A 450,840-nucleotide genomic window follows, 5' to 3' on the forward strand; every position below is an offset into this window, starting at 1 on the left:
GGATGGCTTTGCAGCGCCTGCTGCAAGACCTGGTCGAAGCTCCAGGCCGTGGCGCCCTGGGCCTGGGCGAAAGTGCTGATCGATGCCATGGCCATGGCCGCCAGTACGGCCGCGCCACGTGGCAGTAAAAACCATGCTGGGAAACCGCGTAATCTCATCCCGTATTTTTCCGGCACCAGGCCTGACGCATTTCAAGGTGTGGCGGGAACGCGCGCCGTGCTGCGCTGCGCGCTCCCGCTCCCGTGCCAGGCGTGGCGCCTGGCGTGGTTGCCCCTGCTTCAGACGACGAAGTTGGCCGCCGTCAGCTGCGTGATGTTCACGCCACCGAGCAGCACCAGCGCCGTGTCGATGGCGTTGGCGTTGCTCAGGTCACTCGAGTGATACACGGTCACGGCGCCGCTGTTCTGCGCATCGGCGATGACGATGTAGCCCTGTCCCGACAAGACGCTGTTGTCGGCCGCGATGGCGCTGGCCGCCGCGCCGATCGACACGGACGTGCCGTCGAAGATGAACAGGTTGTCGTTGCCAAAGTCCGTGCCCACGTTGACGCCCACGGCCACCGACGCCGTCAGGTGGGCGATGGCGGACATGTCGATCACGTCGCCGCCGGCCGCCGGCAGGCCCGTGCTGAAGTCGGCGACCGTCAGCGGATTGTGCAGGGCGTTCTGGCTCAGCACGAACAGCTGGCTGGCGTCGGTCAGGTCGGCTTGCGCCTGGGCGGCGGCCGCCGCCGCGGCATCGGCATTCGCCGCCACCGTCAGCGAACTTGCGTCCGTCAGGTCCGCCTGCGCCTGCGCTTGCAGGGCGGCGGCCGCTGCCGCATCGGCTGCCAGGTGCAGGGCGCTGGCGTCCGTCAGGTCGGCCGTCTGCGACGCGGCCAGGGCCGCTGCCGCTGCCGCATCGGCGGCCTGCGTGAGCGCCACGGCATCGGTCTGGTCAGCCAGCGCTTGCGCGGCGGTGGCGTGGGCCGCGTCCGTCGCTGCCACGGATGCCAGGGCGCTGGCGTCGGTTTGGGCGGCGATGGCGTTCGCTTGCGCCAGCGCGATGTCGGCCGCCTGCGCATCGGCATTGGCCTGGGCCGCCGCCGCGTCGTCCGCATAGGCGGCGTTCGCATTGGCATGCGCCTGCGCCGCTGCGGCTGCCGCGCTGGCGGCGACCGCATCGTCGGCTTGCGCCGCTTGCAGGGCCAGCAGGGAGGCGGCGGCCTGTGCCTGCGCCAGCGGCGCGGCCGCATCGGCCGCATGGGCGGCCAGCGCGGCCGCCGCCGCGTTGTTGGCGTTGACGGTGGCCGCCGCTGCCGCCGCATCGTCGGCTTGCGCCGCCTGGGTGAGGGTCAGCGAGGCCGCGGCCTGGGCTGCCGCTGCCGCGGCCGCGTCGTCGTCGTTCTGCGCCGCCGTGGCCGCTGCCAGTGCGCTGGCGGCCGTTGCCGCCGTGCTGACTGCGAGGGCGTCGGCGGCGATGGCGGCCGTGTGCGCGGCGGTGGCGGCGGCCGCATTGGCCGCGGCCTGGTTGGCGGCCGTGTCATCGGCTTGCGCCGCCTGGGCGGCGAGCAGCGCCGCCGCCGCTGCCGCGGCGCTGGCGCTGGCCGTGGCGTCGGCCGCTGCCGCTGCCGTGGCCGCCGCTTGCGCCAGTGCGGCGGCGGCGGCGGCATCGGCTGCCGCCTGGTCGTCGGCGACGGCGGCGTTGTGCGCGGCCTGGGCATTGGCGGCGTTGGCCGCCGCCAATGCGGCTGCCGCGTCATCGGCTTGCGCCGCTTGCGTCGCCGCCAGGGTAATGGTTGCCGCAACGGCTGCTGCCGCTGCCGCCACATCGGCGTCATGCGCGTTTTGCGCCGCCAGCTGGGCTGCCGCTGCCGCGGCGGCGGTGGCGGCCACGTTGGCGTCGGCGGCCAGGGCGGCGTCGAGCGCCGCTTGCGCGCTGGCGGCTGCCGTGGCGGCAGCTGCCGCGGTGGCGTCGTCCGCCTGGGCATTGAGGGTGGCGGCCATGGAAGTGGCCGCTTGCGCCGCCGCCGCTGCCGCGGCGGCATCGGCATTTTGCGCCGCGACGGCCGCCGCATGCGCGGCGACCGCATTGGCGGCGGCGGTGGCTGCCGCCGCATCGTCGGCCTGGGCCGCCGCCAGCGCCGCATGGGCTGCCGCCGCATTGGCATTGGCCTGGGCCGCATTGTCGGCCGCTCCCTGGGCGGCGATAAGGAGGTTCAGTTTCAGGGTCCTGTCATTGTCGGCATCCGTGGCGTTGACATCGGCCGTGACGGCGGCGGTCAGATTGGCGATGGCCGCGTTGAGCGCGGCATGGGCGTTGAGCGCTGCCGTATCGGCCAGTTGTGCCGCCAGGGTGGCGGCCGCCGAGAGGGCGGCCGTGTGCGCGGCATTGGCGGCGGCATCGTCGGCGGCCAGCGCCGCGCTGGCTGCCGCCAGTGCGTTGTTGGCCACCGTGGCGAGGGTTGCCAGGGCGCCGTCGGCCAACAGCGCCGCGTCGGAAGCAAGCTGTGCCACTGCCGCGGCAGCGGCCGTGCTTGCCGCCGTGGCGTCGTCGTTCTGGGCCGCCGTCGTCGCGGCAAGCGAGGCAGTGGCCGCCACGATTGCCGCGTTGAGTGTGGTCGTGGCGTTATTCAGGGCCGTTTGCGCGTTGGCCGCTGCCGTGGCAGCCGTGGCGGCCAGGCTGTCGTCGTTCAGGGCCTGGTTCAGCGCGGCCAGCGCGCTTGCCGCCGCCGCCGCGGTCGTGCCGACGGCGAGATCGGCCGCTTGCGCGGCCTGCGTGGCTGCCAGCGAGACGGACGCCGTGAGCGCGGCTGCCGCCGCGGCGATATCGTCCGCTTGCGCGTGCTGCGTGGCGGCGGCCGAGATGGCTGCCACGGCGGCGGCCGCTGCGGCAACCGCGTCGGCGGCGGTGGCGGCCGTGGCGGCGGCCGTTGCATTGGTGGCGTTCAGCACAGCTGCGGCGGCGGCCGCATCGTCGGCCAGGGCCGCATTCAGGGAAGCGAGCGCGTTGGCGGCGATGGTGGCGGCGCTGGCGGCGGCGTTGTCGGCCAGTTGCGCCGCTTGCGCGGCCGCTTGCGAGGCGTTGGCGACGGTGGCGGCCGTGGCGGCGGCCAGATCGTCGGCGACGGCGGCGGCGGTGGCCGCGTTCGCCGTCACGGCGGCAGCTGCCGTGGCGGCCGCATTCGCGTCGGCCTGCAAGGCCGCATTCAGGGCGGCCAGGGCATTGGCCGCCGTCGCGGCCGTCGTGGCGGCGGCCGTATCGGCCGCTTGCGCGGCCTGGGCCGCTGCCAGCGAGGTGGCGGCCACGCCGGCGGCGGTGGCCGCTGCGGCATCGTCCAGCTGCGCCGCCGTCGCTGCCGCTTGCGAGGTCAGGGCCAGGGTAGCGGCGGCGGTGGCGGCGTTGTCGGCGGCCAGTGCCGTGTTCAGCGCCGTCAGGGATGCGGCGGCCGTGGCTGCTGTCGAAGCGGCCGCCGCGTCGTCCGCCTGCGCTGCCACTGCGGCGGCATGCGACAGGTTCGCCGTGGTGGCGGCCGTCGTCGATGCCAGTGCCGCCACCAGGTCGAGCGGATGCGCGGCCGAATAGGCGGCCAGGGCGGCGGCATTGGCGGCGTCGTTGTTGGCGATGGTGGTCAGGGCGGCGGCATCCGTCAAGGCGGCCTTGGTGGCCGCCACGGTGGCGGCCGTGACGTCGAGCGTGTGTTGCGTACCCAGCAGGACGGCGTCGGTGAGGCCGGCCAGGGTGGCGGCGGCGGTGGCGGCGGTGGCATTCGCGGTCGCCACCAGGCCCAGTGCGACGGCATCCGTCAGGTTGGCCGTCGTTTGCGCCGCAGTGGCGGCGGCCGCATCGACGGTCGCCACCAGGCCCAGGGCGACGGCGTCCGTCAGCGCGGCCGTGGCGGCGGCCGTGTTGGCGGCGGCGGTGGCGGCTGTCGAGACGGTCCCCAGTGCCACGGCATCGGTCAGGTTGGCAACGGCGGCAGCGGCGCTGGCGGCCGTATTGGCGGCCGTCGAGACGAGGCCCAGTGCCACGGCGTCGGTGAGATTGGCCGTTGTTTGCAGGGCGGCAGCGGCAGCCGCATCGGCCGTGGCGACGAGGCCCAGCGCCGTGGCGTCCGTCAGCGCGGCGGTGGCGGCAGCCGTATTGGCGGCCGTGGTGGCGGCGGTCGAGAGCGTGCCCAGGGCCACCGCATCGGTCAGGTTGGCAACATTCGTCGCCGTATTGGCGGCGGCGGCAGCGGCCGTGGCGAGCAGGCCCAGTGCGGCGGCATCCGTCAGGTTGGCCGTCGCCTGCAGGGTGGCGGCCACGGTGGCGTCGGCCGTGGAGATCAGGCCCAGCGCCGAGGCATCCGTCAGCGCCGCCAGGCTGGTGGCCGAGGCGGCGACCAGCGCATCGGCGTTCGAGACGAGGCTCAGTGCGGTGGCATCGGACTGGCCCGCTGTCGTCACGGCTGCGGCGGCAGCGGCATCGGCGGCGGCCGACACCAGGCCCAGTGCCACGGCATCGGTCAGGTTGGCCGTGTTTTGCGCCGCCGTGGCTGCCGCCTGCGCCAGCGTGTTGGCAGAGGTCAGCGCGTTGACGGTGGTCTGGGCGGCCAACTGGGCTGCCGCATCGGCGGTGGACACCAGACCCAGCGCGCCGGCATCCGTCAGTGCGGCCGTGGCGGCGGCGGCGGTGGCGGCGGCTTGCGCGGCTGCGGCGGCGCTCACTGCCGAAATATCGATCCCGCCAAGGGCGGCGGCCGCTTCCGCTGCCGAGACGGCGCCTGCGGCCGTGGCGGCGAGCGCTGCTGCGTCGGTCAGGTTGGCTGTCACTTGCAAGGCCGCTGCCAACCCCGCGTCGGTAGTGGCGGTCGTGGCTAGGGCGATGGCATCCGTCAGGCTGGCAGTGATATCGGCGCCATCGGCATCGCCCTGCAAGGCATTGACGGTGGCCGTCAGGTCAAGCACGCTGGTCTGGCCGGCCGTGACGTTGGCGGCCACGGCGGCGAGGTTGGCGAGATTGAAGGCGTTGAGCGCAACATTGACGTCCAGCAGACTGGCCTGCGCATTGGCGGCAGCCGCGTCGGCATCGGCCTGGTCGGCCGCTTGCTGCAAGGCGACGACGTCGGTCTGGTCGGCCACTGTCTGCGCATTGGCGGCATCGCTGGCGGCGGCCGCGTCGGCGGCGGCCAGGGCGGCCGCATCCGTCTGGTTGGCCGTCGTTTGCGCGGCCAGCGCGGCGGCGGCATCGGCATCGGAAATGATTTGCAGGGCGGCCGCGTCCGTCAATGCCGCTTGTGCGGCGGCGCTGACGGAGGTGCTGGCGGCCGCATCGGCCGTGATTTGCAGGGCTGCCGCGTCGCTCTGGTTGGCGGTAATTACGGCATTCGCCGCCACGGTGACTGCAGCGGCAGCGGCGACGTCGAGTGCGGCCGCATCGGCACTGGCGGCCAGTGCGGCGGCGGCTGCCGTGGCAGCGTCGGCATCGGAAATCAGGGCAAGCGCAGCCGCGTCCGTCAAGTTGGCTTGCAGTTGTGCCGCATCAGCCGCCGCGGTGGCGGCATCGGCGATCAGGCCCAGGGTGGGCGCGTCCGTCATGTTCGCTTGCGTCTGCGCATTGGCGGCGTTCGTCGCGGCGGCATCGGCGGCGGCCTGCAGGGCGACGGCGTCCGTCGCGTTGGCGATGGCCGCGTCCTGGGCGGCGATGGCGGCGGCGGCGTCCGCCGCCATCGTCAGCGCCACGGCATCGGTCAGGCTGGCCTGCGCATCGGCGGCAATGGCCGCATTCGCGGCGGCGGTGGCGGCGGTGCCCAGTGCCGTGGCGTCGCTGGCATTGGCCGCTGTCGCCGCATCGGCGGCGGCCGTGGCGGCCGCGTTCGCGGCGGCGGCCAGGGCGGCGGCGTCGGTGACATCGGCCAGTTCGGTCGCAGCGGCAGACGCGGCGGCATCCGCATCGGAAATGAGGGCCAGGGCGGCGGCATCCGTCAAGCCGGCCTGGATGTTGGCCGCGACGGCGGCATTGGCGGCGGCAGTGGCCGCCAGATCCAGGGCGGCGGCGTCCGTGGCATTGGCCAGGGCCGTGGCGGCGGCGGCAGCGGCCGCATCATTGGCCGAGACGACGCCAAGCGCTGCCGCATCGCTCAGCGCTGCCTGCGTGTTGGCCGCAGTGGCGACCACGTCGGCCGCATCGGCGATGGCTTGCAGGGCAGGGGCGTTGGTCTGGTCCGCTTGTGTTTGTGCCGCATCGGCAGCGGCGTGCGCGGCGGCGGCGTTGGCGGCGGCCGTGGCGGCAGCCGCATCGTCATTTTGCGCCGATGTGGCGGCCGTTTGCGACTGGGCCGCGGCGGCGGCCGCAACGGCGGCGGCGCTGTCGTCACTGGTTGCGGCGGCAGCGGCGGCTTGCGCGCCGGGAACGACGGCAGCCGCGCCGGCCGCCAGCGTGTCGTCGCTGGTGGCGTTATTGGCGGCGAGCAGGGCTGCCGCCGCGGTAGCGGCGGCCTGCGCCGCCAGTTGGTCGGCCAGGATGGCCGCATTTGCCGCAGCCAGCGACGCTGCTGCCGTGGCTGCCGCAGCGGCGGCGGCGGCGTCATCGGCCAGGGCATTGTTGGCGGCGGCGACAGCGGCGGCGGCGGCCAGCACGGCTGCGTCCGTCACGACGGTGGTGGTGGATTGATTCCCCGTGCCACCCTGTCCGCCGGTCGAGCCGCCCGTACCGCCCGTACCACCGGTTCCGCCCGTGCCTGTACCACCGGTCCCTCCCGTCCCGGTACCGCCGGTCCCTGTTCCTCCTGTCCCACCGGTTCCCGTGCCGCCCGTGCCTCCCGTGCCCGTGCCGCCCGTGCCTCCTGTGCCTCCTGTGCCCGTTCCTCCTGTCCCCGTGCCACCCGTGCCGGAACCGCCAGCCGCGGCGCCACCTCCGCCGCCACCGCCGGCCGCGGCGGCCACCAGGCCCAGGCCGCCGAGCGCGCCCAGCACGCCAAGTCCGCCCAGGCCACCGGCCGCGCCCGCGCCGGCCGCGCCGCCGGCGCCAGCCGATGCCCCGGCTACATCCACGACACTGCCGCTGGGGATGCCGGCCGCACCCGCGCCTGTGCCCGCCGCGCCTGCGGCGCCACCATTGTTATCGCTTTGCGGCGTGCCGAGGTCGGCGCCAGCGTTGCCGGCCTGGCCTGCGGCCGCGCCGCTGCCACCGGCGGCCAGGGCGGCCGCAGCCACGGCGCCCGCCGTGCCCAGGGCGGCGGCATTGCCGTTCTCGGCGGCCCCCGTGACTTCCACGACATTTTCCGGCGGCATGGTCGCGCTGGCATCGGCCCCTTTGATCAGTTCATCTTCGTCATATTGCTTGCGGTCGCCGTTTTTTGGGTCGACTGCTTTTTTTGCGGGCGTCGCGAGTTTGGCGCCAGCGCCTTCTGCATTGACGGGAACTTGTGCTGGATTTTGGGTGGTGGCCATTTGAAAGTCTCCGGAAAAGGTTATGTGTTCGTTCAATTTTCTAAAATAATAAAAAATCAATAATATGATTCGCTTTCCTGCTTGCTCCGGCGAGGCTTGGGCCGTGGTTGAACTCTGGTGTTTCGGATGTTGATAGTGGCAAGTAAAACATAAATGGGAAAAAACGCTGGGGCAAAAGAGCGCTATTTCGGCAATATTAAAAATATAATTTTCATATTTGTTTTGCGTGTCGCCGCTTTCCCGTGTTTTGTTGCGCCGGCAAGCCGCATGTCAGGCGATACGCTCTGGCAGAAGCCGGCCTTGAGACGATAAATATACTAGCGCTCACTCTGATGGTAGTTTCAATTTTGAAACTTCCAATTTCATTTTGATCACTTTCCACGACATTATTTTCTCTGGCCTCAAGCGGGTGAATAGTCACGAATTGTCACGAAACAGGCGTTTTTTACCGAGTCTATTGCCGTGCTTGCGTATTTCTGCGCCTTTTATCCAAAAAAACCGCCTTGCTATCGAATTGCTAGTTGTTGTTTTTTTGAATGCCGATTATCAAATCTGATTGGTAATAAAATACGATAGAAATAATTATTTGCAATTTTTATATCGCATTAATCCTATCGAAATAATAGTCTCGATTCGATGGCAGGGGTTTTTCATAATAACTATCAATAAAGAAGTTATTATTCCAGGGGCTTGAGCGGAGTCGGAATGGAAAACGCCCCGTCGGGCGGGGCGTTTTCATGGAGCGGTGATATGGCGCTGTCAGCCTTCTTCGCGCCAGCGGCGCAGGCGGATGGCGGCGTAAATCAGCGCCGCGCCTGCCGCCGCACCCAGCCAGACGGCCGGCAAGGCCAGGCTGGACCAGGAATTGCTGAATACGTCGATGCGTGTCACGTGCGATCCTCCTTCCGCCAGCGCATGCATGTGCGGCAGCAGGTCCGGTTCGAACAGATACCAGCTGCCGGGGAGGGTGCCGAGCAGCGCGCGTCCGATGACGTTCATCTGTATCCAGCCGACGTCGCTTTCCGTCTGCGTCAGCTTGCCGGCCCAGACGGTCAGGACCAGCAGCAGCAGCGGCACGCCGACGGCCCACAGGAAGACTTTGGACTTGGCCCAGCTCGATACCATCAGCAGCCAGCCCACCGTCGGCAAGGCCCACAGGCAATATACGGGCAGCAAGCCGAACACGCGCAGCGGTCCCAGATACAGGCCGGGGGAGGCCAGCAGTTCGGCAAACACGTGGATGCCGTTGACCGCCAGCACGCCGCTGAGGATCAGGACGAGGGCCAGCGAAGTCAGGCTGGCGGCGGCGGCCACGATCAGCGGCGCGACCAGCAGGGCGATGGCCGCTTTTGACAGCACCGTCTGCGCATCCGAGATGGGCAGCGATTTCCAGAACAGCACGCTGCGGTCGCGGCGGTCGTCATGCAAGGCGCTCAGGCAATAGAAAAACACGAGGAAGCCCAGCGCCAGGAACAGCGGCGCGGCCGCGTACGTATAGTTGTTGGCGACGGCGTCGATGATTTCCGTGCGGCGCGGGCCGAAGCTGCTGGTATTGAAGACTTTGCTCCAGGACACTTCCTCGCCATTGACGATCAGCGCCGTGCGCATCTTGGTCTTGGCGATGGTGGCTATCGTCATCAGGGCGCCCAGCACGGTCATGACGATGCCGATCAGGGCGGGCGTCCACACCAGCATGCCCTTGTGTTCCCACAATTCACGCCGGATCAGCCATTGCATCTTGTTGGCAGGGGAAATACTCATTGGTACGATCCTTTCATGGTCGCGACAAACAGGTCTGCGAGGCTGGGCGTGCGCACCTCGCCCAGGGCGGCCAGCTGGGTGCGGGCGACGCCATCGAACAGCATCACCGACTTGCCGAACACGCTGCGTTCGCTGATCGGCTGCAGGGCGCGCGCCGGATTGACGTGCTGCGGGCCCACCATCACTTCGATGTAGCGCTCGCCCACTTCTTCCATGCTCGAGGCCAGCACGATCTTGCCGTCGCGAATGAACATCAGGTCGCTGAGGATGTGTTCCACCTCCTCGATCTGGTGCGTGGTGATGACGATGGTCTTGTTTTCATCGAAATAATCTTCCAGCAAGTTCTGGTAGAACTGCTTGCGGTACAGAATGTCCAGGCCCAGGGTGGGCTCGTCGAGCACGAGCAGCTTGGCGTCGATGGCCATGACCAGCGCCAGGTGCAGCTGCACCACCATGCCCTTCGACATGGCCTTGACCTTCATCTTCGGCGACAGCTTGGTGTGGGCCAGGTAGCGCTCGGCCTTGCTGCGGTCGAAACGGGGATGCACGCCCGCAACGAAATCGATGGCGTCGGCCACGCGCAGCCAGCCCGGCAGGATGGCCACGTCGGCGATGAAGCACACGTCGTCCATCAGCGCATCGCGCTGCACGCGGGGATCGCGCCCCAGCACCGACAAGTCGCCGTCGAAGCCCGTCAGGCCCAGGATGGCTTTCAGCGTGGTGGTCTTGCCGGAACCGTTAGGCCCGATCAAGCCGACGATGCGCCCCGGCGCGATATCGAAGCTGATGCCATCGATGGCCACCTGCCTGCCATACTGCTTGCGCAAGCCGCGCGCGCTGATGACGCTGTCCTTGTTCAATGCATTCATGCGTTCTCTCCGTGTGCGCCGCTGTCGCGGCTCGCTTGCAGTAGTTGCTCGAGGTTCAGGCCCAGTTGCGTGATGCGTTCCAGCATCGCCGGCCATTCTTCGCGCATGAAGCGCTCGCGTTCACTGGCCAGCAATTTGTCGCGGGCGCCTTCCAAGACGTACATGCCGAGTCCTCTGCGTTTTTCCACCAGGGCATCGTCGACCAGTTCCTGGTAGGCGCGCGACACCGTGATGGGATTCAATTGATAATCGGCCGCCACCTGGCGCACCGAAGGCAGGGCGTCGCCGGACTGCAGCACGCCATCGAGCATCATGCCCACCACCCTGGCCTTGAGCTGGCGGTAGATGGGGCTATTGTCATTCCATTCCGCGCTCATGGGATGGGCTCCGACAAGGGCGGGGCGGTGCGGCGCGTGAAAAATGCTGTAGGCATCAAAGCTCCGTGGTTTATTGAGTTGGTGTTGTAGTTAACTATAACACTAAGTCTCAAAAAATCAACACCTATTTTCAGGCCAGCCGCGCCCGCAAGTCCAGCGCATTGAACAGGGCGGCCCCGGCCGCCGTGTTGTCGAAGATGCACCAGCTGCCCGCGTGCGCCGGTGTGCGCAATTCTCCGGCCAGCATCGCCAGGTAATCGGCAGGATAGTCCGAGTAGTATATTTTCGGACTGCCGTGCAGGCGCACGTAGGCGGTTTCCGTCGTCGGCACGTGCGGGCCGGGCTGGCCGGCAGGGGGATCGGCGCGCACGCGGGTGATGCCATGTATCGTTAACAGGTCGGTCGCGCCCGTTTCGAACCAGCTGGAGTGGCGCGCCTCGCACGCGAGCATGCCGTCGAAGCGCTGGCGCAGCGCATGGAAAAATGCGGCGGCCACGTCCGCTTCGAAACGCAGGCTGGGGGGAAGTTGCACCAGCACGCAACCCAGTTTGTTCCCCAGTTGCAAGACTTCTCCCGCAAAACGCTCCAGTTCGGCCTCACCCTCGCGCAAGCGCCGTTCGTGCGTGATGCTGCGCGGCAATTTCACGCTGAAGCGGAAATGGGCGGGCACGCTGGCGGCCCAGCGCGCGTAGGTTGACGGCTGGTGCGGGCGGTAGAAGGAGCTGTTGATTTCCACGCAGTCGAGCACCTGGGCATAGCGCTGCAGGTGGCTGCCATCGAGGGGGAAGTGGCTGGCGGCGGCGCTGGAAATGCTCCAGCCGGCCGTGCCGATGTAAACAGTATGCATGGCGCCATTACAGCAAGGCCAGGCGGGCCCGGCTATCGGACAAACGCCCGTGCCGCCGTCGGCGCGGGCCTAGTCGATGATGTTGCCGTTCAGGTCGTGGCGCGTGATGTTGCCGCGCGTATCGATGGCGATCCAGCCGCCGCGCGGCGGCGTCACGTCGCATTCCCAGTCGGGCAGGACATAGCGCAAGGTATGGCCGACCTGGTGCAGTGCAGGGCGGTGCGTATGGCCGTGGATCATGATGGTGCTCGCATGGTCGGCAAATACTTGCGCGACAGCATCAGGCGTGACATCCATGATCTCCATGGATTTTTCGCCATTGTGCTCGCGGCTGCTTTTGCGCAAACCGTCGATGATGGCCTTGCGCTGCGCCAGCGGCATGGACAGGAACTGTTGTTGCCAGGCGGGCTGGCGCACCATGGCGCGAAATTCCATGTATTGCACGTCTTTCGTGCATTCGGCGTCGCCATGCAGCAAGACGATGCGCTGGCCGGCAATCGTGGCCACATGCGGTTCGCTGAGCAGGGTGGCGCCGGCGGCGGCGGCAAAGCCGGAGCCGACCAGAAAGTCGCGGTTGCCGGCGATCCAGTAGACGTGCACGCCAGCATCGCTGACGGCGCGGATGGCGGCCGTCATGCGCGCATTGAACGGGTCTTCCAGGTCATCGTCGCCGGCCCAGTATTCGAACAGGTCGCCTAATAGATACAGCGCTTGCGCATATTGCGCATGGTGTTCCAGGAAAGAAAGAAACGCCGCGCTCGTGCGCGGGTGCGAGCTCTGCAGATGCAGGTCGGAAATAAAGAGTGCGGCAGGCATTGTCATCGTTCAACGCTCCCAAAAAGTGATGTGCATGGAAAAGCGCAAACGCTGCAATGCCTGTTGTTCATGATGCTGTAGCCTGATTACGCGGCTTCTACCTTCTCGATGATCACGTCCGTCACTGGCACGTCGGCGAACATGCCGGCGCGCGAGGTTTTCACGGCGCGGATGGCGTCGACGACTTCCTTGCCTTCGGTGACTTTACCGAACACGGCGTAGCCCCAGCCGTCCTGGCCTGGATAGTCGAGGAAGCTGTTGTTCTTGATGTTGATGAAGAACTGGGCCGATGCCGAATGCGGGTCCGACGTGCGGGCCATGGCCAGCGTGTACGTGTCGTTTTTCAGGCCGTTCTTGGCTTCGTTTTCCACGGTGGCGTCGGCTGGCTTTTGTTTCATGCCTGGCTCGAAACCGCCGCCCTGGATCATGAAGCCGTCGATGACGCGGTGGAAAATCGTGTTGTCGTAGTGACCGGCTTTCATGTAGGCCAGGAAGTTGGCAACCGTTTTCGGCGCTTTCTCGGCGTCCAGTTCAGCGGTGATCTTGCCCAGATTGGTGGTGATGATGACGGAGGTCATGATGATCCTTAATAAATTGGATGAATAATTGATTCAGCGGCGCCAGGCAGGCCGGCGCCGCAAAAACGCTATTTTACAGTTTTGCGGGCGCGGACTTGAGTAAAGTCGCCGATTCGATCACCACGGGGGTGACCGGCACGTTCTGGTGCGGACCCTTGTCGGCCACGGGCACGGCCTTGATCTTGTCGACCACGTCCATGCCACTGACGACTTTGCCGAATACCGTGTAGCCGAAACCGTCGCGGCCCGGATAGTCGAGCGCGCCATTGTCGTTGACGTTGATAAAAAATTGCGCGGTGGCCGAATGCGGGTCGCCCGTGCGCGCCATGGCGATGCTGTAGGTGACGTTTTGCAAGCCGTTTTGCGCTTCGTTCCTGATCGGCGCCTTGGTGGCTTTCTGCTTCATGTTCTTGTCGAAGCCGCCGCCCTGTATCATGAAGCCGTCGATGACGCGGTGAAACACGGTGCCCTTGTAATAACCGCTTTTGACATATTGCAAGAAATTGGCCACGCTTTTCGGGGCTTTTTCCTGGTCCAGTTCCAGCACGATCTCGCCCATGCTGGTTTTCAGGGCCACGTGGGGCGTGGGGTCGAGGGCGGTTGCCGGAGCGGCGGCCACGACCGCGCTACCCAGGGTCAGGCCGGCAAACAGGGTGCAGAAGCGGGCCAGGAAAGACAGGCGTTTCGATTTGGTTTCTTGCATGAAGGCGTCCTTGATCGTTGTTTTTCTCTAAACTTGCTTTAATTGTTAAGAAGTGAAAATTCGGTTGAACATCGTAAAAACCTGATTCATATCGGGCCAGTATGGTTTTTATCAATGTTATACTTGACCGCTAACGCCCTAATTCTAACAAACAAGAACAACAATACAGCGGGTCGTCCCGTCTCGGCGCACACGGCAGTTCTGTGGCGCGGCACCCCCGGTGTCCGCGCCTGTCTGTCGTTTTGCCAGGCTGGCGGCCGCTCCACTTGCAAAGTACGATGAGCAATCTAAAGATTTACAACACCCTGGCTCGCGAGAAGCAGGTATTCGTCCCGATGGAAGCTGGCAAGGTACGCATGTACGTCTGCGGCATGACCATCTACGATTATTGCCATATCGGCCATGCACGCATGATGATGGCCTTCGACGTCATCTACCGCTGGCTGAAAGCGTCCGGTTTCGACGTTACCTATGTGCGCAACATTACGGACATCGACGACAAGATCATCCGCCGCGCCGTGGAAAACGGCGAGACGATTTCCCAGCTGACGACGCGTTTCACCCGCTACATGGATGAGGACACGGCCGCGCTGGGCATCTTGACGCCCGACCACACGCCGCGCGCCACCGAATACGTGCCGCAGATGCTGCGCCTGATCGAGCAGCTGGAAGCGAAAGACCTCGCTTACCAGGGTGCGGACGGCGACGTGAACTATGCCGTGCGTAATTTCCCCCATTACGGCAAGCTGTCGGGCAAGTCGCTCGACGATCTGCGCGCGGGCGAACGTGTCGACGTGAATACGGGCAAGCGCGATCCGCTCGACTTCGTGCTGTGGAAGTCGTCGAAAGAGTCCGAGCCGGAAGAAGTCAAATGGGATTCGAAGTGGGGCAAGGGCCGCCCGGGCTGGCATATCGAGTGCTCGGCCATGTCCTGCGCCTTGCTCGGCGAACAGTTCGACATCCATGGCGGTGGCGCGGACTTGCAATTCCCGCACCACGAAAACGAGATCGCCCAGTCCGAAGGCGCGTTCGGCCATACCAGCGTCAATTACTGGATCCATAACGGCTTCGTGCGCCTGGACAATGAAAAAATGTCCAAGTCGCTCGGCAATTTCTTCACCATCCGCGAAGTGCTGCAAAAGTTCGATGCCGAAGTGATCCGCTTCTTCATCCTGCGCGCGCACTACCGCAGCCCCCTCAATTACTCGGACGTGCACCTGGACGACGCGCGCCTGGCGCTGACCCGTTTGTACACGGCGCTGGCCGGCGTGGCGGTGGAAGAGGGCGCCATCGACTGGAACGAAGCACATGCCGTGCGCGTGCGCGACGCCATGGATGACGATTTCAATACGCCGCTGGCCGTGGCCGCCCTGTTCGACCTGGCAACGGAAGTGAACAAGAGCAAGTCGCCAGCGCTGGCGCGTCAATTGAAGGGCCTGGCGGGCGTATTCGGCTTGCTCGAACGCACGCCGCAGCAATTCCTGCAAGCGACCGTCGGCGCCGCCGGCGACCAGGACGAGGCGGCCGGTATCGAAGCGGCCATCGCGGCGCGCAGCGCGGCGAAAAAGGCGCGCGACTTTGCCCAGTCCGACAAGATCCGTGCCGACTTGCTGGCCGCGGGCATCATTCTTGAAGATAAGCCTGACGGCTCGACCAACTGGCGCCGCGCATGATGGCTACGTCCAGGGAAAACGGGGAAGCGCCGGTGGAGGCGCAGGTGATCCAGGTGCCGCACTACTGGGAAGAGGCGAAGATCGAGCTGATGAAGCGCGACCGCATCATGAAAAAACTCATCCCGCAATTTGGCGACCTGCACCTGGTCGGCCATAGCGACCCGTTTACCACCCTGGCACGTTCGCTGGTAGGGCAGCAGATCACGCCCAAGGCGGCCGACGCCGCCTGGAAAAAGCTGCTGCTGGCGTGCCCGAAATGCACGCCGTCGCAAGTATTGAAGGCCGGCGCCGAGCAGCTTTCCGCCTGCGGCTTGTCCAAACGCAAGACCGAATACATCCTCGACCTGGCCGACCATTTCAAGGCCAAGCGCGTGCACGCGAGCCAGTGGGACCAGATGGATGACGAAGCCGTCATCGCCGAACTTGTGCAAATCCGCGGCATCGGCCGCTGGACAGCCGAGATGTTTCTGATATTTAATCTGCTCCGGCCGAATGTCTTGCCGCTCGACGACCCCGGTTTGATCCAGGGCATCAGTGTCAATTACTTCTCCGGCGAACCTGTTTCCCGCAGCGATGCGCGCGAAGTTTCCGCCAATTGGGAACCGTGGCGCACCGTGGCGACGTGGTATCTGTGGCGCAGTCTCGACCCTGCAGCCGCTCCTGCCGCACCCGATGCAGCCCCCGGCGCAGCAGCCGGTACGGTAAAATAAACATAGATGACGCCGCGCGCCCTGGCGCCGTGGCCGGTAAAACCTGGAGGTACAATGACTAAAACGACTTTCCTCAATTTTGAACAGCCGATCGCGGAACTCGATTCCAAGATCGAAGAGTTGCGCTTCGTGCAAGACGATTCGGCCGTCGACATCTCGGAAGAGATCGACCGCCTGGCCAAGAAGAGCCAGCAGCTGACCAAGGATATCTACGCCAAGCTGACCCCTTGGCAAGTGGCGCAGATCGCGCGCCACCCGCAACGCCCCTACACCATGGATTATGTGAATGAAATCTTTACCGATTTCCACGAATTGCATGGTGACCGCAGCTACGCGGACGATCTGTCCGTCGTCGGCGGCCTGGCCCGCTTCAACGGCCAGCCGTGCATGGTCATCGGTCACCAGAAGGGTCGCGACACGAAAGAGCGCGCCATGCGCAATTTCGGCATGCCGAAACCGGAAGGCTACCGCAAGGCCATGCGCCTGATGAAAGTGGCGGAAAAGTTCAACTTGCCCATCTTCACCTTCGTCGACACGCCAGGCGCCTTCCCCGGTATCGACGCGGAAGAGCGCGGCCAGTCGGAAGCCATCGGCCACAACCTGTACGTGATGGCCGAGCTGAAAGTGCCGCTGATCGCTACCATCATCGGTGAAGGCGGTTCCGGCGGCGCGCTGGCCATTGCCGTGGGCGACGCCGTGCTGATGCTGCAATACTCGACCTATGCCGTGATTTCGCCGGAAGGCTGCGCCTCGATCCTGTGGAAGAGCGCCGAGCGCGCCGCCGACGCGGCCGAAGCGCTGGGCCTCACCGCCCACCGCCTGAAAGCCATGGGCCTGATCGACAAGATCATCAACGAACCGCTGGGCGGCGCCCACCGCGATCCGAAGCAGATGGCCACCTTGCTCAAGCGCGCACTGGCCGACACCCTGCGCCAGTTCCACGGCATGAAAACCAAGGACCTGCTGGCCGCGCGCCACGAAAAACTGCTGAGCTACGGCAAGTTCAAGGAAACGACGCCGAGCGAGTAAGCCATCGCTGGTCGGCGTAGGTCGGCTTAGCGCAGCGTAAGCCGACATGACGTAAGCCGACAAGACAGTAGAACACACCAGGGACAGTCCGCTATACGACACCATCCGTTTAGCAGCCTGTCCCTCTTTGCATTCCCGGAGTCCTGATTGAAAAAGCAACAAACCGCCACCGTCGCCGATATCTTTGCCCACGCGCTGGACGCCTGCGGACCGCAAGCCGGCGAGACGGTCGGCATTGCCCTGAGCGGCGGCCTCGATTCCTCGGCCCTGCTGCACCTGGCGCATGCCTGGGCGCAGGAGCACGGCGTATTTCTTTACGCGTTTCACGTGCACCACGGCCTGAGTCCGAATGCGGATGCGTGGCTGGCCCACTGTGAACAATTGTGCGCCAGCATGGGCATCGCCTTCGAAGCGCGCAAGGTCACCCTGGAAAAGAATGCCAAGACGGGCACGGAAGAGGCGGCCCGCAAGCGCCGCTACGGGGCCCTGGGCGAATTGTGCGCCGTGCACGGCGTGCGCCTGCTGCTCACGGCCCACCACCAGGATGATCAGGCGGAAACGGTGCTGCTGCAGTTGCTGCGCGGCTCGGGCACGGCGGGCCTGTCGGGCATGGATGGCGCCAACAGCGCGCCCGAGCTGCTGGGCAACCCGGACCTGGTGATGGCGCGCCCCCTGCTGCCCGTGTCGCGCAAACAGCTGGAAAGCTACGTGGAAAAACATGCGATCGCGCACATCCACGACGAATCGAACGACGATCCCCGCTTTGCCCGCAATGCCCTGCGGCACCAGGTGATGCCCGTGCTGGCGCAGGCGTTTCCCGGTTTCCAGGAGCGTTTCGCCCGCAGCGCCCAGCACGCGCAATCGGCGCAGCGCCTGCTGACGGAACTGGCGACGCAGGATTTGGCGGCGTGCCTCGATGGCGACTGCATCGAACTGGCGAAATTGCGCACGCTGAGCGCGGACCGCTGCTACAACCTGCTGCGCCACTGGTTCGGCACGCGCGGCTTGCGCATGCCGTCGACGGCGTGGCTGGCGGAAATGCTGGCGCAATTGCTGGAAGCGCGGCCCGATGCGCAATTGCTGGTGACACACCCGGAATGCCACGTGCGACGCCACCGCGACCGGCTGTACCTGACGCCGAAGCTCGATGATCTGGCCGGCATGCGCGAGCGTGACGACGCGGGCATTCCCGGCCTGGAAAAGGCCAGCCAGCAATTTACATGGCAAGGCGAAGCCAGCCTGGCGTTCCCCGCGTATGGCGGCGTGCTGCATTTCGATGCGGTGGAAGAGGGCGGCCAGGGTATCGATATTGCCTGGTTGCAAGCACAAACCTTGAGCATCGACTTCCGCCAGGGCGGCGAGCGCCTGAAACTGGCCTTGAACCGTCCCACGAAGAGCTTGAAATACCATTACCAGGCGTTTGACGTGCCCGCCTGGGAGCGCGAACGCCTGCCCCTTGTCTGTGCGGCGCAACAATTGCTGTTCGCGGCCGGTATCGGTCTCGATTGCCATTGCCTGAGTCTGCTGGACCGTCCCCGCGTCGCCCTGCGCTGGGTCTCCTGCTGAGCGCAGGGCCAGCCGCCACGGCCACTCCCGGGGTAGCCGCCAAGCGGCTGCCCAAGCCAGCTGGACTGCATGGATTGGTTATTTCCATATGCGCAATCGGTATGAGCTAATGCGCTTTTTAGCTTGTTATTTTGCATTGCGGCATGTAGAGTAAAGCCCTCCTTTTTTATTCTTCTTGAGCGGAAACTTCACTCTTATGGCTTTAATCGTCCACAAATATGGCGGTACGTCGATGGGCTCGACTGACCGTATCAAGAATGTCGCCAAGCGCGTTGCCAAGTGGCACGACGCTGGGCATCAAATCGTGGTGGTGCCATCCGCCATGTCGGGCGAAACGAACCGCCTGATTGGACTGGCCAAGGAAATCATGGATCAACCCGATCCCCGTGAACTTGACATGATCGCCTCGACAGGCGAACAAGTGTCCGTCGGCCTATTGTCGATGGCACTGCTGGCGATCGGCAAACAAGCCGTATCCTATGCTGGCTGGCAAGTCGCGATCAAGACCGATTCCGCCTTTACCAAGGCACGCATCCAGTCGATCGATGACGAAAAAGTCAAACGCGACCTCGATGCGGGCAAGATCGTCATCATTACCGGTTTCCAGGGCGTCGACGAACACGACAACATCGCGACCCTGGGCCGCGGCGGTTCGGACACCTCGGCCGTGGCGATCGCCGCCGCCATGAAGGCGTCCGAATGCCTGATCTTCACGGACGTCGACGGTGTCTACACGACCGACCCGCGCGTGGTCTCCGAGGCGCGCCGCCTGAAGACCATCACCTTTGAAGAAATGCTGGAACTGGCTTCGCTGGGCTCCAAAGTGCTGCAAACGCGTTCGGTGGAATTTGCCGGCAACTACCGCGTGCCCACGCGCGTGCTGTCGTCGCTGACCGACCCGATGTTGCCGCTGGAAATAGAAGCCAATTCAGGCACCCTGATTTCGTTTGAGGAAGATACAAACATGGAACAAGCAGTCATCTCCGGCATCGCCTTCAACCGCGATGAAGCCAAAATCACCGTGCTCGGCGTGCCCGACCGTCCAGGCGTGGCCTACCACATCCTGGGACCGGTGGCCGACGCGAACATCGAAGTCGACATGATCATACAGAATCAGTCGGTCGACGGTAAAACGGACTTCACCTTCACCGTCTCGCGCGGCGAATACACGCGCGCGCTGGCCGTGCTGGAATCGAACCGCGAAGCACTGGGCGCGGCCAGCATCACGGGCGACGCAAAAGTGTCGAAACTGTCCGTCGTCGGCGTGGGCATGCGCAGCCACGTCGGCGTCGCGTCGCAGATGTTCCGTACCCTGTCGGAAGAGGGCATCAACATCATGATGATCTCCACTTCCGAGATCAAGATTTCCGTGCTGATCGATGAAAAGTACATGGAACTGGCCGTGCGCGCGCTGCACAAGGCGTTCGAGCTGGAAAAAGCTTAAATATCCAAAAATATTGCCCCACGCCCTTGACCAAAGGGGGGGCAATCGATATTATGACGTTCGTCGCTGCAGCGCAGTTAGCTACAGAGACATAGTTGAGTAATCAGCTAGGAGACGTGGCCGAGTGGCCGAAGGCACATCCCTGCTAAGGATGCATACGGCTTATACCTGTATCGTGGGTTCGAATCCCACCGTCTCCGCCAGTATTTTTAAAAACCCGCTTCGGCGGGTTTTTTCATTTCCGCTCCTCATAGGAGAAACCACGTAAATCCATCCACCAGCGTCCGCTGCCTGCCGCGTCAATCCTGCATCTGCTGGGGGGGAGGCTGGGGGGTAGCAATGGCTGTGTGCGCTGCCTTCAAGCGTACGTCACCGATCCTGTTATGTCCCGCCTGTTGCCGCAACTGACCTTGCGCGGGATCAAGTGTCGTTGCCAGCACGCGCTTGATCGCGCGCTAAAATTAGTACGGGATCTCGCAATGCGGGAGTGGGGTAATGACAATCAGGATGAACAAGCTGTCGGCGCTGGTCGTCGGTCGCGCCAGGGAGCCAGGGTATTACGGGGATGGCGGCGGACTGGTGCTGCAAGTATCCGGCGCTGGCGCCAGGAGCTGGCTGTTTCGTTATAGCGTAGCTGGCAGGCGTCACGAAATGGGGCTGGGTTCTTGTCTGGCAGTCGATCTGGTCGAGGCGCGCAAAAAGGCGCGGCAATGCCGTTTGCTGCTGAGCGAAGGGCGCGATCCGCTGGCAATGCGCCGCCAGGAAAAACAGGCCGGGATGCTGGCGCGTGCGCGTCAAATGACCTTTGAGCAGTGCGCGGCATCCTATATCGCTGCGCACCGGCATGGCTGGAGAAATGTCAAACATGTGGCGCAGTGGGAAAACACCCTGGCCGCTTATGTGTTCCCATTGGTGGGGGCGCTGCCTGTCGCGGCGATCGACACCGATCTGGTCGTCAAGGTGCTCGATGCAATCTGGTTGTCAAAGACGGAGACGGCAACGCGCATACGCGGCAGAATCGAATGCATACTCGACTGGGCAACGGTCAGCGGCTTTCGTCAGGGAGAAAATCCGGCGCGCTGGAAAGGCCATCTGGAAAATCTGCTGGCCAATCCGAACAAGGTTTCTCCAGTGAAAAACCGACCGGCCCTGCCGTGGCAAGAGATCGGCAGATTCATGGCCGCCTTATCGGGTCAGGAAGGGATTGCTGCCAGGGCGCTGGCGTTTGCCATCCTGACGGCTGCGCGCTCAGGAGAGGTCAGGGGTGCGCGGTGGCCGGAGATAGACCTGGAGGCGGCCCTGTGGACCATTCCAGCGCAGCGCATGAAGGCAGGCAAGGAGCATCGCGTGCCGCTCTCTGGTGGGGCGCTTGCGCTGCTGCGCGCAGTGCCGCGTCAGGGGGACATCATCTTTTCAGGCCGCAAGCGTGGCACGCAGTTGTCGGACATGAGTTTGACGGCAGTCTTGCGCCGCATGCAGCTTGAGGATATCACCGTGCACGGTTTCCGTTCTTCCTTCCGTGACTGGTGCGCCGAGGCGGCAGCCAACGCCTTTTCACGTGAGGTATGCGAGCATGCGCTGGCGCACCGCTTGCCGGACAGGGTGGAAGCGGCCTACCGGCGCGGCGACTTGTTCGACAAGCGTATCGTGCTGATGCAGGCATGGTCTGACTTTTGCACCAATCCCGCACCGCCTGTCGTGTGATGGCATATCCCATGGAGTATCCTTGCGCAGGCTGAGGACTGGCATGCGTGTTCAGGCGCCTTGCAGCCACTGTCCACATCCCGTGCTGGCACGCGTTCCTGAACCAGGCCGGCAAGCGGCCCTGGAGTCTTACGGAGGCCAGGACGGTAGCTTCCTTGGCGCTTGCTTAGATCCTGCTACCCCATTTTCCGCTGCTTGCCGACACTCCAGGCAGGCCGCTGAAGCGCGCCTCGTTGAGCGTTGGCGCGCCAAGGTACTGTGGCGGGAGGAAGGAGTCACTTGGGACGTGTTTCTCTTCAAGGGTGAGGCAGGATCGGTACCAGCACGGCGGCACTGGCGCAGACCGGATCGCCGTCCTGGCGTCACCAGTTGATTGTTGCTGCGGGTATCGTCGCTGAAGGCCAGAAATGCGACGAAATTCTGGCCGCGCTTCGCTGGTGGTGGCGTTTGAGCCAGGCACGCAGTTGTTCTGCACAGGATTCTTCATGGTATTTAATGTAAGCGTCTGCCCAGTGACGTCTTGGCTAGTTGCAGGATTTGATCGATGATGGCGTCACAGCGATTGACGTTTTTATACAGCCTGGGCCAGAAGCCGACCTTGACGGCTTGAAATGCTTTCGTTTCAAATCGATAAAAAAATGCCGCATAATAAATGAAACGGTGTGCTACCCCACGTAGCAGGCCTCACATGGGGGAGACATGGCACAAGTGCTGAGAATACTGGTGGTTGATGATGTTGAAACAATGCGCAAGGTCACGGCTGGCCAACTGGCCTCGCTTGGCTACGGATCGGTGGATCTCGCAGCCGATGGCTCTGAAGCTTGGCGCATGATTGAGCGCAAGCGTTATGATTTGGTGATCTCCGACTGGAATATGCCGGCGTTGACCGGCATCGCCCTACTGCAGATGATTCGTTCCAGTCCGCGCCATGTGCACATGCCGTTCATTATGATCACCGCCGAGGCCGAGCGCAGCCGCATCGAAACGGCCATCAGCAGCGGTGTCAGCGACCTGCTAGTCAAACCCTACACGGCGGGCCGGCTGGCCACCAGCATCAAGCGGGCGATGGCGCATCAGGTTGCAGCACCGGCGCCGGATAAGGAAACGAACATCGACGCGCCGCAGGCCGCCACACCCGTGGACGATGTGATCGTCAAGCCACCGGCGGCGGTCCATTTACAATCAAGGGAACCGTTGCCTCCGACATTGCTCCTGGTCGACGACACCGCTGACAACTTGTACGTGCTGGCCAATGTGTTCAAGGGCCGCTACCGCATCAAGGCAGCGCACAACGGCGAGAAAGCACTGGCCTTGTGCTGTGGCGACACGCCGCCAGACCTAGTGCTGCTGGACGTGATGATGCCCGGCATGGACGGTTTTGAAGTGGCGCGCCGCATGCGCGAGCATCCCAGCGCAGAAAATGTACCCATCATCTTCGTCACCGCCCTTACCGACGACGCCGCGCGCCTGCAAGGCATGGAGTTGGGCGCGGTGGACTTCATTACCAAGCCAATCGACCCGGCCCAGCTGAAGCTGCGGGTCGACAACTTCATGCGCTACGTCGAGCTGCGCCGCCACCTGCAAGCCGATTACGACAACATGCTCGCCATCGCCCGCCTGCGCGATGACGTCGAGGCCATGACGCGGCACGACCTCAAGGGACCGCTGGCCGGCGCCATCGGCATAGTGCAGTCGCTGATCGACGCCGCCGACATGGACCGCCGACAGCTTGAGAATTTGCGGCTGGCCGAGCAGGCCATGCTGCAGGTGACCGACATGGTCAACCTGTCCACCGAGCTGTACAAGATCGAGACGGGAAAATACGTGCTCCATGCAGCGCCGCTGCCCATCAGCGACATGTTGCGGCGGGTGGTTGAGACGGCACGCGCCACTTACGCGGGTAAGCAGCTGGTGTTGGCGGTCGACACCGATTTCGATGTCGGCATCGACGCTCCGCTAGCGCTGGGCGATGCCATGCTGACCTATTCGCTGCTGAATAATCTGATCAAGAACGCCTGCGAGGCAGCGCCAGAGCGCACCCGTGTCATTGCCACGCTGTACGCCGGAAGCCCGTTGCGCATCGAGATAGTCAACAAGGGTGTGATCCCGGAACCGATACGCGAACGCTTCTTTGACAAGTTCGTCACCGACGGTAAGTCCGGCGGCACCGGCCTGGGCACGTATTCGGCACGCCTGCTGGCGCGCGCGCAATACGGCGAGGTGGCCTTCGCCGTCGATGACGAGCTCCAGACCACCACCCTGATTGTCAGCCTGCCGTCGGTGCCGCCCCCGGCCTAAGGCGAATCGCGCGGCGGCCTTGCTTGTCAGGCTGGCTGCACCACGGCATCAAGCGCTTCCAGCGCAGCGTCGAAGTCGAAGCGTTCAATTGCCTGGCTGACTTTGCGCAGCTGTCGCGCCAGCGGGTGGCCGGCGGCTTGCGATTCCAATGTCTCCAGCACATCCAGCGCGGCGGTGTCGCTGTCGGCCAGCAGCTTGCGCAGCTGGGCAAGTGTGGCGGTCGCGTCCGGCGGCAGGGCGGGAGCCGCTGCGATGGCCCCGGCCCGGGTGTTCTCTGCCGCTGCAGTATAGTTGCCCAGTGCCGCCAGGCCGAGCAGCACCGGCGCCAGTTCGTTTTCGACCGCCGTCAGCAGCACAGCCAGTTCGGCTTCGGCTACACCAGCTTTGCATGCCAGTTCCAGTGCGGTAGCTGTCGCCGCCACGCCTTTGGCACCGACGTTGCCGGCGGTGCCGCGCAAGGTGTGGGCTACCCGCGCCGCCGCTGTGGGGTCATCGCTTTGCCGCGCAGCCTCAAATTCCCCCCGCAGTCTAGCGTGGCCGTCGCGGAAGCGCACCAGCATGCGCAGGTAAAGGTCCTGCCGGCCCATGCTGGTCGCCAGGCCGGCGCGCTGGTCGATACCGGGGAGTTCGGCAGGTAGGGCCGCAACCACTTTGCCTGCGGAATCTGGCTGCCCCGCTGGGGGCGCTGCTAATGCCGACTGCGCCGGGCGGATCCACTTGCTCATGGTGGCGAACATGGCGGTGACGTTCAGCGGCTTGGAGATGTGGTCATTCATGCCGGCAGTCAACGCCATTTCGCGGTCGCCGGCCATGGCGTTGGCGGTCATGGCGATGATCGGCAGCTGAGCGTAGCGGGGTTGGGCGCGCAGGCGGCGGGTGGCTTCGTAGCCATCCATCACTGGCATCTGGCAGTCCATCAGCACGCCGTCGAAGGCGACGGTCCCGGCTTGAGCCAGTAGGTCCAGCGCCTGTTGCCCATCGCCTACGATGGTGAGCACGATGCCAGCGCTTTCAAGCAGCTCGCGCGCTAGCTCCTGGTTCATATCGTTGTCCTCGGCCAGCAGCAGGCGGGCGCCGGCCATGCGGGCCTGGTCGGCCGCGCTGCGGTCCTGTCGCTCTGCCTGGCGCGTTTCGGCCACCACGCCCTTGCCCAGTACCTCGCCGATTGCTTCGAGCAGCGTCGACGGGGTGACTGGCTTGGTCAGCACGGCTGGCAGCGCCACCTGCTGGAGCGCCGCCGCTTCCTGAGCGTCGTCCCGGCCGAAGGCAGTCACCATGATGACAGAAGGGATGTGAGTCACGGCGCCGCTCTGCATGCGCTGCAGCGTTTCGACGCCGTCCATGCCCGGCATGCGCCAGTCCAGTAGCACCAAGTCGTAGGGCAGGCTTTTGCGCTCAGCCTCGACCATGGTGCGCAGCGCGCTGTGGCCGCTGTCGGCGAGGTCCACCTCCAAGCCGAAACTGCGAGCCATTGTCGACAAGATTTCGCGCGCGCTGGCGTTGTCGTCGACCACCAGCACGCGCAGGCCGAGCAGCTCGTCGGCGTGGAACATGCGGCGCGGCTGCACCTCGGTCTGGCGTCCGAAACGGGCGCTGAAGTGGAAGGTCGAGCCCTCGCCCGGCATGCTCTCGACCCAGATCCGGCCATCCATCAGCTCCACCAGCTTCTTGGAGATGGCCAGACCTAGCCCGGTGCCTCCGTATTTGCGCGTGGTCGAGCTGTCTGCCTGGCTGAACGAGTGGAACATGCGTTCGCACTGCTCGGCCGTCATGCCGATACCGCTGTCGCGCACCCAGAAGTGAAGCTCGACTTGATCCCCGGCGTCGGCAGCCATCTCGATCCCGACCACGATCTCACCGCGTTCGGTGAACTTGGCGGCGTTGTTGCCGAGGTTGACCAATACCTGACCCAGCCTCAGCGAATCGCCTACCAATGCGGTCGGCAGGTCGGCCGAAGTGGCGAACAGTAGTTCCAGGCCTTTTTCCTCGGCCTTCAGGCCGATCATGCTGGCGAAATTCTCCAGCACGTCCTCCAGCCGGAACGGGGCCTGCTCTATGTTCATCTTGCCCGCTTCGATCTTGGAGAAGTCAAGAATGTCGTTGATGATGCCCAGCAGGTTCTCGGCCGAGCGGTGCACCTTCTCGATGTAGTTGCGCTGTTTTTTGTCGAGATCGGTGCGTAGCGCCAGATGGCTCATGCCGATAATTGCGTTCATCGGCGTACGGATCTCGTGGCTCATGTTGGCCAGGAAATCGCTCTTGGCGCGCGTAGCGTCCTCGGCGATCTCCTTGGCGCGCAGAACCTCGGCCTCCGCCAGCTTGCGGTCGCTGATGTCGCGCACCGAGGCGCACACGCAAACGCCGCGCTCGGCGATAGCCGGCAGCCGCGACAGGCCGATCTCGACCGAGAAGCGGCTGCCATCCTTGCGCATACCGTGCAGGTCGGCGCCTGTCATGCCCATCTGGCGTGCCGTGCCTTGCTCGATGAAACCATTGCGCGAGCCGACGTGGCGCCCGTGCGCCTCCGGCGGCACCAGCGTTTCGATCGGCAAGCCGGCCAACTCGCCGGCCTCGTAGCCGAACAGCTGGTCGAGCTGCGGGTTGGTCATCATGATCAGGCCGTGCACATCGATTACCAGCATGCCGTCCGGCGCAGCCTCGATGATGCCGCGATACCAGGCCTCGGTGGCTTTCAGCACCACCTGCTGCGCTTCGAGTTCGATCGCCATGGCCTGCACCGCGTGGCTGCGTGCCTTGATTTCCAGCGACATCGCCAGTTTGGGCAGCAGCTCGTCCATCAGCACCCGGCCCGATTCGCTGGGAGCGTCGAAGCCGGCCAGCTCCAGCACGCCCATCAGGCGCTCGCCGTGCAGCAGTGGCAGCACCTGCAGGTGGCGTGGGCGCGACCGCCCCAGTTGCGAGTGAATCTGCACGTAGTCGTCCGGCAGGGCGTCGAGCCGGAGCGGCTGGCGGTCCTGCGCGCACTGACCCAGCAGGCCACTGCCCAACGCCAGTTGCGGCGCCGGCGGATGGTCCGGATCGGCGGCGTAGCTGGCGGCAAGGCGCAATGCGGCGGCGTTTTCGTCAAGCAAGTAGAGCGCGCCCTGGCCAGCCTGCACCAGCGGCGCGAGTAGCGTCAACAGGCGCTGCGCGGCCTGGTCAAGGCTGGCCGCTTGCTGCAGTTCGGCCTGGATCGAGGCTTCCTGCGACTTGATCCAGCGCTGCATGTCGAGCTGGCGCGATTCGACCTGCAACTTGGCGATGGCGCGGGCCAGGTCGCCCGTTTCGTTCTGGTAGTCAGTATGCGGAATCACGCTGTCGAGCTGGCCGGCGGCCAGCGCATCGACCGCCTCGCGCAGGCGGTTGACCGGGCGCCGGATCGAGATGCTGATCCACCAGGCGCATAGCAGCGCCACCGCCAGGCCACCGATCAGCAGGGCGTAGGTGAGGGTGCTGCTGGTGAGGGCGAATTGGCGAATCTGGTAGATGGTGCTGCGGGCGTTGGAATCCTTGACGGCGGCGATCTCGGCCATCTGCCGGTCGGCGGTGCGCATCGCGTGCTGGAAGCGCTCGCTGTTGAGCAGGGCGTTGGCTTCGGCGTTGCGGTGCAGCCGCGCCAGTTCGATTGCCTCGTCGGCGATGCGCTCGGCGCGCGCCAGCATGCTTTCAAAGACGTTATGGCGTTGCTGGTTGTCGATGCGCAGCAGGGTGGCGCGGGCCTCGTCGACGGCAAAGTGTAGCTGCTCGCGCGTCTTGTCTAGCTGTTCGAGCGCCTTGTCGACGGCAACAGGGTCCGGGGAGTTGGCCACCTTGTGCAGCATTAGCTCGAAGCGGTTGAGCTGGATGCGGGCCTCCTTGACCTGTACGATGCCGATCATGCCCTCGCTGAGCAGGCGCTGCATGTCGCTACTCAACTGGTCTTGGGTGCGTAGGCTTTGCAACCCCAGCGCCAGGGCCAGCAGCAGCACTGCGCAAAAGCCGGCCGCAAGCTTCTGGCGCAGGCGCAGCCGTTCAAGATAAGCCAGGGGCGAACGCATGCCGGCGCTCACTGTGCAGGCAGGGTGTGTGCGATGGCGGCAGCCTGCTTGGCCATGTCCTGGTCGCTGTCGGCGTAGCGCGCGGCGATCTGCTGGAAGGCGGGCAGGTTGGCCAGGAAGGCGTCGCAGACGTCGGGATCGAAGTGCGAGCCGCGCCCCTCGGCGATGATTTGCACTGCCTTTTCATGCGGCATGCCTTCCTTGTAGACGCGACGACTGATCAGGGCGTCGTAGACGTCGGCCACCGCCATCAGCCGCGCCGAAATCGGGATGGCGTCGCCGGCCAGGCCTTCGGGGTAGCCGCTGCCGTCCCATTTTTCCTGGTGTGAGTAGGCGATCTCCTTGGCCAGGCGCAGGAAGTCGACGTCCATGCCCAGTTGTTGTTCGGCGTGGGCGATGGCGTCGCGCCCGAGCGTGGTGTGGGTCTTCATGATCTCGAATTCCTCGGGTTCGAAGCGGCCAGGCTTGAGCAAGATGCGGTCGGGGATGCCGATCTTGCCGATGTCGTGCAACGGCGCCGACTTGAACAAGAGCTTGATGGTGTCGGGGTCGAGGAAAGCGCGGAAGCGCGGATGCTCGCTCAGATGTTCGGCCAGCACCTTGACGTAGTGCTGGGTGCGGCGGATGTGGTTGCCGGTCTCGTTGTCACGCGTCTCGGCCAGCGAGGCCATGGCGTGGATCGTGACATCCTGGATCGCGCCCAGCTCGCGCGTGCGGCGCTGGACTTCCTGTTCCAGGTACTCGTTCTTGTCGCGCAGGAAGTCGGCCGCGTCTTTGACCTTGAGTTGGGTGCGTACGCGCGCCAGCACCACGGGCGGGCTGATCGGTTTGGTGATGTAATCGGCCGCGCCCAGCTCCAGACCGTGCGTCTCGTCCTCGCTGGAGGCCATAGCGGTCAAGAAGATGATGGGTATGTCGCGCGTGGCCGGGTCGCCCTGCAGTGCCTGCGCCACTTCGTGGCCGGTCATCCCAGGCATCATGATGTCAAGCAGGATGAGGTCGGGCGGCGGTGCATCGCGCGCGATGCGCAGTGCTTTCTCGCCGTTATTCGCTGCTTTGACCGTATAACTATCCTTGAGCAAGTTGGCCATCAACAGAAGATTATCCGGCGTGTCGTCCACGACAAGGATTACAGGCCTGATGGGACGGGTATAAGATGAGTTCATGCCTAAATGCTCCAATCAGGTCCGCACTAATTTGTTGCCTAGACTATATCTGTGTCCTGTGTGCAAGTAAACCGCATATTAGTTTTGCTATGCGAATCGCTCCCGTCCTACACTACATTCTCCGATCTCTAGGTATATATGGATTGCTCATCACTCAACATTTCGAAAATGACAGTGTGGGGAGGGTGCGCTTAGGGAGACCTCTGCCGCCAAGCTGAACTTCTGCTTTGAGGCCAGGCTGTGTGGAAACGCAGAAAAATTCTGGTTCTTCAAAAATCGGCCTCTCAAAACGCGCGCTACCCCGTTTTCTCGGTGGCGGGAATGGTAACCCTACCCACAAATATTTTGAGATTTGAAGTTTTCACCCAGCCTGGGGCGGAACCAGCCGCTCCCTGCCTCTGCTGGTGGCGTTACGGAAGTTGTCAGTTCAGGGACGACGTCGTTCGCAGCCATTTCGTTATCCCTTTGGATTAGTCGCAGCTATTCAGCGAAAAATCGTCGCAGCTTTTAGCAAAATCAAGTTGGCCTAGCCCTGTGCCGCAATACCTTTCGTCGCGTTTATTTCAGAAAGTCACAACACCGCTGGGAAGCGGCGTGATCTCAAAGGGCTGCTGGCAGCTTGCAGTTCCAAGGCAAGAAGTCATCAACCCGGTTGACGGGATGATCGGTGATATGCGTCAGCACGTGACGCAACCAGGCTTCGGGTGCGACACCGTTCAGCTTGGCCGTGCCGATCAACGAGTAGATCGCGGCGGCCCGTTCGCCGCCGCTGTCGGCGCCGGCGAACAGATAGTTGCGCCGACCAATGGCGACACCACGCAAGGCGCGTTCGGCCGCCGAGTTGTCAATCTCGATGGCGCCGTCGTCGCAGTAGCGCAGCAGCGCCGGCCAGAGCTTGAGCGCGTACAGGATCGCCGCCGCCGTGTCGGACTTGCGCGACAGCGTATCGAGCGTGGAGCGCAGCCAGTGCTCCAAGTCCTCGAGCAGCGGGCGCGAGCGGGCTTGCCGAACTTGTCGTCGTTCGTCGGGCGGCTTGCCCCGGATCTTGGCCTCGATCAAATAGAGCTCGGCGATCCGGCGCAGCGCCTCGGTGGTCAGCGGCGTCGCGCGCGCCGCGTGCAGGTCGTGGAATTTACGCCGCGCGTGCGCCCAGCAAGCCGCTTCCTGGATCGTGCCGTCTTCGAACAAAGCGTTGAAGCCAGCGTAGGCATCGGCTTGCAGCACGCCCTCGAACTTGGCCAAGTGGGTTTGCGGATGGATGCCCTTGCGGTCGGGCGTGTAGCCAAACCAAACCGCCGCTGGCGTGGTGTCGCCGGCGGGCCGGTCATCGCGCACGTAAGTCCACAGACGGGCCGTCTTGGTTTTGCCATTGCCGGGCGCCAGCACCGGGATCGGCGTGTCGTCGGCATGCAGCTTCGACGCCGTCAGCACGTGGCGGCGAATGGCATCGACCAACGGACGCAGCAATGCGCTAGCGGCGCCGACCCAGTCCGCCAGCAGCGCACGATCGAGGTCGACGCCTTCGCGGGCGTAAATGACGGCCTGGCGGTACAGCGGCAGATGATCGGCGAACTTCGCAACCAGCACATGCGCCAGCAGGCCGGGGCCGGCGATGCCGCGCTCAATCGGCCGGCTTGGCGCCGGCGCCTGGACGATGGCGTCGCAGCAGGAGCACGCCAGTTTCGGACGAACATGGCGGATCACGCGGAAGCTGGCCGGCACGAACTCCAGTTGCTCGGCCACGTCCTCGCCCAGCGGCCGCAGGCCGCCGCCACAAGCCGGGCAAGCATCGGCCGGCGGCGCATACACCTTTTCGTCTCGCGGCAAATGATCGGGCAACGGCCGGCGCACAGACTTCTTTCGCGGCGCCTGGTCGGCCGCCGGCATCTCGCGCGCCGCCTCGGCCTCGTCGGCTTGCAGGTCTTCCAGTTGCAGCTCCAGCTGCTCGATTTGATGATCCAGCTTTTCCGATTTGCGGCCGAATTGCATGCGCCGCAATTTGGCGATCTGCAGCTTGAGGTGCTCGATCTCGACGGCGCGCGTGTTCAGCTGTTCGCGCAGCCCTTCAACCACCTCGTTTTGAGCGAGCAGCAGCACCTTCAAGGCGGCGATGTCGTTGGGCAGGTCGGCTGGGCTGAGCATGTGCCAAGTTTACGCGAGCCTTGTGTCGTTTACAAGGCCGACGTTGGTCTCCAGGTCCGTTCCGGCCGCCGCCAGTCGATGCCTTCAAGCAGCATCGACAGTTGCGCCTGCGTCAACGCCACCGAACCGTTGGTAGCCTGCGGCCAGATGAAGCGACCACGCTCAAGCCGCTTGGCCAGCAGGCACAGGCCATCGCCGCTCCACCACAGGAGTTTGATGAGGTCGCCGCGCCGGCCCCGGAACACGAATACGTGGCCGCTGAACGGATCTTCCTCCAGCGCCGTCTGCACTTTGGCAGCCAGGCCGTTGAAGCCGGAGCGCATGTCGGTGGTGCCGGCGGCAAGCCATACCTTGGTGCCGGCGGGCAGGCCGATCATCGTAGAACCCGATCGAGCACCTGCGCCAGCGCGGCCGCGTTGGGCTGGCCTTCGATTCGCACGCGCACTTCGCCCAGCTCCAGCATGATCGTGCCGTCGGCGTCGGCGTCGGCGTCGGCGTCGGCGGTGGAGTTGCCCGGAGCAGGCGCCGTTGGCGCCAGCACCACTGGCAATAGGCCATCGTCGCGAATCAACGCAGGCACGCCGAGGCGTCCTTGTTGATAGAGGCGGCGCCAGCTAAACACCTGGTTGGCGTTGACGCCGTGTTCGCGTGCAATGCGAGCCACCGAGACGCCCGGTTCCAGCGACAACGCCACCAATGCGCGCTTGAACTCTAAAGAATGCTGCCGATAATGGCCGCGCGCATTCGTCGAAGTGATTGGTTGAAAATTTGTGTCCATAATCAGAATTTGTGGGCACAAATGCTGTGCCAAAATTCGATCATGAATGACGGTGGTCAGGGAGTCCAGACGGCGCTGGGAAGACGCTTACTATTTAATCGCCCTCATGTCGTGCGGAACATGCACGGTTAAACCACAAATCTGCCACGGTTGAATCACAAATCTGACACGGTTGAACCACAAATCTGACACGGTTGAAGCAGATATGGCACAAATAAGGCCTTATAAGGCCTTATAAGGCCTTATTTTCTTTCAGCCGTGCCAAAAAAGGGGTTTGGTCGACGTTGCGTCCGACGATTTTAGTGGTTCAGTCGCTGCGCGAAGCGGGGCAGGATAGGTGAAGTTAGCTAACCGGCGGGCCGGTTAGCTAACTTCACACCTGCTTATTCGCACTTCGTGCTCAACGTGTGAAGGATGCCTGAAGGGAGGCAATCCCGACAGCGGTTCGGTGCTGGGGTCGAGCCTGTAAGAATTTCTGTGTGAAACGGGGCCATGAAATAATACCGATAGGGATGTTCCATGACCGACACGATGACTACCAAGAAACCCCGCAAGAAGAAAGAGCCGTATCCATTCCCAGGTGAGCTGATCGACCAGCTGCTGGCCCAAGTTCAGGACAAGAACGCTGAGTCTATTCCCGGTGACTCTGGCTTGGCCGGCCAGCTCAAGAAGATGCTGGCCGAGCGAATGCTGGCGGCCGAATTGACACATCACTTGGCCAACGAGGATGCGACGAGCAAGAGTCATAGAAACGGCACCATGCCCAAGAAGGTTCTGACGCCGGACGGAGAGCTGCAACTCGACATTCCACGTGACCGCCTGAGGGGCTCAGTATCGAGGTTGATTTCTCATTGCCGTCTGAACGGGTCATCCGGTCCGTTGACAGAATCATCGAATGGCGTGGCAAACCCCAGGTCATTCGCTGCGATAAGGGCCCGGAGTACATCAGCGCTGTGACGTTGGCCTGGGCCGCCAAACGCGGTATTCGCATCGACTTCATTCAGACTGGCCAGCCGCAACAGAATGCTTATGTCGAGCGCTATAACCGAATGGTGCGCTACGACGGGTTGGCTCATCATCTGTTTGAAACGCTCGATGAGATCCAGGATTTTGCAACCCGCTGGCTGTGGACTCACAATCACGACCGGCCCAACATGGCACTTGGCGGCATCACACCAAAACAGAGGCTTGCCTTGGCCAATTAACCTCTACTTTTAGCGCGCTCTAAAAATGGGGGGATTACCGTCTACTTGCGCCTATTTACAGATTTTTGTAGTGCCTGGCCCTTGTTTATCGTCGCTGGGTGCAGAGCTGTCGTCGCTAGACGCTTTATTCCTGCAGGCAAATGGTATTCTATTCAGAACGACCAGCCCTGCAACTGAATCCAAATTCGGTAACGTGCTGCTATTGTCCAGACCTCTTACTTTCGCGACGCATGCAATCACCAGCAGAGAAAAACTCAGATAGCACCGGCAAGCCGCTAGATTACCTAGATGTGCTGCGGGAAGGAATGATAGCGTTGAATGCTGCGGGACCTGACGGCTTCGAAGGGCTGGTCGCGGAAGTTTTGACACATGCCTGCGGCCGGTCATTTAGGCTCGCTGCGAGCGGTTCGCAGGGCGGGCGGGATGGTGACGACGGGACCGTGTATTTCGAGGCAAAACGATACGTCGGCGACTTGAAAAGGCCCGCTGTTTCCGACAAGCTGTTGGAACTTGGTGTGCGGGGCGTTGAGCATATTGACCTCTTCGTGCTGGCAGTTACGTGTCCAGTGAGCGCACAGCACGCTGAATTCTACGCGAAGGCCTGTGATGACATTGGCATCGAGCTGCTGTTGTTGGATTGGGAAGAATCTAGTTTACGCCAGCCAGCATTGGCAGTGCTCCTCTCCTTAGCCACTGAAGTCGCTCGACGTTTTTTTGCAGAAAATCTTCCTGACAAAGCAGAGAGGATAGCGGGGGCGCTTTCTGAAATGGAATCCAGGGTCGACAGCCGATTGCCGGCTGAGATGTTGTCGAGGCTAACCAGCCCGCTCGCATCTTTCAGCTATGCACGTGCGAGCAGTGAGAAATGGTTCAAGAAAATTTTCGCCAGCGTTCGGGTTGCTCGAGGAATCCTCCATCAACCGGTTGCGCCTTTCGACAGCAACGCCGGCAACTACCGAGCGCGCCCTGCGTTGGCGAATGAGCTTGCGGTAGCGCTTACCTCGCCACCAGACGAAGGATTCTGGATGCTGCAAGGCTGCGAAGGGGCAGGGAAGACTTGGCTACTAGCTTCGACTTGGAATGAACTGGCGCACTCACCGATTCTAGTCTTCATTCTTCCCGATGAGTGTAGAGACCCTGCGCGTCTGTATGACTTGGAAGGATTCGTCGCAAATAAGCTTGCGATGCAGTCGGAGCAGACCATACATGGCGATGCTCTAAAGCGCTGGCGCCGACGACTGAAAACATGGGAGACATCGCCGCAGGCTGAACGCGCCCGGTTGGTCGTTTACCTGGACGGTATTAATCAATCTCCGGATGTAAATTGGCGACAGTGGATTGAGTCGCTCTCGGCCTACGTTCAGTCGATTGGTGGAAGGCTCATTGTCTCAGCTCGGCCGGAGGTTGCGCAGCGCGTAGCTGATACGGTGGCCTCACCGTGTCGACAGCTAAACGTCCCGGAGTGGACTGAGCAAGAGCTGTCTGAAATTTTGAAGTCGCTTGAAATTGAGCGAAACCAAATGCCGCCACAGGTGTTTGTTGCGCTCAGAAATCCACGTCTGTTGGGCATTGCGCTCGAGGTGTTAGACAAACGCGAAATAAATGGACTAGAAGAATTGCATCCTGAGCGACTGCTGTTCGAATACATGAACAAAGCATGTCGAGACAGCGCCGTGCAGCTCGAGCCGAGAAAATTCGCGCAGACTTTGCAGGGACTTGCGGCCGAATTTATGCGCCGCGTCAACGCAAAACAAACCAATGACCTGGATGTGTATTCCACCGATTTCGTTGCGGGTCTAAGTGCAGCTGCTGACAGCCAATTTTTCCAGCCGGTCCCGTGGGAGAGTAATCACTACGCCATCCATCGGAACGGACTGTCACTCGCGCTAGGGCTTTGGATTGTTTCCGAGCTGGACAAGGAGGTACGCAATGGTCGTGACCCAGCTGAACACCTTGAACGTTTGATTGAGCCGATTGAGGCGCTCGATTTTACTGCCGATGCAATGCTCGCGGCCGTGATGGTCGCGTTTTTGGATGCCGGCAAAGACTCTAAGGTTGGTGCTGTTCTGTTCTGCAGATATTGCAATTTGCAGAACAGACCGTCGAATGAAGAAGTCGCTCTTCTTGGCTTGGCGCGTCGCCGAACTGGCCTGGTCCTCGATGCAGCTCAATTCGCGATTGAGAAAGGGCATTCCCCGGATAATGGTCTCATAGGTGCCACCCTCAGTGCGATTCGTGATGACAGCCAAGCTTGGGCCACGATGCATGAGCGCATAGCGACGTGGCTTACCTTACGTTCCGATGCTGTCGATAATATTGGGGGTATTGACCAGGCGGAGAAAAAGGTCCAAGTTCAGAATCGCCAGAAGGAATATGAGGAACGACTGCGAAACCTGTCGCAAGCGGAGAGGACGATTCTGGACGAAGTGAACGGCGTGTGCATCAGCCGTGACGTTAAACCCTACCATTCGCTGGCGTTCTTGTTAATGCGTGGCCAATCACTAGCCCCGTTCGCTCAACAGATGGTGGTCTGGTCCTTGGGGACCTCTCTGTTATCGAGTTTTTACAGCTTGCATGACGAATTCCTGCAACTGGTCCAGTACAACACTGAAGACTGGGAAAAAACTCGCGGCGCTATTTTGCGTGAGAGCTCAAGGCTGCGCGAACCAGAAGTGTCCGAGAAAGGAAAGTGGGCATTGTGGCGTCTGTTGACATCGACCGGAGCATTACTCGACAGCGCGGAGGCAAAAGCGCTCTAGGAAGAACTGACGCAATCCGACGGCCCGAGGGAGTCATGGTCGTTGAGAGAAAAAATGTGTGCGGTCGACCCGTGCGACCCTACGACTATTATTCCCGCAAATTTGGCGGAAACCGCGGCCAAGTTTGCAGACACCAAACCCGATGATTTATACATGCTCATGGGACAAACGGCGGAACAGCATTTCTTCGAAAATGCTGCAACAGGCATCTGCCGATTCATGCCTGAATTGGCGTCCAAAAAATATAGGGAACTGATATCTGACGTGTTGAGGCGAGATAAACTGCCGCTGCGCCAAGGCATTCAACCACTGTTAGGTGCCAGTGCGTTGATAGAGCCTTCGCTCGTCCCGGCGCTGACCAACATCGCAATCGAGTGTAGTGGGAATGAAGCCGCGCGCGGACTCAACAAGCAGGACGCACCTTTCGTGCAGCACTACGCGACCGAGGCAGTATTGCCACATCTCGATGGCAATGAGCAATTCGCGCTCTTTCAAAAGTGCGCCAACACTGGCATCGCTCGCCGCTCGGTGGAAATGTTGAAAGCTGCTGAAGATGGCGTTATCGAAAGAGAGTGGAGGCGCATAGAGAGTGGAGGCGACACGACAAAGTTGTGCAACGCCTTGCTCTTCGTTGCTTACTCGAACACTTCGCTACCTAGCGCCTTTAGGGAGTCGTTGCCGCAGTTGGTGTGCCATTCGGATTGGCTAATTCGTGCTCACGCACTTGCAGCGGTCGCTCGAACAGAGGACTCTGGCCTCGTTCAAATAGTCGTTGATTCGGATTGGAGTGCGTCCGCTCTGCACAGCCGCCGTGAGGCATTAGAGGAGCACGCCGGCTCACGCGTATTAGCCGCGGCATGTCGCATGCGTATGATTGAGCCAAATGCTGCGCTCCAAAGAATGGCTTTGTCTTCGTACGGTCTCATAGCTCGTTGCGGCGCCGAAGGCGTCGCTGCTGTGGCCGCTGCAGTGGCAGGCGCATTACAACGTGTTCTCAATCTGAACTACGCCCCCAACTTGGTGGCCATCGAAGAGAGGGAAGTTAGAGACTCCGACTTGCTGCCCCCAGTGCTTTCGTCCCGTATTCCAGATGAACGTTTACGAAATTCATTTGAACCGATGACAGACGAAGAGAGTGAGAAGGCTTGGGATGCTTGGCAGGATGCCGCATGGACCAGTTATTTTGCTTTTGACTCCAAGCTTTCTGACGCTGACGCCAGATTGGCATTGGACCATCTCAGTCAGGACTGTGTGGAGGCTATCGTCCTCGCGGACCCCGTTGCTGCTGAGACGTGGCTTGAATGGATAAGGGCTGCGGGGCCTACTCAGCAGCGTTTGATTGCTCACTTTTGGCAGCAACTGGTAATGGGTTTTACCCATGTCCGGAAAGATGCGAAGCCGTTGCTGGCATTGGCGCACCATAAGCCCCTGACGAAGGTCGTCCGTAGCTACCACGGCATTTCAGTCTTTACCTGGTTACTCTGGCGCAGCGCAGATTTGCTCGACGTATCTCAAATCTGTTTCGATAGACTGAACCTCGCGCAGAGCGACACTGAAATCGCATATGAGGTTTACGCGGCGGAGAGTGCCGAGCAAGGGAGAGCACTTGACGATTATATTGCTCAGCAATTAGCGATTGGAGAGCCAGTCAATCTTTGCCGCGCTCTCACGGTTGCAGGCTTCCGCGACGAATGCCCGCAGTCCCTTAGGTTGTTGGGGCAGTACGCAGGCGCGACTGGCATGGTTGGAGAGGCAAGAGAGGCCGCCTGGCAGGCTTATCAGCGAAATAGATGGACACGCCACTGGTTCGAATTAATGTTGCGTGCGCCGTTTAAAGAAGACTTCTGGAGGCATTCGCGCCTGTTCTTGAAGATAGCCGATGCTCGTTATCAGATGTGGCCATTGAGCTCTGTTGCCGCGAATTCTTTCGGACGATTCTTCGTGACGCTGCATGCGGAATTGAATGACCGTCTCGAGAAATGGAGTCGCTTGCGTCGAGACAAACTGTATGGACAAAAACGTCCTTGGTGGCTGCACTAGCTTTGTTCTTGAACAAAAATGGCCTGCCTTACCCGCGATGGCGCACTAGACTGCACAGTCGCCCAAGATGGCGCTGAATGCATTGCATCGATACCCAGTTAGCCGGCATTACTTCGTTATTTGTAGTCGAACTGGCTGACGCTGGCTTATATTTTCCTAAGTTTGGTAGACTCCAATTTAGGACGCCAGGCAGTATATCGTCGACTAAATCGAAATGTGCTACATCCCGTTTGCCGTCACGGTTCTGATGACTGGCTCTCGCTAGCAGAGCGTTAACGAAGCAATTTTGAACGGTTCGCGGTTGTCTGGCAGACTCCTGGCGATTCACTTTGCCATTGACTAACAACCTTTCCACCCCAGTCGTTCTAGGGGGGTAGGCAGGGGGGTAGCGCCGAAGTATGCGCCGTTTTTCATAGGGATGTTCTACGGACACCGTCTCCGCCAGAATCAAATAAAAAAGCCTCCCTGCGGGAGGCTTTTTTATTTGTCTGGACGGAACGGTGGGATGCGAAGACGGAGCGCCCTAAGGGGCGCGAGGCTATCCGAATCGCCATTCTGCCGCGCTCCGCGTGGCCCCGCTGGCCACGCAGCGGCCAGCGCCGTCCCCTCATCTCATGCAGTAGCGGCCAGCACATACGCCGGTCCCTGGTCGGGCGCGTGTCGTTCATTTATATGGACGCAATATGAATACCTATTATCGCGCTGCGATCGCCGCCTTGTGCGCCAGCCTGTCGCCCGCCATGGCGGCATCCACCCCGGCCGCCTCACCGTTCCTCGACGTGCTCGTCCATCAGTACGCCAGTTGCGTCAAGCCTGCCTATCATCAGGCCGACCTGCTGCTGCAGGACGGGACGGGGCGCTACCGGATCGACGTCAAGGGCGAGGCCTACACGGTCGAACTGCAGGAGCGCATGGGCTTTTCGCTGCAGGCGGGCATAGGCGGTCCCGTGGCGGCCGTCGTCAAGCTGGACCGGCCGCCCATGGGGCAGTTCGGGGAGCAGGCCCGCTGGCGCGAACGCTGGCTGCGCGACGTGGCCGAGCGCAGCGGCGTGGCGCTCGATGAGCGTGTGCTTGCGGACGGCGCGCGCGTGCTGACCGTGAACAAGGGCGAGATCAAGGGTAACTATGTGGGGCAGTCCCTGCTGATCGATCCTGCACGGCAGTTGTTCATTGATATGGCGTGGCCGAACACGCTGGACATCTATCGTGGCCCCGACGGCCTGCGGCATGTGCGGCAGGTGCAGGACGACGTCTGGCGGCGCCTGCTGTCTTGCCCGCCGGCTGCCTGATGCTGGCGGCCACCGCATACCCCTACAGCGCACGCGCGCATACACAAATAACAATGATTCTCATTTATAATGCGGATCCATGGGGTAGCATGGGCTGGCGCCATGGCGGTGAAGGAGGGCATGATGGGCAGTGTGTATGGCAACGAGGACGCGATCGCGCACGAGCATCGCGTGCTGATCGGGGAATATGGCCGCGCGCAGGCGCGCTGCAGTGCGCAACTGGCTGCGCAGGCGGCCCGCATCGCGCAGCTGGAGTCGGAACTGATGCGCGCGCGGGCGCAGGTCGTGATCCGCGATACCAGGCTGGCGCTGGCGCGCGACGAACTGGCCGAGCTGGCGGCCAGCGTGCCCGGCTTGCCGACGCGCGCCCGGCTGGCGCGCAAGGTCGAGTGGCTCGGCGAGCGCGTGCAGGACCTGATGCGCGAATTGCTGCGCCTGCAGTGGCTGCCCGCGCCCGCCTTGCAGGCCGATGTGCGCGAAAAAGCCGTGCTGTATGTGGGCAGCTGTCTGGAGCAGAATGCGGGCCAGCAGGCCGCCGGCGCCAACGTGGCGCAGCTGGCCATCGAACAGGCCGGCGGGCGCTTCCTGCACCACGCGGGCGGCGACGATGGCGCCGACGACGCGGCGGCGCTGGAAGCGGGCCTGGTGGCGGCCGACCTGGTGATTTGCCAGACGGGCTGCGTCAGCCACGACGCCTACTGGCGCGTGCACGACCACTGCAAGCGCACGGGCAAGCGGTGCGTGCTGGTGGACCAGCCGCAAGCCATGCATTTCGTGCGCAAGGAGGCGCTGCTCACCTGAACTCTTTTTATCGCTGGCGCTGCAGCGGCCAGAGGCGCCGCACGGTCTGCCGTTGCAGCTCTTCGCCATCCAGGTTCAGCGCGGGCTTGACCAGGTCGCTGCGGCTGACGACGCCGATCAGGCGCAAGGTTTTGGCGTCGCTGACGACGGGCAGGCGTTCGAGTTCGTGCACGGCCAGGCGGGTCGCCAGGGCGCGGCACGTTTCATCGGCCAGGGCGACGACCGGCATGTTCACGCCGAACAGCTCGCCGGCCGTCAGGTCGCCGTTGCCGGGCAGGTGCCGCAGCAGGGTGGAACGGTCCAGCATGCCAACGAGCGCGCCGTCGCGCGTGACCGGAAAGGCGCGATGGCGCTGGGTTTCGCCGAAATGGCTGGCCAGCACGTCGGCAAGGCGCGCGCCGGCGTCGATGCCGAGCGGCGCTGGCGTCATCACTTCGGCCACGCTATGGCGTTCCATGGGATCGATGCCGTACTCGCGGTAGATATGGTAGCCGCGGCGGGCGATTTTTTCCGTCAGGATGGAGCGGTGCATGGTGGTCACGGTGAAGGCATAGGCGACTGCCGACGCGGCCATCACAGGCAGCAGCGCATTGACGTCGTGCGTGAGTTCAAACGCGAAGGCCACGGCCATGATGGGCGCGCGCATCATGCCGCCCAGGGTGGCTGCCATGAAGACGAGCGGCCAGATGGCAGGCTCGCTGCCGGGCAGGTAGGGGCCCAGCAGGGCACCCAGGCCGGCGCCCAGCATCAGCAGCGGCGCCAGCACGCCGCCCGAGGTGCCCGAACCGAGCGCCAGCAGCCAGATCACGGCCTTGACGGCCAGCAGCGCGAGCAGTGCACCGGCCGCGATATGGTTGTGCAGCAGGTCGGCGATCACGTCGTAGCCCACGCCCAGCGCGCGCGGCTGGAAATAGCCGCCGATGCCCACCGCCAGGCCGCCGATGGCCGGCCACCACATCCAGTGGCACGGCAACCGGTGAAACAGGTCTTCCACGCGGTACAGCGACGTCGACAACAGCCAGGCCAGCGCGCCGCACAGCAAGCCGGCGATCAGGCAGGACAGCAATGCCGATGGCGGCAGCGCCGCGCTCTGCAGCGGGAACAGCGGGCCGCTGTCGATCAGCGCCGGGCGCAGGAAGCCGGCGATGACGCAGGCAATCGCCACCGGCGCCAGGCTGCGCGGCCGCAATTCAAACAGCAGCAGTTCCACGGCCAGCAGCAGCGCCGCCACGGGCGTGCCGAACACCGCCGTCATGCCCGCCACGGCGCCTGCCACGAGCAGCGTCTTGCGCTCGGCCGCGCTCAGGTGAAAGTGCTGCGCCAGCAGCGAGCCGACGGCGCCGCCCGTCATGATGATCGGCCCTTCGGCGCCGAACGGTCCGCCGCTGCCGATGGCGATGGCCGACGCCAGCGGCTTGAGCACGGCCACCTTGGGCGACATCAGGCTTTTCTTGAACAGGATCGCCTCGATGGCTTCGGGAATGCCGTGCCCGCGTATCTGCTCCGTGCCATAGCGGGCGATCAGTCCGATGACGAGGCCACCGAGCACGGGCACGACGATGACCCAGATGCCCAGCGCGTGGCCGGCCGGCGACGTGAAGCCGGTCGAGAATTTTTGGAAGAAAAACAGGTTGCTGAAGAAGTGGATCGCGCGCAGCAGCACCCAGGCCGTCACGGTGCTCAGTGCGCCGACCACGACGGCGAGACCGGAGATGAGGATCAGCCGCGCCTGGCCATCGAAGTCGCGCCGCGTATCGTATTTATGCATGGCCGTCACCCGCCAGTTTCGGGATGGTGAACACGCCTTCGAGGGACAGCAATTCCGTGCGGTGCAATTGCGCCAGCTTGGCCAGCATGGCTTCGCCGTCGGCCAGCAGGTGGATTTCGACACGGCGCCGGTCGGCGCTGCTGTGGCGGCGCTCTACCAGACCCGATGCCTCGCAGCGCGTGACCAGCGCCACGACGCCGTGCGGTTTGGCCTGCAGCCGTTCGGCCAGTTCGCCCACCGTGGCCCAGTCGCGGCCCGGGTACCCCTTGATATGCAACAGCAGCAGGTATTGCAGCGGCGTGATGCCGTGCGCCTGGATCACGTCATCGGAGAAGCGCTCGAAGCGCCGCATCTGATAGCGAAATTCCGACAGGGTCGTGAAGTCATGCTTGCCGAGTGTGGCGGGAGGTGCAGGGGGCATCGCGGCGGCCTAGTGAGGGAAAGGCGCCAAATATATCACAACGTGATGTAAATAGCCGGAAAGCCTTTCCCTGTCGATGTTCCGCTCAGGCGGGCGTGGTGCTGCCGATGCCCGCGCCGTAGCCGGCCCGCACCGTTTCGCGCAGCAGCGTAGCTTGCGACAGGTGCTGGATCATGTGGCCGGCGCCGGGCAGCAAGGTCAGTTCGCTGTTGTCCAGCTCCTCGTGCAGGCGCGCGGAATGGTCGCTGGCGCTGACGATCGCATCCTCGCGTCCGGCCACGATGGACACGGGCATGCGCAGCTCCGGGTAGTGTTTGCGCAGCGCCGCCGCGCTCGGGATCATCATGGCCGTTTCTTCCGCCTCGGCGCGCAACTGGCCGGGACGCAGCATCATCCACGGCGACAGGCGCTTGAAGCTGTCCGGCACTGGCGCGGGTGCGAACGCGCGTTTGACCGACAGGGGCCACATCAGGCGCCCCAGCAGGGGCGAGATGGTATGGCTGAGCACATCGCCGATGACGGGAATGGCCGGCGTTGCCGTCAGCACATCGAAGCGCACGCTGGGATAGTAGTAGCCGGAAGCGAGCACCAGGGCCTGCACCAGTTGCGGCTGCTGCAGGGCCATCGAGATCGCCACCAGCGTGCCCCAGGAGTGTGCCAGCACGACGGCGTGGCGCACGCCCAGCTGCTCGAGCGCGGCCGCCAGCAGCGCGGCCTGGGCGGCCGGCGTCCACAGCGTGCCGCGCGGCCGGCCGCTGTAGCCAAAGCCGGGCCGGTCGAAGGCGATCACGCGGTGCGTGCGCGCCAGTTGGTCGAACAGGCCCGCATGGCGAAAATCCTCGGCGATGACGCCGTTTCCGTGCAACAGCACGATGACGGGGCCTTCGCCCTGGCTCAGGTAGTGCAGGCGCGTGCCGTGCACGTCGAGAAAATGGCCGGCGGGCGGATGCGCGCGCTCGGCCTGCCGGCTGCGGCTGCGGACAAACAGCCACGCCGCCCCCAGTGCCAGCGCGCCCAGGGTCCAGCCTCTATGTGCCTGTGCCCGTGCCGGCGTGCCTTTCGCAACAACGGCGTTCATGTCTTTTTTCATGCTGTGCCCCTGCTAGTGAGTCAGGCATCCATGATGCCCATGGCCGGCCGCCGGCGCGATAGGCGTTCTGCGGTGCCTGGCGTAGGAAAAACGCCCGCCCGACTTCGCCGCGTGGCGCTGCCCGGCGGAGCATGAGGCACAATGGGCGCCCTGACTGTCGATGAAAGTGCCCATGCTGTCCCTGCAAATCGGCCCCCTGGCCCTGCCCACGGGCCTCGTCCTGCTGTTCCTTTCCCTGTGCGTCGCCTATGGCGTGGCGGCCTGGCTGCGGCGCTACCGCCAGCTGCCGGACGCCGGCCCCCTCGTTTCCGACATGCTGATCGCCGGCCTGCTGGCGGCGCGGCTGGCCTTCGTGCTGCGCTGGCACGAACAGTACCTGGCGGCGCCGTGGTCCATCATCAATATCCGCGATGGCGGCTTTCTTGCGCCGGCCGGCATCGCGGCCGCCCTGGCCATCGCCGCGTGGCGCTGCCGGCGTCCCGCCATGACGGCCATGCGCCGCCCTTTGGCCATCAGCGTGGCCTCCGGTACGCTGGCCTGGGGCGTGTTGAGCGCCGGGATCTCGCTCGCTTTCGACAAGCCGACGGCCTTGCCGGCCGTGGCGCTGCATGGCATCGATGGCGCACCAACGACATTGGGCGCGCTGGCCGGCGGCAAGCCGCTGGTGGTCAACCTGTGGGCCAGCTGGTGCCCGCCGTGCCGGCGCGAGATGCCCGTGCTGGCCGCCGCGCAGCGGACGCGCGCCGATATCGTCTTCGTGTATGCGAACCAGCGCGAGGATGCGGCGGCCGCCGGCGCTTTCCTGGACAGGAGCGGCGTGACCCTGCGCAATGTGGTGCTCGACAGCGGGGCGGCGCTGGGCAAGGCGGCCGGTTCCTCGGCCCTGCCTACTACCCTGTTTTATGACGCGCAAGGACGCCTGGTCGACACGCACCTGGGCGAACTGTCCGATGCCTCGCTGGCCAGCAAGCTGCAAAAGATCGCGCCAGCGCCTTGACGCGGCCGCAGCCGTTTCTGATAGTATACCCCCCTATAGTATTTATCGAGGTGGGATCATGGGACACACGGCGCACAACAAGAGCAAGCTGCTCAATCGCGTGAAGCGCATCCGAGGGCAGGTGGAAGGTCTGGAGCGGGGCCTGGAAGAAGGGCGCGACTGCGGCGAAGTGCTGCAGCTGATCGCCGCCGTGCGCGGCGCCGTCAACGGCCTGATGGCCGAAGTCATCGAGGAACACTTGCGTGAGCACGTGGCCAGTCCCGCTATCTCCGGCGAGGAGCGGGCCAGGGGCGCCGACGACATCGCGGGCATCCTGCGCACCTACCTCAAATAAGGAGAACGGCATGCAAGCGCCATTCATCAAGGAAGACCTCTCCGCCTGGCAGCACGACCACGTTTTTGACAGCAGCAATGGCAAGGCCGAACGCCGCGCGCGCATCGTCATGTGGATCACCCTGGCCACCATGGCGCTGGAAATCGCCGCCGGCTGGTGGTACAACTCCATGGCCCTGCTGGCCGATGGCTGGCATATGAGTTCGCACGCGCTGGCCATCGGCTTGGCCGCGTTTGCGTATGCGGCCGCGCGCCGCTATGCGCGCGACTCCCGCTTTGCCTTCGGCACGTGGAAGATCGAAGTACTGGCCGGCTACACGAGCGCCATCCTGCTGCTGGGCGTGGCCGTGCTGATGGTCGTGGCCTCCGTCGAGCGCCTGTTCTCGCCGCAAGCCATTCACTACCCGCAGGCCATGGCGGTGGCGACCTTTGGCCTGCTGGTCAACCTCGTGTGCGCGCTGATCCTCGGCGGGCATCACGACCACGGCCATCATCATGGTCACGGCCACGGGCATGACCACCATGGCCACCATGACCACCATGGCCATGGGGAAGACTTGAACATGAAGGCTGCGTACCTCCACGTGCTGGCCGATGCCGCCACATCCGTGCTGGCCATCGTCGCGCTGGCCGGCGCGTGGGCTTACGGCTGGCAGTGGCTCGATCCCGTGATGGGCATCGCGGGTGCCGTGCTGGTGGCGCTGTGGGCGAAAAAGCTGATGCAGGAAACGGGCAAGGTCTTGTTGGACCGCGAGATGGACCACCCCGTGGTGGATGAAATCCGCGAGGCGGTGGAAGTGGAAAGCGCAGGCGATACGCCGCGCATCGTCGACCTGCACGTGTGGCGAGTCGGCAAGCAGCTGTACTCGTGCGCCTTGTCCGTCGTCAGCCGCGATGCCGCATTGACGGCCGCCGAGCTGCGCGCGCGCATCGGCATCCACGAGGAAATCGTCCACAGCACCATCGAGATTATTCACCGGCCTTGACAATGATGGTGAAACAAGGCCGCTGATGCGGGGCGTAGGCGGTATAATGTCGGCTTTTACAGCACACGCTGTTCACCAGACAGAGAAAAAAATGAGCACATTACCACCATGCCCGCAATGCAAATCCGAATTCACGTACGAAGACGGCAGCCAGTTGATCTGCCCTGAATGCGCGCATGAATGGTCGGCCACGGCCGCCGAAGCGGTGGAAGAGGGCGCCAAGGTGTACCGCGATTCGGCCGGCAACATCCTGCAGGATGGCGACACGGTCAGCGTCATCAAGGACTTGAAATTGAAGGGCGGCGGCGGTGTCGTCAAGATGGGCACCAAGGTCAAGAACATCCGCCTGGTCGACAGCGACCACGATATCGACTGCAAGATCGACGGTTTCGGTTCCATGAGCCTGAAGACGGAATTCGTCAAGAAGGTCTAACGCTTTTACCCGTAACACGGCGCGCCGGCTTCATTCCAGCGCGCCGTTTTTTTATCCGGACGCCATGCAAATCGATACCATCCGCCAGCGCCTGCGCGCCTTGGGCGCCAAGCCCCTGCACGAACAGCGCGTGCTGCGCGACTGGATACAGGCGCAGCCGCACGACCAGGGCCGGCGCCGCGCCGAGGATTTTCTGCCGCTGCCCGTGCGCTTGGCCTTGCCCGCGCTCGACCTGGAATTGCAGGGCATGCTGAAGTTGATTAGCACCCATCCGGGCGCCGACGGTTCCGCGCGCCTGCTGGTGGGGCTGCGCGATGGCCAGACGGTGGAAAGCGTGCTGCTGCCGCGCGACGGCCTGTGCGTATCGAGCCAGGTCGGCTGCGCCGTGGGCTGCCAGTTCTGCATGACGGGTCGCGACGGCTTGATCCGGCAAGTGACCAGCGGAGAAATCGTCGCGCAAGTGGTGCTGGCGCGCACCCTGCGTCCGGTGAAAAAAGTCGTCTTCATGGGCATGGGCGAACCGGCGCATAACCTGAACAACGTGATGGAAGCCATCGAATTGCTGGGCACCGAGGGCAATATCGGCCACAAGAACCTCGTATTTTCCACCGTGGGCGACCCGCGCGCCTTCGAGCGCCTGCCGCAAGGCAGGGTCAAGCCGGCGCTGGCGCTCTCCTTGCATACGACCAGGCCGGCGTTGCGCGAACAGCTGCTGCCGCGCGCCCCAAAGCTGTCGCCGCGCGAACTGGTGGACTTTGGCGAGTCGTATGCGCGCCTGACCGGCTACCCGGTGCAATACCAGTGGACCCTGATGGAAGGCGTCAACGACGGTGACGATGAGATGGATGGCATCGTCGCACTCCTGAAGGGCAAATATGCGGTGCTCAACATGATCCCGTATAACACCATCGAAGACTTGCCGTTCAAGCGCCCCAGCTGGGACAAGGCGCGCGCCATTGCCGCCGCCCTGCACGAGCGCGGCGTGCTGACCAAATTGCGCGATTCGGCGGGACAGGACGTGGAAGGCGGCTGCGGACAGTTGCGGGCGCGCGAGGCCAAGGGCAAGGTCATTCCCATCCGAGCCAGCGTGACGGCGTAGGTCGGATTAGCGGAGCGTAATCCGACATTCGCACATACGCCAACAATGGTGCCGGCTCACATCCCACCGAGCAAATCGTTTTCATTCAATATCGCAAACGCGATCTCGGGATGGGCGGCCAGGCAGCGCCGCACGGCGGCCGGGATGGCGGCGCGCGTCTTGCGGCACAGGCCGGGGCGCTCCAGCAGGCGGATCTGGAAGCCGCGCACGGTGCGTACCTCGCCGCTGCCCGGCGCGATCTGCAGTTCGACGCCCAGGTTTTTCTGCAACAGCAGTTGCAGCTTCCTCAGCTGAGAATACGTGGCGATGCCCTCGATGTGCGCCAGCAGGCGTTTTTCTTCCGTCAGATTCAGGCGCAGGATGGAAACGTCCGCCTGCGGATCGTCGAGCAGCCGCCCGCGCTCGCAGTCGCACAACTGCGGCGGGCACTCCTTGCGGACTTCAAAGTCGACGAGACGCATGTACGGCTTCCAATGGCAACCCCCGATGAATCAAGTATCGTCCGCCGCATGGCGCGTGTCAATCAGCGCGGGCTGACGATCAGGCGCCAAAGAATCGGCCCCTGTTCGCTGCTGTGCTGGTGGTGGTTTTGCGGCGGCATGACGTGGCCTTCCGTCGACACGATTTCATGCGCGCAGCCGTCGCAGCGGTAGATGCCCGAATACGGCGCGGTTTCGCCGGGCGAGGTCAGTTCATCGAAACGCGGGTGCATGGAGCGGGCCACGTAGCTGGGGTTTTTGTAGTCGGCCATGGCATCGTCTGGAAGTGGGCAATGCAGCCATTCTGGCACACAATCGCGCACGGCCTTGACCGCGTGTCTTGGCGCGCGCGCCGCCCTGTGTTGTAATGTTGATCATCCAGACTGCACACGCCAGGCCATGAGAACCCGCATCAAGATTTGCTGCATCGCTTCCATCGACGAAGCGCAACTGGCCATTGCCGCCGGCGCCGATGCGCTGGGCCTGGTGGCGGCCATGCCGTCCGGCCCCGGCCCGATTCCCGACGCGCGCATCGCGCAGATCGCCGCCTGGACGCCGCCGCCCGTGGCCACCTTCCTGCTGACGTCCGAGACGACGGCGCAAGCCATCGCCGAACACGTGCGCGCCACGCAGCCGTCCACCGTGCAGATCGTTGGCCATATCGACCCGGGCGAAGTCGAGAAACTGGCGCGTTTGCTGCCGCACGTGCGGCGCGTGCAGGTGATCCACGTGGAGGGGCCGGAGGCGCTCGACCTGATTCCCGCCTATGCTCCCCACGTCCATGCCTTCCTGCTCGACTCGGGCCGCCCCGGCGCGGCGGTGCCGGAACTGGGCGGCACGGGCCGCACGCACGACTGGTCCGTCAGCGCCCGCTTCGTGCGCGCCAGCCCCCGTCCCGTCTTCCTTGCCGGCGGCCTCGATGCGAACAATGTGATGGACGCGCTGCGCCAGGTGCGCCCTTACGGTATCGACCTGTGCTCGCGCGTGCGCACGGATGGCCAGCTTGACGTCATGAAGCTGGCCTTGCTGATGGCGGCCGTGCGCGACGTGGATGCGGCGCTGTATGCGGAAGGTTAAGCGGCCGGCAGTCTGGCCATCTCGCGCACGAACGCTTCCGTAAACGCGGCCACCATGCCGCTGGCCGCGCGCGGCGAGATCAATCCCACGACGGAATGCGATTCCTCGTCGGGCAGGGCGATGAAACGCACGCCCGGCGGCGCCACCAGGCGCATGCTGTCCGGGACGATGGCGATGCCCATATTGGCTTCGATCAGGTTCAGCTGCGACGTCTTGCGCGACAGGGCGCGCGCCGCCTTCGGAAAAAATCCCTGCGCCAGGCACATGCCCGCCACCAGATAGCTGAGGCCTCCCCGGTCCTTGTGCGGGATCGAGACGAAGGCTTCATCGTGCAGGGCGGCTATCGTCGTGCGTTCCAGCGCGGCCAGCGGCGACGCCGACGATACGGCCACCACCAGCTTTTCCGCAAACAGTTCGCGCACGACGATGTTGGCGTGCTTGCGCAGGGTGGGCAGGCGCACGAGGCCCAGGTCGGCGCGGCCTTCCTCGATGTCGGCCGCCTGGTTTTCCGACGATCCCTTCGATACATCGAGCGAAACGCCGGGGAACTGCGCCAGCAGGCGGTTCAGCACGGCGCCGATGGCGGGCGTGAGGGTGACGGAGCTCGAATGCAGCAGGCGGATGATGCCTTGCTCGCCTTGTCCCACGTGACGCGCCTGGCGCACGGTTTCCTCGATGTCGTCGAGGATGCGCTTGGCCCGTTCATAGAACACCTGGCCCGCGGGCGTGAGCTCGATATGGCGCGCGTCGCGCGTGAGCAGCAGCGCCTGCACTTCGCCCTCGAGCTCCTTGATCTGCCGGCTCAGGGCCGACTGCGCGATGTACAATTTTTCCGCCGCGCGCGAGTAGCTGCCCGCATCGACGACTTCGACAAAGTAGCGGAACTGTCTGATGGAAATCAATCGTATGCCTTTTCGAGATCGGAGACTGCCTGATTTGATATTGGCCCGGTCCCGCCGTTCGCGCTACAGTGCCTGGTCTGCTGTCACTGCAAAGGAAAGGCCATGCTGGAATTGATCGGGGTGCTGGGACTGCTCGTCAGTATTATCGCAAAACTGATTTTCGTCCAGATCGGTGGGGCTGATGATGGTAAGGAGGATTGAGAGGGAATCAACCCAACAGCGTAAAGCTGGGGTCAGACCCGTCGGGTCTGACCCCGGATTGTCGCTAACATAGCCACGAAATTTTGCGGTGTCTCCACAGCTTGCAAGTGACAATTCAATGCTACATCATCCCACTCCGCCAACTGTCTGCCCGCACACTTGAGCGCCGCCTCGCGCGCCGTCCACGCTTGCGCCAGCGCCAATGGGCGCTGTGCGTCGGGGCAGGCTGCCAGTGCTTCGGCCACCTGCGGCCCCAGGTAATCGCGCGCCAGAGTGAACCAGTCGGCAATGTCCTGCACGCGCATCGCGTCGACGCCAACGGCGCCGTGCAGGTTGATGGCGGCCAGCGAGAGTCCTTCGTCATGGCTGAACGACAGGCCCGCAACGCCGCCGGGAAACAGCAAACGGGGCGGGGCGCCCGGCGTCGACGCCACCGAGATCGCCTCGGTGTCCAGCTTCAGCCATGTCGCCATCGCCTCGCGCACGGCGGCGCGGATGCGCAGGCGGGCTTCGGCGCGCGGCAGCACGGCGGCGATGCCGATCACCAGCACGCCGTCTCCTGACAAGAGCACCGTAAAAGCCATCAGCTGCGATCAGCTGCGCAAAGGCGCGGCCGGGCAGCCCGCCCAGTTGCTGCCGGCGGGGATGTGCTCGCCCTTCATCACCAGGGTCAGGGGACCCAGGCGCGCATTGTCGCCCACCTTGGCGCTGTACAGCACGGAGCTGCGCGGGCCCATGTAGACGCGCTGGCCGATGTCCACGTGGTCGATCTTCATCACGCGGTCTTCGAACAGATGCGTTTGCGGGCAGGTGAGGGCGTTCAATTCGCTGTAGTCGCCGATGTGCACGCAGTCGAATTCCGTGATGTCCGTCGTGTCCATGTAGACGCCGCGGCCGATCTTGCAGCCCAGCAGGCGGAAAGCCAGCGGCAGCCACGGCGTGCCGCGCAAATAGCGCATGAAGTTGGGCACGGCGATGCCTTCGTACAGATTGGTCACGCCTTCCGAAATCCACACGAACGGCGTCCACATGGGCGCCGCGTGCTTGCGGTAGCGTCCCAGCAGCAGCCACTTGAACAGCACGACCACTAAAAAATTGCCGATGCCGTAGGCCAGGCCGGCGATGGCCAGGTCGCCCACCACTTCGCCCCAGCGTCCGGCGCCCGCGATCGGCATCACGTCCAGCACCAGGGTATAGCCGACGGCGATCACCACGGCGTGCGGCGCGACGATGCGGAACGCTTCGATCAGGCTGCGGCCCAGGCGGCGCAGCAGCGACGGCTTGAAGGTCAGGTGCTCGGCAAAGCCGCTGACCTGTTCGCGCGCGGGCAAATGCATGGGCGGGGAACCGAGCCAGGTGTCGCCGCTGTGCATCTGTTCATTGCGCGGCGCATGCGTGTGCACGCCGATCAGCACGTGTTCGGGCAGCACGGTGCCGTCCGGGATATAGCTGCCGTTGCCGACGAAGCTGCGGTGCGAGACGACGGTGGGGCGCATGGTCATCCAGCCGCCGTCGATCTGCTCGTCGCCCAGCATGACGGCGTCGGCGATGAAGGTGTCGTCGCCCAGGGTCAGCATGTCGGGCACGACGCCCAGGGCCGTGGAAATCTCGGCGCCCTTGCCCACCTTGGCGCCCAGCAGGCGGTACCAGTAGGGCGCGTACACGGTGGCGTAGATGCCGTGCAGGACGTTCAAGCTCGATTCCTGGATATGGCTGACCAGCCATTTGGCGCAATAGATATTGCTGTGCACGGGCGAGCTGCCCGGCTTCAATCGGGGCAGCGCGCCCCAGCGGATGGCGGCCGACAGCAGGGCTGTCAGCACGATCAGCACGGCGCTGGCGGGGAAGGCCAGCAGGAAGTAGCGGGCCAGCTGGGTCGTCACGTCGCGTCCCTGCAGCCACGGCATCATTTCGCGTTCGTCGAACCAGTCGATCAGCACGAAGCTGGGGAAGACGGGCATGAAGAACAGCACGGCGATCAAGACCATGCCGAAGCAGAAGAACAGGGTTTCCCCGGTCAGGCGCAGGCGCGAGACGGCGGGCCGCGGCGGGTGGCTGGCTGGGTCGAAGGCGCCTGCGTCGCGCGCGGGAGAGCCCGTGTACACGCGCCCGGCCGGCACCGCCGCGCCATCGGCCAGCGCCGATTGTCCTTCCAGGTGACCGAAGGCGCCCACCGTGGTATTGCCTTCCATGATGGCGTAAGAGCTGATGCAGGCATCGTCGCCGATGCTGATCCGGCCCAGCAGCAAACGGCCCCGTTCGACCCGGGCGTTTTCAAAGTTGACGGCATTGCCCACGCTGACGTTGTCGCCGATGGACAGCAGGTCGGGCGCGCGCAGGGTCATCGAACCGATGACGACTTCCTTGCCCACTTTCGCGCCCAGCGCGCGCAACCACCAGCTATTCAGGGACGAGCCGCTGAGCAGGTAGGCGGGCGCCGATTCGACCAGACGGTCGGCCAGCCACCAGCGGTAGTAGGTGACGCCCCACAGCGGATAGCTGCCCGGCTTCAAACGTCCGGCGATCAGCCACTTGCCGGCAATCGCGATGGCAAATTCGGCCAGGGTCGCCAGCAGGAAGACGCCGATCGAGGCGGCGATGGCGCGCGGCACGGTATCGCCCGTGTCGCCCGTGAAGAAGTGGTAGGTGAAGAACGGCGCCATCCACTGCGCCATGCGCAGGGTGACGAGGCCAGGCACGGCCGCCGCCTGCGCCGCGCCGCAGATCCAGCGTTTCAGGGTGGACGGCGGCGTCCAGTCAGCTTCCGGCGTGGCCAGCGCGGGCGCCTCGTTCAGCACGGCGGCGATCTTGCCGATCTGCCGGTTCTGGTAAATGTCGCGCACCGTCATGTGGGCGTAGGCCGGATCGGCGCGCAGGGCCGACGCCAGGCGGGCGGCCAGGAAGGAATGGCCACCGAGGTCGCTGAAAAAATCCAGCTGGCGCACAATCGCCTGGCCCGGGAACAGCTTGGCCAGCGCCGCGAACAGGGCCGCTTCGGCCGGCGTTTCCGGCACGTCCGATTCACCCGCTTCCCCAGGCGGCGGCGCTGACAGGGGCATGGCCTTCAGCGCCTTCCTGTCGATTTTTCCGGAAGTGAGGCGCGGCATCAGCGGTAGCAATTCAAAACGGCCCGGCACCATATACGGCGGCAAGTGCAGGTTCAATGCCGCGCGCAGGGTTTTCGCGGCCAGGGCGTCGGCCGGCGCATCGTCGCTGCCGACGATGTAGGCCACCAGCTGGTCGATGCCGTCATCCTTGCGCAGCAGGACGGCCACCGTGCCCACGCCCGGTTGCTGCGCCAGCACGGCTTCGATCTCGCCCAGTTCCACGCGGAAGCCGCGTATCTTGACCTGGTCGTCGGCGCGGCCCAGGCACAGCACCTGGCCATCAGGATCGATGCGGGCCAGGTCGCCCGTGCGGTACAGGCGCGCGTCGTCGGGGCCCGTGCTCCAGGGATTGGGCAGGAATTTTTCCACCGTCAGGTCGGGCCGGCCCAGGTAGCCCTCGGCCAGGCCGGGGCCGATGATGCACAGCTCGCCCGTCTCGCCGCGCGCCAGCAAAGTCAAGGGACGGTTTTCTCCCGGCTCGGCCACTTGCAGCACCAGCAAGCCGTAGTTGGGCAGCGGCGTGCCGATGGTCACCGGTTCGCCGGGCCGCAGGCGCGCCAGGCTGCACGAGACGGTCGCTTCCGTGGGGCCATAGGTGTTGAACATGGCGCGGCCCGGACGCGACCAACGCTCGACGAGCGACTCCGGGCACATCTCGCCGCCAAGGTTGATCAGGCGCAGGCTCGGTACTTCCTCGGCGAACAGGGCCAGCAAGGTCGGCACGGCGTGCAGAACGGTGACCTGCTGGTCGGCCAGCGCGCGCGGCAGCGCTTCCGGGTCGCCCGAAATCTCCTTGGGCCCCAGCCACAGGGTGGCGCCCACCAGGTAGGCGATCCAGATTTCCTCGAACGACATGTCGAAGGCGACGGAAAAGCCCTGGTAGACGGTGTCGGACTGCGTTACTTCCAGCACGGCGTTTTCGCTGCGCAGGAAGTGGCAGATGCTGCGCTGATTGATCAATATGCCCTTCGGCTTGCCCGTGGAGCCGGACGTGTAGATCACGTAGGCCGGGTGTTCGGGCAGCACGGTGGCGCGCGCTGGCAGCACTTCGCCCGACGCGGCGGGGGCCAGCAGGCTTTCCGCCGTCCACACGGGGCGGCCGAGTCCTGCTTCTTCCAGGCGCGGCGCGAACTGCGCGCAGCTGACGACACCAAAGCCATTCGCGTCATCGAGGCACACCTGCAGGCGCTCGACGGGCGTATCTTCATCGACGGGCAGCCAGGCGGCGCCCGCCTTGGCGATGGCCGCCTGCATCAGCAGCAGAGGGGCGCCGCGCGGCAGCCACAGGCCCACGATGTCGCCGGGCTTGACGCCGGCCGCCACCAGGCGTGACGCGGCCAATCCCGCCTGCGCATCGAGCTGCGCATACGTGATGCGGCGCGCGCCGTCGATCAGGGCGATTTGCTGCGGACAGCGGCGCGCCGTCGCTTCCAGCAGGTCGGCCAGTACTTCCTCGCGCAGCAGATCCGGTCGCGGCGGGCCGTACAGGATGTCGGCGTGGGTGGAAGGGATGCCTGGACTGACTGCGGTGAAATCGTTCATGGATGACGCTTATCTGTAATGCTGTAGGAGGAATCTAAAGGGCTGCGCGTGGTGTGCGGCACAGTTGATACATTACAGCACGCAAGACATTTCAGCGTTGCAGAACGGGGAATTTTGGGGCGCTTTCCAAAATTATGTGCTTGCAGGATCAATTGCCATGGTTACGGAATGTAAAACGGGGAAACATGGCGCCGATTTGCGCCAGAACAGGCGCCGATGGATAGCCGTGCATGGGGCGGCCGGACAGCGCCGCATCCGCGCAGCCTTCGGCGCGGAATTGCTGCAGGACGTAGTTGTCGACGCCCTTGGCGGCCAGGGTGGCGGCCAGGGCCAGCAGCTGCTCGTCCGGCAGCAGGTCCGGGTGGGCGGTGGTGCGGCACTCGTAGGCGACGCCGCTGGCGAGGATGGCGTCCAGGCAGGCGCGCGCCGGGTCGCCGCTGCCGGCCACGCGGGTCACATGACGATAGTCGGCAAACGGCGCCTTGATGTCGAAACCGACCCAGTCGACCAGCGGCAGCACTTCCTGCAGGCGCTGCGGATAGATGCAGGCCGTGTGCAGGCCGACGCCGAAACCCAGCTCCCTCACGTCCCGCATGGCGCGCGCCAGCGCCGGGTCCATGCACGCTTCGCCGCCGCTGAAGACGACGGCGTCGACCAGGCCCGTTCGGCGGCGCAGCCAGGTCAGGACGTCCTGCCAGGGCATGGCGCCTTCCGGCGTGCGCGCCTGCAAATGCGGATTGTGGCAATAGCCGCAACGCCAGGGGCAGCCCTGCACGAACACCACGGCCGCCAGCTTGCCCGGGTAGTCGGTGGCGGAAAAGGGCGTCAGGCCGCCCACTTTCAGTTCAGCCGCCATGGCAGGCGGGCTGGCCCACGCGGGCGCTCGCTTCCGTAAAATACTGGCGCTCGTGGAATTCGCCCTGCTTGCCGATGTTGAACGAGGCGACGGGGCGGTGGTAGCCCATCACGCGCGTCCAGATTTCGCAGCGCTGGCGTTCCGTGTCGAGCAGGGTGATGGCGGGAGTGAAGTCGGGACGTGCGTTCATGGCGTTTCCTTGAGTGGGTGAGCGAGATCGGACTGCTTGCGGGCGATCAGTTCCGCGTCGCAGGTGGGACAGAATTCATGTTTGCCGGCCAGGTAGCCGTGGCGCGGGCAGATGGAAAACGTGGGCGTGACGGTGATGTAGGGCAGCGAGAAACGGCTCAGCGCGCGCTTCACCAGTTCGCGGCAGGCGTTGGCGTCCGACAGCGCTTCCGTCATGTACAGGTGCAGCACCGTGCCGCCCGTGTACTTGCGCTGCAGCGTATCCTGCAATTCCAGTGCCTCGAACGGATCGTCCGTATGGCCGACGGGCAGTTGCGACGAGTTCGTGTAATACGGATTGTCGACGGTGCCGGCCTGCAGGATGGCGGGATAGCGCTTGCGGTCTTCGCGGGCGAAGCGGTAGGTCGTGCCTTCGGCCGGCGTCGCTTCCAGGTTGTACATATGGCCCGTCTCTTCCTGGAATTGCAGCATGCGCGCACGCACGTGGTCGAGCAGGCGCACGGCCAGCGCATGGCCTTCCTGTGTCGTGATGTCGTCAGCGTCGCCGCTGAAATTGCGGATCATCTCGTTGATGCCGTTCACGCCCAGGGTGGAAAAGTGATTGCGCAAGGTGCCCAGATAGCGTTTCGTGTACGGGAACAGACCTTGCTGCATCAGTTCCTCGATGGTGCGGCGCTTGATTTCCAGGCTGGTCTTGCCCAGCTCCAGCAGGCGGTCCAGGTCGGCCATCAAGGCTGGCTCGTCGCCGCGCCACAAGTGGCCCAGGCGCGCGCAGTTGATGGTGACTACGCCCAGGGAACCCGTCTGCTCGGCGGAACCGAACAGGCCATTGCCCCGTTTGAGCAGTTCGCGCAAGTCCAGCTGCAATCGGCAGCACATGGAACGTATCATGTTCGGCTTGAGTTCCGAATTGATGAAATTCTGGAAGTAGGGCAGGCCGTAGCGGGCCGTCATTTCGAACAGGCGCTCCGCGTTCTCGCTGTGCCAGTCGAAATCCTCGGTGATGTTGTAGGTGGGGATGGGGAAGGTAAATACGCGTCCCTTGGCGTCGCCCGCCATCATGATCTCGATGTAGGCGCGGTTGATCATGTCCATTTCCGCCTGCAGATCGCCATAGCTGAAGTCCATTTCCTGGCCGGCGATGACGGGAATCTGTTCGCGCAGGTCGTCCGGGCAGACCCAGTCGAAAGTCAGGTTGGTGAACGGCGTCTGTGTGCCCCAGCGCGATGGGACGTTGAGGTTGAAGATCAGTTCCTGCATGTACTGGCGCACGTCTTCGTAGCGCAGGCTGTCCTTGCGGATGTAGGGCGCCATGTAGGTGTCGAAGGAGCTGAACGCCTGCGCGCCGGCCCACTCGTTTTGCAGGGTGCCGAGGAAATTGACGATCTGGCCGATGGCGCTCGACATGTGCTTGGGCGGGCCCGATTCGATCTTGCCCGGCACGCCATTCAAGCCTTCGTGCAGCAAGGTGCGCAGCGACCAGCCGGCGCAATAGCCGGCCAGCATGTCGAGGTCGTGGATATGCAGCGCCGCTTCGCGGTGCGCCGCGCCCACTTCGGGCGGATACACCTGGTCCAGCCAGTAGTTGGCGATGACCTTGCCCGATACATTGAGTATCAGGCCGCCCAGCGAGTAACCCTGGTTGGCGTTGGCGTTGACACGCCAGTCGCGCCGGTCCAGGTATTCATTGATGGACGCAGCGACGTCGACCTGGCCGCGTGTTGGGGAAACTGCATTTGTCGTCATGAAACCTCCAATAAACACAACATGCGGTGTTTTTATGGAGATTAATTACTAAATATAGTGGCGTCAAAGGGCGCGTGCAGTTGCGTGAGGAATCCTTGATGCAGGTGAAAAAAGCGGCCGCTGTTTACTTTTTCGCGCCGCCCTGGCGCAGGAGGAAGCCGCTCAGGCCAAGGTAAGCGGCGCCGCAGACGGCGATGCTGATGACGGAGGCGGGCAGCACGTGCGCCCAGATTTCCCGCGCCGAGAAGGTGCTCCAGCTGGCCACGCGCGCGTCGAACGTGACGTAGTTGGCCAGCAGCCAGTAGACGGCCAGCAGGCCCGTGCAGATGGCGGCCTGGCGCAGCACGGGCATGGCGCGGCGCGCGAAGACGGCCTGCAGGAACAGCAGCAGCACGCCCGGATACGCGCCCAGCACTTCGGGCGACAGCACGGAGAGCGTTTCTTCGACATGGCCGTCGGCGGGGGCGGCCCACTGCACCTGCAGCACGGTGAGGAACAGGGTGAGCAAAAAAATCAGCAGCGGTTTGCGGGGCATGGCGGGCAATCGGTGAGGGAGAAAAGTGGGGCATTTTACAGCCAGGTCAAGCAAGTTGAACGCGCGCCAGCCATGCATGCATTCCTTCACCTGCGTCAAGGACTGGGCGGCGGGGGCGGGGCTATAGTCTGCACCCTGAGCCGATACAGGACTGTGAACATCATGATGCTTGAATCAACCACCGCCACCCGCGTGGCCGGACCGCTGGAACTGGTCTGCCCCGCCGGCAGCCTGCCTGCCCTGAAAGCGGCCATCGACAACGGTGCCGACACCGTCTACCTGGGTTTTCGCGACGCCACCAATGCGCGCAATTTCGCCGGCCTCAATTTCGACGAGAAGGCCATCGCCGAGGGCGTGCGCTACGCCCATCAATATGGACGCAAGGTGCTGCTGGCGCTGAATACCTATCCGCAGCCGCACAACTGGGCCGTGTGGCGCAGCGCCATCGACCGCGCCGCGCAGGCCGGCATCGACGCCATGATCGTCGCCGATCCGGGCCTGATGGCCTACGCGGCCCAGCACCACCCGCAGCTGCGGCTGCACCTGTCCGTGCAGGGTTCGGCCACCAACTATGAAGCCATCAATTTTTACCATGAACACTTCGGCATCGCCCGCGCCGTGCTGCCGCGCGTGCTGTCGATGGCGCAGGTCGAGCAATTGATCAGCAAGACGGAAGTCGAGATCGAAGTCTTCGGCTTCGGCAGCCTGTGCGTGATGGTCGAAGGGCGCTGCGCGCTGTCGTCGTACGCGACGGGCGAGGCGCCGAACACGCACGGCGTGTGCTCGCCGGCGAAATCCGTGCGCTGGCTGGAAACGCCGAACGGCCTCGAATCGCGCCTGAACGGCGTGCTGATCGACCGCTACGCACCGGGCGAAAACGCCAGCTATCCCACCCTGTGCAAGGGGCGTTTCGAAGTCAACGACGAAGAGTATTACGCGATCGAGGAGCCGGCCAGCCTGAACACGCTGGCGCTGCTGCCGCAGCTGATCGCCATGGGCGTGCGCGCCGTGAAGATCGAAGGACGCCAGCGCAGCCCCGCCTACGTGGCGCAGGTCACGCGCGTGTGGCGCGAAGCGATCGACGCCTGCCGTGAAGGCAATGCGCGCTACGCCGTCAAGCCGGCCTGGATGGCGTCCATGGACAAGCTGGCCGAGGGCCAGCAGCACACTTTGGGTGCCTACCATAGATCTTGGAAATAGCAAAACCTACTGCGCGTCCCGGGGCGTGGCCTGCGATGCTCGCTGTGCTCTAGCACAGCTGCGCTTCTCGGCCTCGCCGCGAACCGCTCGCTACGGTTTTGCAACTTAAAAAATAATGGAACAGACATGTTAAAACTCTCTTTGGGCCCCTTGCTGTACTACTGGCCGCGCGCCACCGTCTTCGAGTTTTACCAGCGGATCGCGGCGACCGCCGTCGATATCGTCTACCTGGGCGAAACCGTCTGCTCGCGCCGGCATGAGCTGCGCCTGGCCGACTGGCTCGATATCGCCGACATGCTGGCCGCCGCCGGCAAGGAAGTGGTGCTGTCGACGCAGGCGCTGATCGAGGCGGGCGCGGAACTGGCGACCCTGCGCCGCATCACGGGCAATGGCCGCTACGGCGTCGAGGCCAATGACATGGGCGCCGTGCACTGCATGGAAAAGGGCGCGTCCTTCGTTGCCGGTCCCCATCTGAACCTGTTCAATGGCCCCAGCCTGCAACTGCTGGCACGCCTGGGTGCGCGGCGCTGGGTGATGCCGCTGGAAATGGGGCAGACGGCGCTGGCCGAGATGCAGCGCCAGAAACCGGAAGGGCTGGAGACGGAAGTCTTCGCCTATGGCCGCATGCCGCTGGCGTTTTCCGCGCGCTGCTTCACGGCGCGCAACCGCAACCTGCCGAAGGATGATTGCGGCTACAGCTGCCTGGAAGAGCCGGACGGCCTGCTGCTGCGCACGCGCGACGAAGTGCCGTTCCTCGTGCTCAACGGCACGCAGACGCAGTCGGCCCTCGTCTACAACCTGGTGCGCGAACTCGACGCCATGCGCGACATGGGCGTGTCGGTGGCGCGCATCAGCCCGCAATCCATGCATACGGAACAAGTCATCGCCATCTTCGACCGCGCCCGCCGCGGCCAGGTCAGCGGCATCGGCGCGCAGGCGCAGCTGGCGGCCTGCCAGCCGGCCGGCGCCTGCGACGGCTACTGGCACGGCCAGCCCGGCATGGAACAGCACGCCGCCCATTGAACGCATCGAAAGGAAATACATGCAAGATCAACTGGAAAGATTGCCCGTCCCGGCCAAGCCCCCCATGAGCAAGCCGGCCATGTCGTACCGGCTGCCCGAACCGCTGGCCGAACTGCTGTCCAAGCTGCCGCCGTATCCCGCCTCCTGGCTGTTCGTGCAGGGCTTGAACCGCCTGCTGGCGCCGCAATTGCCCGACGACGTGCGCTGCAGCCTGGAAGGGCGCAGCCTGCGCTTGCGTCTGCTGGACGCGGGCATCGCCTTCGATTTCGAGTGGCAGGGCACGGTGTTCGTGGCCGAGCGCTATGTGGACGTGCCGGACCTGTGCATCGCCGCCAGCGTGCATGACTTGATGCTGCTGGCGCGGCGCCAGGAAGATCCGGACACGCTATTCTTCAGCCGCCGTTTGAGCCTGGAAGGCGATACGGAACTGGGCTTGCTGTTCAAGAATACGCTCGACGCCATCGAGCTGCCGCCGTTCGACCTGCAGGCGCTGGGACCGCGCCGCGTGCTGGCGCATCTGCGCGACCGGGGCGCGCGGGGAGGGTAGGCGCAAAGCTGGCGGCGTTCAGTGGCGTTCAAAGGCGGCAGTGGCCGCAGGCGCCGCTGCACGAGGCCAGCTGTACTTCATCCGTCGCTTCGCCCATGAAGCCGGCGTCGTTGACGGCGGCCAGCAGGCGTTCCTGCGTGGCCAGCTTTTCGTCGAATTGCACGGTGGCGCCGTGGCGCGCCAGCGAGACGCAGACGGTGGCCACGCCCGTGACGGCTTCGAGCGCGCCCGTCAGCCTGTCGGCGCAGCCTTCGTGATCCATTCCGATGATATTCAAGCGTGCTGTCTGCATGGGTTCCTCTTGTTTTTCAGATAAAAAAACAGCGTAGGCGAGGGGCGCGCATGCCGTCCAGAGCAGCACGCAAGATTTATTTTCTATTTGCGGTTTTATTGATCTGGATTAATTCCGACCCCTGCTGGCCAGCCTGATAGTGCTGTTGTTTTGTACACAGTTACCGTATTCCAGTCGACAAGCGCGCTCTGCTGCGCGATACTGTCATTCTGATAAGAACGCTGGAAAGCGCTGGAAAGGAGGGCCCATGCAGCGCCGCCCCCTGCTCAAGCTTGCCGCCCTGTGGCCGTTCGGCGTGGCGGCCGCCGGCACCTCGTCGCCGCTGCCGCTCGTGTATCCGCGCCACCAGGCGTTCGATGATCCGCAGCAAGGTTACGTGACGGCCTTGCTGCGACAGGCGCTGGCCCGTTCGGGCCAGGCCTATGTCTTGCGCCGCTCCGAATTGCGCATGGTGCAGACGCGCGCCATGCAGGAAATCGCCATGGGGTCGGGCAGCGTCGATGTCGTCTGGACGATGACGAGCCGCGCGCGCGAAACGCAGTTGCTGCCGGTACGCATCCCCATCGACCGCGGCCTGATCGGCTGGCGAGTGGCCCTGATCCACGCGCGCCAGCCGCAGTTGCTGCGCGATGTGCGCAGCATCGCCGCGCTGGCGCGGCTGTCGGCCGGCCAGATGCGCGACTGGCCCGACTCCGTCATCCTGCAGGCGAACGGCTTGCGCCTCGATACCTCGAGCACTTATGAAGGCCTGTTCCAGCAACTGGCGGCGGGGCGCATCGACTACTTTCCCCGTTCCGTGATCGAGGCACAAAGCGAGCTGGCCAGCCACGCGCAATTGCCGCTGGCGCTGGACACCCACCTGGTCATCCGCTACCCGGCCGCACTGTACTTTTTTGTCGGCAAGCACCGGCCGGAACTGGCGCGTCACATTGAAACGGGACTGGAATCCATGCTGGCCGACGGCAGCTTCGCGCGGCTGTTCCAGCGCCATTTCGGCCGCCTCGCCGATGGCTTGCAACTGTCCCGGCGCCATGTGCTGGAACTGGCCAATCCGGACTTGCCGGAAGAGACGCCGTTGGCGCGCAAGGCACTTTGGTATCGTCCAAAAAATTACTAATAGTTTTATTGATCAGTGTCAAACAGCTGCTTCAATCGTGCGCACGATGTTTGACGAAACGCAAAGCGAGTTCAACAGAACACCTGTTGACACTTATTAAATTTTCACCGAACATAATTCCACGTTGCAACACTTTGCAAACCTTTCCCAGCACAAGCGTTTACCGCAGGTGTCGTGCGGGATCCGTACGCCCGTTCAACAGCCAGCCGCCGCCAGCCGCCGAACGCGCTGTTCCCTTGTAACCATCCGTTATCTTTTCGAAGGTTTGCCCATGCTCGAGTCGATCACGTCGGTATTGCACCAGGTGCCGGAACTGGCCCTGTTCCTGGCGCTGGCGTTGGGCTATGCGGTAGGGCAGATACGCTTCGGCCCCATCCAGCTGGGCGGCGTGTGCGGCACCCTGATCGCCGCGCTGCTGATCGGCCAGCTGGGCATCACCCTGGACGCCAGCGTCAAGAACGTCTTTTTCATGCTGTTCATCTTTGCCCTCGGCTATGCGGGCGGTCCCCAGTTCTTTGCCAACCTCAATGCCAAGGGTTTGCGCCTGGGTTTGCTGTGCCTGATCGAAGTGGTGGTGGTGCTGGCGCTGGTGCTGCTGGCCACGCGTTTCCTGGGCCTGGACCAGGGCACGGCGGCCGGCATGATGGCGGGCGCGGCGACGGAATCGGCCGTCGTCGGTACGGCCACGGACGCCATCTCGAAACTGGCGCTGCCGGCCGCCCGCATCGCCGAGCTGCAGGCCAACGTCGTCACCGCGTATTCCATCACGTACATTTTCGGCCTGATCGCCATCGTCATCGTCACCAGCCAGATTTTCCCGCTCCTGTTGCGCGTCAACCTGCGCGAGGAAGCCGATAAATTGTGGACGCAGATGGGTGGCGCGCAGACCGGTGGCGACGGTGCGCAGGCCGCGCCGGACATGGTGGGCCGCGCCTATCGCATCAGCCGTGGCGCGGGACGCCGTCTCGACGCCTTGCAGCATATTTTCGCGGGCCGCGCCAGCATCACGCGCGTGCGCCGGCATGGCAAGGTATTGCCCTTGGAACCCGCGCTGCGCCTGCGCAACAACGACGAGGTGCTGGTGATCGGCCACCGTCCCGCGCTGGTGGCGGCCGAAGCCATCCTGGGCGAGGAATTTGCCGACACGACGGGCTTGAACATGGCGGTTTCCGCCGTCGAAGTGGTGCTGCAGCAAGCCGCACTGGTCGGCCAGCCGCTGCGCCAGCTGGCCTTGCCCTCCGGCGTGCACGTGGCGTCCGTCCTTCGTGGCGAGCACAGCATGCCGCCGCTGCCCGATCTGGCATTGCAGCGCGACGACGTGCTGCGCCTGTACGGCACGACGCAAGGGCGCGAGCTGAACACGGCGCTGGCCGCCATCGGCAAGCGCGTGCCCACCGGGGACCGCAGCAATATCGTCTACGCCAGCATCGGCATCGTGCTCGGCGTGGTCATCGGCGGCTTCAGTGCCAAGCTGGGCGGCATCCCGTTTTCGCTGGGCACGGGCGGCGGCGCCTTGCTGACGGGCCTCGTGTTCGGCTGGTACCAGGCGAGAAAGCCGGGCATGCCGGGCATCCACCCCAGCGCGCTCGACATGATGAAGGATATCGGCCTGGCCACCTTCATCGCCTGCGTGGGCCTGGCGTCGGGGCCGCAGGCGATCGACCTGATCCGCCAGTACGGCCTGTCGCTGCCGCTGATGGGCGTACTGATCGCCGTCATCCCCGCCTCGCTGTCGCTGCTGGTGGGCCACTTTTTCCTCAAGCTGGAAGCGCCCGTGCTGCTGGGTGCCATTGCCGGCCAGCAATGTAGCACGCCGGCCCTGTCCGCCGTGCAGAACGCGGCCGGCAATTCCACGCCCTTGCTGGGCTACACGATTACGTATGCCATCTCGAACGTGGTGCTGCCCCTCCTGGGGCCGCTCATCGTCGCCCTGGCCGGCTCGGTCCACGCGTGAAGCACGCAGTAAAGAATTCCTTCAACATGAAAGGCGGTCCGCATGGAATGGTTGCATGAGTTATTCAAGAAGTCGCCCGAAATTGCCTTGTTTCTCTCCCTGGCAGTGGGCTACTACATCGGCAAGATCAAGTTCGGCTCGTTTCAGCTGGGCGGGGTGGCCGGTTCACTGCTGGTGGCGGTACTCGTCAGCCAGGTAGGCGTTGCCATCGATCCCGGCGTCAAGTCGGTGCTGTTCGCCCTGTTCATTTACGCCGTCGGCTATGAAAGCGGACCGCAGTTCTTCAATTCGCTGGGGCGCCAGTCCGTGCGTGAAATCATCCTGGCCGTCGTGCTGGCCGTGACGGCGCTGCTGACGGTGGTCATCCTGGCCAAGATGTTCGACCTGGACAAAGGCCTGGCGGCCGGCGTGGCGGCGGGCGGCTTGACGCAGTCGGCCATCATCGGCACGGCCGGCGACGCGATCACCAAGCTGGGCCTGGCGGCCGACGAGGTGGCGCGCTTGCAGGGCAACGTGGCCGTCGGTTATGCCGTCACCTATGTGTTCGGCTCCTTTGGCGCCATCATCGTCTGCGTCAACATCTTGCCCAAGCTCATGGGGCGCACCATCCGCGAAGATGCGATCAAGGCGGAAACGGCGCTGCAGGCGGGCGTGCAAGTGCTGGGACCGGGCCAGACGCCGGCCGCGCCCGACCTGATCGGCCGCATCTACGACGTGGGCCCCGGTGCCGGGCGCTCCGTGCAGGAGATCGAAAGTGCCCATCCGAACACGGCCATTACCATCGAGCGCGTGAAACGCAATGGCCAGATCATCGACGTCAGCCCGGACCTGGTGCTGGCGGCCGACGACATCGTGCTGCTCGTGGGCCGGCGCGAAGCCATGCTCAGCGTCTCTTCCCAGCTGGGCAAGGAATTGCATGCCGTCGAAGGCATGGAACTGGTGATGCAGCGCCGCGACATGGTGCTGACGAACAAGGCTTACCACAACAAGACGGTGGGCGAAATCCGCAGCGCCACGGCGCCGGGCGTGCGTCATGGCATCTTTGTCGTGCAGCTGAGCCGCATGGGGAAAATCTTGCCCATGCAATCGGAAACCGTCGTGCAGACGGGCGACGTGGTGACCATCTATGGCGCCGAGCAGGACGTCAAGCGCGTGGCGGCCGAAGTGGGCTACATGATCGTGCCGAGCGCCAAGACGGACTTCGTCTACATGGGCGCCGGCCTCGTCGTCGGCCTGCTCGTGGGCTTGCTGGTGGCGCGTATCGGCTCGATTCCGCTGACCTTGGGCAGTGGCGGCGGCGTGCTGCTGTCGGGCCTGGTATTCGGCTGGTTCCGCGCCAAGCGCCAGACGTTCGGCTACATGCCCAGCGGCGCCGTGCAAATCTTGAAAGACTTGGGCCTGGCCGGCTTCGTGGCCGTCGTCGGCCTCACGTCCGGCCTGCAAGCCGTGCAAACCGTGCGCGAACATGGCCTGACCCTGTTCGGCGTCGGCGTGGTGGTCACCATCCTGCCGATGATTTTGACCATGCTGATCGGCCGCTACATCTTGCGTTATGACAACGTGGCCGTGTTCGCGGGCGCCTTGTCCGGCTCGCGCAGCGCCAATCCCGCGTTCGGTGAAGTGCTGAACGCGGCGCAAAACTCGATTCCCACCGTACCGTTTGCCATCACGTATGCCTTGGCCAACGTTTTCCTGACTTTGCTGGGGCCGCTGATCGTGGCCTTCGTCTGAGTCTGCAAGTATTTGCAGGAACCCTTGCAAGAACCGTGCACATTGTCTGTCTATAAGGAGTAGCAAAAATGGATTTCAGTAACCCAAGCAAACTCGCCCTGTTGAGCCCCTTTGAATTGAAGGATGCGCTGATCCAGACGGCCAAGCAAAGCAACCGTTTGATGCTCAATGCGGGCCGCGGCAACCCGAATTTCCTGGCCACCACACCGCGCCACGGTTTCTTCCAGTTCGGCCAGTTCGCCATGACGGAAGCGGAACGTTCCTATGTGTACATGGAAGACGTGGGCGGTTTCCCCACGCGCGACGGCATCGAGGCCCGCTTTGAAATCTTCGTGCGCAAGCACGAAGGCAACCCGGGCGTGCATTTCATCGAGGCGGCCGTGTCCTACGTGCGCGACCAGCTGGGCTTGAGCGCGGGCGATTTTATCTATGAAATGTGCGAAGCCATCCTCGGCTGCAACTATCCCGTGCCGGACCGCATGCTGCGCCTGTCCGAGAAAATCGTCGGCCAGTATATCCACCGCGAAATGGTGGGCGACCATCCCTTCGTCGGCAACTTCGACATGTACGCCGTCGAAGGCGGCACGGCCGCCATGACGTATCTGTTTGCCAGCCTGAAATCGAACCACATCATCCAGGAAGGCGACACGATCGCCCTGGGCATGCCGATCTTTACGCCGTACATCGAAATTCCCCAGCTGAACGATTACAAGCTGAACACCGTGCACATCGATGCGCCGCAATCGAACAACTGGCAATTCACGAAGAAGGAGCTGGACAAGCTGCTCGATCCCAAAGTAAAAGCCTTCTTCCTCGTCAACCCCAGCAATCCGCCCTCCGTCAAGATCGATGACGAGACCCTGGAATACATCGCCAAGATCATCAAGAAGCGCCCGGACCTGATCATTCTGACCGATGACGTGTACGGCACGTTTGCCGACAATTTCGTCTCGCTGTTCGCCATCTGCCCGTTCAACACCATCCTCGTGTATTCGTTCTCGAAATACTTCGGCGCGACGGGCTGGCGCATGGGCGTGGTGGCCACGCATGAAAACAATGTGCTCGACGATAAAATTTCCAAGTTGCCGGAAACCATCAAGAAGCAGCTCGATGCCCGTTATCACTCGATCACGACGGAGCCGCGCGAGCTGAAATTCATCGACCGTCTGGTGGCCGACAGCCGCACGGTGGCCCTGAACCACACGGCCGGCCTGTCTACGCCCGTGCAGGCGCAGATGACCTTGTTCTCTCTGTTCTCGCTGATGGATGAAGAGCAAAAGTACAAGCAGTCGATGAAGCGCATCGTGCTGCGCCGCAAGGAAGCGCTGTACCGCGAGCTGGGCTTGCCGATGGTGCACGACGCCAATTCCGTACGCTACTACCACTTGCTGGACATGGAGTCCCTGGCCGCGCAAATGCATGGCGTGGAGTTTTCGCAGTGGCTGCTGAAAAAACTGAAACCGAACGAAGCGCTGTTCCGCCTGGCCGAGGAAACGGGCGTCATCCTGCTGCCGGGCCGCGGCTTCGGCACGACGCACCCGTCAGGCCGCGTGTCGCTGGCCAACCTGAACGAATACGACTACGCCAACATCGGCCGCGCCATCCGCAGCATGGCGTCCGAGTTCTTTGCCGTGTTTGAAAAGGAAAAAGAGAAGGGTAGCAAGAAGGCGAAGAAATAATTAGTTTGGTAAAGGCTTGACCGTAACGGGCGTCCCGCAAGAGGCGCCCGTTTTCACGTGCCGGCCGCAGTGACCAACAGTGCAGGCTGGAATGGACATCCGTGGATATAATTGCTATTGTGAAAGTATAAACATGGCAACCCCGTGCTTTCCCCTCATTCATTGACTGGACGCTACATGGGCAGATTGCAAGGACACCTATCATTATTGCTGGCCAGCGCGCTGGGCGCGGCCATGCCCGCGCTGGCGGAACCGCTGACCTTTAACGAAGCGCTGCAGCAGGCGGCCAAGGCTTCGGGCGCCGTGCAGGGCGCCGCGCTCGACGTGCGCGCAAAAACATTGAAGGCGGAAGCCTTGTCGAATATCGACGGCCCGTCCGTGGACTTGACGGCGTTTCGCGGCCGTTTGTCGACGGATTTGAATATCGATACGAGCGGCTTGTCCGGCGTGGTGGGCGGCATCGAATCCGTGCTGCCGCCTATCCCCGGCTTGCCCACGCCCCACATCCCCAATTCCCTGAACCGCGAAGTGGTGACGGATTTGACGTCGTTCGGCTTGCTGGGCATGTGGCCCATTTACACGGGCGGGCGCCTGGACGCCGTCAAGGGCCTCGCATCGAGCCTGACCCTGGCCGCGCAGGCCGAGCGCACGGAAGCGGAAGAGCAGCTGGCCACCCTCGTGGCGCAGCGCTACTTCCAGTTGCTGCTGGCGAAACGGGTGGTGGCCGTGCGGGCCGAGGTGACGGCCGGCGTGACGCAGCACCAGCGCGACGCGGCCAGGCTGGAAAAGGGCGGCCTGATTTCGCGCGCGGAACGCCTGCGCGCCGACGTGGCCCTGGACAGCGCCCGCAGCGACGAGGCGCAGGCGCGCAGCGACGAGGAAATCGCCCAGGTGGCGCTCGACCGCCTGCTTGCCGTCAATACGCAGGTGCTGCCCAGCACGCCGCTGTTCGTCAACAGCTTGCCGGTCGGCACCTTGCAATCGTTCATCAGCACGGGCATGCGCGAAAATGCGAACTGGAAAAAGATCGACAGCAAGCGCGTGCAGGCCGAGCAAGCCCTGAAGCTGCATGGCAAGGAATACGCGCCCACCGTGTTTGCCATCGGTAACTACAACTTAAATCGCGGCAATGAAAAACTCGTGCGCTCGAACTGGGCCGTCGGCCTGGTCGTGGCCGTGCCGCTCGTGCACCGCATCAATACGGGCAAGATGATCGCCGCCGCCAAGCTGGACCAGGAACGGGTGGAAGTGGTGGCGCGCCAGGCCGAGCGCGACATTCCCACCCTGATCGAAAAGAACTGGCGCGCGCTGGAAAACGCCCGCATCCAGTATCTGTCAACGGCCTCGTCGGTGGAGCTGGCGCGCGAGAATATCCGCTTGCAAACAGTGGCCTTCCAGCAAGGGCAAGTGACGTCGCTGGAAGTGGTCGATGCGCGCCTGAACCTGGCCAAGGTCGAGACCCAGCGCGCGCAGACGGCCTATAACTATGTGATGGGCCTGGCGCAATTGCTGGAAGCGACGGGCGAGACGCAACGCCTGGGCAGCCTGGCCGCCGCGGCCGATATCCAATTACCTGTGGACAAATAATAATGAGTACCTCCAAAAAACCATTGGCCATAGTCGCCGCCGTCATCGTGCTTGCCTTCGTCGGCTGGGGCTTGTACCAGGCCTTCCAGCCGCAGCGCCTGCCTTTGCAGGGGCAGATGGATGCGCAGGAAGTCAATGTCTCGTCGAAAGTGCCGGGCCGGGTGGGCGAGCTGTACGTCAAGCTGGGCCAGACCGTGCCGAAAGGCCAGATATTGTTCCAGCTGACGAGCCCGGAAGTGGATGCGAAGATCGCCCAGGCCACGGCCGCCACCCAGGCGGCCGAGGCCGTGGCGCAAAAGGCGCAGGCCGGTGCGCGTCCGGAAGAAGTCGCGGCAGCGAAAGCCAACTGGGAGCGGGCCCAGACGGGGGCGACCATCGCCAAGACGACGTACACCCGCGTCAACAATATGTACGAGCAAGGCGTGATCGCCCAGCAGAAACGCGACGAGGCGCAAGCGCAATGGCGCGCCGCCGACCAGCTGGCGCAGGCTGCCCGCGCGCAATACGACATGGCGCAAAAGGGCGCCCGTCCCGAAGACAAGACGGCCGCCGCCGCCCAGGCGCGCCAGGTGGGCGCCGTGCTGACGGAAGCGCAGATCGCCCTGGCCGAAACGAAGATCGCCGCGCCTGTGGCGGGCCAGGTCAGCAAGATCCAGATACAGCCCGGTGAACTGGCGCCGCAAGGTTTCCCCGTGATTACCCTGGTGAACCTCGACGACGCCTGGGCCGTGCTGCAAGTGCGCGAAGATGAAATGGCCGCGTTTGCCATGGGCAGCACGCATACGGCCAATGTGCCGGCGCTGAAACAGCAGCTGAGCTTCAAGGTCAGCTCCGTGGCCGTGCTGCCGGACTTTGCCACGTGGCGCGCGGCACGTCCGGGCGGCACGGACTTGCGCACGTTTGAAATCCGCCTGCGTCCCGCCATCAAGGTCGAGGGCCTGCGCCCGGGCATGTCGGTCGTGTTTCCAGCGCTCTGATACTCGATGAACGAAGCGGATAAAGAGCCGGTTTCAGCGCTGGCACGCGAGTGGCGGCGCTTGCGCGGCGACTTCTGGGACTTTGGCATGCTCAGCTGGATTCCGGTCGTGCTGTGCGGCATGCTGTGGCTGGTGTTTTCCGCCGGCATCGCGCGCGACTTGCCCATCGTCGTCATCGACAACGATAACTCCACCTTGTCGCGCCAGCTCACGCGCTGGCTCGACGCTTCGCCCGGTGTCCAGGTGGCGGCGAAAGTGGCGTCCAGCGACGAAGCGCTGCACCGGCTGCGCGAACGCACGGCGTTCGGCTATCTGCTGATCCCCGACGATTTCGAACAGAAACTGCTGGGTGGCCGCCAAGCCACCGTGCAATGGCTGTACAACGCGCAATTTTCCTCGCACGCGGGCGCCTTGCTGCGCGACGTGCGCACGGTCAGCACGACCTTGTCGGCCGGCATCGAGATGACGGCGCGCGCAAAAAAAGGCGTGTCGGGCGTGCAGGCTGCCGCCCAGTTCGAACCGATACGCACGACCTTGAACAGTTTATACAACGAGAACATCAGCTATGAAGCGTTCCTGACCCTGGCACTGATGCCGGCCATGCTGCAGATTTTCATCGTCGTCGCCGTCGTCACGAGCATAGGCCGCGAGTTGCGCGACGGCACGGTGCCGCAATGGCTGGCTACGGCCCGTGGCAGCTGGCTGCGCGCCATCGGCGCCAAGCTGCTGTTTCCCCTCATCGCCTACTGCGCGCTGGCGCTGCTGTACTTGCTGTTCTTCAGCCTGGCGCGGAACTGGGCCGTGGCGGGCAGCTTGCCGGCGTTACTACTGAGCATGCTGCTGCTGGTGCTGGCCTACTGCGGCCTGGCCACCTTGCTGATCGGCGCCACCTTGTCCCTGCGTCTGGCCCTGTCGGGCGCGGCCTTCATCACGGCGCCGGCCTTCGCGTTTGCAGGCCAGGCTTTTCCCTTGATGGCCATGCCGGCGCCGGCCCGCGCCTGGGCGCAAGCCTTGCCGCTCACGCATTATCTGCAGCTGCAAACGAAGTACTGGCTGGCCGGCGCGCCGTGGCGCTATGGCGTGCAGGAAATGCTGATACTGGCCGGTATCGCCATCGGCTGCGGCGCCGTGGGCGTGTTCCTGCTGGCGCGCCGCGCGAATGCGCCTGCCGCCTGGGGGCGCGCATGATGTGGCCGGCCTTTCTCGCCACCTGGCGCGCCATGCTGACGGACAAGGGCGCGTTGACCTTGCTGTTCATCGGCGGCATCATCTATTCCTTCTTTTACCCCTTGCCGTACTCGACGGAAATCGTCCAGCGCGTGCCCGTGGCCGTCGTCGACCAGGACCGCAGCGCCATGTCGCGCCAGCTGACGCGCTTTGCCATGGCCCACCCGTCGCTGCAAGTGATCGCCGTCACGCCGGACCTGCCAGTCGCACAAGATTTATTGTGGCGCGACGAGGTCATGGGCGTGCTGATCATTCCCGACGGCTTGCAGACGGACGTGTTGGCCGGCCGCGCCGCCCACGCGCAAGTGGCCGGCAATGGCTTGTACCTGATGCTCAACAAGGTGGCGTTGAATGGCCTGGCCGAAGTGGTGGGCACGGTGTCGGCCGGTATCGAATTGAAACGTCTGGGGGCGGGCACGCCATCGGGCATCCAGGCCAACGAGCAGCGCTCGCCCATCGCTTTCGACGCCGTGCCCCTGTTTAACGTCAAGGAAGGTTATGGCGCGTATGTCGTGCCTGGCGTGGCCACCTTGATCGTGCAGCAGACTTTGCTGATCGGCATGACCATGCTGTTCGGCACCTGGTACCAGCGTAAAAACTTCCCGCTGGCGGGCCAGCGCACGGCGGGCGGCTATCTTGGCATGCTGCTGGCGTTTGCCTGCGTGGCTTTCCTCAACTGCTGCTATTTCTTCGGCTTCGTCTTCTGGTTCCAGGGCTACCCGCGTGGCGGCAACTTCGGCGGCATGCTCTTGCTGCTGGTGCTGTTTTCCTTGGCGGAAGCGGCCTTCGGCATGTTGCTGGGCATGCTGTTCCGCACGCGCGAACGGGGCACGCAACTGATGATCGCCACCTCGATGCCCGTGCTGTTCCTGGCTGGCCTGACCTGGCCCGTGTCGTCCATGCCCGTCGTGCTGCAATGGCTGCGCTGGCTGCTGCCATCGACGGCCGGCATCCAGGGCTTTGTCGCTCTCAACCAGATGGGCGCCTCGCTGTATGAAATCCGCCATGAAGTGGCGGGCTTGCTGGCCCTGCTGCTGGCTTGCGTGGCGCTGGGCTGGTGGCGCTGGCGCGCCGAGGCGCCAGCGTCCGTCATCCAGCAAGGATGAGCATGAAACCAGGGAAAGAGCTGGAGCCCCAACTGCCCGTATCGTTAGCGACGGGAGCCATCACGCTTTCCGCAATGCCGCCAGCAGCAGCTGGCAAAAACCGTCGCGCACGGGGTCGGGCAGGTTGTCATTGGCCCGCAGCAGGCTGTCGACGCGGGGCAGCGGTGCCAGCCGTTCCAGTGCCGCGTGCCGGTGCACGCCCTGGCCCAAGTTGCGTGCATTGACCACCGCCATGCCCAGGCCGGCGGCAACGGCGGTCAGCATGCCCGCCACCGATGGACATTCCAGGCCCGCGCTCCAGGCCATGCCGGCCTGGCCCAGCTTTTCCTCGGCCAGCCGGCGGTAAAAGCAGTGCGGCCCGTAGGTGATCAGCTTGACGGTCTCTCCCGGCAAAGCCTGCTCTGCCGTGGCAGCGCACCAATGCAGCGATTCTGTCCATAACAGCGTGTCGCCCGGTGCCGCCTTGCCGGCAAAATCCTGGTGCAAAATCACATCGAGCACGCCGTCGGCAAAGCGTTCGCGCAATACCTGGCTTTGCTCCACCACCAGCTGCACGTCCACCTTGGGGTGGTGATGCGAGAACTGCGACAGCACCGCGCACACGTCGGCCAATGAAATCTGCTCCGTCACGCCGATGCGCAGCCGGCCTTGCATCGCCGATGGCGAAAAATGGGCGACGGCGTCATCGTGGGCGTCGAGTATGTTGAACCCATGCCGCAGCAGCACGGCTCCCTGGTCGGTCGTGCCAAACAGCCCGCCGCTGCGCGCCAGCAGCTGGCAATCGAGCTGCTGCTCCAGCCGCTTGATTTTCCAGCTGACGGCCGACTGGCTCAGATGGAGCAGACTGGCGGCCTGGCTCATGCTGCCGGTTTGTACCACTGCCCTGAACACACGCAGGGCGTCGATGGATAGGCGTACATTCATGGGTTATGACAAGAATTGGATTGAAGATTAAAAGAATGTCACTGGCGTCATGTTGAGTCTAGCCTTAGCCTGCAGGTTCTGCAAACAAAAGGACATCTGATGACGAGTCAAGAACCGCTGTTGAATGGCCACGCCCTGATCCACGGCCAGCGTATCGCCACCGGCATCCATGGCGCAGGTACGCCGCTGGTGCTGGTGCATGGCACGCCGGCGCACAGCATTATCTGGCGCGAACTGGTGCCGCTGTTCGTCGATGCCGGCTTCCACGTGCACCTGTATGACTTGCTGGGCTTTGGGCGATCCGAGCGACCCGTCGAGGCCGATACCTCGGTAGCGGCGCAGGTGACCTTGCTGGCGGCCTTGCTCGAGCACTGGCAACTGCCGGCCACCCACTTGTTCGGCCACGATATCGGCGGCGCCATTGCGCTGCGGCTGGCGTTCGACCACGCGGCGCGCCTGCGCAGCTTGAGCATCGCCGACGCGCCCAGCTACGATTCCTGGCCATCGCCTACCTGGAAGCATCTGCGCGATGATTTCGCCCGGTATGCTTTGACGCCGGCCAGCGAGCATCGCGCCACGATGGCGCGCCAGCTGGGCATGGCCGTTTTTCACAAGGATAGGATGCAGGGCGAGCTTTTGCGGTGTTACCTGGAGCCGCTGTGCGGCGTGGTGGGGCAGCCCTCGTTCTACCAGCACCAGGTGGCGCACTATAACGCCCGCCATACGATGGACTTTGCCGAAAAACTGCCGCAGTTGACCTTGCCGGTACAGGTATTATGGGGCCGGCAGGACGAGTGGCAGCCGGTGGCTTATGGCCATCGCCTGCAGCGCGATATTCCAGGCGCCACCTTGCACCTGTTTGACGAGGCCGGGCACTTCCTGATGGAAGATGCGCCAGCGGCCGTCGCGGCACAAGTGATCGCGTTTATTCATCAACTGGAGAGGAGGGGACCATGATATTGATCGGAATGCTCGATTCGCCTTACGTCAGGCGCGTTGCCATTGGCATGAAAGTGCTGGGTCTGGACCATGAACACCGGCCCTTGTCGGTGTTTTCCGATTTCGACCAGGTACAAGCCATCAATCCTGCCGTCAAAGTGCCAACCCTGGTCACCGGCGACGGCCAGGTGCTGATGGACTCGACCCTGATCCTCGCATATCTGGAAGAACTGGCCGCGCATGCTCCCCGGATCAGGCCGGAGCCTGATCCGGAGCCTGCACGCCTGCGCGCGCTGTGCCAGACCAGCTATGCTTTGGCTGCTTGCGACAAAGCCGTGCAAATCGTCTATGAGCGGCGCTTGCGCCCGCAGGAAAAGCAGCATCAGCCCTGGCTGGACCGCGTCCAGCTGCAGTTGCATGGGGCCTGGCGGCAGCTGGAAGCGTCACTGCGCGAAGAGGCGCCGGACTGCCTGAGTATTGCCGGCATCACCATTGCGGTGGCCTGGAGTTTCGCTCGGCAGATGGTGCCCGACGTGATGGCGGCCGGCGACTATCCGGCCGTGGCCGCGCTGACGGCGCTGGCCGAGCGGCAGCCGGTGTTTCTGGCTACGCCGATGGCCGGCTGATCCGCTTTCATCCGAACCGGTACTTGCAGGCGGCTTGTGCAATAATTTCATTTCCTTAACGGAAGAATATTGCCATGCCGTCTTTTAATCTGTTCCAGCGCCTGTCCCAGGCCCCCACCAAGCCCAAGGCGGCGCCCGTCGCGCGGCAGTTCGACGTGGCGGATCTGTATCAGGGCCCCATCGCGCTGGGAGCGGAAGGCGAGACGCAGGCGCGGCCCTTCGATGAAAAGCTGCGCCAGGCGTATTTCTGGATCGTCAATCACGCCATCATCAGCCCCCATTACGATATCGAGTACAACGACGGCCCGTCGCAGACGTATTCCGTGGGCGACAGCCGCCGCACCCTGAATCTGCCGTCGGCGCAAAGCTATTCGAGCTTCATCCTGCTGCCGCTGCTGACGTTCGCCACGCGCCGCAAATGCCTGTTCGTCGGCGGGCCGGGACGGGGCAAGACGGCCAGCGCCTTGCTGATGGGCGTGCTGGCCGGCTCCACCGTCAAGGAAGTCAAACGCGCCATGCAGCATGGTCACCCGCAGATGACGGTGGCCGATTTGCTCGGCAATCCGCTGCCGGCCGATTTGGTCAACGCGCAAAGCATGGACGATATCCGCATCGCCTGGCGCGCCTGGCTGGGCATGCGCGTAAAAATCGTCGATGAATACAACCGCATCCCCACGCGCACGCAAAGCGCGCTGCTCACCGTCATGGGCGACAATTACGCGGAAGTGCTGAACCACATTTACGAATGCCCGGAAGCGGCCTGGTATCTGACGGCCAACGACGACCAGGGAGGCGGCACCTACCAGGTGATCGAGGCGCTGCGCGACCGGGTCGACGTGACGGTGCAGGCGCTGGCCTTCAACCCGCGCTTCCTGAACGAACTGCTGCTGCGCGTGGAAGAAAACGTGCGCCCCGAAGAGCTGGTGCCGCCCGATATCATCTTCACGGAAAGCGAGGTGGACCAGATCGGCGAGGCGATCCGCCAGGTGGGCATCCCCGACGCCGTGCGGCGCCGCCTGGAGTTCTTTGCCAGCCAGTTCGAGCTGTTCGAGACGGCGGGCGGCCAGTTCGAATACATGACCAAGGATACGGCCCGCCTGGCCGGCGCTGACCGGGGGCAGGCGCAGGCGGCCGACAATGGGCGCGACCGTTTGAAAGACCTGGGCTGCCAGACCTTGAACGGCATCTCCGTGCGCACCCTGATGGCGCTCATGATCTACGCCAAGGCCATGGCTTACTTCCGCGGCAATGGCGAGGTGGCGCTGGAAGACTTGCGCCAGGTGCTGCCGTTCGTCCTGCATAACAAACTGCAGCCGGACCCGGACGCACCATTCTTCGCGCTGCCGGAAAACGCCGCCTACCGCAGCGACAGGCTGGGCTGGCTGCGCCGTTTGTTCGATCTGTCCAACGATGAATTCAACCGCCTGGACCTGGACCGCGACGATCCCGTGGGCGTACTGTCGGCCGAATTCGACCTGGGCCTCGACGGCGTCAGCGAACGCGAAACGCTGGCGCGTCTGAACCGCATCGAAAAGCTGATCGCCGAACGCACGAAGGGGAGAAAACTGTACGGCCCCCTGTACGACGACCTGTTGAAGCTCAAGTACCTGCACCAGCGCTATACCAACTACCGCAGCTGGCTGCGTTCGCAATGAGCGTCCTGCATTGCCAAGGCTTCCTGGAAGCGCTGGCCCTGCTCAATGGCGAAGCGGGCGACCTGTGCGCCAGCTACGAATTGCAGCGCCTGCCCGATGCGCCCGATCTCGCCACGGCGCTGGGCTTGCGCGTGGAAGACCATGCCTTGCACGTCATCGCCCCCGCGCGCGACTTGCCGGCCGACCTGTGGCACATCAAGGTGGCGCCGTGCGGGAGAACGCAGCTGGAGCAGGTATGCCAGCGCTGGTTTTTCTCGTCGCGGCACATGCAGGCGGCGCCATTGGGGCGTTTCCGCGCGCAGCTGGTGGCCGCCTTCCTCGAGTCGCTCGATGACGCGTTCGGTGGATTTTCCCCGCACGCCGTGACGATGACGCCGCCAATGTGGTACGCGATCCACTGGGACGAGATCGCGTTCGAGCGCGATGGCGAACGCTATCTGTTGCACTTTTCGCACAGCGACTGACGGGCCGCGATGATTTCTCCTGCTTTTGCCTCGGTACTTGCCAGCGGCCGCGCCCAGTTCAACGGCCGTGCGGCGGAAGCGCGCCGGCGCTTTCCCGCGCTCGACATGGCCGCCTTCGGCGCCTTCCTGCACGACGGCGTCGATCCGCTGGTGCTGGCCGTGGCCGCCGCCGCGCCCGAGCGCGTGGGCGGCGTCACCCTGGCCGCCTACGACATGGCCCTGGAACTGGTGGGTCACGGCCTGGCCGGTCCTGCCGCGAAAAATCCGTTCTTGAATACCGTGTGGCGCGAACTGGCGCCGCTGTTTGCGCCGCTGCTGGCGACGGCGCCCGTGGATGTATTGGGCATGCTCAGCAACGCCGCCATCCACATCGCCTCCGTGGCGGGCGCGCGGCCCGCGCAGTGGCAAGCCGGGATGGCTGCCGTGGCGCCGCAAGTGGGCAGCGTCGCGCAGCTGCGCGCCGTGGGCCAGGTGCTGGCCTGGCGCGCCGGCGTCGCGCATTTCCGCCAGGGCGCGCTGGCTGCCGCCGACACCTTGCCACCGGCGCTGGCGCTGGCCGCGTTTGACGAGCCGGGTGCGCAATGGCCGCAGGTGCATGCACAGCTGCTGGACTATCCGTGGCGCGGCAATGCCGAGGGCAGGGAGTTCGGCAGCTTCAGCGGCCTCGGTGGCGATTTCGGCACGCCGCCGCAAGTGCGCGCAACAAACGACGGTTTTATCGTGCGCAGCGCCGAGCGCCATTACCTGCTGGTGGCCGACGCCTATGGCGCCGTGCTGCACAGCGCCACGGCGCAGGAGTATGAGCAGGCCACTACCGGCATGCCATCGTCCGTGCGCCTCGACGGGGCCACCGTGCACGTCGGCGCGCGCAGCATCGCGCTCGACCTGCCGGCCGGCGACATCGCCATCGCCGCGAATGCGCATACCTTGGCCATTACGTCGCCGTGGACGCACGCGATCCGCCTGCTGCCGCTCGCATGAAGACGACCGCCGACACCGCGCTGATCGACGCCTGGCGCGCCGCCTGGCCCGAAGCCCTGGCCGTGTGGAGCAAATTCACGCGCTTGCGCGATCCGAGCCTGTGCGCCAGTCGCGTCGAGGCCAGCAAGCAAGGCTTGTCCGGCAGTTTCGCCATGATACGGCTGCTGGACCAGAGCGTCGTGGTGGACTTGCCGCTGGTGACGGAGCTGGGCCTGGACGACTATGCGCTGGAAGTGCTCGCCCATGAAATCGGCCACCACATCCTCGCGCCGGGCAGCGCCAGTGACCAGTTCCGCCTGCTGGCGCGCATGCGCCGCGCCTTGCCGACCCTGGAACAGCACGCGCCCATGGTGGCCAATCTGTACACGGACCTGTTCATCAACGACCGCCTGCAGCGCCAGGCGAACCTGCGCATGGCCGATATCTACCGCAAGCTGGAGCAGGGACGCTCTGTGGAAGCCAAGGCCAACGGCGGCGTATGGACCCTGTACATGCGCATCTATGAAAACCTGTGGCAGCTGGAAAAGGGAGAGCTCGGTGGCGGCCACGCTGACGAGCGGCTGGACACGGACGCCTGGCTCGGCGCGCGCCTGATACGCGTCTACGCGAACGACTGGATGCTGGCGGCGGGCCGCTTCGCCACCTTGCTGCTGCCTTACCTGGTGGAAGACACGGACGCTCTGAGCCCCAGCCGCTATCTGCTCGATACGCGCGACGCGGCGCGCGGCTGCCAGACGTATGGCGCGCAGCAGATCGAGGATGACGAGGAGGACGGCGCCATCCATCCCGTGCACGACAAACGCATCTCGGGCCTCGACGGGGACGAAGCGCCTGCAGAGCCGGCGGCCAGGCAGGGCGGCGGCCAGCTGCGCGAACCGTTCGAACTGGGCGACATTCTAAAGGCGTCGGGCGTGGACCTGAGCGACCATGAAATCGCCATCCGCTATTACCGCGAACGGGCCTTGCCGCACCTGGTGGCCTTCCCCAGCCGCCCCGCGCCCGAGTCGCAGGAGCCGCAGATGGAAGGGCTGGAACCGTGGGAAATCGGCGACCCGCTGGAAGACATCGACTGGCTGCAATCGGTGATGCAGTCGCCGCGCCCCGTGCCGGGCGTGACCACCGTGCGCCGCGTGTATGGCCGCGAACCGGCGCGCGCCATCGATGCCGTGCCCGTCGACCTCGACATGTACGTGGACAGTTCCGGCTCCATGCCGAACCCGCAGGCGCACACCTCGTTTTTGACCCTGGCTGGCGCCGTCATCGCGCTATCGGCCTTGCGCGCCGGCGCGAAAGTACAGGTGACCCTGTGGAGCGGCAAGAACGAAGTGATGCAAACGCCGGGTTTCGTGCGCGATGAAGACATGATCCTGGGCGTGCTGACGGAATTTTTCGGCGGCGGCACCTGCTTCCCCATCCACCGCCTGCGCCAGACCTATGCGGCAAAGCGCGAGCGGCCCGCGCACATTTTGATGATTTCCGACGACGGCATCACTACCATGTTCGACAAGGATGAGCTGGGCAACAGCGGCTGGGATATCTCGGCGAAAGCGCTGGCCCAGGGCGGCGCGGGCGGCACCATGGCCCTGAACCTGGAGCGCGACTGGGAGGGCGCGGCCAGCCACAAATGGCTGCAGAAAACCTATGACGACTTGAAGCGCGCGCGCCGCGAGCAGGGCTGGGACATCCACGCCGTCGAGCGCTACGAGGACTTGCTGGACTTTGCGCGGGCGTTCAGCCGCAGGCATTATGTTTAAATTACCCCAAAGTCTAAACCTGGGGTCGGACCCTCAGGGTCCGACCCCGGCACTTGTATTTTGGGGTTGGAATTTCAAAGTAAAACGATGAATACTCCTGGCCCACTGCTCGAAATCCTGACCCACCGCCTGGCCGACACGCCCGTCGAATTCCTCGCCGAGCCCCGCATCGCCGGGGTCGCCAATGCGCAGGCCGTGGCCGTGGCCGCGCTGGTCAACGACATTTTGCTGCTGCATGGCGCGCGCGCGCCGGCCGCGTCGCTGCAGGGTTTTGTCGGCGCGCAGGTGAAGGCGGACCGCAACCGGCTGGCGCTGGCCATGATCGTGTGCTGGCTGCTTGCCGACGACTGGTTCACCGCGCAGCAGTTGCCGCAGCCAGCCTTGCTGCAGGTGCTGGGCGAGGCGGCGCGCGAACTGGCCGCTGCCACGCCGGCCCACCAGTTTACGCAAGACCCCGAGCGGCGCGAGGAACTGGCGCGCATCGTGCTGGCGCGCCTCGGCTTTCGACCGCGTGACGAAAGCGTGGCGCAGGCCACGGACCGATTGTCCGCCATCAGCGGCACGGAGCGCCGCCGCCTGCTCGACGCGAGCCGGCTGGCCGAGCAGCGCGCGCGCGAAATCCGCGAAGCGCTGGCGAAAAAGGCGGCCGAGGAATCGGCCGACAAGTGGTCGCGCGAATGACGCTCGCTGGCAAACCTGACGTCAACCTGCCTGGCGGCGCCTGGGCATCGGATCGCGACTACTGTCCCACCCTGACGCCGGCGGGCGCGCGCATGCTGGCGCACTTGCGCAGCCATCCTTGCGCCCCCGTCTACCGCAACCGCAGCGGCAACAAGCTGCTGGCCGGGGAAGTGGAAGCGTTGCGCGCCTACGAGCAGGAAGTCATGGACGCGGTAGCCGCTTGGAATGCCGATGCGCCGCCGTCCTGGCTGGCGGATTTTCTCAAGACGGCCTACGCCACGGTGCCGCATTACCGCGCCTGCGGCTCGCCGCCCGCGCGCCTTGCGGACGTGGCACCCGTCAGCCGCGCCGAGCTGGCCCACGACATCGCCGCCTTCGTGCCCGACGATGCGGACCTGGCGCGCATGATCAATTTCCAGACGACAGGCACCACGGGCCACCCGCTGCTGATCGCTTCGCACCCGCTGGTGGCGGGGCGCTACCTGGCTTTCCACAAGCGCGCGCTGCGCCGCTTCGGCGTGACCCTGCGCCATGGCGCGGGACAGGTGGGCGTGATGCTGCTGGGGCACCAGCGCCGCTGCTTCACCTATGTTTCCGTCACGCCCACGATGAACGAATCGGGCCTGGCGAAGATCAACCTGCACGTGGACGACTGGCGCGACCCGGAAGACCGCGCGCGCTACCTCGATGCCATGGCGCCCGAGCTGATCGCGGGCGACCCCATTTCGTTTGCCGAGTTGCTGACCTTGCCCATGACGCACAAGCCGGCCGCATTGATGTCCGTGTCGATGATGCTCTTGCCCGGCATGCGCGCGCGCCTGGAACAGCGTTTCGGCTGCCCCGTGCTCGATATCTATTCGCTCAATGAAGTGGGACCCGTCGCCGTCTACGATGAACAGGCGGGCGGCCACGTGCTGCTGCAGCACCGGCTGTACGTGGAAATCCTCGATGCTGCGGGCCAGCCCGTGCCCGAGGGCGCGCGCGGCGAAATCACGGTGACGGGCGGCTTCAATTTCTGCCTGCCGCTCGTGCGTTACCGCACCGGCGATTACGCTTCGCTGGCGCATGGCCCGCACGGTCCCGTGCTGGTGGGGCTGGCGGGACGCAGCCCTTTGCGCTATCGCACGGTCAACGGCGAATGGATCAACAATATCGACATCACGCACGCCTTGAAACCGCTGGCCATCGCCCTGTTCGGCGTGCACCAGCACGGCGACGGCGCCATCGCGCTGCGCCTGGCGCCGGGCGCCATGCCGCAGGCTGACCGGGCGCGCGCCTTGCTCGCGCCATTTTTCGGCGACATCGCGGTCGAGACTTTGCTGGCGGAAGACAAGATCATTCAATACACCTCGGATTTGCAGGAAGCGGCAGCATGAACCTTTACAAGCGCGGCCTCGTGGTCGGCAAATTCTGCCCGCTGCACCAGGGCCATGAACTGTTGATTGAGCGTGCAGGTGTCGCCAGCGAAGAACTGCTGGTGGTCAGCTACACCAAGCCCGAATTTCCCGGCTGCGCGCCGGCGCGCAGGGACGGTTGGCTGCGCGCGCAGTTCCCGCAAGCGCGCATCGTCGTGCTGGACGATGCGCGCCTGGCCGCCCTCTGTGCGGCGCGCGGCGTGCCTGCGCGGACCTTGCCGCACAACGACGACGATGGCGACGCGCATCGCCACTTCATGGGCTGGCTGTGCTGGACGGTGCTGGAACTGCCCGTCGATGCCGTGTTTACCAGCGAAGACTATGGCCCCGGTTTTGCACAGGTACTGGAACGGCATTATGCCAGCGGGCCGGTGGCCCACGTGAGCGTGGATCAGGCGAGAGCGGCGGTGCCCGTGTCGGGCACGCGGGTAAGGCAAGATCCGCATGCGCACAGCGCCTTCTTGTCACCTGTCGTTTACGCCAGCTTTGTCACGCGCGTGTGCGTGCTCGGCGGCGAATCGAGCGGCAAGACGACCTTGACGGCCGCGCTGGCGGCGCATTTCGAGACGGCCTGGGTGGCCGAGTATGGCCGCGAATTGTGGGAACGCCAGGATGGCGTGTTGGCGTATGATGATTTGCTCAAGATCGGCCGCGAGCAGCTGCGCCGCGAAGCGCATGCGCTGTTGGCCGCGCGGCGCTGGCTGTTTTGCGACACCTCGCCCATGACCACGTATTTCTACTGCGTCGAGATGTTCGGCAAGGCCGAGCAGGAACTGGCTCAGCTGGCCGAACACCGCTACGACCTGGTGCTGCTGTGCGCCCCCGACTTCCCGTTCATCCAGGACGGCACGCGCCGCGACGAGGATTTCCGCGCGCGCCAGCATGCGTGGTACCAGGCCGAACTGGCGCGGCGCGGCATTGCCTATGTCAATGTAGCAGGCACGGTCGCAGACAGGGTCGCGCAAGTCGCCCAGTTGCTCGCGCGTAGGTCGGATTAGCGCGCGAGCGCGTAATCCGACATGGCACGCCAACAATGATGTCGGATTACGCTTCGCTAATCCGACCTACGCGGTAAAAGCCGTGTTCACGGCTTTCAGAATCTCGTCCGAAAACGCGTCATCGTCGATGGCGCGCGCCAGCGCCACGGCGCCCACCATGGCCGACAGCATGACGATGGCGTCCTGGCGCGCGTTGCTCTTTTTCTGCCACGGGAAATGCGTGGCCAGCTTGCCGATGATGGCTTTCAGGTGAAAAGTAAACGCTGGGCGCACGGCCGGCTGCTTGCGCGCGTCGCCCGCCAGGGCGGCCAGCAGACAGCCATCGCCCGGCGCATCGCGGTGGGCCGCGCTCACGTAATCGCGCACGTACTGGCGCATCGTTTCCGGGCTGATGGTCGCCGCATCGAGCGCCACGCGCGAGTGTTCCGAGCCGTGCAGGGTGCTTTCGGCCATCAGCGCTTCCTTCGAGGCGAAGTGGTTGTAGAAGGGGCCGTGCGTGAGTCCCGTCGCCTGCATGATCTGTCCCACGCTGACGCCGTCGTAGCCTTTTTCACGGAACAGCCGCGCCGCCTGCGTCAGGATGCGCTGGTGCTTTTCGGCGGTTTCTTCGGCGGGATAACGCATGGCAGGCTCCTGGTCGCGATGTAAAAATAATAGTTGACATCATACATGATGTTCGTCATGCTTCAACGCATTAAACATGATGATCGTCATATTTAATGCGTTAAAGCATGATGGCTATCATGTTTGATGGCCTCAACCCACCCCATACTGAAGAAGGAATGACCATGAATGCAGTCACTACCCAGGGCACGGCCCTCATCACCGGCGCCTCGTCCGGCCTGGGCGCCGTGTACGCCGACCGCCTGGCCGCGCGCGGCTTCGATTTGATCCTCGTGGCGCGCCGGGTCGAGCGCCTGGGCACCCTGGCCGCCGCGCTGGCGGCAAAATATGGCGTGGCCGTGCGCGCCATGGCCGCCGATCTGGCCGCACCGGCCGACCTGCGGCGCGTAGCCGAAGAACTGGCCGGCAACCCGGCCATCACCATGCTGGTCAATAACGCGGGTGTCTCGACCCTGGGCGCCGTGGTGGACGCGCCGCGCGAGGGCATCGCCGCGATGGACCAGGTCAACGTGGCGGCGCTGGCGCAACTGACGTACGCCGTGCTGCCGCAGTTCAAGCAGCGCAACAGCGGCACCATCATCAACATCGGCTCCGTGCTGTCCTTCCACATCCTGCCCGTCAGCACGATCTACAGCGCCACCAAGGGCTATGTGATGAATTTCACGCGGGGCTTGCAGCAGGAACTGGCCGGCACGGGCATCACGGTGCAGCTGGTGCTGCCCGCGTCGACGGCGACGGAAATCTGGGAATTGAGCGGCGTGCCGCTGGCGCAGCTGGACCAGGCCACCATCATGCGCGCGGAAGACTGCGTCGATGCGGCGCTGGCGGGCCTGGACCAGGGCGAGCTGGTAACCCTGCCTTCGGTGGAAGACCAGGAGCTGTGGGAGCGTTTTGACGCGGCCCGCCTGGCCCTGTTCGCGGGCGCGATGCGCGGCACGCCGGCATCGCGCTATGGCGTCAAAGGCTGACAGGAGGGCGGCCAGCGCCGCGCGCCGAAGTTACAGCGGTCGCACGGGGATGCAGATATCGCAAGAGAATTCTCCGGTGGCCGGGTCTATCGCTGTGGCGGCGGAAAAGCGTTCGAAGCAAGGGCGCTCATCCCACTGCAGGCCGCTGGCCGGCAGCCATTCACGCGTCATGCGCGTCCACGTCTCGGCGATGGCGCTGGACGGCCCCTTGAACTGCGCCACGGCATAGCGCCCGCCGGGCAGGGTGGTGATGCTGGCCCGGCCGCCTGACTGGAAGCCATCTGGCACCGCGACGCAGGCATCGTAGCGGCATTTGTCCGGCGGCGTGATGCCGGGATCATCATGGCCGATACCGTAGCAGATCGCGTCGTCCAGGCCGTGCGACTGCATCCATGGTGCGACGGTGTCGCGCCAGAAGGTGCTGATTGCGGGGCCGTAGGGGCCGATATGGCGCTGGCATGCCACGGTGGCAGGCGGCAGGTCGAGGATGGTAACTTTCATAAGACTCTCTCTATGATGTGAATGGGAGTCGTCATGGTGCTGGAAGTTCAGCAGGCTTTCCTGATCGGTATTGCGCATGGCCTGATCCGGATTGCTATCTTGCCGGCGCAGGCGCATGGCCGCAAGCATGGCAGCGTTTTTTGCGGCAACGTCGGCACGCCAGGCCGTTGGCGTGCAGCCGAATTTCAACTTGAAGGCGCGCGCAAACGCTTCGCCTGACCCGAAGCCCGTTGCCAGCGCGACGTCGAGTATCGTTTTGCCGGGGCGGCAGGCCAGGCGCAAGGCGGCCGTTTCCAGCCGCCGGCGGCGCGCATAGTCGCCCAGCGTTTCACCCATCCAGGCGGCGAACACGCGGTGAAAGTGGAAACGGGAAAAATGCGCGACGTCGGCCAGCTGCGCCAGGTCCAGCGGAGTGTCGAGGTGGCGGTCGATATGATCGAGCACGGCATTCATACGCCGTGCATATTCGGCGCGAAACAGGCCGGACGCCGGCTCTTCAGGGAGAGTGGGAGGGGAAGACATGCCGCCAATTATGGCATGAAGACCCCTGTGGACGGTTTGAAATAGGGCCTCAGGCCGCGTTCAACGCCTGTTCCAGGTCTTCGCGCAAGTCGTCGATATGCTCGATGCCGACGGACAGGCGCAGCATGTCTTCGGACACGCCCGCCTTGGCCAGTTCCTCGGGATTGAGCTGGCGGTGCGTGGTGGAAGCGGGGTGGGTGGCCAGCGACTTGGCGTCGCCGATATTGACCAGGCGCGTGAACAGCTGCAGGGCGTCGAGCACGCGGGCGCCTGCCGCGCGCGGATCCTCGCCATCCGCCAGTTTCAGGCCGAAGGACAGGATGCCCGAGGCGCGGCCGTCCATGTATTTTTTCACCAGCGCGTGGTCCGGGTGGTCTTCCAGGCCCGCGTAATTGACCCACGCGACTTTCGGATGCTGCTTCAGGTGCTTGGCCAGGGCCAGCGTGTTGTCGCAGATGCGGTCCATGCGCAGGGCCAGGGTCTCGATGCCCTGGATCAGCTGGAAGGCGGAGAGGGGCGAAATGGCCGCACCCATGTTGCGTAGCGGGACGACGCGCGCGCGGCCGATGAAGGCGGCGGGGCCGAACGCGTCCGTGTAGACGACGCCGTGATACGACACGTCCGGTTCGTTCAGGCGCTTGAAGCGCTCCTTGTGCTCGGCCCACGGGAACTTGCCGCTGTCGACGATGGCGCCGCCCACGGTGGTGCCGTGGCCGCCCAGGTATTTGGTCAGCGAGTGGACGACGATGTCGGCGCCATGCTCGATGGGACGGAACAGATAGGGACTCGGCACCGTGTTATCGACGATCAGCGGGATGCCGTGCGCGTGCGCGATCTCGGCCAGTTTTGCCACATCGGTGACATTGCCCAGCGGGTTGCCGATCGATTCGCAGAAGATGGCCTTGGTGCGCGCATCGATCAGTGCGGCGAAGGTCTCGGGCTGGCGCGCGTCGGCGAAGCGCACTTCGATGCCGATCTGCGGCAGGGTGTGGGCAAACAGGTTGTAGGTGCCGCCATACAGCTGGCTGGCGGAGATGAAATTGTCGCCCGCTTCGGCAATCGTCTGGATCGCATAGGTAATCGCCGCCATGCCCGACGCCACGGCCAGCGCGGCCACGCCGCCTTCCAGCGCGGCGACCCGCTTTTCCAGCACGTCCTGCGTGGGGTTCATGATGCGCGTGTAGATATTGCCTGCCACCTTGAGGTCAAACAGGTCGGCGCCATGCTGGGCATTGTCGAAGGCGTAGGCCACCGTCTGGTAGATGGGGACGGCGGCCGCCTTGGTGGTCGGGTCAGGGGTGTAGCCGGCGTGCACGGCCAGGGTTTCGATTCTCATGTGGTCTCCGGTTCGAATGGTCTGCGATGGTCAAATCCGCAGCCATTGTGCCATGCGTACCTTAGCTCGTTGCTACGCTTGATAGAATATTAAGTCATAAGCTAGTGCGGTCTTGATATAAGTCATGCAGCTCCGCCGGTCCGATGAAGCGTTCATGCGTGCCATGCTGCGCGCAGGCAAACGCGCCGCCGATGGCGCCGCGGCGCATGGCGGTGTCCAGGCCTGCATCGCCAAGCCAGGCGTGCAAAAAGGCGGCCACGAACGAATCGCCCGCGCCATTCGTGTCCACCACGGGCAGCGTCAAGCCTGCCGTCGGATAGTGGCGCACGGATGCGCCGTCCCGTTCCAGCAGGTAGGCGCCGTGCGCGCCTGCCATGGCGATCACGGCTTGCGCGCGGCCTTGCGAAATAATCGCGCGCATGACGTCGTCCCGGCGCTCGCCCAGCGCTGCCGTACTGAGGAAGACCAGGTCGGCGCGCAGTGCGAATTTCCTGTGGTGCGGGTTGACGCCATCCCAGTCGTGCAAGTCGGTCGACACCGTCGTGCCGCATACCTGCGCATCGTCAAACAGTTCGGCCACCCAGCCCATGATGGAAAAATGCGCGTGGCGCGCCGGTCCCAGGTAGGGCAGATAGAAGGCGGCCGGCATGCGCACGTCTTCCGGATGGCGGCCATCGTACAGCGACAGCCGGCGTCCTTGCGGGTCGACCAGGTTGACGCTGCGCCGTGTTCCCGAAGGTTCGACGATGTGCGAGAAATCGAGCTTGGCGTCTTTATAGCGCTGCAGGATGGCCGCGCCTTGCGCATCGTCGCCGATGAAGTCGATGAACTTGCAGCGCAAGCCCAGCGCGTGGCAACCGAGCGCCACGCCATTGCCCGTGTGCGCCACGTAGTCGCGGATGGGCGGCACGTGTAGCGAATCGGCGACGGGCAGTTGCAGGTCGGGGACGCGCACGATGGTGTCGATGCCGGCGCCGCCGACCACTAGGATGTCATAGCTGCTCATGGTGCTGCCTTTTCTAACAGGACGGTGCCGGCCGCGTTCACGGCGACGGCGTCATCTTTGACGATATAGGTTTGGTTCGTGTAGGCGTCGCGCAGTTGTGTGCCATCGGCGAACACGCCATGTACTTTGAGTGCGAGCGCGCCTTGCGCTTCGGGCACGGCGATGATGGCGTCGCCATCCATCACGCGGGCGAACGCATACGGCTTTTCATCGATCAAACGATGCTCGCCGCGCGCCAGGGCAGGGTGGCGCAGCCGGAACTGGCCCAGCTTGCGCGCATGGGCCAGGGTGGCCGCATCGAGCGTAGCCCAGTTCATGCTTGACCGGGTCGCCTGCTGTTCGTCGCCGATGGGCGCCGCGCCGGGCTGGCGCGCGCTTTCATCGCCGTAGAACAGCTGCACGCCGCCCGGCGCCAGCAGCAGGGCGGACAAGCCATGTTTCAGCCGGTCGCGCGGGAACAAACTGGTGTCGTGCGAGGAGATATACGACAGGATGTCGTAGCGGGGGGCCGAGCCCTTGTTCAGCAAGCCCGCGTACTGGCGGTACACGCCGTCGATGCTTTTCCAGTCGCCGCCCGCGCGATGCTGGAAATCGAAATTGATCATCGAGTCGAAGCCCGCGTCATGCCAGCTGCTGCGCTCGGGGCCATGGCCCCACGCTTCGCCCGTCATCCAGAATGGCGCGTCGTCGATTTTCTGCTGCGGGTGGCGCGTCTTCCAGTCTTGCAGTGCATCGGTGGCCGCCGCGCGCAGGGCCAGCCAGCTGGCCGGCTCCACGTGCTTGACGGTGTCGGCCCTGAAACCGTCGACGCCGAATTCGCGCACCCAGTCGGCCAGCCAGCTGACAAGGTAAGTGCGGACAGTCGCATCGGGCAGTGCCACGGCGCGCGTGTCGCTTTTACGTTGCAGGATGGGCGGCAAGCCCACGGCCTTGCCGCTCTCCGTGCGGAAGTCGGGCAGGTAGGCCAGCTGCATCGTGAAATCGTCCTTGCCGCCGTCTGAATAGCCGGGCAAGCCCGCGCGCACCCAGTCCGGGCCCCACCATTGCGCGAATGCGAAGTTGTTGTAGTCGATGAAGCTGTGATAGTCGCGCAGCACGGCCTTTTCATGTCCCGGCCACAGCACGGGCACCTTGAATTCGGACAGGGTGCGCAGGTCCGCGTAGCCGGGGTGGTTCAGCACCACGTCGAACAGCACGCGGATGCCTTGCGCGTGGGCCGTATTGATCATTTCGCGCAATTCCTCGCGCGTGCCCATGTTGGCGTCCATGGTGGTGTAGTCGAGCGCCCAGTAGCCGTGGTAGGCGTAGTGCTGGAATTGCTGCTTGCCGCCCACCACCCAGCCGTGTATCTGCTCATACGGCGCCGTGATCCACAGGGCGTTGACGCCCAGTTCCCTGAAATAGCCGGCTTTGAGCTGCTGCGTGATGCCGGCGATGTCGCCGCCGTGGAAGCTGCCGACGTCGCCGCCTTGCGGATCGGCGGCGCGGCCATAACTGTGGTCGTTGCCGGGGTTGCCGTTGGCGAAGCGGTCCGTCACGGCGAAGTAGACAACCGGATTCTCGGCAAAACTCCCTGCCTGCGCCGAAGCGCACAACAGCAGGGCGGCCAGCGTAGTCAGGGAGCGCCGCATGGTCAGCCCTTCACGCCGCCAGCCGTCAGGCCGGAGATCATCCATTTTTGCGCCAGCAGGAACACGGCCGTGATGGGCAGGCCGGACAGGATGGCCGCCGCGGCGAAGTCGCCCCACAGGTATTTTTGCTCGTACAGGAACAGCTTGGAGCCGACGGCCAGGGTCAGGTTGTTCTGTTCATGCAGCAGCACGGACGCGATCGGGTATTCGATGATGGCGCCGATGAACGACAACAAAAACACCACCATCAGGATGGGCACCGTCATCGGCAGCAGCACGTAGACGAAGGCCTGCCACTGCGTGGCGCCGTCGACCTTGGCCGCTTCCTCGATCTCGATGGGGATGGTTTGGTAGTAGCCCTTGATGGTCCAGATGTGCAGGGCGATGCCGCCCGTATAGGCCAGCACCAGGCTGCCGTGGTGGTCGATGCCCAGCCATGGCACGTAGCTGCCCAGCACGTCGAAGATGGCGTAGATGGCCACCAGGGCCAGCACGGCGGGGAACATTTGCAGCAGCATCAGCGCGGACAGCGTCTGCGACTTGAAGCGGAACTGCATGCGCGCGAACGCATACGCGCAGGTAGTCGACAGCAGCACGGTCACGGTGGCGCTCATGCTGGCCACCTTGATGGAATTCCACAGCCACAGCAGCACGGGGAAGTCCGGTTCGACGAGGGCGCCGTTGGGCGCCTGGTAAGACATGCCCAGCGCCAAGCGCCAGTGCTCGAAGCTGATCTCGGGCGGTATCAGGCTGCCCGAGGCGAAATTGCCGGGCCGCAGGGAGATCGACAAGATCATCAGGAAGGGAAACATCACCAGCGCGATCAGCGCGATCACGGCGACGTGGGCCGCCAGGATGCGCCAGCGGTTGGAACGGTCGACAACGATAGCCATGGCTGTCCTTTATGCTTTGTTCATGCGCGTCAGGCGCATGTTGACCAGCGAAATCGCGGCCACGAGGAAGAAGATCAGGGTCGAGATGGCGGCGGCCAGGCCAAAGTTCTGGCCGGAATCCTCGAACGCGATGCGGTAGGTGTAGGACACGAGCAAGTCCGTCGTGCCGGCCGGCAAGGTGGTGTCGAGGAAATCGGGACGCCCGCCCGTCAGCAAACTGATCAGCACAAAATTGTTGAAGTTGAAGCCGAGGCTGGCCACCATCAGCGGCGTGAGCGGCTTGATGATCAGGGGCAGGGTGATCTTGAAGAAATTCGTCAGCGGTCCCGCGCCGGCCAGGGCCGAGGCTTCGTACAGGTCCGACGGGATCGCCTTGATCAGGCCCATGCACACGACCATCATGTAGGGGTAGCCGAGCCAGGTGTTGACGATCAAGATCATGGCCTTGGCCAAGGTGGTGTCCGAGAACCAGGCGGGCTTGATGCCGAACAGGGCGTCGAGCACGAGGTTGATTTCGCCAAAGTTATTGTTGAACAAGCCCTTGAAGACGAGGATGGAAATGAAACCGGGCACGGCGTACGGCAGGAACAGCAGGGTGCGGTACAGGCCGCGGAAGCGCAGCGCATCCCAGTTCAGGAGCACGGCCAGCACCATGCCCAGGCCCGTCGTGGTGGCCACGCTGATCAGCGCGAAAACGATGGTCCACACGAAAATGCGCAGGAAGGGGCCGCGGAACGCTTCGTCCGAGAAGATCTTGACGAAGTTGGCGAAGCCCACGTTGACCTTGAAGCCCGGTTCCAGTTTCGTGCCGTCCGGCATTTCATAAAAGCCCGTCTTGAAGTTCGGTTTCACGAGTTCGCCCGTGGCGACTTTCTTCAAGGTCTTGTCGGGCAGTTGCTTGTAGACGTGCGCGACGGGGCCGAATTCGCGCAAGCCCACCATGCGCAGCTCGATCTTGTTCGGCAGCACGAGGGTGAGCAGTTTCAAGTCTTTTTGCAGGGCGATGATGTCCTTGATGGGCAGCGGCGCGGCCAGCACGGGCGCCTGCACGGGATCGAGCGGCGCCACTTCCACGTTCAGGGGCACGGCGCGCTTGAGGGCCAGCGGCTGCGTCAAGAGCACTTCGCCCGTGTCCGGGCTTTCCAGGCGCAAGCGGTATTCTTTATTATCGGCATGCACGGTCATGGCATAGCCGGCGCTTTCCACGCGCTGCGTTTCATCCAGCAAATATTGCGTGGCCCGTTCATAGGTGAGCAGGTTGCGCGAACTGAAATTGGTAAAGCCGATCGACACCGTGTACACCATCGGCAGCAGCACGAAGACGATGACCGCCGTGATGCCGGGAAACAGATAGCGGTAAGCATAGGCGCGCGGCGACGTGAAGACAAACGTCGTCAAGGTCAGCAAGCCGAGGAAAACGGCGGCCAGCATGGTCTGGCCGGAAATGTACAACATGAAGAGCAGATACAGACCCAGCGCCATGCTGATGGTCAATACCGTAGGGCCGATAAACTTGCGCACGATGGATACCTGTGAAGATGGATACTGGATGAAGGCGTTGTGGTGTAGGTCGGATTAGGCCCGAAGGGCCGTAATCCGACAACATTGTTGGCTGCACATGGCGGATTACGCGCAAGCGCTAAGCCGACCTACGCGAAGTCACGTGATGCAGCGCGATACCGATTAATTCGCCGTCGTAATCCGCTTCGCCGCCGCATCGAGGCCATCCTTGGTCGTCTGGCGGCCTTGCGTGATGTTTTCCAGCGCCGATTGCATCGACGACCAGAAGCGGCCCATTTCCGGGTTGTTCGGCATTGGGCGGCCCGCTTGCGCGCTTTCCATCGTCGCCTGGATGTTCGGATTGGCTTTCAGTTCCGCAAACAGCACTTTATTGGCTGGCGTACCCAGCGGGACGTCGGCGTTGATGGTTTTCAGGCCATTGATCTGCAGCATCTGGTTTTCCAGGAATTCCGTCGCCAGGTCCTTGTTCGGGCTGGCCTTGGAAATCATCGCGCCCAGCACGCCCACGAATGGGGTGGCCGTCTTGCCCGCCACGGTAGGGATCGTTGCCACGCCGAAGTTGATCTTCGACTTGCGCGCATTGTCCCATGACCATGGGCCGTTGATCATCATGGCGATCTTGCCCTGGTTGAAGCCCGCTTCCATCTCGGCGTAGCCGGCGCCCTTCGGCATGGCGCCGCTGTTGATCAGGGTCATCAGCGCATTCACGCCCGCTTGCGAGCCGGCATTGTTCACGCCCGTCTTGGCTGCATCGTAGCGGCCGTCGGACTTGACTTCAAACGGGAAGCCGCCGCCCGCACCCAGCAATGGCCACGTGAAATAGGTGTTCGTGTAATCCCACAGGATGGCTTTCTTGCCTTGGGCGGACAATTTCTTGTCCAGCGCGGCGATTTCCTCGAAGGTTTTTGGCGGCGTCGGCACCAGGTCCTTGTTGTAGACGAGGGCGACGGCTTCGATGGAGATCGGGTAGCCCCAGGTCTTGCCGCTCACCGTGAAGGCGTTCCAGGCCAGCGGCAGGATGGCGGCGCGCGCTTCCTTGCTTGGCGTCAATGGTTGCAGCAAGCCGGCGTCGATCCAGGTGCCGATGCGGTCATGCGGCCAGATCCAGATGTCCGGGCCCTTGCCGGCGGCGGCCGCTTGCTGGAATTTGTTCGGCGCATCTTCCGGATGCTCGACGACGACCTTGATGCCCGTCTTCTTGGTGAATTCTTCGCCGACCTTGGCCAGGCCCTTGTAGCCTTTGTCGCCATTGATCCAGATCAGCAGGGTGCCTGCTTCGGCCGCGTTCCCCATGCTGACGGCGGCCAGGTTGCCGATGCCGGCCAGGGCGGCGGCGATCAGGGTGGTTTTGATGAAGCTGCGTTTCGGGTGCGTGAAGGACATGTCAATCTCCAGTATCTTTTTTTATGCTAAGTTTATGTTGAGTATCAAGGCTGAAACGATACAACCAGGCCAGGCGGCGCCTGTAGCGCCTGGCCCCTTAAAGCCGGGTGTCAGGTACGGGTCTGGCCGTGCTCGTCGAACACGTGGACGCGGGCCGGCGCCACCTGCAGCGCCACGGATTGGCCAATGGCCCAGTCCGTCTCCGCATCGGCGCGCACCACCAGCGGCTCGTCGCCGCCTGCTACGTACACGTACAGATAGCTGATGTCGCCCAGTTTTTCCACGGCCTGCACGGTGGCCGTGATGGCGGCAGTGGCGCCGGGCGCGCATGCCTGCACGTGCTCGGGACGCGCGCCGACGGTGACGGGGGTGCCGCTGGCCAATGGCTGCGTCAACACGGCCTGCAGCATGCCGCCCGCGTTGGTGGCGATAGTGGCCACGCCGTCGACGTAGCTGTGGATCTTGCCCTTGAGGAAATTCATGCGGGGCGAACCGAGGAAACCGGCCACGAACAGGTTGGCGGGGTGGTGGTACAGCTCGAGTGGCGCGCCCACCTGCTCGATGCGGCCCGCGTTGAGCACGACGATGCGGTCGGCCAGGGTCATCGCTTCGACCTGGTCATGCGTGACGTAAATCATGGTCGAGCGCAATTCGCGGTGCAAGTTCGCCAGTTCGATGCGCATCTGCACGCGCAGCGATGCGTCGAGGTTCGACAGCGGTTCGTCGAACAGGAAGACGTCGGGCTTGCGCACGATGGCGCGGCCGATGGCCACGCGCTGGCGCTGGCCGCCCGACAAGTCCTTCGGTTTGCGTTCCAGCAATGGTTCGATGCGCAGGATTTGCGCGGCGCGCTGCACGGCGTCGGCGATTTGCACCTTGCTCATGCCGGCCAGTTTCAGGCCGAAGGCCATGTTCTGCGCCACGCTCATGTGCGGGTACAGGGCGTAGCTCTGGAACACCATGGCGATGCCCCGTTTGGCGGGCGGCACGTCGTTCATGCGGGTCTTGCCGATGAACAAGTCGCCGCCGCTGATTTCTTCCAGGCCGCATATGCTGCGCAACAAGGTGGATTTGCCGCAACCCGACGGGCCCACGAAGACCATGAATTCGCCGTCCGCGATCTCCAGGTCGATGCCGTGCAGGGTTTGCACGTCGCCATATGCCTTCTTCAGCCCTGCTAATTTCAGTCCTGCCATGTCGTCCTCACTCTCACTGAATGTGCCTGGCCAAATCTGCTGCGCGTCGAGATTTGCGGCTGGCGATGCTCACTGTGCGTTCGCACAGCTGCGCTTCTCAGCCACAACTCTCATCCGCTCGCTACGATTTTGCCAAGCACCGATACTCTGTTGTTCGGCCCCGCTGATGCGCGGGGCTCGTTATTGTAATTGGCGGCATGGCCGCCAAAGCCTGCGATTTACGCCAGGGTGCCGAACCAGCCGCCATGCGGGGGCAGGATGATCTGCTGGCCATCTTTATTACCTGGCAAGCCGTGACCGGCCAGGTCGGCCGCCGGCGCCGCGTCTGGCCAGGAAAATGTGACGGCTTCCGTGCCCAGGTTGAAGGCGGCCAGGACCGACGGTTGGCCGGGCAAGTCGCGGCGCAGGGCCAGCACGGGTTCCGGCGCATCGAAGAAACTGATGTCGCCACGCAGCAATTGCGGCAGGGTGCGGCGCCAGGCGAGGATATTCTGCGCAAACTGCAGCGGCGAGCCGCTATCGCGCGCTTCGACGTCAGCGGCGCGCGCCAGGTGTTCGGGCGGCACGGGCAACCAGGGTTTTGCCGTGCTGAAGCCGCCGTGCGGCGCACCGGCCACCCATGGCATCGGCGTGCGGCAGCCGTCGCGGCCCTTGAACTGGGGCCAGAACGGAATGCCGTACGGGTCTTGCAGCGCTTCGAAAGGAATGTCCGCTTCCGTCAGGGCCAGCTCGTCGCCCTGGTACAGGCACGGCGTGCCTTTCAAGGCGGCCTGCACGGCCAGCACGACCTTGGCCAGCGACGGCGATGGATTCTCGCCGCCCCAGCGCGTCATGACGCGCACGCTGTCGTGGTTGCCCACGGACCAGGAAGCCCAGCCGTCGGCCACTTGCGCTTCGAACTCTTCCACCTGCTTGCGGATGTGGGCGGCCGAAAACTCCGCCGTCAGCAAGTTGAAGCTGTAGGCCATGTGCAGCTTGTCGGCGCCCGTGTAGGCCGCCATGGTGGCCAGCGCATTGTCGTCGCCCACTTCGCCGATGGAAACGGCCTGGTATTCGTCGAGCACGGCGCGCACGCGCTGCAGGTAGGCGATGTTTTCCGGCTGCGTCTTGTCGTACACGTGCGCCTGCATGCCGTAGGGATTGATGGCCGATACACTGCTCGCATCGCGCTGCGCGGCTGGCGGATTGTCGCGCAGCAACTGGTCGTGATACGGGAAGTTGCAGGAATCGAAGCGGAAGCCGTCGACGCCGCGCTCGAGCCAGAAACGCAGGTTGTCCAGCTGGGCCTGCTGCACGGCCGGATTGTGGAAATTCAGGTCGGGCTGGCTGACGAGGAAATCGTGCAGGTAATACTGGCCGCGGCGCGGCTCCCATTGCCAGGCCGAACCGCCGAACACGGACAGCCAGTTGTTCGGCGCCGTGCCGTCCGGCTTCTGGTCGGCCCACACATACCAGTCGGCCTTGGGATTGTCGCGGCTGGAGCGGCTTTCCACGAACCACGGATGGATGTCGGACGAGTGCGACAGCACCTGGTCGATCATCACTTTCAAGCCCAGTTCATGGGCGCGGGCCACGAGGCGGTCGAAATCGGCCAGGGTGCCAAACATCGGGTCGACGTCGCAGAAATCAGCCACGTCATAGCCGAAGTCCTTCATCGGCGACGTGAAGAAGGGCGAGATCCACACGATGTCGGCGCCCAGGGCGGCGATGTAATCGAGCTTGGAGGTAATGCCGGGCAAGTCGCCGATGCCGTCGCCATTGCTGTCGAGGAAGCTGCGTGGATACACCTGGTAGATGACGGCGCTGCGCCACCAGTCGGCGGGCAGATGGGCGAGATTGTTCTGGATGGTCGGCATGAATGATTTCTTAAAAGTTGCCTGTAGCGTTGGCTATCAGGGCGGCGCTGCTGGTTGGTAGGCGAACGTCTTATTTTAAAATTCAAAGCGCTTTGGGTATGAAATGAGTATAGTTCAAAGCGCTTTGAAAAGTAAAGCGATACACGCGCCAGACATACGATTTTTTTATGAGGGTGATTCAGGACAACGAGATGGCGCCGCTGGCCAGGCGGCCGGCGGCGCAGGGAGGCGGAAAACGCCTAGTTCGGCACGGCTCCCGCCGACTCGCCCGGCAACAGTTCGCATGGCCACAGTTCCTGCAAATCGGTGACGGGCGTGCCATCCATCTGCGCCAGCAGCATGTTGATCATTTTCGCGCCGGCGCCGCGCGGGTCGGGCTGGACGATGGTGGTGACGTTGTGGCCGGCCAGGGAATCTTCCATCACGCCCCAGACGATCAGCGACATCTCGCGGCCGATGCTGATGCCCGCGTCGAGCAGCGCGCGCACGGCGCCCACGCCCGACATGTGATTGTCGACGATGACGGCCGTGGGGCGGGGCGAGCGGGCCAGCAGGCGCTGCATGGCCTGGTAACCGGCGCGGCGGTCGTGCGCGTTGTCGACCAGATTGTCCGGATCGACGGCCAGGCCGCCCGCCTGCATGGCGTGCTGGAAACTCTCGACGCGCTGGCGCACGAAGTTCAGGTCAGGCGTGGCGCTGATCAGGCCGATGCGCTGGTGGCCCAGCTGCGCCAGGCGCTCGACGGCCAGGCGCATGCCCGCTTCGTTGTCGTAGTCGAACCACGCATGCGGCTGGTTCAGCTGCGTGCGGCCATGCGCGACGAAGGGCATGCCCTGCTGCGCCAGGTAGGCGATGCGCTCGTCGAACGGTTTCGTGCGCCCGACGATCAGCCCGTCGATGCGGCGGCCCTTGACCATGCGTTCATAGGTGTGGAACTCGTTGGTGGCCGAGGCGGGCGCGATCATCATGTCCATCTGCTGCGCTTCCAGCGCTTCCGACATGCCGCCCACGATGTCGATGAACATGGGGTCGGCCAGGTCGTTCGGCATCAGCGGGTAGATGATGCCGACGATATTCGTGCGCCCCACGGCCAGGCTGCGCGCCATGGGATTGGGGCGGTAGCCGGCCGCCTGCGCAGCGGCCAGCACCCGCTCGCGCGTGCGTTCGCTCACTTCCGGATAGCCATTCAAGGCGCGGCTGACGGTGGTTTCGGATATTCCTAGCGTTTTGGCGAGATTTTTGAGGTTCATGGATGCTGCAGTCGGGGTGGATCGGGAGCGGTGCCGTGCAATGCAGGGTAGTTTATCTGATAAATGCCGGAATGATCAGGGGTATGGCAAGCGGCGGCGGCGCCCAAAAAAATACGCGGGCAAACCCAGGGGCGCCCGCGCTAAAAGAGGATACTGCTGAATCACTACATTGAAGCTGCCGGCCATCGCGTGCAGCGGCGAAATGGTGGGTCCGGTTACTACCTGCCCCTGAATGAGCGGGCGGTGCTGCTGCCAGTGGCTGGCGCCTTGCGGCGTCAGCCAGTGTTGGATGCCTCTGATTAATAAAGAGCTCTTACCACCACGACTCGACCTGGAAGCCGATCGAGCTGCCATTGGTCTTGCCACCAAACACGCCCGTCGACGACAGCGCCGATTCCGCGGCGGCGGCCGACTGGGCTGCCTTGTTCCATTTGGCGTAGGTGTAGAAGGCGCGCAGCACGGGGCGCGACCAGAAGCTGTTGCCGGCCGACAGTTGCGGCGCGAAGGTCAGCTTGGTGAGATTGCGGCTCTCGCCGCCTTCCGGCTTGACGATGTCGTGGCCCAGTTCCACGGCCAGGCTGTAGTTGTCCGTGAAGTGGTAGACGGGACGCGCGCCGATCGACGTCCATTTGCTGCTCACGCCTGCCGTTTCCTTGTCTTCATAGACAAAGGTGCCCATGCCCGACCACGCGCCTTTGGGCTGGATCATGATCTGTTCCGTCAGGCGCACGACCTTGTCATCCTTGCCGGCGCCCAGGCTGAAGCCGCCCGTATTGGCGGCGCTGCCTTTGCCGTACTGCAATGCCACCTTGTTGAAGCCGCCCAGCAGATTGCCTTGCGTATGCATGACGGTCAGCAAGTGGCCGCTGGCGATGGGGGCGGCGCCCTGCGCATTGCGTTTCTGGTTGAATTGCAAGCCCAGCGTCAGTTCGCCATCGGGGTTGACCTTGATGCCGGAGAAGCGCAGGTCGTGGGACAGGCCCATGCGCTTGCTGTCGCCGTCATCGGCCGTGCGCACGATGGCGTAGGCCAGCTTGGCGGCGCCCAGGTCGATGTTTTCCAGGCCGGCGCCAGGGCCGCTGTTATTCCAGAAGTAGTAATCGGTGATGTGCACGTCCTGGCGGTCGTAGTAGCGCTTGCCGACCCAGGCGCGCGCTTCGGCGAAGGCGCCCGAACCGATCTTGTCGGCGACCACGTTCATTTCGCGCCACGACGGGTCCGATTGTTCCCAGTCCTGGTTCTGGTTGACGGAGAACGCCACCAGGGTGTTGATGCGGAAGGTGGTGCCATTGGCGGCTTTGAAGGCTTCGCCGCCGAATTTCAACTCGCCGTAGGTTTCGCACTCATTGCCCAGACGATACTTGGACGAGGCGCCGGCCAGGCCGAAACACGCTTCCTTGCCGCCTTCGCTGCTGGTGCCAAAGCCCGAGCGGATGTAGCCGCCGAAATCGATAGGCAGGGCGGCCTGGGCGGCCGAAGCGCTCAAGGCCAACGCCACGGCGGCAGGCAAAGTTTTCAAGAAATGTTTGTTCATTGCGTCTCCAGTGTTTTTATAGGTGTGGGATCGGTGCGCATAACTTCGCGCAACCAAAGCGCTTTAGTTATGTTTCAAAGCGCTTTGAGTATAGTTCAAAGCGCTTTGATAAGTAAACTCGTTTTGCTTCTGGAAATTTATGACATGTTGCGGAGAAACATCAGGGAGGGCGGCGGCGCGTGGGCGCCGCCGTGTACGGCAGGAGGAACGGCGATGGTCGTGACTTATTGCTGCGCCTTGCAGGCGGGCAGGGCGGCCGTGTCCGTTGCTGCACCAGCTGGATGACGCAAAAAGGCCAGGATCAGCAGGGCCGAAGCCGTCGTAATGCTGGCCAGCACATACAGCAAGTGGCGGAAGGCGGCGCCATACGCTTGCGCCAGTTCGGCGGCGCCGGCCTGCGGCAATAGTTCACCGGCATGGCGCAGCTCGCCCAGCGCCAGGAAGGGCGCGGCCAGCGCCGCCTGCTCCGGGGCGAGGCCGGATACTTTGCCCAGGGCCGCCATCGCCAGCGTGCCCAGCAGTGCGCTGACGATGGCCAGCGCCAGGCCTTCGCCCGCCACGCGCGTCGTATTGAAGATGCCGGCCGCCATGCCGGCCCGTTCGACGGGCACGACGCTGATGGCCAGACCATCCATCAAGCCCCACGGCAGGCTGATGCCGCAGCCGATCAGCAGCAGCGGCCCGATCAAGGTGGCGGGCGATTGTCCCGGCGCACAGGTGGATAGCCACAGCAGGCCGCCGGCCGCCAGCAGCAAGCCGCTGGCGCAAATGTGCGCGGCGGCAAGGCGCTGCGCCGCCATGCCGGCCAGGACCGGCAGCACCAGCATGGGCGCGGACAGGGCGATCATCATGCGTCCCGCCTCGAGTGCGCTGTAGCCTTCGATGCCGATGAAGCGGGCCGGCAGCAATACCAGCAGCACGACAAAGGAAAACGCGGGCGCGGCGGCCAGCAGTTGCACGCCGGCAAAGGCGGGCAGGCGGAACAGGGTCAAGTCCAGCATGGGCCGCGCGGCGCGGCGCTCCACGCGGATGAAAATGGCCAGCAGCAAGGCCGCGCCACCGAGCAGTCCCAGGCTGGCGGCGCTGCTCCAGCCACTGTCGGGTGCCTGTAGCAAGCCATAGGTAAACAAGGACAGGGCGCCGGTAAACGTCAGGGCGCCGGGCCAGTCGACGCCTTGCGCCTGCGGGTCGCGCGATTCGCGCATGGCGAGCGCGGCGGCCAGCAGGGCGGCCAGGCCGGCCACGGCCGTGCCGATAAAAATGGCGCGCCAGCCCGTGTGCGTGATCAGGGTGCCTGCCAGGAAGGGACCGAAGGCCAGGCCCGTGCCGAAGGCCGTGCCGATCAGGCTGAAGGCGCGCGCGCGGGCGGGCCCGTCGAATTCCTGCGCCAGGGCCGCCAGTCCGCTTGACAGGGCCATGGCGCAACCGAGGCCCTGGACGGCGCGCAGCACGTCGAGCCACACAATGCCGGGCGCGGCCGCCAGTGCCAGCGCGGCGGCGGAAAACACGCCCAAGCCCAGCAGGAAGACGCGCTTGCGGCCATAGCGGTCGGCCAGCGCGCCGGCCACCATCAGGCAGCCGCCAAAACTGAGCATGAAGGCGTTCGTGATCCACGCCAGCGCCAGCGGCGTGCCGTGCAAGTCGGCGGCGATGGCGGGAAGGGCGATGGCCGGCCCCGTAAAACTGAGCGGCATGCAGAGCGCGGCCAGGCAGACGGCGGCGAGCACGAAGGCGCGCCGGGCGGCAGCTGGTTCCGGGGCTTGCGCGGGGAGAGTGGTATCCATGGGAATGATTCCAGAAAGAGGGAATCCGATGATAATATGGACGCAATCAATGAAAAAGTGGCTGAAAATCCACTCATAACGGACAAATATTCCCCAATGGCTATGACATGGATAATCTGAACGGCATTGCCGCCTTCGTGCGCGCGGCGGAAACTTCCAGCTATGTGGCGGCCGGCCGGTTGCTCGGCGTGTCGGCCTCGGCCGTGGGCAAGAGCGTGGCGCGGCTGGAAGAAAAGCTGGGTGTGCGCCTGCTCAACCGCAGCACGCGGCGCATCAGCCTGAGCAACGAGGGTGCGCTGTTCTACGAACGCTGCCAGCGCATCCTGGCCGACCTGGGCGATGCCGAGGCGGAACTGTCGCACCTGGCCGAGGCGCCGCGCGGCAAGCTGCGCGTCAGCCTGCCCGTGATCGGCTACCGCATCATCCTGCCTTTGCTGGCCGAGTTTACGCGGCTGTATCCGGAGATCGAGCTCGACCTCGATTTCAACGACCGCCTCGTCGACGTGGTGGCCGAAGGCGTCGACGTGGCCGTGCGCAGCGGTACCTTGACGGATTCGCGGCTGATGGCGCGCGAACTGGGGCCGTTTGCCTTTGCCATCGTCGGCTCGCCCGCGTATTTCGCCCGCCACGGCGTGCCGGCCACGCCGCGCGCGCTGGAAGGGCATGCCTGCGTGCGCTATAAATTCCCCACCACGGGCAAGTTGCAGGAATGGGAGTTGCAGCGCGCCGAGGGCGACAGCGGCGGCGAGTTGCGCTTGCCGACCGCCTTGACCTGCAACAATATCGAAGCCTTGATCGGCGCCGCCACGCAAGGCGTGGGTCTCGCTTATTTACCTGACTTTATCGTGCGCGACACCATCGCGCGCGGTGACTTGCAAGCCGTGCTGGCCGGCTACTTACTGCACTCAAGCAAGTTCTGGGTGCTGTGGCCGTCAAGCCGCCATCTGTCGCCAAAAATTCGCGTCTTTGTTGACCATTTGTGTACCCACCTGCATTTCTCTTCGCTCCCTCCCAAGCCTGCCTCACTCCCTTGATGTCCCTTGCCCCCGCGCCGGAGGCGGCTTGGGGAATACTCCTACCCCAAGGCGATTATTCCTAACGCCACCGAATTTATATTTGCTGCGATGCATCAAGCCATGCCGCACGGCATCAACTTATGGCCTTGCTGAATACCCGTCATTCGTTATGGAAATTGCCATAAGGAATTTATTTATGTTAATTTCATATCTGTTTCTGCAGCATTGCATTTGCCGGACGGTTGCAGGGACATGTGCAGGATTAGGCGCCATCAGCGTGTAGTAACCAACAATTAAGGGATGATCATCCCGTTCCGTTCAGGGAGTGTGCATGAAGACAGTCACGACGATACCGCCGGATCCGGCACCAGCCGCGACAGCGAAACCGGCCCGCAAAACGGGGCTGCTGCTCGGTGGCGGTGCACCAAATTCCACCTTGATCGCCGGCGCCCTGGCCGCGTTTCTCGATGAGGGTATCGAGTTCGACGTCATTTCCGCGTCGGGCGCGGGTGTATTGATGGGCTTGCTTTACACGACGCCGCACGAAGCCACGCCGCGCCAGGCCTTGCAAAGCTGGGCCGACACGGGCGTGGCCGACAGCATCTACAAGATGATCCCGATCAACTACAAGGTGTTCCAGAAGCCGGGCATGCACGCGAGCACTTTCCGCGACGCCTTCCAGCCGCCGGCCAACAATCCTTTTTTTCAGGCGTTCCAGCAAACGTTTGCGGGCGTGCCCACGGCCTGGTCGGACTGGGGCAAGCTGATGGTGTCGTCACTGTCGCCGTCGGATCTGTCGGCGAAAAGCCTGGGCCTGTGCGCGCATTTGCCCTTCCTGGAAAAAGCCGTGGATTTTTCGGGCGTGGCGCGCATGCGTCCCGATTTCTACATCAATGCCTACAACCTCAGCGAGCACCGCATGCAAATCTGGGGCAAGCACGAGATCGAACCGATCCATGTGCGCGCGGCCCTGTCGTTCCCCTTCCTGTATGCGCCCACGACCATCGGGGGCGACGACTACATCGAAGGCGCGGCCCTCGATACGCTCAATTTCGATCCGTTTATCGAAGGCAAGGGCGAGCATCATGACGCCGACACCCTGGTCATCCTCGACATCCTCGGCGATGAACGCCTGCTGCGCAAGCCGCGCAACCTGTACGACGCCTGGGTGCGCTCCATCATCACGCCGCTGGTGAAGATTTCCAAGAGCGAGCTGCGCCTGTTTGAACTCGAGCACAACACGGATGCGCGCACGGGCCAGCCCAAACGACGCCTGCTCAAGCTCGACCTGATGGGAGGCATCCCGGAGCAGCACTGGCCCGACACCCTGGACTGGTCCAGCTCGAACATGCAACTGCTGTTCGACGTGGGCCACAAGGCGGGCCTGGCGTTTTGCCGCCAGCATGGTGACTTGCTGCGCCGCACTCCCGACGCTTCCCCGCTGGCGGCCTGATCGCCGGCAAGCGATCCCGGCCACCCGATCGGCAGCTCTTATCCCGTCTGGCCTTGCCAGGCCACCTTTTTACTGTGACACACCATGAATATCACCAAGCAATTAATTCTGACCCTGACCATCGCCTTGCTGGCCCTGCTATTGCTGGGCGCGGGCGGCGCCATCCAGCTGCAGCGCGCCCAGGAGCGTTTCGATACCGTGCAAAATCGCATCATCCCCAGTATCCAGGGCTTGAATGCGGCCAAGGGTTTCCTTGCCGATTCGCGTCTGGCCGGCTACCGCCTGTCCGTGTTCTCCAACCTGGCCGACAAGACGGCGCTGGACAAGGCCGTGGCCGACGCCAACACGAATTTCGACAAGGTCATCGCCACCTACCGCGCCGAGCGCCTGTATGACGCGACGGACAGCAAGATGCTCGACGCCGACCAGGCCGCCATGGAAGCCTACCGCCGCGCGCTCGTGCCATTCTTTGCCGCCGCCTACGCGGGCGACATGGATGGCGTGCGCGCCACCTTGCTGGCCGGCACGCCGCTGGCCATCACGGCCGCCGCCGCCAAAAAGAGCATGGATGACCATATCGCCTACAACAACAAGCTGGTCGACGATGTAAAAGCGGAAAGCCTGGCCGCCTATGACACGGCGTTCAACACCATGCTGGCCGTACTGGGCGTGGCCGTGCTGCTGACGGGTGCGCTGGCCTGGCATATCTACCGCACCATCAGTGGCGGCCTGGGTAATATCGAACATACGCTGGAGCGTGTCAGCGCTTCGCTGGACCTGTCCGCCGCCATGCCCGTCGAGCGCATGGATGAAGTGGGCCGCACGGCCACGGCCTTCAATAAATTCCTGGAGCGCATCGTCGGCGTGATCGCCACCGTGCGCGCCTCGGCCGATACGGTCAGCGTGGCGGCCGCGCAGATTTCCGCCGGCAACGCGGACTTGTCCGTACGCACGGAACAGCAGGCGTCATCGCTGGAAGAAACGGCGTCCAGCCTGGAAGAACTGACCTCGGCCGTGCGCCAGAATACGGACAATGCGCGCCAGGCGAATACCCTTGCCGTGTCCGCCTCGGACGTGGCCCGCAAGGGCGGCGCCGTGGTGGCGCAAGTGGTCGGCACGATGGGCTCGATCAATGAGTCGGCGAAGAAGATCGCCGACATTATCGGCGTGATCGACGGCATTGCCTTCCAAACCAACATTCTGGCGCTGAACGCGGCCGTGGAAGCGGCCCGCGCAGGCGAGCAGGGCCGTGGTTTCGCCGTGGTCGCCACCGAAGTGCGCAACCTGGCGCAGCGTTCGGCGGCGGCCGCCAAGGAAATCAAGGGCTTGATCGAGGATTCCGTGGATAAAGTCAACACGGGCAGCGCGCTCGTCGACCAGGCGGGCGCGACGATGGAAGAAATCGTCGCCAGCATCCGCCGCGTAACGGACATCATGGGCGACATCGCCAACGCCAGCCACGAGCAAAGCGCCGGCATCGAGCAGGTGAACCAGGCCATTTCGCAAATGGACCAGGTCACCCAGCAAAACGCGGCCCTGGTGGAAGAGGCGGCCGCCGCGGCATCCTCGCTGCAAGACCGTGCCGTCGAGCTGGTCGACGTGGTGGCCGTGTTCCGCCTGCGTGGCGACGCCCAAGGGAAGGCGTTGAAAGTGGCGGGCGGCTTGCCGGCCCCGGCAACAGCTGCCGCCAGCCGGCGCCTGGCCTTGCCGGGCCGCAGTGCTCGAGGTTAAATCTTTTGACCGCCCCGGTTCATTTAATGGGCGGTATTCGGAAAAAAGCGTAGGTATCCAGCGATGTCAGGTCCGCCTCCAGCAATTTTATCTTTTGGATGGAGTCGGCCTTCGTTGACTGCTACTTCTTCAAAGTCAAACGGACTGATTCCTTCCAGACAGGCCACATTGATCCCGAATTGATCGGGTTTTGACCGGCGTTGGTGATGTGTGTATATCCCGCATTTTGAGCAAAAATAGTGCTTCGCTTGCATGGTGTGAAACTGATAAAGGGTGAGCAATTCCTCTCCAGAAGTGATCTCTATATCCTGAAGCGCCGCAGAAACCGCTATCGCACCGCGCATGCGGCAATAGGAGCAGTTGCAGCGCCGTGCTGTCTTGAGCCCGTCGCTAAGTCGAACTTGAAATCTTACAGATCCACAATGGCATGAACCTCGTAACTTTCCATCAGTGCTTTTCATTTTTTTCCTTACAATGACGGCTTGTGTCCGAACACGGCCTTCAATCAAAGACAATCCGCTGCCCCAGCTCGAATTGATTCTCATGGCAATAAAACAGGATAAGCGGCGTGTCCTTCGAATAGATCATCGCGTCGTCACGTGACGGTACAAAAATATCCGACCAGTTCTCGACCAGGAACACACTGCTGCAGACGAAGCATGCGTCTTCTCCAAACACCACCACGACCTGCTGAATTCCTGGCACGCGCTCCCGTAACCAGCTGGTTGCGATGGCCACGTCGTCTCCGAAGGCGAATCGCTCGATGGAATCAACGGTGTTACTGTTCAAGCCGAGATGCGTCTTCGAGTCATGCAGACCCACCAAATCATAGGCACGGCGAGCATCCGCGGCATCAAGCCAGACGATATCGGCCGAGTGATGTTTTAGCTCCTCAACCCGCCAATGTGTTTTGTTTATCATCTTTCAACATCCAAGGTGCCCTGGGCAGCGTTTCTAGGGTAGCATCGTGCCCAGGTGTGAATACATGCCTTGTCATTTGTTTGTATAGTCAGAATGCAATTATATTGATATTAATAGGGAGATACCCGCTGATGCAAATCGAAGAAAGCATCCACATTGCCGTCCCGCCCACGGTCATCGATCAAATCTGGAGCGAGGTCGACCGATGGCATCAGTGGGATCCGGATACCAAGCAAGCCCGGCTCAATGGGCCATTTGCGGTGGGAACACATGGCCGTATCGTTCCCAGCAAGGGGATGGGCATTCCGATGCTCGTCACGGAGCGCTCGGCGGGCCGCTCGTTCACCGTCGAAGGCTACATTCCTTTGTTCCGCATCCATTTCGAGCACACGGTGCTTGCCGCAGATGGCGGATCGGAAGTCGTTCACCGCGTGTGGTTCACCGGAGCGCTTGCCTTTTTGTTCGGGCCAGGCGTCGCCAGGCAAGTCCGGGACGGGCTTCCCAGGACGATGCGCTCGCTCAAGGCCTATGCCGAGAAGCGCAACGAGACTCTCCATGACGGTGAGGCGGCGGGGCTGGCGCGGCAGCAGCCTGATAGATAGTTTCCCGTCGTCAATTCCTTGCAAACTGCCGCGTCAAATTAACGTGCCCTTCCTGTCATGATGGAATACAATTCCTGCGTGGCAGCCAGCTTGCCTGGCAAGGCCGGGCACGGCGTCACGCTTTGACCTCGGAAAGATGTTTGCTTATGACTCTGCAGTTCCACCTGCCGAATGTACCTTGTGCGCCTTGCGCGCCATGCAGTCGGTCCCAGCCACTCGGTTCCCTGTTTGCCCTGACCCTGTTTTGCCTGATGCCAGCGGCGTCCGCGATAGCGGCTGCGCCCGCCAGCAGCGGCGTGATGCTGGAAGAGCTGACGAGCACGGAGTTGCGCAGCCGTATCGACCACGGCGCCACGACCGTGCTCGTGCCGATAGGCGGCGTCGAGCAGAGCGGGCCGTATATCGCGCTGGGCAAGCACAATGTGCGCGCCGGGCTGCTGGCGCGGCAGATTGCGCAAAAGCTGGGCAATACCATCGTCGCGCCCGTCGTTTCCTACGTGCCGGAAGGCGCGATTGTTCCGCCGGCCGGCCACATGCGCTTTGCCGGCACCATCTCGATTCCGCCCGCCGCCTTCGAAGCCGTGCTGGAAGGGGCTGCCGCCAGCCTGCGCCAGCATGGTTTCCGCGACATTATCTTCCTCGGCGACCATGGCGGCTATCAAAAAAACGAACAGAACGTGGCCAACAAGCTGAACCGCTCATGGGGCAAAGCCGCCACCGGCAAGGACGCGCGCGCTTATGCCTTGCTCGACTACTATGACATCACGCAGACGGCGTATATTGCCGAGCTGCAAAAGCGCGGCCACAGCAGCGCCGAGATCGGGCTGCACGCGGGCTTGGCGGACGCGGCCCTGATGCTGGCGACGGACCCGTCGCTGGTGCGCAGCGAGGCCATGGCCCATGGCCCCAAGCCTGGCGTCGCGGACGGCGTGCGCGGCGACGCCACGCGGGCCACGGCTGAACTGGGCCAGATCGGTATCAAGCTGCAGGTGGACACCTCGGTGGCCGCTATCAGGCAGCTGCTGCAACGTAATAAATAAATCTTCCGCTGGAAGTGCTGAACTTCCGGCTTTTGCAACGAAACGACGCGAAATCACATGAAAAAAATGCAACGACGCTCCATCGTCACCTTGTCCGCCCTGGCTGCCGCACTGGCCGGCCTGGGCGTGGCCAGCCAGGTCATCGGCGCCAGCACGCCGGCCCCAGTTGCCGCCGCGCCGGCCGCCGCCTATTCGCCGCTGCCGGGCATGCCGCCGCTGGTGGACCCGAAGAACGTGTACGGCAGCATCGCCAGCAGCAATATGAGCGCCGTCGTCAAGGATCACCTGCGCCGCGTGTACGTGCCCAATCTGCGCTCGAACGACGTGTACGTGATCGACCAGGACAGCCTGAAAGTGGTCGACAAGTTCAAGGTCGGCAGCGGCCCGCAGCACGTCGTGCCGTCGTGGGATTTGCGCACCCTGTGGGTGGCGAACAATGCCGAGCGCACGGACAAGGGCAGCCTGACGCCGATCGACCCTTTGAGCGGCAAGCCGGGCAAGGAAGTGCCTGTCGATGACCCCTACAATATGTATTACACGCCGGACGGCAAGTCGGCCATCGTCGTGGCCGAAGCGCGCCACCGCCTCGATTTCCGCGATCCGAAGACCATGGCCGTGCAGTATTCGATCGACACGCCCCAGTGCGGCGGCATCAACCATGCGGACTTTTCGAATGACGGCCGCTATGCCATGTTCACCTGCGAATTCGACGGCACCATCGCCAAGATCGACCTCGTGGGCCGCAAGGTCGACGGCTACCTGAAATTGCAGATGCCGGCCAAGCGCTTTGCCGAGTCCGGTCCCGTGGGCGGCCCGGCGAATGAAATCTGCAGCGTCAAGAAAGGCATGCCGCAAGACATACGCATCTCGCCGGACGGCAAGAAATTCTTTATCGCCGACATGGACGCCGACGGCGTGCACATCGTCGATGGCGCTACCTTGAAGGAAATCGGCTTCATCCAGACGGGCGTGGGCGCGCACGGCCTGTATCCTAGCCGTGATGGCAAGAAATTGTACGTGGCCAACCGCGGCACGCACCGCATCCACGGCAAGCCGAAAGGCAAGGGCAGCGTGAGCGTGATCGATTTCGCGACGGAAAAAGTCGTGTCGAACTGGCCGATTCCCGGCGGCGGCAGCCCCGACATGGGCAATGTGTCCGCCGACGGCAAATACCTGTGGCTGTCCGGCCGTTTCGACGACGTGGTCTACCGCATCGATACGAACAGCGGCGACGTAGCCAAGGTGAAAGTCGGCCAGGAACCGCACGGCCTGACCGTGTGGCCGCAGCCGGGGCGCTATTCGCTCGGTCATACGGGCAACCTGCGCTAGGCAGGGGGCATGGCGTTCCTGGGGGAGCCGCGCCGTATCTGTTGCTGCAATTGCTTAAAATGCAATATTGGCGCATACTGCGTTTTCTATTCCACTACCTCCAGGGAACGCCATCATGATTCTTGATCACATCGGTTTGACTGTCAGCGATGCACCGGCCAGCAAGGCTTTCTTTGCGGCCGCCCTGGCGCCCCTGGGCGTCTCGGTGGTAATGGAAGAGCAGGGCTGGGTAGGCATGGGCAAGGATGGCAAGCCCGATTTCTGGTTCGGCGCGGGCGGCACGCCGCAGGCCGGCATGCATCTGGCCTTCGCGGCGGCCAACCGCGCCCAGGTGGATGCGTTTTACCAGGCCGCGCTGGAAGCGGGCGGCAAGGATAACGGCGCCCCCGGCATCCGCGCCCTGTATCATCCGAATTACTATGGCGCTTTCGTGCTGGGACCGGACGGTCACAATGTCGAAGCCGTTTGCCACCATCCCGAGCCGTGAGGCCGGACAATACCTGAAGAGAGCAGCATGAAGCACAGCGCCACCCTGTTTGCCGACGATGCCGGCCGCTATGCCTACGTCAAAGCGGGTTTTTCCTGGCCGGCCCTGTTCCTGGGCTCGTTCTGGGCCGTCGCCAAGCGCCGCTGGTGGCTGTTGCTGCTCATGCTGGCCATGGATGCGTGCCTGTGGTTTGGCAGCCATCTGGCGACCGAACTGCGCATCGGCCCGATGATGCTGTTGATGGCCGCCGCGGAGATCAGCTATTTGCTGGCGCGTGGCTGGTATGGCAACCGCTGGCTGGAGGCTTCGCTGCGCAGCCATGGCTACAAGCCCGTCGTGCCGGGCGCGGGCGTCGCTGCTTGAGCGTGCCTGGCACAGATTTTCCTCCTTGTTACTGACGTTTGCCAAGGGCCAGCCGTCCAGCCCACACTTTCTGCGCAGCCTTGCGCACCTTTGATCTAGATCATCCCTCACCTGCAGTGCTCACGTAGCCTTGGGACTCGCGTTGCAAAGCATCTTCCCCACCAACCGGATATGTTTTTTCGCGTTTCGTGGCCTAGCCCGGCCGTCTGTCTGAACGTTCGACAGCCGGTGGTGCCGCCATCCGTTTATGTCCACCCAACCGCTATTTAATGAGGAACTCCATGTATCCATATTCCCGTAGTGTTACCCCCGCCGCCAAGAACCACCTGGAAGCGCAACTGGCTTTCTTCAATGGCCTGTCGAAGTCGCTGTTCCAGTCGGTGCAGCACTTCAGTGACCTGAACATGCAGCTGGCGCAAGGCTTGCTGGAAGAAACCACGGTCACCAGCCAGAACCTGTTGACGGTCGAGCGCGCTGAAGATGTGTTCCAGGTGGCTGCCGCCTCGGGCCAGCCAGCCGCCGAGCAACTGCGCAAATATCAGCAACAGGTATCGCGCCTGGCGGCCGATACGCAAGTCGAACTGGCCAATGTGGCAGAGCGTCATGTGAATGAAACGAGCCGCACCGCCAAGGCCCTGGCCGAAGAAGTGGCCCGCACGGCTTCGGAAGAAACGGAGAAAAACGTGCGCAAGCAGCAGGAAGCCATGCAGCGCATCGCCGAACCGTTCCAGGCCTATCATCAGAACGGCGCCAACCGCGACCAGCAACGCGGTGCGCAAAGCCGTGACGGTCAAAGCCTGCAAAGCGCCGGCCACCAGGGCAGCCAGCAGTCGGCAGGCAGCGAAGGCTCGGCCAGCGGCAGCACATCGCAAGCGGGCTCCGCACAAAGCAAGAGCAGCAGCGCCAGCCGCAAGGAGTAAGCGCGAGTTGCTTGCCGCTGAGTCGCATCGCGCGGGCCGAGCCTTTGGGCCTTGATATGTGGCCAACTATGCGTCGGGCCGGCAAGCATCGTGCGTAGTGATCCGGGCACAGCGCCCGCCCTTCACGGGGCGGGCGTTTTGTCGTAGGCGTGCGGCTCGGGCGCCGGCGTGGCCGCGCCAGGCGGGCGGGAGGGCGAGGTCATGCTTGCCGACAAGGCCGTATCGGACAAGGGCAAGTCGCTCCCGCTGTTGGCGTCGATGAAGATGCTGACGGCGTCCAGGGTGGGCGCCAGCCTGCGCAAGGGGCCGGCCAGCGAGGCGACCAGGGTGGCGTGGCCCACGTGGTCGAAATAGGTTTCCGTCACGGGCCGGTGCAGCGCCCGCAAGGCTGTGGCCAGGCCGCCCGTGTTGCGTTGCGGATTGACCAGCTTGTCCTTGCCTGGCAACGGGGCGATCAGCAGGGCGGGCGGGGCGTCGGCCGTCACGTGGTGGATGGGCTGCGAAGCGGCGGGCGTGTCCGGGTAAAAGAAGACGGGGCGGGTGGTGGTGTTTTCGATGGGCAGGAAATCATAGGGGCCGGCCAGGCCTATCCAGCCCCGCAAGTCCTGCGGACGCATGCCGTGGCGCGCCAGCAGGCTGGCATCGAGCGCCAGCATGGCCGCATTGTAGGCGCCGGCGCTATGGCCCATGACGAACAGGCGCGTGGGGTCGCCGCCATGGCGGCGCGATTCCATCGCGGCCCAGGCCACGGCGCGGGCCGCATCCTGCAAGATCTCGGGGTAGTGCACGTCCGGATACAGCCGGTAGTCGGCGATCACGGCCAGGTAGCCGCGCGCCGCCAGCGCGTGGCCGACGAAGGCATAGTCGGCGCGTTCGCCCGTCGTCCAGTTGCCGCCATAAAAGAACACCACGACGGGCACGGGTCCCGTGCGGATCCTGGGGGCGTACACATCGAGCTTTTGTCGTGGCAGGGGGCCGTAGGCCAGGCCCCGCGTCACTTGCGAGGCGCTGCCGGACGACAAGGCATTGATGGCGGTCAAGGGCGAGCAGGCGGCCAGGCCGGCAGCGAGCGGGATGGCCGCCAGCAAGCCGAGCAGGGCAGTGCGCAGGATCGTCATGCAAGCTCCCGATGGTGGTGGTTGATGCTTGCAGTGTAGGCCAGGCTGGGCCGGGCGCACATGGGGAAGTTGCTTTCCAGCATAGATAAATGTTGCATGCGTCAATCAATCCTGTAACAGCCATTTGCGCGCCGTGGCGATGACGGCGTCCGACAGGGTGCGCGTGAGCGGCGTCTGGATATCCCAGGCATGCCAGGTCAGGGGCACGTCGAGCGCCTGACCTGCCGCCACGTCGACGAGCCTGCCGGCGGCCAGTGCCGTTTCCGCCTGCAGCAGGGGCACCATGCCATAAGCATAGCCCGCTTCGATGAAGCGCACGAAGTCGCGCGCCGAACCGAGCACATGGTGCGGATAGCGGCCCGTGTAGCCGAGCCGGTGCTGCAGGTAGCGCTCGTGCAGCGCATCCTTGCTGCCAAAGGTGATGGCGGGCGCCTGGCTGACGGCTTCCACCGTAAAGCCATGGGGAAACCATTGTTGCGCGAACGGGGGCGAGGCCACGCACAGGTAGCGCATGCCGCCCAGCGGCGTGGCCGTGGTGCCGGCCACGAGGTCGTTGGCGCTGGTGACGCAGGCAAACACGCGTCCTTCGCGCAGCTGGCTCAAGGTATGGTCCTGGTCGTCGAGGCGGATATCGAGCAGGCAGGACGGCGGCGACAGCAGCGGTCCCAGCGCTTCCGGTATCCACGTGGCGGCGCTGTCGGCGTTGACGGCGATGGCCAGCGCCGGCAATTGCGTGGTGGGGCCGGGCTGGGCATCGAGCGCCGCTTCGAGCAGCTTGACTTGCCGGTAGTGGGCGATCAGGCGCTGGCCCGCTTCCGTGGGCAGGGGCGGGTGGCTGCGGATGATCAGCAAGGTGCCTTCCAGGTTTTCCAGGGTGCGGATGCGCTGCGACACGGCCGGCTGGCTGATCGCCAGCGCTTGCGCCGCCTTTTCAAAACTGCCCAGGCCGATCACGGCGTCGAGGGCGGCCAATCCACGGTAATCGACGACGCGCATAAGTTTCTCTTATATATGGTTAGAATCATTCATTATACTTATATTTACTTTTTCTTTACACTGTTGAAATAGGGTAACAACTCCACTCTGCCGCGCGGTCCTCCTGGTTCCGCACCACCCTCCACCTACCTCTGATGACTTTGCCTTTGCCGGCAGAGCGTGGGCGACCGTGCGCGTGATGGAAAGCAATGGAAAGGAATCGATATGGACAGCGCAATTTTCTTGAAAGGCATGGGGCTCGGGGCGAGCCTGATCGTGGCCATCGGCACGCAAAACGCCTTCCTGCTCAAGCAGGGGCTGAAGCGCCATTACGTGCTCACCTGCATCCTGGTTTGCCTGGTGTGCGACGCCATCCTGATCACGGCCGGCGTGGCCGGCATGGGCACGTTCATTGCCGACAACCCGAATTTCCTGCTGTGGGCCAAGGCCGGCGGCGCCACCTTCCTGATCGCCTACGGCTTGCGCGCGGCCAAGTCCGCCTGGCGCCCCACGGCCTTGACGGTGTCGGCCGCCAAGGCGCCCGAAGGCTACTGGGCCGTGATCGGCGCGGCACTGGCGTTCAGCCTGCTGAACCCGCACGCCTTCCTCGATACGGTCATCCTGCTCGGTTCGATCGGCGGCCAGCATGAAGGCGTGGGACGCTTCTACTTCGCCGGCGGCGCCATCATGGCTTCGGCCCTGTGGTTCTTCCTGCTGGGCTTTGGCGCCCGCTACCTGGCGCCCGTGTTTGCCAAGCCCATGGCCTGGCGCGTGCTCGACGGCATCATCGCCCTCGTCATGTGGGCCATCGCCGCCTCGCTGTTCCTGTAAGCGTGACAAGCGCCGCAGCCTGCCTGCGGCGCGCGGCAATTCCCCGTAAAATAGCCTTCAACTTGACGCTACGTTTTCCAGGAATGCCATGACCCAGACCACGCCAGACTCCCTGCACATCGTGTGCCCCCATTGCGACGCCGTCAACCGCTTGCCGGCGGCGCGGCTCGCGGAACAGCCCACTTGCGGCAAGTGCCAGAAGGATTTATTCACGGGCGAGCCCGTGGACCTGGCCAGCGCCCGTTTCCTCAAGCATATCGAACGCAGCGACATTCCCGTGCTGGTGGACTTCTGGGCGCCCTGGTGCGGCCCATGCCGCAGCATGGCGCCATTTTATGTCCAGGCCGCCAAGACCCTGGAGCCGGCGTTTCGCGTCGTCAAGGTAAACACGGAAGCGTCGCCGGACATGGGCAGCCGCTTCAATATCCGCAGCATTCCCACCCTGGCCCTGTTCCGCAGGGGCGTGGAAGTGGCGCGCCAGCCCGGCGCCATCGATGCCAATGCCATCGTCACCTGGGCGAGGGATAAAGCCCGTCTTTGAGCTGGCAGGAAAACCGTGGCGGTTTTCTATTTGACATTTAATATGGCGCCATATTATATTGCGCCTTATGATAAAACTTGAACAGAAATACACGGCCTTGCTCGGTGACGTGCAGCGCCGCGCGCTCGGCGCGGACACGCGGGCATCGATCGGGCGCTTGCGCCTGTGCTTTGAAGTGCTGGGCCTGGCGTCCGCCATCGATGGCGATTGCGCCGCGCGCCTGGGCCGGCATGGCTTGTCTGAAGGTAAGTTTGTCTTGCTGTCCCTGTTGCGCGACATGCCCGACGGACTTTCTCCACACGCACTGGCCGAGCGGGCAGGCGTGACGCGCGGCACCATCACGGGCTTGCTCGACGGCCTGGAGCGCGACGGTTTCCTCGCGCGCCATCCTGACCAGTTCGACCGGCGCAAGCTGTTCGTGCGCCTGAGCGCCAAGGGAAAAGCCGCCGCTGCGACCCTGGTCGATGAGCACGCACAGTGGATCGCCAGCCTGTTTGCCGACTTCACGCCGGCAGAAATGCAGCTATTGAGTACGCTGCTGGAAAAAGCCTGGCGCAAGACGGACCGGGGTGCGCCATGAGCCGCGGCGTCGCCGACATCGCGCCCGCGCGCCTGGCCCTGCTGAACGGGGGCAGCGTGGCCAGCGCCACCCTGACGGAAGGGCTGGCCATCGATTTCGCCCAGCTGCTGGCCGCGGCCGTGCCCGGTATTGGTGCCGCCCGCCTGGACCGGATGCGCGCGCTGGCGGCAGACGGCATCACCAGGCGCATGGCGCTGGCGGCGCAATTGCTGCTCGATGCACAAGTTGACCTGGCTGTGCTGCAAGCCCACCCATCCGACACGGTACGGGGATGGACCTGCTTTGCCATCGCCGCCCAGGCTGGCTTGACCTTGCCGCAGCAGCTGGCCGCCATGCGGCCGCTGGCCGACGATGGCCACTTCGGCGTGCGCGAATGGGCCTGGCTGGCGCTGCGTCCCCATCTGGCGGCGCATCTTGACGAGGCAATCGCCTTGCTGGCGCCGTGGACGGCGGACCCGTCGGAAAGAGTGCGCCGCTTTGCCTGCGAAGCGCTGCGCCCGCGCGGCGTGTGGTGCGCGCATATCGCCCGCTTAAAGGGGCAGCCGCAGCTGGCCTTGCCCGTGCTGCAAGCCTTGCGCGCCGATCCGGCCGTCTACGTGCAGGATTCCGTGGCCAACTGGCTCAACGATGCGGCCAGGAGCGAGCCGGACTGGGTGCGCAGCCTGTGTGCGCAATGGCTGCAGGAAAGCCCTGCTGCTGCCACGCAGCGCATCTGCAAGCGCGCCCTGCGTTCGATTTCTTGATTTTTTGGAGGAAAACCATGCATTATCTGTTGGAACTGTACAGTCCGAAACCGGCCTGGCTGGCCCTCGACGCCGCCGCGCGCCAGGCGTATTTCGACAGGGTCGGCGCCGGCATGGCGGCCCTGTCCGGCATGGGCGCCGAAGCGCTGGCCATGGGCGCCATCGATGGCGGCAAACTGCACGCGGCCGCCCGGCAATTCTATGCCGTCTGGCGCTTCCCGGACGAGGCGGCACTGGACGCCTTGCTGGCCGGCATCGCCGCCACGGGCTGGCACGATTATTTCGACACCATCAATGCGGCTGGCCCGGCCGTGGATTTCCCTGGCCACCTGGCGCAATTGGCCACCGTTTAAGCGTACGGCGTTTTCCTTGCCGCTGCGGTAAAGTTGGCATTTTCATCCGATTACGACGTTGATGCCACTCAAACTGCTCTCCACCCTGTTGTTTGCCCTGGCGCCCATGCTGGCGTCGGCCGCTCCCGCCACCCCGCTAGCCCTCGTCGTCGCCGCCCGCAAGCAGGTGGGCGTGACCGTGCGGTACGACCCGCGCTACGAACGGCTCGCCTATCCGGGCGGCGACGTGCCGATGGAGCGGGGCGTGTGCACGGACGTGATCGTGCGCGCCTACCGCCAGCTGGGGCAGGATTTGCAGGTGCTCGTGCATGAAGACATGCGCAAGGCGTGGCAGGTGTACCAGCAGCAGGGGCGCTGGCAAATGAAGGGACCGGACCGCAATATCGACCACCGCCGCGTGCCGAACCTGGGCACGTATTTTGCCCGGCACGGCACCAGCTTGCCGCCAAGCAAGGAGGCGAACGCCTACCGCGCGGGCGACATCGTCACCTGGCGCCTGCCGGGCAACCTCACGCACATCGGCATCGTCAGCGACAAGCAGTCGTGGGGCGGCGTGCCGCTCATCATCCACAACATCGGCGAAGGCGCGCGCGAGGAAAATATTCTGTTCAGCTATACGATTACGGGGCACTACCGCTGGCAGCCCCGCTGACGGACACGGGCGCTATTTCCTGCAGGATCGCCAGCACCTTGGCCAGCGCCGTGTCGATATCGAGCTTGTCGATGGCGCCATAGCCGAGGAACAGGCCATCGTGGCGGGCGGGGCCGTGGTAAAAGCCGGACAGCGCATACAGGCTGATGTCGGCCAGGCGCGCACGGCGCTGCAATTCGACGACGTCGAGCGGCGCCCGGGCCAGGGCCGCCACGTGGAAGCCGGCGCTGGCCGGCACCAGGCGGAACCATGGCGCCAGCGGGCCGTTGAACCAGTGCAGCAAGCGCTCGCGCCGGCCCGCATAGATATCGTGGCAGCGGCGGATGTGGCGCAGCAAATGGCCGTCGGCGATGAACTTGGCCAGCGCATGCTGGCCCAGGCTGGCCGTATGGTAGTCGCTCAGGTATTTCACCGTCTGCACGGCGGCTACGATGGCTTGCGGCAACACCACATAGCCGAGCCGCAGTTCCGGCAGCATGATCTTGGAAAAGCTGCCCACGTGGGCGACGACGCCGTAGCGGTCCATGCTTTGCAGGGAATCTTCCGGCCGGCCTTCGTAGCGGAAAGCGCTGTCGTAATCGTCCTCGATGACGATGGCGCCTAGCTGTTGCGCCCGTTCCAACAAGGCATGGCGGCGCGCCATGCTCATCGGCATGCCCAGTGGAAATTGATGCGCGGGCGTGACGTAGATCAGCCGTGTGCCATCCGGGATTTGCCCGACGATGAGGCCATCCTCGTCCACTTCGATGCCCACCACGTGCGCGCCCTGGCTGGCGAACACGGCGCGCGCCACCGGGTAGCCGGGTTCCTCCACGACTACCGTGTCGCCCGGTTCCAGCAGGGTCTGCGCCAGCAGGTGCAAGGCTTGCTGCGCGCCGCTGGTGACGAGCACCTGTTCCTCGGTGCAATGGATGCCGCGGCTGAAGGCGGCATGGCCGGCGATCGCCGCGCGCAGCGAGGGCAAGCCTTCCACGGGGCCATAACGGCCGCGCGCCTGGCCACCCTGGCGCAGCGCGTGCAGCATGCAGGCGCGCCATTCATCTTGCGGGAAGTGCGCGGGCGTGGCGCGTCCGCCGATGAAGGCGTAGCGCGCCGGCGTTTCCTGGCTGGCGCGGCGCAAGGGCGTGGACGTCGCTTCCCAGCGGGCGATGCGCTGCGCGCTGGCCAGCGGCGTGCTGGCGTGGCGGCGCTGCGGCGAGGCGTGCGGCGTCTGCACGAAGCTGCCCACGCCCACTTTGCCGACCAGCAGCTTTTCATAACCGAGCTTGTCATATACGTCGGACACCGTCTTGCGCGACAGGCCCAGCTGGCTGGCCAGCAGGCGCGAGGGCGGCAATTGCTGGCCGTCCGCCAGCCGGCCCGAGCGGATGGCTTCGCTGAGCTGGCGGTACAACTGGCCGCCCAGGTCGCGCGTGCCGTCGATCAGGATGTGTAATTCCATGGTGTGTCTGCTGGTGGTCTGCTGTTTTTCGGGAAGATTGGCCTGCCGCGCGCTCTTCTTGCGCTTCTACAATGGTGCATCTCTACTTTATCAAGGAATGCCATCATGACACAGCAACGACTCGATTTTGTGCAAGCCTCGCCCGACGCCATCAAGGCCATGTATGCGCTGGAAGCGGCCATTGCCAAGCTGGGCGTGGAACACTCGCTGCTTGAACTGATCCGCCTGCGCGCCTCGCAAATCAATGGCTGCGCCTTTTGCGTGGACATGCACACGAGCGACGCGCGCAAGGCCGGCGAAACGGAGCGTCGCCTGTATGCCGTCTCCGTCTGGCGCGAAACGCCGTTCTTCACGCCACGCGAGCGGGCCGTGCTGGCCTGGACGGAAGCGCTGACCCTGCTGCCGCAGAATCACGCGTCCGATGAAGACTATGCGGCGCTGGCGGAGCAATTGACGCCGGCGGAGATGGTCAACGTGACCCTGGCCATCGGTTCCATCAATACCTGGAACCGCCTGGCCGTGGGCTTTCGCAAGATGCCTGAATAAATCCTGTGTTCGTTCGCGAACAGACGGCTGGCTGACCCCTGCGTAGGCTGAACGGACGATTGATCAGCCAGGGAGCAGCCATGCAAGTAGCTATCGGGGAAGGCGCCGACAAGACGCCGGCACAGCAGGAAGAAGCGCACGAAGAAGCGCGCCGCGAATTCATCGCCGAACTGTGGCGGCGCTTCGAAGCCTTGCAGGAGTGGGCCGTCAGCCACTGGCCCGACCAGCAGCACCCCCTCAGTTCCGCCGACTTCGTCGAGGCGCGCAAGGAGATATTGAGCTTGCGGTCGCCGGCCGGTTCCCTGAATCAGCCGGCTACGCGCGATGCGGCAGAGCCAGCCCCGGAGCAGGGCGGGGCGCAGTACTTGGATGTGACGCCAGCGCCGTGGCCGTAGGTCGGATTAGCGCTTGCGCATAATCCGACGTCACCCGCCAACAATGTTGTCGGATTACGGCCCTCCGGGCCTAATCCGACCTACGCGTTGCTCTTTGAGCTTGCGGTCGCCGGCCGGTTCCCTGAATCAGCCGTCCCGGCAAGATGAAGCGGAACCGGAGCAGGGCGGGGCGCAGTACTTGGATGTGACGCCAGCGCCGTGGCCGTAGGTCGGATTAGCGCTTGCGCGTAATCCGACGTCACCCGCCAACAATGTTGTCGGATTACGGCCCTCCGGGCCTAATCCGACCTACGCGTTGCTCTTCCCTTGAGCAAACACCCAGCAAACCAAACTCACCAGCAACCCCGCCATCACGCCATACGCCAGGTTCAAGGCGCTGTCGAACAGCAGCGGCGCCACCAGGCCCGAGACGAGGGCGAACAGCAGCATCTGGATGAACGATTGCATCGACGACGCCAGGCCGCTGTTGTTGGGGAAGTGGTTCAAGGCCATCAGGGTCATCGGCGGCATGGCGATCGACAGGGCGAACGAGTAGAAGAACAGCGGCAGCACGGCCCATGGCACTTCGGCGGCAAAAACATAGTTGTACCCGATGTTGGCGGCGGCGGCCACCAGCATGAGGATGAAGCCGGCCCAGATCATCTGGTGCTGGCTGTAGCGGTGGGCGATTTTCGCCGACAGGGCCGAACCGAACACCATGCCGCTGATCAGGGGAATGAACAGCCACGCGAATGCCGTTTCCGGCAGGTGCAGGATGTTGATGATGAAGTAGGCGGCCGAACCGATGTACAGGGCGAAGCCGCCAAAGGCGGCGCCGATGGCCGTCGACAGCAGCAGAAACTGGCGGTGGCACAGCACCTTCCAGTAATTGACGGCGATGTCGCCCAGGTGGAAGGCGTGGCGCTGCTCCTTCGGCAGGCTTTCCGGCAAGGCGCGCCAGACGACGACGAACATCAGCACGCCGAAGGCCGTGAGGAACCAGAAGATCCAGCGCCAGCCCAGGCTTACCTGCAGCCAGCCGCCCAGCACGGGCGCAATCGCCGGCGCCAGCGCGAACACCATCATGATGTGCGAGAGGATTTTCTGCGCGGCGGCGCCCGAATAACGGTCTTGCACGATGGCGCGGCCGATCACGGAACCGGCGCCCGCCGACAGTCCCTGCAGCACGCGCCAGGCCAGCAGCCAGCCCAGCGACGGCGCCAGCGCGGCGCCCACGGAGGCGATCACGTACAGCGCCAGCGAAACGAGGATGACGGGACGGCGACCGAACGAGTCGGACAGGGTGCCGTAGAACAGCATCATGAAGGCGAACGTGAACAGGAAAAAGCTCAGGGTTTGCTGCACCAGCAGGGGGCTGGCATTGAAATCGTGCACGATGGCGGGGAACGACGGCAGATAGGTGTCAATTGCAAGCGGTCCGACCATCGCCAGGCCCGCCAAGATCCAGGTTAATAATTTAGTCATGTTGAACAGTGTTTTTGTTAGTCCGTCATTTTACGCTAGTGGCAACGATCGGGCTTGATCGCATGCCGCCGCGAGATCGATATGCGTTTTTCGCATATGGAATCTTGGAATTCTTCTTTTGAATCGCGGTGCCTGGCCGCTAAGCTGGGGCGACCCGGCCTGTTTGCCGTTTTTTGGAAGATACGCCATGCACAGCATTTATCCCGCGGCGCCCGCCGACGACACGGCCCACTGGAACCTGGGGCCCGTGATCCAGGCCTTGCGCAGCTCGCGCGAAGACAAGCACAAGATCCGCCATAACGGCAGGGTACGCGAACTGCCGTCGCGCGAAGCGCTCACCACCATCGTCAACGGCCTGTCGGCGGCCCTGTTCCCCACGCATTACGGGCGGCCCAACCTGACCGATGAAAGCATCGATTACTTTGTCGGCGACACCCTCAACACGACCCTGAACCGCCTCAGCGAACAGGTGCGGCGCGGCCTGCTGTTCTCGGCTCCGGCTCACGCCGTTCCGGCCGGTGATGAAGAGGGCGGCACGAATGACGATGCGGCCCTGGCGCAGCAGGCGCGCGACATCACGCGCGCGTTTGCCGCCAGCCTGCCCGATATCCGCGCCTTGCTCGTGTCGGACGTGCAGGCCGCCTATGCGGGCGACCCGGCCGCCACGTCGGTGGCCGAGATCATGCTGTGCTATCCGGGCACCATCGCCATCCTGTACCACCGCCTGGCGCATCAGTTGCACGCGCTGGGTGCGCCGTTCCTCGCGCGCCTGATCGCCGACATCGCGCATACCCTGACGGGCATCGACATCCACCCGGGCGCGCACATCGGCGCCTCCTTCTTCATCGACCATGGCACGGGCGTCGTGATCGGCGAGACGGCCATCATCGGCCAGCGGGTGCGCCTGTACCAGGCCGTGACATTGGGCGCCAAGCGCTTCCCGGCCGACGCAAGCGGCGCGCTGATCAAGGGCACGCCGCGCCATCCCATCGTCGAGGACGACGTGGTCATTTACGCGGGCGCGACTGTGCTCGGGCGCATCACCATCGGCGCGGGATCGACCATCGGGGGGAATGTGTGGCTGACGCAGAGCGTGCCGGCGAACAGCAATGTTTCGCAGGCGCAGATGCGCAATGATTGAAGAGTGAAATAAAGTAGGTGCTTTAGCCAAACCCCAGAGCTAGGGCCGGGGTCGTACCCTGAGGGTACGACCCCGGTACTTGCGGTCGGGTTTACTTCACCGTCAGGACTTCATACCGCGCCACGGGCACGCCATCCTTCAGCAGCAGCAATTCCTGGTCCGCGTAGCGGTAGCCGTTGACTTCGCCCAGGGTGGCCAGCAGCAGGCGCTCGAGGTCCATGTCCTGCGGCTGGCACATCATCATGGTGCCGGCCATCTGCCCAAAGCTCAAGGTGCTGACGCCATCGCTGGTGTAGCCGCCCATCATCTGGTTGCAGCCGCTGTGGCCGCTGGCGCGGCCTTCGGCCAGCAGCAGGGTCACTTCGCGCTGCTCGGGCGCCTTGCGCACCACTTGCTTGCCCTTCAATTCCTTCAGCTTCCACTGCGTGCCCGTCAGCTTCGGCGCCGGCTTGGCGGGCGAGGTGGCACCCGGCGCGGCGGCGGCAGCGTCGCTGCGCACGGGTGTTTGCGCGCAGCCGGCCGTGATGGCGACGATGGCGGCGAGAGGAATCAGTCTGGCGAGTGTGAACATGGCAATCCTTCTTTAATTGAATGGCACCAGCGTAGCAGATCGGTGCCGCGTCAGCGTGCACGCTTGACAAGCTCACTGCTGTTTTTCCTGCTCCAGCCGGGACTCGAGCACGGTGCGCGCCGCCGCCACGTAGGCGCGGCAAGCCTGCGGGTCGATGAACGCCTCGCTGCCGGCCGTGGCACTCGCCTCCAGCCTTTCCCACAGCTGCGACGCTTCCGGGTGGGCCGAGATCAGCACGTCGCACGGCAGGTTTTCCAGGGTCTCGAAGCTGTGGCGCAAGTCCGCCACCGCGTTCGGATACTCGCTGCTGGCGCTGAACTTGAAGCCGGGACGCGAAACGGCGTTGAGGCTGTCCGCGTAGACCATGTTCAGGCAGCGGGGGCCGTCGCACGATTGCCACGTCCAGCTCAGGCCTCCGGGCGTGTGGCCCGGCGTGGCATGTGCAGTCACGTTGACGGGGCCGACGTTGAACTGGCCGCCGTCGCGCGCCAGGCGCATGTCCTTCACGGGCGGGTACTTGGGCAGCGCATGGTATTGCGGATCGTCCGGGCCCACTTCGCCCGACGCCAGGTCCAGCGCGGCCGACGGGCTGGCGGCCACCAGCGCATCGCTGCGCCGCTGCAGTTCGGCCAGGCCGCCCGCATGGTCGATATGGCCGTGCGAATTGAGGATCAGTTTCACGTCCTCGATGCGAAAGCCCAGGGCGGCGATATTGGCGATGATCTTGGGCGCCGATTCCGGCAAGCCGCCGTCAATCAGCACGTGGCCCTGCGGCGACGTCACCAGCACGGAGCTGAGGCCTTTCACGCCCACATAATAGGTATTGCCGAAGATGCGGAACGGCGCCTGGTCCGCGTTCCAGGTGGCACAGATGTCGCAGCCTGGCGTCTGCGCCTGGGCGGCGGGGCCGGCCAGCAGCAGCGCCAGTGCCAGCGCCGGCGCGCGCGTAAGAGTGGGGTGCATTGTGATCCTTATCCGTGTTGCCAGGGTGGCGTATGCTGACACGGAACGGGGCCGGACGCAAACGTCACAAGGATGCGGGCGGCGCGTCGCCAGTGTCCTTGTACACCAGTTCGATCAGGGTATCGTCCGCATAGCGGGTATCGCCCACGGGGGCCTGGAAGGATGTGCCGCCGTTTTTTACCTGCAGCGCGACGCGGCGCTCGCCATCGAGCAGGGTGGCGCTGGCGATGGCCGGATCGCTGTGCGTGCCCATCTTGAGCGCGCCGGCGGAACACCAGTCGGTGGTGCGCAGCTTGGTGGCGATCAAGGTGCGTATCAAAAATGGGATCTCTTTCTTGGCAATGGCGACCGTCACCTGGCATTGCAGGCGCAAGTCGCCCAGGCGGCGCATGCCGGGTGGCACATCGTCGCTGCGGACGCTGGCCTGCCAGCGGAACTGGCCCTGCTTTTTGTTGGTGATCAGGTCCGCATCTTCGCTGTCGGCTTGCGCGCTGCGGGGCAGCACAAAGCTGCCATCGGCCGACAGGGGCAAGTTGATCGTGGTGTCGCTGCCGGCGATGCGCAAGGCCACGTCCTGCATGATGTCCGCCGGAGCATCGGGGCCGGGAATCAGCTGGAAGCGCACTTCGCGCGCCTTGGGCGCCAGTGCATGGTAGTCGTCAAAGGCATCGAGGCCCGCCGCCATCACGCGGTACGATTTCAATTCCGGATTGCGGATGCTGTTGACGTGGATGGACTGGCCGGTGTCGGCCGGCGCATCGGCGTGCGCCGTGATGTGGCAGAGGGCCAGGATGGCGAGAACGGGAAGGAAGGAAAAGTGCACGTAGCCGCCTGTTTGTTTTTACCATGGCAAGCTAACATGAATGACAAGGCTTGTCACTGGGGCGGCGGGCCAGCCTCAGATCGCGTGCGCGGCGTGCAGTTCGCCGAGGATGGTCTCCTTCAATGCGGCCTGCGCTGCCGGCGTGCGCAGGCGCGGCCGGGATGCTGCCACCTCGTAATGGGCGCGCGGCGGTCCGGCGCGCGTATCGAGCATGACGATGCGGTCGCTCAGGTACAGCGCTTCGTCGATATCGTGCGTTACCAGCAGCACGCTCAAGCCATGGCGCGCGGCGACGGCGGCCAGCAAGTCCTGCAGCTTCATGCGCGTAAAAGCGTCGACGGCGGAAAACGGTTCGTCCAGCAGCAGGATGCGGGGCTGGCCGAACAGGCCGCGGGCAATCGCCGCGCGCTGCGCCTGGCCGCCCGACAGCTGCTTGGGCAAGCTGTCCGCATGGCCTTGCAAGCCCACTTCCTCGAGCAATTGCCCGACGCGGGGATCGTTTTCGCCACCGGCACCGAGGCCGAAGGCGATGTTTTGCGCCACCGTCAGCCAGGGAAACAAACGCGGTTCCTGGAAGATCAGGCCAATGTCGGCGTGCACGCCGGCCAGCGGCTTGCCGCCCATGCGCAATGTGCCGCGAAAGTCCGTATCGAGTCCCGCCACGATGGACAGCAGGCTGCTCTTGCCGCAGCCGCTGGCGCCGATCAGGCTGACGATCTCGCCCTGGCGCAGCTGCAATTGCAGATTGTGCAGCACGCGCCGCGCGCCATAGGATTTGTCATGGATGGCAATGTCAAGCAAGGCAGTCATGCGTGGGGGCTTTCGTCAGGTGATGGCATAGCTGTCGCGCCAGGCGAGCAAGCGGGTTTCCAGGCGCTGCATCAGGCTGTCGCTGGCCTTGCCCAGTACGGCCAGCAGCACGATGGCGGCCAGCACGATGTCGGCGCGGCTCGTTTCGCGCCCGTCGCTGAGCAGATAGCCGAGGCCCTGACTGGCGGCGATCAGCTCGGCCGCCACCATGAACATCCAGGCCAGGCTCAAACCGTTGCGCAGACCCGTGAAGATGGCCGGCAGCGAGGCCGGCAGCAGCACGCGCCGCGCCAGCGCGGGCCGGCTCAAACGGTACATGCGCGCCGCGTCGATCAGCTTGCGGTCCACGTCGCGGATGCCCGACGCCACGCCCATGTAGACGGGGAAGAAGGCGCCGATGCCGATCAGGACCAGTTTCGGCGCTTCATCGATGCCCAGCCACAGCAGCAGCAAGGGCACCCAGGCCAGCGAGGGAATGGCGCGCAGGGCCTGGAAAGTGGGGTCGAGCAGCGCCTCCACCGCGCGGTTCAAGCCCACGGCCGCGCCGAGCACGATGGCCAGCAGCGCGCCGCCCGTAAAGCCGATGGCCACGCGCGCGGTACTGGCCAATACGTGGCCGGCCAGGCCCTGGCGCACCAGGTCGGCGATGGTGGCGGCGATGTCGCTGGGCGCCGGCAGCAGGTTGGCGGGGATGGCGCCCGCGCGCACGCCCACTTCCGCCGCCAGCAGCGCCAGGGCGGGCAGCAGCAGGCCAAGCGCCGCGCGCGGCAAGGGAGGAAGCTTGCGCCGGACGCCGGTCTCGTTGGCCTGCGCCGGCGCGGTGAGCGTGTCTCTGGCCATGACCGCTTACGCCTTGCTGATGAAGGGCGCGGCGACGCGCGTGTCGACCAGGTCCGCGATGGCGCGGTTCAAGTCGGCGCCTGGCTTGACCAGCGCTTCATCGACGAGGATGGGCGCGGCCACCAGCAGGGCCTTCACATGTTCGTTCGACGGTTGCGGATTGCTGAAGTCACTGCGCAGCTTCACCTGCAGCAGCGCCACCGGCAGGCTGACCTTGGCTTCTTCCGACAGGATCTTCGCCGCCTCGGCCGAGTTGGCGCGTATCCAGGCGCGCGCCCGTTCATAGGCCTGTATCACCTTGCCCACTTCGGCGGGGCGGCTGGCGAGGAATTCCTCGCGCACGTTCAGGAAGCCGTAGGTATTGAAGGCCACGTTGCGGTAGATCAGGCGCGACCCCGCTTCCAGTTCGCTGGCGGCCATGTGCGGATCGAGGCCGGCCCAGGCATCGACCTTGCCCTGCTCCAGCGCCGCGCGGCCGTCGGCATGCTGCAGGCTCACGTGTTCGATATCGCCGCGTTTCAGGCCCGCCGTCTTCAATGCGCGCAGCAGGAACAGATATGGGTCGGTGCCCTTGGTGGCGGCCACCTTCTTGCCCTTCAAGTCGGCGATGCTGCGGATGGGGCTATCCTTGCGCACGACCAGCGCCGTCCATTCGGGACGCGAAAAAATATACGGCGCGCGGATGGGGTTGCCGTTGGCGCGCGCCAGCAGGGCGGCCAGGCCGGCGCTCGAACCGATGTCGATGCTGTTGGCGTTCAGGTATTCGAGCGCGCGGTTGCTGCCCGCGCTGAGCACCCACTTGATGCTGGTGCCGTCCGGCTTGAACGCTTCTTCCAGCCAGCCGAAGCGGCGCAGCACCAGGCTGGCGGGTGAATAATAGGCGTAGTCGAGGCGCAGCTCCTTCAAGGGCGCCTGCGCGGCGGCGCGGGTAAGGCCGGGCAAGGCGGCGAGGGCGGCGCCGCTGGCGGCCAGTTGCAAGAGGGTTCTGCGTTTCATGGTGTCCTTGAATGGGGAATCTGATATATATGTCAGGCCGCTGCCAGGGCATCGTCTGCGGGCGCGATGCTGACCTGGCGTCCAGCGTGATCGGCGGGCAGGCGCGGGCCCTGGCCGAAGACTTTGTGGCGCAAGCTGCCTTCTTCATATTGCGTGCGATAGCGGCCGCGCCGCTGCAGTTCCGGCACGATGTGGGCCACCACATCGGCCATGCTGTCGTGGGCGACGGCGAAGGCGAGGTTGAAGCCGTCGATGCCCGTTTCATCGAGCCAGCTTTCCAGCTGGTCGGCCACCTGGCGCGCATCGCCGACGAGTACGGGGCCGCGTCCGCCCAGCCCGATGTATTCGGCCGCCTCGCGCACCGTCCACGTGCGATCCGGGTCAGCCTGGCTGAACGAGGCCAGCGCCGAGCGACCGGCCGGCGAATCGATGTAGTCGATGGTGGCGTCGAGCGGGTAGCGGCTGAAGTCGACGCCCGTCCAGCCGGACAGCAGCACCAGGGCCGCCTCGATATTCACGTGGCGCAGGTAGTCGGCGTGTTTTGCGCGCGCTTCTGCTTCCGTGGCGCCCGTGATGACGAGCGCCTGCGCGTAGATCAGCAGCGCGTCGCCATCGCGCCCGCTTTGCCGCACGGCCGCGCGCAAGTCGTCGGCGTAGCGCTTGACCACCGTCTTGCTGGGGCCACTGACAAAGGTCGCTTCCGCGTGGCGCGCCGCGAAACGCGTGCCGCGCGGCGAGGTGCCCGCCTGGTACAGCAGGGGCGTGCGCTGGGGCGACGGCTCGCACAAATGGATGCCGGGCACCTGGTAGTGGCGCCCGGCATGGTTGATCGGATGTACCTTGGCGGGATCGGCGTAGATGCCGCGCGCCTTGTCGTTGACGACGGCGTCGTCGTCCCAGCTTTTTTCCCACAGCTTGTAGACGACGTCCAGGTATTCGTCGGCCAGGTCGTAGCGCTCGTCGTGGCCCAGCTGCTGGCTCAAGCCCAGATTGCGCGCCGCGCTATCGAGGTAGCCGGTGACGATATTCCAGCCGATGCGCCCACCCGTCAGATGGTCGAGCGTGGAGATGCGCCGCGCGAACGTGTACGGATGTTCGTAGGTGAGGGCGCAGGTGACGCCGAAACCCAGGTGCGTGGTCGCCTGCGCCATGATGGGCACGAGGGCCAGCGGGTCGTTCAGCGGCACCTGCACGCCGTGTTCCAGGGCCGCATCGAGGCTGCCCCGGTACACGTCATACACGCCCAGCACGTCGGCCAGGAACACCGCGTCAAACAGGCCCGCTTCCAGCAGCTGCGCCAGTTCCGTCCAGTGCTGCGGGTCGGTATAGCGGTGGCTGCGGTCGCGCGCATGCGTCCACAGCCCCGGCGACTGGTGGCCGACGCTGTTCATCTGGAAGGCGTTGAAGCGTATCGTCTTCGCCATGGCTTATTTGGCCGCCGTCTGCAACGCTTGCTGGTAATCGGGTTTCGAATAGCCGGCAAAGTGCTTGTTCGTGATGTCGAGGAATTCGCGCGAGCGGTAGGCGGCCGCCAGGTCTTTTGCGAACTGCTTGTCCTTGTCCGCCGTGCGGATGGCCACCAGGTTGATGTAGTTGGGCGAGATTTTCTCGGCCACCAGCGCCTCCGTCAGCTTCAGCCCCGACGCCAGCGCGTAATTGCCGTTGATGAAGGAGTAATCGGTGTCGCCCAGCGAGCGTGGCAGCTGCGCCGCTTCCAGCGGCAGCAGCTTGATTTTCTTCGTGTTGACAGCGATATCCTTTTCCGACGCGCGCACGGGGTCGAAGCTGGCGCGCAGCTTGATCCATCCCAGCTGGTCGAGCAGCACCAGTGCGCGCGCCTGGTTGGTCGGATCGTTCGGCAAGCCCACCGTCGTGCCTTCCTTCACGTCGTCCAGGGTCTTGTGCTTCTTGCTGTAGATGGCGATCGGCGCCGTCGGGATCGTGATCAGGTCCGTCAGGGCCAGCTTGTGTTCCAGCGCGAATTTCTTCAGGTAGACGATGTGCTGGAAGACGTTGGCATCGAGCGAACCTTCGGCCAGCGCGAAGTTCGGCTGGATGTAGTCATTGAACTCCACCAGCTTGACCTTGTAGCCCTGCTTTTCCAGGATAGGCTTGATGCCCAGCTTGATCTGGTCCGCGTACGGCCCGGCGCTGGTGCCGATGGTGATGTCTTTCGGATCCTTGGCGTGGGCGAAGCTGGCCGCCAGGGCCAAGCTCAAGGCGGTGACGAGGATGCTGCGGCGGGCGATGGTCATGATGGCTCCTTGGTGGGTAAATTATGAATACGCCGTCGGCTCGGGCACCGTGCCTGTCAAGGCAAAGCGTCCCAGGTCGCGCAGCTTGTAGTCGATGGGGTCGTGCAGGGTGTGCACGCGCACGTTGCGCCAGTAGCGGTCGAAGCCGTATCGGGCCGAGGTGGAGCGGGCGCCCGTCAGTTCGAACATCTGGCTGCTGATCTCCAGTCCCCCCCTGTGCGCCAGGCACTTGGCTTCGGCCACGGTCACGGCCAGCAAGCCCCGTTCGCGCGCCGTCACCAGCGCGCCCTTGCGGAACACCTTTTCCAGTTCCTGCGCCGCAGCGTCGGCCAGCACTTGCGCGGGACGCAGCAAGAGCCACAGCTGGCCATAGCGGTGCTGCACCAAGGGGTCGTCCGTCGCCTTGTCCACGCCCGAGGAAAACCAGGCTTTCGCCTGTTCGTCCGTGTAGCGGCGCGCCGCCTCGAACGCGCCTTCGGCGATGCCCAGATACAGGTTGCTCATGATCAGCTGCGCGATCTGCGAGCGCACGGTCGCTTGCGGCGTGGCGGCCTGCGCGGGCGCCTGCAGCACCAGCTCGCGCGGCAGTGCCACGGCCTGGAAATGCACATTGCCGCTGTCCGTCTGGCGCTGGCCGAAGGCGTCCCAGTCCGCCTGCACGGTCACGCCGTCCTGGCGCGTGGGCAGGGCGGCGATCAGCGCCGTCTGCGTGGGCGCGTGCCAGGCGGAGACGGTAAGCCAGTCGGAACCCACGGAACCGGAAGAAAAGCTCTTGATGCCGTCGAGGATATAGCCGTCGCCGCTGTCGGTGGCCGTGACCCGTTTGTCGAGCGGGTTCAAGGCATTGCCCCAGAACAGGCGCTCGTCGACGGTCAAGGTGAGCAGGCGGCGTTGCTGCTGCGCGCTGCCATACAGCTGCAGGCCGGCCAGTTGTAAATGGTGGAAGCCGAAGACGTGCGCCAGCGCGCTGTCGGCGCGCGCCAGGATGCGGATCACTTGATACACGAGGGGCCACGACGCGCCCTGGCCGCCGAATTCCACGGGAATCGACAGGGTCAGTAAGCCCGACTCGCGCAGCCATTCGCGTTCCTGCGCCGCATGGCCGCCGGCCTGGTCGCGGGCATTGGCCGTTTCGGCCAGGCGCGCGGCCAGCGCGGTGGCGATGCTGATGGCGTCCTGCAGGGGTTCCGGCACAGGCGGCTGGGGACGGGCGGCATGGAGAAAAACGCTAGACATGAATGAGATTCCAGAAAGACGATGACGCCGATATTGCACCGCCAGGCTCACGCCGTACACGAAGAAAACCGCGCATGGATATGCGAAAAAAGCCATGCGGGGATGAGCGCCTTCGCTTGCGGGGCGTCAGGCCCGGATAGTCAAAAAACGCATATCGAAGCGCGAAAGCATTCGTTTTACCGGGCGGCTGATGGCGATAGGCTGCAAGCATCCGGACAACGCCACTTTCGACAACCTACAGGGACGGGCATCACATGAGCATCTTGTTATTGGGCGGTAGCCCGCAACTCCCATCGAGTTCCAGCCGCCTGCTGCTGCATATCGGCGAACAGCTGGCGCTGCAGGGCCACAGCTATGCTCAGCTGCATGTGCGCGACTTGCCGGCGCGCGCCTTGCTGCTGGCCGACTACGACGATGCGGCAATCGCCCGCGCCGTGCGCGCCGTGGCCGATGCGGACGCCATCGTGATCGCCACGCCCATCTACAAGGCGTCGTATACAGGGTTGCTGAAAGCCTTCCTCGACCTGCTGCCGCAAGATGGCCTGGCCGGCAAGCTGGTGCTGCCGCTGGCCACGGGCGGCGGCCATGCCCACACCCTGGCGCTCGACTATGCGCTGCGTCCCGTGCTCCATGCGCTGGGCGCCAAGCAAGTCTTCACCAGCATCTACGCGAATGCGCAGCAACTGGCGTGGCACGAAGAAGGGGGCCTGAGCCTGGATGCGCCGATCGCCGACCGCGTGCAGGCCGGCATCGAGGAACTCTCCACCGGCCTGTTCGTGCTGCAGGGGCAGCGTCCATCCGCGCCTGCCGAGATTGCGCACCCCGTGCGTTCGCTGCAAGACCAGCCTTACGCCCCCCACTATCAAGCCGCCTGATTATTCACCGACCAAGGAACCGCCATGACACACCGCCACGCACAACGCCTTTCGCGCCGTACCACTTTGGGCCTGCTGTTTGCCGCCGCCGCCGGCGTGATGGCGGCCGGCATGCCGGCCGCGGCGCAGGCGCAGGCCAAAGGGGAGGTCCAGGTGCAGGTGCGTATCGGCTACCAGAAATACGGCACCTTGACCCTGCTGAAAGGGCGCGGCACCCTGGAAAAACGCCTGGCCGAACAGGGCGTGGGCGTGAAATGGACGGAGTTTCCGGCCGGCCCCGTGCTGCTGGAAGGCTTGAACGTGGGCAGCATCGATTTCGGCACCGTGGGCGAGGCGCCGCCGATCTTTGCCCAGGCGGCCGGCGCCAACCTGGTCTACGTCGGCAATGAGCCGGCGTCGCCGGCCAGCGAAGCCATCGTCGTGCCCAAGGGTTCCGGCCTGCGCACCCTGGCCGACTTGAAGGGCAAGAAGATCGCCCTGAACAAGGGCTCGAACGTGCACTACCTGTTATTGAAGGCGCTGGAAAAGGCCGGTGTCGCGTACGCCGACATCCAGCCCGTGTTCCTGCCGCCCGCCGATGCGCGCGCCGCTTTTGAACGGGGCAGCGTGGATGCGTGGGCCATCTGGGACCCGTTCCTGGCGGCCGCCGAAAAGCAGCTGGGCGCGCGCGTGCTGGCCGATGGCAAGGGCCTGGTGGCGAACTACCAGTTTTATCTGGCGTCGCGCACGTATGCGGAAAAAAATCCCGAGATCCTGCGCATCGTGCTCGATGAAGTGGCCAAGGTCGATGACTGGGGCCGCAACAACCCGGACGAAGTGGCGACGATCCTGTCGGCACAGACGGGGCTGGGCAAGGATGTCGTGGCGCTGGCCGCCTCGCGCTATGCGTATGGCGTCAAACCCGTGTCCGTCGACGTCATCGCGTCGCAGCAAAGGGTGGCCGATGCGTTTTCCGGCCTGAAGCTGATCCCCAAACCGATCGTCGTCAAGGACGCGCTGCTGCCGGCGCGCCAGCTGGCCACCAGCGCAAAATAAACAAGCAAAGGAAAGCGCACCATGTCATTGAATGTCTTCTGGTTTATTCCCACCCACGGCGACAGCCGTTACCTGGGCACGTCGCAGGGCGCGCGTCCCGTCGATGCCGATTACCTGCGCCAGGTGGCCGTGGCCGCCGACACGCTCGGCTACGACGGCGTGCTGCTGCCCACGGGCCGCTCCTGCGAAGACGCCTGGGTGGTGGCGTCGTCGCTCATCAGCGTGACGCAGAAACTCAAATTCCTCGTCGCCGTGCGGCCCGGCCTGTCCACGCCCGGCCTGGCCGTGCGCATGGCGTCCACGTTCGACCGCCTGTCGAACGGGCGCCTGTTGATCAACGTCGTCACGGGCGGCGACCAGGGCGAGCTGGAAGCGGACGGCCTGTTTGCCGACCACGCCAAGCGCTATGAAATCTCCGATGAATTCATCAAGGTGTGGCGCGCCACGCTGGCGGGCGAGGGCGGCGCGGCCGGCTACGATTTCGAGGGCAAGCATATCCAGGTGAAGGGCGCGAAAACCCTGTATCCACCCGTGCAGAAGCCGTATCCACCGCTGTATTTCGGCGGGTCTTCGGAACCGGCGCATGAACTGGCGGCCGAGCAGATGGACGTGTACCTGACGTGGGGCGAGCCGCCCGCCGCCGTGGCCGAGAAAATCGCCGACATCCGCGCGCGCGCGGCAAAAAAAGGCCGCACAGTCCGGTTTGGCATCCGATTGCACGTGATCGTGCGCGAAACGAACGAGGCGGCCTGGCGTGCGGCCGATGAACTGATCAGCCACCTCGATGACGACATCATCGCCAAGGCGCAGGCGGCCTTCGGCAAGATGGATTCCGTGGGCCAGCAGCGCATGGCGGCCCTGCATGGCGGGCGGCGCGACAAGCTCGAAGTATCGCCGAATCTGTGGGCCGGCGTGGGCCTGGTGCGCGGCGGCGCGGGCACGGCCCTCGTCGGCGACGGGCCGACCGTGGTGGCGCGCATGCAGGAATACGCGGACCTGGGCATCGACACCTTCATTTTCTCGGGCTACCCGCATCTGGAAGAATCGTACCGCTTTGCCGAACTGGTGTTCCCGCTGCTGGGCAAGGGCAAGGCCGTGGGTGAGCAGTCCTTGAGCGGTCCCTTCGGCGAAGTCATGGCCAGCAATATCGTGCCTGCCGCACCACAGAAAAAGGTGGCCTGAGATGGCGACGGCCACCGTCAAGCGTCCGCCCGGGATGTCATGGCGCAATGCATTCGCGCCATGGGCCTTGCCAGTGGCGCTGCTGCTGGCCTGGCAGCTGGCGGCGCAGTGGGGCTGGCTGTCGAGCCGCATCCTGCCCGAGCCGTGGGCCGTGGCGAAAGCCTTCTGGCACCTGGCCGTGTCGGGCGAATTGTGGCTGCACCTGAAAACGAGCTTGTGGCGCGCGACGGTGGGTTTTGCCGTTGGCGCGGGGCTGGGCTTGCTGCTGGGACTATTGACGGGCAGCTTCCGCCACGCGGAAACCCTGCTCGACACGACCCTGCAAATGGTGCGCAACATCCCGGCATTGGCCCTGATTCCGCTGGTGATCCTGTGGTTCGGCATCGACGAGACGGCCAAGCTGTTCCTGCTGGCCGTCGGCGTCTTCTTTCCCGTCTACCTGAATACTTTCCACGGCATCCGTTCGGCCGACCAGGGCTTGATCGAAATGGCGAAAAGCTACGGTCTCTCGGGCTGGCCTTTGTACCGCGACGTGATCCTGCCGGCCGCCATGCCCTCGATTCTGGTCGGCGTACGCTTCTCGCTGGGCCTCGTGTGGGTGCTGCTGATCGTCGCCGAAACCATCTCGGCGCAGGCCGGCATCGGCTACATGACGATGAATGCCCGCGAATTTCTGCAAACGGACGTGGTGCTGGTGGGGATTTTGCTGTACGCCTTGCTGGGCAAACTGGCCGATCTGTTCTCGCGCCGGCTGGAGCGCCACTGCCTGCGCTGGAATCCCGCCTACCGATAGTGACGAAATGAGGAAAGAAAATACCATGCTGCTCGCCCCCATCCAGATCGAAACGGATTTTTTGTCGCACTTCGTGCAGTACGACCCGGCCGGTGCGCCGCCGCAGGCCAGGGCAGCACCGTCCGCCCCCTTGCAACGGCGTGGCGTGCCGTTGGAACTGACGCAATTGAGCAAGGCCTATGGCGAACGTCCTGTTTTGAAAAACGTTGACCTGCAGCTGGAAGCGGGCGAGTTCGTCGCCATCGTCGGGCGCAGCGGCTGCGGCAAGAGCACCTTGCTGCGCTCGATCGCGGGACTGGAAAGCGTCGATGACGGCAAGGTTGCCATCGGCAGCGGCGTAGGCGCGCCCGATATCCGCATCATGTTCCAGGAATCGCGTCTGCTGCCGTGGAAGACGGTGCTCGACAACGTGGCCCTGGGTCTGCCCCGTTCCGTTGGCGCGGCGGCCGCCTCGCTGTGGACGGTGGGTCTGGCCGAACGGGCAAACGACTGGCCGTCGGCCCTGTCGGGCGGGCAGAAGCAGCGCGTGGCGCTGGCGCGCGCGCTCGTGCACGAGCCGCAACTGCTGCTGCTTGACGAACCATTGGGCGCGCTCGACGCCCTGACGCGCATCGAGATGCAGCAGCTGATCGAGTCGCTATGGCTGGCGCGCGGTTTCACGGCCGTGCTGGTGACGCATGACGTGGCCGAAGCCGTGGCCCTGGCCGACAGGGTGCTGCTGATCGAGGACGGCCAGATCACCATGGACGTGCAGGTGGAATTGCCGCGCCCGCGCCAGCGCGGCCATGCGGCCTTCGCCGCGCTGGAGCAGACTATCTTGTCGCGCGTGCTGCAGCCGTCTCGGCCAGGACAATAAAGCCGTCGCTATCGACGCTTGCCACGATGGCTTCATAATTGTCGATGGCAGGATGGCGCGTGGCCAGCGGGTGCGCATGCGTGGCGGTGACGACGATGACCTTCGCGCCAGCCGCTTCGCCCGCCTCGATGCCCACCGACGCGTCTTCGAACACGAGGCAGTCGGAGGGCGCCACGCCCAGTTTTTCCGCCGCCAGCAAGTAGCAATCGGGTTTTGGTTTGCCGGCCTTGACGTCTTCCGCCGTCACCATGATGGCGGGTATCGGCATGCCGGCCGCCTTCAGGCGCGCCGTGGCCAGTGTCCTCGGCGCCGAGGTGACGATGGCCCATTGCGCGGGCGGCAGCGATTCCAAAAAGCGCAGCGCGCCCGCGATTTCAATAATCCCTTCCACGTCGACGATTTCCGCATCCGTGATGCCCTGCGACTCGCGCTGCGCGTCGACGCCGGGCAAGCGCAGTTTGGCGATGGTGTCGACCGAGCGCGCGCCGTGGATGGTGGGCAAAAAGGCCGCCACGTCGAGGCCCTGGCGCCGCGCCCACGTGCCCCAGATGCGTTCGGCGGCGGCGATGGAATTGATGACGGTACCGTCCATGTCAAACAAAAAAGCCCGGTAGCGGCCGGCGGCCGATGGTGTCGGGGGTGTAGACGGCGAGGGCAGTGCGGACATGGCTTCCTTCCAGATGATGGGCTGGAAGCCATTGTAACGGCAGTCGATTTTTATTTCACAGGTAGACCGATTCAAACCTGGCCACGGGTGCGCCATCCTTGAGCAGGATCAGCTTCTCGCCTTCGATCTGGTAGCCCGTCACGCTGTTCAAATTGGCCAGCACGGCGCTTTCCAGCTGCATCAAAGGGGGCGGGCAGGCCATGCGCGTGCCGGCCAGTTGCGTGAAGCGCAGGGCCGAGCCGGCCAGCGTATAGCCGCCCATGACGCGGTTGCAGCCCGTGAAACCGGTGCCCTTGCCATCGTCGGTGAGGGTGATGCGCACTTCGCGCTCCTGCTGCGGCGCCATCGCCACCGGCGCGCCATCGAGCTGCGTCAGCTTCCAGTAGGTATTCGTCAGGCTGGCCTGCGGCGCCAGGCTGGCGTTCGGCCTGGCGCTGTCGCTGGTGGCGGCGCAACCGCCGGCCATGGCGATGGCGGCGGCGAGGGGAAGGTATTTCAGGCGATGCGGCATGGGATGCTCCTGTGAGGGGGAATGCCTGCAGACTAGCAGGTTTTTCGCGCCGCTCAGCGCACGGCAGCGGTCATTGTTTCCATTTTGCCAGTCCTGGCATTAAACTCATGCTTTCTATTGTTTTAACCTTGATAGGGGGGCGGGCCGATGCTGCAAGCGCAAGCGCTGGATAATCGACTCGTCGCCACCACTGCCGACGACGTGCTGGTCGACCGCATCGTGCCCGGCGCGCCGCTGGTGATCGCCTTCGGCTTCGTCTCGTGGACCACGCGTCCCGCCTTCGATTTTTACGGACGCCTGAGAAAGCTGGAGCAGGTCAGCGGCCAGCACCTGAACAAAATCCTCGTGCGCGATTCGGGCAATGCCTGGTACCACCGCCGCATCGCAGGCCTGGGCAGCCATGTCGACGAGACGGCGCAAGCCTTGCGCGAACTCGTGCGCCGCATCGCGCCCGGTCAAGTCACGACCCTAGGCCAGTCCATGGGCGCGTACGCGGCCGTCATGTATGGCTTGCTGCTCGACGCGCAGCAGATCGTCGCCTTCGGACCGCTGTCCTTCCTCGACGTGCAGCAGGCGCGCTTGTACCATGAGCTGCGCTGGCTGCCCGTGATGGAGTCGCTGGCGCAAGACCCGCCGGCCTCGGGCTACTACGACCTGGCGGCCCTGTGCCGCGCCAGGGCGACGGACGCCACGCAGCTGCACCTGGTGTTCGGTACGCGGCCGGATACGGCCAACCTTGGCGCCAGCGCCAGCGAATCGGTGAACCTCGACGCCATGCATGCGCAGCGCCTGGCCGCCTTCGGCCGCTGCACCCTGCATCCGTATCCCCATTCGGGCCACGCCGTGGTGCAGCACCTGATCGACACGAAGCGCATCAACGGCTTGCTGGCCAAGTGCATACTCGGTCTTGCGCTGGAAGAGGAAGCCATGCCGGACATCAGCCGCGAGTGGCAGGACTGGGTGGCGGAAAACCTGCGTTTGGGCTGCGCCGGCGAACAGCTGGTGGCCGTGCTGCGGCAGCACGGTTTTTCGCTGGCCAGCAGCATGGCCGCCGTGGATGCCGCGCGCGCCAAGGCCACATGACGCCGCAGTTCGAACTCGACACCCTGAAAATGCGCATCGCCGCGCCCGAACTGGCGGCGCTCGATTTGCGCGTGCGCGTGCAGCGCGCGCTGCGCCAGCTGATACTCGATGGCGTGCTGGCGCCCGGCCTGCGCCTGCCGGCCACGCGCGCGCTGGCGCAATCGCTGGGCGTGTCGCGCGACACGGTGGAAATGGCGTACGCGCAGCTGCGCCTGGACGGTTATATCCAGCGCCAGGCGGGATCGGGCAGTTTTGTCTCGCCCACGATAGGGGCGAGCTTGCTGGGCAAGCCGGCGGTGGCGCCGCTGTCCATGCCGGCGCAGCCGGTGGCGCTCAGCGCGCGCGGCGCACAGATTCTCGCCAGCGGCGGCGTGGCCGACCAGCAGACCGTAAAAGCGTTCGCCACGGGCTTGCCGGAAACGCGGGCCTTCCCGCTCGACGTGTGGGAGCGCTTGCGGCGCCAGGCGGCCGGCGAACACCATGTGCTGCTGCACGGCGACCCGCAAGGCGCCGGGCCGCTGCGGCAAGCCATCGCCGACTATGTGAACCTGGAGCGGGGCGCGCGGGCCACGGCGCAGCAGGTGCTTGTGCTGAGCAGCACGCGCCAGGCCCTGTACCTGTGCGCGCAGGTGCTGGCCGATGCGCATGGCCCCATCCTGATGGAAGACCCCGGCTATTTCGGCGCGCGCAAGGCGTTCGAGATGGCGCAGCTGCGCGTCGTGCCCGTGCCCGTCGATGCACATGGCTTGTCCATCGCACACCTGCGCGCGGACCGCAGCGGCGCCAACACGGTGTACGTCACGCCGTCGCACCAGTACCCGACGGGCGCCACCCTGGCGCTCGAGCGCCGCCTGGCCCTGACCGCCTGGGCGGCCGAGCGCCAGGGGTGGATCATCGAGGACGATTACGACAGTCAGTTTCACTACGCGGGCTTGCCGACGGCGTGCGTGCAGGGGCTCGACACGCAGCAGCGCACGATTTACCTGGGCACCTTCGCCAAGTCGCTGTATCCGGGCCTGCGCATCGGCTACATGGTGCTGCCGCCCGCGCTGGTGCAAGCGATGACCCATGCGCGCAGCATTCTCGACGGTCACACGCCGCAGCTCGATCAATTGACACTGGCCCGTTTCATCGCCGATGGCCATTTTGCGGCCCACGTGCGCGCCATGCGCAAGGTCTACGCCGTGCGCCGCGATGCGATGGCGCAGGCCGTGCAGCGGCACCTGCCGCACGTGGTCACGGCGCAGTTGCCGCCGGGCGGCTTGCAGATGCCCTGTCTGCTGCACGAGGACAGGGTGGAGCTGGACACGATACGGCTGGCGGCGCAGGCGGGCATCGTGCTGCCGGGCCTGAGCCGGCTGTACGCGACGCCGCCGGTGCGCGGCGGCTGGCTGCTGGGCTTTGCGGCCTTGACCCCGCACGAGATCGACAACGGCATCGTCCGCCTGGCCCGCGCGCTGGGTTGATGCAAAGTGGTCTGCTGTATGTACTTGAATTGGCCTGCTTGAGCAGTCCATGTGGCCATTAATATGCTCGCTTTCAATGGCAGAGGCATAGAGATGACAACCACCACAACAACCGCCATGGCCGACCGGGCGCGCTGGCGCGACCTGGCGTCCCCCGCCATGGCCGCCTTCATTTCCGTCCTCGTCAACTATGGCGGCACCTTCGTGCTGGTGTTCCAGGCGGCCCAGCTGGCCCAGCTGAGCGCCGCGCAGACGGCGTCCTGGGTCTGGTCGCTGAGCATCGGCGTGGGCGTGACGGGCATCTGGCTCAGCTACCGCTACCGCGCGCCCATCATCACGGCCTGGTCCACGCCCGGCGTGGCTTTTCTTGCCACCGTGATGCCGCACACGCCGTATGCCGAGGTGATCGGCGCCTATATGATTTCCGCCATTGCCTTCATTGTGCTGGGCATGTCCGGCGCCTTCGAGCGCCTCGTGCGGCTGATTCCTGGTGGCATCGCGGCCGGCTTGCTGGCCGGTATCCTGCTGCAGTTTGGCGTGAACGCGTTTGGCGGCGCCAGCGCCGATCCGCTGCTGGTGGTGGTCTTGCTGCTGTCGTACGCGGTGCTGCGCCGTTTCACGGCACGCTTTGCCGTGGTGGGCATCATGCTGATCGGCCTGGCCCTGCTGCTGGCGCAGGGGCGCATCGATGCGCAAGGCATCGAACTGGCCCTGGCCGCGCCCGTGTTCGAGATGCCGCGTTTTTTCCGTGGCGTCCCTGCTGGGCGTGGCGCTGCCGCTGTTCCTGATCACCCTGACGGGGCAATACATGCCCGGCATGCTGGTGCTGCGCAATGACGGCTATAACGTCAGCGCCAATCCGATTTTGACGGTGACGGGACTCGGCTCGCTGCTCATGGCGCCGTTCGGCGCGCACGCCTTCAACGTGGCCGCCATCACGGCCGCCATCTGCACGGGCAAGGACGCCCATGCGGACCCGTCGAAGCGCTACGTGGCCGGGCTGGCGTGCGGCGTGCTGTACATCCTCGTGGGCATCTTTGGCGTCACCCTGGCCAGCCTGTTCATGGTCTTGCCGCGCAGCTTCATCACGGCGCTGGCGGGCCTGGCCCTGCTGGGCGCCATCGGCAACAGCCTGGCGCAGGCGATGGCGGACGTGCGCATGCGCGAAACGGCCCTGATTACCTTCCTGGCGACGGCCGCGAACGTGACCCTGCTGGGCGTGGGTGGCGCCCTGTGGGGGCTGGCGGCGGGACTGGCGGCGCACGGGCTGATGCATGGCTGGCGCAAGGCGGCATAGCCTGGATATTTGCCCATTTTGCCAGCCGCCGCATACAATTGCTGCGCCCGTGCCCGTTGGCACCGTCTTTTCCGATGTGAGCGATGGCCGACCTGACTTCCCTGGCGCAGTATCTTCCGGCGATCACGCCCGCCTTCCTCGTCTGCGCCGCCTTGCTGTTGGCAACTCCACGTACCGTGCCGCTGCTGCGCGTGCTCGTGCACGTCGTGTTTTTCGTGCTGGCGCTCGGAGCTCGTGTCGGGCCTGCTGTTCGGTCTGTGCCACGCCTTCCTTGCCACCACCGTCACGCAGGTGGGTGCGCCCATCGTCGTGTTCACCGTGATCGAAGGCCTGGTGGCGGGGCTGGTATATTGCCGGGCCGGCTTGCTGGCCGCCGGCTGGGTGTGAATCCTGTTGTTTCAATTTAATGAAGAGTGAGAAAACGATGCCTGTCAGTTCCTACCTGAATACCCGCCCCGTCGTGGGCGAGCGCGTCTACCTGCATGACACGGCGCAAGTGATTGGCGACGTGCAGATCGGCGACGACTGCTCGATCTGGTGCAACAGCGTGCTGCGCGGCGACGTCAACCGCATCGTCATCGGCGAGGGCAGCAATATCCAGGACTTTTCCATGGGTCACGTGTCGCACAGGAATGCGGCCAAGCCCGACGGTTCACCGTTGACCATCGGCAAATACGTGACCATCGGCCACTCCGTCATCTTGCACGGCTGCACGATAGGCGACGAATGCCTGATCGGCATGGGCAGCATCGTCATGGATGACGTGGTGGTGGAAAAGCACGTGATGCTGGGCGCGGGCAGCCTGGTGTCGCCAGGCAAGGTGCTGGAAAGCGGCCATTTGTACGTGGGCCGGCCCGCCGCCAAGGTGCGCGCGCTCACGGAAGCGGAGATCGCCTACCTGCGCTATTCGGCCGAGCACTACGTGCGCGTGAAGAACAATTACCTGGCAGGCCAGGACGACGCCTGATCGTCGGCGTCGCCGAGCCGGCGCAGTTCCGGCCGCGGCGCCAGGTCTTGCGGCAGGCGCAGGGCTGACACGAGGCCCAGGCGCCGCAACAGCAGCAGCATCCACCAGCCCGGATCCCATTCGCCCGGCAACAGGCCCAGCCTGGCCGAGCCCGGATACGCGTGATGGTTGTTGTGCCAGCATTCGCCCATGGTCAGCAGCGACGTCAGGCGGATATTCCGGCCTTGTACGGCGGCCCCATCGACGTGAAAATGCGTTTGCCCATGGTTGTGGGCGAAGTAGCCGATCAGCCAATGGCCGAGCACGCCGGCGCTGACCCGCGCGCAGACGCCCCAGCAAACCAGGCCCCAGCCGCCCCAGGTGAAGAACAGCATGGCCCACGGCAGTTGCTGCAGCATCCAGCTTCTTTCCAGGAAACGATAGAAGCCGTCGTGCGCGATGCGCGGCTCGATGGCGATGTGCGGCCGCTGGTGGAGATCAAGGCGGCAGAACAATTGCCACCAGGCATCGCGCCAGAAGCCGGCGCCGTGGCGCAAATAGGGGTGGCAATCGGGCAGGCGCTGCGCATAATCGCGCAATTCGTGCTGGCGCAGCAGGCCCAGAGGGCCGCTGAGGCCCACCAGCACGCCCAGGTACACCAGCAGGTATTCCAGCCATCGCGGGCATTCAAAGCTGTCGTGGATCAGCTTGCGGTGGCTGCCCAGCGAGTGGCCGAACAGCAGGACGATGGCCGTGCCGGCCACGAACAGCAGCACGCCGGTCCAGCTGAAGAAGCACAGGGCGCCAGTCGCGGCGCCGGCCAGCATGGCCGTCAGCCATAGCGATGGCAAAGGCGCAAAGCGCACCGTGCCGTGCAGCACGCTATCGGCGTAGGTGGCGCGGGCGCGGTGGCCATCCAGGCTGGCCGCCGTCATCAGCCCTTGGGGGCCGACGATGGTTGCGTGTACTTGTCGAAGTTGGTGATGTAGTCGTTGAAGTTGTCGGTCAGCATGCGCTTGTACTGTTCCGTGAAGAAGGCCACGGCGCCTTCCTTCTCGGCCTGCATCTTGGCCACGTCGTTGCTCTTGCTGGCGACGAGGAAGGCGTTGAAGCGGGCGGCCGCGTACAGCAGCGAGGTGGCCACTTCATTGCCGCCGCTGTGCATGCATTGCTCATTGGCCAGGGCGATGACCTGGTCGGCGCGTTCCCAGAATTCCGGGCCCGGTGCTGGTTTTGTCGTTGGTGTGCTCATAAAAATCCCTCATGAAAGTGCGCGCCAGTCTACACAGGGGGCCGCGGGCTGTCCAGCCGCGCGGCCGTCAGTCAGGGCGCTTGCAGGATTTGTTCGACCAGCACGGCCAGCGGCTGGCGGATGTCGAGCACGATGCCGGCCTCGTCCGCCTGCAAGGGCTGCAGGGTGGCCAGCTGGCTGTCGAGCAGGCTGGCCGGCATGAAATGGCCGGGGCGATGCAAGCGGCTTTCCAGCACGGCGCGCGGACCGTCCAGGTGGGCGAAACGCAGGGCCGGGTCGCCCTCGCGCAGCACGTCGCGGTAGGCGCGTTTCAGGGCCGAGCAGGAGACGACGAGGCCGCTGCCCTGGGCGCGGGCCGCAGCGATGCGTTCGCGCAGGGCGGCCAGCCAGCCGGCCCGGTCGGCATCGTCGAGGGGGATGCCGGCCGCCATCTTGGCCACGTTTTCCGGCGGATGCACGTCGTCGCCTTCCACGTAGGGCACGTGCAAGGCGTCGGCCAGCAGGCTGCCGACGGCGCTCTTGCCGCAGCCGGACACGCCCATCACGACCCAGCGCGCGGCGGGTACGTCCACCTCAAGGCGCCGAAACGATGACGGTGACGCGGCGGTTTTCCGCCTGGCCCGCCTTGGTGGCGTTCGAGGCCACGGGTTTGCTCATGCCCAGGCCATTGACGACGATGTTGCCGCGCGCAATGCCAGCCACGCCCATCGCATCGGCCACCGCGTTGGCGCGCGCCAGCGACAGCTTGTTGTTCAGTACTTCAGCGCCTTCATTGTCCGTATGGCCTTCCACGCGCATGTGGATAATGCCCACTTTCAGCAGGGCGGCGCTGATTTTCAGGATGGCGCTGCGGCTGGGCGCCGTCAGGCTGGAGGCGCCGAAGTCGAACAGCAGCTTGTCCGTGAAGCTCAGTTCCCAGCCGTCCTCCGTCTGGCGGAAGCCCTGGTCTTTCAGGGTGGCGATCTGTTCCGCATTGAACGGCGATTTCACTTCAGGCGTGCTTTGGCAGGCGGCCAGCAGGCCCACGAAGAACAGGCCGAGGAAGCCGAGACGTAATTGCTTGTAGATAAACTGCATGGTGTTGCTCCTTGGTTCAGGGGTGAGTATGGGGTTGCGGCAGGCGCGCCACCTGGCGCGTGCCGCGCTGCGCCTGCTTGGCGCGGTACATGGCTTCGTCCGCCGCGCCGACCAGCGAGATGGCGTCGATGGCGTGATCGGGGAAGACGGCCACGCCAATGGTCAGCGAGCTGACGATGCTGTTGCCGGTGGGCAGTTCAATGGCTTGCGCCATGGCGGCGATGATATTGTCGGCGATGTGCATGGCGTCGCTGCTGTTGCGCAGCGGCTTGAGCACGATGGCAAATTCGTCGCCGCCCAGGCGCGCCACCAGGTCGCCTTCGCGCAATTGCTGCTTGATGCGCGCGGCGATGGTCACCAGCACCCGGTCGCCCGAGGCATGGCCGAAGGTGTCGTTGATGTACTTGAAGCGGTCGCTGTCGAGGAAGAGCACGGCCACCTTGCCATTGCCGATCCGCGCTTCGAGGATGGCGCGTTCCAGTTCCGCTTCCATGAAGGCGCGGTTCGACAGGCCCGTCAGGCTGTCGTGGTTGGCGCGGTGCGACAGCGAGGCGTGTTCCTTTTGCAGATGGCTTTGCCACGCTTCCAGTTCGTCGAGCAGGGCATTGAAGTCGTCATTGATCTGGTTCAGCTCGGCAATATTGGCGGGCGGCACGCGCAGTTCGAACGAGCGGTCGCGCCGCACCCGGTGCGCCGTTTCGGCCAGGTGGCGCAGCGGCGACGTGATTTCGGTCTCCATGCGGCGCGACAGGCGCACGGCGACGACCAGGCTCAGCACCAGGCAAGCGAGCAGGCAGGTCAGGCCGCTGAGCAGGAAGGGCAGCAGGCTGCGGCTGTGCGGCACCAGGGTGATGTTGCCGATGGCCTGATCATTGCGCGTGATGGGAAAGGTCAGCGAATCGGGCAGCATCCAGCCCGTCAGCGCGCGTTCGATGTAGTAGCGCGTGCCGTGTTCGCCACGTTCCCAGCGGGCCAGCACCTTGCCGGCCTGGTCGCTCACCTGCGCCTGGTCGATATCTTCGTTGACGCCGATCAGGGCCAGCGCTTCCTTGGCCGCCATGGCGTCGCCAAAGACGACGGCTCCTTCCACCGTGTAGCTCATCGAGCGGGCCACCAGGCGCAGGTTCTGGTCCGAATACACGCGCAGGGCCAGCAGCGCCACGGCCGTCAGGGTCAGGCCGGCCGCCAGCACGGCGATCAGCGACACGCTCAGGTGGGCGCGCCGCAGCACGCTGTCGAGCGTGGGGCGGGGCGGGCGGGCGCGTTTGTTGCTCATGCGGGCGCTCATGGCGGCGGTCCCTTGCGACGTGCAATTTGCAAGGCGTTCGGATGCACGCGCAGGCCGCTGCGGGCGATGGCGTCGAGGTTGACGTCAAAACCGATCTGCGCCTCGTTCAGGCGCAGGCAGAACATGGTGCCCACGGCGCAGGAGCTGCCCGGTTCGGCGACCGACAGGATAGGTTTGCCGATGATCTGCGCCAGCAGATGCTCGCGTTCGCCCTCGGGCAGGCTGCCCATGTAGACGACGTCGCATTCGCCGGCCGCGCTTGCCACGGCCGGGATCTTCACGCGGATGCGCTGGCCCAGGCTCGAGGCGGGCATGTCGACGATGGCCGCGCCGTAGTGGGGAGTACCGAGCATGCAGACGCGCACTTCCTGGCGCGCCACGGGCCAGCGCACATAGCTGACGATGCCGAACAGGACCTGGGCCACTTCGGCCGACCGCCTGTCTGCCGCCGCGCCCGTTTGCGCCCACGCCGCGCACGGCGCCAGCGCACCGCTGGCGAGCAGCGAGGCGAGCAGCACGACGGCGAGCAGGACGGGCGGCGCGCAGCGCTGCCGGTGGCGAGGGGAGGAGGGCACGGCGTCGTTGTCTTTATGCAGGTCGGGGCGCTATTCAGTTACTCGGCAAGACAGACTCTACGGAAGTCCATGCCGAAAGTAAATCACGGCGCTAGGCCGTAAAACCTTGCATTATAAACACGAATGCGAAAAATTGCATTCTTTACCATGAAGATTACCCGGTCGACATTGTTTTTACACTACAGATTGTTGCTACTCTTCCAGTGTTGCTTCCAGCAAGTCAATTTCGCGCAGCAGACGCAGGTGGATGGTGTCGTCCAGCTCGCCCGAGATGCGGCGGCGGAACAGTTCATCGCGCTCCGCATTGAGCGCTTCCAGGCGCAGCGAGCGCTCGGCCCTGGCCAGTTCCTGCAGCCGCATCGCCTCGTCGTTGCTGCTTTCGCCATACGCGAGGCGGCGCCGGTAGGCTTCGATCAGGCGGTTGGCCGCCTCCGTGACGACTTGTTGCTTGTCATTCTTGTCGATGCCTTCGCACACCTTTTCCAGCCGCGCGATGGCCGCTTCGGCGGCGGCGGCGCGGGCGTTGCGTTCTTCCGTCGAGCGGCGCGCGGGCGGCGCGAACACGAGGCCCTTGGTCAGCAGGGGCAGGGTGACGCTGGCCAGCAGCAGCGACAATAAAATCACGCCCATGGCCAGGAAGATGACGAGATCGCGCGCGGGAAAGCGCGTGCCGTCGGGCAGGAACAGGGGCAGGGTCAAAATGCCGGCCAGGGTCAGCGCTCCGCGCACGCCCGCAAACGAGGCCACCAGCAGCAGGCGCAGGCTGGGGCGGGCCAGCAGCGCCGCGTCCTTCGGTTCGCCCGCCACTTTCTTGTGGTGCTTGAACAGGGTCAGTTTCATGGAAATGAAGACCCAGAGAAAGCGCATGAAGGTCAGCCCCACCGTGATGGCAATGACGAACAGCGGCAATTTCCAGGCGCTGCCGGCGCCGACCTCCATCGATGCTGCCGGCAAGCCGGCAACCGTGGCGGGCAGTTGCGCGCCCAGCATGACGAAGATCACGCCATTCAAGACCAGTTGCACGGTATCCCACACGGCCTTGCGCTGGGTGCGCGTGGCGGCCAGCGGGCGGCCGATCAGGTCGGCGTAATGCATGGACACGCCCGCCGTGGCGGCGGCCAGGATGCCGGAGCCGTGGATTTGCTCGGCGCCCAGGTAGGCGGCAAACGGGATCAGGATGCTGATGAGGATTTGCAGGCCCGGCTCTTCGCCGACCTTGCTTACCAGCCATTTATTCGCCAGGCCCACACCCCACGAGATGGCCAGGCCGATGACGATGCCGCCGCCTGCTTCTTGCAGGAAACTGAGCGAAGCGGCGCCGATGGAAAAGCCGCCCGTCATCATGGCGCCCACGGCAAACGTGAAGCAGACGAGACCCGACGCGTCGTTGAGCAGGGATTCGCCTTCGAGAATGTGCATCAGGCGCGGCGGGATCGGATTGCCGGCGGCAATCGCCGACACGGCCACGGGGTCCGTCGGCGAGAGGATGGCGCCCAGCGCGAAGGCGACGGCCAGCGGCACGCTGGGAATGAGCCAGTCGATGAAAAAGCCCATGCCCAACACGGTAAACAGCACGAGGCCGATGGCCAGCATCAGGATAGAGCGCGCATCGGAAAAGAAGGCGCCCTTGGGAATGCGCCAGCCGTCGAGAAACAGCAGCGGCGGGATGAAGAGCAGGAAGAAAATGTCGGGATCGAGCGGCACTTGCACGCCAAATACGGCCAATCCCGTACCGCCGGCGATCTGGATCAGCGGCAACGGCAGCTTGACCCAGCGCGAGCGGGCGAGAAAGCCGCACAGGACGACGGTCAATACGAGGATGAGGATGATGGTAACGGTATGCATGAAGGAGCGGCGGCGTGCTGAAACGCTGATTATAAGGCGCAGCCCGCCTGCAGGCGGCACCTGCGTGTCATTGCGTACATACAACAAGTCACAATCGCGGTAAGATTCTCCCATTCATTGCCACAATCTGCCCTGCTGCCGCCGTCCGTGCGCGGCAGGCGCGTGCCTGGCCTTTTACCGGACTCCTGTTTTGCTCAAGAAAATCTTCACCGGCCTGCTGCTGTCGCTGGCATTGCTCATCGTCGCGGCCCTGGCCGCGTATCTGTACTACTGGCGCCCTGCGCTGGCGCCCATCGATCCGCCTGCCGCCACGGCATTTTCCCCGCAAGTGGTGGAGCGGGGCCGCATCCTGGCCGGCATGGGCAATTGCGCCGCCTGCCATACGGCCAAGGACGGCGCCGAGTACGCGGGCGGCCACGGCCTGGCCACGCCGTTCGGCACGATCCATGCGACGAACATCACGCCGGACAGGCAGACGGGCATCGGCCGCTGGTCGCTGGCCGCCTTCCGGCGGGCCATGCGCGAAGGCGTGGGCCGCGATGGCGCCCATCTGTATCCCGTCTTTCCGTACACCCATTTCAACCTCGTTTCGGACGCGGACCTGACGGCCCTGTACGCGTATTTCATGACGCGCCCGCCCGTGTACGCCGTGGCGCCCGCCAACAGCCTGCCTTTCCCCCTGAACTTGCGGCCCTTGCAGGCGGGCTGGAAGCTGCTGTTCTTCAAGCCGACCGGCTTTCAGCCGGATCCCGCGCAAGGGCTGGACTGGAACCGGGGCCGCTACCTGGCCGAAGGCCTGGCCCATTGCGCCGCCTGCCACACGCCGCGCAATGCGCTGGGCGCCGAACTGGCCGGCTCGTCCTATCTGGGCGCGGCCATCGACCACTGGTATGCGCCGGCCTTGACCAGCGCCAACACGGCACCCCTGCCGTGGACGCAGGACGAGCTGTACGCCTTTTTGCGCACGGGTGCGACGGCCCTGCACGGCGTGGCGGCAGGGCCCATGTCGGCCGTCGTGCACGAAGGCATGGGCGCTTCGCCCGATAGCGATATCCGCGCGCTGTCCGTGTATTTTGCGGGCGTGGCCGGGGCGGAGCAACGCCAGGTCGATACCGATACCGTGGTGAAAGCCGGCATCAAGCGTTCGCAGCGCGTCAGCCTCGTCGACAACGACCGTGGCGCCAGCCTGTACGTGGCCGCCTGCGCGTCGTGCCATTCGAACAGCGATGGCAAGCCTGCGGCGCTGCGTCCGGAACTGAGCCTGAACAGCGCCGTCAGCGCGCCCGATCCCGCCAACCTGATCCAGGTGATACTGCACGGCATCAGCAAGGACGAGGCCATGCCCGGCGTGCTGATGCCCGGCTTTGCCGCCTCGCTGACGGACAACGACGTGGCCCAGCTGGCTGCCTATCTGCGCCGCAGCCGCAGCCACCAGCCGGCCTGGACGAATCTGGAAGCGGCCGTGGCACGCGCACGCGCCGGCAAGTAATTACTGAAAGTTTTTTTATGTACAACATTACCGTGAATGGCCAGCCCTTCGGCACCGAAACCGACGCCGAGACGCCCCTGCTGTGGGTGCTGCGCGACGAAGTTAAATTAAAAGGCACGAAATTTGGCTGCGGCATCGGCATGTGCGGCGCCTGCACCGTGCACGTGGATGGCCGCGCCATGCGCTCGTGCATCACGCCGATTGCCGCCGTGGCCGGCTGCGCCATCACCACCATCGAAGGCTTGTCGCCGGACGGCACGCACCCGCTGCAGCGGGCGTGGATCGCCACGCAGGCGCCCCAGTGCGGCTATTGCCAGTCGGGCCAGATCATGCAGGCGGCCACCTTGTTGAAAGACTATCCGCAGCCGACGGACGCGAATATCGACGCCGTCATGAGCGGCAACCTGTGCCGCTGCATGGCGTATGCGCGCATCCGCAAGGCGATCAAACTGGCCGCCGGCATGCAGGAGGCGCCCGGTGTTTAAGTTGCCGAAAGAAAATTCAGCCAATCGTCCCAGCGCGCTGGGACGGCGCGGCTTCCTGATCGCCGCCGCCGGCACGGGGTTTACCCTGGCCTTTTTGCGCTCCGACAGCTCCCTGGCCGCAGGCAAGGCGGCGCCCGTGCCGCCCGCCCAGTCTGCCGCGCCCGCGTTCGACCCCAGCATCTGGTTCCAGATCGGCCGCGACGGCATCGTCACCGTCAACATCGCCAAGGCGGAAATGGGCCAGCACATCGGCACGGCCCTGGCGCGCATCGTGGCCGAAGAGCTGGAAGCGGACTGGAACAAGGTGCGCCTGCATTACGTCGACACGGACCCGAAATGGGGCTTGATGGTGACGGGTGGCAGCTGGTCCGTGTGGCAGAATTTCGACCCGCTCAGCCGTGCCGGCGCGGCCGGGCGCCTCGCGCTGGTGGAAGAGGGCGCGCGCCTGCTGCGCCTGCCCGTGTCCGCCTGCCACGCCCGGCTCGGCGTCGTGCATGGCCGGGGGCGGTCGATCAGCTATGGCGACATCGTGCGCCGCGGCAAGCTGGCGCGCCAGTACACCCCCGGGCAATTGAAAGCCATCGTGCTGAAAACGCCGCAGCAGCGCAGCCTGGTCGGCCAGCACGTGCAGGCGCTCGATATTCCCGCGAAAACCGATGGCACGGCCGTGTACGGCATCGATGCGGAAGTGGAGGGCATGCTGTATGCGCGTCCGAAGATCCCGCCCACGCGCTACGGCGCGAAAGTGCAGTCCATCGACGACGCGGCGGCCAGGAAGGTGCGGGGCTATCTGCGTTCGTTCGCCCTGCAAGACCCCAGCGGCACGGTGCCCGGCTGGGTCATGGTGGTGGCCGAAACGTATGCGGCCGCCATGCGCGCGGCCGAGCTGGTGCAAGTGAAATGGCGGGCCGGCGCGGCGGCCCACGTGGCGGAGCAGGATATCCTCAACTACGCGGCCAAGCAGCTGGTCGACGCGAGCCTGGGCGCGCGCGTCGTCGATGATGATGGCGTGGAACAAGCGTTCAACGATGCCAGCCTGCAACTGGAACGCCATTACACGACCAGCACCGTGCTGCATTTCCAGCTGGAACCCGTCAATGCCTTGGCGCAGGAAATCGACGGCGTCTGGCACATTCATGCGGGCAATCAATGGCAATCGTTGATCCTGCCCGTGCTGGCGCAGGCGTTGAAAGTGCCGGAAAGCAAGGTGATGCTGCACACCTATCTGCTCGGCGGTGGCTTCGGCCGGCGCCTGAATGGCGATTATTGCGTGCCGGCCGCGCTGGCCGCGCAAGCCGTGGGGCGCCCCGTCAAGATGATATGCACGCGGGCCGACGACGCCCGTTTCGATTCGCCCCGTTCGCCGTCCGTGCAGCACGTGCGCATGGCGTTCGACGACGCGGGCAAGGTGTCGGCGATGGTGCACGAAGCGAGCGCCGGCTGGCCCACGCAAGTCATGATCCCCGCCTTCCTGGCCAAGGATAAGCAGGGCCATCCGTATGACCCGTTTGCCATCGCCGGCGCCGACCACTGGTACACGGTGGGCGCGCAGCGCGTGCGGGCCGTGTCGAACGACCTGGCCAACAGCAGTTTCCGCCCCGGCTGGCTGCGCTCCGTGGGGCCAGGCTGGACGAATTGGGCTGTGGAAAGTTTCATGGACGAGGCGGCGCAGGCGGCCAAGGTCGATCCGCTGGCGTTTCGCCTGTCGCTGTTGCAGGCGGCGGGGCGCAACGCGGGCAGCGCGCCGAACGCCGTCGGCGGCGCCGCGCGCCTGGCCCACGTGCTGCGGCGCGTGGCGGAAAAAGCAGGTTGGGGCACGCCCATGCCGCCCGACACGGGCCTGGGCATCGCCGCCACGTTCGGCCAGGAACGCGACATGCCCACCTGGACGGCGTGTGTTGCCAGAGTGAAGGTGGACCGCAGCACTTGCATGGTGAAAGTCGAAAAGCTGTTCATGGTGATCGACGCGGGCAGCATCGTCGACCCGGACGGCGCGCTGGCGCAGGCGGAAGGGGGCGCCCTGTGGGGCGTGAGCATGGCCTTGCATGAAGGCACGGCCTTCCTGAACGGCGAAGTGAAGGATACCAACCTGAATACCTACACGCCCCTGCGCATGGCCGACGTGCCCGAGCTCGACATCGAATTCGTTGCCAGCACGCACACGGCGACGGGCATGGGCGAGCCGCCCACGACGGCCGTGGCGCCGGCGATCGGCAACGCCATCTTTGCCGCCGTGGCTTCTCGCGTACGGCATTTGCCGATCCGCCCGGAAGCCGTGCTGAAGGGACTGGACCGGCACGGCGCCGTCTGATGCGGGCGCGTGGCAAATTTCACGTGCGCCGCGCGTGAACGGGCGCAGGCTGCTACACTGATGATTGCCGATCAGCGCACTAGCAGCGTGATTTCAGCTTGATGTCAGCGTCATTCCAGCTCGATAGCGGAGGCAGCCATGCAAGAACAATTTGTCAGCATCACGGCCGATGAACTTCAAATGGACGGCGTACTTGAAATGCCCGAGCGGCCCGTGGGCATTGTCCTGTTTGCCCACGGCGCGGGCGCCGATAGCGACTATCTGGGCGCCTCCAGCCACGCCACTTCCCAGGATTTTTTGCGAGCGGGCATCGCCACCCTGCGCTTCGACCAGGGCGGTGTCGAGCCTGGCGGCGGCAGCAATGGCCACGCCTATTTCGTGCGCAGCGATATCGTGCTGCTCGCGCGCCAGCTGGAAAAAGCCCTGGGCTGGCTGCAAGTGGACCCGTCCACGCGGCGCTTGCCCTGCGGCCTGTATGGCTATGGCACCAGCGCGGCCGTCGTGATGCAGCTGGCGGCCTGGCGCAGCGCGGAAATCGCCGCGCTGGCCGTGTGCGATGGCCAGGTGGAAATGGCGGGCAAGGCGGCGCTGGAAAACGTGCGCGTGCCATCCTTGCTGATCGTGGGCGGGCGCGACCCCGACGTGGCCGGCCTGAACCGCATGGCCTTTGCCACCTTGCGCTGCGACAAGCAACTGGAACAGATCGCCGCCCCCGGCGGCCCCGACACGCGCCACCAGGCGGCCCTGCTGGCCACGGACTGGTACACGCGCCATTTCAACGGACATACCAGCACGGCGCAGTAGCGGGACAGAGCAGCACTTATGGCTGCTCAATGCGACGGCACGGCACCGATTTGCTGTAATAAGCCAAGCATGTCGGGCTGGCCGCGCTCCTCGACGAACTTCCCGTCGGACAGACGGTAGAGGTTCATGGCCTGCACCGCAATCTGCTTCCCGGTAGGCGGCACACCGAAGAACGTTCCCTGATGTGTGCCGCGCATAATGAACCGGGCGGCGACTTTATCACTTTCGGCCACCATTTCTTCCAAGGTCCACTGGATGTCGGGGAATCCTTCACGCATCATGGCGATGATGGCGAGATATCCAGCCGGCCCTCGCATGGGCTCCGGACTTCCCGGTACGTGAAAGATTGCGTCTGTCGAGATGAGTTCGTCAGCCAGTGCCTGGCTGGCGGTGTTGATGAACTCAACAAACTTCTGCATGGTGAGCTTGTTTGCTTCCGATGTCATGGTAATACTCCTTTATCGACGATATGAGTGGTTTAGGTGCGTATGCACTTGTGCTGCCTGGCTTGACGCTGCCGCTGGTGGTGAAATGATCGATCTGCAATGGACGGCCGACCGGCGATCGGATTGGTGAACACGACGTCCTCGCCCGACAGGTGGGCGCGGGGCCGCGCCGGCCGGGGCGGCGTACGAGGGCAAAGCAAGGCCGTCTGCGGAGGAGCGATTGAAGCTGTGCATGCTTATGCCCGGAAAAGAGAATGCCGCTACTTTGGACTATAAATGCCAGAAGATAAATGTCGGTTAAAATTGGTCACTTGAAATGTGGCGTTTGTAATGGGTGGATGCGATGGACCGACTACTGAGCATGACCGTGTTTGCCAAGGCGGTCGAGCTGGGCTCCTTTTCTGCTGCCGCCGACGTGTTCCGCATGTCGCCGCAGCTGGTGGGCAAGCATGTGCTGACTTTGGAGCAGCACTTGGGCATCCGCTTGCTCAACCGCACCACGCGGCGCCAGCATTTAACGGAAATCGGGGCAAGCTATTACGAAAAGGTGAAAGTGATTTTGGCCGAGGTGGCCGCTGCGGAGGGATTGGCCGCCGAGAGCCATGCCCGTCCCAGCGGCCGCCTGCGCGTCAACGCCCCGCTCACCTTCGGAATCCACGCCTTGATGCCGCGCCTGACCGAATACATGGCGACCTACCCGGATGTGCAGGTCGAGGTGTCGCTCACGAACCGGTATGTCGATGCAATCGAGGAGGGGGCGGACGTCGTGTTCCGGGTGGGCGAGCTGGCCGACAGCAGCCGCATTGCCCGCCGCCTGGCGCCGTACCGGCTGATTCTCTGCGCTTCGCCCGCCTACCTGGCGTCACACCCGCCCATCATCTCGCCAATGGACCTGGCCAGCCACGAATGCCTGGGCTTTGCCTACACGGAGTTGCGCAGCCACTGGAGCTTCGACGGTCCGGACGGCCCGGTGACGGTGCCGGTGACGGGCCGCCTGATGATCGACAGCGGCGAGGCCCTCCTGATGGCCGCCCGCGCCAGCATGGGTGTGATGCTGCAGCCGGCGGAATTGCTGGAACCCGACATCGCAGCAGGCAGGCTGGTGCGCGTGTTGCCGAAATACCGGACCCCTGACAGGCCTCTGCACTTGCTGTATGCGCCAGACCGCCAGATGACACCGAAGCTGCGCAGCTTCATCGAATTTTCTGTCGCCGTGTTCGGCAGCGGCAAGGACTGAGTTTTTCCACGCGCCTCGCCCGTATCGAAAATTTCCATGGTCCTGGCACTGTGACATGTTTCACTGGCGCCTATATGGCGCGCAGATTCCTCGCATGGAAGCGCACATGCTCCTCCATGAAGCTGGCGATGAAGTAATAGCCGTGGTCATAGCCGGCATGGCGGCGTAGCCGCAATGGCTGGCCGGCGTCGCGGCATGCCGCTTCGAAGATGTCGGGGTGCAGTTGCTCGGGCAGGAATTTGTCGGCCAGGCCCTGGTCGATCAGGATGCCTTCCGGGAATAGCGGCGGCCGGCCCTGCAGGCCGTGCATCAGCGCGCTGGCGTCGTACTGCTGCCAGCTGGCCGTATCGCTGCCCAGGTAGCCCGTAAACGCCTTCTTGCCCCACGGACATTGGCTCGGTGCGGCAATGGGGGCAAAGGCGGAGACGGAGCGGAACAGTTCCGGATTGCGCAAGGCCAGCACCAGTGCGCCATGGCCGCCCATCGAGTGACCGAAAATGCCCGTGCGTTGCGCATCGATCGCCAGTTCCTGTTCCAGCAGGGCGCGCAGTTCCAGGATGTAGCTGTACATCCGATAATGGCTGCGCCATGGCGCTTCGGTGGCGTCCACGTAAAAGCCGGCGCCCGCGCCGAAATCCCAGGAGTCGCTTTCGCCCGCGATGTTCGCGCCACGGGGGCTGGTGTCGGGCGCGATCAGGATCAAGCCTTCCTCGGCCGCCACGCGCTGCGCGCCGCCCTTGATCATGAATGTTTCTTCCGTGCAGGTCAGGCCCGCCAGGTAAAACAGGGCGGGGCGCCTGGTGGTGACCGTGGCGCCTGGCGCCGTGTCGGGAATGAAGGCCGAGAAACGCATGGGCAAGCCGATGGCTTGCGCGTCGTGGCGATAAAAACGTTGTACGCCGCCAAAACAGGCGTGTTCACTCAACAGTTCCAGCATGAATTCTCCTCGTTAATGCCACAGTATAGCCAGAGCGGCGCAGGGCCGGCACGGGATCAGCCCAGCATGGCCGCTAATGCAGGCAGGATGTCTTGTGCCGGAGCATCGGTCTTGAATGCCAGCAAATGGTCGGCGCGCGTCTTGCCCATGTTGATGGCGGCCACGGGCTTGCCAGTTTCGGCCGCCATGCGGCACAGGCGAAAGCTCGAATACACCATGACGGACGAGCCCACCACCAGCAGGGCGCTGGCCGTGTGCATCTTGCTTTCGGCCTCGGCCACGCAGGCGGCAGGCACGCCATCGCCGAAAAACACCACGTCGGGCTGCAGGGTGCCGCCGCAGCGGGGACACACGGGCACGTGGAAAGTGGCCAGCTGCGATGGCTCCAGCAAGGCGTCGCCGTCGGGCGCCGGCGTGGCCGTGGCGCCCAGCAACTGCGGATTGTCGCGTTCGAGCTGATCCTGGATCAGACGGCGCGTGTGGCGGGTCCGGCAATCGAGGCAGACGACGCCATGTATGCTGCCGTGCAACTCCGTGACGGCGGCACTGCCTGCCTGCTGATGCAAGCCATCCACGTTTTGCGTGACCAGGCCGCCTATTCTCTGGCGTCGGGCCAGTTGGGCGATGGCCAGGTGGCCAGGATTGGGCATGGCGCGCGCCAGGGTCGGCCAGCCCACCATGCTGCGCGCCCAGTAGCGGCGGCGCACGGCTTCCTGGCGGCGAAAATCGGGGCCTTGCACGGGGGCGTTGCCGTGCCGCACGCCTTCCTCGTCGCGGTAGGCGGGTATGCCGGACGCCGTGCTGATGCCGGCGCCCGTCAGCAGCAGCACGTCCGGATGGCGCTGCAGGAACTGCGCCAGCTGCTCGAGGGGACGATTGTCGCTGGCGCACTGCTGGCTGGCTGAAGAAAAGTTTTGCATGATGCGCCATGCTAACCGAAAAGCACGGCGCCCTGCACGGGAAGGCGATTACTCCAGTTTCATGCCGAAACGCTGCAGCCGCGGCTGCCAATGCTCCTGGATATCGGCCGAGACGAGGATGCGTTCGGCCTTGCCGATCAGCAATTCGCGTGGCACGAAGCCGAAATAGCGCGAGTCGGCGCTGTTGTCGCGGTTGTCTCCCAGCATGAGGAAATGGTCGGCCGGCACCGTCACGGGGGCAAAGCTGCGCGCCGCGCCCGCGATTTGCGGCAAGACCTGGATGCGGTGCTGTTCCGTCTGGTTGCGTTCGCTGATGCGCTGCGCCGTCAGCTGGCCAACGTGGGCGATGGTTTCAGGCGCCGTGTCGAGTGCCGTGTATTGGGCGGGCAGGCCATTGATGACCAGCTGTTCATTGCGCATTTCCACCGTGTCGCCGGGCAGGGCGATGATGCGCTTGATCAATCGCGTGCCGTCTTTCGGCGAGGAAAAGGTGACGATGTCGCCCCGTTGCGGTTCGCCCAGGCGCTGCAGCACGATATCGGTGAGCGGCACTTTCAGGTTGAAGGCGAGGCGGTTGACGAAAACCACGTCGCCTTCGAGCAGGTTGGGGCGCATGGACGCCGACGGGATGGGATTCCAGTCCGCCACGGCCGTGCGGAACACGCCGAACAGCAGGAGAAACATCAAAAAACCTTTGTTGGTGCGCATCCATGTTTTCATCGTGTTCTGCTTTCTGCCAGTGACGGCGTTCGTGGGGTAGGGCGCCTTGCTAATGGCGTACTATCAACGATGCATGGCGAGGCTGAAGCCAGTCTTAAATGAGCCGATGCGGCGCCACATGCGGCCCCATTGCGCGGACGATCGCATGCTTGGTGTTGCGCGCCAGCATCACCTGTCTTATGGATGCCGGCACGGCGCATGCGTGTCGTCATTCCCGTTTGACAGTTGCTTGCCAGATATTTCGTCCCATAGTTCGCCCAGTGCCACCAGCAAGCCGCCGGCCACGAACGGTATGGCCACCAGCCATGGCATGCTGTCGAGCCACGGGTCCAGCAGGATGGCCGAGGCCACGGCGATGAGAAGGGCGCCGCACCAGAAGCGGCGCGGATGCCGGAGGGTCAGCAGGTAGTGTAGGTCGATCATAGATCCTCCTTGGTGAGTATGCGAAACAGCCTGGCGGCCAGGATGCTGCTGACGGCAACGACCACGCAGCCGTCCAGGAAAAACAGCACCTTGCCCACCAGGTGCATGCCTTGCACGACGTAGGCGGGCAAATCCTGCACTTCCGCCCACTGTGTCATGCGTGCCAGCACGATGGCGGCACCGAAGATGGCGATGGCCAATGCCAAAATCAGCAGCACGTGTTCGAACAGGCGTTGATGCAGTTTCATGTTGGACTTGGCAAGATATTAAAAATTCCCGAAGTCTGACGTTATCAGTCCAATATGGTGCGGCTTTGCGCTGCGACAAAGTCGCCCCTGATAGGATAAAAGTCGCGTTGCTGACGGAAAAATGCGGTATCTCAGGCCATGGCTTGCGTGTTGCGCCGCTCAAAATACAGCAGATCCGACCAGGCATTCTGGAAAAACATGGCTTGTTCCGACTTGCCATATTGATGAAAGCCGTTGCGTTGCATGACGGCGACCGAGCCCAGGTTTTGCGGCCGCGCCGTCGCTTCCAGGCGCCACAGTTCCAGCGCGCCGAACGCTTCTTCCAGCAGCAGGGCCACCACGCGCGTGGCGTAGCCGCGTCCGCCGAACCGTTCGCCGATGCGGTAGCCAAGCGCTGCCTTGTTGAAATAGGGGCGGGTGACACCCGTCAGGTTGACCCTGCCGATGATTTGCCCGTCCAGCTTGGCCAGGTACTGGTAGGCGCGGTCTTGCTCGCGTTCGCGCTGCGCCTGCTCGATGGCGGCGGCGATGGCTTCCTGCTGGTAGTAGGACGGCGCGCGCGCCGTGACCCAGTTTTCAAAATACGCGCGGTTTTCCAGTTCGAAGGCCAGCAAGGCGGGGAGGTCTGCGCTGGAAGGGGGAAGCAGCTGGAGGCGGTCGAGGTCTGGCATGGGAGCGTGTCGGAAAGCGATGCGCCATTATAATCAGCTCGCGCATTTCTTCGCACACCCGCTTGCATTCATGAAGGAGCAGCATGCTGTCCCATATCTGCCTCGGCACCAATGACTTTCCCCGCGCCTACGCTTTCTATGCGGCGCTGCTGGGAGAACTCGATCTGATCGAAAAATTTCATGATACGGCCAAGCCTTGGGCGGGCTGGATGGCACAGCAGGCGCAGCGGCCCCTGTTCGTGCTGACGGCGCCGCATGACGGCTTGCCCGCTACACCCGGCAATGGACAGATGACGGCCTTGCTGGCCGCCAGCCGCGCGCAGGTGGACCGCTGCTGGCAGGCCGTGCTGGCGCTGGGCGCCGCGTGCGAAGGGCCGCCCGGCTTGCGCCCCCATTATCACGCCCATTATTATGGCGCCTACTTCCGCGACCTGGACGGCAACAAGCTGTGCGTCTGCTGCCACGCCGAGGAATAGTTCAGCGCTGGCCCCAGACCTCGTCTTCCGTCCAGCCCAGCTCCGCAAAATCCTGCGCCCGCTCGCCTGCCTCGCCGGCGCAATAGAATTCGTCGAGCTGGGGCGGCGCGATGCGCGTGCCGGCCAGCATGGCGTGCACTTGCCCACGGTGGTGGATCTGGTGCTGGAACAGGTGCGCGAGCATGCGCTGGCGCGTGTCGACTTGCGGCGTGTCGCGCAATATCGTCACGGGCCGCGCCAGGTCAAGGTCGCACAGGCTGCGGCAGTGGGCGATCAGGCGCAGGTCCGACGCGCGCTGCGCCGCGTGCAGGGCCGCGCAATCGGTGAACGGCTCGTCCTGTTCAAAGAAGACGTAGCAGTCGGGGTGGGGCGCTTCGCCGCGCAGCTCGCGCTCGAGCGCATCGAGATAAAACCAGTCGCAGGTGAGGATATGGTTCAGGGTGGACTGGATGGTGGGGAAAAAACTGACGCGCGTGGCCTGGAACTCGGCCTCGCTCAGCTGCCCGCAAGCTTTCAGCAGGCGGTGGTTGGCCCAGGCGTTGTTGTATGCCTGGCTGGTAATGTGGTGCGCAAGTGGATTGTTCATGATGGATCGTTTCTCGGGCGGGGCAGAGTGCATGTCGTGCCACTGTAGCATGTTGCGGCAGGTGGACAAGGCGGTCACGCCCGCCACACCGGCGCTGCCATCATCAAGTAAAATCGCGGGGCGGATTTCGCGATAGTGATGCACATAGGGCTGGAAGAACAAAATGGGTTGGATAGGGAAATTACTGAACGGCGGCGACGAAAAGAACAAGCCTGCGCCAGTCACGGCGGCGCCCGAGATGACGCGGCAGCCAGCCACCATTACCGAAATCGATGCCATCTACTACCGCTGGCTGGCCGCCGCCGGCGCGGCGCAGGCCACGGCGGAAGCGGAACAGCAGATTCTGGACGAGTTGACGCGCCTGGCCAGTGAACCGGTGGTCGGCGCTGCGCTCGTGCCGCGCATCCCGGCCATCATTCCGCAACTGATGCGCACCTTGCAAAATGAAAACATGAGCGCGGCCGAGCTGTCGCGCCAGCTGGCCCAGGACGTGCCGCTGGTGGCCGAGGTCTACCGCGAAGCAAACCGGCCCCGCTACCATTCGCGCTACAACGCCAGCCCGTCGATCAATAATATGGAAGGCGCCATTATGCTGCTCGGGCAAAACGGTATGCGCATGCTGCTGGCCCGCGTCGCCTTCCGTCCCATCGTCAGCATGCAAAGCGGCGGGCTGACCGTGCGCACGGCGCCGCTGATCTGGCGCCAGTCCGAGAAATGCGCGCTGGCGGCGAACCTGGTCGCGCCGGCCATGCAGGCCAATGCCTTCGACGCGTATCTGGCGGGATTGATGGCCAATGTCGGGCTGGTGGTGGCGTTCCGTCTCATCGACCAGATGCACGCGCCCGACGCCTTCCCGCAATCGGACGCCTTCATTGCCCAGGTGTTTGCGCAAGCGCGCATCCTGTCCGTGCGGATCGCCGAATTATGGGAGTTCCCCGAGTCCGTGACGCGCGCGATCGGGCATGCGGGGCAGGCCGATGCCGATCCGCAGGCGCAAGCGCTGGCGCAGGGCGAGCGCTTGAGCAAGCTGCGCATGCTGGTCGATACGGGCCGCTTTCCCGCCGACGATCCCTTCGTCATGGCTGGACTGGGCAAGGGCGAGCTGCTGGTGTTCGACAAGCTGGCCGACGAGGACGACGAGGACGACGAGGCGTGATGCCATCCGCGTGCAGCCGATATCGCTCAGCGCGCGAAATACAGTGCGTGCAGGTGCTCGAGGTCGACCTCATCGGCTTTTTGCGACAGCGCCACCTTGCCGCTTTGCATCAGGTAGACGTGATCGGCCACGCCCACGGCGCGCGCCGTGTTCTGCTCGACGAGGATGATGGTGCGCCGGCCGTCGTTCAGGCGCGCGAGAATATCGAACAGCTCGTTGACCACCAGCGGGGCCAGGCCCAGCGACGGCTCGTCGATGATCAGCAGCGACGGGTCCGACATCAAGCCCCGCGCCATGGCCAGCATCTGCGCCTCGCCGCCCGACAATGACCCTGCCAGCTGCTTGCGCCGTTCGTGCAGGCGCGGGAACATGGCGTAGGCTTCGGCCAGGCGCGCCGGCATGTGGCTGCGGTGCTCCTTCGGAAACGCGCCCATGATCAGGTTTTCCTCCACGCTCATGTCGCGAAACGTCATGCGGCCTTCCGGTATCATCGTCACCCTCGCATCGCTCATCTTCCACGTCGGCGTGCCGTTGATGGGATGGCCATCGAGCGCGATGCTGCCCGCGCCGACGGGCAGCAAGCCCATGATGGCGCGCAGCAGGGTCGTCTTGCCGGCGCCGTTCGGGCCGATGATGGTGGTCAGCTTGCCCTTCTGGATGGACAGCGACACATCCCACAGCACATTGATGGCGCCATAGCCGGCGCGCAGGTTTTCTATGTTAAGCATGGGCTGCCCCCGTATAACTTTCGATCACGGCCGGATCGCGGAACACGGCATCGGGCGTGCCGTCGGCGATCAGCTGGCCAAAATTGAGCACGGCCACGCGCTGGCACAGATTGCTGATGGTCTCGATGTCGTGCTCGATCATGACGATGCCCACGCCAAAGGCGGCGTGCAAGTCCTTCAGCATGCCCATGAAACGGCGCTTGCCATTCGTCTCCAGCCCGGCCAGCACTTCGTCCAGCAGCAGCAGTTTCGGGTTGGTGGCCAGGGCCTTGGCCACTTCCAGCGCCTTCAATTCCGTCAACGCCAGTTCGCTGGCCGCGTCGCGTCCGGCCTTGTCCGCCAGGCTCGTGAAATCGAGGATTTCATCGATCTTGCGCTGGTCCACCTTGCCCGTGCCGAAGCGCTGGGCGACGATCAGATTTTCACGCACCGTCAATTCATGCATCGGTTGCGGGATCTGGAAGGTGCGGCCCAGTCCCAGGCGCGCGCGCTGGTACATGGGCGTGGTCATGATGTCGCGTCCCTCGAAGCGGATGCCGCCGCTGGTGGGGCGCACGAGGCCCGAGATCGCATTGAACAGGGTGGTCTTGCCGGCGCCATTCGCGCCCACGAGGCCGATCACGTCATGGCTGCCCACGTTCAAGGTGACGGAATCGACGGCCGTCAGGCCGCCGAAGCGCACGGACACATTATCGAGTTCAAGCATGTGCTTTCTCCTTCGTTTTGAACGTCTTGCGTAGCAGCGGCAGCAAGCCGTTCGGACTGAAGACGATCATCGCCACGAGCAGCACGCCCAGCACCAGCTGGTGGCCGGTCGGGATCAGCGACTTGAAGATCAGCTGGTCGACCAGGTAGACCACCACGGCGCCCAGCACGGGGCCGAGTATCGTGCGGTAGCCGCCGAAGATGGCCGCCACGATCGGCAGGGTCACCCACAGGCTGTTGAAGGCGTAGTCCGGTTCCAGAAAATTGATGTAATGGGCGTTGAAGGCGCCAAACAGGCCCGCCATGAAGGCCGACACGAGCAGCATGGCGCCTTTGAGCAAGGTGCTGTTGACACCGACGACGCGCGTGGCGTCTTCGCTGTCGTGCATGGCGCGCAGGGCGATGCCGTAATGGCTGGCGCGGATGCGGCTGTAGGCAAACGCGCAGCACACCACCAGGGTCAGCACGACCAGGTAGGCGCCCGTCTTGCTGGCCAGATCGAAACCGAAGACGGTGGGCAAGGCGGGAATATTGTTGATGCCGCCGGCGCCGCCCGTGACGGAACTCCATTCCGTGGCCAGGATGCGGAAGATGTGGGCATAGGCGAGGATGGCCAGCGCAAAATACGGCCCGCGCAGGCGCAGCACGGGCAGCATGATGACGGCGGCGATGGCCGCGCCCGCGCCGCCCAGCAGCATGGCGGCAAACACGGGCAAGCCCAGTTTCACGGTGGCCAGCGCGGAGACATACGCACCCACGCCGAAGAAGGCCGCATGGCCGAAGCTGACCATGCCGCCCAGGTTCCCCAGCAGGGCCCAGGACATGGCCACGCCGCCGATGATCAGGGCCGCCACCACCATGCTCATCACGTACTGGTTGCCGCCCAGGGCCAGCGGCACGGCGACGTAGGCGGCCAGCAGCAGGCCCGCCGTGGAGATCAGTGTCGAGCGCTTCATCCGCGCCTCCGTTGTGCGCCGAACAAGCCGTTCGGCATGATGAACAGCACCAGCAGGAACAGCACCATGCCGGACAATTCCTGCAGCGCGGAGCTGGCCAGGGTAACGGTCAAGGCTTCGGCCACGCCCAGCAGCACGGCGGCCAGCAGCACGCCGGGGATCGACCCGATGCCGGCCAATACCGTGATGATGAAGGCTTTGACCGTCAGCGCGCCGCCGTAGGCAGGCTGGATCACGCCATAGCTGAACAGGGCGACGCCGGCGAAGGCGGCCAGGATGCCGGCGACCAGAAAGGACACCAGTTCCGTGCGGCCCGGGTCGATGCCCATCAGCTTGGCCGCGTCGCGGTTGCTGGAGACGGCGCGCACGGCGCGGCCGTACCAGCTGGTCGACAGCCAGCGCCACAGGGCCGCCATCAGCACCAGGCTGACGGCAAAGAAAATCACTTCGCTGCGCATGCTGAAAAACGGGCCGATTTCAAAACCTTCCTGCAGCCAGCTCGACGACGTCGAACGGATGTCCGCCTTCCATACGAGCAGGATGAAATTGGTGAGGATCACGCCGATGCCGTAGGTGAGGATCAGCGAATTGATTTCGCGGTCTTTCTTGATGCGGCTGACGATCAGGTACACGCCCACGGACGTGAGGCTGACGATCACCAGCGCGATGGGAATGGCGAACATGGGGCCGAGTCCAAGCCCGGATTCCACGCTGTAGGCGATGTAGGCGGCCAGCAGCACCAGTTCGCCGTGCGCCAGGTTGATCACTTTCATGGTGCCGAAGACCAGCGCCAGTCCCAGTGCGATCAGGGCGTAGGAGCCGCCCTGCAGCAAACCCGAATACAGGGCTTGCAAGATTAATTCTGTCATGTCGTCATCCCGTCAGGCAGTCCTGGCGCAGCAGCTACACTGCGCAGGACTGCCGTTCATCGGTGCGCGCCCGGCAGGCGCGCGCGTGTGCAGCGGGAGGCTGCCGTTTACCAGGGCAGGGCAGGATAGGCCAGCTTGCCCGTCGCGTGTTCCTTCGGCCAGACGATGACCACTTTCTTGTCCTGGTGCTGCGCCATGCGGTGCACGAAATTCTGGTTGTCGCCGTTGGCGGCGAACTGCACGCGGCCGATCAGGGTTTCGCGGTCCGTCTTGCGCATTTCCTCGGCCACGCCGCCTTTCTTGAGCGTGCCCTTGTCGGCCGCGCGCGCGATCGCTTCGAACAGCAGCATCGACTGCACGTAGCCGAACTGGCCCAGGTAGTCGGGCTCCTTCTTGTACAGCTGCTTGTAGGCGTCGCTGAAGGCCTTGCCGTCGGCCGTCTTGAATTCCGTGGGGAAGGGCAGCAGGGCCGTGCCGAACACGTTCGGCATCAGGTCGGGAAAATCGGCCGCCATCTTCGGCGTGGCCAGCGACCACACGCCCACCATGGCCTTGATCTTCGGCTTCAGGACGCGGGCGGCGCGGATGATGCCCACGTAATCGTTTTCGTAGCCGACCATGGCCACCACTTCCGATTTATCCTGCAGCTTGATCTTGTTGATGATGGGCTTGAAGTCCGTAATGGCCGGGTCGAACGAATGCGTCGTCACTTTCACGCCCTTGGCGGCCAGGGCCTTTTCCACGTCTTTCGCCAGGCCCGTGGTGGCGTCCTTGGTCGAATACACGATGGAGACGGATTTGGCGCCCACGTCCTGCAGCAATCCCAGCATGGCTTTTTCGTAGCCGGCCGTGTTATTGATGCGGAAAAAATTCTTGCGTCCGCTGGCCACCAGGCTGTCGTCCACGCCGCCCGAGGTGATGTAGACGAGGCCCAGTTTGTTCGCCGTGTCCGAGGCGGGCGAGATATTGTTCGAGCCATAGCCGCCCGTGATGGCCACCACGCCCTGGCTGGCCAGCTTCTCCACGGCGGCGATGGCCTTGGCGGGCGCCGATTCGTCGTCGACGGTGACGATCTTGATCGTGTGCTTGCCGTTGCTCTTGTTGAATACCTCGGCCGCGACCATGATCCCTTCCTGCATGCCGGCGCCGACGCGCGCCAGGTTGCCCGTCAGCGGGATTTCCGCGCCGACCAGGAATTCGTCGGCGCTGGCGTGCGCCATCCAGGCGCTGGCGACCAGCGCTGCCATGGCGATGCGTGTGTAGGTGCGTTTCATCGTGTCTCCTCCGGTGATGTGGCTTGGTTTTATTGTCGGGTCTGCTACTGCAAGGTTAATTCACAGGGTATTTTGCGCCATCTGCCGCAGCTGCCCCTTTAAAATCTTGCCCGTGGCGGCGGCCGGCAGCGCTTCCATGACGATGATGGCGGACGGGCATTTGTACGGCGACAGGGTCTGCGCCAGGTAATCCTGCAGTGTCTGTACCGTCACGGGATGCTGCGGGTCCAGCTCCACGTAGGCGATGACGTCCTCGTTGCCATCGGCCACAGTGCGTCCCACCACGGCCGACTGCACCACGGACGGGTGGGCGTTGAGCGCCGTTTCCACTTCCAGCGGATACACATTGAAGCCGGAGCGGATGATCAGTTCCTTGGTGCGGCCCACGATGAACAGCGCGCCGTCGGCATCCTGGCGCGCCATGTCGCCCGTATTGAGCCAGCCGTCGTCACGCATGGTGGCCGCCGTCATGGCCGGCTCGCGGTAATAGCCGGCCATGATGTTCGGCCCGCGTATCCACAGTTCGCCCGGCTCGCCCGGCGACACATCCATGCCGGCCACGTCCACCACGCGCACTTCCACGCCGGGGATAGGCGTGCCGACGGAATCGTCGAGACGCGGCGCTTCCAGGCGCGTCTGGCTGATGGTGGGCGCGCTTTCCGTCATGCCGTAGCCATTGTGCAGCGCGGTGCCCAGCAGCTTTTCCACCTCGTGCTTGAGCGATGGCGCCAGCGGCGAGCCGCCCGCATACGCGAAGCGCAGCCGCGTCGGCAGGGGAGTCTCGGCGCCGCCCAGGGTTTGCAGCAGCTTGGCGTACATGGCGGGCACGCCCTGCACGATGGTCAAGCCGTCGTCCTTCAGTGCCGAGAGCAGGCCGTCGACGGAAAAGCGCGGCACCAGATATAAGGCGGCGCCCGCATACAGGGTGCCAAGGGCCACCGAGGCCAGGCCGTACACGTGCGAAATCGGCAGCACGCCGTAGGCGCGGTCGGTGCTGGTCAGGCCACGCAGGGTGCTGGAGACGGCGGCGATGAACAGCAGGTTGCGGTGCGTGAGCATCACGCCTTTCGACTGCCCCGTCGTACCCGTCGTGTAGATCAGCGCGGCCACCTGTTCGTTGCCGGAGACCGTGTCTTCCGCGATGGCTGCCGCATTCAAGTCGCCCGCCAGCAGCTCGCCCATGCCATCGACCATGGCGCTGGCCGCGCCCAGACGTGCGGCATGCGCGGCCGCTTCCGGCGAGGCGCCGGCCAGGAACAGCACGCGTCGCGCGGAACTGTGCGCAGCGATGGTGTCGATTTCGCGTGCCGACAGGCGCGCATTGACGTTGACGATCCACGCATCGATGCTGGCGGCCGCGAAAATCAGCGCCACCTGCAGCGCACAGTTCTCGCCCACCACCATCAGGCGGTCGCCGGCGCGCACATCGAGCTGGCGCAGCAGCTGCGCGGCGTTTTCCACACTGTGCCGCAGCTGCGCGTAGGTCCAGCTGCGGCCGCCTTCATGCAGCGCCGGCGCATCGGGCGCGCGCGCGGCCCAGTGGGCGGGGATGGCCGACAGGCGCGCCGGCAAGCCGGCCAGCAGGGCAGGGATGTCCATCGCGGCCTCCTTCACTTTTGCGCTGCCTTGATCATGTTGCGGGCGATGACGATCTGCTGGATCTGCGTCGTGCCTTCGTAAATGCGGAACAGGCGCACGTCGCGGTAGAAGCGTTCTGCCGCATATTCGCTGATGTAGCCGGCGCCGCCGTGGATCTGCACGGAGCGGTCGGCCACGCGGCCGCACATTTCGGAGGCGAACAGCTTGCAGCACGACGCTTCCGTCGAGATGTCTTCCTTGTTGTCGCGCCGGCGCGCCGCGTCGAGCACCATGCTGCGCGCCGCGTAGATCTCGGCCTTGCTGTCGGCCAGCATGGCCTGGATCAGCTGGAATTCCGCGATGGGCTGGCCGAACTGCTGGCGCTCCATGGCGTAGGCCAGGGCGTCGGCCAGCATGCGTTCGGCCGCGCCCACGCAGACGGCGGCAATGTGCAGGCGGCCCTTGTCGAGCACTTTCATGGCTGTTTTAAAACCCACGCCTTCCTTGCCGCCGATGATGTTCGCGGCCGGGACACGGCAGTTTTCAAAGATCACGTCGCAGGTATGCGCGCCTTGCTGGCCCATCTTCTTGTCGATCTTGCCCAAGGAAAGGCCCGGCGTATCCTTTTCCACGATGAAGGCGGAAATGGCCGAGGCACCGCGCTTGACGGGGTCCGTGCGGGCCATGACGGTAAAGATGCTCGCTTCCGGCGCGTTGGTGATATAGCGCTTGCTGCCGTTGAGGATATAGAAGTCGCCGTCGCGCACGGCCGTCGTGCGCAGCGAGGCCGCATCCGACCCTGACCCCGCTTCCGTCAGCGCGAACGAGCCGATGATCTCGCCGGCCGCCAGCTTGGGCAAATAGTACTGCTTTTGCGCTTCCGTGCCGTCGATGACGATGCCTTGCGAGCCGATGCCGTTGTTCGTGCCGATCAGCGAGCGGAAGGCGGGCGAGGTGCGGGCGATTTCAAAGGCGACGCGCACTTCCTCTTCCATGCTCAGTTCCAGGCCGCCGTAGGCTTCGGGAATGGACAGGCCGAACAGGCCCAGTTCGCGCATCTGCGCCACGATGGCGGGCGGTATCGTATCCGTTTCGGCCACCAGCGCCTCGTTCGGCACCAGCACTTCGCGCACGAAACGGGCGATGCTGTCGAGCAGGATGTTCAGGGTTTCTTCGTCGCGTATCATCGGTTTCCTCGGCGCTTGGATTTGAGCTGTCGTTGAGAGGGGGCGCGCAGTCTAACCGCGGCCCAGGTTTTTTTCCACTGTCTTGACGAGGGCCACCAGGCGCGGTCCCAGGTCCGATTCCAGCTTTTCGCGCGACAGCAAGAAGGCGGGGCCGCCGCAATTGAAGGCCATCACCTGTTCGCCGTCGGCGCCCAGCATGGGCACGCCCACGGCGTGCACGTCGTTCTGCCATTCGCCGGCCGAGATGCAAAAGCCCCGGTCCTGGTAATCCTTGAAGCCTTGCTCGATGCCGGCCTTGATGCGCGGCCAGCGTTCCGTCTCGTGCACCCTGGCGTGGTCCATCAGGTAGTCGCGTTCGGCCTGCGGCAGAATGCACAGCAGGGCCTTGCCCATGGCCGTCGTCATCAGCGGAATGCGCGAACCGACGTCGAGGCGCAAGGTGACGTTGGCGCTGCTGCGGCACGTTTCCACGTAGACCATGCTGAGGCGGTCGCGCGTGCCCAGCGAGACGGACGCTTGCGCGTGTTCCGCCAGTTCCTCCATCAGCGGGCGCGCCATCTTGCGCACGTCGAGGTTCGACAGCATGCGGTAGCCGAGGGCCAGTACGCCGGCGCCCAGCTGGTATTTGCCCAGGCTGTCCGAGTAGTTCAGGTAGCCGAGTTTGGTGAGCGTGTAGGTGAGGCGCGAGATCGTCGGCTTCGGGATGCCCGTGCGCTTGGCCATGTCCGCGTTCGACAGATAGACTTCGCCGGGACGGAAGCAACGGAGCACTTCCAGCCCGCGCGCCAGCGCGTTGACGAACTGGCGGTCCTTGCCTTCCTCGTCATCGCCGAAGACGATCAGTTCCGAATCTGCCGCGGTCTGAATATTTGTCATATTTGCATTCATTTTCAGGCTCCCTGGAAATCAGTTTGCCTAGCCAAATTGTGCGTGTCAACCGTTTTGTGAAACATTCGTTCGCACAGCGAAATGCTGCGGTGCATGAAAAATACCTGGAAAATTGACCTGCGCAGCGGTTTTCGGCCTTGCTGCTTGAACATCGCTATATACGTCTGTATATTGCGCTGTTGCGTGATGGCCGCCGCAGGCGCGGCTGTTTTTTTGCATATCGCTATATAAAGCGATATATAACGGAAGAGAGCAATATGACGATGGTGAAACAGATAATGGCGGGCGCCGTGCTGTTGGCGCTGGCGCAGCAGGCCGCCGGCAGGGAAGACGCCGGCGCGGATGCGGCGGCGCCGTTCGTGCTGGGCACGGTGACGGTGGTCGGCCAGCGCGAGCAGGCTGGCGCAATGGAACCGCAAGTGGGAACGCAAGTGAGCCGCGCCCAGATGCGCCGCTTTAACCGCGACAACGTGGGCGACGCCTTGAACCTGCTGTCCGGCGTGTCGCTGTCGACGAATGCGCGCAATGAAAAAACCATCGCCATCCGCGGCTTCGATGCGCGCCAGGTGCCGCTGTACGTCGACGGTATTCCCGTCTACGTGCCGTATGACGGCTATGTCGATTTCAACCGCTTCACCACCAGCGACCTGGCGGCCATCCAGGTGGCGAAAGGATACAGCTCCGTGGCCTACGGCGCCAATACCCTGGGCGGCGCCATCAACCTGGTGTCGCGCAAGCCAAGCGCTTTGACGGAAGGCGATGTCTCCGTGGGATTCGGCTCTGGCAGCGAACGCCAGGTGTCGGCCAACGTGGGCACGAACCAGGGGCTGTGGTATCTGCAGGCGGGCGTGTCCTGGATCGACAGCGATGGCTTTCCCCTGTCGTCCGATTTCCGCCCCACGGCCACGGAAGACGGCGGCATGCGCAACAACTCTTATCGCAAGGACCACAAGCTGTCGTTCAAGATGGGCTACACGCCGGGTGGCGCGCAGGCGGGTGACGAATACGCTCTCAGCTACTACAAGCAGCATGGCGAAAAGGGCCAGCCGCCATCGACGAATCCCGTCGGCGTGCGCTACTGGCAATGGCCGTACTGGAACAAGGAAAGCGTGTATTTCGTTTCGCAGACGCGCCTGGGCGAGGCCGAGCGGTTGAAACTGCGCCTGTACCACGACAGCTACGACAATGAAATCGTCTCGTACACGAACGGCAGCTACGGCAGCATCAAGACGAGTGGCCAGGGCAGCGTCAGCGGCGGGCGCAGCATCTATAACGACCGCACGAACGGCGGCGCGGTGGAATTCGAATCGTTCCGCCTGGCCGCGCACAGCCTGCGTTTTGTGGCCAGCTACAAGGCCGACGAGCACCAGGAACGCGATGGCAAGGGCGTGCGCATCACCTGGTACAAGGATGGCCTGTGGACCCTGGGTGCGGAAGACAGCATCGCCCTGAGCGGAGCGACGCAGCTGTCGCTGGGCGTCTCGCGCAATGCACTGCGCCCGGACACGGTTGACAGCGCCGGCAATGCCTATACCTTGCCAGGCGATCAATCGGCCACCGACCTGCAGGCGGGCCTGTTCCACAAGACGGCGCCAGGGTCGCGCGTGTACGCCACCGTGGCCCGCAAGTCGCGCCTGCCCACGCTGAAGGACCGCTACTCGCAGCGCCTGGGCACGTATATTGAAAACCCGGACCTGCGCGCCGAGGAAGCGCTCAATTATGAAGTGGGATATCAAGGAAACGCGCAGGACACCAGCCTGGAAGCGGCGCTGTTCTACAGCGACGTGAAGGACAAGATCCAGAGCGTGGCCAACGTCTCCGGCGTGCGTTCGCAGATGCGCAACGCGGGCAGAGCGCACATCAGCGGCGTGGAACTGGGCTTGCGCGGCAGCGCCGGCGCCTGGCTGGACTGGGGCGGCAACTACACCTATACGCATATGCAGAACGTCAGCGACCGCGCCATCCGCCTGACGGACGTGCCGCGCCACAAGCTGACGGCGCACGCTGTGCTGCACGCGGCGCGCCAGGTCGACGTGGTGGCCATCGCGGAAGCGAACAGCGGGCGCTGGGTCTCGAACACCGTGGAACTGGGCGGCTTTGCGACCGTGAACCTGAAGGCCGTGTACCGGCCCTTGCCGGCCCTGGCCCTGGAAGCGGGCGTGAGCAACCTGGCTGACCGCAATTACGCGCTGGCCGACGGTTTCCCCGGCGCGGGCCGCACGTGGCTGGCCAATGCGCAGTACCAGTTCTGATTTTTTGATCGTTCCATGAAAGGACACAGCATGTTGAAGAAAATATTCGCCGGTTTGGCTTCGGCCGCGTTGCTGGAGGCGGCGCCCGCGTGGGCCGACCCGGCACCGGCGCGCGAGCATATGAGCCACGCGCTGGCCGTGACGGGCAAGGTGGCAACGCCATTGACCCTGAAGGTGGCGGACCTGCGCCAGCTGCCGCCGGCCAATGGCGGCGAGCTCGCCGTCACGCGCCACAATGGGGACAAGGCCGAGAGCATCACCAGTTATCGCGGCGTGCGCCTGCGCGACATCCTCGACAAGGCGGCGCTCGATGCACCGGGCCATAACGACGTCAAGAAGCTCGCCATCATCGCCACGGCCACCGATGGTTATGCCGTGGTGTTTTCCTGGGGCGAGCTGTATAACGCGCCGGCCGGCGAGGGCGTGATCGTCTACTACGAAAAAAACGGCAAGGCGCTCGACGAGAACGATGGCGAGATCGGCCTGATCTCGGCGAAGGACATCCGCACGGGGCCGCGCCATGTGAAGTGGCTGAACGGCATCGAGGTGCGCAAGCTGGTGGAATAGAGGCATGCTGGGGTCTGACCCGCCGGGTCAGACCCCAGAATTTTTCTAGTGGGCTATTTACGTAAACATGACACTTTTCATTGCTTTGCCCGCCACGTCGAACAATCCCCGCGCCGTTGGGGCCAGGCCCAGCATGTGCATAGCCGCATGGATCATGCCGTCAAGCTGCACGCAATCGGCCGCCACGCCGCCGTCGCGCAGCCGCCGTGCATACGCCACGCCTTCGTCATGCAGCGGGTCGTACTCGCATACGAGCACGGTCGCCGGCGGCAAGTCCTTGAGCGTAGTTGCCCGCAGCGGCGCCGCATAAGGCTGCATGCCGTTGGCCGGTTCGTTCAGGTAGGCCGACCAGCAAAAGCGCATCGCCTCGCGCGTCAGCGAAAAGCCTTCCGCATGGCGTTGGTAGGACGCGGTGTCGAAGGCGAAATCGAGCGCTGGATACAGCAGCAGTTGGTGCGCCAGCGCGGGCCCGGCCTGGTCGCGCGCCATCAGGGCCGCCGCCGCGGCCAGGTTGCCGCCCGCGCTGTCGCCGCCCACGGCCAGCCGCCGCGGATCGATGCCCAGCGCCGCCGCATGCTCGGCGACCCAGCACAGTGCCCGGTAAAAATCGGCTAGCGGCACGGGAAACTTGTGCTCGGGCGCCAGCCGGTAGTCGACGGAAAAGATTACGCAGCCGGAGGCGTTGGCCAGCGCGCGGCACGGGTTGTCGTACAGGTCCAGCGAGCACAGACACCATCCACCGCCATGCGCAAAGACGATGGCCGGCAGCTTCGTGGCCGTGTCCGCGCCGGCCGGCACATAGGCGCGCACGGCCAGCGCATGTTCGCCGGGCAGCACGTAATCCTTGATGGCCGCGACGTCTTCCAGTGGCCCATGCAGCTGGCGCAAGCCCGTTTCCGTGGCCGCGCGCAGGTCTGCCAGCGAGGCGGGCGGCGGCGCATCCCTTGTTTCTACCAGCCAGGCGGCGATCAGCGGATCGAGGCTCACGCGTTGTTTCCTGACTTTTCTCCGGCCAGGAAGGGCAGCAGGTGGGCGATGAACGCTTCCGGCTGTTCTTCCATGATGAAGTGGCCGCATTCGGCAACGATGGCGCCTTGCAGATTGTCCGCCTTGCCCTGCATGGTCAGCAGGGGCGCGTCGTTGGTCGCGTGGTCGGCGCCGATGGCCAGCACGGGCATGGCCAGGCTACGCTTGGCCCGCTCCAGGTTTTGCCGGATGGTTTCGGGGATGGCGCGGTAGTAGGCGAAACCGGCGCGCAGGGCGCCCGGCGTGGCGTACGCGTCCGCATACACGTCGACGGCCACCTTGTCGCGGCGGTACGACCAGCGGTCGAAGATGAAGCGGATGTACTCGCGCTCCTTGCCGGCCGTGAGCATTTCCGGCAAGTCCAGCACCTGGTTGAACATGAAGTGCCACAGGAAGATGTTGTCGGACGGCGCGACAAAAATCGGCGGCGCGGGCGCCAGGCCGGGAATGACGGCTTCCGTCAGCGCCAGTTTCGTCACGGCCTGCGGGAAATCGCTGGCCAGCGCATAGCCGACCCACATGCCGATGTCGTGGCCGACGACGTCGTACTGCGCATGGCCCAGGGCCAGCATGGCGCGGTGCAAGGTGGTCGCCACGGCGCCCGTGTCGTAGCCGCCGGCCGGACGGTCCGAATGACCGCTGCCGGGCGGGTCGATGGCGATGGCCTGGTAGCCGCTGGCGGCCAGCGCCGCCATCACGTGCCGCCACGCATACCAGGTTTGCGGCCAGCCGGGGATCAGCAGCACGGGTTTGCCGTTGCCGGTACCCGCGATGACGCAATGGAGGCGCTGGCCATCGATGCGGACGTAATCATGTGTAAATTCGTTCATGGTGTTTCCTGATTAGTTGTGCCGGATGCCCAGCAATTGATGAATCTGTTGCGCGCTGACGGGGGCGCCGGCGAAGTCGTCGAAGATCTTGTCGGTGACGGGAATGATGTGGGCATTGATGAAGTCCACGCCTTCGCGCGCACCCGTTTCCTGGTCCTTCAGGCAGCATTCCCATTCCAGCGTCGCCCAGCCCGCGTAGTCGTTTTGCGCCATCTTGGAGAAGATCGCCTTGAAGTCGACCTGGCCATCGCCGAGCGAACGGAAACGCCCGGCGCGGTTTTCCCACGACTGGTAGCCGCCGTAGATGCCTTGCCGACCCGTCGGATTGAACTCCGCATCCTTCACATGGAACATGCGGATATGGTCCTTGTAGATATCGATGAATTCCAGGTAGTTCAGCTGCTGCAGCACGAAGTGGCTGGGGTCGAACAGCATCTTGCAGCGCGGGTGGCGTCCCACGCGCTCGTAGAACATCTCGAAGCTGATGCCGTCATGCAGGTCTTCGCTGGGGTGGATTTCGTAGCACAGGTTGATGCCCTGTTCTTCGCACACGTCGAGGATGGGCAGCCAGCGGCGCGCCAGTTCATCGAAGGCCGTTTCGATCAGGCCGGGCGGGCGCTGCGGGAAAGGGAACAGATAGGGCCAGGCGAACGAGCCGGAAAAGGTGCCCATGTCGGTCAGGCCCAGGCGTTTCGAGGCCATGGCCGCCAGCTTGACCTGCTCGATGGCCCACGCCGTGCGCGCTTCCGGCTGGCCGTGCAGGTGTGCCGGCGCGAAGCTGTCGCACAGCGCGTCGTAGGCCGGGTGCACGGCCACCAGCTGGCCGAGGATGTGCGTCGTCAGTTCGCTGATGACGAGGCCATGGCCCGCCAGCATGGCGACCAGGTCGTCGCAGTATTGCTGGCTGCGCGCGGCTTGCGCCACGTCGAACAGGCGCGCATCCCAGGCGGGAATCTGCAGGGCCTTGAAGCCCATGCCGGCCGCCCACCCGGCGATGGCGGGCAAGGTGTTGAAGGGTGCCGTGTCGGCGGCGAATTGGGCCAGGTGCAGGCTCGGTCCTTGAATGGTTCTCATATCGGCTCCTATTGTTTGTCGATCGACAAAGAATAGGCGAAATCTTTTGCGCGGTCAAGGCGGCCATGCAAAATAATTGGCGAACGTACGGTCGGCGCCAGGCGTTATACTGGCCGCCAGTTCGCAAGCAGAGGATCAAAATGGCAGGAAGACCGAGGGAATTCGACCGCGCGCTGGCGCTGGCAAAAGCGCGCGATGCGTTCTGGACGCGCGGCTACGAGGGCGTGTCGATGGCCGACCTGGTGGCGGCGCTGGGCATCGCCTCGGCGCGCATCTACGCGGCCTTCGGCTCGAAGGAGCAGCTGTTCCGCGAAGCCGTGGAATTGTATGAAGAGGGCGAGGGCGCGTTTGCCGTGCACGCGCTGGCCGCCAGCCTGAACGTGCGCGACGCCGTGGCGCGCATGCTGGAAGAGGCCGTGCTGCTGTACACGCGCAGCGGCCAGCCGCAAGGCTGCATGGTGGTGACGGCCGCCACCAACACGAGCGCGGAAAACGCGGGCATCGCCGACTGGCTGGCGCAGCACCGCCGCGCGCGCACGCAAGCCCTCATCGAGCGCCTGCGCGCGGCGCAGTTGGCGGGAGAGTTAAAAGGGGAGGCGGACGTGCAGGCGCTGGGCGACTACTACGCGGCCTTGCTGCATGGCTTGTCGGTGCAGGCGCGCGACGGCATTCCGGCCGAACGGCTGCTGGCGCTGATCCGGCCGGCCATGGCGCCGCTGGCGCTGGCTATGGTGTAGATAGCCGCAGGGCTTCAGCTCTTCACGTCGATCAGACTGCCCAGGGCCTGGTCGGCTGCCTTGACGACGTTCGCCGACAGGTTGAAACCGGCCTTGTAGACGAGGTTATCGGTCAGTTCGGATGCGAGGCCCACGCCGTTTGGCCGGCTTTCGGCTGCCTTGGCCGCATTTGCATTGGCGCCGCTGACGCTTTCGCTGGCGGCCAGCTTGCGCCCTTCGACGGAGAGGGTGACGCCCGTGCCGGCCGGGCTGCTTTCCTGGAACTGGGCTTGCTGGGGCTGGAAGCCCGGCGTAGTCGCATTGGCGATATTGTTGGCGGCCACATCCAGCGCGCGCTGGTTGGCGGTCAGCCCCGAGGTACCGGTGGTGAGGGCGGATAGGGACATGGCGACTCCTTCAGTAGGCGTCCAGTTTACTCCTGTCAGCGGGAAAAGTGGTTGGTGCAAGGCAACATTTTTTTCGTAAGTGGTTGCCGTAAAAAATATGTGCGTCACGTAATTTTTTTATATTGTTCTGTGGCATTTCACTGTCTAGACTGGCAGGGAAGTCATCCACGGAGTCCGCCATTTTTCACTTGTTTCGCCGCATTTTCCTGGGTTTGCTGCTCAGTCTGCCTTGCCTGCCCCTGAAAGCCCAGCTTGCTCACTCGCCGTTGCCGCTCGATGCGCGCCTGAACGAGCAAGTCATCATGGTGCCGGCCGGCGACGGCTTGCGCGACACGCTGGAAACGACGGTGTTCCGTCCCGCCGGCCCCGGTCCGTTTCCCCTGTTGCTGATGAATCACGGCAAGCAGGCCGGCCCCGCCCGGCTGCAGCAGCGCGAGCGCTTTATCTATATGGCCACCGAATTCGTGCGCCGCGGCTATGCGGTGATGCTGCCCATGCGCGCCGGCTTTGCCCGCTCCACGGGCGCCTACCGCGATTTCGGCTGCGACATGCTGGGCAACGCCCAGGGCCAGGCGCGCGACATGCTCGCCGCGCTCGCGTATGCGCGCCGCCAGAGCTGGATCGACCCGCAGCGCATCGTCGTCGCGGGGCAGTCGTATGGCGGCATGGCGGCGCTGGCGCTGGCCACCCGGGTGGTGCCCGGCGTGCGCGGCGTGCTCAATTTTTCCGGCGGGCTGCGCGTCGACATGCCCGGCTGCGACTGGCAAGGGGCGCTGGCCAAGAGTTTTGCCACCATGGGCGCCTACAACCACATTCCCAGCCTGTGGCTGTATGGCGCCAACGATTCCTATTTCGGTCCGGCCCTGGCGCAGCGTTTGTTTCGCTCGTTCACGGGCTCCGGCGGGCAGGCGGAACTGGTCGCCTATGGCCCGTTCAAGCGCGACGCCCACCTGACCCTGGGCAGCCGCGACGGGGTCGCCGTGTGGCTGCCGGCCACCGAACGCTTCCTGCAGAAGATCGGCATGCCGGTACGCCAGGTCTACCGCGTGGCCGATGCGCCATCGCCGCCCGCCACACATTTCGCGCCGCAGGACGATATCGCCGCCGTGCCCTACCTGGAAGAACAGGGCCGTGCCGCCTACCGCGACTTCCTGGAAAAAACCGCGCCGCGCGCCTTTGCCCTGTCGGCCAGCGGCGCCTGGGGCTGGGCCGAGGAGGGCGAAAGCCCGGACGTGCGCGCGCTCGCTTCGTGCCAGCGGCGCAGCAGCCTGCCGTGCCAGCTGTATTCGGTCGACGAAAGCGTCGTCTGGCCCGTCGCCGGCGCCAGCGCGAGCGCCGCCGGCGGCGCGCAATAGGCCCCCGCGCACGATAGTTGTCGCCGAAACGGGGGGCGGGCGAATATACTAGGGGAAAAGGGAGGCGTTGCGCTTCCCGTCCGCCCTTATCATCAGCGAGAATTCACCCCTATGGCGTCATCCCCAGAAAACCTCAGCATGGCCGTGTTTTGCGACTTCGAGAACGTCGCGCTCGGCGTGCGAGATGCAAACTACGAAAAATTCGATATCAAGCCCATCCTGGAACGCTTGCTGCTCAAGGGCAGCATCGTTGTCAAGAAGGCATATTGTGATTGGGACCGTTATAAAAGTTTCAAGGGCACCATGCATGAGGCGAACTTCGAGCTGATCGAAATTCCCCACGTGCGCCAGTCGGGCAAGAATTCGGCCGACATCCGCCTCGTGGTCGATGCGCTGGACCTGTGCTACACCAAGGCCCACGTCAACACCTTCGTCATCATCAGCGGCGATTCCGACTTTTCGCCACTCGTGTCGAAACTGCGCGAAAACGCCAAGCAGGTGATCGGCGTGGGCGTCAAGCAATCGACCTCCGACCTGCTGGTGGCCAATTGCGACGAATTCATTTTCTACGATGACCTGGTGCGCGAGAGCCGCCGCACGGCCGCCAAGCGCGACGCGCGCGAAACCCCGGCGGCCAAGCGTTCGCCCGACGAAGAAGTGCGCCGCAAGGAAAAATACGAGTCGCGCAAGACGGAAGCGATCGAAATGGCCGTTGCCACCTTCGATGCGCTGGTGTCCGAACGTGGCGACAGCGGCAAGATCTGGGCCTCGATGCTGAAAGAAGCGATCAAGCGCCGCAAGCCGGACTTCAGCGAGTCGTACTATGGTTTCCGCACCTTCGGCAACCTGCTGGAAGAAGCGCAGACGCGCGGCTTGCTGGAATTTGGCCGCGATGAAAAATCGGGCGCCTATGTTTACCGCAGCAGCGGCCTGGTGCCTGTTGCCGCGCCCGTGAACGGGGAAGTGGCCAGCGACGCCATCGTCACCGGCGAGTCCGGTGTGGCGGCGGAAGAGGGCAATCACCGCGAGGGCGGCAGCCGCCGCGATTCGCGCCGCAACGGCCGTGGCGGCCGCAAGCAGAACGAGCAGCGTCGCAACGAAGCGCCACAGGCTTTCGTGCCGGTGGCCGACGCCGAAGCAGTCGTCGAGCAGTATGCGCCGGCGCCGCAGCCGGACGAGCGGCACGAGGTGGCCGAAGCCGCCGCCGAGGTGGTGGAAGTGGTGGCGGAAGAAGGCAGCGCCAAGCGCGGTTCGCGCCGCAACGGCCGTGGCGGCCGCAAAAATGGCGATGGCGGCCGCGAAGCGCGCGCCGAAGCTGTTGCCGTCGAGGTGGCGCCGGTGGTGGAAACCATGCCTGAACCCGTACCTGAGCCGGTAGTGGAAGCGGTCGTGGAAGCGAAGCCGAAGGCCAAGCCGCGCACGCCGGCCCGCAAGGCGGCAGCGGCGAAGAAGCCGGCCAAGAAGGCGGCTGAAGCCGCGGTCGAAACCATCGAGCCTGCTCCGGTCGAAGTGGTCGTGGCCGAAGACAAGCCTGCCAAGGCGCCGCGCAAGACCCCTGCGCGCCGTCCGGCCCGCAAGAAGGCGGAAGCGGCTTGATTGAACCCCCAAAGCAAGCACTGGGGTCGGACCCTCAGGGTCCGACCCCGGCATTTTGCTGCGTCCCTGTACGCCCGGCTTAAGCCATGTACCACGGCGAACGCTTCAACAGCATTTCCCACGTGGTGGGCGCCGCGCTGGCGGCCATCGGCGGCGTCATCCTGATCGTCGTGGCGGCCCGCACGGGCGACGCCTGGAAAATCGTCAGCTGCAGCGTGTATGCGGCCATGCTTCTCACCCTGTACCTGACGTCCACGCTGTACCACAGCGTGCGTGGCAAGGCCAAGGCCGTGCTGCAGCGGCTAGACCACTGCGCCATCTACCTGCTCATCGCGGGCACTTACACGCCTTTCATGCTGGTGACCCTGCGCGGGCCGTGGGGCTGGTCGCTGTTCGGCGTCGTCTGGGGCCTGGCCATCATCGGCATCGTGCAGGAATATGTGTACGCGAGAGGCGCGCGCATCCTGTCGCTGGTGATTTACGTGGCCATGGGCTGGCTGATCGTCATCGGCATCAAGCCGCTGCTGGCGGCGCTCGAGTGGAACGGTTTCCTGTGGCTGGTGGCGGGCGGGCTGTGCTACACGGGCGGCATCGCCTTCTATGCCACCGACCACAAGCTGCGCCATGGCCACGGCATCTGGCATCTGTTCGTGCTGGCCGGCAGTAGCTGCCATTTTGTCGCCATTTTGTTCTACGTTGCCTGACGTAGCCGCTCGCCCTCACTGTTGCCGTCATTCCATTATAATGGCGCGATCTGTGAAACAAGGGCAAGAATGGATATCAACTCGGACGACCTGAAAATCTTCGTCACCGTCATCGACAGCGGCACCCTGAGCGCGGCCGCCGTGCACCTGGGGCAAACCACGTCGGGCGTCAGCCGGGCCCTGTCGCGGCTGGAAGACAAGCTGGCCACCTCGCTGCTGACGCGCACCACGCGGCGCATGGAGCTGACGGAAGAAGGGCAGCTGTTCCTGGACAAGGCGCGCGCCATCCTCGCGTCGATGGAAGACGTGGAGGAATCGATCCGCATCCGCCGCCAGAAACCGGCCGGGCGTTTGTGCGTCGATGCCGCCTCGCCCTTCATGCTCCATTGCGTGGTGCCGCACGTGGCCGAGTTTCGCGCCATGTATCCGGACATCCGCCTGGAACTGACCAGCAACGACCAGATCGCCGACCTGCTCGAGCACCGCACCGATATCGCCATCCGCATCGGCGCCCTCGTCGATTCGACCCTGCATGCGCGCGCCTTGACTGCCAGCCCGCTGCACGTGCTGGCCACGCCCGCCTACCTGGCGCGCCACGGCGAGCCGGCCACGCCGGAAGCGCTGTCCGGCCACGCGCTGCTGGGCTTTGCCCAGTACGACCTGGGCAACAACTGGCCGCTGCGCCACGACGCGGGCAACAGCGTGCAGATCGTGCCCGCGCTGGCCGCGTCCAGCGGCGAAACCCTGCGCCAGCTGGCCCTGCACGACCAGGGCATCGTCTGCCTGTCCGATTTCATGACGAAGGACGACATCGCGGCCGGCCGCCTGGTGAAAGTGCTGCAACCGTTCTATACGGGCTACCGCCAGCAGATACACGCCGTCTACTACCGCAACACGCAGCTGGCGCAGCGCATCAGCTGCTTCCTCGAATTCCTGCAGCAGAAGCTGTAGGTGCGGGCATGAAGGAGCATGGCATGCCGTGCGCCGCGTGAGAATGCGCGTATTTTCCATCAACTCAGGCATGTTAGCCTGTGGCAATTAAAAACATTGCAAGGGTGATATGAAAAAACCGCTTTCCCTGATCATCTTGCTGTGCGCGTCCAGCGCCGGTGCCGCCGACCTCATCTATGCGGGCAAGGCGGACTGCCGCATTGCCGGGCACGCACGGGTGGCCGGGCATATGGCGTACTGGAATGGCGCCTGCAAGGATGGCTATGCCAGCGGGCCCGGTGGTTTGCAGTGGAGCAAGGACGGCAAGGCAACGGAACGTTATGAGGGTCCGCTGAGCAAAGGTGTGCCGGAGGGCGCGGGCATTGCGCAGTGGGCCGACGGCAGCCTGCATGAAGGAAACTACCGGGATGGCATGCTGCACGGTCCCGGCGTGGTGATCTTTAAAAACGGGGATAAGCTGGAAGCCAACTTCGAAGAGGACAAGCCCGTCGGCAACGTCAAGGCCGTCTATGCTGGCGGCGATCATTATGAGGGTGGCTGGCGCCATGGTCCGGAAGGCAGTGGCACCATGACATTCGCGCTTGGCGGCGCTTATAGGGGGCCCTGGCGCGAGGGCAAGCCGGTCGGTGACGGCGAGATACTGTATCCCAACGGGCAGGTGCTGAAGGCCCGCTTCAATGGCAGCTTCCAGTTGACGGCACAGGCGGAAAAACCAGAGGCGCCCACGCTGTACAGCCTCAAGGCGCAGGACGCGCCGATCGGTTCGAACATCCGTCCGGTCATGGGCTCGGGGTATGTGGTGCCGCCGGAAAAGTCCTATGCCGAGATGACGCCGGAGCAGCAATCGTTTGTCAAACGGTACTACAAGGTATTACAGGATGGCGACGTGCCACCCTATCCGGAGAAAGGCATGCTGGAGATCTCGCGTGCCATGGGCCGTCTGATTTCGTACCAGGCGGCCACGGGCAAATTGCGCGCCAATGTCAGCGTGGATGAACATGGCGTGGCGCAGAATGTGACCCTGCTGAAAAGCCCGGACAGCGAGTCGGGCAAGCTGGCGGCGTCCATGCTGATGCTGGTCAAATATACGCCGGGCCGTTGTGCGGGCCAGCCGTGCGCGATGATGGTGCCGTTCAGCTTCTTGCTGAGTTTCTCGAAATAGCGCGGCGGCGCGTCACTGTGCCGCGCAGAACTCGCCGCGTAGCAGCGCTTCCACTTCATGCGCCGGCAGCGGCCGGCTGAAGTAATAGCCTTGCGCCTCGTCGCAGCCATGGCGGCGCAGGTAATCGAGCTGCTCGGCCGTTTCCACGCCTTCGGCCACCACGCGCAGTTTCAGGTTGTGCGCCAGGGCGATGATCGAGACAACGATGGCCGCGTCGTCCGCGTCGCGCGCCACGTCGCCGACGAAACTGCGGTCGATCTTCAGCACGTCGATGGGGAAGGTGCGCAGGTAGGCGAAGCTGGAATAGCCGGTGCCGAAGTCGTCGATCGACAGCTGCACCCCCAGCGCCTTCATGTCGTGCAGCTGGCTGACGGCCAGCGCCACGTCGTGCATGAACAGGCTTTCCGTCAGTTCCAGTTCCAGGCAGGCGGGCGGCAAGCCCGATTCCAGCAGCACTTCGCCGATCGTGGCGACCAGGTTCGGCTCGTTGAACTGGCGCGCCGACAGGTTGACGGCCAGGCGCAAGGTATCGAGTCCCGCCGCATGCCAGCGTTTCACCTGCGCGCATGCTTCGCGCATGACCCAGGCGCCGATCGGCACGATCAGGCCCGTATCTTCCGCCAGCGCGATAAAGCGCTGCGGCGCCACCATGCCCAGGTCCGGGTGCTGCCAGCGCAGCAGCGCCTCCACGCCGACGATGCGCCCGCTGGCCAGGTCCACCTGCGGCTGGTAATGCAGCACGAACTGCTCCCTTTCGAGCGCATTGCGCAGCGCCGTCTCGATGCGCAGGCGCTCCAGCGTGGCCTGGTTCATGGCCGTCGTGTAGAACTTGATGTTGTTGCGGCCCTGTTTCTTGGCGCAGTACATGGCGATGTCGGCCTGCTCGATCAGGTTTTGCGTCTCGCCATTCAGGGTCACGTCGCCGGGCGCGTCGTAGCGCGACATGTCGTAGACGGCCACGCCGATGCTGCAGGTGACGAAGAATTCCTTGCCATCCAACAGCACGGGCTGGGCCACCGCATCCATCACGCGCTGCACGATGGCGCTGCTGAGCACTTCGTCCGCCTGTTCGCACAGGATGGCGACGAATTCATCGCCCGACAGGCGCGCCACCGTATCGCTTTCGCGCAGGCTGGCCTGCAAGCGCGTGGCGATGGTTTTCAGCAGCAGGTCGCCCGCCTTGTGGCCGAGGCTGTCGTTGACGAACTTGAAGCGGTCGAGGTCGATCAACAGCACCCACAATGCGCGGTTCTTGCGGCGCGACAGTGCCATCGCCTGCGCCAGGCGGTCGCGCAGCAGGGCGCGGTTGGGCAGGCCCGTCAGCACGTCATGATGGGCGATGTGCTGGATTTGCTGCTCGGCCAGCTTGCGTTCCGTGATTTCCGAACCCGTGCCGCGGTAGCCGCGAAATTCGCCCAGCTCGTTGAACAGCGGTTCGCCATTGATGCTGAACCAGCGCAACTGGCCGTCGCGGTCGTGCATCGCATATTCGAGGTTGGAAAAGGGCAGGTGCGCTTCCAGGTTCGCGATATGCTGCTTGCCCCAGCGCGAATTGCGCATTTCCGGGTTGTTTTCCCAGCGCGTCATGCCGATGAAGCGTTCCAGCGGCATGTTCGACTTGTCCGTGAAGCCGCTGGTGATGTGGGTGAAGCAGAAGTTGGCGTCCTGTTCCCAGTACCAGTCCGAGGACAGGGCCAGCAGGCGGCGGAAGCGCTTTTCGCTTTCCTGCAGGGCGCGCTCCGTGCGCTGGCGCGCCCGCACGTCGGCGCTGAGCAGTTCGTTGCTGCGTTTCAGGTCGGCCGTGCGCTGCTCCACCAGCAACTGTACGCGGCGCGAGCGCTGCGTCAGCGACTGCACGAAGGCGGCCGTCAGCAAGCTGAACAGCAAGCCCGTGATCACGGTAAACAAGGAACCCAGGTGGTCGGCCAGGAAGGGGCGCGGATGGGCCAGCACGCGCACGTGCCAGGGCCGCCCGGCGGAAGTAAAGGCCCGGTCATAATGGCTGTGGTAGGCAAAGTGCAGCCAGCGCGGCAAGGACTCCCAGGCGCCGCCTGCTTCGCTGGCGGGCGCCTGGCCATGCCGGAAGATCAATTGGCGCGGGTCGGCGCCGGCGTCCGCGTAGACGCTCAGTTCGAGCTGCGGGTCGCCCAGCAAGTCGGCGCCGGCGAGGATTTTCTGCACCAGTTCGCCTGCGCGGACGATGACGGCCGTATCGCCGATCAGCGCGGCGCGCCGCTGCAGCACCGTCTGCAGGGGCGCGCCGCGGCGGTACACGGGGCGCACGATGACGAAGCCTTGCTGCGGTCCCTGCGCCAGTGCCAGCAGGCCGGTGGCGGTGGCCTGGCCGCTGATGATGGCCTGTTCCAGCGCGCGTGCCAGCACGCCGTTCGGGCTGACGTTCAGGCCGAAGGCGGGGCCATTGCCCTGCAAGGGCTCGAGGTAGTCCACCACCAGGTAGCTGGCGCGCGTCGTGGCCGGCACGATGACGCCATCGTGCATTTCCATCATCGCGTATTCCGGCACGATGCGTCGCAGTTCGGCCTCGAATGTGGCGCGCTGCGCATGCGGCACGATGCGGTGGAAATTGAAGGCCTGGATGAAGGGGTGGCGCTGCAGCAGCGGCGTGGTGAAGTCGTGGAATTGTTCGCGTGAGACGGGCACGACGGCGGCAAACAGCTGGTTCGTCGTGGTCAGCACCTCGACCGCATCGTCGAGTCCCTGCTCGATGGCGGCCACCCTGGCGCTGGCGCGCTGCTGCAGGCTCAGGCTCATCTTGTCGTATTCGAGCTGGCTGATGGCGGCGAACAGCACGGCCGTCACGCTGACGCCGCAGGCAAAGGTCAGCGCGGCCGCGGCGGAAATCGACAATGGCAGGCGGCCACGCAGCATGGTTTTTCCTATCTCACTTCATGGACACTCGAATTCGGCGGCGCCTGCCGGCCCCACGCAGGCCGTAGTTTGTCATAAACCACATCCATCATGCGAATTTTGCACCAAATTACTGCTAATAAGCAACAAAATCTATGGCCAGGGAGGGCGACTTTCAGTCGTTGCCCGCGCCGGACTGGCGGCGCAGCCGCCGCAACTGCCAGGCCGGCAGCCAGCGGTTCAGGAAAGCCAGGCCGCAGAGTCGGCGCCAGCGCACGAGGCGCACCGTGCGCACGGCGCGGCCGCCGGCGCCTTGCCCGGCCTTGGCGGCGAAGATGATGCGGTTATTGCCGGCGATACCGTCGAACTGGCAGACGGCGCCGCGGAAGGTGAGCATCAGGCGCGCCAGCATGGCGGGGTAGTGCGCGTCGTAGCTGAACAGATTGGCCACCAGCACGCCGCCGGGCAGCAGGGCGCGCAGGCAGTCCGCATAGAAGCGCGCGCTGCCGAGGGCGGGCGGCAAGCCCGTTTCGTCGTAGCCATCGAGCAGCAGCACGTCGGCGCAGCCCGGATGCTGGCGGATATAGCTGACGGCGTCCGTCTCGATGATGCGCAGGCGCGCGTCGTCGGGCGGCAGCATGAATTGCCCGCGCAGGGCGATCACGTCGGCGCGCAATTCCAGCACCGTGATGCGCGTGTCGGGCAGGTGGCGGTGGCAGAATTTCAGCAGCGAACCGCCGCCCAGGCCCACCATCAGGATGTGCCGCGGGCGCGGCACGAACAGGGTAAAGCACATCATGGCGCGCGCGTAGCGCAGCAGCAGGTGATCGGGGCGCGACAGCAGCATTTCGCTCTGGATCATGCCGGGCTGGAATTCCAGGCGGCGCCGGTCGCCACAGGTATGCACCTGCGGGGCAAGTGGGGAGGTGCTTCTGTTTTCCGGCATGGGACGACTTCGCTGAGTGGACTGGGGAGATGCTTTGTTGCATTCAGAGAAATCTGATAAGCTGCCGTGAGCATACCCGATTAATCCGCGCCGAGCATGCGTATATGTAGATCGGCACGCGGCGGCACGGCCGCGCAGTCGGGCACCATGGAGACAAGCATGTTTTTGGATCACCCCATCATTACGGCGACGAACAGTTTCACGGAGCCTGACCGCATCGAGCGGCTGACGCGCGTGTATGGCTACGCGGCGGCGCTGGCCGACCAGGCCGCCAATCTCGGCTTCATTGAAAAAGTGGCGCAGATCCACGACCACAAGGGCACCCTCATCGTGTTCTGGCACGAGGCGCCCAGCGAAGTGGAAAAGCAGTATTTCGTGCAGGCGTGGGCCAGCAAGATCGGCGACGGCAGCACCAATGTCGAACACGAAATCTGACCTGGCGCGCCGCGCCCGCGCAGCGATAGCGTAGCCCATGGATATCAAGACCCTGGTACTGGCCCTGGCGCTTGGCAACCTGAGCCTGTGCGCGGCCCTGTTCTTCTTCGAGTACGAGCGCAAGAAGTCGCTCAGCATGTCCACCTGGGCGGTGGCCAAGCAATGCCAGGCCGTGGCCTGGGGACTGCTGTATTTCCGCGGCGTGCTGCCCGATTTCCTCTCCATCCTGCTCGGCAACAGCCTGCTGTTTGCTGGCATGGCGCTCGATGCGGGCGCGCTGTGGCAGGCGGCCGGACGCAGCGGCTGGCGCCGCTATATCTTGCCGGCGCTGGGCCTGTCGGTGGGCCTGTTTGCCGCCTGCTACCTGTTCGACGTGGCGCCGCTGCTGCGCAGCGCCGGCGGATCGCTGATCGTGGCCGGTTTCTTCCTGGCCGGCGTGGCCGCGCTGTGCCTGAAATGGCGCGAGGCGAGCATGCTGCGCCGCTTCCTTGTCGTCAGCATGGGCATCCTGTCGCTGCTGATCGCCGCGCGCGGCGTGCTGGCCGCCGCCGTTCCCGGTTTCGATGCCGAGCTGATGCAGCTGGCCGGCTTCGGTGCCCTGTACCTGATGATGCTGACGAACGCCTTCGGCTATCTGCTGCTGTCGCGCGAAAAACTGGGCGGCGAACTGGCGCGCCTGGAAGTACTCGACGCGGCCACGGGCGTGCCGAACCGGCGCGGCTTTTACCAGGCGCTGGCGCCGTGGATGGCGCTGGCGCGCCGGCCCGGCTTGCCGACGGCGCTGGTGGTGCTCAATATCGACCATTTTAAAAGAGTCAACGACAGCTATGGCCATCCGGTGGGCGATGCGGTGCTGAAAACCATCGTCGACACGTGCCGCCAGCAGTTGCGCGATAGCGACCTGATGGGGCGCCTGGGCGGCGCCGAATTCGCCATCCAGCTGCCGCGCACGACCCTGGCCGATGCGCTGATGGTGGCCGAACGCATCCGCGCGGCCGTCGAAGCGCTGCCCGTCAAGACGGAGCGCGCCGTGCTGCAGCTGACGGCCAGCCTGGGCGTGACCACCATCCGCGCCGAAGACAGCACCGTCAGCCTGTTCAAACGGGCCGATGAAGCGCTGCAGGCAGCCAAGCAGGCGGGCCGCAACAGGGTGGTGGAAGCACAGGGCGCCAGCACCCTGGACGTGTAAAACAGCTTACTTTTTGGGCGAGCCCAGCCAGCTCGGTTCCTTGCCGCATTCCTTGGGCAGGAACAGGGCGTCGAGGCCGGGATCGCAGCGCCGGTCTGGCGCCTTCATCGGTTCGACGGTGAGCCATTCGCTCTTCGGCAGTATCTTTTCTTCGCGCGGCGCCACGGGCGGCGCGGGCGGCAGGCTGTCTTGCCAGCGCGACTCCGCGGCGGGCGCGGGCGGGGTGGCCCAATTCGCGTCTACCTGTGCTTCCTGGGCTGGCGGCGTGTCCGCGTGTGCGGCGGCGCACAGCATGCTGCCCGCGAAGATGAAGGTGCGCATGGCGGCGCTGCTGAGTGAAATCATGTTGTTTCCTTGGTCGTTGTCGCGAAGGCGTTCCCGGCAGTATGAGGGCGGCAGCAAGCAAAAAGACAAGAAAATTGCAACGGCATGTTACCAAACGTGCCATGCTTGCTGGCGGCAGGCATTCCGGACGGCAGCAAGCCGAACGTGTGTATTCCCTAACTTTCATTTAAGCTGGGCAAGTTATGCTGGGGAGCGCACGCCAGGCTTCCCTGTGCCGCCGCACCGCAGTTCCCCTTTTTTACTCTTGCCAGGCCCATAATGAAAATGCTTAAATCCCTGCCTGTATGGCCGCTTGCCGCCCCGCTTGCCGGCTGGCTGTTCCTGTTCGGTTCCACCTTCAACGTCGGCGGCGCCTACCAGATCCTGCTCGTCGCCGGCCTGATCGGCAGCGTGCTGGCCGCCGTGTACCACGCGGAAGTGGTGGCGCACCGCATCGGCGAACCGTATGGCACCCTGGTGCTGGCGCTGGCCGTGACCCTGATCGAGGTGGCGCTGATCGTCTCGCTGATGCTGGCCGGCGGACCGGAAACGACGGGCCTGGCGCGCGACACCGTGTTCGCCGCCATCATGATCATCTTGAACGGCATCGTCGGCATCTGTTTGCTGCTGGGCGCCGGGCGCCATCGCGAGCAGACCTTCGGCTTGCTGGGCGTGAGCGCTTCGCTGGCCACCCTGGCGGCCATCGCCATCCTGACCCTGGTGCTGCCGAACTACACGTCGAGCGCCGCCGGCCCGTACTACAACTCGAGCCAGTTGATCTTCATCGCCGTCATTTCCCTCGTCCTGTACGGCACCTTCGTGCTGGTGCAGACGGTGCGCCACCGCGATTACTTCCTGCCCAAGGAGGCCGTCGGCGACGAAGAGGTGCATGCGGCGCCGCCCACGCCAACCGTCGCCTGGGTCAGCGCCGGCGCGTTGCTGGTGTGCCTGGGCGCCGTGGTGCTGCTGGCCAAGTCGCTGGCGCCCGCGCTGGAGACGGCGATTGCCGCCATGGGCGCGCCGAAAACCCTGGTCGGCATCGTCATCGCCGCCATCGTGCTGCTGCCAGAAGGCCTGGCCGCCGTGCGCGCCGCGCGCGCGAACCGTTTGCAAACGAGCTTGAACCTGGCGCTCGGTTCCGCCCTGGCCAGCATCGGCCTGACGATCCCGGCCGTGGTCGTGGTGTCCCTGGCCACGGGCCTGACGATCACCCTGGGTCTCGATATCAAGTCGACGGTGCTGTTGCTGCTGTCGCTGATGGTGGCCACCCTGTCGCTGGGCACGGGCCGCACCACGGTCATGCAGGGCACCGTGCACCTGGTGATTTTCGCCGTGTATTTGTTTACCACCATCGTCCCGTAAACCGCCGCACGGCTGCCGTTTTGTCACAATCCTGTCACGCCGCTGTCATACGATGGCGGTAGTGTGGTAGGATTTTTAAATCGTTTAAATGATTTATATAGTTTAGCCAACTTTTTCAGTTGGCATGGTGATGACAAGACAAGAGGCCAGTATGTATGCAGCGGTGGACCTGGGGTCCAACAGTTTTCGTTTACACGTCGGCAAGCATGATGGCGACACGATCCGCGTGGTCAAGAGCGTGCGCGATCCGATACGCCTGGCCGCCGGCCTGGACGCCAATGGCGACCTGACCGAGGCGGCCATGCAGGGCGCGCTGGCCTGCCTGCAGCGTTTTCGCGCCATCCTCGCCGGTTTCGAACTCGAGGCCGTGCGCGTGGTGGCCACGTCGGCCATGCGCGTGGCGCGCAACGGCGCCGTCTTCCTGCCGCTGGCCGAACAAGCCATCGGCTACCCGATCGAGATCATCTCCGGCGAGGAAGAGGGGCGCTTGATCTACATGGGCGTGGCCAATGCGCTGGCCATACCCGGCGAGCGCCGACTGGTGATGGATATCGGCGGCGGCTCGACGGAGCTGATACTGGGGCGCGGCAACGATATCGAGAAGGTGGAGTCGTTCAGCCTGGGCACCGTCAAGCAAAGCCTGTCGTTCTTCATCGGCGGGCGCATCGACGCGCCGTCGTTCGAGGCGGCCATCCTGTCGGCGCGCAGCCATTTCGAGGATGCGGCCCCGCCTTACCATCCGCAGCACTGGAAGACGGCCTACGGCTCTTCCGGCACCATCCGCACGATTGCCGACATCATCGCCCGCAACAAGCTGGGCGACGGCCTGCTCACGAGCGCCAGCCTCGATGCGCTGGCGCGCCGCTTCATCGAACTTGGTCACACGAGCCGCATCGACATGCCCGGTTTGCGCCCGGACCGCGCCAGCACCATCGTCGGCGGCCTGGCCATCCTGATCGGCCTGTTCCGCGAACTGGCCATTCCCGCCATGACGCCGATCGAGGCGGGCTTGCGCATGGGCGTGATGTGGGATCTGTACCTGCGTTCGACCAAGCGCGACCGCCGGGAACAGTCGGTGCAGGGCTGTATGGAGAAATTCCATATCGACCAGCAGCGCGCCGGCCGGGTGGCCGAGCAGGCGCTGGCCATGTACGCGCAGCTCAAGCCCACGTCCGACGCCCTGGTCAAATGCCTGCGCTGGAGCAGCCTGCTGCACGAAGTGGGTCTGGCCGTGTCGCAGACGGGCTACCACAAGCATGCCTCCTACATCGTGGAAAACGCGGACTTGCCCGGTTTTACGACGCGCGAACAGAAGACCATGAGCCGGCTGATCCTGGCGCAGAAGGGCAACTTGCGCAAGATCGGCGAAGTGCTGTCCGACCCCGATTTCGCCAAGGCCGTGCTGGCGCTGCGCCTGTCGATCCTGCTCATGCATGCGCGCATCGAAGCCGATTTCAGCGAACTGCGCCTGCGCATGAAGAACCGCATCGAACTCGATATCAAGCGCGGCTGGGTGGCGCACCATCCCACCGTGTCGTTCTGGATCGAGAAGGAGCAGGAATTCTGGGATGAGGTCGGGGTCGATTTCACCATCCGCGCCAGTGCCTAGGAGGTCATGCCAAGCGCATGACTTGATGTGCAGCAAGCAAGATTTCAAAAAACAGTATATATTGTTTATATTATTTATTAGATTGGAAAATCCATGACCAAGACCGTCCCGGCGAAAAAAGCCGACAGCGCACCCGTATCGATGTTCCCCACCAGCGCCTCGATCAACGCGGCCAAGGCCGCGCCAGCCGCCAAACCGGCAGCCAAGCCTGCCGTGAAACCGGCTGCCAAGCCGGTGGCAAAAGCCGCCGTCAAGCCGGCCGCCGTCAAGCCTGTCGCCGCCAAGCCTGCGGCGGCGAAACCGGTTGCAGCGAAGCCAGTAGCAGCCAAGCCCGCCGCTGCCAAGGCGCCAGCCGCCAAGCCGGCGGCCAAGGCAGTCGTGGCCAAGCCGGTCGCCAAGGCGGCAGTGAAAGCCGTTGCCAAGCCAGCGGCCAAGGTTGCCGCGAAGCCCGCCACCAAGCCGGCGGCGAAAGCCGCCGTCAAACCGGTAGTCAAGGCCGCCGCCAAGCCTGCGCCAGCGAAAAAAGCGCCGGCCGTCAAGGTCGCCGCCGTCAAGGAAAAAGCCCGCAAGCCGAAACTCGTGCGCGACAGCTTCACCATGCCGGAAGCGGAATACGAAGTGCTGGGCCAAGTGAAAAAAGCCTGCCTGAAAGCCGGCTTCGAGATCAAGAAAAGCGAATTGCTGCGCATCGGCGTGGCGCTGATCAGCCAGATCGACCTGGCTACCCTGCAAAACGTGCTGGCCGGCTTGCCGCAGCTGAAAACGGGCCGTCCGAAGAAGGATTGATGGCGCGGGCAGGGGCCGCCCCCTGCCTGGCCGTTCTGGTTTACCATGGGGCCTGTGATAGTTCCCCCATGGTTGCCATGTCAGAAGATACAGAGATCGAACGCGCCGGCTTCGTCGTGCGCGCCATCGTCCGCCACCAGGCGGGCGTCGCTACCCCCGCCATCGACCACGTCGCCGAGGAAATCCCCGTCGCGCTGGTCTTCAATGGCATTTCCCACGTCGTCATGATGGCCACCCCGCGCGACCTGGAAGCGTTCGCGTATGGCTTCGCGCTGACGGAAGGCGTGGTCGCTTCCGCCGATGCCATCTTCGATTGCGAAGTGTTCCTGCGTCCAGATTCGGCCGAAGTGGCGTTGAGCATCGCCCAGGAGGATTTCGTGCGCCTGAAGGACCGGCGCCGCCAGTTGACGGGCCGCACGGGCTGCGGCGTGTGCGGCATCGACAGCATCGACATGCTCGACTTGCAGCCGGCGCCGTTGCCGCCATCCCTGATCCGCGTCGACCTGCCCGCCGCGCTGGCGCGTGCCTCCGCCGGCTTGCGCGAACACCAGGCGCTGATGCGGGAAACGGGCGGCGTCCACGCGGCCGCGTGGTGCACGCCCGACGGCGACATCGTGCGCGTGTTCGAGGATGTCGGCCGCCACAATGGTCTCGACAAGCTGATTGGCCATCTGGCGCTGCACGATATCGACATGCGGCGCGGCTTCGTCTTCCTGTCCAGCCGCGGCAGCTACGAGCTGGCGCGCAAGGCGGCGCGCATGCAGATTCCGCTGTTGGCGACGATTTCCGCCCCCAGTTCGCTGGCCATTGCCATCGCCACGCAGGCGGGCATGAAGCTGGCGGGTTTCTGCCGCCAGGACGCCTACGTCGATTACACGCCCGGCATCACGCTTTAACTTCACTGCGTTGCAGCAGCACGGGCACGGACTTCGACGTGGGCGTGCCGGCGCCGTCGGCCGTGCTGGCCAGCGGCACCAGCGCGTTCGTCTCCGGGTAGTAGGCGCCCAGGCAGCCGCGCGGGATGTCGTAGGCGACGAGCCGGAAACCATCGGCGCGGCGCGCCACGCCATCGTCCCAGGCGCCGATCAGGTCCACCAGCTCGCCATCGGCAAAGCCCAGCATGGCGATATCTTCCGCATTGGCGAAGACGACCTTGCGCGTGCCGTACACGCCCCGATAGCGGTCGTCCATGCCGTAGATGGTGGTGTTGTACTGGTCGTGCGAACGCGTGCTCATCAAGACCATCAGGCGCTCGCCGTGGCGCGCTCTAGCGCGGTGCAGCGGCGTATCGAGGTCCAGCGGAGCGACGAGGAAGCTGGCCTTGCCGCTGGCTGTCTTCCACACGCGCTCGCGCGAGGCCACCGTCAAATGAAAGCCGCCCGGCTGCGCCACCCTGGCGTTGTAGTCGTAAAAATCGTCAAAGACTTTTTCGATGTCGTCGCGGATGCGCGCATAGTCGGCCGCATACGCGCGCCAGTCGACCAGGCTGCTGCCCACGGTCGCTTCCGCCATGCCGGCCACGATGGCCACTTCCGAGCGCAGCTGCGGCGCAGCGGGCGCATTGCGGCCGTACGAAATATGCACCATGCTCATCGAATCTTCCACCGTCACGCCCTGCGCCACGCCGCCTTGCAGGTCGATTTCCGTGCGCCCCAGGGTGGGCAGCAGCAGGGCTTCCTTGCCGATGACGAGATGGCTGCGATTGAGCTTGGTGGCCACCTGCACCGTCAGCGCGCACTGGCGCAGGGCGGCAAAAGTCAGCGGCGTATCGGGCGTGGCTGCCGCGAAATTGCCGCCCAGCGCGATGAACACTTTGACGTCGCCGCGCCGCATGGCTGCGATGGTGGCCACCACGTCGTGGCCGTGCGCGCGCGGCGGCGCAAATCCATACACCTGGCCCAGGCGGTCAAGGAAGGCCGTTGTCGGCTTTTCCTCGATGCCCACCGTGCGGTCGCCCTGCACGTTCGAGTGGCCGCGCACGGGGCACAGGCCGGCGCCCGGCTTGCCGATCTGCCCGCGCAGCATCATCAGATTCGACAGCATGCGGATGGCCGCCACGCTGTGCTTGTGCTGCGTCAGGCCCATGCCCCAGGTGGCGATGACGCGCTGGCCCTTGACGAAGATATCCGTCAACGCCTCGATCTGCGCGCGCGCCACGCCCGATTCCGCCACGAGCAGTTGCCAATTCTCTGCGCGCAGGTCGTCGCGGAAGGCGTCGAAGCCGCTGCAGTGTTCAACGATGAAAGCGTGGTCGATGACGGCGGGCCTGCCTGCCGCCTGCGCCGCATCGTCATGCTCGACGACCCTCTTGGCGACGGCCTTGATCAGGGCGAAGTCGCCGCCCAGAGTGGGCTGGACGAACAGGCCGGCCAGGCGCGTGCTGCCCAGGGTCGCCATTTCCAGCGCGCTTTGCGGGTCCATGAAGCGCTGCAAGCCCCGTTCGCGCAGGGGATTGATGGAGACGATGCTGCCGCCGCGGCGCGCGCAGTCGCGCAGTTCGCCCAGCATGCGCGGGTGGTTGGTGGCGGGATTCTGGCCGAAGATGAGGATGGTGTCGGCCAGTTCGAAGTCGGCCAGGGTCACCGTGCCCTTGCCGATGCCCACGGTGGCCGGCAAGCCGCGGCTGGTCGCCTCGTGGCACATGTTGGAGCAGTCGGGGAAGTTATTGGTGCCGTACAGGCGCGCCATCAGCTGGTACAAAAACGCGGCCTCGTTGCTGGCGCGCCCCGACGTGTAGAACGCGGCCTGGTTCGGATCGGGCAGGGCGCGCAGGTGGCGGCCCACGAGGGCATAGGCGTCGTCCCAGGAAATCGGCACGTAGCGGTCGCTGGCGGCGTCGTACACCATCGGTTCCGTCAAACGACCGTGCTGTTCGAGCGCGTAGTCTGAATGCTCCAGCAGCTGCGTGACGGTATGGCTGGCGAACAGCTGCGGTCCGGCGCGGCGGCTGGTCGCTTCGGCGGCGACGGCCTTGGCGCCGTTTTCGCAAAAGGCAAACGTGGAAGCGTGGTTGCGGTCGGGCCAGGCGCAGCCGGGGCAATCGAAGCCGTCCGGCTGGTTCTGCGCCAGCAGCGCCTTCAGGTTCTCGGGCGCGACCCGCTCCTGGCGCAGGCTGATGGCCACGTGTTTCAAGGCGTCCCAGCCGGCGGCCGGCTTGGTGTAGGGGCTGATGTGGACGGCGTCGGTGTCTTTCATGGGCTCTTTCGGCTGGGCGAGTGTGGTAATTATGCACGATCCCCGAATGACATTGACTTGCGTCATGGAAATGACATTCGGCTGTCATTTTCCTGACATATTAGGCAAGTACGCTGGAGTCGTCTTGATCACAGGGATGAAACCATGCAAAACATAATCGCATCAAATGAAGCCAAGGCCCGGCCGGTCCAACTGGTGCTGAGCCAGGCCACGACAGCGGCGGAATTGCGCGAAGTGCAGCGTTTGCGCTACAAGGTGTTTATCGAGACCATGGGCCTGACGTCGCTGGCCAACGCCGATGGCCTCGACAGCGATGAATTCGACGCGCACTGCGATCACCTGATCGTGCGCGACGCCGATACCCTGAAAGTGGTGGGAACCTACCGCGTGCTGAGCGCGGCCAAGGCCGCCAAGATCGGCCGGCTGTACTCGGAAAACGAGTTCGACCTGAGCCGCCTGAAGAACCTGCGCGGACGCATGGTCGAAGCGGGCCGCGCCTGCATCCACCCGAAATACCGGGGCGGCAGCGTGATCATGCTGCTGTGGTCTGGCCTGGCCGAGTACATGCGCCGCGAGCGCTGCGACTACCTGGTCGGCTGCGCCAGCATCAGCCTGGCCGATGGCGGCCATAACGCCGTCGCCGTGTACCAGGCGCTGGCCGAAAAGCACATGGCTCCGAGCGAGTATCGCGTCACGCCGCACCTGCCTTTCCCCATCCACCAGGTGGAAGCGGCGCACAAGCCGCAAGTGCCGCCGCTGATCAAGGGCTATCTGCGTTCGGGCGCCTGGATTTGCGGCGAACCGGCCTGGGATCCTGATTTTGAAAGCGCCGACATGTTCATGATGATGCCGCTGGCGAATCTGGACGAACGCTATGCGCGCCATTATGGCGTGGTGCCTGGCTAAGCTTATTGCCGGGCAGTGAAGCCTGCAGCTGGCCGGCCAGCGCCTGCACGGCGCTGCGCAGGCCGGTGTCCGGGCTGCCCGGCGGCAGCAGTTCAAGCAGGAAGCGCAGCGGCGCCGTGATCGCTTCGGGTTCGCCGATGCTGCCGTGGCGCCGCACGGCGTCGTGGTACAGGGCCAGGAAGGCGGCGCGCGCGGGCGCGTCGAAGGGCTGGCCGTCCGGCACCTGCCACAGGGCCGCCAGCAGGGCGGCGCGCACGGGAGCGCCGGCGTCGATGGCGCGGTGTTCGTCCGCGTGGCGCTGGCGCGCATAGGCGATGGCGTCGTGCAGCAGGTCGCCCAGCTGCGGATCGAGGGCGCGCCACGCGCCGTTGTCGCCATGGGCTTTCAGCAGCAGGGCGCCCGCCAGCACCTGGAAAATCAGGTCGCAGTCGGCCGCGCCGCTGCGCCGCCGCGCTTCTTCCAGCGCGGCCAGGCAGGCGTCCGTCATGGCGCGCAGGGCCGGCGCGCCCGAGTTTCCTTCGCGGCAGGCCAGGCGCGCCTGCAAGGCCCAGTAGCGTCCCAGCAGGGCCAGGCGCTGGGCCGTGGGCGCCAGCGCCACCAGCAGGTCGACATGCTGTTTTCCATCCTGCAGCAGCTGCCGTCCCTGCGTCATATCGGGCACGGCCGGCACCTCGATGCCGGCGCCCGCATCGATGCCGCACAGGGCCGCGCCCTGGCTGATTTCCAGTTCCGCCCAGTGCGCGAGCGCGCGCAAGCCCACCTTGCCGTCGGCCGCGCTGTGTGCAGCCCGGTAGTGTTCGATGGCGCGCAGGGTGTTCTCCAGTCCCCCCAGGCCGGCGCGCGTGGCGGCCATGTTTTCGCGGATGTCGGCGCAGCCGAAGAAGCGCGCGCGCACGGCTTCCTCGATGCCGCCCAGTTTTTCCTCGATGGCCGCGCGGCGCGCAGGATCGGCGCCCGCCAGGCGCGCGTGCAGGGTTTCCAGGTCGGCCAGCAAATGGCCGTGGTAATGGTAGTCGGGCGCTTGCCAGGGCCGGCTCTGGGTGTTCGGAAAGCGGTAGCGGTCGTCGCCATAGGCCTGGTAGGCGCCCCAGGTGTTCGAGGCGGGGAACCTCAGGTACGCGGCCTCGCGCGCCAGGCGCACGGCGTCGCCGAAGTATTCGCCGCTCAGCATGGCGTGATAAAAGCTGTGCGCAAAGATGCTGGCCGCCTGGTCGTCGATGCGCCAGCCGGCCGCGATCACGGCCTGCGAACCCATTTCTATGAAGGCCGTGGCCAGGCTGGCGGCCAGTTTCGACCATGGCGCGATGGCGTCCGGGCGCATGTCGCCCAGGTGGCAGCAATTGATGAAGACGAATTGCGGCACGCGCTTCAATTTACCCACCTGCGCGGCCGTCAGCCGCGTCTTCGGTCCCAGCACCAGGCCCGTATGGGCGATGCCGGGGCCGGCCACTTCGCCATGGCCGGCCAGGTGGATGGCGAAATAGCGCTCGTCGAACAGGTGCACGAGCACGCGCTGGGCCTGCGGGCGCAGCAGCTCGCGCACCTGGTAGCCGTACGCGCCGAACATGCGCGCCACGTCCTGCGCCTCGGCCTGTGCGGCGGGCAGCTCGGGCAGGCCGGAATCGGTGTCGCCGATCACCAGCACGCTGTTGCTGGGCGGGCTGACGGCGGACGGCTGCTCGCGCAGGCTGGCCTGCTGGCGCACCATGCCGATGCGCGTCGACAGCGGGCTTTCTTCGCTGCCCGCCTCGTCGCGCATCAGTTCCCACGGATAGATGGCGGCGCTCTGGTCGACGGCCAGGATCAGGCCGCGCATCTCGGGAATGGCCGCCTTGAGTCCATTGGGCAGCATCAGTTCGTACAGGGCGCGCGACAGGCCCGGCTGGTCGGTGGTGTTGTCGGTGGCGTCCATGATCAGGCCATCGACGGCTTGCCGCTGGTTCGGCTCCTCGTCGACGCTGTTGTGGGCGCGGTCCGTCAGCACGGTGAAGCGCAGGGCGCCGGAGAGGTCGGCGGCGACGATCTGCACGCGGCGCCAGCCATTGTCGCCGCTCAGGCTGGGCAGGATGCGCCGGTAGCCGCCGGGACTGTGGCGGATGCGCCGCTCGAACGTGAAGCTGCCCTGGTAGCGCGCTTCGGCCATGATCTGTTCGATGGCCACGGCGGCCGCGATGGCGCGCGCCTCGGCCTGTTCGTAGATGGCGATGTGGCCGATGCGGCACGCCATGCCCGCGTCTTCCAGGCGCCGGTTGGCGCTGCGCGCGCCGTCGATCAGGGCCCGCGCGCACAGGGCGATGCTCAAGCCGCCATAGCCGGAACCGGACAGCAGGCTGGCCACGCGCAAGCCATGTTCGCCCATCGGCGGCGCGGCCACGTGGCCGGCGGCGCGCACCTGCAGGCAGACGCACGCGTATTCGAGCAGGCCGCCGGCAAAGGCGCGCGTCAGTTCGCCCGGCGTCAGCTCGCCAAGCGCGCCCAGGCCGATGACGATGGCGCCGCCGGGCCGGCGCGCCGCATCGGGCTGCAGCACCACGAGGGCGGAGTCGGGGCGCTGCGGAAAGCGCCCGAGCGCGTGGATTTCCTGCAGCTTGCCCGCCAGCAGGCGGTCGAGAAAACTCATGCTGCCGCGCAGCGATTCGGACGCGTAGCAGCCGCTCATGACGGGCGCGTCGGCCGAAGCCATGCTGCCGTGGATGACGGATAGGCTCAGCTGCGCCGCGCTGCTCTCCGGCGCGCTGGCGGGACCGGCGGCGCCGAGGGCCGCGTCGAGGAGTTCCTGCGGCTGCGGGTAGAGCGGCGTCGCCTCGGGCGCGTACGGATGGAAGCGGGGCGGGGCGCCGCCGGGCGCATGCGGCGGGTGCCGGGGCAGGGCGGCGCCCTGGCCGTTGTCGAGCAGCTGCGCGATGGCCGGGAAGTAGTCCTTTTGCAGCAGCAGGTCGCCATGCGCCACCGGCAGGTAGCAGGCGACCACGCCGTCCGGCACCGCGCCTTGCCAGGCCGTGCGGCCATCGCCATCGGGCGACCAGGCCGTCTCGATGCCGCCGTCGCGCAGGCGCAGCGCCACGGGCGTGTCGGCGCAGCCGGCCAGGTAGCTGCAAAGGCGGGGATCGAGCGGGGCGGCATCGAGCAGGGCGACGGTGGCGCGCGACGCGGCCAGCGCCTGGGCCTCGGGCGCCTGCCAGCCGCCGGGCAGGCCCGCTTGCGCGTCGCCGGCGGCCAGCTGTGCCCACGTGGCGGCGTCAAAATAATCGACGCCGCCCGGTTGCGGCCACGGCAGCATGTCCAGCACGCCGGGAAAGGCGCGCACGAAGCCGAGAAACTGGCGCCGCGTGTGTTTCCAGCTGATCCAGCAGGCCAGCATCTGCACCAGCCGGTCGCGTCCCAGCAGTACCTGCACCATCGCCTGCGTACCGCGGTTGGCCGTGCCCACCTGCAGCAAGCGGCTGCCGGGCAGGGCGCCGAAGCGCTGCCAGCGGTCTTTCAGGGCCAGGCGCGCCACCAGCCCGCCCATGCCGTGGGCGACGATGCGCAGCGGCTGGCCGCGCTGTTCCGCGTCGCGCATGGCGTCGTCGAGCACGGGCAGGAAGGCGCGGCACGAGTCCTGCAGCGACAAACGCCAGTCATAGGTAAAGGGCCGCACTTCCTGGCTTTGCGCGAGAAAGCGGGCAAACGGCTCGTAGCACGATTCGATCCAGCCGGCGCTGACGATGTGCGGCTGGCCCACGGCCAGGCGTTCGATGCGCCCTTCGACGAGGTTGACGGGGTCGAACCAGATGCGGTTGCTGCCCACTTGCAGGTGGCTGCCCATGATGTCGGGCAGCAGCAGCACGATGGGCGCGTGCGCGCGCCGTTTCGGCACTTCGCCGCCGCGCGCCAGGGGGCCGTGTTCGATGCCGGGCAGGGGCTGGTAGGCCGTCTCGTCGCCCGTGAGCGCCTGCATGGCGGCCTGGCTCGATGGCGCGCGCTCGAAGTAATTGAGGTGGTGCGAGTGCGGCCCGCGCAGCAGCAGTTGCCGCACCGGCGTGCTGCGCGTGGCGCCGCCGGCCATCGAGGCGCAATTGACCACGAGGTCGTTTTGTCCGCCGTACAGCTGGCCGTCCAGGCAGTCGCCCAGCCAGCCCAGCAGGCCATCGCCGCTGCAGGCGCCGGCCAGCACGTGCAGCGGGCTGGCCACGCGCACATCGGGCGCATTGAGCAGGGCCACCAGCGGCGAGTCGGGCATCATCGCTTCCAGTCCGGGCAGGATGCGCGCGTCGCAGCGCTGCCGCACCAAGGCCAGCAGGAAGGCCATGGCGCCGTCGGGAATGCCGCCGTGCAGCAGCAGGTTGAACATCACGCTGGCCCAGCGGTCGAGCCGGCCCGACATCAGGGTGGTGCCGCGCGCCGGGCAGGCCACGCGCACGAAACGGGCGATGCGGATGGCGCGCGTCTTCAGTTCCACGCTCAATGCGCGCAGGCGCGCCGCATCTTCGTCGTAGCCGCCGCGTCCGCCCAGCCGCCCCTGTGCCGTGAAGTGTTCGATATCGTGGCTGTTGAACGCTTCGCCGCCCACCGTGTTTTCGCTCAGCCGTTCCAGGTTGTCGCCAGCCAGGTCGACGGCGCCGCGGCTGTCGATGCGCTGCGCGCGCGCCAGCAGTTCGCCCACCAGGCCGCCGCGCGAATGGCTCAGAAGGTGCAGCACGGCGCCGTGCGGCAGCTGGCGCACGAGGGCCAGCGCATTTTCGATGGGGCTGTCGCTGAGGCTGCGGTGCTCGTAGCCGTAGATGCGGTTGCCGTACTGCGCCGCCAGCTGCGGCGCCAGGCCGTTGCGCCACAGGCCGCCAAAGCTGCGCCGGGTCGACGAGGCCGTGCCGTGCAACAGCAGCAGCACGGGTTCCGGCCCGGCGGGCAGGCTGGCGACGGCCGTCATGCCGCCCGCCTCGATGCCGCAGCGGTACAGGCCCAGGCGCTGTTCCAGCTGGCGGTCCTGGAAGGCGCCCGCCGCCGCCAGCGCCGTCATGGCGGCGGCGCCGCAGCGGTACACGCGCACGGCCCGCAGCATCCAGGCGCCCAGGCCGTCGCGGCTGGCGCCGGGCGGCTGGCGCGCCGCCTGCGGACGCAAGGCCAGCCCCACTTCGATGCTGGCGGGCGCGCCGTCGCGCGCCACCGTGGCCGGCCCCAGGTAGCGCGGCAGGTCGAGGCTGCCGGCCAGCAGCGAACTGCCGTCGCACAGCAGCAGCTGCACCACGTCGTCCGCGCCGATATCGAGCACGGTGCGGCAGCTGCCGATGCCGCGCGCGCCGGACAGCACGTGGGTTTCGGCATGCCAGCCGGGCGCGGCGGGGCAGTCGCCGGCGCTGGCGAGGGGATCGCGCGTGAACGTCAGGCGCAGCACGGGCGGCGCAAGGGGATCGCTGGACATGCGGTTGGGATCGCTGTTTAAAAGCTGACCTTGATGCCTGCGCGGACTATGCGTGTTGTGTCAGATCAAGTATGCGTGGAAATGCTGGGGGAGAAGCTGGGAGGGGGCTTGCTGGAGCGGGAAGGCAGAGAAACGGTCAGCATGGTTTGGGCTGGGTCTCTTCGCTATCGTGCCCGGATGCGGTGCGATGGGCGAACTACGCGAATTGTATGGCAAAAGTTCATGGCGCCGGGGACCTGGGTGCCTGGCATGGCATTACAACAGCGGGTGGTTCAATGGACTGGCGTGGCGGACAGTTCCTTCAGTTCGCGGATGGTGATGTCCGATTTTTCATGCATGCGCAATAAAATCGTCGCACCAACCGACAGTTTGCCGTGACGAATCTTGCTGATGATGGGGGGCTGAACTTCCAGGACACGGCACAGTTCCGCGTCATTTTTCAAGTTCAGCTTCTCGATCAAGGTATCGAGCAGCTTGTTGGGAACAAAACTCGATGGTTCGAGCGCACGGGCCCGGTTCATCGCCTCAATCATTTCCAGCTTCTTTTGCCGAACGTTCATTTACTCCTCCTTCAGGTTATGCAAGGGACGGGACCACTGTATGCGGTCCCGGCTAAAGTTTCGTCATCGCAGTACGGCTGTCTGGGTGACGTGACAACATGCGCGTTACAACATTGATAACCAGGCAAGTGTTTTCAATAATACTACGATAACAAAACTTGTGACAGATGGTCAGTTAAATTAACTGATTGTTTGATCAATTTGGTTGACGATTGTTGTATTTTGTAAGCCGCTTTTCGTCAAAATCATGGTCCGGTCCGCCATTTCGGCGGCGGCCAGCGAATGCGTGACCATGATCGCGCAACTGCCGTTGGCCTTGATCTCGGCGCGCAGCAATTGCAGGATGCTGTGCGCCGTATCGGGGTCGAGGTTGCCGGTCGGCTCGTCGGCCAGCACCAGCGCCGGCTTGTGCACGAGCGCGCGGGCGATGGCCACGCGCTGCATTTCGCCGCCCGACAACTGCTGCGGAAAGTCGCCGCCGCGTCCGCCCAGGCCGACGGCCTCGAGCATGCTGGCGGCACGCTCCTGGGGCAGTCCGTTGAGCAGCAGCGGCAGGGCCACATTTTGCTGCAGGGTCAGGTGCGGCAAGACGTGGAAGGCCTGGAAAATAAAGCCCATGCGGGCGCGACGCAGCCGGGTCGCGGCGGCGTCATCGAGGCTGGACATGGCAATGCCGTCCACCAGGATAGGGTGCGCTTCGGCACCCGCATCGGGCGTATCGAGGCCGGCGATCAGGTTCAGCAAGGTCGACTTGCCCACGCCCGAGTCGCCCATGATGGCGATGAATTCCCCTGCCTTGAAACGGCAGGAAATGTTGGCCAGCACGGGACGGGCATTGGCATAGGACTTCGACAGATGGCGCAATTCGAGCATGGTGTTAACGGCTATCGTAAAGGGAGGCACGCGGGGGAGAGGGGGGCCTGGGAACTGCAATGGCGCGCGGATTGTTTGGCCGGCAATGTGTAGTATACGACAGGCTTATGCTTTTTGCTTGGCAATACCAATTTTTCTGTGCGCAGGCCGTTTGACCTTAAGTTACCTGCCGCACGGCTGGCTTGCGCGGATTCCGCTATGATGGGAAAAAGTCATCGGCAAAGGCGCCCGCAGACCGCTGCGGCAGGGCGGCGCGCCCGGTGGCCGCCCGTGCAAGCCCTTCGTGAACCTTGATAGACGACGCCAGCCCATGACCATGCCACTTGCGCAACAGCAGTCCGATTTGTATCCCGCCAGCAACGCCGAAGCGGCCAGCGCCACTCCTGCCACGATAGCCGAGATCAGCGCGGGCTTGCTGGCGCGCGATGCCTGGACTTCGCCCAAATACCTGTACGACGCGCTGGGCTCGAAACTGTTCGAAGCCATCTGCGCCTTGCCCGAGTACTATCCGACGCGCACCGAGGCGGCCATCTTCGCCCGCCATGGCGCCGAGATCGCCCATGCCGTGGGGCCGGGCAGCACCCTGATCGACCTGGGCGCGGGCAATTGCGCCAAGGCCGCCAGCCTGTTCCCTTTGCTGCACCCGGCGCAATATGTGGCCGTGGATATTTCCTATGAGTTTCTCAGCGAATCCTTGAGCCGGCTGCAGCAGCGCTTCCCGCACATCGAGATGACGGGCCTGGGCCTGGATTTCTCCAGCCGCCTGGACTTGCCGGGCAGCGTGCGCGAGGCGCGGCGATTGTTCTTTTATCCCGGCTCGTCCATCGGCAACTTTGCCCCCGAGCAAGCGACCGCCTTCTTGCGCCGCCTGCGCGCGAATGCGGACGGCGATGGCGGCCTGCTGATCGGCGTCGACCTGATCAAGGATGACGCCATCCTCGACGCGGCCTATGACGATGCGCTGGGCGTCACGGCCGCCTTCAACCTGAACATGTTGCGCCACGTGAACGGGCTGATCGGCGCCGACTTCGACGTGCGCGCGTGGCAGCACCATGGCTTTTTCAATGCCGACGAGCGCCGCGTCGAGATGCACCTGGAAGCGCGCAGCGAGCAGCTTGTCCATTGGCAAGGCGGCCAGCGGCGCTTCGCGAAAGGCGAGCGCATCCATACGGAAGACAGCTACAAATACACGCGCGCCACCTTCGTCGGCTTGCTGGAACAGGCCGGGTTTTCCACCGTGCAAGTCTGGACGGACCCGCAGCAGTGGTTTGCCGTTATCTACGCCCGTGTAATTAGAGACTAAAGGCGACGATGCTGATCGATCACTACAACAAGGTGCGCCAGCACTCGCTGCTGCTGGCCGAACCGCTGTCCGACGAGGATTGCGGCGCGCAGTCGATGCCGGACGCCAGTCCCGTGAAATGGCATCTCGCGCATACGACCTGGTTTTTTGAAACGTTTATCCTGGAAAGCATGGAAGTGGCGTTCGCGCCCTTCCACCCGGCCTTCCGCGTGCTGTTCAACTCGTATTACAACGGCGTGGGCGAGAAGCACCCGCGTGCCCAGCGGGGCTTGCTGACGCGCCCCGGCATGGCGCAGGTGCGCGCCTACCGGGCCAACGTCGATGCACGCATCGCGCGCCTGCTGGCGGGCGAACTGGCGCGCGACGAGCGCGAACGGCTGACCATGCTGCTGGCGCTGGGCCTCGAGCACGAGCAGCAGCACCAGGAGTTGCTGTTGACGGACGTCAAGCACCTGCTGGCGCAGAGCGCCCTGTTTCCCGCTTACCTGGACAACGCCGCGCCACCAGCGCCGCAAGCTGCGCAGCCCACGGCCTGGCTCGCCTTTGACGGCGGCCTGGCGCAGATCGGCCATGCGGGCGACGGCTTTTGTTTCGACAATGAATTGCCGCGCCACCCGCAGTACGTGGCGCCGTTCGAACTGGCCAGCGCGCTGGTGACGAATGGCGAATATCTCGCCTTTATCGAGGCGGGCGGCTACCGCACGGCGCATTGGTGGCTGGCCGAAGGCTGGGACTGGGTGCGCGGCCAAAGCTTGCAGTGCCCGCTGTACTGGCAGCGCGACGAGGCCGGCCGCTGGCAGGAGTTCACTTTATATGGCTTGCGCCCGCTTGATGCGGCTGCGCCGGCCACGCATCTGTCGCTGTTCGAGGCGGACGCCTATGCGCACTGGGCTGGCGCGCGCCTGCCGACGGAAGCGGAGTGGGAGCTGGCGGCGCAAGGCACCGCCGTGGAAGTGGGCCAGCTGCATCCGGCCGCTGGCGCGCCGGGAACGGGATTGCGGCAAATGTTCGGCCACTGCTGGCAATGGACCAGCAGCAGCTACGCGCCGTATCCGGGCTACCGCACGGCGCCCGGGGCGCTCGGTGAATACAACGGCAAGTTCATGCTGAACCAGTATGTGCTGCGCGGCTCGTCCTGCGCCACGCCGGCCGGCCATGCGCGCGCCAGCTACCGCAATTTCTTCCCGGCCGGCGCGCGCTGGCAATTTTCCGGCGTTCGCCTGGCGCGCCAGGTGGAATAGCCCGTTTAGTTCAAGCGCGGGAGGGACGGGGCAGGGCGGGCCGGCGCCTTGGCGCTGGCGCTCTGTTCCAGCTTGAACTGGCTGACGAGGGTTTCCAGCTCGCCCGCCTGCTCATGCATGGCCGCCGCCGCCGCGGCCGCTTCCTCGACGAGGGCCGCATTCTGCTGCGTCGTCTGGTCCATCTGCATGATGGCGGCATTGATTTGCTCGATGCCTTCGCTCTGCTCGTGGTTGGCGACGCTGATTTCACCGACGATGGCGCTGACCCGCCCCACGCTGGCCACCACTTCATCCATCGTGGCGCCCGCCTGGCTGACCAGTTGCGCGCCTTGGCCGACCCTGTCGACGGAGTCGGCGATCAATTCCTTGATTTCCTTGGCCGCCGCCGCCGACCTTTGCGCCAGGTTGCGTACTTCGGATGCGACCACGGCAAAGCCGCGTCCCTGCTCGCCGGCGCGGGCCGCCTCGACGGCCGCGTTCAGGGCGAGGATATTCGTCTGGAAGGCGATGCCGTCGATGACGGCGATGATGTCGACGATCTTGCGCGACGACGCGTTGATGGCGTCCATGGTGCCGACCACTTCCGCCATGGCCGAGCCGCCGCGCTGGGCGATTTCCGACGCCGAGCGGGCCAGGTTATCGGCCTGGCGCGCATTGTCGCTGTTGCTGCGCACGGTACCGGTCAGTTCGATCATCGACGAGGCCGTTTCTTCCAGCGCGCTGGCCTGTGCTTCCGTGCGGGCCGACAGGTCGGCATTGCCGCTGGCGATCTGGCTCGACGCCACGGCTATCGTGCCCGTGCCGCCGCGCACTTGTCCCACCAGGGTGGCCAGGTTGGTATTCATGTCGCGCAGCGCCTGCAGCAGCTGGCCCGCTTCATCCTTGCCGTCGGCCACGATCTTGCTGCTCAGGTCGCCGCCGGCCACGGCTTGCGCCACGCGCAGGGCATACGCGATCGGCGTCGTGATCGAGCGCGTGACCCGCCACGCAAAGAGCACGCCCAGCAGCAGGGCGGCCGTGCCCAGGCTGGCCATCAGCATATTGGCTGCGGAAATATTCTGCTGGATTTGCTGGCCGCCATGCACGACGACGTCGCGCTGGATATCGTTCAGGCGGTTCACCGTCTTTTGCAACTGGTTCAGGGCGGGCAGGGTATCGTCGCGCACGTGCTTGGCCGCTTCCGCACGCTGTCCCGCCACCAGCAGCTTGTCGGCCTGGCTGAACGAGACGACATAGGCCTTGCGCTGCTGCTTCAAGATGGACAGCAGTTCCTTGCCTTCAGGCAGTACGATCAGGCGCTCGAGGATGGCCAGCGCATCGGTGATGGTGGCCTTGTTGGCGTCGATTTCGCCGTGGATGGCGCTGGCGCGGGCCGGATCTTCATGGATGAACAGTTCCAGCACCAGTGCCGCGTTCGACCGCGTCGTGCTGCGGATGGTGGCGATGGCGTCGGCCTTGGCCCAGTCTTTCTCGATGATGGCTTCGCTGAGCGCGCCGATCTTGTCCAGCCGGAACAGGCCCGTGCCTACCAGCACTGCCATCAGCAGCAGCACCACGCCAAAACCCGCACCCAGGCGCGTGCCTATCTTCATGTCCGTCAATTTCATACTGATTCCCTCGGTAGCTAATGATCTGTCTCCGGTGGTCTTGTTATGAAACGATTATACGGTCGGTGATACCTGATTTGCACTACTAATTGCCCAATAGAAATGAAAAAGCGGCACGGCGATCAAGCCGTACCGCTTTTTCTCCCTATGAAGGATGCTTGATCCGTGCTCAGGCGGCGCTGGCGGTCACGTCGGCCGCTGTTGTTTTTTCGGCGTCCGTCTGCTTGATGCGGCGGTTCACGGCCGACAGGACGGCCTTGAACGAGGCGGTGACGATATTGCTGTCGATGGCGGCGCCGAACAGGGTAGGGCCGTTATCGAGGCGCAATTCCACATAGCAAGCCGCTTGCGCATTGGCGCCGGAACCGATCGAGTGTTCATGGTAATCCATCAGCTTGATGTCGAGACCGAGCGCATTGACGAAGGCATCGATGGGACCGTTGCCGCCGCCTTGCAGGGCCAGCGGCGTCTGGCGGTGCGACAGGCTGATGTCGATCTGCACGGATTCGTCGCTGCTCGTGTCTTCCACCATGCGGTGCGAAGCGTAGGCGTACGGCGCCGTCTGCTCCAGGTATTCCTTCTGGAAGATGTCATGGATATCCTGCGCGGCGATCTCGCGGCCCGTCGCGTCGGCCACGGCTTGCACGGCGCGCGAGAATTCGATCTGCAGGCGGCGCGGCAAGACCAGGCCGTACTCCTGTTCCAGCAAGTACGCCATGCCACCCTTGCCGGACTGGCTGTTGACGCGGATCACGGCGTCGTAGCTGCGGCCCAGGTCGGCCGGGTCGATCGGCAAGTACGGCACTTCCCAGATGCTGTCCGGCTGTTGCTTGGCGAAACCTTTCTTGATTGCATCCTGGTGCGAGCCGGAGAAGGCCGTAAATACCAGGTCGCCCGCATACGGGTGGCGCGGGTGGACGGGCAACTGGTTGCATTCCTCCACGCACTTGCGCACGCTGTCGATGTCGGAGAAATCCAGGCCCGGGTGCACGCCCTGCGTGTACAAATTCATCGCCAAGGTCACCAGGTCGACGTTGCCGGTGCGCTCGCCATTGCCGAACAAGCAGCCTTCCACGCGGTCGGCGCCCGCCATCACGGCCAGTTCGGCCGAGGCGACGGCCGTGCCGCGGTCGTTATGCGGGTGCACGCTGATGATGATGGAATCGCGGCGCGCCAGCTTGCGCGACATCCATTCGATCTGGTCCGCATACACGTTCGGCGTGCTGCATTCCACGGTCGACGGCAAGTTGATGATCATCTTGTTGGCGGGTGTCGGCTTCCAGATGGCGCTGACGGCGTCGCAGATATGCTTGGAGAAATCGAGTTCCGTCGTCGAGAACGATTCCGGCGTGTATTCGAAGCCCCATTCCGTTTGCGGATGCTGGGCCACCAGCTGTTTGACGAGGGTGGTGCCGGTGGTGGCGATATTCGTGATTTCCTCGCGCGACATGCCGAACACGACCTTGCGGAACACGGGCGCCACGGAGTTGTACAGGTGGACGATGGCGCGCTTGGCGCCGACAACGGATTCCACGGTGCGGCGGATCAGCTCTTCACGCGACTGTGTCAGCACGATGATGGTGACGTCGTCCGGGATGCGGCCTTCATCGACGAGCTTGCGCACGAAATCGAAATCCGTCTGCGATGCCGATGGGAAGCCCACTTCGATTTCCTTCAGGCCGATGGCGATCAGCATCTCGAAGAAACGCAGCTTCTTTTCCGCGCTCATCGGCTCGATCAGAGACTGGTTGCCGTCGCGCAAGTCGGTGCTCATCCAGATAGGCGGTTTGCTGATGATCTGGTTCGGCCATTGACGGTCGGTCAATTTAACTGGAGGAAAGGCGCGGTATTTGGAAGCTGGGTTTTGCAACATCATGATCGGGTACTCCTGAAGATAGGGGGAAATCAATGGTTGTGGCGCAAGCTTGCCGGGCGGCCACGAGACACTAGGCCAGGCAAGCGATCGGTAGCGGTAGCAGAGCGGCTGCGATGCCAGCGGGGGCGGTCGCAGTGGGAATTACGTGTACGAATGGGGATGGTGCAAACATCATCAAACCTTCCAGGGTTTTTGAAACATGCCGGCGTGTGGCCAGGCGAAGCAAAGCGGCAAACTTATGCGCGTGCTAGGTGTAGTCGCGATAGCGACAGCAGGGAAGGGGATGGATGTTTGAAGGAGGACATACACTCAATGTAAGGGAAGTCGGGCCTGGCTGTCAAGCGTTTCCGTTCTACAGGTAATGCACGTGTGTCGCTCCGTCCGGCGCATCTTGCGTATCCTGCGCCATGCGCGTCAGGATGCGCTGCAGGGTGGCCGCTTCGTGGGGCAGGCGCGCGGCGAAGGCCGGCCAGCCGCGCAGCTCGATCCGTTGCGGCATGTCCACCAGGCCCGTGATGGCGTCCCAGAATGCATCCCAGTTCATGCCGTAGAAGGATGGGAAAGCCAGCGCGGCCGCCAAGGCCGCATGCAGCTGGCGCGGCGAGCTGATCTCGCTCAAGTCGATTGTTACAAGGGCTTGTCGATTCATGCTGTTTGATGTTCTGACTTAGTGGGAGCAAGTAAATAAACCAGGCGCCAGTCTAGCAGCAGGGGCGGCGCGCACGCTTCTCCTGGACCTTGTCACCATCAACATTTAAGACCGCCTTCAGTGCCGGTGGTCCCGCTTGCGCTACAATCGGCTCTCCTTTATTGCCACTGCCGCGCGCGGTTCCCACTCTCCACCATGTTCCCTAAACGCCTGACCCTGCTTGCCCTGGCCGCCTTTGTGCTGGCCGGCTGCGATACCACCGCCCCGAAACCCGTCCAGGTGCTGACGCCTCCCGAACCGATGGCCGTGACGCCGCGCAAGATCAAGATCGGCCTGGCGCTGGGCGGCGGCGCGGCGCGCGGTTTCGCCCATATCGGCGTGATCAAGGCGCTCGAATCGCAGGGCATCCAGGCTGACATCGTCACCGGCACGAGCGCCGGCAGCGTGGTGGGCGCCATGTATGCGGCGGGCAATTCCGGCTTCGCCCTGCAAAAGATGGCCTTCGACATGGACGAGGCGGCCATTTCCGACTGGGCCTTGCCCCTGTTCGGCAAGTCGTCCGGCGTGCTGAAAGGCGAGGCGCTGCAAAGCTATGTCAACAAGGCCGTCGGCGGCGTCCCGCTGGAAAAACTCAAGATTCCATTTGGTGTGGTGGCGACCGACCTCAAGAATGGCCAGCCGATCCTGTTTCAGCGCGGCAATACCGGCATGGCCGTGCGCGCCTCGTCGGCCGTGCCCGGCGTATTCCAGCCCGTGACGATCGCCGGTCACACTTATGTAGATGGCGGCCTCGTCGCTCCCGTGCCCGTGCGCTTTGCCCGAGACATGGGCGCCGATTTCATCATCGCCGTGAATATTTCGTCGCAAACGGATACCCAGAAGGCCATCAGCTCGATGGAGGTGCTGATGCAGACGTTCGCCATCATGGGCCAGCGCATCAACCAGTTTGAACTCAAGGATGCCGACGTGGTGATCCAGCCCAGCCTGGGCACCATGAAGGGCAACGATTTCAACAGCCGCAACCAGGCCATCCTGGCGGGCGAGCAGGCGACCTTTGCCGTGATGGCGCAGCTCAAGCAAAAGCTGAAAGCGAAGCGCGAGCAGTAAGCGATAGCGCCACCGCGCATTTCGTATACAATTTTGTTTCAACATAACAAGGATGCACCATGCAATCGAAACCGATTTTGACACTGGACGACGTAAAGAAAATCGCTGCCGCCGCCGAAGCGGAAGCGGTCAAGAATAACTGGGCGGTCACGATCGCCATCGTCGACGACGGCGGCCATCTGCTGTGGCTGCAGCGCATGGATGGCGTGGCGCCGATCTCGTCGCACATCGCTCCATCGAAAGCGAAGACGGCCGCACTGGGCCGCCGCGAATCGCGCATCTATGAAGAGATGATCAATGGCGGCCGCGTGTCCTTCCTGAGCGCACCGGAAATCGACGGCTTGCTCGAAGGCGGCGTGCCTATCGTGTACGAAGGCCACTACGTGGGCGCCGTCGGCGTCTCGGGCGTGAAATCGGCGGAAGATGCGCAAATCGCCAAAGCGGGCATCGCCGCTCTGACGGCCTAAGTAGTAACCGATATTGCTTTGCAAGCCGCTCCGCGCAAGCCGGGCGGCTTTTTTCATGGGGCGGGGGATTTATGCTGCTGTGCAAAAAAATGCCGGGGCTTCTGTATTTTCTTCCTTGTGGAAAAGCTTCCTTTTGGTTATAATTCAAAGGTTTAGCCAATCACACATATACCGTAGCGACTACCCATCCCCTCATTCAAAATGACCGTTGAAACACCCTGAGTGCATCTGGCTCGGGTATCTAGGCGGTCGGTCTGACGTGGCGCAGCTACGGTAACTTTATCAGGAGTTGCCCTTGCCGCCATTTTTTTCTGGCCCTGCCGTTCCAGCCATATTAGCGCTTGCTGATGGAACGATCTTTAAAGGTTTTTCGATCGGTGCCGCCGGTCATACTACGGGCGAGGTTGTTTTCAACACCTCGATGACCGGGTATCAGGAAATCCTTACCGACCCAAGTTATTGCCGCCAGATGGTCACCCTGACCTATCCCCATATCGGCAATACGGGCGTCAACCCGGAAGACGTCGAATCTTCCAAGGTACACGCCGCCGGCCTCATCATCCGCGATCTGCCATTGCTGGCATCCAGTTTCCGTTCCACGCTCTCCCTGTCCGATTACCTGAAAGCTGAAAATATCGTCGCCATCGCCGGCATCGATACACGCAAGCTCACGCGCATCCTGCGTGAAAAAGGTGCGCAGGGCGGCGCCATCCTCGTCGGCACGCAAGGCAACGAGCCATCCGCCGCGCAAGCGCTGGAACTGGCCCGCTCCTTCCCCGGCCTGTCCGGCATGGACCTGGCCAAGGTGGTATCGAGCAAGGATGCCTACGAATACCGCGAAACGGAATGGACCCTGGGGGCAGGCTATGGCCAGCTGGCCGACGCCGACGCGAAATACCACGTGGTCGCCTTCGACTACGGCGTCAAGCGCAACATCCTGCGCATGCTGACGGCGCGCGGCTGCAAGGTCACCGTGCTGCCCGCGCAAGCGACGGCCGCCGACGCCCTGGCGTTGAACCCGGACGGCATCTTCCTGTCGAACGGTCCCGGTGACCCGGAGCCGTGCGATTACGCGATCGCGGCCACCAAGGAACTGATCGAGAAGGGCATCCCGACCTTCGGCATCTGCCTCGGCCACCAGATCATGGCCATCGCTTCCGGCGCGAAAACCTTGAAGATGAAGTTCGGCCACCACGGCGCCAACCACCCGGTGCAAGACCTGGAAACGAAACAGGTCCTGATCACCTCGCAAAACCACGGTTTCGCAGTCGACGCGGCAACCTTGCCCGCGAACTGCCGCGTGACCCATGAATCGCTGTTCGACGGTTCCCTGCAGGGCTTCGCCCGCACGGACAAGCCGGCCTTCTGCTTCCAGGGCCACCCTGAAGCGTCGCCGGGCCCGATGGATGTTGCTTACCTGTTTGACCGCTTCATCAACCTGATGGCTGCGGAGGAGAAAAAGAAAAATGCCTAAACGTTTAGATATTAAAAGTATTCTGATTATTGGCGCTGGCCCGATCGTGATCGGCCAGGCCTGCGAATTCGATTATTCCGGCGCGCAAGCGTGCAAGGCCCTGCGCGAAGAGGGCTACAAAGTCATCCTGGTCAACAGCAATCCTGCGACCATCATGACGGACCCGGAAATGGCCGACGTCACCTACATCGAACCGATCACCTGGTCGGTCGTCGAGCGCATCATCGCCAAGGAGCGTCCTGACGCGATCCTGCCGACGATGGGCGGCCAGACGGCGCTGAATTGCGCGCTGGATCTGTTCAACAATGGCGTGCTGGCGAAATACAACGTCGAGCTGATCGGCGCGTCGCCGGAAGCCATCGACAAGGCCGAAGACCGTTCCAAGTTCAAGGACGCGATGACCAAGATCGGCCTCGGTTCGGCCCGTTCCGGCGTGGCGCACTCGATGGAAGAATCGTGGGCCGTGCAACGCACCCTGGGCTTCCCGACCATCATCCGTCCATCGTTCACCATGGGCGGTTCCGGCGGCGGCATCGCCTACAACGAAGAAGAATTCGAAACCATCTGCAAGCGCGGCCTGGAAGCATCGCCGACGAAAGAGCTGCTGATCGAAGAATCGTTGCTGGGCTGGAAAGAGTACGAGATGGAAGTGGTGCGCGACAAGGCGGACAACTGCATCATCATCTGCTCGATCGAAAACCTCGACCCGATGGGCGTGCACACGGGCGACTCGATTACCGTCGCACCTGCGCAGACCCTGACGGACAAGGAATACCAGATCATGCGCAATGCCTCGCTGGCAGTGCTGCGCGAGATCGGCGTCGACACCGGTGGTTCGAACGTGCAATTCTCGATCAACCCTGTCGATGGCCGCATGATCGTCATTGAGATGAACCCGCGCGTGTCGCGTTCGTCGGCCCTGGCATCGAAAGCGACGGGTTTCCCGATCGCCAAGATCGCCGCCAAGCTGGCCGTCGGTTTCACCCTGGACGAGCTGCGCAATGAAATCACGGGCGGCGCCACGCCGGCATCATTCGAACCGTCGATCGATTACGTCGTCACCAAGATTCCCCGTTTCACGTTCGAGAAATTCCCGACCGCCGACCACCACCTGACGACGCAGATGAAATCCGTCGGCGAAGTGATGGCCATCGGCCGTACCTTCCAGGAATCGTTCCAGAAAGCCTTGCGCGGCCTGGAAGTGGGCGTGGACGGCATGAACGAAAAGACCAAGGACCGCGAAAAGATCGAAGAAGAGCTGGGCGAGCCTGGTCCTGAGCGTATCTGGTACGTGGGCGATGCGTTTGCCCAGGGTTTTACTTTGGAAGAAGTGCACCAGCTGACCAAGATCGACCCATGGTTCTTGATTCAGATCAAGGAAATCGTCGACCTGGAACTGTGGCTGGACACGCAGAAGCTGGAAAACCTGGACAAGAACACCCTGTACAAGTTGAAGCAGAAGGGCTTCTCGGACCGCCGCCTGGGCTTCCTGTTGCAGACGACCGACACGGCCGTGCGCCAGCAGCGCCATGCGCTGAACATCCGTCCCGTCTACAAGCGCGTCGACACTTGCGCGGCGGAATTCTCGACCGACACGGCGTACATGTATTCCACGTACGACGAAGAGTGCGAATCGAATCCAACCGACAAGAAAAAGATCATGGTGCTGGGCGGTGGCCCGAACCGTATCGGCCAGGGTATCGAGTTTGACTATTGCTGCGTCCACGCGGCCCTCGCCATGCGTGAAGACGGCTACGAAACCATCATGGTCAATTGCAACCCAGAAACGGTTTCAACCGACTACGATACTTCGGACCGTCTGTACTTCGAGTCCTTGACCTTGGAAGACGTGCTGGAAATCGTCGCCATCGAAAAACCGGTGGGCGTGATCGTGCAGTACGGCGGCCAGACGCCACTGAAACTGGCGCTGGACCTGGAGGCGAATGGCGTACCGATCATCGGCACCTCGCCCGACATGATCGACGCGGCCGAAGACCGCGAGCGTTTCCAGCAGATGCTGCACAAGCTGGAACTGCGCCAGCCGCCTAACCGCACCGCGCGCACGGAAGCCGACGCTTTGGCGCTGGCGCAGGAAATCGGCTACCCGCTGGTCGTGCGTCCATCGTACGTGCTGGGCGGCCGCGCCATGGAAATCGTCCACGAGCAACGCGACCTTGAGCGCTACATGCGCGAAGCCGTCAAGGTCTCGCACGATTCGCCGGTGCTGCTGGACCGTTTCCTGAACGACGCCATCGAGTGCGACGTCGATTGCATCTCCGACGGCGAAACGACCTTCATCGGCGGCGTGATGGAACACATCGAACAGGCGGGCGTCCATTCGGGCGACTCGGCTTGCTCCTTGCCGCCATACTCGCTGGCACCGGAAACCATTGAAGAACTGAAACGCCAGACGGCGCTGATGGCCAAGGGTTTGAACGTGGTCGGCCTGATGAACGTGCAATTTGCTATCCAGAAACAGGAGATCGACGGCGAAATGAAAGATGTCGTCTTCGTGCTGGAAGTCAATCCACGCGCGTCGCGCACCGTGCCTTTCGTCTCGAAAGCCACCGGTCTGCAACTGGCGAAGATCGCCGCCCGCTGCATGGTCGGCCAGTCGCTGGCCTCGCAAGGCATCACGCAGGAAGTCGTGCCGCCATACTTCAGCGTCAAGGAAGCCGTGTTCCCGTTCGTCAAGTTCCCGGGCGTGGACACCATCCTGGGCCCTGAAATGAAATCGACGGGCGAAGTCATGGGCGTGGGCCTGACGTTCGGCGAAGCGTTTGTGAAATCGCAACTGGGCGCCGGCGTGAACCTGCCAAAATCGGGCAAGGTCTTCATCAGCGTGAAAGCGTCGGACAAGCCGCGCGCCGTGCAAGTGGCGCGCGACCTGGTCGAGTCCGGTTTCACCGTGGTCGCCACCAAGGGCACCGCCGCAGTGATCGCTGCTGCCGGCATCGCCGTCACGCCAGTGAACAAGGTGATCGAAGGCCGTCCGCACGTGGTCGACATGATCAAGAACCATGAGATCGTGCTGGTGATCAACACCGTAGAAGAAAAACGCAGCGCCATCGTCGATTCGCGGGCCATCCGTACCTCGGCCCTGGCGTCGCGCGTGACGACCTACACCACCATCGCCGGCGCGGAAGCGGCCGTCGAAGGCATCCGTCATCTCGATGAGCTGCGTGTGTACGATTTGCAGGGCCTGCACAAGACCCTGCAGCAAGCGTAACAGCCCGCGTGTCATTTGCAGTGGCCGCCGTTAGGCGGTACACTGCATGCTTATCAACCACAGAGTTCCGTGCAGAGCAGCGCGCGGCCTCTGTGGTTTTCACTTGGTAAGGCCGTTAAACGTGGCAACACGCTGCAACGGCGCCGATAACTAGCAGATAGTAGAGATAACATGACCTCAGTCCCATTGACCAAATACGGCGCAGAACTCTTGAAAGAAGAGCTGCATCATTTGAAGACCAAGGAACGCCGCATCGTCATCGATGCGATCGCCGAAGCGCGTTCGCACGGAGACCTGTCGGAAAACGCCGAGTACGATGCCGCCAAGGAGCGCCAGGCTTTCGTGGAAGGCCGCATCGCCGAACTCGAAGGCAAGCTGGGTGCGGCACAGATCATCGACCCGACCACGCTCGACGCGGAAGGCCGCGTGGTGTTTGCCTCGACCGTGAACCTGGAAGACCTGGAGTCGGGCCAGAAAGTCACGTACCAGATCGTCGGCCTCGATGAAGCGGACCTGAAAATGAACAAGGTGTCCGTGACGTCGCCGATCGCCCGCGCGCTGATCGGCAAGTATGCCGGCGACGTGGTGGAAGTGCAGGCGCCGTCCGGTCCGCGCGAATACGAAATCCTGGAAGTGCTGTACATCTGATGCTCGCCCGCGTGCGCCTCCTCGTTGCCACCCTGTGGGCTGGCAGCCTGTGGACTATCGGCTTCATCGTGGCGCCCACCTTGTTCGGCACCTTGAGCGACAGAGTGCTGGCAGGCAATATCGCCGGCAGCATGTTCCGCGCCGAAGCGTGGCTGTCCATCGCCTGCGCCTTGATACTGCTGGCCTTGCTGCAATGGGCGCCCGGCGCGCTGGAACTGAAGCGCCGCCGCCTCTTGGGGGCGCTGGTGCTGTCGATGCTGGTGTGCGCGTTGATCAGCCATTTCGGCATCTCGCCGCTGATGGCCGAACTCAAGGCGCAAGCCCAGGGGGCATCCGGCATCATGGACGAGGCCATGCGCAGCCGCTTCGGCATGCTGCATGGCGTGTCGACCGTGATCTTTGCCGTGCAGAGCTTGCTGGCGGGCGTGCTGATCTGGAAGCAGCAGTAATTGTTGCCGTGTGTGTCGGATTACGCGTGGCCTGCGGCCCCGCTAATCCGACCTACGGACGTTGGCGGTAACAGCATCGTAGGTCGGATTAGCGCGCAGCGCGTAATCCGACAAGCGCAATTGCAATAAAAAAGCGGAGCAGGGAAGATCCCTTGCTCCGCTTCTTGTTTCAACAGCCTTGCGGCTGCTGAACGACAGGCTTACTTGCTGCCCAGTGCGCTTTTCTTGGCGCTTTTCTGACGTGGCTTGGCACGCTTGATGGAACCGCCTTCGGTAACGCGCTCATTGCCCTTGATCATGACTTTCGTCACGCTGGGGCGCTTGGTGCCGCTGGCGCTGGCCTTGACGATGGTCACTTCGCGCATGCCTTTGCCGGCGCTGACCTTCTCCTTAACCACTTCTTTTTTCGGACGGTAGATTACCAGCAGTTTGCCAATATGTTGTACCGGGGCGGCGCCGAGATTGCCGCAAATCGTATCGTACATTCCGACGCGGGCTTCGCGGTCGTCGCCGAACACGCGGACTTTAATCAGGCCGTGCGAATCCAGGCCAAGGTCGATCTCTTTGAGGACAGCAGGTGTCAAGCCCGCTTCGCCAATGATGACGATAGGCTTCAGCGCGTGTGCTTCGGCGCGCAGTGCGCTGCGCTCTACGGGTGTAAGTTTTAGCATAATAATATTTAGTAATTCCCTTAAAAGCAGTATTCTACGCGAATGGCAAAGAAGAAATTAAACAAAAACTGGTTGCACGACCACATAAATGATCCTTATGTGAAGTTGGCGCAAAAAGAGGGCTACCGCGCCCGGGCAGCATACAAGCTCAAAGAAATCGATGAAGACGAGAAACTGATCAAACCTGGCCAGGTGATTGTCGACCTTGGTTGCACTCCCGGCAGCTGGGCCCAGTACACGCGGCGCAAGCTGGCCGGCAAGGACGGCGGCGGGGTCAATGGTACCCTGATTGGCCTGGACATGCTGGAAATGGAGCCGATCGCCGATTTCCACTTCATCCAGGGCGACTTCCGCGAGGCGCGCGTGCTGCGCCAGCTGGAAGTGGTGTTGCAAGGCCGCAAGGTCGACCTGGTCCTGTCGGACATGGCGCCCAACCTGTCGGGCATCGCCACGGCGGACGCCGCGCGCATGGAGCATCTGATCGACCTGGCCATCGAATTTTCGCAATTGCATTTGAAACCATCGGGCGTCTTGCTGGTGAAATGCTTTAAGGACATGGGTTTCAGCCAGATCGTGGAGAAATTCCGCGCTGAATTCAAGGTCGTGGTGCAGAAAAAGCCCAAGGCCAGCCGCGATAAATCATCGGAAATCTTCCTGATGGGCCGTGGAATCAAGAATCCGCTGAAAAATGCCGTAGAAGAAGATGATCCCGCCCTTGATATTTAAGCGGGAATCCGCACATGGGAACGAGAAGTGCAGTAGCGTCTGATGGCATAAAAGCCTAAATTGTTTATACTGCATTTTTTTTGCGTGAACGCGGTTTTTTCGCGCGCACGGATCGGCGGGCTTTGGCACGGCCCGCTTATTGCGAGTAAAATCGTGTTTCTAGCTATAGGTAAAGAGATGCGCACTGCATCCAAGGAGTCTTCGTGAATAACATGTTTTCCAAATCTGCCATCTGGGTAGTCGTATTGCTGCTGTTGTTCATGCTGTTCAAGCAATTCGACAGTCATGGCGCCACAGGCGGCAGCAAGGCCATCGCTTATTCCGATTTGCTGGATGAAGTCAAAGCCAAGCGCGTCAAGGATGTCGTGATCGAAGGTTCGTCGATCACCGCCAAGCTGATGGACGACACCAAGGTGCGTACCACCGCCACCAGCCTCGACAAGGGCCTGATCGGCGACTTGCGCGACAATGGCGTGCATTTCGATGTGCGTCCGCCTGAGGAAGCGTCTTTCCTGCAAACTATTTTTGTTTCCTGGTTCCCCATGCTGCTGTTGATCGGCGTCTGGGTCTTCTTCATGCGTCAGATGCAAGGCGGCGGCAAGGGCGGGGCATTCTCGTTCGGCAAGTCGAAGGCGCGCATGATGGATGAAGCCAGCAACACCGTTACCTTCGCCGATGTCGCCGGTTGCGACGAAGCGAAAGAAGAAGTCAACGAAGTGGTCGACTTCCTCAAGGATCCGAGCAAATTCCAGAAACTGGGCGGCCGCATTCCCCGCGGCGTGCTGATGGTCGGTCCTCCGGGCACGGGTAAAACCCTGCTGGCGCGCGCCATCGCCGGCGAAGCCAAGGTGCCGTTCTTCTCGATTTCCGGTTCCGACTTCGTGGAAATGTTCGTCGGCGTGGGCGCGTCCCGCGTGCGCGACATGTTCGAAAACGCGAAAAAGCATTCGCCATGCATCATCTTCATCGATGAGATCGACGCTGTCGGCCGTCACCGCGGTGCCGGCATGGGCGGCGGCAATGACGAGCGCGAACAGACCCTGAACCAGTTGCTGGTCGAGATGGACGGTTTTGAAGCGAACTCCGGCGTCATCGTCGTGGCCGCCACCAACCGCGCCGACGTGCTCGACAAAGCCTTGCTGCGTCCGGGCCGTTTCGACCGCCAGGTTTCCGTCGGCTTGCCCGATATCCGCGGCCGCGAACAGATCTTGAACGTGCACATGCGCAAGGTACCTATCGGTACCGACGTGAAAGCCGATATCCTGGCCCGCGGCACTCCCGGTTTCTCCGGCGCCGACCTGGCCAACCTGGTCAACGAGGCAGCCCTGTTTGCCGCCCGCCGCAGCAAGCGCCTGGTGGAAATGGCTGACTTCGAAGATGCGAAAGACAAGATCTACATGGGTCCCGAGCGTAAATCGATGATCATCCGCGAGGAAGAGCGTCGCAATACGGCTTACCATGAGTCCGGTCACGCCGTCGTCGCCAAGCTGCTGCCGAAAGCCGATCCCGTGCATAAAGTGACGATCATGCCGCGCGGCTGGGCCCTGGGCCTGACCTGGCAGCTGCCGGAACACGACAACTTGTCCGCCTACAAGGACAAGATGCTGGAAGAAATTTCCATCCTGTTCGGCGGCCGTATCGCCGAAGAGATCTTCGTGGGACAAATGTCCACGGGCGCATCGAACGACTTCTCGCGCGCCACCAAGCTGGCCCGTTCCATGGTGACCCGCTTCGGCATGTCCGACAGCATGGGCGTGATGGTCTACGAAGACAGCGAAAACGAAGGTTTCTTCGGTGGCGCCACCAAGACGATCTCGGAAGCGACCCAGCAAAAGGTCGACGCCGAAATCCGCAGCATCCTCGACACGCAATATGCACTGTCGCGCAAGCTGCTGGAAAGCAACCGCGACAAGGTCGAAATGATGACCAAGGCCCTGCTGGAATGGGAAACCATCGACGCCGAGCAGATCAATGACATCATGGCCGGCCTGGAGCCACGTCCGCCAAAAGTCATTCCGCCACGCCGCAATGCGGGTGACAGTGGCACCGGCGGCATCTCGCCGAACGTGACGGCGCCAGCCTGAGAAGGGCCGCCCTGACGGGCGGCACGCAAGGGTATGACAAGAACGAGGGTAAGGAGCGATCCTTGCCCTTTTTCGTTGGCGCACCAGATTTCCCTGACGACTACAAAGATTCACATGCGACACTATTTGCAATTCGGCCGTTTCGGCTTCAACCTGTCCGGCGCGCAGGCGCTGGTGATGGGCATTCTGAACATCACGCCCGACTCGTTTTCCGATGCTGGCCAGTATCAGCACCTGGAATTTGCCCTGTCGCGCGCCGAGCAGATGATGCTCGACGGTGCCGACATCATCGATATCGGCGGCGAATCGAGCCGCCCCGGCGCGCCGCCGCTGCCGCTGCAGGACGAGCTTGCGCGCGTCATGCCGGTGCTGTACGCCTTGCGCGACTGCGGCAAGCCCCTGTCCGTCGACACGTACAAGCCTGAAGTGATGCGCGAAGCCATCCTGGCGGGCGCCGACATGATCAACGACATCAACGGTTTCCGCGCGCCGGGCGCCATCGACGCCGTGCGCGACAGCGATTGCGCGCTGTGCATCATGCACATGCAAAGCGTGCCGCAAACCATGCAGGACCAGCCGCAATACGACGACGTGGTGCGCGAAGTCATCGACTTCCTGCGCGAACGCATAGCGACGCTGACGGCGGCCGGCATCGCCCGCGAACGCCTGTGCGTCGATCCCGGCTTTGGTTTCGGCAAGACGTTGGAACAGAACTACGCTTTATTGCGCGCCACGCGCCAGCTGCGCAGCGAACTGGACCTGCCTGTGCTGGCGGGCCTGTCGCGCAAGTCGATGATCGGCGCCGTGACGGGGCGTCCCGTCGAGCAGCGCCTGGCCGGCAGTGTTGCCGGTGCGCTTGCTGCGGTAGCGCAAGGGGCAGAAATTATCCGTGTGCATGATGTAGCAGAAACCGTCGATGCCCTGAAGATCTGGCGCATGGCGCATTGAAGCTGTAAGATTCATTATAAACAACAAAAAGAGAAATTTATGACGCGTAAATATTTTGGCACCGATGGCATCCGCGGCCTCGTGGGCACCGCTCCGATCACCCCCGACTTCGTCATGCGCCTCGGTTATGCGGCCGGCAAGGTGCTGGCCAAGTCGCAGGGCGGCAAGGCGCGCCCGACGGTGCTGATCGGCAAGGACACGCGCATTTCCGGCTACATGCTGGAAGCGGCGCTGGAAGCGGGCCTGTCGGCCGCCGGCGTGGACGTGATGCTGGCAGGTCCCATGCCGACGCCGGCAATCGCTTACCTGACGCGGGCGTTGCGCCTGTCGGCCGGCGTGGTCATTTCCGCCTCGCACAATCCCTACCATGACAATGGCATCAAGTTCTTTTCCGGCCAGGGCACCAAGCTGCCCGACAGCGTGGAACTGGAAATCGAAGCGGCGCTCGACGAGCCCATGGCTTGCGTGGCATCGGAAAAGCTGGGCCGCGCCAAGCGTCTCGACGATGCCCAGGGCCGCTACATCGAATTTTGCAAGAGCACCTTCCCGAACGAGCTGGACTTGCGCGGCCTGAAGATCGTCGTCGATTGCGCGCATGGCGCCGCCTACCATATCGCGCCGCACGTCTTCCATGAGCTGGGCGCGGAAGTCATCGCCATCGGTAACAAGCCTGATGGCTTCAATATCAATGCGGGCTTTGGCGCCACGGCGACCAAGGCCATGGCCGAAGCCGTCGTCGAGCACGGCGCGGACCTCGGTATCGCCCTCGATGGCGACGCCGACCGCCTGATCATGTGCGACGCCACGGGCCGCTTGTACAACGGCGACGAGCTGTTGTACGTCATGGTCAAGGACCGCCTGGCGACGGGGCCCGTGGCCGGCGCCGTCGGCACCCTGATGACGAATATGGCGCTGGAAGTGCTGTTCAAGCAGCAGGGCATCGGTTTCGCGCGCGCCAAGGTGGGCGACCGCTACGTGCTGGAAGTTATGAAGGAAAAGGGCTGGATATTGGGCGGCGAAGGTTCCGGCCACCTGCTGTGCCTGGACCGGCACACGACGGGCGACGGTATCGTATCCGCGCTGCAAGTATTGTCCGCACTCAAGCGCAGCGGCCAGAGCCTGCAGCAGTGTCTGGCCGAACTGGTGCTGTTCCCGCAAACCCTGATCAATCTGCGCGTGGCGCCCGGTTTCGACTGGCAGAAAAATGCCGCCATGGTGGCCGAGAAAGAGCTGGTCGAGGCGGAACTGGGCGACACGGGCCGCGTGCTGATCCGCGCTTCGGGCACCGAACCGCTGATCCGCGTGATGGTGGAAGCCAAGGACAAGGAAAAGGCCGAGAGCATGGCGCGCCGCATCGCCGATAAAGTCGGCGCTTGAGGGTATGCAAGGGGCAGGGACGATAGTTATTTCCATCTAATTCGCCTGGGGCAATTGACGAAATTGGGTGGAGGCGTTATTATCTTGTCTTCGGAGTGTGGCGCAGCCCGGTAGCGCACCTGGTTTGGGACCAGGGGGTCCAAGGTTCGAATCCTTGTACTCCGACCAAAGTCATAAGCGGGCTGTCAGAGATGACAGCCCGTTTTCTATTGTGCGGCGCCTTGGCATTGTCGGCGCGCATGGACTAAAATGCTGCACCTTTCCGCCCATCGTTCAACGGATAGGACAACGGTCTTCTAAACCGTGAATGGGGGTTCGATTCCCTCTGGGCGGACCAGTCCTTGCTGGTCATCTGCGCGACAGCCTGTCGCATTCCATCACCTTCCATCGTTCGCCTGCAGGCCGCCTCACGGCTGCGCAAACAGTACCACGCCCAGCAAATACAACAGCGGCGCCGCGCACAGCAGCGCAGACAATAGCGATACGATTTTCTTGCTGGCCAGCCGGGCCAGCCGGGCCAGGCGCAGCCGTTCCCCTACGGGCAGGTGCTGGCGGATCACGCTGCGCGCGCGTGGCTGAAACGGTTGTTCGTGCATGATGATTCCCTCTTCGGTCAGCAGTGGATGCCGTCGAGCATAGCGAGGGAAGTCTAAAGATGGTGTAAAAAGCGGGTCTTGCGCCGCAAGCGCGGTGTAAAGATGCGGTTGGCATGGAAAGCGGCAGCGGGCGCTGGTGCGCCGCTGCCGCCGATGATGCTTACTTTCCCTGGCGGCGGCGTGCCAGGAAGCCCAGCAGGCCCAGGCCGGCGAGCAGCATGGCATAGGTTTCAGGTTCCGGCACGGCGGAAGTGAAGGCCCTGTAATTGCTCAGATCCTTGGGCAGGCCTGCCACCGTGAAGGTGGTGCCGGCAGCCACAGGGGCGGCCCAGTGGAACACGAGTTCTCCCTGCCCGAAGTGGATGGCCAAGTAGTCATAGGCGGCCGCGCTCGTATAAGAGTTGACGCCGCCGCTCAAGCCTCCCGTGGTGCCGGCGCTGCAGCCCGAGGTGGGGTTGTCGCAAATCGAGACGGCGGCGCCCAGGGTGGTGCCGAACACGCCATTGATGTAACCCTGGATGTCCGAGGGGCTCTGTGGCACCAGATTGTCGTCATAATATTTCACCTGCAGTGCCGGCGACGGCGAATAGGTGACGGTGCTGCCGGCGATGACGAAACCGCTGGCCGGCCCCACGTCCACCCACGTGGCAGCCTGTGCTGCGCCAGCCAGTACCGTTACGGCAGCCAGCATGGATGCCTTGATGGCAATGCTCTTTACGCTTTTCATGAAAATCCCCTTGTGCTTGAGACAGTCGCTTCATCGTGTTGGGACGCGTCCCTACATGCCGGGGAAGTCATCCCATTGCCCGTTTTTATCTATTTCCTGTGCGTAGAGAGTACGCAAATGCAAGCTTACTCTTGATATAAATTAATACAATTTAAATAATACTATTGGTTCAGTTGACAACATCGCATACGGCTATGTATGGCTGTGCTAGTAATGGTCAACATGACGTGGGGAAATGGCGTGACAAGGCGCGCCAGCTTGTGCTGGCGGCGTCCCGGTTGTGGCGAGGGGAGGGCTTCAGTCGCTGTTGTTGCTGACGCCAAACAGGCGATCCTTGGCGTTGAGCAGCTTTTGTACCTTGGCGCCCATTTTCATCAGTTGCGCCATCGATTCGGGCGACAGGCGCTGCAAGTCGTCGAACCAGGTGTTGGCCAGGTCGACCAGTTCATACATTTCGCGCATGCGTTCCTGCGCATACTGGTCGACTGGCTCCGTGGCCGGCGCCAGCAGCGATTCGCGCAGCACCGTCAGGGTGGGCGCCACTTCGCGGCGGCGGCGCTCGGCGGCCACGACGCGGAAGATTTGCCACACGTCGCCCAGCGAGGAGAAATACTCGCGCCGGTCGCCAGGTATACGCGACTGGCGTATCAAGCCCCAGCCCTGCAATTCCTTCAAGCCGATGCTCACGTTCGAGCGCGAAAAACTCAGGTGTTCGGCGATTTCATCCGCGTGCAAAGGGTGCTCCGCGACAAATAACAAGGCGTACACTTGTCCCACCGTACGGTTAAAGCCCCAGCGGCTGCCCATCTCGCCGAAATGGCTGACGAAGGTCAGGATCAGCGGCGTCATTTGGATATGTTGAGTTTTCATAATTATCTGAATTTTTTCACGCCATACTGGTGGGGTCAATTGATATATGTCATGTTTCGCAGTATTATACAAAATATCGAATTTACAGAAAATTCTGAAAACTCAAGAAGTATAGAAGATGCCGACCACGCCCTTGTCTCTGCCCCGCTTTATTCTTCCCCGTGCCGCCAGCCTGGCGCAAGGCGGTGCCGCCTTGCTGTGGCTGCCGCAAGCGGCTTTGCTGGCCTGGGCCGTGCAAGCCATGCTCGATGGCGCCGGCTGGCGCGCCGCGCTGGCGCCGGCCGCCGGCGTGCTGCTGCTGGGCGTGCTGCGCGCCGTCTGCGAAGCGTGGGGCGCGCGGCGCATGTATGCGGCGGCGCGCGCGCACCTGTCCACCTTGCGCGCGCAAGTGGCGCAAGCGCTGGCGCGCCGTTCGCCGCTGGACCGCCAGCGCGCCCAGTCGGGCCAGGCGGCCAGCGTCATCGCCGAACAGGCCGAAGCCATCGTGCCGTATCTGGTGCGCTACAAGCCCGCGCGCTGGAAGGTGATGCTCGTGCCGTTCGTGATCCTCGCCGTGGTGACGCCGCTGTCGTGGATCGCCGCGCTGATCCTGCTGATCGCCGCGCCCCTGATTCCTGTCTTCATGGCCCTGGTGGGCATGGGCGCGCAAGCGGCCAGCCGCGCGCAGATGGTGGAAATGGGCAGCATGAACGCCTTTCTGCTGGACCGCCTGCGCGGCCTGGCCACCTTGCGCGCGCTGGGCGCCGTCGACGCCACGGCCGAACGGCTGGACGCCTCCTCGCAATCCGTGCGCCGGCGCACGATGGTGGTGCTGCGCATCGCTTTTTTGTCGTCCGCCGTACTGGAATTGTTTTCCGCGCTCGGTGTCGCCATGGTGGCCGCCTTCATCGGTTTCTCCTTGCTGGGCAGCATCAATTTCGGCACCTGGGGCCGGGAACTGACCTTGGGGCAGGGCATGTTCATCCTGCTGCTGGCGCCCGCCTTCTTCGAGCCGCTGCGCGAACTGGCCGCCGTCTGGCACGACAAGGCGGCCGGCGAAGCGGGTCTGGCCAGCTTGCACGACCTGGCGGCCGATGGCGTGCCCCTGCCTGGCGCTGGCGTGGAAGTGGCGGCCGTCTCGACCGCCGCCATGGCCGTGGCGGCGCCCGCCGTGGACCTCCAGCAATTGCGCTTTGCCCATCCGGGCGAAGCGCCCGTGTTCGACGGCTTCGACCTGGCCGTGCGCGCGGGCGAACACGTGGCCCTGCTGGGTGCCAGCGGCGCGGGCAAGACCACCTTGCTGTCCCTGCTGGCCGGCCTGCTGCCCGCCAGCGGCGGCGAGATCCGCATCGGCGGCGTGCGCCTGACCAACAGCACCGTCAATACCTTGCGCCAGCGCATGGCGTGGATGGGCCAGCGCCCCCACGTGTTTGCCGCGTCCGTCAGCCAGAACGTGACCCTGGGCCGCGTGGGCGCCAGTGCCGCGCACGTGACGCAGGCGCTGCACCTGGCCGACCTGGCTGCCGTGGCGCAGGCGCAGCCGGCCGTCATGCTCAGCGATGGCGGTCAGGGCTTGTCCGGCGGCGAAGCCGTGCGCCTGGCCCTGGCCCGCGTGGCCATGCATCCGCATGCGGATTTGCTGCTCGTCGATGAACCGACGGCCCACCTGGATAGCGAAACGGCGGCGCGTGTGACGGACGCCCTGCTGGCACTGGCGCAAGGCAAGACGATGATCGTCGCCACGCACGACCCCGTGCTGGCTGGCCGCCTGCAGCGCACGGTGCAGGTCGATGCGCATGCCCAAGTGCAGGAGTTGCGCGCATGAAAACTTCACTCATATCGAACCCCGTCTTGCGGCAATTGCTGCTGGCCCAGCCCTGCAAGCTGATCGGCGGCGCCTTGCTGGCGGCGCTGACGGCGGTGGCCGGCATGGCATTGCTGGGCTTGTCCGGCTGGTTTATCACGGCCACCTCGATTGCCGGCCTGCACGCCTCCACCGCCATTGTCTTTGACGTGTTCGGCCCGTCGGCCGGCATCCGCCTGCTGGCCATCGGCCGCACGGGCTCGCGCTATGCGGAGCGGCTCGTCACGCACGACGCCACGTTTGCCGCGCTGGCCAGCATCCGCGTGCGGCTGTTCCGCGGCTGGTCGCGCCCGCAAGCGGCGAGCCGCCTGCTGCGCCAGCCGGCCAAGCTGCTGTTCCGCCTGACGGCCGATATCGACGCGCTCGAATCGCTGTACTTGCGCCTGCTCGTGCCCGCCTTCACGGCCCTGTGCGCGGCCTTGCTGGCCGGTGTGGCGCTGGGCGCGATGCAGTGGCAGCTGGGCCTGGGTCTGGCCGTGTGGCTGCTGGCCGCCGGCGGCGGCATCGGCTGGATCGTCGCGCTACGCGCCCGCCGTCCCTCCATCGTGCGTTCGCGCGCCATCGAAAAATTGCGTTCCGGCGCCATCGACCTGGTGGCCGGCCAGACGGATCTCGTGATGGCAGGCCGCATCGACGCCCAATGCGCGGCGCTGGGGCAGATCGACCGTTCGCTGGCGCAAGCCGATTTTGCCCTGCTGCGCCTGGAAACGGCGGCCGGCGCCGCGTATGGCGTGGCCGGCAGCGCGACCCTGGCTGGCGTGCTGCTGGCCGTGGCCGCGCTGGTGGAACAGCAGACGATGAGTTTGCCGCTGGCGGCCCTGGCTTTGCTGATCGCCCTGACGGCCGTGGAACCGTTTGCGGGACTGCGCCGCGGCACCCTGGAAGCGGGACGCATGCTGCTGGCCATGCGCCGGCTGGCGCCGCGCCTGGAGGTTGAAGAGATCGCCGCGCCGCCGGCTGACTGCGTACCGGGCTTGCGCCTGGACCACGTCAGCGCCGCCCATGCGGGCAGCCATGCCGCCATCTTGCATGATATTTCCCTGCACATCGCGCATGGCGAGCGCGTGGCCTTGATCGGCCCCAGCGGCGCGGGCAAGTCGACCTTGCTGGCCATCACCGCGCGCGAACTGGCGCCCCTGTCGGGCAAGGTGGCCGCGCCGCGCGCCTGCCTGTTCATGCAGAAGACGGAATTGTTCCAGGACAGCTTGCGCGACAACCTGCGCCTGGCCGACCCGTCCGCCAGCGATGCGCAGCTGTGGGCGGCGCTGCAATCGGCCGGTCTGGATGACGAGGTGCGCGCGTTTGCGGGCGGCCTTGACACCATGCTGGGCGAGGGCGGCCTGGGCCTATCGGGCGGCCAGGCGCGGCGATTGGCGCTGGCGCGGCTGTTCCTGCATGAATCGACCTTGTGGCTGCTGGACGAAGCGACGGAAGCGCTCAATGCCCAGACGGCGATCGACGTCCTGCGGCGCCTGCGCGCGCGCAGCGAAGGACGTACCTTGCTGATTGCAACCCACTTGCGGCGCGAAGCGGCGCTGGCTGACAGGCTGGTCAGCCTGCGCGATGGCCGTATCGTGGGCGACGCGCGCCGTGGCACACCGGCCTTCGACACGGCCATGGCGGGATTGCGCGGAGATTAAGACAGAACGGAGACACAGGCGCTGCCGTCCGCCGGCATGAGGGGCGGTAGCAATCGAATTACATCAGATAGATACCAAGTCTACAATTACATTAGGGAAACACCAAGGAAATCATATGGACTTCGATATTGTCGCTTTATCCAGACTGCAGTTCGCGCTGACAGCTCTGTACCACTTTATATTCGTTCCGCTGACGATAGGCCTGTCAGTGCTGCTCGCCATCATGGAGACGGTCTACGTGATGACGAACCGTCCCATCTGGCGCGACATGACCAAGTTCTGGGGTGTCTTGTTCGGCATCAACTTCGCCATGGGCGTGGCGACGGGTGTCGTCATGGAATTCCAGTTCGGCATGAACTGGAGCTATTACAGCCATTACGTGGGCGACATTTTCGGCGCGCCGCTGGCCATCGAAGGCTTGATGGCCTTCTTCCTGGAAGCGACCTTCGTCGGCCTGTTCTTCTTCGGCTGGGACAAGCTGTCAAAGCGGGGCCATCTGGTCACGACCTGGCTGGTGGCCATCGGCTCGAACTTCTCGGCGTTGTGGATCCTGATCGCCAACGGCTGGATGCAAAATCCCGTCGGCGCGGCCTTCAATCCGCAGACCATGCGCATGGAAGTGACGGATTTCGGCGCCGTGCTGACGAACCCGGTGGCGCAGGCGAAATTCGTGCACACGGTGTCGGCCGGTTACACGGCGGCGGCCATCTTCGTGCTCGGTATTTCCGCCTGGTATCTGCTGAAGGGCCGCCACGTACAGCTGGCCAAGCGTTCGATGACGGTGGCCGCCTCGTTCGGTCTGGCCGCCACCTTGTCGGTGGTGGTGCTCGGTGATGAAAGCGGCTACCTGTCGTCGGAACATCAAAAGATGAAACTGGCCGCGATTGAGGCCATGTGGACGACGGAGCCGGCCCCGGCCGCCTTCACGGCCATCGGTTTTCCCGACGCCAAAGCGCGCGAGACGCATTACGCCGTGCACATCCCGATGGTGATGGGCTTGATCGGCACGCGTTCGCTGACGACGGAAATCCCCGGCATTGAGCAGCTGGTCGACCGTGGCGAGCTGCTGATCCAGGACGGCATCAAGGCGTATGACGCGCTGCAAACCATCCGCAGCGTGGCGCCGGGCAGCCCCGTGCCGCAGGACGCGAAGGATATGTTCGAATCGAAAGGCCAGTCCATGGGCTATGCCTTGCTGCTCAAGCGCTATGTCGACGATCCGCGCCAGGCCACGCCCGAGCAGATCCGCAAGGCCGCGCTCGATACCGTGCCGCCCGTGGGGCCGTTGTTCTGGTCTTTCCGCGTGATGGTGGGCCTGGGCATGTTCTTTATCCTGTTGACCGGCACCTTCTTCGTGCTGTCGACGCGCCGCACGCTGGACAAGCACCGCTGGCTGCTGAAGCTGGCCGTGTTCGCCATCCCGCTGCCGTGGGTGGCCATCGAGGCGGGCTGGATCGTGGCCGAAGTGGGCCGCCAGCCGTGGGTCATCGAAGGCGTGCTGCCGACGGCCGTGGCCGTCTCTAACCTGGGCGCTTCGACCCTGTTGATCACCATTGCCGGCTTTGCCGCCATCTACACCGTGCTGTTGATTATTGAAATGAAGCTCATGCTCAAGGCCATCCGCAAGGGGCCGCAAGAGACGGCGCCGGCCCCCGTGCCAGCGGCCGCAGCCATTCATACTCAACGCGCCTGAGGAGGACCAGACCATGATTTTGCATGAAATGATTTCGTATGAAACCCTGCGCCTGATCTGGTGGCTGCTGATCGGCATCCTGCTGGTGGGCTTTGCCATCACGGACGGCTTCGACCTGGGCACGGGCATCCTGCTGCCGTTCGCCGGAAAGACGGACCTCGAGCGCCGCGTCATCATCAACAGCATCGGCCCCGTGTGGGAAGGCAACCAGGTATGGCTGATCCTCGGCGGCGGCGCCATCTTTGCCGCCTGGCCGCAGTTGTACGCCGTCTCGTTCTCGGGCTTTTATTTGGCCATGTTTGTCATCCTCGTGGCGCTGATCGTGCGTCCCGTGGCGTTCAAGTTCCGCAGCAAGCGCGAAGACCCGCGCTGGCGCGCCCGCTGGGATGCGGCACTGTTCGTGGGCGGCTTCGTGCCGGCCCTGATCTGCGGCGTGGCGATCGGCAACGTGCTGCAAGGCGTGCCGTTCCGTTTCTCGCCGGACATGCATATCTTCTATGACGGCAGTTTCTTTGCGCTGCTCAATCCGTTCGCCCTGCTGTGCGGCCTCGTCTCGGTGGCCATGCTGGTGATGCACGGCGCCACCTGGCTGCAAGTGAAAACGGACGGCCCCGTGGCTGAACGCTCGCGCCGCTACGGCAGCGTGGCGGCGCTCGCCACCGTCGTGCTGTATGCGCTGGCCGGCGTGGCCCTGTGGCTGTGGGTCGATGGCTACCGCGTCACCAGCGCCGTCGTCGTCGACGGTCCGTCGAACCCCATGCTGAAAACGGCGCAGGTACACGTGGGCGCCTGGTTCCTTAACTTTGCAGCCCATCCGTGGACCTGGATCGCCCCTGCGCTGGGTTTACTTGGCCCCTTGCTGGCGTTTGCCTTGCTGCGCGCGCGCCGCGAAGTGCCTGCCTTGCTGGCCAGCGCGGCGGCCATCGCCGGCATCATCCTCAGCGTGGGCGCGGCCATGTTCCCGTTCATCCTGCCATCGTCGATCGACCCGCGCGCCAGCCTGACGGTGTGGGATTCCTCGTCCAGCCACATGACCCTGTTCATCATGCTGGTCGTCACGGCCGTATTCATTCCCCTCATCGTGGCGTACACGACGTGGGTATATAAAGTGCTGTGGGGTAAGGTCGACGGCAAAGCCATCGAAGACGACAGCGGTCACGCCTACTAAGAATTTACGAAAGGAATTAACTATGTGGTATTTCGCCTGGATACTGGGTCTGCCGCTGGCGGCGACCTTCGCCGTGCTCAATGCGATGTGGTATGAAATCGCCGATGGCGACACGACGCCCGAGCAGTACCGCGACACGCCGAACTAGTCGCAGTACGGACTGAACAGCCCCGCCCGGCGCAATGCCCGGCGGGGCTTTTGCTTGCTACAGCAAGATGAATTCGCCGCGGATGCGCAGCTTCATGCCACGCGGCGCGTCGGCACCCGCCGCCACGGCCCAGGCGGTAAGCCAGCGTGCACAGCGTTCGCGCGCCGCCGCATCGGCCAGCGCCTCGTTCAGCCGCCGCAGGCGCGCATCGGCACGGTCGATGCGCTGGGCCAGGTACAGGCGCTGGTCCATGGGATCCGTCTTTTTGCTGTAATGCTGCATGGCTTTCCCTTTCCGCGTGGTAACAAATCAGGTGATGGCATAGCCATCTACGCACGGGAGCGTCATTTGGATGTGGTGCAGGCATAACCACCATGGCGGTGGCTTTGCAAGCTTGCAATGGTGGCGTCGTCGGCTTACGCGCTGCGCGCTAAGCCGACCTACGGGCTGGCGGATGGGGTGCTGGCGGTGGGGAGGTAGGTCGGATTAGCGCGCAAGCGCGTAATCCGACAATATTGTTGGCCGCGACGGTGGTGTCGTCGGCTTACGACCTACCGGCAGGTGGCTTGCTCGGCGGTTTGGGTGTTGCAATGGCAATCGGGTCGCTGGCCGGAAAGCTTTCCTTGAGCGCTTCATCAAGGATTTCCTCTGCGTGGCTTTCGCTGGCCGGGGTGGGTGAATCGCGCTCCGGTGGCGGCGCGGGTGCGGTGGCGGCGTTGGTGCTGGAATGCATGATGATCCCCTCGCAGTAATGGTTCGGCAACGCCATGCGGCCGGGATGGCCATGGCGCGGGTTGATGCTTCCAGCCTAGCACATCGCCTGAAAACGGCGCGCCCGCTGCGCCAGCCACGGTGCTGGTCAGGCCGGGTCTGCTACACTGCGCTCCACTTTTCTCGATGGAACCGCCATGACTTCCTTATCCCTGCCATATCGCGCCACCGTACTTGAAGCCTGTGCCTGGCTGGAGCAACAGACGGGCACGCCCTGGACCCTGGCGCGCCTGCTGGAGCAGGGCGGCTTGCCGTACGTCTGGCTCGATTACAGCGAAGCATGGGCCGAGCTGTTCCATGACGGCGTGACGCGCTATGCGGCGCCCGTCGTGTTCATCGGCGACAAAGAGCATCTGGCCTCGGGCGCCGATGACGTGTGGCTGCGGTTTACGCGCGATTCAAGCAACATCGCCATCGAATTGAAGGCGCCGGGCTTGCGCGTGCCGGTCGATGGCTTGCATTTCCAGGAGCGCGATCTGCTGCGCTTGCTCAAGGAGCTGCAGCAGCCGGCCGGGGAAACGCTGGAGAAGGCGCCTGTCGTTCTGCCCAGCGCCCTGAAGGGTCTGGGGCGCGAGCAGATTCTGATGGCCTTTGCCGGGGTGGGCAAGGTCGACCTGGACCAGGGACTGGCCAGCGGCGTGGGCATCTTTGGCGACGATGGGGCGCGCGTGCGCAAGAATTCGCGCGGCGGCAAGAACAGCCACCTGTGGCATCCGGTGACCCTGGCGTTCGGCTTGCACGACGTGCACCGCGTGCCGATGGCGCATCTGAAAAAGGCGTTCGCCACGCAGCCCTTGCTGCGCGAATGGAAGGCGGATTGGCTGGAATCGTTGCGCTTGCTGGGCGAGTGACAAGGAAGCTAGCCTGTCGCGCCGGCGTCTTGTTCGGCGGCAAATGCTTTTCAACCGTTTATTGGCTCTCCTCGATCCTGCCGCCGCACTGCGTATAGCATGCTCTGTAGTCGGCGTCGCATTGCCATGTCGACGCGCTGGATGAACAATACTGGCGTTTTTTCGAGCATGATTCGCGGTCCGCATCTGTTTTCGCCACGGCCAGGCAGAGTGAAACGGTACTGACGTTTCGCATCTCGCAAGCCTGTGCCTGGCTCGCCGCAATCTGCTCTTTGCCGGCAATGCATATTTGCTGATTGGTCCCGCAGCTCGTCACGCACTGGCGGCCCGCATCCGAATCCGGAGGAATATAGCGATAGCTTGTGCAGCCGGCCAAGGTGATTGCGAAACCAATCGCAACAGCAAGGCGTGACAAGAAGAAGTTATGTATGTGTGAAGTGCGATGTGAAGTGCGCATGGCCGAAAAGTGCTTTCCCGTGTCGATGAATTGGCTTGAATGCCGGAGATATTGATATTCTGACAGGCGATCTTTTCACCTACAACGCGCCGCAATAACTGTTACATTTTCGCTGCTGCGGTTTTACAGCTCGATGGGCGCCACCTCGGTGCCGATATCGGGCGCCGCGTAATGCATGCTGAAATACACGAAAGCGCCGATATTGATGGCGACCGTGATCCAGAACAGCACGCGGAACGAGCGCTTGCTGGACTTGTGGCGCAGCCATTGCTGGGCCAGCACGGCGCCGGGCCAGCCGCACAACAATCCCAGCAGCAGCAAGGTGCGTTCCGACGTGCGCCAGCGGCCTTCCTTGGCGGCCGACTTGTCGATCGCATAGGCAACGAAGCAGCCCAGGCTCAGCACGCCATACGCGAGGGCGACAACGACGGGGATGTGGAAAAAGAACGTGGCCAGCAAATACAGAACGACAAAGAACAGGATGACAAGGTAGGGCATAGGATGTGTTGGCTTGAGCGAGGGGCGTGAGTATCCCACAAGTGGCGCCATGCCGCAGCCTAAAACAGACAGCCTTGCGCCGTATCGACGTGCACGGCGCGGCGCCGGGCATGGCCCGTCTTCAGCGCTTCGCGGTCGCTGGACAGGGAAATGCCTTCCAGCGCCAACAAGGTTTCCTTCGCATGCAGGCCGCCCGCAAAGCCCGTCAGTTCGCCCGTGGCGCCGATGACCCGGTGGCAGGGGGCGATGATGGAGATGGGATTCTTGCCGTTGGCGGCGCCCACGGCGCGCACGGCGGCGGGGCGGCCGATCTGGCGCGCGATCTCGCCATAGCTGCGCGTCTGGCCGTACGGTATCGTCAGCAGCGCGCGCCACACTTCCTGCTGGAATGGCGTGCCGGCAAAGTCGAGCGGCACCTCAAAACGCTGGCGCGTGCCGGCGAAATACTCGCGCAGCTGGCGCGCCGTTTCCTGCAGCACGGCGCAACCGTCATCGACGCGCATGGCGCCCAGGCGCACCCGGTTCGGCTTGTCGTTTTCCCACAGGATGGCGGTCAGGGCTTCCCCGCGCGCCACCAGGGTCAGCTCGCCCACGGGCGAGGGCACCACGATGCAGTCGTATTCCATGTTTGTTCCTCGATCAGATGGCGCCAGTGTAGCAGGATGGCGGCAGCATGTATCTTGCGTGTAGGATGGCGTTTTCGGCATGGAGCACAGGCTTTGACGACGATCCCTACTTATGACGCCATCCGCGCGATTGCCCTGCGGCTGGTGCACGAGCACTATCCCTCGGCCGTGGCGGCCATCATCGGCGGCTCGTTCGCCACGGGCCGGCAAACGGCCACTTCCGATATCGACTTGCTGCTGCTGTTCGACCACGTCGACTGCGCGTGGCGCGACACCCTCGTCGCCGAGGGGCGCACGGTGGAGCTGTTCGGGCACGACATGGCCACGTTCACATATTTTTGCAAGGAAATGGATGCGCCCGGCGGCAAGGTGCCGCTGGCGATGATGGTGGTGGAAGGGGAAAACATCCTCGCCGCCGGCGATGCCTGCGCGCGGCTGCATGCGCTGGCGCACGCCATCGTCGAGGCCGGTCCGCCCGTGCTCGACGCGGAAAACCTGCAGCGGCGCCGCTACGCCATCACCACGGCGCTGGAAGACCTGGTCGACAGCACGCACCCGGGCGAGGCGCTGGCCGTCGCTTGCCAGCTGTACGAAGCGCTGGCCGACCTGCGCTTGCGCGCGGCCGGCGAATGGAGCGGCGGCGGCAAGCACCTGTTCCGGCGCCTGCAGGCATTCGACGCCGCCATCGCCGTCCAGCTAGACGGCGCGCTGCGCCTCGTCGCCAGCGACTTGCCGGCCGGCCAGCGCACCTTCGAGCAGGTCGCCGCCGCCGTGCTGGCGCCGGTCGGCGGTCCCTTGCTCGATGGTTTTACCTTGCCGGCGCCTGCGCACTGGCGCAGCGACCTAGGATGAGTCTTACTGTTGCGGCCAGCGCTGTGGCTGCTTGCTCTTGATGAAGTCAGCGACTTTCTTGACGTTGGCGTAGCCATCCACGTCTTTCCACGTCGTGTACATGAAGCCTTTGACGCTGTTAACGCCATTGGCTTCCGCTGCCGTCAACGCATCGAGCCATGATTTGAGGGCATCGAGCTCCGTGCTTTCATCATCATAGTAGCCGGCAATCATTTGCTGATGGCCCAGCGCATGGAAAAATTCCAGCGACTTTTTTTTCAGTGCCAGCGTATTCGTATATTCCTTTTCCGAACCTCCTGTCCAGTTGACCACGGTGGTGCTGGATTTCAATCCTTTCCACGAGTCGGTTAGATCTCCATTGACTGCCCAGTATTTGGGAATCGCGTTCATCTTTGGGTCGAACATATCATTCCAGACATACAGCTCCACGTTGGGGTAAACGTCCAGGAGTACCTGTTGATGCCGTGCGATTGTATTGGCCAGATATTTCCCGCCTGTTATATTGCCGCAAGCTGGGTCCCAATTCATGACCCGATTCTCGTCGTAGTAAAGAAAGAACTTCTGTGGCGCCGATAAGAGCGCGTAAGTTTTGTCGAAGTATCTTTTTTGAATATCAAAGAATTTTTCGTGACAGGCGCTGGCCGGCGTTGACCACATCGACGTCATATTCTGGCCAGATTGATAGGAGGATACGCGGAGTATCTGGCCTTCCCGGATCGTGCTATTGGCCGGAATTGACAAGGACTCCATGCCGACGATGTAATCTGCCGGTGTCTGGGCGTCGCTATTCCACTCGGCGTAGCTGATGCTACCGTCAGCGGACGTCACGCTGATTGGCAGTGATTGTGGATCGCGTCTGATCGTGTGGGAAAGGCCGATTTCGCGGATTTCGACATCGTCGAGCCAGGCAAGGCCATCTGAGTTGCTGCCATTGCCCTCGTTCATGAAATATAACTTCAAGCTGGAATTGTTGCCGCTATTAAAATCCAGATTGTATTGCTTCCAGCCTTGGGTAGTCGCGATGATATTTTCGTCGGAATTCCACAGGCCGTTGCTCGTGCCCCAACCCAGGCGCGCATTCGGATTGGAGTACATGGGCGTTGCACCCTCGCCATAAATGCGTATGCTGAGAGGCGCATTGTAGTTTTTTGTTGCGATCCAGAAGGACATGCGATATGCCGCATGCGGTCGTATATTCGACAGGGTGCGCAGCAGGCGCGCGCGATTGGTCTGGCTTGCTTGCGTGAATTTGACGGAAGTCTGGCCCGAGTGCGCTTCAATGGTGTCGTAAGCAAGGCCGCCGACATTTTTTTCGATCAGATCCCACGCCGCATCGCGATTTTCAAAGCTGCTGTCGCTATTGATGATCTGGCCCTGCGGAACGGCGTGTCCATCGTGCACGATGAAAAGAGTGTCTTTGACAGGCAAGGCTTCGATCAAGTCAGGCGCGACTTTGGCTGGCATTTCCGGGCCGCCGCCAACTGGAATCAGCTCGATACCGTTTTCTTTGGCCACTCGCACGATTTCCGCGTAGTTCGGATAATAATCAGGGGGAGGGGCAGTTGCGCTTAACATGCTGGCGAACGATCCATTGGCACCAGGATTGAATGCAATGCCATTGTAGCCTTCGGCCTTGGCGACGTGGATCAGTTCCAGCAGCTTCTTGTGGCGGGCATCCGCAGAAGTTGGAGCCCTGGTGATATTGCCGCTAAAATAAATCCAGCGTTTTTCAAAGCAGTTCGTGCACGAGGGCGTTGTCGCGTTGGCGGAAAGTACCGGCAGCACACTGGCGCATAAGAGCGCAAGCGCCGTCCACAACATTGTCTTTTTCATTTTCATCAGATATCCCTGTTTTAAATTTTTGATAATATCAAAAAATCATCAAAACAAGCGCATGTTCATCGATAATAGTTGGCTATTTCAATGCCATATCAATCAATGCGCTATCGCGCCACTGCGGACAGGGGCCGTCCGCAGTGCATGCGTTGGAGACGAAATTATTTAAAACGCCGTGCGCACGCTCAGGCTGATGTTGCGCGGCTCGCCCCAGAACACGCCGTCGAAGAAGCCCACGTTGCGGTAGTACTTTTTATCGAGCAAGTTATTCACGTTCAGCTGCACGCTGGCGTGGCGGTTGAGCGCGTAGCTGGCCATGGCGTTGAACAGCGCGTAGCCCGCTTGCGGGATATTCGTGATCTTGTTCGATGGCGGGCGGCCGTACCACGACTCGCTATAGGTGGCGCTTTGCGCCGTCATGCTGGCGCCCGCCCGCAAGCCGGCCAGCTTGCCGTCGAAACGGTAACTGGTGGCCAGGCGCAGCAAGTGGCGCGGCTGCGTGGTGGCGGCGCGGCGGCCATCGGCCTCGGCCGCGTGCAGATAGGTATAGCCGCCGCTCGCTTCCCAGGCGGGCGTGATCTGGCCGGAGACGTCGAACTCGACGCCCTTGGCCGTCACGCCGGCGCCATTGGCCACCATGGCCTGGCCGCCATCGGGCAGCAAGAAGCCGGGCGGTACCGTGCGGTCGAGTTCCGCCAGGTTTTTTTTCTTCGTGTGGAACAGGGCGGCCGATGCGTTCAGCTTGCCTTCATAGAATTCACCCTTGATGCCCAGCTCCGCATTGTCGCCCGTCTCCGGCGCCAGGAACTGGTTGTTGCGGTCCTTGCTCGATTGCGGGTTGAACAGCTGCGTGAAGCTGGCATAGGCCGAATATTGCTTGTTGATGTCGAACACGGCGCCCACATAGGGCGTCACTTCATTGCGCGTCTCGGCAAAGTCGCTATTGTCCGTGTGCACGCCCCGTGTATCGTAGTTGCGCGTATCCGTGCGGTAAGTGCTCGTGCGCGCGCCGATGATCACGTGCAGCGGATCGGCCAGGCTCAAACGCGTGGCGACATAGCCGCCCGCCAGGCGCGTGACGGCTTCCGTGTGCGAGCCGTCCGGGTGGAAAACGGGGCGGGGAATGTTGCCCGTCCAGCTGCGGTAATCGGGAACGAAGGCCGGGTAATCGATGTCCGCCTCGCCGCCGAGCGAGCGGGCGCGCTGGTTGCCGCCGTTCCAGCCGACGATGGCCGTATGCTTGCGCCCCAGCAAGGTGAACGGGCCGCTGGCGTACAGGTCGAAATTGTCGTTGGTGGTCTTGCCCGGGCCATAGGCGCCCGTCCACAGCAGCATGCCTTTGCCCGTGGCCGGGTCGGGATGGCCGCCACCCGCATAGGCGACCGTGGTGCGGTTCGTGCTTTCCGTACGGGCATAACCGAGATGCATATTCCAGTTGCCGGGCAGGCGCTGGTCCAGCGAGGTGAACAGCGTGTGCTGCTTGTTGGCCCAGGTACTCCATGGCGTCGTGAGGCTGGTATTGCGCGGCAAGTTGGCCAGGCTGCCGTCCGCGTTCCAGTAGGGCACGGCGCCCCAGGTGGCGCCCGTGGGCTTGTTGTCCTGGAAGTCGACACCTGCCGTCAGCAGGGTGCCGGGACGCAAGTCCGCTTCGACGATGACCATGCCGACCGTCTTGCGTTCGTGATACATGTCCAGGTAGGAATCGCGTTTTTGCCAGGCCAGGGCCGTGCGGGCGCGCACGCTGCCCTCCGCGTTCAGCGGCGTGGACAGGTCGGCTTCGAAGCGCTGGTCATCCCAGCGGCCCATGATCAGGCCGGCGCTGGCCTGGAAGGTTTTCGTCGGCCGCTTGCGTATCATGTTGATGGTGGCCGACGGGTCGCCCTTGCCGCCCATCAAGCCCGTGGCGCCGCGCACGACTTCGATGCGGTCGTACAAAATCGTGTCTTGCAGCGGCGCATTGCCGCCGCGCTCCATGCCGTCGATCTGGAGATTGTTGATGCCGAAGCCGCGCGCATAAAACCGCGTGCGTTCCGTGTCGTTCTGGCCCACCTGGATGCCCGTCGTCTGCGCCAGCGCCTGGTCCAGCCGTACGGCCCCCAAGTCATCGAGCAGTTGGCGCGTGATGACGCTGACCGATTGCGGCGTTTCGCGCAAGGTCAGCTCCATGCGCGTGGCGCTGCGCGCTTCGCCCGCCGTGTACGATTGCGTGCCTTCCGTGGTCGCCGTCGACTGGCCCAGCACGGTGACGGCCGGCATGGTGACGTCGGCCGCGGCGGCGTCGGCTGCCTGTGCCGGCAAGGCGACGCCAGCGGCAAGGCCGAGCAGGGCGATGTGTAATAAACGGGGGAGGGGGCGCAAGGCGGGCCGGCGCGAAGAAGTAAGGACTGTCGGTGATTGCATCATTTTCCTGGAATATTTTTAGTCGTGAGTGTTCCTATCTCGTCTGGCGAGGTGCGCAGTAGCTGGGGGGATGGCTTGACGCTGGCCCGTGGTCTGGCTTGGATAGCAGTTCCACCGCAAGGCCCGGCGCGGACGGGCAGTGGAAAAGAAGGGCGCGCGATTCTCGTCATTTTTGTAAATAAGAATCATTATCAATATAAGCGAAATTTGCCAAATAATCAAGCGCGCGCACCAAAATAGTGCGGAAGGGCCAAGGGCGGCGCATCGCCCGGCCTTCTGCGATAATGCAGGCGCTGACAAATATTTTCCTCTTTGAAAGAAATGCATGCGTACATGGATCGCCTGTGCCGGATGGTTGTGTGTCGTATCTCTGGGCCAGGCCCAGGAACACGCGCCGCCGCCGGCTGTTCCCGCGCCGCTGCAAAGCGCCAGCGCGCCGCCCGCCGCCGATGCCGTGACACCGTCCGTTACACCGGCCCCGACCGCCGCGCCAGCGGAGGAGGCGCAGCCTTCGCAAACGGTGACGATCACGGCGAGCAACGACGCCAAGGCGCCGCGCGTGCGGTTCACGTCCTACCGTGAAAGCTATCTGACGGCCAGGAAAGTGTGGCAAGTGTCGAGCGGCAGCGTGGTCATGGCCCTGCGCCTGATTCCTGCCAAGCTGAGCGCTACCATCGACGACGTGCGCGTGGCCTTGCAAGGCAATGGCGCACCCATGCCGATCAAGGTATCCGATGGCGGCGTGTTTGTCGTGCCGCTCAACGATGATATCGCCGCGCAGGATGGCACTTTTCTCGTGAACAAGGGCAAGGGCGAGCTGACGGCGAATATCGTGCTCCAGCCGTCCGTGGCGCGCGATGCGTGGAACGTCACGCGCGTGGGGCAAGTCCTGCACGATGCGCGCCGTGCCGTGCGGGCCATCACGCCGTGGTACAAGCGGCCATTCGCCAGCGACGTGCAATCGCTGGCCTTTTGCGCGGCCGAGCGGGGCAGCGCCTTGCGCTTGATGGATGGCGAGCAATTGATTGCCACCTTGCCCATGAACGAGGCGGCCGTCAACGACATCAACCAGCCCGTGTTTTGCAAGATTTTCGACGGCGAAGACAAATATCCGGGACACTACCGCGTCGTCTTGCCCGAGCAGGCGACGGTGTTGCTGCTGTAGCGTCTAGTTGGGCTGGCGCTGTACCAGTTCCAAAGCGGCCGCCAGGGCCAGGTCCATGGTGGCCTGGTGAAAGATCAGCCATTGCGGCAACAGCGACAGCGCATGGCGTCCCTGCTCCAGGTCGCCTTCATCGACGGCGGCCCAGGCATGGTGCAAGCCGCTGAGTACGCGGGCATGCTGTTCGCGGTGGTTGGCCAACGAGGGAAAGGCGATTTGTTCCATCAAATCTTCTTCCTCGCGGAAATCGCGCTCGACGGCCGCGATCAGCTCGCGAAACGCCACGCTGAAATGCTGGTCGCTCAGTTGCTGCAGCCGCGCCAGCTCCTGAAACAGCGCCTCATGCGCCTCGTCGATGACGGGAACACCCAGCGCCATCTCATCCTTCCAATGCGATTTACCCATGCCGATGCTCCCGGTTAAGTCCGTCGCGGTGCGAAGCGGACTGTTCCAGTGTGGACGCAGCCACGCTTCAAATCCATGACCTGGATCAAAAATATGGTGAAGAGGGGGAAGGCTAAGAGAGCGAGAAATGAAGGAAAAGGGGGAACAAATCCCCATCCGCAATAAAGCGGTTTTAATAACGATGCGCTTCGTTACCCAGCGACGTTTTCTCAGCCGCGCGTATTAACGCTTGGGCCAATGACTCCACATGGCTTGCGCATCGACATTCGGTACTTGCAACTGCTGCCCGGCCGATGTCTGCATCGTATCCCTGAGCACGAGGGGCACGAGCAGCAAGGCCGACAGGGCGAGGCAGGCCAGCACTTTGAGCGTCAACATGGTCGTCTCCCGGTGTCCCGGCGGCGGCGCGAGGATGCGGCGCCTGCCGGTCACTTCCTATGTACTACCATGCTTGCAGTTTAGTTCATCTGATTGAAACTTCAACTAGTTGCTGTGACGCACTGCACCAGTTACGCCTCTTATTTGGCCTTGCGGCTGCGCCGTGGCTTGCCTGCGGGAGGCAGCAAGGAATCGAACCACACTTGCGTCAACTGCCGCGTATTTTTTGCCGCTTCGCGCTTGACGGCGGCCGTCGCGTGGCCGCGCGCCGTGTTGGCGATGCGGTTGGCGGCGCTCAGGTACATGCTCATCCAGGGGTTTTTCATGGACAGCCTCGCAGATAGTGGGTGGGAATGCCTCCACTCTAAACTGATCGCCAGCGCTGACCGTGCGCCTGCCCACATAGCCGGGCGGTGCTGGCGATGGGCTGAGCCAGATCAATACACGTCGCGGCGGTAGCGTCCCGCCGCCAGCAGGGCGTCGACGCCCTCCTGGCCCAGCACTTCTTGCAGTACAGCATCGATTCCTGCCGCCATGCCTTGCAGGCTGCCGCACACGTAGACGATGGCGCCTTGCGCCAGCCACGCGCGCAACTCGCCGGCGTTGGCGCGTAAGCGGTCCTGCACGTATTGCCGTGCTTCGCCATCGCGCGAAAAGACCTTGTCCAGGCGCGCCAGGTGGCCAGCGTCGAGCCAGCCTTGCAACTCTGTGCCGCAGATGCTGTCAAAAGCTTGCTGGCGTTCGCCGAACAGCAACCAGTTGCGGGCCAGCCCCGCCCGCTGGCGCGCGCGTAGATGCGCACGCAAGCCGGCCAGGCCGGAACCGTTGCCGATATAAATACAGGGCACGTCGACGAGAGCGGGCGCGAAGGCGGGATTGGCTTGCAGGCGCAAGCGGATGGGGCTGCCCAGCGGGGCGAAACGCGTGAGCCAGCCGGAACAGACGCCAAATCCCTGATTGTCCTCGCCCGCATGGCGTTCCTGGCGCACCAGCAACTGCAGTTCGCCATCGGAGGGCAGCGAAGCGAGTGAATAGCTGCGGGGCGCGTGGCGGGCATTGTCGGGGTGGCTACCCTCGCTGCCGTCCGCGTTGCATGGAATGATTTCGGCCAGCGCGCCCGCTTCCCAGATGGCGTCGGCCGGGCCCGTCAAGGTGATTTCATGCAATTCTCCACCCTGGCTGCCCGGGTTGAGCAGCACGCGGCGCGCCAGGCGCCACTTGGCATACGACGCTTCTTCCTGCACGCCGATGGCATCGATGGCGCTGCCGCTGCAGCGGGCCAGCGCTGTGGACCAGTCGGCCAGGGCGGCAGGGTCGTGCTTGTCCACTTCGATCAGCGGGAATAATGGATGGGCGCCCAGCGCTTGCAATTGCCGCGCCAGCGCATGGCCAAAGCCGCAAAAGGCGCTGTAATGGCGGTCGCCCAGGGCCAGCATGCCGAACTCCAGGCCCGCCAGCGGCGTGCCGGCTGTTGTTTGCAGCAGGCGCGCAAAGCGGCGCGTGCCGTCCGGCGCCTCGCCTTCGCCAAAGGTGCTGGCGACGATCAGGGCCCGTTCGTACTGGCACAATTGGGCGGGATCAAACCGGTCCAGCGACTGCACGGCGACGGCCACCCCCGCCTGCTGCAGGGCGCGCGCGCTTTCCAGGGCCAGGCGCTCGGCCTGACCCGACTGGCTGGCGTAGGCGACGAGCGTCGGCAAGCCGGTATTTGGCTTGTCCGCTGCGCCGGCGCCCAGCATGGCGCGCTGCGCCTGGACTGCCTGTTTTGCCTTGCGGCGGCCCAGGTACAGCATCCAGCCCGTGACGGCGAACAGGGGCAGGCCCAGGCTGGCCAAGGTAACGACGATGCGCCCCGGCAAGCCGAAATACGTGCCCATGTGTAGCGGATAAATGATGTTGACGAGGCGCGCACCGAGCCCCTGCTGGCTGTACGGCTCGTTTTCCGTGACCGTGCCGTCGGCCGGTGCAATGCTCATGCGGCTGCGCGCCCGTTCATGCGGCGCATCGCCGGCCAGCCACGTGAATTGCACGGCTTCGCCGGCGCGCGTGGGCAGGCGCACGCTGGCCAGGGTCCAGCCGGCGGCGTGCTGCTGGAAGCGGGTCCAGGCCAGGCTGATGTCGACGACGGGCGCCTGCTCCTTGCCGCCGCCTTTTTTCGCGGGCGCCTGTGCCATCCTTGGCGGCTTGCCGGCCCAGGCGTCGATGTTGTCGCGCACCACGTCGTAGCTCCAGTAAATGCCCGTCAGGGTCAGCGCCACGTAGACGAGCAGGCACCAGGTGCCGGCCACGGCGTGCAGATTCCACAAAAAAGAGCGGCCCTTCAAGGCGGGATCGAAGGTCAGCCACGTGCGCCAGTCCAGAGGACGGCGGGGCCAGCGCAGATACAGGCCCGACAATGCCAGACCCAGCAGGCACAGGGCCAGTGCGCCCGCCACTTGCCGGCCCGGATCGCGGGGCAGCAGCAGCCAGCGGTGCAGCGATTCCGTCCACTCGAAAAATTCCGCACCCGTCAAAGCAGGCTGGGTCGCGCCCGTGTACGGATGCGCGTAGATGGACTCGCCGCGCCGCTGCCCATTCCTGGGCGCGAAGAACAGCCGTGGCGCCGCGCCCGCTTGCGCATACACGGTGACCGAGGCCACGCGCTGGCCGTGTTCGGCGCCAGCGATGCTGCTCAGCTGGGCCGGCGTCAGAGGCGCCCGGGTTTCTACGGTTACATGGCGCACGCCGGGGTTCATGACATCAAGTAACTCATCCTTGAAGGCCAGGGTAGCGCCGCTGAGACCAATGATCACCAGCACCGTACCGGCCGTGATGCCGATAAACCAGTGCAATTGAAACCACACCTGCTTCCAGTTCCAGTGCCAGCGCCGTTGTTTTGGCGTAGCGGCAAGCTGGCGCACCGCGCACACGTCGTCGGTGCTGGCGCGCAACTGGGGGAGGGAAGAAGTGGTCATGGCGGCTTTCGATAGCGCCGCCATGCAGGTATCAGGCATGGCGGGGAAGAAGGAAGGCTGACATATTAACGCAAACGAGAATCATTCGCAAATGATGGCAGCCTGTTTTCACGTGGCGGGGGCCATCCCCGTTTGCCTGATCGGGCACTATAGGCGCTACAATAGGGATACTGTTCACTAGTTCCCATTGCTGCCATGACCACTTCCACACCGAATCTCGTCGTCACCCCGTCCGCCCACCCCTTGTCCGACGCCGAGCGCGCCGCGCGCATGGTCAACCCCGCTTTCGGCCGCATCTTCACCGACCACATGGTGGTGATTCCTTACCGTGACGGCAAGTGGCAGCAGGGCGAACTGAAGGCTTACGGCCCGCTGATGCTGGACCCGTCCGCCTCATCCCTGCACTACGGCCAGGCCATCTTCGAAGGCTACAAGGCGTTTGCCCAGCCGGACGGCAGCATCAAGACTTTCCGCCCGGAACAAAACGCCGAGCGCTTCAACCGCAGCGCCGCGCGCCTGGCCATGCCGGCCATTCCAGTCGAGCTGTTCCTGGAAGCGGGCGACGCGCTCATTTCGCAAGACCGCAACTGGGTGCCGAAGAACACGGGCGAAAGCCTGTACATGCGTCCGCTGATGATCGCCACGGACCCGTACCTGGGCGTGCGTCCGTCGGAAGAATACCTGTTCGTGCTGTTCGCCTCGCCGGCCGGCGCCTACTTCCCGAAAGGCGTGAAACCCGTCACCGTGTGGATCAGCGAAGACTTCGTGCGCGCCGCGCCGGGCGGCACCGGTGAAGCCAAATGCGCAGGCAACTACGCGGCCAGCCTGATGGCCCAGTCGCAAGCGCAAGAAAAGGGCTGCGACCAGGTCGTGTGGCTGGACGCCGTGCACCGCGAATTCATCGAGGAAATGGGCGGCATGAACCTCTTCTTCGTGTATAAAGATGGCGAAAAGATCACCGTCGTCACGCCGGAACTGACGGGCACCTTGTTGCCAGGCATCACCCGCCGCAGCCTGCTGGAAATGGCGAAGGACCTCGGCTATGCGACGGAAGAGCGTAAATTGTCCGTCCAGCAATGGCGCGACGACATCGCCTCGGGCCGCATGACCGAAGTGTTCGCCTGCGGCACGGCCGCCGTCATCACGCCGGTGGGCGTGGCCAAGGCCAACGGTTTTGAAATGACGATCAACAACAATGAAAACGGCGCCGTCACCCTGGCCCTGCGCGAAGCGCTGCTGGGCTTGCAGCATGGCACGGCGGCCGATACGCATGGCTGGATGCATAAAGTTTGCTGATGTACACGTTTGACTGATACCGCGCCGGCACCCAGTTGCCGGCGTTTTTATATCTTGAAGGAATACGATGAAAATTCGCTCTGTCTTGCCCGCGCTGGCCGCCGTTTTCCTCAGCCTGTCCGCTGGCGCCGTCCATGCGGCCGACGCCAGCTGCGCCATTCCGCGCAACGTCAGCTATTACGATTACGATGTGAAGCCGTCGGACGAGAAAAACACGTGCTACAAGCAAAGCACCAACGTGCCCACCGATTACTTCATGCTGGCGCTGTCGTGGTCGCCGGGCTTTTGCGACAGCCAGCACCGCCGTGGCGCCGTGTCGAAAAAGGCAGCCTTCCAGTGCGCCGAGAGCAACCACTTCGGCTGGATCGTGCATGGCCTGTGGGCGCAGTCGAACAATCCCGCCACGTGCGAAGATATTTCCGTGACGCCGCCGCGCAAGACGGACATGCATCCGCGCTACTGCAAGGGCAATTTGCCGAAACTGGCGCCGTCGGACATCCTGCCCTATATGTGCATGCAGCCGGGCGAAGCCTTGCTGCAGGGCGAATGGGAAAAGCATGGCGCCTGCGATTTCGATACGGCCAAGCAGTATTTCGAGAAGGAGCGCGAACTGTTCCTGGCCTTGAAGTTGCCGGACTCCACTATGCCGAAAAACGCGCTGTTCCAGTGGATGAAACAGCACAACCCGCAGCTCAAAGGCCGCTGGCTCGGCTATGAAAAGCATTCGGGCGAGTTGCGCATCTGTTATTCGAAAGATTTTAAAGTGATCGACTGCCAGAAGTGATGGACCTTGCCTGCCGGCAGAGTCCGCCCATCCATGCTAGTGTATTGCCCGGATCAGCAAGATGAACAGGTAGTGTATTTATGCAGCAGACTAGGCAGCGGCACACGCAAGCCCTCATGGTAGGCGAGGACGGCTTGCCGCCCGGCGCCCGTTTATGGGCCATGCTGGCGCTGGCCATCGGCGTCGGCATGGCCTCGCTCGATACGGCCATTGCCAACACGGCCTTGCCGGCCATCGCCGGCGAGCTGCACACGACACCGGCCGCTTCGGTCTGGATCGTGAACGTGTACCAGCTGGCCATGGTGGCGACCCTGCTGCCGTTTTCCGCGCTCGGCGAAATCGCCGGCTACCGGCGCGTGTTTATCTCCGGCATGTTCCTGTTTTCCTTGGCCTCGCTTGCCTGCGCGCTGGCCTGGTCCTTGCCCTCGCTGGTGGTGGCGCGGCTGTTCCAGGGCGTCGGCGCCAGCGCCATGATGAGCGTCAACACGGCGCTGCTGCGCGCCCTGTATCCGAAACACTTGCTGGGCCGCGCGTTCGGCAACAATGCGCTGGTGGTGGCCGTCGCGTTCGCCATCGGGCCCACGGCCGCCTCGCTGATCCTGGCGACGGCATCGTGGCCGTGGCTGTTCGCCATCAATGTGCCGCTGGGCGTGGCCGGATTTTTCCTCGCCAGCCGCATGCTGCCGGCGACAAAACTGTCCGGTCACACCTTGGATGCGCGCACGGCGCTGTACAACGTGGGCGCCTTCGGTTTGCTGATCTTGTTGTTCGGCGACGCGGCCCATCACGCGGCCCTGTCGACCTTGCTGCCGGAACTGGTGGCCGTCGTGATCTTTTTTGTGTTGCTGTTGCGCCGCCAGGCGGGGCACGCGGCGCCCATGCTGCCGATCGACCTGTTTCGCCGTCCATTATTTCTGCTGTCGTCGCTGACGGCCATCTGCACGTTCGCCGCGCAGGGGCTGGCGTTTGTCTCGCTGCCATTCTATTTTGAAGTGACACTGGGCCGTTCGCCCGTCGAGACGGGTTTCCTGATGACGCCATGGGCCGTGCTGGTGGCCGTGATGGCGCCCGTGGCCGGGCGCCTCAGCGACCGGTATTCGCCGGGCGTGCTGGGCGGCATCGGCCTGGCGGCGCTGGCCGGCGGCTTGCTGACACTCGTGTGGATACCGGCCCACCCCAGCGTCGTTGACATCGGCTGGCGCATGGCCTTGTGCGGTATCGGCTTCGGCTTTTTCCAGGCGCCCAATCTGAAAGCCATCATGGGCAGCGCGCCGCCCGAGCGGGCCGGCGGCGCCAGCGGCGTGGTGGCCACGTCGCGCCTGATCGGGCAAGCCACGGGCGCGGCGCTGGTCGCGTACTGCTTCACGGTCTCGGCCAGCCGGGGCACGACGTATGCGCTGTGCCTGGCGGCAGGGTTCGCCGCCGTGGCCAGCATCGCCAGCTTCTCGCGCCTCGTGGTGGCGCAGCCGGCGTGGCTGCAAGGCAAAGGCAGTTAAGCGCCTAGACGTCGATGGCCTTGTCCGATTGCATGCGCTTGCGCAATTCGAACTTCTGGATCTTGCCCGTCGACGTGCGGGGCAGGGGACCGAAATAAATGGCTTTCGGCACCTTGAAACCGGCCAGGTTGTTCTTGCAGAACGCGATCAATTCCGCTTCCGTCACCGTGCCGCCTTCGCGCAATTCGACGAAGGCGCACGGCGTCTCGCCCCATTTTTCGTCCGGCTGGGCGATGACGGCGGCGGCCAGCACTTGCGGGTGGTGGTAGAGCGCATCTTCCACTTCTACGCTGGAAATGTTTTCGCCGCCGGAAATGATGATGTCCTTGCTGCGGTCCTTCAGCTTGATATAGCCGTCCGGATACATGACGCCGAGGTCGCCCGTGTGGAACCAGCCACCGGCGAACGCTTCCTGCGTCGCCTTTTCATTTTTCAGATAGCCCTTCATGCAGATGTTGCCACGGAACATGATCTCGCCGATCTGTTCGCCGTCGGCCGCCACGGGCTGCATCGTTTCCGGGTCGAGCACGGCGACGGCGCTTTGCAAGTGGTAGCGCACGCCCTGGCGCGATTTCAATACGGCCCGCTCTTCCTGCGACAGCGCGGCCCACTCGTCCTGCTCGGCGCAGATGGCGGCCGGGCCATACACTTCCGTCAAGCCATACGAGTGGATCAGGTCGAAACCCATGGCTTCGATCTTCGCCACCATGGCCGCCGGCGGCGGCGCGCCAGCCACCATGCCGCGCACGGTCCAGCTTATGCCGTCGCGCCAGTTGGCCGGCGCGTTGGCCAGGGCCGCATGCACGATGGGCGCGGCGCAATAGTGGGTGATGCGCAATTCGCGCATCAGGTCGAACACGAGCTTCGGTTCGAACTTGCGCAGGCACACGTTGACGCCGGCGCGGGCGGCGACCGTCCACGGGAAGCACCAGCCATTGCAGTGGAACATGGGCAAGGTCCACAGGTAGACCGCATGCTTGGGCATGTCCCACTCTAATATGTTCGACAGGGCATTGAGGGCCGCGCCGCGGTGGTGGTAGACGACGCCTTTCGGGTCGCCCGTGGTGCCGGACGTGTAGTTGAGGGCGATGGCGTCCCATTCGTCCGCCGGCGGCTGCCAGTCGTACTCGGGGTCGCCGCCGGCCAGCAGGCTTTCATAGTCGAGGTCGGAAAAAGCATCCACTTCCGGTCCCAGCAGGTCGTTGACCTGGATCACGCGCAAGCCGGGAATCTGCGCCGCCATCTGGCGCGCCAGTTCCGCAAATTCCGTGTCGGCCAGCAAGACTTTCGCCTGGCCGTGGCGCAGCATGAAGGTCAGCGACGCCAGGTCGAGGCGGATGTTGAGGGCATTGAGGACGGCGCCGGCCATGGGAACGCCAAAGCTCGCTTCCACCATGGCGGGCGTGTTCGGCAACATCACGGCGACCGTATCACCCGTGCCCACGCCCAGCTTGACGAGGCCGGACGCCAGGCGGCGCGTGCGCGCATACGTTTCGCGCCACGTCTGGCGCAGGCTGCCATGTGCAATTGCCAGGCGATTGCCATATACTGCGGCTGCCCTGGCGATATAGTCGAGCGGGGTGAGGGCGGCGTAGTTGGCGCTGTTCTTGCCGAGGCCGGTGTTGAAATCAGGTGTCATGCTTGTCTCCTGGTAAAAGAATCTTGTAGCTCCCTGTTTCGGGATTGATGGGGCCAGCATAGCACCGGCGCTGTAAAATCACTGTCATCTTAGTGACAGGTCTGAAGGATGGAATGGATAGCAACGATAGTGTAGACCGTGCCGTGCCCGAACTCGACAGCCACGACTGGTTCGCGGCCCTCGATGCGCGGCACCAGACCCTGTTGCGCGCCGGCAGCGTGGTCCGGCATGTCGAGGCGGGCGCCTTCATCACGCGGCGCGGCGAACCGTCCGCGCACTGGATCGGCGTGCACACGGGCTTGATCAAGCTGGCCGTCTACAACGCCGATGGGCGCGGTGCCACGTTTTCCGGCGTGCCGGCCGGCGGCTGGTGCGGCGAGGGCAGCGTGCTCAAGCGCGAACTGCGCCGCTACGACGTGGTGGCCGTGCGCGCCGCGGACATCATCCTCGTGCCCGCGGACCTGTTTCATCTGCTGCTGGCCGAGAGCCTCTCCTTTAACGCCTTCGTCATCCGCCAACTGAACGAACGCATGGGGCAATTCATCGCCACCATCCAGAACCAGCGCCTGCTCGCCGTCGACGCGCAAGTGGCGCAAGCCATCGCGCAGCTGTTCCACCCCATGCTATATCCGCGCACTTCCCGCGTGCTTGAGCTGTCGCAGGAAGAAATCGGCTTGCTGACCGGCATTTCGCGCCAGCGCGTGAACCAGGCGCTGGGCCATCTGGCCGAACTACAGCTCATCAGCATTGCCTATCAGTCGATTCGCGTCGTCGACCTCGACGGCTTGCGCCATTACGGCGTAGCGTCGCTGTGATGACAGACTGCCTGCGCGATGTATGGCATGCTGGCGGCTCGTTCACCACATTGACCTGACGCATGGCCCTCGTTTCCGATCATCCCTTGCACTTGCTGGGCTTGCGCTTTCCGCTCCGGCTGCGCGTCACCGTGCGCCAGGGTTTTGTGACCTTGCACAATGAAATCACGACCAAGAAGCTGGCCAGCGGCGACAGCTTCGTCGTGCCCGCCTTTTTGCGCTTCGCTTGCGACGTGATGCCGGGGCGGGGCAAGCCGGCCGTGTTTACCTTGGCGCTGGAAGACGACGAGCCCGATGGCGGCCACGGCGGCGGCAAGCGCTGGAGCCAGGCGCTGGCCCAGCATATCTTTGATACGCCGCAAGGCAAATGGACGGCGGCGCGCCTGGCGGCCCTGTGGCAAGTGACGCCGCACAAGGCCAGGGCACGATTGTTTTCCGAAGGCGAGGCATTGCTCAGCCTGGTGCGCGAACAGCGCTTGGCGCACGCGCTGCACACGGCGGCGCAAGCGGATGCCGATGGCGAACACGGCGAGCGCGACCTGGCGCAAGTGGCGGCCGGCTCGGGCTTTGCCTCGATCCCCGCGTTTTGCGACGCTTGCGTGGATGTGGCCGGCGTGCGCCCCAGCCTGTTCCTGCGCGGCCAGGCGCCCGGATAGCCAGACTCCGTTATAATCGGGCCATGGGATCTTTATTGAAGCGCAAACAGTGGCCTATGTGGTTCGCCTGCCTGGCGATACTGCTCAATGCGCTGTCGCCATCCCTGTCGTATGCGTTTGCCTCGCAGCACGCGAACGCGAACAATGCCGCCGTCGAGATCTGCTCGGCCAGCGGCGCCGTCTACACGCAAGCGGACCTGGCGCCCGCCGCCACATCCACCACCGGTTCCGTGCTGCACCACATCGAGCATTGTCCGTTCTGCATCAGCCATGCGGGCAGCGTGGGCCTGCCGCCGCCGTCTTCAGTGCCGTTGCCCGTCATCACGGGCCACGACGACTATCCACCCTTGTTTTACCAGGCGCCGCGAGCCCCGTTCGCGTGGCTGGCCGCCAGCCCGCGCGGTCCGCCTTTGGCTGCCTGAACGCCCAGTCACGCCTTCCACGTCTTAACTGTATCCACTACGCCCATCGGGCCGGAATTATCATGAAACGTCGTCTTTTCCTTCTCGCCGGCACGGCGGGATTGCTTACGCTTGCCGCTTGCGAACAAGCGCCGAAACCCCATTACAACGGCCTCGACTTGACGGGAGGCGATTACAAGCCCGACTTCAAATTGAGCGGCCCCGACGGCAAGATGTACACCCTGGCCGACTTCAAGGGCAAGTATGTGATGGTCTTCTTCGGCTTCACGCAATGCCCGGACGTGTGCCCGACAGCATTGTCGCGCGCACTGGAAATCCGCCAGAAGCTGGGGCCGGATGGCGACAAGCTGCAAGTGATCTTCATCAGCATCGATCCCGAGCGCGATACACCCGAGTTGCTGGGCGAGTACATGCGCGCCTTCGACCCCAGCTTCCTCGGCTTGCGCACGGATCCGAAAAACACGGCGCAGACGGCCTTCAATTACAAGGTCTTCTACCGCCGCGTGCCGAGTGGCAGTTCGTACACGATGGACCATACGGCCATCAGCTATGTGCTCGATACCGAGGGCCGCATGCGCCTGGGCTTGAAACACCAGTTGACGGGTGACGAGTGCGTGCAGGACATCAAGACCCTGATGAAATCGAAATACACCTTATAACCACACCGAGGAAATAATCATGACCCATCTGAAAACCCTGCTGGCCACGGCCCTGGCCGTGCTGTCCTTCTCCGCCGTTGCCCAGACTTCCGTGCAGATCAGCGACCCGTGGGTGCGTGCCACCGTGCCGCAGCAAAAAGCCACGGGCGCCTTCATGCAGATCACGGCACCGAAAGCCATGCGCCTGCTGGAAGTGCGCTCGTCCGTGGCCGGCGTGGCGGAAATCCATGAAATGAGCATGGCGGACAATATGATGCGCATGCGCCAGGTCAAGGAAATCGCCTTGCCAGCCGGTAAAGCCGTCGAGCTGAAGCCGGGCGGCTACCATGTGATGCTGCTGGACCTGAAAGGACAAGTGAAGGCGGGCGACAAGATTCCGCTGACCCTCGTCGTCGAAGGCGAGGACAAGCACCGCGAAACGATCGAAGTCAATGCCGTGGCGCGTCCGCTGGGCGCGACTTCGAGCCCGATGCCGGCGATGAAGCACTAAGCTGCGGCAGAGCTTGTAAAAAGCCCGGTACGCCTGGCTTTTTTGCGTCCGTCTGAAAGTTAAACGAGTGTTTGATATAATTCCATACAATATTAAACGGTTGTTTAACCAATGGGTATGACATGAGGCAAGACAAGGGAAACGAAAGAGAAAGCGAACCGGCGCGTGCGCGCATCCTGCAAGTGGCGGCGGAACTGTTTGCCGACGATGGCTACAAGAACACCTCCGTGCGCCGCATCTGCGAGGCAGCCAGGGTGAATGTGGCGATGGTCAGCTATTATTTTCATGGCAAGGAAGAGCTGCACCTGGCCGCCTTCGACCATGCGCGCGACCTGGCGCGCGCCTCGGCCGCGGAGGTGGCTGCCGCCAGCGCGCAGGCGCAGCTGCCGCCCGTGGAGCAATTGCGCCTGGCCATCGAAGCGCTCGTCTCCGACATGTTGCGCTCTGGTCCCGCTTCGCTGTTCAGCCGCCTGGTGGCGCGCGAGCTGATCGAGCCGACGGCGGCCATCCACAAGCTGGCCGAGCGCAATGTGCGTCCGCAGCACGCGCTGTTCACCAGCCTGATCCGTGGCGTCGTGGGGCCGGCCATGCCCGCCGACGTGGTGCAGAAATGCGTGTTCAGCGTGATAGGCCAGGTGGTGTTTTATGCCCGTTCGCGCATCGTGCATGAACTGGTGGTGCCCGAAATCACCTATGACGAGGCAGGCATCGCCGATATCGCCCGGCATATTGCCGCCTTCTCGCTGGCGGCCCTCGACGGCTTGCGCCGCCAGTACGCCGCGCAGGAGCTTGCATGAAGACCAGAAACCTGACCCTCGTGCTGGCCGGACTGGCCATGCTGGGCCCGTTCGCCACGGATACCTTCCTGCCATCGTTTCCCGCGATCGGCACGCATTTCGACGTCAGCAGCGTGCTGGTGCAGCAGACCCTGAGCGTCTACCTGGCTGCCTACGCCTTCATGACCTTGTTCTACGGCACCTTGTCCGACTCGTTCGGCCGCCGGCCCGTGATCCTCGCTTCGCTGCTGATCTTTGCCGCCGGCTCCATCGGCGCGGCGTTCGCGCCCAGCTTTGGCTGGCTGCTGTTCTTCCGCGGCATGCAGGGCGCCTCGGCGGGCGCGGGCAGGGTGATCGGCCAAGCCATCGTGCGCGACAGCTTGTCGGGCGCGGCCGCGCAAAAGATGCTGGCCAATATCATGATGGTGTTCGGCATCGCGCCGGCCATCGCGCCCATCATCGGCGGCTGGCTGCATGTGGCGTATGGCTGGCAATCGACGTTCGTGTTCACCTTTTCTGTCACCGTGCTGCTGGCGCTCGCTTGCCTGAAAGGCTTGCCGGAAAGTTTAGCTGTCGAGCAACGTCAGCCTTTCCATCCGAGCAACATCGCGCGCAATTACTGGCTGGCCTTGCGCCACCGGGCGTTCCTGCTGCGCTCGCTGGCCGTGGCTTTCGCCTTTGGCGGCTTCGCCCTGTACATCGCATCGGCCCCGCATTTCATCCTGGAACTGCTGCGCTTGCCGGAAACGGCGTTTGGCTGGATGTTCATTCCCATGGTGGCGGGCCTGGTGGGCGGCTCGGCCCTGTCCGGCAAGCTGGCCCATGCGGTGAAAAGCACCGTGCTGGTGCGCTGGGGCTTGCTGGCCATGGCGGCCACGGGCGCGCTCAATATGGCTTACAACCACTGGTTCGCGGCCAGCATCCCGTTCGCCGTCGTGCCCGTGATGCTGTACGCGTTCGGCATGTCGCTGGCCTTGCCGGGCATGACGATGTCGACGCTCGATATATTCCCGCAGATGCGGGGCCTGGCCGCCTCCTTACAGAATTTCGTGCAAATGCTGGTGTTTGCGCTGGTGTCCGGTTTTGTCGCACCGTTGCTGTTCGACAGTGCATTCAAGCTGGCCCTGGGACAGGCTTCGGCCGTCGTGCTGGCCGGCATGTTCTGGTGGTTGGGTAGCCGTCAGGGGGTGGAGAAGGGCGCAACGGTGCTTGTCAAGACGATATGACGGGCCTTGGAAAAGGATGGCATGCATTCTGCTTTGTTACACTGTGACAATCAGACCTTGCCGCAGGCAGTGCGGGTCTAAGCAGTTTTGCAACTTTACCTTTGGCTATCATGCACTTGATTAACTCCAGTTTGAACCACGCCTTGCGCGTGCCGCTGGCTGCGGAAATCCACTCGCGGCCGTTCTTGCAGCTCGACGCCCCCGAGCTGATCACCCATCTGGCCGTCTACAAAGACGACAGCGCGGCGCCCGGTGCGTCGAATATGGCGGCCCAGCACGCCACCCTGGCGGCCCTGTGCACGCATTTCGGCGTCACGCCCCCTAGTTCCGAAGCCAAGTATTTTTATTACGACTTTGGCCGCTTCCGCCTGAAATGGGAATGCCACACGGAATTTGCCACGTTTACCTTTGCCGAGCATCCGGGCCAGGCCTTGCCCCTGGAACAGGCGTTCGAACGCATGCCGCTGGAGCAATTGCCGCAGCAGTGGCTGGTGGGCTTGAAGGGCAAGCTGATGGTGGCGGCGCACGTGGTGCTGGAGCAGGCGACCGAACCGGCCGAGATCTTCATGCAGGGCTTGTCGCGCGTATTCGAGGGCAATACCCTGGCCGGCAGCAAGGTGCTGCAGGGCGGCGAATTGTGGACGGATTTCACGATCCAGTCGGACGGCTTCAGCCGTTTCGTCATCCGCGACGCGGGCATGCGCTCGCAGCAGTCGGGCCGCCTCGTGCAGCGCGTGCTGGAAATCGAAACCTACCGCATGATGGCCTTGCTGGGCTTGCCCTACGCCATGCAGGCGGCGCCATCGTTGAACGCCATCGAGAACGAACTGGCCACCTTGGCCGCCGCCATGGTCGATACGGACGACGCGCCGGGAGCCAGCGACGAGGGCGTTTCCGAGCAAGCCTTGCTCGACCGCATCACGCGCCTGGCGGCCCGCATAGAAAAGCTGTCGCTCGACAATAGCTACCGTTTTTCCGCCTCGAAAGCCTACATGGGCCTCGTCAAGGCGCGCATCGACGAGTTGCGCGAAGTGCGCATCGAAGGCATCCCGACGGTCGAGGAATTCATGGATCGCCGTTTGACGCCGGCCATGAATACCTGCGCAGCGATGGCCAGCCGCCAGGAAGCGATGGCGCAGCGTATCGCCAACACGAATGACTTGCTGCGCACGCGCGTGGGCATCGTGCAGGAATTGCAGAACCGGCAAATCCTGCAATCGATGAACGCCCGCGCTGCCCAGCAGCTGCGCTTGCAGCAAGCGGTGGAAGGCCTGTCGGTTGCCGCCATTTCCTATTACGTGATCGGCCTGTTCAGCTACACGGGCAAGGCGGCCAAGGTGATGGGGCTGCCCGTGAATCCGGAAATCCTCGTCGGCGTGCTGGTGCCCTTCGTGGCCGCCGCCGTGTGGCTGGGCTTGCGTCGCATGCACCACAAGCTGCACGCGGACTGAACAGGACGACGCTGCGCTGTCATATTTGCTATCTTTCAACATTCGACCGTCAGGTGTTTTGAAAGGAAGTTGCGTGCTACTGAATGTTGGCGATGTTTACAGTGTGTTTTCGTCCGAGCTGCAGCAGTACGTGGCTTGCCAGATCACCCGCATCAAGGACGTTTCATCGTCCAGGCCGGTAGCTGCCGTGCTGGAGCTGGACTGGACCGGTGACGCTTTGCCTGATGCGGCGGCCGTGCAAGCCATGCGGCCGCTGCTGTGCGACTATTTCTTCTGGAATAACCGCCACGACCACTGCTATGCCACGGCAAACGTGCCGCCTGGCCATACCCTCGTGGGCAATATCGCGCCTTTGGTCGATGTGGAAGTCAACAGCTACCGCAGCGGCTGGAACGTGGGCGACAGCGTGCTGCGCCAGCGCAACTGGGAGCGCATCGACCCGTTGCGGCGCCAGCAATTCAAGGCCGCGTCGGACGAGCGTGAAGTAACCGTCGGCGGTCAGGTTTTCCGGCAGGACACGACGAAAATCAATGACAGCGTCTTGCAGGCGCTGGGCGACATATCCGAGTTGGAACAACTGCCTTGCCTGATGTCCATCGAGACCAGCAATGGCACGCAGGCCCTGATGGAGTTTATCCAGGGCAATCCCTTCATCAATGAGCTGCACTGGCAATCATCGACGGTGCATGCGCTCGATTTCAGCGCCAGTGGCTTGAACCGGCTGATCCTGCAGCCCGATGGCGTTACCAGCCTGGTCTTGAACGAAGGCTTGAGCCTGCTCGCGCTGCGCGGCGCGTCATCGCCGGCGCTGCGCATCGACGACGGCGCCGATGGCCGCCATCTGACACTGCAGTGCACGCAGACGCTGCCGCCGTTCCACGGTCTCGGCCAACTGGGCGGCCTGTCGCTGGTCAGCATGAAAGAGGTCGACCTGGCGCAAGTGGCGCGGCGCTTTCCCTATCTGACGGCCTTGCGCATCTGGGGCAAGCCGGGGCTGGCGTCGCAGATGGCCAGCCTGGCGCAACTGAGCCAGCTGCGGATGTTCACCGCCTATGACCTGTTCGGTTACACGGCGGAGGAGTTTCCATCGGCCACGCAATTGCCGCAGCTGTCGGCCTTGTGGCTGACCAGCTTGCCCGCCGATGTGGCCAAGGCCATCAAGACCGGCTACAAGAGGGCGGCGGCGCTGGGACTGGACTTGTCGGTGACCAAGGCGCGCAAGCCGGAATGGCTGGCGGACAACCTGCTCAACCCGTTCCGCGACTGGGATGGCCGCGAACATATTTCCCCCGCGTATGCGAAAAAGGCGGCGCTGGCCTACAAGAACATGCTGGCCGTGACGCGCGGCATTGATGCCGCCATGGACGCAACGGCGGCCGCCGACGCGCTGGAGGCGATGGTCGCCGCCTATGTCGATGCATTCAACAAGATCGAGCGGCGCGCGAGCATCATCGAGACGGTCGAGCGCGAGGAAATCTACTCGGTGCTGGCGGAACTGCTGGCGCAGCTGGCCGGGCAGGGGACGGTGCTGGTCGATGAGGCGGCCTTGCTGGACCTGTTCGATCGCTTGCGGGAATTCTAATCTCGTTGCCAATCCAGAAAAAAAGTTCTAGACATAGAGTTCTAGAATCGGTATTCTGGCGGCATGTTAAAAAATACCTCCACTCCCCATCCCACGGCCGCCGAACTGGACCTGCTGCGCATCCTGTGGCAGCGCGGTCCGTCCGACGCGCGCGCCGTGTACGAGGCCCTGGCCGCCGAGCGTGCCGACGCCAGTTACGCCACCGTGCTGCGTCAGTTGCAGCTGATGCATGGCAAGGGCTTGCTGAGCCGCGACGAAAGCCAGCGTCCCCAGCTGTATGCGGCCGTCGAAGCGCAGGAAAAGTTGCAGACCAGCTTGCTCAAGGACTTGATCGGCAAGGTGTTTTCCGGTTCCGGCAAGGCGCTCGTGCTGACGGCGCTGCGCGAGCACGTGAGCGACGCGGAGCGCCTGGAAATTGAAAAAATCCTGCGCAGCAAGGATGGCAAGGCGCCATGAACCTGGACATCAGCTTGGGCAAAGAGTTGGGCAACCTTGTCCCGGCGCTGGGCTGGGTCCTGCTGTATTTTGTCTGGCAGGGCGTGATCGTCGGCGCCGTGTCCGCTGTCCTGCTGTGGCTGCTGCGCCATGCCAGCGCCCGCTGGCGCTATGCCGTCTGCGCGCTGGCGCTGCTGCTGTGCCTGTGTATTCCCTCGGCCCACCTGCTGTCTCTGCTGTCGGGCATTTCGCCGGCCCAGCTGCCCTTGGCCGCGCCGCCCGCCTGGCGCGCCGCGCTGCAAGCGTGGATGCCGGCCCTGGTGCTGGCCTGGGGCGCCGGCGTTGGCTTGATGAGCTTGCGCCTGTGCCTGGGCCTTGCCTGGGTCGGCAAGCTGCGCCGCCAGGCGGTGGCCGCCCCGGCCATCTGGCAGGCGCGCCTCGATGCGCTGGCGCGGCGCATGGGCCTGCGCGGCAGCCAGCAAGTGCCGCTGAAGCTGCATGCGGGCCTGGCCAGCCCCGTCACGGTGGGCTTCTGGCGCCCCGTCATCCTTCTGCCGGCCGCCTTGCTGAGCGGCATGCCCGTCGCCTTGCTCGAAGCGCTGCTGGCGCATGAGCTGGCCCACGTGCGGCGCTGGGATTACCTGGTCAATCTGTTGCAAAGCGTGGCCGAGGCGCTGCTGTTCTTTCACCCCGTCGTCTGGTGGCTGTCGGCGCGCATGCGGACCGAGCGCGAACAGGTGGCCGATGCCCTGGCCGCGCAAGCGCTGCAAGACCCGCAGCAACTGGCCACGGCGCTGCACGCCTTGTCCCTGCAGACGGCCGCGCCAAACCATTCCGGCTTGCTGATGTCGGCACGGGGCGGGGCCTTGCTCGCACGCATAGAACGCTTGATGGCGCCCGGCCCTGACACCGGCGGCTGGAAGATGGCCGTGCCCGCCTTGCTGCTGGCCTGCGCCACCTTGCTGCTGCAGATGCAGGGCAAGCCTGAAGTCAATGGGGCGACCCTGGCCGAGGCCGCCGCCGGCATGCTGGACTTGCCCGTCAGCGCGAAACACATGCTGGTGTTCGATGACGCCAGCGGCAAGGTGCTGATGGCGAAAGATGCGGACGCCGTCGTGCCCATCGCCTCGATCACCAAGCTGATGACGGCCATGGTGGTGCTCGACGCGGGGCAGGATCATGACGAGCAGGTGCGCATCGTGCGCGCCGACGGCGAGGCGTCCTTGCAGCGCCACAGCCTGCTGGCCGATGGCGTGGCCGTGTCGCGCGGCGCGCTGTTGCAACTGGCGCTGCTGCCGTCCGAAAACCGCGCCGCCGCCGCGCTGGCGCGCACCTATCCGGGCGGCCGCGGGGCTTTTAATAACGCCTTGCAAGCGAAAATCCGCAGCCTGGGCTTGCGCCGCACCAGCCTGACGGACCCTGTCGGCAGTTCGCCGGCCAATACCTCCACGGCCAGCGAGGTGGCGAAGATCGTCGCGGCAGCCGCGCGCTATCCGGACATCGCGCGCATCACCAGCCACCCGCAAGCGAGCGTGGCCGTCAATGGCAAATGGCGTACCTTGCACAACACCAACCCGCTGGTGGGCAGCAAGGGCTGGGACATTGTGCTGTCGAAGACGGGCAGCAGCCACGAGGCGGGCAGCTGCCTGACCATGCGCATGCGCAGCGGCGGCAAGCACGTCACCGTGGTACTGCTGGACGCCGACGGCGCGCAGCGGCGCTCGCTCGACGCCGGACACATCCGCGACACCCTGGCCGACAGGACCGGCCGCATGTATTGATACCCCCCCGGGCGCGCCAGTGCGGGCGCCCTTCTTTTTTACACTCTGGAGATGAAGATGACACTATTGGCGAAGTTGATGCTGGCTACGGTTGCGACCATGGCGGCTGCTACGGTGCAGGCGAAGACGCCGGCGACCGTGCAGGATAAACCGGTAAATTGCGACAATTGCAAGGAATGGAACGCGCCCGTCAAGCCGTTCAATGTCTTTGGCAATACCTGGTATGTGGGCACGGCCGGCCTGTCCGCAGTGCTGGTGACGAGTCCGCAAGGCCATATCCTGCTCGACGGCGCGCTGCCCCAATCGGCGCCCCTGATCATCGCAAATATCAAGGCGCTGGGCTTTCGTATCGAGGACGTAAAATACATCCTCAATTCGCACGCCCATTGGGACCATGCGGGCGGCATCGCCGCGCTGCAACGGGCGAGCGGCGCCACCGTGATGGCCAGCGCGGCGGCCGCTCCCGTGCTGCAAAGCGGCACCAACGGCAAGGACGATCCGCAGTACCAGGCCGATCCCGTCGTGCACGTCGCCAAGGTAAGCAAGGTCAGCCTGGTAGGCGAGGGCGATACCGTCAAGGTGGGACCGTTGACCCTGACGGCCCACATGACGCCGGGCCACACTCCCGGCGGCACGACGTGGACGTGGACCTCGTGCGAAGGCCAGCGCTGCCTGGACGTCGTGTATGCGGACAGCCTGAACCCGTATTCGAGCGGCGATTTCACTTACACGGGCAAAGGCGGCACGCCCGATATTTCGGCCTCGTTCGAAGCGAGCATCGCCAAGGTGGCTACCTTGCCATGCGACATCATCATCCCCGTGCATCCGGGCACGACGGACGTGCTGGGCAAGGCCGCCAGGCGCAGCGGTCAAGACAATCCCCTGATCGACGCCAACGCCTGCCGCGCCTATGCGGCCGAAGCGGGCGGCTTGCTGGCCAAGCGCCTGGCGAAAGAGCGGGGCGTGGCCTTGCCTGCCGAAGCGAAGGGCGCGGCGCACGCGCATTAAGCTTTTTACTCCGCCGCCTGCCGCTGTTTTTGCAGGCGTTTCAGAAACACCGTCATTTCCTTGCCGGCTTGCAGGTCGCCTTGCTGCCGGGCCACCGTCACGCCGGTGGCCCAGGCGGCCTGCGCTTCATCCAGCCGGCCCAGCTGGTGCAAGGCCTTGCCCAGCAGTTTCCAGGCGGCGGAATAGCCGGGCTGCTGCACCGTGGATTGCGCCAGGTGCAGGGCAGCTTGCTCGGCGTCATGATCTTTCAGACAGGCATCACCCAGGCCAAAGCGCAGCAGCGCGCTGTCGCGCCCCTGCGCCAGCAGGTTTTCCAGCTTTTCACGCATCAAGAGCTCCGTTAATATGCAAGTTAATTCTTGCATATTAACGTTTGATCGTGCAGGAAACAAGCGGCGTTCAATCCTCTACCTCCACCACCAACTTGCCGCGCGCACTGCCGTCCATCTGCGCCGCGTGCGCTTCATGCGCCGTGCGCAGGGTAAAGCGGCGAGGATCGAGCCGCACCTGCAGCTTGCCCGCCTCGATTAATTTGTTGGCTTCGCGCAAGATGGCCCCATGGCGCGCGTGATGCTCACCGCTCAACAGGGGCAGCAGGGTGAACACGCCCGAGTACGTCGCCGCGCGCGCCGTCAGCGGGCTCAGCGCGAACGTGCCCCAGCCCAGGCAGCTGACGACGTGACCGCCATAGAGGCGTGCCGCCTGGAAGCTGGCGTCCAGGGTGGCGCCGCCCACCGTGTCGTAGACGATGTCGAAGCCGGCGCCGCCCGTATGTTCGGCCACGTAATCGTCCACCGTGCTGGTCCGGTAATCGATGAAACGGGCGCCCAGTGCTTCGATGGCGTCGCGGCTGGCCGCGCTGCCCGTGGCAAACACCGTGGCGCCAAGGGCGACGGCGAGCTGCACGGCCATGTGGCCCACGCCGCCCGCGCCGCCATGCACGAGCACGCTGTCGCCCGCCTTCACGCGGGCGCGATCCACTAAACCTTCCCAGGCCGTGATGAAGACGAGGGGCAGGGCGGCCGCCTCGCGCATGCCCAGCGCTGGCGGCACGGACGCCAGCAGTGCTGCGTCGAAGACGCCGTACTCGGCCAGCGAGCCTTGGATGCCGGCTATGCCGCCCGCCATGCCATACACTGTTGCGCCAACGTGAAAAGTCGTCACGCCATCGCCGACGGCCTCCACCGTGCCGGCCACGTCGATGCCGAGGATGGCGGGCAGGCGGGGCCGGGCGTGCGGGGCGGCGCCGGCGGCGATTTTCGTGTCGAGCGGATTGACGCCGCTGGCGGCGATGCGCACGAGGACTTGCCCGGGGCCGGGCTGCGGCACGGGCAGGTGTGCGATGCTCATGGGGGCGGCAAAGCTGGTGAGGACGAGGGCTTGCATGGGATTCTCCTGTGGTTGATGCCCCAGTCTGGGCGGGGATGGCGCAAAGAAAAACGGGGCGCGGCCCCATGCACTATTTCAGTATCGTGGATAATCATAGTCAAACAGGAGGAAATGCATGGACAGGCTGGAAGCGATGCAGGTGTTTTGCGCCGTGGTCGAGGCGGGCGGTTTCAGCAAGGCGGCGCAGCGCCTGGGTATTTCGACCTCGTCCGTGACGAACCAGGTGGCGGCGCTGGAAAAACACTTCGGCGTGCGCCTCTTGCAGCGCACCACGCGCAGCATGTCGCTGACGGCGGAAGGCCGGCAGTGCCACGCGCAGGCGCGCCAGATGCTGGCCGATATGGCCGCGCTGGAATCCAGTCTTGAACAAGCGGCCGGGAAACCGTCGGGCAGCTTGCGCGTGGATATGCCCAGCAGCATCAGCCGCAACCTGGTGGCGCCCGCCTTGCCCCGTTTTACTGCCGCCTATCCCGACATTTCCCTGCGCCTGACCGTCAGCGACCGCCTGGTCGACATGGTGGAAGAGGGCATCGACGTGATGCTGCGCATCGGCGAGCCGCAGGATTCATCGCTGGTGGCGCGCAGCCTGCTGAAGATGGATTACCTGTGCTGCGCCTCGCCCGTCTTTGTTGCGCGGCATGGCCTGCCGCGCACGCCGCAGGAACTGGACCAGTTTGCCTGCCTGCATTTCCTCTATCCGAAATCGCGCCAGGTGCGGCCGTGGCTGTTCCAGGCCAAGGAGGCAGAGGCGGGCGCTGCCGCGTATGCGCACACGCCGCCGGCCGCCCTGGCCTTCGACCATATTGAATCGATGATTGCCGCCGCCCAGGCCGGCTGCGGCATCGTGCAGGCGCTGTCCGTTTCCGTGCTGCAGCCGCTGCGTGAAGGCAGTCTCGTGCCCGTGCTGCAACCGTTCCGCACGCGGGGGCCGGACCTGTGGGCGCTGTTCCACCCGCGCCAGCTGCGCGCGGCCAAGGTGCGGGTGTTCGTGGAGTTTTTGGCGCAGATTGTTGAGGAAGGCTTTAATGAGAATTGATTATCAATTATAATGCAAGCCTATTGCATTGAATTGCCTATCGTCAGGAATCCCATGTCCGTATTTTTACGCCGCCCCGTGGCGCTTTTGCTGGCCGCCGCCAGTCCCCTGGCGCTGGCAGCTGACCCTGCCGCCGACACGCTCGACGCGCAGGACGTCGTCACCGTCAAGGCCGAGCGCCAGCATTACCGCAGCCTGTCCGCCACGGGCGCGACCAAGACGGACGCCTTGCTGATGGACTTGCCGCAAAGCGTGCGCGTGCTGACCGGCGATCTGCTGCGCGACGCGGGCGTGACGACTTTGGCCGGCGCGCTGGACCTGGCCAGCGGCATTGCAAAACAAAGCCCGCTGGGGGGCCTGTGGGACAGCTATGCCATGCGCGGCTTTACGGGCGACCCGAATTTCGGTTCCGACTACATGGTCAACGGTTTCAGTTCCAGCCGCGGCTACAACGGCATGCGCGACGGCGGCAACACGCAGGCCGTGGAAGTACTGAAAGGCCCGGCCTCCGCCCTGTACGGCCGGGGCGAGCCAGGCGGCACGGTGAACATCACGACGAAAAAGCCGAAGTTCGCGCCCGAAGCCAGTGCCGATGTATCGCTCGGCAGTTTCCAGGCGCGCCGCGCCGCCGTCGACTTGACGGGACCGTTGAGCGGCACCATCGCCTACCGCCTGAACGCGGCGCATGAGGAAGGGCACAGCTTCCGCGATACGGTGAAAGTCGAGCGCAGCCTGTTTTCTCCGTCCTTCCTCTGGCTGTTGGGCGAGCACACGACCGTGTCGTATGAAATCGAGGCGGTGCGCCAGCGCGCGCCGTTCGACCGCGGCGTCGTCGCCGTGAATGGCCAGCTGGGACTTGTCCCCGTGTCACGCTTTCTGGGCGAGCCGGGAGACGGCCCCGTGACGGTCAAGTCGCTGGGGCAGCAGCTGTTCATCCACCACGCGCTGTCCGACGCCTGGACGGTGCAGGCGGGGGCGTCCTACCGTGACAGCGAATTGCGCGGCTATTCGACCGAGGCGAGCAAGCTGCTGGCCGATGGCCGCACCTTGAACCGCCAGCGCCGCCACCGCGATTTTTCGGCCACCGACGTGTCGGCACGCGTTGAAGTGCTGGGCAAGTTCACCACGGGCACGCTGGCGCACGAGGTGCTGGCCGGCGTCGATGCCTATCATTTCGATGACCACCGGGTGCAGCTGCGCCGCAATCCCTCGGCCGCGAATGCCTATGCCATCGATATTTTCAATCCCGTGTACGGCGGCAAGGCCGATCCGCTGGCCCTGTCCATCGATACGCAGGAAGGGCAAAGGGCGCGGGGACTGTATGCGCAGGACCAGATCGACCTGGGTGCGCAATGGAAGGCGCTGGTCGGCGTGCGCCACGATACGTACACGCAGGACGTGACGAATAATCGCCTGCGCGTGAGCAACCGCCAGTCGCTGTCGGCCACCAGCCCGCGCGCGGGCGTCGTTTACCAGCCGACGAAGGCGTGGTCGCTGTATGCGAGCGCGGCCAAGGGCTTCCGGCCCAACAGCGGCATCAGCATAGCCAACCAGGCGTTTCCGGCCGAGCGCAGCCGCTCGTATGAGCTGGGCGCCAAGCTGGAAACGGGCAAGCTGACGGGCACCGTGGCCGTGTATGACATCCGCAAGAGCAATGTGCTGACGACGAATCCCGCCAACACGGACTTCGCCATCCCGGCGGGCGAGGTGGGCAGCCGGGGCCTGGAGCTCGACGTGTCGGGCGAAATGGCGCGCGGCTTGCGCGTCTCGGGCGCCTATGCCTACACCAACGCCACCGTCACGCGCGGCGACAATACGATCGCCACGGGCAGCCGCTTCGCCAACGTGCCGCGCCACAGCGCCAACCTGCTGGCCACGCAGCAATTCGCGCTGGGTACGGGCACGGCCAGCGTGGGCGGCGGCCTGCAATACGTGGGCGAGCGCCTGGGCGACGTCGCCATCAGCAGCAGCTTTACCCTGCCAGCCTATACGACGGCCAAGCTGCTGGCGTCTTACTCTCCCAACGCCAAACTGCGCCTGGCTTTGAACGTGGAAAACCTGTTCAACCGCAGCTACTATGCGAGTTCCTACAGCCAGCTGTGGGTGGCGCCGGGGGCGGAGCGCACGGTGACGTTGAATGCGCATTACAGGTTTTGATGTATTCACCCAACAGCAAAGTGCCGGGGTCGGACCCGCCGGGGGAATATGCCCCAATGGGGCATATTCCGATTCCGAAGGAACTGACCCCAGTTTCTGCTGTTGGGGTACGCACGCTACTCTTATCCTTACATTTAAAATGAATAAATGACCGTTCCCACTCCCCTGACTTCCACTACCACCCTGCGCACCCGCATCGCCGTCATCGACGTCATGCGCGGCCTCGTCATGCTGATCATGCTGTTCGACCATGTGCGCGAAACGGTATTCCTGCACCACCAGGTGGGCGACCCCATGGATGCGGCCCACGTCGATCCGGCCCTGTTCTTCACGCGCCTGGCCGCCCACGTGTGCGCGCCCATGTTCGTCTTTTTGACGGGTTTGTCGGCCTGGCTGTATGCGCATCCGGCCGCCGGCCCGCGCAGCGCGGCCGGCTTTTTGTTCAAGCGGGGCCTGCTGCTCGTCGTGCTGGAACTCGTGTTCGTCAACTTTGCCTGGATGGGCACTTTCATGCCGGCGATCCTGTATCTGCAGGTGATCTGGGTCATCGGCCTGGCCATGATGGCGCTGGCCGTGCTGCATAAACTCCCGTTGAAAGCGCTGGTCGTGCTGGGCGTGGCGATCATCGCGGGACAGCATTTGTTTACCTGGCTGCGCGCGGAAGAGGGCAGCCTTGGCTACTATCTGCTGACGGTGCTGCTGCAACGCGGTTATCTGGTCGCCGATGGCGCCATGAAGATCAAGGTCAGCTATCCGCTGCTGCCGTGGATAGGCGTGATCGTGCTCGGTTATGCTGCCGGGCCCCTGTATGCGCGCGGGCTGTCCGCCGAAAGCCGTCGCCGCTGGCTGCTGGCGCTGGGCGGCGGCAGCTTGCTGCTGCTGGCCGTGCTGCGCGGCTTGAATATTTATGGCGAAACCCTGCCGTGGGTGGCCGGCGACACGGCCTTGCGCACGGCCATGAACGTGCTGAACTTCACCAAATATCCGCCATCGCTGGACTTTTTGCTGTTCACCCTGGGCCTGGGCTTGCTGGGCATGGCCTGGCTGGAAAGCGTCGATAACTGGTTTACGCGCGCTTGCGCCACCTTCGGCGGCGCGCCCATGTTCTACTATCTGCTGCACCTGTACCTGCTGCTGGTCATCCGTATCGCCTTGACGGCCGCGCTGGGTGCCAACCATGGCGACCGTTATGGCGTCGAGCACATCTGGCAAGTGTGGCTGATCGCACTGGCCCTGATGCCCGTGCTGTATTTTCCTTGCCGCGCATTTGCCAATTACAAGCGCACGTCGAAACAGGCGTGGGTGCGCTACTTCTGAGTTCGCCTATTTGCAGTACAGCCTGTCGATGCTGTGGCTGGACGCCAGGTAATGCCGCGTCTGCCATCCGATGGCCACCCGGTAGGCGCACGGCGGATCGAGCGCCACGTTGACGGGGAAGCCGCCATTGTTGCCCGATAAGTGAGGCCCGCCCGCGCCGCCACGGAACAGATAGTTGCTCGGTGGTGGCGGCGGGGTGAAGCTGGCGGCCGGCAGCGGTGGCGGCGGATGCGTGATGCCGTTGTTGTTGGAAATCGTGATATTGAAAAAGCGCAGATGCGGGTGGTCTATCGTGTACAGGATATGCACGAGGCCGCCCGCGATGGGATTGCAGGCATTGCTGCGCAGCTCTTCCAGGTCCAGCGCCACGATGACGGGCGAGTTGTCGAAGACGATGGAATCGAGCCCGTCCGTCGCCACCAGCGCCAGGCTGATGCCGTCACGCACCTCGAAGCCCAGGCGGTAGCGGCGTATCGGTTCGCTCTCGGCCGCCGCCAGGCTGCGGCCCGCGTCGAGGATGGGCAAGCCGCCCGGCAGCTTGGCCGGATGCAAGCTCGTGATGGCCGGCGTATTCACGGTCAGCAAGTCGAACGTGCGCAGGAAGATGTTGGGCGCCACGTTGACGATGGCCGTCGTGCCGTCGCGCATGTCCACGGTGACGGGTTTGCCGTCCACCCGTATCCAGCCGCCCGGTTTCAGATCGCCCGCGTCGATGATGACGGGCGCCGAATCGCCGAGACCCAGTCCGTTCGTATAAAACACATAGCCGACGTGCGTGCCGAGCACTTGCGTCAACGGCGCCAGACTGGCGGGCGCCACCGAGGGGATGACCGTCGGGTCGTCGTTGCCGCCGGGCCAGGTCCATTCGCCGATGAGAAAGCGGTATTCGAGCGGGTTGGCGGGGATGGCGCTATTGCGCAACGGGCAATTGCCTTTCAGGGTGACGCCGCCGGCGAACACGTACGAAGCGCCGGCGCCGCCCGCATAGCCTTGCGCGGAAAAGCCGGCCAGCGAGGGAAACGGGTGGATGTCGAAGACTTCCACCTGCTGCCAGTGGGGCACGCCTTCCACGTCGGGCGGCAGGACTTCTTTCGAACACAATTCCACGCAGAAGCAATGGCCCACGTTTTCGCGGCCCGGCTGGCGGCCGTTGGCCTGCGTTTCCGACAGGATGGGCACGCTGCCCAGCTGCGCCGTGAAATACACGTCGGGCCCGCTGGCGAACTCCACGTTGATGAACGGAGAGAAAGGCGTCAAGGTGAAGTCGGACGTCAGGTAATCGATGCGGAAGCGCCCGCTGGCGTCCGTCACCGCGACACCGAGCGCATCGTCCTGCAGCCAGTCGGCGTCGAAGGCCCGCACGGTGGCGCCGGCGATCGGCGCGTGGGGCGCGTCGCAGGTGCGCAGGCGGCCGCAGATGGTCCAGGCGCCGAAGCGGGCGCGTACGAGGCACCAGAAGCGTTGCGGTAGGCAATAGTCCCAGATGGCGAGGAAGTCGTTCTCGGCCTGGCGCCAGCGGGGCTGGATGGTGGTGATGGAAAACTGCAGCGGCACGGGGTCTTTCGGCCCCGGTTTCAACTGCGGCACGGTAGGGCACAGGATGTCGACTTCCACGGCCTCGCCCCGGTAATCGCCGTCTAGTGTGAAACTGTAGTTGCCGTCCTCGTCCGTGCGCGCTTCGGCCAGCAGGAACGGTGCTTTCGCCTGCACCTCTTCTTCCGTGAGGATGGCGAAGGTTTCCTTGGCGCTGGCCATGGCCAGCGCCGTGACGTTTTGCGACTCGCGCGGCCGGTACAGGCGCACGATGACGTGGGACAAGGCTTCAGGACACTCGGCACAGATCAAGCCGCATAGCTTGCCCCGCAGGATGTAGGCCATGATGGCTCCCTTGCTGATGTGGACGGCGCGCCGCTCGGAATGGGGGCGCTGTTACCAAGCTAGCAAATGGGCAGCCGTCGGGCTTGATCTGGCTTAAACCTGCTTTCTATTTAATCAGCGCCAATACCTCGCGGAAGCGCGGGTGCTTGCAGTCTCGCAGCCATTCGAAGGCCAGCATCTCCACCGTCACCAGGTGGGCGCCCAGCTTGTCCAGGCGGGCCAGGGCCGCGTCGCGGCTGGCCGCCTGGCGCGAGCCGACGGCGTCGATGGCGATGATGACCTCGTACCCCAGCTCCAGCAAGCCGATGGCCGTCTGCAGCATGCACACGTGGGCTTCGCACCCCGTGACGACGATCTGTTTGCGCCCGGCGGGCAGCATCTGCTGCAAGCCGTCAAAACAGGCGCCAAAATGCGTCTTGTGCAAGGTCCGTTCGCACAGGGCGGCGATCTCTTCCACGTTCGGCCCCAGTCCCTGGCGGTTCTGTTCCGTGCCCAGCACGGGCACGTCGAGCAGGCGGGCAATCTTTGCCAGGCGTAGGTTTTGCGCCAGCACGAGGCCCGCATCGTGGATGGCCGGCATCAGGCGGCCTTGCAGGTCGACAATGACCAGCACGGCCTGGTTCGCATCCATCAGCATGGCGTTCTCCTTATTGGCATGTGGCGACAGTGTAGCGCGGTCAGCTTGGCCAGCTGGGCACGGCCGTTTCGCCCATCAGGTAGGCGTGATTCAAATCGATGGCGCTGCGCAGGTAATTCCACAGGGCGCTGACCCGGGCGATATTGCGCCGTTCGCTCGGTGAAATCATCCAGAAGGCGCGCAGCAGGTCGATCTCGCCGTCGAGCACGGGGACCAGTTCGTTCGACTGCTGGGCCACGAAGCAGGGCAGGATCGCCAGCGCCTGGCCCGCGCGCGCCGCGTGATACTGGGCGATCACGCTGGTGCTGCGAAAGGCGCGCAGGGAATCGGGCGCCACGTTGTCCATGTAGCGCAGTTCCGAACTGAAGACCAGGTCGTCCACGTAGCCGATGATCGGATGCTGCGCCAGCTGCGCCACGCTGGTAATCGGCGCATGGCGCGCCAGGTAGGCTGGCGTGGCGTACAGTTTCAGCCGGTAGTCGGACAATTTCGTCACGACATACGGACCGGACAGGGGGCGCTCGATGGAAATGGCCACGTCCGCCTCGCGCTTGGACAGGCTGACGAAACGGGGCACGGCGATCAGGTCCACGCTGATGTGCGGGTAGCGGCCGCAAAACTGCGCCAGGTGGGGCGCCAGCACGATGGCGCCGAAGCCCTCGGTGGCGCCCAGGCGCACCTGGCCCGACAGCAGCCGGTTATGTTCACCCAGTTCCTCGGTGGCGGCAAACACCGTGCTTTCCATGGTTTCCGCGTATTCCATCAGGCGGTGGCCTTCGGGCGTCAACTGGTAGCCCACGTAATTGCGGTCGAACAGCTGCGTGCCCACCTGCTCCTCGAACTTGCGCATGCGCCGCGACACGGTGGAGTGGTCGATGCCCAGCTTTTTCGCCGCATCGACGAGGCCGGCGCTGCGCGTCAGTTCCAGGAAGACCCGTACATTATCCCAATCGAGCATGGCAAACCCTCTCTGTGCATTTTTGCAAAGGAATTATGCATTAATTTCACTTGAGTGCATATTTTTACACATGCAGAATGCAGATAAACATATAAGAAAAACCTTACCCATCAGGAGACATTGCATGAAAAAGACCGTTCTGGCCATGGGCGCGCTGGCGCTTTCCCTGTCCTTTGGCGCGCAGGCGCAGATTTCCGATGGCGTCGTCAAGGTCGGCATCCTGACCGACATGTCCGGCCCGTATTCGGCCATGGGCGGGCGCGGCTCCGTCGTCGCCAGCCAGATGGCCGTCGAGGATTGCCTGAAAGCCGAATGCAAGGGCATGAAGATCGAAATCCTGTCTGCGGACCACTTGAACAAGGCCGACATCGCCGCCTCCAAGGCGCGCGAATGGCTGGACCGCGACAAGGTCGACGCCATCGCCGATCTGACCAATTCCTCGGTGGCCCTGTCCGTGCAAAAGCTGATGAAAGAGAAGGGCGGCATCGCCATGTTCAGCGGCCCGGCCACCACGCGCCTGACGAACGAAGACTGCTCGCCGAACGGCTTCCACTGGATGTTCGACACGTATTCGCAGGCGGCCGGCACGGCGGCGGCGCTGACCAAGCTGGGGCAAAAATCGTGGTACTTCGTCACCGTCGACTACGCGTTCGGCCACTCGCTGGAAAAGGATGCCAGCGATGTCGTCAAGCGCAATGGCGGCACCGTCGTGGGCGCCGTGCGCCATCCGCTCAACGCGTCCGATTTCTCGTCCTTCCTGGTGCAGGCGCAAGGCTCGAAAGCGCAGGTGATCGGCCTGGCCAACGGCGGCGCGGACACGGTGTCGGCCATCAAGCAGGCGCGCGAGTTCCGCATCGGCAGCGGCAAGGACCAGCGCCTGGCCGCCTTGCTCGTGTTCCTGTCCGACGTGCACGCGCTGGGCCTGGAAACGGCCCAGGGCCTCGTCTATGCGGACGGCTTTTACTGGGATTACGACGACCGCAGCCGCGCGTTCGCCAAGCGTTTCGAGGCGCTCAACAAGGGCGCCAAGCCGACCATGGTGCAGGCGGGCGTGTATTCGAGCGTCTACCACTACCTGAAATCGGTGGCCGCGGCAAAGAGCGACGATTCGAAGATCGTCGCCCAGAAAATGCGCGAACTGCCGATCAAGGACGCCGTCATGAACAACGCCTCGATCCGCCCCGATGGCCGCGTCATCCACGACATGTACCTGGTGCAGGTGAAGACCCCGGCCGAATCGAAAGGCGCGTGGGACTACCTGAAAGTGCTGTCGACCATCCCCGCGGACCAGGCGTTCAAGACTATGGATGCGGCGGCGTGCAACCTCGTTAAAAAATAATTTTCACCCCTAACGGCGAAAAATCCGGGGTCGGACCCTCAGGGTCCGACCCCGGAATCTGCTCTTGGGGTAACTAGTCAATCACGGAGCACACCATGAACCAAGCCCTCACCCAAGTCCCTGCTGTCCCCCTGCACATCGCCGGCAAGCACCACGCTTCGACCAGCACCGAATGGCGCGACGTCATCAACCCGGCCACGCAGGAAATCGTCGCCAAGGTGCCGTTTTCCACGCCGGACGAAGTCAACCTGGCCGTCGCCACGGCCAAGGAAGCGTTCAAGACCTGGCGCAATACGCCGCTGGCCGCGCGCATGCGCATCATGCTCAAGTACCAGCACCTGATCCGCGAAAACATTGGGACTTTGGCCGAACTGATCACGCGCGAGCATGGCAAGACCCTGCCCGACGCGGAAGGGGAGGTGATGCGCGGCCTGGAAGTGGTGGAGCACGCGTGCTCGATCGCCACCCTGCAGCTGGGCGAGATCGCGGAAAACGCGGCCACCGGCGTCGATGTCTACAACATCTACCAGCCGCTGGGCGTGGGCGCCGGCATCACGGCCTTCAACTTCCCCGTCATGCTGCCATGCTTCATGTTCCCGATCGCTATCGCCTGCGGCAATACCTTTGTATTGAAACCATCGGAGCAGGACCCGTCATCGTCGATGTACCTGGTCGAACTGATGTACCAGGCGGGCTTGCCGGCGGGCGTGCTGAACGTCGTGCATGGCGGCGCGGACGTCGTCAACATGCTGTGCGACCATCCCGACATCAAGGCCGTCTCTTTCATCGGCTCCACCCACGTGGGCACGCATGTGTACCGCCGCGCCAGCGAATCGGGCAAGCGCGCGCAATCGATGATGGGCGCGAAAAACCATTGCGTGGTGCTGGCCGACGCCAACAAGGAGCAGGCGATCAATAACCTGATCGGCGCGGCATTCGGCGCGGCCGGCCAGCGCTGCATGGCCAATTCCGTCGTCGTGCTGGTGGGCGAGGCGCGATCCTGGCTGCCGGAAATCGTCGCCCGCTCGCAGGCCCTGAAAGTGGGGCCGGGCAGCGACCGCACGGCGGACCTGGGACCGATGGTGTCGAAAGCGGCCATGCAGCGCGCGGAAAAGCTGATCCAGGCAGGCGTGGACGAAGGCGCGCAACTGCTGCTCGATGGCCGCGGCCACAAGGTGGCCGGCTATGAGGGCGGCAACTTCATGGGGCCGACGATTTTCTCGAAGGTGGCCGCATCGAACTCCGTCTACACGCAGGAAATCTTCGGCCCCGCCATGTGCGTCGTCGAGACGGATACCCTGGACCAGGCCATCGCCTTCATCAACGCCAACCCGAACGGCAACGGCACCTCGATCTTCACCTCGTCCGGCTGGGCCGGGCGCAAATTCCAGAACGAGATCGACGTGGGGCAGGTGGGCATCAACGTGGCCATCCCCGTGCCCGTCGCCTACTTCAGCTTTACGGGCTCGCGCGCGTCGAAACTGGGCGACCTGGGCCCGAACGGCAAGCAGGCCTTGTACTTCTGGACGCAGACCAAGACCGTCACGGCGCGCTGGTTCGCCCCGGACGACGGCGGCAGCGGCGTCAATACCACCATCTCGATGAAATAAGGGGATGTCATGACGAGCAATATCGTTTTCATCGGCCTGGGGAACATGGGGCTGCCCATGGCGCAAAACCTCGTGCGCGCCGGCCATGCGGTGACGGGTTTCGACCTGGTGCCGGCCAGCGTGCGGCAGTTCGCCGATGGCGGCGGCCTGGTGTCCGATGACCAGGCGGCGGCGATAGGCCAGGCCGACATCGTCATCACCATGCTGCCGGCCAGCCGGCATGTTCTCGGCGCGTACCTTGGAGACGCGGGCATCCTGGCGCAGGCGCGGCCCGGCACCTTGCTGATCGACTGTTCGACGATTTCCACCGAGGCGGCGCGCCAGGTGGGCCGCGCGGCGCAGGAGCAGGGCTTGCCCATGCTGGACGCGCCTGTTTCCGGCGGCACGGCGGGCGCCACCAACGGCACCCTGACCTTCATGGTGGGCGGCGAAGCATCCGCGCTGGCGGCGGCGCGGCCCTACCTGGACGTCATGGGCAAGGCCATCTTCCATGCGGGCGGCTCGGGCTGCGGCCAGACGGTCAAGATCTGCAACAACATGCTGCTGGGGATTTTGATGATCGGCACGAGCGAAGCGATACGCCTGGGCGTGGCCAATGGCCTGGACCCGAAGGTGGTGTCGGACGTGATGGCGAAAAGCTCGGGCCGCAACTGGACCCTGGACGTGTACAACCCGTGTCCCGGCGTGGCGGAAAACGTGCCCGCATCGCGCGGCTATACGGGCGGCTTTGGCGTCGACCTGATGCTCAAGGACCTGGGGCTGGCCGTGGAAAGCGCGCTGGCCAGCGGAGCCTCCGTGCCGCTGGGCGCCTTGTCGCGCAATTTATACAGTTTGCACAGCAAGGCGGGATCGGGCGCGCTGGATTTTTCCAGCATCTACCAGATGTTGGGCGATAAGGCTTAAGGCTGTTGCGCCTGCAGGGCGGCCAGTTCCGCCTTGGCTTTTTCCAGCTTGCCTTCCAGCTTGGCGATCTTCTTCGGCTGTTTATTCGCTTCCTGGGCCAGGCGTAGCGAGCGCTCCGTCTGATTGACCTTGGCCTGCGCCTTCAGCACCTTCTTGTTGTGGCGCTCGGCCAGGCTGCTGTCGCGGCAGTGGGCGTTGACTTCGTCGAGCGCGCGCGTGAGGCCCGCGACCTTGTCGGACAAGCCCTGTTCCTGCGCCTGGCGCAATTCGCTGCTGATGCTTTCGCGCTTGGCGGCGCAGCCGGCCAGCTGGGTGTCGGCGGCGCTGGCGCCCACGGAGGCTGCGGCGAGCAGCAGGGTCAAGGCGGTGGTGGCGAGGCGGTTCATGGTCTTCCTGTGTCAGTGGTGGGCCCGTGCAATGTAAGCCCGGCGGCTTGCCCTGTCAAACTTCGCGTACCGTGCGCGCCTGTCTGGCGCGGCATCGGCTACCATGCGTGTTTTCTTCTTTCCGACACCGCCGCATGCCCCAGAAATTCCTCTTGCTGCTGCCTTTTCTGCTGCCGCTGCCCATCCTGGCGCAAACTTCGCCCACCTTGCTCGACCTGCAGCTGATCGCCATCAAGGCCAGGGCGGATGTGGCCAGCCATAGCCCGGAAAGTATCGCCGAGTTTGCCGAGACGCGGAGGCTGGCGGAAACAGGCGACGTCGAGGAGCAGCTGGAACTGGCGCGCATGCTGCAGCTGGGCGTGGGCACGCCGCAAGACACGGCGCAGTCGATGGCGTGGATACGCAAGTCGGCCGAAGGCGGCTATGCGCCGGCGCAATCGGCTTTGGGCCTGGCCTATACCGTGGGTGGCAAGGTGCCGATCGACCGCGTGCAGGGAGAATACTGGTTGCGCAAGGGCGTGGCGCAGGGTGATGCACTGGCGCAAACCATCCTGGCGCTGGAATTCATCGATGGCCACAGCAGTGCCGAAGAGCAGGCGCTGGCCATCACCTGGCTGAAGGCGGCGGCGAACGAGCAGCACTTTGTGCCCGCCTACAATGGGCTGGGCGAGCACCTGATGCGCGCCGCCACCGATGAGCAGCAGCGCGGCGAGGCTTTCCACTGGTATGACAGATCGGCGCGTGAAAAGGAGCCGGCCGGCATGCGCAACCTGGCCCGCGCGCACGAGCTGGGCCTGGGCGTGAAACAGTCGGACAAGCTGGCCCTGGTCTGGTACGAGCGGGCGGGATGGAGCGGCGACGTGCCCGCCATGCGGCGCATGGTCGATGTGTACGTCAAGGGCGAACTGGGACAACAGGCGAATGCCGAAGACGCCGCCGAATGGCGCGGTAAATTGGCTGAAAAGGAAAACAAATGAAGACCATGCTGTTCATCTTGAGCCTGGCCTTGGCGCAGAGCGTGCTGGCGCAGCCAGCGTCCCTGCAAAAGCCGCGCCAGCATCCGGCGCTCGTGGAATTCGACATGTCCGGCCAGGACGCCATGCGCGCAAGGGTGCGGGCCGTGGTCAACCGCCCGGCCGACCTGTCGCCGGACAAGGTCGCGGCCTTCGACAAGACGCGCGCCGCTGCGGAAGGGGGCGACACGGCCGCCCAGCTGGAACTGGCGCAGATGCTGCATGGGGGCGAGGGCACGCCGCGCGACTATGACGCCGGCCTGGCCTGGATGAAGAAATCGGCTGAAGGCGGCTATGGCCCCGCGCAGGCCTTCCTGGGCGTGGCCTATACCTTGGGGCAGGGCATGGCCATCGACCGCAAGCTGGGCGAATACTGGTCGCGCAAGGGCGCCGCGCAAGGCGTGGAACTGGCCAACTTCACGGTGGCCCAGCACTTTGAAAACATCCACAGCAGCCCGGAAGAACAGGCGCATGCGCTGCACTGGCTCAAATACTATGCTGAAAACGGCTTCATCCCCGCCTACAATGAAATCGGCTACCGCCTGATGATGACGGCGAAGGACGAGGCGCAGCGCAAGGAAGCGTTCGGCTGGTACATGAAGTCGGCCAAGGCGCTCGATCCGTCGGGCTTGAACAACGTGGCCTATTCATATGAAGTGGGGCAGGGCGCACCGCAGAGCGACGAAGCGGCCCTGGGCTGGTACGAGATGGCGGCCATCGCCAAAAGCCCGCCGGGGCAGACGGGTTTTGCGCGGCTGCTGGAGCAGGGGCGTGGCGGCCCGACCCGGCAAGGTCCGGCGCCCGAACCCTTTGCCTTGTATCTGCTGGCCGCGAAGCAGGGCGATGCTGAAGCCATCGAACGGCTGGTCAGGGTGTACGACAAGGGCGAGCTGGGACAGGCGGCCGATCCCGCGCAGGCCGCACTGTGGCGTGAAAAGCTCAAGCTGGCCAAGACGCCCTGAGCGGGCATGACGGCGCGGAAACGGCATGCTATCATCATTGTTATCGATAACAATATCATGAGAGACCCATGAATCCCGATTTCCGCTCCAAGGCGACGCTCGAAGCGCATATCCTGCACACGATGCACTTTTATCACCCGCGCGCCATCGATGCGAGCGGCGGCTTTTACCACTTCTTCCTCGACGATGGCACGGTGTACGACGCCAGCACGCGCCACCTGGTCAGCAGCACGCGCTTCATCTTCAATTACGCCATGGCGTACCGCCATTTCGGCGGCGACGATTACCAGGCGGCCCTGCGCCACGGCGTGGCCTTCTTGCGCGATGTGCACCGTGACCCGGCCACGGGCGGCTACGCCTGGCAACTGTCGTGGAAAGATGGCGTCAAGCAGGTCGAAGACGGCGCCAACCACTGCTACGGCCTGGCCTTCGTGCTGCTCGCCTATGCCCACGCCTTGCAGGCGGGGATGCCGGAGGCGCGCGCCTACCTGGACGAGACGTTCGAATTGATGGAGCAGCGTTTCTGGCTGCCCGAACACGGCCTGTATGCGGACGTGGCCAGCGCCGACTGGTCTGCTCTGGATGGCTACCGTGGCCAGAACGCCAATATGCACGCCTGCGAAGCCATGCTGGCCGCGTTCGAGGCGACGGGCGAAGCGCGCTATCTGCACCGCGCCGAAACCTTGGCACACAACATCACGGTGCGCCAGGCGGCTCTGGCGAACGGCATGATATGGGAGCACTACACGCCCGACTGGGCTATCGACTGGAATTACAACCTGCACGACAAGAGCAATATCTTCCGCCCGTGGGGCTACCAGCCCGGCCACTTCACGGAATGGGCCAAGCTGCTGCTGATCATGGAGCGCCACGCCAAGTTCATGGCCGGTCCGTCCGACTGGCTGCTGCCGCGCGCGCGCGAACTGTACGACACGGCCCTGGCCAAGGCCTGGGATGGCGCGCATGGCGGCATCCACTACGGCTTCGGCCCGCACGATGAAATCTGCGATGGCGACAAATACTTCTGGGTGCAGGCGGAAAGCTTCGCCGCGGCCGCCGTGCTGGCCGCGCGCACGGGCGACGAGGCCTACTGGCACAGCTACGACAAGATCTGGGACTACAGCTGGCAGCATTTCGTCGACCATGAACACGGCGCCTGGTACCGCATCCTGACGCCCGAGAACCAAAAAATCAGCAAGGAGAAAAGCCCGGCCGGCAAGACCGATTACCACACCATGGGCGCCTGCTATGAAGTGCTGAACGCGATTGGCGGTGCGGCATGAGTGCCATGTTCCCGACTTTTGTATCGGCCGGCGAAGCGCTGACGGACATGCTGCGCACGGGCGCCGATTCCTGGAGCAGCCAGGTGGGCGGCTCGACCTGGAACGTAGCGCGCGTGATGGCGCGCCTGGGCGTGCCCAGCGCCTTTGCGGGCGCCGTCAGCTGCGACGTCTTCGGCGATGCGCTGGCGCAAGCGACCGACGTGGCGGGCCTGGACATGCGCTTTTTGCAGCGCCATGCGAAGTCGCCGCTGCTGGCCATCGTGCACGAACTGCATCCGCCCACTTATTACTTCATCGGCGACGACAGCGCCGACCTGCATTTCGACGCGGCGCGCTTGCCTGCCGGCTGGATGCAGGGGGCGCAATGGGTGCATTTCGGCGGCATCAGCCTGGCGCGCGAACCGCTGGCGGGCAAGCTGGTGGCGCTGGCGCAGGAGCTGAAGGCGGCAGGCGTGAAAATCAGCTATGACCCGAACTTCCGCATCATGATGGATGAACGCTACGACGCCACCCTGCGCCGCATGACGGAGCTGGCCGACGTGATCAAGGTGTCCGATGAAGACCTGGCCGGCCTGTTCCGCCACGGCGACATCGATGGCGCGTTTGCCATGCTGCGCAGCTGGAATCCGCACGCCACGTATTTGTATACGCGCGGCGCGCAGGGCGCGGCCCTGTACCAGGGCGAACGGACATGGCAGGCGGCGCCGCCCGTCATCGAAGTGGTCGACTCGGTGGGGGCGGGCGACGCCAGCATCGGCGGCTTGCTGTACAGCCTGATGCACCGCACCGACGCCGATGGCGGCCAGCACTTGCGCTTTGCCGTCGCGGCCGGGGCGGGCGCCTGCCTGGCGGCCGGCGCAGCGCCACCTTCGGTGGAGCTGGTGCAGTCGCTCGAGGCGCGCACGGTCGTCAGTTAAGTCAGACTTGGCCTGATCTGCGTCAACAAGGTGGCCACGTTTGGGCTTGGCCTACCTTGTCGTAAGCCATGCTCCTACATGGCTGCCGCAGGGCGCTGTCTAGAATGTGCACTTCATGTGTACAACTGGAGACTACATCATGGCCACCCAATCACCTCAGGCAGCTTCCGTTTCCCAAACACAGGCAGGCATGCCGGACATGGATGCGATCGAGCTGCTGACGCAAGACCATCAAACCGTCAAAGAACTGTTCGAACAGTATGAAGGCCTCAGCGACCGTTCGCTGGCCAGCAAGCGCAAGCTGGCCTTGAAAATATGCCAGGAACTGAGCAAGCACGCGATGGTGGAAGAAGAAATCTTCTATCCCGCCGTGCGCGACGCCAGCCGTTCGAACGAAGACCTCGTCGATGAAGCCATCGTCGAGCATGCATCGGCCAAGGAGCTGATCGCGCAGATCGTCGCCATGGAACCGGGAGAGGATTTATACGACGCCAAGGTCAAGGTACTCTCCGAGCAGATCGATCACCACGTGCTGGAAGAGGAGGGCGAGATTTTCCCGCGCGCGCGCGACGCGGAACTCGACCTGCAAGCCATGGGCAGCCGGATCGCCGCGCGCAAGGGGGAAATCGAACTGCCCGACATGCAGGCGTGAGCGTCCATGGCCGCGCGTGGCTAGCGCGCCCGTCCCGTCGATGCGCGTTCCATCAAGGTAAACGCCATCAAATGATGCGTGGCGGGCGCCGTTTCCCCGGCGCGGCGCTGGCGGATTTCGTCGATGACAAGACTGACGGCGGCGCGCGCCATGTCGGCGATGGGCTGGTGGATGGTGGTCAGCTCGGGCCAGACGGTGGTGGCGACGGGCGTGTCGTCGAAGCCGCACACGCTCAATTCCGCCGGCACCTGCAAGCCCATGCCGTGCGCCACGGCCAGGGTGGCGGCGGCCATGTCGTCGTTGCTGGCGAAGATGGCGCTCGGGTGCGGCGCTTGCGCCAGCAACTGGCGTGCCGCGTCCAATCCCGAACGATACGTAAAATAGCCTTGCGCCACCCTGTGCGGCGGTACCGGCAAGCCCGCTTCACGCATGGCGTCCTCGAAGGCCTGGCGGCGCAGCAGGGCGGGCGTGTGCGCCGGATCACCTTCGATGAAGCCGATGTCGCGGTGGCCCAGCGCAAGCAAGTGGCGCGTCATGGCCAGCGCGCCTTCGTAGTCGTCGACGCGCACGGCCGAGGCGTCGGGCGAAGGGCGCGCCGTAGCCACGGCGATGACGGGAATGCCCATTTGATTGAGCTGCGCCAGTACCGCGGGCGAATCGCACAGGGGCGGCGGCACGAGGATGCCGTCCACGCCGGCCGCCACCAGGCAATCGATGCCGGCGCGCTGGCTGTCCATGTCTTCGCAGCGCTCGAGCAGCAGCTGGCCGCCGCCCTGGCGGCACTGGTCCATGGCGCCGACGAGGAATTCGCTGAGAAAAGCGGCGCTGGGATTGCTGTATAACAGGCCGATGCGCAGGGTGCCCGTGCGGGCCGCCCTGGCCGCCAGGTTGGGCTGGTAGCGCAGGCTGGCGATCGCCGCCTCGACCTTGTCGCGCGTGGCCGTGCTGACGCTGGCGCGCCCGTTGATCACGCGCGATACCGTCATGGCCGACACGCCGGCCACGCGCGCCACGTCATGCACGGTGGCCCCGCTGGCGGTGTCTGGTGCGGCGTGCGCCGCCTTATTCGAGGTGGCCACCGAATTTCAGCTTGCCGCTGATGCGCATGCCGTGCAATTGACCTTCTTCCAGTTCGGCGGCGCTGGTGCGCTGCGCCGTGTCGCGCCGCGCCAGTCCCACCGACAGGATGTCGAGCATCATCAGTTGCAGCAGGCGCACGATCATGGGCACGAAATTGAGATTGCCTTCCGGGTGGTTCAAGGTCAGCAACACGTCGGCCAGCTTGGCCAGCGGCGAACCGCTGGCCGTAATGGCCAGCACGCGCGCGCCGCAGCCTTGCGCCACCTTGACGGTGCGCAGCAGGTCGGGCAGGGCGCCCGAACGGGAAATGACCAACGCCACGTCGCCCGGTTTGAGCATGGCGGCGCTCATTTCCTGCGCCTGCGGGTCGGCAAAGAAGCTGCTGACGATGCCCAGGTTGAGCAGCTTGTGCTGCATGTCGTCGGCCACCACGCGGGCGCTGCCCACGGCCAGCAGCTCCACGCGCTGCGCGCCGCGCAGCAGTTCGATGGCGGCCGTCAGCGCTTTCACGTCGAGCATGTCGCGCATGGCCAGCGCGGCCGATGCATTATTGCCCAGCACCTTGCGCGCCAGTTCCGCGTCGGAGTCCGAAATCTCCACGTGGCAGTGGGCCACCGTGATGGCGCCGCCCGTCAGGCCGGAGGCCAGCTTCAACTTGAAGTCGGCCAGGCCCTGCACGCCGATCGAGCGGCAAAAGCGCATCACCGTCGGCTGGCTGACGCCCACCCGCTGGGCGATTTCCGCGATCGGCAGGGTCAGCATGGCGTTCGGTTCCTTCAGCACCCAGTCGGCCACCTTGCATTCCGATGGGCTCATGCGGCCGCGCGCCTGGCGCACGGATTCGAGCACGGGCGCGCCGGTATGGGCGCGCTTGAGCTTTTGCGCCAGGATGGCGGCGATGCCGAGAAACGTCGGCAGTTCGGCCGTGATCAGGAAGGTGGGAATCTGCGCCAGGTATTCGTTCAGGCGGCCCTTCTGTTCGAAGCGGGCGCGGAACTGCGACTGTTCGAACAAAGGCCCCAGGCGCGGCACGATGCCCCCGCCTATATAGATGCCACCGAGCGCGCCCAGGGTCATGGCCACGTTGCCGGCGATGGAGCCGAGGATGGCGCAGAAGCAGTCCACCGCTTCGAGGCACACGTCGCATTCATTGTTCAGGGCGCGGCTGGTGATGTCGGCCGCCAGCAGCGGCGGCGCATCGGGTTTGCCGGCGCGCTCGGACAGGGCGCGGTAGATCAGTTCCAGCCCCCGTCCGGAAGCGAGGCGTTCGGCCGAGACGTGCGACAGCTCGCGCCAGGCGAAGGACAGCACGTCCATCTCGCGCTGGTCGCAGGGGGCGAAGCTGACGTGGCCCCCTTCGCTGCCCAGCGCGATCCAGCGGTCTTCGGCGGGGATCATGCCCGACACGCCCAGGCCCGTGCCCGAGCCGAGCAGGCCGATGACGCTGTCGGCGCGTGCCATGCCGCCGCCGATCTGCTGGCGCTGGTCGGGCCGCAGGTAGGGCAGGGCCATGGCCAGCGCCGTGAAGTCGTTCACCACCAGCAGGGTGTCGAGGCCCAGCGCGGCGCGCATCGCCTCGATCGAGAAGAACCAGTGATGGTTCATCATGCGGATATTGTCGTCATCGATGGGATTGGCGATGGCGATGGCCGCATGGCGCACGCGCGCCGAACCGGCGGCGCGCGCGTCGCCGCTATCCATATAGGCCGTGATGGCGTCGAGCAGCGAAGCGTAGTCGTCGCAGGGCAGCACGGCTACCGCTTCCAGGTGGCCCTGACGCGTTTCCAGCACGAAGCGGGCATTGGTGCCGCCGATGTCCGCCAGCAGGCGCGGCCCGTCGCTGAAGCGTTCCGCCGGATCGCTGCCTGCTACTTCCATTTTTTCATCAATTTTCATGGCGGTGCCTAGTCTCGTATGCGTGCGCGGTCGTGGCCGCGCACTGTCGTTATGGCAAAAACCAAGGATTTTAATTCGTATACGTGCCGCGTGCCGAAAAATGCGGGGTGGCTGCGCAAATGCCCGTCCACAGTGCCGGATGCGGCGGTGTCGGCGGGAAAAAACAGGGCAGTCAACCCGTATATCGGTACGCAAGAAAGTGTCGCAGAGTAGTCGTAGGATTACAACATAATATGTTGATATTTGTTCGTAGTATAGTTACTATGTCCCTGCTGGAAAGAATTCTGGCCAGTACATTCGGCCACGAATGACTAGATAAAAAATAACTACTGAGGAGACTTACCATGCTGCATCGCAACATGTTGAAGGCCGTGTTGAAGACACTGCCCGCTGCCATCGTCTTGGCCATCGCCAGCGGTTCCGCTGCCGCCGACCCCATGTACCCATCCGACTCCGAAGGCTTCCACGGCTACCTGCGCGCTGGCGCCGGCAGCAATACCTCGGGCGACGGCGGTTCGCAAGGCTGCTTCGGCTTGGGCGGCAATACCATGAAATATCGTCTGGGCAATGAGTGCGATGCCTACACGGAATTCGGCTACACCAAGTCGATCGCCAATTCCGGCGGCGTGAACTACCTGGCCACGGTCTGGGTCAACGCTTACGCGCCCAACTCCGATTTCGGCGACAACAAGCTGAGCATCGTCAAAGCCTATGTCGAAGCGCAGGGACTCGACTTCCTGAACGGCGGCACGGCCTGGATCGGCAAGCGTTTCTACTACCGTCCTGACATCCACATGCTGGACTTGCAATACATCAACATGAACGGCACGGGTGCCGGTCTGGACCGCATTCCTGCGGGCCCGGGTAAATTCTCGTATGCCTTCTTCAAGGACAACGACATCAACACCGTGTCGAAGAGCGGCGTCGTCAGCACCAAGTCCGCCGTGCGCCAGAACTTCATCTACGGCGAGATTCCCGTCAATGAAAACGGCACCCTGGACCTGGCCGCGACCTACATCATCGGCGAAGGCAAGGACAACGACGCTTTCGGCCAAAAGCATAACGGCTGGCAGTTGTCGGCATTCCACCGTCAAGCGAAAGTCTTCGGCGGCGGCAATACCTTCGGCGTGCAGTACGGCGTCGGTCCCGGCACGGGCAAGGGCGCGCAGTTCGGCGCTTCGGGCGACACCAATTTCGGTTCGGACGTGAAACGCACGCGCATCTTCAATGACATGGCGATCCAGCCGATGGCCAACTTCGGCATGGAATTCGTCGCCCTGTGGCAAAAAGACGAGTCGAACGCCACCGGTTCCTCGACCTGGACCTCGGTCGGCGTGCGTCCCGTGTACGCATTCACCAACAACTTCAAGCTGGTGGGCGAACTGGGCACGGACCGCGTGACGCAAGCGGGCGGCCTGCCGGCCAAGCGCCTGACCAAGCTGACCATCGCCCCGACGATCTCGGCCGGTCCTGGCCTGTGGTCGCGTCCTGAACTGCGCGCTTTCGTGACGTACGGCAAGTGGAACGATGCGGCGACCGCCTCGGTCAACGCGTCGAACAACGGCGGCCCGATCTACAACAACAATACCAGCGGCACCTCCTACGGTTTCCAAGTGGAAACCTGGTTCTAAGTTTGCAGGCGTCGTAAGTCTAGATCAACCTGGCGCATCCTTCGCGGATGCGTTTTTGGCGCCGTCCCGTGATATAAATGCAATGTAGTCATGTTACGGATCACGGCGCCGTCTTTACACCAAGATGATGCCCGTTTGCAATCGGGTCTGAGCACAAGAGCGCCGGTACAGGCGCAGATTTCACCTTTTTCGGCCCCCGTATGCCGAAGCCCCCTAAAAGCTTGATCAAAAAAGGAATGTGGAGATGAAACTGAAATTCAAGATTACCCAACTGGCCGCATTGACCACCCTGGCATTCGCCGGCAGCGCTTTTGCAACCGACGTGGAAGTGTTGCACTACTGGACCTCTGGCGGCGAAGCGAAGTCCGTGGGCCAGTTGCAGCAAATCGTGAAGGAAAGCGGCTTCGGCTGGAAAGATTTCGCCGTGGCTGGCGGCGCTGGCGAAAACGCCGCGACCGCGCTGAAAACCCGCGTCATTTCCGGCAACCCGCCGACGGCCGCCCAGATCAAGGGCCCATCGATCCAGGAGTGGGGCGCTGAAGGCGTGCTGGCCAATATCGATGATGCCGCCATTCCTGGCAAATGGGATGCCGTGCTGCCGAAAGTCGTCGCCGACATCATGAAATACAAGGGCCATTACGTTGCCGCTCCCGTCAACGTCCACCGCGTCAACTGGATGTGGGTCAATCCGGAAGTGCTGAAAAAAGCCGGCGTGGCCACCACCCCGACCACCTGGGATGCGTTCTTCGACGCGGCCGAGAAAATCAAGAAATCGGGCGGCATCGCCATCGCCCACGGCGGCCAGCCTTGGCAGGACGCCACCGTGTTTGAGTCCGTCGCGCTGGGCGTGGGCGGCACCGAGTTCTACAAGAAAGCCATCCTCAAGCTGGACCAGAAGGAATTGACCGGCCCGACCATGCTCAAGGTGTTCGACACCCTGGGCAAGGTGAAGACCTACATCGACAAGGATGCGGCAGGCCGCGACTGGAACCTGGCCACCGCCATGGTCATCAACAACAAGGCCGGCTTCCAGTTCATGGGCGACTGGGCCAAGGGCGAGTTCACGGCCGCTGGCAAGGTGCCGGGCAAGGACTACCTGTGCGTGGCCGCTCCTGGCACGGACAAGGCCTACACCTTCAACATCGATTCGTTTGCCATGTTCACGCAAAAGGATGCGAATGCGAAGAAAGGGCAGATCGCCCTGGCCAACGCCATCATGAATCCGAAGTTCCAGTCGATCTTCAACCTGAACAAGGGTTCGATTCCTGTGCGTTCCGGCGTATCGAAGGACAAGTTTGACGCTTGCGCCCTGAAATCGATGGAAGACATGGACGCCACCAACAAGTCCGGCGGCCTGGTGCCATCGTTCGCCCACGGCATGGCGCTGCCATCGGCCACGCAAGGCGCCGTGACCGACGTCATCGCCAAGTTCATGAACACCAACATGAGCTCGAAAGACGCGGTTGCAGCCTTGGCCAAAGCGGCAAAAGTGAAGTAATCACGACGGCGCCGGCACGCTCGCCGGCGCCCGCTGCATTGCATGCATCGCAGGCGTCCGCCCTGGCTTCGACCAGGCCGGCGCCACACGCAGTTCTCTCTACGGCTCTCCTATGTCCATACGCAAGCAATTCGACCGATGGATACCGCAGATGGTGTTGGGCCCCACGCTCATCGCCAGCCTGGTATTCGTCTATGGTTTTATCTTTTTGACCGGTTGGCTGTCGCTGACCGAATCGCGGCTGATGCCGAACTACGAGTTCGCCGGCCTGGTGCAATACATCGAGCTGTTCGACAACGAGCGCTGGTGGACCTCGCTCAAGAACCTGGGCATCTTCGGTGTCCTGTTCATCGGTTGCAGCATCGCCATCGGCCTGTTCCTGGCCATCCTGCTGGACCAGAAAATCCGCGCCGAAGGCGCGCTGCGCGCCATCTACCTGTATCCGATGGCGCTGTCCTTCATCGTCACCGGCACGGCCTGGAAATGGATGCTCAATCCCAGCCTGGGCCTGGAAAAGGTCATGCACGACTGGGGCTGGACCTCGTTTACCTTCGACTGGCTGGTGAACTCCGACATGGCCATCTACACGGTGGTGATCGCCGGCGTGTGGCAGTCGTCGGGCTTTGTCATGGCCCTGTTCCTGGCCGGCCTGCGCGGCATCGATGACGAGATCATCAAGGCGGCGCAAGTCGATGGCGCATCCTTGCCGACGATCTACTGGCGCATCGTGATTCCCGCCATGCGCCCCGTGTTCTTCAGCGTGCTGCTGATCCTCGCGCACATCGCCATCAAGAGCTTCGACCTGGTCATCGCATTGACGGCTGGCGGACCTGGCAATTCGTCGTCCGTGCCGGCCATCTTCATGTACCAGTTTTCCTTCACCCGCGGCCAGCTGGGCCTGGGCTCGGCATCGGCAATGATGATGCTGGCCACCATCGTGGCCGTGCTCGTGCCGCTGATGTACCTGGAAACGCGCAGCGCAAAGGCGATGAGATGACACCTACACGAAATAATCGCCTCACCCTCGGACGGGTGGTGGTATACCTGCTGCTGATTCTGTTTGCGGTGTACTACATCGTGCCCCTGTACGTGACCCTGTCGACGTCGTTCAAGTCGCTCGACGAGATCCGCAGCGGCAACCTGCTGGCCTTGCCGCACGTGTGGCAGTTCGATTCCTGGGCCAAGGCCTGGTCGTCGGCCTGCACGGGCGTCACCTGCGACGGCATGCAGCCGTTCTTCTGGAACTCGATCAAGATGGTGATTCCCGCCGTGCTGATCTCGACCTTCCTGGGCGCCTTCAACGGCTATGTGTTCGCGCATTGGCGCTTCCGTGGTTCGGAAATCCTGTTTGCCGCCTTGCTGGTGGGCTGCTTCATTCCGTTCCAGGTGGTGATCCTGCCGATGGCGCGCCTGCTGGGCGAATTCGGCCTGGCCAATACCACCACGGGCCTCGTCTTCGTCCACGTGGTGTACGGCACGGCGTTCACGACCCTGTTCTTCCGTAACTACTACATCGGCGTGCCGGAAGAACTGATCAAGGCGGCCCGCATCGACGGCGCCGGCTTCTTCCTGATCTTCCGCAAGATCGTGCTGCCGATTTCGGGTCCGATTTTCGTCGTCTGCATCATCTGGCAATTCACGCAGATCTGGAACGATTTCCTGTTCGGTATCGTCTTCGCCAGCGGCGATTCGCAGCCGATCACGGTGGGCTTGAACAACCTGGTCAACACGTCCACGGGCGTGAAGGAATACAACGTCAACATGGCCGCCGCGGTGATTGCCGCGCTGCCGACCCTGCTGGTCTATCTGGTCGCAGGCCGTTATTTTGTGCGCGGTCTGACCGCAGGCGCAGTCAAAGGTTAAGGAAAGAATATGTCCAGTTTATCGATACGCAGCATCCGCAAGGTGTACACGAATGGCGTCGAAGTCCTCAAGGGCATCGACATCGAGATCAAGGATGGCCAGTTCCTGATCCTCGTCGGCGGCTCCGGCTCCGGCAAGTCGACCTTGCTCAACATGGTGGCCGGCCTGGAAAGCGTCACGTCCGGCGAAATCCTCATCGACGGCAAGGTCGTCAACGACCTGCCGCCGAAGGACCGCGACATCGCCATGGTGTTCCAGTCCTACGCGCTGTATCCGTCGATGACGGTGCGCGAAAACATCGCGTTCGGCCTGAACGTGAAAAAAGTGCCGAAGGCGGAGCAGGAAGAAATCGTCGCCCGCGTCGCCGAAACCCTGCAGATCACGCACTTGCTGGATCGCCGTCCGGCGCAGCTGTCGGGCGGCCAGCGCCAGAGGGTCGCCATGGGCCGCGCCATTTCGCGCAAGCCGTCGCTGTTCCTGTTCGACGAACCGCTGTCGAACCTGGACGCCAAGCTGCGCGTGGAAATGCGCGCCGAGATCAAGTTGCTGCACCAGCGCCTGAAGGCGACCATCGTCTACGTCACGCATGACCAGATCGAGGCGATGACGATGGGCGACCTGATCGCCGTCATGAAGGACGGGGTGGTGCAGCAACTGGGCACGCCGCAGGAAATCTACGACAATCCGGCCAACCTGTTCGTGGCCGGTTTCATCGGCTCGCCGTCGATGAACTTCATCACCGTCAAGCCTGTCATCGAAGGCAACGAGGTGTTTGTCGCCATCGAGAACGCGGGCAAGAGCCTGCGCCTGGCCTTGCCGTTCGCCGCCGACAAGCTGCGCAGCTATGCGGGCCGCGACGTGATCCTGGGCGTGCGTCCGGAACAGATCACGGACATGAGCAGCGCGCACGGCGACGTGGGCCAGGAACTGGGCTGCCTGATCGACCTGGTCGAGCCGACCGGTCCCGACACCTTGCTGACGACGCGCCTGAACGGCGCCGCCGTGACCTGCCGCACGCATCCGCGCGAAGCCGTGCTGCCGGGGCAGACCATGCAACTGTCGTTCAACCTGTCGAAAGCGGCCCTGTTCGATCCGGCCAACGGCGAGCGCATCGCGTAAGCGTTGTCTCCATAAAAACGGCCCGCCTGTCGCATGACAGGCGGGCCGTTGCCGTTTGCGCCGCCGTGTTTATCGTGTCAGCGATTTCTTGTACATGATGGACTGGCGCAGCTTGCCCTTGTCGTCGATCAGCTCATCGAATGCTTCGCGGTTGACTTCCTGCAGGGCGCCCAGCTCGCGCGCGCTCTTGCCGCCGCTGACGATATCGCCGGGCCGCAGCGCCGCCATCGCCTGCGCGGCCAGCAGGATCGTATTCGCGTACGCGACCGGATCGCGCAGGTCGACGCGCGCCAGGTCCATCGCCGGCATGCCGCGCAGCCAGTCGGCCCAGTAAAACTCGAGAAATTCCGTGGCCTTGCCAGGCGGCTCGTAGCCTACCCCGCGCGTAAAGTAGACGAGCGAGCGGTACGGGTCGTCGCCCAGGGAATCCAGGCCGATGGCGGACGGTAGCTGTTGTGGCGTGATGGTCTGGTTGCGGCCATTTTTCAGCCACACCTTGTTTTCCTCGCGCATGCGGGCCCAGAACGCCGCTTCGTCCAGCGCGCTGAAATTGTCGCTGACCTTGACCCAGACCTTCAATTGCTGATTGCGCCCGCCATCGGCATCGCGGAAGGTGGAAAACGTGTGGTGGCCATCGGTCAGGTACACGATGCCGCGCGGGCCGATGACGACGGTCTTCATGTCGTCCGGACGGCTGCCCACGGCCGCCTTGCAGCGGTAGCCGGCCGGCGGTGCGCTGAGCGTGGCGCCGGGCACATTGGCCGTATTGGGCAAGACATCGCCCTGGCCATTGGCTTCGCACAGGTCGGCGAATTTCTTCGGCTTGGCGATGTCGGCGATGTGCTTTTCTTCTGCCGCATAGCGTCCCAGCTTGTAATACACCTGGTCGTAGCCGATGGCCGGCTGGGTCGGATGCAGTTCAGCCAGGCTCACTTGCAGGATGCGCGGATGGGCGGCGCTGCCCACGACGGTGGCCGTCAGCGCCTGCTGGCGCGCGCTCAGGACCTGTGCCGGCGCGACGACGGCGTCGCGGGCCCAGGCCATGCTGGCGAAAACGAGGGCCAGCGCGGCGGCGGCCCGGGGAAATGCGGCGTGCATGCGACCTCCGAAGTAAACGGTATGGCGTGCAGCATAGCGCGGCACGCGATTTCGCGCAGTTCGACAGGCGCATGCACTGCGCCATCTCAAGACTGCTTCTTAAAACCACGTCTCCACTTGCAGGCCGAACGAGGTGCCGCTGGTGGCGTTGCCGTACACGGGGCCCGATTCATTGGCCTTGTTGACGGCGGCCGTGGCGGCGTCGTTCCATTTGCCGTAGGTGACGAAGGCGCGCAGCTCGGGACGCGACCAGTAACCCTTGCCCGCCGTCAGGGTGGGCGCGAAGGTCAGCTTGGTCAGGCGCTGCGCGGCGCCGCCCGTGGGCGAGGTCACGCGATCCGTGCCCAGTTCGAACTGCAGCTTGAAGTTGTCGTTGACGGCATACACGGGGCGCACGCCCAGGGAGGTCCAGGTCGAACTGCCGCCCGTGGCGTCGGACTTGTCGCGCTGCACGATGGCAATCATTTCCGCGCTCCATTCCGGCGTCGGCTGTATCCACAGCGAATTGAAGATGCGCAAGCGCGTGACGTCGCTGCCGTTGCGGATCGAACCCGTCGTGCCCATGCGGTCGCAGCACTGGCCGCCGGCGCCCGTGCCCGGCCCGACGCCGTACTGGATGCCGAAGGTGTTGGCGCCGCCCCATACCTTATCCTGCTTGTGCAGCACGGTGGCTTGCCAGCCGCTGTGCGAGGTGCTGTCCTTCTTGTCGGGCGTGATCAGGGTGGTCAGCACTTCCAGCGTGCCATCCTGGTTGATGGGGATGCCCTGGTAGACGAGGTTTTGCCGGATGGCCGAGTTGCCGGGCTTGTCGTTATCCTTGAAGAATCCATAACTGATGCGGCCCGGCCCCAGCTTGTACTGGTCGATGCCGCCGCCCGTGCCGTTCATATTGATGTATTGCAAGTCCAACATGTGGATGTCGGGACGCATGTAGTAGCGCTTGCCGATCCAGGCCGTGCCGCCGTTGAGGATTTCGATGTTTTTCGCTTCCACGTACATCTTCGACATGCTCAGTTCCGAATCGCTGACGGCGGAGCTGGGCGTGTAGGCGGCCACCATGATATGGCCGACGAAGCTGACGCCATTGGGCGACTTGGCCATTTCCTTCTGGTATTCGAACTCGCCATAGGTGTCGCATTCGTTGCCGAGCCGGTAGCGCATGGTGTTGCCGCCCAGGCCGTAGCAGCTTTGCGGGCCGCGGCTGTCCGTGCTCGAGCCGAGGCCGGCGCGGAAGTAGCCGTGGTATTCGCCTTCGGCATCGCTGGCGTGGGCGGCGCCGCAGGCCAGCAGCATGGCGCAGGCCAGGGCCAGCGAGGTCTTGATCGGGTGTTGCATGAAGTCTCCTTGTCGTTATCAAAATGCGTGCTTGGGCACGTCGTACCGGATCGCTGCCGATCCAATCGGGGAGCTGCCTGGGCGGAAAGCTCAGGCGGCCAATATCTGTTTCGATGAAATCAGGTTGCCGGGCTGGCGCCGCGTGCGCGCCACGCCTTGGGCGTCGAACAAATGAAAGGCGCTGCTGGCGGCCGAGACCGTGAACGGCTGGCCCAGCGGCACGCGGTTGTTGCCGTCGCCGCGTATCACCAGTTCCTGCCCGTTGTCCAGCGCCAGGTAAATGAAGTTGGCTTCGCCCAGGTGTTCCACCAGGCTGACGACGCCCTGGAAGCGGGCGCTGCCGTCGCCGTTTTCCAGGATGTGTTCGGCCCGCAAGCCCACCGTGACGGCGTCGCCCGGCAGCAGGCCGGCCGGATCAACGAGGGCCGTGATTTCCTGGCCGCTGGCCAGCGCCACGCGCACGCCATCATCCTGCGCGGCGATGACCTTGCCTTCGAAGAAATTCATCATCGGCGCGCCGATGAAACCGGCCACGAAGCGGTTCGCCGGCTGCTGGTACAGCTCCAAAGGCGTACCCGCCTGCTGGATATGGCCGCCATGCATGACGACGATCTTGTCGCCCAGGGTCATCGCCTCGACCTGGTCGTGCGTCACATACACGATGGTGGCGTTCAACTGGCGGTGCAGCTTGGCAATTTCCAGGCGCGTCTGCACGCGCAGGGCCGCGTCGAGGTTAGACAGCGGCTCGTCGAACAGGAACAGCTGCGGTTCGCGCACGATGGCGCGGCCGATGGCCACCCTCTGGCGCTGGCCGCCCGACAGTTCGCGCGGCAGGCGTTCCAGCAGGTGGTCGATCTTCAGGATGGCGGCCGCGTGGCGCACGCGCCGGGCGATGGCGTCCTTGCTGGCGCCGGCGATCTTCAGGCCGAACGCCATGTTGCGGTACACGCTCATGTGCGGATACAGCGCATAGCTCTGGAAGACCATGGCGATGCCCCGTTCGGCCGGCGGCAAGTCGTTGACAACCTTGCCGCCGATGGACAGGGTGCCTTGCGAAATGCTTTCCAGGCCGCACAGCATGCGCAGCAAGGTCGATTTGCCGCAGCCGGAAGGGCCCACCAGCACGACGAATTCACCGTCGCGGATGTCGAGGTCGATGCCGGCCAGCACATTGCTGTGGCCGTCGTAGGATTTGGTCAGTTGTTGCAGGCTTACATGGGCCATGGCGCACCTATTATTTGACCGCGCCGGACGTCAGGCCGCGGATCAGTTGACGAGAGAAAATGACGTACATGACGAGCACGGGAATGACGGCCAGCGACAGCGCCGCCAGCACGGAGTTCCAGTCCGTCACGTATTGCCCGATGAATTGCTGCACGCCCAGGGTGACCGTCTTGGTGCGGTCCGATGGCGCCAGGATCAGCGGGAACCACAGGTCGTTCCAGGCGGGAATCATGGTAAACACGGCCACCGTGGCGATGGCGGGGCGGATCAGGGGCAGGATTACCTGGAAGAAGATGGCGAACTCGCCCACGCCGTCGCAGCGCGCCGCATCCTTCAGTTCGCGCGGCACCTGGCGCACGAATTCGGACAAGATCATCACGGCCAGCGGCAGGCCCTGCGCCGTGTACACGAGCACCAGCGCGCTCAAGGTGTTGATCAGGTCGAGCCGCACCACCAGTTCCAGAATGGAGACCGTGCCCAGGCGGATGGGGATCATGATGCCCAGCGCCAGGTACAAGGTCAGCAGGCGGTTGCCCGTAAACGTGTACTCGGACAAGGCCCAGGCCGCCATGGCGCCGAACAGCACGATCAGCAGCAGCGACAGCAGGGTGACGAACAGGCTGTTGCCGAAGTACAGCAGGAAGTCCGAATTGGCCAGCACCTTGTGAAAGCCCACGAGCGAAAAGGTGGACGGCGTGGGCAAGGCCAGCGGATTGTCGAAGATGGCGGCCCGCGTCTTGACCGAGTTGATCAGGATCAAGACGATGGGGAACAGGGCAATGATGGTGTAGCCGGCCAGGATCGCATGCACGGCGGCGCGCCCCAGGGGGCGGGTGGAAACGTTGCGCATGGCGGCCCTTACAGTTCGTAGCGTGTCAGCTTGCGCTGCACGAAAAAGAAATACACGCCCACGCCCACGAGGATCACGAGGAACATCATGGTGGCCACGGCGGCGCCCATGGTGGGGCTGCCCAGCTGGGCCTGGTAACCGAAGAAGGTGCGGTAAAAGAAGGTGCCGAGGATGTCGGTGGCGTAGTTCGGTCCCGCCAGCGCGCCTTTCACGGAATACACGAGGTCGAAGGCGTTGAAGTTGGCGACAAAGGTGAGGATGGTCACCAGCCCCAGGGTGGGCCAGATCAGCGGCAGCTTGATTTGCCAGAAGATGCGCATGGCGCTCGCCCCTTCCGCGTGGGCCGCCTCGATGATTTCCTCGGGCACGGCCAGCAGGGCCGCATAGATCAGCATCATGGGGATGCCGATGTATTGCCAAACGGAAATGAGAGCGATGGTCAGCAGGGCCGTCGATTCCTGGCCCAGCCATGGCGCGAAGTAGCTGCCGATGCCCACGCCATCCATCAGCGACTGGCCCACGCCCCACAGCGGCGACAGGATCAGTTGCCAGATGAAGCCGATGATGACGACGGACAGCAGGGTCGGCAGGAAGATCAGGGTACGGTAGCTGCGCTCGCCCTTCAAACCCTTGAGGCTGAAGAGGGTGGCCAGCAGCAGGCCGATGGGATTTTGCAGCAGCATGTGGATGAGGAAGAATTTGCAGTTGTTCCACATCGCATTCCAGAAACTTTGCGACCATTGCGGGTCGAACAGGATGGTGGCGTAGTTGGCCAGGCCGGCAAAATGGTGCTGGCCGCTCTCATCGGTCGTGTACAGGCCGAGGCGCAGGGTGTCGGCCAGGGGCAGGGCGCTGAACAGCGAGTAAATGACCAGCGCCGGGGCCAGGAACACGAGGACGTGCCATGGGAAAGCTTTTTTCACGGCGAAACTCCAGACGAAGAAAAGCACCGGCGGCGGGGCCGCCGGCAAAACCGAGCCACCGGCCGCCGCATCGCACTGCTCAGGCCGGTTGCGCGGGGAGGGTAGATGGATTTATTGCTGTTGCGGCTTGTACCACTTGGCAAAGCCGGACTGGATCTGGCGCGCCGCGTCTTTCGGCGCCAGCTTGCCGTTCAAGACTTGGGCGTTGACGTTCCACAGTTCGTTTTCCATGCTCGGCTCGCCACGGTTGAGGATTTGCGCATTCAGGCGGATGGTCGAGGCGCAACTGGCACGCCAGCCGTTCATTTGCTTGGCCAGCGGATCCTTGATGGAGATCAAGTGGTTCGACAGCGAGAAGAAGCCCGTCACTTTGTTGGTGTAGATGTCGGCGAATTCCTGCGAGCCGAGCCAGGCGAGGAATTTGTAGGCGTCTTCCTTGTTCTTCGACTTCTTGTTGACGCTCATGCCGATGTCCGTGTGGTCCGAGATATAGCACTTGTCGCCGGCCTTGCGCACGGGCGGGTTCAAGGCGCCCAGTTCCAGTTCCGGGTCCTGCTTGAAGTAGGCGATGTCCCAGGAGCCGGACGGGTAGATGGCGGCCTTGCCCAGCGCGAACTGGTTCTGGCTGTCGCCATAGGTTTGCGCGCTGGCGCCCTTGGACAGATAGCTGCCCAGCCGTGCCTCATATTCCCAGGCGGCGACGAATTGCGGGTCGGTAAATTTGGCCTTGCCGGCGATCAGCGCCTTGCGGCCCTCTTCACCCTTCCAGTAATTGGCGCCGATGCTGGTAAACACCACCTGGTTCGCTTCCCACTGGTCGGCCGTGCCCAGGGCCAAGGGCGCATATTTGCCGCTTTTCTTGACCGTTTCCAGCACCTTGAAAAATTCCTCTTCCGTGGCGGGCGGCTGCAGTTTCAGTTCGCGGAAGATTTTCTTGTTGTACAGGAAGCCATGCATGACGGAGGCGATCGGCATGCAGAAGGTGTCCTTGCCATCGTCCGTCTGCCATGCCACCTTGGCCGAAGCGGGGAAGTTGTCCATGCCGGCCTTGCCGTCGAGCTTTTCCAGCTGGCCCCGCTTATACAGGGCCAGCGAGACGTCGAACGGGCGGCAGGCCAGCAAGTCGCCGGCCGTGCCGCCGCTCAGGCGCGCGTTCAGGGTGGAATCATATTCCGTGGGGGCGGTGGGCGAGAACTTGATCTCGATGCCAGGATGTTTTTTCTGGAAGGCGGGAATGAGCACCGTTTCCCACAGGGTCTTGTCATCCACGCGCCAGCTTTCGATGGTGAGCGTGCCCGCCTGTGCCGTGCCGCTGGCCAGCAGCAGGGCCAGCAATGTGTTGCGCGCGGCCGCGCCGCCTTGTGCATGCAGTTGCATGTCGTCTCCTTGTTGGTGTTGGTCTTGTTTGGCTGCCTGTTACGCTGCAGTTGGCGGACAGTAGCATCGGGGGGAATGTGACGCCAGCACCCGGCATTGCACTGGCGGCTATCGCTTATCCTGTTGATTTGAAAGGATAAATTTATAATACGCACGTCTGCCTGCTTACCTTTCCTTACCGTCGACTGCTGCCGTGGCGCGCCGCGCGGGGCGTCGGGCACGTGGCGCCCCTGGTGCGCTGCGCAAGGTAGCGCAACAAAAGCTCACGTTTCTTTACAAATCAGGGGTCTAAATTACCAACCTGCTGTTTTGTAGTTGGGCTATAGTTTGTCGCGACAAGAACAAGGAGACAGGATTGAAGACCCCGCCGCGCAGCACCGCCGACCGCCATGCCGGGGCCGCCCGCCGTCGCGGCGTGGCGGCGCTGGCGCTGCTTGCCTTCATGTGCAGCAGCGTGCCGGCGCGGGCCGAAGCGCTGCAAGTACTGCATTGGTGGACCTCGATCGGCGAACGCCGCGCCGCCGACGTGCTGGTGGCGCGCCTGGCGCAGGAAGGCGTCGAATGGCGCGACGCGGGCATCGCGGGTGGCGCAGGCGTCGGCGCGGGCAAGGTCTTGAAGAGCCGCGTGCTGGCCGGCAAATCGCCGGAAGTCATGCAACTGATCGGCTATACCCTGGGCGAGTGGAGCGACCTGGGCTTGCTGCTGCAACTCGACAGCGTCGCCGCCAGCAACAACTGGCGCGCGACCATGTATCCCACCGTGTGGGGCTTGCTGCAGAACCGCGGCCATACGATGGGCGTGCCGGCCGGCATCCACCGCATCAATACCCTGTTTTACAACCGCAAGATCTTCCAGCGCCTGGACCTGGCCGTGCCGCGCAGCTGGAGCGACTTCGAGCGCGTGGCCGGCAAGCTGCGCCAGGCCGGCATCACGCCGCTGGCGCAAAGCAGCGAAGCGTGGCAGGTGGCCACCCTGTTTGAAACGCTGGTGCTGGCCGAATCGGGACCCGCGTATTACCGCGCCCTGTTTGTCGAGAAGAAAGCCGAGGCGTATGCGGACCCGCGCCTGCGCCACGCCTTGCAGCGCTTGAGGTCGCTGAAGCAATGGATGGGCACGCCGCTGCGCGAACAGGGCTGGCCTGAAATGGCGCGCCAGGTGGGCGATGGCGAGGCGGGCATGTACATCATGGGCGACTGGGCGAAGGGCGAGCTGAACGCCTGGGGCCGCGCCACGGACGAGGTGTTCGGCTGCGTCGCGGCGCCCGATACAGGCGACTACCACCTGTACAGCATCGATACCCTGGCCATGTTCGCCTCCGATTACACGCACCAGGGCGCGCAGGAAAAGCTGGCGCAGGTGGTCGCTTCGCTGCCCGTGCAGCTTGAATACAGCCAGGTAAAGGGCTCGATTCCCGCCTTGCGCCAGGCCGACCTGTCGCGCCTGGACAGCTGCGCGCGCGCCTCGGCGCAGGCATTCGCGCGCGGCGCCGCATTCCAGGCGCCCAGCCTCGTGCACCGCATGGCCACCGATGAAACCAGCAAGGACGCCATCATCGCCGAAGTGCACCGTTATTTCCTGGACGAGACGATCAGCGCGGCCGACGCGCAACGCCGCATCGGCAGCATGTTGCAGGCGCTGAATAAAAAAGGACGAGATCATGTCACGCAAAATCCTGGTCGTTGACGACGATCAAAAGACCCGCATGCTGTTGAAGGCCTACCTGGAAAAGAACCAGTACGAGGTGGGCCTGGCGCACGATGGCGCCACCTTTCTGGCCGAATTCCACCGCCACGTCGACAGCCTGTCGCTGGTGATCCTCGACGTGATGCTGCCCGATACGGATGGTTTTGCCCTGTGCAAGGTGGTGCGCGCCCGCTCGAACGTGCCCATCATCATGCTGACGGCCAGCTCCGACGAGACGGACAGGGTGGTGGGGCTGGAACTGGGCGCCGACGACTACATCGCCAAGCCCTACAGCCCGCGCGAATTGCTGGCGCGCATCAAAGCCATTCATCGCCGCACGGGCATCGACGCGGCAGCGCCGCCCCGTTACTATCGTTTCGTCGGGTTCACGCTCGATACGCTGGAACGCACGGTGACGGATGCCGATGGCGAAGCGCTGCAGCTGACGGGCCTCGATTTCCAGCTGCTGCGCTACTTTGTCGAGCATCCGGGCGATATCCTCGACCGTAGCGTGCTGTGCGAACAGACGCGGGGCCGCGACGCAGGGCCGCTCGACCGCTCGCTCGATGTGCAGGTGAGCCGGCTGCGGCTGCGCCTGAAGGACGATGGCAAGCAGCCCATGCTGATCAAGACGGTGCGCGGCGCCGGTTATGTCTTCTCGGCCGACGTGAGCAGTGCACATGCCTGAGCGGGGCGCGCGCCGCCTGCTTGAGCGCCTGTTGCCGCCATCGCTGCTGGGCCGCCTGTCCGTGGTGATGGTGGCCGGCGTGCTGGCCACGCAACTGGTGGGCAACCTGATCTGGGCCACGCAGCTGCGCCGCGATTCGGCCGTGGAGGCGCGCATGGCGTCGCAGCACCTGGCCCGCAGCGCCGCCAGCACCATCCGATTCTTTCTCAGCCTGCCGGCCAACTACCGCCCCATCCTGATCCAGCAATTTCGCGAAATGGGCGGCACGCGCTTCTTTGTCAACGTCAACCAGGGGCCGCTGGCCATCCGCGAAATCGCCCCGCACGCGCTGGCCAATACGGTGGTGGCCACGGTGGGCGCGGCGCTGAAGAGCGACTTGCCGCAGCTGGCCGGCTACCGCGTGGGCTTCGCCTGGCCGAGCGACCTGGTGGTGGCCGACAGCGGCGCGCACATCGGCGACTTGCCGGAAAACTGGGTGCAGCACATCTTGCTGCTGAAACCGAATCCCGCGCCTATCCTCGTGATCCAGGCCGAGCTGGAGCCGGGCAACTGGCTGTACCTGGCGGCACTGATGCCCAACCCGTATTTCTTGCAAAGCAGTAATCCGTGGACACTCGACCGGGTATTGCTGCAAGCGTTGTCGCTGGCGGCCGTGCTGCTGCTGTCCATCCTCGTCGTGCGCTGGACTACACGGCCGCTGGCGGCCCTGTCGGATGCGGCCGAGGCGTTTGGCCGTGGCGAGACGCCGCCGCCGTTGCCGCAGACGGGCAGCCGCGAATTCGTGCAGACGGCACGCGCCTTCAGCGGCATGCGCGAACGCATCCAGCGCTACCTGGAAGACCGCGAACGGCTGTTCGTTTCGATTTCGCACGACTTGCGCACGCCCATCACGCGCCTGAAATTGCGCACGGAATTGCTCGACGACGATGTGCAGCGCAACGAATTCCACGATGACCTCGATGAACTGGACATGATGGTCAAGGGGGCGCTGCAATGCGTGAAGGATAGCGACATCCATGAAAACGCCACCGAGGTGCGATTGGACCCCTTGCTGCAGCGCATGGTGCGCGGGGCCCAGCTGGCCGGCCATGAAGTGCATTACGTGGAGACGGGCCTGAGCGTGAAGGCCAAGCCCCTGGCCCTGAAGCGGGCCATCGGCAACTTGCTCGACAATGCCCTGTTTTACGGCAAGACGGCCCATTTGTCGGCGTGCCGCGAGGGCGCCAACGTGGTCATCCGCATCCGCGATGACGGCCCCGGCGTGGCCGAAGAGGCGTTCGCCAGCCTGTTCCAGCCCTATGTACGCCTGGAACATGGCCGCGAGCAAAATGCGCATGGCATGGGATTGGGACTTGGCATCGCGCGCAGCATCATCCAGGCCCACGGCGGCGAGCTGAGCCTGGCGAACCACCGCGATGGCGGCCTGGAAGCGACCATCCGCCTGCCGGCGCAGTAAACGACGTCAGCTTTGCCCGGCCAGCAGCGCGCTGGGCACGCGCGGCGAGGACATCAGGTCACGGAAGGCGGCCCAGTGTGCGGCGCGCGTCGCGCCCTGGCGCTCGACATAGGCTTTCGCCATGTCCTGGCCCAGGTTGTAATTGATGACGTACGCGCCCATGGCGTCGTAGAACTGCAGGCGCTGCGCGGATTTCTCGGCCGGGTACAGGCGCACGTTGACCAGCCATTCCAGCGCCTCTTCGCGGCTCAGGCTGCCTTCGAGGTACTGGCGCGCGATGTCGTTGTCGGCATAGCCGAGTTTGGCCAGCAGCGCGTTGAGTTGCGCATAGCGGGGCGCCAGCGCCGGATCGAGGCCGGCCAGCGGATACAGCACCTGCTGTTCGAAAGCCAGCCGCTCTTCATCCGTAAAACTCAGCTCGATGCCGTAATTGGCCGTGCCTTCGGCGATCAGGGATTGCGGCGAATACAGCGGATAGATGCAGTATTCCATCCAGCCCTTGCCGCGCACCAGGTCGCGCTCGAGCAGCACGTTGTACACGTGGTGGCCCGGATAGGCTTCGTGGCAGCCGAGGTCGACGGCGCGATCGATGTACACGGGCAAGTCAGTATTGATCTGGATTACGCTCTGGTAGTTGCCCTTGTACCAGTTGTAGCCGCTCCACGGCTTGTCGGTGACGAATTCCAGCACGAAATCTTCGCCTTCGGGCAAGGCGATGTACCGCAAGGTGCGTTCGCGGCCCGCGCGGATGGCCGCATCCATGACGGCGTGCAGCTTGTCGGCGGGAATGACGAGTTGCGCGCGCAAGGCGTTGACACGTTCGCTCACCGTGCCGCCGCCAGGCAGCAGGGCGTCGATCCGCGCCACCAGTGCCGCGTAGTACGCGCGGCTGTGATGGGGAGAGACGGCGTCGTACAGGCGCGCGCTTTCCGTATCGAAATCGAGGCGTGTGCCTTGCAACATGTCTGCCTTGGCCAGCACGGCTTGCAGCTGCTTGCGCAGGTTGGCGGCGCGCAGGCAAGGTGCGTCGGCCAGCAGGGCCAGCGCCTCGTCCGTCGCGGCCTTGATGCCGCTCAAACTCAGTTGTTGTGCGACCGCTTCCTGTTGCCATGCGGGCGGGCCGTAATAGGCGTCCACATACGAGGCATCGTGCTGGCCCATGGCCAGGACCAGTTTGACGTAGCGTTCGGCCACGTCGGCGAGAGTAGGAGAGTTGCTGTCGTTGTTCGTCATGGTGGCCTGGTTTTGCGGTTGGGCAGGCGCTTATTGTATAGCGCAACAGGCTGGAGCGCGGCACGGACACGGAGCACGGACGGGCAGCCTCATTTCCCTATAACAATTAGAAAAATGCATCTTGATATAGCGCAGTGAACCCGGCGTTCGCGGCCTGCGCGTGCGGGTTTGGTAGCAAGATGGCGTGGTCTTCTTTTTTTCGCATACACGTGATTTTCTTCTTGATTTTTCTTCGTTTATGGACGAATATGATGTACGAGATCCGGCACTATCTGACGTCATCGGGCAGGGATTTATATACGGAATGGCTGAAGCGCCAGCGCGATAATACGGCCAGGGTGGCCATCGTACGACGCGTGCTGCGCATGATGCCCGGTAATTTTGGCGACCATAAATTTTGCCACGACGGCGTGTGGGAATTGCGCATCGACGTGGGTGCTGGTTACCGTATTTACTATGCCATCGACGAGGGCCAGATTATTTTATTGCTGTGTGGTGGCGACAAGCGCACGCAGTCGAAAGATATCGAATACGCCTGTGCCTGCTGGCACGACTGGAAGGAGAGAGGACATGAAAGAGGACGTGAAACAGGTCATGAGCAAACCACCAAGAGACCGCTCGCATGATGAAGCGATGGCCGAACTGTATCGTGACGATCCCGCCTTCGCCCTTGAACTGATCAACAATATCCTTGTCGATGGCGACCACGGCGAACTGCTGGCCGTGCTGCGCCAGCTGACGCGCGCCTTTGGCGGTGTGCCCGCCGTGGCGCAGGCGGCCAAGCTCAATCCTACCCAGCTGTACCGCACCCTGTCGCCCGATGGCAATCCATCCCTGAGCACCTTGACGGCCATCCTCGATGCCATGGGCTTGCGGCTGGCCGTGGAACCCAGGCAGCCATTTCCCGCACCGGCTGCCTGAGTTCTTTGCACGCGGCTAGAATTCCACCGGGCGCGCTTCGCGCATCGCTTGCGTCATGGCCAGGCCGATGCGCGTCGCTTCCGTCGCGTCGTGCAAGGTCAATGACAAGGTGCGCCGACCCAATGCCGCATCCGTGAATTCCTGCGCCTCGATCAAGAAGGCGTCGGCGAAGCGGGCATAGAAGTCCGGCGTGCATTCATTGCGCACGCCATGCGCATCCGAAATTTCCACCCGGTTCAGGCGCGGATTGCTGCCTACGGCCAGGCGGCCGCCCGTGCCGAACACTTCCGTCAGGGTTTCATGGCCATGCGCCATGGTGCGCGAGGCCATGAAGCTGGCCATGCTGCCATCGCTGAACTCGACTGTCGCCAAGCCATTGTCGACGTCGCCGAACGTCTGCAAGCCCGTATGGATGGCATTGGTGCCGCTCGCATACACGCGCTTGGGCGCGGGATTGCCCAGCAGCCAGCGCGCCAGGTCGATATCGTGCACGCTGCAGTCGAGGAAGATGCCGCCGCTGGTGGGGGCGAAGCGCATGAAGGCGCCGCTGGGATCGTTCTGGTCGCAGGTTTGCGAACGCACCAGGTAGGGTTTGCCGATGAGTCCCTGGGCAATCTTTTGCTGCGCGTCATGGTAGCTGGCGTCGAAACGGCGCACGAAGCCGATCATGATCGTCAACTGCGGGTGGCGCGCCGCTTCCGCTTCCACCTTCAGGCAGTCGGCCAAGTCCAGCGACAGCGGTTTTTCGCAAAACACGTGCTTGCCGGCGCGCAGGGCGGCGATGATCTGGTCCGCATGCAGCGAGGTGGGCGTGACGAGGAAGACGGCGTCCAGGCCCGGGTGGGCCAGCAGGGCGTCGTAATCGGCATAGCCGGTGGTGATGCCGAGCTGGCTGGCGGCCCAGTCCAGTTCGGCGGGCACGGGGCTGCAGGCCGCCACGACCTCGGCATTCGGCACGCGCTGCGCCAGGTTGATGGCGTGGCGCTGGCCCAGCCGGCCCAGGCCGACGATGCCGACTTTTAATGTTGGGGATGACATGGTGTCTCCAGATTTTTTATTGTTGTTTATAAAGTTACGACGCCAGGGTCACGACACGACCCTCGCGCCAGGACAGCGTCGCCGCCTCGGCCAGTGCCAGCGCCTTCAAGCCATCGTGGACGGTGGTGCGCAGCGGTGTGCCATTGGTGAGCGCGTCGAAGAAATGCGCCATTTCCTGCGCGTACGCCACGCGATAACGTTCCAGGAAAAAATCTTCCGGCTTGTCCACGCTGACGTTCACCGAGCCATAGGCCGTCACTTCCGTCGGCTTGTGGTTGCCCGCCTGCAGCATGCCGGCGCTGCCCAGCACCTCAAAACGCTGGTCGTAGCCGTAGGCGGCGCGGCGCGAGGCATTGATCTGGCACAAGCGTCCCTTGGCCGTGCGGATGGTGACGACGGCCGTGTCCAGGTCGCCAGCCTCGCCGATGGCGGGATCGACAAGGCAGCTGCCCGTGGCGTGCACGCTGACGGCTTCATCGTCGAGTATCCAGCGGAAGATGTCGAAATCGTGGATCAGCATATCCTTGAAAATGCCGCCCGACACCTTGATGTAGCTGACCGGTGGCGGGCCCGGATCGCGGCTGGTGACGACCAGCAATTCCGGTGTGCCGATTTCGCCCGCTTCAATCCGTGTCTTGACGGCATTGAAAGTGGGATCGTAGCGGCGCTGGAAGCCCAGCATGCACAGCACCTTGGCTTCCTTGACGGCGGCGGCGCAGGCGCGCGCGCGGTCTATCGTCAGGTCGACGGGTTTTTCGCAAAAGATGGCCTTGCCGGCGGCGGCCGAGCGCAGGATCAGGTCCGCGTGCGTGTCCGTGCTGGACGCGATGACGACGGCCTTGATGGCCGGGTCGGCCAGCGCCGTTTCCACCGAGGCGCTGCTGCCGCCATGCAAGCCGGCCAGCGCGGACGCTGCTTCCTGGTTGACGTCGACCACGTACTTGAACTGGACGCCGGCTTGCGCGGCCAGGTTGGCCGCGTGGATTTTGCCGATGCGTCCGGCGCCAAACAATGCTACTTCAATCATCATGTTCTCCTGGGGTGTGGATTTCTTCGATGTCGAGCTCTAATTTGTAGGCCAGCGCAATGAACAGCGCCTGGCACAGACAGATGGTGCTGGTCAGCGAGCGGAAGGCGAAGGCGCTGCCCTCGGTGACGGTGAGCAGCGCGTCGGCGGCCCGCGCGAGCGGAGCCAGTTTGCTGTCGGTAATCACGAGGACCTTGGCGCCCTTGTCCTGCGCTGCCTTGATGCACTGCTGGGTTTCCTTGCCGTAAGGCGAGAAACTGATGGCGATCGCCACATCGCGTTCGCGCACGCTGCGCATCTGTTCGCGGTGCATGCCGCCCAGTCCGCTAATCAGGTGCACGCGCTTGTCCGTATGCTCGAGCGCATAGGCGATGTAGGAGGCGATCGGGAAGGACCGGCGCACGCCGATCACATAGATATTTTCCGCTTTCAGCAGCAGGTTGACGGCCGCTTCCAGCTGGGCGTCGTCGAGGCCGGCCGCCAAGTCGTCGAGACCGGCGCGGCTGGCGCCGACGAATTCGCGCGTCAGGTCGCCCGCGCTCAGGGCGGCGTCGCGCGTGGAGATCAGCTTGCGGATGCGCTGCTGGTAGTCGGGCGTGGCGCCGGCCTGGTCCGTATAAGCCTGGCGGAACACGTCTTGCATTTCGGAAAAGCCCGTATAGCCGAAGCGCTGCGCGAAACGCACGATGGCGGACGGCTGTACGTCGCAGGCGGCGGCGATGTCGCTGATGCGTTCGAGCATCAGGCTGGCCCGGTGCTTTTCAATGTATTGCGCGATGACTTTCAACTGGCGCGACAGGTTGTCGTACTCGGCGGCAATGTGCTGCATCAGTTGTTCGATGGGGGCGGTGGCTGCCATGATTTTTTTCCTTGGTGTGCTTGCTGTGCCGCTGTCTCCGTGCGGCTGGTTCTGGCGAGAATTATAGGAGGGAATCTTAAAAATAGAAACGAATTTCTATTTAAATTTATTTTGAAAATTTTATTGCATTTGTCTTTTTTGTGGCCTAAGCTGTGCGCAGTGCATCGGTTCGTGTGCCGCAAGGCCAGACCGGTGACACCCTTCATAAAAGCTCGCAACTATAAAAATTAATCCGTCTAGGAGACATTCATGCATAGCAATAAAAGCAAGGGTTTGATGAAGTGCCTGGCCATCGCCAGCCTGGGCTTGAGCCTGGGTTTGAGCACGGGCGCCAGCCATGCTGCCGGCGAGAAATTCGTCCTGGTCAGTCACGCGCCGGACTCCGATTCCTGGTGGAACACCATCAAGAACGCCATCAAGCAAGCCGGTGAAGATTTCAATGTGTCCGTCGACTACCGCAATCCGCCCAATGGCGACCTGGCCGACATGGCGCGCCTGATCGAGCAGTCGGCCGCGCGTAATTACGATGGCTTGATCGCCGACATCGCCGACTTCAGCGTGCTGCAAAAGCCGCTGGGCACGGTAGTGGCCAAGAAAATCATGCTCGTGACCATCAATTCGGGCACCCTGGCGCAAAGCGAACAATTGAAAGCCATCATGCACGTGGGCCAGCCCGAGTATGAAGCGGGCCTGGGCGCCGGCAAGCGCGCCAAGGAAGCGGGCATCAAATCGTTCGTGTGCGTGAATCACTATGCGATGAATGCGTCGTCGTTCGAACGCTGCCGCGGTTTTGCCGATGCGCTCGGCGTCGATTTCAAATCGTCCACGCTCGACACCAATGGCGTCGACCCTGGCGTGATCGAAAGCAAGGTCAGCGCCTATCTGCGCAGCAATCCGAAGACCCAGGCCGTGCTGGCGCTGGGACCGGATTCGGCGCCGGCCGCCATGCGCGCCGTCGAAAAGCTGGGCTTGAAAGGCAAGATGTATTTCGCCAGCTTCGACTTGTCGGAAGAAATCGCCAAGGGCATCAAGGATGGCAGCATCCAGTTCGCCATCGACCAGCAGCCCTACCTGCAAGGCTACATTCCTGTCGCCGTGATGGCCATCATGAAACAGCAAAAGATTACTGACCTGGCCAAGGTCAAGGAAATCCTGATCGCCAATCCGAAATACCAGGCGCGCCTGGCGGAATACGGCCTGACGCCCATCTACGGCCCGCGCCACATCAGCTCCGGCCCCGGTTTCGTGACCAAGGACAACATCGCCAAGGTCGAAAAATACGCCGGCCAATACCGCTAATCCACACAGTCGCCACCGGGTTTGCCCAGCGCCGCACCGCCTCCGCGGGCGGCGCATGGGAGGAGCACGCCTGGCGCCAGCGAGGCTGGCGATAGTAATAGCATCAAGTAACAGTGAAAGGACTTTGTATGACTGCGCTCAAATCCAGCCTGGCCAGCCCGGGCATGAATCCCCCTCCGCCTCCCGGCGCTTCCAGCAAGCCAGTTGCCGCCGCCGACGAGCGCGTGGGCACGACCAGCTGGGTCAAACGGTTTTTTGGCCGCCCCGAGTTCGCCTCGATTTCCGGCGCGGTGCTCGTGTTCGCCTTCTTCGTCATCACGGCCGGCGATTCCGGCATGTTCAACCTCGATGGCGTCGTCAACTGGATGCAAGTGGCGTCCTACCTGGGCATCATCGCCATCGGCGCCTGCCTGCTGATGATCGCCGGTGAATTCGACCTGTCGATCGGCTCCATGATCGGCTTTGCCGGCATGATGATCGCCATCCCGACGATTTATTTCCACTGGCCGCTGTGGGCCGCCATTATTTTCGCCTTCGCCGGTTCCATGGCGCTGGGCTGGCTCAACGGCTACATCGTCATCAAGACGCGCTTGCCATCGTTCATCGTCACCCTGGCCTTTCTGTTCATCCTGCGCGGCCTGACCCTGGCCCTGTCGATCATGTTTGCCAACCGCACCATCGTCAGCGGCGTGGGCGAGCTGGCCGCCAACGACTGGCTGGCCAGCCTGCTGTTCCACGGCAATGTGGCCACTGGCCTGTTCCACTGGATGGGCGCGCATGGCTGGATCGCCGTGCTCGACGACGGTTCGCCGCTGGTGAAAGGCATTCCCAAAGTCATCGCCTGGTGGCTGGTGCTGGCCGCCGGCGCCGCGTTTGTCCTGTCGCGTACCCGCTTCGGCAACTGGATGTTCGCCGTCGGCGGCGACGCCAACGCGGCCAAGAATGTGGGCGTGCCGGTGCGCAAGGTAAAGATTTCCCTGTTCGTCTTCACGGCTTTCTGCGCCTGCCTGTTTGCCACCTTGCAAGTGTGCGATATCGGTTCGGCCGCCGCCGACCGCGGCATGCAAAAGGAATTCGAAGCCATCATCGCGGCCGTCATCGGCGGCGCTTTGCTGACGGGCGGTTACGGTTCCGTCGTCGGTGCCTGCTTCGGCGCGCTGATCTTCGGCGTGGTGCAGATCGGCATCACTTATACCAACATCAATTCGGACTGGTTCCGCGTGTTCCTCGGCGTCATGCTGCTGATCGCGGTGCTGTTCAACAACTTTGTACGCTCACGCGTCACGGAAGCGAGATAAATCATGAGCGAGCATATTCTTGCCCTGGAAAATGTCAGCAAGCGCTTCGGCTCCGTGCTGGCCTTGCAAAACATCACCATGCGGCTGAAGGAAGGCGAAGTGCACTGTTTGCTGGGCGACAACGGCGCCGGCAAGTCCACCCTGATCAAGACCCTGGCCGGCGTGCACAAGCCCACCGATGGCCAGTACCTGGTCGATGGCAAGCCCGTCGTCTTCAATTCGCCCAGCGAAGCGCTGGACATGGGCGTGGCCACCGTCTACCAGGATCTGGCGCTGGTGCCGCTGCTATCCGTGGCGCGCAATTTCTTCATGGGCCGCGAGCCGATGAAGAAGCTGCTGGGCCTGGTGCCCGTGATGGATATCGATTACGCGGCCGAGACGGCGCGCGACAAGCTGGCCGAGATGGGCATCATGGTGCGCGATCCGCACCAGGCCATCGGCACCATGTCGGGCGGCGAAAAGCAGTGTCTGGCCATCGCCCGCGCCATCCACTTCGGCGCCAGGGTGCTGATCCTCGACGAGCCGACGGCCGCCCTGGGCGTAAAACAGTCGTTCAATGTGTTGAAACTGATTTACAAGGCGCGCGAGCGGGGCATTTCCGTGATCTTTATCACGCACAATGTGCACCATGCGTATCCCGTGGGCGACTCGTTCACGTTGTTGAATCGGGGCAAGTCGCTGGGCACCTTCACCAAGGATACGGTGAGCAAGGATGCCTTGCTGGACATGATGGCGGGCGGTGCGGAAATGCAAACGCTGATGAGTGAACTCGACGGTGTCACGATTTAAGGATAGCCATGAATAATTCCACACAATTTGCCCAGGGCCGCGCGCTCGACGTGATCTGCCTGGGCCGCCTGGCGGTGGACCTGTACGCGCAGCAGATCGGCAGCCCCCTGGAAGACGCGACGAGCTTCGCCAAATACCTGGGCGGCTCGTCGGCGAACATCGCCTTCGGCACGGCACGGCTGGGCTTGAAGTCGGCCATGCTGTCGAAAGTGGGCGACGACCACATGGGCCGTTTCCTCACCGACACCCTGGCGAAAGAGGGCTGCGACGTCAGCCACGTGGGCATCGACCGCGACCGCCTGACGGCCTTAGTCATGCTGGGCATCAAGGACAAGAACACCTTTCCCCTGATTTTCTACCGTGAAAATTGCGCCGACATGGCCATCGACGCCGCGTCGGTGGATGCGGCCTTCATTGCGTCGAGCAAGGCGCTGCTGATCACCGGCACGCATTTCTCCACGGCGGCCATGCACGCCGTCAGCACGCAGGCACTCACATTGGCCCGCGCCAACAAGGTGCGCACCGTGCTCGACATCGACTACCGGCCCGTGCTGTGGGGTTTGTCGGGCAAGGCCGATGGCGAAACGCGTTTCGTTTTGAACGAAGGCGTGACCGCACACTTGCAAGGCATCCTGCCTCATTTTGATTTGATCGTCGGCACGGAAGAGGAATTCATGATCGCCGGCGGCGGCGCGGACATCATGGCCAGTTTGCGCGCCGTGCGGGCCGCCACCCTGGCCACCCTGGTCGTCAAGCGCGGCCCGCTGGGTAGCGCCGTCATCGACAATGTGGTGCCGCACAGCCTCGATGACGCATATAACTACCGTGGCGTGCGTGTGGAAGTGTTGAACGTGCTGGGTGCGGGCGACGCGTTTCTGTCGGGCTTTTTGAAAGGCTGGCTGCGCGGCGAGGATTACGAAGCGTGCTGCCGCTATGCGAATGGCTGCGGCGCCCTCGTCGTGTCGCGCCATGGCTGCGCGCCGGCCATGCCGTCGCCCGTCGAGCTCGATTACTTCCTCGCCAATGCCGCCAAGCTGACGCAGCCGGACCAGGACGCCACCTTGTCGCGCCTGCACCGCACGACGGTCGCGCGCAAGGAGTGGAACGAGCTGTGCGTATTTGCCTTTGACCATCGCACGCAATTTTTTGAGCTGGCGCAACAGACGGGTGCGCCCGAGTCCGCCATTGCGGCCTTGAAACAATTGATGGTGCAAGCCGTGGCACAGACGGAAACGGCCTTGCAGCTGGCCGGCAAGACGGGCGTGCTGATCGATGGCCGCTATGGCGTCGATGCGCTCAATGATGCGACGGGACGCGGCTGGTGGATAGGCCGTCCCGTGGAATTGCCGGGATCGAATCCGCTGCAATTTGACTGGGGCCGTTCCATCGGCTCGCACCTGCTCAGCTGGCCGAAGGAACACGTGATCAAGTGCCTGGTGCAGCTGCATCCGGACGACGCCGTGGAAAACCGGCTGGAACAGGAAGCGCAAATCAAGGCCCTGTACGACGCGGCGCAAGTGAGCGGTCACGAACTGTTGCTCGAAGTCATACCGTCGGAAGCGTTGCCGCACGGTGACGATACGGTCTTGCGTGCCGTGAAACGTTTGTACAACCTGGGCATTTACCCGGAATGGTGGAAGCTGGAAAGCATGTCAGCCCAGCAATGGCAAGCCATCGATGCCCTCGTGCACGAGCGCGATCCGTATTGCCGCGGCGTCGTGTTGCTGGGCTTGAACGCGCCGATCGCCGCCCTGGCCGCCAGTTTCGAGCAAGCCAGTGCCAGCACCACGTGCAAGGGTTTCATGGTGGGCCGCACCATCTTCCAGGAACCAAGCCGCCGCTGGCTGGCCGGCGAACTCGACGATGCCGGCCTGATCGCCGCCGTGCGCGCCAACTTCGAGCAGCTCATTGGCCTGTGGCAGCGCACGCGCAACCGTCTGGAGCGTGCGGCATGAGCGCCATCCCACACAAAACCGTACGCTTGACCATGGCGCAGGCACTGGTACGCTACCTGGCCGCGCTGCGTACGGACGATGGCCAGTCGCTGTTCGGCGGCGCCTTTGCCATCTTTGGCCACGGCAACGTGGCGGGCCTGGGCGAGGCGCTGTACCAGTACAAGGAAGTGTTTCCCACCTACCGCGCCCACAATGAACAGGCGATGGCGCACGCCGCCATTGCTTACGCGAAAGCCCACATGCGCCGGCGCATGATGGCCGTGACCAGTTCCATCGGCCCGGGCGCCACCAACTTGCTGACGGCCGCCGCGCTGGCGCATGTGAACCGTTTGCCCGTGCTCTTGCTGCCTGGCGACGTCTTCGTCTCGCGCGCGCCGGACCCGGTCTTGCAGCAGCTGGAAGACCCGTCTGACGGCAGCGTTTCCGTCAACGATGCATTCAAGCCGCTGTCACGCTATTTCGACCGCATCGTCTATCCGGAACAGCTACTCACCGCCTTGCCGCGTGCCATTGCCGCCTTGACGGACCCGGCCGCTTGCGGTCCCGTGACTTTGTCTTTACCGCAAGACGTGCAGACGATGGCGCATGACTATCCCGTGGATTTCTTTGAACCGCGCACCGTGCGTTTCCGTGCCATGCCGCCGGTCGAGCAGGAACTGGACGAAGCGGCGGCGTTGTTGAAACACGCGAAACAGCCGCTGATCGTCGCCGGTGGCGGCGTGTTGTATGGCCAGGCCAGCGCCGCCTTGCAGGCGTTTGCCGAACGCCATGGCATTCCCGTGGCCGAAACCCAGGCCGGCAAAAGTTCTCTGCCATGGGACCATCCGCTGCAGCTGGGCGCCATCGGCGTGACGGGCTCGCCTGCCGCGAACGCCCTGGCGGCGGACGCGGACGTGGTGCTGGCCATCGGCACGCGCCTGCAGGATTTCACGACCGGGTCGAACTCCCTGTTTGCCCAGGCGCAACTCGTCAGCCTGAACGTCAACGGTGTTGATGCCCTGAAACGCCGCGGCCTCGGTGTGCAGGCGGACGCGACACTGGGCTTGCAAGGCCTGTCGCGGCTGCTGGGCAGCTGGAACAGCGCGGGCCAGTGGCTGGACCGGGCGCAGCAGGCAGGGAACGCGTGGCGCGAGACAGTCAAAAGCATCACCGGCAAACGCGAGGTGGCCGGCTTGCCGTACGACGGCGAAGTCATCGGCGCCGTGCAGCGCTCGTCACCGGATTCGACGCGCAACGATATCGTCGTCTGCGCGGCGGGCACCTTGCCGGCCGAACTGCATAAACTCTGGCGCACCAGCACGCCAGGTGGCTACCACATGGAATACGGCTACTCGTGCATGGGTTACGAGATCGCCGGCGGCCTCGGCGTCAAGATGGCCAAGCCTGAGCGCGAAGTCATCGTCATGGTGGGCGACGGCAGCTATCTGATGATGAATTCGGAAATCGCCACCTCCGTCATGCTCGATAAAAAACTCATCATCGTCGTGCTCGACAACCGGGGCTATGGCTGCATCAACCGCCTGCAGCAGGCCTGCGGCAATCCTTCGTTCAACAATATGTTGCCCGACAGCGCACCCCGTATCGACTTCGCCCTGCATGCGCAATCGCTGGGCGCGCTGTCCGAACACGTGGCCAATATCACCGAGCTGGAACAGGCCATGCTGCGCGCCCGCGCCGCGCCCCGCACGTATCTGATCTGCATCGATACGGACGACACGCGCACGACGGAGGAGGGCGGTTGCTGGTGGGAAGTGGCCGTACCGGAAGTGTCCACCCAGCCAGCCGTGCAGCTTGCGCGCACCCGTTATGAACTTGACCGCCTGAAACAAAGGAATTGAGATGAATACATGGAATGTGAAGATCGGCATCAACCCGATCTCGTGGATGAACGACGATTTGCCGAGCCTGGGCGGCGAGACGCCGCTGGAAACGGCATTGAAAGAGGGCGCCGAGATCGGCTACGTGGGTTTTGAACTGGGCAACAAGTTTCCCAAGGATGCGCCATCCCTGAACGCCGTGCTGGGCAAATACCATCTCGCCTGTGTTTCCGGCTGGTACTCGGGGCGGCTGGCGCACCGCTCGGCCGAAGAAGAGATCGCTTCCGTAGCGTCGCATTTACGGCTGCTGGCCGACAGCGGCGCCACCGTCATGGTCTACGGCGAAGTGGCCGACGCCATTCAGGGCGAAGCGCGCCCCCTGTATAAACGCCCGCGTTTCCAGTCGCAGCGGCAATGGCAGGATTACGCGGACAAATTGACGGCGTTTGCGAAACACTTGCTCGACCACGGCGTACGCCTGGCCTACCACCACCACATGGGCGCCTACGTGGAAACGCCGGCCGACGTGGACCAACTGATGGCCTTGACGGGCCCCGAGGTCGGCTTGCTGTTCGACACGGGCCACATCACGTTTGCGGGCGGCGATGCGCTGGCGGTGCTCAACAAACACATCGACAGGATTTGTCACGTGCATTGCAAGGACGTGCGGCCCAACGTCGTGAAACTGGCGCGCAATGGCCATTGGAGTTTCCTGCAGGCCGTGATCAATGGCGCTTTCAGCGTGCCGGGCGACGGCAGCATCGACTTTCCCGCCATCTTCACGCGCCTGTATCTGCACGGTTATGCGGGCTGGCTGGTGGTGGAGGCGGAGCAAGACCCGGCCGTCGCGCCCAGCTATGAATACGCGAAGATGGGCCACGATTACCTGGCCAAGCTCGTCGAGGCGATTCCGCGCCTGGGTCGGGAGGCGGCATGAGCAGCCCGCTGCTGGTGAAAGCAGGCCAAGGCCAGACCATCGTCGAGGTGACACCGGAATCGGCCGGCTGGACCCATGTCGGGTTTGCCGCGCACCGTCTTCCAGCGGGCGAGTCCTTGCAGCTGGACACGGGCAAGCGCGAACTGTGCATCGTCGTGCTGACGGGTACGGTCACGGTGCGGGCGGGCGATCAAACCTGGGAAGCCATCGGCGGACGCGCCAGCGTGTTTGAAGACCGTTCGCCGTACGCCGTGTATGTCCCGATAGCAACCACGGTCAACATCACGGCAGTGAGCAATGCCGAGGTGGCCCTGTGCAGCGCGCCCGCCACGACCCGCCATCCAGCGCGCCTGATCGACCCCGCCACCATGACGCGTTCCGTGCGCGGCAAGGGCGCCAATACGCGCTATGTGTGCGACATCCTGCCGCAGACGGAAGAAGCCGATGGCTTGCTGGTGGTCGAGGTGGTCACGCCGTCCGGCCACTCGTCGAGCTATCCGCCGCACAAGCACGACAGCGACAATGTGCCGCTGGAAAGCTCGCTCGAGGAAACCTATTACCACCGCCTCAACCCGGAACAGGGCTTTGCCTACCAACGAGTCTATACGGACGACCGCAGTATCGACGAAGCCATGGCCGTGGAAAACCACGACGTGGTGATGGTGCCCAGGGGGTACCACCCCGTGACCGTGCCGTATGGCTACGATGGCTATTACCTGAACGTGATGGCCGGCCCGAAACGCGTGTGGCACTTTAAAAATGACCCGGCCCATGACTGGCTGATGACGAAATAACCAAGGACAAGCAATGACAACGCAACAGATCGGCCACTTTATTGGTGGCAAACCCATGGCTTCGCGCGCCGAGCGCACGAGCGACGTCTTCAATCCCGCCACGGGCGCCGTGACGGCGAAGGTGGCGCTGGCGACGCCTTCCGAGCTGAACGCGGCCGTGGCGGCCGCCCACGCGGCCTTTCCCGCCTGGTCGCAAACGTCACCGCTGCGCCGCGCGCGCGTCATGTTCAAGTTCAAGGAATTGCTGGAAGAACACTCGGATCAACTGGCCGCCCTGATCACGGCGGAGCACGGCAAAGTGTTTACGGATGCCAAGGGGGAAGTGACGCGTGGCATCGAAGTGGTGGAGTTCGCCTGCGGCATCCCGCAGATGATGAAGGGAGAATATTCGGAGCAAGTGGCCGGCGGCATCGACGCCTGGTCGATCCGCCAGGCGCTCGGTGTCTGTGTCGGCATCACGCCGTTCAACTTTCCCGTGATGGTGCCGATGTGGATGTTCCCGATGGCCATTGCCTGCGGCAATACCTTTGTCTTGAAACCGTCGGAGCGCGACCCGTCGGCCAGCCTGCTGCTGGCCCAATTGCTGACGGACGCGGGCTTGCCGGACGGCGTCTTCAACGTGCTGCAGGGAGACAAGGAAGCCGTCGACGGTTTATTACACCACCCGGACGTGCGCGCCGTCAGCTTTGTCGGTTCCACGCCGATCGCCGAATACATCTACGCGACCGGCTGCGCGCAGGGCAAGCGCGTGCAAGCGCTCGGTGGCGCGAAAAACCATATGGTCGTCATGCCCGACGCGGACATTCCCCAGACGGTCGACGCGCTGATGGGCGCCGCGTTTGGCTCGGCCGGCGAGCGCTGCATGGCCATTTCCGTCGTCGTGGCGGTGGGCAATGTGGCGGACCAGTTGGTGGAAGCCCTGGTGCCGCGCATCGCCGCCTTGAAAATCACGCAAGGCATGGATGTACAAGCGGAAATGGGCCCGGTGGTGACGCAAGTGCACAAGGAGAAGATCGCCGGCTACATCGCCAAGGGGGTGGAAGAGGGCGCGAAACTCATCTGCGACGGGCGCGCTTTCGTGCTGCCCGGCCATGAACAGGGCTTTTTCCTCGGCGGCAGCCTGTTCGACCACGTCACGCCCGAGATGACGATCTATAAAGAAGAAATCTTCGGCCCGGTGCTGTGCATCGTGCGCGTGCCGGACTTTACGACGGCGCTGGACCTCGTCAATGCCCACGAATATGGCAACGGCACGGCGATCTACACGCGCGACGGCAACACGGCGCGCGAATACACGCACCGGGTGCAGGTGGGCATGGTCGGGGTGAACGTGCCGATTCCCGTGCCGATGGCCTTCCACAGCTTCGGCGGCTGGAAGCGCAGCCTGTTTGGCGACCACCATGCGCATGGCCCGGAATCCGTACGCTTTTATACGAAACAGAAGGCCGTCACCCAGCGCTGGCCTGCATCGACGGCGGCCGGCGCCGAGTTTGCCATGCCGACACTCAAGTAAAGCACCTTGTAAACCCGGCTGGTTCGCTTCTTGCTTACTGCAATGGTTGTGTTTAGCCATTGCAGATCGCTCCCATGACGTCCAGCCGTACCCAGCCTTTGCGCATCGTTGTCGTCAACACCATTGTCGAGCACGGCGTGCACGAGAATGCGGCCTTGGCTGCCCAGGTGCAGCGTGGCAATGCCTTGCGCATCGGCTTGCTGGAATCGGGCTTCGACATCGTCGCCTCGCTGCCAGCCGACCTCTACCTTCCCGAGCGCATCGCGCAACTGCAGCCTGATCTCATCATCATCGACGCCGAATCGGACGCGCGCGACGTGCTCGAGCACATCGTCATCGCCACGCGCGACGAGCGCCGCCCCATCGTGCTATTTACCGAAGACGGCGCCAAGGCCAGCATCGACGCGGCCATGGCGGCCGGCGTATCCGCGTACATCGTGGCCGGCTTGCAAGCCGAGCGCATCGAACCCGTGCTCAATGTGGCCCTGGCGCGCTTCCGGCAGGAAGAAAAACTGCGCGCCGAATTGCTCGACACGCGGCACAAGCTGCAGGAACGCAAGGTCATCGAGCGGGCAAAGGGCCTGTTGATGACGCATCACGGCTTGACGGAAGAGCAGGCTTACCAGCGTTTGCGCAGCATGGCCATGAACAAGAAACTCAAACTGGCGGACATCGCCCAGCGCATCCTCGACGTGGAAGATTTGCTGGGATGACGGGGTATGCCAATTTTATGACGTGGTTTTATGACATATCGTGGTGCAGTGCACTGTATTGGTGCAATGCTGCCAGCAAGGTCAGGCAAAGGAATCCAGTATGACAGAGCAAGCGGGTAGCCCATCGGCAAGCAGCGCCCAGGTGATGCGGTCCCTGCATCCGGAAAAACAGACGATACGCATCGGCTACCTGCCGCTGACCGATTGCGCCTCGTTGGTGATGGCCTCAAAATTGGGCCTGGACGAAAAATACGGCATCAAGATCGAGCTGAGCCGGGAGATGTCGTGGGCCGGCGTGCGCGACAAATTGAATAGCGGCGAGCTCGACGCGGCCCACGTGTTGTACGGTCTCGTGTATGGCGTGCAGATGGGTATCGGCGGGCAACAGCACGACATGGCCGTGCTGATGAACCTCAATCACAGCGGCCAGGCCGTGACCCTGTCGGCGGCGCTGGCGCGCGAGGGCGCCCACGATGGGCCATCGCTGGCGCGGCACATGCGCGGCGCGGCGCGGCCATTTGCGTTTGCGCATACTTTCCCGACGGGCAACCACGCGATGCTGCTGCAATACTGGCTGGCCGCGCATGGCATCGATCCGCTGCGCGACGCGCGCGTGATGACGGTGCCGCCGTCGCAGATGGTGGCCGCCTTGCGCGCGGGCCAGATGGATGGCTTTTGCGCCGGCGAACCTTGGGGCTACAAGGCCATCGTCGATGGCGTGGGCGTGACGGCCACCACCAGCGGCGCCATCTGGCCCGACCATCCGGGCAAGGTGCTGGGCACCAGCGCCGCGTTTGCGCAGCAGCATCCGAACAGCTGCCGCGCCCTGATCGCCGCCGTGCTCGAGGCGGGACGCTGGATCGACGCCAGCGATGCCAACCGGCTGGCCATGGCGGCCACCCTGGCCGAACCCGCTTATCTGCATACGCTGCAGGAAACCCTGGCGCCGCGCATCCTCGGCCATTACCAGGATGGCCTGGGCAAGACCTGGGACGAGGCGCATGGCTTGAAGTTTTATGGCGATGGCGCCGTCAATTTCCCGTACTTGTCCGACGGCATGTGGTTCATGACCCAGCACCGGCGCTGGGGCTTGCTGCGCGACGAACCCGATTACCTGGCTGTGGCAAGGCAAGTCAACCGCATCGACCTGTACCGCCAGGCGGCGGAGATGACGGCCACACCTTTGCCGCCATCCCCCATGCGCAGCTCGACCCTGTGCGACGGCGTCGTGTGGGACGGCAGCGCGCCGGAAGCGTACGCGGCATCGTTTGCCATCGGCCATTTTTTCTGATTGGAGAGTGCATCATGACGCAATGTGGTAGCGTAACCCTGGTCGGCGCCGGTCCCGGCGACCCGGACCTGCTGACCTTGAAAGCCGTGAAAGCCATCGCACGGGCCGACGTGGTGCTGATCGACGACCTCGTCAATCCAGCCATCCTCGCGCATGCGGCACACGGCGTGCGCGTGGTCGAAGTAGGCAAGCGGGGCGGCTGCGCGTCCACGCCGCAAGCGTTCATCGAGCGCCTGATGCTGTCCGAGGCGCGCGCCGGCCTGCACGTGGTGCGCCTGAAAGGGGGCGACCCGTATCTGTTCGGACGGGGCGGCGAAGAGCGGGCCTACCTGCGCAGCCATGGCGTGGCCGTCGAGGTGATACCCGGCATCAGCAGCGGCCTGGCCGCGCCGACCAGCATCGGCGTGCCGCTCACGCACCGCGGCTGGAGCCAGGGTGCCATCTTCGTCACGGGACACGGCAAGGATGCCGCGTCCGAGCCGAACTGGGCGGCCCTGGCGCAAAGCAAGCTCACCCTCGTCATCTACATGGGCGTGGCCCGTGTGGCGGCCATCCAGGCCGGCTTGCTGGCTGGCGGCATGGCGCCCGGCACGCCCGTGGCCGTGGTGCAATCGGCCAGCCTGGCCGCCCAGCGCCAGTTGCTGAGCACCTTGCAAACGTTGCCCGGCGACTTGCTGGCCAGCGGCCTGGGCAGTCCCAGCATCATCGTCGTGGGCGACGTGGTGCGTTGCGCCGACGCCTGGGATGACCATGGCGCAAGCACATTGCAGGCTGTCTCGGTCTGACCTCAGCGGATCGGCAGGGCCACGGGACGGATGGGCGCCGCGTCGCCGCCACGGAATTTCAATGACGCGCCGATGAAGGCGAACTGGTAGACCTTGTCGCGCGACAGTGCTTCCAGGTCGACCAGTTCCAGGATGGGCGTGCCCTGCTGCGCCAGCAGATACGTGTGCACGGGGAGGTAGTTGCCCGCCACTTCCGAGGGAAACGCCTCGAAACTGAGGTTGTCCGCGCCCACCACCATGGCGCCGCCGTCTTCCACGAGAAATTTCGCCGCGTCCAGCGACAGGCCGGGCGGATTGGCCATGTACGCTTGCGCCTGCTCATAATGCTGCATGCGGCCCGTGCGTATCAGCACCACGTCGCCTTTTTCCAGCGTCACCTTCTGTTTGGCCAGCGCCGCGCGCAAGTCTTGCCGCGTGACCCGGTAATTGTCGGGCAGCTGCGATAGTCCCTTGGCCACGGCCACGTCGATCAGCACGCCGCGCGCGACGATGGGCGGCAGCTTTTCCGCGCCCGTCACGGTCCAGCCCCGGTCGCCCAGGTATTGCTCTTCCGTAAATCCATTCCAGATCTTGCCGTTCAAGCCGAAATGGTTGAGCGCGTCGATATGCGTGCCCATGTGCGCATACATCGACACGGCCGAACCCGTGTAGCTGACGTGGCGGTTCATGGACTCGCCCACGCGCATCGAGTCGGCCACCACATTGCCCTTCGGCGTGTGCGTCATCCACATCTGGTAGGGCGGGTCGCCTGCCGCCTGCCAGCTGGGCATGCCGACATAGAAATCGACGGCCAGGTCGTAGCTCTTGCCGCCGTCGATGCGCGCGAGGATGGCGGCGCGTGAGGCCGCTGTCATCAGGTTCAGGCGGCCTATCTCGTCTTTCGGCCCCCAAGGACTGATGCCCACTTCGGGCAGGGCGGCGGCCGGGGCGGCCTGCACCGTGCCGGCCAGCAGGGCCAGCAGCAGGGCGGTCAGGGTGATCGATGGTGTGAACATGGGGTACTCCTTGCGTGACATGAATGAAGAAGTCACCATCATATTGTTTTCAATTTCAATGATAATCAGCGATAAATTAATAAGATATTTAACTGAGGGGAAAGAATCATGGATGTCCTGGCGCACATGCGCGTGTTTCGCACGGTCGTCGAGCGCGACAGCTTCAGCAAGGCGGCGCTCGATATGAATCAGTCGGCGGCCGCCATCAGCAAGCAGGTGCGCCAGCTGGAAGCGCATCTGGGTACGGTGCTGCTGGTACGCACGACGCGGCGCATGAGCTTGTCGGATGGCGGCCGGGCCTACTATGCGGAATGCTGCCGCCTGCTCGATGAAATCGACGCGCTGGAACTGGCCACGCGCGGTTGCACCGGCAAGGTGGCGGGGCGGCTGCGCGTGAATGCGCCGCTGTCGTTTGGCCTGAAGGTGTTGTCGCCGCTGCTGCCGGACTTCATGGCCCGCTATCCGGACGTCAGGATCGAGATGACCCTGGATGACCGCCTGCGCGACGTGGTGGGTGAAGGCTATGACGTGTCGCTGCGCATCCGCGCCGCGCTGGCCGATTCTTCCCTGGTGGCGCGCCGCCTTGGCGATGTCGAGCAGATGATTTGCGCGTCGCCCGCCTATCTGGCGCGGCGCGGCACGCCCCGGCAGGCGCAGGACTTGCACGCTCACGACTGCCTGGCCTACCGGCTGGCCGACAGCCCCGGCGTCTGGCAGCTGGCCGGCCCGGAAGGGAACAGCAGCATCATCTTGCCCGTGCGCTTTTCCGCCGACAGCAGCCTGCTGCTGGCCGACATGCTGGTGGCGGGGGTAGGCGTGGGCGCGCTGCCGTCGTTCGTCGCCGCACCGCTGCTGGCCAGCGGCGCCCTGGTGCGCGTGCTGCCGTCGCACGGCATGGCCAGGCGCGGCGTGTATGCCTTGATGCCCGATGGACGCCATGTGCAGGAAAAGGTGCGCGCCTTTTGCGACTTCCTGGCCGGCGCGCTGCAGGCGGCGTAAGCGTGTTGTTTTCCGGTGCAACCATCGTACGCGCTTTTTTTCTTCCACAAGCGCGTCGGGCAGGGGCTTTGATAGTATCCTCGTACTTGCTGGGCGGCCGCAGCGCCGCCCATTCGAGGAAACCGGAATAAGCGATCGACAATGCACACTTTGAGCAAGGGCGGGGCGGGATCAGGCATCAGGATCTGGGCGGGTGGCCTGTTGCTGGCCCTGGCGGTGGGCGGCGCCTTGTATGCGGGTGCGGCGCGCACGGTCAACGACGATGCCGAACAGCGTTTCGACAATCTCACGCATGGCGCCCAGCATAGCCTGATCACGCGCGTCAAAAGCTATTCCGACCTGCTGCGAGGACTCGAAGCCCTGTTTCGCACCAGCGAGCATCTGACGCGCCGCCAGTTCCACGATTACGTGGCCGGCCTCGATATCGTGCGCCAGTTCCCTGCCATCGAATCGGTCAACTACGCGGCGGCCGTCCCGGCGGCGCAGCGCGCCGCTTTCATCGAGGCCGTGCGCAAAGATACCAGCCTGGCGCCGCGCGGCTATCCCGCCTTCACCATCCGGCCTGCAGGCGAACGGCCGGAATACACGGTGCTCACTTACCTGGAACCCGATTCCCTGCTGGCCGAACGCATGGGCGTCGATATTGCCGCCAACCCGCTGGTGGCGCAGTCGCTGGCGCAGGCACGCGACAGCGGCGAAGTGAGCGCGTCGGGGCAGGTGATCATGATCAAGGGGCCGCCCGCGCACGTGGGCCTGGGCATGCGCCTGCCCGTGTACCGCAACGACATGCCGCAGGGCAGCGTGGCCGAGCGCCGCGCCGCCTACCAGGGCTCCGTCGGCATCGGCTTCGGCGTGGCGCAGCTGGTGCACAGCGCGCTCGAACGCAGCGCCCTGGAACCGCTGCACCTGACCCTGTACAGCGCGGCCGGCCCTTTGCCGGCCAGCGGGGCCCTGGCCATCACGCCGCAGGACCGTTTGCTGTTCAACGATGACGGCGACCTGTCGGCGCCACCACCGCAACCGGGCAGCGATGCCGACTATTTCGACCAGGTGCTGCCCGTCGCCTACCAGGGCGGCCTGTGGAAAGCCCATTTCCGCGTGCGCAAGGCTGAACTGTACAGCCCCTTCGACCGCTATTTTCCGTGGCTGGCGCTGGTCGTCGGCCTGGCCGGCACCCTGCTCATTTATGGCTACATCTTTACCCTGTACCGGTCGCGCCGCAACGCCGTGGCGCAGCGCACCCTGCTCGATACGGTGCTCGACAGCGTCGACGCCTACGTCTACATGAAGGATGCCGACCTGCGCTACCGCTACGTGAATGCGCGCACGGCGAAGATACTGGGCCGTCCGGCGGAGCAGCTGATCGGCCGCCAGGACGGCGAGTTGATGCTCGGCGATGCGGCCGCTGCCGCGCAGCGCACGGAGCGCCAGGTCTTCGACAGCGGCGCCAAGTTCGTCGGCGAGGAGCGCTTCGTCGATGCGCAGGGCCAGGTGCATCACCTGTGGAGCGTGAAGGTGCCGCTGGGCTTGCCCGGTCCCGTCACGGGCTTGATCGGCCTGTCCACCGACGTGACGGAGCTGCACCGCCTGAAAGAGCAGGCCGACGCGGCCAGCCAGGCCAAGAGCGACTTCCTGTCGAACATGAGCCATGAAATCCGCACGCCGATGAACAGCATCATCGGCATGGCGCACCTGGCCCTGAAATCCGTGGCCGACGCGCGCCAGCGCGACTACCTGCAAAAAATCTACCATTCGGGCCAGCATTTGCTGGGGCTGATCAACGACATCCTCGACTTTTCCAAGATCGAGGCGGGCAAGCTGGAACTGGAGGTGCTGGACTTCCGTCTCGACAACCTGCTGGCGAACGTCGCCAGCCAGCTGGGCGACGCGGCGGCCGTCAAGGGCCTGGCGCTGCAGTTCGATATCGCGCCCGAGTTGTCGCAGCGCTGGCGCGGCGACCCGCTGCGCCTGGAGCAGGTCCTGCTGAACCTGACCAGCAACGCCATCAAGTTTTCCGACAATGGCAGCATCTTCGTGCGCGTGCGCCAGTCCGAGGAACGGGGCAGTCACAGCATGCTGCGCTTCGAAGTGCAGGACCGGGGCATCGGCATGAAGCAGGAAGAAGTGGCGCAGCTGTTCCGCTCCTTCCACCAGGCCGACCCATCGACCACGCGCAAATATGGCGGCAGCGGCCTGGGGCTGGTGATCAGCAAGCAGCTGGTGGAGCTCATGGGCGGCAAGGTGGGCGTCTACAGCCAGCCGGGACTGGGCAGCACCTTCTGGTTCACGGCGCACCTGGAGAAAAGCGCGCAGGCGTCCGACGAGCGCATCGCCGAAGTCGAGCCGGAAGTATTGGGCGTGATACGCGGCGCGTCCATCCTGCTGGTGGAAGATAACGTCTTCAGCCAGCAAGTGGGCTGCGAATTGCTGGAAGACGCCGGCGCCACCGTCTGTGTCGCCGGCAATGGCCGCGAAGCGCTGGAATTGCTGGCCCGCCAGCGCTACGACTGCGTGCTGATGGACGTGCAGATGCCGGAGATGGACGGCTTCGAGACGACGCGCCGCATCCGCGCCGACCCGCGGCTTGCCGGCCTGCTGGTGATCGCCATGACGGCCAATGCGGGCAGCGAAGACCGCGCCCGCTGCCTGGCGGCCGGCATGGATGAATTCGTGACCAAGCCGATCGCCCCGAATCTGCTGTTTCACCTGCTGGCGAAATGGTTCCGCCTGCGCGGTGGTATTGGCGGCATCGGCCATGCGCGCGCGGGCGACGGGCTGGCGGCGCCGAAAACGCCGTCGGAGCTGCGTGACACGGCCATCCTCGACCTTGCCACCCTGGCGCTCACGTTCAGCAATGACGTCGGGAAGATGCGCAAGTACACCCAGCTGTTTCTCGACACGGCGCGCGACGGCATCGCCGAAATGGAGCAGGCCATGGCGCTGGAAGACCTGGGGCGCCTGGCCGACCTGGGCCACCGCAGCAAATCGTCGGCGCTGGCCGTGGGTGCGCATGCCTTTGCCAGCCTGTGCACGTCGATCGAAGGCTTGCGTCTGGGCGGCGACATGCAGCAGGCGCGCGCCTTGCTGACGGCCCTGGGGCCGGCGCTGGCGCAGGTGGCGGAACAAATTTCCATGGAATTTGCTTCCAGCGACGCCCCCTGACGCACGCAGCGGCGATAATAGGCGTTTGACGTCTGCGGCCACCTGGCCGCAGGCGCGGCAACTCATCGGATCAGCATGCATACACCCGTCACGCCCGGCCTCCTCATCCTGCACGGCAACCAGCTGGAACAGCTGCGCGCCGCCGTCTTCCAGTGGCTGCGCCAGCATCCGCTGGCGCCGCTGGAAACGGATATCTTCCTGGTGCAGTCGAACGGCGTGGCCGAATGGCTGAAGATCGCCCTGGCCGAGGAAATGAAAGTGTGCGCCGCCACGCGCATCGCGCTGCCGGCGCGCCTGCTGTGGGAAAGCTACCGGGGCATGCTGGGGCGTGACAGAGTCCCGCGCGTGTCGCCGTTCGACAAGTCCCCGCTGACGTGGCGTTTGATGCGTCTTTTGCCCTCGCTGCTGGCCGACCCCGTGTTTGCGCCGCTGCGCTACTTCCTGGCCGATGGCGATTGCGAACGCCGGCTGCAGCTGGCCGAGCGCCTGGCCGACCTGTTCGATCAATACCAGGTCTACCGCGCCGACTGGCTGGCCGACTGGGCGGCGGGGCGCGACCAGTTGCGCACGGCGCGCGGTGAATCCATCGTTTTGAAGGACGACCAGCGCTGGCAGGCGCAGTTGTGGCGCGCCGTGGGTCTGGATGTCGAGGTTTCCGAGCGCGACACGGGCCGCGCCGACATCCACGAGGCCTTCCTGGCGGCGATTGCCGCCGGCAATGCGCCGATTGGCAAGCTGCCGCGCCGGGTCGTGCTGTTTGGCGTGTCGGCCTTGCCGTACCAGACCTTGCAGGCGCTGGCCGCGCTGGCGCGCCACACGCAGGTGGTGCTGGCCGTGCCCAATCCCTGCCAGTTCTACTGGGGCGACATCATCGATGGGCGCGACTTGCTGCGCGCGGAAAACAAGCGCCAGCGCCAGCGCAACGGCACCGACCTGGCGCAGATTCCGCTCGAAGCGCTGCATGCGCACAGCCACCCGCTGCTGGCCAGCTGGGGCAGGCAAGGGCGCGATTTTATCCGCATGCTCGACGAATTCGACGAACACGCGCAAGCGGAAGGGCGCGACGACAGCCTGCGCATCGACCTGTTCGGCGAGGAAACGGGCGAAACCCTGCTGCAGCAGGTGCAGGTGGCCATCCGCGAACTGCGTCCGCTGGCCGAGCATGAACAGGTACCGCCCGATGCGGCCGATCGCTCGATCGAATTTCACGTGGCGCACAGCGTGCAGCGCGAAGTGGAAGTGCTGCACGACCAGCTGCTGGCCATGTTTGCGCACAGCGCCGAAACGGGCTTGCGTCCGCGCGACGTGGTGGTGATGGTGCCCGATATCGACACCTTCACGGCCGCCATCCACGCCGTCTTCGGCCAGTACCGGCGCAACGACGAGCGTTTCATCCCGTTCGAGATCGGCGACGTGAAGGACCGCAGCGTCAACCCGCTGCTCGTCGCGCTCGAGTGGCTGCTGCAGCTGCCGCAGCAGCGCTGCCGCCAGAGCGAGGTGCGCGACCTGCTCGACGTGCCGGCGCTGGCCGCCCGCTTTGGCTTGCAGCCGGACGACCTGGCCACCCTCGGTGCCTGGATCGAAGGGGCGGGCGTGCGCTGGGGCCTGGACCAGCAACACCGCGCCGGCCTGGGGCTCGGTGCGGCCGGCGAACAGAATGCGTGGATCTTCGGCGTGCGGCGCATGCTGCTCGGCTATGCCAGCGGCAGTGGCGCCAGCTTTGGCGGCATCGAACCGTATGCGGAAGTGGGGGGTCTCGATGCGGCGCTGGCGGGCTCGCTGGCGCAGCTGGTCGAGGCGCTGCTGCACTGGCGCACCGTGCTGGCCGGCACGCGCACGCCAGCCGAGTGGGGCGTGCAGGCGCGCGCGCTGCTGGCCGCCTTCTTTGACGCCGACGACGAGGGCGACCGATTGACCCTGGCGCAGCTGGAAGGCGCCTTGCAGGGCTGGCTGGAAACGTGCGAGCACGCGGGCTTTGTCGAGTCCGTGCCGCTGTCCGTGCTGCGCGTGGCGTGGCTGGGCGCGCTCGACGAGCCGACCCTGAACCATCAATTCGTCTCCGGCGGCGTCACCTTCTGCACCCTGATGCCGATGCGCGCCGTGCCGTTCCGCGTCGTGTGCCTGCTGGGCATGAACGATGGCGACTTCCCGCGCCGCGCGCAAAAGGCCGATTTCGATTTGCTGGCGCTGCCCGGCATGGCGCGTCCGGGCGACCGCTCGCGCCGCGACGATGACCGCTACCTGATGCTCGAAGCCTTGCTGGCCGCGCGCGACAAACTATACGTGAGCTGGGTGGGGCGCAATGTGCGCGACAATTCCGAGCAGCCGCCGTCCGTGCTCGTGTCGCAGCTGCGCGACTACCTGGCCGCCGGCTGGTCGCTGGACCGGCATTTGGCAAGCCTGACGACCGAGCACGCGCTGCAGCCCTTCAGCCGCCGCTATTTCGAGGCCGATGGCTTGCTGACGTACGCCCGCGAATGGCGCGTCGCGCATGCGGATGCGCTGGTGCAGGCCGAGGAACTGGCGCTGGGTCCCTACGAACTCGATCCCGGCACGCGTTTGAAACTGGGCGAGCTGGCCAGCTTTTTGCGCCAGCCCGTCAAATACTTCTTCCGCCGCCGCCTGAGCGTGCATTTCGCCGATGCGGCCATGCTGGGCGAGGATGAAGAACCGTTCGGCCTGAATGCGCTCGAACGCTATCTGCTGGAAGACACCATGCTCGATGACGGCGGTGCCGTGGAGGACATCGGCGACGTGCGCGCCAGCCTGGAAGCGCGCGCGCAGCGGCTGGCGCGCGAGGGCGTGCTGCCGATCGGCCTGATCGGCCGGCAAGTGCAGGCGCAGCTGGTCGAGGCGCTCGTGCCCGTGCGTAGCGCATGGCTGTCCTTGCGGGCCTCCTTCCCTTACGCGGCCGACAAGCGCGCCATCAACTTGCCGTTTGGCGAAGTGCAGATCGACGACTGGCTCGACAAATTGTGCAGCAACGGGCAGGACACGGCCTGGCTGATGCAGATTTCCTCGAAGGTGACGGACAAGGGCGGCCTGGCGCGCGGCGACAAGCTGATGCTGATGTGGCTGCGCCAGCTGGCCGCCGCCGCCCTCGGCTTTCCCGTCACCGGCTACCTGGTGGCGCGCGACGCCATCGTCTGCATGGCGCCGCTCGATCCCGCCGCTTCGCGCGACGCGCTGGCTACCTTGCTGGCGCTGTGGCGCGAAGGCATGAACCATCCGCTGCCCACGGCCTGCAAGACGGGCCTGGCGCTGGTGCAGCAGGGCGACCCGCGCGCCGTGTATGACGGTGGCTTCGATATGTCGGGCGAACGCGAGGAACTGTGCCTGGCGCGCCTGTGGCCCGAGTTTTCCGCGCTGGCGCTGGAAGAAGCGTGGGAAGACTGCACCCGCGAGCTGTATGGCCCGCTGGCCGACTGGCTGCAACAGCACATCACGATCGACCCTATCAGCGCGCCCGATGATGGCGCGGGAGAAGAAGCATGACGAGCCATTTGCTCAACCCCCTGGCGTTCCCGCTGCACGGCTCGCGCCTGATCGAAGCGTCGGCCGGCACGGGCAAGACCTGGACCATCGCCGCGCTGTACGTGCGCCTCGTGCTGGGGCATGGCGACGACGACAGCCGCTTTACACGTCCGCTGCTGCCGGCCGACATCCTCGTGATGACGTTTACCCGCGCCGCCACGCGCGAATTGTCGAACCGCGTGCGCGAGCGCCTGATCGAGGCGGCCGCCTATTTCCGCCATGAGTCCGGTGGCAGCGACCCGTTTCTCGACGCCTTGCTCGAATCCTATCCCGACGAGAGCGAACGGCAAAAGGCCGCGCACCGGCTGATGCTGGCCGCCGAGACGATGGATGAAGCGGCCATCTTCACCATCGACGCATGGTGCCAGCGCATGCTGCGCGAGCATGCGTTCGACAGCGGCAGCCTGTTCGACGAGGAACTGGTCAGCGACGAGCAAGCCCTGTTCGAGGATGCGGCCCACGATTACTGGCGCCAGCAAGTCTATCCCTTGCCGCCGCAGGCGCTCGACGTGCTGCTGGCCTGCTGGCCCGACGTCGGCGCGCTGAAGAAGGGCGCGCGCGAGCTGGCGCGCCGCGCGGACATCATGCGCATGGCGGACGAGGAACCGTTATCCATGCTGATCGCACGCGAACAGCGGGCGCTGGCCGCCCAGTTGGCCACCCTGAAGGCGGGCTGGGTCGAGCGCGTCGACCAGATGGCGATGTGGATCAACGACCATCGCGCGGCCAATCCAAAATGTTTTAACGGCGTCAAGATGAAGCCGGAAAACCTGGCGAAGTGGTTCGACGGCTTGCGTAAATGGGCGCAAGATCCCCTGTTGCTGCTGCCGGCCATCACGGCCAAGGCGTGGGAGAGATTAACGCCGTTCGGCATCGAGGATGCGTTTGCCAAGAGTTTCACGGCGCAGGTGCCCGAGTGCTTCGAGCATACGGAGGCGCTGGGGATCTCCCTGGCGGCCCTCACGCCGCTGGCGCACAAGCTGCACCTGCATGCGGCGGCGGCCATCGCCCGGCGCATGGATCAGTTGAAACGCCAGTCGCGCCAGTTCGGTTTTGCCGACATGCTGCAGCGATTGCACGACGCGCTGGCCGGCGAGAATGGCGCGGCCCTGCGCCAGCGCATCATCGACCAGTATCCATTGGCCATGGTCGATGAATTCCAGGATACGGCGCCAAGCCAGTACCAGATCTTCAATTCTCTGTACCGCATTGCCGACAACGATCCGGCCCTGGGTCTGTTCCTGATCGGCGACCCGAAACAGTCGATCTACGGCTTTCGCGGCGCCGACATCCAGAGCTACCTGGCGGCACGGCGTGCGACAACGGGACGCCACTACCAGTTGGGCACCAACTACCGCTCGACGGCGCCGCTGGTGGCGGCCGTCAACCAGCTGTTCCTGCACGCCGAGCGCGACGAGGTGCCGGCGGGCGCCTTCCGCTACCGCAAAAACGGCGAGAATCCGCTACCCTTCGAGGCCGTCGACGCCAAGGGCCGCGCCGAACACCTGGTGAACGCCGGCGGTCCGCTGCCGGCACTGCTGGCTGCCTGCGCCAGCGATGAAGCGCTGCGCGGCGACAGCTACCGCGAGTATTTCGCGCAGCACTGCGCCGAACACATCGTCGCCATGCTGGGCGATGCGCAAGCCGGTTTTACGGGCCCCGACGGGTTTGCGCGCCTGCAGCCGGCCGACGTCGCCATCCTCGTGCGCGACCGCAAGGAGGCGGCCGCCATCCGCCGCGCGCTGGCGCGCCGCCGGGTCGCCAGCGTCTACCTGTCCGACAAGGATTCCGTCATCGACAGCGAGGAAGCGCAAGACGTGCTGCGCTGGCTGGCGGCGCTGGCCAACCCGCTCGACGGGGGACTGGCGCGGGCCGCCTTTGCCACGCGCACCATCGGCCTGTCGCTGGGCGAGCTGGCGCGCCTGTCGAGCGATGAACTGGAATGGGAACGCCGGGTCGAACAACTGAAGGCCCTGCATTTGATCTGGCAGCGCCAGGGCGTGCTGGCCATGCTGCGCCGCTTCATCCACGAATTGCAGCTGCCGGCCATGCTGCTGCAGCAGACGGGCGGTGAACGGCGGTTGACGAATCTGCTGCACCTGGCCGAACTGCTGCAATCGGCCAGTCGCCAGCTCGATGGCGAGCAGGCGCTGATACGCTGGCTGGCCGAGCAGATCGCCGGCGAAGGCGAAAACGGCGACGAGCGCGTGCTGCGCCTGGAAAGCGATGCGGAACTGGTGAAGGTGATCACCGTGCACAAATCCAAGGGGCTCGAATATCCGCTCGTGTATCTGCCGTTCGCCGTCACGGCACGCAAGGTGGACAAGCGCAACCGCAGCTTCTTCGACTATGCGAACGACGATGGCGAACGCCGCCTCGACCTGTCCTTGTCCGACGAGGCCATGGCGGCGGTGGAAGAGGCGCGCATCGAGGAAGACTTGCGCCTGCTGTACGTGGCGCTGACGCGGGCGCGCCACTTTTTGTGGCTGGGCGTGGCCGCCCAGGCCGCGCGCAAGGCGGGCGAGAACACCTTGCACGAATCGGCGCTCGGCTATCTGCTGACGGGCGGCGACAAGCTGCCGTTCGACCAGCTGCTGCTGCGCTGGCAGCAGGTGGCGGGCAGCTGCGACGCCATCTATGTCAGCACCTTGGGGCAGGCCGACGCCTGCACGGTGCTGGACCGGGTGGAGCGGCGGCCCGAGTTGCGGCCCGCGCCCGTGTTCGCGGGTGAATTCGAGCGCGACTGGTCGGTGGGCAGCTTTACGTCGCTGACGCGCCAGATCGGCGCCGTGACGGCTGCGCACGTGCCGCAGCGGGCGCTGGAAGAAACCCTGCTGGAAGATGGCACGGCGGTGGCCGTGGTCGCGCCGACGCATATGGGCGACGCGCCGTGGCACCGCTTCCCGCGCGGCTCCGTGCCCGGCAATTTCCTGCACGAGCAGCTTGAGTGGATGGGCGGCGAAGGGTTTGACAGCGTCCACGATGACAACTTCGACACCCGCCTGGCCGCGCGCTGCGAGCGGGCCGGCTGGGGCCACCGCCAGGACGACGCCATCGCCTGGCTGCGGGAAATCGCCATCACGCCGCTGCCGCTGCTCGATGCCTCGCTGTCGCAGCTGGACAGCACCCTGTCCGAGATGGAGTTCTGGTTCCCCAGCGAGCATTTGTCCACCGAGGCGCTCGATAAACTGTGCACGCGCTTGCTGCTCGATGGCGCGCCGCGTCCCGTGCTGCCGCGGCGCCAGCTGCACGGCATGCTGAAAGGCTTTGCCGACCTGGTCATCGAACGGGATGGCCGCTACTGGGTGCTCGACTACAAGTCGAACGCGCTGGGCGCCAACGACGCGGCCTACCACACGCAGGCGCTGGCGGCCGGCATGGCGCAGCACCGCTACGACATCCAGGGCGCCATCTACATGCTGGCCCTGCACCGGCTGCTGAAAAGCCGTCTTGGCGATGCCTACGACCCGGCCGAGCACCTGGGCGGCGCCATCTTCCTGTTCCTGCGCGGCATAGCGAATGCGGACACGCATGGCTGCTACTGGCTGGCGCCGCAACTGGAACTGCTGGACGGCCTCGATCAACTGTTAGAAGAAACGGAACACCATGCAGCATGACGCGCAGTTGGATACCCTGCAGATGGATGCCTTGTTCAGCCATGTCGACGGCCTCGCCGAGGGGGGCCATCTGCGCCGCCTGAGCGCCGCCTTTGCACGCTTCATCGCCACGCTGGACGAGGGCGCGCCGAATGCGTCCGCCTTGGCCGTGGCCTGCGTCGTGCTGTCCGAGCTGGAAGGGCGGGGGCACAGCTGCCTGATGCTGGCAGACCTGGCCAGCGAACCGTCGCAGTTGCTGGGCTGGAGCGAGGAGCTGTGGCATGGCGTGCTGGCCGTTTCCGGTCCGCTGCCGGGCAGCGTCGCTGGCTGGCGCGCGCTGCTGGCCGGCGCGCCGCAGGTGTGGACGGTGGGCGCGGCCGACGTGCGCCAGCCGCTGGTGCTCGATGGCGACCGCCTGTATTTGCGCCGCTACTGGCGCGACGAAACCCTGGTGGGCGAAAAAATCGCCGCGCGCGCGCAGGATTTGACGAATCCGCCGCTGCCGCAGGTGCGGCTATGGCTCGATATCCTGTTCGACCAGCCGTCCAAGGACGGTGGCCCGGACTGGCAAAAAGTGGCGTGCGCCATCGCCCTGCGCGGCAAGGTGGCCATCATCACCGGCGGCCCCGGCACGGGCAAGACGTACACGGTGGCCAGTTTGCTCACCTTGCTGTTTGCCGTCTCGCCACAACCGGAGCAGCTGCGCATCGCGCTGGCCGCGCCGACCGGCAAGGCGGCCGCGCGGCTGAAACAGTCGATCGACAAGGCACTGGAAGGCTTGGCGGCCAAGGCGGGCGATGCGTTGCCCCTGCTGGAACTGGCGCGGCGCATGGGCGCGGCGCGCACCCTGCATAGCTTGCTGGGTGCGCGGCCCGATACGCGCGCCTTTGCCCACCATGCGGGCAATCCGCTCGACGTCGACGTGCTGATCGTCGATGAAGCGTCGATGGTGCACCTGGAAATGATGGCCTCCGTACTCGACGCCTTGCCGCCCAAGGCGATATTGATCCTGCTCGGCGACAAGGACCAATTGGCGTCCGTGGAGGCGGGCGCCGTGCTGGGCGACTTGTGCCATGACGCGCAGGCGGGTGGCTACACGGACGCCACCATCGCGTATGCGCAGGCGGCCAGCGGCGTGGCCATTCCGCCCGCCTTTGCGGGGACGGCCGGCGCGCTGGCGCAGCAGACGGTGATGCTGCGCCACAGCCACCGTTTCAGCGGTCCGATCGGCGAGCTGGCCTTGGCCGTGAATGGCGGCAGGCCCGATCTTGCCAAGGCCTGTTTCGCCGGCGACAGCGGCGGTCAGCTGGCATGGAGCGTGCCCGCGCAGCAGGAAGACGTGCTGCGCCTGGCCTTGCGCGGCCGCGCGGAGGCACCGGGCGGCTACCAGCCCTACCTGGCGCTGGTCAATGCCGGCGAGGCCGCGTACGCGCAGCATGACGACTGGGTGCGCGCCGTGCTGCATGCGTTTGAAGCATTCCGCATCCTGTGCGCCGTGCGCGAAGGCGAGTGGGGCGTGGCCGGCTTGAACACGGCCATCGAGCTGCGGCTGGAAAAAGAGGGGCTGATACGCCGCAGCGAGTGGTATGTGGGCCGTCCCGTGATGGTCACGCGTAACGATTACGGTACGGGCGTGTTCAATGGCGACATCGGACTGACCCTGCGCGACCCGGCGCGGCCGGGATCATTGCGCGTGTATTTCCTGGAAGGGGAAAACGTGCGCAGCGTGCTGGCCACGCGCCTGCGCCACGTGGAAACGGCGTTCGCCATGACCGTGCATAAATCGCAGGGTTCGGAATTCCGTCACACGGTGCTGGTGCTGCCGCAGGAAGGCGGCGCCATGCTGGCGCGCGAACTGGTCTACACGGGCATCACGCGCGCGCGCGACTTCTTTACCCTCGTCTCGCCCACGCAGGCCGTGCTGTTCGACGCGATTCTGCGCCGCACGCAGCGGGCAAGCGGCTTGAGAGGGTTGATCGGCTGACAGGGTTAGGTAGGTTTCTGCACGGAAATATATGTGTTGTATTCCGAATATTGATGATAATTGTTCCGATTTTTGTGTGAAAATGCTTTCATAGAGAAAGTAGTGCAGAGCATTGTTTCTTGCCACTATTTCTTGCCACTAAAATCGAAACGAGGAGTCCATCATGTTGTCTTCCCTTCGCACGCGGCTGGTGCTCATCTGCGTGGCCATCGTCGTCCTGTCCATGCTGGCCTTGTCGGTCGCCAATTACGTCACCACGCGCAGCAGCATGCTGGCGTCGTCGGACCAGCAGATGCAGCAGCTGCTGCACAGCCAGTCGGCCGTGCTGGCGCAATGGGTCGATGGCAAGAAAAAGGTCATGGCGTCCGTCGTCATGTCGGCCGAGACGCCCGATCCGCTGCGCGCCTTCCAGATCGCGGAAAAGGCCGGCGATTTTTCGGAAGTGTTCATCGGCTACGCGGACAAGCGCTCCGTGTTTACCCATCCGGGCCGCCCGGCCGATTTCGATCCCACGGCGCGCGCCTGGTACACGGATACGGTCAAGGCGGGCGTGCCGATGCTCACGCCGCCGTACGTGGATGCGGCCAGCCACAAGCTCGTGGTGTCGTTCACGGCGCCCGTCGGGCCGAAAGAGGCGCTGGTCGGCGTGGCGGGCGCGGACGTGCTGCTCGATACGGTGATTGCCAACGTGGTGGCGATCAAGCCGACGCCGCACAGCTTTGCCTTCCTCGTCGACCAGAGCGGCACCATCATCGCCCATGCCAACAAGGACCTGAGCCTGCAGCCGGTGGCGAAACTCGATGCGGCGCTGTCGGCCGCGCAGGTCAACCGCCTGGAAAGCACGCGCACGAGCGAGGCCGTGCGCCTGAATGATCGCGACGGCAAGCTGTACGTCACGCGCGTGGCCGGCACCGACTGGCTGCTGGCCGTGGTGCTCGACCAGCAGGAAGCCATGCAAGCCTTGCAGACGATGCTGACGACGGCCGCCGTCACGGCCGCGCTGCTGACGGGGCTGGCGGCGGCGCTGCTGTCGCTGCTGGTGTTCAAGATGCTCAAGCGCCTGGAACTGGTGCGCGACGCGCTCGACGACATCGCCTCGGGCGAGGGCGATCTGACGCGCCGGCTCGACGCTTCCGGCGTGGACGAACTGGCGCAGATCGCCGGCGCCTTCAACCGCTTCATCGACAAGATTGCCGCCGTGCTCGTGAAAATCCGCACGGCCAGCGAATCGGTGAAAGTATCGTCGTCGGAAATCGCCGCCGGCAACCAGGACCTGTCGTCGCGCACGGAGCAGCAAGCCAGTTCGCTGGAAGAGACGGCCGCCTCGATGGAGGAGCTGACCAGCACGGTGAAACAGAATGCCGACAATGCCCGCCAGGCCAACCAGATGGCCGTTTCGGCTTCCAGCGTGGCCAGCAAGGGCGGTCACGTGGTGGCGCAGGTGGTCGACACCATGGCGTCGATCAACGACTCGTCGAAGAAGATCGTCGACATCATCAGCGTCATCGACGGCATCGCCTTCCAGACGAATATCCTGGCGCTCAATGCGGCCGTGGAAGCGGCGCGCGCGGGCGAACAGGGACGGGGCTTTGCCGTGGTGGCGACGGAAGTGCGCAGCCTGGCCCAGCGTTCCGCAGGGGCGGCCAAGGAAATCAAGCTGCTGATCGACGATTCGGTGGGCAAGGTCGATTCTGGCGCGCGCCTCGTCGACGAGGCTGGCGCGACGATGCAGGAAATCGTCGACAGCGTGCGCCGCGTCACCGACATCATGGGCGAGATCACGGCCGCCAGCGTCGAGCAGAGTTCCGGCATCGAACAGGTGAACCAGGCGATTGCGCAGATGGACCAGGTGACGCAGCAGAACGCGGCCCTGGTGGAAGAGGCGGCGGCCGCCGCCGAAAGCCTGCAGGACCAGGCCAGTACCCTGGCGCAGGTGGTGGGCGTGTTCAAGCTCGATGACGGGCCGGCGCCGGCGCTTGTCAAACCGGTGCGCGCCGCCATCGCGCCGCGCCTCGCCAGCCGGCCGGCACCGGCGCCCGCCGTTAAGGCCGAACGCAGCGAGGAGTGGGAGACGTTTTAAACCTTCAAGCGCGGCGGGGCGCCAGGGTCGGCGCCATCTGTTTCGCCACCTCGAAAAAAGCATTCGTGGCCGGCGTGTTCTGGCGCCGGTCGCGCACGGCCAGGCCCACCTTGCGGCTGACGGGCGGATTCAGGGGCAGGGCGACCAGTTCCGGATACTGTTCGCGCAGCCGCTGCGGCAGGGCCAGTTCGGCCACGATGGACAGGCCGTCGCCGCGGCTGACCATGTCGAGGATGGTGATCACCTGGCTGATGCGGTACGGCACCTGCGGCTGCAAGCCCGCGTTGGCGAACAGCGGCTCGATCAGGCAGGCGCAGCCCGCCTCGGACATGATGAATGGCCCCTCGCACAGCTGCGCCAGGGTGATGGACGTTTCGCCGGACAGCGCATGGCTGCGCGGCACCAGCGCCATCATCTGGTCTTCCACCAGCGGCGCCGTATCGAAACGCTCGTCGGGCAGCACGACGAAGCCCACGTCGACCCGGCGTTCGCGTATCCACTGCACCACTTCATGGTCGGCGCCTTCGTCGATGCGCAAGTCGATGCCCGGATAGCGCAGGCGGAATTGCGCCGTGATGGCCGGCAGCAGATTCAAGGACGACGTGGGGCCGAAGGAGCCGATGCGCAGGGTGCCCTGGCGCTGGCCCAGCACGTCGGCCGCTTCCTGGCGCATGGCTTCCGACAGGCCGAGGATTTCGCGCGCGCGCACGAGCAGCTGGCGGCCCACGTCGGTCAGCTCGGCCGAGGCCTGGTGGCGCACGATCAGGTCCACGCCCATCTCCTTTTCCAGCGCCTTCAAGGCGTGCGAGACGGCCGACTGGCTGATGCCCAGCTGCGCGGCGGCGGCGGAAAAGCCGTGCAGTTCGGCCACCAGGGTAAAAATTTCCAGTTGCGTGAAGGTCATGGTGTGGTTTCTTTGGTGTATGAGTATTCGCTCATTATTTCATGAGTTGATATTAGTATTAATATATATCTGCAGCATCCGCTGCACAAGCGACATCATAGGACTTTCCATGCGCACTACCGCCATACCTTCCGCCGCCTTGCCTTCCGTGCAATCGCCGCTGGTCTACCTGAAACTGATTTTCGTCGCCCTGTTCTGGGGCGGCACCTTTATCGCGGGCCGCGTGCTGGCGCAGCAGATGCCGCCGATGACGGCCGCCAGCGGACGTTTCGGCGTGGCCGTGCTGCTGCTCGTCGTGCTGGCGTGGAAGCTGGAAGGGGGCTTGCCGCGCCTGGACCGCAAGCAGCTGATGACGACGGCGGCCCTGGGCCTGACGGGCATCTTTCTGTACAACCTGTGTTTCCTGGCGGCCCTGTCGCGCATGCCGGCCGGGCGCACGGCTTTATTTGTCGCACTGAATCCCATCGTCACGGCGCTGGCCTCGGCCATGCTGTTCCGCGAACGGCTCGGATCGTTCAAGTGGCTGGGCATCATGCTGGCGTTCTGCGGCACGGCCATCGTCATCACGCGCGGCGACCTTGCCGGCGTGCTGCACGGTAACGGCGGCGGCATCGGCGCCGGTGAAATCTTCATGTTTTGCGGTATTTCCAGCTGGGCCGCCTACACCCTGATCGGCCGGGTGGCGCTGAAGGGCTTGAGTCCGATCGCCGCCACGACGTATGCGGCGATGTGGGGCCTGGCGTTTTTGCTGGTGGGCGCGGCCGTGGAATTCCCGAGCGTGCCATGGCACAGCTTTGGCTGGCAAGTGTGGGCCGCCATCGGCTACCTGGGCGTGTTCGGCACGGTGATCGGCTTTGTCTGGTATTACGAGGGCGTCAAAGCGCTGGGTCCGTCGCGCACGGCCGTGTTCAACAACCTCGTGCCCGTGTTCGGCATTGTGCTGGCGGCGGTGTTGCTGGGCGAGCCGGTGCTCGCCTCGATGCTGGTGGGCGGGGCGGTGACGATAGCCGGCGTCATCATGACCAACCGGCAGGCGAAATAGTTCCGGGGTCAGACCCGTCGGGTCTGACCCCGGCATTCAGCCGTGCTTAGCGGGCGCGGCGGCGCTTCGACGGCTTCGCCGGCGCCTTCTTGTGTCGGCTGACGGAAGCGCGCACCACCTTCGGCTCTTCGATGCCGTTCTCGGCCGCCAGCATGCGGCGGATGTTGACGGCGTCCATGGCGCGCACGGAATTGGCGCGCGCGTTGAGCAGGATCATGGTGGCGAACTTGCCGGCCGACTTGATGCGCATGATCAGGCAGCGGCCCGCTTCATTCGTGTAGCCCGTTTTCGACAGGCCGATGTCCCAGCCCTTGGCGCCCACCAGGCGGTTCGTGTTGTGGTATTCCACGTCGCGGCCCTTGATCTGGATGACGTCCTTCGAATCCGTGGTGATGCGGCTGATTTCCGGGTAGCGCGAGGCGGCCACGGCCATCTTGACGAGATCGGCCGCCGTCGACTGGTTGTTCGGCGACAGGCCGGTCGGCTCTTCGATCACGGTCTGGTGCATGCCCAGGGCCTTGATCTTGGCGTTGACGGCCACGGCAAACGCCGTCGGGCCGCCGGGGTAGGTGCGCGCCAGCGAGGCGGCGGCGCGGTTGTCGGACGACATCAGCGCCAGTTGCAGCACGTCGTGGCGGCTCAAAGTGGCGCCCACGGGCACGCGCGAGGTGCTGTGCTTCAGGGTGTCGACATCCTCGCGGTCGATGCTGATCTCTTCCTGCATATTGGCCTTGGAGTCGAGCACGACCATGGCCGTCATGAGTTTGGTCAGCGAGGCGATGGGCACCACCACGTTGGAATTTTTTTCAAGCAAGACTTTGCCTGTGCCGTCTTCGACCACCAGTATCGACTGGGAACCGAAGGGCACGGCGATGGCCGCTGTCGAAAGCGTCATCAGCACCGCGGCGAACATTTTTTTGAGCATGGGATTGTATGTGGGAAAGCAGTTTTGGGGCGCCATCGTGGGCGCTGCGCGCAAATCCGGAACGGGGCCGCGCGGGGACGCGACGTGTATCTCGGAGGCAATATTTGCCAAGCTTAAACAATACCATTAAAGATCAAGCGATGTCTACGGCGCAAGCCCGCAACAAGCGGTGTCGCGGCCAATTTGGCAAATAAAAATGGCTATTCTTGCCGTAGTGAAAATTGTTACGCATTTATTGATTTCATCTTGGAAACTTCGTATGATTTCAGCAATATTGGCAGCGTAGGCCTGGCAGGTGCCGCGCGCTTCGTCGTTCATGCCTGCCGCTTCGTGCTTCGTCGCCCCGCGCTATACCCCGCAACAGGGGCACCGTAGACTGCGTTCATGCCTGATTGACACGACAAGGAGAACGCAGCATGTGGAAAAAATTTGCCGGATGGTATCGCCGCCGTGATGACGAAGCCTTGTTGCTGCTTCAAAGCCCCGAGACCGCGGCGCAAGCGTCCAGCGGTTGGCAGCGCTGGGTAGCGTCCAGAGTACTCACCTTGACGCCCATCGAGCGCCAGCAATTCCATGCTTTTATGCTCAAATACCGTGGCGTCGGCTTTTACGTCGTGCTGGTCAAGCTGATACTGTTGTTCAGCATGATTGGCGGCGCGTTGCATCTGATGTTCCCCGACAAGCTTGGTTGGATCAAAGCGCTGGCCGTCAGCAATGGCATTGGGCTGGCGATGGCCTGGGGCGTGCTGGGCGTCTGGTTCAACTATCGCAAGCTGGCGCGCAAGAAGCGCACAACACGCACGAAGGGCAAGTTGCTGGCGCTGCTACTGGTTCCTGCCCTGGTCGGTGGCGCCATCGGCGTCGCGCGTACAATGCTCGAAGGCAGCAGCCCGTTCAGCTTGGCGCTGGAGCGGGGCGTGCGCGTGGGCGGCTGGGCGGCGCTCACGGCCGGGCTGGTCTATTTGATACCGATGACCATGGTGGCCATCTGGCGCAACCGCCAGTACGAGGCGCTGACCCTGCAACTGCAGCAGGATGCCGAGCGCGACCGTCTGGCGCGCGAGCTGAGCGAATCGCAGCTGCGCCTGCTGCGCGCGCAGATCGAGCCGCATTTCCTGTTCAATACCCTGGGCGCCGTGCAGCAGCTGGCCGAGCAGGGCGCGCAAGGCGCAGGCCGGGCCGCCGCATTGACGGCCGACCTGATCGCCTTCCTGCGCGCCAGCCTGGCGGAAATGCGCAGCGAGCAAGTGCCCTTGCAAAGCGAGTTCGACATGGTGGCCGCGTATTTGCGCGTGATGCAGGCGCGCATGGGTTCGCGCCTGCGCTATGTGCTGGATTTGCCGGCCGAGTTTGCAAACGCGACCATACCCAGCATGATCTTGCTGACCCTGGCGGAAAACGCCATCAAGCACGGTATTGAACCATCGTTGCGCGGCGGCGAGATCCGCCTGTCGGCCCTGCGGGTCGATGGCATGCTGCGCCTGCGCGTACAGGACACGGGCATGGGCTTGCCGGAAAGTGGCACTGGCAGCGCCCCCAGCGGCGGCCTGGGCCTGGAAAACGTGCGCAGCCGGCTGTTGCTGTCCGATCCGTCCGCCAGCCTGAGCCTGCGGGACGGCGAAGAGGGTGGCGTGATCGCTGAAATATTGCTGCCTATCAAAATTGAAACGAGCCTGAAAGAACTTGCCGCATGAATACCACCATCCTGATCGCCGAAGACGAGCCCCTGATGCGCGAGCGCCTGCTCATGCTGCTGGCGCAAGCCTGGCCCGAAGCGCACGTCGTGCTGGTGGCGGAAAACGGCAACGATGCCTGGGACGGTTTCCTCGAGCATGAGCCGGACGTGGTCTTTCTCGACATCCGCATGCCGGGCCTGTCGGGCCTGGAAGTGGCCGAGCGCATCGGCAAGCGCGCCCACGTGGTGTTCGTCACGGCCTACGACCAGTACGCCGTCGATGCGTTCGACGCGGGCGCTGTCGACTACCTGCTCAAACCCGTGCAGGCCGAGCGCCTGCAGCGGGCGCTGGCCCGCCTGCGCGACAAGCTCGGCGCCCAGCCGGCCGACATGGCCAATCTATTGCAGTCGCTGCGCGCCGCCTTGCCGGCGCCGCCGCGCGACAAGTTGAAATGGATCAAGGCCAGCGTGGGCAAGCAGATCCGCCTGATCGATATCGACGACGTGCTGTTCTTCCAGGCCGACACCAAGTACACGCGCGTCGTGCTGGCCGGTTCGGAAGCGCTGGTGCGCACGCCGCTCAAGGATTTGCTGGGCGGCCTCGATCCGGAACAGTTCTGGCAAATCCACCGCGGCACCATGGTCAACGTCAAGGCCATCGAGGCGGCCGAACGCATCGACGCCGAGCGCATGCAGGTGCTGGTGCGCGGCAGTACGGAAAAGCTGCCCGTCAGCCGCACGTTTACGTATCTGTTTCGCGATTAGCGTGCAAGGCAAGCACCCAGCGCTTACTGGATCTTGGCGATCGACACTTCCGTCGACTTGACCAGCGCGATGACTTCGCTGCCCACTTTCAAGTCCAGGTCCTTGATCGAACGCGAGGTGATTACCGACGTGACGATGCCGTGCGGCGTTTCCACGTCCACTTCCGAGACCACGGGGCCAAAGATGATTTCCTTGATCTTGCCGCGAAACTGGTTGCGTACATTCACTTCCGAGATAGCCATGATATTTCCTTTGTGCCCGTAATACGCCATGCGGCGCGACAAGGCCAGAGTACGGTGCGCGCACGCTTTTGACCACGAATCGATGCGCATATCGATATGCGCAAAGCGTGCGCCAGCGCTGACGCAAGCACATTATTCGCCTATACTTGGCTGCAACATCCTGGAGGTTTGCCATGCGTCCATTGCCTTTGTTGCTGCTGTTGCCCTCATTTGCCGCGCTGGCGGAACCGCCCGCGGCGCTGCAGCCGATGGCTTTCCTGGCCGGCCATTGCTGGAAGGGCGAGTTCCCTGGCGGCAAGCAAACGGATGAGCACTGTTTCCAGTGGCTGTATGGCGGCCAGATGCTGCGCGACGTGCACACGGTGCGCAGCCCCGGCATGCCCGACTACGTGGGCGAAACCACGTATTACCACGATCCCGCCGCAAACAAGGTCGCCTTCCTGTATCTGGAAAACAGCGGCGGCCACAGCCGTGGCACGATGCTGCCGGCGGACGGCGGCCTCGACTTTCCCGCTACCGAGTACGTGGGTGCCAAGGGCAAGACCTTGACTTACCGCGTGCGCTGGACGCCCTCGGGCGATGCCTATGAGGCGGCCAGCGAGATGCTGGTGGACGGGCGCTGGGTGCCGCAGTTCAAACTGGTGCTGAAGAAGCAATGACCTTTGCCCCATAAAAAAAGGCTCTGTCATCGGCAAGTAGGGGAAACGCCGGAATCTTCCTGTGGCCGTGGTGTCTGACTCTGCATACTCACTCTGCGGGAGCCAATCATGCGGCCAGCCGAATGGATCACCTTGATTGCGCAGTTTGCCCGGTTGAGTCAACGCCAGCGGCAGGCAGGCATTGCCCTGCTGCATGGCAACTCTCCACACGACGCGACCATCGCGCTGCTGGAAAGTGTGGCCCAGCCGCGATTGGCCTGTCCCGCCTGCCATTCAGACCACTTGCACCGGCACGGCCATGCGCACGGCTTGCAGCGCTACCGCTGCGTTCCCTGCGGGCGCACCTTCAATGCGCTCACCGGCACGCCGCTGGCCCGCTTGCGCCATAAGGCGCTGTGGCTCGACTACGCCGATTGTCTGCTGGCATCGGATTCCGTGCGCAAGGCGGCATTGCAGCTGGGCGTGCACCGCAACACCACGTTTCGCTGGCGCCACCGGTTTTTATCGCTGGCAAGGACGGACCGGCCGCACGGCCTGCACGGCATCGCCGAAGCGGACGAGCTGTATCTGCTGGAATCGGAAAAGGGCGCCAGAACAATGACGCGTCCTGCCCGTCGCCGGGGCGGCCATGCCCACAAGCGCGGCATATCGAATGAACAGGTCTGCATCCTGGTGGCGCGCGACCGCACGGGCCAGACCCTGGATTTCGTCACGGGCAAAGGGGCGCTAACCAAGGCGCAGTTGCACCACTGTTTGTTGCCCATGATCGACAAGGATGTGTTGCTGGTCACCGACGGCCATGCCGCCTACCGGGCTTTTGCCCGGGAAGCCGGCATCAGTCATCAGGCCGTCAACTTGCGCGCCGGCATCTGCGTGCAGGGCGCCGCCCACGTGCAGAACGTCAATGCGTATCACAGCCGTTTGCGACAATGGCTGGGCCCGTTTCACGGCGTGGCGACGCGCTATCTGCCGAACTACCTGGGGTGGCGCTGGATACTCGACGCCAGGCGCATCCGCTCACCCGAAACGTTATTGAAGGCAACATTGGGCGCATTCCCACATCTGACGGTGACATAGCCTAAAAAAACCGGGACATGTCCCGGTTTTTGCTGATGTGGCGAAGATTATTTCTGATAAATCTTGTCGAACTCGCCACCATCGTCAAAGTGTTTCTTTTGCGCTTGTTTCCAGCCGCCAAAGACGTCATCGATGGTAAACAGCGTGATCGGCTTGAAGCTGGCCGCGTATTTCTTGGCCACTGCGGCCGAACGGGGACGCAGATAGTGCTTGGCGACCAGTTCCTGGCCAGGTTCCGAGTACAGGTATTGCAGGTAGGCCGTGGCTTCCTTGCGGATGCCGCGGCGGTCGACGACCTTGTCGACGACGGCCACCGGCGATTCGGCCAGGATGGAGATGCTTGGATATACGACTTCGAAGTTGTCGCCGAATTCGGCGCGCACCAGTTGTACTTCATTTTCAAACGTCACCAGCACGTCGCCGATTTCACGCTGCGTGAAGGTGGTGGTGGCGCCGCGACCGCCGCCGTCGAGCACGGGCACGTTCTTGAACAGCTTGCTCACCAGTTCGCGCGCCTGCGCTTCGCTGCCGCCTTTTTTCACGGCATAGCCCCAGGCCGCCAGGTAGGTGTAGCGGCCATTGCCCGAGGTTTTCGGGTTCGGCACGATGACCTTGATGCCGGGCTTGGCCAGATCGTCCCAATCCTTGATGTGTTTCGGGTTGCCTTTGCGTACCAGGTACACCATGGTCGAGTAAAACGGCGCTGCGTTGTTCGGGAATTTCTTGGCCCAGTCGGCCACCACGAGGCCGCGATCGACGAGGATGTCGATGTCATTGGCCTGGTTCATGGTGACGACGGACGCTTCGAGGCCATCGGCAACGGAGCGCGCTTGCTTGCTCGAGCCGCCGTGCGACTGCTTGATGGTGATGGTTTCGCCCGTTTTGGCTTTCCAGTCAGCAATAAATGCGGGATTCACATCCTTGAACAGTTCGCGCATCACGTCGTACGAGGCGTTCAGCAAGACCACGGGTTCGGCGGCGGACACGGTCATCGGCAGGCTCATGGCGGCTGCGGAAGCGGCCAGGGCGCTGGCCAGGAACCAGCGGCGCGAGCGTTGGGTGAACGTGGCTGCGGCAGTCGATACGGCGTTGGAATGGGTCATGTTGAACTCTTGTTGTGAGAATAGATAGACATAGTCTAAAATTCCGGCCGGAAAAGAAACGAATTTTTCGTAATATGCTTAGATTTGATTCCCGTTTACGCTAAAAAACAGATATCGATTTTTGGAAACATTCGTGGGCAAGGCGCGCATCAGCACTTAGTCTGCAAGCATCGCGCCATAGGCAGAACCGGTCTGTGGCGTGCGGCAAAAAACCCGATTGCGCCGCTTGGTGTATAGTCGAATCGCGCGATACAGGGGTAAAACCGTCTGCATCGGCAACTGGAATATTTTGTGAGCGTACATGAGTCTTGAAATTCGTATTGCAACATCGACCGACGCTTTCGAGGCGTGCAATGTATTACGACGCTCCATCGTCGAATGCTGCAGCCTCGATCATCGGGACGATCCGGCCATCCTGGAAGCCTGGCTGGGCAATAAAACACCGCAGATGGTGGCGTGCTGGTTCGCGTCGCCCACCAATTTTTCGCTGGTCGCAGTCGAGGCGGGCGCCGTCGTCGGCGTCGGCTTGCTGACGCGCGCCGGCAAGCTGGCCCTGTGCTACCTGCTGCCCGAGGCGCAAGGCCGCGGCGCCGGCAAGGCGCTGGTGGCGCAGCTGGAAGCGCAGGCGCGCGAGTGGGGCATCAAGGCCCTGCAGCTGCACAGCACGGCAACGAGTCAGGACTTTTTCGTCAAGCAGGGTTATGTCGAGGCGGGCAATGTGCGCTCGCCCTATGGCGTGGAAACGGTATTTTGCTGGAAACAGATTGATCCCGCGGGCATCGCCAGCGGCGACCCCAAGCGCAAGCGCTTTTGCAACTGCAATTCGGCCTGACGCCTGTCCTGCACTTCAGCCCGCCCATCCGGCGGCGGGCCTTTCCCTTCTTTTGCTCTCTCTTAATAACTGATCTGGATATACACGCCTTGCGGCGCAGCATCGTTTGACGGCAGCAAGGTGCCGCCGCTAAACAGTTTCAGTTCGCCCGGTGCGAACGCCAGCCAGTTTTCGTTTTGCGTCAGCGGATGCGTGGCGATGACGGCGATGCGGTCGTCAAGGTGGTTGTGCTGGCGAAAGTCGATGCTGCGCTCGCAGTCGATCAGCTGGGCCACGGAAAACGGGTATTCGCGTATCACGTAGTGCAGATGCGTGGAGCAGTGGGCAAACAGCAGCTCGCCGTTCGACAGGATGAAATTGAAGCTGCCATGGGCGGCGATGTTCCTGGCGACCTCGGCGATGGCGGCGCGCAAGTCGGCGCGTGCCGGTTCGCCGGCGGGAAACTGAGCGCGCAGGCTGGCCAGCAGGTGGCAGAACGCCTGTTCGCTGTCCGTGTCGCCGCTGGCGCGGTAGTGCGCGTTGGCGGGCGCGCGCCACGTTTTCAAGTCGCCATTGTGGGCAAACGACCAGGTCTTGCCCCACAGTTCGCGGGCGAACGGGTGGGTGTTTTCCGGCGCGATGCTGCCCTGCGTGGCTTTGCGGATGTGCGCGACGATGTTTTTCGCCTTCACGGGATGGCGCTGTACCTGGGCCGCCAGCGGCGAATCGATGGCGGCCAGGTGATCCGTCAGCAGGGTGCAGCCGCTACCGGAATGATAGGCGATGCCCCAGCCGTCGCGGTGCTCGTCCGTGCGTCCGCCCCGTTCGGCAAAGCCGGCGAAGGAAAATCCCAGCGCGGCCGGCTTGCTGCTGTTCATTGCGAGTAACTGGCACATGGCGGCCCTTCCTGATGATATCGGTACACGCCCACAGTAAAGGCGGGCGCCGGGGGCGGGAAGGAATGTTTCCGAGTATCGTTATGCGCCGGCCGTCGCATCGCTTATGTGCTGGGCGCATATCAAATGGCGAAACCATTCGTTCTCCTTTGCTTGGCGCTGCCTTAGTCTGCACACTTTGGCGCCGCCTTCCCCATGAGGGCAGCTGGCGCAGCCCGATGAAGGAGCACGTATGCCATTTCCCGTCCTGAAAAATTACCTGGCCCGCCTGTCGCACCAAACCCAGGCCGGCACCAGCGTCTGGCTCGACGGGGAGGGCAGGGCGCTGGGGCGCTTTTTCAATTGCACCATGACGAGCGCTTTCCAGCCGCTGCGCGAACTGGAAAGCGGCAAGCTGCTGGCGTTCGAGGGCCTGGCGCGCAGCGTGTCGAAGGCGGACGAGGGCTTGTCGCTGTGGCGCTTGCTCGATCACGCGGCCAGCGACGACGAATCCGTGGAGCTGGACCGGCTGTGCCGCATGCTGCATGCGATCAATTTCTTTCGCCAGAGCGAAGCGGAGGAGGCCGACCTGTACCTGAACGTGCATGACCGGCTGCTGAGCGCCGTCAGCAGCAATCACGGCCACGCTTTCCAGCGCATCCTCGACGCGCTGGGCTTGCCCATCGAGCGCATCGTGCTGCAATTGCCGACGGTCACGCCTAACCAGGGCTGGCTGCTCAACTACGTGGCCGACAATTACCGGCGTAACGGTTTCCGCCTGGCCATCAACGTGGCCAGCGTGCAGGAGGCAACGGGCATGCTGGAGCGTTTGCACCCGCATGCGTTCAAGCTGGACGCGGGCAATCTCAGCGACGAGCAGGCCGTCGCCAGTTTCGTCACCGTGTGCCATGCGGCGAAAATCCGCGTCATCTTCAAACGCCTCGACACACCGGCCGCCTTGGCCGCGCTGCAGCGCATAGGCGCCGCCACGGGCTTGCCCATCGTCGCCCAGGGATACTTGCTGGACAAGCCATTGACGGCACTCGCGCAGGCGAAAGAGGGCGTCGCGTCCATCGTAGCGGCCGCCTGACGCAAAAAGCGGGGCAATCAGGCGCGTACGATAGGCATGGAGGGTTTTTCTTCGCAGCACAATACGCTATAGTATTCCCATCGTTAAATTGGACTGACTATGGCATCGCGCAGAAATTTTCTACATCACGGTATGGGCCTGGCCGCGCTGGGCCTCGTTGCCACTCCTCTCATCGGCTGCGCTTCTCGCACGGCCGCTCCCGCCTCGGCTTCGGCCAGCGCCAAGCCGCGCGCGCCGCGCACGGGCGTGCCGCCCCAGCCGACGCAACTGGCCAGCGTCGACCGCTCGATCACCTCGCAGTCGCGCCAGGCCATCACCGAGATGGAACCGCCGCCCGACATCTTCGACGCGCAGGCGCTGGACCTGGAATTCTGGCTCAAGCCCCGCACCCTGGAAGTGGTGCGCCCGGCCAGCAATGAAAAGGCGAAATTGCTGTACTGGAAAGATGGCGAAGTCATCGATTCGGCCTACCAGGAACTGTGCCACTTGCTGCGCGACGTGAACGGCAAGAAGACGGCGCCCATCGATCCGAAACTGCTGGAAACCCTGTGGGGCACGCAAGCGTTCGTGGCCCGCTACGGCATCGAGCAGCCGCTGGAAATCCTGTCGGGCTACCGCACGGCCGAATCGAACGGCAAGCTGCGCGAAGCGGGCGTACCCGCCGCGCGCCAGTCGCTGCACATCTCGGGCCGCGCCGCCGATATCCGCGTGGCCAATTTGAACGCGGAAGTGCTCGGTTCGCTCGTGCGCAGCTTCAAGCAGGGCGGCGTGGGCTTTTATTACCGCTCCGGCCCCCGTGGCGGCTGGATTCACGCAGACACGGGATTGCAACGCACCTGGAAAGGTTAAGCCTACGCTTAAAACGCCTGACAAAACAGTTTGCTCAGGCGTTTTTGACTAATCGTAGTGGTAGGGCGGCTCCGGCACGCTGTCGGCGTGGATCAGTTCCAGTTCGTGCAGGTTGGCGGGGCGCTCCCACCAGATGCGCCAGCCGCGGCGCTGGTTTTCCAGTACTTCCGGGTGCGTCTGCAAATAGCCGTCGATAAAGCGGGTAAAGTCGGAGACATAGCCGCTGCGGCGGTACGGTAGTCGATGGCGCATGCGTGTCCTCCCATGATGTTCCCTTTTGACCGCCCTGGCGCGCAAAAGTGCCGCACTTTCCACCGCACTTTGCATATTCCCATGAAACTGTCCAGCCATAACATCGAACTGTTCCTGGCCGTCGTCGATGGCGGTTCGTTCTCGGCCGCCGCGCGCGCCTTGCGGCGGGCGCCATCGGCCGTCAGCATGGCGATCGCCAATATCGAGGCGGAACTGGGCATCGCCCTGTTCGACCGGGGCACGCGCGAAGCCGTGCCCACGCCGGCCGCCATGGCGCTGATTCCGCACGCGCGCCTGATCGCCGAGCAGTTGAAGCAGTTGCACCTGCACGTGCAGGAATTGTCGCAGGGATTGGAAAGCCGCATTTCGCTGGGCATCGCGGCCGAGCTCGACCATACGCCCTTCCTGGCCGCCGTGCGCGCGCTGTCGCAGCGCCATCCGCTGCTCGACATCGAAGTGCTGACGGCGCCGCAGGACGACGTGCTCGACATGCTGCACCGGGGCCGCATCAGCGCCTGCATGGCTTTTGCTGGCGGACGCATCAATCACGAGGAACAGTTCCAGCTGGTGGGCAGCGATGCCTTGCTGGCCATTATCTCCACCCAGCATCCGCCCGACGCGGCGGGCCGGCCCCTGTATATCGAGGAATTGGTGAATTTGCGCCAGATCATCGTGGCCAGCCGCGAACTCGACCTGGCCGATGCGCGCCCCGTCGTAGGGCTGTCCTACTGGCGCACGGACAGCTTGCCGATGGCGCTGGCGATGGTGGAGGCGGGACTGGGCTGGGGCAACTTCGCCGCCTCGGCCATCCAGGACTCGCTGGCGGCGGGGCGGGTGCGCTGCGTGGCGTTCAAGAATACGGGCAATGGCCTCGTCGTGCCCATCCACCTCGTGTGGATGAAGGACCGGCCGCTGGGGATGGCGGCGCGGTCCTTTCTTCAGTTGCTCAGTGAAGCGGCCTGAACATTCGCTGGCTCTTCCTTCGGCTGCTGCGCCGACAGGGGCACGCCGAACAGGCCGTCGAAGAAGTAGTTGAAGATGAAGCTGTAGCACGGGATGATCAGCATCAGCGCGAAATCGAGCACGAACGCTTGCCACAGGCTGATGTCGAGCCACCAGGCGATCAGCGGGATCAGGTAGATGACCAAGGTGATCTGGAAACCGATCGCATGCAGGATGCGGCGCCAGACGGTGCGCGTGCGCGACACCTGGCGGATTTCCCAGTATTCGAATGCCGTGTTGTAGAGCAGGTTCCAGATCACGGCGATGGTGGTGATCATGATTGCCAGCGGCCCGGTGCTGGTGGGCGATTCGCCCGAAAGCAGGGTCAGCCAGGCCGTGGAAATGGCCATGCCGATGATTTCAAAGGCGGTGACGTAGACGATTTTGCGTTTGATGCCTTGCATGTAAAGCCTGTAAAGAAGAGATGGCGGTCATTTTAAGTCAGGTATGCTGATGTTTGAAGTCGATAGCTGTCAGTTTTTCTGATTGATTCGGCGTGGGAATACCATGCTGGCCGCGAACGGGGGATAATGGCGGCTGGCGGGCAACCGGTCCCGCCGCATCACCGCAGAAAAGGTCAACGAGCATGCAAGGCGCAGCAGACAGCAACATCCCCGACGTTCCCGGCACCCCCGCCAGCGCGGACGAACGTCCCCGTTTCCGCCCCCGCCCATGGGAACACCTGGAAACGCCGTACGACGTGGAAGTGTGGATCGAGGAACATAACCGCAGCATGCAGGACAATATCCGCGCCACGGAAACGGGCGTGGGCATCTGCTTCACCCTGGCCGAAGGGGGCGATATCTATATGCAGACGAGCGCCGACGGCGCCGTCGTATTGGACGTGACGCCGGACGCGGCCTGGGTCTCTCCTTTGATCAGCGCGGCCACGGGCTGCGAGACGCCGGCCTCATCATTGTGGATCTTGCCCGACGATAAGCTGATCCAGCTGATCGTGGGCTTGTCGAGCCTGGTGGCCACCACCTTGCTGGTGGTGGGCCATGATTTCGGCTTGCGCCGGTGTGGCATGGGGCGCTGAGCCGTTTTCACTGCAGTGGGGCGGGTCATGCCCCTTGCCCGGCTCCGCTTTGCGCTGTAAGATGCTGGCGTTGTAAAATATGCCATGCCCACGCTAGCATGCCTTCCGCCTATACTTCGATTGAAAAGCCTGCGATGCATAATGATAAGCTGGACCTCCGCAACATCAGCCTGGTGTGCGTGGAAACGCGTTATCCCGAGCTGGCCAGCTTTGCCATCGAGCGCTGCCTGGCCGGCGCCGATTTCAAGGAATGCCTGCTGTTCACTTCCCGCCTGCATGACTTGCCCCCGCATATACGCCAGGTACTGATTGCGCCCATCGAGAGCGTGGAGGCGTATTCGGCATTCATGGTGCATGAGCTGGGCGCCCATTTCAGCGGCACGCATGTGCTCATCATGCAGTGGGACAGTTTCGTCGTGGATGTGCGCCAATGGCAGAACGCTTTCCTGGACTGCGATTACATAGGCGCACCGTGGTCGCATCGCCCGGTGGCCGTCGGCAATGGCGGCTTTTCGTTGCGATCGCGGCGCCTGTATGAGGTCTTGCCTCAGTTGGCCATCACGCAAGTCCATCCCGAGGACTATGCGATCTGCGAGCTGCATGGCGACCGATTGCGCGAGGATTTTGGCGTGCGCTTTGCCGACGCCGACCTGGCCTCCAGCTTTGCCTTCGAATGTGTTGAACCCACCGGTCCCACGTTCGGTTTCCATGGTTTTTTCAACTTTGGCCGTGTGCTGGACGACGTGGCGCTGCGTGATTACTTGCTCATGTGCGACGATGCCTTGATGCATGCCTCCGCCGTGCGCAGGCTGGTCAAGCAGCTGTATGGTTCCGGCCGCTACCGGATGGCGGCACACGTATTGCGCCGGCGCCTCAACGGTGGCGCCGCCATGTTCGCCGATGCCTGTCTGCTTGCCCTGCGTGCCGGCTGGCATGCGCTCACGCGTGGCCGCTCGCGCGCCCCTGCGCTGCCGGCGTAGCTGTCCTGACCATTTGTGGTGAAAGTGGCATATCGGCAGGCATGGCTCGACACTGCGCGTGGCCCGTGCTAGTCTCGCTACTGCACCCACCTGTTTCCCCGGGCGGCCGTGCCAAGGACAGCCATGGATACACCACCGCAAGCGGTACCTGCTCTGGATTCCTCTCCGCCCGGCCACGACGGCGTGCCGCGGCATGTCGCGCCTCTGCTTGACGATGGTGTCTTCAGTCCGGAACGGATGAAGGCCGAACGCGAACAAGCGTATTTCAACGATTTATACCTGCTGGCGCCCGTCGCCTATTTCGTGCTGGGCCTCGATGGCGTGATCCTGCAGGTCAACCTGGTGGCGGCCGAACTGTTCGGCCTGGCGCGCGGGCGTCCTGGCCACGTGCTGTTCCGTTCTTTTGTGCACGAGGCGTTCCGCCGCGATTACGAACAGTTCGTGGAACGCGTGCTCAATAGCAGCGAGCCCGAGCGCATCCAGCTGCAGGTGCAACTGCCCCCGCCGCGTCCCGGCGTGCGCGAGGCGGGCTTGCCCGTCAGCCTGCTGGGCAGCGCCGACCCGAACGGCCAGGCGCTGCGGCTGGTGCTTGAGCAGGCCGAGGGCAAGCTGGCCGCGCTCGAACGCAGCGAAGAGCGCTTCCGGCGCATCGTGCACAGCGCCGAGGAGGGCATCTGGGAAATCGATGCGCAGGCGCTGACCAGCTTTGTCAATCCGAAGATGGCGCAGATGCTCGATTGCCAGATCGAAGATATGCTGGGCCAGCCGCTGGCCGCTTTCATGGATGAGGAGGGGCGCGCCATCCTCGAGCGCAACATTGCGCGGCGCCAGGATGGCATCGTCGAGCGCCACGAATTCAAGTTCCTGCGGCGCGATGGCAGCACCTTGTGGGCTACCCTGGCCACCAATCCCATCTTCGACTCCAGCGGCACCTACCTGGGCGCGCTGGCGCTGGTCAGCGACATCACGGCGCAGCGCGCGGCATCCGAACGCATCTGGCGGCAAGCTAATTTCGACCAGCTGACGGGCTTGCCGAACCGCCACATGTTTCTCGACCGCTTGCAGCACGAGGCGGCCCACGCCAAACGCGAGGGCGCTTGCCTGGCCCTGCTGTTCATCGACCTCGACCATTTCAAGCAGGTGAATGACAGCCTCGGCCACGAGAAGGGCGACATGCTGCTGCGCCAGGCGGCGCGGCGCATCACCGAACGCGTGCGCGCCACCGATACGGTGGCGCGCCTGGGCGGCGACGAATTTACCGTTATCTTGGCCGGCGTGGGACAGCTGGGCGGCATCGAGCGCGTGCTGCAGGAGCTGACGGCCGCGCTGGCCCAGCCTTTCGTGCTAGACGGCGATACGGCGCAAGTGTCGGCCAGCGTGGGCGTGGCCCTGTATCCGGCCGACGCCGAGGCGCCCGACACCTTGCTGCGGCATGCCGACCAGGCCATGTATGCGGCCAAGAGCGCGGGGCGCAACGGCTACAGCTATTTCACGCCGGCCTTACAGCAGGCGGCCGAATTGCGCCGCAGCACGGTGCGCGAGATGCGCCTGGCGCTGGCGCAGGACCAGTTCGAAGTGCATTACCAGCCGATCATCCGCCTGTGCGATGGCAGCATCGAGCGGGCCGAGGCGCTGCTGCGCTGGCGCCATCCGCTGCGCGGTTTGCTGGCGCCCGCCGATTTCATCGGCTTTGCCGAGGCGAACGGCCTGATCATCGATATCGGCGAGTGGGTGTTCCGCCAGGTCGTGCGCCAGGCGCGGCAGTGGCAGGACGAGCATGGCGCTTCGATCCAGATCAGCATCAACAAGTCGGCCGTGGAATTTCGCTGCGACGCCGCGCTGTACCAGGACTGGGGCGGGCATCTGGCGCGCCAGGGCCTGGCGCCGGGCGCCATCGTCATCGAAACCACGGAAGCGGTGCTGCTCGACGAGGCGCGCCAGGTGGTCGACCGGCTGCGCCAGTTCCGCGCCATGGGCCTGGCGCTGGCGCTCGACGATTTCGGCAGCGGCCAGGTGTCGCTTGCGTGCATCCGGAAGGCCGATATCGACTTTCTCAAGATCGACCGTTCCCTGGTCGGCGAACTGGGACGCGACGGCGCGGGGCAGGGCCTGTGCGAGGCGATCATTGCCCTGGCGCAGCGGCTTGGTCTGAAAGTCGTGGCCGAAGGCGTGGAGACGGCGTCGCAGCGCGACCTGCTGCGCGCCGCCGGCTGCGACTATGCGCAAGGGTATTTCTTTTCGCGCGCGGTGCCGGCGGGACAGATGGACCGGCTGCTAGCGTCTCAGCCGGCGGCCTGAAGCGTTTCCTGCGCCGGTCCGGCGCCCTCCATCAGCTGTTCCACGGCGGCCAGGGTTTCGGCAGCGCTGACGGAGGCCAGGGTCAGCCCGGTCGCCAGGATGACGCGGTAGTGGCGGCTGGCCGGATAGAACCAGCGGTAGTTGTCGGTGCGGATGTAGTAGCCGACGATTTTCTTGTCATACGCCGAAGCGATGTGGATCACCGACGTGTCGGGCGACAGCACCAGTTCGCAGCGGCGTATCAGGGCCGCCAGCTCCAGGATGTGGCCGGTGGGCGGCGCGCTCATCACGTTGGCATGGGCGGCGCCACGCACGATCTCGGCGGCGCGCGCCTCGGTGCCCGGCGCGGCGATCACCAGCAGCGCATGGCGCGGATAGCGTGCCGCCAGGGCGGCGCAGCAGCGCTGTGCATCGGCCACGCTGACCGTGCGTTGCGCATTGCTGCCCTGGAAATTGAGGCAGAACAAGCCTTCATGAGCACGCAGCAGGCTGTCGCAGGCGAGGTCGACCCGTGCCGCATGCGCGTCCACGCCGAACAGTTCATAGCGCATGTCGATGTCGCGCAGGCCAAACCCCTCGAACGTGGCGAAAAAGCTGTGCAGGATGTGGCGGCTGCGGTCGCACGGTACCGTATGGTCGAACATGCCCAGCTTCGCCGTCGAAGTACCGTACTTGGGAATGGCAAAGCCCGTCAGATAGCGGGCCCCCAGCCATTTGATACGCAGCAGCAAGGGAATCGAAAAGCGGTTGTAGGGATTGAAGATGACGTCGTAGCGGCGCCGGCGCAGGTCGGCGATGGTGGTGCGCAAGTCGCGCAGCAGCGGCTGCTTGTCCCAGATGAGGATCTCGTTCACATGCGGATTGTCCGCGATGACGTCGCGGTTGGCGCTGCTGGCGGCCACGTCGATCTGCCAGTGCGGATAGTTTTTCTTCAGTTCGCGCAGCAGGGCTGACGTGACGATCATGTCGCCGATCTTGTCGTTGCGCAAAATCAGCACCTTGCGCACCTTGGCGATATCGAGGGGCTGCTTGCCGGATTTGCCCAGCAGGGCATGGCTGATCAGCCGGGCGGCGGTTTTTATCAAGGGAACTCCGGAAGTGGATGACGGAATGCGCTGGCGTACTGGTGAATTGGCCAACGACAGCAGCATCTTACGGATTTCCACTGTCCGGGGCCAGGGTGCGCGTCCTTTTTATTGCCGCGTGCGCCAGGGCGGCGCACGCGCCGGGAGCGATTATTCCAGGCCCAGCAGGGCGACAACGCGCTCGCGGCTGATGCCGACCAGTGCCGAGCTGATCGCCAGCAGCGATTCATAGCCGGGCTCGCTTGCCTTTTGCGTGAAGTTTTCCGCCAGGGTATCCATGCTGACGTTTACTTGCACCGGTTGCGCGCGGGCCACCCGTCCCGTCGCTTGCGCCAGGGCCAGGCTGACGGAGCTGCGCGCCGCCTGCAACTGCGCCAGCGCCTGCACCACTTGCTGCAAGGTGGCGCGCAGGGCTTCCACGTCGCCCGTATTCCATTCTTCCGGGGCGATGGCGGCCGGTTCCGCATCCGTGCGCACGCGGCTCATCTGGCCGGTCGGGTAGCGGATGCCGCTGCCGCGCACGGACAGGCTGTCGCGCACGTTGGCCCAGTTCGCCTCCGGCGTGCTGAACACCAGTTCGCCGTTCTCGCCCTGCTTGACGCTGATGCCTGACGGCATCAATGCGCGGTCGAAGCGCGAGACGATTTCATTCGCGCTCAGGCCAGGTTCGATATTGACCGAGCGCAAGGCCTGATTCGCGCCGCCGACGGAAAACGCCAGCACTTCCTTCGGGCCTTCCTGCAGGCTGGCCATGGTCAGGCCGCGGATGCTGAATTGCTGCTGTGCCGCCTGCGGGCTGGTATAGCCAAGCTGTGCGTCGAGCGTGCCGCCCGAGGCGCTGGCGCGCTGGCGCCAGGTATTGCTGAATTGGCGGACTCTTGCCTCGACTTGCCCTTCGCGGCCCTGGCGCGCGGCCAGCTTGGCCGCCAGTTCGCTTTTCAGCGCCTGCAACTGGCTGCTGCTGCGTTCCAGGTAGTCGAGTGTCTGTTGAGCGTTGGAAATCTCTCCCTGCAACTGGTGGTCCCAGTTGCTCAGGCCACGCTGCAAGCTCGCCGTCGACCTCTTCGCCGCTGGCGCCTCGCTGCGCGCGCTGGCGCCGCCGTTGATGGCCGCGGACGCGTCATCGACGGCGCGGGCTGTGCCGGCGCCTTTGGCATTGACGCCGGAAGAGGAGGAGGTCTGAACGATTTGCATGATGGTCAGAGAAGATCAAACAGGGAAATGGTGCCAACCTTGGCGTAGGCTTTGTATGTTGCCTGCAGGGCCGTCTGGTAGCCGGTCAGTTCGATGGCAGCGGCGCCCATGTCGGTCTTTTTCAAGTCCAGCAGGGCCGAATTGTTCGACAGCGAGACATTGGCCAGGTTGCCCGAGAGCGTGGTGAGGATGTTTTGCGCGCCGCCGAAGATGGCGATCTTGCCAGAAAGTAAATCCATGCCGTCATCGGTGCCGCCGAGGCCGTCGTTGACGATGGCGCGCACGGCCGGGTCGTTCGGGTTGACGCCGGGCGCACCGAGGGTGTCGACGACCTTGTCGATCTTGTTGAGCCACACTTCCAGGTTCTTCACGTCGACGTTGGCCGCTTGGGTCACGCCATTGCCGACCACCACGGTCTGCGTGTCGGTATTGCCGACATAGGTGTAGCGCGAACCGACGGCTGCCGCCGGATCGTATTTGATCGCTGGCTGGTCGGTGGCGGTGCCGGAAAACATGTAGCGGCCTTCCTGGTCCTTCAGGTTGGCCGTGTACAGCACGCTGTCGCGCATGGCCGTCAGCGATTGCGTCATCGCATTCAGGTCGCCCGGCGTGTTGCTGCCGTCGGCGGCCCACACCAGCAGGTCGCGCGCCTGGCCCATGTCGGTCACCATGCTCGACAGGTAGTTTTCGTTTTTCAGCAGGCGCACTTTCACTGTGGCGATATTGTCCTGGTACTGGGTGACCATCGCTTGCTCGCGCGTCAGGCGCGAAATGCGCACGTTGCCGATCGGATCGTCCGACGGCAGCTGGATGCGCAGTCCCGACGACATTTGCTGGGTCAGGAAGTTGATGCGTTCCTGGTTTTGCTGAAGCGAAATATTGATCAGCGATTGGTACTGGCTACTGGCGACACGCATGATCTTCTCCTTAACCCATCATTTGCAAAGTGGCGTCAAACAGGCTATTCGCCACGGAAATGACTTTCATGTTTGCCTGGTACATATTCTGGAATTCGACCAGGCTCATCGCTTCTTCGTCCTTGTTCACGCCGCTGGTCGATTTCCAGTCGTCGATCGCTTGTGAGCGCACCGTGTTGGCCGTCTTCAGCAAGGCCTGGTTCTGCTGGCTGTAGATGCCCAGCTTGCCGACCAGTTGCGTGTCCGCGTCGCTCATCAGGACGGAACCGACCCAGCTGACGGTGATCGGTTGATTCTTGATCTCGATCAATTTCTGCAGGTTGCCGCTGTCGCCGGCCGCGCCCGTCAGCGACAGGGCCAGGTCCTTGGCGTTGAAGCCGGGAGTAATGCTCAGTTTGCCATTCGCGTAGACCAGCAGGGGACCGCCTGGCGCGCCGGCCATGGTTTTGCCCAGAGCCAGCTGTGCGTTGACCTTGCTGGTCAGCTGGGTGGCCATGTCTTGCAGCGACTGCTGCAGCGGTTTCAGGGTATTTTGCTCGAACTCGCCCAGGCCGCCCATCTGGCCGCCGATGGCGACCGGGTCGAGCTTGTACGAGGACTTGGCGAAATCGAGGTTCAGGGTTTGCTCGCCCGTGTTCGTCATGCTGCTGCTCAGGGTGCCGGCCAGGCTGCCGATGACCAGCGGCTGGCCCGACTTCAGCGAGACATTGCGTGAGCCGTCCGGCTGGTCGAGCACTTCGATGCCCATTTGCGAGGCCAGGCCATCGATCAGCTGGTCGCGCGCATCCATCAGCGACGACACGTTCGTGCCCGATGCCGTGGAGGTGCTGATGCGCTGGTTCAGCGCGGCGATATTGGCCAGGGTGGTGTTGGCTTGCGGCACGATGGCTGCCCGTTGCTGCTGCACCGACAGCAGCTGGTTGCCCATGACGGTGCTGATGCTGTTGAAGCGCTGCGCCATGGCGTCGGCGGAGGTGACGATCTGCTGGCGCAGCGGCGTCGACGTCGGGTCGACGGCCGAGGCATTGAGGGCGGCGAAAAAGCCGTCGATGCCGTTGCTGATGCTGGACGCATCGTCGCCCATCACGCGCTCGAGCTGGGTCAGGTAAGGCTGGGTCTGCGAACGGGCGCCCTGGTCGGACGCGGCGCGCCACATTTGCTGGCTTTTATAGGCATCGGCAAAGCGCAGCAGGGCCGACACTTCCACGCCATTGCCGGCCGAGCGCACGCCCACGCCGGCACCAAGCGAGGACAACAGCACGCCCTGGCGCGTGTAGCCCGCCGTTTGCAGGTTGGCGATGTTCTGGCTGGCCGCATTGAGTGCGGCCTGGGCGGCGATGCTGCCTGACAATGCATTGCTGATGATGCTCATTGGGCAAGTTTCTTTCGTGAAGAGTGTGGCGCGTGCCGATGGGCAAGCCTTGAATCGTTGTTACCTTGTACAGGCGACGCTTCAGACGGATTTATTAAGCGGCGCTGCAATATTGTCGGTCTTGACAGCGCTGTTGGCCGCCACGGGGGCGCCGGCCGGCGGCAGCAGCTGGCGCAGGATGGCGTCGGCGATGCCGAAGGCGCGCTGGCCGGCCATCTTGTCGGCCACCAGGTTGTCGGCCATTTCCAGCATGTCGCTGTTGATCGGGTCCTTGAAGACGCTGTCTTCGCCCGCCATCTCGCGCGTGCCCGAACGCATCTGGCGCAGCATGTGCGAGATGAAGAAGGCTTCGAACTTGACGGCCGCCTCGGTGGCCTTGGCCGCATAGCGCGGGTCGGCCGGCGTGGCTGCCGCAGGAGACTTGTCGTCGAGCGCCGAGGGCAGGGCGCTGCTGCTGTCGTTGATATTAAGCATCAGATCACCACCAGTTCGCCTTCGATGGCCCCGGCTTGATCCAGGGCTTGCAGAATTGCCATGATGTCATCGGGCGAAGCGCCCAGGCTGTTGACGACGTCGATGATCGACTGCAGCTTGGCGCCGGCCGGCCATTTGAACATATTGCCGTTGCCCTGGTCGACGGACACTTTCGATTGCGGCGTGACGGTGGTCTGGCCGCGGCCGAACGGCGCCGGCTGGCTCACTGCCGAGCTTTCGGAAATGACCACTTTCAGCGAGCCGTGCGTGACGGCGGCCGCCTTCACGCGCAAGCCTTCGGCGATGACCACGGTGCCGGTGCGTGAATTGAACACCACTTTCGGCGTATCGACGCCCACATCGACGGAGAGCGCTTCCAGCTTGGCCATGAAGGCCACGCGCTGGGTCGGGTTTTCCGGCGCCAGCACTTCCACGCTGGTGGCGTCGCGCGTCGTGGCGACGGCGCCAAAACGGCGGTTGACGGCTTCGACGATATTGATGGCGGTCTCGAAATGCGGGTGGCGCAAGTTCAGGGTGACGGTCGGCCTGGTCGAGAAATCGCTGAGGATTTCGCGCTCGATGTTGGCGCCGTTGGGAATGCGGCCCGAGGTGGGCGTGTTGACGGTGACGGACGAGCCGCTCTTGCCGGTGGCGTTCAGGCCGCCGACGACGACGTTGCCTTGCGCCAACGCATAGGTTTCATTGTCGGCGGCGCGCAGTGGCGTCAGCAGCAAGGTGCCGCCGCGCAAGCTTTTCGCATCGCCCAGCGACGAGACGGTGACATCGATGGCCTGGCCACGGCGGTATCCTGGTGGAAACACGGCGCTGACCATGACGGTGGCGACGTTCTTGCTTTTCGCTTCGGCGCCGTCCGGCATCTTCACGCCGAACTGCTTGAGCATGTTGACGACGGACTGGCTGGAAAACTTCACCTGGGTGGTGTCGCCGCTGCCGTTCAGGCCGACCACCAGGCCGTAGCCGACCAGCGGGTTGTCGCGCACGCCCTCGATGCTGACCAGGTTGCGCAGCACTTGTGCGGCGCTGGCGGGCAGGGCAAGGCCGGAGAGCGCGGCCAGCATGGCTGCCAGAGGCAGGGCGGAACGAAATTTCATGAGCTCACCTTAAAACGGCATCCATGGGCCGACGAAGAAGCGCGTCAGCCAGCCTGGTGTATTGGCTTCGGCCAGGGTGCCCTGGCCGGAATAGGCGATCTGTGCATTGGCAATGCGCAAGGACGAGACCTGGTTGTTCGAATCGATGTCGGCCGCGCGCAGGTAGCCGCGCAGGCGCACGAATTCCTCGCCCTGGTTCAGGGTCAGGGTTTTCTCGCCTTGCACGCGCAGCAAGCCGTTCGGCAGCACTTCCTGCACGATCACGGTGATGGCGCCGGACAGCGCATTTTGCTGCGTGCTGGTCGAATCGCCGGCGAAGTTGCGGTCGGCCGACAGGTCGATGCCCGTCTTGGGGAAGGTCTTGCCAAGGATGTTGGCTGCATTCACGCCGACGGACGAACCCTTGTTGAACGAGGTGCCGGCCTTCTTGCTGGCCTGCGTGGTTTCCTGCAGGGCCACCGTGACGACGTCGCCGACGCGGAAGGCGCGGCTGTCCGAGATCAGGTCCAGGCCCGCGTCGGCATTGAACACGCCGCCGCCCACGCCGCCGCGCGCGCCGCCGCGCGGCGCCACGGGCAGCGGCGTATCGGAGAAGCTGGGCGCCACCGGCGCGGCCGGCCGGCTGGCGCAACCGGCCATCAATACCAGCAGCATGGCTGCCGCGGCTTTCATGGCGACCGTCATCAGCGTGCCGCTTGCGCCAGGTATTGCAGCATGTTGTCGGCGGCCGACAGCACCTTGGTGTTCATTTCATAGGTGCGCTGGGCAGCGATCATGTCGACCATCTCTTCGACCACCTGCACGTTAGAGCCTTCCAGCGCGAACTGTTTCAGTTTGCCCAGTGCGCCTTCGCCGGGACGGCCTTCCGTCGGCGTGCCGCTCGATGCCGTTTCCTGGAACAGGTTTTCACCGAGTGCCAGCAAGCCCGTCGGGTTGACGAAGCTGGAGAGGTTCAGCTGGCCCAGCTGGGTGCCGTTGACATTGCCCGGCACGGTGGCCGTGACCATGCCGTTTTCGCCGATGGTGATCGCCGTGGCATTGTTCGGTACGGTGATCTGCGGCACCAGCGGCAATCCCTGGGCATTGACCATCACGCCGTTTTCATTGATGCCCAGCTGGCCGGCGCGCGTGTAGGCCGCTTCGCCGTTCGGACGCAGCACCTGCAAAAAGCCGTTGCCGGTGATGGCGACGTCGAATTCGCGGCTCGTCGTTTGCAGGCTGCCGGTGGTAAACACCTTTTGCGTGCCCACCATGTGGGTACCGTTGCCGAGCTGTACGCCCGATGGCGAGAGGGTATTGTCGGCGCGCTGCGTGCCCGGCTGCTGCTCGACCTGGTAAAACAGGTCTTCGAAGACGACGCGGTCGCGCTTGAAGCCCACGGTATTGACGTTGGCCAGGTTATTTGCGATGGCTTGCAGTTTGGCATCTTGTGCCTGCACGCCGGTCTTGCTGATCCACATTGCTGGATTCATGATTTACTCCTGATAATTGGTTGGCGTTGGGCCTAGGCGCCCAGCAGGCGGTTGCCCGACTCGGTCATCGCGTCGCTGGCCTTGAAAATTTTCATCTGCATCTCGAAACTGCGGTTCAGGCTCATGGTGGCGACCATTTCCTCGACGGCCGAGACGTTGCTGCCTTCCAGGTGGCGGTCGCGCAGGCGCACCGCCGGGTCGGCCTGCAAGTCTTCGCCGCTGCGCGCCACGATCAGGCCCGCCTCGTTCTTCGTCAGCTCGCCCGCTTCCGCGTTGACCAGCTTGAGCTTGTCGACGGTCTGCATTTGCGCGGTGCCCGGCACCTGGATGGAAATCGTGCCATCGGCGCCGATCGACAGGCTGGTGTGCTCGGGAATCGTGATGGGACCGCCTTCGCCCAGCACGGGCCGGCCGTTGATGGTCAGCGCGCCCGTTTCATCGAGGTCCATGGCACCGGCGCGCGTGTAGGCTTCGCCGTTTTGCCATTGCACCGCGAGAAAACCGGGGCCCGTGACGGCCACGTCGAGTTCGCGTCCCGTTTCCTTGATCGTGCCCGTGCGCGTGCCCACGGCGCTCGACTGCGTCTGCGTCATGTGGCGGTCGTCGTAGCCGTAGCCGTTTTGCAGCGGCTGGGCAGTGGACACTTCCAGGTTGGCGCGAAAGCCGCCCGTCTCGATATTGGCCAGGTTGTTGGCGTGTACCTGCTGTGCCCGCAAGGCACGGTCGGCCCCGCTCATGGCGGTATAAATCAGCGCATCCATTGCTCTTTACCTTTGCGTATCGTGGATTACAGCGCTTGCATCAGCGATTGCAGCATGGCGTTCTCGGTCGAGATGACCTTCGAGTTGGCCTGGTAGTTGCGCTGCGACGTCATCAGGCCCACCAGTTCGGAGGTGATGTCGACGTTCGACTGTTCCAGCGAACTCGTCACCAGTTTGCCGGCCATGCCTACGCCTGGGCGGTCATACATGGCGGTGCCGGAAGTGGTCGAGGCAACCCAGCTCGTATCGTTGACGGCCGTCAGCGCGCCTTCGTCGGGGAAGGTGGCCAGGGCGATCACGCCGATGCTTTGCTTCTGGCCGTTCGTGTATTTCGCCACGACGGAGCCGTCATCGGCCAGTTCCACGCCTGTGTAGGTGCCCGAGGCATAGCCGTCGGCGCGGTCGGTCGAGGTCGTCGCTTCGCCGGCGAACTGGGTGGTGCCCGTATAGTCGATGGCGATCGTCAGCGCCGCCGCGCCAGGCGGCGTCGGCAGCACTGGCGAGGCGGACGTGCCGGTCACCAGCTTGCCGTTCGTGTCGAACGTCATGCTCGTCACTGGCGTCACATCGGCGTTGTCGAAGGTGTAGTGCACATCCACGCCCGTCACCGTCTTGACGAAGTACTGGCCCAGCGAGTGCTTGGCGCCCAGCGAATCGTAGACGATCGAGGACTTGGCGCTGTTGTAGCTCAGCTCATTGGTCTTGTCGAAAGCGGGGGTTTTGACGGCCCATTCGGACGACATATTGGCCGCGTATGCCAGTTTGGTCGACGCCACGGCGGGAATCTGGCCCGTCGGAATGAGCATGTCGCCCATGGTGCCCAGGGTGGTGCTGCCCTTGACGGCGGCGTAGCCTTGCACCAGGCGGCCGTTCGAGTCGATCAGCTTGCCGTCATTGCTTGCCGAGAAGATACCGACGCGGCTGTAGCTCATGGTGTTTTGCGCATCGCGCGCGACGAAATAGCCGCGGCCGTCGATGGCCGCGTCGAGCGCGCGGCCTGTGTTGAGCACGCCGCCATTGAGCGACATGCTTTGCGTGATCGAACCGATTTCCGTGCCCGTCGCGCGCGAGCCGGCGTACATGGCCGAAAAGTTGGCGCGGCTGCTCTTGAAGCCATAGGTGCCGGCGTTGGCGATATTGTTACTGGTGCTGTTCAACTGCTGGTTGATGGATTGGATACCGGACAGGGCGATGTCGAAACTCATGTTGACTTCCTTTAGTGAAGGACGAGATTAGTGTGCTGGAAACAAAGGGAAGGGCGGATCAGGCCGTCTTGCCGTTAAAGCCGGTGATCGCGCCAGGGTTGACTTCGCCCAGGTTCGATACGCTCAGGATCATGGCGCCGCCGGACGACAGGCGCACGCTGTTGAGCTTGCCCGCGATGTCGACCGTCGGTTTTTCGGTGCCGCCTGTGCTGACCGTCATGCTGTAGGTGCCGGCAGGCAGGCCCAGGGCCACCGGGTCGATGGTGAACGGCACCGTGCCGGCCGACTTGGCGCCCAGTTCGATCTTGTATTCCTTGTCGTCGATGCCTTTCAGGGTCACCGTGGTCTTGGTGGTGCTGGCGGCCAGCGCGATGCTGCCGTTGACCTTGCTCTTGTCGAGTTGCACCGTTTCGCTGTTGACCATCACTTCGGAACCGACTTGCGCGCCCAGGGCCAGCACCTGCATCGATTGCAGCACGCTGGCATTGGCGCTGGTCAGCGCCGACAGGTTTTGCATCGCTTCCGTCTGCGCCTGCTGCGTCAATTGATTGACGAACTGGCTCGGGTCGGTCGGCGCGAGGGGGTCCTGGTTCTTGATCTGGGCGACCAGTAATTTGGTGAACATGTCCTGGGTGGCATTGCCTTGCGACTTGACGGCATTGCTGCCGTTGTTGCTGCCGCTGGTGTTATTTGTAAAGAGATTGGTTTCCATGGATTATGCTTCACCTAATTTGAGGAGCGATTGCTGCATCGACTTGATGCGGCCCAGAACTTCGACATTGGTTTCAAAGGCGCGCGACGCCGACATCATGTCGGTCATTTCAGCGACCTGGTTGACGTTGGGGTAGAACACCATGCCATCGGCATTGGCCATCGGGTGGCCCGGTTCATACACCTTGCGCAGCGGCTCGTCGCTTTGCACCACGTCGAGCACCTGTACGCGCCCGCCCGCGCCGCTGGCGCCGGGGCCGTCCATCACGGCCGCAAACACGGGTTTGCGCGCGCGGTAGGTTTCGCCTTCGGAACCGGCAACGGAATCGGCATTGGCCAGGTTGCTGGCGATGGTATTGAGGCGCACGGTTTGCGCCGCCATCGCCGAACCGGCGATCTTGGAAATATCCTGGAAGCTCATGCTGATCCTTATTGTCCGGAAATGGCCTTGGACAGACCCTTCAGTTTCATGTTGACGAAAGTGAGGCTGGTCTGGAAGTCGGTGGCATTCTGCGAAAACGCCGCCTGTTCGACGCCGATTTCGACGGTATTGCCGTCGCGGCTGGGGTGGTAGGGGACGCGGTACAGGGCGCTGGCATCGTCATCGGTCGACAGCAGGCCGGCTTCGTTGTCCTGCAATTGTTGCAGGGCGCTGCCGAAATCCATGTCCATGGCCTGGAAGCCGGGCGTGTTTTCATTGGCGATATTGGCCGCCAGCACGCGGGTACGGTCGGCACGCAGCGCGAGTGCATCGGCGTGCACGCCCAGCGCATCCTTGAAATTAATCCCCATGGTCATCCTTTGTATTGAATTCGATCGTGCTTTTTGCGGTTCGGGCCAGAAAACAGGTGGTGCAGAGGTAAAATCCCAGCCTGGTCATGTTGACGCATGGTAAGGTCATGCCGCTTCAGTATCTTTGATTAAGGTTAGCAATGATTTACTTTGAGAACTATTCCGTGATGTGGAACAAGGCGCAATATCGCTGCATACTGCTTCCTGGCCTCTTTTTACTGGCCAGCCTATATAGTAGTGCAGGTCGCGCAGAATTGCCAGCCGACAATATATTTTCACGTGTGGAACAGTTGGCGCGGGAGCAATTGGCACAGCAGGCAGCCTCGGCGGGACTGCTGGAACCGCAGTTTCAGGTGACTGTCGTGAAAAGCACGCGCCCCATGCCGGCGTGCGCGGCGCCCGTTGCGCTGGAAACGGCGGACAGCCGCTCGGCGCAGCGCATGCGTTTTGTCGCGGTGTGTCCTGGAAGCAACGGATGGCGTTATGAAATGCTGGCGCGCGGCAGCATCACGGCCCAGGTGGCCGTCACCAGCGCCCCCGTTACGGCCAATACGCCGCTGCAGGCGGGCGACGTGACCCTGGCGCGGCGCGACGTGACGATGGTGCCCGACAGCATAGCCTCCTTGGCTGGCGCCGTTGGCCTGTCGAGTCGGCGCAGCCTGCGCACCGGCGAAGTGTTGCGCCAGGGACAGCTGGCGTCGCCCGTGCTGGTCAAGCGGGGCAGTGCCGTCAACATCGTGGCGCGCAAGGAGCAGGTGGAAGTGAGCATGGCCGGCGAAGCGATGGATCCGGGCGCGCTGGGCGAGGTGATTCGCGTGCGCAACGCCACCAGCGGCACGGTCATACGTGCCAGGGTGGTCGATGCGGGCGTGGTGGAACCGGCCGATATTGTCGGCCGTTAAGGAGATCAGTCGGCGGCGGCCGTGCGCTGCAGGCGCGTCGCCAGCTGCGTCAGCTTGGCGGCGTAGTTGGGATCGGTGGCATAGCCGCCCCGTGCCAAACCCTGCGCGAAGGCGCCCGCATCGGCGCCCGTGTTCAGGGCGGCGCGGTAGCGTGGGTTGTCGAGCAACACTTGCGCATAGTCGCGGAAGGCGCTGGCCTGGTCCGGGTAGCTGCGGAAGCGTTCCGTTTTCTTCAGGGCCGTGCCGCTGCCCGCCTCGTATTCGGTGGTCATGTTGCTGGCCACGTCGCCCTGCCATTTGCCGCCGGCCTTGATGCCGAACAGATTATTCGTGTCAGCGCCCGTGCCCTGGCGCAGCGGACGCTGGCCCCAGCCCGATTCCAGCGCCGCGTGGGCGGCGACGATTTCCGGCGCCACGCCCAGGCGGGCGCCCGTTTCTTGCGTCCACGGCTTGATCGAGGCGAGGAATTGCTGCTGCGTTTCGCCGATCTCGCCGCCCTGGTTGATGCTGCCCAGCACATTCACGGGTTGGCTCTGTTCCAGGTAGGCGCGTCCTTGCGGGCTCAGGCTGGTGGCGTTGCCGCCACCCTGTTCGATGAAACGGGCCACTTCGCCCTGTACCTGGCGGAACACGCTGCTGAAGTTGCCGGTCGAGGCAGTGGCGTCGGTGGCGCGCATATTGCTCTGCACGGCGGACGTGGCTGCCGTCGATGGGGTTGCCGCCGTGGCGCGGGTGGTCAGGAAATCAGCCTGGCGCATACGTATCTTCCTCGCCATGCAGCACGCGCTGCATGATGCTGTACTGCTCTGTTAATAAATCGCTGTTGCGGGTATTCAGGCGCTTGCATTCGAGCACCATCTGCTCGAGCGCGGCCCAGTCGGCCGCAGCTTTGCTGCGCGCGTCTTGTTGTAACAGCGCAAACAATTGCGCCATATCGCCTTGCGGGCCCAGCAGGGCAGTGACGAGGCTGACACGCTGGCGGCGGCGCGCATCGAGCGGTTCGACGGCGGCGATGACCTGGTCGGCCAGCGCCGTCAGCCGGGCGCTCTGGTGGTGCAGGGTGGCCTGGAATTGCTCTTCCAACAAGGTGTGCAGGGCGGCGTAGCCGGCGCGGTCATCCGCCATGCCTAGCAGCACGCGGCGCACGGCTTCCTGGCGCGTGATGCCCTTGCGCGGCGCGGTCACGATTCGCCGCCGTGGAAGCGCTGGATCAAGCCGGCCAGTTTCGATGGATCGAAGGGCAATTCGCCCTTGGCCAGCGCATCGCGCAGCATGGCCACGCGCTCGTGGTCGATCTCGGGCATGGCGCGCAGGGCGGCCATGGCCGGTTGCAGCACGGCCGATTGCAGTTCCGCCCCGGCCGATGAGCCGGCCATGGCGCCTGCGGCGCCCGCGTGCTCGGCGATCGCCTCGGCCGGCGCGACGGCGCTGCTGCGCACGGTAGCACCGGTGTTGCCGGAGGAGATTTTCATACGTTGTCCCTTGCCCTTAATTTGCATGCTCGTCCCGTTCCTTCTTTGCCGGCAGGCCCAGCTTGTCGCGCAACCGTTGCAGGGTGCCGGAGTCCGGTTCGCCCACCTGCAGCTCGTCGCCTTGCGGCTTTTGTCCGGCCATGCCGAACATGGCGGCGATGCTGTCGGCCTGGCCACGCGTCAATATTAACAGTTCGATGCGGCGGTTGATGCCGGCGCTGGCATTTTTCACGTCCAGCGGCGCGCGGTCGGCCATGCCCACCACTTGCAGCACGCTGTCCGGACTCATGCTGCCGATCAGCAATTGCGCGCGCGCCGACATGGCGCGGTTGGCCGACAGGGTCCAGTTCGAAAAACCTTCATAGCCGGTATTGGCGTATTGCATCGAGTCGGTATGGCCGACGATCAGCATCTGGTTTTCCATTTGCGCGAATACCGGGCCCATCTGGCGCAGCAGCTTGCGGAAACGGTCGGTCGGCACGGCGCTGCCGCGCACGAACATGCCTTGCTTGTCCGTATCGTGCAGCATGACGCGCAAGCCGTACGGCGTGATCACCGATTGCAGATTGCTCTTCAGTCCAGCTTCGTCGCTGAGCTTGTCGAGCGCGCGCGACAGCGACAGCAGGTCTTCCGGCGACTGGTAGCTGACCTTGGTCTGGTTTTGCGGCGCGGCGCCGGCCTTGCCTTCCTGTGTCTGCTTGCCTTCCGTGCGCGTATCGCCCGAGCCCTTGCGGGGCATGGGGAAGCGCTCGATCAGGCTGCCGCGCGGACCGCCGCTCTGTTCCGGCATGACGCCCTGGCCTTCGCCCTGGCGGCTGCTGGCCGACGCATCCATCATGATTTCCTTCATCGCCTGCTGCTCGCGCGCGGCCATCAGCCACAGCACGAGGAACAGCGACAGCAGGGCCAGGCAAAAGTCGGCGAACGCTACTTTCCAGGCGCCGCCATGGCCATCGTCGTCATGCTTGCGTCCCGCACGCTTGATGATGGCCTGTTCATGTTTCTCATGCGGCTTTAGCACGGCGGCCTCCCCGGCCTTGGCCTTGCTCTTGTTCGGCGCCGCCATCTTCCAGCGCATTGATCCAGCTTTCCAGCTGGGCGAAGCTCGGCTTGATGTTCAGCTGTACCAGGCGGCGGCCCGCATCGATGGCCAGCAGCGGCGGCTTGCCCGCCACGTGCGTGACCAGCACGACCTTCACGCATTCCATGGTCGAGCCTTCCTCGCCCACCAGCTGCTTCATCATGTTGCACATCGGATCAAGCACGCCGTAGCAAAAGAAAATACCGATGAAGGTACCGACCATGGCGGCGCCCACTTTTTCCGAAATTTCCGCCGCATCGGCGCCGTCGGCCACGGAATTCATGGCCATCACGATGCCCAGAACGGCGGCCAGAATACCGAAGCCGGGCATGGCTTCGGCGATCTTGTGCAAGGATTTCGACGGTTGCAGCAATTCGTCGTGGATGGCTTCGAGTTCCTGTTCCAGCACGCCTTCGAGTTCATGCGCGTTGATCTTGCCCATCGCCATCAAACGGAAGTTGTCGACGATGAAGGCCAGCAGCTTCGGCTCTTCCAGCACCAGCGGGTAGCGCTGGAACAGGGCGCTTTCGCGCGGCGCCTCGACGTGGGCGTCGAGCGCTTTCAGGCCGCCGGCGGCCGTTTGCAGCAGTTCATACATCAGCAGCAGCAACTGGCGCTGGAATTCCGAGCCTTGCTTCTTGTGCGTGACGATCTTGCGCATCTGGTGCAGCATTTCACCGAGTACATGCTTCGGGTTGCCCAGCACCAGGGCGCCGACGGCGGCGCCGATGATGATGATCAGCTCGACCGGTTGCCAGATCGCGTGGACGGTGCCGCCCATCAGGGCGAAGCCTCCGAATACACACCCCATCACGATTAAGATACCGATAATTACCATGTCAACTGCCTTTCTGCGTCATTGTGCTGCGTCAATTTGATGGATAGTGAAACTTATGCGTCTTGCAGCATGGCTTTCATCTTGCCCAGTGCCGTCTTGTTGAGCTGGCAGACGCGGGCGTCGCTCAGGTCCAGCACGGCGGCTATTTCTTTGTAGCTCAGTTCGAATTCGTAATACATCTGGATCACGCGCTGCTCGCGTTCGTCCAGCGCGCGCAGCGCCTGTTCCAGGCTGCGCCGCACCATCAATTGCTCTTCCGGACTCGGTGCGCTGTCGGCCTGTCCCAGGCTTTCCTGCAGTACTTCGTCAAAACTGGCGATCAGCTCGGCGTTTTCCGCCAGCTGGTATTCCTGGAAGGCTTCCGGCGTCAGCTTCAGGGCGGCCATGATTTCCGCATCCAGCGGCTCGCGCCCCAGGCGGCGGGTCAGGGCGCGCACGCTGTCGCGCAGGCGGTGGCTTTCCTGGCGCACGGCGCGCGGGCGCCAGTCCTGGCGCCGCAGTTCATCGAGGATGGCGCCGCGGATGCGCAGGCTGGCATAGCTGCCGAAAGACTGGTCCGGCACACCGTAGCGGCGCAAGGCTTCGAGCAGCCCCATCAGGCCGATCTGTTCCATGTCGTCGCGGTCGATGGCGCCCGACACCTGCGAATTGAGCTGGCGCACGATGCGTTTCACTAACGGGGAGTACGCCACCAGATGTTGTTGCTCTTCAGCAACGCTGAGCACGGCCGCGCAAGCGCTGGCGGCGGCATATTCGCCGGCGCCATACGCTTCCTGGTATTGCTCTACATAGGCCAAGGGATCTCCCACTAGGTCGTCTGGCGTGTTGGCTTATTCAATGATCAGCTTGCCGACCATGACTTCGGTGAACGGCTTTTCCATCTGCTCGCGCTCGTAGCTGACGTTGAAAGCCTTGTTGATCTGCTCGGCATACTGTTCCACGGTCATGGTCTGCGCCTTGTCCAGCGGAAAGCTCGACAGGGTGCTGACGGCGATCGAGCGCATCAGCGGCAAGTGGTCCTTGGTCAGCTTTTCCTTTTCCTCGGTGGTGGCGATCACCAGGTCGGCCGACAGGTAGTGCGTTTCGCCATCGCCGGGACCGCGGCGCAGCATCACGATGACCTTGTCGAGCGTGAGGAACTTGCGCGCCTTCTTGCCCGTGGCGGGCGGCGGCGGGGCTTTCGCTTCGGCGACATCGGCATGGCCGGCAACGGGCTTGGCCAGGTACCACATGGCGCCGCCAGCTGCGCCGGCGGCCAGCACGGCCACGCCGACAAAGCCGGCTATCAGTTTCATTTTCATATTCATCAGGCGCTTTCTCGCTCGTGCATGGCATAAGTGGTACTGGCAGTGCTGCCGTCGGACAGGGCACGGCCCGGTTCGGCATCATCGTGCTGGCGGCCCGGTTGGCGCTGGCCGCGCGCGTCGCCTTCGGCAAACGCCTGTGCGGCGGGGCTGCGCGGGGTGGCGCTGATATTGACGGCCACGTCGGTGTACTGGCGCTGCGCCAGGTCGCTGCGCATGTTTTCGCCGATGCCTTGCAATTGGCGCAATACTTCCGAGTTCGATGCCGTGACGTTCACCTGCAGTGCGCCGGCCGTGTGGCGGATGGAAATCTCAATGCGGCCCAGCATGGGCGGCTCGAGACGGATCGTCGCGTGTTCGCTGTTGCGGCCGATCTGCGTCTGCAGGCGTTCGCCGAGCGCTTCGCGCAGCGGTTCCTGCCATTGCTGGGCTGGGCCGTTGAGCTTGATGGTGTCGCCAGGCTGGGCCGCCGTGGCCGTATTGCCGATGGCGCCCGTCAGTCCCAGGTTCGGCGCGGCGGGTGCCGGCGTTGCGGCGCCGCGTTCGCCTTCGCGCGCGGCAGGGGCCACAGGGGCGGCGATCGCGGCTGTGGCCGGCGCGCCTTGCTGCGGCAGCGATTCGAACGGCTGTGCAGGCGCGCCGCCCTTGGCGGTTGCCGCCGGGTTGGCGGCGGCCAGCGGTTCGCGCGTATCGCGGCCTGCAGCTTGCGCCGTTCCCTGTGCCGTGATGGTGATGGCCGCCGGATGCAGGCTGATGTTGAGTGCCGGATTGGCTTGCGCCACGTTCACCTGCGCCACGTTCGCCTGTGCTGATGTCTGCGCTGATGTCTGTGCTTGCGTCTGGGCGGCGGCGCGTGCCTCGGCCGCAGCCGCATCCGTTGGCGGCAGCATCGTCACCGGCAAGCCGATGACGGGGGCGGCCATGGCGGGCAGGCCGTTGTCGGCCTGGTCGTCCGTATCGCCATCCTTGGCGGGCGCGGGCGCGGGCGTGCCGGCGTCGGCCGTTTCGCCGCCCGTCACATCGAGCACCTGCGCAAACAGGGGCAGGGCGGAAGGGGCGGTGCTGCCATAGCCTGGCGTGCCGGGCGAGGCGGCGGCCTGTGACGGCGCTGGCGCCGATGCTGCCGCCGGTGCCGGTGCCGGTGCCGATGCAGGCGCGGCGGAAGCCGTCCGTGCCGGTGCTGCCGGCGCCGTGTTGAAGTTCATGATCATGCTTGATTCCCGTCCGAGTCGTATTCGCCGAGCGCGGCGTAGGCGACCCAACCTTCCTTATTTGCCTGTAATGCACCCAGGTGTTGACCCAGGCGTTCTTTTTCCTCAGAGCAAATTTTAACCGCTTGCGCGTGAATTTTGCGCAAATGCAACAATTCTGTTTGTTCCTGCGCAGTCCATGCGCCCCGTTCGGCCAGCAACGGGATGTTTTTCGCCAGGCTGGCCGACAGTTGTTCCATTGCCGCCCAGTCCGGTTGCGCGAGCGCCGCGCTCAATTGCCGGCTCAGCTGCTGCAGCGCCGCGCGCCTAGGCATTGTTGGCCTGGACACCCACCCAGCCGCGCTTGATGGTGGTCATCAAGGTCGTCACTTCGTCGATCAGGGTAGGGTCGAGCTTGATGCCGGCCGTGTACAGGCGCGCCACGCAATAGTCGTACAGGCGCGCCAGGTTGACGACCACTTCGCCGCCATTGTCGAAATCGAGCGAGCTCGACAAACCGTTGATGATTTGCGTGCACTTGTCCAGGCTGATCGCCTTTTGCTCGTAGCGCTTGCCCACGATGTGCCCGCGCGCGCGCGCCAGTTCTTCCAGCAGGCCATCCGTCAGCACCAGTACCAGCTCGACCGGTGTGGCGCGGGCGGTCTGGGAGTCCAGGTTGACGGCGTGGTAGCTGCCGTAAGCTTCATTGTTCAACATTATTATCTTCTCGCTATGTTAACTGTGGCGGCGCGGCTGGCACGTCCGCCTCAGGATTTACTGTTATTAAACATGGCATCGAACATGTCGGAATTGCGCGTCATTTGCTCCTGCAATACCTGCAGGCGGGAAAACTGGTCCAGGAAACGGTTGTACGCCGTGTTGTACTGATTGGTCAGACGCTCGCTGCTCTGGGCCAGGCTTTTCTGCAACTTGTCCGTCGCCGCCAGGCGTTGGGTGATCTGGCCTTTGGTGACATTGCTCCACTGTCCCAGCACCTTGTCCAGGCCGCCGAGCACGCCGGCAGGGGCCGACAGGCTGTTATTGCCGAACAGTTTGTCCAGGCCGCCAGGATTGTCCGCCAGCTTGGCCGTCAGCTTGGCCGTATTGAGGCTGATCGTGCCGTCGCGCTGGGCGGTAATGCCATACGCCACCAGCGATACGCCATCGACATTCAGGCGCAAGGCATCGCCCATGCTCGAGCGCAGGGCGTTCAGGCCGGAGTCGTGGGCAAAGAGGCCGGCGGCGATGTCCTTCTCCGGATTACCGGGGCTGGCCAGGCCATCCATCACGCTTTTCAGCTTGTTGTAGGCGTCGACGAAGGCTTGCACATTGGCGATGGTGCCCGTGTTGTCGGTGCCGACGGTCACGGTGATCGGGCTCTCGCCAGCGCTCATGGCCTTGGTGAACGTCATTTTCACGTCGGGCACGTTGGTGAAGGTATTCGATGCCTGGGTAATCTTGGTGCCGGTGCCCTGGGCGCCCAGCCAGACGATGGCATCCTTGGGCGCCGCGATGGCTTTGATGTCGCTCTGCAGCGCCGTCTGCAGTCCCGGATCCGTCACGCTGTTGGTGTCGATCGAGACGGCATTGGCGACGCCCGTGACATTCGACGTCAGCACCAGTTGCGCCTGGTTGCCGATATTGATGACGGAAGCGGTGACGCGCGCATTATTCTTGCTGTTGCCATTGATGGCGGCGGCGATTTCCTGCGGCGTCAGGTAGGCGTCGCCATCCTTGTTGGCGGCGGCCAGGTCGATGTCGAAGGCGTTGTCGGCGGTCACGGCGGCTGCCGGGTCGCCGATGCGGATGGTCATGTTGCCGCCGTTGGCGGGCGTGGTGCTGCTCAAGCCTCCATACGAAGTCTGGCTGGCCGTGGCCAGTTGTTCGACAAAGAATGCATAGCTGCCCGGCGCCGCCTTGATGCCTGCCGTGCCCGAACCATATGCGGTATTGCTGAAAGTGGCGGACTGGCTCAGCACGGATTTGCTGGACGTCATGGACGACATGGCCAGCTGGAATGCGGAGATCGCCGATTTCAGGTTGCCCAGCGCGCTGGAGGTATTGTTGGCCAGCGCGGTCTGCGCAGCCAGGGCGGCCTGTTGCGCCGCTACCGACTTGGTCGCCAGATTTTTTGCCGTGACGATAGGATCGTATTGCGGTGCAGTAATTACGTTTGCCATGCCAGACTCCTGAATAAAGGGATATACCGGTACAAGGCGACCCCCATTCCCGTTTCGTGAAGTTTTCCTGAAAGAAACTTACACAAACCTCATTTTACCTGCCCGCGGAACCAGAATTGCGTCGCCAGCTCATCCTGCCGCTTGGCATCGACTCGGTGTTGCTCATTTGCAACATGCTTTTGTTTTTGCGTCAGCACCTGATCCAGCACCTCGCGCTTGGCCCAGGCCGTATTCAAGGCGCGTTGCGAAACGGCCATGTTGGCTTCGTGCAAATGCAAGTCGGTACGGTGCTGGTCGGCCATCTGCATGACCGCTTGCTTGAAGTTGCCGCAGTTGACGGACAGGGCCAGGGGCAGGACGCCGCTGGGGCCGCTATCCGTGTACAGGCCCGTCAGGCGCTCCAGGTTTTTCTGGTAGCGCTCGCGCACGGCCGTCTGCGCCGCCATTTCGCCTTGCAGGCGTTCCACTTCGGTGCTGCGCAGGCCGACCAGCGTGGTCAGGTTGCGGATGGTATGCGCGTCGCTCACGTATGCTCCTAGGCCATGATCTGTTCAAGTTGTTCGATGCACGGCCCCATCGGCGCCTCTTCCTTGGTGCCCTGGCACAGGAAGGCTTCGATGGGCGCGTGCAATTGCACGGCGCGGTCGGTGATCGGATCGGCGCCGGGCACGTAGGCGCCCAGCGGGATCAGGTCGCGCACGCGCGCATGGCGCGCCATCGACGCTTTCAGCGCGCGCGCTGCCTGCATGTGCGTGGGCGTGATCACCTGCGCCATGCAGCGGCTGATCGAGGCGGCGATGTCGATGGCGGGGTAGTGGCCCCGCTCGGCCAGCTCGCGCGTGAGCACGATGTGGCCGTCGAGAATCGCGCGCGCCGTGTCGACCACCGGGTCCTGCTGGTCGTCGCCTTCGGCCAGCACCGTGTAGATGGCGCTCATGCTGCCTTCCGGGTGGGCGCCATTGCCGGCGCTTTCCACCAGTTGCGGCAGGTTCGAAAACACGGATGGCGGATAGCCGCGCGTGGCCGGCGGCTCGCCCAGGGCCAGCGCCACTTCGCGCAAGGCCATCGCATAGCGCGTCAGCGAATCGACGAGCAGCAGCACGTGCTTGCCCTGGTCGCGGAAATGGGCGGCGATCGAATGGCACAGTTCGGTCGCCATGATGCGCATCAGTGGCGATTCATCGGCCGGCGCGATCACCAGCACGGCCTTCTTGAGACCTTCGGCACCGAGCGACTTTTCCACGAATTCGCGCACTTCGCGACCCCGTTCGCCGATCAGGCCGACGACGACGACATCGGCCACCGTCTGGCGCGTGATCAAGCCCAGCAGCACGCTCTTGCCCACGCCGGAGCCGGCCATCAGGCCCACGCGCTGGCCCTTGCCCAGGGTCAGCATGCTGTTGATGGCCCGCACGCCCACGTCCAGGGGCTCGACCACCGGTTGTTTCTTCAGGGGATTGATCTTTGGTGGCGTCACTTCCAGTATGTGTTCGCCGCCGAGGCGGCCCAGGTCGTCGATCGGCTCGCCCAGGCCATTGACCATGCGGCCCAGCCACGAGGGGCCGATCTGCAGGCTGGCCTTGTCGGGCAGGGGCAGGACGCGCGCGCCCGTGGTCAGGCCCGTCGCCTTCTTGAACGGCATTAAATACGACAGCTTTTCGCGAAAGCCGACGACTTGCGCATCGAGCCACTCGCCGTTCACAGTTTCAATTTGACAACGCTGGCCCGTGTGCAGGCGGCAGCCGGCGCTTTCCAGCAGCAGGCCGGAAGCGCCGACGAGGCGGCCGGTCGGTGTCGCGACCGGGATATCGCCGATCTCGAAGCTGCGCAGCGTGTCGGCGATCATGCAGGCGCGCCCTGGTCCGCGTGTTCGGCGGCCAGCGCCAGGTGGCTGCTGACTTGCTCCATGCAAGCCGACAGGCGCTGATGGCAGCCCGCGTCGACTTCATTGTCGCCCGCCTTGATGCGGCATTCGCCCGCGTCGAGGCGCGCATCGGCGATCAGGTTCCAGCGCTTGGCGCGCTTCGGATCGAGTTCGCTGATGCGTTTCAATTCTTCCGGATTGAGGAAGACGTCGATTTCCTCGCGCGTGGGCGGCATCGAGGCCAGGGTCTCGTCGACCAGGGCCAGCAATTGCACGGGCTGCAGCGCCAGTTCCGCGCGGATCACCTGGCGCGCCACCTTGGCCACCAGGTCGACCACTTCCTTGCGCTGCGCTTCGCGGTAATCGGCGCGCACTTTTTTCAGGTCGCGCAAGATCGCGTCGACGGGGCGGGCCAGGCGGTCCAGCGCCACCAGGGTTTCATTGCGGCCTTCTTCGCGGCCCTGCGCCATGCCGTCGCTGCGCCCGGCGTCGTAGCCGTCCTGCTGGCCTTGCACCAGGCCCACTTCGTAGCCGTCGCGCTGGCCCTGCTCGAAACCTTCCGAGACGGACGCCTGCCACTGGCCATCCGTGTCCTCGCTGGCGGCGCGCTGGCCGGCGGCGATGAATTGCGACAGGGGAGGGAAGCGATACGAGCGGAAGTGTTTCATTCGATCACCGCTTCGGCAAACAGCTGCACTTCGATCTCGCCCGCATCGGCGAGGCCCTTGACGGTGGCCATGATTTCCTGGCGCGTCTGTTCGATGCGCGACAGCGGCACGGGGCCGGAACGGCGCATCATGTCCTCGAAGCTTTGCGCCTGGCGGCGCGGCATGGTTTTCAGCACGGCGTCGCGGATAGCCGGTTCCGCGCCCTTGAGGGCGATGGCCCATTGTTCCATCGGCACGTCTTCCAGGATGCGCGTGAGCGTGACATCGCTCTGCGTGGCCAGGATCAGGAAGTCGTACATGCTCAGTTCGATTTCCGACACCACGTCCGGATCGTGCGCGCGCAGCAGTTCGACCAGCGCGGCGCGGTTGCCAGGCATGCGGTTGAGGATCTCGGCCGCCTGGCGGATGCCTTCCACGCTGGTGCTTTGCGTGTCGAGCGTGCCCAGGCAGCGGCCCACCAGTTCGTCGAGCTCGACCAGCAGGTCGCGGTCGATCTCGTCCAGGCGCGCCAGGTTCAGCAAGACCAGATCGCGGCCTTCGGCGGGCAGGGCATCGAGGATCTGGCCGGCCAGCGCGGGCGGCAAAAAGGCCAGGAAGACGGCCTGCATCTGCACGTGCTCGTTGACGATGTATTCGGCCAGCCATTTCGGCGAGGCCCACTGCAGGCGCGCCATTTTTGGACGGATGGCGTCGCCATAGATGTTGTTCAGGACGCTATTGGCGATATCGCTGCCCAGCGCCATGTCCAGCGAGCGCTTCAGGTAGCTGCGCGAGGCGCCATGCACGCCGCTTTGCTGGCGGTAGTCGTCGAAGAAGGTCTGCATGGCCGTTTTCACGGATTCGACCTTGATGCCGCTCATGCGCGACATCACTTGCGTGACTTCCAGCAATTCTTCACGCGACAGGCAGCGCAGCACGTTGGCGGCCTGTTCTTCGCCTATGCTCAGCAGCACGATGGCGGCCTGTTCCACGGGGTTCAGACTGGCGCTTTCGTACTCTGCACCGTCGGAGGGATTACTGTTGTTGAGTTCGGCCATTTTTCTGCATCCATTGTTTGACGACTTCGGCGACACGCTCGGGTTCTTTTTCCGCCAGGACTTTCAGGTGGTCGACCATCACGTCGACAGCCGAGCCTGGTGGCGGCAAGTCATAGTTTTCCAGCAGTGGCACGACCGGCATGTTGCCAGGCGCGGCCGCTTCGCCTTCGAGCGCCAGCCGGCTGCCGTTCACGCCCAATGCCGGCGCGCCGGCAACGGCCACGCCATTGGCGCCGGCGGCGGCGCTGCCGCCGCCCAGCGCCAGGGCCGGATCGATCTGCTTGAGTGGTGCCGGCGCCAGGCGCGAGGTCAGCAGGCGCAGCAGCGGACGCAGGATCAGGAAGTAGCCGAGCACGGCGCCCAGCGCGTACAGCAGCCAGCCGCTGAAATCGACGACGGTGTCGCGCTCTTCCCACCACTGCGCCACGGGCGGCTTGGCAGGGAAGGGCAGCGCCGTCAGGCTCAGGCTGTCGCCGCGCTGGGCATTGATGCCCAGGCCGCTGGCCAGCATCTTTTCAATATTGCCCAGTTCGGCAGGGGTCCAGCCCGTTTTCGGATTCGGTGCGGCGGCGCTGTTGAGGACGACGGCCACGCTGAGTTTTTCCAGGCGGCCACGGCTGCGCTTGATCTGCGTGATGCTGCGGTCGTACGCATACTGGCGCGTGGTGGCGTTCTTGCGGGCAGTGCCATCGTCGGACGGCTTCGGTGCGCCATCGGCGGGGGCGGCGCCGGCGGCGTCGGCCGGTGCCGGCACGGCGGCCGCTGGCGGACGGTTCGACAGGCTGCCGGGAATGCCGGCCACGGTGCGGTTGCGTTCCTGTTCTTCGCGCATCGCCTCGCTCGTCACTTTCGGGGCTTCGCCGTATTTTTCCAGCGTTTCATCGACGCGGTCGTTGTTCACGGCGGCCGTCACGCTGAGCTTGAAGTTGTCTTCGCCGATGACCGGGCCCAGCAAGCCGGTGACGTTGCGGCGGATCTCGTCCTGGAAGCGTTTCGCGCCTTCGTTGCCGGCGGCCGAAGCGTCGAAGCCGTCCGTCAGGTCGACGTGCGAGGACAGCAGGTTGCCGCCCTGGTCGACCAGGCTCACGCGCGTGGGCGCCAGGCTGGCGACGCTGCCGGCCACCATGTTGATGACGGCGGCGATCTGTTCCGGCGCCAGGGTGCGGCCCGGTTTCAGCGCCACGACGACGGAAGCCGACGACTTGTCGCCGTCGCTGGCAACGAACGACGTCGACTTGGCAATCGACAGATGGACGCGCGCCGAAGCGATCGCGTCCATCGTCATGATGCTTTGCGCCAGCTCGCCTTCCAGGCCGCGGCGGAAGCGCACGTCCTGCACGAATTGCGACACGCCCAGCGGGTCGTTCTTGTCCATCAATTCCAGGCCGGCCGGCAACTGCGCCGTCACGCCCTTCGAGGCGAGCAGCATGCGCACCTTGCCCAGCATGGCGTCGGGCACCAGCACCTGGCCGCTGTCCGGATGCAAACGGTAGGGGATGTGCTCGGCGTCGAGTGTTGCCATCATGTCCGTCACGGCCACTTTTTCGCGCGCGCCAAACACCGGCTTGTAGTTGGCCTGGTCGCGCCAGGCATACATGGTCACCATGGCGGTGATGCCGATGGCCAGCACGACGATGGGAACCAGGTTTTTCAGCAGGGCGGGCGGGATGGCGGGCTGGGCGCCAGGGCGCCAGCGCGCAAATGCGGACTTCATGGTGGTAATCACTTGGGGTAACTTTCGCTGGGAGGCTGGGCGTGGATCAGGACGTGAAGATTACAGAGGCAGTTTGATGAGTTCGTCGACGGCGCCCATGACCTTGTTGCGTACTTGCATCAACATGGAGAAGGACAGGCTCGCTTCCTGGCTGGCCAGCATGGCGCCGACCATGTCGTCGCTCTTGCCGCTGTCGACGTCGCTCATTTTCTGCGCGGCCATGCGGTCGTCGCCGTTGACCTTGCCGATGGCGTCTTTCATGCTTTGCGCAAAGGAGAAGCCCGATTGTTCCGGCGCGCCGAATTGGGCGGCGGGCATGATGCTGGCACCCAGGGCGTGCGCGTCATTGCTCAGTGCTGCCAGATCGGCCTTGATCAGACCTGCGAGTTCGTTGCTCATCTTGCCCTCTACTTTCATTATGCGGTGACGTATCAATCAGAATTACTGGTGTTGCCAATCCGGCAGTAGTGCATGTCATGCCATTCCGCCCGGCCCGATCCGCAGGGCCCATCAGTTTTATCAGTTGCCACACCATCCGCTCAAGCAGACTCAAACAAACTCAGCAAACCTGCGCCGACAGGATTTACAGGGCCATGACAATGAATATTTATCTGATAAAAGTTTCTGCTGGTGGCAATAAGAAGGGCTGAAAACTGCCATAAAAAACCGGAATCAGGTAAGCGGAATGGCGCACTGCAAATCATTATTTTGTCGCTATAAGCTTACCTCGGGGCAACTATAAAGTAAAGAGAGGATTGGCTCAAGGAATATTGATACATGGCAATATTTGGCTTTTTCATGTATTGTTCAGCACCGTAGTCATCGAGCATGCGATACGATGCGCAATCGTTTGCTTGCAGGTCTGTTGCAAGACCAAGATGATGCTGTATTTAATTTCGGGCGATCCGTATAATTTGTTCTGCCACCGCAATACGACATGACCCTCATGATAACCACTAAGACAGATCAAACTGTGCGCCATCAAGTCCTCGATTCCTGTCTGCTTGGACGTCCTGTCCATTTGCTGCATGTATTCGGCGCCCAGCTGCGCGACGACCTGGCCGTGGCCCTGCGCCAGCCGATGAGCCGTCGCTACTGGGGCAATTTCCAGATCGATGCCGTGACCTTGTCGCGCGTGGAAAACGAGGACGGCACGAACCGCTGGCTGAGTTTTTCCACGCCGGCCGGCCAGCCGGGCTTTGCGCTCGAGCGGCAGATACTCTTGAGCGTGCTGAACTATCGCTATGGTAGTGCCGGTGCCAAGGGCGCGCTGCCCGATCCGGCGCAAGTGCGCGTGACGGCCACGGAAGAGCGCTTGGCTGTGGTGCTGGGGCAACAGTTGGTGGGCAGCTTGTTTGCCCGCATCCACAAAAACCTGCAAACCCTGGGCAAGAGCAGCGACATCGACACCAGTGCCGAGGTCGCCGTGCAGTCCGGCGTGCATCCGGCACGCGGCAGCTGGGTCGTCACCGTGGCGCTCAGCGACGTCGAGGCGGGGCAGAGCGGCCAGTTCTGGTTTTCGCTGGACAAGCGCCTGATGGCCGACGTGCTGCGCGGCTTGCTGCCCGAGCGCGCGCAAGCGAAGAAAGCCTTGCGCGGCAGCGTGCGGCCGCTCGCTTCACGCCTGCAAGTGACCCTGGAAGGCCGCCTCGTCAGCAAGCAGGTGCAGCTGGGCGCCTTGTTCGACCTGCGCGTGGGCGACGTGATTCCCGTCAGCCTGAGCCGTACCGACGTCATGCTCGACGATTCCCGTTTATTTACAGCGGCTGTTTCCGAACACAAGGGCAAGCTCTGTTTAACCTCATTTGAAGATGTCGAATAATATGAATATGACCGATACCAACCAGAGCGAAACCCTGCTGGAAGACTTGGGCGATGACATGATCATCGACCAGGGCGACGTCGCCGACGTGGCCAGCACCCGCGCGCGCCGCGACATTCCGCAGATGATGCGCAAGATTCCCGTCACCCTGACCCTGGAAGTGGGCTCGGCCCGCATCTCGCTGGAAGAGTTGATGGCCATCGGCCCGGAAAGCGTGATCGAACTTGACATGCTGGCCGGCGAACCGCTGGTGATCAAGGTCAACGGCACGCCGATCGGCCGTGCCGAAGTGGTGGTGGCCGGCGAGAACTATGGCCTGAAAGTCATCGACCTCGACGGCCTCAATCTCGACCTGATGACAGCATGAAGCTGGCGGTACCCGGTTTGAGCCGGCGCCGCGGCGCGCTGGCCGCCGCGCTGGCTGTTCCCGTTCTGATGCTGTGCTGCAGCGCCGCCGGCGCGCAGGATTTGCTGTCCGGCGTGGTGCCGGGCGCGAAGACCGACTTGTCGGTGAAGATGCAGATCCTCGTCGTCATGACCCTGCTCGGGCTGCTGCCCGTGATGGTCATGATGATGACCAGCTTTACCCGCTTCGTCATCGTGCTGTCGCTGTTGCGTCAGGCCCTGGGCCTGCAGCAGGGCTTGCCCAACCGCATCGTCACGGGCATCGCCCTGATCCTCACCTTGCTGGTCATGCGTCCCATCGGCGACCAGGTGTGGAAGGAGGCGTTCGTGCCCTACGACCGCGACCAGATCGGCATGCAGGAAGCCTTGAAAATTGCCGAAGTGCCGATATCGCGCTTCATGCTGGCGCAGACGAGCAAGGCCGCGCTGGCGCAGATCGCCCACCTGGCCGGCGAGCCGTCGACGATGCGCCCGCAAGACCACAGTTTCACGGTCAAGCTGGCCGCGTTCGTGCTGTCCGAACTGAAGACGGCGTTCCAGATCGGCTGCATGCTGTTCATCCCCTTCCTCATCATCGACCTGGTGGTGGCGTCCGTGCTGATGGCCATGGGCATGATGATGCTGTCGCCGCTCGTGATTTCCTTGCCGTTCAAGCTGCTGCTGTTCGTGCTCGTCGACGGCTGGACCCTGACCGTCAACACCCTAGTTACCAGCATACAGGGCTATTAATTCATGTTTACCCCTGAAGTCGCCGTCGACCTGATCATCGAAGCACTGCATGTCGTCATGCTGCTGGTGGTGATCCTGGTCGTCCCGGGTTTGCTCATGGGCTTGCTGGTCGCGCTGGTGCAGGCGGCCACCTCGATCAATGAGCAGACCATGAGTTTCCTGCCGCGCCTGCTGGTCACCCTGCTGGCCCTGATCCTGGCCGGACGCTGGATGGCCGGTTACCTGATGGATTATTGCGTGTCCATTTTTCAGCGCGCCGCCACCCTGGTCGGATAGCACCGCGCCATGGATCAGATTTTCAATCAGGTGCTGCCGTTTCTGCTGGCCGTGTGGTGGCCGTTCTGCCGCATCCTGGCCATGCTCAGCGCCTCGCCCGTGATCGGCGACGCGATGGTGCCCGTCCCCGTGCGGGTGCTGCTGTCGCTGGTGCTGGCGATCCTGATGCTGCCCGTGATGCAGGCGTCGGGCGCCTCGCACGAATTGCTGAAGATCGATCCGTTTTCCCTGCATGCCGCCGTCGCGACCCTGGAGCAGGCCATCGTCGGCTTCGTCCTGGGCCTGGCTTTCCACTTCGCCATGTCCGTCATGTCGGTGCTCGGCTATCTGGTATCGAGCCAGGTGGGCTTTTCCATGGCCGTCATGAACGACCCGCTCAACGGCACCTCGTCGGACGTGATCTCGGGCCTGCTCACCATCATGTGCATGATCGTGTTCTTCGCCATCGACGGCCACCTCGTGCTGACGGGCGTGATCGGCGCCAGCTTCACGGCCTGGCCCGTGGGGCAGGGCTACGGCCCCATGCTGCTGCAGACGGTGGCCTACAACGTGGCGTGGATTTTCGCCGCCGCCATGCTGCTGGCCCTGCCCATCGTGTTTTCCACCATGGTGGTGCAGCTGGGCTTTGGCTTCCTGAACCGGGTGGCGCCGTCGCTGAACCTGTTTTCGCTGGGCTTTTCCATGATCACCATGTTCGGCCTGCTGATGCTGATACAGATCGTGCGCTTTATCCCGGAGCACTATGTCGCCATGACGAACCGCGTGCTCGACATGATCGCCGAACAGATGCGGGTGGCCCATGGCGGATAGCAGCACGGGCGACAAAACAGAAAAGGCGTCAGCGCAGAAGCTGAAGAAATCGCGCCAGGAAGGGCAGGTGGTGCGTTCGCGCGACCTGTCGACGGCGCTGGGCATCCTGATCAGCATGAAGGTCTTCATTTACCTGCTGCCCGGTTATCTGCTCAGCTTTCGCGCGCTGTTCGCCATGGCCTTCATGCCGCTCGACAGCAAGGGCGCGCTGGAAAATGCCATGTCGATGGCGTTTACGACGTCGGTGAGTTTGCTGATCAAGATGATCGTGCCGCTGTTCTGCGTGCCCTTGTTCGTCGTGCTCGGCTCATTGATCCCCGGCGGCTGGGTCATCAGCACGAAGAACTGGATGCCGAAGATGGAGCGCCTGAGCCCGGCCAAGAACCTGGGCCGCCTGGTGTCGCCCAAGCATGGCTTTGAATTCGGCCTGTCGATTGCCAAGGCCGTCGTGCTGGGCATGGTGCTCGTGCATGTGAGCCGCTCCAGTCTGACGCAATATGTGGATTTGCAACACCGGCCCCTGCAGCAAGCCATGCTCGATGGCTCGGCGCTGATGCTCGACGGCCTGATGGCGCTCATTTCCGTCTTCGTGCTGTTTGCCATCATCGACGTGCCGGCGCAGGCGTTTTTCTTTGCCCGCAACCAGCGCATGAGCAAGCAGGACGTCAAGGAAGAACATAAAAGCAGCGAAGGGCGGCCCGAAGTGCGCCAGCGCATCCGCCAGTTGCAGCAGCAGATCGGCCGGCGCAGCGTGCGCAAGACCGTGCCCGACGCCGACGTGGTGATCGTCAATCCCGAGCATTACGCCGTTGCATTGAAGTATGACCAGGACCGCGCCGAGGCGCCGTTCGTCGTTGCCAAGGGCGTCGACGAGATGGCGCTGTACATCCGGCAAGTGGCGAAGGAGCACCATATCGAAACGCTGGAGTTGCCGCCGCTGGCGCGCGCCATCTACAACACCAGCCAGGTGCAGCAGCAGATTCCCGTGCAGCTGTACCAGGCCGTGTCGCAGGTACTCAACTACATCTTGCAGCTGAAAGCATTCCGTACTGGGCAGCGCGCCGCCCAGCCCCCATTTCCCACCGAGGTGGTCGTGCCATCTCATTTGAGCGAGGTAGTACCTTCATGAATTTCCTGAACAGACTGGTTGCCGAAATGCGCCGCCACAAGTTCGCCACGCCGCTGTTCCTGCTGGTGATCCTGGCGATGATCATCTTGCCGCTGCCGCCCGTGCTGCTCGATATCTTGTTCACTTTCAATATCGTGCTGGCACTGATCGTCATCCTCGTCAGCGTGTCGGCGAAACGGCCGCTCGATTTCTCCGTCTTCCCGACGGTGATCCTGGCCACCACCATGCTCAGGCTGACCCTGAACGTGGCGTCGACGCGCGTGGTGCTGCTGCACGGGCACACGGGCGCGGACGCGGCCGGTAAGGTGATCGAGGCCTTCGGTAACGTGGTGATCGGCGGTAACTTCGTCGTCGGTATCGTCGTCTTCGTGATCTTGATGATCATCAACTTCGCCGTCGTCACCAAGGGCGCCGAGCGTATCTCGGAAGTGTCCGCGCGCTTTACCCTTGACGCCTTGCCGGGCAAGCAGATGGCGATCGACGCCGACCTGAACGCCGGCCTGATCAACCAGGAAAAAGCCCAGATCCGTCGCAAGGACGTGGCCGCCGAAGCGGATTTCTATGGCGCCATGGACGGCGCGTCGAAGTTCGTGCGCGGCGACGCCGTCGCCAGTATCTTGATCCTGATCATCAACATGGTTGGCGGCGTGGCCATCGGCTCGCTGATGCACGACCTGTCGTTCGGCGACGCCTTCCGCCAGTACGCACTGCTGACCATCGGCGATGGCCTGGTGGCGCAGATCCCGGCGCTGCTGCTGTCGGCCGCGGCCGCCATCCTGGTGACCCGCATCAGCGATTCGGGCGACTTCGAACAGCAAGTGGCGGGCCAGGTGCTGACCTCGCCAACGGTGATCTTCAGCGCGGCCGGCATGATGGTGGCGCTGGCCCTGATTCCAGGCATGCCGTGGTTCATGTTCATGACCTTTGCCGCCGTGCTGGCCTTTGTTGCCTGGCGTCTGACCAAGCGCGTGAAGGGACCCGATGCGGCCGGACTGGCCGCCATCGAGGCGGCCTTGCGCGACGACAAGCCGGCCGAACTCGAGTGGCAGCAGCTGCCCGCCGTGCAGCCGCTGATGGTGATGCTCGGCTACAAATTGGTGGGCATGGTGGACAAGACCCAGGGCGAACCGCTGAACAAGCGCGTCAAGGGCGTGCGCCAGAGCCTGTCCGAAGCCATGGGTTTGCTGTTGCCGAACATCGGCGTGCGCGACGACCTGGCCCTGAAACCGTCGCAGTATGCGATCGTGCTGTCGGGCACCGTGGTGGCGCAGGCGGAAGTGCAAGCCGACCGCCTGATGGCGATCCCGTCGCCGAACGTGTATGGCCAGCTCGACGGCATTCCCGGCATCGAACCGGCCTACGGCATGCCCGTCACGTGGATCGAACCGAGCGAGAAGGCGCATGCGCTGGGGCTGGGCTACCAGGTCATCGAGGCCCCCAGCGTGATCGCCACGCACTTGTCGAAGATGGTGCGCGAATACTTGCCGGAACTGTTCCGCCATGAAGACGTGTCGAACATGATGGAGCGCCTGACGGCCCTGTCGCCCAAACTCGCTGGCGCGCTGGACAAGGCGCTGACGCACACGCAGCTGCTGCGCGTGTTCCGCGTCTTGCTGACGGAAAACGTGTCCTTGAAGGATATCGTGCCCATCGCCACGACCTTGCTCGACAGCTCCGAAACGACCAAGGACCCGATCCTGCTGGCAGCCGAGGTGCGCTGCGCGCTGCGGCGCCAGATCGTCAGCGGCCTGTTTGGCCAGAAGATGGAAATGCAGGCGTTTAACCTGGGCGGCGAACTGGAAAACATGCTGCTCGGTTCGCTGAACCAGGCGCGCCAGGCGGGCAAGGTGACACTCGATAACTATCCGATCGACCCGCATCTGCTGTCGCAATTACAGGTGAACATGCCGGTGGCGCGCGAGCAGATGAAGCAGCAGGCCACGCCGCCGCTGCTGCTCGTGCTGCCGCAGATCCGTCCGCTGCTGGCCCGCTATGCGCGCCTGTTTGCGCCGGGATTGCACGTGTTGTCGTACAACGAAATCCCGGAAAACCGCGAAGTGAGCATCATCGGCACGGTGGGCTAAAATGAAAAACGGCGCTGCGGGCGCCGTTTTTTTGTGTTGCGTCAATCCAGCCGTATCAATTCTGTTGGGTCAATCCTGCTCGTCGATGGGCGGCAGCAGCTCGTGTTCCTGGCCGTCGGCCAGCAGCAGCACGGCGCCGCCTGGCGCCGTGTCTTCCTCGTCGCCATAGTCGTAACCGAACGGCGCCGCCACTTCCTTCGAGGCGATGATCTCTTCTTCCGGCTCGGCCGCGGGTGCCGCGGGCGCATCGGGATCGGCCGCCACTTCCGCTTCCGGCTGCGTCAGCAGCAGGGCCACTTCGGCCATGGCGCGGAACAGGGGCAGCGACAGCGCGGCGGCGCCCGCCTGCATCGGGTAGTTGCCGTGCACGCGCTGCGCATGCAGCTGGCGGTTCAGGCGGCAGCGCACGACGCGCAGGCCGGCGCGCCGCACGGCGTCGGCGATCTCGGGCAGGGCCAGGCGCAAATGGCGTTGCGCGGCTTCCTCGTCGGCGGCCAGTTCCAGCAGCACGCCGTCGCCCGATGGCTCCATCTGGATCACGACCCGGCCGATGCCGATGATGATCAGTTCGACGCGCAGCGCCACCTTGCCGCGCCGCCTGGGCGTTGCTTCTTCATCCTCGTCGCTGGCCAGCACGCGCAGCAGCAGGCGCTGGCCGCCCCAGCCATAGACGGCAAAGCGCCACGCTTCGCTGTCGACCGTCAAGGGCGGACGGGCGCCTTCGCGCAGCAATGCCGGTTGCTGTTCGGCCATGAACAGGCTGCCCGGCACGTGCTGGCCGCGCGCCTGTTCCTGCAGGGCCGCATATTGCTCGCCATACGTGCGCACCATCACGCGCCACGAGGCGGCCAGCTGCGCCGCGTCGGGCGGCTGCCAGACCAGCTGGCGCGTGAAGAACAGCTGGTTGACCTGCATGGCGCTGCTATCGCGCGGCATGGCGCCGCCCGCACCATCGGCATTGGGCTTGATGAGGGACGCCAGGCCGTCCTGTCCCTGCTGCAGCTGGGCGGGCAGGGTGCCGGCGTCGGGCGCGGGCGCCATGTAGGGGCCGATGGGCACGAGCGGCTGGACTACGCCAGGCACCATCGGCGTTGCGGGGCTGACGTCGAAGCGCTGGGTAATCAGGGGCACCGGGTTGCCCGATGCAATGCGGTCTATCGCCATGCCGTTGCTTCCTGCTGGTACCTATTCATTCGATCCGCCATCGCGTCCTGCCGGTAATTATTGTAGTAAAGAAAGAATCAGCTTGCTCATGCTCTGGCTTTGCTTGAGCATGGCCGCGCTTGCTTGCATCAGCATTTGCGCCGACGTCATGTTGGCGCTTTCGGCCGCGTAATCGACATCCATGATGCGGCCGATGGCGGCTTTGGTGTTGGTGACCATGTTCGACAGGTTATTGTAGACGTGGCCGAGCCGGTTCGCGGTGGCGCCCAGGGCCGAGCGCACGCTGCCGACCTTGTCGACGGCCGCCGCCAGCAGGTCGATCATGCCGTTGGCGCTGCTGTTGCTGGCAAACTCGCTGCCGGCTGTGGCGCCTGGCGCGAAATTGACGGAGATCGCCTGCAGCGCAGTATTGAGCGTGCCCATGTCGGCCGCCACGCTGAACTGCATGGTTTCGCTGCCGGTGGCGCCGATCTGGAACGTCATCGCTTGCGACAAGGTACCCATGCCGGCGCTGCCGTTGCCCAGCAATAAAGTGCCGCCATAGCGGGTGTTCGTCATGACGTTGTACAGCTCGGCGCCCAGCGCATCGTATTCGCCCTGCATGGCGTCGCGGTCCTTCTGGTTCGACGAGGCGTCCGCCGCCTGGGTGGCCAGGTCCTTCATGCGCACGAGCATGGCGGTGACTTCGCCAAACGCGCCTTCGGCCGTCTGCAGCAGGGAAGTGCTGTTTTGCGTGTTGCGCATGGCCACCGCCATGCCGCTGGTCTGGGCGCTGAGCCTGGTGGCGATCTGCAAGCCGGCCGCGTCGTCCATGGCCGAGTTGATGCGAAAGCCCGTGGAGAGGCGCGTCATCGACGTCGACAGCATTTGCTGTGCCCAGCCCATGGCCCGCTGGGCAGACAGTGCGGCAGTATTGGTATGAATGCTCAGCACGCGGCGGCTCCAGTAAGCGGTTGTTCGGTGTTCTACCTTGTATAGGCGACTATGCCGGCAACATCGTTAAACGTGATGGCAATTTAGTTCAATATGCGGGAAATGCCAGGCACTGCAGACGAAAAAAAAGCCAGACCGGAGTCTGGCTTCGAGAGACTGGCCGCGAGCGGCCAAGTCCATATTATTGCAGCAGGGACATGACCATCGAGGACATGCTGTTGCTTTGTTTCAGCATCGCGGTGCCAGCTTGCAGCAGCATTTGCGACGACGTCATGTTCGAGCTTTCGGTCGCGAAGTCGGTGTCCATGATGCGGCCGGTAGCGGCCTTGGTGTTGGTGGCGATGTTCGACAAGTTGGTGTTGACGTGGTCCAGACGGTTGGCCGTCGCGCCCAGTGCCGAACGCACGGTGCTGACGCTATCGATGGCGGTAGCCAGCAGGCCGATGCTGGCGTTGGCGCTGGAGGTCAGTTCCGTCGCGCCTGCCGCAGCGGCACTGGAAAAGTTTTTGCTCAAGCCGCCCAGGGCGGTATTCAGCGAGGCCAGGTTGGTCGATACGTCGAAGCTCATCTTCTCGGTCGAGCTTGCGCCGATCTGGAAGGTCATCGAGGTCGACAGGGTGCCTTTGTTTGCGCCGCTGCCGTCGCCCAGCAGTGCGGTGCCGCCGAACGTGGTGTTGGTCATCACGTTATACAATTCCTGGCCCAGTGCATTGTACTCTGCTTGCATGGCGGTCTTGTCGGCGCCGGTCGACGAAGCATCGGCTGCCTGGGTTGCCAAATCCTTCATGCGCACCAGCATGTTGGTCACTTCGGCGAACGCGCCTTCGGCCGTTTGCAGCAGCGAGGTGCTGTTTTGCGTGTTGTTCATCGCAACGGTCATGCCGCTGGTTTGTGCTTTCAGGCGGGTGGCGATCTGCAGGCCGGCAGCGTCGTCCATGGCCGAATTGATGCGGAAGCCGGTGCTCAGGCGCGTCATCGAAGTCGACAGTTTGGATTGGGTGTTCGTGATCGAATTTTGTGCCGACAGGGAGGCAGCGTTGGTGTGAAGGCTCAGCATGGTGTCATTCCTAATTGGGTGGTTGCGGTGAGGAGCGACTTGTAGCTGCTCCTATCAGTACAAGACGACCGTGCCGCCACCTTAATTAAATGCTTTAAGGAAATTTTTGAAAATAAATCGTATTTATTGTTCCGCCGGTTCGTCCGGCTCGCCTTGCGGCATGCTTGCGCAAGCCGCGCGCGAAAAAAAAGCCAGACCGGAGTCTGGCTTCGAGAGACTGGCCGCGAGCGGCCAAGTCCATATTATTGCAGCAGGGACATGACCATCGAGGACATGCTGTTGCTTTGTTTCAGCATCGCGGTGCCAGCTTGCAGCAGCATTTGCGACGACGTCATGTTCGAGCTTTCGGTGGCGAAGTCGGTGTCCATGATGCGGCCGGTAGCGGCTTTGGTGTTGGTGGCGATGTTCGACAAGTTGGTGTTGACGTGGTCCAGACGGTTGGCCGTCGCGCCCAGTGCCGAACGCACGGTGCTGACGCTGTCGATGGCGGTAGCCAGCAGGCCGATGCTGGCGTTGGCATTGGAGGTCAGTTCCGTTGCGCCTGCCGCAGCGGCGTTGGAGAAGTTCTTGCTCAGGGTGCCAAGAGCAGTATTCAGTGCGCTCAGATTGCTGGACACGTCGAAGGTCATCGTTTCGGTCGAGCTGGCACCGATCTGGAAAGTCATCGAGGTCGACAGGGTGCCGTCAGCTGCGGTGGCGCCTTTGCCCAGCAGCGGGGTGCCGCCGAACGTGGTGTTGGTCATCACATTGTACAGCTCCTGGCCCAGTGCATTGTACTCTGCTTGCATGGCGGTCTTGTCGGCGCCGGTCGACGAAGCATCGGCTGCCTGGGTTGCCAAATCCTTCATGCGCACCAGCATGTTGGTCACTTCAGCGAACGCACCTTCGGCCGTTTGCAGCATCGAGGTGCTGTTTTGCGTGTTGTTCATCGCAACGGTCATGCCGCTGGTTTGTGCTTTCAGGCGGGTGGCGATTTGCAGGCCGGCAGCGTCGTCCATGGCCGAATTGATGCGGAAGCCGGTGCTCAGGCGCGTCATCGAAGTCGACAGTTTGGATTGGGTATTCGAGATCGAATTTTGTGCCGACAGGGAAGCAGCGTTGGTGTGAAGACTCAGCATGGTGTCATTCCTAATTGGGTGGTTACGGTGAGGAGCGACGGTTTATCTGCTCCTACCTGTACAAGACGACCATTCCTTTTGCTTTATTAAATGCCGTGTGGAAATTTATTTTTTGTCTGAGTGGCAAGCTAGTTCAGTCCGCCACGCCGCCATGTTCCGCTTCCCATTGTCTGCGGCTGCTTTTCTGGATGTCGATGACCCGCAAGGCCTTCGCTTCGTCGGCGCACAAATCTTCCAGAAACATGGCGTTATTGTTGCGTACCCATTCCAGCGGCATTTCCCACCATGCCAGCTCCAGCAGCGCGGCACGGACTTTTTCCGTGAAGCGGTAACGGATCAGGCGCGCCGGCGAGCCCGCATAAATGCCATAGGGTTCCGAACGGAAATTTGGAGGCAGCAGCGAGCGGGCGCCGATGATGCAGCCGTTTTCGATCACGCTGCCGCCCAGCACCATCACTTCGTCGCCGATCCACACGTCGTTCTTGATCACCGTGTCGGCATACTGTGGCGGATGCGTATTTTTCAATCCGCCGCCGAGGATCGACAGCATGTACGTCGAGATCGTGCGCATCTCGTGCTGGCCATTGAGGATGAAACTCAGGCGCGAGCCGCCGGCCACATAACGTCCCACGCACAGGCTTTGCTGTCCGCTGTCATATTTCACGAGCGAGCCGACGCCGAAACAGGAAGCGCGCCCGATGTAGAAGTGGCCGTTTTCCGGCTCCTGGTCCAGCCAGTCGCGGAAAAATTGATGGGGCAGGGTGCTGATGGCGCCATCCGCGTAGCTTAGTACCGTGAATTGCGCCGACCAGGCATGGTTCTCCGCCACGCCAGAGAAATTGGTTTCGGTGGAAATATGCATCAGGCGATGTTCCGTATTAATTCTTGTTGCAGCGCTGGGGCGGCGATCATGGCGATAATGGTGTCCACGGTTGCCATCTCCAGATCCGGGTAGATGGGCAGGCAGATCACTTGCGATGACGCCAGCCGCGCCACGGGCAGGTTGGCGTGCGCCGCGGACGGCATGCCGCGGTACATGGGGAAGTCGCTGATGAGCGGGTAAAAATAGCGGCGCGCATAGATATCCTGGTCGCGCAGCAGCTGGAACAGGGCGTCGCGCGACAGCGGGTAGCCTGGGCCGACCAGGATGGGAAAATACGCATTGTTGGCGGCTTCGGCATCCCCTTGCTGCACGCAGGTAATGCCATTGATGCCGGCCAGCTGCTGGCGGTAATGGGCATCGATCGCCTTGCGTTTCTGGCGCGCGCCGTCGATGCCCTTGAGTTGCAGCAAGCCGAAGGCGGCATTGATCTCGCTCATCTTGCCATTGATGCCGGCGGCCACGACCGTAACTTCATCGACGAAGCCGAAGTTTTTCAGATGGTCGATGCGTTGCTTGGTCTTGGCGTCGGGACAGACGATGGCGCCGCCTTCGAAGGTGTTGAAGATCTTGGTGGCGTGAAAGCTGATCACGGAAAGGTCGCCGTGATTGAGCACGCTGCCGCCCCGATGGCGCACGCCGAACGCATGCGCCGCATCGTAGATCACCTTCAGGTTGTAGTTGTCGGCAATTTTCTCGATGGCTTCGATGTCGCATGGCCGGCCATAGCAATGCACGGGCATGATGGCGGTGGTCTGCGGCGTGATGGCCGCCTCGATTTTGCCCGGGTCGAGGTTCAGGCTGTGCGGCTCGATGTCGGCAAAGACGGGCTTGATGTTGTTCCACAGCAGCGAATGGGCGGTGGCGACAAACGAATAAGGCGTCGTGATCACTTCGCCATTGATGCGCAGCGCCTGCAGGGCCGTCATCAAGGCCAAGGTGCCATTGGCGAACAGGCAGATGTGTTTCACGCCCAGGTAGTCGCACAGCGCCTGTTCCAGCTGCTGGTGGAACGGGCCGCCATTGGTCAGGATCTTGTTGTTCCAGATCGTCTCCAGGTACGGCAGGAAATCTTCCAGCGGCGGCAGCAGCGGCTGGGTCACATAGACTGGTTTGTTTTTTTGAGCGCTCATCATAATCCGATCGGCGGGTTGGGCACGGCCACGGGTGCTTCGAATGAGACGGGCGGCAAGCCTTCGCACCAGCGCTGCCAGACGATGCGTAAGCCGTTTTCCAAACCTTCCGTGATCAGCTTGGGTTTGCCCAGGACGGAGCGTTCCAGGCGGTGCCGCATGCTGAAGCGGTAGGCGCCCAGCAACATGGGGTTGGCTGCCATGGCCACGCTCTTGCGCACGAGATCGTCTTCGTCGGTAGCGATGAAGTCATCGAGTTCGACCTGGCGCATGATCATGTTGCCTGCGCGGCTAGGCATGGTCGGGCCGGCCGTCGTGAGCGTGGGCACGCCCATCCACAGCGCATGCAGGGTCGTCGTGCTGCCGCAATACGGGAAGGCATCGAGGCAGATGTCGATGCGGTGATGGATGGCCATGAATTGGGCCATGCCTGTGCGTCCTTCGAAGGTCAGGCGCTCCGGTGCAATGCCTTCTTCCGCAAACCAGGCCGCCAGTTGCGGCGGCGCTTCCGATTTCGGCATGGCCGCCACGATCATTTTGGCATCGGGGATGGCGCGCAGCACCCGGGCCCAGCGCGCGATGACCTGGCGATTGATTTTATTGGTGCGGTTGAAGCTGCCAAACGTGATGTAGCCGTTTGTCAATATGGGTGCGGGCTGGATGCTGGGTGCCACCTTGGAAGGCAGGAATGGCACGCAGGCGGGGAGCAGCAACAGTTTCTCGGAGAACTGGTCGCCCAATGCCTCCGGTGGCGTAAAGAACTTATCGCCCAGATAATAATCGATCGATTGCAGCCCTGTCGTGAGGGGATAGCCGATCCAGCTTGCCTGGACAGGGGCGGGCCTGGCGGCAAACATGAGCAGCCGATTCTTGCCCGTGTGGCCGGACAAATCGATCAGGATGTCGATGCCATCGTCGCGTATCATCTGGCCCAGGTCCGGATCGGACAGGCGCTCTACCTGGCGCCAGTGGGGAATGACTTCCCGCAGGCGTTCCGTGATATCGTCGTTTTGCGGATTGTTGTGGTAGGCATACAGTGACAATTTGGCGCCATCGGCGATATTTTCCAGTATCGGAATGAGGAAGTGCGGCACCGGATGGTTGTGCAGGTCGCCCGATACAAAGCCGACTTTCAAGATGCGCAGCGGGTCGCGGATGTTGCTGTGCCCCGCATGTCCTTGCGCGATATGCGTTTCAAAGGTGGCGCTGAAGCGTTGATGCTCCGCAAAGAGTTGCTGGGGATTGATGTCGGTGCTATGCGACAACAGAAACAGGTAGTTGCTGAACAGGGTTTCCCACAGCGGGCAGACGGCCAGGCCCTTGCGGCATGCTTCAATGGCTTCTTCTATCCTGCCGATGTTGCTGAAAGTGGCGCTGATGTTGACGTAGGCGTCACGATAGTCGGGATTGATTTCCACTGTCTTGTGATAGCATTCCAGCGCCAGCAAAGGCTCGTTCATGAGCACGTAGCAATTGCCGAGCGCAAAGTGAGCGCGATCGAATGTGGGGTCTATATCGAGCGCGGCCAGATAAGTCTGCTTTGCCAGTTCAAATTGATTCTGTGCCTGCTGTTTCGACCCCAGGTTACATAGTGCCGAAGTGCTTTTTGGGTTCAATTCCAACGCACGTGCGTAGGCGGCGGTCGCTTCGTCGAACGCCTTCAATTCTTGCAACACAACCCCGACATTGTTATGCGTTTCACTATTGTCCGGTTCGTACTCAAGTGCGTTGCGGTATGATGTTACGGCTTTCTCGAAGCGCTTGATGGAATTGTAGTAGTCGCCCAGATGTCTGTGTATTGCGGCGTTCTCAGGCGCTATATCGATGGCCTGTTGAAAGTACTTCAGCGCATTATCCCTGTCCCCGGCAGCTCCGTAGGCGATGGCGAGCTGGGCGTTGATTTGTGCATCGTCTGGTTGCAGGTGATACGCACGCGTACAGTACTCGATGGCTGCCGCGTAGTTTTTCTGTTTGCATTGAAGTAAGCCCAGATTGCTTAGCGCCTGGGGGAAATCGCCATCGAGCGCGATTGCCTGTTCATATGCGGCGATGGCTTCCTCAGCCTTCCCCAGCCACTGAAGCGCGCGTCCCATGTTATTGTGCAGCTTGGCGTCGTCTGCATGCAAAATGATGCCAGACTGGCAAATTTTCACCGCACTCTCGTACTCTTCAGCCTCATGCAGCGCCGCAGCCAAGTTGGCATGCGCCGCCGTGGTGTGGGGCGCCAGCTGCAGCACGGCGCGGTAGCTGACAATGGCCGCTTGCCATTGCTTCAGGTCTAGCTGCGCGTTGCCCAGATTCAGATAAATTTCCGCGTCGCCCGGCAGCAGGGCCAGCGCGCTTTGATAGCAGGCGATGGCTTCCGCGCTGCGCTGCATGGCTTGCAGTGTATTGCCGAGATTGAAATGGCCTTTGGCGTAATCGGGACGCAGCGCCAGGGCTCGCCTGTATGCCTGTTCGGCCTGTTCCAGTTTGCCTTGCGCCTGCAGTGCCGCCGCCAGGTTGCCGTGCGCCTCGACAAAGTCCGGATTCAATTCCAGTGCGCGGGAATAGCTGTCGATTGCCTGGTCGTACATGCCCCGTTCCTGCCATGCCGTGCCCAGGTTGCCATGCGCTTCGGCATCGTTTGGCGCCAATTGCACGGTTTTTTGCAGTGCCTCGAAGGCATCCTTGCCCTGTAATTGCAAGGCGGTGCCCAGCACGCTCCAGGCAAAATCGGAATCGGGATAGCGCTGCGTCAGGGCGCGGCTGGCCGCTTCGAGTTCCGCATGGTGGCCGGCCTGATACAGCTCAATGACGTGGTGGGTTTCCTGCGCTGTTGGCGTGCTGGCGATGGCCGTCTCGATACGGCTGCGCAAGCTTTGCGACTGTTCGTTGTCGAGACCGCGCGCGATGGCCGCCGTGACGATCTCCAGCGCCTGTTCGCGTTCGCCCGCCTTGAGCAAGCCATCCGCATATGACAGCCAGAACTGGCCTTCATCGGGATTGACCGACAGCGCCTTGTGCAGGTATGGCAAGCCCGCCTGGTATTGCCCCACCTGTCCCGCCAATAAACCCATATTGTGGTTGGCGATGGCGTGATACGGCTGCGCCTGCAAAATCGCCAGGTAAAGCGCTTCCGCCTCGGCATAACGGCCAGCCTGGTGTTCGGTGATTGCCTGCTGCAATTCGGCGTCGAGGGGCACTGCGGGAAGGGCGTTTGCGTTCATGGGCGGGCGGAAGTTGAAGTATTTAGCAGAGGGAATTGTAACTGGTGGAAGTGCCTCTGAGAAACTTTCCAGGTGGAATTTATCCAGGAATGCTGTCGCAATGCAAACTTGGTGTTGCTGGCAGGTCAAAGCGTGGGGAAAAGTGGCTGTTTTAAAAACCTTGCCGCCGGCTGGACGGGATATCTAGCGCCGGGCTGCTGGTATGATGCCTGGGATTGGCGCCGTCCTTGCGGGATGGCCGCTGCCCGGTATCGTTCACTTTTCAGCTCAGATATGCAAAACATTTTAATCATTGGCTCATCCGGCCACGCGAAGGTCGTCATCGACGTCGTCGAACGGCAGGGGCTCTTTCGTATCGCCGGCTTGATCGATGCGTTCCGGACGGTGGGCGAGGAAACCTCGGGTTATCGCGTCCTGGGCGCCGAGTCCGATCTGCCGGCCTTGGTGGAGCAGCTGGCCGTGGCAGGAGTGCTGGTGGCCATCGGCGATAACTTCGTGCGGGCAAGCGTGACAGCCCGCGTGGCGGCGCTGTGCCCGCAACTGCCATTCGTCAGCGCCGTGCATCCGCAGGCAAGTGTCGCCAGGACCGTGCGCATCGGCGCGGGCAGCGTGGTGATGGCGGGGGCGGTGATCAATCCCGGCAGCGACGTCGGGCACGGTTGTATCGTCAATACGCGTGCCTCGCTCGATCACGATTCCGTGATGGAAGCATTTTCCAGCTTGGCGCCTGCTGCCGCGACGGGCGGCGGCTGCTTCATCGGCACGTGCAGCGCCCTGGGGATGGGCGCCTTGCTGCTGCAGCGCGTGCGCATAGGCAGTCACTGCGTGGTCGGTGCCGGTGCCGTCGTGACACGGCCCGTGGCCGACCTGTGCGTCAGTTATGGTACGCCGGCAAAAACGATACGCAGCCGGGTGGCCAGCGACAAGTATCTGTAAGGGGATGGCCGCCGCTGCGGAGCAGCGCTACCGCTGCGGCATGCCCCCAAACGGGATTACATATTCGGATAGTTCGGCCCGCCGCCGCCTTCCGGCGTGACCCACACGATGTTCTGCGTCGGGTCCTTGATGTCGCAGGTCTTGCAGTGCACGCAGTTCTGCGCATTGATCTGCAGGCGTTCGGCGCCGTCGTCGTTCTTCACGAACTCGTACACGCCGGCGGGACAGTAACGCGCTTCCGGACCCGCATACGTGGCCAGGTTGACGTCGACGGGCACGCTGGCGTTCTTTAACGTCAGGTGGATGGGCTGGTCTTCCGCGTGGTTCGTGTTCGAGATGAACACGGACGACATCTTGTCGAAGGTCAGCTTGCCATCGGGTTTCGGATACACGATGGGTTTCGACTGTGCCGCCGGTTTCAGGCATTCGTGGTCGCCGTGCGAGTGGTGCAGGGTCCACGGCGCCTTGCCGCGGAAGATCAGCTGGTCGATGCCCGTCATCAGGCTGCCCAGGTACAGGCCTTTCGACAGCCATGGCTTGACGTTGCGCGCCACGTGCAGTTCTTCATGCAGCCAGGATTGTTCGAAGGCGACAGGGTAGCTCGTCAGTTCGTCGTGCTGGCGCTGTTCGCCCAGCGCGCCGAAGGCCGCGTCCGCCGCCAGCATGCCGCTCTTGATGGCCGCGTGGCTGCCCTTGATGCGGCTCATGTTCAAAAAGCCCGCATCGCAGCCGATCAGCGCGCCGCCGGCAAACACCAGTTTCGGCAACGATTGCAGGCCGCCGGCCGCGATCGCGCGCGCGCCGTACGAGATGCGCTTGCCGCCTTCGAAGAACTTGCGGATTTCCGGATGCGTCTTATAGCGCTGGAATTCCTCGTACGGCGACAGGTAGGGGTTTTCGTAGTTCAGCCCAACCACGTAGCCGACCATCACCTGGTTGTTTTCCAAGTGGTACAGGAAGGAGCCGCCATAGGTTTTCGTGTCCAGCGGCCAGCCGCTCGAGTGGATCACCAGGCCCGGCTTGTGCTGGGCCGGGTCGATTTCCCACAATTCCTTGATGCCGATGCCGTACGATTGCGGGTCCTTGCCGGCGTTCAAGTCATACTTGGCCATCAATTGCTTGCCCAGGTGGCCGCGCGCGCCTTCGGCGAACAGGGTGTACTTGGCGTGCAATTCCATGCCCAGCTGGAAGTCGGGACCCGGTTCGCCGTCGCGCTTGACGCCCATGTTGCCGGTCGCCACGCCTTTCACGGAGCCGTCGTCGTTATAGAGGATTTCCGCGGCAGGGAAGCCCGGGAAGATTTCCACGCCCAGGTTTTCCGCCTGCTGGCCCATCCAGCGCACCACATTGCCCAGCGAGACGATGTAGTTGCCATGGTTTTCAAAGCAGGCCGGCACGGCGAAGCCTGGGGTTTTATACGCCTTCGTTTCGGTCAGGAACAGGATGCGGTCTTCCGTCACTTCCGTGTTCAGGGGCGCGCCCAGTTCTTTCCAGTTCGGGATCAGTTCCGTGAGCGCTTTCGGGTCCATGATGGCGCCCGACAGGATGTGCGCACCCAGTTCGCCGCCTTTTTCCAGCACGCAGACGGACACTTCCTGGCTCTTTTCAGCGGCCAGCTGCTTCAGGCGGATCGCGGCCGCCAGGCCTGCGGGGCCGCCGCCCACGATGACCACGTCATACTCCATGGTCTCGCGCGGTCCGTACTGTTCAACTAAGTTATTAGGCTGTGTCATGGTCTCGATTGTTAGTCACTAAATGGGTGGGGGATGAATCTTCGAATAAATTTAAGCACGAGTGTGCTTGTTTTTGGCGAGGATTGCAACTTTGGCGCCATTTTGCGTGACATTGCCCCTCGCCGCAATCTAAATCCGGCCATTTTGTGTAATGATGGCGTTTACCTTGGCTCAAGCGTGGCGCAGGGTATTTTGCCCCTGTGCCAGTGGCACGGCGTAAAGTGTTATCTAAAATAAAACAGGAGTAGCTCGTGGGCATAGAAGTCAATTTCGAGGGCAAGATTGCCCTGATTACCGGCGCATCGAGCGGCCTCGGCGCGCGCTTTGCGAAAGTGCTGGCACAGGCCGGCGCGCAGGTCGTGCTGGCGTCGCGCCGCACCGAACGCCTGAAGGAATTGCGGGCCGAAATCGAAGCCGATGGCGGCGCCGCGCACGTGGTGTCGCTCGACGTGACCGACTTCGCCAGCATCAAGTCGGCCATCGCGCATGCGGAAACAGAAGCGGGCCCCATCGATATCCTCGTCAACAATTCCGGTGTCTCTACCACGCAACGCCTGGTCGACGTCACGCCCGAAGATTACTCGTTCGTGATGGACACCAATCTGCGCGGATCGTTCTTCGTGGCCCAGCAAACGGCCAAGCGCATGATCGCGCGCGCCAAGGGCGACCCGAAAAAACAGCACCGCATCATCAATATCGCCTCGATGGCGGGCTTGCAGGTGCTGCCGCAGATCGGCGTGTATTGCATGAGCAAGGCGGGCATGGTGCACATGACGCGCGCCATGGCCGTGGAGTGGGGCAAGTACGGCATCAACACGAACGCCATCTGCCCCGGCTATATTTCCACGGAAATCAATGAAGATTACTTTGCCACCGAGCAGGGCAAGAAGCTGATCGAAATGCTGCCGAATAAACGTCCGGGCAAGCCGGAAGACCTCGACGGCCTGCTGTTGCTGCTGGCGGGCGAGGATTCGCATTTCATCAACGGCGCCATCATCTCCGCAGACGGTGGCATGAGTACCTTCTAGCGCTGCAGCTGCAGCCCCACCAGCTTGTGCACGAGCTCCGACGATGTCGATGCGGCGAACTTGCGCATCAGCTTGGCGCGGTGCATTTCCACCGTGCGGGGGCTGAGGTCGATCTGGCGGGCGATGACCTTGCTGGTCTTGCCTTCCACCAGCAGGGCGGCGATTTCGCGCTCGCGCGGCGTCAGCTCCGCCGTCACGGGACGTTTCTCGCTGACATCCTCGAACGTCCAGATGCCCGGCCCCAGCGGTTCCTGCGGCAGCATGGCGTGGCCCGTGACGTGGCACCAGAACAATTCACCATTACTGCGGCGCATGATGCGCTCGTCCGAATAGCGTCCCCTGGCGTTCATGATGGGGATGATGCGGTCACCGGTGCGCAGGAATTCGTCGTGCGTGGGGTAGAGTACTTCGAAGGACTGGTCGTCGAGCTGGGCGCGCGCATAGCCGAACATGGCCGCCAGCGCTTCGTTGCAGCTGCGCATGATACGGTTTTCCGACATGCACATGCCCACGGGCGCGTGCAGGAAGATGCTTTCATAATCGATGGCTGACGCGGCGTTCATCTGATACGTATCACTCTCACAGGGGGATTGCCGGCACGGCGCCGGTAGTTCTACGGTATTGTACTTTCCACTCGCGTATTTTATGCTGAGTCGCTGCCTGAGTCATGGACTCAAGACCTAAGCTTAACAAAAGATAGAGGGACACCCATGAATAAAGTTTATCCTGACGCCGCCTCGGCGCTGGCCGGTATCGTCCAAGATGGCCAGACCATCGCCGTCGGCGGCTTCGGCCTGTGCGGCATCCCCGAAGCCCTGATCGGCGCCTTGCGCGATTCGGGCGTGACGGGCCTGACGGCCATTTCCAACAATGCAGGCGTGGACGGCTTCGGCCTGGGCCAGTTGCTCACCACGCGCCAGATCAAGAAAATGATCGCTTCCTACGTGGGTGAAAACAAGGAATTCGCGCGCCAGTACCTGGCTGGCGAACTGGAACTGGAATTCACGCCGCAAGGCACCCTGGCCGAGAAACTGCGCGCCGGCGGCGCCGGCATTCCTGCCTTCTTCACCAAGACGGGCGTGGGCACCATCGTTGCCGACGGTAAGGAAATCCGCGAATTCGATGGCGAGCAATATGTGATGGAACGCAGCCTCGTGGCCGACGTGGCGCTGGTCAAAGCCTACATGGCCGACCGCGCGGGCAATTTGGTCTATCGCAAGACGGCGCGCAATTTCAATCCGAACGTGGCCATGGCCGGCAAGATCACCATCGTCGAAGTGGAAAAACTGGTGGAAGTGGGCGAGATCGACCCGGACCAGGTCCACACGCCGAGCATCTTCGTGCACCGCATCGTGGTCAATGCGAATCCGGAAAAACGCATCGAGCAGCGCACCGTGCGCGCCGATTAAATACAAGATTGGGAGACGATAATGGCTTGGACTAGAGATGAGATGGCCGCGCGCGCGGCGAAAGAATTGCAGGATGGCTTTTATGTGAACCTGGGCATCGGCTTGCCGACCCTGGTGGCGAACTATGTGCCGGAGAACATCGAAGTATTTCTGCAGTCGGAAAACGGCTTGCTGGGCATCGGCCCGTTCCCCACGGAAGATGAAGTCGACGCCGACCTGATCAACGCCGGCAAACAGACGGTGACGGCCTTGCCCGGCGCCGCCTACTTCAGCTCGGCCGATTCGTTCGGCATGATTCGCGGCGGCAAGATCAACCTGGCCATCCTGGGCGCCATGCAAGTGTCGGAAAAGGGCGACCTGGCGAACTGGATGATCCCAGGCAAGATGGTCAAGGGCATGGGCGGCGCGATGGACCTCGTCGCCGGCGTCAAGCGCGTCGTCGTGCTGATGGAACACGTGGCCACGGCCAAGGATGGCACGACGTCGCACAAGCTGCTGAAACAGTGCGACTTGCCGCTGACGGGCGTGGGCGTGGTCGATGTCATCATCAGCGACCTGGGCGTCATCGACGTGACGGAAAACGGCTTGAAGCTGGTGGAACTGGCGCCGGGCGTGACCAAGGAGCAGGTGCAGGCGGCCACGGGCGCGGAACTGGACGTTTCCGCCGTGTAAGCAACGGATATTGCTGGTGAAGCGGGGCGGACAGCGATGTCCGCCCTTTTTTTATGCGCTCGCCTTGCCGCGCAATGCGTCCAGGCTGTAGGCGCCGGCGCCCGCTACCGCGAAGTACAGGAAGGTGAAGCAATACATGACGGCCATTTCGCCGCCGTTCAGGATGGGCAAAAAACCGGCTGGCGCGTGCGCCATGAAATAGGCGGCCGCCATCTGGCCCGACAGGATGAAGGCGACGGGGCGTGTGAACAGGCCGACCAGCAGCAAGGTGCCGCCGACCAGCTCGATGATGCCGGCCGCGCCCATCACGGAAAACAGTTGCAGGCCGTCGAACATGGCCACGTGCGGCGCGCCGAACAGCTTGGCCGTGCCGTGTTGCAGGAAGAGAAAGCCGAGGATGATGCGCAGCAGGCCCAGCAGGCGTGGGCTCCAGGTGGCGTAAAAGGCGGGCGAGAGGGACATGAGTGCTCCATTCAAAAGTGAAGATGGTTCGGTGTCAGGCTTGCATTAACGCAATGTCATTATGCGGGAGCCTGGCGGCGAAAAGTAAGCAGTACTGTAATGGTTTTTCATTCATTGATCATCGTGATAAATATTGATGCATGATTTACTCTGTGTTGATGATGCGAGAAGCCCGCGCGCAATAAAAAAGGCTCTGTCATCGGCAAGTAGGGGAAAAGTCGGAATCTTCCTGTGGCCGTGCTGTCTGACTCTGCATACTCACTCTGCGGGAGCCAATCATGCGGCCAGACGAATGGATCAGTTTTATCGCGCAGTTTGCCCGGTTGAGTCAACGCCAGCGGCAGGCAGGCATTGCCCTGCTGCATGGTAACTCTCCACACGACGCGACCATCGCGCTGCTGGAAAGTGTGGTCCAACCGCGATTGGCCTGTCCCGCCTGCCACTCGGCGCACTTGCACCGGCACGGCCATGCGCACGGCTTGCAACGCTACCGTTGCGTGCCGTGCGGCCGTACCTTCAATGCGCTCACCGGCACGCCGCTGGCCCGCTTGCGCCACAAGGCGCTGTGGCTCGACTACGCCGATTGTCTGCTGGCATCGGATTCCGTCCGCAAGGCGGCATTGCAGCTGGGCGTGCACCGCAACACCACCTTTCGCTGGCGCCACCGGTTTTTATCGCTGGCAAGGACGGACCGGCCGCACGGCCTGCACGGCATCGCCGAAGCGGACGAGCTGTATCTGCTGGAATCGGAAAAGGGCGCCAGAACAATGACGCGTCCGGCCCGCCGCCGGGGCGGCCATGCCCACAAGCGCGGCATTTCCAATGAACAAGTCTGCATCCTAGTGGCGCGCGACCGCACGGGGCAGACCCTGGATTTCGTCACGGGCAAAGGGGCGCTGACGCAGGCGCAGCTGCATCGCTGTTTATTGCCCGTCATCGACAAGGACGTGCTGCTGGTCACCGATGGCCATGCCGCCTACCGGGCTTTTGCGAGGGAAGCGGGCATCAGTCACCAGGCTGTCAACTTGCGCGCCGGCATCCGCGTGCAGGGCGCCGCCCATGTGCAGAACGTCAATGCGTATCACAGCCGATTGCGACAATGGCTGGGCCCGTTTCACGGCGTGGCGACGCGCTATCTGCCGAACTACCTGGGATGGCGCTGGATCCTCGATGCCAGGCGCATCCGCTCACCCGAAACGTTATTGAAGGCAACATTGGGCGCATTCCCACATCTGACGGTGACATAGCCATAAAAAAAGCCCCGCAGATCGCTCTGCGGGGCTTCCAATGGAGAGAGTAGGGCTTATTTGACGATATTGACGGTCGGTGCAACGTAGGCGTCTTCCGTCGGGTGGGTCGGATGGGCCAGCTCGCTGTGCAGCTTGTCCATGTCCAGTTCCTTTTCCCATTTCGACACGACGATGGTGGCCACGCCGTTGCCGACGAAATTGGTCAGCGCGCGGCATTCGCTCATGAAGCGGTCGATGCCCAGGATCAGCGCCATGCCGGCCACGGGGATCGTCGGCACCACGGCCAGGGTCGCGGCCAGCGTGATGAAGCCGGCGCCCGTGATGCCGGACGCGCCTTTCGAGGTCAGCATCGCCACGCCCAGGATGGTCAGTTCCTGCCAGATGGTCAGGTCGGTATTCGTTGCTTGCGCAACGAACAGGGCAGCCATGGTCATGTAGATGTTGGTGCCGTCCAGGTTGAACGAGTAGCCGGTAGGTACGACCAGGCCGACGACTGGCTTGGAGCAGCCCAGGCGCTCGAGTTTCTTCATCAGGGCCGGCAGGGCCGATTCCGACGAGCTCGTGCCCAGCACGATCAGCAGTTCTTCCTTGATATACAGCAAGAAGCGGCCGATGGAGAAGCCCGTGTATTTGGCGATGGCGCCCAGCACGACGAAGACGAACAAGAAGCAGGTCAGGTAGAACGAGCCCATCAGCTTGGCCAGCGGGATCAGCGATGCCAGGCCGTATTTGCCGATGGTAAAGGCCATCGCGCCGAACGCGCCGACGGGAGCGACTTTCATGATGATGTTGACCATGCCGAAGATGGCATGCGACAGCTCGTCGATCAGCTTGGTGACGGGACGGCCGCGCTCTCCCAGCAGGGACAGCGAAAAGCCGAACAGGATGGCGATCAGCAGTACTTGTAGGATGTCGCCCTTGGCGAAGGCGTCGACGAAGGTCTTCGGGATGATGTTCATCAGGAAGTCGATGGTCGACAGGCCTTCGGCATGCGTGTATTGCGCGATCGACTTGGCGTCCAGGTGGGCCGGATCGGCGTTGAAGCCGGCGCCCGGTTTGAGGATGTTAGCAACCAGCAAGCCGATGGCCAGCGCGAAGGTGGAGACCACTTCGAAGTACAGCAGCGCCTTGCCGCCCACTCGGCCGATTTTCTTGACGTCCTGCATGCCCGCGATGCCGGAGACCACGGTACAGAAAATCACCGGGGCGATGATCATCTTGATCAGTTTGATAAAGCCGTCGCCCAGCGGTTTCATGTCGACGGCGTTCGAAGGGTAGAACACCCCCAGCAGCACGCCGGCGACGATGGCGAACAGCACCTGTACGTACAGGATTTTATAGAATGGTTTTTTCACGAGTGGTCTCCTCTTGCGGGTTGATGCTGCGATCATCCGCCCATTGCCGGGCCGGCTCAATTGTGGATAACCGCAGATATGCATTTTCGCTATATCGGGTATTGCGCCATGGCGGGCGTGCCAGTAATGTGCTGCGGCGCAGCATTTCAGCCGCGCGCTTGGAGCATTGCCCGCGCTGCGCTACACTGCCGTAGCGTCGCGCGCGAGGCAGCCGGCAAATCGCCGGTTTCTTTGTTTTTTACTACCAAATAACGACGCCGGACAAAACCGTAGCGGGCGGAAGGGAGTTGTGGCCGAGAAGCGCAACCGTACTGAAGTACGGTGAGCATCGCAGGCCGCAACCACCGACGCGCAGCAGGTTTTCTCCGGTGTTAAAGGAATGGCATGATCGAAGCGAGCATCAAATCCGTGCAGTGCATTTCCCCCGCAGGCTTGCATACCATGTCCTACAAGGAGTGGGGCGCGCCAGACAATCCGAACGTGCTCGTCTGCGCCCATGGCGTCACGCGCGTGGCGGACGACTTCGACAACCTGGCGCGCGCCATGGCCAGCGATTACCGCGTGATCTGCCCCGACGTGGTGGGCCGCGGGCGCTCTGGCTGGCTGGCCAATCCCCAGTTCTACCGCGTGCCGCAATATGTGAGCGACATGGTGACCCTGCTGGCGCGCGTGCTGGCCAATGGCGAGCGCCAGACGGTGGACTGGTTCGGCACCTCGATGGGCGGCTTGATCGGCTTGGGCCTGGCGTCCCTGCCGCACAGCCCGATCAGCAAGCTGGTCCTGAACGATATCGGCCCGACCCTGGCGCCGGAAGCCTTGCAGCGCATCGGCGACTACATCGGCCAGGACTTGCGTTTCGAAACGTTCGAGCAGGGCGCCAAGTTTGTGCGCGACGTGTCCGCCAGCTTCGGCCCGCACACGGATGCGGAATGGCATAAACTGGCGGTCGATGTGTTGCGGCAAGACAAGGATGGCCGTTGGCGCCGCCACTATGATATGGGGCTGGCCATGCCGTTCCGCTCGGCCACGCCGGAATCGGCGGCCAGCGACGAAGCCATGCTGTGGGCCGCGTACGATGCCGTGCGCTGCCCCACTTTGCTGGTGCGCGGGTCGGAATCCGATCTGCTGTCGCACGCGACGGCCACGCTGATGCTGGGCCGTGGCCCGAAAGCGGAACTGGTGGAAATCGCCGGCGTGGGCCACGCGCCCACTTTCGTCCACGACGACCAGATCGCCATCGCGCGCAAGTTTTTGCTGGGTAAATAATAGGCAGTAACGCTGTACCGATTTTGAAACAACCGAAAGAAGAAGCATGGAAATTACACGACTGCACGTAGGCAAACGCCTCTCCGAAGTAGCGATACACAACAGCACCATCTACCTGGCTGGCCAGATCGCCGAAGACACGACGCAAGGCATCGTCGGCCAGACGCGCGAAGTGCTCGGCCACGTCGATCGTCTGCTGATGGAAGCGGGCAGCGACAAGACTTGCATTCTGTCGTGCCAGATCTACATCGCCGACATGAAAGACTTTGCCGGCATGAATGAAGTGTGGGACGACTGGGTCGCCTCGGGCCACACGCCGCCGCGCGCCACGGTGGAAGCGAAACTGGCCAATCCGGCATGCCTGGTTGAAATCGTCATCATCGCTGCAGAACGTTAAGTTATCACGCTGTTCAGTCATTCAGTTTATAAGGTAATACATGGTTTCCATCTCGGCCCCGAATAGCGCCACATCGGAACAACTGGTAGAGGGCTTGAGTGCGCCGGACAGCGCGCGCGTGCTGGATGCGCTCGCGTATGCCACCGAAGCGTATGGCGACAAGCAGACCTTCGCGGGCCGCTCCGCGCTGGAGTTCGCCATCGGCGTGGCCACCACCCTGGCCTTCCTGCGCAGCGATGCGGAAACGCGCATTGCCGGCCTGATGTTCGAGCTGACCCTGCTGGAACCGGACACGGCGGCCGACATCGAACCGCGCTTCGGCAAGCAGGTGTGCGACCTGGCAACAGGCGTGCGCCAGCTGATCCGCCTGCGCGCGCTGACCCAGGCGCAGCATGGCGGCACGGCCGGACGGGGCAAGAATGCGGCGCAGCAAGCCGTGGCCCAGGTGGAAACCTTGCGCAAGATGCTGCTGGCGATGGCGTCCGACATGCGTGTCGTGCTGGTGCGCCTGGCGTCCTGCGTGACGACCTTGCGTTATTTCGCCGACTTGAAGCTGTACAACGACATGACCTACGAGTACGGCAAGGAAACCCTGGACCTGTACGCGCCGCTGGCCAACCGCCTCGGCATCTGGCAGCTGAAATGGGAACTGGAAGACTTGTCGTTCCGCTTCATCGAGCCTGAAGCGTATAAACGCATCGCCAAGATGCTGGAAGAAAAGCGCATGATGCGCGAGGGTTTCGTTGCCTCGGCGATTTTGCGCCTGCAGACGGAGCTGGCGTCGGCCGGTATCCAGGCGGAAGTGTTTGGCCGCCCGAAACACATTTACAGCATCTGGAACAAGATGCGCGGCAAGGAGCTGGACTTTACGGCCCTGTACGACGTGCGCGCCTTCCGCGTCATCGTTGCCGACGTGAAAACCTGCTACACGGTGCTGGGCGTGGTCCACAATATCTGGACCCCCATCCCGAAAGAATTCGACGATTACATTTCGCGGCCGAAACCGAACGGTTACCAGTCGCTGCACACGGTGGTGACGGCCGAGGATGGCCGGCCGCTGGAAGTGCAAATCCGCACGAATGAAATGCACAGCTTTGCCGAATACGGCGTGGCCGCGCACTGGCGCTACAAGGAAGAGGGCGGCTCGAATTTTGCCGGCCAAAAATACGACGAAAAGATCGCCTGGCTGCGCCAGCTGCTGGCCTGGAAAACCGAGGTGGCCGACGCCGTCGTGGGCCAGGAAGAAATCCAGCGCGAATGGGTGGAAAAGCTCAAATCGGCCACCCTGGACGACCGCATCTTCGTCATGACGCCGCAGGCGCGCGTGCTGGAATTGCCCGTCGGCGCCACGCCCGTCGATTTTGCCTATCATTTGCACACGGACGTGGGCCACCGCTGCCGTGGCGCCAAGGTCGACGGCATCATGGTGCCCCTGAATACGCAATTGAAAAACGGCCAGACCTGCGAAATCATCACGGCCAAGGGCGCGCCGGGTACGGCCGGACCGTCGCGCGACTGGCTCAGCGCCGGCTACGCCGTCAGCACGCGCACGCGCTCGAAAATCCGTGCCTGGTTCCATGCGATCGACATGCAGGAAACCCTGGCCCACGGCCGCGCGCTGGTGGAAAAGTCCTTGCAGCGCGAAGGCAAGACGGCCGTCAACCTCGAAGCGCTGGCGCAAAAGCTGGGCTTTGCGAAAGTCGACGAGCTGTTCCTGTCGGTCGGCAAGGATGAATTCAGCTTGCGCCACGTGGAGCAGGCGCTGCACGACAATGGCGAAGTGGTGGTGCCGGAAGACGCCGTGCTGGTCGGCAAAAGCCGTGCTTCCAGCGTGGAACAGGGCGCCAAGTCCGGCGTGCTGGTGGTGGGCACGGAAGGCTTGATGACGGTCTTGGCCAAGTGCTGCAAGCCGGCGCCGCCGGACAGCATCGTCGGTTTCGTCACGCGCGGCAAGGGTGTGTCGATTCACCGCGCCACCTGCAAGAATTTCGAGGAAATGCGCGCCAAGGCGCCCGAGCGCGTGATCTTCACGGAGTGGGGCAGCACGGGCGGGCACGACACCGTGTATCCGGTCGACATCTTTATTCTCGCCGGCGACCGCCAGGGCTTGCTGCGCGACATTTCCGAAATCTTTTCGCGCGAAAAGATCAACGTCATCGGCGTCAATACCCAAAGCGCCAAGGGCCAGGCCCGCATGACCTTCACGGCCGAGATCAGCTCGACGGCGCAGTTGCTGAAGGCGCTGAATGTGATCAAGGATGTCAGTGGCGTGCTTGAGGCTCGGCGTAGCTAGTCTTTGCACCCCAAGGACAGATGCCGGGGTCGTACCCTGAGGGTACGACCCCAGTCCTTGCTAGTGGGTTTTGTCACCCGCATGCAACCCCGCCATCGCCGCCGTCTCCGGCTGCAGGGTGATGTGGTCTATTCCATGCTTACTCAATAACATCTTCTTGATCGCCCGCAAGACCTTCGGCCAGTGGTCGAGGTGCTCGATTTCCACGTGGCCGATCAGGGCAGGCTGGCCGGGCGACATGTCCCACACGTGCAGGTCGTGCACGGCAATCACGCCGTCCACTTGTTCCACGTCCGTGCCCACCTCGATGTAGTCGATGTGCATCGGTACGCCTTCCATCAGGAAATGGTAGGACTCGCGCAGCACGCCAAACGTCGATTTTAAAATCAGCAGCGACACGAGCACGGACAGCAGCGGGTCGATCTGCATCCAGCCCGTGAAGTAAATGACGGCGCCTGCGATGATGGCGGCGACCGAGCCGAGCAAGTCGCCCATCACGTGCACCAGGGCGGCGCGCGTGTTGACGCTTTGCTTGTCTTTCGATAATACCCACGCCACCACCACGTTGATGGCCAGGCCGATGAAGGCGACGATGAAGACCATGCCGCCCTTGACCGGTTGCGGAGCGGAAAAGCGCAGCACGGCTTCATAGCAGATCCAGCCCACCACGCACAGCATGGCCAGGCCGTTGACGAAGGCGGCCAGCGCCTCGGCGCGGCCAAAGCCGAACGAGTGGCGCGGCGAGGGAGGACGGCGGGCGATCAGCTGCGCCAGCAGGGCCAGTCCCAGCGCGGCCGCGTCCGTGACCATGTGGCCCGCGTCGGAAATCAGGGCCAGCGAATTGGACAGGAAGCCGGCCGCAACCTCGATGCCGGCAAACGACAGGGTCAGGCCCAGCGCCCACGCGAGGATGCTCTGGCTGCGTCCCTCGAACGAGTGGGTGTGCTTGGCGTCGCCTTTCAGGTGGGCGTGCAAATGGGTGGCGTCGTGTTCGGTGTGCGTGGGCTGCATGGAATGCTTTGTTGAATGATCTTGCCGTCAGTGTAATTGAAAAGCAACAAAACAGTCTGCCCATAAAAAAACCTGCAGGCCGCGAGGCACTGCAGGTTTTACCTGGAGCAAATAATTTTACTGTGCCGCCGTCTCGCCGAACTTGCCATCGCGGAAATCCTGTACGGCCTGGAAAACTTCCGCCTGGGTATTCATGACGAACGGGCCATATTGCGCGATCGGTTCGTTCAAGGGCTGGCCGGCGACGAGAATCACGCGTCCGCCCTCGGGCGCCTCGATGCGCACGCCGTCGCTGCCCGGCGTGTTGCTGAAGATCGCCATGCGCAGGGCGGGCACGGCCTTGCCGTCGACCTGCACTTCGCCACGGAAGGTGTAGAGGAAGGCGTTATGGCCTGGCGGCAATGGCTGCTCGAAGCTGGTGCCGGCCGGCAAGTCGATATCAAGGTACAGCGGTTCCGTCAGCTCGCGCTGCACGGCGCCCGTCACGCCATGGCTCTCGCCGGCGATCACTTGCACGGCCACACCCGCGTCCGTCGTGTAGCGGGGGATGTCGCTGCTCGTGAAATCGCGGTACCACGGCGTGCGCATCTTGTCGCGCGCGGGCAGGTTCAGCCACAGTTGAAAACCTTCCATCACGCCTTCTTCCTGCTCCGGCATTTCCGAGTGGATCACGCCGCTGCCGGCCGTCATCCATTGCACGCCGCCCGACGTCAGCAAGCCTTCGTTGCCCGCGCTGTCCTTGTGGCGCATGCGTCCCGTGATCATGTACGACACGGTTTCGAAGCCACGGTGCGGATGCTCGGGGAAGCCGGCGATATAGTCGTTCGGCTTGTCGCTGGCGAAATTGTCGAGCATCAAAAACGGGTCGAGACGGCGCTGCAGCTGCTGCGTCAGCACGCGGTTGATCTTCACGCCGGCGCCATCCATGACAGCCTGGCCGGCGATCACGCGCTCGACGGCGCGTGGCTTGTTGACGGTAGTGATGTCGCTCATTGCTTTCTCCTGTTTGGGGTCAGACCCGCCGGAACTCGGCGTCCCCGTCTGACCCCTTGTTGCTGCAGTCAGCTATTACACCAGAATGGCGTTGATCTCGGCGTCCGCCAGGGCTTGCGCCTTGGCCACGGCTTCCGGACCCATGCCCATGCCTTCCGAATACACGTATTGCACGTCGGTCATGCCCAGGAAGCCGAACATTGTGTTCAGGTAAGGCACCTGGCTGTCGTTGGCGCTGTCGCGGTGCAAGCCGCCGCGGGACAGGCCCACGTAGACTTTCTTGCCCGTCAAGAGGCCAACTGGGCCGTTTTCCGTGTACTTGAAGGTGACGTTGGCGCGGGCAATCGCGTCGAACCAGCTTTTCAGTTGCACGGTGATGCCGAAGTTGTACATCGGCGCGCCGATGACGATCACGTCAGCCGCTTGCACTTGCGCAATCAGCGCGTCGTCCAGGGCGATACGGGCCGCTTGTTCCGGCGTGCGTTTGTCCGCTGGCGTGAACAGCGCTTGCAGGGTCGGCTCGTCGAGCACGGGGTGCGGTGCGGCAGCCAGGTCGCGGCGCGTCAGATTTGCTTCAGGGTTGGCGGCTTGTACGCGGGCGACGATGGCGTCGGCCAGGCGGGTCGAGGCGGAACCGGTGCTGCGGGCGCTGGAATTGATTTGCAGGATGTTCATCTTGTTTTCTCCGTTGTGAGGTGTCTTGCGATGGATGAACTATAGCAATTCCAAAATTGATGCGGAAGCCGTTAAAATGGATAACATTAACCCACCAATGGAACAATGAGGTTGTATGGATATCGATCCCGGAGATCTGCTGCTGTTTGCCCGCGTCGTCGAATGCGGCAGTTTCAGTCGCGCCGCCGTGCGCGTGGACTTGCCCAAGTCGACCCTGTCGCGCCGTATCTCGCTGCTGGAAGCGAAACTGGGCGAACGATTGCTGCTGCGTACCACGCGCAAGCTGGCGCTGACGGAGTTTGGTGCCAGCCTGCTCGAGCATGCGCGCAAGGTGGTCGAGGAAACGGAAGCGGCCGGCGCCCTGGCGCAGCACCGCCAGGCCGGACCCAGCGGCTTGCTGCGCATTTCCATGCCGGCCGATTTCGGCGACACCCTGATGCGCCAGGTACTGGCCGAGTTCGTGCGCCGTTATCCGGCCATTTCGCTGGAACTGGACTTGTCGGCGCGCCGCGTGGATTTGCTGGAAGAAAATTTCGACCTGGCCATCCGCATGGGCAATTTGCCCGACGACGCCAGCCTGTCCGCGCGCCGCGTGGCCTTCAGTACGCTCGCCCTGTACGCCTCGCCGCAATACACGAGCGTGCACGGCTTGCCCGAGCATCCCGACGATCTGTACGGCCATAATCTGCTCAGCTTGCCCCGCGCCGTGCATGGCCTCGTGCACTGGACTTTGATCCGCGGCAAGACGACGTGGGAGCGCGATCTGCCCGTGCGCCTGCTGGCCAATTCTCCGGAATTGCTGGTGCGCATGGCGTGTACGGGCGTGGGCATCGCGGCCAGCACGGACCGCTTTGCCATGGCCTATGTGGCGACGGGGGAATTGGTGCGCGTGCTGCCGGAGTGGAGTTTTCCGCTGGTTACGGGCTGGGCCGTGTTTCCCGGCCGGCGCTTGATGCCGGCCAAGACGCGGGCATTCCTGGACTTGATGGAAGAGATGTACAAGACGGACGCGCCCGTGTAGCGCGCGTCCGGATGCTTTACTTGGGCAGGTTGCCCATGACTTCGCCCAGCTGCACGGGGCCGGCCGGTTGCCAGCTGGCGTTGAATTGCACGGTGTCTTTCGGGAACAGCATGACGACGGTGGAACCGAGCAGGAAGCGGCCCAGCTCTTCGCCCTGTTTCAGCACGACATTGTCGTTCGCATAGCTCCAGTCGCGCACCTGGCCCGTGCGCGGCGGATTGACGACGCCGTGCCAGACGGTGGCCATGCTGCCGACGATGGTGGCGCCGACCAAAGTCATGACGAAGGGGCCGTTGGCCGTGTCGAACACGCAGACGACGCGCTCGTTGCGGGCGAACAGGCCGGGAATGCCGCGCGCCGTCGTCGGGTTGACGGAAAACAGTTCGCCGGGCACATAAATCATGCGCGTCAAACGGCCGTCGCACGGCATGTGGATGCGGTGGTAGTCGCGCGGGCTCAGGTACAGGTTGGCGAAGCTGCCATGCTCGAACTTGGCCGCCAGGGCCGCATCGCCGCCGACCAGGGCCGTCGTGCTGAAGTTGTGGCCCTTGGCCTGGAAGATCTGGTCCTTGTCGATCGTGCCGAACTGGCTGATGCGGCCATCGACGGGGCAGATGTAGTCGGCCTGCGCCAGCGGACGGGCATCGGGACGCAGCGCGCGCGTGAAAAAGTCGTTGAAGCTCGTGTAGTGCGTGATGTCCGGGTCCAGCGCCTCATCCATGTTGACGTTGTAGCGGCCGACGAACCAGCGGATCAGCCGCGTCGTCATGGCGCCGCCCTTGGCGCCCGCGATGCGGCCGGCAAAGTTGGTCAGTGCTCCTTTGGGTAGCAGATATTGAGGCAGGACGGCAAGACGGTCAGACACGATGGGAAGCCTTTGACGGGGTGATGGGAACAATGGTGAAAACGCATTATAGCGGCGATGTGGCGCGCAATGATATGCGCCGTATGCAAGGGGGCGTATCACGCTTCGCCGCCGAATTTAATTTGCCATAAGAAATATTTTCGGGAAACTGCGCTACCCGATAAAAATTGCAGCACAATACGGCGGCCTGTTTTTTAGCTTTTAGCCATTTTTATTCAGCCAACTTTTTTCAGCCAGGTCATGATGCCACGCCGTTGCCTCCGCCTTACCGTTATTTGTTCCGCCGTGTTACTTGCCTGGAATGCCCAGGCCCGGCAAGCCGAAGCGCCAGCCGCCGCCGCCGCTTCCACCGCTGCGCCGCTGAAGGCTGACAAGCCCGCTGCGCCCGCCATGCAAACCGTGGAAGTCAAGGGCAGCGGCTATGATCCGCGCCGCGACGATACGGCCAGCAAGATGGTGGTCAGCAGCGAAGAGATACTCAAGTACGGCGACTCGAACGTCACCGACGTGCTCAAGCGCTTGCCCGGCATTACCGTCTCCGGCGCGGCCGGACGCTCGGGCGGCGAAATCCGCATGCGGGGCCTGGGCAGCGGCTACACGCAGATCCTGCTCAACGGCGAGCGGGCGCCGGCCGGTTTCTCGCTCGACACCCTGTCGCCCGACGTGATCGAACGCATCGAAATTCTGCATGCGGCCAGCGCCGAGTACAGCACGCAGTCGATCGCCGGCACCATCAACGTGGTGCTGAAAAAGGCCGTGAAGACGGCGCAGCGCGAGCTCAAGCTGGGCGTGCAGGGCAGTGACGTGAGCTTTTCGCCCAGCGTCAACGTGCAGCTTTCCGACCGCGACGGCAATTTCTCGTACTCGATGGCCGGTTCGCTGTTCCGCTACGACTACCATTACGACAATCCCGGCCTGGAACTGGGCTACGCCCCCGATGGCCGGCAAAACCTGCTGCGCCGCACGAACGGCACGGGCGACGGCCGCCCGGAAGGCATCAACCTGTCGCCACGCCTGAACTGGGTGCTGGCCAATGGCGATAACGTGACGGCGCAATTCTTCTTCAATGGCGGGCGCTCGAACCACCGCAACTTCAGCCGCGCGGAAACGCAGCAGGGCTTGCGTCCCGACTACGACACCAACATGGGTAGCTCGAGCAACCACAATGCCTTCGGCCGCAGCGACCTGACGTGGATGCACAAGCTGACCGGCGGCGCCAGACTGGAACTGAAAATCGGCGCCTCGGCCGCCCGCAATACGTCCGACAGCCTGCAGCAAGGCTTTGTCGATGGCAGCGGCCTGGCGCTCGAACGCAAGGTGGGCGTGAAGGCGACGGAAAACGGCGTCAGTTCGACGGGTAAATATTCGTCGCCCTTGCTGCCCGGCCATGCCCTGTCGATGGGCTGGGACGGCGCCTACACGGAGCGCGACGAAACGCGCCGGCAGCGCGAAGCGGCCCTGGCTGTCTTGGGCGCGCGTCCACCCGTCAACAGCGACGAAGGTTTCGACGCCACCATCAAGCGCCTGGCCCTGTACGTGCAGGACGACTGGGAAATCACGCCGCGCTGGTCCATGTATGCGGGCGTGCGCTGGGAAGGCATCGATACGCGCAGCGCGGGCGATACCTATGATGAAGTGAACCAGCGCACCAGCGTGTGGAGCCCGCTGCTGCAAACCCTGTGGAAGTTGCCCTCTACCCGTGGCGACCAGGTACGTTTGGCCCTGACGCGCACCTACAAGGCGCAGCCCACGGCGAGCCTGATTCCGCGCCGCAATACCTCGACCAACAATAGCCAGACGGACCCCGACCGCGAAGGCAATCCCTACCTGAAACCGGAGCTGGCGCTGGGCATCGACGCCTCGTACGAGCACTACTGGGCCGAAGGCGCCTTGCTCAGCGCGCGCGCCTCGGCGCGCCGTATCGATGGCTATACGCGCCAGGGCTTGCTGTTCATCAATGACCGCTGGGTATCGACGCCCGTCAACGATGGCCGCGCCAATACGCAGACATTGGAACTTGAAGCGAAGTTCCCGCTGCGTGCCGTGATGGCCGCGCCCGTGCCCGCCATCGACTTGCGCGCCAGCATCAGCCGCAACTGGTCGCAAGTCGAACGCGTGCCGGGGCCGGACAACCGCCTCGACCAGCAAACCCCCGTCAGCGGCAACTTCGGTCTCGACTACAAGACGCCGGACGGCGTGCTGACGACGGGCGGCAGCTTCAACTTCCGCAATGGCGGCCCCGTGCGCATCACGGAGCGCCAGAGCGCCTACACCTCGCCGCGGCGCGACGTCGACATTTATGCGCTGTGGAAATTCGATGCGAAGAACCAGCTGCGTCTGGCCGTGTCGAACTTGTTGGCGCAAGACTTCGAAAGCACCACCGCGTATGCGGACGCCAGCGGCACGATAGCCCGTAACAGTATTTCGCCGAGTTCGCCGCAGGCGCGCGCGACCCTGGAAATGAAGTTCTGAGCGCGCTGTTTCTATACTGAAAACCCCGGCCGGCATCCCCGCTGGCCTATAATCTCGGCAATCGCGCGCACGGCCCGTCCGTGCGCGCCACCTTTTACTTTGCCAAGATTGCTTTCCCCATGACGTTTTCCTCCCTCGGCCTGATCGATCCCCTGGTCCGCAAACTTGACGAGCTCGGCTATGCCAAGCCCACGCCCGTGCAGGCGCAAGCGATTCCTGCCGTGCTGGCCGGGCGCGACCTGATGGCCGCCGCCCAGACGGGTACGGGCAAGACGGCCGGTTTCGCCGTGCCACTGCTGCAGCGCCTGACATTGGAAGGCGTGGTGGCGCCCCAGTGCGTGCGCGTGCTGGTGCTCGTGCCCACGCGCGAACTGGCCGAGCAAGTCTATGTCAGCTTCCGCAGCTATGGCGGCAATTTGCCGCTGCGCAGCTTTGTCGCGTATGGCGGCGTGCCCATCGAGCCGCAGATCAGCAAATTGCGCAAGGGCCTCGACGTGCTGGTGGCCACGCCCGGCCGTTTGCTGGACTTGCAGACGCAGGGCGCCGTCAAGTTCGAGCAGGTGCAAACCCTGGTGCTGGACGAGGCCGACCGCATGCTGGATCTGGGTTTCGAGCGCGAGCTCGATTTATTGCTGATGACCATGCCCAAGCAGCGCCAGACCCTGCTGTTCTCGGCCACCTTCTCGGACGCCATCCGCGCCATGGCGAAAACCATGCTGAAGGATCCCGTCTCGGTCGAGGTCAGCGCGCGCAACAGCACGGTCAAGGCCGTCAAGCAATCGGTCATCGTGTGCGACAAGAAACGCAAGCCGGAACTGTTTTTGCACTTGCTGAAGAAAAAGCGCTGGGGCCAGGTACTGGTCTTCGTCAAGACGCGCAAGGGCGTCGAGCAACTGGTGGCGACCTTGCTGGAGCAGGGCGTGCGCGCCGATTCGATTCACGGCGACAAGACGCAGCCGAACCGCTTGCGCGCGCTGGCCCGTTTCAAGGCGGCCGAGGTGCAGGTGCTGGTGGCCACCGACGTGGCCGCCCGTGGCCTCGATATCGATCAATTGCCGATCGTCGTCAATTTCGACTTGCCCACCGTGGCGGAAGACTATATTCACCGCATCGGCCGCACGGGCCGCGCGGGGGCCTCGGGCGAAGCGATTTCGCTCGTCTGCGCCGACGAAGTGGAATTGCTGTCGGCCGTCGAAGCGCTGACGCGGCAAACCCTGAAACGCGGCGAAGAACCCGGTTACGAGGCCGAGCACCGCGTGCCGGGTACGTCCGCCGGCGGCACGATCCAGAAAAAAGCCGTGAAAGTGCTGGCGCCAAAGGCGGCGGAGCGGGCCAAGAAAAGGCGCTTCTACAAATAATCGAGGGGGCGCGAGGCGCGCTGCACGGATATGCCATTCGTGCCATCATGCGCTTATGACCTCGATACCTTTGTTCCCGCTCAATACGGTGCTGTATCCCGATGGCTATCTGCCCCTGCAGATCTTCGAGGTACGCTATCTGGACATGATACGCAAGTGCATCATGGGCGAGCAGCCGTTCGGCGTGGTGCAACTGCTGGACGGCACGGAAGTGCGCAAGCCGGGCCAGCTGGAAACCCTGGCGCCCGTGGGCACCCTGGCGCGCGTCGTTGACTGGGCCGCGCCCCTGTCGGGTTTGCTGCAAATCAAATGCATGGGCATGCAGCGCTTTCACATCGTTTCCAGCGAACAGATGAAGCACGGCCTGTGGATGGCGCAGATCGAAACCTTGCCGCCCGACAAAGCCATTCCCATCCCGCAAGAGCAGCAGAACGTGGCCGACGCGCTCGGCGCCCTGATCCGCACCTTGCAGGAGCAAAAGATCCCGCCCGAGCAAATGCCCTTGCAGCCACCGTTTCGCCTCGACGAGTGCGGCTGGGTGGCGAACCGCTGGTGCGAGCTGCTGTCCTTGAGCGCCATGCAAAAGCAATTGCTGCTGAGCCAGGACAATCCCGTGCTGCGATTGGAACTGGTGCAGGATATGCTCACGGAAAATGGTCTGCTCGAAGAGTAAAACATCCAGGGCCGCATGTTTTCTCATTGTTCCGTTGTGCAATTGCAATTTCTATTGAGAAATACTTTACGCTTTGCCGCCGCTGGCATAAGATAATGCCCCTGGGCAAGATTGCCCTGGGCAACATTCAAGAGCACACGACATGGCAAAAGTAAGCGCGGAACAGATCAATGCGGCAATGGAAGCGATGGCGGGCGAAGGCCAGGTCATCACGGTGCGCGCCTTGCGCGAACGGCTGGGCAACGGCGCCTGCCTGGGTACCATCAGCAAGCTCTTGCAGCGCCGCAAGGCCGGTGCGCAGCGCCAGATCGCGGCGGCCGCCGAACTGTCGCCCGTGTTGCAGCAAGCCATCCTCGATTATGTAGGACAGGAATTAAGCGCCAGCCACAGCGCGCATGAAGCCGAGATGAATGACAATCAACAGGAATTGATGGACCTGGCCAGCGAGAACGAGCGCCAGCAGGAAGTGCTTGACCTGCAGGCGGGCGAGCTGGAAACCTTGCGCGAGGAACTCGAGCGCGAGCGGCAAGTGGCGAACCAGGCCCGCACGGACCTGGCCAAGGCGCAGCTGCGCCTGGAAGGCTTGCCGCGCCTGGAAGAGGCGGCCGAGCAGGCACGCATGGACCTGGCCAAGGCGCAATTCAAGCTCGAAGGCATCCCCCGTCTGGAAGAGGCTGCCGAAGCGGCGCGCGCCGAACTGATCCAGGCCCAGCTGAAGCTGGAAAGCCTGACGCGCGTGGAAACGGAACTGGCCGCCGTGCGCCTGGAACTGGAAGCGGAACGCGAAGAGCTGGGCGAAACGCGCGCCGAGCTGGACGAGGAGCGCACCTTGCGCATCAAGGCGCAGCAGTTCATCGTCGATCCAATATTCAAGACGCCTGTTTGAAGTCGTTACGTTAGGGGGCTCTGTTAGCCGGCGCACGGAATCGTATTATCAGGCGCGGCAAAATAGTTCAGTGATCCGGGCGCGAAAGGGACAGGCATGGAAACGCTGATCGTCATGGGAGCTTCCGTGGGCGGCGTGAGCGCACTGTCGACCATCTTTGCCGCCTTGCCGGCGAATTTTCCCGCGGCGATACTGGCCGTCATGCACGTGGGGGCGCGCAACAGCGTGCTGCCCGAGATCCTCAGCAAAACCTCCGCCTTGCCCGTGCGCTTTGCCGAAGAGCGCGAACCCGTGCGCGCGGGGCGCATCCTGCTGGCGCCGCCGGACCGGCACATGCTCGTTGCCAATCTTGCCGGGCAGGCGATGGTCGAGCTGACCCGGGGACCGAAGGAAAACCACACGCGTCCCGCCATCGACCCCCTGTTTCGCAGCGCAGCCGCCGCTTTCGGACCGAAGGTGGTGGGCGTGATCCTCAGCGGCTACCTCGACGATGGCACGGCAGGCTTGCAAGCCATCAAGGCTTGCGGCGGCAGGGCGCTGGTGCAGGAACCGCAGGACGCGGTGGCGCCGTCGATGCCGCAAAGCGCGATCGATCATGCCGAGGTGGACTGGCGCCTGCCGTCCGCCGAGATCGGCCCGGCCCTGCTGGCGCTGGCCAGCGGCACGCCGGCAGCGGCCAGCGGGACGCAGTCCTTGCCGCCCCCGCCCCTGTGGGTCGCCGTGGAAAACCGTTTTGCCCGGGGAGTGGGGGATATGGAGCAACTGGAAAAAATTGCCACGCCATCGACGTTCACCTGTCCCGAATGCCAGGGCACCTTGTGGGAGCTGCATGGCCGGGAGCCGCAGCGTTTTCGCTGTCACACGGGCCACAGTTTCACGGCGCGGATGCTCGGCGAATTGCAGCATGAAAAGGCGGAAGACGCCATCTGGGCCGCCGTCAGGGCGCTGCAGGAGAAAGAAAAGCTGTACCTGAGCCTGGCAGCCAAGGCCCAGGCCTGGCTGCATCCGGGCACGGCCAGCGAGTATGCGGCCAAGGCGCGCCAGGCGGGCGAGCAGGCCGATGTGCTGAAACGGGCCTTGCTGGCTTAAAATAGCGCACGGTCGCGCCATGCCGCGCGACGCCTGATCGCAAAGAAAGTTTATGTCTGCAGAGAAAAAAGAGCCGCTTCCGCTTGCGGCAGCCCCCATATTGCCGCGCGCGCTGCCGCCCCGGCCGCCAGCAGAATTCAGTTCGCCCGAAGCGGCCCTGGCCCGCAAGCAGGCGCGCGAAGCCAAGGATGCGCAGGTGCGCGGCGTTACCTCTATCGACGCCATGCGCGAGGCCATCAAGCAGGCGGCGCGTGACTTGCCCACCATCACCGAGGTGCCGCGCCTGGCCATGCTGGACGCGGCCGCTTTCCGCGCCCGTGCCGCACTGGGCCTGCCCTTCCTGATGCGCGGGCTGGTGCGGCGCTGGCCCTTATCCAAGCTGGAGCCTGGCGTCTTGCGTGAACAGTTCAGCCACGTGCCCGTGCGGGCGCGGGTGGGCGACTACGTCAACACGGCCTTTGCGGCCGACCGCGCCATGCAGGATATGTCGATGGGGCAATACCTGGACCTGGTGGCGGAGGGCAAATACGCGCTGCCGCCTTACCTGGGCAACCTGGAATTGCGCGAACTGAACCGTTTGTGCCACTGGCCCACGTATTTCGACAAGATGGGCCCGCCACGTTTCTGGGTGGGGCCGGCCGGCACGGTCACGCCCTTGCATTGCGATTATGATGACAATATCTTCGCCCAGGTGTGGGGCCGCAAGCGCATCTTTTTGTCGCCGCCGCACCACGACGCTTTTCTTTATCCGAGCGAAGCGAACGCCATCCTGTTCGGCTCGCCGTTCGACCCGGAAGCGCCCGATTTTGAGCGTTTTCCCCTGGCACGCCAGGCCGCCATGATCGAATGCATCGTCGAGCCGGGCGACATGCTGTACGTGCCTGCCGGCTGGTACCACCAGGTGCGCGCGCTGACGTTTTCCCTTTCCTCGAACCGCTGGGCCAGGGCCGTGCCGCTGGCACTGCATGGGGAGATGGCGCTGGGGCTTACCGAGGCTTAATCCGATGGCACGATGGCCTTGCCGTCGGCGCGCAGGCGCCCGGGCCGCCATTCGCTGAGGATGCCCGCACAAATGATCAGTATCGCGCCCACAATGGCCAGGGCCGGCAGCCGTTCTCCGGCGATGCGCCCGATCACGCCCGCCCACACAGGCTCGCCCGCATAGATCAAGGTCGCCTTCGTGGCGGAGATGCGCTTTTGCGCCCAGTTCATCACATACTGGATCAGCGCGCTGGCGCAGCCCAGGGCCAGCACGCTGAGGATGAAGGTCTGGCTCAGGGCTGGCGGCGCTTCGCCCATGACGGGCATCAGCAGTACGGCGATCAATGATGCCGTGGCCAGTTGCACGATGGTCACGCGCAGGATGTGCAGCTGCGGCGAGACGCGGCTGATGAGGATGATTTCCAGGGCAATCGCGATGGCGCCCACGGCCGTGATCAGCTCGCCTTTGCCAAACACCATGTTTAGGCCGTCCGTGCCCGTGAGCAGCAGCAAGCCGGCGAACGCCAGCACGACGGCTGCCCACACGGCGGGATGGGGCCGCTGCTTGAAGACCAGCCATTGCACCAGCGGCACGATGGGCACATAGAAGGCCGTGATGAAGGCGGACTTGCTGCTGGAAATATGCATCAAGCCATAGGTTTGCAGCGCGTAGCCGCCAAAGATGCTCACGCCAATGGCCATGCCCGTCAGCAATTCGGCCTTGCTCAGATGGCGCAGCTGGCCCCGGCAAATCAGGGCGCCGATGCCGGCGGCCACGGCAAATCGGGCAGCCACGAAGGCCAGCGGGCCGCTGACCGTCACGGCATGTTGCACGACGAGAAACGTGCCGCCCCAGATGAAGGTGATGGCGATCAGGGCCAGTTCGGGCAGGCCGAAGGCGGGCGGGGGACTTGCATGTGTTTTCATGGGAGGCTATGCTATGAGCAAAATATTTCCCATCATCATAGGAGCAATATATTGCGCAGTCAAGCCGAGGCCGGTGGCGTACTGGCACACCTGGCCACCAATCTGCGGCGCTTGCGCCTTGCCGCCGGCTTCAGTCAGGAAGAACTGGCACGCAGGTCTGGCCTGAGCCGGCGCATGGTCAATGGCGTCGAAGCGGGCAGCACCAACATCAGCCTGGCCAACCTCGACCATGTGGCGGCCGCCTTGAACGTGGCCTTTGTCGACCTCGTGCAGCCGCCGCAGCAAGCGCACGACAGCCTGCGCGTGCTGATGTGGCAAAGTGCGACGCAGGCCAGCCAGGCCGTGCTGCTGGGCGCGGCGCCCGCCAGCCGGCAGGTGGAACTGTGGTCGTGGACCCTGGCGCCAGGCGAGCGCTACGATGCGCAAGCTGATCCGGCCGGCTTCAGCGAAATGCTCTACGTGCTGGAAGGGACGCTGCAGCTCGTGCTGGCGGCGGAAACCAGGCAGTTGGCCACGGGCGAATTTTTTGTGTTCAGCAGCGCGCAAGCGTATGCCTACGTGAATGCGGGTGCATCCACTTTGCGCTTTACGCGCAATGTAGTCATGTAATGAAGATTTATTTAAAAATTTGCAAGTAGCGGTTTGGGTGTGAAACTTAGTGCTATTAATATTGTTAAAGATATCGGAAGGTTCTAATTTCAGATAGTGTATTGGCAACATGAATTAACCAGAATTACCTGTTTTTTGGCATTGCTCGCTATTATGTATAGCCAATAAGTGTCAAATTTTATCTTTTTCTAAATCTGAAATTTCATCGTAATTGTATTTATTTTTCAGATGGTGAAATGACTGAAAATAGCTTACCCAGCCGCGTAATTTTGTTAGGTCTGCCGGATCTAATAAATCACGCCTGTATCTGTCTATCATAGAGCGGATTAATCGCCTTTGCTCTCTTGGGGGTTGGACGATTTCGTTTACTACGAGGCCAGTGACCGCTTGTCGGCCACCTCGACTTTGAATCCGAGTTTTACTTGATTTTAATTTTAATCCATATCGATTTAATAAATTCGTTGCACGTTCGAGGCAATTGTTAACAGTCACTCGATCTGTGCCGCTAATCGTCATGTCATCGGCATATCGAGTATAGGTGCAGCCCAGTCGCGCGCACCAAGCGGAAATGCTTTGATCAAATCTGAATAGATAAGAATTTGAAATTATAGGACTTGTCGGCGCCCCTTGGGGAAGTGTGTTATCCAAAGTGGCAAGTTTTGAAATTATTCTCGCGAGTGCGGCTGTGTATCCAGCCCGAACAATTAAAGATTGAACTCCTTGTTGAGTTATGGAGCCAAAGAAATTTTCTATATCAATAGTAGCAACAAAATTCTTTCCAATGTGCGGCGTGGCATTGTCGATAATTGATACGCCGGGAAGAAAGGAGTAGCAAGATTGATGTATGGGTAGTCGAAATAAAATGTAGTCTTTTATCCAGTATTGCAAGATCTTTAAAAACAATCTAGGGGATGCAATATTTCTATGGCTGCCATCTGCTTTGGGAATCTGAAATTTTCGGTAATGTTTTTCAGGAGTCTTTGCAATAGACGTAAGTAGCCTCGCACTAACTCCGATTCCTAGTGCCAGTTCCTTTGCATTTATTGGGTAAGGATTTCCCGCTGCCTCACTACGATGCTGTGCAGAAAATGTAAAAAATGTCAAAGTGTTTGGAGGGGGGGGTGTAGGGGTACCAATAGCAGAACCAGATCCGATAGGAATCTGCTCAAAGATCCGTGGCCAGCGAAAACGTTCGCGGCCGCGCTCGCCGCGGTTAGAACTTTTCGTTGGCCGCGGAACCTCTTGTATATCTTTACCACTGTGCTGACTGATCGACGAAACATCGATCAACTTCTGCGAACGCGGTACCCCTACATGGTGAATTCTAGATTGCCAGCATTTTTTTAGCAAGAACAATCTCATCCTATCCCGGCGGCGGCGCATTTCTTTTGGAATGCTAACGTCCCCTGCATAGGTTAAACTAAACCAATTATGTCGCGTACTGACTGACCTTAATAATCCACGTTTAGTATAGTGCTGGCATTGTTGTTCTATGCCTTCTAATGTCCCTGGTGGCACTGTGCCGCGCGTGACATACTCGATAAATTGGACTATTTCTAAGGGGGACGTTGGTTGGATAACGCCAACTGCCCACAGTAGTAGAGATTCGTTAATTCTAGGTAAACTCATGGGGAATCAGAATAATTCATGGTGTTTTTACTATCGGAGAATGTTTCGCAAAAATAAAAAATGTTGAACGATTTCATCAATTTCTTTTTTTGTTGGTACGATGCCGATTTCAGTATTTATAACTCTCCCTAACGTGGATGCTGCTTTGATCGCGCCATCTTCAAAATAGGGTTCGCCGGAAACTAATGAGCTGTCAGAAACTACTACTATATCTTTTCGGAATGTTTTTCGAGTTAGAGCAGTACTTGTTAAATGTGTTAATTGACTTAGGGTTGTGTGATCGCAGGCCAATATTAAAAGTGCATGACAACTCTTATCGCCCAAATGCCGCTGTTCTGCGGTATAAATTAATTCGTGCTGTTCTCGTTCTACGGCATTTCCTGCTCGAATTATTTCGAAGCCTTTTGCACAAAGTTCATTGGATAGTGAGTCAGAAAAGTCTTCCCAAGCGTGCCTATGTTTAATTGTTGATGGAATGCAAAATAAAATTTTGTATTTCCGATCAGCTGTTAATCTTTCTAATTCAGCTGCGAATGCCTCAGCGTCTGGGGCTAGAATTACATGATTATTGTTGCCATCTATAGTGACATTTACAATTGATCCTCCGGCGGCCATTTGTTGAGACATTGCTATGCACTTTATCTAATATTAATGTTATTGCCATTGCCTTTAACTGTCGCATTTTTAATGTCTCTAGCAGCACTTTGATTATTCAGGATATTTTTTTTAAGTTGGACGGAGTTTTTGCGAATTTTTACAATGACGCCAATTCCTATAAATGCAATAATTGTTCCTGATAGAATTGCCTCAAGTGTGTGGCTGATCAACCACTCGATTACAGAATTTAACATAGGTTTCCTCGAATTTTCAGCTATAGTATGTTTGAAATCATAACCTAACTTAAGGTGTGCGGCTGAAATAAATTTTGCCGAAGATCGTAGTGTTACCCATCTATGATGGTGCTTGAGACTACGTAGAATGAGGTACGGAGACCAAAGCTCTAGGCACGTACATTTGCCAATCCTAGACGACGCGGCTAATGCTACTTTACGTGTAGTGCTATTTTATCTTTAACTTGAAATTCAACCACATGTATCGATGTATTTCCGAAAAATACATCTGTTAAAAAACTTACTTAGTGATCGATTTCGTGGGATTGAGAGCTAGGGCCGACCGCACCCCACCAGCAACAGCATCGGCCGCTCGCGCTCTTCGGCCAGGGCCGGCTGCTGCACCACCTGTGCATCGGTCGGTCCCCATTCTTCCACGTGGTCCAGCTGGAAACCGGCGCGTAGCAAAGCATTCAAGGTTGTGCCGAGGGTGCGGTGCTGCTTGATCACGCCTGGCGCCAGCCAGTCCGACATGCGCGGGCCTTGCTGCTGGTAGCTGTCAACGGGCCAGGTCTTGCGGCCCTGCGCATCCGTCAGCCAGCCGGGCTGGCGCGGCGCCATGAAGATCGGGTGCTCGATGGAAAACACCAGCTTGCCGCCAGGCTTCAAGCCGTGGCGGATGGCGGCCAGCAGGGTGTCGAAACCTTCGATGTAGTGGAACGCCAGCGAACTGTAGACGAGGTCGTAGCTGGCTGGCGGCAAGGCCAGTTGTTCCAGATCAAGCCGCGCATAGCTGACCGTCGGGTGTTCTCCCATGGCGCTTGCCTGCGCCAGCATCTTTTTCGACACGTCCACGCCCAGCACGCGCGCCGCGCCAGCCTCGGCAGCCCAGCGGCAGAACCAGCCATAGCCGCAGCCCAGGTCCAGCACGCTTTTTCCTTGCAACTCGGGCAGCAGGGCGCGCAGGGCTGGCCATTCTGGGGCGCTGTCGAGACCGCCGATGGAGCGCGGCAGCTGGCTGTAGGCGGTGAAGAAGCTGTCGTTATCGTAGATATTCTGTGTCATGCGTCGATGTCCTTGCGGGGCATGCGCTTGGCATGGCCGCCCCGTTGCGCCCGGTAAATGCCCGCGTGGCCGGAAAACAGATAGGCCACGACGCAGGCGAGGGCCGCGTACACGCCGATCTCGGTGCCGAACAGTTCCATCGCCATCAGGGTAGAGGCGATCGGCGTGTTGGCGGCGCCCGCAAAGACGGCAACGAAGCCGATGGCGGCCAGCAGGGTAACGGGCTGGTGCAGTAGCGGCCCCAGCGCATTGCCCAGGGTCGCGCCGATGAAGAACAAGGGCGTCACTTCGCCGCCTTTGAAACCCGTGCCCAGCGAGACGATGGTAAACGCCATCTTGCCGAGGAAATCCCAGGCGGGCAGCGTTTCCTTCAGCGCGTCGGCGATGGTGGGGATGCCCAGGCCGATATACTTGTCCGTGCCGATCAGCCACACGGCAATGGCAACGACGAGGCCGCCCACGAGCGGGCGCAGCGGGGCGTAGCCGATCCAGCGCTTCATCAGGCCGCTCAAGCCGTGCGTGGCTTGCGCAAACACTTTGCCCGTCACGCCGAACAGCACGCCGGCGATCACCATGGCGCACAAGGTCCAGGCGGAGAGGGCGGGGATCAACGGCACGGCGTAATGCGTATGGTGAATGTTCAATAATGGCGCCCACAGCAAGCCCACCTGGTCGGCGATGACGGCGGCCAGCAGGCAGGGCAGCATGGCTTCGTAGCGCAGGCGGCCGATGGCCAGCACTTCCAGGCCGAAGATGGCGCCCGCCAGCGGCGTGCCGAAGACGGAGGCAAAGCCGGCGCTGATGCCGGCCATCAGGATGATGCGGCGGTCTTCGTTGTTCAGGCGGAACAGGCGCGTGAGTTGGTCGGCCAGCGCACCGCCCATCTGCACGGCCGTGCCTTCGCGTCCAACCGAGGCGCCGAACAGATGCGAGATGACGGTGCCGCCCAGCACCAGCGGCGCCATGCGCAGCGGGATGATTTTTTTCGGGTCGTGAATTTCATCGATCAGCAAGTTCGCACCGCCTTCGACGCCGCCGCCGTAGCGCAGATACAGCCAGCCGACGGCAAAGCCGGCCACGGGCAGCAGCCAGATCAGCCAGGCGTGCGCCATCCGCGTGCGCGTCGCCCAGTCGAGGGCAAACAGGAAGAGTGCCGAGGCCGTGCCGGCCAGCACGGCCACGACAAAGGCCAGCAGCAGCCATTTCAACAGATGCTTTAGTAGATCGGTGAGGGCGCTAAGACGCTGCATCGTGCATCCAGTCAAGGCTGATGGGTGGGAGTTTCCTACAGGCCCAGTTCCGCCACCAGCGTCTGGCCGATGGCGCGCTGCTCATCCAGAATCGCGCGCAGGTGGTGGGGGCGCGTCTTGACGTTGGTCATGACCACGCGCAGCACGTTGGTCGGGCCAGGGTAGCGCGTCGATTCCAGTACCGTGCGCGAGACGAAGCTGTGGCCTTGCGCCTTTTGCCGGTTTTGCAGCTTGGCGTTCAAGGTGTTCAGCTGCTTGTTCAGTTCGGTGGCAGCGTCCACCTGGTCGCCGGCCAGCAAGGCCTCCATGCGCTGGCGCAAGTGCGCGGGCACGTAGCGGTAGGTGAGAATGAAGGTATCGGAGCGCGTGACCAGTTCGAAATCCCGCTGGTCTGCCAGCAAGTCTTGCAACTGGCCGGACAGGGTGGCCGCCTGCTGCAGCAAGGTCGTGTAGCCGGACACACCGAGCACCTTGAACGAGGTCCACAGTTTCAAGGCGTCGAAGCGGCGCGAGCCCTCCAGCGAGGTCTGGCCCAGGTCGCCCGAGTTGTCGCGCAGGATGTAGTTGGCGTTGTGTTTCAACAGGTTCAGGCTGGCACTGTCCTTGAACAGCACCATGCTTTGCGCCATCGGCACCCATAGCAGCTTGTGTCCGTCGATGACGACGGAGTCGGCCAGGGCGATGCCGTCGTACAGGGGCCGGTACTGTTCCGCGATCAAGAGCGCGCCGCCCCAGGCCGCATCGACGTGGAACCAGATGGATTCGCGCGCGGCGATGGCGGCCATGGCGGCCAGCGGGTCGATGGCGCCCGTCTCCGTCGTGCCGGCGATGCCGATCATGGCGACGACCTTGATACTGCGCAGTTTCAAATCGGCGATCGTGTCTTCCAGCGCGGCCACGTCGATGCGGTTGTCGCGGTCGACGGCCACCAGGTGCAGCGCGTTTTCGCCAAGTCCCAACGTCGCCAGTGCTTTCTTGACGGAATAATGGCTGCGCGCCGAGCCGATCACGGCCAGCCCCGCGTAGCCCGACTCCTGCATGGCGGTGAACAGGCCCCGCTTGCGCGTGCCCGGCAATTGGCTTTCCAGCGCCACGGCCAGCGCCGTCAAGTTGCCCATGGTGCCGCCATTGACGACATTGCCCAGCGCGCCGCTGGTGACGGCCATGGCCTGCGTGTAGACGCTATCTGCCTGCTGGTAGACCTGACGGTGCAGCCAGCCGAGGATCTGTTTTTCGATCAGGGTCGACACGTACGCCGTCTCGATCTTGACCTGGTTCTGGTTCAGGGTGGCCGTAAACGCTTCGGCCAGCACGCTGATCCACGGCAAGGCCTGCGTCATGTGGCCGATGTATTGCGGGTGGTTCAGCTGGGCCGTATTGGCCAGCACGGTGGTGTCGAGTTCTTGCAGGAAATCTGCCACGGCCATGCCGTGTGCGGGCAGGCTGGTGTCGGACAGTTGCGTCAGCAGTTCCGCATACGGCGTGTGCGGATAGGCCGTGTCGCGTTCGGCGGCCAGCCAGCCGCCCAGCATGCGCAGCGCCTGCCGCAGGGGCGCGGGTGCCTGTTGCAGCGCATCGATGGAAAAATGCTGCTGCAGCAGCTGTTCGATAGCGGAGTCGGTCATTGGCTATGTTTCAATTATGGTGACCCTAATAAAAGTACTGGGGTCGGACCCTGAGGGTCCGACCCCGGACTTTGTTGTTGGGTTAGGCAAAAAAATGGCCCGGCGGAGACGGGATTCTACCCGACTCCGCCTGAGCGCATCAGTTTGCTGACTGTCTGTGATCAGAAGTAGTTGAGACCCAGCGCCGACTTGACTTCATCGGCCGTGCGGGCCGCCACTTCGCGTGCCTTGAACGTGCCTTCTTTCAGCATCTGGATGACTTGCCCCTTGTCCTTGGCGAACTCTTCGCGGCGGGCGCGGATCGGCGCCAGCATTTCCTGCAAGACCACGTCCAGGCGCTTCTTGACGATGCTGTCGCCCAGGCCGCCACGCACGTAATGGGCTTTCATGTCGGCCAGCGCCGCTTTTTCCGGGTCGAACGCGTCCAGGTAGGTAAACGCGATATTGCCTTCCAGGTGGCCAGGGTCTTCCACGCGCAGGTGCAGCGGGTCGGTATAGACTTTTTTCACGGCGGCCGTGATTTCGGCCGGGGTCGCGCCCAGGTTGATGGTGTTGCCCAGCGACTTGCTCATCTTCGCCTTGCCGTCGATGCCGGGTAGGCGGCCGATATCGGGCACCAGCGCCTTGCATTCCATCAGCACTTCGCGGTTGTACATGCGGTTGAAGCGGCGCACGATTTCATTCGTTTGCTCGATCATCGGGATCTGGTCTTCGCCCACGGGCACCACGCCCGCCTTGAAGGCCGTGATGTCGGCCGCCTGGCTGGCCGGGTAGGTCAAAAAGCCGGCCGGAATGTCGCGCTCGAAGCCGCGCAAACGGATTTCTTCCTTGACGGTGGGGTTGCGCTCGAGGCGCGCCACGGTGACGATGTTCAGGTAGTAAAACGTCAGCTCGGCCAGTTCCGGGATTTGCGACTGGATGAACACGGTAGTCTTGCTTGGGTCAATGCCGACGGCCAGGTAGTCGAGCGCCACTTCGACGACGTTGCGGTGCACCTTGTCGATGTCGTCCATATTGTCCGTCAGCGCCTGCGCGTCGGCCAGCATGATGAATTGCTTGTAGCTGTTCTGGTAGCTGACGCGGTCGCGCAGGCTGCCCACGTAGTGGCCCAGGTGCAAGGGGCCGGTAGGGCGGTCGCCCGTCAGGATCACGGATTGCGAAGCGATGGCGGCGGGCGACAGCGGTGCTGCCGGTGCGTCATTCTGGTCTTGGGTATCTGGGGTGTTAGGCAAGCTCATCAAGTTTCCTTTTGAGCCGCCTGCATCGGGGATGATCCAGGCTGAGCCTGTTACGCCACCGATCGAGGCGGCGTGGATCAAATTCACATCACTATAGAGTGGCCGCGCGGAAGTGAGCGGGACCACCAATTCAAGCAGGCGTGTTGTGACGGGATAAATTTCATGGCGTTATGGTTGCAGTTCGTGCGCGTTCTGTCAAGTTGCGCCCGGATTTATCTGCTGCGCTGCGTCAGAAGCTTGCCTATTGCGGAACTTGCTTTCCGGGTACTATTGCCGTTCGGCCACTTTTGCGTGGCATGAATCATTGGAGAACAGTATGCGCGTGTCGTCCCCCGTCCGGCTCACCGGCCTGGCCCTGGTTATAAGCTCCCTCTTTGCTGCGCCCGCGATGGCGCAAACGCCGAAAACGCCGCCCATGACGCCCGACATCGGCGCCAGGCTGGTGATGCCCGACGTCAATGATTACGTCAAGCGCGTGGTGATGATCCCCATGCGCGACGGCGTCAAGCTGTACACGGTCATCGTCGTGCCGAAAGACGCCAAACGGGCGCCCATCATGCTCACGCGCACGCCGTACAACGCGGCCCGCCGCGCCCAGCGCGCCACCAGCGCCAGCATGCTGGCCACCTTGCCGCAAGGCGACGACACCCTGGTGGAAAACGGCTACATCCGCGTGTTCCAGGACGTGCGCGGCAAGCATGGCTCCGAAGGCGATTACGTGATGACGCGCCCCGTGCGCGGCCCGCTCAACAATACCAAGGTCGATAACGTCACCGATGCGTGGGACACCATCGACTGGCTGTCGAAGAATATTCCGGAAAGCAACGGCAAGGTGGGCATGCTCGGCTCCTCGTACGAAGGGCATACGGTGCTGATGGCCCTGGTCGACCCGCATCCGGCGCTGAAGGTGGCCATTCCCATGAGCGCCATGGTCGATGGCTGGCGCGGCGACGACTGGTTCCACAACGGCGCCTTCCGCATGCCGAGTCTGTCTTACCTGGCGTGGCAGACGAGCGTGCGCGGCAGCGCCGAATCGCCCGTGCTGGGCGTCTACGACGATTACGAGGCATATTTGCGCATCGGCTCGGCGGGCGATTTTGCGAAGAAATTCGGCATCGACAAGCTGACGTACACGAAAAAACTGTTCGAGCACCCGGCCTACGACAGCTACTGGCAGGAACAGGCGCTGGATAAAATCCTGGCGAAACGCCCGCTGATCGTACCCACCATGCACGTGGTGGGCCAGTGGGACCAGGAAGACATCTACGGTCCCTACGCCAGCTATACGGCGATGGAAGGGCGCGACAAGCACAACAACCTCAATTACCTGGCCATCGGCCCGTGGCGCCACAGCGGCGTCAATTATGAAGGCTCAAGCCTGGGCGCACTGAAGTTTGACGGCGATACGGCGCGCCAGTTCCGTGAAAAAGTCATGCAGCCATTCCTCAATCAATACCTGAAGGATGATGCGCCGGAAGCGAACACGGCGCCCGTCGTGTCCTACCAGAGCGGCACGAACCAGTGGCAGCGCCTGCAGCAGTGGCCGCTGGCTTGCGAGACGTGCGACACCAGGCTGACGCCGATCTACCTGCAGGACGGCTCCCGGCTGGGCTTTGCGGCGCCAGCGGGCGCTGCGGATGCGGCCGAAGGCGCCTTCGATGAATACGTGGCCGATCCGGCGAAACCCGTGCCTTTCGTGCCCCGTCCCGTGCGTCTTGGCGATGGCGACCAGTGGAAGCCATGGCTGGTCAGCGACCAGCGCGGCTATGCCGACCGCACGGACGTACTCAGCTATGTTTCCGAACCGTTGAAAACGGCCGTGCGCATCGCCGGCGCGCCGATGGTCAACCTGTTCGCCGCCACCAGCGGCACGGATGCCGACTGGGTCGTGAAACTGATCGACGTGTATCCGGACGAAGTGCCGTCGCAGCCGGCCATGGGCGGCTATCAATTGGGCGTGGCGATGGATATCTTCCGTGGCCGCTACCGCGACAGCTTCGAGCACCCGACGGCCATTCCAGCCGGCAAGGTGGAGCGCTACCGCTTCGCTTTGCCGAACGCGAATCACGTCTTCCTGCCCGGCCACCGCATCGCCGTGCAAGTGCAGTCGAGCTGGTTCCCGCTGTACGACCGCAACCCGCAAACCTTTGTGCCGAACATCTTCCTGGCCCAGCCTGGCGATTATAAAAAGGCGACGCAGCGCGTGTACCACGCGGCAGGTGCCGCCAGCGCCATCGAGTTGCCGATTGCGCCGCTCGACGCCCGCTAGCCGGCGCGCATGAGCACAGCTCCCACCGCGACCAGGGCGATGGCCAGGTAGCGGCGGGGGCTGATTTTTTCGCGCAGGAACAATGCCGCGATGGCGATGGCGAACAAAATCGACGTTTCGCGCAGGGCCGCGATGGCGGCCACGGGCGCCTGCGTCATGGCCCACAGGGCCAGGCCGTACGAAGCGAGCGTGCCGAAACCGCCAAAGGCGGCCAAACGCCATTGCGTTTGCGCATAGGCAAGCAAGTCGGCGGGGCGGCGCAACGCCGTCCACAGCAGCAGCCCGCTTCCGTTCAAGACAAAAATCCACATCGTGTAGGCGGCCGGCGCGCCGGACAGGCGCACGCCGATGCCGTCGATCAGGGTATAGCTGGCGATGACGCAGGCGTTGCCCAGCGCAAAGGCCGTGGCGCGCCCCGTGTTGTTCGCGGTGCCCGTGGCGGGCCGGCGCGCGGCGAGATACAGGCCAAGGATGCCCGCGCAGATGCAGGCGACAGCGCCCGTCTGCATGGCGGACAGGCGTTCGCCGATCAGCGGCCAACTGGCCAGCGCCACGATCAGAGGCGCGCTGCCGCGCATCAGGGGATAGGCATGGCTCATGTCGCCGGCCTTGTAGGCGGCAGCCAGCAGGGAATAATACGCCAGCTGCGCCACGGCCGAGGCGGCCAGCCAGGGCCAGCTGGCGGGCGCGGGAGCATCGACGAAGGGCAGCACGGCCAGCGAGATCAGGGCCGCGCCGACGGAGACGAGCACCGTGCTGAGAAAGGTATCCTTGCCCGACTTGACGATGGCATTCCAGCTCGCGTGCAGCAGCGCGGCAAACAGGACGACGGCGACGACGAAACCGGACATGCGGGCCTTAGCGGGGGCGTATGCTCTGGGACAACAGTTCCTGGCGGTGATGACGCTGGAAACCCTCCATCAGGGTGCCCGAGCGGCCCGCTTTTTCCAGCAGTTCGCGCAGGATGGCCTGGTCTTCCGCCGTCAGCGACTTGCGCGACAGGTAGGCGCCGCTCATGCCCCACGGCAATTCCGGCAAGGCTTCCAGGCGCAATCGGTCGGCCAGGCCATACACGCGCGCATCGTTTTGCGCCGCGCCGGCCAGGATGGTGGGACTCATGATGGTGGCGTCGATGAAGCCGCTTTGCATCAGGCGCGCCACGGAGAGCGCATCGACTTCGTAGAACAGGCGTCCCTGGCTGCTCAGCTCCTTCGCCAGCGCCTGGTAGGGCACGCCATAGTCGTAGCCGCGCACGAGGGCCACGCGCAATTCGCGCCGCTCGATCAGTTCCTGCATGGTGTTGATGGGCGCGCGCGCGCCTTGCAGCGAGATCAGCAGGGGACGATTGCCCATCAGGGGGATGAACAGGCCATGCTGGTCGCGGCGCGGCGTGCTGCTGGCCGGGATCAGCATATCGGCCTTGCCCGCCTCGAACATCGCTTCCAGGCGCGCACGGGGCACGGCCGTGAAGACGAAGTTGCAGCCGAGCTTGGCACCCATGCTGCGCAGCAAGTCGGGATAGATGCCGCCGATGCTGGCACCATTGATCACCACGCTGGCGCCGATGGCGGAGACGGGCACCTGGATGTCGCGCGAGCATTGCGCGCCGGCCAGCGACGGCAGCGCCAGCGCCAGCACGGCCATGGTTCGGCGCCAGGCGCTGGAATAAAAGTCAGTCATACCCATCCTTGCTTGCCATCGAATGCCGGGCATCGGTAACGCCCCGCTGATTATCCCATTCTCGCCTATTTATTTCTCAAATGCAATATTATGCCGGCGCCTACTTTGTGGTGGAAACCATCAGTCTTGCCTGGCGTTGCGCCTTGAAGTAGCGCCAGGCCACCACGATACCCAGGGTTTGCATGATGGCGCACAGGTAGAACGTGCTGCCGATGCGCCAGTCCTGCGGCGGCAAATGGCTCACTTCGCCAAGGATCAGGCTGCCCAGCAAAGGCATGATGATGATGCCCAGGCTGCTGATCGATTGCAGGGAACCCATCAGTTCGCCCTGTTCGCTGGCGTTCGATGACTTCGAGATGATGCCTTGCAGGGCCGGGCCGGCGGCAAAGGCCAGCAGGTTGCACAGGATCAGCGCATACATCATCCAGCCCTGTGTCGCCATGCCGTACAGCAGGTAGGTGAGGGCGCCCGACGCCATGCCCAGCAGGGACAAGCGCACTTCGCCAAAGCGCTTGATGAGTATGCCCAGCAAACCCGCCTGCACGACGGCCGCGCACAGGCCCACGCAGAACAGGGCGATGCCGTTCTGGCGCGGCGTCCAGTCGAAGCGGAAGTGCGTGTACAGCACCCACGTGGTGTTGAGCATCATTTGCGCGAACGTCATCAGGCCGAAGGCCAGCACGAGGCCGCGAATTTCCACGCGGCGCACCAGTTTGAGCAGGGCGGCAAACGGATTGATGCGCGCGAGGGTGAAGGGCGGGCGCGCACCCGGCTGCAGCGATTCGGGCACGAAGAAATAGCCATAGATGAAGTTGGCCGCCGACAGGCCCGCCGCCACGTAGAACGGCAGGTGCAGATTGACTTCGCCCAGCAGGCCGCCCAGCATGGGGCCGCAAATGAAGCCCAGGCCGAAGGCGGCGCCGATCTTGCCGAAGCTCTTGGCGCGGTTGTCGTGCGTGGAAATGTCGGAGGCGTAGGCGGACGCGACCGACATGCTGGCCGACGAGACGCCGCCGATGATGCGGCCGATGAACAGGCAGGCCAGGTTCGGCGCCCAGCCCGTGGCGAGAAAGTTGACGCCCATGCCGGCCATCGAGTACAGCAGCACGGGGCGGCGTCCCACGCGGTCGCTGATGGCGCCCAGCATGGGCATGAAGATGAATTGCAGCAAGCCGAAGACGGCCGCCATGATGCCGTACCAGAACGCTTGCGCATCCTTGCCGCTGACAAAGTCGCCGATCAGGATGGGCAGCACGGGCACGACCAGGCCGATGCCCAGCATGTCGATGAAGACGCAGACGAGGATGAAATTGAGATTGCCGGCGCGCGCTGGCGCGGCGGCTGACGGGGAATGGCTGTCGGGGCTGGTTTTATCGGACATGCATGCTTTCGGCGCGTTGGTGTTGCGCCGGCGCCTTGCAGTTTTCTGCTGGCGCGCGGCGCGATAGCTGAGGCTTGCATTATAGACAGCATGCACGCTGCTGGCTATCGCCACCCAAGTTATGCGCTCATTCCCCATTCGCCCGCAAAGGCGGCGCGGAAATTTGTCAGCACGGCCAGCCGCTGTTCGGCCAGCGCGCGGCCGGCCGCCGTCTGCATCTTGCCGGGCAGCTTGTCGAGCTTGGTGACGATATGGTCGAGCGCATAGGCCTTGTCGTCGAGCGGGCGATGCACGGCCAGCGGATCGCTGCCATGCGCGAGCGCGCTGTCCATGCGCGCGGCCGTATAGAACAGGCGCGCCAGTCCCACGGCGCCCAGTGCGTCGATGCGGTCCGCATCCTGCACGATTTGCGCTTCGATCGTGTGCGGCGGCAAGTCGGCGGAAAAACTGTGCGTCTCGATGGCGTGGACCACGCCGGCCAATTTTTCCGCCGGGAAATCCAGTTCCGCCAGCTGGCGGCAAGCCAGCGCCGCCGCCTGGCGCGAGGCCAGATGGCGCTCGGGATGATTTTTCGGCAAGTTGACCAGGTCGTGCAGGTAGCAGGCGGCCATCACGGTCAGGGCGTCGGCCTGCGCATGTTCCTGCAGCAGGACACTGGCGTTGCGCCAGACGCGGTGCAGGTGATTGATGTCGTGGGCGCTGTCATCGCCCAGGCCGGCCGTGGCCAGCGCCAGCAGGCGTGGTTGCCATTGGGGAAGCAAAGAGTGCATGGTTCGAGTCGTAAAAAGCAGGGGCCGCCAGTGTGGCATAAAACGCCGCTGCGCGCGGCGTGGAGTCCGCATTGCGGCGTGCCGTATTTGCCACATAAGTTGTATTTTTGAAAAGTGTCAACCAGTCGGTCGCTCTTTTTTAGTGCATGTAAAATTTACATGGGGTAACATTGCCGCACGGAAATTGGAAGCATAAGCTAATTGCGAGAAAGTATTTGCAAAAACATACAAGTGAAAGCGATTCCCTCATGGCTTTCACATCCAAGGCTTGCGTGCAGCGTGCCTTTGCATGCGCCCCAGGCGAGTTAACGAAAGGATCATCATGAACACCAATTCCAGCGACACTGGCGCAACCGTTGCCAAGGCTGCCGAATACCTGGCCTTTACCCTGGGCCAGGAAGAATATGGCATCGACATCCAGAAAGTCAGCGAAATCCGCAGTTATGAAACGCCGACCCGCATCGCCAACGCCCCCGAGTTCGTCAAGGGCGTGGTCAACCTGCGCGGCATCATCGTGCCGATCGTTGACATGCGCATCAAGTTCAACCTGGGCACGCCCAGCTATGACCAGTTCACCGTCGTCATCATCCTCAACATCGGCAACCGCGTCGTCGGCATGGTCGTCGACCGCGTTTCCGACGTCACCACCCTGATGCCCGAACAGATCAAGCCGGCGCCGGACATGGGCCGTTCGATCAACACGGAATACGTGATCGGCCTGGGCACCATCGACGAGCGCATGCTGATCCTGGTCGATATCGACCAGCTGATGTCCAGCGCCGACATGGGCTTGATCGAAAAACTAGCCGCTTGATTTTCCCCCGCCGCTCATGTTGACTGGATTTGTCGAAAACAATTGACTCTCGACATTGCTTGGTTTTTCTGCAAGGCGCACGCTAGCGCCTTTCCTGGCGCACGGTTCAGCCGAACCGTGCGCCAGTTTCACTTTGGTTTCACTTTTCATGCCCGTCTTGATAGCGCAGCCACTGAGCGTTCCAAGGGATGCCACCAGCCGTTCGGCGCGCTGCATCAGGGCTTTTTAGGATAGTCACATGAATGTATTACGCAACGTCAGCATCGGTGTCCGCCTCGGACTCGGTTTTGCCGTGATCTTGCTGTTTTCCATGCTCATTACGGGCATCAGCGTCTGGCGCCTGCACGACGTGGCCAGTTCCACGCGCGTCATGATGGAGCAGCCGCTGGCCAAGGAACGCTATATTTCCGACTGGTACGGCCGCATCGACAGCGCCGTGCGCCGCACCATCGCCATTGCCCGCAGCAGCGATACCTCGCTCAGCGGCTATTTCGCCGAAGAATCGAAAGTCTCGTCGTCCAGCTCGGCCGAACTGCAAAAGAAAATCGAGGCGCTGATCGACAAGCCGGAAGAAAAAGCCATGTTCGCGGGCTTGCTGGAACAGCGCAAGGTCTACATCGGTTCGCGCGACCAGGTCTACAAGCTGAAGGGTGAAGCGCAGGTCGACGCCGCCAACGAGGTGTTTGAAAAGACCTTCGTGCCGGCCGCCGCCAAGTACCAGAAGATGGTGCTGGACTTGCTGGAACACCAGCGCGCCAGCATCGACACGACGGCACGCGAGATCGACGCCGTCGCCAATACCAGCCGCAACCTGATGCTGGTGCTCGCTGCGCTGGCGCTGGCTTTCGGCGTCGTCTGCGCCTGGGTCTTGACGACCGGCATCGTGCGCCCCCTGCGCACGGCCGTGGAGATTGCCCGCAAGGTGGCCGATGGCGACTTGACGGCGCAGATCGACGCCAGCGCCAAGGATGAAACCGGGCAATTGCTGCAAGCGCTGAAGGACATGAACACGAGCCTGCTCAACATCGTCGGTGAAGTGCGCAGCGGCACCGATAGCATCGCCACGTCTTCGACGCAGATCGCCGCCGGCAACCAGGACCTGTCTTCCCGCACGGAAGAGCAGGCCGGTTCGCTCGAAGAAACGGCGTCGTCGATGGAAGAGCTGACTTCCACCGTGAAGCAGAATGCGGACAATGCGCGCCAGGCGAATCAATTGGCGGCCTCGGCGGCGCAAGTGGCCGTCAAGGGCGGCGAAGTCGTGGCGCAGGTGGTGGGCACGATGGAATCGATCAATGCGTCGTCGAACAAGATCGTCGACATTATTTCCGTCATTGACGGCATCGCCTTCCAGACGAATATCCTGGCGCTGAACGCGGCCGTGGAAGCGGCGCGCGCCGGCGAGCAGGGGCGCGGCTTTGCCGTCGTGGCCTCCGAAGTGCGCAACCTGGCGCAGCGGTCGGCGTCGGCCGCGAAAGAGATCAAGACCCTGATCGGCGCGTCCGTCGAGCAAGTCAATGCGGGCAGCATGCTGGTGGCGCAAGCCGGTTCGACCATGAACGACATCGTCGACAGCGTGCAGCGCGTGAGCGACATCATCACGGAAATCACGGCCGCCAGCAGCGAGCAAAGCGTGGGCATCGACGAGATCAACCGCGCCATCGGCCAGATGGACGCCGTCACGCAGCAAAATGCGGCCCTGGTGGAAGAATCGGCGGCGGCCGCCGAATCGATGCAGCACCAGGCGCATAACCTGGCGCAGGTGGTCAGCGTCTTCAAGTTGAATGGCCAGCAGACGCTGAAACGCCCGGCAGCGCCGCAAACCGCCTTGCGCCTCGGCTCACGCTGATATCGGCTTCTGCCTCTTTTTTATATCGTCTGGTTCCGCTTTTTTAGGATATTCACATGAATTTGTTAAGAAACGTCAGTATTGGTGTGCGCCTCGGCCTGGGTTTTGCCGTGATCTTGCTGTTTTCCATGCTTATTACCGGCATCAGCGTGTGGCGCTTGCATGACGTGGCCACGGCCACGCGCACCATGATGGAATTGCCCTTGGCCAAGGAGCGCTATATTTCCGACTGGTATGCGAAGATCGACAGCGGCGTGCGCCGCACCACGGCCATCGCGCGCAGCAGCGACACGACCTTGGGCGCGTATTTTGCGGAAGAAGCCAAGCAGTCGTCGGTGGTCTCGGGCGAACTGCAAAAGAAAATCGAAGCCTTGATTTCCAGCCCGGAAGAAAAGGAACTGTTCCGCCTCGTGAGCGAACAGCGCAAGGTCTACCTCGATTCGCGCGCGCAAGTGTCGAAGCTGAAGGCGGATGGCCAGGAAGCGGAAGCGGAGAAGGCGTTCCAGGGCATCTTCGTACCCGGTTCGACGCAATACCTGAAGGTGGTCAACGACATGCTGCAGCACCAGCGCGCCAGCATCGACACGACGGCGCGCGAGATCGACGAAGTGGCCAACACCAGCCGCAACCTGCTGCTGACCCTGGCCTTGCTGGCGCTGGGCTTTGGCGTCGTGTGCGCCTGGCTGTTGACGACGGGCATCGTGCGCCCTTTGCGCACGGCCGTGGAGATTGCCCGCAAGGTGGCCGATGGCGACTTGACGGCGCAGATCGACGCCAGCGCCAAGGATGAAACCGGGCAATTGCTGCAAGCGCTGAAGGACATGAACACGAGCCTGCTCAACATCGTCGGTGAAGTGCGCAGCGGCACCGATAGCATCGCCACGTCCTCGACGCAGATTGCCGCCGGCAACCAGGACCTGTCTTCCCGTACGGAAGAGCAGGCCGGTTCGCTCGAAGAAACGGCGTCGTCGATGGAAGAGCTGACTTCCACCGTGAAGCAGAATGCGGACAATGCGCGCCAGGCCAACCAGTTGGCGGCCTCGGCGGCGCAAGTGGCCGTCAAGGGCGGCGAAGTGGTGGCGCAGGTCGTGGGCACGATGGAATCGATCAATGCGTCGTCGAACAAGATCGTCGACATCATCAGTGTCATCGATGGCATCGCCTTCCAGACGAATATCCTGGCGCTGAACGCGGCCGTGGAAGCGGCGCGCGCCGGCGAGCAGGGCCGCGGCTTTGCCGTCGTGGCGTCCGAAGTGCGCAACCTGGCCCAGCGGTCGGCATCGGCCGCGAAAGAGATCAAGACCCTGATCGGCGCGTCCGTCGAGCAAGTCAACGCGGGCAGCATGCTGGTGGCGCAAGCCGGTTCGACCATGAACGATATCGTCGACAGCGTGCAGCGCGTGAGCGACATCATCACGGAAATCACGGCCGCCAGCAGCGAGCAAAGCGTGGGCATCGACGAGATCAACCGCGCCATCGGCCAGATGGACGCCGTCACGCAGCAAAATGCGGCCCTGGTGGAAGAGTCGGCCGCCGCAGCGGAATCCATGCAGCACCAGGCGCATAACCTGGCGCAAGTGGTCAGCGTCTTCAAGCTGAATGCCCAGCAGGCCAGTGTCAGCGGTTTGAAGGGGATGAAGCGTCCGGTGGCAAAAGAGCAGAAGCAAGCGTTGCGGATCGGCCGGGCCGCTTAAGTTGCTTACCCCGTAAAAGCTGGGGTCGTACCCTGGAGGGTACGACCCCGGTATTTAGGACTCTGGGGTAAGGTTTGCAACCGCCATCTGCGATAGCCGGTCCGCCTCGCCATTCCTGTGGCGCGGCAGCCAGCGCAAGCTGACCTCATTGAATTGTTCCAGCAGGGCCACCACGGTGGCCCTTTGCGTTTCCAGCCCCTTGGCGCCCACGGGCGTCGCGCCTAGCACATCATTGATCACCACCTGGCTATCGCCGTACAGCAGCAGTTGCACGGGTGGCGGCCGCACGGCCAACGCCGCCTGCAGCACGGCTGTCAGGGCCGCATATTCGGCGTCGCTGCTGCTGCCATACCCGGCCGCCTCGCTCACTTCGATACGTTCGCCATTCGGTCCCAGCAGCAGTGCGCCTATGCCCAGCTTGCCCGGATTCGGATGGGCGGAACCGTCGAACCAGCCGCGCCAGGCCAGCGGGCCGCCATGGTCCTGGCGGCTGAGCGCCAGCTGCGCGCGGCGCGCCTGCATCTTGGCTTCCTTGCGCAGTTTTCGCGCCGCTGCTTCTTCCGTCATGGCTTGATCAGGAAGGTATCGATGAGGCTGCCTATCCAGCATGCCGCCAGCACAGCAACGGCCACCGTCATGGCGGGCCCGTCATTGGCGGACAGCGCATCGACTTTTTCCGCGATCAGCTGCACGTCGAGGGGCAGGGCGCCACTGTCGATCTGTGCCATTAGCTGGTCCAAACGTGCCATGATCTGGCGCAATACGATCACGAGCGCGATCAGGGCGGGCACGAGGAAGAGGCAGCCGCGCGCCTTGCGTTTCAATACAAAATGCCCGCTGCCGGGGAACACCAGGGCCGACAGCAGCAGGGCGAGATGACGTTTGGAAAGGGGGGAGCCGCTCATGCGTGCCTTTGTGAGGAGAAAGAGCGGCTCATCATACTATTGCCAGCCGAATTTGCGCAGATACACGCGTTTCATGAACGTCGTCAGCACGGTGTAGCAGACGAGGATGCCCAGCAGCCAGGGGAAATAGCCGAGCGGCAGCGCTTGCAGCTTGAAGTAGGTCGCCAGCGGTCCCATCGGCAGGAAGACGCCCACGGCCATGATGAGGGTCGTGGCCACCAGCAGGGGCACGGACGCGATGCTGTCGATGAAGGGCAGCTTGGGCGTGCGGATCAGGTGCACGATCAGGGTTTGCGTCAAGAGGCCCACGACGAACCAGCCGGACTGGAACAGCGTCTGCTGCTCGGGCGTATTGGCGCCAAACACATGCCACATCAGGATAAACGTGCTGATGTCGAAGATCGAGCTGATGGGGCCGAAGAAGACCATGAAGCGGCCGATGTCGCGCGGGTTCCAGCTCAGCGGCTGCTGGATCAGTTCGGCGTCGACATTGTCGAAGGGAATGGCGATCTGCGACACGTCGTACAACAGGTTTTGCACCAGCAAGTGCAGCGGCAGCATGGGCAAAAACGGCAGGAAGGCGCTGGCCACCAGCACGGAAAACACATTGCCGAAGTTCGAGCTGGCCGTCATGCGTATGTATTTGAGCATGTTGCTGAAGGTGCGCCGGCCTTCCAGCACGCCTTCTTCCAGCACCATCAGGCTCTTTTCCAGCAAGATGATGTCGGCCGCTTCCTTGGCGATATCGACGGCCGAATCGACGGAAATGCCGATGTCGGCCGCACGGAGGGCGGGCGCGTCGTTGATGCCGTCGCCCATGAAACCGACGATGTGGCCATTGCCGCGCAGGGCGCGCACGAGGCGCTCCTTGTGCAGCGGACTGAGCTTGGCGAACACCGTGTTGTCCTCGGCCGCCCTGGCCAGGGTGGCGTCGTCCATGTCATCCAGTTGCGGGCCTTGCAGCACGCCATGCACGGCCAAGCCCACTTCGCGGCAAATCTTCGCCGTCACGAGGTGGTTGTCGCCCGTCAAGACCTTGACCGTCACGCCGTGCTCGGCCAGCGCGCGCAGGGCGGGCGCCGTCGATTCCTTCGGCGGATCGAGGAAGGCCACGTAGCCGATCAGGGTCAGCGCCGTTTCATCGGCCACGCCGTACACGGTTTTATGGGGCGGCACTTCCTTGACGGCCACGGCCACCACGCGCAAGCCTTCCGCGTTCAGGCCGTGCGTGGTTTCCAGTACCTTGGCCAGCAGGGCCGCATCAAGCGGAATGCTGACGCCGCCCAGGCGCAGATGGCTGCAGGCGGCGAGGATTTCCTCGACGGCGCCCTTGCAGATCAGTTCATGGTGGTCATTCTTTTCGGAAACGACGACGGACATGCGGCGGCGCACGAAATCAAACGGGATTTCATCGACCTTGACGTAATCACGGGCCAGCTGCATTTCCGTCTGCAATTCCACATGGTCGAGCACGGCGCGGTCGAGCAGGTTTTTCAAGCCCGTCTGGTAGTGGCTGTTCAAATAGGCGAATTGCAGCACTTCGTCGGACGGCTGGCCGAACACGTCCGTGTGGCGCTCGAGCACGATCTTGTCCTGCGTCAAGGTACCCGTCTTGTCCGTGCACAGCACGTCCATGGCGCCGAAGTTCTGGATGGCGTCCAGGCGTTTCACGACGACTTTCTTTTTCGACAGTTTCACGGCGCCCTTGGCCAGGGTGCTGGTGACGATCATCGGCAGCATTTCCGGCGTCAGGCCGACGGCCACGGACAGGGCAAACAGGAATGCTTCCATCCAGTCGCCCTTGGTCCAGCCATTGATCAGGAACACGAGCGGCGCCATGACGAGGGCGAAGCGGATCAAGAGCCAGCTGACGCTGTTGACGCCCGCTTCGAACGCCGTCGGCGTGCGCTCCGTGGCCGTCACTCTCGTGGCGATGGTGCCAAAATACGTGCGGTTGCCCGTCGCCAGGACCAGCGCCGTGGCGGCGCCCGAGATCACGTTCGTGCCCATGAACAGCAGATTGGCCAGGTCCATCGGGTCTTTGCCATGGGCGTCGGACAGCTCGGCCATCTTTTCCACGGGCAGGGATTCGCCCGTCATGGCGGCCTGGCTGACGAACAGGTCTTTCGCGGACAGCAAGCGGCAGTCGGCGGGAATCATGTCGCCGGCCGACAGCACGATGATGTCGCCCTGCACCAGCTGGCGGATGGGCAGTTCGCTTTGCTGGCCGTTGCGCAGCACGGTGGCCGTATTGCTGACCATGGCTTTCAGGCGCTCGGCGGCCCGGTTCGAGCGGCCTTCCTGCACGAAGCGCAGCAGGGTCGACAAAATCACCATGGTGCCGATGACGATGGTCGCCTTCGGATCTTCCGTCAGGTAGGAAACGATGGCCAGCACGGTGAGCAGCAGGTTGAACGGATTCTTGTAGCACAGCCACAGGTGCTGGTACCAGGCCAGCGGTTTTTCATGCTCGACCTCGTTCGGTCCCGTTTGCGCGCCGATCACTTGCGCCTCGGCATCGCGCAAGCCTTCCAGGCGCGTGTGCAGGCGGTTCAGCGCGCTGTCGAGGTCTTCATGGGCGGCCGCCAGCAGCTGGCGCGCCAGGTGGTCGGGCACAGGACGGGCCGTGCTGTTTTCCAACGGCATGGCGCGGCGGCGGAAGTTGCCGGCCGTATGGCGCTTGCGCAGGAACGATTCGAATAAGCGGGTGAAGAGGTTCATGGCTCTTCCTTTCACGACGAGGTGTTGACGGGCGGCGCAGCCGCAGGCAAGACTTGCGTGCCGCCAGCGCGACATGGCGAACCATGGCGCTGGCGGGCAATCCGGGTCAGTAGCCGGTCGCGATCGGAAAGAGGGGAGGGCGCGCGGCCGTACTGGCCGCGAGAGACACCGCACCTTGCTCAGCAAGGCACGGAGGAAAGGAAGTTCCGCGTTGCTTGCTGTTTAGCTGCCGAGGCAATCACCGATACAAGATCGGCTACTGTCACTAGAACAAGTACCCACGTGGGACTCCGTAAATGAATAATGAGGGCATCTTATGGATGGGCTGCCGGGGTGTCAACTGAAGAAATCTTAGGTTTCCAAAGTGTAATGTGACTGTTGCAGCCCCACGCTCAGGCATGTTGCGTGGCAAGCGCCAGCGAATCGGACAATATCTGCCACAGCGCCGCATGGCGCTGCTGCAGCGCGGCGCCACCCGCGTAGATCAGCTCCACGTGCAGGCTGTCGACGATGCCCAGGTAGGCTTGCGCGTACAGTTCGATGCGCTGCGGCGGTAAAGCAGGTGCAAGACGCGCCAGGCTCTTCACGTAGTGTCGCTGCAATTGCGCCAGCAGCGCTTCATAGCCCGTGCCCACTTCCACGCGCAGGGGCGTGGGCGGCAAATACGCCGTGCGCAGCAAAAAGCGCAGATGGGCCGACTCGGCGTAGCGCTGCGCCATGCGGTCGCAGTACAGGGCGCCGGCCTGCTGGCCGCCGGGCGTCGTCAGCACAGCCTCGTCGGCAAAGCAGCCGTCCATGAACGCTTGCTCTTCGGCCAGCGCGTCGGCAAACACGTCGAGGAAGAGGGCGTCCTTGCCGGCGAAGTGCGAATACAGCGAAGCCTTGCGCATGCCCGCCTGTTCGGCGATGTCGCTCAGCGACGAGGCATCGTAGCCGCGCTCGGAAAAGTGCACGACGGCGACGGCGCAGATGTTATCGGCCGAGGCCGAGCGTTTTTTCATCATTGGGGTGAGAGTGGGTGAGGCGTCAGTGCGCTCCCAGGCTGTCGGCATGGACCGGATGGATGCGCGCAGTGGCCAGGGTCAGCCATGATACCAGCAGGCCGGCCACGGTCAAGAACAGCAGCCATGGCAATGGTCCCCATTCGGACAGGCTGGCCGCCAGAGGCGTGGCCAAGGACGATAAGGTCATCTGGATGGCGCCCAGCAGGGCGGCCGTGGAACCGAGCGCGCGTTGCTGCGAACCCATGGCCATGGCCATCAGCGCCGCTTCCGCGATACCCAGGCCGAACAGGGCCACGAACATGCCCGGCACGACGGCCGCGATGCCCGCTCCCGTCCAGGCACCGAGCATGGCCAGTCCCGCGCCGCCCAGCATGGCGACGCTGCCCGCCACGCTCAGGCGCGCCACGCCGTGCCTTTCCACCAGGCGGCCGCTGGCCATCGCGCCCAGCAGCACGGCCACGCCCGTGGCGCCGAAGACGAGGCCGAAATGGCTGGCGGACAGGCCGAAATCGCGCTGGTACACGAGCGACGCGCCGCCGATATAGGCAAACAGGAAAAAGAAAGTGGCGGACAAGGCCAGCGCGGGCAGCAGGAAGGCGCGGTCCAGCGCGATGCGCGCATAGGTGCGGTGCATGCCCTGGGGCGAGACGCGGCGGGCGGGCGCTAACGTTTCCGGAAGGAACAATGCGCTATTGAGCAGGGTCAAGGCGCCCAGCGCGGCCAGGGCCAGCATCACGGCGCGCCAGCCGTAGTGCGCGTCGAGCAAGCCGCCCACGGCGGGCGCCAGCACGGGCGCCAGACCGACAATGGTCATCAACAGGGCAAACAGCTGCGCCGCTTTGACCCCATCGGCCACGTCGCGCACCATGCTCATCACCACGACCAGGGTCAGCGCCGCACCCAAGCCCTGCACGGTGCGCGCCAGCAGCAGGGTGCTCAATTGATCCGCCTGCGACGCCCACACGGCCGCCACGATGTACACGGCGATGCCGGCCAGCAGCGGACGGCGCCGGCCCAGCATGTCGGTGAGCGGCCCGCACAGCAGCTGCCCGCCGCCCAGGGCCAGCAGGAAGACCGTCAGGCTCAGCTGCACGTTCGCATACGAGGTGTGCAGCTCGCGCGCCATGGCCGGCATCGAGGCCAGATACATGTCGATGCCTGCCGGACCAAGCACGGCCACGAGAGCCAGCGAAGCGGCCAGCCCGAGACTGGCGGCGGGGATAGTGGTTTGCTGCTGCATCGCGCTTCCTTCATATCGTGAAAAAAACGGGGCATGGACGCCGCCGTGTTTTTTATTGTACACTTACTGCCTACCGGTAGGTAGCTTGTTCAGTCAATGAAAAGGATGAGAGCGATGAAGGAAGAGACAATGACGGGAGAGCTGGCATGACGGAAGTGGGAATTGCGCTCAGCGGCGTTGCCGTGGCGCTGCTGTTCGCCGCCTGGAGTTCGCACCGCGCCCGCTGCGAGCGGCGCGATGTCGTGTGCCTGACGGTACTGGGCACCGTGCTGGGCTTGCCTGGCGCGGTCTTGCTGGCGTTGCCGATCGCGTAGGTCGGATTAGGCCCGAAGGGCCGTAATCCGACAACATGGTTGGCGTATATGGTGATGTCGGATTACGCTCCGCTAATCCGACCTACGATGAAAAAAGGCAGGCCGCGTGGCCTGCCTTTCTGTCGCTGGCACGCCCGCCTAAGCGGGCGCCTGGCGCTTACTCTTCTTCGTACGAGCTGATCGGCGCGCAACCGCAGAACAGATTACGGTCGCCATACACGTTGTCGGCGCGGCCGACCGGCGGCCAGTATTTGCGCTGGCGCAGGGAAGCGACGGGGTAGGCCGCGATTTCACGGCTGTACTTGCGTTCCCAGCTGTCCGACATCAGCACTTGTGCCGTGTGCGGCGCGTTTTTCAAGGGGTTGTCGTCATGGTCGAATTCACCGCTGGCGACCTTGGCGATTTCCGCGCGGATGGCGATCATGGCGTCGATGAAGCGGTCGATCTCCACTTTCGATTCGCTCTCCGTCGGCTCGATCATCAGGGTGCCCGGCACGGGGAAGCTCATGGTCGGCGCGTGGAAACCGAAGTCCATCAAACGCTTGGCCACGTCTTCATTGCTGATGCCGGTGGCGTCCGTGATCGGGCGCAGGTCCAGGATGCACTCGTGCGCGACCAGGCCATCGTGGCCCGAATACAGCACGGGGTAGTGCGGCGCCAGGCGGCGGGCGATGTAGTTCGCCGCCAGGATCGCCGTCTCGGTGGCGGCCGTCAAGCCTTCCGCGCCCATCATGGCGATGTACATCCACGAAATCGGCAGGATGCTGGCCGAGCCGAATGGCGCGGCGCTGACTGCGCCGATGCCGGCTGCGTCGCGCTGGTAGCCGGAGGAACGCTGGTTCGGCAGGAATTTCGCCAGGTGGGCGCCCACGCCGATCGGGCCGACGCCTGGTCCGCCGCCGCCGTGCGGGATGCAGAAGGTCTTGTGCAGGTTCAGGTGCGACACGTCGCCCCCAAAACTGCCGGGAGCGGCCACGCCGACCAGCGCGTTCATGTTGGCGCCGTCGATGTAGACCTGGCCGCCGTGCGAATGGATGATTTCGCACAGTTCCTGGATGCCTTCTTCAAACACGCCGTGGGTGGACGGGTAGGTGACCATCACGCAAGCGAGGTTGGCGCTGTGCTTTTCCGCTTTCGCCTTCAGGTCCGCCAGGTCCACGTTGCCGTTGGCGTCGCAGCTGGTGACGACGACCTGCATGCCGACCATATTGGCCGATGCCGGGTTGGTGCCGTGCGCCGACGATGGAATCAGACAGATGTTGCGGTGGCCTTCGCCGCGCGATTCGTGGTACGCCTTGATCACCAGCAGACCCGCGTATTCGCCCTGCGAGCCGGCGTTCGGCTGCAGCGAGACGGCCGCGTAGCCCGTCAATGCGCACAGCATCTCTTCCAGTTGCGCGATCATTTCGCGGTAGCCGACCGTTTGTGCATCTGGCGCGAACGGGTGGATGTTCGAGAACTCGGGCCAGGTGACGGGAATCATTTCCGACGTGGCGTTCAGCTTCATCGTGCACGAGCCGAGCGGGATCATGGTGCGGTCCAGCGCCAAGTCCTTGTCGGCCAGGCTGCGCAGGTAGCGCAGCATTTCGTGTTCCGAGTGGTAGCTGTTGAAGACCGGGTGGGTCAGGTAGGCGCTTTCACGCGTCAGATTCGCCGGCAGCATGCTGGTGACATTGGCTTCGACTGCGTCCAGGTCCGGGGCGGCAGGCGCGTTGGCCAGGCCGTGCGCGAACACCTTCCACAGCAGCGCGATATCGTCGCGCGTGGTGGTTTCGTCGAGCGACACGCCGACGTGGGTGTTGTCGATCTTGCGCAGGTTGACGCCGTGGTGCATGGCCGTCGCGTGCAGCTGCGCCGCATCGGCCACGTTGATGGTCAGGGTGTCGAAATAGCTGGCGTTGACGACGCCATAGCCGAGGGTCTTCAGGTTGGCGGCCAGTACGCCCGTAAAGCGGTGCACGCGCTGGGCGATCTGCAGCAGGCCGGCAGGGCCGTGGTAGACGGCGTACATCGACGCCATCACGGCCAGCAGCACTTGCGCCGTGCAGATGTTGGACGTCGCTTTTTCGCGGCGGATATGCTGTTCGCGCGTTTGCAGGGCCAGACGATACGCCTTGTTGCCTTGCGCATCGACGGTCACGCCGACCAGACGGCCCGACATATTGCGCTTGAATTCATCGCGCGTGGACAGGTAGCCCGCGTGCGGGCCGCCGAAACCGAGCGGCACGCCGAAGCGCTGGCTGTTGCCGACGACGACGTCGGCGCCCCATTCGCCCGGTGGCGTGAGCATGGTCAGGGCCAGCAGGTCGGCCGCGACGATGACCATGGCGCCATTCGCGTGCAGTTTTTCCACGCCGGCGCGGTAGTCGCGCACGACACCGTTCACGCCCGGGTATTGCAGCAGCACGCCGAAGCAGGCGTCCAGCGACTCGATTTCAGCCGGGTCGAAGGTACGCACTTCGATGCCGATCGGCTGGGCGCGCGTCTGCACCACTTCCAGCGTTTGCGGCAGCACGTCATTGGCGACGTACAGCACGTTCGACTTCGACTTGCCCACGCGCTGGATCAGGGTCATCGCTTCGGCGGCGGCCGTGCCTTCGTCCAGCATCGAGGCGTTCGAGATGCCCATGCCGGTCAGGTCGGTGATCACTTGCTGGAAGTTCAAAATCGCTTCCAGGCGGCCTTGCGAAATCTCCGGCTGGTAAGGCGTGTACGCCGTGTACCAGGCCGGGTTTTCAAAGATGTTGCGCAGCACGACGCCAGGCGTAAACGTGTTGTAGTAGCCCTGGCCGATCAGGGATTTCAGCACCTGGTTCTTGCCGGCGATGGCTTTCAGGCGCGACAGGGCTTCCTGTTCCGGCATCGGCTGCGAGTACGCGCCCAGGGGCAGCGCGCCCTTGTTGCGGATGTTGGCCGGCACCAGGGCGTCGATCAGCGCGGCGCGCGATGGATAGCCGAGGGTCGCCAGCATGGCTTGCTGTTCGGTGGCGGAAGGGCCGATGTGGCGGGCGATGAAGGCATCGCGTGCTTCGAGTTGGGTCAGGCTGGTGCGGGTCATGATATAGAGGCCAAAAAAGACTGAAAAACCGGGATGCGGCGCGCGGGCGCGGCGCCGGGCATAGCTACAAAATTAAATGCAAACGGGCCGCAAACGCGGCCCGTGAGTCAAACGCGATCAGGCGCTGGTGGTGGCGCCATAGGCGGCAGCGTCGAGCAAGCCGTCCAGGGCCGACACGTCGGCTGGCTTGATCTTGAACAGCCAGTTGGCGTAGGCGTCGGCGTTGATCGATTCAGGCGCATTGACCACGTCGTCGTTGACGGCCACGACTTCGCCCGACAGCGGTGCATAGATGTCGCTTGCCGCCTTGACCGATTCCACCACGGCGGCGTCGTCGCCGGCGGTGAAGGTGGCGCCCACGTCAGGCAGTTCGACGAAGACGATGTCGCCCAGCGCATCCTGCGCGTACTCGGTGATGCCGACGGTGATCGTGCCGTCGGCTTCCAGGCGTACCCATTCGTGGGAAGCGGTGTACTTCAGGTCTGCAGGAATGTTCATGTGTGGCTCCAGATAGTAAATGTTCGTTATTGATTATGTTTATTCAGTCTTGCGGGCGGCTCTAATACGCTTACGCAGCCAGGATTTTACCGTTACGCACGAAAGGCAGCTTGACTACCGAGGCGGCCAGCTGCTTGCCGCGGATTTCCACGTGCACGGTGTCGCCCACGTTGACGCCGTTCGGCACGCGCGCCAGGGCGATCGCTTCCTGCATCGTCGGGCTGAAGGTGCCGCTCGTGATTTCGCCTGTTTGCTCGTTACCGGCGATGATGACTTTTTGATGGGCGCGCAGCACGCCGCCTTTTTCGCGCAGGATCAGGCCGACGAATTGCGCGTTCTGGCCTTTGGCCTGCAGGGCGGCCTTGCCGATGAAGTTGCGCTCGCTGACCAGGTCGATGGTCCATGCGAGGCCCGCGTCGAGCGGGTTGACGGTTTCGTCCATGTCCTGGCCGTACAGATTCATGCCCGCTTCCAGGCGCAGGGTGTCGCGCGCGCCGAGGCCCGCCGGCTTGACGCCGGCCGCGATCAATGCGTTCCACAGCGCTTCCACCTGGGTGGCGGGCACGCCGATTTCAAAGCCGTCTTCGCCCGTGTAGCCGGTGCGCGCCAGCATGACTTCGCCAAATGGCGTGTCCTTGACGATGACGACGTTGAACGGCTTGATGGCTTCGGACGCGGCTTGCGTCTGCGGCAGCACCTGCCACACCTTGGCGCGCGCGTTCGGGCCTTGCACGGCCACCAGGGCCATGGCGTCGTTGCCGTCGCGGCGCTGCGTGATTGTCAGGCCGCTGCTGGTGGCGGTGTTTTGCTGCTGCATCCAGGCCACGTCTTTTTCAGCCGTGCCCGCGTTGACGACGAGGCGGAACCAGTTTTCATTGAAGAAGTAGACGATCAGGTCGTCGATGACGGTGCCTTCGGCATTCAACATGCACGAGTACAGGGCCTTGCCCGACACTTGCAGCTTGTCGACGTTATTGGCCAGCAAGCCGCGCAAAAAGGCGCGCACGTTCGGACCTTCGATATCGACCACGCACATATGGGACACGTCGAACATGCCGGCGTCGCCGCGCACGGCGTTGTGTTCTTCGATTTGCGAGCCGTAGTTGACGGGCATGTCCCAGCCGCCGAAATCGACCATGCGGGCGCCGAGGGCACGGTGGGCGTTGTTGAGTGGGGTCGCTTTGAGCGTCATGGATTCCTCGGGACGAAGGTAATAGGGGAGTTAACAAAACATAGAATAGCCAAACACGGCTTTCCAGCGTGATCACTGACCCCCCTGTCCTTTGTACCTGAGAGATTACGGGGGCTTGCCCCGTGCGCCCCTTCGGTGGGCCGCCGGCAATAGCCGCGGCCGCTCTCCAGAGTTGAGCTGAGTATGTCGCCAAAGCAACAGCTTCAGTCCGCCTGATCGGTCCTTTTGCCTGAGAGTTTTTGGGTAGTGCCCCTTCGGCGGCAACGCTGGGTTGCCCTCTCCCGATCAAGTGGGAGGAATATATGCCAGCAGGGTGTTTCTGTCAATCTGAAAAGACGTTGCCAGATTGCAGCAAAAGCCACGGTTTGCGGGGCTGCGGGGGGCTGCTGGCTCAACGCAAGTGGGCGCCGCGCCGCGCGGGAATGCGCTATGATGAAGTCCTGGCTTTCTTGCGGGTGGCTGCCATGAACACGACACAAAGCGAGACACAAGACGAGATACAAGGCGAGACACAAAACAACACCGAGCAGCACGGTTACTTTACCCTCTCGGGCGACGTCAACAGTGACATGGTGCGGCGCGTCTTCAACGCCGCGGCCGACATCACGGAAGACAAGCTCACCACCGCGCACATCCTGATACAGTCCAACGGCGGCTATGTCAGCGATGGCATCTGTCTGTACAACTTCCTCAGCAAGTTGCCGCTCGACATCATTACCTACAATGCGGGCGCCGTGGCGTCCATCGCCGTCACCCTGTTCCTGGCGGGGCGGCAGCGCCATGCCAGCGACACGGCCCGCTTCATGGTACACAAGTCGCATGCGACGGCCTCGCCCGGTTCGCGCCCCGACGCGCTCAGCATTATCGTCGAGGGCTTGCGCGCCGACGACATGCGTACGGAACGCATCCTGCGCGGCCACGTCAACCTGACGCAAGAGCAGTGGCAGGTGCACGCGTATTCCGACCTGCACCTGACGGCCGAGCAGGCGCTGGACGTGGGCATGATCGATTCGATCCGCGACTTTGCGCCGCCCAAGGGCAAGCGCCTGACGAATATCTGATGCCCGGGCGGCTGGTCCTGGCGTGGAATTTTGTAATCGAATGTAATTCTTCGCTGCAGCACAGCAAAAGCTGCGCGGAACAGGGCGGAGTCATGGCATAGTGCAAGCTGATCATGAAATAAGCGCGTGCACGATGACTTGGTGGAATGGGATTTCTTTTGCGGCCGACATGTCCGTGATGGGGCCGGCTGGCGTGGCGATCGCCCTGTGGCTGCTTGTGTCGCGCCAGTGGCGTTTGGTGCTCAGCTGGAGCTTGTGGTACGGCGGCGGCCTGGCCCTCGTGGTGCTGTCGAAGCTGGCCTTCATGAGCTGGGGCGTGGGCAGCAGCACGCTCGATTTTACGGGTTTCAGCGGCCACGCCATGCGCGCCGGCGCCGTGTTTCCCGTGCTGATGTATGTGCTGTTGCAGCGGGCGGAACCGCGCTGGCGCCATGCCGGCGTGCTTGTCGGCGTGGCCTTTGCCGTGCTGGTGGCCATTTCCCGCGTGGTCGTGCATGCGCACAGCGTGTCGGAAGCCGTCAGCGGCTGCGTGCTGGGCCTGGCGCTGGCGCTGGGCTTCATGTGGAATGCCCGCGGCGCCGTCGATTTCGCCGTCAGCCATGCGCTGGCCCTGGCCAGCCTGGTGCTGATGGTGGCGCTCAGCTTCAAGGCCGAACCCATGCCGACCGAGCAATGGCTGCAAAAACTGGCCATGGTGCTGTCCGGCCATGAGCGCGTTTTTTCCCGTGCGGACTGGAAACTGGCGCAGGATGGCCGTCCTGCCCGGTGATCCGCTGCCAACTGGCGCCTGGCGCCGCTGTTTTTTGGCCAGAAAAGCATCAGGAAATGGTATGATGAACCACTTTTTTTGCGGTGCATGGCCAGGCAGCCGTCGCGATGCCGCATCTGAACTGAATATGAACCGGGTTCACCCATAATATAACCGCCAGCATAGGCCAGGAACTCTAAAACACGTGCGTCTCTCTTCCATCAAGTTGTCGGGATTTAAGTCTTTCGTCGATCCCACCAATTTCCAGGTGCCAGGCCAGCTCGTGGGCGTGGTCGGGCCGAATGGCTGCGGCAAGTCGAACATCATCGACGCCGTGCGCTGGGTGCTGGGCGAATCGAAAGCGTCGGAATTGCGCGGCGAATCGATGCAGGACGTCATTTTCAACGGCTCCACCCACCGCAAACCGGCCGGGCGCGCTTCCGTGGAGCTGGTGTTCGACAATAACGATGGCAAGGCGTCGGGCCAGTGGGGCCAGTACGCCGAGATCGCCGTCAAGCGCACCCTGACGCGCGACGGCACGTCCACCTATTACATCAATGGCCAGCCCGTGCGCCGGCGCGACATCCAGGATATTTTCCTTGGCACCGGCCTCGGCCCGCGCGCCTACGCCATCATCGGCCAGGGCATGATTTCGCGCATCATCGAATCGCGCCCCGAAGAATTGCGCGTCTTCCTCGAGGAAGCGGCAGGCGTGTCGAAATACAAGGAACGCCGCCGCGAGACGGAAAACCGCCTGCAGGACACGCGCGAGAATTTGCTGCGCGTGGAAGACATCTTGCGCGAACTCAATGCCAACCTGGAAAAGCTGGAAGCGCAGGCGGCCGTGGCCACCCGTTTCCACGCCTTGCAGGCGGACCAGGAAGAAAAGCAGAAGCTGTTGTGGCTGCTGCGCAAGAACGAGGCGCAAAACGAGCAGACGCGCTATTTCCGCGAAGTGGAACAGGCGCAGACGGACCTGGAAGAACAGACGGCCAAGCTGCGCAACGTGGAACTGACCCTGGAGCAGATGCGCCAGGCGCACTTTGCCGTGGGCGACCGCCTGCATACGGCGCAAGGCCATCTGTACCAGACGAATGCGGAAATCGGCAGCCTGGAAGCGCAGATCAAGTTCGTCATCGAATCGCGCGCCCGCCTGCAGGCGCAGCTGGCGACCCTGACGGCCCAGCGCGACCAGTGGAACAGCCAGGGCGCCGAATACCAGGAGCAGATCGAAGAAGCGGAGTTCCACCTCGAGGAACTGGCTGCCAAGGTCGAGCAGTCGCAGATGATGGCCGAGCAGAAGGGCGAGCAATTGCCCGAGCTCGATGCCGCCTGGCGTGCAGCACAGAACAAGAGCACGGAATCGCGCGCGCGGATCATGCAGGCCCAGCAGCAGCTGGAACTGGAATCGGCGCACCAGCGCAACGCCTCGAACATCCTGGCCAGCCTGCTCACGCGCCGCGAGCGCCTGCAGCAGGAAAAGAACAGCCTCAGCTTGCCCGACAGCAGCCACCTGGAAAACCTGAAACTGCAGCTGGAAGAAAAGCAGCAAACCCTGGAAGAACAGGGTTTCTACCTGGAAGAAGCGCTGGAGCAGCAACCGAAACTGGAGCAGGAGCGGATGGAGGCGCAGGCACAGGTCAATGCCGAAACGGCCGCCAACGCCCAGCTGGAAGCGCGTCTTTCTGCCTTGAAGCAGTTGCAGGAACGAGTGCAAACCCAGGGCAAGGTCCAGCCATGGCTGAAAAAGCACGAGCTCGACACCTTGCCCCGTCTGTGGCAAAAGCTGCAGATCGAAGCGGGCTGGGAAGCGGCCATGGAATCGATCTTGCGCGAGCGCACGTCGGCCTTGCAACTGTCGAACATCGACTGGGCCAAGGCTTTCTTTGCGGACGCGCCGCCAGCCAAGCTGGCCCTGTATGCGCCATCGACCGTGGCGCCGCTGCCCCTGCCGGAAGTGCCGGGCCTCAAGCCTTTCCTGAATTTGCTCAAACTCAACGATCCGGGCTTGCGCGGCTTGCTGCAGGATTGGCTGTACAACGCCTACGCCGTGGAAGACGCGGCCGAAGCCCTGGCTGAACGCGGCAAGTTGCCGCCGGGCGGCTATTTCGTCACGCGCGCCGGTCACGTGGTCACGGCCACCAGCGTGCGCTTCTATGCGGCCGATTCGGAGCAGGAAGGCATGCTGGGCCGCCAGCAGGAAATCGAGAATATCGGCAAA

General features: G+C 63.7%; 408 protein-coding genes, 3 tRNA genes, 3 pseudogenes and 2 riboswitches (2 of these 416 running past the window's edge). Of the genes and pseudogenes, 210 read left to right on the forward strand and 204 right to left on the reverse strand.

The features are described 5' to 3' along the window. The 9 genes from CLU90_RS00785 to CLU90_RS00825 all read right to left on the reverse strand — a co-directional run. Positions 1–89: the 5' end (the start) of a TolC family protein gene (locus CLU90_RS00785; RefSeq protein WP_198511118.1), read on the reverse strand. Its footprint begins 1,135 nt before the window's first position; the window shows 89 of its 1,224 coding nt (coding positions 1–89); its start codon is at positions 87–89; the stop codon falls past the left edge of the window. A 189-nt stretch (positions 90–278) separates the two neighbouring features. Then, complete coding sequence (locus CLU90_RS00790; protein ID WP_100426940.1) at positions 279–7,412, reverse strand: hypothetical protein; 7,134 nt, start codon at positions 7,410–7,412, stop codon at positions 279–281. Positions 7,413–8,171: 759 nt separating this feature from the next. Continuing rightward, positions 8,172–9,173, reverse strand: a complete 1,002-nt coding sequence (locus CLU90_RS00795; protein ID WP_100426941.1) for a hypothetical protein — start codon at positions 9,171–9,173, stop codon at positions 8,172–8,174. Beyond that, positions 9,170–10,042 carry an ABC transporter ATP-binding protein gene (locus tag CLU90_RS00800; protein ID WP_092712513.1) on the reverse strand — a complete coding sequence of 291 codons (873 nt, stop codon included), beginning with the start codon at positions 10,040–10,042 and terminating at the stop codon, positions 9,170–9,172. The genes CLU90_RS00795 and CLU90_RS00800 overlap by 4 nt, the downstream gene beginning before the upstream one ends. Continuing rightward, positions 10,039–10,419 (reverse strand): GntR family transcriptional regulator, encoded by a 381-nt coding sequence (locus CLU90_RS00805; protein WP_092712515.1) that lies wholly within the window; start codon positions 10,417–10,419, stop codon positions 10,039–10,041. The genes CLU90_RS00800 and CLU90_RS00805 overlap by 4 nt, the downstream gene beginning before the upstream one ends. A 130-nt stretch (positions 10,420–10,549) precedes the next feature. Further along, positions 10,550–11,266, reverse strand: a complete 717-nt coding sequence (locus CLU90_RS00810; protein ID WP_100426942.1) for a DUF72 domain-containing protein — start codon at positions 11,264–11,266, stop codon at positions 10,550–10,552. Between the two features lie 69 nt (positions 11,267–11,335). Further along, positions 11,336–12,082, reverse strand: coding sequence for a UDP-2,3-diacylglucosamine diphosphatase (locus tag CLU90_RS00815; protein ID WP_100426943.1), 747 nt, complete (start codon positions 12,080–12,082; stop codon positions 11,336–11,338). Positions 12,083–12,168: 86 nt separating this feature from the next. Further along, on the reverse strand, positions 12,169–12,660 hold the full coding sequence (locus CLU90_RS00820; RefSeq protein WP_092712521.1) for a peptidylprolyl isomerase: 492 nt from the start codon (positions 12,658–12,660) through the stop codon (positions 12,169–12,171). Positions 12,661–12,733: 73 nt separating this feature from the next. Further along, positions 12,734–13,363 carry a peptidylprolyl isomerase gene (locus tag CLU90_RS00825; protein ID WP_175539259.1) on the reverse strand — a complete coding sequence of 210 codons (630 nt, stop codon included), beginning with the start codon at positions 13,361–13,363 and terminating at the stop codon, positions 12,734–12,736. 278 nt (positions 13,364–13,641) lie between these two features. Here CLU90_RS00825 and cysS point away from each other — a divergent pair, with 278 nt between their 5' ends. The 8 genes from cysS (at position 13,642) to CLU90_RS00865 (ending at position 23,787) form a co-directional block, all read left to right on the forward strand. After that, entirely contained in the window at positions 13,642–15,036 is a 1,395-nt protein-coding gene (gene cysS / locus CLU90_RS00830) for a cysteine--tRNA ligase (protein ID WP_100426944.1), read from the forward strand. After that, positions 15,033–15,746 (forward strand): DNA-3-methyladenine glycosylase family protein, encoded by a 714-nt coding sequence (locus tag CLU90_RS00835; protein WP_442906648.1) that lies wholly within the window; start codon positions 15,033–15,035, stop codon positions 15,744–15,746. The genes cysS and CLU90_RS00835 overlap by 4 nt, the downstream gene beginning before the upstream one ends. A gap of 54 nt (positions 15,747–15,800) precedes the next feature. Further along, positions 15,801–16,775, forward strand: coding sequence for an acetyl-CoA carboxylase carboxyltransferase subunit alpha (locus CLU90_RS00840; protein WP_065308858.1), 975 nt, complete (start codon positions 15,801–15,803; stop codon positions 16,773–16,775). Positions 16,776–16,922: 147 nt separating this feature from the next. Then, positions 16,923–18,341 carry a tRNA lysidine(34) synthetase TilS gene (gene tilS / locus CLU90_RS00845; protein WP_100426945.1) on the forward strand — a complete coding sequence of 473 codons (1,419 nt, stop codon included), beginning with the start codon at positions 16,923–16,925 and terminating at the stop codon, positions 18,339–18,341. Between the two features lie 196 nt (positions 18,342–18,537). Next, on the forward strand, positions 18,538–19,785 hold the full coding sequence (locus CLU90_RS00850) for an aspartate kinase (RefSeq protein WP_092712527.1): 1,248 nt from the start codon (positions 18,538–18,540) through the stop codon (positions 19,783–19,785). 110 nt (positions 19,786–19,895) lie between these two features. Then, a tRNA-Ser gene (locus tag CLU90_RS00855) sits at positions 19,896–19,988 on the forward strand. 304 nt (positions 19,989–20,292) lie between these two features. Continuing rightward, positions 20,293–21,489: a tyrosine-type recombinase/integrase gene (locus CLU90_RS00860; RefSeq protein WP_232731037.1), complete on the forward strand. Its 1,197-nt coding sequence runs from the start codon at positions 20,293–20,295 to the stop codon at positions 21,487–21,489. A 699-nt stretch (positions 21,490–22,188) separates the two neighbouring features. Then, positions 22,189–23,787, forward strand: coding sequence for an ATP-binding response regulator (locus tag CLU90_RS00865; protein ID WP_034754634.1), 1,599 nt, complete (start codon positions 22,189–22,191; stop codon positions 23,785–23,787). A gap of 26 nt (positions 23,788–23,813) precedes the next feature. On the opposite strand, the gene CLU90_RS00870 is transcribed toward CLU90_RS00865, so the two are convergent. The 5 genes from CLU90_RS00870 to tnpA all read right to left on the reverse strand — a co-directional run bounded on the left by CLU90_RS00870 (position 23,814) and on the right by tnpA (position 31,910). After that, a complete protein-coding gene (locus CLU90_RS00870; protein WP_092713017.1) occupies positions 23,814–27,824 on the reverse strand; it encodes a response regulator in 4,011 nt (1,336 codons plus the stop codon). Positions 27,825–27,832: 8 nt separating this feature from the next. Then, the gene (locus CLU90_RS00875) at positions 27,833–28,990 is read right to left on the reverse strand and encodes a response regulator (protein WP_051959249.1); all 1,158 of its coding nucleotides are present in this window, start codon (positions 28,988–28,990) and stop codon (positions 27,833–27,835) included. 600 nt (positions 28,991–29,590) lie between these two features. Further along, positions 29,591–31,132, reverse strand: a complete 1,542-nt coding sequence (gene tnpC, locus CLU90_RS00880; RefSeq protein WP_092712532.1) for an IS66 family transposase — start codon at positions 31,130–31,132, stop codon at positions 29,591–29,593. 29 nt (positions 31,133–31,161) lie between these two features. Next, the gene (tnpB, locus tag CLU90_RS00885) at positions 31,162–31,509 is read right to left on the reverse strand and encodes an IS66 family insertion sequence element accessory protein TnpB (protein ID WP_034754629.1); all 348 of its coding nucleotides are present in this window, start codon (positions 31,507–31,509) and stop codon (positions 31,162–31,164) included. Beyond that, positions 31,506–31,910 (reverse strand): IS66-like element accessory protein TnpA, encoded by a 405-nt coding sequence (gene tnpA, locus CLU90_RS00890; protein WP_092712534.1) that lies wholly within the window; start codon positions 31,908–31,910, stop codon positions 31,506–31,508. Before tnpA ends, tnpB begins: the two co-directional genes overlap by 4 nt. 519 nt (positions 31,911–32,429) lie before the next feature. Here tnpA and CLU90_RS00895 point away from each other — a divergent pair. The 6 genes and pseudogenes from CLU90_RS00895 to CLU90_RS00920 form a co-directional block, all read left to right on the forward strand. Beyond that, positions 32,430–32,729 (forward strand): annotated as a pseudogene (locus CLU90_RS00895) (transposase); the annotation flags it as partial. Positions 32,730–32,731: 2 nt separating this feature from the next. Beyond that, positions 32,732–33,115 (forward strand): annotated as a pseudogene (locus CLU90_RS00900) (integrase core domain-containing protein); the annotation flags it as partial. Positions 33,116–33,345: 230 nt separating this feature from the next. After that, positions 33,346–35,874 (forward strand): hypothetical protein, encoded by a 2,529-nt coding sequence (locus tag CLU90_RS00905; RefSeq protein ID WP_157808698.1) that lies wholly within the window; start codon positions 33,346–33,348, stop codon positions 35,872–35,874. Positions 35,875–35,928: 54 nt separating this feature from the next. After that, positions 35,929–37,914 carry a hypothetical protein gene (locus tag CLU90_RS00910; protein ID WP_100426947.1) on the forward strand — a complete coding sequence of 662 codons (1,986 nt, stop codon included), beginning with the start codon at positions 35,929–35,931 and terminating at the stop codon, positions 37,912–37,914. Between the two features lie 683 nt (positions 37,915–38,597). Next, complete coding sequence (locus tag CLU90_RS00915) at positions 38,598–39,203, forward strand: hypothetical protein (RefSeq protein ID WP_092712540.1); 606 nt, start codon at positions 38,598–38,600, stop codon at positions 39,201–39,203. A gap of 264 nt (positions 39,204–39,467) precedes the next feature. Further along, positions 39,468–40,004 (forward strand): DUF2325 domain-containing protein, encoded by a 537-nt coding sequence (locus tag CLU90_RS00920; protein ID WP_232731359.1) that lies wholly within the window; start codon positions 39,468–39,470, stop codon positions 40,002–40,004. A gap of 7 nt (positions 40,005–40,011) precedes the next feature. Here the strand turns inward: CLU90_RS00920 and CLU90_RS00925 are convergent, their stop codons facing one another. The 3 genes from CLU90_RS00925 to CLU90_RS00935 form a co-directional block, all read right to left on the reverse strand. Then, positions 40,012–41,772, reverse strand: a complete 1,761-nt coding sequence (locus tag CLU90_RS00925) for a chloride channel protein (protein WP_100426948.1) — start codon at positions 41,770–41,772, stop codon at positions 40,012–40,014. Further along, a complete protein-coding gene (locus CLU90_RS00930) occupies positions 41,765–42,193 on the reverse strand; it encodes a MarR family winged helix-turn-helix transcriptional regulator (protein WP_092712591.1) in 429 nt (142 codons plus the stop codon). Before CLU90_RS00930 ends, CLU90_RS00925 begins: the two co-directional genes overlap by 8 nt. 85 nt (positions 42,194–42,278) lie before the next feature. Continuing rightward, positions 42,279–43,271 carry an alpha/beta fold hydrolase gene (locus CLU90_RS00935; protein ID WP_092712597.1) on the reverse strand — a complete coding sequence of 331 codons (993 nt, stop codon included), beginning with the start codon at positions 43,269–43,271 and terminating at the stop codon, positions 42,279–42,281. A 184-nt stretch (positions 43,272–43,455) separates the two neighbouring features. Between CLU90_RS00935 and CLU90_RS00940 the strand changes: the two genes are divergently transcribed. From CLU90_RS00940 to CLU90_RS00960, 5 genes are all read left to right on the forward strand, one after another. Next, the gene (locus tag CLU90_RS00940) at positions 43,456–44,280 is read left to right on the forward strand and encodes a TlpA disulfide reductase family protein (protein WP_092712599.1); all 825 of its coding nucleotides are present in this window, start codon (positions 43,456–43,458) and stop codon (positions 44,278–44,280) included. Positions 44,281–44,338: 58 nt separating this feature from the next. Then, the gene (locus tag CLU90_RS00945; protein ID WP_092712602.1) at positions 44,339–44,614 is read left to right on the forward strand and encodes a metal/formaldehyde-sensitive transcriptional repressor; all 276 of its coding nucleotides are present in this window, start codon (positions 44,339–44,341) and stop codon (positions 44,612–44,614) included. Between the two features lie 10 nt (positions 44,615–44,624). Continuing rightward, positions 44,625–45,599 carry a CDF family Co(II)/Ni(II) efflux transporter DmeF gene (gene dmeF, locus CLU90_RS00950; RefSeq protein ID WP_092712604.1) on the forward strand — a complete coding sequence of 325 codons (975 nt, stop codon included), beginning with the start codon at positions 44,625–44,627 and terminating at the stop codon, positions 45,597–45,599. A gap of 91 nt (positions 45,600–45,690) precedes the next feature. Beyond that, positions 45,691–46,032, forward strand: a complete 342-nt coding sequence (locus tag CLU90_RS00955; protein ID WP_092712606.1) for a zinc ribbon domain-containing protein YjdM — start codon at positions 45,691–45,693, stop codon at positions 46,030–46,032. Positions 46,033–46,096: 64 nt separating this feature from the next. Continuing rightward, positions 46,097–47,131, forward strand: coding sequence for an RNA methyltransferase (locus CLU90_RS00960; RefSeq protein WP_092712608.1), 1,035 nt, complete (start codon positions 46,097–46,099; stop codon positions 47,129–47,131). A gap of 56 nt (positions 47,132–47,187) precedes the next feature. Here CLU90_RS00960 and CLU90_RS00965 read toward each other — a convergent pair whose 3' ends face one another. Both CLU90_RS00965 and CLU90_RS00970 read right to left on the reverse strand, forming a co-directional pair. Next, positions 47,188–47,592, reverse strand: coding sequence for a hypothetical protein (locus CLU90_RS00965; RefSeq protein WP_092712610.1), 405 nt, complete (start codon positions 47,590–47,592; stop codon positions 47,188–47,190). 62 nt (positions 47,593–47,654) lie between these two features. Then, on the reverse strand, positions 47,655–47,882 hold the full coding sequence (locus CLU90_RS00970; RefSeq protein ID WP_092712612.1) for a hypothetical protein: 228 nt from the start codon (positions 47,880–47,882) through the stop codon (positions 47,655–47,657). 127 nt (positions 47,883–48,009) lie between these two features. On the opposite strand from CLU90_RS00970, the gene CLU90_RS00975 reads away from it, so the two are divergent. Next, entirely contained in the window at positions 48,010–48,687 is a 678-nt protein-coding gene (locus CLU90_RS00975) for a phosphoribosylanthranilate isomerase (RefSeq protein WP_092712614.1), read from the forward strand. Here the strand turns inward: CLU90_RS00975 and CLU90_RS00980 are convergent. The 7 genes from CLU90_RS00980 to CLU90_RS01010 form a co-directional block, all read right to left on the reverse strand. Then, complete coding sequence (locus CLU90_RS00980) at positions 48,684–49,589, reverse strand: LysR family transcriptional regulator (RefSeq protein ID WP_092712616.1); 906 nt, start codon at positions 49,587–49,589, stop codon at positions 48,684–48,686. The two genes, CLU90_RS00975 and CLU90_RS00980, sit on opposite strands and share 4 nt — an antisense overlap. A gap of 233 nt (positions 49,590–49,822) precedes the next feature. After that, positions 49,823–50,362 (reverse strand): 4'-phosphopantetheinyl transferase family protein, encoded by a 540-nt coding sequence (locus CLU90_RS00985; RefSeq protein ID WP_157808699.1) that lies wholly within the window; start codon positions 50,360–50,362, stop codon positions 49,823–49,825. 21 nt (positions 50,363–50,383) lie between these two features. Further along, a complete protein-coding gene (locus CLU90_RS00990) occupies positions 50,384–54,439 on the reverse strand; it encodes a Pls/PosA family non-ribosomal peptide synthetase (protein WP_100426949.1) in 4,056 nt (1,351 codons plus the stop codon). 148 nt (positions 54,440–54,587) lie between these two features. Beyond that, positions 54,588–55,295, reverse strand: a complete 708-nt coding sequence (locus CLU90_RS00995) for an anaerobic ribonucleoside-triphosphate reductase activating protein (protein WP_100426950.1) — start codon at positions 55,293–55,295, stop codon at positions 54,588–54,590. Then, complete coding sequence (nrdD, locus tag CLU90_RS30065) at positions 55,285–55,485, reverse strand: anaerobic ribonucleoside-triphosphate reductase (RefSeq protein ID WP_092712624.1); 201 nt, start codon at positions 55,483–55,485, stop codon at positions 55,285–55,287. Before nrdD ends, CLU90_RS00995 begins: the two co-directional genes overlap by 11 nt. After that, complete coding sequence (locus CLU90_RS01005) at positions 55,482–57,230, reverse strand: ribonucleoside triphosphate reductase (protein ID WP_100426951.1); 1,749 nt, start codon at positions 57,228–57,230, stop codon at positions 55,482–55,484. The genes nrdD and CLU90_RS01005 overlap by 4 nt, the downstream gene beginning before the upstream one ends. A gap of 124 nt (positions 57,231–57,354) precedes the next feature. Then, on the reverse strand, positions 57,355–57,765 hold the full coding sequence (locus CLU90_RS01010) for a hypothetical protein (RefSeq protein WP_100426952.1): 411 nt from the start codon (positions 57,763–57,765) through the stop codon (positions 57,355–57,357). A 162-nt stretch (positions 57,766–57,927) separates the two neighbouring features. Here CLU90_RS01010 and ubiU point away from each other — a divergent pair, with 162 nt between their 5' ends. The 3 genes from ubiU to ubiT all read left to right on the forward strand — a co-directional run bounded on the left by ubiU (position 57,928) and on the right by ubiT (position 60,535). After that, positions 57,928–58,965 (forward strand): ubiquinone anaerobic biosynthesis protein UbiU, encoded by a 1,038-nt coding sequence (gene ubiU / locus CLU90_RS01015; protein WP_442906649.1) that lies wholly within the window; start codon positions 57,928–57,930, stop codon positions 58,963–58,965. Between the two features lie 126 nt (positions 58,966–59,091). Then, on the forward strand, positions 59,092–59,988 hold the full coding sequence (gene ubiV / locus CLU90_RS01020; protein WP_092712630.1) for a ubiquinone anaerobic biosynthesis protein UbiV: 897 nt from the start codon (positions 59,092–59,094) through the stop codon (positions 59,986–59,988). Between the two features lie 19 nt (positions 59,989–60,007). Further along, positions 60,008–60,535 (forward strand): ubiquinone anaerobic biosynthesis accessory factor UbiT, encoded by a 528-nt coding sequence (gene ubiT, locus CLU90_RS01025; RefSeq protein WP_092712632.1) that lies wholly within the window; start codon positions 60,008–60,010, stop codon positions 60,533–60,535. 28 nt (positions 60,536–60,563) lie between these two features. On the opposite strand, the gene CLU90_RS01030 is transcribed toward ubiT, so the two are convergent. Further along, a complete protein-coding gene (locus tag CLU90_RS01030) occupies positions 60,564–60,827 on the reverse strand; it encodes a heavy-metal-associated domain-containing protein (protein ID WP_100426953.1) in 264 nt (87 codons plus the stop codon). Between the two features lie 247 nt (positions 60,828–61,074). On the opposite strand from CLU90_RS01030, the gene CLU90_RS01035 reads away from it, so the two are divergent. The 8 genes from CLU90_RS01035 (at position 61,075) to CLU90_RS01070 (ending at position 72,205) form a co-directional block, all read left to right on the forward strand. Continuing rightward, positions 61,075–61,944 carry a substrate-binding periplasmic protein gene (locus tag CLU90_RS01035; RefSeq protein ID WP_100426954.1) on the forward strand — a complete coding sequence of 290 codons (870 nt, stop codon included), beginning with the start codon at positions 61,075–61,077 and terminating at the stop codon, positions 61,942–61,944. Positions 61,945–62,215: 271 nt separating this feature from the next. Continuing rightward, positions 62,216–63,898, forward strand: coding sequence for an aspartate-alanine antiporter (gene aspT, locus CLU90_RS01040; protein WP_092712638.1), 1,683 nt, complete (start codon positions 62,216–62,218; stop codon positions 63,896–63,898). 42 nt (positions 63,899–63,940) lie between these two features. Continuing rightward, positions 63,941–65,629, forward strand: coding sequence for an aspartate-alanine antiporter (aspT, locus tag CLU90_RS01045; RefSeq protein ID WP_092712640.1), 1,689 nt, complete (start codon positions 63,941–63,943; stop codon positions 65,627–65,629). 68 nt (positions 65,630–65,697) lie between these two features. Beyond that, the gene (locus tag CLU90_RS01050; protein WP_092712642.1) at positions 65,698–67,308 is read left to right on the forward strand and encodes a bifunctional aspartate transaminase/aspartate 4-decarboxylase; all 1,611 of its coding nucleotides are present in this window, start codon (positions 65,698–65,700) and stop codon (positions 67,306–67,308) included. A 177-nt stretch (positions 67,309–67,485) separates the two neighbouring features. Beyond that, positions 67,486–68,895, forward strand: a complete 1,410-nt coding sequence (locus CLU90_RS01055; protein ID WP_232731038.1) for a TolC family protein — start codon at positions 67,486–67,488, stop codon at positions 68,893–68,895. A 2-nt stretch (positions 68,896–68,897) separates the two neighbouring features. After that, on the forward strand, positions 68,898–69,872 hold the full coding sequence (locus CLU90_RS01060) for an HlyD family secretion protein (protein ID WP_092712646.1): 975 nt from the start codon (positions 68,898–68,900) through the stop codon (positions 69,870–69,872). A gap of 6 nt (positions 69,873–69,878) precedes the next feature. Further along, the gene (locus CLU90_RS01065; RefSeq protein WP_100426956.1) at positions 69,879–71,060 is read left to right on the forward strand and encodes an ABC transporter permease; all 1,182 of its coding nucleotides are present in this window, start codon (positions 69,879–69,881) and stop codon (positions 71,058–71,060) included. Beyond that, positions 71,057–72,205: an ABC transporter permease gene (locus CLU90_RS01070; RefSeq protein WP_100426957.1), complete on the forward strand. Its 1,149-nt coding sequence runs from the start codon at positions 71,057–71,059 to the stop codon at positions 72,203–72,205. Before CLU90_RS01065 ends, CLU90_RS01070 begins: the two co-directional genes overlap by 4 nt. Before the next feature lie 60 nt (positions 72,206–72,265). On the opposite strand, the gene CLU90_RS01075 is transcribed toward CLU90_RS01070, so the two are convergent. Continuing rightward, positions 72,266–73,129 carry a LysR family transcriptional regulator gene (locus CLU90_RS01075; protein WP_100426958.1) on the reverse strand — a complete coding sequence of 288 codons (864 nt, stop codon included), beginning with the start codon at positions 73,127–73,129 and terminating at the stop codon, positions 72,266–72,268. 99 nt (positions 73,130–73,228) lie between these two features. Here CLU90_RS01075 and CLU90_RS01080 point away from each other — a divergent pair, with 99 nt between their 5' ends. The 9 genes from CLU90_RS01080 (at position 73,229) to CLU90_RS01120 (ending at position 82,642) form a co-directional block, all read left to right on the forward strand. Beyond that, positions 73,229–74,086, forward strand: a complete 858-nt coding sequence (locus CLU90_RS01080) for an alpha/beta fold hydrolase (protein ID WP_100426959.1) — start codon at positions 73,229–73,231, stop codon at positions 74,084–74,086. Beyond that, positions 74,083–74,694, forward strand: a complete 612-nt coding sequence (locus CLU90_RS01085; RefSeq protein ID WP_092712656.1) for a glutathione S-transferase — start codon at positions 74,083–74,085, stop codon at positions 74,692–74,694. Before CLU90_RS01080 ends, CLU90_RS01085 begins: the two co-directional genes overlap by 4 nt. A 74-nt stretch (positions 74,695–74,768) precedes the next feature. Further along, positions 74,769–76,349, forward strand: coding sequence for an AAA family ATPase (locus CLU90_RS01090; protein ID WP_100426960.1), 1,581 nt, complete (start codon positions 74,769–74,771; stop codon positions 76,347–76,349). Then, a complete protein-coding gene (locus CLU90_RS01095; RefSeq protein WP_100426961.1) occupies positions 76,346–76,813 on the forward strand; it encodes a hypothetical protein in 468 nt (155 codons plus the stop codon). The genes CLU90_RS01090 and CLU90_RS01095 overlap by 4 nt, the downstream gene beginning before the upstream one ends. A gap of 9 nt (positions 76,814–76,822) precedes the next feature. Further along, entirely contained in the window at positions 76,823–77,794 is a 972-nt protein-coding gene (locus CLU90_RS01100; protein WP_092712663.1) for a hypothetical protein, read from the forward strand. Next, on the forward strand, positions 77,791–79,548 hold the full coding sequence (locus CLU90_RS01105; RefSeq protein ID WP_092712665.1) for a hypothetical protein: 1,758 nt from the start codon (positions 77,791–77,793) through the stop codon (positions 79,546–79,548). The genes CLU90_RS01100 and CLU90_RS01105 overlap by 4 nt, the downstream gene beginning before the upstream one ends. 87 nt (positions 79,549–79,635) lie before the next feature. Then, the gene (locus CLU90_RS01110; protein WP_092712667.1) at positions 79,636–80,229 is read left to right on the forward strand and encodes a hypothetical protein; all 594 of its coding nucleotides are present in this window, start codon (positions 79,636–79,638) and stop codon (positions 80,227–80,229) included. Further along, positions 80,226–81,605 (forward strand): AMP-binding protein, encoded by a 1,380-nt coding sequence (locus tag CLU90_RS01115; RefSeq protein ID WP_092712669.1) that lies wholly within the window; start codon positions 80,226–80,228, stop codon positions 81,603–81,605. The genes CLU90_RS01110 and CLU90_RS01115 overlap by 4 nt, the downstream gene beginning before the upstream one ends. Next, positions 81,602–82,642 carry an AAA family ATPase gene (locus CLU90_RS01120; RefSeq protein WP_100426962.1) on the forward strand — a complete coding sequence of 347 codons (1,041 nt, stop codon included), beginning with the start codon at positions 81,602–81,604 and terminating at the stop codon, positions 82,640–82,642. The genes CLU90_RS01115 and CLU90_RS01120 overlap by 4 nt, the downstream gene beginning before the upstream one ends. 66 nt (positions 82,643–82,708) lie before the next feature. Here CLU90_RS01120 and CLU90_RS01125 read toward each other — a convergent pair whose 3' ends face one another. Then, positions 82,709–83,266, reverse strand: a complete 558-nt coding sequence (locus CLU90_RS01125; RefSeq protein WP_092712674.1) for a TetR/AcrR family transcriptional regulator — start codon at positions 83,264–83,266, stop codon at positions 82,709–82,711. A 164-nt stretch (positions 83,267–83,430) separates the two neighbouring features. On the opposite strand from CLU90_RS01125, the gene CLU90_RS01130 reads away from it, so the two are divergent. Continuing rightward, positions 83,431–84,234, forward strand: coding sequence for an SDR family NAD(P)-dependent oxidoreductase (locus CLU90_RS01130; RefSeq protein WP_092712676.1), 804 nt, complete (start codon positions 83,431–83,433; stop codon positions 84,232–84,234). Between the two features lie 30 nt (positions 84,235–84,264). Here CLU90_RS01130 and CLU90_RS01135 read toward each other — a convergent pair whose 3' ends face one another. The 12 genes from CLU90_RS01135 to CLU90_RS01190 all read right to left on the reverse strand — a co-directional run bounded on the left by CLU90_RS01135 (position 84,265) and on the right by CLU90_RS01190 (position 100,647). Then, a complete protein-coding gene (locus CLU90_RS01135; protein WP_198511119.1) occupies positions 84,265–85,257 on the reverse strand; it encodes an AraC family transcriptional regulator in 993 nt (330 codons plus the stop codon). A gap of 49 nt (positions 85,258–85,306) precedes the next feature. Next, complete coding sequence (locus CLU90_RS01140; RefSeq protein ID WP_100426964.1) at positions 85,307–86,593, reverse strand: O-acetylhomoserine aminocarboxypropyltransferase/cysteine synthase family protein; 1,287 nt, start codon at positions 86,591–86,593, stop codon at positions 85,307–85,309. Between the two features lie 94 nt (positions 86,594–86,687). Further along, positions 86,688–87,599 carry a carbohydrate kinase family protein gene (locus tag CLU90_RS01145; protein WP_092712682.1) on the reverse strand — a complete coding sequence of 304 codons (912 nt, stop codon included), beginning with the start codon at positions 87,597–87,599 and terminating at the stop codon, positions 86,688–86,690. Continuing rightward, complete coding sequence (locus CLU90_RS01150; RefSeq protein ID WP_092712684.1) at positions 87,596–89,230, reverse strand: alpha-amylase family glycosyl hydrolase; 1,635 nt, start codon at positions 89,228–89,230, stop codon at positions 87,596–87,598. Before CLU90_RS01150 ends, CLU90_RS01145 begins: the two co-directional genes overlap by 4 nt. Before the next feature lie 2 nt (positions 89,231–89,232). After that, on the reverse strand, positions 89,233–90,123 hold the full coding sequence (gene malG, locus CLU90_RS01155) for a maltose ABC transporter permease MalG (RefSeq protein ID WP_034757081.1): 891 nt from the start codon (positions 90,121–90,123) through the stop codon (positions 89,233–89,235). Between the two features lie 9 nt (positions 90,124–90,132). After that, a complete protein-coding gene (gene malF, locus CLU90_RS01160; protein ID WP_092712686.1) occupies positions 90,133–91,644 on the reverse strand; it encodes a maltose ABC transporter permease MalF in 1,512 nt (503 codons plus the stop codon). Positions 91,645–91,806: 162 nt separating this feature from the next. Beyond that, positions 91,807–93,027 (reverse strand): maltose/maltodextrin ABC transporter substrate-binding protein MalE, encoded by a 1,221-nt coding sequence (malE, locus tag CLU90_RS01165; RefSeq protein ID WP_175539261.1) that lies wholly within the window; start codon positions 93,025–93,027, stop codon positions 91,807–91,809. 110 nt (positions 93,028–93,137) lie between these two features. After that, complete coding sequence (locus CLU90_RS01170) at positions 93,138–94,223, reverse strand: ABC transporter ATP-binding protein (RefSeq protein WP_100426965.1); 1,086 nt, start codon at positions 94,221–94,223, stop codon at positions 93,138–93,140. Positions 94,224–94,441: 218 nt separating this feature from the next. Then, positions 94,442–96,079: an alpha-amylase family glycosyl hydrolase gene (locus CLU90_RS01175; RefSeq protein ID WP_100426966.1), complete on the reverse strand. Its 1,638-nt coding sequence runs from the start codon at positions 96,077–96,079 to the stop codon at positions 94,442–94,444. 239 nt (positions 96,080–96,318) lie between these two features. After that, on the reverse strand, positions 96,319–97,329 hold the full coding sequence (locus tag CLU90_RS01180; RefSeq protein ID WP_100426967.1) for a substrate-binding domain-containing protein: 1,011 nt from the start codon (positions 97,327–97,329) through the stop codon (positions 96,319–96,321). A 313-nt stretch (positions 97,330–97,642) separates the two neighbouring features. Continuing rightward, a complete protein-coding gene (locus CLU90_RS01185; RefSeq protein WP_100426968.1) occupies positions 97,643–98,863 on the reverse strand; it encodes a maltoporin in 1,221 nt (406 codons plus the stop codon). A 224-nt stretch (positions 98,864–99,087) separates the two neighbouring features. Next, a complete protein-coding gene (locus CLU90_RS01190) occupies positions 99,088–100,647 on the reverse strand; it encodes an MFS transporter (RefSeq protein WP_100426969.1) in 1,560 nt (519 codons plus the stop codon). Between the two features lie 107 nt (positions 100,648–100,754). Between CLU90_RS01190 and CLU90_RS01195 the strand changes: the two genes are divergently transcribed. The 3 genes from CLU90_RS01195 (at position 100,755) to CLU90_RS01205 (ending at position 104,847) form a co-directional block, all read left to right on the forward strand. After that, the gene (locus CLU90_RS01195) at positions 100,755–101,681 is read left to right on the forward strand and encodes a LysR family transcriptional regulator (protein WP_100426970.1); all 927 of its coding nucleotides are present in this window, start codon (positions 100,755–100,757) and stop codon (positions 101,679–101,681) included. 313 nt (positions 101,682–101,994) lie between these two features. Beyond that, positions 101,995–103,116, forward strand: coding sequence for a patatin-like phospholipase family protein (locus CLU90_RS01200; protein WP_100426971.1), 1,122 nt, complete (start codon positions 101,995–101,997; stop codon positions 103,114–103,116). An 84-nt stretch (positions 103,117–103,200) separates the two neighbouring features. Then, a complete protein-coding gene (locus CLU90_RS01205) occupies positions 103,201–104,847 on the forward strand; it encodes a methyl-accepting chemotaxis protein (RefSeq protein ID WP_100426972.1) in 1,647 nt (548 codons plus the stop codon). A gap of 23 nt (positions 104,848–104,870) precedes the next feature. Here CLU90_RS01205 and CLU90_RS01210 read toward each other — a convergent pair whose 3' ends face one another. Beyond that, positions 104,871–105,308, reverse strand: coding sequence for a GFA family protein (locus CLU90_RS01210; protein WP_082127679.1), 438 nt, complete (start codon positions 105,306–105,308; stop codon positions 104,871–104,873). Between the two features lie 40 nt (positions 105,309–105,348). Next, the gene (locus CLU90_RS01215) at positions 105,349–105,768 is read right to left on the reverse strand and encodes a hypothetical protein (protein ID WP_092712706.1); all 420 of its coding nucleotides are present in this window, start codon (positions 105,766–105,768) and stop codon (positions 105,349–105,351) included. A 131-nt stretch (positions 105,769–105,899) separates the two neighbouring features. Here CLU90_RS01215 and CLU90_RS01220 point away from each other — a divergent pair, with 131 nt between their 5' ends. The 6 genes from CLU90_RS01220 to CLU90_RS01245 all read left to right on the forward strand — a co-directional run bounded on the left by CLU90_RS01220 (position 105,900) and on the right by CLU90_RS01245 (position 110,509). Continuing rightward, a complete protein-coding gene (locus tag CLU90_RS01220; RefSeq protein ID WP_092712708.1) occupies positions 105,900–106,370 on the forward strand; it encodes an SRPBCC family protein in 471 nt (156 codons plus the stop codon). Positions 106,371–106,621: 251 nt separating this feature from the next. After that, positions 106,622–107,410, forward strand: a complete 789-nt coding sequence (locus tag CLU90_RS01225; RefSeq protein WP_092712710.1) for a creatininase family protein — start codon at positions 106,622–106,624, stop codon at positions 107,408–107,410. A 57-nt stretch (positions 107,411–107,467) separates the two neighbouring features. Then, a complete protein-coding gene (locus CLU90_RS01230) occupies positions 107,468–108,739 on the forward strand; it encodes a YVTN family beta-propeller repeat protein (RefSeq protein ID WP_092712712.1) in 1,272 nt (423 codons plus the stop codon). Between the two features lie 115 nt (positions 108,740–108,854). Beyond that, the gene (locus CLU90_RS01235) at positions 108,855–109,226 is read left to right on the forward strand and encodes a VOC family protein (protein WP_198511120.1); all 372 of its coding nucleotides are present in this window, start codon (positions 108,855–108,857) and stop codon (positions 109,224–109,226) included. Between the two features lie 27 nt (positions 109,227–109,253). After that, complete coding sequence (locus tag CLU90_RS01240; RefSeq protein ID WP_092712714.1) at positions 109,254–109,589, forward strand: hypothetical protein; 336 nt, start codon at positions 109,254–109,256, stop codon at positions 109,587–109,589. A 281-nt stretch (positions 109,590–109,870) separates the two neighbouring features. Continuing rightward, positions 109,871–110,509 (forward strand): phasin family protein, encoded by a 639-nt coding sequence (locus tag CLU90_RS01245; protein ID WP_092712716.1) that lies wholly within the window; start codon positions 109,871–109,873, stop codon positions 110,507–110,509. Between the two features lie 122 nt (positions 110,510–110,631). Here CLU90_RS01245 and CLU90_RS01250 read toward each other — a convergent pair whose 3' ends face one another. Together CLU90_RS01250 and CLU90_RS01255 are read right to left on the reverse strand one after the other, a co-directional pair. Beyond that, positions 110,632–111,627, reverse strand: coding sequence for an alpha/beta hydrolase (locus tag CLU90_RS01250; protein WP_092712718.1), 996 nt, complete (start codon positions 111,625–111,627; stop codon positions 110,632–110,634). 105 nt (positions 111,628–111,732) lie between these two features. Continuing rightward, complete coding sequence (locus CLU90_RS01255) at positions 111,733–112,623, reverse strand: LysR family transcriptional regulator ArgP (protein ID WP_092712720.1); 891 nt, start codon at positions 112,621–112,623, stop codon at positions 111,733–111,735. A gap of 204 nt (positions 112,624–112,827) precedes the next feature. Here CLU90_RS01255 and CLU90_RS01260 point away from each other — a divergent pair, with 204 nt between their 5' ends. From CLU90_RS01260 to CLU90_RS01285, 6 genes are all read left to right on the forward strand, one after another. Further along, positions 112,828–113,433, forward strand: coding sequence for a LysE/ArgO family amino acid transporter (locus tag CLU90_RS01260; RefSeq protein ID WP_100426973.1), 606 nt, complete (start codon positions 112,828–112,830; stop codon positions 113,431–113,433). Between the two features lie 88 nt (positions 113,434–113,521). Continuing rightward, positions 113,522–113,974 carry a thioredoxin TrxC gene (trxC, locus tag CLU90_RS01265; RefSeq protein WP_100426974.1) on the forward strand — a complete coding sequence of 151 codons (453 nt, stop codon included), beginning with the start codon at positions 113,522–113,524 and terminating at the stop codon, positions 113,972–113,974. 70 nt (positions 113,975–114,044) lie between these two features. After that, the gene (locus tag CLU90_RS01270; protein WP_198511278.1) at positions 114,045–114,554 is read left to right on the forward strand and encodes a MarR family winged helix-turn-helix transcriptional regulator; all 510 of its coding nucleotides are present in this window, start codon (positions 114,045–114,047) and stop codon (positions 114,552–114,554) included. Beyond that, the gene (locus CLU90_RS01275; protein WP_100426975.1) at positions 114,551–115,297 is read left to right on the forward strand and encodes a HEAT repeat domain-containing protein; all 747 of its coding nucleotides are present in this window, start codon (positions 114,551–114,553) and stop codon (positions 115,295–115,297) included. Before CLU90_RS01270 ends, CLU90_RS01275 begins: the two co-directional genes overlap by 4 nt. Before the next feature lie 17 nt (positions 115,298–115,314). Further along, a complete protein-coding gene (locus CLU90_RS01280; protein WP_100426976.1) occupies positions 115,315–115,650 on the forward strand; it encodes a DUF6616 family protein in 336 nt (111 codons plus the stop codon). Positions 115,651–115,711: 61 nt separating this feature from the next. Further along, positions 115,712–116,302, forward strand: a complete 591-nt coding sequence (locus CLU90_RS01285) for a DUF1287 domain-containing protein (RefSeq protein ID WP_092712730.1) — start codon at positions 115,712–115,714, stop codon at positions 116,300–116,302. Here CLU90_RS01285 and pdxR (CLU90_RS01290) read toward each other — a convergent pair. Continuing rightward, positions 116,271–117,743 carry a MocR-like pyridoxine biosynthesis transcription factor PdxR gene (pdxR, locus tag CLU90_RS01290; protein WP_100426977.1) on the reverse strand — a complete coding sequence of 491 codons (1,473 nt, stop codon included), beginning with the start codon at positions 117,741–117,743 and terminating at the stop codon, positions 116,271–116,273. The genes CLU90_RS01285 and pdxR (CLU90_RS01290) overlap by 32 nt on opposite strands. Positions 117,744–117,848: 105 nt before the next feature. Here pdxR (CLU90_RS01290) and CLU90_RS01295 point away from each other — a divergent pair, with 105 nt between their 5' ends. Both CLU90_RS01295 and CLU90_RS01300 read left to right on the forward strand, forming a co-directional pair. Next, a complete protein-coding gene (locus CLU90_RS01295) occupies positions 117,849–118,289 on the forward strand; it encodes a carboxymuconolactone decarboxylase family protein (RefSeq protein ID WP_034757156.1) in 441 nt (146 codons plus the stop codon). 80 nt (positions 118,290–118,369) lie between these two features. Next, positions 118,370–118,684 (forward strand): hypothetical protein, encoded by a 315-nt coding sequence (locus CLU90_RS01300; RefSeq protein ID WP_100426978.1) that lies wholly within the window; start codon positions 118,370–118,372, stop codon positions 118,682–118,684. Positions 118,685–118,972: 288 nt separating this feature from the next. Here CLU90_RS01300 and CLU90_RS01305 read toward each other — a convergent pair whose 3' ends face one another. Then, positions 118,973–120,148, reverse strand: coding sequence for a multidrug effflux MFS transporter (locus CLU90_RS01305; RefSeq protein ID WP_100426979.1), 1,176 nt, complete (start codon positions 120,146–120,148; stop codon positions 118,973–118,975). A 187-nt stretch (positions 120,149–120,335) separates the two neighbouring features. Between CLU90_RS01305 and epsC the strand changes: the two genes are divergently transcribed. Next, complete coding sequence (gene epsC / locus CLU90_RS01310) at positions 120,336–121,289, forward strand: serine O-acetyltransferase EpsC (RefSeq protein ID WP_100426980.1); 954 nt, start codon at positions 120,336–120,338, stop codon at positions 121,287–121,289. Positions 121,290–121,380: 91 nt separating this feature from the next. Here epsC and CLU90_RS01315 read toward each other — a convergent pair whose 3' ends face one another. The 9 genes from CLU90_RS01315 to CLU90_RS01355 form a co-directional block, all read right to left on the reverse strand. Continuing rightward, positions 121,381–121,860 (reverse strand): META domain-containing protein, encoded by a 480-nt coding sequence (locus CLU90_RS01315; RefSeq protein ID WP_100426981.1) that lies wholly within the window; start codon positions 121,858–121,860, stop codon positions 121,381–121,383. A 72-nt stretch (positions 121,861–121,932) separates the two neighbouring features. Then, positions 121,933–122,823, reverse strand: coding sequence for a subclass B3 metallo-beta-lactamase (gene bla / locus CLU90_RS01320; protein WP_100426982.1), 891 nt, complete (start codon positions 122,821–122,823; stop codon positions 121,933–121,935). A 64-nt stretch (positions 122,824–122,887) separates the two neighbouring features. Continuing rightward, entirely contained in the window at positions 122,888–123,646 is a 759-nt protein-coding gene (locus CLU90_RS01325) for a hypothetical protein (RefSeq protein WP_100426983.1), read from the reverse strand. A gap of 75 nt (positions 123,647–123,721) precedes the next feature. Next, positions 123,722–124,456, reverse strand: coding sequence for an ABC transporter ATP-binding protein (locus CLU90_RS01330; RefSeq protein WP_100426984.1), 735 nt, complete (start codon positions 124,454–124,456; stop codon positions 123,722–123,724). Between the two features lie 15 nt (positions 124,457–124,471). Further along, positions 124,472–125,296, reverse strand: a complete 825-nt coding sequence (locus CLU90_RS01335) for an ABC transporter permease (RefSeq protein WP_100426985.1) — start codon at positions 125,294–125,296, stop codon at positions 124,472–124,474. Between the two features lie 6 nt (positions 125,297–125,302). Beyond that, entirely contained in the window at positions 125,303–126,292 is a 990-nt protein-coding gene (locus CLU90_RS01340; protein WP_100426986.1) for an aliphatic sulfonate ABC transporter substrate-binding protein, read from the reverse strand. 32 nt (positions 126,293–126,324) lie between these two features. After that, positions 126,325–127,716, reverse strand: coding sequence for an LLM class flavin-dependent oxidoreductase (locus CLU90_RS01345; RefSeq protein WP_100426987.1), 1,392 nt, complete (start codon positions 127,714–127,716; stop codon positions 126,325–126,327). Positions 127,717–127,719: 3 nt separating this feature from the next. Continuing rightward, positions 127,720–128,547 (reverse strand): MetQ/NlpA family ABC transporter substrate-binding protein, encoded by an 828-nt coding sequence (locus CLU90_RS01350; RefSeq protein ID WP_100426988.1) that lies wholly within the window; start codon positions 128,545–128,547, stop codon positions 127,720–127,722. Positions 128,548–128,568: 21 nt separating this feature from the next. Then, positions 128,569–129,783, reverse strand: coding sequence for an acyl-CoA dehydrogenase family protein (locus CLU90_RS01355; RefSeq protein ID WP_100426989.1), 1,215 nt, complete (start codon positions 129,781–129,783; stop codon positions 128,569–128,571). A gap of 254 nt (positions 129,784–130,037) precedes the next feature. On the opposite strand from CLU90_RS01355, the gene ssuE reads away from it, so the two are divergent. Genes ssuE through CLU90_RS01380 form a run of 5 tightly spaced genes read left to right on the forward strand, consistent with a single transcriptional unit; the run spans position 130,038 to position 134,524 of the window. Continuing rightward, on the forward strand, positions 130,038–130,658 hold the full coding sequence (gene ssuE / locus CLU90_RS01360; RefSeq protein ID WP_100426990.1) for an NADPH-dependent FMN reductase: 621 nt from the start codon (positions 130,038–130,040) through the stop codon (positions 130,656–130,658). 24 nt (positions 130,659–130,682) lie between these two features. Further along, positions 130,683–131,693, forward strand: a complete 1,011-nt coding sequence (locus tag CLU90_RS01365) for a sulfonate ABC transporter substrate-binding protein (protein ID WP_198511121.1) — start codon at positions 130,683–130,685, stop codon at positions 131,691–131,693. A 21-nt stretch (positions 131,694–131,714) separates the two neighbouring features. Further along, positions 131,715–132,875, forward strand: a complete 1,161-nt coding sequence (gene ssuD / locus CLU90_RS01370) for an FMNH2-dependent alkanesulfonate monooxygenase (protein WP_100426991.1) — start codon at positions 131,715–131,717, stop codon at positions 132,873–132,875. Between the two features lies 1 nt (position 132,876). Further along, complete coding sequence (gene ssuC / locus CLU90_RS01375; protein ID WP_175539263.1) at positions 132,877–133,668, forward strand: aliphatic sulfonate ABC transporter permease SsuC; 792 nt, start codon at positions 132,877–132,879, stop codon at positions 133,666–133,668. A 25-nt stretch (positions 133,669–133,693) separates the two neighbouring features. Beyond that, on the forward strand, positions 133,694–134,524 hold the full coding sequence (locus CLU90_RS01380) for an ATP-binding cassette domain-containing protein (RefSeq protein ID WP_100426992.1): 831 nt from the start codon (positions 133,694–133,696) through the stop codon (positions 134,522–134,524). Here CLU90_RS01380 and CLU90_RS01385 read toward each other — a convergent pair. Beyond that, positions 134,481–135,191 (reverse strand): HAD-IA family hydrolase, encoded by a 711-nt coding sequence (locus tag CLU90_RS01385; RefSeq protein WP_100426993.1) that lies wholly within the window; start codon positions 135,189–135,191, stop codon positions 134,481–134,483. The genes CLU90_RS01380 and CLU90_RS01385 overlap by 44 nt on opposite strands. 55 nt (positions 135,192–135,246) lie before the next feature. Next, positions 135,247–135,702, reverse strand: a complete 456-nt coding sequence (locus CLU90_RS01390; RefSeq protein ID WP_100426994.1) for an META domain-containing protein — start codon at positions 135,700–135,702, stop codon at positions 135,247–135,249. Positions 135,703–135,849: 147 nt separating this feature from the next. On the opposite strand from CLU90_RS01390, the gene CLU90_RS01395 reads away from it, so the two are divergent. The 5 genes and pseudogenes from CLU90_RS01395 (at position 135,850) to CLU90_RS01410 (ending at position 140,515) form a co-directional block, all read left to right on the forward strand. After that, positions 135,850–136,785, forward strand: a complete 936-nt coding sequence (locus CLU90_RS01395; protein WP_100426995.1) for a hypothetical protein — start codon at positions 135,850–135,852, stop codon at positions 136,783–136,785. Continuing rightward, the gene (pdxR, locus tag CLU90_RS01400) at positions 136,782–138,251 is read left to right on the forward strand and encodes a MocR-like pyridoxine biosynthesis transcription factor PdxR (RefSeq protein WP_100426996.1); all 1,470 of its coding nucleotides are present in this window, start codon (positions 136,782–136,784) and stop codon (positions 138,249–138,251) included. Before CLU90_RS01395 ends, pdxR (CLU90_RS01400) begins: the two co-directional genes overlap by 4 nt. Positions 138,252–138,368: 117 nt before the next feature. Then, positions 138,369–139,548: pseudogene (locus CLU90_RS01405) on the forward strand (benzoate/H(+) symporter BenE family transporter). 234 nt (positions 139,549–139,782) lie between these two features. Next, positions 139,783–139,935, forward strand: coding sequence for a hypothetical protein (locus CLU90_RS29015; protein ID WP_157808700.1), 153 nt, complete (start codon positions 139,783–139,785; stop codon positions 139,933–139,935). Between the two features lie 37 nt (positions 139,936–139,972). Beyond that, positions 139,973–140,515, forward strand: a complete 543-nt coding sequence (locus CLU90_RS01410) for a gamma carbonic anhydrase family protein (protein ID WP_092712776.1) — start codon at positions 139,973–139,975, stop codon at positions 140,513–140,515. Here the strand turns inward: CLU90_RS01410 and CLU90_RS01415 are convergent. The 7 genes from CLU90_RS01415 to CLU90_RS01445 all read right to left on the reverse strand — a co-directional run bounded on the left by CLU90_RS01415 (position 140,488) and on the right by CLU90_RS01445 (position 146,531). Then, on the reverse strand, positions 140,488–141,429 hold the full coding sequence (locus tag CLU90_RS01415; protein ID WP_157808701.1) for an acyl-CoA desaturase: 942 nt from the start codon (positions 141,427–141,429) through the stop codon (positions 140,488–140,490). The genes CLU90_RS01410 and CLU90_RS01415 overlap by 28 nt on opposite strands. Next, positions 141,429–141,746: a DUF3144 domain-containing protein gene (locus CLU90_RS01420; protein WP_092712778.1), complete on the reverse strand. Its 318-nt coding sequence runs from the start codon at positions 141,744–141,746 to the stop codon at positions 141,429–141,431. Before CLU90_RS01420 ends, CLU90_RS01415 begins: the two co-directional genes overlap by 1 nt. A 71-nt stretch (positions 141,747–141,817) precedes the next feature. After that, on the reverse strand, positions 141,818–142,288 hold the full coding sequence (locus tag CLU90_RS01425; RefSeq protein ID WP_092712780.1) for a gluconokinase: 471 nt from the start codon (positions 142,286–142,288) through the stop codon (positions 141,818–141,820). A gap of 31 nt (positions 142,289–142,319) precedes the next feature. Next, complete coding sequence (locus CLU90_RS01430) at positions 142,320–142,823, reverse strand: OmpA family protein (RefSeq protein WP_100426997.1); 504 nt, start codon at positions 142,821–142,823, stop codon at positions 142,320–142,322. Between the two features lie 16 nt (positions 142,824–142,839). Next, positions 142,840–144,099 carry a diguanylate cyclase domain-containing protein gene (locus CLU90_RS01435; protein WP_092713033.1) on the reverse strand — a complete coding sequence of 420 codons (1,260 nt, stop codon included), beginning with the start codon at positions 144,097–144,099 and terminating at the stop codon, positions 142,840–142,842. 8 nt (positions 144,100–144,107) lie between these two features. Next, complete coding sequence (locus CLU90_RS01440) at positions 144,108–144,686, reverse strand: YfiR family protein (RefSeq protein ID WP_232731039.1); 579 nt, start codon at positions 144,684–144,686, stop codon at positions 144,108–144,110. 192 nt (positions 144,687–144,878) lie between these two features. Further along, positions 144,879–146,531 (reverse strand): Na+/H+ antiporter, encoded by a 1,653-nt coding sequence (locus CLU90_RS01445; RefSeq protein WP_100426999.1) that lies wholly within the window; start codon positions 146,529–146,531, stop codon positions 144,879–144,881. 190 nt (positions 146,532–146,721) lie between these two features. Between CLU90_RS01445 and CLU90_RS01450 the strand changes: the two genes are divergently transcribed. The 4 genes from CLU90_RS01450 to CLU90_RS01465 all read left to right on the forward strand — a co-directional run bounded on the left by CLU90_RS01450 (position 146,722) and on the right by CLU90_RS01465 (position 151,620). After that, a complete protein-coding gene (locus CLU90_RS01450) occupies positions 146,722–148,020 on the forward strand; it encodes a cytochrome c (RefSeq protein ID WP_100427000.1) in 1,299 nt (432 codons plus the stop codon). 17 nt (positions 148,021–148,037) lie between these two features. Next, entirely contained in the window at positions 148,038–148,505 is a 468-nt protein-coding gene (locus CLU90_RS01455; protein ID WP_100427001.1) for a (2Fe-2S)-binding protein, read from the forward strand. Next, positions 148,498–150,816: a xanthine dehydrogenase family protein molybdopterin-binding subunit gene (locus CLU90_RS01460; RefSeq protein ID WP_100427002.1), complete on the forward strand. Its 2,319-nt coding sequence runs from the start codon at positions 148,498–148,500 to the stop codon at positions 150,814–150,816. The genes CLU90_RS01455 and CLU90_RS01460 overlap by 8 nt, the downstream gene beginning before the upstream one ends. Before the next feature lie 138 nt (positions 150,817–150,954). Continuing rightward, the gene (locus CLU90_RS01465) at positions 150,955–151,620 is read left to right on the forward strand and encodes a dienelactone hydrolase family protein (protein WP_086139552.1); all 666 of its coding nucleotides are present in this window, start codon (positions 150,955–150,957) and stop codon (positions 151,618–151,620) included. A gap of 26 nt (positions 151,621–151,646) precedes the next feature. On the opposite strand, the gene CLU90_RS01470 is transcribed toward CLU90_RS01465, so the two are convergent. Further along, the gene (locus CLU90_RS01470; RefSeq protein WP_092712794.1) at positions 151,647–152,066 is read right to left on the reverse strand and encodes an ester cyclase; all 420 of its coding nucleotides are present in this window, start codon (positions 152,064–152,066) and stop codon (positions 151,647–151,649) included. Positions 152,067–152,409: 343 nt separating this feature from the next. Here CLU90_RS01470 and CLU90_RS01475 point away from each other — a divergent pair, with 343 nt between their 5' ends. Next, positions 152,410–153,303, forward strand: coding sequence for a LysR family transcriptional regulator (locus CLU90_RS01475; protein ID WP_100427003.1), 894 nt, complete (start codon positions 152,410–152,412; stop codon positions 153,301–153,303). A 70-nt stretch (positions 153,304–153,373) separates the two neighbouring features. On the opposite strand, the gene fghA is transcribed toward CLU90_RS01475, so the two are convergent. From fghA to CLU90_RS01505, 6 genes are all read right to left on the reverse strand, one after another. Then, positions 153,374–154,240 carry an S-formylglutathione hydrolase gene (fghA, locus tag CLU90_RS01480; RefSeq protein WP_100427004.1) on the reverse strand — a complete coding sequence of 289 codons (867 nt, stop codon included), beginning with the start codon at positions 154,238–154,240 and terminating at the stop codon, positions 153,374–153,376. A gap of 56 nt (positions 154,241–154,296) precedes the next feature. Beyond that, complete coding sequence (locus CLU90_RS01485) at positions 154,297–155,160, reverse strand: NAD-dependent protein deacetylase (protein ID WP_100427005.1); 864 nt, start codon at positions 155,158–155,160, stop codon at positions 154,297–154,299. Positions 155,161–155,208: 48 nt separating this feature from the next. Continuing rightward, positions 155,209–155,880, reverse strand: coding sequence for a signal peptidase I (lepB, locus tag CLU90_RS01490; protein ID WP_100427006.1), 672 nt, complete (start codon positions 155,878–155,880; stop codon positions 155,209–155,211). A 177-nt stretch (positions 155,881–156,057) separates the two neighbouring features. Beyond that, positions 156,058–156,303 carry a hypothetical protein gene (locus CLU90_RS01495; RefSeq protein ID WP_092712804.1) on the reverse strand — a complete coding sequence of 82 codons (246 nt, stop codon included), beginning with the start codon at positions 156,301–156,303 and terminating at the stop codon, positions 156,058–156,060. After that, positions 156,300–156,551, reverse strand: coding sequence for a hypothetical protein (locus CLU90_RS01500; protein ID WP_100427007.1), 252 nt, complete (start codon positions 156,549–156,551; stop codon positions 156,300–156,302). Before CLU90_RS01500 ends, CLU90_RS01495 begins: the two co-directional genes overlap by 4 nt. A gap of 131 nt (positions 156,552–156,682) precedes the next feature. Further along, positions 156,683–157,222 (reverse strand): GNAT family N-acetyltransferase, encoded by a 540-nt coding sequence (locus CLU90_RS01505; protein ID WP_092712808.1) that lies wholly within the window; start codon positions 157,220–157,222, stop codon positions 156,683–156,685. Positions 157,223–157,305: 83 nt separating this feature from the next. Between CLU90_RS01505 and CLU90_RS01510 the strand changes: the two genes are divergently transcribed. Then, positions 157,306–157,698, forward strand: coding sequence for a VOC family protein (locus CLU90_RS01510; RefSeq protein WP_100427008.1), 393 nt, complete (start codon positions 157,306–157,308; stop codon positions 157,696–157,698). Position 157,699: 1 nt separating this feature from the next. Here CLU90_RS01510 and CLU90_RS01515 read toward each other — a convergent pair whose 3' ends face one another. After that, the gene (locus tag CLU90_RS01515) at positions 157,700–158,284 is read right to left on the reverse strand and encodes a DinB family protein (protein WP_100429348.1); all 585 of its coding nucleotides are present in this window, start codon (positions 158,282–158,284) and stop codon (positions 157,700–157,702) included. A gap of 163 nt (positions 158,285–158,447) precedes the next feature. On the opposite strand from CLU90_RS01515, the gene CLU90_RS01520 reads away from it, so the two are divergent. Continuing rightward, on the forward strand, positions 158,448–159,440 hold the full coding sequence (locus tag CLU90_RS01520; RefSeq protein WP_100427009.1) for an HDOD domain-containing protein: 993 nt from the start codon (positions 158,448–158,450) through the stop codon (positions 159,438–159,440). A gap of 26 nt (positions 159,441–159,466) precedes the next feature. Here CLU90_RS01520 and CLU90_RS01525 read toward each other — a convergent pair whose 3' ends face one another. The 8 genes from CLU90_RS01525 to CLU90_RS01560 form a co-directional block, all read right to left on the reverse strand. Next, a complete protein-coding gene (locus tag CLU90_RS01525) occupies positions 159,467–160,168 on the reverse strand; it encodes an ABC transporter ATP-binding protein (RefSeq protein ID WP_100427010.1) in 702 nt (233 codons plus the stop codon). Further along, on the reverse strand, positions 160,161–160,874 hold the full coding sequence (locus CLU90_RS01530; protein ID WP_100427011.1) for an ABC transporter ATP-binding protein: 714 nt from the start codon (positions 160,872–160,874) through the stop codon (positions 160,161–160,163). The genes CLU90_RS01525 and CLU90_RS01530 overlap by 8 nt, the downstream gene beginning before the upstream one ends. Continuing rightward, on the reverse strand, positions 160,867–161,829 hold the full coding sequence (locus CLU90_RS01535) for a branched-chain amino acid ABC transporter permease (protein ID WP_100427012.1): 963 nt from the start codon (positions 161,827–161,829) through the stop codon (positions 160,867–160,869). The genes CLU90_RS01530 and CLU90_RS01535 overlap by 8 nt, the downstream gene beginning before the upstream one ends. After that, positions 161,826–162,698, reverse strand: coding sequence for a branched-chain amino acid ABC transporter permease (locus tag CLU90_RS01540; RefSeq protein ID WP_092712823.1), 873 nt, complete (start codon positions 162,696–162,698; stop codon positions 161,826–161,828). The genes CLU90_RS01535 and CLU90_RS01540 overlap by 4 nt, the downstream gene beginning before the upstream one ends. 107 nt (positions 162,699–162,805) lie before the next feature. Then, complete coding sequence (locus CLU90_RS01545; protein ID WP_100427013.1) at positions 162,806–163,972, reverse strand: ABC transporter substrate-binding protein; 1,167 nt, start codon at positions 163,970–163,972, stop codon at positions 162,806–162,808. 60 nt (positions 163,973–164,032) lie between these two features. Then, positions 164,033–165,571, reverse strand: coding sequence for a class I adenylate-forming enzyme family protein (locus tag CLU90_RS01550; RefSeq protein ID WP_092712827.1), 1,539 nt, complete (start codon positions 165,569–165,571; stop codon positions 164,033–164,035). Between the two features lie 11 nt (positions 165,572–165,582). Then, positions 165,583–166,737, reverse strand: a complete 1,155-nt coding sequence (locus tag CLU90_RS01555) for an acyl-CoA dehydrogenase family protein (RefSeq protein WP_034782861.1) — start codon at positions 166,735–166,737, stop codon at positions 165,583–165,585. 51 nt (positions 166,738–166,788) lie between these two features. Then, positions 166,789–167,613, reverse strand: coding sequence for an IclR family transcriptional regulator (locus tag CLU90_RS01560; protein WP_092712829.1), 825 nt, complete (start codon positions 167,611–167,613; stop codon positions 166,789–166,791). Positions 167,614–167,888: 275 nt separating this feature from the next. Between CLU90_RS01560 and CLU90_RS01565 the strand changes: the two genes are divergently transcribed. Beyond that, complete coding sequence (locus CLU90_RS01565; RefSeq protein ID WP_092713035.1) at positions 167,889–169,877, forward strand: TonB-dependent receptor plug domain-containing protein; 1,989 nt, start codon at positions 167,889–167,891, stop codon at positions 169,875–169,877. A gap of 30 nt (positions 169,878–169,907) precedes the next feature. After that, positions 169,908–170,444: a molybdopterin-dependent oxidoreductase gene (locus CLU90_RS01570; RefSeq protein WP_232731040.1), complete on the forward strand. Its 537-nt coding sequence runs from the start codon at positions 169,908–169,910 to the stop codon at positions 170,442–170,444. 57 nt (positions 170,445–170,501) lie between these two features. Here the strand turns inward: CLU90_RS01570 and CLU90_RS01575 are convergent, their stop codons facing one another. From CLU90_RS01575 to CLU90_RS01585, 3 genes are read right to left on the reverse strand one after another with little or no spacing between them, the layout of a single operon-like run. Continuing rightward, on the reverse strand, positions 170,502–171,431 hold the full coding sequence (locus tag CLU90_RS01575; protein WP_232731041.1) for an alpha/beta hydrolase: 930 nt from the start codon (positions 171,429–171,431) through the stop codon (positions 170,502–170,504). After that, on the reverse strand, positions 171,428–172,300 hold the full coding sequence (locus tag CLU90_RS01580) for an alpha/beta fold hydrolase (RefSeq protein ID WP_092712835.1): 873 nt from the start codon (positions 172,298–172,300) through the stop codon (positions 171,428–171,430). The genes CLU90_RS01575 and CLU90_RS01580 overlap by 4 nt, the downstream gene beginning before the upstream one ends. 12 nt (positions 172,301–172,312) lie before the next feature. After that, positions 172,313–173,374 carry a sugar phosphate isomerase/epimerase family protein gene (locus CLU90_RS01585; protein WP_092712837.1) on the reverse strand — a complete coding sequence of 354 codons (1,062 nt, stop codon included), beginning with the start codon at positions 173,372–173,374 and terminating at the stop codon, positions 172,313–172,315. A gap of 140 nt (positions 173,375–173,514) precedes the next feature. Between CLU90_RS01585 and CLU90_RS01590 the strand changes: the two genes are divergently transcribed. After that, complete coding sequence (locus tag CLU90_RS01590; protein WP_092712839.1) at positions 173,515–174,111, forward strand: TetR/AcrR family transcriptional regulator; 597 nt, start codon at positions 173,515–173,517, stop codon at positions 174,109–174,111. Positions 174,112–174,125: 14 nt separating this feature from the next. Here the strand turns inward: CLU90_RS01590 and CLU90_RS01595 are convergent, their stop codons facing one another. Continuing rightward, positions 174,126–174,497, reverse strand: a complete 372-nt coding sequence (locus tag CLU90_RS01595) for a flagellar basal body protein (RefSeq protein ID WP_092712841.1) — start codon at positions 174,495–174,497, stop codon at positions 174,126–174,128. A gap of 188 nt (positions 174,498–174,685) precedes the next feature. On the opposite strand from CLU90_RS01595, the gene CLU90_RS01600 reads away from it, so the two are divergent. The 5 genes from CLU90_RS01600 to CLU90_RS01620 all read left to right on the forward strand — a co-directional run bounded on the left by CLU90_RS01600 (position 174,686) and on the right by CLU90_RS01620 (position 180,265). Continuing rightward, positions 174,686–175,852: a dienelactone hydrolase family protein gene (locus tag CLU90_RS01600; protein WP_232731042.1), complete on the forward strand. Its 1,167-nt coding sequence runs from the start codon at positions 174,686–174,688 to the stop codon at positions 175,850–175,852. 111 nt (positions 175,853–175,963) lie between these two features. Next, a complete protein-coding gene (locus CLU90_RS01605) occupies positions 175,964–177,448 on the forward strand; it encodes an NYN domain-containing protein (RefSeq protein ID WP_198511124.1) in 1,485 nt (494 codons plus the stop codon). Between the two features lie 86 nt (positions 177,449–177,534). Further along, positions 177,535–178,152, forward strand: a complete 618-nt coding sequence (trhA, locus tag CLU90_RS01610; RefSeq protein ID WP_092712845.1) for a PAQR family membrane homeostasis protein TrhA — start codon at positions 177,535–177,537, stop codon at positions 178,150–178,152. Between the two features lie 69 nt (positions 178,153–178,221). Then, positions 178,222–179,103 carry a LysR family transcriptional regulator gene (locus CLU90_RS01615; RefSeq protein WP_092712847.1) on the forward strand — a complete coding sequence of 294 codons (882 nt, stop codon included), beginning with the start codon at positions 178,222–178,224 and terminating at the stop codon, positions 179,101–179,103. A gap of 109 nt (positions 179,104–179,212) precedes the next feature. Beyond that, a complete protein-coding gene (locus tag CLU90_RS01620) occupies positions 179,213–180,265 on the forward strand; it encodes an MORN repeat-containing protein (protein WP_100427014.1) in 1,053 nt (350 codons plus the stop codon). A 12-nt stretch (positions 180,266–180,277) separates the two neighbouring features. Here the strand turns inward: CLU90_RS01620 and CLU90_RS01625 are convergent, their stop codons facing one another. Both CLU90_RS01625 and CLU90_RS01630 read right to left on the reverse strand, forming a co-directional pair. After that, positions 180,278–183,154, reverse strand: a complete 2,877-nt coding sequence (locus CLU90_RS01625) for a bifunctional diguanylate cyclase/phosphodiesterase (protein ID WP_100427015.1) — start codon at positions 183,152–183,154, stop codon at positions 180,278–180,280. 154 nt (positions 183,155–183,308) lie between these two features. Further along, entirely contained in the window at positions 183,309–184,079 is a 771-nt protein-coding gene (locus CLU90_RS01630) for a transferase spermidine synthase (protein WP_092712853.1), read from the reverse strand. Between the two features lie 159 nt (positions 184,080–184,238). Between CLU90_RS01630 and CLU90_RS01635 the strand changes: the two genes are divergently transcribed. Beyond that, the gene (locus CLU90_RS01635) at positions 184,239–184,514 is read left to right on the forward strand and encodes a hypothetical protein (protein WP_077402750.1); all 276 of its coding nucleotides are present in this window, start codon (positions 184,239–184,241) and stop codon (positions 184,512–184,514) included. Between the two features lie 37 nt (positions 184,515–184,551). After that, a complete protein-coding gene (locus CLU90_RS01640; RefSeq protein ID WP_092712855.1) occupies positions 184,552–185,703 on the forward strand; it encodes a GGDEF domain-containing protein in 1,152 nt (383 codons plus the stop codon). A 6-nt stretch (positions 185,704–185,709) separates the two neighbouring features. Here CLU90_RS01640 and CLU90_RS01645 read toward each other — a convergent pair whose 3' ends face one another. Further along, on the reverse strand, positions 185,710–186,048 hold the full coding sequence (locus CLU90_RS01645; RefSeq protein WP_092712856.1) for a hypothetical protein: 339 nt from the start codon (positions 186,046–186,048) through the stop codon (positions 185,710–185,712). Between the two features lie 258 nt (positions 186,049–186,306). Here CLU90_RS01645 and CLU90_RS01650 point away from each other — a divergent pair, with 258 nt between their 5' ends. From CLU90_RS01650 to fdhD, 4 genes are all read left to right on the forward strand, one after another. Continuing rightward, positions 186,307–187,389 (forward strand): calcium:proton antiporter, encoded by a 1,083-nt coding sequence (locus CLU90_RS01650; RefSeq protein WP_071077959.1) that lies wholly within the window; start codon positions 186,307–186,309, stop codon positions 187,387–187,389. A 151-nt stretch (positions 187,390–187,540) separates the two neighbouring features. Further along, positions 187,541–188,998: a Ppx/GppA phosphatase family protein gene (locus CLU90_RS01655; protein ID WP_092712858.1), complete on the forward strand. Its 1,458-nt coding sequence runs from the start codon at positions 187,541–187,543 to the stop codon at positions 188,996–188,998. 93 nt (positions 188,999–189,091) lie between these two features. Then, complete coding sequence (locus CLU90_RS01660) at positions 189,092–189,784, forward strand: hypothetical protein (protein WP_092712859.1); 693 nt, start codon at positions 189,092–189,094, stop codon at positions 189,782–189,784. A 77-nt stretch (positions 189,785–189,861) separates the two neighbouring features. After that, entirely contained in the window at positions 189,862–190,680 is an 819-nt protein-coding gene (fdhD, locus tag CLU90_RS01665) for a formate dehydrogenase accessory sulfurtransferase FdhD (protein WP_442906651.1), read from the forward strand. Here the strand turns inward: fdhD and CLU90_RS01670 are convergent. Beyond that, positions 190,670–192,979 (reverse strand): FdhF/YdeP family oxidoreductase, encoded by a 2,310-nt coding sequence (locus CLU90_RS01670; RefSeq protein WP_100427016.1) that lies wholly within the window; start codon positions 192,977–192,979, stop codon positions 190,670–190,672. The two genes, fdhD and CLU90_RS01670, sit on opposite strands and share 11 nt — an antisense overlap. Before the next feature lie 144 nt (positions 192,980–193,123). Here CLU90_RS01670 and CLU90_RS01675 point away from each other — a divergent pair, with 144 nt between their 5' ends. After that, the gene (locus CLU90_RS01675; RefSeq protein WP_046683713.1) at positions 193,124–193,885 is read left to right on the forward strand and encodes a GNAT family N-acetyltransferase; all 762 of its coding nucleotides are present in this window, start codon (positions 193,124–193,126) and stop codon (positions 193,883–193,885) included. Here the strand turns inward: CLU90_RS01675 and CLU90_RS01680 are convergent. The 3 genes from CLU90_RS01680 to CLU90_RS01690 all read right to left on the reverse strand — a co-directional run bounded on the left by CLU90_RS01680 (position 193,818) and on the right by CLU90_RS01690 (position 200,719). Next, positions 193,818–199,286 carry a CHAT domain-containing protein gene (locus CLU90_RS01680; RefSeq protein ID WP_100427017.1) on the reverse strand — a complete coding sequence of 1,823 codons (5,469 nt, stop codon included), beginning with the start codon at positions 199,284–199,286 and terminating at the stop codon, positions 193,818–193,820. The two genes, CLU90_RS01675 and CLU90_RS01680, sit on opposite strands and share 68 nt — an antisense overlap. Before the next feature lie 272 nt (positions 199,287–199,558). Then, complete coding sequence (locus CLU90_RS01685) at positions 199,559–199,846, reverse strand: hypothetical protein (protein WP_034757399.1); 288 nt, start codon at positions 199,844–199,846, stop codon at positions 199,559–199,561. Positions 199,847–200,026: 180 nt separating this feature from the next. Continuing rightward, the gene (locus tag CLU90_RS01690) at positions 200,027–200,719 is read right to left on the reverse strand and encodes an ABC transporter ATP-binding protein (RefSeq protein ID WP_100427018.1); all 693 of its coding nucleotides are present in this window, start codon (positions 200,717–200,719) and stop codon (positions 200,027–200,029) included. Positions 200,720–201,029: 310 nt separating this feature from the next. Here CLU90_RS01690 and egtD point away from each other — a divergent pair, with 310 nt between their 5' ends. Together egtD and egtB are read left to right on the forward strand one after the other, a co-directional pair. After that, positions 201,030–202,022, forward strand: coding sequence for an L-histidine N(alpha)-methyltransferase (gene egtD / locus CLU90_RS01695; protein ID WP_092712868.1), 993 nt, complete (start codon positions 201,030–201,032; stop codon positions 202,020–202,022). An 8-nt stretch (positions 202,023–202,030) separates the two neighbouring features. Beyond that, positions 202,031–203,263 (forward strand): ergothioneine biosynthesis protein EgtB, encoded by a 1,233-nt coding sequence (egtB, locus tag CLU90_RS01700; protein WP_100427019.1) that lies wholly within the window; start codon positions 202,031–202,033, stop codon positions 203,261–203,263. 5 nt (positions 203,264–203,268) lie between these two features. On the opposite strand, the gene CLU90_RS01705 is transcribed toward egtB, so the two are convergent. The 3 genes from CLU90_RS01705 to CLU90_RS01715 form a co-directional block, all read right to left on the reverse strand. Further along, complete coding sequence (locus CLU90_RS01705; protein ID WP_198511125.1) at positions 203,269–204,870, reverse strand: methyl-accepting chemotaxis protein; 1,602 nt, start codon at positions 204,868–204,870, stop codon at positions 203,269–203,271. A gap of 169 nt (positions 204,871–205,039) precedes the next feature. Next, a complete protein-coding gene (gene leuA / locus CLU90_RS01710) occupies positions 205,040–206,746 on the reverse strand; it encodes a 2-isopropylmalate synthase (protein ID WP_092712872.1) in 1,707 nt (568 codons plus the stop codon). Between the two features lie 352 nt (positions 206,747–207,098). After that, positions 207,099–207,395, reverse strand: coding sequence for a barstar family protein (locus tag CLU90_RS01715; RefSeq protein ID WP_092712874.1), 297 nt, complete (start codon positions 207,393–207,395; stop codon positions 207,099–207,101). Positions 207,396–207,590: 195 nt separating this feature from the next. Between CLU90_RS01715 and CLU90_RS01720 the strand changes: the two genes are divergently transcribed. The 6 genes from CLU90_RS01720 (at position 207,591) to CLU90_RS01745 (ending at position 214,769) form a co-directional block, all read left to right on the forward strand. Further along, positions 207,591–208,502, forward strand: a complete 912-nt coding sequence (locus CLU90_RS01720) for a patatin-like phospholipase family protein (protein WP_092712876.1) — start codon at positions 207,591–207,593, stop codon at positions 208,500–208,502. A 59-nt stretch (positions 208,503–208,561) separates the two neighbouring features. Then, entirely contained in the window at positions 208,562–208,969 is a 408-nt protein-coding gene (locus CLU90_RS01725; protein ID WP_092712878.1) for a GlcG/HbpS family heme-binding protein, read from the forward strand. Positions 208,970–209,264: 295 nt separating this feature from the next. Next, positions 209,265–210,443, forward strand: a complete 1,179-nt coding sequence (carA, locus tag CLU90_RS01730) for a glutamine-hydrolyzing carbamoyl-phosphate synthase small subunit (protein WP_092712881.1) — start codon at positions 209,265–209,267, stop codon at positions 210,441–210,443. Further along, complete coding sequence (gene carB / locus CLU90_RS01735; RefSeq protein WP_034757425.1) at positions 210,436–213,672, forward strand: carbamoyl-phosphate synthase large subunit; 3,237 nt, start codon at positions 210,436–210,438, stop codon at positions 213,670–213,672. The genes carA and carB overlap by 8 nt, the downstream gene beginning before the upstream one ends. A gap of 171 nt (positions 213,673–213,843) precedes the next feature. Next, the gene (gene greA / locus CLU90_RS01740; protein WP_092712885.1) at positions 213,844–214,320 is read left to right on the forward strand and encodes a transcription elongation factor GreA; all 477 of its coding nucleotides are present in this window, start codon (positions 213,844–213,846) and stop codon (positions 214,318–214,320) included. After that, complete coding sequence (locus CLU90_RS01745; protein WP_175539265.1) at positions 214,320–214,769, forward strand: DUF4149 domain-containing protein; 450 nt, start codon at positions 214,320–214,322, stop codon at positions 214,767–214,769. The genes greA and CLU90_RS01745 overlap by 1 nt, the downstream gene beginning before the upstream one ends. A 200-nt stretch (positions 214,770–214,969) precedes the next feature. Here the strand turns inward: CLU90_RS01745 and CLU90_RS01750 are convergent, their stop codons facing one another. After that, positions 214,970–215,440: a YhbY family RNA-binding protein gene (locus CLU90_RS01750; RefSeq protein WP_010397237.1), complete on the reverse strand. Its 471-nt coding sequence runs from the start codon at positions 215,438–215,440 to the stop codon at positions 214,970–214,972. 42 nt (positions 215,441–215,482) lie between these two features. On the opposite strand from CLU90_RS01750, the gene CLU90_RS01755 reads away from it, so the two are divergent. The 6 genes from CLU90_RS01755 to CLU90_RS01780 all read left to right on the forward strand — a co-directional run bounded on the left by CLU90_RS01755 (position 215,483) and on the right by CLU90_RS01780 (position 220,912). After that, positions 215,483–216,166, forward strand: a complete 684-nt coding sequence (locus CLU90_RS01755; RefSeq protein WP_070219517.1) for an RlmE family RNA methyltransferase — start codon at positions 215,483–215,485, stop codon at positions 216,164–216,166. A gap of 203 nt (positions 216,167–216,369) precedes the next feature. Further along, on the forward strand, positions 216,370–218,250 hold the full coding sequence (gene ftsH, locus CLU90_RS01760; protein WP_100427020.1) for an ATP-dependent zinc metalloprotease FtsH: 1,881 nt from the start codon (positions 216,370–216,372) through the stop codon (positions 218,248–218,250). Between the two features lie 114 nt (positions 218,251–218,364). Then, complete coding sequence (gene folP / locus CLU90_RS01765) at positions 218,365–219,198, forward strand: dihydropteroate synthase (RefSeq protein WP_100427021.1); 834 nt, start codon at positions 218,365–218,367, stop codon at positions 219,196–219,198. A gap of 39 nt (positions 219,199–219,237) precedes the next feature. Continuing rightward, positions 219,238–220,575: a phosphoglucosamine mutase gene (gene glmM / locus CLU90_RS01770; protein ID WP_100427022.1), complete on the forward strand. Its 1,338-nt coding sequence runs from the start codon at positions 219,238–219,240 to the stop codon at positions 220,573–220,575. Between the two features lie 91 nt (positions 220,576–220,666). After that, a tRNA-Pro gene (locus CLU90_RS01775) sits at positions 220,667–220,743 on the forward strand. Positions 220,744–220,837: 94 nt separating this feature from the next. Then, positions 220,838–220,912: transfer RNA gene (locus CLU90_RS01780), tRNA-Arg, on the forward strand. A gap of 70 nt (positions 220,913–220,982) precedes the next feature. On the opposite strand, the gene CLU90_RS01785 is transcribed toward CLU90_RS01780, so the two are convergent. From CLU90_RS01785 to CLU90_RS01795, 3 genes are all read right to left on the reverse strand, one after another. Continuing rightward, on the reverse strand, positions 220,983–221,171 hold the full coding sequence (locus CLU90_RS01785) for a hypothetical protein (RefSeq protein WP_100427023.1): 189 nt from the start codon (positions 221,169–221,171) through the stop codon (positions 220,983–220,985). A 160-nt stretch (positions 221,172–221,331) separates the two neighbouring features. Beyond that, entirely contained in the window at positions 221,332–221,898 is a 567-nt protein-coding gene (locus CLU90_RS29800; protein WP_092712897.1) for a PEP-CTERM sorting domain-containing protein, read from the reverse strand. Positions 221,899–222,195: 297 nt separating this feature from the next. Continuing rightward, positions 222,196–222,747 carry a GbsR/MarR family transcriptional regulator gene (locus tag CLU90_RS01795; protein WP_170909696.1) on the reverse strand — a complete coding sequence of 184 codons (552 nt, stop codon included), beginning with the start codon at positions 222,745–222,747 and terminating at the stop codon, positions 222,196–222,198. A gap of 139 nt (positions 222,748–222,886) precedes the next feature. On the opposite strand from CLU90_RS01795, the gene cydD reads away from it, so the two are divergent. The 5 genes from cydD to cydX all read left to right on the forward strand — a co-directional run bounded on the left by cydD (position 222,887) and on the right by cydX (position 229,260). Further along, positions 222,887–224,572, forward strand: coding sequence for a thiol reductant ABC exporter subunit CydD (cydD, locus tag CLU90_RS01800; RefSeq protein WP_100427024.1), 1,686 nt, complete (start codon positions 222,887–222,889; stop codon positions 224,570–224,572). Then, on the forward strand, positions 224,569–226,251 hold the full coding sequence (locus CLU90_RS01805) for an amino acid ABC transporter ATP-binding/permease protein (RefSeq protein WP_100427025.1): 1,683 nt from the start codon (positions 224,569–224,571) through the stop codon (positions 226,249–226,251). The genes cydD and CLU90_RS01805 overlap by 4 nt, the downstream gene beginning before the upstream one ends. A gap of 115 nt (positions 226,252–226,366) precedes the next feature. Continuing rightward, positions 226,367–227,944 carry a cytochrome ubiquinol oxidase subunit I gene (locus CLU90_RS01810; protein ID WP_100427026.1) on the forward strand — a complete coding sequence of 526 codons (1,578 nt, stop codon included), beginning with the start codon at positions 226,367–226,369 and terminating at the stop codon, positions 227,942–227,944. A 13-nt stretch (positions 227,945–227,957) separates the two neighbouring features. After that, complete coding sequence (cydB, locus tag CLU90_RS01815; RefSeq protein WP_100427027.1) at positions 227,958–229,112, forward strand: cytochrome d ubiquinol oxidase subunit II; 1,155 nt, start codon at positions 227,958–227,960, stop codon at positions 229,110–229,112. A gap of 22 nt (positions 229,113–229,134) precedes the next feature. Beyond that, entirely contained in the window at positions 229,135–229,260 is a 126-nt protein-coding gene (gene cydX, locus CLU90_RS01820; RefSeq protein ID WP_092712907.1) for a cytochrome bd-I oxidase subunit CydX, read from the forward strand. 57 nt (positions 229,261–229,317) lie between these two features. On the opposite strand, the gene CLU90_RS01825 is transcribed toward cydX, so the two are convergent. Together CLU90_RS01825 and CLU90_RS29020 are read right to left on the reverse strand one after the other, a co-directional pair. Then, complete coding sequence (locus tag CLU90_RS01825; RefSeq protein ID WP_092712909.1) at positions 229,318–229,542, reverse strand: hypothetical protein; 225 nt, start codon at positions 229,540–229,542, stop codon at positions 229,318–229,320. Between the two features lie 262 nt (positions 229,543–229,804). Next, complete coding sequence (locus CLU90_RS29020; protein WP_070304418.1) at positions 229,805–229,993, reverse strand: hypothetical protein; 189 nt, start codon at positions 229,991–229,993, stop codon at positions 229,805–229,807. A gap of 175 nt (positions 229,994–230,168) precedes the next feature. On the opposite strand from CLU90_RS29020, the gene CLU90_RS01830 reads away from it, so the two are divergent. Then, positions 230,169–230,882 carry a hypothetical protein gene (locus tag CLU90_RS01830; RefSeq protein WP_100427028.1) on the forward strand — a complete coding sequence of 238 codons (714 nt, stop codon included), beginning with the start codon at positions 230,169–230,171 and terminating at the stop codon, positions 230,880–230,882. Positions 230,883–230,940: 58 nt separating this feature from the next. On the opposite strand, the gene CLU90_RS29025 is transcribed toward CLU90_RS01830, so the two are convergent. The 3 genes from CLU90_RS29025 to CLU90_RS01840 all read right to left on the reverse strand — a co-directional run bounded on the left by CLU90_RS29025 (position 230,941) and on the right by CLU90_RS01840 (position 232,463). Continuing rightward, the gene (locus CLU90_RS29025) at positions 230,941–231,339 is read right to left on the reverse strand and encodes a hypothetical protein (RefSeq protein WP_157808702.1); all 399 of its coding nucleotides are present in this window, start codon (positions 231,337–231,339) and stop codon (positions 230,941–230,943) included. 123 nt (positions 231,340–231,462) lie between these two features. Then, positions 231,463–231,837, reverse strand: a complete 375-nt coding sequence (locus CLU90_RS01835) for a DUF1294 domain-containing protein (protein WP_092712913.1) — start codon at positions 231,835–231,837, stop codon at positions 231,463–231,465. Positions 231,838–231,896: 59 nt separating this feature from the next. Then, positions 231,897–232,463, reverse strand: coding sequence for a methylated-DNA--[protein]-cysteine S-methyltransferase (locus CLU90_RS01840; RefSeq protein ID WP_092712915.1), 567 nt, complete (start codon positions 232,461–232,463; stop codon positions 231,897–231,899). Between the two features lie 93 nt (positions 232,464–232,556). On the opposite strand from CLU90_RS01840, the gene CLU90_RS01845 reads away from it, so the two are divergent. Next, positions 232,557–233,315 carry a nucleotidyltransferase domain-containing protein gene (locus CLU90_RS01845; RefSeq protein ID WP_100427029.1) on the forward strand — a complete coding sequence of 253 codons (759 nt, stop codon included), beginning with the start codon at positions 232,557–232,559 and terminating at the stop codon, positions 233,313–233,315. 3 nt (positions 233,316–233,318) lie between these two features. Here the strand turns inward: CLU90_RS01845 and CLU90_RS01850 are convergent, their stop codons facing one another. Continuing rightward, entirely contained in the window at positions 233,319–235,154 is a 1,836-nt protein-coding gene (locus CLU90_RS01850; protein ID WP_157808703.1) for a hypothetical protein, read from the reverse strand. A gap of 162 nt (positions 235,155–235,316) precedes the next feature. Continuing rightward, entirely contained in the window at positions 235,317–237,551 is a 2,235-nt protein-coding gene (locus CLU90_RS01855) for a TonB-dependent siderophore receptor (RefSeq protein ID WP_157808704.1), read from the reverse strand. A gap of 325 nt (positions 237,552–237,876) precedes the next feature. Between CLU90_RS01855 and CLU90_RS01860 the strand changes: the two genes are divergently transcribed. Further along, complete coding sequence (locus CLU90_RS01860; protein WP_139178234.1) at positions 237,877–238,716, forward strand: hypothetical protein; 840 nt, start codon at positions 237,877–237,879, stop codon at positions 238,714–238,716. 3 nt (positions 238,717–238,719) lie between these two features. Here the strand turns inward: CLU90_RS01860 and CLU90_RS01865 are convergent, their stop codons facing one another. The 4 genes from CLU90_RS01865 to CLU90_RS01875 all read right to left on the reverse strand — a co-directional run bounded on the left by CLU90_RS01865 (position 238,720) and on the right by CLU90_RS01875 (position 242,450). Continuing rightward, on the reverse strand, positions 238,720–239,118 hold the full coding sequence (locus CLU90_RS01865; protein ID WP_157808705.1) for a bacteriohemerythrin: 399 nt from the start codon (positions 239,116–239,118) through the stop codon (positions 238,720–238,722). A gap of 222 nt (positions 239,119–239,340) precedes the next feature. Further along, on the reverse strand, positions 239,341–239,496 hold the full coding sequence (locus CLU90_RS29030; protein WP_157808706.1) for a hypothetical protein: 156 nt from the start codon (positions 239,494–239,496) through the stop codon (positions 239,341–239,343). A 140-nt stretch (positions 239,497–239,636) separates the two neighbouring features. Next, complete coding sequence (locus CLU90_RS01870) at positions 239,637–239,822, reverse strand: hypothetical protein (protein WP_100427032.1); 186 nt, start codon at positions 239,820–239,822, stop codon at positions 239,637–239,639. 111 nt (positions 239,823–239,933) lie between these two features. After that, on the reverse strand, positions 239,934–242,450 hold the full coding sequence (locus CLU90_RS01875) for a PepSY domain-containing protein (RefSeq protein WP_092713041.1): 2,517 nt from the start codon (positions 242,448–242,450) through the stop codon (positions 239,934–239,936). 195 nt (positions 242,451–242,645) lie between these two features. Here CLU90_RS01875 and CLU90_RS01880 point away from each other — a divergent pair, with 195 nt between their 5' ends. The 3 genes from CLU90_RS01880 to CLU90_RS01890 all read left to right on the forward strand — a co-directional run bounded on the left by CLU90_RS01880 (position 242,646) and on the right by CLU90_RS01890 (position 246,026). After that, a complete protein-coding gene (locus tag CLU90_RS01880) occupies positions 242,646–243,746 on the forward strand; it encodes a branched-chain amino acid aminotransferase (RefSeq protein WP_058050799.1) in 1,101 nt (366 codons plus the stop codon). A gap of 67 nt (positions 243,747–243,813) precedes the next feature. Continuing rightward, a complete protein-coding gene (locus CLU90_RS01885) occupies positions 243,814–244,530 on the forward strand; it encodes a ribonuclease T2 family protein (RefSeq protein ID WP_092712929.1) in 717 nt (238 codons plus the stop codon). Between the two features lie 80 nt (positions 244,531–244,610). Further along, a complete protein-coding gene (locus tag CLU90_RS01890; RefSeq protein WP_092712931.1) occupies positions 244,611–246,026 on the forward strand; it encodes an MFS transporter in 1,416 nt (471 codons plus the stop codon). Between the two features lie 4 nt (positions 246,027–246,030). Here the strand turns inward: CLU90_RS01890 and CLU90_RS01895 are convergent, their stop codons facing one another. After that, positions 246,031–247,665, reverse strand: a complete 1,635-nt coding sequence (locus CLU90_RS01895; protein ID WP_092712933.1) for an acyl-CoA synthetase — start codon at positions 247,663–247,665, stop codon at positions 246,031–246,033. A gap of 113 nt (positions 247,666–247,778) precedes the next feature. Here CLU90_RS01895 and CLU90_RS01900 point away from each other — a divergent pair, with 113 nt between their 5' ends. From CLU90_RS01900 to bla (CLU90_RS01955), 12 genes are all read left to right on the forward strand, one after another. Beyond that, the gene (locus CLU90_RS01900) at positions 247,779–248,480 is read left to right on the forward strand and encodes a Crp/Fnr family transcriptional regulator (protein ID WP_100427033.1); all 702 of its coding nucleotides are present in this window, start codon (positions 247,779–247,781) and stop codon (positions 248,478–248,480) included. A 62-nt stretch (positions 248,481–248,542) separates the two neighbouring features. Next, a complete protein-coding gene (locus tag CLU90_RS29035; RefSeq protein WP_157808707.1) occupies positions 248,543–249,136 on the forward strand; it encodes a hypothetical protein in 594 nt (197 codons plus the stop codon). Positions 249,137–249,192: 56 nt separating this feature from the next. Then, complete coding sequence (locus CLU90_RS29040; protein WP_157808708.1) at positions 249,193–249,558, forward strand: DUF2946 domain-containing protein; 366 nt, start codon at positions 249,193–249,195, stop codon at positions 249,556–249,558. A gap of 62 nt (positions 249,559–249,620) precedes the next feature. Then, the gene (locus CLU90_RS01915) at positions 249,621–250,217 is read left to right on the forward strand and encodes an SCO family protein (RefSeq protein ID WP_092712939.1); all 597 of its coding nucleotides are present in this window, start codon (positions 249,621–249,623) and stop codon (positions 250,215–250,217) included. Positions 250,218–250,236: 19 nt separating this feature from the next. Beyond that, positions 250,237–250,707, forward strand: a complete 471-nt coding sequence (locus CLU90_RS01920; protein WP_198511127.1) for a copper chaperone PCu(A)C — start codon at positions 250,237–250,239, stop codon at positions 250,705–250,707. Positions 250,708–250,829: 122 nt separating this feature from the next. After that, positions 250,830–251,504: a CerR family C-terminal domain-containing protein gene (locus tag CLU90_RS01925; RefSeq protein ID WP_100427036.1), complete on the forward strand. Its 675-nt coding sequence runs from the start codon at positions 250,830–250,832 to the stop codon at positions 251,502–251,504. Continuing rightward, the gene (locus CLU90_RS01930; RefSeq protein ID WP_100427037.1) at positions 251,501–252,709 is read left to right on the forward strand and encodes a multidrug effflux MFS transporter; all 1,209 of its coding nucleotides are present in this window, start codon (positions 251,501–251,503) and stop codon (positions 252,707–252,709) included. The genes CLU90_RS01925 and CLU90_RS01930 overlap by 4 nt, the downstream gene beginning before the upstream one ends. Positions 252,710–252,819: 110 nt before the next feature. Next, the gene (locus CLU90_RS01935; RefSeq protein WP_092712947.1) at positions 252,820–254,160 is read left to right on the forward strand and encodes a DUF3422 family protein; all 1,341 of its coding nucleotides are present in this window, start codon (positions 252,820–252,822) and stop codon (positions 254,158–254,160) included. 73 nt (positions 254,161–254,233) lie between these two features. After that, entirely contained in the window at positions 254,234–255,742 is a 1,509-nt protein-coding gene (locus tag CLU90_RS01940; protein WP_157808709.1) for a hypothetical protein, read from the forward strand. A 63-nt stretch (positions 255,743–255,805) separates the two neighbouring features. Then, on the forward strand, positions 255,806–256,198 hold the full coding sequence (locus tag CLU90_RS01945) for a BlaI/MecI/CopY family transcriptional regulator (RefSeq protein WP_100427039.1): 393 nt from the start codon (positions 255,806–255,808) through the stop codon (positions 256,196–256,198). Continuing rightward, positions 256,195–257,958, forward strand: a complete 1,764-nt coding sequence (locus CLU90_RS01950) for a M56 family metallopeptidase (protein ID WP_100427040.1) — start codon at positions 256,195–256,197, stop codon at positions 257,956–257,958. Before CLU90_RS01945 ends, CLU90_RS01950 begins: the two co-directional genes overlap by 4 nt. A gap of 78 nt (positions 257,959–258,036) precedes the next feature. Then, positions 258,037–258,966: a subclass B3 metallo-beta-lactamase gene (gene bla / locus CLU90_RS01955; protein ID WP_232731043.1), complete on the forward strand. Its 930-nt coding sequence runs from the start codon at positions 258,037–258,039 to the stop codon at positions 258,964–258,966. 5 nt (positions 258,967–258,971) lie between these two features. Here the strand turns inward: bla (CLU90_RS01955) and CLU90_RS01960 are convergent, their stop codons facing one another. After that, positions 258,972–259,295 (reverse strand): hypothetical protein, encoded by a 324-nt coding sequence (locus CLU90_RS01960; RefSeq protein ID WP_100427041.1) that lies wholly within the window; start codon positions 259,293–259,295, stop codon positions 258,972–258,974. Positions 259,296–259,365: 70 nt separating this feature from the next. Continuing rightward, entirely contained in the window at positions 259,366–260,352 is a 987-nt protein-coding gene (locus CLU90_RS01965; RefSeq protein WP_100427042.1) for a zinc-dependent alcohol dehydrogenase family protein, read from the reverse strand. 118 nt (positions 260,353–260,470) lie between these two features. On the opposite strand from CLU90_RS01965, the gene CLU90_RS01970 reads away from it, so the two are divergent. The 3 genes from CLU90_RS01970 to CLU90_RS01980 all read left to right on the forward strand — a co-directional run bounded on the left by CLU90_RS01970 (position 260,471) and on the right by CLU90_RS01980 (position 264,865). Then, on the forward strand, positions 260,471–261,391 hold the full coding sequence (locus CLU90_RS01970; RefSeq protein WP_100427043.1) for a LysR family transcriptional regulator: 921 nt from the start codon (positions 260,471–260,473) through the stop codon (positions 261,389–261,391). Positions 261,392–261,445: 54 nt separating this feature from the next. After that, positions 261,446–263,548, forward strand: coding sequence for a TonB-dependent siderophore receptor (locus CLU90_RS01975; protein WP_198511128.1), 2,103 nt, complete (start codon positions 261,446–261,448; stop codon positions 263,546–263,548). 147 nt (positions 263,549–263,695) lie between these two features. Then, complete coding sequence (locus CLU90_RS01980; RefSeq protein WP_100427044.1) at positions 263,696–264,865, forward strand: DUF1624 domain-containing protein; 1,170 nt, start codon at positions 263,696–263,698, stop codon at positions 264,863–264,865. A 6-nt stretch (positions 264,866–264,871) separates the two neighbouring features. On the opposite strand, the gene CLU90_RS01985 is transcribed toward CLU90_RS01980, so the two are convergent. The 3 genes from CLU90_RS01985 to CLU90_RS01995 all read right to left on the reverse strand — a co-directional run bounded on the left by CLU90_RS01985 (position 264,872) and on the right by CLU90_RS01995 (position 268,338). Continuing rightward, complete coding sequence (locus CLU90_RS01985) at positions 264,872–266,743, reverse strand: carboxypeptidase-like regulatory domain-containing protein (RefSeq protein ID WP_100427045.1); 1,872 nt, start codon at positions 266,741–266,743, stop codon at positions 264,872–264,874. Positions 266,744–266,849: 106 nt separating this feature from the next. Further along, complete coding sequence (locus CLU90_RS01990; protein ID WP_100427046.1) at positions 266,850–267,380, reverse strand: isochorismatase family protein; 531 nt, start codon at positions 267,378–267,380, stop codon at positions 266,850–266,852. Positions 267,381–267,420: 40 nt separating this feature from the next. Beyond that, positions 267,421–268,338, reverse strand: a complete 918-nt coding sequence (locus CLU90_RS01995; RefSeq protein ID WP_100427047.1) for a LysR family transcriptional regulator — start codon at positions 268,336–268,338, stop codon at positions 267,421–267,423. 124 nt (positions 268,339–268,462) lie between these two features. Between CLU90_RS01995 and CLU90_RS02000 the strand changes: the two genes are divergently transcribed. The 3 genes from CLU90_RS02000 to mmsB all read left to right on the forward strand — a co-directional run bounded on the left by CLU90_RS02000 (position 268,463) and on the right by mmsB (position 272,190). Beyond that, positions 268,463–269,677 carry an ABC transporter substrate-binding protein gene (locus CLU90_RS02000; protein ID WP_100427048.1) on the forward strand — a complete coding sequence of 405 codons (1,215 nt, stop codon included), beginning with the start codon at positions 268,463–268,465 and terminating at the stop codon, positions 269,675–269,677. Between the two features lie 95 nt (positions 269,678–269,772). Then, positions 269,773–271,287, forward strand: coding sequence for a CoA-acylating methylmalonate-semialdehyde dehydrogenase (locus CLU90_RS02005; RefSeq protein WP_100427049.1), 1,515 nt, complete (start codon positions 269,773–269,775; stop codon positions 271,285–271,287). A gap of 9 nt (positions 271,288–271,296) precedes the next feature. Next, positions 271,297–272,190 carry a 3-hydroxyisobutyrate dehydrogenase gene (gene mmsB, locus CLU90_RS02010; RefSeq protein ID WP_100427050.1) on the forward strand — a complete coding sequence of 298 codons (894 nt, stop codon included), beginning with the start codon at positions 271,297–271,299 and terminating at the stop codon, positions 272,188–272,190. On the opposite strand, the gene CLU90_RS02015 is transcribed toward mmsB, so the two are convergent. After that, the gene (locus tag CLU90_RS02015; protein ID WP_100427051.1) at positions 272,187–272,576 is read right to left on the reverse strand and encodes a DUF1090 family protein; all 390 of its coding nucleotides are present in this window, start codon (positions 272,574–272,576) and stop codon (positions 272,187–272,189) included. The two genes, mmsB and CLU90_RS02015, sit on opposite strands and share 4 nt — an antisense overlap. A gap of 134 nt (positions 272,577–272,710) precedes the next feature. On the opposite strand from CLU90_RS02015, the gene CLU90_RS02020 reads away from it, so the two are divergent. The 5 genes from CLU90_RS02020 (at position 272,711) to CLU90_RS02040 (ending at position 277,403) form a co-directional block, all read left to right on the forward strand. Continuing rightward, positions 272,711–273,553 carry a tetratricopeptide repeat protein gene (locus CLU90_RS02020; protein ID WP_100427052.1) on the forward strand — a complete coding sequence of 281 codons (843 nt, stop codon included), beginning with the start codon at positions 272,711–272,713 and terminating at the stop codon, positions 273,551–273,553. Continuing rightward, a complete protein-coding gene (locus CLU90_RS02025; protein ID WP_100427053.1) occupies positions 273,550–274,551 on the forward strand; it encodes a tetratricopeptide repeat protein in 1,002 nt (333 codons plus the stop codon). Before CLU90_RS02020 ends, CLU90_RS02025 begins: the two co-directional genes overlap by 4 nt. Before the next feature lie 68 nt (positions 274,552–274,619). Then, positions 274,620–275,834: an AGE family epimerase/isomerase gene (locus CLU90_RS02030; RefSeq protein WP_100427054.1), complete on the forward strand. Its 1,215-nt coding sequence runs from the start codon at positions 274,620–274,622 to the stop codon at positions 275,832–275,834. Beyond that, entirely contained in the window at positions 275,831–276,751 is a 921-nt protein-coding gene (locus CLU90_RS02035; RefSeq protein WP_092712983.1) for a carbohydrate kinase family protein, read from the forward strand. Before CLU90_RS02030 ends, CLU90_RS02035 begins: the two co-directional genes overlap by 4 nt. Positions 276,752–276,950: 199 nt before the next feature. After that, the gene (locus CLU90_RS02040; protein WP_232731362.1) at positions 276,951–277,403 is read left to right on the forward strand and encodes a hemerythrin domain-containing protein; all 453 of its coding nucleotides are present in this window, start codon (positions 276,951–276,953) and stop codon (positions 277,401–277,403) included. A 20-nt stretch (positions 277,404–277,423) separates the two neighbouring features. On the opposite strand, the gene CLU90_RS02045 is transcribed toward CLU90_RS02040, so the two are convergent. Both CLU90_RS02045 and CLU90_RS02050 read right to left on the reverse strand, forming a co-directional pair. Next, positions 277,424–278,482 carry a LacI family DNA-binding transcriptional regulator gene (locus CLU90_RS02045; RefSeq protein ID WP_092712985.1) on the reverse strand — a complete coding sequence of 353 codons (1,059 nt, stop codon included), beginning with the start codon at positions 278,480–278,482 and terminating at the stop codon, positions 277,424–277,426. Then, positions 278,466–280,379: a glucokinase gene (locus tag CLU90_RS02050; protein WP_100427056.1), complete on the reverse strand. Its 1,914-nt coding sequence runs from the start codon at positions 280,377–280,379 to the stop codon at positions 278,466–278,468. The genes CLU90_RS02045 and CLU90_RS02050 overlap by 17 nt, the downstream gene beginning before the upstream one ends. A gap of 344 nt (positions 280,380–280,723) precedes the next feature. Here CLU90_RS02050 and CLU90_RS02055 point away from each other — a divergent pair, with 344 nt between their 5' ends. The 5 genes from CLU90_RS02055 to CLU90_RS02075 all read left to right on the forward strand — a co-directional run bounded on the left by CLU90_RS02055 (position 280,724) and on the right by CLU90_RS02075 (position 286,490). Beyond that, complete coding sequence (locus CLU90_RS02055) at positions 280,724–282,010, forward strand: maltoporin (RefSeq protein WP_100427057.1); 1,287 nt, start codon at positions 280,724–280,726, stop codon at positions 282,008–282,010. A gap of 244 nt (positions 282,011–282,254) precedes the next feature. Beyond that, positions 282,255–283,508, forward strand: coding sequence for an ABC transporter substrate-binding protein (locus tag CLU90_RS02060; protein WP_034757604.1), 1,254 nt, complete (start codon positions 282,255–282,257; stop codon positions 283,506–283,508). Positions 283,509–283,620: 112 nt separating this feature from the next. Beyond that, positions 283,621–284,505, forward strand: a complete 885-nt coding sequence (locus CLU90_RS02065; protein ID WP_086140640.1) for a carbohydrate ABC transporter permease — start codon at positions 283,621–283,623, stop codon at positions 284,503–284,505. Next, positions 284,502–285,371 (forward strand): carbohydrate ABC transporter permease, encoded by an 870-nt coding sequence (locus CLU90_RS02070; RefSeq protein WP_070290751.1) that lies wholly within the window; start codon positions 284,502–284,504, stop codon positions 285,369–285,371. The genes CLU90_RS02065 and CLU90_RS02070 overlap by 4 nt, the downstream gene beginning before the upstream one ends. 9 nt (positions 285,372–285,380) lie before the next feature. Then, positions 285,381–286,490, forward strand: a complete 1,110-nt coding sequence (locus tag CLU90_RS02075; RefSeq protein ID WP_070303050.1) for an ABC transporter ATP-binding protein — start codon at positions 285,381–285,383, stop codon at positions 286,488–286,490. Positions 286,491–286,559: 69 nt separating this feature from the next. Here the strand turns inward: CLU90_RS02075 and CLU90_RS02080 are convergent, their stop codons facing one another. The 6 genes from CLU90_RS02080 to CLU90_RS02105 all read right to left on the reverse strand — a co-directional run bounded on the left by CLU90_RS02080 (position 286,560) and on the right by CLU90_RS02105 (position 293,297). Next, positions 286,560–287,588 (reverse strand): ParB/Srx family N-terminal domain-containing protein, encoded by a 1,029-nt coding sequence (locus tag CLU90_RS02080; protein ID WP_198511129.1) that lies wholly within the window; start codon positions 287,586–287,588, stop codon positions 286,560–286,562. Between the two features lie 99 nt (positions 287,589–287,687). After that, positions 287,688–288,923: a maltoporin gene (locus CLU90_RS02085; protein ID WP_092719590.1), complete on the reverse strand. Its 1,236-nt coding sequence runs from the start codon at positions 288,921–288,923 to the stop codon at positions 287,688–287,690. Between the two features lie 90 nt (positions 288,924–289,013). Continuing rightward, entirely contained in the window at positions 289,014–290,147 is a 1,134-nt protein-coding gene (locus CLU90_RS02090) for an ABC transporter ATP-binding protein (RefSeq protein ID WP_100427058.1), read from the reverse strand. Between the two features lie 10 nt (positions 290,148–290,157). Next, a complete protein-coding gene (locus tag CLU90_RS02095; protein ID WP_034777925.1) occupies positions 290,158–290,997 on the reverse strand; it encodes a carbohydrate ABC transporter permease in 840 nt (279 codons plus the stop codon). Positions 290,998–291,005: 8 nt separating this feature from the next. Continuing rightward, a complete protein-coding gene (locus CLU90_RS02100; protein ID WP_034758088.1) occupies positions 291,006–291,920 on the reverse strand; it encodes a carbohydrate ABC transporter permease in 915 nt (304 codons plus the stop codon). 111 nt (positions 291,921–292,031) lie between these two features. After that, positions 292,032–293,297, reverse strand: a complete 1,266-nt coding sequence (locus CLU90_RS02105) for an ABC transporter substrate-binding protein (RefSeq protein WP_100427059.1) — start codon at positions 293,295–293,297, stop codon at positions 292,032–292,034. 355 nt (positions 293,298–293,652) lie between these two features. Between CLU90_RS02105 and CLU90_RS02110 the strand changes: the two genes are divergently transcribed. From CLU90_RS02110 to CLU90_RS02120, 3 genes are read left to right on the forward strand one after another with little or no spacing between them, the layout of a single operon-like run. Continuing rightward, entirely contained in the window at positions 293,653–294,981 is a 1,329-nt protein-coding gene (locus CLU90_RS02110) for an ABC transporter substrate-binding protein (protein WP_232731044.1), read from the forward strand. Beyond that, on the forward strand, positions 294,956–295,669 hold the full coding sequence (locus CLU90_RS02115; protein ID WP_034777921.1) for a response regulator: 714 nt from the start codon (positions 294,956–294,958) through the stop codon (positions 295,667–295,669). Before CLU90_RS02110 ends, CLU90_RS02115 begins: the two co-directional genes overlap by 26 nt. Beyond that, positions 295,662–297,125: an ATP-binding protein gene (locus tag CLU90_RS02120; protein WP_100427060.1), complete on the forward strand. Its 1,464-nt coding sequence runs from the start codon at positions 295,662–295,664 to the stop codon at positions 297,123–297,125. Before CLU90_RS02115 ends, CLU90_RS02120 begins: the two co-directional genes overlap by 8 nt. 6 nt (positions 297,126–297,131) lie before the next feature. Here CLU90_RS02120 and CLU90_RS02125 read toward each other — a convergent pair whose 3' ends face one another. Then, complete coding sequence (locus tag CLU90_RS02125; protein ID WP_100427061.1) at positions 297,132–298,358, reverse strand: hypothetical protein; 1,227 nt, start codon at positions 298,356–298,358, stop codon at positions 297,132–297,134. 248 nt (positions 298,359–298,606) lie between these two features. Between CLU90_RS02125 and CLU90_RS02130 the strand changes: the two genes are divergently transcribed. Beyond that, on the forward strand, positions 298,607–298,984 hold the full coding sequence (locus CLU90_RS02130) for a type II toxin-antitoxin system RelE/ParE family toxin (RefSeq protein ID WP_442906652.1): 378 nt from the start codon (positions 298,607–298,609) through the stop codon (positions 298,982–298,984). Further along, positions 298,953–299,279, forward strand: a complete 327-nt coding sequence (locus CLU90_RS02135) for a helix-turn-helix domain-containing transcriptional regulator (RefSeq protein WP_100427062.1) — start codon at positions 298,953–298,955, stop codon at positions 299,277–299,279. Before CLU90_RS02130 ends, CLU90_RS02135 begins: the two co-directional genes overlap by 32 nt. A 15-nt stretch (positions 299,280–299,294) precedes the next feature. Here the strand turns inward: CLU90_RS02135 and CLU90_RS02140 are convergent, their stop codons facing one another. The 3 genes from CLU90_RS02140 to CLU90_RS02150 are packed head-to-tail and all read right to left on the reverse strand — an operon-like array spanning position 299,295 to position 302,203. Further along, positions 299,295–300,317 carry a Gfo/Idh/MocA family oxidoreductase gene (locus CLU90_RS02140; RefSeq protein WP_100427063.1) on the reverse strand — a complete coding sequence of 341 codons (1,023 nt, stop codon included), beginning with the start codon at positions 300,315–300,317 and terminating at the stop codon, positions 299,295–299,297. Positions 300,318–300,351: 34 nt separating this feature from the next. Then, entirely contained in the window at positions 300,352–301,344 is a 993-nt protein-coding gene (gene iolG, locus CLU90_RS02145) for an inositol 2-dehydrogenase (protein ID WP_100427064.1), read from the reverse strand. Then, entirely contained in the window at positions 301,337–302,203 is an 867-nt protein-coding gene (locus CLU90_RS02150; RefSeq protein WP_034757651.1) for a MurR/RpiR family transcriptional regulator, read from the reverse strand. Before CLU90_RS02150 ends, iolG begins: the two co-directional genes overlap by 8 nt. A 249-nt stretch (positions 302,204–302,452) precedes the next feature. On the opposite strand from CLU90_RS02150, the gene CLU90_RS02155 reads away from it, so the two are divergent. From CLU90_RS02155 to cobA, 11 genes are all read left to right on the forward strand, one after another. Continuing rightward, a complete protein-coding gene (locus CLU90_RS02155) occupies positions 302,453–303,502 on the forward strand; it encodes a sugar ABC transporter substrate-binding protein (protein WP_092719563.1) in 1,050 nt (349 codons plus the stop codon). A 164-nt stretch (positions 303,503–303,666) separates the two neighbouring features. Further along, on the forward strand, positions 303,667–304,800 hold the full coding sequence (locus CLU90_RS02160; protein WP_175539440.1) for an ABC transporter permease: 1,134 nt from the start codon (positions 303,667–303,669) through the stop codon (positions 304,798–304,800). Between the two features lie 3 nt (positions 304,801–304,803). Then, entirely contained in the window at positions 304,804–305,589 is a 786-nt protein-coding gene (locus CLU90_RS02165) for an ATP-binding cassette domain-containing protein (RefSeq protein WP_034757661.1), read from the forward strand. An 8-nt stretch (positions 305,590–305,597) separates the two neighbouring features. Beyond that, on the forward strand, positions 305,598–307,544 hold the full coding sequence (locus CLU90_RS02170; protein WP_100427065.1) for a bifunctional 5-dehydro-2-deoxygluconokinase/5-dehydro-2-deoxyphosphogluconate aldolase: 1,947 nt from the start codon (positions 305,598–305,600) through the stop codon (positions 307,542–307,544). Continuing rightward, positions 307,541–309,382 carry a 3D-(3,5/4)-trihydroxycyclohexane-1,2-dione acylhydrolase (decyclizing) gene (gene iolD / locus CLU90_RS02175; RefSeq protein ID WP_100427066.1) on the forward strand — a complete coding sequence of 614 codons (1,842 nt, stop codon included), beginning with the start codon at positions 307,541–307,543 and terminating at the stop codon, positions 309,380–309,382. Before CLU90_RS02170 ends, iolD begins: the two co-directional genes overlap by 4 nt. 1 nt (position 309,383) lies before the next feature. Continuing rightward, positions 309,384–310,298, forward strand: coding sequence for a myo-inosose-2 dehydratase (gene iolE / locus CLU90_RS02180; RefSeq protein ID WP_100427067.1), 915 nt, complete (start codon positions 309,384–309,386; stop codon positions 310,296–310,298). After that, entirely contained in the window at positions 310,295–311,092 is a 798-nt protein-coding gene (iolB, locus tag CLU90_RS02185) for a 5-deoxy-glucuronate isomerase (protein ID WP_100427068.1), read from the forward strand. The genes iolE and iolB overlap by 4 nt, the downstream gene beginning before the upstream one ends. Before the next feature lie 13 nt (positions 311,093–311,105). Beyond that, positions 311,106–312,605: a CoA-acylating methylmalonate-semialdehyde dehydrogenase gene (locus CLU90_RS02190; RefSeq protein WP_100427069.1), complete on the forward strand. Its 1,500-nt coding sequence runs from the start codon at positions 311,106–311,108 to the stop codon at positions 312,603–312,605. Between the two features lie 74 nt (positions 312,606–312,679). Next, positions 312,680–313,318 (forward strand): ANTAR domain-containing response regulator, encoded by a 639-nt coding sequence (locus CLU90_RS02195; RefSeq protein ID WP_092719636.1) that lies wholly within the window; start codon positions 312,680–312,682, stop codon positions 313,316–313,318. A gap of 100 nt (positions 313,319–313,418) precedes the next feature. Next, positions 313,419–314,609: a CmpA/NrtA family ABC transporter substrate-binding protein gene (locus CLU90_RS02200; protein WP_100427070.1), complete on the forward strand. Its 1,191-nt coding sequence runs from the start codon at positions 313,419–313,421 to the stop codon at positions 314,607–314,609. Between the two features lie 14 nt (positions 314,610–314,623). Then, a complete protein-coding gene (gene cobA, locus CLU90_RS02205) occupies positions 314,624–315,394 on the forward strand; it encodes a uroporphyrinogen-III C-methyltransferase (protein ID WP_100427071.1) in 771 nt (256 codons plus the stop codon). Positions 315,395–315,396: 2 nt separating this feature from the next. On the opposite strand, the gene CLU90_RS02210 is transcribed toward cobA, so the two are convergent. Continuing rightward, positions 315,397–316,389, reverse strand: coding sequence for a cyclase family protein (locus CLU90_RS02210; protein WP_100427072.1), 993 nt, complete (start codon positions 316,387–316,389; stop codon positions 315,397–315,399). Between the two features lie 108 nt (positions 316,390–316,497). Here CLU90_RS02210 and CLU90_RS02215 point away from each other — a divergent pair, with 108 nt between their 5' ends. The 6 genes from CLU90_RS02215 to CLU90_RS02240 all read left to right on the forward strand — a co-directional run bounded on the left by CLU90_RS02215 (position 316,498) and on the right by CLU90_RS02240 (position 331,744). Continuing rightward, positions 316,498–317,388, forward strand: coding sequence for a LysR family transcriptional regulator (locus tag CLU90_RS02215; protein WP_092719625.1), 891 nt, complete (start codon positions 316,498–316,500; stop codon positions 317,386–317,388). 141 nt (positions 317,389–317,529) lie between these two features. Then, positions 317,530–320,550 (forward strand): CHASE domain-containing protein, encoded by a 3,021-nt coding sequence (locus tag CLU90_RS02220; protein ID WP_100427073.1) that lies wholly within the window; start codon positions 317,530–317,532, stop codon positions 320,548–320,550. Positions 320,551–320,625: 75 nt separating this feature from the next. Continuing rightward, entirely contained in the window at positions 320,626–324,045 is a 3,420-nt protein-coding gene (gene recC, locus CLU90_RS02225; protein ID WP_100427074.1) for an exodeoxyribonuclease V subunit gamma, read from the forward strand. Then, positions 324,042–327,701 carry an exodeoxyribonuclease V subunit beta gene (gene recB, locus CLU90_RS02230; RefSeq protein WP_100427075.1) on the forward strand — a complete coding sequence of 1,220 codons (3,660 nt, stop codon included), beginning with the start codon at positions 324,042–324,044 and terminating at the stop codon, positions 327,699–327,701. The genes recC and recB overlap by 4 nt, the downstream gene beginning before the upstream one ends. Further along, the gene (gene recD, locus CLU90_RS02235; RefSeq protein ID WP_232731045.1) at positions 327,691–329,664 is read left to right on the forward strand and encodes an exodeoxyribonuclease V subunit alpha; all 1,974 of its coding nucleotides are present in this window, start codon (positions 327,691–327,693) and stop codon (positions 329,662–329,664) included. Before recB ends, recD begins: the two co-directional genes overlap by 11 nt. 163 nt (positions 329,665–329,827) lie before the next feature. Continuing rightward, positions 329,828–331,744 carry a methyl-accepting chemotaxis protein gene (locus CLU90_RS02240; protein ID WP_100427076.1) on the forward strand — a complete coding sequence of 639 codons (1,917 nt, stop codon included), beginning with the start codon at positions 329,828–329,830 and terminating at the stop codon, positions 331,742–331,744. Between the two features lie 4 nt (positions 331,745–331,748). Here CLU90_RS02240 and CLU90_RS02245 read toward each other — a convergent pair whose 3' ends face one another. Further along, the gene (locus tag CLU90_RS02245; protein ID WP_092719614.1) at positions 331,749–332,648 is read right to left on the reverse strand and encodes a LysR family transcriptional regulator; all 900 of its coding nucleotides are present in this window, start codon (positions 332,646–332,648) and stop codon (positions 331,749–331,751) included. A 109-nt stretch (positions 332,649–332,757) separates the two neighbouring features. Here CLU90_RS02245 and CLU90_RS02250 point away from each other — a divergent pair, with 109 nt between their 5' ends. Then, on the forward strand, positions 332,758–333,690 hold the full coding sequence (locus CLU90_RS02250) for a DMT family transporter (RefSeq protein ID WP_100427077.1): 933 nt from the start codon (positions 332,758–332,760) through the stop codon (positions 333,688–333,690). A 46-nt stretch (positions 333,691–333,736) separates the two neighbouring features. Here the strand turns inward: CLU90_RS02250 and CLU90_RS02255 are convergent, their stop codons facing one another. Together CLU90_RS02255 and CLU90_RS29045 are read right to left on the reverse strand one after the other, a co-directional pair. Next, a complete protein-coding gene (locus tag CLU90_RS02255; RefSeq protein ID WP_100429356.1) occupies positions 333,737–334,615 on the reverse strand; it encodes a serine hydrolase in 879 nt (292 codons plus the stop codon). A gap of 144 nt (positions 334,616–334,759) precedes the next feature. After that, entirely contained in the window at positions 334,760–334,933 is a 174-nt protein-coding gene (locus CLU90_RS29045; protein WP_157808710.1) for a hypothetical protein, read from the reverse strand. 98 nt (positions 334,934–335,031) lie between these two features. On the opposite strand from CLU90_RS29045, the gene CLU90_RS02260 reads away from it, so the two are divergent. Then, positions 335,032–336,309 carry a sensor histidine kinase gene (locus CLU90_RS02260; protein ID WP_100427078.1) on the forward strand — a complete coding sequence of 426 codons (1,278 nt, stop codon included), beginning with the start codon at positions 335,032–335,034 and terminating at the stop codon, positions 336,307–336,309. Next, positions 336,306–337,055, forward strand: a complete 750-nt coding sequence (locus CLU90_RS02265) for a LytR/AlgR family response regulator transcription factor (RefSeq protein ID WP_092719603.1) — start codon at positions 336,306–336,308, stop codon at positions 337,053–337,055. The genes CLU90_RS02260 and CLU90_RS02265 overlap by 4 nt, the downstream gene beginning before the upstream one ends. Before the next feature lie 23 nt (positions 337,056–337,078). Here CLU90_RS02265 and CLU90_RS02270 read toward each other — a convergent pair whose 3' ends face one another. Then, positions 337,079–337,297 carry a TOBE domain-containing protein gene (locus tag CLU90_RS02270; protein WP_034757699.1) on the reverse strand — a complete coding sequence of 73 codons (219 nt, stop codon included), beginning with the start codon at positions 337,295–337,297 and terminating at the stop codon, positions 337,079–337,081. Positions 337,298–337,470: 173 nt separating this feature from the next. On the opposite strand from CLU90_RS02270, the gene CLU90_RS02275 reads away from it, so the two are divergent. Further along, on the forward strand, positions 337,471–337,956 hold the full coding sequence (locus CLU90_RS02275) for a hypothetical protein (protein ID WP_100427079.1): 486 nt from the start codon (positions 337,471–337,473) through the stop codon (positions 337,954–337,956). Positions 337,957–338,064: 108 nt separating this feature from the next. Continuing rightward, complete coding sequence (locus CLU90_RS02280; protein WP_100427080.1) at positions 338,065–339,033, forward strand: IS1595 family transposase; 969 nt, start codon at positions 338,065–338,067, stop codon at positions 339,031–339,033. 47 nt (positions 339,034–339,080) lie between these two features. Here the strand turns inward: CLU90_RS02280 and CLU90_RS02285 are convergent, their stop codons facing one another. Continuing rightward, positions 339,081–340,136, reverse strand: coding sequence for a sulfate ABC transporter substrate-binding protein (locus tag CLU90_RS02285; RefSeq protein ID WP_092715748.1), 1,056 nt, complete (start codon positions 340,134–340,136; stop codon positions 339,081–339,083). Positions 340,137–340,437: 301 nt separating this feature from the next. On the opposite strand from CLU90_RS02285, the gene CLU90_RS02290 reads away from it, so the two are divergent. After that, the gene (locus tag CLU90_RS02290; protein WP_100427081.1) at positions 340,438–340,968 is read left to right on the forward strand and encodes a GNAT family N-acetyltransferase; all 531 of its coding nucleotides are present in this window, start codon (positions 340,438–340,440) and stop codon (positions 340,966–340,968) included. A 62-nt stretch (positions 340,969–341,030) separates the two neighbouring features. Here CLU90_RS02290 and CLU90_RS02295 read toward each other — a convergent pair whose 3' ends face one another. Next, entirely contained in the window at positions 341,031–341,843 is an 813-nt protein-coding gene (locus tag CLU90_RS02295; protein ID WP_100427082.1) for a class II glutamine amidotransferase, read from the reverse strand. Between the two features lie 232 nt (positions 341,844–342,075). On the opposite strand from CLU90_RS02295, the gene CLU90_RS02300 reads away from it, so the two are divergent. After that, positions 342,076–342,912 carry an EAL domain-containing protein gene (locus tag CLU90_RS02300; protein WP_092715742.1) on the forward strand — a complete coding sequence of 279 codons (837 nt, stop codon included), beginning with the start codon at positions 342,076–342,078 and terminating at the stop codon, positions 342,910–342,912. Between the two features lie 99 nt (positions 342,913–343,011). Further along, positions 343,012–343,761: a YcbK family protein gene (locus CLU90_RS02305; RefSeq protein ID WP_442906653.1), complete on the forward strand. Its 750-nt coding sequence runs from the start codon at positions 343,012–343,014 to the stop codon at positions 343,759–343,761. Between the two features lie 48 nt (positions 343,762–343,809). On the opposite strand, the gene CLU90_RS02310 is transcribed toward CLU90_RS02305, so the two are convergent. Continuing rightward, positions 343,810–344,013, reverse strand: a complete 204-nt coding sequence (locus CLU90_RS02310; protein ID WP_100427084.1) for a DUF3460 family protein — start codon at positions 344,011–344,013, stop codon at positions 343,810–343,812. A gap of 81 nt (positions 344,014–344,094) precedes the next feature. On the opposite strand from CLU90_RS02310, the gene CLU90_RS02315 reads away from it, so the two are divergent. Next, positions 344,095–344,976: a LysR family transcriptional regulator gene (locus CLU90_RS02315; RefSeq protein ID WP_100427085.1), complete on the forward strand. Its 882-nt coding sequence runs from the start codon at positions 344,095–344,097 to the stop codon at positions 344,974–344,976. On the opposite strand, the gene CLU90_RS02320 is transcribed toward CLU90_RS02315, so the two are convergent. Next, positions 344,952–345,419 (reverse strand): PACE efflux transporter, encoded by a 468-nt coding sequence (locus tag CLU90_RS02320; RefSeq protein WP_034757742.1) that lies wholly within the window; start codon positions 345,417–345,419, stop codon positions 344,952–344,954. The genes CLU90_RS02315 and CLU90_RS02320 overlap by 25 nt on opposite strands. A 182-nt stretch (positions 345,420–345,601) precedes the next feature. On the opposite strand from CLU90_RS02320, the gene CLU90_RS02325 reads away from it, so the two are divergent. From CLU90_RS02325 to CLU90_RS02335, 3 genes are all read left to right on the forward strand, one after another. Further along, a complete protein-coding gene (locus tag CLU90_RS02325) occupies positions 345,602–346,054 on the forward strand; it encodes a hypothetical protein (protein WP_100427086.1) in 453 nt (150 codons plus the stop codon). Positions 346,055–346,188: 134 nt separating this feature from the next. Then, positions 346,189–347,034 carry a DUF5672 family protein gene (locus CLU90_RS02330; RefSeq protein ID WP_092715731.1) on the forward strand — a complete coding sequence of 282 codons (846 nt, stop codon included), beginning with the start codon at positions 346,189–346,191 and terminating at the stop codon, positions 347,032–347,034. 123 nt (positions 347,035–347,157) lie between these two features. Further along, a complete protein-coding gene (locus CLU90_RS02335; protein ID WP_332870854.1) occupies positions 347,158–349,332 on the forward strand; it encodes a putative bifunctional diguanylate cyclase/phosphodiesterase in 2,175 nt (724 codons plus the stop codon). On the opposite strand, the gene CLU90_RS02340 is transcribed toward CLU90_RS02335, so the two are convergent. From CLU90_RS02340 to flgB, 13 genes are all read right to left on the reverse strand, one after another. Beyond that, a complete protein-coding gene (locus CLU90_RS02340; RefSeq protein ID WP_157808711.1) occupies positions 349,317–350,417 on the reverse strand; it encodes a glycosyltransferase family 9 protein in 1,101 nt (366 codons plus the stop codon). The genes CLU90_RS02335 and CLU90_RS02340 overlap by 16 nt on opposite strands. Positions 350,418–350,567: 150 nt before the next feature. Then, the gene (locus CLU90_RS02345) at positions 350,568–351,611 is read right to left on the reverse strand and encodes a hypothetical protein (RefSeq protein WP_100427088.1); all 1,044 of its coding nucleotides are present in this window, start codon (positions 351,609–351,611) and stop codon (positions 350,568–350,570) included. Between the two features lie 5 nt (positions 351,612–351,616). Beyond that, entirely contained in the window at positions 351,617–352,528 is a 912-nt protein-coding gene (gene flgL / locus CLU90_RS02350; RefSeq protein WP_092715725.1) for a flagellar hook-associated protein FlgL, read from the reverse strand. A gap of 10 nt (positions 352,529–352,538) precedes the next feature. Then, complete coding sequence (gene flgK / locus CLU90_RS02355) at positions 352,539–353,900, reverse strand: flagellar hook-associated protein FlgK (protein WP_092715722.1); 1,362 nt, start codon at positions 353,898–353,900, stop codon at positions 352,539–352,541. 81 nt (positions 353,901–353,981) lie between these two features. Beyond that, positions 353,982–354,374, reverse strand: a complete 393-nt coding sequence (locus CLU90_RS02360) for a rod-binding protein (protein WP_100427089.1) — start codon at positions 354,372–354,374, stop codon at positions 353,982–353,984. Then, entirely contained in the window at positions 354,374–355,486 is a 1,113-nt protein-coding gene (locus CLU90_RS02365; protein ID WP_092715718.1) for a flagellar basal body P-ring protein FlgI, read from the reverse strand. The genes CLU90_RS02360 and CLU90_RS02365 overlap by 1 nt, the downstream gene beginning before the upstream one ends. A gap of 9 nt (positions 355,487–355,495) precedes the next feature. Next, entirely contained in the window at positions 355,496–356,158 is a 663-nt protein-coding gene (gene flgH, locus CLU90_RS02370; protein WP_092715787.1) for a flagellar basal body L-ring protein FlgH, read from the reverse strand. An 11-nt stretch (positions 356,159–356,169) separates the two neighbouring features. Beyond that, on the reverse strand, positions 356,170–356,958 hold the full coding sequence (gene flgG / locus CLU90_RS02375; RefSeq protein ID WP_171985002.1) for a flagellar basal-body rod protein FlgG: 789 nt from the start codon (positions 356,956–356,958) through the stop codon (positions 356,170–356,172). Positions 356,959–356,990: 32 nt separating this feature from the next. Next, the gene (locus CLU90_RS02380) at positions 356,991–357,719 is read right to left on the reverse strand and encodes a flagellar basal body rod protein FlgF (protein ID WP_092715716.1); all 729 of its coding nucleotides are present in this window, start codon (positions 357,717–357,719) and stop codon (positions 356,991–356,993) included. A 26-nt stretch (positions 357,720–357,745) separates the two neighbouring features. Continuing rightward, entirely contained in the window at positions 357,746–358,924 is a 1,179-nt protein-coding gene (locus tag CLU90_RS02385; RefSeq protein ID WP_092715713.1) for a flagellar hook protein FlgE, read from the reverse strand. Between the two features lie 58 nt (positions 358,925–358,982). Further along, entirely contained in the window at positions 358,983–359,636 is a 654-nt protein-coding gene (locus CLU90_RS02390; RefSeq protein WP_100427090.1) for a flagellar hook capping FlgD N-terminal domain-containing protein, read from the reverse strand. Positions 359,637–359,639: 3 nt separating this feature from the next. Beyond that, the gene (gene flgC, locus CLU90_RS02395; RefSeq protein ID WP_034757795.1) at positions 359,640–360,056 is read right to left on the reverse strand and encodes a flagellar basal body rod protein FlgC; all 417 of its coding nucleotides are present in this window, start codon (positions 360,054–360,056) and stop codon (positions 359,640–359,642) included. A gap of 8 nt (positions 360,057–360,064) precedes the next feature. After that, positions 360,065–360,427, reverse strand: a complete 363-nt coding sequence (gene flgB, locus CLU90_RS02400; protein WP_034758109.1) for a flagellar basal body rod protein FlgB — start codon at positions 360,425–360,427, stop codon at positions 360,065–360,067. A gap of 362 nt (positions 360,428–360,789) precedes the next feature. On the opposite strand from flgB, the gene flgA reads away from it, so the two are divergent. Further along, a complete protein-coding gene (gene flgA, locus CLU90_RS02405) occupies positions 360,790–361,329 on the forward strand; it encodes a flagellar basal body P-ring formation chaperone FlgA (RefSeq protein ID WP_232731046.1) in 540 nt (179 codons plus the stop codon). A gap of 5 nt (positions 361,330–361,334) precedes the next feature. Here flgA and CLU90_RS02410 read toward each other — a convergent pair whose 3' ends face one another. The 17 genes from CLU90_RS02410 to CLU90_RS02490 all read right to left on the reverse strand — a co-directional run bounded on the left by CLU90_RS02410 (position 361,335) and on the right by CLU90_RS02490 (position 375,076). Further along, on the reverse strand, positions 361,335–362,087 hold the full coding sequence (locus CLU90_RS02410; RefSeq protein ID WP_092715706.1) for a glycoside hydrolase family 73 protein: 753 nt from the start codon (positions 362,085–362,087) through the stop codon (positions 361,335–361,337). Beyond that, positions 362,074–362,514, reverse strand: a complete 441-nt coding sequence (gene flgN / locus CLU90_RS02415; RefSeq protein WP_100427091.1) for a flagellar export chaperone FlgN — start codon at positions 362,512–362,514, stop codon at positions 362,074–362,076. The genes CLU90_RS02410 and flgN overlap by 14 nt, the downstream gene beginning before the upstream one ends. Beyond that, positions 362,511–362,801, reverse strand: a complete 291-nt coding sequence (flgM, locus tag CLU90_RS02420; protein WP_100427092.1) for a flagellar biosynthesis anti-sigma factor FlgM — start codon at positions 362,799–362,801, stop codon at positions 362,511–362,513. The genes flgN and flgM overlap by 4 nt, the downstream gene beginning before the upstream one ends. Before the next feature lie 16 nt (positions 362,802–362,817). Beyond that, the gene (locus CLU90_RS02425; protein ID WP_092715700.1) at positions 362,818–363,879 is read right to left on the reverse strand and encodes a flagellar motor protein MotB; all 1,062 of its coding nucleotides are present in this window, start codon (positions 363,877–363,879) and stop codon (positions 362,818–362,820) included. Continuing rightward, entirely contained in the window at positions 363,806–364,720 is a 915-nt protein-coding gene (motA, locus tag CLU90_RS02430; RefSeq protein ID WP_034757817.1) for a flagellar motor stator protein MotA, read from the reverse strand. The genes CLU90_RS02425 and motA overlap by 74 nt, the downstream gene beginning before the upstream one ends. 53 nt (positions 364,721–364,773) lie before the next feature. Continuing rightward, on the reverse strand, positions 364,774–365,517 hold the full coding sequence (locus CLU90_RS02435; RefSeq protein WP_046684903.1) for a FliA/WhiG family RNA polymerase sigma factor: 744 nt from the start codon (positions 365,515–365,517) through the stop codon (positions 364,774–364,776). A 33-nt stretch (positions 365,518–365,550) separates the two neighbouring features. Continuing rightward, entirely contained in the window at positions 365,551–366,015 is a 465-nt protein-coding gene (locus CLU90_RS02440) for a flagellar basal body-associated FliL family protein (RefSeq protein ID WP_332870855.1), read from the reverse strand. Between the two features lie 11 nt (positions 366,016–366,026). After that, the gene (locus CLU90_RS02445) at positions 366,027–367,235 is read right to left on the reverse strand and encodes a flagellar hook-length control protein FliK (protein WP_157808712.1); all 1,209 of its coding nucleotides are present in this window, start codon (positions 367,233–367,235) and stop codon (positions 366,027–366,029) included. Next, on the reverse strand, positions 367,232–367,474 hold the full coding sequence (locus CLU90_RS02450; protein WP_232731047.1) for a hypothetical protein: 243 nt from the start codon (positions 367,472–367,474) through the stop codon (positions 367,232–367,234). The genes CLU90_RS02445 and CLU90_RS02450 overlap by 4 nt, the downstream gene beginning before the upstream one ends. A 67-nt stretch (positions 367,475–367,541) precedes the next feature. Further along, positions 367,542–367,931, reverse strand: coding sequence for a flagellar export chaperone FliS (gene fliS, locus CLU90_RS02455; protein WP_034757830.1), 390 nt, complete (start codon positions 367,929–367,931; stop codon positions 367,542–367,544). Positions 367,932–367,981: 50 nt separating this feature from the next. Then, a complete protein-coding gene (fliD, locus tag CLU90_RS02460; RefSeq protein ID WP_092715692.1) occupies positions 367,982–369,394 on the reverse strand; it encodes a flagellar filament capping protein FliD in 1,413 nt (470 codons plus the stop codon). A gap of 89 nt (positions 369,395–369,483) precedes the next feature. After that, positions 369,484–369,921 carry a flagellar export protein FliJ gene (locus CLU90_RS02465; RefSeq protein ID WP_100427094.1) on the reverse strand — a complete coding sequence of 146 codons (438 nt, stop codon included), beginning with the start codon at positions 369,919–369,921 and terminating at the stop codon, positions 369,484–369,486. An 8-nt stretch (positions 369,922–369,929) separates the two neighbouring features. Beyond that, complete coding sequence (gene fliI / locus CLU90_RS02470) at positions 369,930–371,240, reverse strand: flagellar protein export ATPase FliI (RefSeq protein WP_100427095.1); 1,311 nt, start codon at positions 371,238–371,240, stop codon at positions 369,930–369,932. Then, a complete protein-coding gene (gene fliH, locus CLU90_RS02475; protein ID WP_076569647.1) occupies positions 371,237–371,926 on the reverse strand; it encodes a flagellar assembly protein FliH in 690 nt (229 codons plus the stop codon). Before fliH ends, fliI begins: the two co-directional genes overlap by 4 nt. Further along, on the reverse strand, positions 371,923–372,963 hold the full coding sequence (locus tag CLU90_RS02480) for a flagellar motor switch protein FliG (RefSeq protein ID WP_100427096.1): 1,041 nt from the start codon (positions 372,961–372,963) through the stop codon (positions 371,923–371,925). Before CLU90_RS02480 ends, fliH begins: the two co-directional genes overlap by 4 nt. After that, positions 372,941–374,677 carry a flagellar basal-body MS-ring/collar protein FliF gene (gene fliF, locus CLU90_RS02485; protein ID WP_100427097.1) on the reverse strand — a complete coding sequence of 579 codons (1,737 nt, stop codon included), beginning with the start codon at positions 374,675–374,677 and terminating at the stop codon, positions 372,941–372,943. Before fliF ends, CLU90_RS02480 begins: the two co-directional genes overlap by 23 nt. A 60-nt stretch (positions 374,678–374,737) precedes the next feature. Then, entirely contained in the window at positions 374,738–375,076 is a 339-nt protein-coding gene (locus tag CLU90_RS02490; RefSeq protein WP_092715684.1) for a flagellar hook-basal body complex protein FliE, read from the reverse strand. Positions 375,077–375,650: 574 nt separating this feature from the next. On the opposite strand from CLU90_RS02490, the gene CLU90_RS02500 reads away from it, so the two are divergent. The 7 genes from CLU90_RS02500 to CLU90_RS02530 are packed head-to-tail and all read left to right on the forward strand — an operon-like array spanning position 375,651 to position 381,932. Continuing rightward, positions 375,651–376,499 (forward strand): FliM/FliN family flagellar motor switch protein, encoded by an 849-nt coding sequence (locus tag CLU90_RS02500; RefSeq protein ID WP_332870856.1) that lies wholly within the window; start codon positions 375,651–375,653, stop codon positions 376,497–376,499. A 1-nt stretch (position 376,500) separates the two neighbouring features. Then, positions 376,501–376,866, forward strand: a complete 366-nt coding sequence (locus CLU90_RS02505) for a FliM/FliN family flagellar motor switch protein (RefSeq protein ID WP_070220030.1) — start codon at positions 376,501–376,503, stop codon at positions 376,864–376,866. Next, entirely contained in the window at positions 376,863–377,633 is a 771-nt protein-coding gene (gene fliP / locus CLU90_RS02510) for a flagellar type III secretion system pore protein FliP (protein ID WP_092715676.1), read from the forward strand. The genes CLU90_RS02505 and fliP overlap by 4 nt, the downstream gene beginning before the upstream one ends. Positions 377,634–377,636: 3 nt before the next feature. Then, a complete protein-coding gene (locus CLU90_RS02515) occupies positions 377,637–377,909 on the forward strand; it encodes a flagellar biosynthetic protein FliQ (protein WP_034757874.1) in 273 nt (90 codons plus the stop codon). 9 nt (positions 377,910–377,918) lie between these two features. Further along, a complete protein-coding gene (locus tag CLU90_RS02520) occupies positions 377,919–378,719 on the forward strand; it encodes a flagellar biosynthetic protein FliR (protein ID WP_092715674.1) in 801 nt (266 codons plus the stop codon). Next, a complete protein-coding gene (gene flhB / locus CLU90_RS02525) occupies positions 378,709–379,848 on the forward strand; it encodes a flagellar type III secretion system protein FlhB (protein WP_100427099.1) in 1,140 nt (379 codons plus the stop codon). The genes CLU90_RS02520 and flhB overlap by 11 nt, the downstream gene beginning before the upstream one ends. After that, positions 379,845–381,932, forward strand: a complete 2,088-nt coding sequence (locus tag CLU90_RS02530; RefSeq protein ID WP_100427100.1) for a flagellar biosynthesis protein FlhA — start codon at positions 379,845–379,847, stop codon at positions 381,930–381,932. Before flhB ends, CLU90_RS02530 begins: the two co-directional genes overlap by 4 nt. A gap of 69 nt (positions 381,933–382,001) precedes the next feature. On the opposite strand, the gene CLU90_RS02535 is transcribed toward CLU90_RS02530, so the two are convergent. The 7 genes from CLU90_RS02535 to CLU90_RS02565 all read right to left on the reverse strand — a co-directional run bounded on the left by CLU90_RS02535 (position 382,002) and on the right by CLU90_RS02565 (position 391,426). Beyond that, entirely contained in the window at positions 382,002–383,096 is a 1,095-nt protein-coding gene (locus tag CLU90_RS02535) for a hypothetical protein (protein WP_100427101.1), read from the reverse strand. Between the two features lie 57 nt (positions 383,097–383,153). Next, positions 383,154–384,029 carry a flagellin N-terminal helical domain-containing protein gene (locus CLU90_RS02540; RefSeq protein WP_100427102.1) on the reverse strand — a complete coding sequence of 292 codons (876 nt, stop codon included), beginning with the start codon at positions 384,027–384,029 and terminating at the stop codon, positions 383,154–383,156. A 181-nt stretch (positions 384,030–384,210) separates the two neighbouring features. After that, positions 384,211–385,086 carry a flagellin N-terminal helical domain-containing protein gene (locus tag CLU90_RS02545; protein WP_100427103.1) on the reverse strand — a complete coding sequence of 292 codons (876 nt, stop codon included), beginning with the start codon at positions 385,084–385,086 and terminating at the stop codon, positions 384,211–384,213. Between the two features lie 242 nt (positions 385,087–385,328). Continuing rightward, positions 385,329–386,204: a flagellin N-terminal helical domain-containing protein gene (locus CLU90_RS02550; RefSeq protein ID WP_100427104.1), complete on the reverse strand. Its 876-nt coding sequence runs from the start codon at positions 386,202–386,204 to the stop codon at positions 385,329–385,331. Positions 386,205–386,337: 133 nt separating this feature from the next. Continuing rightward, positions 386,338–387,066, reverse strand: coding sequence for an acetyltransferase (locus CLU90_RS02555; RefSeq protein ID WP_100427105.1), 729 nt, complete (start codon positions 387,064–387,066; stop codon positions 386,338–386,340). Next, positions 387,066–388,220: a DegT/DnrJ/EryC1/StrS family aminotransferase gene (locus CLU90_RS02560; protein ID WP_092715661.1), complete on the reverse strand. Its 1,155-nt coding sequence runs from the start codon at positions 388,218–388,220 to the stop codon at positions 387,066–387,068. Before CLU90_RS02560 ends, CLU90_RS02555 begins: the two co-directional genes overlap by 1 nt. Continuing rightward, a complete protein-coding gene (locus CLU90_RS02565; protein WP_100427106.1) occupies positions 388,217–391,426 on the reverse strand; it encodes a tetratricopeptide repeat protein in 3,210 nt (1,069 codons plus the stop codon). The genes CLU90_RS02560 and CLU90_RS02565 overlap by 4 nt, the downstream gene beginning before the upstream one ends. Positions 391,427–391,699: 273 nt before the next feature. Here CLU90_RS02565 and CLU90_RS02570 point away from each other — a divergent pair, with 273 nt between their 5' ends. Further along, the gene (locus CLU90_RS02570) at positions 391,700–392,362 is read left to right on the forward strand and encodes an acetyltransferase (RefSeq protein ID WP_100427107.1); all 663 of its coding nucleotides are present in this window, start codon (positions 391,700–391,702) and stop codon (positions 392,360–392,362) included. Between the two features lie 56 nt (positions 392,363–392,418). Here CLU90_RS02570 and CLU90_RS02575 read toward each other — a convergent pair whose 3' ends face one another. Next, complete coding sequence (locus tag CLU90_RS02575; RefSeq protein ID WP_175539358.1) at positions 392,419–394,095, reverse strand: electron transfer flavoprotein-ubiquinone oxidoreductase; 1,677 nt, start codon at positions 394,093–394,095, stop codon at positions 392,419–392,421. Positions 394,096–394,346: 251 nt separating this feature from the next. On the opposite strand from CLU90_RS02575, the gene CLU90_RS02580 reads away from it, so the two are divergent. After that, a complete protein-coding gene (locus CLU90_RS02580; RefSeq protein WP_034752351.1) occupies positions 394,347–395,123 on the forward strand; it encodes an SDR family oxidoreductase in 777 nt (258 codons plus the stop codon). Here the strand turns inward: CLU90_RS02580 and CLU90_RS02585 are convergent. Further along, positions 395,120–395,686 (reverse strand): PAS and helix-turn-helix domain-containing protein, encoded by a 567-nt coding sequence (locus tag CLU90_RS02585; RefSeq protein WP_034752350.1) that lies wholly within the window; start codon positions 395,684–395,686, stop codon positions 395,120–395,122. The two genes, CLU90_RS02580 and CLU90_RS02585, sit on opposite strands and share 4 nt — an antisense overlap. A 147-nt stretch (positions 395,687–395,833) precedes the next feature. Here CLU90_RS02585 and CLU90_RS02590 point away from each other — a divergent pair, with 147 nt between their 5' ends. Together CLU90_RS02590 and CLU90_RS02595 are read left to right on the forward strand one after the other, a co-directional pair. Then, positions 395,834–396,532, forward strand: a complete 699-nt coding sequence (locus CLU90_RS02590) for a CoA transferase subunit A (RefSeq protein WP_092715653.1) — start codon at positions 395,834–395,836, stop codon at positions 396,530–396,532. Between the two features lie 21 nt (positions 396,533–396,553). Continuing rightward, positions 396,554–397,204, forward strand: coding sequence for a CoA transferase subunit B (locus tag CLU90_RS02595; RefSeq protein ID WP_092715651.1), 651 nt, complete (start codon positions 396,554–396,556; stop codon positions 397,202–397,204). Positions 397,205–397,255: 51 nt separating this feature from the next. Here the strand turns inward: CLU90_RS02595 and CLU90_RS02600 are convergent, their stop codons facing one another. Next, the gene (locus CLU90_RS02600; RefSeq protein WP_100427108.1) at positions 397,256–397,666 is read right to left on the reverse strand and encodes a DoxX family protein; all 411 of its coding nucleotides are present in this window, start codon (positions 397,664–397,666) and stop codon (positions 397,256–397,258) included. 278 nt (positions 397,667–397,944) lie between these two features. Between CLU90_RS02600 and CLU90_RS02605 the strand changes: the two genes are divergently transcribed. Further along, entirely contained in the window at positions 397,945–398,913 is a 969-nt protein-coding gene (locus CLU90_RS02605) for an IS1595 family transposase (protein WP_100427109.1), read from the forward strand. Positions 398,914–398,969: 56 nt separating this feature from the next. Here CLU90_RS02605 and CLU90_RS02610 read toward each other — a convergent pair whose 3' ends face one another. Further along, on the reverse strand, positions 398,970–400,307 hold the full coding sequence (locus CLU90_RS02610; protein WP_232731048.1) for a dicarboxylate/amino acid:cation symporter: 1,338 nt from the start codon (positions 400,305–400,307) through the stop codon (positions 398,970–398,972). 348 nt (positions 400,308–400,655) lie between these two features. On the opposite strand from CLU90_RS02610, the gene CLU90_RS02615 reads away from it, so the two are divergent. The 3 genes from CLU90_RS02615 to CLU90_RS02625 are packed head-to-tail and all read left to right on the forward strand — an operon-like array spanning position 400,656 to position 404,227. Continuing rightward, a complete protein-coding gene (locus CLU90_RS02615) occupies positions 400,656–401,537 on the forward strand; it encodes an alpha/beta fold hydrolase (RefSeq protein ID WP_100427111.1) in 882 nt (293 codons plus the stop codon). 46 nt (positions 401,538–401,583) lie between these two features. Continuing rightward, positions 401,584–401,934, forward strand: a complete 351-nt coding sequence (locus tag CLU90_RS02620; RefSeq protein WP_092715643.1) for a RidA family protein — start codon at positions 401,584–401,586, stop codon at positions 401,932–401,934. Between the two features lie 40 nt (positions 401,935–401,974). Then, positions 401,975–404,227 carry a RelA/SpoT family protein gene (locus tag CLU90_RS02625; protein WP_092715641.1) on the forward strand — a complete coding sequence of 751 codons (2,253 nt, stop codon included), beginning with the start codon at positions 401,975–401,977 and terminating at the stop codon, positions 404,225–404,227. Positions 404,228–404,287: 60 nt separating this feature from the next. Here CLU90_RS02625 and CLU90_RS02630 read toward each other — a convergent pair whose 3' ends face one another. From CLU90_RS02630 to CLU90_RS02640, 3 genes are all read right to left on the reverse strand, one after another. Further along, on the reverse strand, positions 404,288–405,238 hold the full coding sequence (locus tag CLU90_RS02630) for a cation diffusion facilitator family transporter (RefSeq protein ID WP_092715639.1): 951 nt from the start codon (positions 405,236–405,238) through the stop codon (positions 404,288–404,290). Between the two features lie 117 nt (positions 405,239–405,355). Further along, complete coding sequence (locus CLU90_RS02635; protein ID WP_100427112.1) at positions 405,356–406,231, reverse strand: pirin family protein; 876 nt, start codon at positions 406,229–406,231, stop codon at positions 405,356–405,358. Between the two features lie 75 nt (positions 406,232–406,306). After that, entirely contained in the window at positions 406,307–406,906 is a 600-nt protein-coding gene (locus CLU90_RS02640) for an FMN-dependent NADH-azoreductase (protein WP_092715635.1), read from the reverse strand. Positions 406,907–407,021: 115 nt separating this feature from the next. Between CLU90_RS02640 and CLU90_RS02645 the strand changes: the two genes are divergently transcribed. Beyond that, positions 407,022–407,927 (forward strand): LysR family transcriptional regulator, encoded by a 906-nt coding sequence (locus CLU90_RS02645; protein ID WP_100427113.1) that lies wholly within the window; start codon positions 407,022–407,024, stop codon positions 407,925–407,927. Positions 407,928–407,943: 16 nt separating this feature from the next. Here the strand turns inward: CLU90_RS02645 and asd are convergent, their stop codons facing one another. Next, the gene (asd, locus tag CLU90_RS02650) at positions 407,944–408,792 is read right to left on the reverse strand and encodes an archaetidylserine decarboxylase (protein ID WP_100427114.1); all 849 of its coding nucleotides are present in this window, start codon (positions 408,790–408,792) and stop codon (positions 407,944–407,946) included. Positions 408,793–409,077: 285 nt separating this feature from the next. On the opposite strand from asd, the gene CLU90_RS02655 reads away from it, so the two are divergent. The 6 genes from CLU90_RS02655 to CLU90_RS02680 all read left to right on the forward strand — a co-directional run bounded on the left by CLU90_RS02655 (position 409,078) and on the right by CLU90_RS02680 (position 416,270). Continuing rightward, the gene (locus CLU90_RS02655; protein ID WP_232731049.1) at positions 409,078–411,264 is read left to right on the forward strand and encodes a TonB-dependent receptor plug domain-containing protein; all 2,187 of its coding nucleotides are present in this window, start codon (positions 409,078–409,080) and stop codon (positions 411,262–411,264) included. A gap of 119 nt (positions 411,265–411,383) precedes the next feature. After that, a complete protein-coding gene (locus CLU90_RS02660) occupies positions 411,384–412,622 on the forward strand; it encodes a DEAD/DEAH box helicase (protein WP_100429358.1) in 1,239 nt (412 codons plus the stop codon). A 55-nt stretch (positions 412,623–412,677) separates the two neighbouring features. Next, complete coding sequence (locus CLU90_RS02665; RefSeq protein WP_092715629.1) at positions 412,678–413,295, forward strand: LON peptidase substrate-binding domain-containing protein; 618 nt, start codon at positions 412,678–412,680, stop codon at positions 413,293–413,295. A 142-nt stretch (positions 413,296–413,437) separates the two neighbouring features. Beyond that, on the forward strand, positions 413,438–414,181 hold the full coding sequence (locus CLU90_RS02670) for a DNA-binding protein (protein ID WP_092715627.1): 744 nt from the start codon (positions 413,438–413,440) through the stop codon (positions 414,179–414,181). Positions 414,182–414,277: 96 nt separating this feature from the next. Further along, positions 414,278–415,270 carry a chemotaxis protein CheB gene (locus CLU90_RS02675; RefSeq protein WP_100427115.1) on the forward strand — a complete coding sequence of 331 codons (993 nt, stop codon included), beginning with the start codon at positions 414,278–414,280 and terminating at the stop codon, positions 415,268–415,270. Positions 415,271–415,322: 52 nt separating this feature from the next. Then, positions 415,323–416,270 carry a cupin-like domain-containing protein gene (locus tag CLU90_RS02680; protein ID WP_100427116.1) on the forward strand — a complete coding sequence of 316 codons (948 nt, stop codon included), beginning with the start codon at positions 415,323–415,325 and terminating at the stop codon, positions 416,268–416,270. Here the strand turns inward: CLU90_RS02680 and CLU90_RS02685 are convergent. Further along, positions 416,267–417,178, reverse strand: coding sequence for a DMT family transporter (locus CLU90_RS02685; protein WP_100427117.1), 912 nt, complete (start codon positions 417,176–417,178; stop codon positions 416,267–416,269). The genes CLU90_RS02680 and CLU90_RS02685 overlap by 4 nt on opposite strands. A 51-nt stretch (positions 417,179–417,229) precedes the next feature. Between CLU90_RS02685 and CLU90_RS02690 the strand changes: the two genes are divergently transcribed. Continuing rightward, a complete protein-coding gene (locus CLU90_RS02690) occupies positions 417,230–417,787 on the forward strand; it encodes a helix-turn-helix domain-containing protein (RefSeq protein WP_198511131.1) in 558 nt (185 codons plus the stop codon). A 171-nt stretch (positions 417,788–417,958) separates the two neighbouring features. Here CLU90_RS02690 and CLU90_RS02695 read toward each other — a convergent pair whose 3' ends face one another. The 7 genes from CLU90_RS02695 to trpS form a co-directional block, all read right to left on the reverse strand. Further along, entirely contained in the window at positions 417,959–419,416 is a 1,458-nt protein-coding gene (locus CLU90_RS02695; RefSeq protein ID WP_100427119.1) for a retron St85 family RNA-directed DNA polymerase, read from the reverse strand. 30 nt (positions 419,417–419,446) lie between these two features. Then, positions 419,447–420,043, reverse strand: a complete 597-nt coding sequence (locus CLU90_RS29050) for a hypothetical protein (protein WP_157808713.1) — start codon at positions 420,041–420,043, stop codon at positions 419,447–419,449. A gap of 11 nt (positions 420,044–420,054) precedes the next feature. Then, complete coding sequence (locus tag CLU90_RS29055) at positions 420,055–420,267, reverse strand: hypothetical protein (RefSeq protein ID WP_157808714.1); 213 nt, start codon at positions 420,265–420,267, stop codon at positions 420,055–420,057. 312 nt (positions 420,268–420,579) lie between these two features. Then, positions 420,580–421,311: a class I SAM-dependent methyltransferase gene (locus CLU90_RS02700; RefSeq protein WP_100427120.1), complete on the reverse strand. Its 732-nt coding sequence runs from the start codon at positions 421,309–421,311 to the stop codon at positions 420,580–420,582. Then, positions 421,308–422,561, reverse strand: coding sequence for a voltage-gated chloride channel family protein (locus tag CLU90_RS02705; RefSeq protein ID WP_100427121.1), 1,254 nt, complete (start codon positions 422,559–422,561; stop codon positions 421,308–421,310). The genes CLU90_RS02700 and CLU90_RS02705 overlap by 4 nt, the downstream gene beginning before the upstream one ends. Positions 422,562–422,596: 35 nt before the next feature. After that, the gene (locus CLU90_RS02710; protein ID WP_100427122.1) at positions 422,597–424,186 is read right to left on the reverse strand and encodes a pyridoxal-dependent decarboxylase; all 1,590 of its coding nucleotides are present in this window, start codon (positions 424,184–424,186) and stop codon (positions 422,597–422,599) included. 161 nt (positions 424,187–424,347) lie between these two features. Continuing rightward, positions 424,348–425,424, reverse strand: coding sequence for a tryptophan--tRNA ligase (gene trpS / locus CLU90_RS02715; RefSeq protein ID WP_198511132.1), 1,077 nt, complete (start codon positions 425,422–425,424; stop codon positions 424,348–424,350). 316 nt (positions 425,425–425,740) lie between these two features. On the opposite strand from trpS, the gene CLU90_RS02720 reads away from it, so the two are divergent. Beyond that, positions 425,741–427,693 (forward strand): CocE/NonD family hydrolase, encoded by a 1,953-nt coding sequence (locus tag CLU90_RS02720; RefSeq protein ID WP_100427123.1) that lies wholly within the window; start codon positions 425,741–425,743, stop codon positions 427,691–427,693. On the opposite strand, the gene CLU90_RS02725 is transcribed toward CLU90_RS02720, so the two are convergent. The 4 genes from CLU90_RS02725 to CLU90_RS02740 form a co-directional block, all read right to left on the reverse strand. After that, on the reverse strand, positions 427,690–428,544 hold the full coding sequence (locus CLU90_RS02725) for a DMT family transporter (protein WP_092715611.1): 855 nt from the start codon (positions 428,542–428,544) through the stop codon (positions 427,690–427,692). The two genes, CLU90_RS02720 and CLU90_RS02725, sit on opposite strands and share 4 nt — an antisense overlap. Before the next feature lie 7 nt (positions 428,545–428,551). Further along, the gene (locus CLU90_RS02730; protein ID WP_100429359.1) at positions 428,552–429,373 is read right to left on the reverse strand and encodes a substrate-binding periplasmic protein; all 822 of its coding nucleotides are present in this window, start codon (positions 429,371–429,373) and stop codon (positions 428,552–428,554) included. A gap of 100 nt (positions 429,374–429,473) precedes the next feature. Continuing rightward, positions 429,474–430,754 (reverse strand): TCR/Tet family MFS transporter, encoded by a 1,281-nt coding sequence (locus tag CLU90_RS02735; RefSeq protein ID WP_100427124.1) that lies wholly within the window; start codon positions 430,752–430,754, stop codon positions 429,474–429,476. A 119-nt stretch (positions 430,755–430,873) separates the two neighbouring features. Next, positions 430,874–431,524 carry an HD domain-containing protein gene (locus tag CLU90_RS02740; RefSeq protein WP_100427125.1) on the reverse strand — a complete coding sequence of 217 codons (651 nt, stop codon included), beginning with the start codon at positions 431,522–431,524 and terminating at the stop codon, positions 430,874–430,876. A gap of 322 nt (positions 431,525–431,846) precedes the next feature. Between CLU90_RS02740 and CLU90_RS02745 the strand changes: the two genes are divergently transcribed. After that, a complete protein-coding gene (locus tag CLU90_RS02745; RefSeq protein ID WP_034752308.1) occupies positions 431,847–432,338 on the forward strand; it encodes a chemotaxis protein CheW in 492 nt (163 codons plus the stop codon). Here the strand turns inward: CLU90_RS02745 and CLU90_RS29060 are convergent. Next, a complete protein-coding gene (locus CLU90_RS29060) occupies positions 432,327–432,554 on the reverse strand; it encodes a hypothetical protein (RefSeq protein WP_157808715.1) in 228 nt (75 codons plus the stop codon). The genes CLU90_RS02745 and CLU90_RS29060 overlap by 12 nt on opposite strands. A gap of 22 nt (positions 432,555–432,576) precedes the next feature. On the opposite strand from CLU90_RS29060, the gene CLU90_RS02750 reads away from it, so the two are divergent. Next, positions 432,577–434,184 carry a methyl-accepting chemotaxis protein gene (locus tag CLU90_RS02750; RefSeq protein WP_100427126.1) on the forward strand — a complete coding sequence of 536 codons (1,608 nt, stop codon included), beginning with the start codon at positions 432,577–432,579 and terminating at the stop codon, positions 434,182–434,184. Positions 434,185–434,240: 56 nt separating this feature from the next. Further along, complete coding sequence (locus CLU90_RS02755) at positions 434,241–435,878, forward strand: methyl-accepting chemotaxis protein (protein ID WP_100427127.1); 1,638 nt, start codon at positions 434,241–434,243, stop codon at positions 435,876–435,878. 54 nt (positions 435,879–435,932) lie between these two features. On the opposite strand, the gene CLU90_RS02760 is transcribed toward CLU90_RS02755, so the two are convergent. From CLU90_RS02760 to CLU90_RS02780, 5 genes are all read right to left on the reverse strand, one after another. Next, entirely contained in the window at positions 435,933–436,445 is a 513-nt protein-coding gene (locus CLU90_RS02760; RefSeq protein WP_232731050.1) for a ribonuclease HI family protein, read from the reverse strand. Next, entirely contained in the window at positions 436,442–436,783 is a 342-nt protein-coding gene (locus CLU90_RS02765; RefSeq protein ID WP_092715601.1) for a DUF6677 family protein, read from the reverse strand. The genes CLU90_RS02760 and CLU90_RS02765 overlap by 4 nt, the downstream gene beginning before the upstream one ends. Before the next feature lie 36 nt (positions 436,784–436,819). Next, the gene (mgtA, locus tag CLU90_RS02770) at positions 436,820–439,504 is read right to left on the reverse strand and encodes a magnesium-translocating P-type ATPase (RefSeq protein WP_100427129.1); all 2,685 of its coding nucleotides are present in this window, start codon (positions 439,502–439,504) and stop codon (positions 436,820–436,822) included. A 392-nt stretch (positions 439,505–439,896) separates the two neighbouring features. After that, entirely contained in the window at positions 439,897–440,508 is a 612-nt protein-coding gene (locus CLU90_RS02775) for a TetR/AcrR family transcriptional regulator (protein WP_100427130.1), read from the reverse strand. A 22-nt stretch (positions 440,509–440,530) separates the two neighbouring features. After that, complete coding sequence (locus CLU90_RS02780; RefSeq protein WP_100427131.1) at positions 440,531–441,748, reverse strand: Bcr/CflA family efflux MFS transporter; 1,218 nt, start codon at positions 441,746–441,748, stop codon at positions 440,531–440,533. Positions 441,749–441,894: 146 nt separating this feature from the next. On the opposite strand from CLU90_RS02780, the gene CLU90_RS29065 reads away from it, so the two are divergent. Then, entirely contained in the window at positions 441,895–442,062 is a 168-nt protein-coding gene (locus tag CLU90_RS29065; protein WP_157808716.1) for a hypothetical protein, read from the forward strand. Between the two features lie 157 nt (positions 442,063–442,219). Here CLU90_RS29065 and gcvP read toward each other — a convergent pair whose 3' ends face one another. From gcvP to gcvT, 3 genes are all read right to left on the reverse strand, one after another. Continuing rightward, entirely contained in the window at positions 442,220–445,120 is a 2,901-nt protein-coding gene (gene gcvP, locus CLU90_RS02785) for an aminomethyl-transferring glycine dehydrogenase (protein WP_100427132.1), read from the reverse strand. A 117-nt stretch (positions 445,121–445,237) separates the two neighbouring features. Beyond that, on the reverse strand, positions 445,238–445,618 hold the full coding sequence (gene gcvH / locus CLU90_RS02790; protein ID WP_034752282.1) for a glycine cleavage system protein GcvH: 381 nt from the start codon (positions 445,616–445,618) through the stop codon (positions 445,238–445,240). A gap of 70 nt (positions 445,619–445,688) precedes the next feature. Beyond that, complete coding sequence (gcvT, locus tag CLU90_RS02795; protein ID WP_092715591.1) at positions 445,689–446,810, reverse strand: glycine cleavage system aminomethyltransferase GcvT; 1,122 nt, start codon at positions 446,808–446,810, stop codon at positions 445,689–445,691. Positions 446,811–446,884: 74 nt separating this feature from the next. Beyond that, a riboswitch (glycine riboswitch) is annotated at positions 446,885–446,990 on the reverse strand. 27 nt (positions 446,991–447,017) lie between these two features. Then, positions 447,018–447,104: riboswitch (glycine riboswitch) on the reverse strand. A gap of 170 nt (positions 447,105–447,274) precedes the next feature. On the opposite strand from gcvT, the gene CLU90_RS02800 reads away from it, so the two are divergent. The 3 genes from CLU90_RS02800 to smc form a co-directional block, all read left to right on the forward strand. Beyond that, positions 447,275–447,871 (forward strand): ATP-dependent Clp protease proteolytic subunit, encoded by a 597-nt coding sequence (locus tag CLU90_RS02800; protein WP_232731051.1) that lies wholly within the window; start codon positions 447,275–447,277, stop codon positions 447,869–447,871. 133 nt (positions 447,872–448,004) lie between these two features. Beyond that, positions 448,005–448,640 carry a phosphatase PAP2 family protein gene (locus CLU90_RS02805; RefSeq protein ID WP_232731052.1) on the forward strand — a complete coding sequence of 212 codons (636 nt, stop codon included), beginning with the start codon at positions 448,005–448,007 and terminating at the stop codon, positions 448,638–448,640. A gap of 184 nt (positions 448,641–448,824) precedes the next feature. Beyond that, on the forward strand, positions 448,825–450,840 hold the 5' portion of the coding sequence (gene smc, locus CLU90_RS02810; protein WP_092715585.1) for a chromosome segregation protein SMC. The gene runs 1,512 nt beyond the window's last position; only the first 2,016 of its 3,528 coding nucleotides appear in the window; its start codon is at positions 448,825–448,827; its stop codon lies off the right edge, out of view.

This window comes from Janthinobacterium sp. 67, assembly GCF_002797895.1.
Classification (GTDB): domain Bacteria; phylum Pseudomonadota; class Gammaproteobacteria; order Burkholderiales; family Burkholderiaceae_D; genus Janthinobacterium.

Excerpts from the sequence above, each read along its gene's own strand:
- carB (WP_034757425.1), top strand. The coding sequence starts at position 210,436 with ATGCCTAAACGTTTAGATATTAAAAGTATTCTGATTATTGGCGCTGGC.
- CLU90_RS00825 (WP_175539259.1), bottom strand. The coding sequence starts at position 13,363 with ATGCAAGAAACCAAATCGAAACGCCTGTCTTTCCTGGCCCGCTTCTGC.
- CLU90_RS02025 (WP_100427053.1), top strand. The coding sequence starts at position 273,550 with ATGAAGACCATGCTGTTCATCTTGAGCCTGGCCTTGGCGCAGAGCGTG.
- CLU90_RS01230 (WP_092712712.1), top strand. The coding sequence starts at position 107,468 with ATGAAAAAAATGCAACGACGCTCCATCGTCACCTTGTCCGCCCTGGCT.
- CLU90_RS02195 (WP_092719636.1), top strand. The coding sequence starts at position 312,680 with ATGACGTCCAGCCGTACCCAGCCTTTGCGCATCGTTGTCGTCAACACC.
- CLU90_RS02125 (WP_100427061.1), bottom strand. The coding sequence starts at position 298,358 with ATGACGAACAACGACAGCAACTCTCCTACTCTCGCCGACGTGGCCGAA.
- CLU90_RS01255 (WP_092712720.1), bottom strand. The coding sequence starts at position 112,623 with ATGCGCGTCGTCGATTACCGTGGATTGGCCGCCCTCGACGCCGTGATC.
- CLU90_RS00835 (WP_442906648.1), top strand. The coding sequence starts at position 15,033 with ATGATGGCTACGTCCAGGGAAAACGGGGAAGCGCCGGTGGAGGCGCAG.
- CLU90_RS02570 (WP_100427107.1), top strand. The coding sequence starts at position 391,700 with ATGCAAAACATTTTAATCATTGGCTCATCCGGCCACGCGAAGGTCGTC.
- CLU90_RS29065 (WP_157808716.1), top strand. The coding sequence starts at position 441,895 with ATGACGGAAGTGGGAATTGCGCTCAGCGGCGTTGCCGTGGCGCTGCTG.
- CLU90_RS02720 (WP_100427123.1), top strand. The coding sequence starts at position 425,741 with ATGCGCGTGTCGTCCCCCGTCCGGCTCACCGGCCTGGCCCTGGTTATA.
- CLU90_RS01445 (WP_100426999.1), bottom strand. The coding sequence starts at position 146,531 with ATGCATACCGTTACCATCATCCTCATCCTCGTATTGACCGTCGTCCTG.
- ssuE (WP_100426990.1), top strand. The coding sequence starts at position 130,038 with ATGAGCATCTTGTTATTGGGCGGTAGCCCGCAACTCCCATCGAGTTCC.
- CLU90_RS01475 (WP_100427003.1), top strand. The coding sequence starts at position 152,410 with ATGGACCGACTACTGAGCATGACCGTGTTTGCCAAGGCGGTCGAGCTG.
- CLU90_RS01650 (WP_071077959.1), top strand. The coding sequence starts at position 186,307 with ATGAAAATGCTTAAATCCCTGCCTGTATGGCCGCTTGCCGCCCCGCTT.
- CLU90_RS02215 (WP_092719625.1), top strand. The coding sequence starts at position 316,498 with ATGGATGTCCTGGCGCACATGCGCGTGTTTCGCACGGTCGTCGAGCGC.
- CLU90_RS29045 (WP_157808710.1), bottom strand. The coding sequence starts at position 334,933 with ATGAACGACGAAGCGCGCGGCACCTGCCAGGCCTACGCTGCCAATATT.
- CLU90_RS01495 (WP_092712804.1), bottom strand. The coding sequence starts at position 156,303 with ATGATCGACCTACACTACCTGCTGACCCTCCGGCATCCGCGCCGCTTC.
- greA (WP_092712885.1), top strand. The coding sequence starts at position 213,844 with ATGACCTCAGTCCCATTGACCAAATACGGCGCAGAACTCTTGAAAGAA.
- CLU90_RS02615 (WP_100427111.1), top strand. The coding sequence starts at position 400,656 with ATGATCGAAGCGAGCATCAAATCCGTGCAGTGCATTTCCCCCGCAGGC.
- CLU90_RS01315 (WP_100426981.1), bottom strand. The coding sequence starts at position 121,860 with ATGTTCACACTCGCCAGACTGATTCCTCTCGCCGCCATCGTCGCCATC.
- CLU90_RS01225 (WP_092712710.1), top strand. The coding sequence starts at position 106,622 with ATGCCAGCGGCGTCCGCGATAGCGGCTGCGCCCGCCAGCAGCGGCGTG.
- CLU90_RS01540 (WP_092712823.1), bottom strand. The coding sequence starts at position 162,698 with ATGACAGAATTAATCTTGCAAGCCCTGTATTCGGGTTTGCTGCAGGGC.
- CLU90_RS02015 (WP_100427051.1), bottom strand. The coding sequence starts at position 272,576 with ATGAACCGCCTCGCCACCACCGCCTTGACCCTGCTGCTCGCCGCAGCC.
- CLU90_RS02610 (WP_232731048.1), bottom strand. The coding sequence starts at position 400,307 with ATGATCGCAGCATCAACCCGCAAGAGGAGACCACTCGTGAAAAAACCA.
- CLU90_RS01030 (WP_100426953.1), bottom strand. The coding sequence starts at position 60,827 with ATGCAGACAGCACGCTTGAATATCATCGGAATGGATCACGAAGGCTGC.
- epsC (WP_100426980.1), top strand. The coding sequence starts at position 120,336 with ATGCACAGCATTTATCCCGCGGCGCCCGCCGACGACACGGCCCACTGG.
- CLU90_RS00935 (WP_092712597.1), bottom strand. The coding sequence starts at position 43,271 with ATGAACGCCGTTGTTGCGAAAGGCACGCCGGCACGGGCACAGGCACAT.
- cysS (WP_100426944.1), top strand. The coding sequence starts at position 13,642 with ATGAGCAATCTAAAGATTTACAACACCCTGGCTCGCGAGAAGCAGGTA.
- CLU90_RS01035 (WP_100426954.1), top strand. The coding sequence starts at position 61,075 with ATGCAGCGCCGCCCCCTGCTCAAGCTTGCCGCCCTGTGGCCGTTCGGC.
- CLU90_RS00930 (WP_092712591.1), bottom strand. The coding sequence starts at position 42,193 with ATGCCCCCTGCACCTCCCGCCACACTCGGCAAGCATGACTTCACGACC.
- CLU90_RS01390 (WP_100426994.1), bottom strand. The coding sequence starts at position 135,702 with ATGCCGCATCGCCTGAAATACCTTCCCCTCGCCGCCGCCATCGCCATG.
- CLU90_RS02255 (WP_100429356.1), bottom strand. The coding sequence starts at position 334,615 with ATGCTCAAAAAAATGTTCGCCGCGGTGCTGATGACGCTTTCGACAGCG.
- CLU90_RS01685 (WP_034757399.1), bottom strand. The coding sequence starts at position 199,846 with ATGAACGTTCGGCAAAAGAAGCTGGAAATGATTGAGGCGATGAACCGG.
- CLU90_RS01185 (WP_100426968.1), bottom strand. The coding sequence starts at position 98,863 with ATGAACAAACATTTCTTGAAAACTTTGCCTGCCGCCGTGGCGTTGGCC.
- CLU90_RS01755 (WP_070219517.1), top strand. The coding sequence starts at position 215,483 with ATGGCAAAGAAGAAATTAAACAAAAACTGGTTGCACGACCACATAAAT.
- CLU90_RS01885 (WP_092712929.1), top strand. The coding sequence starts at position 243,814 with ATGAAAATTCGCTCTGTCTTGCCCGCGCTGGCCGCCGTTTTCCTCAGC.
- cydX (WP_092712907.1), top strand. The coding sequence starts at position 229,135 with ATGTGGTATTTCGCCTGGATACTGGGTCTGCCGCTGGCGGCGACCTTC.
- CLU90_RS01750 (WP_010397237.1), bottom strand. The coding sequence starts at position 215,440 with ATGCTAAAACTTACACCCGTAGAGCGCAGCGCACTGCGCGCCGAAGCA.
- CLU90_RS01870 (WP_100427032.1), bottom strand. The coding sequence starts at position 239,822 with ATGAAAAACCCCTGGATGAGCATGTACCTGAGCGCCGCCAACCGCATC.
- CLU90_RS01190 (WP_100426969.1), bottom strand. The coding sequence starts at position 100,647 with ATGGATACCACTCTCCCCGCGCAAGCCCCGGAACCAGCTGCCGCCCGG.
- fdhD (WP_442906651.1), top strand. The coding sequence starts at position 189,862 with ATGTCAGAAGATACAGAGATCGAACGCGCCGGCTTCGTCGTGCGCGCC.
- CLU90_RS01525 (WP_100427010.1), bottom strand. The coding sequence starts at position 160,168 with ATGCTTAACATAGAAAACCTGCGCGCCGGCTATGGCGCCATCAATGTG.
- leuA (WP_092712872.1), bottom strand. The coding sequence starts at position 206,746 with ATGATGTTGCAAAACCCAGCTTCCAAATACCGCGCCTTTCCTCCAGTT.
- CLU90_RS01965 (WP_100427042.1), bottom strand. The coding sequence starts at position 260,352 with ATGCAAGCCCTCGTCCTCACCAGCTTTGCCGCCCCCATGAGCATCGCA.
- CLU90_RS02390 (WP_100427090.1), bottom strand. The coding sequence starts at position 359,636 with ATGGAAACCAATCTCTTTACAAATAACACCAGCGGCAGCAACAACGGC.
- flgK (WP_092715722.1), bottom strand. The coding sequence starts at position 353,900 with ATGAGCATCATCAGCAATGCATTGTCAGGCAGCATCGCCGCCCAGGCC.
- CLU90_RS01935 (WP_092712947.1), top strand. The coding sequence starts at position 252,820 with ATGCACTTGATTAACTCCAGTTTGAACCACGCCTTGCGCGTGCCGCTG.
- CLU90_RS01135 (WP_198511119.1), bottom strand. The coding sequence starts at position 85,257 with ATGTCTTCCCCTCCCACTCTCCCTGAAGAGCCGGCGTCCGGCCTGTTT.
- ssuD (WP_100426991.1), top strand. The coding sequence starts at position 131,715 with ATGTCATTGAATGTCTTCTGGTTTATTCCCACCCACGGCGACAGCCGT.
- CLU90_RS02080 (WP_198511129.1), bottom strand. The coding sequence starts at position 287,588 with ATGCACGCCGCATTTCCCCGGGCCGCCGCCGCGCTGGCCCTCGTTTTC.
- CLU90_RS00870 (WP_092713017.1), bottom strand. The coding sequence starts at position 27,824 with ATGCGTTCGCCCCTGGCTTATCTTGAACGGCTGCGCCTGCGCCAGAAG.
- CLU90_RS29040 (WP_157808708.1), top strand. The coding sequence starts at position 249,193 with ATGTGGTTCGCCTGCCTGGCGATACTGCTCAATGCGCTGTCGCCATCC.
- CLU90_RS01530 (WP_100427011.1), bottom strand. The coding sequence starts at position 160,874 with ATGCTTGAACTCGATAATGTGTCCGTGCGCTTCGGCGGCCTGACGGCC.
- CLU90_RS01585 (WP_092712837.1), bottom strand. The coding sequence starts at position 173,374 with ATGAGAACCATTCAAGGACCGAGCCTGCACCTGGCCCAATTCGCCGCC.
- CLU90_RS01200 (WP_100426971.1), top strand. The coding sequence starts at position 101,995 with ATGAAGACAGTCACGACGATACCGCCGGATCCGGCACCAGCCGCGACA.
- CLU90_RS00815 (WP_100426943.1), bottom strand. The coding sequence starts at position 12,082 with ATGCCTGCCGCACTCTTTATTTCCGACCTGCATCTGCAGAGCTCGCAC.
- CLU90_RS01715 (WP_092712874.1), bottom strand. The coding sequence starts at position 207,395 with ATGAATCGACAAGCCCTTGTAACAATCGACTTGAGCGAGATCAGCTCG.
- iolD (WP_100427066.1), top strand. The coding sequence starts at position 307,541 with ATGAGCGCCATCCCACACAAAACCGTACGCTTGACCATGGCGCAGGCA.
- CLU90_RS02520 (WP_092715674.1), top strand. The coding sequence starts at position 377,919 with ATGGATCAGATTTTCAATCAGGTGCTGCCGTTTCTGCTGGCCGTGTGG.
- CLU90_RS00875 (WP_051959249.1), bottom strand. The coding sequence starts at position 28,990 with ATGAACTCATCTTATACCCGTCCCATCAGGCCTGTAATCCTTGTCGTG.
- CLU90_RS02305 (WP_442906653.1), top strand. The coding sequence starts at position 343,012 with ATGGCATCGCGCAGAAATTTTCTACATCACGGTATGGGCCTGGCCGCG.
- CLU90_RS01220 (WP_092712708.1), top strand. The coding sequence starts at position 105,900 with ATGCAAATCGAAGAAAGCATCCACATTGCCGTCCCGCCCACGGTCATC.
- CLU90_RS01970 (WP_100427043.1), top strand. The coding sequence starts at position 260,471 with ATGGACAGGCTGGAAGCGATGCAGGTGTTTTGCGCCGTGGTCGAGGCG.
- CLU90_RS01085 (WP_092712656.1), top strand. The coding sequence starts at position 74,083 with ATGATATTGATCGGAATGCTCGATTCGCCTTACGTCAGGCGCGTTGCC.
- dmeF (WP_092712604.1), top strand. The coding sequence starts at position 44,625 with ATGCAAGCGCCATTCATCAAGGAAGACCTCTCCGCCTGGCAGCACGAC.
- CLU90_RS02315 (WP_100427085.1), top strand. The coding sequence starts at position 344,095 with ATGAAACTGTCCAGCCATAACATCGAACTGTTCCTGGCCGTCGTCGAT.
- CLU90_RS01830 (WP_100427028.1), top strand. The coding sequence starts at position 230,169 with ATGACTTCCTTATCCCTGCCATATCGCGCCACCGTACTTGAAGCCTGT.
- CLU90_RS01090 (WP_100426960.1), top strand. The coding sequence starts at position 74,769 with ATGCCGTCTTTTAATCTGTTCCAGCGCCTGTCCCAGGCCCCCACCAAG.
- CLU90_RS01465 (WP_086139552.1), top strand. The coding sequence starts at position 150,955 with ATGCAAGAACAATTTGTCAGCATCACGGCCGATGAACTTCAAATGGAC.
- CLU90_RS00990 (WP_100426949.1), bottom strand. The coding sequence starts at position 54,439 with ATGAACGATTTCACCGCAGTCAGTCCAGGCATCCCTTCCACCCACGCC.
- CLU90_RS02220 (WP_100427073.1), top strand. The coding sequence starts at position 317,530 with ATGCACACTTTGAGCAAGGGCGGGGCGGGATCAGGCATCAGGATCTGG.
- CLU90_RS02675 (WP_100427115.1), top strand. The coding sequence starts at position 414,278 with ATGGAAACGCTGATCGTCATGGGAGCTTCCGTGGGCGGCGTGAGCGCA.
- tnpB (WP_034754629.1), bottom strand. The coding sequence starts at position 31,509 with ATGATCGGCCTGCCCGCCGGCACCAAGGTATGGCTTGCCGCCGGCACC.
- fghA (WP_100427004.1), bottom strand. The coding sequence starts at position 154,240 with ATGCTGGAACTGTTGAGTGAACACGCCTGTTTTGGCGGCGTACAACGT.
- CLU90_RS02170 (WP_100427065.1), top strand. The coding sequence starts at position 305,598 with ATGAATAATTCCACACAATTTGCCCAGGGCCGCGCGCTCGACGTGATC.
- CLU90_RS02425 (WP_092715700.1), bottom strand. The coding sequence starts at position 363,879 with ATGCGCTGGAAGATGGCGGCGCCGAACAAGAGCAAGGCCAAGGCCGGG.
- CLU90_RS02360 (WP_100427089.1), bottom strand. The coding sequence starts at position 354,374 with ATGCTTAATATCAACGACAGCAGCAGCGCCCTGCCCTCGGCGCTCGAC.
- CLU90_RS01150 (WP_092712684.1), bottom strand. The coding sequence starts at position 89,230 with ATGCGGCGCTCCCTGACTACGCTGGCCGCCCTGCTGTTGTGCGCTTCG.
- CLU90_RS00955 (WP_092712606.1), top strand. The coding sequence starts at position 45,691 with ATGAGCACATTACCACCATGCCCGCAATGCAAATCCGAATTCACGTAC.
- CLU90_RS00795 (WP_100426941.1), bottom strand. The coding sequence starts at position 9,173 with ATGAGTATTTCCCCTGCCAACAAGATGCAATGGCTGATCCGGCGTGAA.
- CLU90_RS01120 (WP_100426962.1), top strand. The coding sequence starts at position 81,602 with ATGAACCTTTACAAGCGCGGCCTCGTGGTCGGCAAATTCTGCCCGCTG.
- CLU90_RS01055 (WP_232731038.1), top strand. The coding sequence starts at position 67,486 with ATGGGCAGATTGCAAGGACACCTATCATTATTGCTGGCCAGCGCGCTG.
- CLU90_RS01355 (WP_100426989.1), bottom strand. The coding sequence starts at position 129,783 with ATGTCTAGCGTTTTTCTCCATGCCGCCCGTCCCCAGCCGCCTGTGCCG.
- CLU90_RS00810 (WP_100426942.1), bottom strand. The coding sequence starts at position 11,266 with ATGCATACTGTTTACATCGGCACGGCCGGCTGGAGCATTTCCAGCGCC.
- CLU90_RS00820 (WP_092712521.1), bottom strand. The coding sequence starts at position 12,660 with ATGACCTCCGTCATCATCACCACCAATCTGGGCAAGATCACCGCTGAA.
- CLU90_RS02105 (WP_100427059.1), bottom strand. The coding sequence starts at position 293,297 with ATGCAACTGCATGCACAAGGCGGCGCGGCCGCGCGCAACACATTGCTG.
- CLU90_RS01990 (WP_100427046.1), bottom strand. The coding sequence starts at position 267,380 with ATGCTGATGGATGCGAACCAGGCCGTGCTGGTCATTGTCGACCTGCAA.
- CLU90_RS02710 (WP_100427122.1), bottom strand. The coding sequence starts at position 424,186 with ATGACCGACTCCGCTATCGAACAGCTGCTGCAGCAGCATTTTTCCATC.
- CLU90_RS01350 (WP_100426988.1), bottom strand. The coding sequence starts at position 128,547 with ATGACCATCGCCCGCCGCAGCATCCTCGTCACCGCCTTGAGCTTGGCC.
- cydB (WP_100427027.1), top strand. The coding sequence starts at position 227,958 with ATGATTTTGCATGAAATGATTTCGTATGAAACCCTGCGCCTGATCTGG.
- CLU90_RS02775 (WP_100427130.1), bottom strand. The coding sequence starts at position 440,508 with ATGATGAAAAAACGCTCGGCCTCGGCCGATAACATCTGCGCCGTCGCC.
- CLU90_RS02665 (WP_092715629.1), top strand. The coding sequence starts at position 412,678 with ATGACCTCGATACCTTTGTTCCCGCTCAATACGGTGCTGTATCCCGAT.
- CLU90_RS02055 (WP_100427057.1), top strand. The coding sequence starts at position 280,724 with ATGCTGCATCGCAACATGTTGAAGGCCGTGTTGAAGACACTGCCCGCT.
- trpS (WP_198511132.1), bottom strand. The coding sequence starts at position 425,424 with ATGAGCTTGCCTAACACCCCAGATACCCAAGACCAGAATGACGCACCG.
- CLU90_RS01535 (WP_100427012.1), bottom strand. The coding sequence starts at position 161,829 with ATGAAGCGCTCGACACTGATCTCCACGGCGGGCCTGCTGCTGGCCGCC.
- CLU90_RS01295 (WP_034757156.1), top strand. The coding sequence starts at position 117,849 with ATGACACAGCAACGACTCGATTTTGTGCAAGCCTCGCCCGACGCCATC.
- CLU90_RS02450 (WP_232731047.1), bottom strand. The coding sequence starts at position 367,474 with ATGGAACAACTGTCGGCCAGCCTGGCGAAAAACATCCCGTTGCTGGCC.
- CLU90_RS02480 (WP_100427096.1), bottom strand. The coding sequence starts at position 372,963 with ATGGCCGAACTCAACAACAGTAATCCCTCCGACGGTGCAGAGTACGAA.
- CLU90_RS01140 (WP_100426964.1), bottom strand. The coding sequence starts at position 86,593 with ATGAGAATCGAAACCCTGGCCGTGCACGCCGGCTACACCCCTGACCCG.
- CLU90_RS01250 (WP_092712718.1), bottom strand. The coding sequence starts at position 111,627 with ATGACGATCCTGCGCACTGCCCTGCTCGGCTTGCTGGCGGCCATCCCG.
- CLU90_RS02760 (WP_232731050.1), bottom strand. The coding sequence starts at position 436,445 with ATGACGGAAGAAGCAGCGGCGCGAAAACTGCGCAAGGAAGCCAAGATG.
- CLU90_RS00840 (WP_065308858.1), top strand. The coding sequence starts at position 15,801 with ATGACTAAAACGACTTTCCTCAATTTTGAACAGCCGATCGCGGAACTC.
- CLU90_RS01925 (WP_100427036.1), top strand. The coding sequence starts at position 250,830 with ATGAGGCAAGACAAGGGAAACGAAAGAGAAAGCGAACCGGCGCGTGCG.
- CLU90_RS01070 (WP_100426957.1), top strand. The coding sequence starts at position 71,057 with ATGATGTGGCCGGCCTTTCTCGCCACCTGGCGCGCCATGCTGACGGAC.
- CLU90_RS02005 (WP_100427049.1), top strand. The coding sequence starts at position 269,773 with ATGAACCAAGCCCTCACCCAAGTCCCTGCTGTCCCCCTGCACATCGCC.
- malG (WP_034757081.1), bottom strand. The coding sequence starts at position 90,123 with ATGGCTATCGTTGTCGACCGTTCCAACCGCTGGCGCATCCTGGCGGCC.
- CLU90_RS02210 (WP_100427072.1), bottom strand. The coding sequence starts at position 316,389 with ATGTTCACACCATCGATCACCCTGACCGCCCTGCTGCTGGCCCTGCTG.
- CLU90_RS01725 (WP_092712878.1), top strand. The coding sequence starts at position 208,562 with ATGCAATCGAAACCGATTTTGACACTGGACGACGTAAAGAAAATCGCT.
- pdxR (WP_100426977.1), bottom strand. The coding sequence starts at position 117,743 with ATGGAATTACACATCCTGATCGACGGCACGCGCGACCTGGGCGGCCAG.
- CLU90_RS29035 (WP_157808707.1), top strand. The coding sequence starts at position 248,543 with ATGGCCCTCGTTTCCGATCATCCCTTGCACTTGCTGGGCTTGCGCTTT.
- CLU90_RS02555 (WP_100427105.1), bottom strand. The coding sequence starts at position 387,066 with ATGCATATTTCCACCGAAACCAATTTCTCTGGCGTGGCGGAGAACCAT.
- CLU90_RS02050 (WP_100427056.1), bottom strand. The coding sequence starts at position 280,379 with ATGAAAATTGATGAAAAAATGGAAGTAGCAGGCAGCGATCCGGCGGAA.
- CLU90_RS02265 (WP_092719603.1), top strand. The coding sequence starts at position 336,306 with ATGAATACCACCATCCTGATCGCCGAAGACGAGCCCCTGATGCGCGAG.
- CLU90_RS02660 (WP_100429358.1), top strand. The coding sequence starts at position 411,384 with ATGACGTTTTCCTCCCTCGGCCTGATCGATCCCCTGGTCCGCAAACTT.
- gcvT (WP_092715591.1), bottom strand. The coding sequence starts at position 446,810 with ATGACGCTCAAAGCGACCCCACTCAACAACGCCCACCGTGCCCTCGGC.
- CLU90_RS01260 (WP_100426973.1), top strand. The coding sequence starts at position 112,828 with ATGGACAGCGCAATTTTCTTGAAAGGCATGGGGCTCGGGGCGAGCCTG.
- CLU90_RS01645 (WP_092712856.1), bottom strand. The coding sequence starts at position 186,048 with ATGATTTCACTCAGCAGCGCCGCCATGCGCACCTTCATCTTCGCGGGC.
- CLU90_RS01555 (WP_034782861.1), bottom strand. The coding sequence starts at position 166,737 with ATGATACGCGACGAAGAAACCCTGAACATCCTGCTCGACAGCATCGCC.
- CLU90_RS01875 (WP_092713041.1), bottom strand. The coding sequence starts at position 242,450 with ATGACCACTTCTTCCCTCCCCCAGTTGCGCGCCAGCACCGACGACGTG.
- CLU90_RS01655 (WP_092712858.1), top strand. The coding sequence starts at position 187,541 with ATGTATGCAGCGGTGGACCTGGGGTCCAACAGTTTTCGTTTACACGTC.
- CLU90_RS01560 (WP_092712829.1), bottom strand. The coding sequence starts at position 167,613 with ATGACAAATATTCAGACCGCGGCAGATTCGGAACTGATCGTCTTCGGC.
- CLU90_RS01930 (WP_100427037.1), top strand. The coding sequence starts at position 251,501 with ATGAAGACCAGAAACCTGACCCTCGTGCTGGCCGGACTGGCCATGCTG.
- trhA (WP_092712845.1), top strand. The coding sequence starts at position 177,535 with ATGTACCACGGCGAACGCTTCAACAGCATTTCCCACGTGGTGGGCGCC.
- CLU90_RS02410 (WP_092715706.1), bottom strand. The coding sequence starts at position 362,087 with ATGCGCCAGGCTGATTTCCTGACCACCCGCGCCACGGCGGCAACCCCA.
- CLU90_RS01835 (WP_092712913.1), bottom strand. The coding sequence starts at position 231,837 with ATGCCCTACCTTGTCATCCTGTTCTTTGTCGTTCTGTATTTGCTGGCC.
- CLU90_RS02530 (WP_100427100.1), top strand. The coding sequence starts at position 379,845 with ATGAATTTCCTGAACAGACTGGTTGCCGAAATGCGCCGCCACAAGTTC.
- CLU90_RS01985 (WP_100427045.1), bottom strand. The coding sequence starts at position 266,743 with ATGGCCTACATCCTGCGGGGCAAGCTATGCGGCTTGATCTGTGCCGAG.
- CLU90_RS00975 (WP_092712614.1), top strand. The coding sequence starts at position 48,010 with ATGAGAACCCGCATCAAGATTTGCTGCATCGCTTCCATCGACGAAGCG.
- CLU90_RS02245 (WP_092719614.1), bottom strand. The coding sequence starts at position 332,648 with ATGACCTTCACGCAACTGGAAATTTTTACCCTGGTGGCCGAACTGCAC.
- CLU90_RS01050 (WP_092712642.1), top strand. The coding sequence starts at position 65,698 with ATGGATTTCAGTAACCCAAGCAAACTCGCCCTGTTGAGCCCCTTTGAA.
- CLU90_RS01095 (WP_100426961.1), top strand. The coding sequence starts at position 76,346 with ATGAGCGTCCTGCATTGCCAAGGCTTCCTGGAAGCGCTGGCCCTGCTC.
- motA (WP_034757817.1), bottom strand. The coding sequence starts at position 364,720 with ATGGTAATTATCGGTATCTTAATCGTGATGGGGTGTGTATTCGGAGGC.
- CLU90_RS02780 (WP_100427131.1), bottom strand. The coding sequence starts at position 441,748 with ATGCAGCAGCAAACCACTATCCCCGCCGCCAGTCTCGGGCTGGCCGCT.
- mgtA (WP_100427129.1), bottom strand. The coding sequence starts at position 439,504 with ATGAACCTCTTCACCCGCTTATTCGAATCGTTCCTGCGCAAGCGCCAT.
- pdxR (WP_100426996.1), top strand. The coding sequence starts at position 136,782 with ATGACGCCGCAGTTCGAACTCGACACCCTGAAAATGCGCATCGCCGCG.
- CLU90_RS02705 (WP_100427121.1), bottom strand. The coding sequence starts at position 422,561 with ATGCAGCGTCTTAGCGCCCTCACCGATCTACTAAAGCATCTGTTGAAA.
- CLU90_RS01625 (WP_100427015.1), bottom strand. The coding sequence starts at position 183,154 with ATGCTGCGTGGCCGCCTGCCATTGTCGATTTCCGCCGCGGCCGCGCTG.
- egtD (WP_092712868.1), top strand. The coding sequence starts at position 201,030 with ATGACCATGCCACTTGCGCAACAGCAGTCCGATTTGTATCCCGCCAGC.
- CLU90_RS00970 (WP_092712612.1), bottom strand. The coding sequence starts at position 47,882 with ATGGCCGACTACAAAAACCCCAGCTACGTGGCCCGCTCCATGCACCCG.
- CLU90_RS01115 (WP_092712669.1), top strand. The coding sequence starts at position 80,226 with ATGACGCTCGCTGGCAAACCTGACGTCAACCTGCCTGGCGGCGCCTGG.
- CLU90_RS01505 (WP_092712808.1), bottom strand. The coding sequence starts at position 157,222 with ATGCCAGACCTCGACCGCCTCCAGCTGCTTCCCCCTTCCAGCGCAGAC.
- CLU90_RS01485 (WP_100427005.1), bottom strand. The coding sequence starts at position 155,160 with ATGCAAAACTTTTCTTCAGCCAGCCAGCAGTGCGCCAGCGACAATCGT.
- CLU90_RS02035 (WP_092712983.1), top strand. The coding sequence starts at position 275,831 with ATGAGTGCCATGTTCCCGACTTTTGTATCGGCCGGCGAAGCGCTGACG.
- CLU90_RS01065 (WP_100426956.1), top strand. The coding sequence starts at position 69,879 with ATGAACGAAGCGGATAAAGAGCCGGTTTCAGCGCTGGCACGCGAGTGG.
- CLU90_RS01125 (WP_092712674.1), bottom strand. The coding sequence starts at position 83,266 with ATGCGTTATCCCGCCGAAGAAACCGCCGAAAAGCACCAGCGCATCCTG.
- CLU90_RS02120 (WP_100427060.1), top strand. The coding sequence starts at position 295,662 with ATGCCTGAGCGGGGCGCGCGCCGCCTGCTTGAGCGCCTGTTGCCGCCA.
- CLU90_RS01950 (WP_100427040.1), top strand. The coding sequence starts at position 256,195 with ATGAACCTGGACATCAGCTTGGGCAAAGAGTTGGGCAACCTTGTCCCG.
- recD (WP_232731045.1), top strand. The coding sequence starts at position 327,691 with ATGCAGCATGACGCGCAGTTGGATACCCTGCAGATGGATGCCTTGTTC.
- CLU90_RS02595 (WP_092715651.1), top strand. The coding sequence starts at position 396,554 with ATGGCTTGGACTAGAGATGAGATGGCCGCGCGCGCGGCGAAAGAATTG.
- CLU90_RS02645 (WP_100427113.1), top strand. The coding sequence starts at position 407,022 with ATGGATATCGATCCCGGAGATCTGCTGCTGTTTGCCCGCGTCGTCGAA.
- CLU90_RS01100 (WP_092712663.1), top strand. The coding sequence starts at position 76,823 with ATGATTTCTCCTGCTTTTGCCTCGGTACTTGCCAGCGGCCGCGCCCAG.
- CLU90_RS00850 (WP_092712527.1), top strand. The coding sequence starts at position 18,538 with ATGGCTTTAATCGTCCACAAATATGGCGGTACGTCGATGGGCTCGACT.
- CLU90_RS02140 (WP_100427063.1), bottom strand. The coding sequence starts at position 300,317 with ATGTCATCCCCAACATTAAAAGTCGGCATCGTCGGCCTGGGCCGGCTG.
- CLU90_RS02130 (WP_442906652.1), top strand. The coding sequence starts at position 298,607 with ATGATGTACGAGATCCGGCACTATCTGACGTCATCGGGCAGGGATTTA.
- CLU90_RS01915 (WP_092712939.1), top strand. The coding sequence starts at position 249,621 with ATGAAACGTCGTCTTTTCCTTCTCGCCGGCACGGCGGGATTGCTTACG.
- CLU90_RS02135 (WP_100427062.1), top strand. The coding sequence starts at position 298,953 with ATGAGCAAACCACCAAGAGACCGCTCGCATGATGAAGCGATGGCCGAA.
- CLU90_RS01145 (WP_092712682.1), bottom strand. The coding sequence starts at position 87,599 with ATGAGCAGCTATGACATCCTAGTGGTCGGCGGCGCCGGCATCGACACC.
- CLU90_RS01640 (WP_092712855.1), top strand. The coding sequence starts at position 184,552 with ATGGATATCAAGACCCTGGTACTGGCCCTGGCGCTTGGCAACCTGAGC.
- CLU90_RS02040 (WP_232731362.1), top strand. The coding sequence starts at position 276,951 with ATGGATGCGATCGAGCTGCTGACGCAAGACCATCAAACCGTCAAAGAA.
- CLU90_RS02600 (WP_100427108.1), bottom strand. The coding sequence starts at position 397,666 with ATGTCCCTCTCGCCCGCCTTTTACGCCACCTGGAGCCCACGCCTGCTG.
- iolE (WP_100427067.1), top strand. The coding sequence starts at position 309,384 with ATGAATACATGGAATGTGAAGATCGGCATCAACCCGATCTCGTGGATG.
- CLU90_RS01860 (WP_139178234.1), top strand. The coding sequence starts at position 237,877 with ATGCGTACATGGATCGCCTGTGCCGGATGGTTGTGTGTCGTATCTCTG.
- fliF (WP_100427097.1), bottom strand. The coding sequence starts at position 374,677 with ATGAAGTCCGCATTTGCGCGCTGGCGCCCTGGCGCCCAGCCCGCCATC.
- CLU90_RS00945 (WP_092712602.1), top strand. The coding sequence starts at position 44,339 with ATGGGACACACGGCGCACAACAAGAGCAAGCTGCTCAATCGCGTGAAG.
- CLU90_RS01795 (WP_170909696.1), bottom strand. The coding sequence starts at position 222,747 with ATGACGCCGCTGATCCTGACCTTCGTCAGCCATTTCGGCGAGATGGGC.
- CLU90_RS02490 (WP_092715684.1), bottom strand. The coding sequence starts at position 375,076 with ATGAGCAACGAACTCGCAGGTCTGATCAAGGCCGATCTGGCAGCACTG.
- CLU90_RS01690 (WP_100427018.1), bottom strand. The coding sequence starts at position 200,719 with ATGCTCGAATTGCGCCATCTGTCGAAGTCCTATGCCAATGCCCGTCCC.
- CLU90_RS01175 (WP_100426966.1), bottom strand. The coding sequence starts at position 96,079 with ATGCCGACCATCCAGAACAATCTCGCCCATCTGCCCGCCGACTGGTGG.
- CLU90_RS01590 (WP_092712839.1), top strand. The coding sequence starts at position 173,515 with ATGGCAGGAAGACCGAGGGAATTCGACCGCGCGCTGGCGCTGGCAAAA.
- CLU90_RS01335 (WP_100426985.1), bottom strand. The coding sequence starts at position 125,296 with ATGGCCAGAGACACGCTCACCGCGCCGGCGCAGGCCAACGAGACCGGC.
- CLU90_RS02565 (WP_100427106.1), bottom strand. The coding sequence starts at position 391,426 with ATGAACGCAAACGCCCTTCCCGCAGTGCCCCTCGACGCCGAATTGCAG.
- CLU90_RS02545 (WP_100427103.1), bottom strand. The coding sequence starts at position 385,086 with ATGCTGAGCCTTCACACCAACGCTGCCTCCCTGTCGGCACAAAATTCG.
- aspT (WP_092712640.1), top strand. The coding sequence starts at position 63,941 with ATGGAATGGTTGCATGAGTTATTCAAGAAGTCGCCCGAAATTGCCTTG.
- egtB (WP_100427019.1), top strand. The coding sequence starts at position 202,031 with ATGCTGATCGATCACTACAACAAGGTGCGCCAGCACTCGCTGCTGCTG.
- flgB (WP_034758109.1), bottom strand. The coding sequence starts at position 360,427 with ATGGGGATTAATTTCAAGGATGCGCTGGGCGTGCACGCCGATGCACTC.
- CLU90_RS02585 (WP_034752350.1), bottom strand. The coding sequence starts at position 395,686 with ATGAACGCCGCGTCAGCCATCGATTATGAAAGCATCTTCCTGCACGCG.
- CLU90_RS02000 (WP_100427048.1), top strand. The coding sequence starts at position 268,463 with ATGAAAAAGACCGTTCTGGCCATGGGCGCGCTGGCGCTTTCCCTGTCC.
- CLU90_RS00860 (WP_232731037.1), top strand. The coding sequence starts at position 20,293 with ATGAACAAGCTGTCGGCGCTGGTCGTCGGTCGCGCCAGGGAGCCAGGG.
- CLU90_RS02725 (WP_092715611.1), bottom strand. The coding sequence starts at position 428,544 with ATGTCCGGTTTCGTCGTCGCCGTCGTCCTGTTTGCCGCGCTGCTGCAC.
- CLU90_RS02800 (WP_232731051.1), top strand. The coding sequence starts at position 447,275 with ATGAACACGACACAAAGCGAGACACAAGACGAGATACAAGGCGAGACA.
- CLU90_RS02445 (WP_157808712.1), bottom strand. The coding sequence starts at position 367,235 with ATGATCATGAACTTCAACACGGCGCCGGCAGCACCGGCACGGACGGCT.
- CLU90_RS02745 (WP_034752308.1), top strand. The coding sequence starts at position 431,847 with ATGAACACCAATTCCAGCGACACTGGCGCAACCGTTGCCAAGGCTGCC.
- CLU90_RS02060 (WP_034757604.1), top strand. The coding sequence starts at position 282,255 with ATGAAACTGAAATTCAAGATTACCCAACTGGCCGCATTGACCACCCTG.
- CLU90_RS02640 (WP_092715635.1), bottom strand. The coding sequence starts at position 406,906 with ATGAACATCCTGCAAATCAATTCCAGCGCCCGCAGCACCGGTTCCGCC.
- CLU90_RS01240 (WP_092712714.1), top strand. The coding sequence starts at position 109,254 with ATGAAGCACAGCGCCACCCTGTTTGCCGACGATGCCGGCCGCTATGCC.
- CLU90_RS01520 (WP_100427009.1), top strand. The coding sequence starts at position 158,448 with ATGGGTTGGATAGGGAAATTACTGAACGGCGGCGACGAAAAGAACAAG.
- CLU90_RS01880 (WP_058050799.1), top strand. The coding sequence starts at position 242,646 with ATGACCACTTCCACACCGAATCTCGTCGTCACCCCGTCCGCCCACCCC.
- CLU90_RS01235 (WP_198511120.1), top strand. The coding sequence starts at position 108,855 with ATGATTCTTGATCACATCGGTTTGACTGTCAGCGATGCACCGGCCAGC.
- CLU90_RS02270 (WP_034757699.1), bottom strand. The coding sequence starts at position 337,297 with ATGGCTATCTCGGAAGTGAATGTACGCAACCAGTTTCGCGGCAAGATC.
- flgH (WP_092715787.1), bottom strand. The coding sequence starts at position 356,158 with ATGAAAGCCGCGGCAGCCATGCTGCTGGTATTGATGGCCGGTTGCGCC.
- flgC (WP_034757795.1), bottom strand. The coding sequence starts at position 360,056 with ATGAGCTTCCAGGATATTTCCAAGATCGCCGGTTCGGCGATGGCGGCG.
- CLU90_RS00925 (WP_100426948.1), bottom strand. The coding sequence starts at position 41,772 with ATGCATAAATACGATACGCGGCGCGACTTCGATGGCCAGGCGCGGCTG.
- CLU90_RS01430 (WP_100426997.1), bottom strand. The coding sequence starts at position 142,823 with ATGCAGTTTATCTACAAGCAATTACGTCTCGGCTTCCTCGGCCTGTTC.
- CLU90_RS02605 (WP_100427109.1), top strand. The coding sequence starts at position 397,945 with ATGCGGCCAGACGAATGGATCAGTTTTATCGCGCAGTTTGCCCGGTTG.
- CLU90_RS02730 (WP_100429359.1), bottom strand. The coding sequence starts at position 429,373 with ATGACTGACTTTTATTCCAGCGCCTGGCGCCGAACCATGGCCGTGCTG.
- CLU90_RS02250 (WP_100427077.1), top strand. The coding sequence starts at position 332,758 with ATGCGCACTACCGCCATACCTTCCGCCGCCTTGCCTTCCGTGCAATCG.
- CLU90_RS29050 (WP_157808713.1), bottom strand. The coding sequence starts at position 420,043 with ATGTCTCAACAAATGGCCGCCGGAGGATCAATTGTAAATGTCACTATA.
- ubiT (WP_092712632.1), top strand. The coding sequence starts at position 60,008 with ATGCAAGATCAACTGGAAAGATTGCCCGTCCCGGCCAAGCCCCCCATG.
- CLU90_RS02670 (WP_092715627.1), top strand. The coding sequence starts at position 413,438 with ATGGCAAAAGTAAGCGCGGAACAGATCAATGCGGCAATGGAAGCGATG.
- CLU90_RS02635 (WP_100427112.1), bottom strand. The coding sequence starts at position 406,231 with ATGAGCGACATCACTACCGTCAACAAGCCACGCGCCGTCGAGCGCGTG.
- CLU90_RS01330 (WP_100426984.1), bottom strand. The coding sequence starts at position 124,456 with ATGACTGCCTTGCTTGACATTGCCATCCATGACAAATCCTATGGCGCG.
- CLU90_RS29055 (WP_157808714.1), bottom strand. The coding sequence starts at position 420,267 with ATGTTAAATTCTGTAATCGAGTGGTTGATCAGCCACACACTTGAGGCA.
- CLU90_RS02165 (WP_034757661.1), top strand. The coding sequence starts at position 304,804 with ATGAGCGAGCATATTCTTGCCCTGGAAAATGTCAGCAAGCGCTTCGGC.
- CLU90_RS02150 (WP_034757651.1), bottom strand. The coding sequence starts at position 302,203 with ATGGCAGCCACCGCCCCCATCGAACAACTGATGCAGCACATTGCCGCC.
- CLU90_RS02765 (WP_092715601.1), bottom strand. The coding sequence starts at position 436,783 with ATGAGCGGCTCCCCCCTTTCCAAACGTCATCTCGCCCTGCTGCTGTCG.
- CLU90_RS01215 (WP_092712706.1), bottom strand. The coding sequence starts at position 105,768 with ATGATAAACAAAACACATTGGCGGGTTGAGGAGCTAAAACATCACTCG.
- CLU90_RS02700 (WP_100427120.1), bottom strand. The coding sequence starts at position 421,311 with ATGACACAGAATATCTACGATAACGACAGCTTCTTCACCGCCTACAGC.
- cydD (WP_100427024.1), top strand. The coding sequence starts at position 222,887 with ATGCCGACCACGCCCTTGTCTCTGCCCCGCTTTATTCTTCCCCGTGCC.
- CLU90_RS02755 (WP_100427127.1), top strand. The coding sequence starts at position 434,241 with ATGAATTTGTTAAGAAACGTCAGTATTGGTGTGCGCCTCGGCCTGGGT.
- fliD (WP_092715692.1), bottom strand. The coding sequence starts at position 369,394 with ATGGCAAACGTAATTACTGCACCGCAATACGATCCTATCGTCACGGCA.
- CLU90_RS01570 (WP_232731040.1), top strand. The coding sequence starts at position 169,908 with ATGTTGAAGAAAATATTCGCCGGTTTGGCTTCGGCCGCGTTGCTGGAG.
- CLU90_RS02505 (WP_070220030.1), top strand. The coding sequence starts at position 376,501 with ATGAATATGACCGATACCAACCAGAGCGAAACCCTGCTGGAAGACTTG.
- CLU90_RS01425 (WP_092712780.1), bottom strand. The coding sequence starts at position 142,288 with ATGGGCGTGTCCGGCTGCGGCAAGAGCGCCGTCGGCAGCCTGCTGGCC.
- CLU90_RS01005 (WP_100426951.1), bottom strand. The coding sequence starts at position 57,230 with ATGACGACAAATGCAGTTTCCCCAACACGCGGCCAGGTCGACGTCGCT.
- flgL (WP_092715725.1), bottom strand. The coding sequence starts at position 352,528 with ATGCGTGTCGCCAGTAGCCAGTACCAATCGCTGATCAATATTTCGCTT.
- CLU90_RS02095 (WP_034777925.1), bottom strand. The coding sequence starts at position 290,997 with ATGCGCAACGTTTCCACCCGCCCCCTGGGGCGCGCCGCCGTGCATGCG.
- CLU90_RS00915 (WP_092712540.1), top strand. The coding sequence starts at position 38,598 with ATGAATACCTATTATCGCGCTGCGATCGCCGCCTTGTGCGCCAGCCTG.
- CLU90_RS01635 (WP_077402750.1), top strand. The coding sequence starts at position 184,239 with ATGTTTTTGGATCACCCCATCATTACGGCGACGAACAGTTTCACGGAG.
- CLU90_RS00940 (WP_092712599.1), top strand. The coding sequence starts at position 43,456 with ATGCTGTCCCTGCAAATCGGCCCCCTGGCCCTGCCCACGGGCCTCGTC.
- CLU90_RS01395 (WP_100426995.1), top strand. The coding sequence starts at position 135,850 with ATGCTGCAAGCGCAAGCGCTGGATAATCGACTCGTCGCCACCACTGCC.
- CLU90_RS01920 (WP_198511127.1), top strand. The coding sequence starts at position 250,237 with ATGACCCATCTGAAAACCCTGCTGGCCACGGCCCTGGCCGTGCTGTCC.
- CLU90_RS02190 (WP_100427069.1), top strand. The coding sequence starts at position 311,106 with ATGACAACGCAACAGATCGGCCACTTTATTGGTGGCAAACCCATGGCT.
- CLU90_RS01980 (WP_100427044.1), top strand. The coding sequence starts at position 263,696 with ATGACCGTTCCCACTCCCCTGACTTCCACTACCACCCTGCGCACCCGC.
- CLU90_RS02625 (WP_092715641.1), top strand. The coding sequence starts at position 401,975 with ATGGTTTCCATCTCGGCCCCGAATAGCGCCACATCGGAACAACTGGTA.
- fliS (WP_034757830.1), bottom strand. The coding sequence starts at position 367,931 with ATGTTGAACAATGAAGCTTACGGCAGCTACCACGCCGTCAACCTGGAC.
- CLU90_RS02735 (WP_100427124.1), bottom strand. The coding sequence starts at position 430,754 with ATGTCCGATAAAACCAGCCCCGACAGCCATTCCCCGTCAGCCGCCGCG.
- CLU90_RS01075 (WP_100426958.1), bottom strand. The coding sequence starts at position 73,129 with ATGAATGTACGCCTATCCATCGACGCCCTGCGTGTGTTCAGGGCAGTG.
- CLU90_RS01280 (WP_100426976.1), top strand. The coding sequence starts at position 115,315 with ATGCATTATCTGTTGGAACTGTACAGTCCGAAACCGGCCTGGCTGGCC.
- flhB (WP_100427099.1), top strand. The coding sequence starts at position 378,709 with ATGGCGGATAGCAGCACGGGCGACAAAACAGAAAAGGCGTCAGCGCAG.
- CLU90_RS02550 (WP_100427104.1), bottom strand. The coding sequence starts at position 386,204 with ATGCTGAGTCTTCACACCAACGCTGCTTCCCTGTCGGCACAAAATTCG.
- CLU90_RS02385 (WP_092715713.1), bottom strand. The coding sequence starts at position 358,924 with ATGAGTTTCGACATCGCCCTGTCCGGTATCCAATCCATCAACCAGCAG.
- CLU90_RS02345 (WP_100427088.1), bottom strand. The coding sequence starts at position 351,611 with ATGCAAATCGTTCAGACCTCCTCCTCTTCCGGCGTCAATGCCAAAGGC.
- CLU90_RS01110 (WP_092712667.1), top strand. The coding sequence starts at position 79,636 with ATGAATACTCCTGGCCCACTGCTCGAAATCCTGACCCACCGCCTGGCC.
- CLU90_RS01130 (WP_092712676.1), top strand. The coding sequence starts at position 83,431 with ATGAATGCAGTCACTACCCAGGGCACGGCCCTCATCACCGGCGCCTCG.
- CLU90_RS02560 (WP_092715661.1), bottom strand. The coding sequence starts at position 388,220 with ATGATGAGCGCTCAAAAAAACAAACCAGTCTATGTGACCCAGCCGCTG.
- CLU90_RS02090 (WP_100427058.1), bottom strand. The coding sequence starts at position 290,147 with ATGGCCCATGTAAGCCTGCAACAACTGACCAAATCCTACGACGGCCAC.
- fliP (WP_092715676.1), top strand. The coding sequence starts at position 376,863 with ATGAAGCTGGCGGTACCCGGTTTGAGCCGGCGCCGCGGCGCGCTGGCC.
- CLU90_RS02335 (WP_332870854.1), top strand. The coding sequence starts at position 347,158 with ATGGATACACCACCGCAAGCGGTACCTGCTCTGGATTCCTCTCCGCCC.
- fliI (WP_100427095.1), bottom strand. The coding sequence starts at position 371,240 with ATGATCGCCGACACGCTGCGCAGCTTCGAGATCGGCGATATCCCGGTC.
- CLU90_RS01855 (WP_157808704.1), bottom strand. The coding sequence starts at position 237,551 with ATGCAATCACCGACAGTCCTTACTTCTTCGCGCCGGCCCGCCTTGCGC.
- CLU90_RS02310 (WP_100427084.1), bottom strand. The coding sequence starts at position 344,013 with ATGCGCCATCGACTACCGTACCGCCGCAGCGGCTATGTCTCCGACTTT.
- CLU90_RS02620 (WP_092715643.1), top strand. The coding sequence starts at position 401,584 with ATGGAAATTACACGACTGCACGTAGGCAAACGCCTCTCCGAAGTAGCG.
- CLU90_RS01605 (WP_198511124.1), top strand. The coding sequence starts at position 175,964 with ATGGCGTCATCCCCAGAAAACCTCAGCATGGCCGTGTTTTGCGACTTC.
- iolG (WP_100427064.1), bottom strand. The coding sequence starts at position 301,344 with ATGATTGAAGTAGCATTGTTTGGCGCCGGACGCATCGGCAAAATCCAC.
- CLU90_RS02750 (WP_100427126.1), top strand. The coding sequence starts at position 432,577 with ATGAATGTATTACGCAACGTCAGCATCGGTGTCCGCCTCGGACTCGGT.
- CLU90_RS02300 (WP_092715742.1), top strand. The coding sequence starts at position 342,076 with ATGCCATTTCCCGTCCTGAAAAATTACCTGGCCCGCCTGTCGCACCAA.
- CLU90_RS00800 (WP_092712513.1), bottom strand. The coding sequence starts at position 10,042 with ATGAATGCATTGAACAAGGACAGCGTCATCAGCGCGCGCGGCTTGCGC.
- CLU90_RS02280 (WP_100427080.1), top strand. The coding sequence starts at position 338,065 with ATGCGGCCAGCCGAATGGATCACCTTGATTGCGCAGTTTGCCCGGTTG.
- CLU90_RS01345 (WP_100426987.1), bottom strand. The coding sequence starts at position 127,716 with ATGGCGAAGACGATACGCTTCAACGCCTTCCAGATGAACAGCGTCGGC.
- CLU90_RS01380 (WP_100426992.1), top strand. The coding sequence starts at position 133,694 with ATGCTGCTCGCCCCCATCCAGATCGAAACGGATTTTTTGTCGCACTTC.
- CLU90_RS02575 (WP_175539358.1), bottom strand. The coding sequence starts at position 394,095 with ATGACACAGCCTAATAACTTAGTTGAACAGTACGGACCGCGCGAGACC.
- CLU90_RS02365 (WP_092715718.1), bottom strand. The coding sequence starts at position 355,486 with ATGAAATTTCGTTCCGCCCTGCCTCTGGCAGCCATGCTGGCCGCGCTC.
- CLU90_RS01285 (WP_092712730.1), top strand. The coding sequence starts at position 115,712 with ATGCCACTCAAACTGCTCTCCACCCTGTTGTTTGCCCTGGCGCCCATG.
- CLU90_RS02240 (WP_100427076.1), top strand. The coding sequence starts at position 329,828 with ATGTTGTCTTCCCTTCGCACGCGGCTGGTGCTCATCTGCGTGGCCATC.
- CLU90_RS01180 (WP_100426967.1), bottom strand. The coding sequence starts at position 97,329 with ATGAACCTCAAAAATCTCGCCAAAACGCTAGGAATATCCGAAACCACC.
- malE (WP_175539261.1), bottom strand. The coding sequence starts at position 93,027 with ATGTCCTTCACGCACCCGAAACGCAGCTTCATCAAAACCACCCTGATC.
- CLU90_RS01840 (WP_092712915.1), bottom strand. The coding sequence starts at position 232,463 with ATGGAATACGACTGCATCGTGGTGCCCTCGCCCGTGGGCGAGCTGACC.
- gcvP (WP_100427132.1), bottom strand. The coding sequence starts at position 445,120 with ATGACCCGCACCAGCCTGACCCAACTCGAAGCACGCGATGCCTTCATC.
- CLU90_RS02020 (WP_100427052.1), top strand. The coding sequence starts at position 272,711 with ATGCCCCAGAAATTCCTCTTGCTGCTGCCTTTTCTGCTGCCGCTGCCC.
- CLU90_RS02200 (WP_100427070.1), top strand. The coding sequence starts at position 313,419 with ATGACAGAGCAAGCGGGTAGCCCATCGGCAAGCAGCGCCCAGGTGATG.
- CLU90_RS02155 (WP_092719563.1), top strand. The coding sequence starts at position 302,453 with ATGCATAGCAATAAAAGCAAGGGTTTGATGAAGTGCCTGGCCATCGCC.
- CLU90_RS02160 (WP_175539440.1), top strand. The coding sequence starts at position 303,667 with ATGAATCCCCCTCCGCCTCCCGGCGCTTCCAGCAAGCCAGTTGCCGCC.
- CLU90_RS01850 (WP_157808703.1), bottom strand. The coding sequence starts at position 235,154 with ATGAAAATGAAAAAGACAATGTTGTGGACGGCGCTTGCGCTCTTATGC.
- CLU90_RS01205 (WP_100426972.1), top strand. The coding sequence starts at position 103,201 with ATGAATATCACCAAGCAATTAATTCTGACCCTGACCATCGCCTTGCTG.
- CLU90_RS01675 (WP_046683713.1), top strand. The coding sequence starts at position 193,124 with ATGCAAAACATAATCGCATCAAATGAAGCCAAGGCCCGGCCGGTCCAA.
- CLU90_RS01515 (WP_100429348.1), bottom strand. The coding sequence starts at position 158,284 with ATGAACAATCCACTTGCGCACCACATTACCAGCCAGGCATACAACAAC.
- bla (WP_100426982.1), bottom strand. The coding sequence starts at position 122,823 with ATGCACCCCACTCTTACGCGCGCGCCGGCGCTGGCACTGGCGCTGCTG.
- iolB (WP_100427068.1), top strand. The coding sequence starts at position 310,295 with ATGAGCAGCCCGCTGCTGGTGAAAGCAGGCCAAGGCCAGACCATCGTC.
- CLU90_RS01580 (WP_092712835.1), bottom strand. The coding sequence starts at position 172,300 with ATGAACGAATTTACACATGATTACGTCCGCATCGATGGCCAGCGCCTC.
- CLU90_RS01300 (WP_100426978.1), top strand. The coding sequence starts at position 118,370 with ATGCAAGTAGCTATCGGGGAAGGCGCCGACAAGACGCCGGCACAGCAG.
- CLU90_RS01545 (WP_100427013.1), bottom strand. The coding sequence starts at position 163,972 with ATGAAACGCACCTACACACGCATCGCCATGGCAGCGCTGGTCGCCAGC.
- CLU90_RS02330 (WP_092715731.1), top strand. The coding sequence starts at position 346,189 with ATGCATAATGATAAGCTGGACCTCCGCAACATCAGCCTGGTGTGCGTG.
- CLU90_RS01975 (WP_198511128.1), top strand. The coding sequence starts at position 261,446 with ATGTCCGTATTTTTACGCCGCCCCGTGGCGCTTTTGCTGGCCGCCGCC.
- CLU90_RS02285 (WP_092715748.1), bottom strand. The coding sequence starts at position 340,136 with ATGACCCATTCCAACGCCGTATCGACTGCCGCAGCCACGTTCACCCAA.
- CLU90_RS01670 (WP_100427016.1), bottom strand. The coding sequence starts at position 192,979 with ATGAAAGACACCGACGCCGTCCACATCAGCCCCTACACCAAGCCGGCC.
- CLU90_RS02805 (WP_232731052.1), top strand. The coding sequence starts at position 448,005 with ATGACTTGGTGGAATGGGATTTCTTTTGCGGCCGACATGTCCGTGATG.
- CLU90_RS02030 (WP_100427054.1), top strand. The coding sequence starts at position 274,620 with ATGAATCCCGATTTCCGCTCCAAGGCGACGCTCGAAGCGCATATCCTG.
- CLU90_RS01060 (WP_092712646.1), top strand. The coding sequence starts at position 68,898 with ATGAGTACCTCCAAAAAACCATTGGCCATAGTCGCCGCCGTCATCGTG.
- CLU90_RS01210 (WP_082127679.1), bottom strand. The coding sequence starts at position 105,308 with ATGAAAAGCACTGATGGAAAGTTACGAGGTTCATGCCATTGTGGATCT.
- recC (WP_100427074.1), top strand. The coding sequence starts at position 320,626 with ATGCATACACCCGTCACGCCCGGCCTCCTCATCCTGCACGGCAACCAG.
- CLU90_RS00960 (WP_092712608.1), top strand. The coding sequence starts at position 46,097 with ATGCAAATCGATACCATCCGCCAGCGCCTGCGCGCCTTGGGCGCCAAG.
- CLU90_RS02115 (WP_034777921.1), top strand. The coding sequence starts at position 294,956 with ATGTCACGCAAAATCCTGGTCGTTGACGACGATCAAAAGACCCGCATG.
- CLU90_RS02070 (WP_070290751.1), top strand. The coding sequence starts at position 284,502 with ATGACACCTACACGAAATAATCGCCTCACCCTCGGACGGGTGGTGGTA.
- CLU90_RS02515 (WP_034757874.1), top strand. The coding sequence starts at position 377,637 with ATGTTTACCCCTGAAGTCGCCGTCGACCTGATCATCGAAGCACTGCAT.
- CLU90_RS01170 (WP_100426965.1), bottom strand. The coding sequence starts at position 94,223 with ATGGCAGGACTGAAATTAGCAGGGCTGAAGAAGGCATATGGCGACGTG.
- recB (WP_100427075.1), top strand. The coding sequence starts at position 324,042 with ATGACGAGCCATTTGCTCAACCCCCTGGCGTTCCCGCTGCACGGCTCG.
- gcvH (WP_034752282.1), bottom strand. The coding sequence starts at position 445,618 with ATGAACATTCCTGCAGACCTGAAGTACACCGCTTCCCACGAATGGGTA.
- ubiV (WP_092712630.1), top strand. The coding sequence starts at position 59,092 with ATGTTAAAACTCTCTTTGGGCCCCTTGCTGTACTACTGGCCGCGCGCC.
- CLU90_RS01620 (WP_100427014.1), top strand. The coding sequence starts at position 179,213 with ATGAAAAAACCGCTTTCCCTGATCATCTTGCTGTGCGCGTCCAGCGCC.
- CLU90_RS01195 (WP_100426970.1), top strand. The coding sequence starts at position 100,755 with ATGGATAATCTGAACGGCATTGCCGCCTTCGTGCGCGCGGCGGAAACT.
- mmsB (WP_100427050.1), top strand. The coding sequence starts at position 271,297 with ATGACGAGCAATATCGTTTTCATCGGCCTGGGGAACATGGGGCTGCCC.
- CLU90_RS02685 (WP_100427117.1), bottom strand. The coding sequence starts at position 417,178 with ATGAAAACACATGCAAGTCCCCCGCCCGCCTTCGGCCTGCCCGAACTG.
- aspT (WP_092712638.1), top strand. The coding sequence starts at position 62,216 with ATGCTCGAGTCGATCACGTCGGTATTGCACCAGGTGCCGGAACTGGCC.
- CLU90_RS02630 (WP_092715639.1), bottom strand. The coding sequence starts at position 405,238 with ATGCAGCCCACGCACACCGAACACGACGCCACCCATTTGCACGCCCAC.
- CLU90_RS01470 (WP_092712794.1), bottom strand. The coding sequence starts at position 152,066 with ATGACATCGGAAGCAAACAAGCTCACCATGCAGAAGTTTGTTGAGTTC.
- CLU90_RS01720 (WP_092712876.1), top strand. The coding sequence starts at position 207,591 with ATGTTCCCTAAACGCCTGACCCTGCTTGCCCTGGCCGCCTTTGTGCTG.
- CLU90_RS01865 (WP_157808705.1), bottom strand. The coding sequence starts at position 239,118 with ATGGGTAAATCGCATTGGAAGGATGAGATGGCGCTGGGTGTTCCCGTC.
- tnpC (WP_092712532.1), bottom strand. The coding sequence starts at position 31,132 with ATGCTCAGCCCAGCCGACCTGCCCAACGACATCGCCGCCTTGAAGGTG.
- ssuC (WP_175539263.1), top strand. The coding sequence starts at position 132,877 with ATGGCGACGGCCACCGTCAAGCGTCCGCCCGGGATGTCATGGCGCAAT.
- CLU90_RS02290 (WP_100427081.1), top strand. The coding sequence starts at position 340,438 with ATGAGTCTTGAAATTCGTATTGCAACATCGACCGACGCTTTCGAGGCG.
- CLU90_RS01705 (WP_198511125.1), bottom strand. The coding sequence starts at position 204,870 with ATGAAATTGACGGACATGAAGATAGGCACGCGCCTGGGTGCGGGTTTT.
- CLU90_RS01305 (WP_100426979.1), bottom strand. The coding sequence starts at position 120,148 with ATGACTAAATTATTAACCTGGATCTTGGCGGGCCTGGCGATGGTCGGA.
- CLU90_RS01615 (WP_092712847.1), top strand. The coding sequence starts at position 178,222 with ATGGATATCAACTCGGACGACCTGAAAATCTTCGTCACCGTCATCGAC.
- CLU90_RS02295 (WP_100427082.1), bottom strand. The coding sequence starts at position 341,843 with ATGTGCCAGTTACTCGCAATGAACAGCAGCAAGCCGGCCGCGCTGGGA.
- CLU90_RS02380 (WP_092715716.1), bottom strand. The coding sequence starts at position 357,719 with ATGGATGCGCTGATTTATACCGCCATGAGCGGGGCCGACCGTGCCTTG.
- CLU90_RS01420 (WP_092712778.1), bottom strand. The coding sequence starts at position 141,746 with ATGAGCACACCAACGACAAAACCAGCACCGGGCCCGGAATTCTGGGAA.
- CLU90_RS01660 (WP_092712859.1), top strand. The coding sequence starts at position 189,092 with ATGACCAAGACCGTCCCGGCGAAAAAAGCCGACAGCGCACCCGTATCG.
- CLU90_RS01595 (WP_092712841.1), bottom strand. The coding sequence starts at position 174,497 with ATGTCCCTATCCGCCCTCACCACCGGTACCTCGGGGCTGACCGCCAAC.
- CLU90_RS29030 (WP_157808706.1), bottom strand. The coding sequence starts at position 239,496 with ATGTTGACGCTCAAAGTGCTGGCCTGCCTCGCCCTGTCGGCCTTGCTG.
- CLU90_RS01805 (WP_100427025.1), top strand. The coding sequence starts at position 224,569 with ATGAAAACTTCACTCATATCGAACCCCGTCTTGCGGCAATTGCTGCTG.
- CLU90_RS01550 (WP_092712827.1), bottom strand. The coding sequence starts at position 165,571 with ATGGACATCCCTGCCCTGCTGGCCGGCTTGCCGGCGCGCCTGTCGGCC.
- CLU90_RS01960 (WP_100427041.1), bottom strand. The coding sequence starts at position 259,295 with ATGCGTGAAAAGCTGGAAAACCTGCTGGCGCAGGGGCGCGACAGCGCG.
- CLU90_RS01785 (WP_100427023.1), bottom strand. The coding sequence starts at position 221,171 with ATGCACGAACAACCGTTTCAGCCACGCGCGCGCAGCGTGATCCGCCAG.
- CLU90_RS29025 (WP_157808702.1), bottom strand. The coding sequence starts at position 231,339 with ATGCGCACTTCACATCGCACTTCACACATACATAACTTCTTCTTGTCA.
- CLU90_RS02680 (WP_100427116.1), top strand. The coding sequence starts at position 415,323 with ATGTCTGCAGAGAAAAAAGAGCCGCTTCCGCTTGCGGCAGCCCCCATA.
- CLU90_RS00910 (WP_100426947.1), top strand. The coding sequence starts at position 35,929 with ATGTGTGCGGTCGACCCGTGCGACCCTACGACTATTATTCCCGCAAAT.
- CLU90_RS02065 (WP_086140640.1), top strand. The coding sequence starts at position 283,621 with ATGTCCATACGCAAGCAATTCGACCGATGGATACCGCAGATGGTGTTG.
- CLU90_RS01745 (WP_175539265.1), top strand. The coding sequence starts at position 214,320 with ATGCTCGCCCGCGTGCGCCTCCTCGTTGCCACCCTGTGGGCTGGCAGC.
- CLU90_RS01365 (WP_198511121.1), top strand. The coding sequence starts at position 130,683 with ATGACACACCGCCACGCACAACGCCTTTCGCGCCGTACCACTTTGGGC.
- CLU90_RS01680 (WP_100427017.1), bottom strand. The coding sequence starts at position 199,286 with ATGTCCAGCGATCCCCTTGCGCCGCCCGTGCTGCGCCTGACGTTCACG.
- CLU90_RS02325 (WP_100427086.1), top strand. The coding sequence starts at position 345,602 with ATGCAAGGCGCAGCAGACAGCAACATCCCCGACGTTCCCGGCACCCCC.
- CLU90_RS01890 (WP_092712931.1), top strand. The coding sequence starts at position 244,611 with ATGCAGCAGACTAGGCAGCGGCACACGCAAGCCCTCATGGTAGGCGAG.
- CLU90_RS01105 (WP_092712665.1), top strand. The coding sequence starts at position 77,791 with ATGAAGACGACCGCCGACACCGCGCTGATCGACGCCTGGCGCGCCGCC.
- fliH (WP_076569647.1), bottom strand. The coding sequence starts at position 371,926 with ATGAAACACTTCCGCTCGTATCGCTTCCCTCCCCTGTCGCAATTCATC.
- CLU90_RS01340 (WP_100426986.1), bottom strand. The coding sequence starts at position 126,292 with ATGAAACGCAGAACCCTCTTGCAACTGGCCGCCAGCGGCGCCGCCCTC.
- bla (WP_232731043.1), top strand. The coding sequence starts at position 258,037 with ATGCTGGCTACGGTTGCGACCATGGCGGCTGCTACGGTGCAGGCGAAG.
- CLU90_RS01500 (WP_100427007.1), bottom strand. The coding sequence starts at position 156,551 with ATGAAACTGCATCAACGCCTGTTCGAACACGTGCTGCTGATTTTGGCA.
- CLU90_RS02085 (WP_092719590.1), bottom strand. The coding sequence starts at position 288,923 with ATGCAACACCCGATCAAGACCTCGCTGGCCCTGGCCTGCGCCATGCTG.
- CLU90_RS01895 (WP_092712933.1), bottom strand. The coding sequence starts at position 247,665 with ATGACACCTGATTTCAACACCGGCCTCGGCAAGAACAGCGCCAACTAC.
- nrdD (WP_092712624.1), bottom strand. The coding sequence starts at position 55,485 with ATGAACGCACGTCCCGACTTCACTCCCGCCATCACCCTGCTCGACACG.
- CLU90_RS01565 (WP_092713035.1), top strand. The coding sequence starts at position 167,889 with ATGGTGAAACAGATAATGGCGGGCGCCGTGCTGTTGGCGCTGGCGCAG.
- CLU90_RS02075 (WP_070303050.1), top strand. The coding sequence starts at position 285,381 with ATGTCCAGTTTATCGATACGCAGCATCCGCAAGGTGTACACGAATGGC.
- CLU90_RS01385 (WP_100426993.1), bottom strand. The coding sequence starts at position 135,191 with ATGTCCGCACTGCCCTCGCCGTCTACACCCCCGACACCATCGGCCGCC.
- CLU90_RS01810 (WP_100427026.1), top strand. The coding sequence starts at position 226,367 with ATGGACTTCGATATTGTCGCTTTATCCAGACTGCAGTTCGCGCTGACA.
- CLU90_RS01080 (WP_100426959.1), top strand. The coding sequence starts at position 73,229 with ATGACGAGTCAAGAACCGCTGTTGAATGGCCACGCCCTGATCCACGGC.
- flgG (WP_171985002.1), bottom strand. The coding sequence starts at position 356,958 with ATGAATCCAGCAATGTGGATCAGCAAGACCGGCGTGCAGGCACAAGAT.
- CLU90_RS00965 (WP_092712610.1), bottom strand. The coding sequence starts at position 47,592 with ATGCGTCTCGTCGACTTTGAAGTCCGCAAGGAGTGCCCGCCGCAGTTG.
- ubiU (WP_442906649.1), top strand. The coding sequence starts at position 57,928 with ATGATGCTTGAATCAACCACCGCCACCCGCGTGGCCGGACCGCTGGAA.
- CLU90_RS02275 (WP_100427079.1), top strand. The coding sequence starts at position 337,471 with ATGCGTCCATTGCCTTTGTTGCTGCTGTTGCCCTCATTTGCCGCGCTG.
- tnpA (WP_092712534.1), bottom strand. The coding sequence starts at position 31,910 with ATGGACACAAATTTTCAACCAATCACTTCGACGAATGCGCGCGGCCAT.
- CLU90_RS01630 (WP_092712853.1), bottom strand. The coding sequence starts at position 184,079 with ATGCCGGAAAACAGAAGCACCTCCCCACTTGCCCCGCAGGTGCATACC.
- CLU90_RS01455 (WP_100427001.1), top strand. The coding sequence starts at position 148,038 with ATGTACAACATTACCGTGAATGGCCAGCCCTTCGGCACCGAAACCGAC.
- lepB (WP_100427006.1), bottom strand. The coding sequence starts at position 155,880 with ATGAAAACATGGATGCGCACCAACAAAGGTTTTTTGATGTTTCTCCTG.
- CLU90_RS01275 (WP_100426975.1), top strand. The coding sequence starts at position 114,551 with ATGAGCCGCGGCGTCGCCGACATCGCGCCCGCGCGCCTGGCCCTGCTG.
- CLU90_RS00865 (WP_034754634.1), top strand. The coding sequence starts at position 22,189 with ATGGCACAAGTGCTGAGAATACTGGTGGTTGATGATGTTGAAACAATG.
- CLU90_RS01945 (WP_100427039.1), top strand. The coding sequence starts at position 255,806 with ATGTTAAAAAATACCTCCACTCCCCATCCCACGGCCGCCGAACTGGAC.
- CLU90_RS01825 (WP_092712909.1), bottom strand. The coding sequence starts at position 229,542 with ATGCAGCATTACAGCAAAAAGACGGATCCCATGGACCAGCGCCTGTAC.
- CLU90_RS00920 (WP_232731359.1), top strand. The coding sequence starts at position 39,468 with ATGCGCGCGCGGGCGCAGGTCGTGATCCGCGATACCAGGCTGGCGCTG.
- CLU90_RS01995 (WP_100427047.1), bottom strand. The coding sequence starts at position 268,338 with ATGCTCGATTGGGATAATGTACGGGTCTTCCTGGAACTGACGCGCAGC.
- CLU90_RS01415 (WP_157808701.1), bottom strand. The coding sequence starts at position 141,429 with ATGACGGCGGCCAGCCTGGATGGCCACCGCGCCCGCGCCACCTACGCC.
- CLU90_RS01435 (WP_092713033.1), bottom strand. The coding sequence starts at position 144,099 with ATGAGCAACAAACGCGCCCGCCCGCCCCGCCCCACGCTCGACAGCGTG.
- CLU90_RS02740 (WP_100427125.1), bottom strand. The coding sequence starts at position 431,524 with ATGCACTCTTTGCTTCCCCAATGGCAACCACGCCTGCTGGCGCTGGCC.
- CLU90_RS00790 (WP_100426940.1), bottom strand. The coding sequence starts at position 7,412 with ATGGCCACCACCCAAAATCCAGCACAAGTTCCCGTCAATGCAGAAGGC.
- CLU90_RS00995 (WP_100426950.1), bottom strand. The coding sequence starts at position 55,295 with ATGGCGGCTGAACTGAAAGTGGGCGGCCTGACGCCCTTTTCCGCCACC.
- CLU90_RS01245 (WP_092712716.1), top strand. The coding sequence starts at position 109,871 with ATGTATCCATATTCCCGTAGTGTTACCCCCGCCGCCAAGAACCACCTG.
- cobA (WP_100427071.1), top strand. The coding sequence starts at position 314,624 with ATGACGCAATGTGGTAGCGTAACCCTGGTCGGCGCCGGTCCCGGCGAC.
- CLU90_RS02440 (WP_332870855.1), bottom strand. The coding sequence starts at position 366,015 with ATGAAACTGATAGCCGGCTTTGTCGGCGTGGCCGTGCTGGCCGCCGGC.
- CLU90_RS01410 (WP_092712776.1), top strand. The coding sequence starts at position 139,973 with ATGCCTGTCAGTTCCTACCTGAATACCCGCCCCGTCGTGGGCGAGCGC.
- CLU90_RS02535 (WP_100427101.1), bottom strand. The coding sequence starts at position 383,096 with ATGGCGATAGACCGCATTGCATCGGGCAACCCGGTGCCCCTGATTACC.
- CLU90_RS02695 (WP_100427119.1), bottom strand. The coding sequence starts at position 419,416 with ATGAGTTTACCTAGAATTAACGAATCTCTACTACTGTGGGCAGTTGGC.
- CLU90_RS01510 (WP_100427008.1), top strand. The coding sequence starts at position 157,306 with ATGCTGTCCCATATCTGCCTCGGCACCAATGACTTTCCCCGCGCCTAC.
- CLU90_RS02320 (WP_034757742.1), bottom strand. The coding sequence starts at position 345,419 with ATGCAAGGCATCAAACGCAAAATCGTCTACGTCACCGCCTTTGAAATC.
- CLU90_RS02260 (WP_100427078.1), top strand. The coding sequence starts at position 335,032 with ATGTGGAAAAAATTTGCCGGATGGTATCGCCGCCGTGATGACGAAGCC.
- CLU90_RS29060 (WP_157808715.1), bottom strand. The coding sequence starts at position 432,554 with ATGCAGCGCGCCGAACGGCTGGTGGCATCCCTTGGAACGCTCAGTGGC.
- CLU90_RS00805 (WP_092712515.1), bottom strand. The coding sequence starts at position 10,419 with ATGAGCGCGGAATGGAATGACAATAGCCCCATCTACCGCCAGCTCAAG.
- CLU90_RS29020 (WP_070304418.1), bottom strand. The coding sequence starts at position 229,993 with ATGCATTCCAGCACCAACGCCGCCACCGCACCCGCGCCGCCACCGGAG.
- CLU90_RS01010 (WP_100426952.1), bottom strand. The coding sequence starts at position 57,765 with ATGCCCCGCAAACCGCTGCTGATTTTTTTGCTCACCCTGTTCCTCACC.
- CLU90_RS29800 (WP_092712897.1), bottom strand. The coding sequence starts at position 221,898 with ATGAAAAGCGTAAAGAGCATTGCCATCAAGGCATCCATGCTGGCTGCC.
- trxC (WP_100426974.1), top strand. The coding sequence starts at position 113,522 with ATGACCCAGACCACGCCAGACTCCCTGCACATCGTGTGCCCCCATTGC.
- CLU90_RS01900 (WP_100427033.1), top strand. The coding sequence starts at position 247,779 with ATGGATAGCAACGATAGTGTAGACCGTGCCGTGCCCGAACTCGACAGC.
- CLU90_RS02590 (WP_092715653.1), top strand. The coding sequence starts at position 395,834 with ATGAATAAAGTTTATCCTGACGCCGCCTCGGCGCTGGCCGGTATCGTC.
- flgM (WP_100427092.1), bottom strand. The coding sequence starts at position 362,801 with ATGAAAATCTCCTCCGGCAACACCGGTGCTACCGTGCGCAGCAGCGCC.
- folP (WP_100427021.1), top strand. The coding sequence starts at position 218,365 with ATGCGACACTATTTGCAATTCGGCCGTTTCGGCTTCAACCTGTCCGGC.
- glmM (WP_100427022.1), top strand. The coding sequence starts at position 219,238 with ATGACGCGTAAATATTTTGGCACCGATGGCATCCGCGGCCTCGTGGGC.
- CLU90_RS00905 (WP_157808698.1), top strand. The coding sequence starts at position 33,346 with ATGCAATCACCAGCAGAGAAAAACTCAGATAGCACCGGCAAGCCGCTA.